This window comes from Marichromatium sp. PS1 (genome assembly GCF_041155115.1).
Classification (GTDB): Bacteria; Pseudomonadota; Gammaproteobacteria; order Chromatiales; family Chromatiaceae; genus Marichromatium; species Marichromatium gracile.
In genome coordinates, this window is the sequence record NZ_BAAFHB010000005.1 from 1 (window position 1) to 459,415 (window position 459,415).

Here is a 459,415-nt window from a genome sequence, read left to right on the forward strand (position 1 = left end):
CTCGGGCTCGATGCGGTCGATCTCGTCATAGACCGCCTCGAGCGCCTCACTCGCCCCGGCGACGAAGAAGCGCCCGCCGGTGCGCGCGGCGATCGCCTCCAGGGTCTCGGGGTCGAAGCCGCGCCCCTGGCGCAGCAATCGCAGCCCGAGCCCGCCGAGCCGACCGTCGGCGCCGCCGCCGATCCCGATCACGTGCACCCGCACCCCGGCCTCGGCGGCGAGCGCGGCGGCCTCCAGCGGGGCGATGTGACCGACGGTGTTCTCGCCGTCGGTGAGCAGGATCAGCACCCGCTCGCCCGCAGACGCCTCGCGCAGCCGCTTCACCGCCAGCGCGATCGCATCCCCGATCGCCGTCTCCCGCCCGGCCAGACCGACCACGCTCTCGGCGAGCAGGGTCGCCACCGTGGCGCGGTCGAAGGTCAGCGGGGTCTGCAGATAGGCGCGCGAGCCGAACAGGATCAGCCCCAGCCGGTCGCCCTCGCGCCGCTGCGCGAAGTCGCCGGCCAGTTGCTGTACCACCGCCAGACGCGACACCCGACGGCCTGCGAGCAGATAGTCGCGCTCCTCCATGCTGCCGGAGATGTCGACCGCGAGCATCAGGTCGCGCCCGCTGCGCGGCACCCCGAGTGGCTCCCCGACCCACTGCGGACGCGCGCTGGCGAGCACCAGCAGCACCCAGGCGAGCAGCGCGAGCCAACGCCAGGGTCGCGCGCCCCCGCCCGCCGGGCCGGCCAGCCCCGCGGGCAGCAGCGTCGGCGGCAGGCGCAGCGCCGCGCCCGGCGCCCGGCGCGCCGGCGGCAACCGCCGCGCGAGCAGCGGCAAGGGCAGTGCGAGCAGCGCCCAGGGCCAGGCCAGGGAGATCATCGTCCGCGCCCCTGGGCGCGGATCCAGCGCTCGACCAACCCGAGTAGCGCCTCGGCGTCGACCGCTGACGCCTCCGGCGGGCGATAAGCCTGCTCGACCAGCGCCCGGCCGATCCCATTGGAGAAGTCCCCCGCGCCGCCCTCGGCATCGAGGAAGGCGAGCCAGTCGGCGCCGGCGAGACCGGCCACCCGCGCCCGGCCATGACGGCTCAGCGCCAGGCGACGCAGCAGGCGCGAGCACCCGGCGGCGAGCGCCCGCGCATCGCCGCCAGCGACGAACCCGGCACGCAGCCGCGCCAGCTCGGCGAGCGCCGCGCGCTGCGGCGCAACGCGCCGCCGGTGGCGCCGCCAGGCCCAGACGCCCCAACCGAGCAGCGCGAGCGCGAGCGCGGCGAGCAGCCACCAGCCCGGCGACGGCGGCCACCAGCCGACCGGCGACGGCGCGTGCCAGTCGCGCAGCCCGGCGAGCGGATCGGCGAGCGGGGTCATCGCCCCCCTCCCGGGCGCAGCCCGAGCCCGCGCGCCAGCGCCGCGGCCGGGTCCTGATCGGTGCGCAGACGCAGCAGGTGGGCACGATGGGCGCGCGCCTGCTCGACGATCTGCTCGCGCGCGGCGGCGCGCGCCTCGGCCCAGGCGGCGCGCCGTCGCGACCCGCGCAGGTCGAGCCAGCCGCGGCGCCCGGCGGCGAGCACCGGGTAACGTCCGGGCGGCGGTGGCTCGCACTCGAGGACATCCTCGATCTGCACCCACACCAGCTCGGCACCCCGCCCCAGCCGGGTCAGGCTGGGGTCGCGTCCCGCGCCGAGCCCGGCGAGATCGCTCACCAGCACCACCAGCGCGCCGGGACGGACCACCCGATCGAGCCGCGCGAGCGCCGTCTGCAAGGTCATCGCCGTCTCAGCCGAGGCGGCGGCGGGCGCGGCCAGCGACTCGAACAGCGCGAGCAACCCGCGAGCGCGCGCCGCCGGCGGGTGCAGCCGGATGGCGTGGTCGTCGAACACCAACCCGCCGACGCGATCGCCCCGCGCCAGCGCCGCCCAGCCGAGCAGCGCGGCGACGCGCGCGGCGATCACCGACTTGAAGGCCACCCGGGTGGCGAAGCGCATCGTCGCGCGCTGGTCGACACAGAGCCACACCGGTCGCTCGCGCTCCTCGCGGAAGCACTTGACGTGCGCCTCACCGGCGCGCGCGGTGACCCGCCAGTCCATGTGACGCGGCTCATCGCCGGGCTGGTAGGGGCGCGATTCGGCAAACTCCATGCCGCGTCCGCGCAGCCGCGACGGGTGTGCCCCGCCCCGGGCGGCGAGCACCCGCGCGCGCGGAGCGAGATCGAGCCCGCTGGCGCGGGCGCGCAGCCCGACCAGCTCGGCGACCCCGACGGCAAGCGCGCTGGTCTCAGGCACAGCTCACCCGCGCCAGCAGCAGCGCGATGAAGTCGTCCGGGGTGCGCCCCTCGGCCTCGGCCTCGTAGCCGAGCAGCAGACGGTGACGGAGCACGTCGGGGGCGAGGCGACGCACGTCCTCGGGGGAGACGAAGTCGCGTCCCTCCAGCCAGGCCAGGGCGCGCGCGCAGCGCTCCAGCGCCAGGGTGGCGCGCGGACTGGCGCCGAAGCGCAACCAGCCGTCGAGCGCCGGGTCGTAGTCGGCCGGGGCACGGGTGGCGAGCACCAGATGGAGCAGATAGTCCTCGACCTCGGGGGCGAGATAGAGATCGAGGAGGGCGCGCCGCGCCGCAAACACCTGGGCCTGGGTGATCTCGGCGCCGCCCTCGTTCGCGCCAGCGCCCTCGCGCGCCCGGGCGCGGTCGAGGGCGAGGATGGCGCGCTCGGTGTCGAGGTCGGGATAGTCGACCCGCACCTGCATCAGGAAGCGATCGAGCTGGGCCTCGGGCAGCGGATAGGTGCCCTCCTGCTCGATCGGGTTCTGGGTGGCCATCACCAGAAACAGCTCCGGCAGCCGGTAGGTCTCGCGTCCGACGGTGATCTGGCGCTCGCCCATCGCCTCGAGCAGCGCCGACTGCACCTTGGCCGGGGCGCGGTTGACCTCGTCGGCGAGCAGCAGGTTGTGGAACAGCGGCCCGCGATCGAAGCGGAAGCTGCCGTCGTGGGGACGATAGATCTCGGTGCCGGTGAGGTCGGCGGGCAGCAGGTCGGGGGTGAACTGGACGCGGTGGAAGTCGCCCTCGATCCCCTCGGCCAGGGCCTTGACCGCGCTGGTCTTGGCCACCCCGGGCGGACCCTCGACGAGCAGATGGCCGTCGGCGAGCAGCGCCACCAGCAGCCGCTCGACCAGGGCGCGCTGACCGAGGATGCGCGCCGAGAGCCGCACCCGCAGCGCGGCGAAGACCGCCTGTAGATCGCTCGTCGGATCAGCTGCCGACACGGCGCACCTCCTCGTTATCAAAAGCGTCTGACTCGATCCGTTCGAGCAGCTCATGCGGGCTGCTCAGCGGCGCCCCGGCGCCGGCCGCATGCAGCCGCGTCGGGTCGGTATAGCCCCAGCCGACGGCGACGAAGCCGGTACCGGCGGCGCGCGCCGCCTCCAGGTCACGCAGCTCGTCGCCGACATAGAGCATGCGCGCCGGGCGCAGCCGCTCGCGCGCGGCAAGCCGACGCAGCGCGCGCGACTTGCCGAACAGCGCCGCGCCGCCGACGACGAAATCGAGATGGGGCAGCGGGTAGCGCGCGAGATAGGCCGCCAGGCTCTCGCTGGCGTTGGAGGAGAGCACGCCGAGACGCAACCCGCGCGCGGCCAGCGCCTCCAGGGCCTCGGTCCAGCCCGGGACCGGCGGGGTGGCGAGCAGACCGGCGCGCATCTCGCGGCGCATCCGCGCGACGAAGCCCGGCACCCGGTAGGCCGGGATGCCCAGCGTCTGGACGATCTCGCGCGCGTGCAGCCCGCGCAACCGTTCGACGGCGGCGCGATCGAGCCCATCACAGCCGAACGCCGGGCCGACCCGGGCGAGCGCCTCGAGGGCCGCCTCGGTGCTGTCGACCAGGGTGCCGTCGAAGTCGAAACAGAGACAGTCGAACATAGGGTCAGGGGTCCATGAGGGTCGGGGTCAAGCACGATCGCCCGGACCGGGCGGGCGCGACCCTGGGGGACGGGACCGCCCGGCGCCGGGGAGAGACGCGACGTCCTCCCGACGCCGCGCGCAACAGGCTACTACAGGGTGGCGCCGAGCTGCACCAGGATCTCCGAGTCGCGCGGCAGCACCTCGACCTCGGCCTTGGAGGCGAGCAGCTGCTCGGTCTCCATCACCTCGAGCACCGTATCGAGCACCTCGGGGTCGCGTTCGGCGATGGCGTTGAGCGCCTCGCCGACGATCGCCGGGCGGGTGGCGGCGGCCTCGGCCATCTGCTGCGAGACCTTGTAGGCGGTCTGGCTCTGGATCAGGCCGACGCGGTTCTCGCCGTCCTGCTTCATCGCGCTGGTGACCTGGATCAGCCGCTTGACCACCTTGTCGGTGATGTTGTCGACCATCTGCCGGTCGGTGAAGGCGACCTTGCGGATATAGACCGAGCCGAGCCGGTAGCCCCAGCGCTCGGAGAGCGGCGAGACCTCGGCGCGCACCCGACGGCTGAGCTGGTGACGGTCCTCGAGCATCTTGTCCATCTCCAGATTGCTCAGGGTGGAGACGGCGGCGCTGGCGACATTGGCCTGCAGCGAGCCCTCGGGGTTGGCGTTGTTGAACAGATAGGCGATGGGGTCGCTCACCTGCATCTCGTACCACAGCCCCACGCCCATCGGCGTGCCCTCCTCGGAGTTGACCATCTGGTCGCGCAGATAGTGCTGGCGCAGCGCGGTGGAGACCTTGTAGCGCTTGCCGAAGAAGGGCAGCAGCAGGGCGCGCAGCCCGAAGTGGGCGAGCGGGAAGCGCAGCCCGGGCTCGTCGAGGGTACCGATGACCTTGCCGAACAGGGTGAAGACCTGGGCCTCGCGCTCGCGCACCACGGCATAGAGCCCGAGGCTGCGGGCGATGGCGAGCAGCACCGGGATATAGATGAGACCGATGACGAAGGCGATGGTGGAACCGATCATGTTGTCCATGGCGTCTCTCCCCTCAGCGCTCGAGCCCGGTGGTGCGGACGATGCGCGAGGCGCGTCCGAGCAGCGGCACGCGCAGGTTGCGGATATAGGCGCGCAGCGCCTCGGTGCCGCCGCTCGACTTGATCCGCGACAGCGTCTCGGCCAGCTCGCGCAGCGGCGCGACCTCGGCCTGGGCGTTGTTGCGCGCGATCTCCACCGCGCGCTTGCTCATGGTGATCTGCTGCTCGGCGTCGGCGCGCGCCGTGGAGATGTCGGCGGCGACCTGGTTGCGGGTGGAGTTGATCGCCGAGAGCGCACGGTCGACCTCGCTCGGCGGGTCGATCTGGGTGATCAGTGCGGCATCGAGCTCGATGCCGTAGCGCGCCCCGGTCGAGCGGCACTGCTGCTCCATGTAGTCGTTGAGCAGCGGCAGGTTCTTGCGCAGGTCGTTGATCGAGACGCCCTCGGAGAGTTCGGCGGCCGCTTCGCCCTGCGCCAGCTCGCCCTCGCCGACCAGCCCCTCGCCCTTGGGGTCGACGAAGTTGGCGATGCGCTCGCGCAGCACCGAGATGAAGTAACCCATGACGTGTTCGAGCGGGCTGTCGACACCGAAGCAGTAGGCATAGAGGTTGGATTCGGCGACGCGGAAGCGGATCTGACCGCCGACCCCGGTGGTGAGGTTGTCCTTGGTGACCGCCTCGACCATCACCTGATCCTTGGTCGGGTCCCAGGTCAGGTCGATGGCCTGGGTGACCACGCTGACCTTGTGCACCTCCTGCCACGGCCACTTGAAGTAGGGGCCGCCGGGGCCGATCACCCGCACCTGCGGGAAGCGGTAGCGTTGCTGTTCCTCGGCGTCGAGCGCCGGGTCCTCGACCATCAGCTCGCCGAGTCGCTCGACGCGACCGAAGCTGGTGATCAGCGCGCGCTCGTCCGGGCTCACGGTGTAGAAGGCGCGCACGAACACCTTGAACACCACGAACGCCAGCACGCCGAGCATGAATGCCGTCAGATACATGGCAGCTTGACCTCTCTAGCGGAGGGCGGCGCATCCGCGCCGCCTGGGGGACGCGCCCCGCCGACGGGGGCGGGGCGCGGGCGGAGACGGGAAGAAGGGCCGCGCATCAGGGCGTGCGCTCGCGCGCGGCGCGAGCGATGGCGATGGCGTTGCCGATGGCGGTACGGGCATGCGGGCTGGCGCGCCAGCAGGGGGCGTGGAGCATGTCGGCGATCAGCCCGACCAGGGGCTCGATCTGCTGCCCGGCGAGGGTGTCGAGATCCTCGATGCCGAGCTGTTCGAGCCGCGCGATCACCCGCGGCCCGATCTGATGACCGCCGAGCAGCAGGGCGCGCTCGGCACTGGAAAACGGCATCGATCCCTCCCCGCGCCGGTGCCGACCGGCGCTCAGTCGCCCTTGAAACCCACCCGCTGGTGGCTGCCGTCGCAGAAGGGCTTGTTGGCCGAGGCCCCGCAGCGACACAGATAGGCCTTGTCGCCGCGCCAGGCCGCGCGCGCGCTGGCGGCGCGGATCACCAGGTTGCCCTCGAGCTCGAGCGGCCCGTCGGGCAGCGCTCGCACCGCCAGCGGCCCGTCGGCGGCGAAGGTGCCGCGCCCCTGCTCGCCGACGGCGCCATAGTCCTCGAAGCCGGCGGCACGGTGGCTGTTGTCGCAGAACGGCTTGTTGGCCGAGGCCCCGCAACGACACAGCGCCACCCGGCGGCTGGTGCCGGCGTGCTCGGGCGCCTCACCGGCGCCCTCCAGCGCCAGCTCGCCGTGACAGTACAGGGGGCCATTGTAGACCACCACCGCCGCGTTCTCGCCGGGAGCGGGCTCGGGACCGCCGGTCTTGTCGACATAGCTCAGCGCGCCGCTCGGACAGCGCTCGACGATCTCGCGCACCCGTTCGCGCTCGGTGACATCGGGATCGCACCAGGGATCGCGCCCGGAGACGAACAGCTCGCCCTTGGCACGGACGCACTCGCCGATATGGATACACAGACGCTCGTCCCAGTAGACATCGATCTCCTGGCCCGGGAAGTGGTGGACGCTGCGCTCACTCATCAAATGGACTCCTTGTGGTCTCTGTGGGTTGCCCGCCCACGGCGGACGGTGGCTGCCTGGAGAGACCAACCGGCGGCTCGGGGCGCGACCGGTCGGCGCGAGGCACGGCCCCGCATCGCCCCGACAGCGCCGGGGGCGCGCAGCGCCAAAAACAGCACCACGCGCGTGTTTTTCTAATGGGGCCCAGCGCCGATCATGCAACGTGCGGGGGTGAACTTCGTCACACCCCCGACGTCTCACCGAGCATGGCGGAACGCCCTCGCCCGCCATCCGTCCCCGTCGTCACGCACGGCCCGCGCGCCGTCATCCACACGGAGTCGAGAACATGCCCAGTCAAGCCGTCCGATCGCACCACACCACGCCCGCGCCGGCGCCCACGGTCAGCCGGGTCGACATCGGCGAGCCGCTCGACTGGCTCGCCACCGGCGTCAGGCGCTTCGCCGAGGCACCCGCGGCGAGCCTGCTCTACGGCGCGCTCTTCATGCTCGCCTGCTGGGGCGCGCTGGCGCTGACCTGGACCCTGCCCTGGTTCACCATCGCCTTCCTCACCGGATTGCTGCTGCTCGGTCCCTTCCTCGCCGCCGGGCTCTATGTCGCCGCACGCCAGCTCGAGGCCGACGAGCCGGTGGCCATCCACGACAGCCTGGCGCTGATCTGGGCGCGGCGTACCAATCTGGGGCTGTTCGTGCTCTTCCTCGGGCTGATCGCCGCGGCCTGGGTGCGCTTCTCGGCGCTGCTGTTCGCGATCAAGTTCAACACCCTCTCGCCCTCGTCCGACAGCATCACCGGCCTGCTGGCCGGGCACTTCGATCCGGTAGTCACGCTGTTCTTCCTCGGCATCGGGCTGCTGCTGGCCGTGGCGGTGTTCGTCACCAGCGCCGTCTCCATCCCGATGATCCTCGATCGCGACGTCGGCCCGCTCACCGCCATCCACACCAGCCTGCGCGCCTGCCGCCAGAACTGGCCGGCGATGACGCTTTGGGCCGCGATGATCGTCGCCCTCACCGGCTTCGGCATCCTCACCCTGTTCATCGGGCTGGTGGTGATCTTCCCGGTACTCGGCTATGCCACCTGGGAGAGCTATCGGCGGATGGTCGCCTGAGCCCCCGCCCCGCCATCGCTCGGCGGGGCGCGGCCCAGGCCACAAGGACCCCAACCCCGCGCCGCCCGGCGGCGCATCTCACCGCACCATGGAGGATGCAACCATGCGTCAACGTCCGAACCTCACCCATGTCGCACTCTACGGCGCCCTGCTCGCCCTGGTCACCAGTCTCGGCGCCCGCGCCGAGACCAGCGCCAGCGGCGTGGTCGAGCGTGTCTGGGACGACGGTTTCCTGCTCGACACCGGCAGCGAGCGACTCGACGTCGAACTCGACAGCCTGCGCGCCCTGGGCATCACCCCGGGGACCCGGGTGACCATCGCCGGCGACTACGACGATGACGACCACGACGACCACGACGACGATGATGACGACGACGGTCGCGACTTCCGCGCCCGCCGCGTGACCATCGACTGAGTGAGTCAGCTGTCAGCGTCTCGCTGACAGCTTCCAGCCGCCAGCCGCCAGCCGCCAGCTACCAGCAGGAAGAGGGTCGGCGCTGACGGCTTGCTCGGTACGATTGGGCTGCCCGTCGGACCACGAATCGGCGACGGGCAATCCAGCAGCGACCAGCAGCCAGCAGGAGAGGCTCGGCGCTGCCAGCTGACCACTGGCGGCTGGCGGCTGGAAGCTGGCGGCTGACAACTGGCGCCCATTTGCCTCAGCCCTTTCGTACCGTCTAGACTGTTCTACAATCGTCCAGACCGGTGATCCACCCATGCCCGAAACCCAAGCCCCCAAGCCGTCGCTGCGCGAGCGTGTGCTCGATGCCGCCGAGACCGTGGTGATGCGCGATGGCGCCGCGCGACTGACGCTCGACGCGGTGATCGCCGAGGCCGGCGCCAGCAAGGGCGGGATGCTCTATCACTTCAGGAGCAAGGAGGCGCTGCTCGAGGGGCTGGTCGAGCGTACCCTGGCACGCGACGAGGCCGACATCGGTGCGCTGCGCGACACCCTGCCGCCCGATCAGCCCAACCGCGAGGGCCGCGCCCGGCTCATCGCCTCGCTCGCCCCCTGTCCGGTCTCGCCCGAGCTCGGCATCGCGGTGATCGCCGCCTCCGCGCACCATCGCGAGCTGCTCGCGCCGATCCGCACACACGTCACCGAGACGCTCGACGCGCTCGGCGCGCTGGAGGACGAGATCCCGAACGCCCGGCTGCTCTATCTGGCGATGGCCGGGCTCTACATGTTCGACGTCTTCGGCATCTCGCCGCTCGACCCCGACGAGGCCGACGCGCTGCGCGCCCAGGCCCGGCGCATCCTCGACGATCACGGAGCCCTTTGATGACCGCCCTATCCCCCCGTCCGTCACTGCTGCTCGCCGCCCTGATCGCGCTGCTCGGCGGCGCGCTCGGCGGCTGTGACCGCGCCGCTGCCGAGTCCGACACGACCACCAGCGCGCCGACCTCGCAACCGGTGCGGCTGTTCACCGTCGATACCGCGCCGAGATCCGAGCTGCGCCGCTTCCCGGCCACCATCGAGGCCTCGCAGACCTCGGCCGTCTCCTTCCAGGTGCCGGGCAAGCTCGAACGCTTCCCCATCCGCGAGGGCGAGACCATTCGCGCCGGCGAGACGATCGCCGCGCTCGACGCCACCGACTATGCGCTCGCGCTGCGCGAGGCCAGGGTCCAGGCCGATCTCGCGCGCAAGGAACTCGAGCGCAAGCAGGCGCTCAGCGAACGCGGCCATCTCGCCGAGAACGCCCTCGACGACGCCCGCGCCACCGCCGACCTCGCCCAGGTGCGGCTCGAACAGGCGGCGCAGAACCTCGCCTACACCGAGCTGGAGGCGCCCTTCGACGCGCTGCTCGCCGAGCGTCTGGTCGATCGCTTCGTCAACGTCCGCGCCGGCGAGCCGATCGCGCTGCTGCAGGACATCTCGGTGCTCACCGTCGAGGTCGACGTGCCCGAGCGGCTGATGGCGCGGGTACGGCGCGAGCAGGTCGGCGCCATCACCGCCGAGCTCTCGGCCTGGCCGGGGCGCAGCTTCCCGCTGAGCATCCGCGAGTTCGCCACCGAGCCCGACCCGCGCACCCGCACCTACACCATCACCCTGTTCATGACCAACCCCGACGATATCCAGGTGCTGCCGGGGATGACCGCCACCGTCAGCGCCGAGATCCTCACCACCGCCGAGGGCACGATCGAGGTGCCGATCGGCGCGCTCGACGCCGATGCCGCCGGCGACTTCCGCGTCTGGGTCTACGACCCCGAGCGCGGTCAGGTGCAGCCGCGCGCCGTCGCGGTCGCCACCCTCGACGGCAGCCACGCGCGCATCCTCTCGGGGCTGGCCGAGGGCGAGCACATCGTCGCCGCCGGGGTCGGCTTCCTCAGCGCCGGTCAGCGGGTGCGCCCGCTCGACGACACCGCCCAGTAGCATCGGGAACCCCTACCCATGGACATCGCTCGCGCCGCCATCGACAAGCCGGTCAACACCTGGCTGCTGATCCTCATCTGTCTGCTCGGGGGACTCTGGGCCCTGTTCAGCCTGGGACGGCTGGAGGACCCCGAGTTCACCATCAAGCAGGCGATCATCACCACCAGCTATCCCGGCGCCTCGGCACTCGAGGTCGAGCAGGAGGTGACCGACCAGCTCGAGATCGCCCTCCAGCGCCTGCCCCAGATCAAGGAGATCCGCTCGCGCTCCGAGCCCGGGCGCTCGCTGATCGATGTCGAGATCCTCGAGCAGTACGACTCCAGCCAGCTGCCGCAGATCTGGGACGAGCTGCGGCGCAAGGTCCGCGACGCCAGCGCCGCCCTGCCCCCGGGGGCAGGCACCCCGCACGTCAACGACGACTTCGGCGACGTCTACGGGCTTTACTACGCGCTCAGCGCCCCGGACTACAGCCAGGCCGAGCTGCGCGACTTCGCCCGCACCCTGCGCCAGGAGCTGTTGCGGATACCGGGCGTGGCCAAGGTGGCGATCAGCGGGCTGCGCGCCGAGCGCATCTTCGTCGAGCCGCCGCAGTCGGTGCTCACCCAGCTCGGCATCGCCCCGACGCTGATCGCCAACGCCATCTCGGTGCAGAACGCGGTGGTCGACAGCGGCGCGCTGCGGGTCGAGGACCGCTCGGTGCGCCTCGCCCCTTCGGGCACCTTCGACTCGGTCGCGCGCATCGAGGCGCTGCCGCTCGGCGGCCCCGGGGCGAGCAGCGAGCACGCCAGCCTTCGGCTCGGCGACATCGCCCGGGTGAGCCGCGGCGAGGAGGAGATCCCGACCCTGCTGGTGCGCCACAACGGTCGCCCGGCGGTGGCCATCGGCGTCTCGGCGCAGAGCGGCACCAACATCGTCGAGGTCGGCGCGACGGTCGAGGCGCGAATCCAAGCGCTGCTCGAGACCCTGCCGCTCGGCGTCACCATCGATCCGATCTACCAGCAGCACCGAGTGGTCGACGAGGCGGTCAACGGTTTTCTCGTCAACCTCGCAAGCTCGGTGGCGATCGTCATCCTGGTGCTCTGTCTGGCGATGGGCTGGCGCGGCGGGCTGGTGGTCGGCGGGGTGCTGCTGCTCACCGTGCTCGGCACCCTGCTGCTGATGAAGATCGGCGGCATCACCATGCAGCGCGTCTCGCTCGGCGCGCTGATCATCGCCATGGGCATGCTGGTCGACAACGCCATCGTCATCGCCGAGGGGATGATGGTGCGGATGCGGCGCGGGCTGGGGGCGCTGGAGGCGGCGCAGCAGATCACCAACCAGACCAAGTGGCCGCTGCTGGCGGCGACGGTGATCGGCATCCTCGCCTTCTCCGGGATCGGGCTGTCGAACGACTCGACCGGGGAGTACACCTTCTCGCTGTTCGCGGTGATCGCCATCTCGCTGCTGCTGAGCTGGGTGCTGGCGGTGACGGTGGCACCGCTGTTCGGCAGTTATCTGTTCCGCAGCGCCGCCGAGCGCCGCGACGAGGAGGATGCCGGCGGCGTCCTGCTCGGCGGCTATCGCGGTCTGGTGCACCTGGCGCTGCGCCACCGGCTGACCACGGTGGCGGCGCTGGTCGGCTCCACCCTGGCGGCGGTGATCGGCTTCGGCGCCGTGCCCCAGTCCTTCTTCCCCGACAGCGCCACGCCGCTCTTCTATGTCGACGTGTGGCACGAACAGGGCACCGACATCCGCGCCACCGCCGCCGACATGGCCGAGCTCGGCAACGCGCTCGGCCAGCTCGACGGGGTCACGGACGTCACCAGCTTCAGCGGCTCGGGCGCCGACCGGCTGATGCTGGTCTATGCCCCGGAGCTGCCCAACAGCGCCTATGGCCAGTGCATCGTGCGCGTCACCGACGCCGCGCGCATCCCCGAGATCGCCGCGCGCGTGCGTCAGTGGATCGGCGAGCACCAGCCCCAGGTCAAGGGCTGGACCAGCCGCATCCGCCTCGGCCCCGGAGGCGGCGCCAAGATCGAGGCGCGCTTCTCCGGCCCCGACAACGCCACCCTGCGCGCGCTCGCCGCCGAGGCCGAGCGCATCTTCCGCGACCACGACCTGATCAACGTGCGCCACGACTGGCGCCAGTACCGCCCGCTGATCGTCCCGCGCCTGGCCGAGGAGCGCGCCACCGCCGCCGGGGTGAGCCGCGCCGACATCGCCGATGCCCTGGCGATGGTCACCGAGGGGCGCACCGTCGGGCTCTATCGCGAGGGCGATCGGCTGATCCCGATCGTGATGCGCGCCCCGGATGACGAGCGCAACGGCAACACCGACCTGCGCGACCGTCGCGTCTGGTCGGCCACCGCCGGCGCCTACATCCCCATGACCGAGGTCATCGACCGCTTCGAGACCGGCACCGAGGACGGGCTGATCCGCCGGCTCGACAAGGCACGCACCATCACCGCCCAGGCCGACCCCGCCTACGGCGCCAACACCGACGCGGCGCTCGCGCAGGTGCGCGGCGCGGTCGAGGCGATCGCGCTGCCGCCGGGCTACCGGCTCGAATGGGGCGGCGAGTACGAGGACTCCAGCGACGCCCAGGCCGCGCTCGCGCGCAGCGTCCCGCTCGGCTTCCTGGCGATGGTGCTGATCACCGTGGCGCTGTTCGGCCGGGTGCGCCAGCCGCTGATCATCTGGCTGTGCGTGCCGATGGCGATCACCGGCGTCACCGCCGCGCTGCTCGCCACCGGACAGTCGTTCGGCTTCATGGCGCTGCTCGGCTTCCTCAGCCTCTCGGGCATGCTGATCAAGAACGCCATCGTCCTGGTCGACGAGATCGACCTGCGCATCGCCGACGGCCACCACCGTCACGACGCCATCGTCGCCGCCAGCGTCAGCCGTTTCACCCCGGTGATGCTCGCCGCCGGCACCACCATCCTCGGCATGATCCCGCTGCTCTTCGACGTCTTCTTCGCCTCCATGGCCGTCACCATCATGGGCGGACTGGCCTTCGCCACCGCCCTCACCCTGATCGCGGTGCCGGTGTTCTATGCCGGGTTCTTCAAGGTTCGGGAGGATGAGGTGCGGACGGGGTGAGCCGGACGGGGTGAGCCGGGCGGGTGCGGTGGTTCGGGGTCGGCGGGGCGGGAGGTTTGTCGGGCAGACGCCCGGCCTGACCAGGCGGCATCGGCAAGTCAGACGCCCAGGCGACTCACGCCGCCCTGCCCGCCTGCCCAAACAGCGCCCTGGCGCGTCCGAGCCCGCGCAGATAGCGACACTCGCGACGCGCAGCAAGCGCCGCCAACCGCTCAGGCGCGCCGATCGCGACACCAAACCCCTTGAGCAGGAAACCCGCGTGCTCGACGAAACGCTCCGGCGCGATGCCGAGCCGGGTGAGGACGTCCGGCAGATCCGCCGGGATCGAGCCGCGCTTGCGCGGATGCAGAGCACGACCAAGCGAATCGACCAGGGTCAGATAATCGTCGAAGGTGAAAGGAATCGCCGCAGGAACCTCGGCGGGATTGCCGAAGGGCAACAGCGGCGCGGACGGCAGGCGATTCAGCGCGGTCTCCCAAAGATTATCGCTACGCGAGTCTGAAGGAGAGTCGATGGCCTTGGTCTCGGACGATGCGGTCACACGGACCGACGGCGAAGCCTCGTCCGTCTCGACAAGCGCTTCACCAGACGCACACGCATCGTCAGCCCGCAAGGCGGCGATCCGCGCCGCAATCCCGGTATGCGCGCTCTCCTCCGGCGTCTCCGCGATCCCCGCCCGAATCGGGTTGAGATCGACATAGGCCATCACCGCCAACAGCGCCGTCTCGTCGAGGATCGCCTGCGAGCGAAAGCGTCCCTCCCAGAACCGTCCCCGCACCCCATCCTCCCGATTCGCCGCCCGCGCGATCGACTCGTTCAGTATCCGCATGAACCAGGAGAGATCCGCCAGCCGCGCCCGGTAGGTCGCGACCAAGCCAGCGACCACCTCCAGCTCCGCCTCGGTCATGCCCGCCCGCGTCGCAGGCGACAGGAACCGCTCCACCACCACCGGCCCCCGGAACAGACACCGCCAGCGCCGCAGCACCTCGGTATCCGACCACCCCGCCGCCCGATCGGCATCGACCCGCACCACCAGATGCACGTGATTGCTCATCACCGCATAGGCCGCCACATCGATCGCGAACACCCCCGCGAGCTGGCGCAACCGCAACTCCACCCAGCCGCGCCGATGCTCGAAGCTCCGCCCCGTCAGCCGATCGAAGCCGCAGAGATACGCTCGCCGCACGCAACGCGTGACGACGTGATACCAAGGCGTATCGGAGAGGGAGACGAGCGAGGCGCGGGGACGAGTCATGGGGCATCTCCGCTGGGGGTGTTGGGTGAAGCGTAGGAGAGCGCCTTGCGAGCGTCAACGTAAATGGGTGTCCCCCAAATTGTCCCCTGCGAGCGAAAGCGTCCCTCCCAGAACCGTCCCCGCACCCCATCCTCCCGATTCGCCGCCCGCGCGATCGACTCGTTCAGTATCCGCATGAACCAGGAGAGATCCGCCAGCCGCGCCCGGTAAGTCGCGACCAAGCCCACGACCACCTCCAGCTCTGCCTCGGTCATCCCCGCCCGCGTTGCAGGTGACAAGAACCGCTCCACCACCACAGGCCCGCGAAACAGACACCGCCAGCGCCGCAGCACCTCGGTATCCGACCACCCCGCCGCCCGATCCGCATCCACCCGTACTACCAGATGGACGTGATTGCTCATCACCGCATAGGCCGCCACATCGATCGCGAACACCCCCGCGAGCTGTCGCAACCGCAACTCCACCCAGCCCCTACGATGCTCGAAGCTCCGTCCGGTCAACCGATCGAAGCCACAGAGATACGCCCGGCGCACGCAGCGGGTGACGACGTGATACCAGGGCGTATCGGACAAGGAGACGAGCGCGGCGCGGGGACGAGTCATGGGGCATCTCCGCAGGGGGTGTTGGGTGAAGCGTAGGAGAGGACCTTGGGAGCGTCAACGATAAATGGGTGTCCTCAAGTTGTGATCCACCACAAGCTGCTCGAGCGACTTGAGGCCAGCGATCGCATCGACTGGTCGCGAGCGGTGGTCGACACCGCCTCGATCCGCGCCGTCGGCGGCGGTGAGTGCACTGCACCGGCCCCAACCCGACCGATCGCGCTCGCCCGGGAAGCAAGCACCATCTGATCACCGACGCCCGGGGCATTCCGCTGCATGCCGTGCTCACTGGCGCCAACGCCCACGATGTCACGCAACTCATCGCCCTGGTCGATGGCATCACACCCGTGCGCAGCGGACGGCGTGGTCGCCCCCGCCATCGACCCGAGCGCGTGCAGGGCGACCGCGCCTATGACTCCAAAGCCCACCGTGCGGCACTGCGCACGCGCAACATCCAACCGCAGCTCGCGCGACGCAACACCCCACATGGCAGCGGCCTGGGAACGACCCGCTGGGTCGTCGAACGCTCGCTGGCGTGGTTGCATCAGTTCCGTCGACTGCGGGTGCGCTTCGAGCGCCGGGCCGATATTCACGAGGCGTTTCTCTTCCTGGGACTCGCACTCATTTGCTGGAGTGCCTTGGAGTGGGCGTAGGGCTTTTTGATAGAGCCTCTAAACTCTCCAGTCGTTCGCCGGACGTTCCGTCCTTGCCATATCCACGCCGACGAGTCCAGCAAAAACCAAAGTCGCCAACATTCCACTAATAAGGCCAATGTTCCATCCCTGGATGCCATCGTTACCGAAAACCGAGTATAGAATAAAGAATGCGGCCAAACCCATGAAAATACTGCCAAGTGGAACAAAGCCGCTAACTCTCCTGGGCCAAATAACACCCACTACGGCCGTCGGCAAGAGAATCAGCGGTCCCGCCGCTGCGAGAACATTCAACTGAATAACCAATCGCGGCGGATCAAGCGCCATCCCAATAGCTGCAACACCCATTACAAACATTATGAGACGAACCAGGATCAGCTGCTCTTTATCGGGCAATGAATAATTGAAAACGTTTAGAAATATATCCCGACACGCTCCTGCTCCCAATGCGAGAAACTGGCTGTCAACGCTCGACAGCGACGCCGCCACGATTCCAAATAATATTACACCTCCGGCGACGATCCCGAAAACGCCAAACCCCGACCTTTCCAATATGGCGCCTGTCAACATGTCACCGCTATCTAAACCTGGAACGGCCACAACTCCCATGAGCCCAATTGCGCCGGCCAGTACATAAAAAGCGGTGATCCACATAGCCGCATGCGTCATTCCCTTTCGTAGAGCATCTTCGTTGCGCGCGATCATGAACCTCATAATATAGTGACCGTTCACTAACGGTAGAGCCGCCATGAGAATACCTACCGAAATCAACACAGGAACCGTGAAGAAACCATTTGGCCCAGGGAGAGAAAAATAAGGGGCCAAGTCAATCGACCCTGTTTGAGGTCGATCTGTGAGCAATATGTGCAACACTAAGCCAGCCACTAAAAGCAATCCCACTACCATTGCCCAGCCCTGGAATTTATCTGTCTTCACGTCTCCCTGCATGCCGGCAAAAGCCGTATAAAAAACAAATAACGTGACGATAAGGATCACGGAAACCCAATATGGAACATCCAAGAAGCCCTCCGCCAATCTTCCAAAGCTCACTATTTGCATGGCGATTAGAGGAACTACAAAAAGGGCCGTCACGAGAAATAGTGCTGCGCCAACGAAACGGCTCTCGTAAGCGCTGCCAATCAACTCAAAAGGTGAAAGCAATTGTCTAGGTGACGAGTCTTGTAAACGATGCAGGCGGACCCCAAACCATAGAAACGATGTCACGCCGAATATTACCGGCAAACAAATAAAGAGCCAAGCCCCGATGCCGTGAGTATAGAATAGGCCTGGCAGTGGCACAAACACCATCGCGCTTACCATTGATGCTGCATAGGTGGCACCTAGGAGCGAGCCCTTGACTCGGCGGTCCCATAGAAGATATTTGTTTAAGTCTCGAACCAGGAATCTCCCCTCATTGCCTTTAGTTATATCTGTTATTACTTTCAAAAGTAAAAAAAATAATAATACCCCAGCAATGACGCCTGCCCAGTGTATATTTGACATCGACATCACCAGCCTCCTCTTTCTTTACGTGTTTGCTGTGTCTTAGCTACTTGCCATGCCTTACCAAAGCGGCGCCCTGTAAATAAAAGCCCGAATATAATCACAGTTTGAGCCAACATAAAGAACGCCGTGTTCGGTATCCCGAAAAATGAGGAACCGCTCGTGATATTCCACAAGACCGGCGAGTAACCCGCCGCGGTGATTATCACCGTCGCAGCAAACCAGGCCAATTCCTTGATCATTTGTCACCTCCAGCAATAACTCCAATTTTCCACAATTCCAAATTTGAAATGCGCAAGTGAGGTACTTCATATTTGGCCAAATGAAAAGAACCAAAAACTGTGTGGGGCGCTTCCGAACTAGCCCTGGTTATTTCCTCCACCATGCGTTTCGTTGAAATTTCTAGAACACGGTCTTTAAGGCGTCGAACAGGCGGGCGTGCCTGGGGGCCGTGGGTAGCTGTGTCGAGTACGGCGGTAAGTTCAACCGCTAGCTTGACCAAATTTAATGCACCTAACTTGTCCGGAATTTCCATATCGGCGCGTGCCACCTTCCAGGGTAACGGCGTCGCCCATCTGGGATTTGATTTCGTCAGAAGTGAATGGCTGCGATCCATAACAGTCGACGGAGCAAAAACAGATATTTTGCCTTGAGCAGCCAGAAGGCCAGCTCTTAACGCCGTGTCTGATGCGTCTAGTATAACAACAGCGGCTTGCTCCTGGCGATTGTCCTCTATAGCCTCTTTGATCTCACGGAAAGCCATTTCTTTTACTGTGAAATCAGAGCGAACTGACGTCGCGCTGGCGTTGTGTTTAAGTGCCGCCAAAAATCTCTTCTGATAATCAGTGAGATCATACTCAAAAGAGTGGACTATTAGTAACTCGCGCACCTTCGGGGATAGCTCTTTGGCAATAGCATCAGCTTCTACTTCAGGGTCAATATAGAGCGCGACCCATGGCACGTTCTCAGGCTTCATGGAGCCCCGGTTTGGTACGGTTTGGAATATCAAGGTTCGGTGTAGATTTTGATCAAAAATAGCTTGGAGAGATGAGCTAGATATATCTGCTAGCACAAACAAGTAACGAACGCGGTGCGCTTTAACATTCTCATTAGTTATGTGGACAAAATGTGCATCACCTTTGTCTTTTTCGATGGGCCAAAAAAACATCTCACACCGCACGTCATTTTGATATTGGCCAAGCTGTGAGCTCTTAAGGACCTGCCGGATGACTGTTTCGAACCTTACTGCGTCTGGCACAAGCTCTTCGTGATAGACAACTGCAAAATTTTGCGAGATGTCCGCACCGCCACCGCGATCAGGATTCATGAAATAGAAGACCGATGAGATCAATAGCAAAAGAGACGTAGCATGGATGCTTATCACCAACATCACTCGAGAGTGATCTCGATCAAGCCAGTATACTAGTGCTGATGCTAGCGCTGGAATAACAATCCCTAAAACGAATACAATTCGATTGAATGCAGGACTGCGCCAGAAGACATTTTGCTCAAAGAAATATGAGATATCACTTATGCTTGGAGGCCCATCTTGAATTAGTCCGAAAATTGTCGAAATAACTTCAAAGCCAATCCAAAAAACCAATAATGAAGTTAACAAAAACTGTGCTTTCTTCGATGTGCGAGCAGATGGGTTTTGGCTTTGGACACGTGGACTTGAGTTACCTTCACTCATTATCTGCGCCTTTTATTGACAATCATTGCTCTTTGGGTGGTGCCCTGACCGATAGGTTTCGATAAGATCAGAATCTCTTGCTTTAAGGATGAAGAAGATGTATCTGACATGTCCGCAGTGTCACTCCAACCATGTGACCAAAAATGGATTCAACCGGTTGAAAAAGCAGTTGTACAAGTGTCAAGATTGCGGTCGCCAGTTCGTTCTCCATCCTGCCAAGGGGCCGGTTTCTCAGGAACCCCGCGAACTGATCGATCAGTTGCTGCTGGAAAAAATCTCCCTGGCCGGAATTGCCCGTGCAGTGAAGGTCTCCGAGGCTTGGCTGCAGAACTACGTGAACGAGAAGTACAAGAAGGTTACTCGTCAGGTCGCGCTAAAAAAAACACCACACCCTACGGAGTAATCCTGGAGTGCGACGAACTGTGGTCCTTTGTCGGAAAACGCCTGAACAAACAATGGACCTGGCTCACCATGGATCGCCTGACCCGGCGCATCGTCGGGGTCCATGTTGGCGATCGTACGGAGCGCTCCGCACAGGCTCTGTGGGATTCCATCCCAGCGCAATATCAGACTTCCGCTCCCGTCTACACAGATTTCTGGAGCGCCTATGCGCGGATCATCCCGGCACACCGACATTATCCCAGTGCGAAGTCACAAGGGTAAACCAACCACATCGAACGGTTCAACGGTACACTCCGGCAGCGTATCTCCCGCTTGGTGAGAAAGTCGCTTGCGTTCTCGAAGAACCAGGAAAACCATCTGGGTGCACTCTGGAACTTCATTCATCACTACAACGCCACGATGTGCGTGTGATTTATTGCGGGCAAGCCAAAAACATCGAAAGATTCACAACCCTATCGGTAAGGGCACTACCGCTCTTTGCAGGCAATCAATTCTGCATATGCGTGAGTTGCAAGGCCCAAACGGTTGCCCGACCGAGACGCCGCGATCCGGATATCGTGCGCCTTATCCGAGAATTTTGCACGACTGGACAAAAACTCGCTGTTACCTGCCATGCAAAAGAATAATCTGTTTTCCTCAGTGTTGTTTGGATGCAATATATCCTGATGAACGTATTGATAGGAGATTACTTCAAATCCGACGTTTCTAGCTAACTCATCAAGTCGAGCACCTAGATCAGGGTCGCCGCCGTTCAGGCGGCACGCCGAGCCGAAACAGTGAAAGAAAGCTGCGGGAAGACGTAGATTGGGATCATAGTAATTTTTACTTATGATAGGTTCTCGTGCGGCGAATATACCTCCTACTTCCAAGACGCGGAGTATTTCGCGGAGCACTATTCTGGGATCATGCGATTGCATAAGGGTTGTGTGGCAGAATACAGAGGTGAATGCGTCTGAAGGAAATGGCAAGGAGTGCATATCGCTTATGATAAAAAGGGGATGGCGTCTAGCCAATAGTGACGTTTCTCGCGCGAACCGGATAGATATTGGGTCGTTATCGATACCGACACAGAATTGATTGGCCAATTTAGCGAGTCCAGAGGTGATGGATCCGGGCCCGCATCCGCAGTCTAGTATTTTTTCAGAACCTAACATGTGCGGTATGGCGAATACCCCTTCTCGATGAATTCTTCTGGTCGCGAGATATTGCAAAGTCGCGGGTGCATTCCCGAGAGTATTTCCACGCATGATTACTCTAACTGTCAAGTCCCCTGAGATTGTAAACCCGCTTATTGAATAGCTCCGGGCGTTTCTGCGCCCACTCCTTGAGCGCTTGAATCGGAGCGATGTGCCCGAGCGCTTTCTGGGGGATGTGCTGGTTGTAGACTTGGACGTAGCGGGTGATGGTCTGTTCCAGACTCAGGGCGGAGTCGAAGCGTGTGGTGGCCAGCACCTCGGCGATGCGCCCGTTGAAGCGCTCGATCAGGCCGTTGGTCTGCGGGGTTCTGGGTTTGATCAGACGATGCTCGATGGCGTGCTGGGCACAGACCTGATCGAAGCGATGCAGTCCGGTCGGGGCACGCTCGCCGGTGGCGCAGAAACGGTCGGTGAATTCCTTGCCGTTATCGGTGAGGATCTTGGAGAGGGCGAACGGAGCCTTGGCGATCAAGCGCTCGAGAAAGCCACTGGCCGAGGCTGCTGACTTGTCGTCGAGGATCTCGACATAGACCCAGCGGGTAGCGCGGTCGATGGCGGCGAAGAGATAGCGGCGCCGGTCCTCATCAGGCATCTGGGGCAGATACTTGACGTCGACATGGACGAACCCCGGTTCGTCGTCTTTGAAGGTCTTGACCGGGCGCTTCGTGGCGTCGGCCTCCTGCGGGATCAGGGTCTTGAGGTTGGAGACGCCGTGGCGGCGCAAGCAGCGATCGAGCGCCGAGCGCGAGGCCTTGGGGTGGATGAACTCACGGGTCACCACCAACAGGTCATCGAGCGGCAGCAACAGCGCCTCACGCAGCGCCACCACAAGGACTTCCTGCGCCGGCGAGAGCGTCGTCGAGAGTCGATGTGGGCGGTGCGAGGCGTCCTCGACGCCACTTGCGCACTGTCAGAGGCGAGAGGTTGTAGCGCGCGGCCAAGACCTTGGTCGGCAACGTCGAAGCCTGCAGCTCACGACGAATCGCCGGGGTGGTGCGGGCATTCTTGTGCAAACGGATGTCCATCGACGATCAGGCTCCCGGTCTGTGGACTGTTGCGCGGGCGATGGCCCTGCCAAGGAATCGTTTTCTCAGGAAACCCTGGAACTGATCGATCGATTGCTGCTGGAAAGGATCTCCCTGGCAGGGTTTACCCGTGCGTTGAAGGTCTTCAAGGCTTGCTGTCAACTCCACTTTTTTAGACACACCGATAAAAACGACCTTGCCCCCCATAATTCCACACTCATCCCACGCCAAAAATCAACACAAAATGTGGGAATACTAAAAATTACTAACCCTCCCCCCAATGACACAACCCCTGCAACACCGCACTCATCTCCAGCACTTGTTCCAGGCTCCCGACCTGCCCCAGCCGCATCAGCCGCTTGGCATAACGCAGTGCCTGCGGGGACTTGGCGGCGATTGTTGAGGCCATTTCGTGGACGCGCGCGGTGAGCGCGTCGGGTTCGACGACGTCGAGGACGAGGCCGAGGCGGTGGGCCGCGGCGGCGTCGATGACGCGGCCGGTGACGGTGAGGGCGAAGGCGGCCTGGTAGCCGATCTGGCGTTGCAGGAACCAGGCGCCGCCGTCGCCGGGGATGAGGCCGAGGTCGATGAAGGTCTCGCCGAAGCGGGCGCGGGTGGAGGCGATGCGCAGGTCGGCCATGCAGGCGAGGTCGCAGCCGGCGCCGATCGCCGGGCCGTCGACGGCGGCGATGACCGGCACCTCGCAGCGGTAGAGGGCGCGGGGGATGCGCTGGATGCCGTGGCGGTAGCGGCGTTCGAGTTCGGCGGCGTCGCCGGCGAAGTCGCCGCGGCGCGCGGCCATGTCCTTGATGTTGCCGCCGGCGCTGAAGGCCGCGCCCTCGGCGGCGATCACCAGCACCGAGACCGCCTCGCAGGCGTTGACCCAGTCGACGGTGGCGACGATGTCGTCGATCAGGGCGGTGCCGGTGAGGGCGTTGCGCACGTCGTCACGCGCCAGAGTGAGGGTGGCGACCCGGTCGGCGAGACCGAGCCGGGCATCGGTGAGGTCGGGCGGGTTCATCGCGGGCCTTCCATGACGGGGCGCCCCGACGGGCGCCGGGGCGCTTGCGGGGATTGCGGGTCAGTCGCCGGCCGGTTGCATCACCAGCACCGGGGAGCGCGCGGCGAGCAGCACCTCGCGGGCGAAGCTGCCGAGACGCATGCGTTGCAGCCCGGTGCGACCGTGGGTGGTCATGGCGATCACCGCGCCCTTGATCAGCGCCGCGTACTCGACCACCGCGCGGCTCACGTCGGTGCCGTGGAGCACGTCCCAGTTGGCGCTGACGCCGTAGCGCTCGGGCAGGTGGTCGGCGACGCGCCGCAGATAGACCCACTCGCCGGCGTCGGCGCCCTGGCCGAAGCTCGGCTTGAGCACCTGGATCAGCCGCAGCTCGGCGCCGATGGCGCGGGCGAAGGCGACCGCCTCGGGGAGCATCGCCTCGGACAGCGCCGAGCCGTCGAGACACACCAGCAGGCTGCGGATCGGCCCGCCCCAGGCGTCGTCGAGGTGCGGACCGGTGAGCAGGATCGGGCGGTGGGTCTGGCGCAGCAGCTCGCTGGCGACGCTGCCGAGCACCGCCTCGCCGACCACGCCGCGGGCGTGGGTCGACATCACCACCGGGTGATCCGGGCTGGTCGCGCCGATGCGCTCGATCAGCCCGTCGGTGGCGACCTCGTGGACGCCGACCTCGACCTCAGCGTCGTTGAGCCCGCGCGCGGCGAGCAGGCTCTCGAGCAGGGCGCGACGCTCGGCGGTCTCGCTCTCGCGGGTGACCACCGAGAGCAACCGCGCCCGGGCACCGAGCTGGCCGGCCAGCGACAGCCCCGGGCGCAGCGCGCCCTGGGAGACGGTGGAGGCATCCACAGGGATGGTGACGACAGCAGCGGACATGACGGACTCCTTGCCGCGTCGGCTCAGGCGAGCCAGCGCTTGCGGCGGCGATAGTGTTTGACGTTGAGATAGTCGACCCGGTCGGCACCGCCGAGATAGAACTCCTGCACGTCGGGGTTCTCGCGCAGCACCGCCGCCTCGCCGCTCATCACCACCTGCCCGTTCTCGAGCAGATAGGCGTGATCGACCACCTCCAGCGCGGCGGCGGCGTTCTGCTCGACGAGCAGCACGCCGACCCCCTGCTCGCGGTTGATCTCGCCGATGATGGCGAAGATCTCCTGCACCAGCAGCGGCGAGAGCCCGAGGCTCGGCTCGTCGAGCATGATCAGCTCGGGTTCGGTCATCAGCGCGCGCCCGATGGCGAGCATCTGCTGCTCGCCGCCGGAGAGATAGCCTGCCTTGGTGCGGGCGCGCTCGCCGAGCCGGGGGAAGTAGGTCAGCACCCGCTCGCGCAGCTCCTGGTAGCGCTTGCGACTGCCGCGCAGCGGGTAGGCGGCGAGCAGGTTGGCCTCGGGGGTGAGGTGCTCGAAGATGCGCCGCCCCTCGAGCACGTGCACCAGCCCGCTGGCGACCCGCGCCGGCGGCGCCAGCGCCAGCATGTCGGCGCCCTGGAAGCGGATCTCGCCGCGCGTGACCAGCCCGCGCTCGGGCGCGAGCAGACCGCTGACGGCCTTGAGCGTGGTGCTCTTGCCGGCGCCGTTGCCACCGAGCAGGGCGATCATCTGGCCCTTGCCGATCCGCAGCGACACCCCCTTGATCGCCAGGAACACCCGGTCGTAGACCACCTCGACGTTGCTCAGCTCGAGCAGCGGCGGCGTCACCGGCAGCGACGCGACGCGATTGGCTGCTGTCTCCATGAAGACCCTCGCTCTCTCCTTGGTCGACCGGACGCGCCGGTCGGGTTCGGTCGGCGCCGACGCCACGCGTCGGCCCCACTCGCGCACGGTCGCGGACGGGGCGCCCGGCCCCGCCCGCGCCGACTCAGCGCCCGTCGCGGAAGCCCGCGGCGTCCTTCTCGATCTCGTCCCAGACGATGTCCTGATAGGCGCTGCGCCACTCGGTGACCGGCACCCAGGCGCCGCCGTCCCAGCGCGACACCCGGCCGAAACCGCCGCCCTGGTGGTCGGTGGCGCTGAAGCTCAGCGGCGGCATCAGCCCCTCGGCGTCGAAGTTGCTGATCTGCTCGAAGCCGCGGCGCAGCGTGTCGCCGGTGAGCGGGGCGCCGTACTCGGCGAGCGCCAGGCGCGCGGCCTCGACCGCCACCGCCATGGTCGCCACGCCGATGTTGTAGTAGCTCGAACCGACGTTCTCCTCGGGCCCGCTGCCCTCGCCCTTGGCCACCACCTCGTCGAGGATCGCCTGGATCACCGGCAGCTCGCGTCCGGGGGCGACCGCCTCGTAGCGCTTGACCCCGGTCATGTGCTTGCCGAGGTGCTCGGCGTCGGCCTCGGCCAGCCACACCACCGAGAGGATGTGCTCGGGGCGGATGCCGTTGCGGATGGCCTCGCGCACCGAGACCTGCTGGCCGCTGCCGGCGCCCCAGATCAGCACCTGGTCGGGCCGGTAGCGACGCACGTCGGACCAGGTCGCCGACTGCTCGGTGCCGGGGCTGGGATAGGCGAAGGCGCGCAGCTCGAAGCCGTGGCGCTCGGCCAGGGTCTCGAGCACCGGCACCGGCTCGCGGCCGAAGGGCGAGTCGATGTGCACCAGGGCGATGCGCTTGCCGGCGAGCCCGCCGAGTTCGGTGTCGATGTAGTCGGCGAGGATCGCCGCCTGCGACCAGTAGGTCGCCATCATCGGGAAGACGAAGGGGAAGGTCTCGCCGTGGCTGGCATCACCGCGACCGTGCAGCGGGGTGATCATCACCACCTCGTCCTCGAGCACGCGGTTAACCGCCGCGCGCGACACCGGGGTGCTGAGGAAGTCGACCAGCACCGCGCCCTCGCCGCGGGCGCGGTTGTAGGCCTCGATGCCGCGCTGGGGCTCGTTGGCGGTGTCGCGCACCAGCGCCTCGACGGGGTGACCGTCGAGCCCGCCGCGGGCGTTGACCAGACGCAGATAGTCCTGCTGGCCCTGGTTGTACTCGTTGGTGAGGAAGGTGTAGACGGCGGTGAAGTCCTGCAGCAGCGCAAAGCGCACCGGCTCCTTGTCGGGCACGTTGGCGAGACTCGCGCCCAGGGCCAGGGCGCTACAGGCGCCGAGCAGGCCGCTCAACCATGTCTTCTTCATCGATGGGGTCCTCCTTGTCTTGTCGTTGTCTTGGGTGTCGATCAGCGCTGGGCGTGGCGGAAGGGCCAGACCAGGAAGTACTTGCGGATGTTGTCGTAGATCTTCGCCAGCCCCAGCGGCTCGAACAGGATCACCGCGATGATCAGCGCGCCGTAGACCATCAGCGGGATGTGGGCGATGAGGTTGAAGGAGACCGGGAACAGCTCCAGCCCCGCCACCCAGGCCAGCAGGTTGGTGAGCACGATCGGCAGCAGCAGGATGAAACCGGCGCCGAGATAGGCCCCGATCACGCTGCCCAGACCGCCGACCAGCACCATCGCCACCAGCTGGATGGAGACGTTGAAACCGAACTGCTCCGGGGTCACCGCCTGGTAGTAGCAGAAGGCGAGGATGGCGCCGCTGACACCGCCGAGAAAGGAGCTGGTGAAGAAGGCCAGCAGCTTGTAGCGCAGCGGGTCGACGCCGATCACGGCGGCGGCGAAGTCCTTGTCGCGCACCGCCACCAGCGCCCGCCCGACGCTGCTGCGCTTGATGTTGAGCAGCAGCAGGGTGCAGATCAGCGTCCAGCCGAGCGCGGTGTAGTAGAGCGCGGTGTCGCCGTCGAGGGGGATGAACAGCAGTCGTACCTCGGGGGTGGCGAGGGTGGCCTGCGCCCCGCCCGAGATCGCCGGGACGTTGATGATCACCCAGGAGACCAGGTACTGCATCGCCAGGGTCGCCATCACCAGATAGAGCCCCTTGACGCGCAGCGCGGCGGCGCCGAAGACGCAACCGATCAGCGCCGCGGCCAGCCCCGCGCCGACCAGCGCCAGCTCGAAGGGCACGCCGGCGCGGGCGAGATGGATGCTGGTGTAGGCGCCGATGGCCATCACCGCGGCGAAGCCGAAGTGGAGCTGCCCGGCGATCCCCATCAGCAGGGTCAGCGACAGCGCCGCCGCGGTCCAGATCAGCCAGGGCGCGAGATAGCTGTTGAGATACAGCTCGGGCAGCAACAGCGGCGCGAGCAGCGCCAGGGCGAGCAGCCCGCCGAGCAGGCGGCGGTCGGCGGCCAGCGGCCACAGCTTGCGGGTGGCGGCGTAGCGGGTGTGATGGATGCCGGATTGACGATAGAACATGGTCTCAGACCCTCTCGATCTCTTCCCGCCCGAAGATGCCGTGGGGGCGGAACAGGATGGTGAGCAGGATGATCAGCGAGGTCACCACGTCACGGGTGCCGCCACCGACCAGGGGATCGACATAGCCGGGGACGACGCTGCCGAGGATGCCGACGACCAGCCCCGCGACCAGCACCCCGTGGATGCTGTCGAGCCCGCCGAGGATGACCACCGCCACCGCCGGGAAGAGCAGCGTGGTCAGGCTCCAGTCGACGCCCTGCACCGAACCCCACATCACCCCGGCGGCCACCGCCGCAACCCCGGCGAGCCCCCAGGAGACGGCCACCGCGCGCTCCACCGAGATCCCCACCGACCAGCTCGAGACGTGATCGTCGGAGACGGCCAGCAGCTTGGTGCCGAGGCGGGTGCGGAAGAAGAACAGCGCCAGCCCGATCATCAGCGCGCCGATCGCCCCGCCGATCAGGTACTCGCGGTTGATGAACACGTCGCCGACGATGATCGGCATCATGTCGATGCCGAGATCCAGGCTCTTCGGCGCGGCGCCGAGCAGCCCCGGACCGAGACCGCGCAGCAGGCTCTCGAGCCCGAGGGTGAGCATCACCACCATGATGATCGGCTGCCCGACCATGCGCCGCAGCAGCACCCGCTCGGTGAGCATGCCGAACAGGAACATGCCGAGCACGGCCACCAGCAGCGCCACCACCACCGGCGCGCCGAGCCAGCCGGCGACCATCCACACCAGATAGGCGGCGATCATCACCATCGCCCCCTGGGCGAGGTTGGGCACCCCGGAGGATTTGTAGATCAGCACGATGCCGAGTGCGACCAGGCCGTACATCAGCCCGGTCAGGGCGCCGTTGATGGTCAGTTCGATGAGGAATGCGATATCCATGCTCAGGCCTCCTCGGCGATGCGGTCGGCGTTCACCCGGGCGATGGCCAGGTGACGCTTGAGGGTGCCGGAGGCGCCGGTCTCGTAACCGATCCGGGCCTCGTACTCGATCGAGTCACGGCCGGCGTAGAGCGACTCGATGATCGGCGCATAGTGGGCGTCGATGACGTCGCGGCGCAGCTTGCGGGTGCGGGTGACCTCGCCGTCGTCGGGGTCGAACGCCTTGTGCAGGTTGACGAAGCTGCGGATCGCCAGCGCCGGCGGCAGCAGCGCGTTGACCCGCGCCACCTCGGCGCGCACCAGCGCATAGACCTCGGGCTTCTGCGACAGATCGGCGAAGGAGGTATAGGGCACGCCGTTGATCTGCGCCCAGTGCCCCACCGCCTCGCTGTCGATCACCACCAGCGCGGCGAGGAAGTCGCGCTCGCGCCCGAGCACGCAGGCCTCGCGGATGTAGTCGCTGAACTTCAGCCGGTTCTCGATATAGGTCGGGATGAAGCGCTCGCCGGTGTTGGTGTAGACCACCTCGGAGAGCCGTCCGAGCACCACCAGCTGACCGTCGGCCTCGAGCTGGCCGGCGTCGCCGGTGTGCATCCAGCCCGCGCGCAGGGTCTCGGCGGTGGCCTCGGGGTTGTCGAAATAGCCGTCGAAGACGTTGTCGGCGCGCATCAGGATCTCGCCCTCGTCGCTGATGCGCAGCTCCACCCCGGGGAAGGGCCGCCCGGCGGTGTGCAGGCTCACCGAGCCCGGGTCCTGGGCCACGCACAGCGCGCAGTTCTCGGTCTGGCCGTAGAACTGACGCAGGTCGAGCCCGAGCGCGCGGAAGAACAGGAACACGTCCTCGCCCATGGCGTCGCCGGCGGTATAGGGGCGCGCCACCCGCCGCAGCCCGAGCTGGTCCTTGAGCGGGCCGAACATCAGCACCTCCCCCACCCCGCGCCACAGCCGCCGCCACGGCGCCGGACGTCGGCCCTCCAGGCGATCGCGCTCGAGCCGCTCGGCGAAGGGCATGAAGTGGGCATAGAGCGCGCGCTTGAGCGGGCTCGACTCCTTGATGCCGACCTGGATGCGGGTGAGCATGCTCGACCAGGCGCGCGGCGAGCCGAAGTAGAGCGTCGGGGCGATCTCGCGCAGGTCGTGGAGCGCGGTCTCCTGCTGCTCGGGGATGTGGACACAGAAGCGCAGCAGGATCGCCGCACCGACCGAGAAGATGAAGTCCCCCACCCAGGCCATCGGCAGATAGGCCATGTGCACCTCGCCCTCGCGGAAGTAACCGGCGCGCGAGGCGTTGCGCACCGCCGCGATGATGTGGCCGTGCTTGAGCGGGATGCCCTTGGGTCGCCCGGTGGTGCCGGAGGAGTGCAGCAGCACCGCCGGGGCGTGGACGCTGGTGCGCTCCTGCAGCGCCGCGCGCAGCCCCGGCTCGGCGCTGAAGCGCGCGCGGCCCTGCGCGCTCAGCGCCGCGATCGCCCGGGCACCCGGCGGCGGGGCCTGCTCCAGCCCGCGCGGGTCGTCGTAGAGGATATGATCGAGCGCCCCGTAGCCGGCCGCGCGGATCGTCAAGAGCTTGTCGACCTGCTCCTGGTCCTCGACCAGGGCGCAACGGATCGACTCGGTCTCGAGCTGGCCGCGCAGCTCCTCGGGCGGGGTGTCGGGATAGGCCGGCGAGGGCAGCGCACGCAGCGCGATGGCCGCGAGCATGCCGAAGTAGAGCGCCGGGCGGTTGTCGCCGATCACCAGCACCCGGTCGCCGGGCTCGACCCCCAGGGCCTCGAGCCCGGCGGCCAGCGCCAGCACCTCGTCGAGGTACTGGCGCCAGGTGTAGCCCTGCCAGATGCCGCGCCGACGCTCGCGCAGCGCCACCTCGTGACCGTGGTGCTCGGCGTTGTACACCAGCCAGTGGATGAGATGGTCGTGGGACTGCCAGTGCGGGTGCAGCGCGATGTCCCCGATCGCGTGCGGCTGGCGCTGTTCAGGCTGCATCCTTCACCCTCCCGATATAGGCCGCGACCACGGTGGGATCGTTGATCGCCTCGCGGGTCGGTCCCTCGGCGATCTTCTCGCCGTTGTTGAGCACCACCGCGCGGTTGCAGATGGCGGTGACCACGTCCATGTGGTGCTCGATGAGCAGCATGGTGGTGCCCATGGCGTCGCGCGCATCGAGGATGAAGCGCACCATGTACTCCTTCTCCTCCTGGTTCATCCCCGCCATCGGCTCGTCGAGCACCAGGAAACCGGGCTCGGCGCAGAGCGCGCGCGCCAGCTCGACGCGCTTTTGCATCCCCAGCGGGATGACGTCGACCGGCTCGTCGCGCACGCTCTCGAGCTGGAGCAGGTCGATCACCTCCTCGACCCGCCCCCGGTGGGCGACCTCCTCGCGCTCGGCCCACCACCAGTAGAAGGCCGCGCCGAGGATGCTCGGGCGCATGAACAGATGACGCCCGAGGAGGATGTTGTCGAGCACGCTCAGCCCGCGAAACAGCGCCACGTTCTGGAAGGTGCGCGCCACCCCCTTGCGGGCGATGCGGTGGGGCTTGAGCCCGCTGATGCGCTCGCCGCGATAGCGGATCTCGCCCTGCTGCGGCGGATAGAAGCCGGTGATGGCGTTGACCAGGGTGGTCTTGCCCGAGCCGTTGGGACCGACCAGGCCGAAGATCTCGCCCCGGTGGATGTGCAGATCGATCCCCTTGAGCGCCTGCAGGCCGCCGAACCAGCGGCTGACCGCGGCGCATTCGAGTATCACCTCGTCGGGATCATGGTCCTGTCGCGTCGTCGTCACGCCTGTGTCCTCCCTGCTCTCCTCGTTTGTCTCGGCGCCCCTGTCATGGGTGCAGGGGAGCGCGCCCGCTCGCACGGCGGGCGTCGTCGTCATGGCTCGCGGATCGGACCGGGCGCGGCCCGGTCGGGGGGAGAGACCGGCCCGCCGCCCTCCGTGGCGTGGCCGGTGCACTGGGCCGGGACGCGTGCCCGGCCCCCGCGGCGCCCTCCCGGCGCCGCCCGTCGCTCACGCGATCAGCCGGTCTCCTCGGCGCGCCCGAGCGCGGCGATGCTCTGCTCGCGCAGCATGGTCTTGAGCGCCCGCCCGGTGCTGCGCGGCAGCCGCGGATAGAGACGCACATAGCGCGGCACCTTGAAGTAGGCGATCTGGTCCTTGCAGTACTCGCGCAGCGCCTCGGGTTCGAGGCTCGCGCCCGGCTGCAGCTCGACGCAGGCGCACACCACCTCGCCGAGGCGCGCGTCGGGCACCCCGACGACCACCGCCGCGCGCACCGCCGGGTGGGTCTCGAGGAAGCGCTCGACCTCCTCGGGGTGGATGTTCTCGCCGCCGCGGATGATGGTGTCCTTGACCCCGCCGACGATGCGGCAATAGCCCTCGGCGTCGAGCACCGCGAGATCGCCGGTGTGCAGCCAACCGGCCTCGTCGATCACCCGCGCGGTCAGCTCGGGGTCGTCCCAGTAGCCGCGCATCAGGCTGTAGCCGCGCACGCACAGCTCGCCGGGCTCGCCGACCGGGCGGATGCGCCCGGCGTCGTCGATCACCTTGGCCTCGAGGTGCGGGCCGATGCGCCCGACCGTCTGCAGCCGCCGCTCGACCGGATCGTCCGGGGCACTCATGAAGGAGACCGGCGAGGACTCGGTCATGCCGTAGGCGATGGTCACCTCGGCCATCCCCAGGCGACGTCTCACCCGATCCATGGTCTCGGGCGGACAGGGCGCGCCGGCCATGATGCCGGTGCGCAGTCGGCCGGGGTCGAAGGTCTCGGCGCGGGGGTGATCGAGCATCGCCTTGAACATCGCCGGCACCCCGTAGAGCGCGGTGCAGGACTCGGCGGCGACCGCCTCCAGGGTGGCGAGCGGGTCGAACCCCGGCCCCGGATAGACCATGGCGCTACCGTGCAGCAGACAGGCCATGTTGCCCATCACCATGCCGAAGCAGTGATAGAGCGGCACCGGGATGCACACCCGGTCGGCGGCGCCGAGCCCGAGCTGGCGCCCCACCATCAGGCCGTTGTTGACGATGTTGTGATGGGTCAGGGTGGCGCCGGCCGGCGGGCCGCCGGTGGCGTTGCTGAACTGGATGTTGACCGGGTCGTCGGGGTCGACCGCGGCGGCGAGCGCACGCACCCGCTCCAGGGTCTCGGGGGCGGGCTCGACGAGCAGCGTGGAGAAGGCGACGGTTCCAGGCCAGGCCTCGTCGTCGAGACGGATCACCCGTTCGAGTGCGGGCAGCGCCCGGGCCGCGAGCGGCGCCTCGCCGCTCGTCGCCAGCTCCGGCAGCAGCTCGGCGAGCAGCGGCGGATAGTCGGTCTCGCGGATACGCTGCTCGACCACCAGCGCGCGCGCCCCGACCAGCGCCAGGGCGCGCTCCAGCTCGGCCGGGCGCAGCGCCGGGTTGAGGCTCACCAGGATCATCCCCAGCCGCGCGGCGGCCAGCTGCACCAGGGTCCACTCGATGCGGTTGCCGGTACACACCGCGATGCGGTCCCCGGGGACGAAGCCGAGTTCGAGCAGCCCGGCGCCGAGCCGATCGACCCGGGCATCGAGCCCACGCCAGTCGAGCCGCGCATCCCGCCCCCGATCGACCAGCGCCAGTCCATCGGGCCGGGTCTCGGCGAGTCGTCTCAGACAGTCGCCGACCGTCATCCCCTGGAGCGTCTGCGTTGCGGTCCCGTGCACATAGCTGCGCCGAAGCTGGTCCATCTGGCTCCTCCTGAGAAGGTTGTCTGACGGCGTGGCGGGCGTCTCGGCCTCGATGCGGATCCTGCCGCTGGGATAGAATCTATTTGCCGTTTACGTCCACGTCAACTATTTTCTCGCACAACCGTCGGGGTTGAGCCGGGCCCTCCGGTCCTTTGTTCGAGGTCCCCGGAGATTGCGTAAAATAGATCGCTTACCGGCCAGCGCGCCCGCCCCAGTCAGCGCCCGGAGCGGGCTCAAGACGTCGACGTCAATCAAGCCCCACATCCACCGCAGGAGTCATCGGCGCATGAGCACACCCACCAATCCGCACCCGGAACAGGAACCCGGCGGCACCACCTTCACCATCGGCGAGCTGGCGCGCGAGTTCGACATCACCACCCGCACCATCCGCTTCTACGAGGATCAGGGCCTGCTCTCGCCGACCCGCTCGGGCACGCGCCGGCTCTATCGCCGCCGCGACCGCGCCCGGCTCAAGCTGATCCTGCGCGGCAAGCGTCTCGGCTTCACCCTCGCCGAGATGCGCGAGGCCTTCGACCTCTACGACGAGGCCCACGGCGAGGCGCAACAACTGCGCTACTACCTCTCGGTGCTCGAGGAGAAGCGCCAGCACCTGCTCCAGCAACGCGAGGACCTGGAGGAGACCATGCGCGAACTCGAACAGTCCTACGCCCACTGCCAACAGCTGCTCGAACAGCAGGAGCGCGAACGCAGTGACACGCAGCGGATGGCGTCGTAGGGGTAGCCTCCAGCTGCCAGCCGCCAGGGCTCAGCGGCCAGCTGTCAGCCGCCAGTCAGCGGGATCCGGACACCTCGCAGGACATCAGGCGTCGATCGAACCGCGAGCACGTAGCGGCGGCGCTGGTGGCCGAGGCATGGCTTCCAGCCTTCAGCCACCAGCCGTCAGAACAGCGAGACCCAGCTGCCTCGCAGACCATCAAACATCTCTCGAACCGCGAGCACGTAGCAGCGGCGCTGGCGACTGGCGACTGGCGGCTGGCGGCTCCGGTGAAATCATGGCGGCCTGATCCCGCCGAACCCCGCCCCTCCCCGCAAACCACGCCCAGTCGCGACTGCCGACTGCCGACTGCCGACTGCCCACTGCCCACTGCCCACTGGCAGCTGGCGACTGGCGACTGGCGACTGGCGACTGGCGACTGGTAGCTGGCGACTGGTAACTGGTAGCTGGCGACTGGTAACTGGTAGCTGGCGACTGGTAGCTGGCCGCCTTCCCTATTGACGTTTACGTCAACGTTATTTAGCATCCAGTTCAACCGCAGGGATGCGCCCGGACCGCGTCTGGACGCGAGCGAGGACGCGCGCCCCGCGCCGCCACGCCGCAGGCCGGTCGAGGACCGCGCCCCGGCGCACCGATCCGTCAACGGAGGACACGCGCATGATGCAGTTCCCGACCCTGGACTTCGACCTCGGCGAGGAGGTCGAGATGTTGCGCAGCGCGGTGGCCGAGTTCGCCGCCGCCGAGATCGCCCCGCGCGCCGCCGCCATCGATCACGACAACGCCTTCCCCGCCGACCTCTGGCGCAAGTTCGGCGACCTCGGGCTGCTCGGTCTCACCGTCGACGAGGACGACGGCGGCACCGGCATGGGCTATCTCGCCCATATCGTCACCATGGAGGAACTCTCGCGCGCCTCGGCCGCGGTCGCCCTCTCCTACGGCGCCCACTCCAACCTCTGCGTCAACCAGATCCGGCGCAACGGCACCCCCGAGCAGAAGGCCCGCTATCTGCCCAAGCTGATCAGCGGCGAGCACGTCGGCGCCCTGGCGATGTCCGAGCCCGGCGCCGGCTCCGACGTGGTCGGCATGCGGCTGCGCGCGCGCCGCGAGGGCGATCGCTACATCCTCAACGGCAACAAGATGTGGATCACCAACGGCCCCGACGCCGACACCCTGGTGGTCTACGCCAAGACCGACCCCGAGGCCGGCTCGCGCGGCATCACCACCTTCATCGTCGAGCGCGACATGCCCGGTTTCTCCACCGCGCAGAAGCTCGACAAGCTCGGCATGCGCGGCTCCAACACCTGCGAGCTGGTGTTCGAGGACTGCGAGGTGCCGGTCGAGAACGTGCTCGGCAGCGAGGGCGGCGGGGTGCGGGTGCTGATGTCCGGGCTCGACTACGAGCGCGCGGTGCTCGCCGGCGGGCCGCTGGGGATCATGGCCGCCTGTCTCGACGTGGTGCTGCCCTATGTCCACGAGCGCGAGCAGTTCGGCCAGCCGATCGGCGAGTTCCAGCTGATCCAGGCCAAGCTCGCCGACATGTACACCAACCTCAACGCCTGTCGCGCCTACGTCTATGCCGTGGGCCGCGCCTGCGACCTTGGCCGCACCACGCGCAAGGACGCCGCCGGCGCCATCCTCTACAGCGCCGAGCGCGCCACCGCGATGGCGCTCGACGCAATCCAGTGTCTCGGCGGCAACGGCTACATCAACGAGTACCCCACCGGGCGGTTGCTGCGCGACGCCAAGCTCTACGAGATCGGCGCCGGCACCTCGGAGATCCGGCGCATGCTGATCGGCCGCGAGCTGTTCAGGGAGACGGCCTGAGGCCGAGGGAGGACGGCGGGGGACGAGGAGGACAGCCCGACCACGCCGTCGGACACGCGCGAAGCATCAGGGTCAGGGACAACCGATGAATGTCATCAAGAGCAAGATCGATCCGCGTTCGGAGACCTTCCGCGCCAACCGCGAGGCGATGGACGCGCTGGTCGCCGACCTGCGCGCGCGCGTCGCCGCGGTCGCCGCCGGCGGCAGCGAGCGGGCGCGGGCGCGCCATCTCGAACGCGGCAAGCTGCTGCCGCGCGAGCGCATCGAGGTGCTGGTCGACCCGGGCTCACCCTTCCTCGAACTCTCGCAACTCGCCGCGCTCGGGCTCTACGACGACGCCGTGCCCTCGGCCGGGATCATCACCGGGATCGGTCGGGTGTGCGGGCGCGAGTGCATGATCGTGGCCAACGACGCCACGGTGAAGGGCGGCACCTATTACCCGCTGACCCTGAAGAAACACCTGCGCGCCCAGGAGATCGCCCAACACAACCGCCTGCCCTGCATCTATCTGGTCGACTCCGGCGGCGCCAACCTGCCCAACCAGGACGAGGTCTTCCCCGATCGCGACCACTTCGGGCGGATCTTCTACAACCAGGCGGTGATGTCCGCGCAGGGCATCGCCCAGATCGCGGTGGTGATGGGCTCGTGCACCGCCGGCGGCGCCTATGTGCCGGCGATGGCCGAGGAGAGCATCATCGTCAAGGAACAGGGCACCATCTTCCTCGCCGGTCCGCCGCTGGTGAAGGCGGCCACCGGCGAGACGGTCAGCGCCGAGGCGCTCGGCGGCGCCGAGGTGCACTCGCGCACCTCCGGGGTGACCGATCACTTCGCCCTCCACGACGCCCACGCCCTGGGGCTGGCGCGCCGCGCCGTGTCCCGGCTCAACCACACCAAGCCGATGCCGCTGGAGATCCGCCCCAGCCGCCCGCCGCGTCACGACCCGGCCGAGCTCGGCGGCATCGTCCCGCCCGACAACCGCACCGCCTACGACGTCCGCGAGGTCATCGCGCGCATCGTCGACGACTCCGAGTTCGACGAGTTCAAGGCGCTCTACGGCACCACCCTGGTGTGCGGCTTCGCCCACCTCAACGGCTATCCGGTCGGCATCGTCGCCAACAACGGGGTGCTGTTCTCGGAGTCGGCGCTCAAGGGCACCCACTTCATCGAACTCTGCAGCCAGCGCGGCATCCCGCTGATCTTCCTGCAGAACATCACCGGCTTCATGGTCGGGCGCAAGTACGAGTCCGGCGGCATCGCCAAGGCCGGGGCGAAGATGGTCACCGCCGTGGCCTGCGCCCGGGTGCCCAAGTTCACCGTGATCATCGGCGGCAGCTTCGGCGCCGGCAACTACGGCATGTGCGGGCGCGCCTACTCGCCGCGACTGCTGTGGATGTGGCCCAACGCGCGCATCTCGGTGATGGGCGGCGAGCAGGCGGCAAACGTCATGGCGCAGGTGCGCCGCGACACCCTGGAGACGCGCGGCGAGTCCTGGTCGGCGCACGACGAGGCGGCGTTCAAGCAGCCGATCCTCGAGCAGTACGAGCGCCAGGGCCACCCCTACTACGCCACCGCGCGACTGTGGGACGACGGCGTGATCGACCCCGCCGACACCCGCACGGTGCTCGCGCTCGGGCTCTCGGCGAGCCTCAACGCGCCGATCGAGGAGACCCGCTTCGGCCTGTTCCGCATGTGAGCATTCACCCACAGGAGCCACCCCGATGCCACAGACCCGACTCAGCCTGCGCATCGAGGCCGGCGTGGCCCAGCTGCGCCTCGCCCGCCCCGAGCGTCACAACGCCTTCGACGACGCCCTGATCGCCGAGCTGACCGAGACCCTGCAGGGCCTCGATCGCGACCAGCGGGTGCGTTGCGTGGTGCTCGGCGGCGAGGGCGCGAGCTTCTCGGCCGGTGCCGACATCGACTGGATGCGGCGCATGGCCGACTACGACGAGCCCGCCAACCAGGCCGACGCCCGCGCCCTCGGCGCGCTGCTCTCGACCCTCCACCGACTCGCCAAGCCGACCCTCGCCCGGGTGCAGGGCGCGGCGATCGGCGGCGGGCTGGGGCTGGTGGCCGCCTGCGACCTGGCCTTCGCCACCGCCGACGCCGCCTTCGCCCTCACCGAGGTGCGCCTCGGGCTGATCCCGGCGGTGATCGCGCCCTATGTGATCGCCGCCATCGGGCCACGTCAGGCCAGCCGCTACATGCTCACCGCCGAGCGCTTCGACGCCGCCGAGGCCGAGCGCATCGGCCTGCTCCACGGCATCAGCCCGGACCTCGCCGCGCTCGATGCGCGCATCGCCGAGATCACCGCCGCGCTCGCCGCCAACGGCCCCGAGGCGATGGCCGCGGCCAAGACGCTGATCCGGCGCGTGCACGGCCAGCCGATCGGTCCCGAGCTGGTCGAGGAGACGGCGCGCCGCATCGCCCGCATCCGTGTCGGCGCCGAGGCGCAGGAGGGCCTCGGCGCTTTTCTCGACAAGCGCGCGCCGCGCTGGCGCACGACGCCCGCCGGCTGAGGCCCCGTCCAACCACGCAGGGAACCGCACATGTTCGACAAGATCCTGATCGCCAATCGCGGCGAGATCGCCTGCCGCATCGCCCGCACCTGCCGCGCGCTCGGGGTGCGCACCGTCGCCGTCTACTCCACCGCCGACGCCGACGCCCGCCACGTCGCACTGTGCGACGAGGCCTGGCCGATCGGCGCGGCACCGGCGCGCGAGAGCTATCTCGACGGCGCGCGCATCATCGAGGCGGCACGCCGCGCCGGCGCCGAGGCGATCCACCCCGGCTACGGCTTCCTCGCCGAGAACGCCGCCTTCGCCCGCGCCTGCGCCGAGGCCGGGCTGGTGTTCATCGGCCCGCCGCCGGCGGCGATCGAGGCGATGGGCTCGAAGCAGGCGGCCAAGGCGATCATGATCGAGGCCGGGGTGCCGGTGGTGCCCGGCTACCACGGCGACGACCAGTCGTCCGAGCGCCTGGCGGCGGCGGCCGCGGAGATCGGCTATCCGGTGCTGATCAAGGCCACGGCCGGTGGCGGCGGCAAGGGCATGCGCCGGGTCGACGACCCGGCCGACCTCGCCGAGGCGCTGGACGCCGCCCGGCGCGAGGCGCGCTCGGCCTTCGGCGACGACCGGGTGCTGATCGAGAAGTACCTGCTCACGCCGCGTCACGTCGAGGTCCAGGTGTTCGCCGACAGCCACGGCGAGGTGGTGCACCTGTTCGAGCGCGACTGCTCGATCCAGCGCCGTCACCAGAAGGTGATCGAGGAGGCCCCGGCCCCCGGACTCGACGCACGCGCGCGCCAGCACCTCGGCGAGACGGCGATCGCCGCGGCGCGCGCCATCGACTATGTCGGGGCCGGCACCGTGGAGTTCATCATGGACGCCGAGGGCCGCTGCTACTTCATGGAGATGAACACCCGGCTGCAGGTCGAGCACCCGGTCACCGAGGCGATCACCGGCACCGACCTGGTCGCCTGGCAACTGGCCGTCGCCGCCGGCGAGCCGCTGCCGCGGCGCCAGTCGGAGCTGACGATCGACGGCCACGCCTTCGAGGTGCGGGTCTATGCCGAGGACCCGGCGCGCGACTTCATGCCCGCCACCGGCACCCTGCGCCACCTGCTCACGCCGCCGCCCGACGCGCATGTGCGCATCGACAGCGGGGTGCGCGCCGGCGACACCATCTCGGTGCACTACGACCCCATGATCGCCAAGCTGATCGTCCACGACCGCGACCGCGAGCGCGCGCTGGCGCGGCTGCGCCAGGCGCTCGAGGGCTTCGTGGTGGTCGGGGTCAGCACCAACCTCGGGCTGCTCGGACGCCTCGCTGCGCACCCGGCCTTCGCCGCCGCGCAACTCGACACCGGCTTCATCGAGCAACACCGCGACGCCCTGCTCGCCGCGCCGACGGCCCCCGACTGTCGCATGCTCGCCGCCGCCACCCTGCACCAGCTGCTCGGCGTCGAGCGCGAGGCGCGCGCGCGCGCGGCCGACTCCAGCGACCCCCACTCGCCCTGGCACGCGACCTCCGGCTGGCGGCTCAACACCGACTGTCACCGCACCCTGCACTTCATCGACCCGCTGCGCGCCGAGACCCTGACCGTGGTCGCCCACTATCGCGACGACGGCTTCCGGCTCGAGACCCCGCGCGAGACCCTCGCGGTCGACGGCCAGCTCGGCGCCGAGGGTCACATCCGGCTGCGCGTCGACGGGGTCCAGAGCGAGGCGCGGGTGCTGCAGGACGGCGCCGAGCTGACCGTGGCGATGGCCGGTGAGACCCGCACCCTGGTGATCCACAACCCGCTCGCCGCCGGCATGGACGACGCCCACGAGGAGAATCGTCTGGTCGCGCCGATGCCGGGCATCGTCGTCGCCGTCCACGTCCGCCCCGGCGAGCACGTCGACGAGGGCGACGCGCTGCTGGTGCTCGAGGCGATGAAGATGGAGACGGTGATCCGCGCCGGTGCCGCCGGCGTGGTCGAGACGGTGCACTATGGCGAGGGCGATCAGGTCGCCGAGGGCAGCGAGCTGGTGGTGATCGGCGAGCCGGTGACCGACTGAGCCGAGTCCGGCGACAGCGGCGTGCGTCACCGCGCGCGCCATCAACCCGAGGGAGTCAGTATCGATGGAACAACACGCAACCTATTACCTGGAGGACCTGCCCCCGGGCACCCGCTTTCGCAACGATGCGGCGGTGATCCTGGAGGAGGCCGAGATCATCCGCTTCGGTCGCGAGTTCGACCCCCAGCCCTATCACACCGACCCGGCGGCGGCGCGTCACACCTTCTTCGACGGGCTGGTGGCCAGCGGCTGGCACACCATCGCGGTGATGACCGGGTTGGCGATCCGCTCGCCGATGCGCCTGGCCGAGGGCCAGATCGGTCTCGGCGCCGAGGGCATCCGCTTCATCAAGGCGGTGCGACCGGGCGACGCCATCCGTCTGGAGATCGAGGTGCTGGAGAACACCCCGTCGCGCTCGCGCCCCGGCTGGGGGGTGATCCGGGTGCGCTGGCGCGCCTTCAACCAGCACGACGAGGCGGTGCTCGAGGTCTGCCCGAGCATCCTGGTGCGCGCCCGCGGCACGGAGGCGGCGGCATGAGCCGGGTGCGCGTGGTCGAGGTCGGCCCGCGCGACGGGCTGCAGAACGAGCCCACGGCGGTCGCGACCGCGGTCAAGCTGGAGCTGATCGCGCGGCTCGCCGCCGCCGGGCTGCGCTGGATCGAGCCGACCGCCTTCGTCTCGCCGCGCTGGGTGCCGCAGATGGCCGATCATGCCGAGCTGCTGGCCGCGCTCGAACAGACGCCGGGCATGCACTACCCGGTGCTGGTGCCCAACCTCCAGGGGCTGGAGCGCGCGCTCGAGGTCGGGGCGCGCGAGATCGCGGTGTTCACCGCCGCCTCCGAGTCCTTCACCCGGCGCAACATCAACTGCGGCATCGACGAGAGCCTGGCGCGCTTCGCCCCGGTGATCGAACGCGCCGGCACCCTCGACATCCCGGTGCGCGGCTATGTCTCCTGCGCCCTCGGCTGTCCCTACGAGGGCGCGATCGCGCCGGCGGCGGTGGCGCGGGTGGCCGAGCGGCTGGCCGCGCTCGGCTGTGCCGAGATCTCGCTCGGCGACACCATCGGCACCGGCACCCCGGGACAGGCGCGGGCGATGGTCGAGACGGTGGCCGAGCGGGTGCCGATGGCACGGCTCGCGGCGCACTTCCACGACACCTACGGTCAGGCGCTGGCCAACCTCCACGCGGTGATCGAGGCCGGGATACGCACCGTCGACGCCTCGGTCGCCGGGCTCGGCGGCTGTCCCTACGCGCGCGGCGCCTCGGGCAACGTCGCCACCGAGGAGGTGGTCTACATGCTCCACGGGCTCGGCTTCGACACCGGGGTCGATCTCCCCGCGCTGGTCGAGACCGCGCGCTGGATCGGCGAGCGGCTCGGGCGCCCGCCCTCGCGCCTGGCGCGCGCCCTCGCCCCCGCCGACTGAAGCCGCGCGCGGCTCAGCGCCGCACGAACCCGGCCTGGAGGATACGGATGCGGTCGGCGGCGAGGTTCTCCATCAGGTTGCTCGCCATGATGCCGAAGCCCTCGCCGAAGATCAGCGCCGGTCCCAGCACGCCGCCGCCGTCACGCCGCTCGCGCGCGCTGTGCTTCTGGCGCCAACGCAGTCCGTCGGCGGTGATGTCGTCGACGAACGCGGCGCGGAAGCCGTGGCCGGTGAAGCGCTCGATCAGCGCCTCGCGCTCGAGCAGATGGCTGTGGCGCGGGCTGTCGGCCCAGGGCACCGGGAAGCGCAGCGCGTCCTCGGCGTCGCCGGCGACCACCTCGTGGACCAGGATGCGGCCACCGGGGCGCAGCACCCGCTGCGCCTCGAGCAGCACCCGCATCATGTCGGGGACGTTGAGCAGCACGTGCTGCGCCCAGATCAGATCGAAGGCGCCCTCGGTAAACGGCAGACGCTGGGCGTCGCCGCAGACGAAGTCGCCCGACGCGGCCATGCCGGTGGCGCGGGTGAGCCAGTCGGCGACCCCGACGAAGCCGGCGGTGAGGTCGATCCCGGTCACCTGCAGACCGTACTCGGCCATCAGCAACCGGGCACTGCCGCCGGTGCCGCAACCGAGATCGAGCACCCGCGCGCCGGGCTCGACCCCGGCGCGCTCGAGCAGCCGGCGGCTGGCCTCGCGCCCGCCGACGTGGAGCTGATCGATGGCGGCGATGTCGTCGCAGTCGAGCCGGTCGGGGTCGAGCGCCTCCTCGCACAGCGCCGCGCGCAACCGCTGTTGCAGATCCTCCGGCGCATAGCGCGCCGCGAGCGAACGGGCATAGGTCGATTGGGACATGAATCCTGCTCCTCCATGAACACCCCGGCCAGGGCCGGGGCGGATGCCTCCCCCGGCCCCGCGCGGGCGGGGTCGGGGCCACACTCAGAACTCGGTCCGTAGATTGAGACTCAGCGCGTCGACGCTGTCCACCCCCGGGATCAGGTCCGAGGTCGCGGCATAGCCGTAGGTGCCCCAGATCCGGGTCGAGCGGGTGACCTGGTAGCTCAGCTGGACGTCGCCGAAGACCACGTCCTCGGCCTCGTCGAGATCACGGGTCAGACCGTCGTAGCGCACCCAGCCCCCGGCCAGCTGCAGCCGCCACTTGTCGGTCGGGCTGTAGCTGCCGCGCAGCGCCAGCAGATAGCGGTCGAAGTCCTGGTCGATGCCGCCGAGTTCGCGATCGCCCTTGCCCACGCCGGTCAGATCGAGCGCCGGGATGCGGGTGGCCGAGGCGTTGTGACGCGGGCTGTTGTGGATGAGGCTGGAGAAGCTGTCGAAGCCGGGCTCGATCAGCGAACCGCCGAGGTTGAAGAAGCCCTGGGCCTCGAACAGCAGCTCGGGCGTGGCCTGATAGCCGCCGCGCAGGAAGCCGGCGAAGGTGTTGTTGGTGAAGATCGCATCGCCGCCGCCGAGATAGTGCGCACCGGTGGTGATCTCGACCGGGCCGAGCCTGCCCTGGGCCCAGGGCGAGACCAGGGTGCCGCTGCGCGGGGTGTAGAAATAGCCGGGCTGGTAGCTGCCGTCGAAGGCGCGCTCGTCGTCGCCGATGTAGTGGCCGAGCAGCGCCCCCCAGGACCAGCCGGCGGTCTTGCCGACGAACCCGGAGAAGACCAGATAGCCGTCGTCGAGCCGGTCGTCGTAGGTGGTGTTCTGGCGCTGGTCGCCGCCGATGACGAAGGTGATGTCCTCGCCCACCGGACCGAGCAGCATGATGCGGTCACGGCGATCGTCGGAGACGGTCATGTCGAAGTTCCAGTTGGCGATCTGGCGGCCGACGCGCAGCTTCCAGTCGTCGAAGGGCAACTCGACATAGCCGTAGTCGAAGGTGACGGTGCGGTGGGTACGCCCGATGGTGAAGGGCTCCTCGTCCTCGACCGCCTTGGCGGACTCGTCACCGCGCCAGGTGTCGTTGGTGAGGTTGACCCCGGCATGGAGGCTCACCCGGTCGTCGAGGGTGAGGCTGCCGCGCAGCCGCAGCCGCTGCTCGAAGCCGCTCTGGGTGTCGCCGACGCCGGGATCGCGGTTGAAGGTGCGGACGTCGAAGTCACCGCTGAAGTCGTATTCGACGGCACGCTCGATGGCCTGTGCGGCGGGCGCGGCCAATAGGCCGAGCAGCGCGGCGAGTCTGGCGGGTCTGATGCCCATTCGGATGCCTCCTGCAATCTCTCTCGTTGTGCTTATCGTGGTCCGTAGCTGTCTCCACGGACGGCGCACACGCTAAATTACGTTTACGCGAACGTCAACTATTGATCTTGTTAACGTAAACGTTAATACTCGCGATCGATGATCCTACAGGGAGGTCGAGGCAATGACGACGGAACGGGCGGAGATCCTCTGGCAACCGGATGCGCATGCGCTCAACGACAGCGCCATGGCACGCTATCGCGACTGGCTCGCGCGCGAGGGCTACGGCAGCTTCAGCGACTATGGGGCACTGCACCAGTGGTCGATCACCCAGACCGAGGCGTTCTGGGAGAGCCTGTGGCGTTTCAGCGGGGTGATCGCCTCGCGCGGCTACACCCGGGTGCTGGCCGACCCCGGACTGCCGCCGCGCGGCTGGTTCGAGGGCGCACGGCTCAATTTCGCCGAGAACCTGCTGCGTCACGCCCTGCGCCACCCCGATAGCCAGGAGTGCGTGACCGAGGTCGGCGAATCGCGCGCGACCGTGCGGCTCGGGCGCGGCGCCCTGCTCGCCCAGGTCGGCGCCCTGCAGGGCTGGCTGCGCGCCCAGGGCGTCGGCGTCGGCGACCGGGTCGCCGGGGTGGTCGCCAATACCCACGAGGCGCTGGTGGCGATGCTCGCCACCACCGGGCTGGGGGCGATCTGGAGTTCAGCCTCGCCGGACTTCGGCACCGCCGCGATCCTCGATCGCTTCGGCCAGATCCGCCCCAAGGTGCTGCTGGCGGTCACCGGCTACCGCTATCAGGGCCGCGACCACGACCGCGGCGCGCAGAACCGCGCCCTCGCCGCGGCGCTGCCGGGGCTGGAGCGAGTGCTCTCGATCGCCCTGCTGCCCGGGAGCGCGCACCCCGACGATCCGGTCTTCGTCCCCTGGGAGCAGGCCCTGGCCGCGCACGTCGGCGCCCTCCCCGAGTTCGTCCAGCTGCCGCCCGACCACCCGGTCTATATCCTCTACTCCTCGGGCACCACCGGGGTGCCCAAGTGCATCGTCCACGGCGCCGCGGGGATGCTGCTCAACCACAGCAAGGAGCTGCTGCTGCACGCCGACCTCGGCCCCGGCGACAGCCTCTGCTACTTCACCACCACCGGCTGGATGATGTGGAACTGGATGGCCTCGGCGCTGCTCACCGGGGCACGGCTGGTGCTCTACGACGGCTCGCCGGCGCAGCCCTCGCTCGAGCGGCTGTGGGCACTGCTGGCGCAGGAGCGGGTGAGCCACTTCGGCACCAGCGCCAAGTATCTCGGCAACTGTCGCAAACAGGGGCTGACCCCGGGCGCCGAGCACGATCTCGCGGCGCTGCGCGTGCTCTTCTCCACCGGCTCACCGTTGCTCGCCGAGGACTACGACTGGGTCTACGAGAGGGTCGGGCGCGGACTGATGCTCAGCTCGATCTCCGGCGGCACCGATATCTGCGGCTGCTTCGTCGGCGGCAGCCCGCTGGTGGCGGTACGTCGCGGCGAGATCCCCTGTCGGCTGCTCGGCGTCGACGTGCGCGCCTTCGATCCCGAGGGGCGCGACACCGAGGGCGCGCGCGGCGAGCTGGTCTGTCTCGGCCCGCTGCCGTGCATGCCGGTGGGGTTCTGGGACGACGCCGACGGCAGCCGCTATCGCGACGCCTATTTCAGCCGCTTTCCCGGGGTCTGGGCGCATGGTGATTTCGTCGAGTTCACCGCGCACGGCGGCGCCATCATCCACGGCCGCGCCGACGCCACGCTCAACCCCGGCGGGGTGCGTATCGGCACCGCCGAGCTCTATCGCCAGGTCGAGACCCTGCCCGAGATCGCCGACAGCCTGGTGGTCGGCGCGCCCCTGCCCGACGGCGACGTCGAGGTGCTGCTGCTGGTGGTGATGGCCGAGGGTCACGCGCTCGATGCCGCGATGATCCAGACCATCCGCCAGCGCATCCGCGCCAACGCCAGTCCGCGCCACGTCCCGGCGCGCATCCTCGCCGTCTCCCAGGTGCCCTACACCCGCAGCGGCAAGAAGGTGGAGCTGGCGGTCGCGCGCATGCTCCGGGGGGAGACGGGCGGCGACAACGCCCACGCCCTGGCCAACCCCGAGGCGCTCGCCGAGATCGCCGCGGTGCTCGCCGTGCCGGCGCCGCAGCGGGCCGACACCCCCGCCGCAGCACTCTGAGGCGGGTCGCGCCAGCGGCACCGCCATGACCCGCGGCGGTGCCGCCTGACGCCCGGGACCGGCGCCCTCCCCCGGCCCGGCACGCCGCCACCGAGCATGGCAGCGCCGACACAAACGCCTTGTGTCCCACCGATCCGGCCATAGTCTCTCACTGGTACCCGTCGGGAGAGAGGGATGTCACCGTCGGCGAGAGTCACGAGATCACAGGGGCAACAGGGCTCTGGCGCGGACGGATTCTCGACACCCCGATACGCGGCGCGACGAGGCGAGGTCTGCGCAGACAACGCAGCTCCCCGGGCTCGCCGCCGCGCACCCGCCAGGAAACACTCCCCGCCCGCCGTCACCGCGGCCGCGAGACCGGCACACCGGTGCGATCCGGACCTCGGCACTGCAAGGGATACAACGCATGCCACAGACCAAGCCGGACCATCTGGAGCCTCTCGCCCGCCTGGCCTTCATCCTGGTCATGGCCCTGGGAGGGGCGGTCATCTTCGGCTGGCACCTGAAGCTGGCGCCGCTCATCCAGCTCCAGCCCCATCTGGTACCGATGCAGTACAACACCGCGCTGGGGCTCGCGCTGTCCGGCGCCGGGCTGTGGGCACTCCTCGAGGGGCGCCGGCGCACGGCCTCGGGGCTGGCCCTGGCGATCGCACTGATCGGCGCACTGACCCTGCTCCAGGACACCCTGCAGCTCGATCTCGGCATCGATCAGCTGCTGATGGAGCACGACATCACGGTAGCGACCCCGGTCCCCGGCAGGATGGCGCCCAACACCGCCCTGTCCCTGGTGCTCTGCGGCGCCATCATCCTGCTGCTCACCGGTGCCAAGCCGTGGCGCTGGCGACTCGCCGGGGTTCTCGCCGGGGTCCTTGCCGGACTGGGCGCGGTCGCGTTGCTCGGTTACGCCCTCGACATCCCGGCAGCCTACGGCCACGACCACTTCACCGTGATGGCACCGCATACCGCCATCGCCCTGGTGGTGATGGGCGGTGGCTGCATGGCCCTGGTACAAGGCCGACGCGCCCGCGATCAGGGCTGGATCATCGTCGTCATCGCCATCCTGCTCTCGACCTTCACCCTGATCCTCTGGCTGGCGCTGCAGGTGCGTTACCCGATCGAGACCAGCGACCGCGCCGCCACCCTGATGCTGATCTTCGGGCTGGCCATGGCCCTGGCGGTCGCGGGAACGATGAGCCAGTCGATCCGGGCGAAGCGAATCGCCGCCTCGCTGGCCCGCCATATCGCGCGACGTCGCCGGACCGAGGAGACGCTGCGCCGCTTCGAGCTGCTCGCCCGCCACAGCCGCGACATCATTCTGTTCATCCGCCGCGAGGACGGTCGGCTGCTGGAGGTCAACGATGCTGCGGTCGCGAGCTACGGCTACTCCCGCGCGGAGCTGCTGGGCATGACCGTCCATGATCTGCGCGCCTCCAGCACTCAGGCCATCCTACCGGCGCAGATGGCCGAGGCCCACGCCCAGGGGTTGCTGTTCGAGACCGAGCACCGGCGTCGTGACGGCAGCACCTTCCCCGTCGAGGTCAGCTCCCAGGGGGCGCGGGTCGGCGCGATCGACACCCTGATCAGCGTGATCCGCGACATCACCGAGCGCACCCGACTACAAGCAGCGTTGCGCGAACACCAGACCGGGCTGGAACGACTGGTCGAGGCGCGCACCCGCGAGCTGACCCTGGCCAAGGAACAGGCCGAGGCGGCCACCCGCACCAAGTCGGCCTTCCTCGCCAACATCAGCCACGAGATCCGCACCCCGCTGAATGCGGTGCTCGGTCTCGCCTATCTGCTGGAGAGTCGGGATCTGCCCGACGAGGCGCACGATCTGGCACGCAAGATCCACCACTCCGGCCAGAGTCTGCTGACCATCCTCAACGACGTCCTCGACGTCTCCAAGATCGAGTCGGGCAAGATCGAGATCGAGCGGGTGCCCTTCCGACTGGTGACGGTGATCGACAACCTCGCTACCCTGATGGCCGCCACCGCCCGGGAGCGGGGCAAGACGCTCGAGCTCGTCATCGCCCCACCGCACTGCTGTGACTGGCCATTGCGTGGCGATCCGCTGCGTCTGGGGCAGGTGCTGATCAACCTTACCAACAACGCCATCAAGTTCACCGACAGTGGCGTGATCGAGGTCCGCATCGACCCCATCGAGACCGACGAACAACACATCTGGCTGCGCTTTGCGGTCAAGGACACCGGCATCGGCATCGACGCCGCGACCCAGGCACGGCTGTTCCAGCCCTTCACCCAGGCCGATGTCTCCACCACCCGTCGCTTCGGCGGCTCCGGCCTGGGGCTGATGATCTCGCGCCGAATGGTCGAGCTGATGGACGGCCGCGTAGGGCTCGAGAGCAGACCCGGGGCGGGCAGCACCTTCTGGTTCGAACTCCCCTTCGAGCGTCTCGTCGAGCAGGGCTCGGACGCCCCGGCGGCGGCACCGGTGCGGGTGCTGGTGGTCGCCGACGATGCCCGCGTGCGCGACGGCCTGCTGGCCACGGTCACCGCCCTGGGCTGGTCGGGGCACGCGGTGAGCTGCGCCGGGACGGCACTGCGACGGATCGTCGAGGAACCCTCGCTCCAGGGTCCGCAAGCGGTCGTGCTGATCAACCGGTCGGTCGCCGCGGATCATGACCCGAGCACCGCGCGAGCGATCCGCGAGGCGCTGCCCGAGACGCGCCGACCGCTGCTGTTTGCCCTCACCCCACACCCGCTCGAGCAGGCGCGCACGGCCCCCGATGCGCACCTGGTCGACGCCATGCTCGTCAAGCCGCTCGCCCCCTCGCCGTTTCGCGAGGCGGTCGCACGGGTCCGGGGCAGACACTGCGGCCTGACCGAGACGCCCCTGCACACGCCTCGCCCACGGCGACTCGCCGGGCTGCACCTGCTGATCGTCGACGACAGCGAGATCAATCGCGAGGTGGCCTCGCGCATCTTCCTCGACGAGGGCGCACGGGTCAGCGTGGCGAGCGACGGCGAGGAGGCGCTCGACCATCTGATGACACGACCGGAGACGATCGACGCGGTCCTGATGGACGTGCAGATGCCGCGCATGGACGGACACGAGGCGACGCGCCGGATCCGTCGCATCCCGGCGCTCGCCGGCGTTCCGGTGATCGCGCTCACCGCCGGGGCCATGGCCGCACAGCAGGTCTCGGCCCGGGAGGCGGGGATGGATGCCTTCATCTCCAAGCCCTTCGACGTCGAGGAGGCGGTCTGCATCATCCGGCGCACGGTGCAGGCAACGGGCGAGCGGCGACCCACGATCAGGGAGCACATTCCCGAGACATCGGGCGGCGGGCACGCGTCGAACACCATGCCGTCCCCACAGGACCTCCCCGGGCTCGCTCTCGACCACAGCCTGGCGGCGTGGAAGGATGCCGGGACCTATCGACGCTATCTGGACAAGTTCGCCCGCGAGCACGGCGATACCGCACGACGGATCGCCGAGGCCGACCCGGAGACCGCACTGCGGCTGGCCCATCGTCTCCACGGCGTCGCCGGAAACCTCGGACTCACCGAGGTCGCCGCCTGCGCCGGCAAGATCGAGCGGCTGACCGGCGACCGACACGCGCAGGCGGCGCTCGCCGCGGCGACCACGGCCTTGCAGGCGGCGCTCGCGACCGCGCTCGACTCCATCGCCCGCTATGTCTCCCAGGAACCGTCCGCGCGCTCATCCCGGCCGTCACCGGAGCGCGACAAGACGGCCCCCGCCCCGGCGACCCTCGCGCCACTCCTGCGCACCGCGCTCGCGGCCTTCGCCGACCTCGACATCATCGCCGCCAAGCCCGCCGTGACCGAACTCGCGGGCTCTCTGCCGAGCGAGGACATCGCCCCGTTGCAGACCGCGATCGAGGAGTTCGACGCCAGCGGCGGCGAGACGGCCGCGCGGGCGCTGGCGGCGCGACTGGGACTCGACCTCGAGGCGCGCGCCTGAGCCGCCATCCGGCGAAAGCGGGTAAAATATGGCTTTACAAATATACCGAAAACCATATATTAAAGCCCATGAACCTCAAGCCGACGGATCTCTTCGCCGCCCTGGCCAACGACACCCGACTGCGTTGCCTGGTGCTGTTGCGCGAACAGGGCGAGCTGTGCGTCTGCGAGCTGACCCACGCCACCGGCTCGGCGCAGCCACACGTCTCGCGCCACCTCGCCCAGCTGCGCGAGCTGGGGCTGGTCGCCGACCGGCGCGCCGGGCTCTGGGTCTACTACCGCGTCCACCCGGCGCTCCCCGACTGGGCGTGCCGGGTGCTCGACGAGACCGCCGCGGCGGTGCGCGGACAGGCTCCCTTCAGCAGTGACGCCGCCAGCCTGGCGAGTATGCCGGGGCGCCCCTCGGCACCGCGCTGCGCCTGACTGGCACCGACAGGCATCGAATCGCCACCGATAGCCACCTCAGTTATCGCAGTCGGGGACGGGCGAGGTTCGCGCCGTAATATACAAAAAACCAAATATATGGTTTTCCATAGATCAAGAAACCGCGATCGCACGCCCCAACCGCCATGACACCCGCCCGACACCGGACATCAAGGATCAGATCGAGGATCCCTGCATGAACGCCACCGCCAAGACCGTGCTCGTGCTCTGTACCGGCAACGCCTGCCGCTCGCAGATGGCCGAGGTGCTGCTCAATCACGATCTCGCCGGTCGGGTGCGCGCGCGCTCCGCCGGCACCCGGCCACAGCCCCGGGTCGCCGCGGGGGCCATCGCCGCGCTCGCCGAGGCCGGGCTGCCGACCGCGGGGCTCCATCCCAAGGCGGTCGACACCCTGCTCGACCTGCCCTTCGACCTGGTGGTCAGCGTCTGCGACAACGCCCGCGAGCAGTGCCCGATCTTCCCGCGCCCGGTTCCCCGGCTCCACCTCCCCTTCCACGACCCCCACGGCGAGCCGCTGGACGCCTTCATCGCCGTCCGCGACCAGATCCGCGCGCGCCTGGTGCCGGCGGTGGCCGAGGCGCTGGGGCTCACCATCACGCCAGCATCGGAGTAAGTCATGTCGGTACAGTGCGAGGTCTCCACCACACAGGCGAGCGGCGCGCCGATGAGCCTCTTTGAGCGCGGTCTGACCCTCTGGGTCGGGCTCTGCATCCTCATCGGCATCGGGCTCGGACAATGGGCGCCGGCGCCCTTCCAGTTTCTCGGCGGACTGGAGGTCGCCCGGGTCAACATCCCGGTGGGTCTGCTGATCTGGGTGATGATCATCCCGATGCTGATGAAGATCGACTTCGGCGCCCTCCATCAGGTGCGCGCGCACTGGCGCGGCATCGGCGTCACCCTGTTCGTCAACTGGACGGTCAAGCCCTTCTCCATGGCGCTGCTCGCCTGGCTGTTCATCCGCGAGCTGTTCGCGCCCTGGCTGCCGGCCGAGCAGCTCGACGCCTATGTCGCCGGGCTCATCCTGCTCGCCGCCGCGCCCTGCACCGCGATGGTCTTCGTGTGGAGCCGGCTGACCGGGGGCGATCCCTACTTCACCCTCTCGCAGGTGGCGCTCAACGACGCCATCATGGTGTTCGCCTTCGCCCCCATCGTCGGGCTGCTGCTGGGGCTGTCGTCGATCCTGGTGCCCTGGGAGACGCTGCTGACCTCGGTGGCGCTCTATATCGTGGTGCCGGTGATCATCGCCCAGTGGTGGCGGCGCCGACTGCTGCGCCACGGCAGCGCGCGTTTCGAGGCCACTCTCGAGACCCTCGGCCACGCCTCGATCCTCGCGCTGCTCGCCACCCTGGTGCTGCTGTTCGCCTTCCAGGGACAGGCGATCATCGACGCGCCGCTGATCATCCTGCTGCTGGCGGTGCCGATCCTCATCCAGGTCTTCTTCAACTCGGCGCTGGCCTACTGGCTCAATCGCGCCGTCGGCGAGCGTCACAGCGTCGCCTGTCCCTCGGCGCTGATCGGCGCCTCCAACTTCTTCGAGCTGGCCGTCGCCGCGGCCATCGCGCTGTTCGGCTTCGAGTCCGGCGCCGCGCTCGCGACCGTGGTCGGGGTGCTGATCGAGGTGCCGGTGATGCTGCTGGTGGTGCGGGTGGTCAACCGCACCCGGGGCTGGTACGAGCGCGGGGCACGGGTGCGGTCGTGACGCCAGCTGCCAGCCGCCAGCCGCCAGCCGCCAGCCGCCAGCCGCCAGCCGCCAGCCGCCAGCCGCCAGCCGCCAGCGACCAGCTTATAGCCTGCGGTGGCGGGACTGGCGCGCATGACCGACGACGACGGACAAGCGGGTCCTGGTGGTTCCTTTCTTCACATTCAGAGACAGGCATGAACATCTCTCCCCATATCCATCCCCACCGCTCACCGGGAGCAGGCACCCATGTTTGAGCAACTCGGTGATCTGGTCGCCTTCGGCCTGCTCGGGCTGGAGCCGGCCTCGCGCGGCGGCGCGGCGGTGCAGTTCTTCGTCATGGACGTGGCCAAGATCTTCGTCCTGCTGGTGTTGGTGATCTATGTCATGGGGCTGTTGCGCGCCATGTTGTCCCCGGAGCGGGTGCGCGCCTTCGTGCGCGGCCGACCGGACTGGCAGGCGCGCGGCATGGCCGTCACCCTGGGCGCGGTGACGCCCTTCTGCTCGTGCTCGTCGGTGCCGCTGTTCATCGGCTTCGTCGAGGCCGGCATCCCGCTCGGGGTGACCTTCTCCTTTCTCATCGCCAGCCCGATGATCAACGAGGTCGCCGCCGTCATCCTGGTCGGCGTCCTGGGCTGGAAGCTCGCGGCGCTCTATGTGCTCGCCGGGCTGCTCGTGGCCTGGTTCGGCGGCCTCGCCATGCAGGCCTTCCGGCCCGAACGCTGGGTCGAGGACTATGTGTGGAAAATCCGCATGGGCGAGACGGCCAGGGCCGAGCCCGATACCAGCCTGCGCGGGCGTCACCGCTACGCGCTCGGCGAGGTACGCGAGATCGTCGGGCGGATCTGGCGCTGGGTGCTGCTCGGCATCGGTGTCGGCGCTCTCTTCCACGGCTTCGTCCCCGCCGGCTGGGTGACCGAGCACCTCGGCGGGGACGACTGGTTCAGTGTGCCGGCGGCGGTGCTGCTGGGCATCCCGCTCTATGCCAACGCCACCGGCGTCATCCCGGTGGCCGAGGCGATGCTGACCAAGGGCGTGGCGATCGGCACCACCCTGGCACTGATGATGAGTGTTGCGGCGCTGTCGCTGCCGGAGCTGCTGATCCTGCGCAAGGTCATCCGCTGGCCGGCCCTGGCGCTGTTCGCCACGGTGCTGGCCGTCGCCTTCACCCTGGTCGGGTGGGGCTTCAATCTGATCGCATGAGGAGACACACATGAAGACGTTCAAGGTGCTGGGCGGCGGCTGCCGCAACTGCGAGGTCACGGCCGAGGCGATCGCGCGCGCCGCCGCCGAAGCGGGCGTCGAGATCGCGCTGGAGAAGGTCACCGACATGGCCGAGATCCTCGGCTACGGCGTCATGTCGACGCCCGGCGTGGTGCTCGACGGCGAGGTGGTACACAGCGGCGGCGTACCGCGGGCCGATCAGGTGCGCGCCTGGGTCTCGGGCTGACCGGCCCGGGGCGGCGCGCCGGCGAACATCACTCGATCCTTGCCCGCCGACTTGGCCCGGTACATGGCCGCGTCGGCGAGCTGGAACAGCCCGGTGAGATGGTCGGCGTCGTGCGGATAGAGCGCCACGCCGATGCTCGCCGAGACCCGTTGCCCCTCCCAGTCGCCCGCGGCGATCCGCCGGCGGATGTCCTCGAGGATCGCGCGCGCCGTCTCGGGGTCGGGCAGTTCGCTCAGCAGCAGCCCGAACTCATCGCCGCCGATGCGCCCGGCAAGATCGCCCGAGGTGGTGCGCAACTGCCCCACCAGCACCTCGGCGACGAAGCGCAGTACCGCGTCGCCGGCCAGGTGGCCCTGGGTATCGTTGATCGCCTTGAAGCCGTCGAGATCGATCACGCAGAGCGCGAAACAGCGCCGGTGGCGCGCGGCGCGCTCGATCTCGAGCGTGGCGCGCTCCTCGAAGGCGATGCGGTTGGCCATCCCGGTGAGCGCGTCGGTACGCGCCATCCGCTCGAGCTGAAGCAACTGCGCGCGCCGGTTGTCGTAGAGCGCGACCATCGCCTGCACCGCAGCGGCGAGCACCCCAAGCAACAACAGCCCAAGTAGCCCGATGACCACCGTCGGCGTCATCGCCGCGCGCTCATAGAGCGCACGCGGGACGAAGGCCAGGGTGTACCACTGCAACGGCAGGACCGCCTCGCTCATCGTCGCCCCGCCACCGCAGGGCGCCGAGTGCACCGGATAGTCGACGCGCAGCGGCTCGACGCGGTGAAAGGCGAAGAACCCGGCGGCGGTACGCACCTCGCCCCGATCGACCCGCGCCATCTCTTGCCACACCCGAGGGAAGCGCACCTGCATCCGTTGGCGCGCGCGCTCGGGCAGCATGAACCCCCAGCGCATCTCTGCCTCCGGCGCGAGCAGCCAATACCCCTCGCAGTTGACCAGCATCGGCTGCGTGGGGTTGCCCCGGCCGACATCCTCGAGCCGCTCCAGCAGCCGCCCGGCGAGATAGTGGATGACGACCAGCCCGCGATTGCGCCCGGCGGCGTCGATCACCGGGGTCGCCAGGCGCAGGATCGGCACGAAGGGGCGCGCGATCCGGCCCTCGGCGACGTCGAGGTCCAACGCCGAGACATAGATCTCGTTGGCGTTCAGCGCGAGTGCGGCCGTATCGAACCAGGTCTCCGCGCCGCGTCCGGCGATAATGATCCGCGGCGTGCCCTCGGCGTCGAGTTCGACCCGCACCCGCTCGCGACCGCGCGCGTCGAGCAGACGGATCTGTTGATACAGCCCGGAGTAGCGCAGCCGCGCGGCGTATTCGCGCGCGATGCGATCGAGCAGCGCCTCGTCGCCGCCCTCGAGATAGCGCTGCAGCTCGTTCTGGCGCGAGAGTGTCAGCACATCGGAGACCACATAGTCGAGCTTGTTCTCGAGCAACCGCTCCTGCTCCTCCACGCTGGCGATCGCCGTGGCGTCGAGCTCGCGAGACAGGCTATCGACCTGCCACTGCCACACCAGCACCAACAGCACGACCAGCACCCCGGCGAGCAGCGCGTAGGTCAACAGGAACAGCCACCGCGCCGAGAGCGGCGCGCGTTCGCCGTCGCCGTCGGCGCGGTCGGTGGCGGACTCCGACGTCCGCGGGCTGTGCTGCGCGAATGTCCGCATCGATTCCCCCTCAGCGCGCCGGCGCGCCCTGGTCATGCTCGCCGGCGAGCACGATGCGATTCTTGCCGCGCTCCTTGGCGCGATACATGGCGACATCGGCCGCGCGCAGCAACCCGACCCGGTTGGTGGCATGGTCCGGATAGAGCGCGACGCCGATGCTCGCCGTCACGCCCCAGTCGCCGGCGGCGATGCGACGACAGAGATCGGCAAGGATCGTCTGCACCTGTTCGACCTCCTCGGGGAGTTCGCACAGCAACAGCCCGAACTCATCGCCGCCGAAGCGGCTGGCGAGATCATCGGAGCCGGTGCGCAGATGACGCACGAGGACGGCGGCGACGAAACGCAGCACCTCGTCGCCGACCAGATGCCCCTGGCTGTCGTTGACCGCCTTGAAGCCGTCGAGGTCGAGCAGGCAGAGGGCGAAGCGGCGGTGGTGGCGCGCCGCGCGCGCGATCTCGAGATCGGTGCGCTCCTCGAAGGCGGTGCGATTGGCCAGCCCGGTGAGGGCGTCGGTGCGCGCCTGGCGCTGCAGAAGGTCGATGCGCGCGCGTCGATCGGCGCGCAACGCCACGGTCGCGCGCACCGCCAAGGCCAGGACCAGCAGCAACAGCACGCCCAGCCCGGCGATCACCAGCGTCGGCGTCAGCGCCGCGCGCACATAGCGCTCGCGCGCGATGAAAGCGGCCACGTGCCAGCGCAGCAGGTTCGGCGAGACCGCATCGTCGCGTCGCGCGCACAGCGCCGAGTAGACCGGATAGCTGCTCTGCAGCGGCACCACGTCACGATAGACGAAGGTGCCGTCGGCGGTGCGGATCAACCCGAGCGGGTGATGCTGCATCCGCGCCCAGGCCTCCGGGTAGCGCACCTGCATCCGCTGCTCGGCGCGCCCCTCGACCATGAAACCCCAGGCCATCCCGCGCTGCGGGGCCAGCAGCCAGTAACCGGCGCAGTTGATCAGCATCGGGCGGATGGGACCGGCGCGCCCGAAGTCCTCGAGGCGCTCGAGCAGATGACCGGCGCGATAACTGATGACGATCATCCCGCGACCGCGCCCGGCGCTGTCGAACACCGGGGTCCCCACCCGCAGCAGCGGCAGGAAGGGCAACAGCACCTCGCCGTTCTCGATGCCGAGATCGAGCGGCGAGACATAGAGCTCGCCGGGCTCGAGCCCCAGCGTCGCCTCGACATAGTAACGATCGGCCTTGTCCTGCAGTTCCTCCTCGGGGATGGTCAGGATCTCGCCGGCGAGCGACTCGACACGCACCACCTCGTGCCCGGTCTCGTCGATCAGCCGGATCTTCTGATAGCGCCGGGCATAGTGGATGCGGTTGGTCAGTTCGGCGGCGATCAGCGGCAGCCAGTCGCGGTCGCCGGTATCGAGATAGCGCTGCACGATGTGCTGGCGCGCCAGCGTCAGCGTATCGATCGCGACATGGTCGAGCTTGTTCTCGATCAGCCGCACCAGTTCGTCGACCCCGGCCCGCGCCGTCTCATCGAGCTCGCGGTGCATCTGGCGCACGCTCCACCCCCACACCAGCACCAGCAGTGCCACCAGCCCCAGGGCCAGCGGCAGATACAGCCGCCAGAACCCGCGCCCGCTCATCCGTTCCCCGGAGGCGCGGCGAGAGGCGAGACGACAAGACGATCCCTGCTGACAGACATGCTTGCGACTCCCCTGGCGCCCCGTACTCCGGTCCCGCCGAAACGGTGGTGATCGGCAGTTGATGATGGGGCCGGTTTCGCCGCAGCCAACGCGCGCCGAGGGATGGTCCCGGCGCGCGGGAGACGGGAGATCGCGTCCGACCCCGAGGCCGGGCGCGCGGCACGACGGAAGAGGCCGACGCCAGACGAACAGCGGGCGGACGGCGCCGCGTGGCGCCGTCCGCCCGGGGTCCGATCAGCGGACCCGGCATCGACCGCGTTACTGCGACCCGGTCACCTCGGAGGGATCGGAGGGCGCCTCGATGCAGCGCTGCGGCGCGTCGATCGAGGTGGCGTTCGGGAACATGTCCAGCCACGAGATACGCAGGCTGTAGCCGTGTACCGTGACCGGCACCTCGGGACACTCCCGGGTGATGCGGCTGGCGACCGACTGCAGATCGGCGGAGTCGAACTTGAAATAGGGCGGCGTGAAACCGGCGTCCTCGTTGCGGAAGATCAGCGTCTCGGCCGAATCGGCATAGACGGTCTCGATACGGTACTGGACGTCGCGCCCATCGCCGGTCACGCCGGTGATCTGGACCTCCCAGGAGTCCGGCCCCCAGCGCAGCCAGAGCAGGAAGACCACGATGGCGAGGACGACGGCGCCGCCGATCTTGAGCTTGTTCTTCATGACTCTCTACCCCCTTGTGTCTTGACGCGGATGCGAGACCGCGAATCATCACGGCAAAGCCGTGGACTCGCGGCGTCCGTATAGACTTTGCAATCGCGATGCCAGCCAAAAAAGAGCTCTATCAATCTGATATTCAAAGCATTACCGATCATCGAGCACGTGCGCGAATGACCCACGGGGCAATTGCCCCGACCGCTCCCACGGGCAACGGTGGTTATCCACCTGCCCCGGCCGCCCGACCCTGTCCACACGCGCGACGACGGATCTGGCGCAGTGGCACGACGCGCAGCGGGCGACGTGATGGAGCGACCGGAGACACAAAAAAAGCGAGCCCGTCGAACGGGCTCGCCCGGCATGTCCGCGATGGCGGCACGCCCCGGGCCATCCCTGGCCCGGGCGACGACGATCAGTGCAGCTCGTCGACCTGCTTGATCGCCTCCTCCTTGGTGACGCCGTACTTCTCCTGCAGGCTACCGACGAGCTTGTCGCGTTCGCCATCGATCAGCGCCAGGTCATCGTCGGTCAACTTGCCCCAGCGCACCTTCAGCTCGCCCTTGGCCTGTTCCCAATTGCCACGGATCTGTTCCCAGTTCATGGTCTTCTCCCGACCGGTCACGACCGGTCTCTGGCTGGTGGATGTTCGGTGAGTTCGTCGCTGCTTGCGCGGATGGTCATTCCTCCTCGAAGGACTCGACGGCCTCGTGCCAGGCCTCGCCCAGCGCCTCGTAGGCCTCGGCGAAGCCCTCCTTGATCTCGTCCCAGGCGCTGTCGGAGCTGCTCTCCATGTCCTCGTACCACTCGGCGACCTGGGCGCGACGCTCGCGCAACGCCGTCATGCTCGCCTGCGTCTTCTCGCGGGCGGCCTCGCTCATGTCGTCCCAGTTCTCGTCGAGACGCGCCTGCAAGGCGTCGATGCGCTCGTCGGCGGCCTCCAGCGCCTCCTTGGTCGCCTTCACCGCCGCCTCGCGCTGATCGGCGCCATAGGCCTTGAGCGAGGCGAGCAGATCCTTGGTGTCCTGCTTGATCTCCTCGGCCGGCGGCATCCCGGCCTCGTGCATCATGCCCTTGTCCTCGGACATCTCGGACTCCTGCATCATGCCCTTCTCATCGGACATCTCCGCCTGGGTCATCGCGCTGAGCGAGAACAGGGTGAAGAAGAGTGCGGCGCTGGTGGCGAGAATCGGTTTCATGTCGTGCTCCTCCATGGTGGTCGTGACCGGAAAATGGTGGCGGTTCACGTGGAGATGGCCGCGAGGCTCGCGGGGCATCATCCCTCGGTGGAGAAGTTGCAAAGCCGATGCCAACCCTTCCGGAGCGCGCCATGACGGGGCGCAAGGGCTGACCCCATGCGCGGGTGCCCCGACCGATCGGGGGATAGCCCCCGCCGACGGGGGCATATGCCCCGCCGTCGACGCGGAGCCGAGCGGCTAGAGCAACACCACAGTCGCCAGCCCCAGGAAGGCGAAGAAGCCGACGATATCGGTGACCGTGGTCAGCACCACGCTCCCGGCCAGGGCGGGATCGATGCCGAAACGGCGCATCAGCAGCGGGATGGCGACCCCGGAGAGCGCCGCGCAGAGCAGGTTGAGCAGGATCGCCACGGCGATGATGCCGCCGATCGCCCAGTCGCCGAACCAGAGGATCGCCAGGGCGGCGACCACCAGCGCCCAGAGCAGGCCGTTCAGCAGACCGATCCCGGCCTCCTTCAACAGCAGGATGCGGGTGTTGCCGCCACCGAGTTGCCCCGTCGCCAACCCGCGGATGACCAGGGTCAGCGTCTGGCTGCCGGCGATACCGCCCATGCTGGCGACGATCGGCATCAGCACCGCGAGCGCCACCACCTGTTGCAGGGTGCCCTCGAACAGACCGATGACCCAGGCGGCGAGAAAGGCGGTGATCAGGTTGATGCCGAGCCACACCGCCCGTCGTCGGCTGCTCGCCAGCACCGGGGCGAACATGTCCGTCTCCTCGTCCAGCCCGGCCATGCCCATGATCGCGTGCGCGGCCTGCTCGCGGATGACGTCGACCACGTCATCGACGGTGATGCGCCCGAGCAGGCGTCCGTCGGCATCCACCACCGGCGCCGAGCTGAGGTCTTCCTCCTCGAAGCGGCGCGCCACCGCGTCGCTCGGCTGGTCGGCGGGCACCGGCTCGAAGTCGGTCTCCATCAGCTCCGAGACCAGCGTCTCGGGGCGCGCGGTCAGCACCCGGCGCGTGCGCAGCACGCCCTGATAGTGCTGCTTGCGGTCGATGACGAAGAACTTGTCGGTGTTCGGCGGCAGGTCCTCGCGCAGTCGCAGATAACGCAGCAGGGTACCGACCCGGATGTTGGCGCGCACCGCGATCTGGTCCATGTTCATCAGGCCGCCGGCGCTGTCCTCGGGGTAGGAGAGCATCGACTGCAGGCGCTCGCGCTCGCGCCGGTCCATCGCCTCGAGGATCTGCCGACCGGTGGCCATCGGCAGATCCTGGATGAGGTCGACCAGATCATCTGGCTCGAGGCCGCGCGCGGCCTCGACCAGATGATCCAGATCCATCTCCGCGGCGAGACGGCGGCGCACCTCCTCCTGCAGGTGGCGCAGGACCTTGGCGGTGCGCTCACCGTCGATCATGTCCCAGGCGGCGGCGCGCTCGGTCGCCGGCAGCGACTCCAGCAACCCGGCGATGCGCGCCGGGTGGAGCTTGCGAAACAGCCGCGCGATGCGCTTGAGCTTGCCCTCCTCCAGCGCCTCCAGGACCAGGCGCAACTGGGTCTCCGGCTCGTCCTCGGGCGGGCCGTCGAGGTGTCGCGAGTCGGGGTCGGACTCCGCGGCGGCCTCGATCTCGAGGTCGCGGGCGAGTCGGGCGCGCAGCGTGGCCGAGAGGTGCGCGCGCACCTTGTCCTCGGTGCGCGCCTCGACCTGATGCCAGGCGGCCACCCGCTGCGCCGGGGTGAGCGTCTCGAGCAGGCTGGCGATCTTGGCCGGGTGCATCTTCTTGAGCAGGCGGCGCGCGCGCTTGCCCTGACCCTGCGCGAGCAGCTCACGCAGATGGTCGATCTCGGTGGCGATCAGGTCGTTCGGATCGGGTTGCAGGTCTCGCTTCAAGGGCTTGTTCCATTGCGGCTATCGGGATGGAGGGTCATCGGTCCCCCGCACGAGGGCGGCCGCCCGAGGAGACGGGCGATGGGTTCAGCCGAGGACGATGACGCCGAGACCGATACCGTAGAAGATCAGCACCAACCAGCTCTCGAAGCCGATGTTGCCGATGCCGCTGCGCTCGCGCCGGATCAGTCCGAGCAGCAGCGTGGCGGTCAGCAGAATCGTCTGACTGATGATGAACAGCGGCTGATCCCCGACGGCATGGTAGAGCGATCCCGGCCGATAGGCGATATCGGAGAACGCGAGAAACAGCACATCGAAGGTGTTGCCGCCGATGATGCCGCCGACGGCGAGCGTCAGCGCACCGTGGCGCACGGCGGCGATCGCGGTGACCAGCTCCGGGAGCGAGGTCACCACGGCGGTGAAGAGGACCCCGACCAGGGTCTCCGAGAGCCCGGTCACCCGCACCAGCGCCATCCCCGCGACGCCGACGAGATAGCCCGCGGCGCCGACCAGGATCACCGCCGCGACGAAGCCCGCCCACAACCGGCGTTGCCCCGCCCCATCATCGTCGGACGTCTCCGGGACGTCCTCGCGGGTCTCGCCGGTCTGCACCGGATACCAGGCCGGCTGACCCCGGGCGACGGCGGCCAGGCGCACCCCGAGTGCGTAGAGCGCCAGCAGCAGGAACGAGGCCGGATGGACCCCGAAGAGCGTCACCGGCGGCGCCGTTGCGGCCATCAACGGCACCGCGAGCAGCGCGCAGAGCAGCGCACCGTTGATGAGATTGGGCACCGAGGCGGCGGCGTGCTCGAGATTGGCGCGACGATAGAGGATATCGGCGACGACGAGAAAGGCCGTCTGCGCTGCGATGCCGCCGACGGCGTTGCTGACCGCAAGCTCGGCCTTGCCCGCCGAGGCGACGGTGAGCGAGACGATGATCCCGGGCAGCGAGGTGCTGGCGCCGAGCAGCACCGCGCCGAACACCGCCTCGCCGAGCCCGGTCAGATCGGCGAGACGGTCGGCGAGCCGCGCCATGCGCGTCCCGACCACGGCGATCACCGCCGCGCTCGCGACCAGCACGAGGACGATCAGCGCCAGTGACCAGTGCTCAGCCGAGGGCATCGTCTTCGCGCCTCAACACGCGCCACTCAGTCCGCAGAGGGCGCATCGTCGGGCAGGTGATCGGCCACATAGGCCCCCCGCTCGCCGCGCGGACGCGGCTCGCCCCGGGTGGTGTCGCGCGCGGTCTGGCGCTCGATCTCGGCGTTGAGCTCGGCGCCGAGGATGGTGATCAGCGCCGAGAGATAGAGCCACATCAGCAGCACGATGACCGCGCCGATCGAGCCATAGGTCGCGTTGTAGGTGCCGAAGCGCGAGACATAGACCGAGAACAGGGCCGAGGCGACCAGCCACAGCACCACGGCGAGCGACGAGCCGACCGAGACCCACCGCCAGCGCGCCTGACGGCGTGACGGGCCATAGCGATAGAGGACCGCGAGCAGGGTCAGCGCCAACGCGGCCAGCACCGGCCAGCGCACCAGATTGACGAGCACCTGCGCCAGCGCACCCAGGCCGACATAACGCATCGCGACCGGCACCGCCACGATCAGCGCCAGCACCACGGCGACCAGCAGCACCAGCGAGAAGGTCACGACGAAGGCGGTGAGATTCAGCCGCAGGAAGCCTCGACGCTCGCGCTCGTCGTAGACGATGTTCAGCGCCGCGATCAGCGACCGCGTCGCCCGCGTGGCGCTCCACACCGACAGCAGGATCGCGCCCGCCAGCCCGGCGCCGAGGCTCTGCCCCGAGCCCGATGCAACCTCGCGCATCTGCTGCGAGAGCAGTTGATAGACCTCTGCGGGCAGCACGGCGCTGAGCGCGGAGAACTGCCCCTCGACCTGCGCGGGGTCGGCGACCAGCCCGAACAGGGCGATCAGCGCGGCGATGCCGGGGAACACCGCCAGCAGGCTGTAGAACGCGACCCCGGCGGCGACCAGCGAGACGTTGTCGGCGCCCGCCGCCCGCCAGGCCCGCTTGGCGATCCGGACCCAGCCGCCCGGCGGGATCTCGTTAGGCGCATCGGCCAGGCGACCGATCGCCCGGTCGGCGCGATCATCGACATCCATCACATCCCTCCCCTTGGCCTGGCCGCGCGCGCGGCGCGGCGGCCTCACCCCGGTCACAGCGTCGGCGGCCGACGTCCGAACACGAACAACACCACCGCAAAGACGAGTCCGACGACGAAGAGTATCCAGGCGATACTGGACGCGGTGCCGGCGATACCGGTCAGCCCGAGTGCGCCGGCGATCAACGCCACGATCAGGAAGACGAGCGCGAGTCTGATCATCACAACCTCCTCAGTGACATGAATCCGGTCGACGGGCGCGCGGCGCACGCCGCGCCGCCCGAGGAGGCGATCATCCCTTCTCGTATTCCTCGACCTGACGCTCGGCCTCCTCCTTGGCAAGGCCGTAACGCTCCTGGATCTTGCCGACGAGCTTGTCGCGCTCGCCCTCAATGGCGAGCAGATCGTCATCGGTGAGATCGGCCCAGCGCGCCTTGACGTGCCCCTTCATCTCCGTCCACTTCCCCTTGACCTCGTTCCAGTTCATGCAAGACCTCCAGGTTTCGCGTGATGGCGCGCCCGATCGGCGCGCCTCCAGGCGACCGGGACGCGCTGTCCACGCCCGGCGACGCCTGCTGGTCATCAAGCTTGCAGCCTGCATGCCAGCTTTCGACATCGGCGCCCCGCGCCCGTCATGACCGGGCGCGACGCCACGAACGCACGCCGGCGGCGGCGGGAGATCGCGCGACACTGGTGGATATGGCCAGCCATCTCGGTGGCTGCGGTGGAAAGGCCCCGTCGCCGGGCAAGAGACGCGCGGAGGCGGCGGGGGACGCATCCGACGACGCGGGAGCGGCTCAGCCGCTCCCCTCGGCGCCGGCGGTGTTCGCGGAGACGGCGCCGCGCGGCTCGCCGTCCCTGAGACCGTACTTCTGGATGCGATAGCGCAGGGTCTCGCGGGTGGTGCCGAGGGCGCGCGCGGCGGCGGTGACGTTATAGCCGCTGCGCTCCAGCGCGGTGCGGATGATGTAGCTGTCCATCTCGTCGAGCGCCATGCTGCCATCGAGCGGGATGGTCAGCAGGTCACCGTCGACGCCCGGCGCGGGCGCGTCCTCGGGGTCCGGCACCAGACCGCTGCCGAGCTGCATCCACTCGATCGGGAAGCACTCGCCCCGGGCCAGCAGCACCGCGCGCTCGACGACGTTGCGCAGCTCGCGCACATTGCCCGGCCAGCTGTAGGCGCGCATCCGTTCATAGACCGCCTCCGGGATCTCGCGCACGCGGTTGCCCGAGCGCGCGTTGTACTCGTCGACCAGCGTCGGCACCAGCTCGTGGAGATCGTCGAGGCGCTCGCGCAGCGGCGGCAGGTCGAGCCGGAAGACGCTGAGCCGATGGTAGAGATCGCTGCGGAAGTCGCCATCGCGCACCCGTTGCTCCAGGTTGCGGTTGCTCGCGGCGATCACCTGCACGTCGACGTCGATCGCCTTCTCCGCGCCCAGCCGGCGGACGCGATGGTCCTCCAGCACGGTCAGCAGCTTGGTCTGCAGGTCGAGATCCATCTCGGCGATCTCGTCGAGAAACAGCGTGCCCTCGTTGGCCTGCTCCAGATAGCCGCGATGGCGCCCCTTGGCGCCGGTGAAGGCGCCGGACTCATGGCCGAACAGCTCGGACTCCAGCAGCTCGCGCGGCAGCGCGGCACAGTTGACCTCGATCATCGGACCGTCGGCGCGGGGGCCGGCGTGGTGGAGGATGCGCGCGACCAGCCCCTTGCCGACACCGGTCTCGCCACCGATGACCAGGGCGCTGAAGGGCACCTCGGCGAGGCGCGCGATCATCTCGCGCGTCGCGCGGGTGATCTCGCTGCGGCCGATATAGGACTCGACGCCGTAGCGCCGCCGCCGGTCGCGGCTCTCGCGACTGAGACGGCGCTGCGCCATGGCCGCGCGGCGCGCCCCGGAGACCACCAGCTCAAGCCGGTTCAGCGCGCAGGGCTTCTCGAGGAAGTCGTAGGCCCCCAGGCGCAGCGCCCTGACCGAGTCGGAGACACCGCCGTAGCCGGTCAGCAGGATCCACTCGCCGGCGATCTTCGCCTCACGCACCTCGTCGAGCAGGTCGAGCACGTTGCCGTCGGGCAGGCTCATGTCGGCAAGGGTCACCTGCGGCTCGAGACACTCCTCGAGCAGTCGTCGCCGCGCCTCGCCGAGCGTCGTCGCATGCTCGACGTCCCAGCCCTTGGTGGTGAAATGCCGGGCCAGCTCCTCGCCGAAGGCCGCGTCGTCCTCGATGATCAGCAGCGAATTCCCCATCAGTGTCAGGTCTCCTCGTCAGCGTCGGGATGGAGGCGCGAACACCCTCGGGCATCAAGCCGCACCAGTCTCGATGGCGTGCCACGGCGCGCCAGTGGAGGATCTGGAGACGATCGGTGGCGAATGCACGCCTCGGCAGCGGGGGAATGCGACCGTCTCCCCGGGGCTACTCCAGCAACCGCTTGAGGTCGGCGACGCCGACCGGCTTGAGCAGGTGCGCGTCGAACAGCGCCGCCTCCTCGCCGAGGCTCGACACGCCGTAGCCCGACACCGCCACCAGCCGGAAGGCCCGGCGCTCGGGGCGCTCGGCGAGGCGGCGCGCGACCTCGATGCCGTCGATATCGGGCAGGCCGATGTCCAGCAGGATCAGGTCCGGACGCACCCGGGAGACCGCCTCCAGCGCCTCGGCCCCGCTCGCGCCGCCACTGACCTCGTGGCCGAGCGCGCGCAGCAGCTCGCTCGCCGCCTCGACCACATCGGGGCTGTCATCGACGATCAACACCCGTCTGCCCTCGCCCGGCGCATCGTCCCCCGCCGCAGCGCCGGGCCCCACGTCGGTCTCGGGCGCGGGGCCGGCATCGAGCGGAAAGGTCAGCGTGACACGGGTCCCCTGGCCGGCCCCGTCGCTGTGCAGATCGATGCTGCCGCCGTGCAGCCCGACCAGGTTCTTCACCAGGGTCAGCCCCAACCCGAGGCCGCCCTCCACCCGCGCCAGCGAACGCGGCCCCTGCGTGAAGGGCTCGAACAAGGTGGGGATCGACTCGGGGGGGATGCCCCGCCCGTCGTCCGCGACCGTGACCCTGGCCACCCCGGCGTCCGCGACCAGACCGACGGCGATGCGCCCGGCTCGATCGGTGTACTTGACGGCGTTGTGCAGCACATTGCTCAGCACCTGGACGAGCCGCGTCGCGTCGCCGCGCACCGCCACCGCCCCCGGCGGCAGGTCGAGCGCGAGCGTATGCTCACGCGCGCGCGCCTCGTGCTCGACCACCTCCAGCGCCTCGCGCACCAATCGCCCCAGGTCCTGGCGCGCCATCTTCAGCTCGATCGCGCCGCGGGTGATGCGGGCGACATCGAGCAGATCGTGCACCAGTCGCTCCAGATGATGGGTCTGACGGTCGATCACCCCGAGCGCCCAGTCGAGCGTGGTCTGATCGGTCTCGCCCAGCGCCAGACGGTCCAGCGCGCTGCGCACCGGCGCCAACGGGTTGCGCAGCTCGTGACCGAGCATCGACAGGAACTCGTCCTTGCGCCGGTCGGCCTCGGTGAGCTGCTCGGCCTGGCGGCGCAGGCTCGTCTGCAGCGCCTGCTGGCCGCTGACGTCGAGCGCCAGCGAGAGCACCGAGACCAGCCGACCGTCGGCGTCGCGCAGCACCGAGTTGTGCCACTCGCACCAGATGGTCTCGCCATCCTTGCGGCGGTTGAGATGGAGCGCCTGATTGTGCTCGACCAGCCCGCCGACCAGTGCGCCGACCATGTCCGCGAAGGGCTCGCGCGCCTCGTCGGGGAACAGCCCCAGCCCACGCAGCGACCCGCGCAGCGCCTCGGCCTCGCTCCAGCCGAACACCCGTTCCGCCGCCGTCGACCAGCGCAGCAGGGTGGTATCGGCCGCCCACTCCAGCGAGGCGACCGGGGACTTGTCGACATGCAGCTTGAGCCGCTCCAGGGTCTCGCGGTAACGCCGCTCGGCCCGCGTGGCGCGGGTGACGTCGGCGAGGATGCCGACACAGCCCCCGACCTCGCCGGTCTCGTCGCGCAGGGGCGCGGCCGAGGCGATGAGATGCCTGACCTCACCGTCGGCGAAGTGGAGTTCCTCGTGGAAGTCGTGCACCGGCTCGCCCTCACGCGCCGCGACCTGCATCGGCAGCTCGGCGGTGGTCAGCTCGCGCCCGGCGTGGAAGACGCGAAACGGCAGCGCGGTGGCATCGGGCCCGGACAGCGAGGGGTTGCTGTGCTCGGGCAGGCGCAGGATCTCGGCGCCGGCGCGGTTCATGTCCATGTTGCGGCACTCGAGATCGCGACCGATATAGATCCCCACCGGGGCGGCCTCGAAGACCGCGCGCAGCTCGCCGGCGCGCGCCCGGTTCTCGGCATTGAGTCGGGCGATCTCCTCGGCGTTGCGACGCCGCTCGGTGATGTCGATGACCAGCACGAAGAAGCCGTCGACGGTGCCGTTGTCGCGTCGGTCCGGGATGTACTCGATCTGGCAGCAACGGGTGCCCGCGCCCTGATAGGGCAGCCAGGCGTCGAAGCGACAGACCGAGCCCGCCAGCGCCTGCTCCATGTGGGGACGGACCAGCGCGAAGGCCTCCTCGCCAAGGACATCGACCACCGGTCTGCCGCGGATCTCTGCCGGATCGAGCCCGAACCAGCGGGCATAGGCGGCATTGTTGAAGCGATAGCACAGCGACGCGTCGACCCGCGAGATCAACACCGGCAGCGCATCGGCGAGACGGCACAGGGTATGGTCGCGATCGGCCGGCGCCGCCTCGGCGCACTTGCGCGCGGTGATGTCGGTCCAGGTGATGATGGCCCCGTCGATCTGGCCCGCGCTCGAACGATAGGGCCGTATCCGGCGCAGAGACCAGTGCCCGCCGTCGCCCGGGACCTCGCGCGGCACCACCGGCGTGCCCGCCAGCACCAACGCGGCCTCGTCGACCAGCCCGGCATCCTCCAGGCGCCAGCCGAGGTCCGCCAGCGGGCAACCGGGCTCGACCCCGCCGGGTCGCAGCAGCGTCTCCGTCGCCGGGGTCCAGCGGCGCACGCGCAACCGCGGATCGACGAAGAGCACCGGCACCTCGGTGCCGACCAGGAGGGCGTCGAGCACCTCATTGGCCGTCTCCAGCTCGCGCACCCGGTCCATGAGCCGGGTCAACTCATCGTTGAGCACCTGTCGCCCTGCCCCGGCGGTCTTCAGTTCATCATCGGTGGAGCACCGCTCCCTGGTCATCGACGTCGCCCCCTCGTTGGAGACCCAGAGGTCTGCAGTGGAGGCACCATCTGCCCGGGTTGCTGCGTACAACATGGCGCCACGCCGAGCCCGGCCTCCTCCTATGCGTTCAGGATAACCCCGAGCGGCGTGCCGGGCTCATTCGGAACACCGATCGCCCGCGCAATACAATCCGGTTGATTAAGACAGAGGCGGGAGGCCTGAGGAGGGCTCGGCGCGCCTGAGCCCAGCCGCGGTAACGGCCCAGCGGCCGACCAGACGCTCAGCGGCACGCCGTCGCGGCAAGCTGGCCAGACGCATCATCTCCCCAGACCGGCATCACCGCCCAGTGAACCACCCGTGAGCACCGCGCGCATGGCGCGATCGGCGCCGACATCGAGCTGGCCGATCCGGTCGCGCTCCAGATAGACGGTGAAACCGCCCAACTGATAGCTCATCGGCAGGAACACGGCCACCCGGTCGTCACCGTCATCGGCGCCGGGCAGGACGACGCGCTCCTGCATCACGAAACCGACCAGCAGCATCCCCTGGATGTCGACCGCCACGGGCCGACCCAACCCCTCGTCGCCATCCTTGGCAAAGAATCGCGACACGTCCTTGATGCCCTGGAAGAGGCTCTTCACCAGCGGGATGCGATCGAGCACGCGCTCGGCCAACCTGAGCAGCCAGCGCACCAGGAAGAGGTTGGCGATCAACCCGGCGACGACCGTCAACGCCACGCCGGCGACCAGCCCCATGCCGGGCAGATACCAGCCAGCGGGCATCAGCACACGCACCAGATCCCCCATGAACAGCTCCACCGAGCGCCCGAGCCAGACCAGGAAGGCGATGGTGATGACCAGGGGCGCGAGCAACGCCACCCCCTGCAGGAACCAGTTGCGCAGTCTCTCGAACAGGTTTTTCCGACTCATCTCGACGCTCGCTCCTCCGGGCTCAGTGACTCCGTCATCGGCATCTCTCCTTCGGCATCGTGCGCCGTGATCCGGGCCAGCGGTCCCGGCGCATCCAAGCGGGCGGCCCCCCGCGTCCTCCACACGCAAGCACTGCCGATGCCAGACCGCACCACGGCGACGACCGCGCGCGGCGACGGGCGAGACGGCGAGCGCGCGGCCCGATCACGGCGACCCCGAGCGGGGCATTACAACCGCCCCGGGTTGAATTGCACCGCACGGCGCTGTCGGGCGACACCCGCGCGGCGCCCGTCACCGCCCGGCACGGCGACATGGGCGCACGAGGCGATGGCGCGACGCCTGCTTCGCAGGAGTCGCCGCGCGGATGATGCGGCGCACGATCGACGGGGTCGAGCGCGACAACGGGGTGTTGCATCTGGCGCTCAAGGCACAGGCGCTGCGCGCGGTCGCCTCGCTGGACGACTGAACCGGTCGGCGCGACCGACTACGCCGGCGACGGCGCCAGCGGCAGCTCCAGGGTCGCCGTGTCCTCGGCCAGGTGGAGGGTGCCGCCGCTGTCGCGCGCGGCACGCTCGGCCGCCTGCGCCATCAAGCGCAGATCGGCGCGCTCGACGGGGAGTTCCGCCGCCCGCCCACCCTCGGCGCGCAGCCGCAGCACGAGCCGCCCGGCCACCACCCGACACTCGAGGAGCGGCCGGTGGTCGCGGGCGCCAATGCAATCGGTGCCGATACCGATGAGCCGCAGACAGTGGACCAGCGCCGCCTCGAGGCTGTCGCGCTCGACCTCCACCACCACGCCGACGTCCTCGGCGAGCGGAACGACCCGTCCACCATGGACCCGTATCACCCCGGCGCCCAGGGCCGCGGCATCGAGCCGCTGCGGCGGGCCGTCGCCGAAGCGCGTCGAGCGCACCGAGTCGCTGAGTCCGTCGGAGAGCGTCGCGGCGGCGCCGAGCAGGCGCTGGAGGCGCTCGCGGTGCGCCCGATCCTCGACGAGTTCGAGTTGCAGGGTCTCGGCGACCAGCTTGATCACGCTCAAGGGGGTGCGCATCTTGTGGGCCTGTTGTCGCGCCTGCTCGGCGAGCAGGGAACGGCGTTCCAGATCGGCGAGACGCTCACGCTCGGACTCGAGCGAGGCCCCCGCGGGGGTGTTGGTCTGTGTTGATGACATAACGATCATCGGCATTGGTGGCGCATCACGGTGGTCGGGCCGGATCGGGGCGTCGCACGGCGCCCTGCCCGCGCGGTGCTCGACGGGCTCCGGCCACTTGGCTCATACAAGGTCTTCTGGATTTTTTCTGCAAGGAGCGGGCCGATCCTGGCCGACCCAAGGTGCGCGCGGAACAACGTGGCGGATCGAGCAGGACCAGCCAAGGAATCCGCCGCCGATCGACTCCAGATCGCCGAGCCCATCCCCGGTTCGCCCCTCCTGGATCGGGCGCAGCCGCGTCTTGTGATGGAACGCGGGAATGACCGCGCTCTTGATCAGGAAGGTGACGCCTTGCAGGTCCGGCTGAATCACCGCGGCGGTCGACGGCAGGCGCATCGGCCCACGCAGCGTGCTCGCCAAGGCTCGGTCGGCGGCGGCGTCGATCCTTGGGACGAAAGCCGGGCGGGGCCTCAGCGTCGCCCCCCTTGGTCGCGATGCTTGCGCGCAAGCTCGACGAATGCGCTCAGGTAGCGGGTGTCGGCATCGGCCGCGCGAATACCGAGAAAGATCTGCTTGGCGATCCCCTCCATGCCGAGCCGTACCGCGGTCAGCTCGAGCTTGGGCGCGTACTCATCCACCAGCCAGCGCGGCAGGGCCGCGACACCACGTCCACTGGCGACCATCTGCAGCATGATGTCGGTGGTCTCGATCGGCTTTTGGCGCTTGGGCCGGATGCCGGCCGGCAGCAGGAACCGGGTGTAGATGTCGAGCCGGTCGATGGCGATGGGATAGGTGATCAGGGTCTCGCGGGCGAGCTGCGCGGGCTGCACGAAGGGGGCCGTACGCAGGGCGTGCTGCGGCCCCACCACCAGCACCTGCTCGTAGTCGAGGACCGGCTCGAAGTGCAATCCCGTCTCGTAGAGCGGATCGGGCGTCACCAGCAGATCGATCTCATGCGCGAAGAGCGCGCCGATGCCGCCGAACTGGAATTCCTGCTTGACGTCCACGTCCACGTCCGGCCAGGCGGCCAGGTAGGGCGAGACCACCTTGAGCAGCCACTGGTAGCAGGGGTGGCACTCGATGCCGATGCGAAGCGTCCCGCGCTCGCCCAGGGCGAACTGACGCAGGCGTGCCTCCGCATGGGTGAGCTGCGGCAGCAGACGATCGGCCACCGAGAGCAGATACTCCCCGGCCTGCGTCGGACGCAAGCGGCGCCCCTCCCGGGTCCAGAGCGCCACGCCGAGCTGGTTCTCCAGCTTGCGCACCGCATGGCTCAGGGCCGACTGGGTCAGGTTGAGCTGCTCGGCGGCGGCGGTCAGCGAGCCCTGCTGATCGACGGCGCGAACGATGGCCAGATGGGAGCGCTCGAGTTGTGTCATCGGGGCAATCCATGAGTGATATGCATGCTTAGATGAGAAAATACCATTTTATTTCATGTTTCATGCTGGTGAGAATGGCCACATCCCTTCTCCATCGACCAGGACATTCGACATGGCCATCACTCACAATCTCGGTTTTCCCCGCATCGGCGCCAAGCGTCAGTTGAAGTTCGCGCTCGAGTCCTATTGGAAGGGCCAGTCCTCGATCGAGGACCTCAAGGCCGTCGGCAGCCAGCTCCGCGCGCAGCACTGGGAGGAGCAGACCGGACTGGACCTGGTCCCGGTCGGCGATTTCGCCTTCTACGACCAGATGCTCGACATGAGCTTCACGCTGGGCAACCTGCCCGAGCGCGTGCGCGGTCTCGCCGGCGATGCACTCGACACCTATTTCCGCGTGGCGCGCGGTCGCTCGGCCCCGGCGGTCGAGGAGCAGGCCGGCTGCACCTGCGGCGTCGCCGCCGGTGAGATGACCAAGTGGTTCGACACCAACTATCACTACATCGTCCCCGAGCTGACCGCCGACACCCGGTTCGAGCTCGACGCCTCGCGTCTGCTCGAGCAGTTGGCCGAGGCCAAGGCGCAGGGCGTGCGGGCCAAGCCGGTGGTGATCGGCCCGGTGACCTATCTCGCACTCGGCAAGACCAAGGACGGCTCGGATCCGCTGGCGCTGCTCGAGCGCCTGCTGCCGGTCTACGCCGAGCTGCTGAACACGCTGGCCGAGCACGGCGCCGACTGGGTGCAGATCGATGAGCCCATCCTGGTCACCGAACTCGACGAGCCCTGGCGTCATGCCTTCGAGATCGCCTATCACGAACTCAAGAGCGCGCCGGTCAAGCTGTTGCTGGCGACCTATTTCGGCGAGCTCCAGGAACAGCGCTATCTGGCCGCCAACCTGCCGGTGGCGGGCCTGCACATCGATGTCGTGCGCGGACGCGAGGACCTGGTGCCGCTGCTGAACCTGCTGCCGTCCAGCAAGATCCTGTCGCTCGGGGTGATCGACGGACGCAACATCTGGAAGACCGATCTGAACGCGGTGCTCGAGTGGCTGGAGCCGATCCAGGCGCAGCTCGGCGAGCGTCTGTGGATCGCGCCCTCCTGCTCGCTGCTGCACGTGCCGGTGGACCTCGACAGCGAGCAGAGGCTCGATCCCGAGATCAAGTCCTGGCTCGCCTTCGCCAAGCAAAAGCTCGACGAGCTGCGCATCCTGGCCGGCGCGCTGAACCAGGGGCGTCATACGGTCCAGACCGAGCTGGCCGCCAACCGCGCCGCCATCGCGGCGCGTCGCAGCTCGCCGCGCGTCAACAACCCCGCGGTCAAGGCCGCGCTCGCCAAGATCGACGCCCGGCTCGGAGAGCGCAACAGCCCCTATGCCGAGCGCGCCGCCAAGCAGGCCGAGCGGCTCCAGCTGCCCAAGTTCCCCACCACCACCATCGGCTCCTTCCCGCAGACCGCCGAGATCCGTCAGACCCGCCGTCAGTTCAAGGCCGGTGACATCGAGGAGGCGGCCTACGTCGAGGCGATGCGCGGCGAGATCGCCCGCTGCGTGCGCGAGCAGGAAGCACTGGGGCTGGATGTCTTCGTCCACGGCGAGCCCGAGCGCAACGACATGGTCGAGTACTTCGGCGAGCAGCTCGACGGCTACGCCTTCAGCCAGTTCGGCTGGGTGCAGTCCTACGGCTCGCGCTGCGTCAAGCCGCCGATCCTCTTCGGCGACATCAGCCGTCCCAAGGCGATGACGGTCGACTGGATCACCTACGCCCAGTCGCTGACGACCAAGCCGATGAAGGGCATGCTCACCGGTCCGGTGACCATCCTCAACTGGTCCTTCGTGCGCGACGACCAGCCGCGCTCGGTCACCTGCCGCCAGCTGGCCCTGGCCATCCGCGAGGAGGTGCTGGACCTGGAGCGGGCCGGGGTGCGCGTGATCCAGATCGACGAGGCGGCGCTGCGCGAGGGCCTGCCGCTGCGCAAGTCGCAATGGGATGACTATCTCGGCTGGGCGATCGAGTCCTTCCGCATCACCGCCAACGGCGTCGCGGACGAGACCCAGATCCACACCCACATGTGCTACTCGGAGTTCAACGACATCATCGCCGCGATCGCCGACATGGACGCCGACGCCATCACCATCGAGACCTCGCGCTCGGACATGGAGCTGCTCGACGTCTTCGACGACTTCAAGTACCCGAACGAGATCGGTCCCGGCGTCTACGACATCCACTCGCCCAACATCCCGGCCGAGGAACAGATGGTCGAGCTGATGCGCAAGGCCGCCGAGCGCATCCCGGCCGAGCGTCTCTGGGTGAACCCCGACTGCGGCCTCAAGACCCGCCAGTGGAACGAGGTCATCCCGGCCCTGACCAACATGGTCTCGGCGGCCAAGACCCTGCGGGCGAGCTTGGGCTGATCGTCTTTTTGAACCGCAAAGGCGCGAAGGACGCAAAGAATTGGTAAGGATTTGAAGGAGCATGTCGCCCGGTTCGGGTCTTCAGCTCGGGTGACGGCGCCCATCGACGCGACTCATCCAATCCCTTTGCGCTCTTTGCCCCTTTGCGGTTCCAACTCTTTTCTTCGAACCGCAAAGGCGCGAAGGACGCAAAGAATGAGGAAGGGTTTGAAGGCGCATGTCGTCCGGTTCGAGTCTTCCGCTCGGGTAACAGCACCCATCGACGCGACTCATTCAAATCCCTTTGCGCTCTTTGCCCCTTTGCGGTTCCAACCCTCCCCGAGAACAAACATGTTTGATCGCACCCAATACCGACTCGACCGCATCGACCCGGAGCTCTCCGCCGTCATCGAGCAGGAGAACCGGCGCCAGGAGGATCACATCGAGCTGATCGCCTCGGAGAACTACACCTCTCCGGCGGTGATGGCCGCTCAGGGTTCGCAGCTCACCAACAAGTACGCCGAGGGCTATCCGGGCAAGCGCTATTACGGCGGCTGCGAGCATGTCGACGTCGTCGAGCAGCTCGCGATCGATCGGGTCAAGACCCTGTTCGGCGCCGAGGCGGCCAACGTGCAGCCCAACTCGGGCTCCCAGGCCAACCAGGGCGTGTTCTTCGCGGTGCTCAAGCCCGGCGACACCATCATGGGCATGAGCCTGGCCGAAGGCGGGCACCTGACCCACGGCATGGCGCTCAACATGAGCGGCAAGTGGTTCCGGGTGGTGAGCTACGGTCTCAACGCCGAGGAGGACATCGACTACGAGGCGCTTGAGCAAAAGGCGCGCGAGCACACACCCAAGCTCATCATCGCCGGCGCCTCGGCCTTCGCCCTGCGCATCGACTTCGCGCGCATCGCCCGCGTGGCCCGCGAGATCGGCGCCTATTTCATGGTCGACATGGCCCACTACGCGGGGCTGATCGCCGCCGGCGTCTATCCGAACCCGGTGCCGCACGCCGACTTCGTCACCACCACCACGCACAAGAGCCTGCGCGGCCCGCGCGGCGGCGTCATCCTGATGCGCGAGGCGCACGCCAAGGCCATCAACTCGGCCATCTTCCCCGGCATCCAGGGCGGCCCGCTGATGCACGTCATCGCCGGCAAGGCGGTCGCCTTCAAGGAGGCGATGACGCCCGAGTTCAAGACCTATCAGCAGCAGGTCGTGACCAACGCCGCCGTACTCGCCGAGACCCTGATCGCGCGCGGCCTGCGCATCGTCTCCGGGCGCACCGAGAGCCATCTGATGCTCGTCGACCTGCGTGCCAAGGGCCTCACCGGCAAGGAGGCCGAGCGGCTGCTCGGCGAGGCGCACATCACGGTCAACAAGAACGCCATCCCCAACGATCCCGAAAAGCCCTTCGTCACCTCGGGCATCCGCATCGGCACCCCGGCCATGACCACGCGCGGGTTCGGCGCGGAAGAGGCCAGGCTCGTCGGCAACCTGATCGCCGACGTGCTCGATGCACCGCAGGACGCCGCGGTCATCGCCCAGGTACGCGAGCGGGTGTCGGGACTGACCGAGCGGTTCCCGGTCTATCGCTAGCGACCCATCGAGCCGGCGGAGACTGAGTGTCCGCCGGCCTCGAACCCGCCTCGATGCGCTTGACGATCCACTGGACCGACCGTCCCCGCCCCACCTCCAAGGCTGTTCATCATGGCAACCGTCTATCTGAGTCTCGGCACCAATCTGGGCGACCGACTCGGCAACCTCGAGCGTGCGGTCGCGCACCTCGCCGAGGTGCTGGATACGCGGGTCCTCTCGCCGGTCTATGAAACCGCCCCCTGGGGGCTGACCGATCAGCGCGATTTCTACAACCTCTGCGTGCGCGGCGAAACCAGACTCGACGCGCCAACGCTGCTGGTCCGGCTCAAGGCCCTGGAACGCAGGCTCGGCCGGGTCGAGGGCACCCCGTGGGGACCGCGCTTGATCGACATCGACCTGCTCTTCTACGACGATCTCGTCCTCGACGAGCCCGCGCTCAAGGTGCCCCATCCGCGCATCCGCGGTCGCGCCTTTGTGCTGATCCCGCTGCTCGATCTGGTCGACGACCTGCGCCATCCGGCGCTCGATTGCTCGATTCGCGCGCTCGCCGCCGAGGTCGATGCCACGACGGTGCGCCGTTTGGATCCAACCCTTGCGGACGAGTTGATCGAGGCGGATGCGGGGCGTGCGCATTGCGCGTGCCCTCGGTCGTGAGGCCGCGCATGTCGCCCGAGCGATCGACGCGGCCTGACGATCAAAGATGGGGGCCACGATCCGGCGGCGTCCGCAACGGGTGGGCACGCCCGCGTCCAGGGCGCGGCGGCTCAGGTGCCCGCGGACGTCTCACGATCGGCACGCCCGAGGCGCAACTCGAAGCGGGTCAGCCCGCCCTGTGAGGATGCGCGCGCGGTGCCGCCGTGCGCCTGCGCGATGGACCTGACGATGGCCAGCCCCAGGCCGCCGCCCTCGCTGTGGCGGGTGCGCGCCGGATCGGCGCGATAGAAGCGGTCGAACAGACGCGAGAGCTGCTCCGGGGGGATGTCCGGACCGGGATTCTCCACCCTGACACAGACCGCGTCGCGCTCGTGCCCCAGCTCGATCCGCACCGACCGGCCCGCCTCGGTATGGCCAATGGCATTGGTCAGCAGATTGCTGAGCGCGCGGCGCAACATCGAGGGGTCGCCGCACGTCTGCGCCTCGCCGGCCAGCTCCAGACCGACCCCGCGCTCCTCCGCCCAGGCCTCGAAGTACTCGAACAGCGCGCGCGCCTCATCGGCCAGATCGACGACCGTCGTCCCCGGCCGCAGCAGCCCGTGGTCGGCCTGGGCGAGGAACAGCATGTCGTTGATCATGCGCGCGAGCCGCTCGTATTCCTCCAGGCTCGAATAGAGGATCTCGCGATACTGCTCGGGCTCGCGCACGGCGCCGAGCGCCACCTGGGTCTGCAGCGTCAGGTTGGAGAGGGGCGTGCGCAGCTCGTGGGCGACGTCCGCGGAAAAGTCCGACAGGCGCCGGAAGCTCTCTTCGAGACGCGCCAGCATGTTATTGAAGTCATCCACCAGGACCTTGATCTCGACCGGCACGCCGGCCTCGGGCAGACGCGCGTCGAGACGGCTCGCGTCGAGCGTGGCGACGTGCGAGGTCACGCGCCGCAGCGGACGCAGACCCATGCGCACCGCTCCCCAACCGAGCCCGGCGGCGGCGACGGCGGTGAGCGCGACGGAGAGTCCCAGGACATGGCGCAGACTCGCCATGAAGCGCTGGTGATGGCCGATATCGATGCCCATGGCCACCCATGCCGACTCGCCTCCCCGCGGCCCCAGCGGCAGCTCGACGAGCACCCCGCGAAAGCCGTACGGACCGCGCCGCCACTGGAGCCAGCGCGGCGGGTCGCCCGCCGCGCGCGACGGCGGCGCGGCCTCGCCCGGCTCGAAGGTGTTCCTCGGCAACAGGCCGGCGCGGCGCTCGAAGATCAGCTCACCCTCTGCCGTGCGCACCCACAACACCATGTCGGGGTGGCCGATGACGATGTCCTCGAGCCGTTTCTTCAGGGCGGACCTCGTCTCCATGGTGCCCAGCAGACGCTGCACCAGCGCGAGCTTGCCCGAGAGATCCTCGCGATCGAGGGCGCGGAAGTGCGCCGCGACCGCCCGCTCCAGCGTCCACCCGAGCCCGACCAGCAGCGCCGTGGTCGAGAGCGCGAACAGCAGGCTCAGCCGGACGGTCAGCGACGGGGTCCTCACGCCGGCACGTCCAGGACGTAGCCCATGCCGCGGACGGTCTGGATGAGACGCGGCTCGAAGTCGTTGTCGATCTTCAGGCGCAGTCGGCGCACCGCCACGTCGACGACGTTGGTGTCGCTGTCGAAGTTCATGTCCCACACCGACGAGGCGATCAGCGAGCGCGGCAGCACCTCGCCACGGCGGCGCAGGAAGAGCTCGAGCAGGGCATACTCCTTGGCCGTGAGCTCGATGCGCTGCCCCGCGCGCGTCACCCGGCGACGCAGCAGATCGACCTCCAGATCGGCGGCCCGCAGCACGGACGGCTCGCTCGGCGCGCGGCCGCGGCGCAGCAGGGTGCGCACGCGGGCGAGCAGCTCGGCGAAGGCGAAGGGCTTGACCAGATAGTCGTCGGCGCCCAGCTCGAGCCCCTTGACGCGATCCTCGACCTGATCGCGCGCGGTCAGGAAGAGCACGGCGAGATGCGGATGGCCGCGACGCAGCCCCTGGAGCACCTGCCAGCCATCGAGACCGGGCAGCATCACGTCCAGCACGACGAGATCGTACTCGCCGCTCTCGGCCTGGTGGAGCCCATCGAAGCCGTTGTCGACCAGATCCACCACGTAGCCGGCCTCTCCGAGGCCCTGACGCAAGTAGCTCCCGGTCTTCGGCTCGTCCTCGACAATCAAAATCTTCATCGTCTCTCCGATCTGTGACGCGGCGCCGCGGGCCGTTGCGGGCACGCGGCGGGGTCCGTCCGGATGCGTCCAAGGCTCGATGACAGCCTTGTCATCCTCCTGTCATGGCGTTGTGCGGGGTCGCGTCCAAGACTCTGAGACGACGATGACAGGCCGCTCGATCAGGGACGCCGGTCATGTCCGGGGCGAGCCCCGCACGACGAGACGGCGCCGCGGCCCGGACGACAGACCGCGCACCGCTCGGCTTCCATCCTATGAGACCTCGGGAGAGACCGATGAACGCATTCCGATGTATCACCCCCACTGGCCTCGCGCTGACCACCGTCCTGATGCTGCCCGGACTTGCCGCGGCCGGGGCGAGCGCGCCGGCGGCGAGCGCCGCGCCCGCCGCGCAGATGCCCGCCATGATGCAACGAATGACGGCGATGCAGGAACGGATGCAGACGATCCGCGCCACCCAGGACCCCGGCAAGCGGATGGCGCTGATGCAGCAACAGATGCACGACATGCAGGCCAACATGGACCAGATGTCGACCGCCATGAGCGGATGCAACATGGTGCAGAAGCGCGACCACATGGACATGATGTCGGGCGGCATGTCGGGCGGCATGGGACCATCCGGCGCCGGACGGGGACCTCACGACCACGCGGGAGCGGGCGCCTCCGAGTGATCGCCGCGCGGGCGGAGGCGATACCGCGTCCAGTCGCCCGGTGGCACTGAGTCGCGCCGAGCGACCCGGCGCTCGCGCCCGGCCCGACGCACGGGGTCGGGCTCGGGCGGAACGATGTCCGCGTGACCACGCCGTGCCCGGCGGGCACGGCTCATCCTGACGCCCCGGCCCCGAGCAACACGCCCCTTCCCCACCAGTCGACCGCACACCCGCCCCGGCCCCACACCGATGACGGGCCCCGCCCGCGCGACAGGCACCCGCGCGCAGGCGCAACCGGCGCGCCGCCGGTTTCCCGCAGCGATCCTCGCGCCCCGCCCCGCGGCGGCTCGATGACAACCTTGTCATGCTCGCGTCATCCGCGCGTTTGCGACCGAGCGGCAGACTGTTCCCCAACGACAGGACGTTGACCCTGGGCCATCGGCCATCACGGGACATCCGGGACACCTGTTCATCTCGTCTGCAATCGCAAGGGGCTAAACCCGATGAAGACTCAACTGACCGCACTCACGCTCGCGCTCCTCGCCGGCCAGGCATCCGCCGGCCACAGCTATGGCGCCTTCGGCACCGGCAACCCGGACCTCGAGGTCGGACATCCCCAGCCGGTGGTCCAGACCGCCCGGGCCGGATCGGACCAGGCGCCCTTCGACTTCCACCAGGGAATGTCCAGCCCGGACATCTCCCCGGTGCCGCAGCGGGCAGATGCCTCGGCGCGGGCCGAAAGGGCATCGTTCGACGCCTATCAGGGCCTCTCCAGCCCCGACATCGCGCCCTGAGGTTGGCTGGCCGTCGAGGCGTGCGGCTCCCTGCCCCCGCGCCGTGCCCGCGGCCCCTGCGACCGCCCCACTTCTGGTCACACCCACTCCGGCACAGCGTGCCCGGGGCGATGGGCGAATCAGGCGAAGGCCGGTGGCGGCGCGCCGTCACACACCGACTGGAGCGGGCGGCCATCGTCCGGTCGTCGCTCCGCGACACCACTCGAAACGGAGGAGATCACCATGATAGGCAGCGGATTTGGCGCGGGCGTCGGGATTCACGGGCTGGGCATGGTCCTGTTCTGGGGCTTGCTGATCCTGGGGATCGTCTGGCTGGTGCGGGGCCTCTCGGGACGGGGACCGGCCACGAACCGCGGTGAGCGCAGCGCCCGCGAGATCCTCGACGCGCGTTTCGCCCGCGGCGAGATCGATGCCGAGGAATACGGGCGCAAGCGCAAGCAGCTGACTCGGGACACGCGCATGACCGGCGCGGATCACTGAACTCGACACGGGGGAATCGAATGAGCCAGACCTTCACCTGCCCGATGCACCCCGAGGTGGTCCAGGACCACCCCGGAGACTGCCCCAAGTGTGGCATGGCGCTGGAGTCCGTCGGGGCGCCGCCCGCCCACACCCGATACGTCTGCCCGATGCACCCCGAGGTGGTCCAGGACCACCCCGGGGACTGTCCCAAGTGCGGCATGGCGCTGGAGCCGAGCACCGCCGCGCCCGGGGAGACGGCCAACCCCGAGCTCACCGACATGACCCGGCGGTTCTGGGTGAGCACGGCCCTCGCCCTGCCGCTCTTCGTGCTGGCCATGCTCGCCGACCTGGCGCCGCAGTGGCTCCCCGCCGGCGTCACCATGCGCCAGGTGCAGTGGATCGAGCTGTTCCTCGCCACACCCGTGGTGCTCTGGGGCGGCTGGCCGCTGCTGGCGCGGGGCTGGCGCTCGCTCGTGACCTGGAATCTCAACATGTTCACCCTGATCGGGCTCGGCGTCAGCGTCGCCTGGTCCTACAGCCTGATCGCACTGCTGCTGCCCGAGCTCTTTCCCGCGCTCATGCGCCGCGCCGACGGCACGGTCGCGGTCTATTTCGAGGCCGCCGCGGTCATCACCACCCTGGTACTGCTGGGACAGGTGCTGGAGCTGCGCGCGCGCTCACGCACCAACGACGCCATCAAACTCCTGCTCGGTCTGGCGCCCAAGACCGCCCGCCTGATTCGCCCGGACGGGACCGAGGAGGACGTCCCCCTGGATCGGATCGCCCGAGACGACCGGCTGCGGGTGCGCCCCGGCGAGAAGATCCCGGTCGATGGGGTGGTGCTGGAGGGCAGCAGCCGGGTCGACGAGTCGATGATCTCCGGCGAGCCCGTCCCCGTGCCCAAGCAGGCCGGCGACCGGCTGATCGGCGCCATGCTCAACGAGACCGGCGCCCTGGTGATGCGCGCCGAGCAGGTCGGCGGCGACACCCTGCTGGCGCGGATCGTCGCGCTGGTCAGCGAGGCGCAACGCTCGCGCGCGCCCATCCAGGGACTGGCCGACCGGGTCGCGAGCGGGTTCGTGCCGGCGGTGGTACTGGTCGCGCTGATCACCTTCGGCGTCTGGTCGCTGTGGGGACCGGAGCCGCGTCTGGCCCATGCCGTGGTCAACGCGGTGGCGGTGCTCATCATCGCCTGCCCCTGCGCCCTGGGACTGGCCACGCCCATCTCCATCATGGTCGCCACCGGACGCGGCGCGGGGCTCGGCATCCTGGTCAAGAACGCCGAGGCGCTCGAACTGATGAGCAAGGTCGACACCCTGGTGATCGATAAGACCGGCACCCTCACCGAGGGGCGCCCGAGTCTGGTCTCGGTCGAGGCCACGGACGGATTCGATGAGGCGGAGCTGCTGCGCCTGGCCGCCAGTCTGGAGCAGGCGAGCGAACATCCGCTGGCCGCCGCCATCGTGCGCGGCGCCCAGACGCGCGAACTCACGCTCGAACCGCCGGAGGACTTCGCCTCCCACACCGGCCAGGGCGTCACCGGCCGGGTCGCGGGACGCATGGTGGCGGTGGGCACCGCGGCACTGCTCGAGGGGCTGGGCATCGACGGACGTCCGCTCCGGGAGGCGGCCGAGACGCGGCGCGGACAGGGGCAGACGGTGATGCTGGTGGCGCTCGACGGCCGCGCGGTCGGTCTGCTCGGCGTGGCCGACCCGATCAAGTCGACCACCCCCGAGGCGCTCGCGGTACTGGTCGCCGAGGGCGTCGAGGTGATCATGCTCACCGGCGACCACCGGGCCACCGCCACAGCGGTCGCCGAGCAGCTCGGCATCGCACGCTTCGAGGCCGGTGTGCGGCCCGAACGCAAGGGCGAGATCGTCAAGGAGCTACAGGCCGAGGGGCGGATCGTGGCCATGGCCGGGGACGGCATCAACGACGCCCCGGCGCTGGCCCAGGCCCAGGTCGGCCTCGCCATGGGCACCGGCACCGACGTCGCCATGGAGAGCGCCGGCATCACCCTGGTCAAGGGCGATCTGCGCGGCATCGCCCGCGCCCGCCAACTCTCGCACGCCACCCTGCGCAACATCCGCCAGAACCTGATGTTCGCCTTCGGCTACAACGGCCTCGGCGTGCCGATCGCCGCCGGCGCGCTCTATCCGTTCTTCGGGCTGCTGCTCTCGCCGATGATCGCCGCGGCCGCCATGAGCTTCAGCTCGGTGTCGGTGATCACCAACGCGCTGCGGCTGAGCCGGGAGCGGCTGTGACATGCGCAGGGAGCTGTGACATGCGCCGGGATTGGCGCGATTGCCGCGGGGCAGGCGCATCGGGCGCAGGATGCGGTGACCGGGAAGGTCTCTCCCGCCATTCGAGGATGGCCCCGAAACCATCCCGCCTGGCGCAATCCGCGCACCGATCGAAAGGCACCTAACGGATCTTGTGTCGCACCAGGCGGTAATGTAGACGGGGATCCGACGCCAGCCCGGAACACCCCGGGATCGCCTTCTCGAACCTTGCGCCGGCGGACGCGCGATCAGAGGCCCGAACGCGATTGCAGTCTCCCCCGATCGCCGGCGACACCGCCGCAAGGCGCGCCGCGCACCGCCGGATCGACACCAACCGGCAGGTTCTGACGCATCGCGCCGATGCGCTGCTCTTGCACTGCTCCGCCAAGCCACCAAATCAATCATGGATTGATCCAGCCGGGTGCCGAGTGCGCCCTTCAGGTCTCTCCTTCCGGGATTACAGCTATTTGTTGGTTTCACAATAGAGACAGGACGCATCACGTTGTTCAATCGTTACCGATAGAATCAATAGGGATACGATGCAAACTCAAGATGGCGATCAGAGCAATGGATTTCCGGTCTCGACCGGCGACGGCATCTGCAGGGTCCTCGTTTCGAAGGAATTGTCGGTCGTCGAAGCCGTGCCCTTTCGAAACGCCGTCCGTACGCTCTGCGAGGCGTCCGAGCGCCCCATGAAGCTGGTGCTCGACTTCTCCAGGACCAGCTTCCTCGACAGCAGCGGGATCGGCGCACTGGCCAGTTGCATGAAGATGTCCCAGGCCAGCGGCGTCGCACTCGTCGTCACCGAACTCCGCCCGGAGGTCAGGTCCGTGCTGGCCATGACCGGACTCGACAAGGTGCTGACGATCGAGTCGGACGGCTCGAGCCGGGAGGAAGAGAGCACAGTCGATGCTGGTCTCCTGCCGGTCACCCACCCCTCGGTCCGTTCCAAGGCAAAGCGCGTCATCGACGTCCTCGGCTCGCTCATCGGCCTGGGCATCACCGCCCTGCTCTTCATCCCCATCGCGATCGCCATCAAGCGCGACAGCCCCGGCCCCATCCTGTTCAACCAGACCCGCTGCGGCTGGATGGGCAGACGTTTCAAGCTGTGGAAGTTCCGCTCCATGGTCCCGGATGCCGAGGCGCGCAAGGGCGAGATCCGGAACGAGGCCGAGGGGGCCATCTTCAAGGCGCAGAACGACCCCCGCATCACCAGGGTGGGTCGCTTTCTGCGCCGCACCAGCCTGGACGAGCTGCCGCAGTTCTGGAACGTGCTGCAGGGCTCCATGAGCCTGGTCGGCACGCGCCCGCCGACCCCGGACGAGATCGACCAGTACGACGTCCCCGAGTGGCGCCGGCTCGACGTCAAACCGGGCATCACCGGCGAGTGGCAGGTCAACGGTCGCTCGTCGATCAAGAGCTTCGAGGACATCATCCGGCTCGACCTGCGCTATCAGCGCAACTGGAGCCTCTGGTATGACATCAAGCTGATGCTCAAGACCATCCTCGTCGTCTTCAACAAGGACAGCGGTGCCATGTAGCAGTCCTGTCGCGACAGGAGCCCCACCTGTACACGGCGACCGGCACAGAGGCGGCCCAGCCAGGGAGACCGTTCCATGCCCTCGATCCTCTTTCTCACCCCGGAACTGCCCTACCCGCCGCACAGCGGTGGCCGCATCAAGAGCTGGAAGCTGGTCGAACACCTGGGCGCGCACGCCGATCTCGGACTGGCCTGCGCGCTCAAGGGCGACGACGAGGCCCATGTGGCGGACTTCCGACGCCAGGCGCGGCTCGCCGAGCTGGTCAGCGCGCCGGTCAAGGTCCCGCGCACCGCGCGCACGCTCATCGCCAGCTACCTCCGGCGCATCCCGCTCAACGTGCTGCGCACGCGCTCCGAGCCGCTCGCGCGCACGATCAGCGCCATCGCCCCGCGCTACGACCTCATCTTCTGCGACCACTACGAGGTCTTCCAATACGTCCCCAGGGACTATGCCGGGCCGGTCGTCCTGCACGAGCACAACGCCTATTTCCTGATGTGGAAGCGCTATGCCGAGACCGGCGCCAACCCGGCGATGCGCCTGGCGAGCCATCTGGAATCTCTGCGGGTGCGCCGTTACGAGCTGGCGGCCTGCCGCCGCGCCGATCTGGTCTTCGCCTCGCCCAACGACATCGACAGCCTGGTCGAGGCCGGCGCGGATCGCGCGAAGTGCCGCGTGACCTATCACCTCGGCGACGAAACGACCCTGGGTCGGCCGCCGCTCGACTACGCCAGCACCCGGCCCATCCTGCTCTATGTCGGCACCCTGACCTGGGAGGCGAATGTCGACGGACTGCTCTGGTTCCTCGAGACGGTCTGGCCTGAGGTCGGACGGAGGCACCCGGACGCGCGCGTTCAGATCGCCGGCAGGAATCCCGACCCCAGACTGCGGCGCGCCGCGGCGGCGGACCCCAGGATCGAGCTGCTCGGGTTCGTCGCGGATCTGGAGCCCCTGTTCCAGCGCAGCCGCGTCTTCATCGCCCCGCTGCGCTTCGGCGCCGGCATCAAGGTCAAGGTCCTGAGCGGCATGGGACGCGGACTGCCGACGGTGACGACCTCGGTCGGCAGCGAGGGGCTGGAGGTCGAGCACATGCGCCATGCCGCCATCGCCGACACCGCCCCGGAGACGATCGCCGCGATCGACACCCTGCTCACCGACCGCGCGCGCTGGGAGGCGATGGCCGGCGCCTCCCGCGCGCTGATCGAGGAGAGCTACAGCTGGGGGCCGCTGCTGCGCGACATGCAGCGCGAACTCGACACCCTGCTCGGAGGACGCCGGTGATGAGCGCCAAGGTCTATATCGTCCTGGTCAACTGGAACGGTTGGGCCGACAGCATCGAATGTCTGGAGTCCGTCTTCCGCCAGCATTACGACGACTACCGCGTGGTGCTCTGCGACAACGCCTCGGCGGACGGCTCGCTCGAACGGCTGGCGGACTGGGCATCGGACCGCGCGCCCTTCTGCCCGCCGGCGGACTCACCGCTGCGCCGTCTGAGCGATCCGCCGCTCCCGAAACCGATCGACTTTGCCCGCCTCGACCGAGCGAGCGCCGAGCGCGCAGAGCTGGCAACCGACCCGCCCCTGCTGCTGGTCGACACCGGCGACAACCTGGGCTTCGCCGGTGGCAACAACGTCGGTCTGCGCTACGTCCGGGCGCGCGGCGACGCGGACTATGTCTGGCTGCTGAACAACGACACCGTGGTGGAGCCGGACTGTCTCGCCAACATGGTGCGTCGCCTGGAGCGCGAGCCGCGCCCCGCCACCTGCGGCTCGCGCGTGCTCTTCTACGACGACCCCGGGGTCGTGCAGGCGCTCGGCGGCAGCCGCTTCAACCGCTGGACGGCGATCGCCTCGCAGTCCCTCGGCCGCTTCCTGCCCGACGAGACGCCGGTCGACCCCGCCGCCTACGAGCGGCGCCTGGACTACATCGTCGGCTGCTCCTGGCTGCTGCCCGGATGCTATCTCGACGAGGTCGGACTCATGGACGAGCGCTATTTCCTCTATTACGAGGAGATCGACTGGGTGCTGGAGGCCAGGGGGCGATATGCGCTCTGCTACGCCGACGACGCTCGTCTCTATCACAAGGAGGGCCGGAGCGTCGGGACGCCGACGGGGGAACGCACCTCGACGCTCCGATCGGACTTCTACATCTTTCGCAACAAGCTCCGGATCACCCGGAAACACTTTCCGCTGGGCCTGCCGAGCGTCTATCTGTCGTCGATCGTTCAGGCCCTGCGCCGCGCCCGGCGCGGTCAGTGGGACAAGTGCTGGCTGATCCTCGCAATCCTGCTCGGCAAACGCCGATTCAAGGCGCTATGAGGTGTTGGCGACCACACGCCGCGCTCGCGGCACCAGCCCCATGTCCTCGTACAGACAGGCGGTGATCCCGACGGTGAAGGCCGCCGTGGTCAGCCCCTGCATATAGGCCAGCCCCGGATTGAGGATCAGGTTCAGCGTGAGCGCGGTCATCATCATCAACAGCGACCAGATCAGGGGATGATGGACACCGTGCCGCTTTCGGTAATACCAGTTGGTCTTGATCAGGCGGAACAGCACATAGAAATTGGCGAACAGATAGAGAAACACCCCGAGGAAGCCGTATTTGAAGGCCGTCCCGACGATCCCGAGATCGTCCGGAAAGAACTTGGGACCGAAGACATCCTGATAGGTCTTGCTGTAGCCGCTCGATTGGCCGAACCCGATGATTGGATGCTCCAGCGCCGTCTGCCAGGCGATGACATAGGCCTTGGCGCGGACGTCCGCGCCCTCGGCGTTCATGAAGGCATCGACCAGCGTCGAACCGGCGGCCAGCAGCACAATGAGCCCGACCGGCACCACCAGCACCAGCAGATTGGCGCGGTTCGGACGGCTGAGAAAGATCGGATAGAGCAGCATGGCCATGGCGACCGTCGCCATCTGCGAACGGGCCATGATCAGCGACCAGACATAGCCGACGAGCAGGAGCGGGACGACCCACAGGACCTTTCTCAGCAGACTTCGATCCTGGAAAAGACGGATCGATGCATAACAAGTCAGGATGATGAGGGCGAAGGTCGGCGGCTTGAGCCGATAGCCGCGCCATTCATCATAGGTGACCAGATAGGACATGTAACCGGCGGAAAAATAGGCAGCCTCCAGATCGACCCTGTGATAGCTGATGATGTAATTGAGGATGATAATGATGAGGCTGACGACGAACAGCCTGTGCATCTCCTCGACCGGGAAGCCGAGCCTGTAGAGGAAATAGAGGGTCGGCGCCAGAAACAGGATCAGGAACTCACGCGAGGCGAAGAGGCTCGGCATGATGGAGACCCCCGCATTGAGGGCGAATGCGGCCGATGCACTCAGCATCACATAGCCGACGATCAGGGGCGCCGACCAGAACCACCACGACCAGCGAATGGTTCGATCGGTGAGCGCGGTGAAGACCGCACCGTAAAAGAAGAGCAGGAAGGTCAGTGCCAGCCCGACCTCCTGAAACCTGTTGTTCGCGAAATACTTTCCGCCCTGATAGCCGGCAAAGAAGATCAGGATGAACAGGAAACCGACGATGCTCTTGACCGAGAGTCGCACTGAGTTTGGCACTGTGCTTTACACGACGTTGCGTACGAAAACCAGGGGTGAGACGGGGGCGGGTCGTGACATCCTGGCGAGTCGCGTCCGCATGACGATCGATGCGCTATTGGGGATCGCGACATTCCTGGCGCCGAGTCTAATCCTGACGACCGGAATCCGCAGGGCGATCGCGCCAGGACATGTGCAAATGCCGCTGGATGACCGCCTCTTCGGTCAGCGACACGCAGACCGTGCGATCGCCGCGACCGGAGACCCATTGCCCCTGACCAGACGCCGGTCGATCACGCCCCGCCCGGCCACTGCTCGATCCTCGGGGGCTGTCTCCACAGGTGGCCACAGGGGTTGGACACATCAATGTATTGAATGAAAAACCAGGAACCCTTGATGCGATAGCCCTGCCGATATCCGAGACCCGCCGCATCGAGTCGAGACCGTTTCGGGGGGCGTTTTATCCATCGTCACCCGTTCGATCGAGCCATGAGGAGAGACATGTCCAGGATCGCCTTGATCACACCCAGCTATGCCCCGGATTTCGACCGTTGTCGAATCCTCTGCGACAGCGTCGAGCGTTTCCTCTGCGGTCATGACGAGCACCTGATCATCGTCGATCGTCAGGACCAGGCGCTCTTCGCCAGGCTCGTCACACCGCGCACGCGGCTGTTGCTGAAGGAGGAGATCCTGCCCGGCTGGCTGCACAAGATCCCGTTCAGCCGCAAGTGGTGGCTGAATCTGCGCGGACTGCCGGTGCGCGGCTGGATCCTGCAACAGATCGTCAAGCTCTCGGTCGCCGAGGCCACCGCTGCCGACCTCTTCGTCTTCGCCGACTCGGACGTCGTCTTCATCCGTCCCTTCGACTGCGCCGACGTGCTCGACGCACAGGGCCGAGCCAGGCTCTATGCCGGTCCGCGCAAGCCCGAGGACGTGGCCGATCCCAGGCACCGCGCCTGGTATCGCTTCGCCGGCAAGCTCTTCGGGCTCACCGGGGAGGGATTCCAGCAGCACGACTACATCAGCCAGCTCGTCGTCTGGCGGCGCGAGACCCTCGAGCAGCTCACCTCGCGGATCGCCGCGCAGGCCGGACGCCCCTGGCAGGCGGTATTGGCCAATACGCTGGATTTCTCCGAGTACGAACTCTATGGCATCTTCGCCGAGCACGTGCTCGGGTCGCGCTCGGGGCATTTCCTCACCGACGCCGAGCTCAGCTACTGCTCATGGCATCACCCCATCGCCAGCCGAGAGGATCTGCTGGGATTCCTGCGGGATATCCCGGATCGCTATCCCGCCGTACTGATCCAGTCCAATCTCGGGATAGAGCCGGCGGATTATGCGAGAATCCTGGGTCAGCTCGAATGAGCGAAAGGAGTCGCCCAAGGATCTTCGATGTCTGTCCGCTCCGTCGCCTATGCAGCGCTCGCCGCCATGATCCTGACGACCGCTTGCTCGTCCTCCGGCCCGATCCGCGCGAAGCAGGTCGTCACCGAAGACGCCTATGCGAACGCCGAGACACGCGTGCGACCGCTCCCCGAGGATGAGCCCGCCATCTCGGCCCGGTCGCTCGCGGCGCGCAAGGAGCGCCCGATCCGCGTCCACTCCGCCGTCGTGCTCATCGACGATGGCGGCACCATGCGCGAGGATGCGCCGCCCCCCTTCGAGACCCGCGCCGCGCTCGCGCGAGCGCTCGCGGGCCGGCTCAAGGCGACACTCTCCCACCCCGGCCCAGACGGTCGCTTGACCACCCGTCCGATCCAGCTCCGCATCGAGCAGCTCAGCGATCGCGACGGCTGGCGTCCCAGGCTGACCGAGGCACTGACCGACGTCGACGCCCGACTGACCGGCACGGGCGGCGAGACCGCCCTGATCCTCTTGAGCCGCGCCGACCGTCTCGACGAGGACACGGTACGCCTGGTCGAGCGCATGCAGGCACGCCGGGGCGATGGGCTCTGCGTGCATCTCGTCACCGTCGGCGACGCGTCGGCCTGCTTCAAGCTGCGCCGATTCGACAGCTGTGGGAGCGCCGTGCGCGACGTCGATATCGCAACCCCCGAGACCATGGCCGCCCATGCCCTGAGACTCTTCTACGGCGACCCGCCGGATAGCGACGGGGATGGCATCCAGGACTACAGGGACAGGTGTCCGGGCACCCGTCCGGGCACCCGGATCAATTGGGAGGGCTGCCCCTTCGACCAGCAGGCGCTGATGCACCTGCTCCCCGACGAGATCGTCCGCGAAGGCCGGGCACTGCCCCCGCCCTCGCGCCTCTAGCCCCGGGAGATCCGATGGAACCGCTCATCTCGACCCGACTCGCACGCGCGCTCCGCCTCGGCCCGATGCTGCTGTTGCTGGGGGGCCTGTCCGGTCTCGCCCAGGGCCAGCAGCTGCCGATCCTGGAGTCGCTCGGCGAGCAGCAGGTCGTCGAGCGGATGCAGGCGGCGCCCGATGGGGACGACGAGCCCCTGGAGCAGCCGGTCATCCCCACGACCCTCCCCGTTGAGTCGCCGCTCCAGCAACCGATACCGGAGGAGCCGGCCTCGGCCATCGAGGAACGCGCCGCCGAGAAGCTCGACGAGGTCAGCCTGGAGGAGAAGATCCAGAAGCAGATCCTCCAGTCCGAGCTGAAGCAGTTCGGCTACGACCTCTTCGACCAGACCCCCACCACCTTCGCTCCGGTCACCGACCTTCCGGTCCCGAGCGACTATGTCATCGGTCCGGGCGACACCCTGGTGGTCCAGGTCTACGGCAAGCTCAACGTGGAGTACAGCCTGGTCGTCACCCGCGACGGCCGACTGCTGGTGCCCGAACTCGGCCCCATCCAGGTCGGCGGACTGCGCTTCGACGAGGTCCGCGACCTGCTGCGCGCCCGCTTCGAGCAGCAGATCGTCGGCGCCAAGGCGGTGACCACCATGGGGGCCTTGCGCACCATCCAGGTCCTGGTCGTCGGCGAGGTCGTCAAGCCCGGCAACTACAGCGTCAGCGGGCTGTCGACCCTGCTGAACACGCTGATCACCTCCGGCGGCGTCAAGCGCACCGGGACCCTGCGCAGGATCGAGCTCAAGCGCGACGGCCAGGTGAGCGCCACGCTCGATCTCTACGACGTCCTGCTCGGCGGAGACACCTCGGGCGACGTCCAGCTCCAGCATCGCGACGTCATCTTCGTGCCGCCGATCGGCCCCACCGTCGGCGTCGCCGGTGAGGTTCAGCGTCCGGCGATCTACGAGCTGCGCCGCCCACGCCGCGTCGAGGAGCTGCTCGAACTGGCCGGCGGACTGCTCCCGACCGCCTCGCTGGCCGATGCCCAGATCGAGCGCATCCAGGACGGCGACCGCTACACCCTGGTCGATGCCCCGCTGGACGAGGCCAGCGGCCGGGCGACCCAGACCCGACCGGGCGACACCCTGCGCATCTTCCCGGTGACCCCCTCGATGGACGGCGTGGTACTGCTCAGCGGCCACGTGCTGCGCCCCGGCGGCTTCCAGCACCGACCCGGCATGCGCGTCTCCAGCTTGCTGACCTCGCCGCGCATCCTCAGACCCAACGCCGACGTCTCCTATGGCCTGCTGCGGCGCGAGAGCCCGGAGACACGGCGCATCCAGATCGGCTATCTGGACATCGCAAGCATCCTGCGCCGTACGGGGGGGCGAGCCGATCTCGTGTTGCAACCACGCGACGAGGTGATCGTCTTCGACCTCGCGGTACCGCGCTCGCAGCGCGTCGCCAATCTGGTACGCGACCTGCGCACCCAGGCCGAGCCCGGCCGCTACCCGCCCATGGTGGTCGATGTCCGCGGTCAGGTCCGCGCCACCGGCACCTTCCCGCTCGCCGCCGAGGCCCGTCTGCTCGACGTCATCGGCTTCGCCGGCGGGGTCTTGGAGGAGGCGGACCGACGCTACGGGCTGGTCGCCCGCAAGCACTACACCGGCGGCCGGCTCCAGTTCCTGTCCTTCAGTCTGGATCGTGCCCGCGCCGCGCCGCACGGCAGCGAGAACCTGCTGATCTACCCGGAAGACACCATCTATGTCTTCGACCGGCAAAGCGAGCGCAGCGCGATCATCGCCGACGACATGGATCTGCTCGTGCAGCAGACACCCTATGGCGAGGCCTCCCCGGTCATCTACGTGCGCGGCGAGGTCCGCCATCCCGGACGCTATCCGCTCGAGCCCGGCATGCGCGTCGCCGACCTGCTGCGCGCCGCGGGCGGGCTGAGCGAGGAGGCCTACGGGCTCTCCGCGGAGCTGACCAGCTTCGAGCTGCTGCAAGGCGAGTACCGGGCCGTCCAGCACCGCCAGATCGACCTCGCCGAGGTCGCGCTGGATGACGAGAGCGGACGCATCCTCGAGCCGCACGACGAGCTGGTCCTGCACCGCAAGCCCAACTGGTTGGGACGCGCCAGCGTCACCCTCGCCGGCGAGATCCGCTTTCCCGGCGACTACCCCATCACCCGCGGCGAGACGCTCTGCCAGGTCATCAAGCGCGCCGGCGGACTCACCGAGGGTGCTTATCCATTCGGTGCCGTCTTCATTCGCGAGCGGGTGCGTAAGCAGCAACAGCAGGCCCTGGACCGGATCCAGAACAACCTCGACGACCTGCTGGTCAATCTCTCGCTCTCCTTCGGCGTCAGGAACGACGAGAAGACCCCGGCCGGCGAGCGCAAGCAGGAACTCATCAAGGTGATCAAGCAATTGAAGCAGCAGGAGGCCATCGGGCGCATGGTGATCGATCTCGACCGCGCCATGGCCTGCTCGGACGAGGCCAACATCCAGCTCCAGGACGGCGACAAGCTGACCGTGACCGGGATGCAGGAAGAGGTCACGGTGGTCGGCGAGGTCTACCACCCGAGCTCGCACCTCTACCGCAAGGGGCTGAGCAGCGCCGACTACGTCGACCTCAGCGGCGGTACCACGGTGCTTGCCCGGCGCGATCACGTCTTCGTGATGCAGGCCAACGGCGAGATCGTCTCGGTTCGCGGCGGGGACTGGACGCACCGCGCCGGGCGCGTCAGCGTCACCCCGGGCGCCACCATCTATGTCCCGCTCAACGTCGACCGCATGAACAAGCTTGAGGCCGCGCAATCCTGGACCCAGATCCTCTACCATCTCGGCATCACCGCCGCCAGCCTCAACACCGTCGGACTCTTCGACTGACCCAGCCATGGACGCGCCGGACGCGCCCAAGAAACCGGACAGCCCGCCCACGCCGGCGGCGTCGCAACCGCTGCCGTTCGGACTCGAGGACGAGATCGACCTGATCGAGTATCTGGTCACGATCTTTCGCAACAAGCACTGGATCATGCTCTTCGCCATCCTCTGTGCCACCGCCGCCTACGGCATGGCCAAGACCATGCCGGACCGCTACGAGGCATCGGTCCAGCTCGCCCTGCGCCAGCCGGACGACCCCGGCGGCATCTCGCCGGACAACAGACGCGCGCCGGAGGCGCTGACCCTGATGGAGCACAGCTTCGTGCTGCGCACCGCCAACGAGAACTACCGCCACATCGTGATGGCGAAGATGCGCAGCCGGACCTTCGGCATCGACTTCATCCAGCACCACGACCTCCTGCCACACCTGTTCGCCGAGCACTGGGACGACGAGCATCAGCAATGGATCGAGGGTTTCACGCCCGATATCGACCTGGCCTTCAAGATCTTCAGCGAGCAGGTCCGCAGCCTCGCCCACAACCCCGAGAACGATCTCCTGCGCCTCTACATCCGCTGGCACGACCCCAGGATCGCCGCCGAGTGGGCGAACGACTATGTGCAGGCCTTCAACGATTACATGCGCGAACAGGCCATCGCCGAGAGCCGGCGCAAGCGGGCCTTTCTGCTGGAGCAGTTGAAGGACACCCGGGTCGTCGAGGTCGAGAAATCCCTCTACCGCATGATCGAGGCGGAGACCGCTCTCGAGGTGCTCGCCCGAGCACGCGACAACTATGTGCTGCAGGTGCTGGACGCCGCGGTGCCGCCCGATCACAAATTCAGCCCATCGGTCAAGCGCCTGGCCTTGCTCGGCCTGTTCGGCGGGTTCGGTCTGGGGATCGCCGTCGCGATCGGCAGCGTGCTGGTACGCAAGATTCGCAAGGCGATGGCGGCGTACCGGGCGAAATCCACGGATGGCTGACAATGGCCTTCGCCACCCGGCGGACCCGCGACCGAATCCTGTCGAGCCCCCGCCCCCTTCGCGTCGCGTTCATCCAATGCCCTGACCTTCTCGCCTTCAAAAGGTCTCTGCAAGACCATACCTTGCGCATACACGCATAGCTGTAACGGTATGGAATACCTCGCCCAGCAAAGGGCGGCGGTTGCCCACAGTCATTCGCCAGGGAAGCGCGCTCATGAGAATCCCGCCCCGTGTCCTGCGCAAGACACTCTCGGCACTGACGGTACGCGGCGTCGGACTGAGCCTGCAGATCGCCATGAGCGTGGTCATCGCCCGCCTGCTGGGCGCCGAGGGCATGGGACTCTACACCCTCTACGTCACCTGGCTGGTGCTCTTCGCCGACGCCATCAGCATCGGCATGCCCGTCTACGCCATGCGCACGGTCGCAGCACTCGGGGCACGCGGACAGGGGGCCTCGGCCGATGCCTTCGTGCGCCGCGCCCTGGCACTCGTCATGCTCGGCGGCGCGGCGGCGATGTTGCTCCCCTGGTTCGGGGCGCGTCCCATGGCCGAGCTCGTCGCCGGGGATGTGGATCTGGCCCCGGCCCTGCGGATCGCCGCCGTGGGCGCGCTGGCCTTCGTCGGTCTGCGCATCCTCGCCGAAACGCTCAAGGCGGCCGGGGCGGTGCAGCGCGGTCTCTTCGCCGAGGCGGCGACCATCCCGCTGGTGCTGCTGGCGGCCTTGCCGGCGCTGGTTCTCCTCGACAGGCTGCAAGACCAGAGCCTGCTGTGGCTGCACGCGGCATCCGTCGGCTGCGCCTTTCTGGTGGCCGCCGCACTGTGGCGAGGGGTCAGCCGCCGGCTCGGCGGCGAGGGCGGGAGAGCGCCGCCGGTCATCAGCCCGGCGCTCTGGCCACTGTGGGGGGGCACGCTACTCAATGTCGCCTATGTCAATCTGCCCATCCTGGTGCTGCCGCATTTCGCCAGCGTCGAGGAGCTGGGACAGTTCGGCGTCGCCTTTCGGCTCATCAACCTGACCACCGTCATCCTGGTCACCCTGGCGGCCATCCTCGGCCCGCAGTTCGCCGCGGCCTACGAGCTGAAGGATTCGGCCCGGCTGCGCCTGCTGCTGAAACGCAGCCAGCAGTTCTCGCTGCTGCTGTTCCTGCCGCCCCTGCTCGCCTTCACCCTGCTCGCCGAGCCCCTCCTCGGCATCTTCGGCGCGGAGTTCCGCGACGCCAGGCCGCTGCTCTGGATCATGACCGCCGGTCAGCTGGTCAACGCGGCGACCGGGCTGGTGGGCTATCTGCTGAACATGATGCACCGGGAGCGCACGGAGCTTCGCATCCTGCTCGGGACCGGGGTGGCCATGTCCGTCGGCATGATCCTCGGCGGCACCATCGCCGGCGTGCTGGGGGTGACCCTGGCCTACAGCGCCGGCCTCATGCTCAAGAATCTGCTCTCGTTCGGCTTTTCACTCCGCTCGCTGCGCCAGCTCGATGCAGCCGACTCAGCTCAGAGACCATGATGATGACGACACCCAAGCCGCTCGATTTCTGCATCATCGGCGCCCAGAAATCGGGCACCACCTCGCTCTTCCGCTATCTGGAGAAACATCCGCGTCTCTATCTGCCCCCGGACAAGGAGCTGCCCTTCTTCAGCCGCGACGACCTCTACGCGGCCGGTTGGCCCGCGCTCGTGGCGCAGTATTTCCAGGAGGCCGACAGCGACCGGCTCTGGGGCACGGCCAGCCCGCAGTACATGACCGATCCGCGCGTGCCCGGGCGCATCGCCGCGGCGAACCCGGACATCCGCCTCATCGCCATCCTGCGCAACCCCATCGATCGCGCCTTTTCGCACTTCACCATGTCGCTGCGCCGCGGCATGGAGTCGCGGGACTTCGCACAGGCCACCGAGGCGCTGCTGCAACCCGACGCCCTGGCGCGCGACCGCGAGGCCATCCCGCCGGACTATGCCGAGGGCTACAGCCAGGCCAACGAGGAGGTCACCCGCTATTATTTCGTGTGGAGCGAATACGCGCGCGCGCTCGATCGCTTCCTGCAGCACTTCCCCAAGGACCAGCTCCTGGTGCTCTACATGGAAGACATGCAACAGGCGCCACAGGAGGCCGTGGACGCCGTCCTGACCTTCCTCGGCCTGCCCGCCGACTTCCAGCCGCCGAACCTCGGGAAGGTCTATCACAAGGGCGGCGGGCGACTGCTGATCCCGGCCGAATGGCGCGAATGGCTCAAGCGCAACACGCTGTTCCGGGCGGTCTGGGACCGGGTCCCGCCGCGCACCCGGGGGATCATCGACTACTGGTACGACCAGCTCAACGTGCGTCCCGACAAACCCGCCGCGGCGACCGGCCCCACGCCGCAGACGCGCCGCCGTCTGGCCGAGCACTTCGCCGAGGACGTACGCCGCATCGAGACGCTCGTCGGCAGGCCCGCGCCCTGGAGGGATTTCGCACGATGAGCGCGCCCCGGCACGAGGACCCGGCCATGCCCCAGACCCCGTCCAGCCGCGTGACCCTGGTGCTCGGTATCCCCATCGACGACCTGACCCCCGACCAGGCCGTGCGGCGGACGCTGGAGCTGGCCGACGCCTACCGCGCCGATGGCCGTCCGCGCCAGATCGTGACGGTGAACGTCGACTTCCTGACCAATGCACTCGGCTGGACCCCATGGTCGTCCCCACGACACCCGGAGCTGCTGGAGATCCTGCGCCGCGCCGACCTGGTCACCGCCGACGGCATGCCGGTGGTCTGGCTCGCCAGGCTGCTCGGCACGCCGATCGAACGACGGGTGACCGGGGCCGACCTGGCCCCGGCGCTGGCGAGCGCCATGGCGCAAAGCGGCCATCGGCTGTATCTGCTCGGTGGTCGCGGGGACATCGGTCGGCAGGCGGCCGACCGGCTGGTCGAGCTGAACCCGGGCCTGCGGATCGCCGGCGTCCACGCGCCCTTCGTCCACACCGAGGGCGAGGCCATGCTGGCGTCCGAGGAGCAGGATGCGGACACGGTGGCCCGCATCAACGCGGCCGAGCCCGACGTGCTGCTCATCGCCTTCGGCAACCCCAAGCAGGAGATCTGGTTCCAGCGCAACCGTCATCGGCTCAAGGTCGGGGTCGGCATCGGCATCGGCGGGACCTTCGAGTTCATCGTCGGGCGGGTCTCACGGGCGCCGGTCTGGATGCAGCGCACCGGCCTTGAGTGGATCTACCGCATCGCCCAGGACCCGAAACGACTGTGGAGGCGTTATGCCGTCGGACTCGCCAAGCTGGCGGTCATGGGTCTCCCGCTGGTGTTGCACGACCGCTTCGAGCACTGGCGCTTCCGCCGCCGTCTCCAGCATCGACCAGGCGTCATCGCCCAGACCGCCGCGCCGGATGCGAGCGCCAACCCACCGGAGGACGGGGCGCGGCGTCTGATACTCCCCGAGATCGTGGACGCCGACTGGGTCCGATCGCAGCAATCGATGCCCGATCAGGACGCAACCGATACCCTGGTCGTCGATTTCAGCGCCACCCGCTTCCTCGACTCGATCGCACTCGGATACCTGGCGCGGATCTGGAAGACGCGGCAGAACACCCGGCGTCGCGTGCGCGCCGAGGGGCTGGAGCACACGCCGGTCGCGAGCCTGCTCAAGATGACGCGCACCTGGGACCTCTTCACCGAACGCCATGACGGGTCGCCGCCCGCCCCCCAAGGCGCCGCCCGCGCGCGGGGCGCCGTGCTGCTCGAACCGGAGCACCCGATCGACGGGATCGGCGTCGCCCGCCTGAGCGGTCGGCTGGACGCCGATCGCGCCGCCCGGCTCGACCTCGACGCCCTCGGCGCCGAGCTGGACGGGACGGACCTGCTACTCGACCTGAGCGACCTGCAGTTCATCGACAGCACCGGACTCGGGCTGCTGTTCAAGCTGCAGCGTCGTTTCGCCAGCCAGGGCAGACGCCTGGCCCTCTGCGGGATGCAACCGCCCGTGCGCCAGCTGATGGAGATCACCCGGCTCACGACCCTGTTCCTGCACGCCCGGACCCGCCGGGAAGCGCTCGCGATGCTCGCCCAACCCGAGACGGACGCGATGCGATGAGCCGCCCGGACGACATCCACGCCGCCGCCAGTGCGCTGGACCGCGCGATCCGGGCGCTGTACCGGGTCGGCTACCGGCTCATGCTGGGGCTCGACTTCGTGCGCAGACCCCGGACCCATGGCGCCTATGTCGCCGTTTGGCACGACGAGCGGCTGCTGCTGATCCGCAACAGCTACAAGGGGATCCATACGCTGCCCGCGGGCGGCATCAAGCGCGGCGAGCGCGCCGTCGAGGCGGCGAGGCGCGAGCTGTGCGAAGAGGTCGGCATCGCTGTGCCGATCGACGCCCTGCGCGAGTCGTTCCAGACGCTGAGCCTGACCGAGTACAAGCGAGACCATATCCGGGTCTTCGATCTGCGCCTGGACAGCCCATCGCCCCTCCGCCTGGACGGACGCGAGGTGATCTGGGCCGGGTTTCGCACCCCCGAGGAGGCCCTCCGGCTACCGCTTCACGCCCCGGTCGCGGCCTATCTGCGGGCAACCCTGAGTCAGGACCGCGAGGACTGAGCCGATGAAGATACTGGTCGTCGACGACGAGGCCTGGATGCGACGCACGCTGAGCGTCATGCTGCAGAAATGGGGACACGAGGTCATCGAGGCCGCCGACGGAGAGGAGGCCTGGACACGGCTCCAGCACGAGCCCATCGGCATGGCGATCTGCGACTGGGTGATGCCGCGTCTGAACGGGCTGGAACTCTGTCACCGGCTCAGGGCGGCCGGCTTTTCGCACTATGTCTATCTCATCCTGCTCACGGGCAAGGATCAGACCGAGGACATCTATACCGCCTTCGACGCCGGGGCGGACGACTTCATCAACAAGCCGGTCAATGCCAAGGAGCTGCAGGTCCGCATCAAGGCAGGCGAGCGCGTCCTGCAACTGGAGCAGGCGCTCAAGACGAAGAACGCCGAGCTCAGTCGGGTCAACGAGGCGCTGCAGGCCAGCCAGGCCCACGTCCAGCGTGACCTGGATGCCGCGGCCGCCGTACAGCGCAGCCTGCTGCCCGCCTCCAGCGAGACCGGCCTGCCGCTGCGCCTGGCCTGGGCCATGGCGCCGGCCGAGCAACTGGCCGGGGACATCTTCAATTTCTTCAGACTCGACGAGCGCCATCTCGCCCTCTATCTGATCGACGTCTCCGGTCACGGGGTACCGGCGGCGATGTTCTCGGTCCACCTGACGCAGCTGCTCTCCCCGCACCCGGGCACCAGCGGCAAGGCGCAGCTCCAGCCGCCGACCGATTCTCACCCCGCCATGACCGTCTCCTCGGGGTTCGCAACGGCCAAGGCCATCGCGCCCCAGGAAACCCTCACCGACCCGGTCGCCGTCGTCACCCGGCTCAACCAGGGCTTCCAGGTCCATGATCGGAATATGATCTACTGCACCATGGTCTATGCCGTCATCGACACCCACACCGGCAAGGGGTCGCTGTGCCAGGCCGGACACCCCTACCCCCTGCTCTACCGGCGCGAAGGCCGCGTCGAGACCCTGGGTAGAGGCGGACTCCCCGTCGGGCTCATCGCCGATGCGGATTACGAGGCCGTCGATTTCCAGCTCCTGCCCGGCGACCGGCTCCTGCTCTACTCCGACGGCGTCACCGAGTGCTTCGCCCCGGACCGCTCGCCATTCGGACTCGAACGGCTGGCAGAGACGCTGCGGCTCGCCCGGGGCGCCAGCCTGGACGAGGCCATCGACCAGATTCAGGAGGCACTCGAGCGCTGGAGACGACCGGCGAATGGAGAGAGCCCGACACTCGCCGACGACATCTCCATGCTGGCCGCCGAGCTGGATGCGCCCCAATCATCGAGGTGAACGACGTGAGATATTGGCTCGAGCAAGAAGACGACCGCGGCGACCTGCTCCAGCTTCAGGTCAAGCAACTGACCGCCGCATCGGCACCCCAGGCCTTCGAGGAGGTCCGCCAGCGGATGCACGCCGCCCGCCCCCTGGTGATGGACATGCGCCAGCTCGACTTCATCGACAGCTCCGCGATCGGCGAACTCGTCCTGCTCGGGCGCCAGTTCAGGACGCGCGCGGCCGCGTTCGTCATCAGCGGCCTCAGTCCGCCGCTCATGGCGCTGGTCGAGATGATGCGGCTGAATCAAGTCATGGACTTCAGCCCCGACGTGGACGGGGCCTTCGCCAAGATGGCGGCAGACACAACCGAAGCGGATTCGCGTCATGGCCGATAGCGCAAAGACACTCTTCGTGCGGATCGATAGCCGGCTGGAGATGACCTCTCTCGTCGGCACCTGTATCCGCGCACTCTGTCTGGACGCCGGGCTCGACGAGATGGCCGCCTACCAGGTCCAGACCTGCACCATCGAGGCGGTGAACAACGCCATCATCCATGCCTACGGACGCCAATCGGGCCACAGCGTCGAGATCCGCTGGACGCTCGATGACGCGGGCCTGAGCATCCAGGTCGGCGACCACGGCAAGGCCATGGCCGAGATGCCCCCGGAGATCGCGCCCGACCCGCTGGCCGAGAGCGGACGCGGCTGGTGGATCATGCGCCAATGGATGGACAGCGTCGACTACGAGACGGATGGTACCGGCAACAGGGTCATACTGAGAAAGCTCCTCGCCTGAGCCCGCCGTCGGCACGACGCCACTGCCGACAACACCAAAGATGCCGCCGATGACGGAGCCCGCCCTGACCGGTCGCACCCCAGGGGTGCGCTGAATGTGCGTACCAGGAGATCACCATGCGATCGATCGGCACCCTCGCCTTACCCTCGCCCGAGCCCTTGGCCGCACATCCACGCGTCGCGGCGCACTGCACCGCCGCGATCGTCTCGGCCCGCGCGGGCATGGATCCGGATGAGACGGGCAGGCGCTTGCTCGCAACCGTCGACGTCGAAGGCGTCACACTCGCGCGGGACACGGACCGGGACGATATCCGCGCCCTCGGCATCGAGTCTCTCGAGGACCTGGCGGGAGACGCACCTTGAGCTTTCGCCTCAAGACCATCCTCGGCATCGCGCTCATCGAGACCATTCTGCTCGGCATCCTCATCGTCAGTGGACTGGGCTTCCTGCGCTCGTCCAACGAGGCCCAGCTCGCCCAACGCGCCTTCACCCTGACGCAGTTCTTCGCGGCGACCATCAAGGATGCCGTCATCAGCACCGATCTGGCGACCATCGATTCCGCACTGCAAGAGATCCTCGACACCCCGGAAGTGGTCTACGTACGGGTATACGGCCAGGGCATGGTGCTTGCCGAAGGCGGGGCGCAGAGCGCATTGGAGCACGCCGCCCCCGACCACCACCAACTGCGGGACGATGACCCGGTGTTCGATGCCAGGGCGGAGATTCGGGTCGGCACGCAGCCGATCGGACAGGTCGAGATGGGCTTCTCGACCGAACATATCCACGCGGTCCTGGCGAGCGCGCAACGCTGGTCCAGCACCATCGCCGTGATCGAGGTGGTCCTGGTCGCGATCTTCTCCTTCGTCCTGGGGACCATCCTGACGCGTCGACTCCAGCGGCTCCACGACGGCGCGGAGGAGGTGACCCGCCGCGGCCCCGGCGTCCAGATCCCGGTGCAAGGGCACGATGAGGTCGCCCGCCTGACCCGATCGTTCAACCGCATGTCCGCACGATTGGCGGAGACCTACGAGCAACTCAGCGCGGCGCTCCAGGACTCGCGCGAACTGGCCCGTGCCACGACGCAGGGCGAGGCGAAGAACGCGGCGACGCTTGCCGCCTCGCTCGACGCCATCGTCACCGTCGATGCCGATGGGCGCATCATCGAATTCAACGGCAACGCCGAGCACATCTTCGGCTATGCCGCACGCGAGGCGATCGGCGCCTCGATGTCGGAGCTGCTCATCCCGCCGGCCTACCGCACCGCACATGAACGGGGCATGGAGCGCTATCTCGCCAGCGGCGTCGGCCGGGTGATCAACCGCCGGATCGAACTCAGCGCGCTGCACAAGGACGGCCACACCTTTCCGGTCGAGCTCAACATCGCGCCCATCGAGACCGAGGACGACCTGATCTTCACCTCCTTCATCCGCGACATCACCGATCGACAGCGCGTCGAGCAGGAACTCAAGCTCGCCGCCCAGGCGCTGGAGGCCGACGAGGCGATCTTCATCACCAACCGGGACGGCGAGATCCTGCGCATCAACGAGGCCTTCACCCGCATCACCGGCTACTCGGAAGCCGAGGTCCTGGGGCGCAACCCGCGCATCCTCTCCTCCGGGCGGCATGACCGCGCCTTCTATCAGGCGATGTGGGCAAGCATCGCGCAGCGCGGCGGCTGGCGCGGCGAGCTCTACAACAGGCGCAAGGACGGAAGCATCTACCCGGAGTCGCTCAGCATCACCGCGGTCAAGGACGCCGCGGGCGCGACGACCAACTATGTCGCGCACTTCGTCGACATCACCGAACGCAAGCGCAATGAGGAGTCACTCAAGAGTGCACGGCGGCAGGCCGAGGCTGCCAGCGAGGCGAAGAGCCGCTTTCTGGCCACCATGAGCCATGAGATCCGTACCCCGCTGAATTCCATCATCAACATGAACAACCTGCTGCTGGAGTCCGATCTGGACGCCGAGCAGCGCCAGTTCGCAACGGCTGCGGTCAACGGCGGACAGCTCCTGCTCGCGCTGCTGAACAACGTCCTGGACTTCTCCAAGATCGAGGCGGGCAAGCTGACCCTCGAGCGCCAATGGTTCCGTGCCATCGATATCGTCAACACCGTTGCCTCACTGTTCAGCGCGGAGGCCCAGAGCAAGGGCATCGAGGTCGTCGTGGTTGCCGCGTCGGGGATACCGTCCGAATACCTCGGAGACATCCTGAGAACCAAGCAGGTTCTCACCAACCTGGTCGGCAACGCCATCAAGTTCACGGACTCGGGCGGCATCAGGATCGGGCTGGATTATCGACGCTCGACCGACGACTCTCGGGGGACGCTGCTGCTGGAGGTCGAGGACACCGGCATCGGCATCTCCGAGGCGCAGCAGCGCACCCTGTTCGAAGAGTTCGTGCAGGCCGACAACAGCCCGACCCGGCGCTATCAGGGAAGCGGCCTGGGCCTGACGATCAGCCTGCGGCTGGTCGAGCTGATGGGCGGCCACCTCGAGTGCCGGAGCCGCGAGGGCGAGGGCGCGCGCTTCATCGCCGCATTCCCCGTCTCCGGACGCGGTGCCCACGACGCCGATCTCACCGAGATCCTTGGCCATCTGCGTCACCGCAAGGTTTACGTCTTCTCGGCAAATCCCGTGCTGCTCAAGGGGATCGTCGAGCAGCTCGAGCGCTACGGCATCGCCAGCCAACCCGTCGATCGGGCACCCGACCTCGAGGCAGCGCTACAGCAGCTCGATCCCGGGGCACTGCCCCTGGTGCTCCTGGACACGCCTTCGGGAGCGGCCCAGGCCACCGACGTCGACTACGTGAAGCAGCTCCCGAGCAGATACCCGCTGCTGCGCTTCGTCCGCCTCGCCCCCATGGGCGAGGTCGGGGCCATCGATGTCTCGAAACGTCTGGGCTTCCGCTCCGTCGTCCGCAAGCCCGCCCGCCTCTACAGCCTCCTTGCCTATCTGGCCGAGGCCCTGGGTGTCGTGGCGGCCGCGACCCTTCCCTCCACAGAGGCGGTGCCGCGACCCAGACACCCTGATCCGCAGGGGATGCGACCGGCACGTATCCTTCTGGTCGAAGACAGCCCGAGCAACGTCGCGGTCGCAACAGCGATCCTGCAGAAGTCGAAGCATGAGGTCGTAGTCGCCTGGAGCGGGGAGGAGGCGATCGAGTGTGCCGAGGAGTCGAGGTTCGATCTCATCCTCATGGACATCTCGATGCCACTGATGGACGGACTCGAGGCAACGCGCCGGATTCGCGCAGGGGGCTCGCCGAACCGCGAGACCACGATCATCGCCATGACCGCCAACGCCTTCGCCGAGGACAGGGAACGCTGTTTCAGCGCGGGGATGAACGACTTCATCTCCAAGCCGATCGACATCGGCAATCTGCGCCGAATGATCGCCAAATGGTTGTCCCTGCAGCCTGCCAAGAGGCTACCCTCACCGCCCGAGGGTCCCGATGCTTTGCCCGCCGACCAGGGCCCGGAGGCAGCCTTCCCCGATCTCGATCCACGCATCCTCGATCAGCTCGCGGACAATACCGCCCCGGAGCTGGTGCCCGAACTCATCGGCATGTTCCTGGAAGAGAGCACCGAGCGTGTTGCGACCCTGATCGACCAGCAGACCAGCGAGGATAGCGGCCGAATACAAACCGAGGCGCATAGTCTGAAGAGCGGCGCGGGCAGCTTTGGCGCACTGCGACTCCAACGACTGGCGCAGGAAATCGAAAGGGCCGCCAAGGAGAAGGATCGCGAGGCGCTCGCATCCAGCCTGCTCGAGCTGCCGAACGTCGCCGAGACAAGCTTCCAGCTGCTGCGCCAGGCATGCGAGCAATGGCGCACAAAATCCCCCGCTGTTCGGGGCGGGGAGACATAGCGCCGGGATAGACATCACCTTGCAGAGCAGAGCTTCATCGCCTCACCGACAACCACGGTGACAGGTATCTTTCATCGTCGAGACGTAACGGCCGTCTCTTGCGATCGGCGCCTTCCATCGGCATTTCTTACTGATGGAGCGCGGCCCCGGGATGCCAATCCGACGGGATGGCGTCCTGGCCCGAAGACAGCGAAGCGCTGTTCATCTGGAACGGATCATCGGAACGTGCGGACATCAGGATGAGAGACAGAACCCACCCCACCCCGAAGCGCCTCGCCCGGTCCGCGCGGCCCAGGAGCACGAACAGCCGTCGCTATCTCGCCTGGATCGTGCTGCTGGCGGCGCTGCTGCCGGTCCTGCTGGCCTGGCAGGGGCTGATCGAGCAGCGCCAGCTGATCGCCGACCGGCAGTTCGATCTGCTTAGCCAAGAGATCCGCGAGGCGATCGACGAGCGTCTGCACGACCACGAGCAGATCCTGCTCGGCGGCGCCGGACTCTTCGACGCCAGCGAGACGGTCTCTCGCCAGGAATGGCATACCTATGTGGAGCGCCTGCGCCTGACGGAGAACTATCCCGGCATCCTCGGCGTCGGCTACAGCCAGCTCGTCCGAGCCGACCAGTTGGCCGCCCATGTCGCCGCCGTGCGCGCCGAGGGGTTTCCGGACTATCGGCTCAAACCGCCCGGCGAGCGTGCGCTCTATACCGCCATCGTCTATCTGGAGCCCTTCTCCGGGCGCAACCTGGCGGCCTTCGGCTACGACATGTTCTCGCAGGAGATCCGCCGCGCGGCCATGCAGGCGGCCGTCGACACCGACGCCACCACCATCTCGGGCAAGGTCCGGCTGGTGCAGGAGACCCACGGCAGGGAACAGGCCGGATTCCTCATGTACGTCCCCATCTATCGGCCCGGTCTGCCCCTCGACACGGCGGCGGAGCGCTGGGCGGCGCTGCGGGGTTTCGTCTACAGCCCCTATCGGGTCGACGACCTCATGGCCGGGATCCTCGGCAAGCGCAGCCTGGCGATCGACTTCAGGATCTACGATGGCGAGGGCACCGATCCGGACGCCCTCATGTACGACTCCGCCGAGCAGCACGACCCGAACCCGAACCCGAGCCACACCGGCCTGCAGCGGATTCAGGCCTACGGCCGCACCTGGACCCTGAACCTCTACAGCCGGCCGGGCTTTGCCGCCGAGACCGACCTGGCGACCATCTGGCTGGTGCTGGGACTGGGTATCGGCATCAGTCTGGCCCTGTTCGCCGTGACCCGGCTGCTGCTGGACCGTCGCGCTCAGGCGCTGGCGCTGGCCGAGGAGATGACGGCGCGGCGCCAGGAGTCCGAGGAGCGCTTCCGCTCGGTCTTCCTGCACCTGGGCCAGGGTGTGGTCATCCACGACGCCGAGGGCCGCATCCTGGATGCCAATCCAGCCGCCCAGCGCATCCTCGGCGCCACCCTGGAGCAGATGCGCGAGCTCACCTCGATCGACTCGCTCTGGCAGGTCGTTCGCGAGGACGGACGCGCCTTTTCCACCTCCGATTACCCGGTCATCCAGGCCCTGCGGCTCGGCGCACCCGTCACCGGCGTGGTGATGGGGATCCGTCACGCCCGCGCCACCCCCTGGCGCTGGGTCCAGGTCGACGCCTACCCCAGGCAGGACGCCTCCGGCGCCGGGGTGTACCAGGTCTATGCGGTCTTCACCGACATCACCGCGCGCAGGCAGGCGGAGTTCGCGCTCAGGGACCAGTCGCAGCACACCCAGGCCATCCTCGACAATGTGATCGACGGCATCGTCACCGCCGGTCCCGACGGCACGGTGATCTCCTTCAACCCGGCCGCCGAGCGCATCTTCGGCTATACCGCCGCCGAGGTGGTGGGCGGCAACCTCAGCATGTTGATGCCGGAACCCTATCGCAGCGGCCACGACGGCTACATGAGCCACCACCTGCGCACCGGTGACAAAAGGGTCATCGGCGTCACCCGCGAGCTCAAGGGACGGCGCCAGGACGGCACTGTCTTCCCCATGGAACTGGCGGTCTCGCGCATCGAACGCAGCGGTCGGCCCTTCTTCATCGGCATGATCCGCGACATCACCGAGCGCAAGCAGCTCGAGCGCATGAAGAGCGAGCTGATCTCGACCGTCAGTCACGAGCTGCGCACGCCCGTCACCTCCATCCGCGGCGCGCTCGGGCTGGTGGTCGGTCGCTACGCCGAGACCCTGCCCGAGAAGGCTCGCACCATGCTCGAGATGGCCGAGCGCAACAGCGCGCGCCTGACCCTGCTCATCGACGACATCCTCGATCTCGAGAAGATCGCCTCCGGGCGCATGCACTTCGATCTCCACCCCACCGATCTCGCTGCCCTCGCCCGCCAGGCACTGGAGGCCAACGAGGGCTACGCCCGCCAGCTCCAGGTGCAGCTCTCGGGTCGTGTGGAGCTCGAGCGCGCCCCGGTGCTGGCGGACGACAATCGCATGCTGCAGGTCTTCGCCAACCTCATCTCCAATGCGGTCAAATACTCGCCTCAAGGCGGGGAGGTCCAGATCGGGCTGCGGCGTCACGCACAAGGATTCCGCGCCCTGGTCGAGGACCAGGGCCCAGGCATTCCCGAGTCCTTCAAGGATCACATCTTCCAACGCTTCGCCCAGGCCGACAGCTCCGATAGCCGCGAAAAGGGCGGAACCGGCCTGGGGCTCTCGATCACCAAAGCGATCCTGGAGCGACACCATGGATGCATCGGCTATACCTCTCGGGCAGGCGGGGGCACGACCTTCTACTTCGATCTGCCCGAATGGAGCGAAGACCGCGCGGATAGCCCCGCACCGACAAACGAGGACGATCCGAATCCCAGGAGCACGCCATGACACTGCACATCCTGCATATCGAGGACGAGTCCGATATCCGGCAGATCGCCGAGTTCGCGCTGGAGGAGGATTTTCGGCTGACCCAGTGCGCATCCGGGGACGAGGCGCTGAGCCGCGCGCCCGAACTCGCGCCGGACCTCATCCTGCTCGACGTCATGATGCCGGGCATGGACGGTCCGACCACGCTCCAACGGCTGCGCCAGCTGCCCCATCTGGCCCAAACCCCGGTCATCTTCATGACCGCCAAGGTCCAACCGAAAGAGTGCGAGCAGCTCGCAGCGACAGGGGCGCTCGGAGTGATCTCCAAGCCTTTCGACCCCATGCGCCTGGGCGATGAGATTCGCGCCCTCCTGGGGCACTCGGCTGCCTGACCCCATCTCTTAGCCATCATGGAGGCGCTCATGTCGACATCTCAGACGAGCCGTGGCGAGAGACTGCGCCGAATGCGGGAGCGCTTCCTCGCGGAGCTTCCGGAACGAATCGATGAACTGGAGCGCGGCTGGTCGCATGTGCTTGAGACAGCAGGCCGCCCGGCCGCCCTGGAGGCATTTCACCGGCCGGTGCACAGCCTGGCCGGAACCGCGGGGACATTCGGGCAGCCCGGGCTCGGCGACCAGGCCAGGGAGATCGAGGACGTGCTCGAGCGCCTCGACCAGAGCGAAGAAGAATCCGTCCGGTTGGAGCTGTTCGAGCGCATCGGTGCCCGCCTCAAGGCCTTGAGACGGTATGCGTTGCAGATCCCGGAGGCCCTCGAGACCGCCGCAGCGGTCGAGCCGGCACGCCTCGAACCGATCCCGGCGGAGACCAGGGGGGAGGCCCCCTCCTGTCTGCTGCTGATCGAAGAGGATCGGGCGAGTGCCGAAGACCTGGTGGAGCAACTTGGCTACTACGGCTGGGATGTCATCTGGTGCGAGTCATTAGCACGGGCTCGAGCGGTGTTGGAGACGCAGCGGATTCGGGCGATCGTCTCGGATTGCTCGCCCCTTCCCGAAGGGGGGGTATCGGCAACCCCATCCAGCACCTCGCCAAACCGGACCGGCACCGAGCCTCCACTCATCATGGTGTCCAGTCACTGGAACTGGGACAGCCGCCTGGCCGCGGTGCGCAGCGGCGCCGATGCCTGTCTGTCCAAACCGATCGACGTCCATAGTCTGGCCGACCTGCTCGACAAGCTGACCTGCACGCACGCCTCCGACCCCTACCGTGTGCTGATCCTCGACGACTCGGTGCCACTGGGAGACTACTACGTGGCGGTGCTCAGAGACGCGGGCATGCTGGCATACGCGATCAGCGAGCCGAGCGCATTGCTCGACAGCATCGCCACATTCGAGCCCGAGCTGATCCTGCTGGATCTCTACATGCCCGACTGCAATGGCATCGAGGCCGCACGCGTCGTACGGCAGGAGGAGCGCCATGCCGGCATCCCCATCGTCTTTCTGTCCGGCGAATCCGATCGCCAGCAGCAACTGTCCGCGATGGGGACGGGTGCCGACGACTTCCTCACCAAGCCCATCCCGGACGTCGATCTGGTGAGGGCGGTCGAGCTGCGTGTCTCACGCTTCCGCTCGCTCACCGCGCTCATCCGTCAGGACAGTCTGACGGGACTGCTGAACCGCATCGCTTTCGACCTGCATCTCGAGACCGAGGTCGCCCGCTCGAGCAGAAGCGACGCTCCACTTGTGCTCGCCATACTCGACATCGATCATTTCAAACAGGTCAACGACACCTATGGTCATCCCGTTGGCGACCGGGTCATCAGAAGTCTGGCGCAGATGTTGCGCAAACGTCTGCGACGCCACGACGTCATCGGCCGCTATGGCGGCGAGGAATTCTCGGTGCTGATGCCCGACACCACGATCGCCGCGGCCGAGAAGGTCATGAACGCCCTGCGCGAGCAATTCGCCCTGCTGCGTCTGCCCAACGCAAGCGGCCATTTTCAGTGCACCTTCAGTGCCGGACTCGCCGAGCTTGACGACCATTATTCCAGCATCGCATTGACCTCAACCGCCGACGCGGCGCTCTACCAGGCCAAGCGACTCGGGCGCAATCGCGTCGTATGCGCCAACGCAGACAGCGGATCAGCGACACCGCCTTGAATGCACGAGGTCTGGAATCGATTGCCCCGAGTCACCTCAGGGCTCAGCGAGGCGACGCTGTTCATCACAGCGCCCACCGAGCGGCATGCGCCGGTGTCACCGAACATCTATCGCAGACCCTCGCATCCGGTCTTTGACATCGAGACTCCCTGACACGCGCCTGGGATCTGATCGGTCTGCGCAGGACCTCCGCCAACTCACCCATTCTGTTCGCTCAATGGCTGGCAGGGATCAGGATCCGAGGTGTCGCGGCCACGACCCGAGCGATGCCCTCCCAGTCGATGTCGACAGGCACATCGCCGCACTTCCAGCCGTCACACTGACTAGTTTGATGCTTGGCCCCTGAAGCGAGCGACCACGCAGTAGAGGGGCTCAACGCGATGGAGATCGAGAGCACTGGCCGCTGTCATGATCGGAAAGGAATGACCGCTGAAACACCAGGCAGACTGCAAAAGGGATGGCGCATGAATCCACTCGAATCCGACCAGCTACGGGATGAACTGCGTCAAGACGCAGCATTGCAGCACCTCATGGCACGAATGCCGCCGAAGATACAGACGAGCTTCTCCGAGGAGCAGCTCTCCTATCTCAAGTTGGCGCTTGTCGACCGCAAATGGGGCAATCACTCGGTCGATTGGCGCGGCACCCTGAAGTTCATCCACTATCGCTATTACTTCGTCCTGCTATTGGGCCGCAACCGTCGCGAGCTGTCGCGAGGCGAACGTCAGATCGGGCTGTTTTTACAGACGGCTCTTCTCGCCATCTTTCTGATCTTCAGCGTCTTAATGGGACTGCTGGCGCTCTATCTCGCCAAGTCGGCGGCAGGGATCGATCTCATTCCGGGCTTTTCCCTTGGGATTTGGGACTGGTTCAAGTCATAGCTTGACCCGGGATGCCTCCACGGTGAGACACCCGGAGCGACGATCAACGCATGGAGCGCGCGATGCAGAAGAGCCCGCAGCGGACACACAGGCCGCGGCTCAAGGAGCAGGCGGTCAAGCGGGTGCGGTCGGGACGTACAGGAGAGACGCTATCGGGAATGACGCACACGACTCCGCGACCCATGATTGAGGCCAGGATTCACGATTGCTTGGGGAGTAAGAACAGGTGCGCCGCCCCACGGACGGGGGCGGCTCGTTGCACGCTGTACGGAAGATGGTGGCTACGCCCTGACTCGAACAGGGGACCCTCGCATTATGAGTGCGATGCTCTAACCAACTGAGCTACGTAGCCTCAAGAGAACGAGAATGTTACGGACCCCGGCCTCTGCTGTCAACCCCTTTTTCAGACGTTGAAGCGGAAGTGGACGATGTCGCCGTCCTTGACCACGTACTCCTTACCCTCGGAACGGAGCTTGCCCGCCTCCTTGGCGCCCTGCTCACCCTTGCAGGCGACGAAGTCGTCGTAGGCGATCACCTCGGCGCGGATGAAGCCGCGCTCGAAGTCGGTGTGGATCACCCCGGCGGCCTGGGGGGCCTTGGCGCCGGCGGGAATGGTCCAGGCACGGGTCTCCTTCGGGCCGGAGGTGAAATAGGTCTCGAGACCCAGCAGTTGGTAGCCGGCGCGCACCACGCGGTTGAGTCCGGGCTCGTCGAGTCCCAGCTCGGCGAGGAACTCGTCGCGCTCGGCGTCCTCCAGCTCGACCACCTCGGCCTCGATCGCGGCGCACACCGCGACCAGCTCGGCGCCCTCCTCGGCGGCCAGTCCACGCACCGCGTCGAGCAGCGGATTGTCCTCGAAACCGTCCTCGGCGACGTTGGCGATGTACATGGTCGGCTTGGCGGTGAGCAGGAAGAGGTCGCGCAGCTCCAGCTGCTCGTCCTCGTCGAGCCCCATCGCACGCACCGGTGCACCGCCGTCGAGCTGCGCGCGCACGCGCTCGAGCAGCTCCTTGCGCGCGAGCACCTTCTTGTCGCCGGTCTTGGCCATGCGCTGGGCACGATCGAGCCCACGCTCGACCGATTCGAGGTCGGCGAGCGCCAGCTCGGTGTTGATGACCTCGATGTCGCGCAGCGGATCGACGCCGCCGGCGACGTGCACCACATCGTCGTCGACGAAGCAGCGCACCACATGGGCGATGGCGTCGGTCTCGCGGATGTTGGCGAGGAACTTGTTCCCCAGCCCCTCGCCCTTGGAGGCGCCGGCCACCAGACCGGCGATGTCGACGAACTGCATGGTGGTCGGCAGCACCCGCTCGGGCTTGGTGATGCCGGCGATCACGTCGAGCCGGGGGTCGGGCAGTGGCACCACGCCGACATTGGGGTCGATGGTGCAGAAGGGATAGTTCTCGGCCGCGATCGATGCCTTGGTCAGGGCCTTGAAGAGGGTCGACTTACCGACGTTGGGCAGGCCGACGATACCGCATTTGAATCCCATGGCGAGGTCTCGCTGGAAAACCGCTCATTTTACACCACCCATCAAGGGGATTGAACCGCGATCAGCCGCCAGCCGCCAGCCGCCAGCCGCCAGCCGCCAGCCGCCAGCCGCCAGCCGCCAGCCGCCAGCCGCCAGCCGCCAGCCGCCAGCCGCCAGCCGCCAGGATTAAACCGCGAGGACGCGAAGAGCGCAAAGGCATGGGATATTCAAGACTCCGGCGCCGGCGTTGCGCTCCACTGGAAGCCGACGGCTGGCGACGGCTGGCCGACTCAGCAATCGCTGGCGTCGCGGTTGTAGCGGTCCTCGTAGCGGACGATATCGTCCTCGCCGAGATAGCTGCCGGACTGCACCTCGACCAGCTCCAACGGGATGGTGCCGGGGTTCTCGAGGCGGTGGCGAGTCCCGACGGGGATATAGGTCGACTGATTCTCGGTGAGCAGAAAGGTCTCCTCGCCGCACGTCACCCGCGCGGTGCCGGAGACGACGATCCAGTGCTCGGCGCGGTGGTGGTGCATCTGCAACGAGAGCGACTCGCCCGGCTTCACCGTCAACCGCTTGACCTGGTAGCGCGCGCCCTGGTCGATCGACTCGTAGGCCCCCCAGGGGCGGTGGACACGCTGGTGATGACGGTACTCGTTGCGTTGATCACGGCGCAGCGACTCGGTCACCGCCTTCACATCCTGGGCGTGCGCCTTGTCGGCGACCAGCACCGCGTCCGGGGTCTCGACCACGATCAGGTCGTTCACACCGATGACCGCGAGCATGCGATGCTGGGCGATCAGCAGATTGTCGGCGGCCTCGTGGACGAAGGTGTCGCCGTCGCGCACATTGCCCTCGGCATCGCGCGCGCGCACCTCCCACAACGCCGGCCAGGCACCGACGTCCGACCAACCGACGTCGAGCGGCAGCACCACCGCCGGCACCGACTCACCCTCGGCGGTGAGGCGCTCCATCACCGCATAGTCGATCGAGTCGCTCGGACAGGCGGCGAACAGCGCCGGATCGACGCGCTGGAAATCGCCGTCATCGCTCACCGCCGCGCAAGCGCGAGTCACCGCCTCGGCGATGTCGGGGCGGAAGCGCTCGATCAGCGCCAGCCAACGCGAGGCGCGGAGCACGAAGATGCCGCTGTTCCAGAGATAATCGCCGCTGGCCAGATAGGACTCGGCGGTGGCCGCATCGGGCTTCTCGACGAAGGCATCGAGCCGGTAGGCCGCCCCATCGAGGCCGTCACCGTGATAGGGTTGACCGCGACGGATATAGCCATATCCGGTCTCGGGCTTGCCGGGGACGATGCCGAAGGTGACCACGGCCCCGTCGCTGGCCAGCGCGAAGGCGTCGGAGACCGCAGCGCGGAACCCCGGCTCGTCGGCGATGGTGTGATCGGCCGGCATCACCAGCAGCACCGGATCGGCGCCCTCGACGACGGCGATGCGTGCGGCCAGGGTCAGCGCCGGGGCGGTATTGCGGCCCTCGGGCTCGAGCACGATCGCCGCGGCGCGGCGCCCCACGGCGCGGAACTGCTCGGCGACGAGGAAGCGATGTGCCTCGTTGCAGACGACGATGGGGTCGACCAGGCCCGCCCCCTGACGCGGATGCTCGCGCTCGAGCCCGTCGAGACGGCGCACCGTCTCCTGGAGCATGGTGTGCTCGCCGGTGAGCGGCAGGAACTGCTTGGGGTAGGCCTCGCGCGAGAGCGGCCAGAGCCGTGTCCCCGAGCCTCCAGACAGGATGACGGGTTGCAGAAGCATCAACGGGTACCTGTTGCTGAAGTTGAAGGACTTGGCCCGTAAGATTACACCAATCCGGGCCAGACCGGGCCAAACCGACGGACGGAGAAAGGAGGTCGCATGAGACCCGATCCGATACGACTGGGCGCGCTGCTGCGCGAGGTCGCCGGCACCGAGATCCTGCCCCGCTGGGGACGGATCGAGGCCGACACCAAGGGTGACGGCAGCCTGGTGACCAGCGCCGACCTGGCCGTGCAGCAACGCCTGACCGAAGCGCTGGCGGCGGAGTATCCGGGCATCCCGCTGCTCGGCGAGGAGATGTCGGAGGCGGCGCAGCAAGCGCGCCTGAGCGAGTCGCCCGAGGGCGTCTGGGTGCTCGACCCGATCGACGGCACCGGCAACTACGCCTGCGGCTTCCCCGGTTTCGCCATCTCCCTGGCACTCGTCCGTCACGCCCGGGTGGAACTCGGCGTGGTCCTCGACCCGGTGCGCGACGAGTGCTTCAGCGCGGTGCGCGACGCCGGGGCCAAGCTCGACGGCACCCCGATCGCGCCCTTCGCCCCCGGCCCGGCACTGGGCGACTGCATCGCCATGGTCGACTTCAAGCGCCTGCCGCCGAAGCGCGTTCCGGCGCTGCTGCGTCCCGGCGGCTTTCGCTCGCAGCGCAACCTCGGCGCGGTGGCGCTGGAGTGGTGCTGGCTCGCCTGCGGGCGCTACCAGCTCTATCTGCACGGCGGGCAGAAGCTGTGGGACTACGCCGCCGGGCGGCTGATCGCACACGAGGCCGGCGTGGCCGCGCGGCTCTACCGCCCCGGCGGCGTCAGTCCGGTCGAGACGCTCGATCTCGAGCCGCGCGTCGCCCTCGCCGCCGCCGATCGGCGATTGCTCGAACTCTGGCACGCGTTCGTCGCCCTACCCTTGATCGAGACCTGATCCCCCAACAACCGAGGTGTATCCAGGGCTGGCATCACACCTCGGCTTGCGTCAGCATTGCTGCTCGGGATCGCGTCCACCGAAGACAGGGCGCGACTCGGACCCGAGCGCGGACAGTCACGGAGTCTTTCAGCATGAGCGATCGAGACGACATGCAAGGGCTGGACATGGATCTGGCCAGCGGTATCGCCGCCTTCGAGGCGCGCCAGTTCACCAGCGCCACCAGCCTGCTCGCCCCGCTGGCCGAGGGCGGCAACCCCGAGGCCCAGTACCGGATGGCGATCATGGCGCAGAACGGGCTCGGCATGGCCGCCAACAGCGCGCTCGCCTATCGTTATATGCACGCCGCCGCCGAGGCCGGCCTGGGGCTGGCGCAGCACGGGCTGGGCTTCATGTACATGCAGGGCGAGTGCGCCGAGCAGGATCACGCCGAGGCGGCGCGCTGGTTCCGCAAGGCCGCCGACCAGGGCCTGATCGGCTCGATGACCACCCTGGCGATGCTCCACGAGGAGGGGCTCGGCGTCGACAAGGACCCGGAGGAGGCCAAGCGGCTCTATCGGCTGGCGGGCTTCGAGGAAGGCGGCTAACAGGGACTGGCGCGCACGCGCATTGCGCCTTATAATTGTTCGCTGCGTTGCCGGGGTGGCGAAATTGGTAGACGCATCAGACTCAAAATCTGACGGTGGCAACACCGTGCCGGTTCGAGTCCGGCTCCCGGTACCAGACCGATTCCGAAAAAGGCCAGACGCCCGTCTGGCCTTTTTTGCGTGAGCGCCCGCGTCGGCGCCTCATCCGTGGACAGCGCGCGAGGGACCCCGTGAGCACCACCGCCACCATCGTCACCGTCCTGCTCTATCTCCTCCACCTGTCGCTGCAGATCACGGTGCTGGTCCGGGTGCTGCTGCGCCCGCACCGTCAGCCGGCCTCGCGCGTGGCCTGGGTGGTGGTGGTGCTGGTCTTCCCGGTGGTCGGCATGCTCGCCTATCTGTTCTTCGGCGAGGTCGGTATCGGCCGCAGCCGTGTCGCACGGCTGCGCGCGGTGCTCGCGCGCCTGCCCGCCCCGCCCCCCGGACATCCGCCCGACGTACCGGAGCGCTACGCGCACCTCTTCCGATTCGGCGAGTCGATCTGCGACTATCGCGCCGTCGGCGGCAATCGTGGCCAGCTGATGGCCGACTCCGACGCCACCATCGACGCCCTGGTCGCCGACATCGACGCCGCGCGCGATCACGTCCACGTGCTCTTCTATATCTGGCTGGCCGACCGCAACGGCTGCCGGGTCGCCAGCGCGCTCTCGCGCGCCGCCGCGCGCGGCGTCACCTGCCGGGCGATGGCCGATGACCTCGGCGCGCGCGCGCTGATCCGCTCGCCGCACTGGCGCGCGATGCGCGAGGCCGGGGTGCGGCTGGCCACGGCGCTGCCCATCGGCAACCCGCTGATGCGCCCGATCAAGGGCCGCATCGACCTGCGCAACCACCGCAAGATCGTCGTCATCGACGACCGCATCACCTACTGCGGCAGCCAGAACTGCGCCGACCCCGAGTTCCGCGTCAAGCCGCGCTACGCCCCCTGGGTCGATGCGGTGATCCGCTTCGAGGGACCGATCGCGCGCTACAACCAGCACCTCTTCGCCAGCGACTGGATGAGCCATGTCGACGACCCGCTCGACGAGCTGCTCGCCCGACCGCTGCCGCAGGCCCATCCCGACGGCTTCGCCGCGCAGGTGATCGGTACCGGACCGACGGTGCGCTACTCGGCGATGCCCGAGGTGTTCGAGACGCTGATGCACACCGCGCGGCGCGAGCTGGTGATCACCACCCCCTACTATGTCCCCGACGAGTCGATGCAGGATGCGCTCTGCGCCGCCGCCTACCGCGGCGTGGCCACCACCCTGATCCTGCCGGCGCACAACGACTCTCTGATCGTCGGCGCGGCCAGCCGCAGCTATTACGCCGGACTGCTCGAGGCCGGGGTGCGGATCTTCGAGTTCGAGCCGGGGCTGCTGCACACCAAGTCGCTGACCCTCGACGGCGCGGTGGCGCTGATCGGCTCGGCCAACCTCGACCGCCGCAGCTTCGAGCTCAACTACGAGAACAACATCCTCTTCCACGACCCCACGCTCACCGCCGCGCTGCGCGCGCGCCAGCAGGACTATCTCGCCCAGTCGCGCGAGATCACCCGCGCGGCGGTCGCCGCCTGGTCGCTGCCGCGCCACCTGGTCAACAACGCCGTGGCGATGTTCGGCCCAGTGCTCTGAGGGCCGGCTCAGCGCCCGGTGTCGAGCTCGAACATCGGTCGGCTGGCCGGACCGGGCTCGTGGAGGCGGGGGCTGAGCGAGGGCAGATCGAGCGTCGGCTTGACCTTAAGCGAGAGCAGCGAGGGGTCGAGATAACGCTTCATCAGCCGTCGCGCGCCCCCGGCGTGACGCATCCCGCGCAGCGCGCGCACCTGACGCAGCGCCGCCTGGGTCGGCGCCCGACCGCCGTTGCGGACGTACTGCAACAGCACCGCCTCGGTGTAGTTGAGGGTCTCGAGATAGGTCACCCGGCTGTTGGTGCGATCGACCACACCCTCGCCGGCGTTGTAGGCCATCACCGCGCGCCCGTAATCGTTGTCGTACTTGTTGAGCAGGCGCTTGAGATGGCGGGTGCCGACACGCAGGTTGGTGCGCGCGTCGAACAGCGACTCGACCGAGCCGATGCCGTAGTCGGCGGCGGTCTCCGGCATCAGCTGCATCAACCCGACGGCGCCGGCGTGGGAGACGGCATGGGCGTTGAAGTTCGACTCGGCGGCGATCACCGCCAGCACCAGCGCCTCCTCGACCCCGCGGGCCTTGGCGATCTCGGGGACCATCGCCTCGACCTCGGCGCGGCTCGGACGCGGCACGTCCGGCGCCACCGGCAGCAGACGCTGGCCATCGGAGAGCGAACACCAACCGGCAGACGGCAGGATCAGCAACAGCACCAACAGCAACGGCATGGGTGGAACTCCCCCGAGCGGATGATCTCGGCCAAATGCATGCGGCTAGGTTAACAGAGCCCGGACACGCGGGCAGCGTCACCCATCCGGTTACAATGACCGCCTTTTGCGCCCCGACCCGACACGCCCGATGAAGCTCAGCACCCGTCGCGACCTCTTCGAGCGGCTGCGCGCCGCCAACCCCCACCCCACCACCGAGCTGATCTACGCCAGCCCCTTCGAGCTGCTGATCGCGGTGCTGCTCTCCGCCCAGGCCACCGACAAGAGCGTCAACCGCGCCACCGCCGGGCTCTTCGCCGCGGCCAACACCCCGGCGGCGATGCTCGCCCTCGGCGAACAGGGCGTGCGCGAGCACATCCGCAGCATCGGCCTGTTCAACACCAAGGCGCGCAACATCATCGCCACCTGCCAACGGCTGATCGAGCACCACGCCGGCGAGGTGCCCCGCACCCGCGCCGCCCTCGAGGCCCTGCCCGGGGTCGGGCGCAAGACCGCCAACGTCGTCCTCAACACCGCCTTCGGCGAGCCGACCATGGCCGTCGACACCCACATCTTCCGCGTCGCCAACCGCACCGGCCTCGCCCCCGGGCGCACCCCGCTCGCCGTCGAGCGCGGCCTGCTCGAACAGGTGCCAGAGCCCTACCTGCACGACGCCCACCACTGGCTGATCCTCCACGGCCGCTACACCTGCACCGCCCGCGCCCCCCGCTGCCCCACCTGCCCCATCGCCGACCTCTGCGAGTATCCGGAGAAATCGGGAGGGGTGAACCACGAAGGCGCGAAGGACGCGAAGGGGGATTGAGCGGTCAGGCGACAGCGACCAGCCTCCAGCGATCAGCCACCAGCCACCAGCCACCAGCCACCAGTGGGCGCGATCATCCGACGGCGGTGCGGATCCGCACCGTCCGTGGCCGCACGCCGTCATCGCACCTCCCCCCCCTTTGCGTACTTCGCGGCTTTGCGGTTGAAAAGCCAAGGGACGTAGGCTGGGCAAAGCGCAGCGTGCCCAGCGGAAGTCGCCAGAAGAAGCTGAAAGCTGCCAGCGACCAGCCACCAGTGGGCGCAACCACCCGACGGCGGTGCGACCCCGCACCGTCCGTGGTCGCACTCCGTCATCGCACCTCATCCCCTTTGCGCGCTTCGCGGCTTTGCGGTTGAAAAGACGTAGGCTGGGCAAAGCGCAGCGTGACCAGGAGCCGCCAGTCGTCAGCAACCAGCCACCAGTGGGCGCAACCACCCGACGGCGGTGCGGACCCGCGCCGTCCGTGGTCGCACTCCGTCATCGCACCTCATCCCCTTTGCGCGCTTCGCGCCTTTGCGGTTCAATCCTGGCGGCTGGCGGCTGGCGGCTGGCGGCTGGCGGCTGGCGGCTGGCGGCTGGCGGCTGGCGGCTGGCGGCTGGCGGCTGGCGGCTGGCGGCTGGCGGCTGGCGGCTGGCGGCTGGCGGCTGGCGGCTGGCCGACCGCTTCCCTTCACCCTCGTCCTTATGTGAAAGTTATTGGTTGGACCATAAGAGCCAGGACAGATCCCGCCATGTTCTCCAACGATCGACAGAGCTATCGCAGTGCCTTCGTGACCGCCTGGCGCAAGGCCGCCGAGGAGCAGCCGCTCGACCCCACCGAGGCGCAGATCGTCACCGTCGCGCGCAACCACCCCGAATACCATGCCCTGCTCGAGGCCGGCGACGACGCGCTCGATCGCGACTTCCTCCCCGAACACGGGGAGACCAACCCCTTCCTCCACATGGGGCTGCACATGGCGGTGCTCGATCAGTTGAGCACCGACCAGCCGCGCGGCATCCGCACGCGCTACCAGACACTGGTCGCCAGGCTCGGCGACACCCACGCCGCCGAGCATCGCATCATGGAGTGTCTGGCGCAGACGATGTGGCGGTTGCAGCGCGAACCCGGCGCCACCTTCGACGAGACGGTCTATCTCGACTGCATCGGCAGGTCGCCCAAGCCCGGCAAGTCGCGGAAATCCCGCAAGTCCCGTAAGTCCCGCTGAGTCTTCGCGCGGAGACGCGCCACCCACCCTCGATTTCCTCGAAATCCATGCGTTGAATTCGCGTTCGACGCAGCCACTCTCTTAATCCCGACCGTGAAGGTCGGATATAGCGGTCGTTCCCGGTGCGACAGGCGCCCGACCACCCGCAGACGCGACGCTTCACCCACGATCGAGGATCGAGACCATGTCCGACATCAAGACCAAGACCACCCTGACCACCGCCACCGGCCTGCTCGGCGCCGCCCTGGTCGGCAACCTCGCCGCCATCGCCCCGGCCAGCGCCGAACAGAACCCCTTCGCCGCCACGGTGATGGAGAGCGGCTACATGCAGCTCGCCTCGGCCGACAGCGAGGGCAAGTGCGGTGGCGCCGGTGGCGACAAGGATGGCGAGGGCAAGTGCGGCAGCAGCGACGACGGCAAGGATATGGAGGGCAAGTGCGGTGAGGGCAAGTGCGGCGGCGCGAGCTAGCCGATGATCACCGGACCCGCGAGCCTCCACGGCGCCGGTCTGGGGCTGCGGCGCGCCTTCGTGCGCGCCCTGCTCGACACGCCCCCGGCGGCGGTCGACTTCTACGAGATCGCCCCCGAGAACTGGATCGGCATGGGCGGGACCAACGCCCGGCGGCTGCGCGCCCTGACCGAGCGCCACCCCTTCGTCTGTCACGGCCTGTCGCTCTCGCTCGGCGGCCCGGCGCCGCTCGACCTGGAGCTGGTGCGCGCGATCGGCGACTTCCTCGATGTCCACGACATCGCGGTCTATTCCGAGCACCTGAGCTACTGCAGCGACGACGGTCAGCTCTATGACCTGCTGCCGATCCCCTTCACCGAGGCGGCCATCGATCATGTCGTCGCCCGTATCGGTCAGGTGCAGGATCTCCTCGGGCGGCGCATCGCCGTCGAGAACGTCTCCTACTATGCCGCGCCCGGCCAGGAGATGACCGAACTCGACTTCATCGGTGCGGTGCTCGAACGTGCCGACTGCGAGCTGCTGCTCGACGTCAACAACCTCCACGTCAATGCCGTCAATCACGGCTACGACGCCCTCGACTTCCTCCGCGCCCTGCCCGGCGAGCGCATCCGCTACGGCCACGTCGCCGGACACCGGGTGGTCTCGCCGGAGCTGTGCATCGACACCCACGGCAGCGCGGTGATCGACCCGGTGTGGTCGCTGCTGGCGGCGGCCTATGAGCATTTCGGCGTCTTCCCCACCCTGCTCGAACGCGATTTCGACATCCCGCCGCTGGCACAACTCGTCGAAGAGGTCGAGCAGATCGCCACGATCCAGCGTCGCGTCCAACCGGAGCAACGCGCTCATGGCTGAGTTCGCGGTCCAGCAACAGGCCTTCTGCGCCCATCTGCGCGACCCCGCGCGGGCGGACGCGCCGGCCGACGTCGCCCCCGAGCGGATGCGCGTCTATCGCGAGCTGATCTTCAACAACCTCGACGCACTGCTCGCCGGCAGCTTCCCGGTGCTCCATCGCATCCTCGACCCGGCGCGCTGGCGCGCGCTGGTGCGCGACTTCCTCGTCGGGCATCGTGCGCGCACGCCCCTGTTCCACCGTCTCCCCGGCGAGTTCGTCGACTTCCTCGGTCAGCGCCCGGCCAGCGCCGACGACCCACCCTTCCTGCTCGAACTGGCACACTACGAGTGGATCGAGATCGCGCTGTACAACAGCGAGGCCGAGCCCGACCTCGAGGGCATCGACCCCAACGGCGACCTGCTCGCCGCCACCCCGGTGCGCAGCCCGCTGGCCTGGCCGTTGAGCTACCGCTTTCCCGTCCATCGCATCGCCCCGGATCACCTGCCCGAGACGCCATCCGCCGAGCCGGTACAGCTGGTGGTGCTGCGCGACCGCACCCAGCAGGTGCGCTTCATCGAGATCAACGCCGTCACCCAGCGCCTGCTGCAACGCATCGAGACCAGCCCGAGGCCCAGCGGGCGCGAGGCGCTGCTGGGCATCGCCGCGGAGCTGCGTCACCCCGAGCCCGAGCGGGTGGTCGCATTCGGCGCCGAGACCCTTGCGCGTCTCCGCGCCGAGGGCGTGCTCCTCGGCACCCGCCCCACGCCCGTCGCGCACCCCGCCTGAGCGCCGGTGAGCGGCCCCTTCCCGCCTCGCCGCCCCATCCATGACCAAGCTGTTACACTCAGTCCGGACGGGACGGCGTGTCTGGCAGGCAGCGCCCGGCGCGATTCGGCAGCCAACGCATTCGCGCACGCCCCCGTCATCACCCATGGCCGATGCCGGGCAACAACCTGGAGGAAGGTGACACCATGCCAACTTGGGTTCTGGTCGCTGATACGAGCCGTGCTCGAATCTTCCACGCCGAGAAGGCCGCAAGCCCGATCGAAGAGGTTCAGACCCTGGCCTTTCCCGAGGCCCGATTACGCCAGGGGGATCTGAACACCGACCGCGGCGGTCGCGGACACGACCCCAGCACCGGAGGACATGGCATCAACGGCGAAGGTGGAGTCAAGCAGGAACACGCCGAGCGCTTCGCCAACCTCATCTGCAACGCACTGGAAACGGCGCGACTCGAAGGCGCCTTCAAGAAGCTCTACGTGATCGCCGCACCCAGCTTCCTCGGCGTGCTGCGCAAGCAACTGTCGGCATCGCTGCGCCAGTTGGTCGCCGGCGAGGTCGACAAGAACCTCACCACCCAAAGCCCCACCAACATCCGCAAGAACCTGCCCGATTTCCTCTGAACACGGGCTCCCATCGCTAACCGATAGGGACATTCGAGCAGGGCGCACAGGGAGGTGCGCCGCGCCCTCAGGCGCCCGGCTGTGCTACCCTGTAGCACCCTGCAAGACGACACAGCCGGAGCCTGCATATGACCACGCGCGAGTTCGACACCATCGTCATCGGGGCCGGTCCCGGCGGCGAGGGCGCGGCCATGAAGCTGGCCAAGACCGGTCAGCGCATCGCCGTGGTCGAGGCGCACAACCGTGTCGGCGGTGGCTGCACCCACTGGGGCACCATCCCCAGCAAGGCGCTGCGCCACTCCATCCAGATGCTCGCCGACTATCGCCGTAACCCGCTGTTCCAGCACACCCAACACCAGATCGAGGTCGAGTTCCCCGACCTGCTGCGCGCCGCCGACAGCGCCATCGACGACCAGGTGCGCACCCGTTTCCGCTACTATCAGCGCAACCGCGTCGAGGTGGTGTTCGGCCGCGCGGTGTTCCTCGAGCCCGACCTGATCGAGGTCCGCCGCGCCCGTGGACCGAGCGAACGACTGCGCGCCAAGCACTTCGTCATCGCCACCGGCTCGCGCCCCTATCATCCGCCCGACCTCGACTTCTCCCACCCCCGGGTGCTCGACAGCGACTCGGTGCTCGGGCTGCAACAGACACCGCGCTCGCTGACGATCTACGGGGCCGGTGTCATCGGCTGTGAGTACGCCTCGATCATGGGCGCGCTCGACGTCAAGGTGAACCTGGTCAACACCCGCGACCGGCTGCTCTCCTTCCTCGACGACGAGATCACCGACGCGCTGAGCTATCACCTGCGCCAGCAGGGCGTGGTGATCCGTCACGACGAGGTCTACGAGCGCGTCGAGCCGGAGGCCGACGGTGTGGTGCTGCACTGCCGCTCGGGCAAGAAGTTCAAGACCGACTATCTGCTGTGGGCCAACGGGCGCACCGGCAACACCCAGGACATGGGGCTCGAGGAGATCGGCCTGGCGCCCAACAGCCGCGGCCAGCTCGAGGTCAACGCCAGTTACCAGACCGCGCTGGAGCATATCTATGCCGTCGGCGACGTCGCCGGGCCACCGGCACTGGCCAGCGCCAGCTACGACCAGGGTCGCTTCGTCGGCGCCCACATCGCCGATGGCGAGTGCGGCTGGTCGCTGATCGACGAGTTCCCCACCGGCATCTACACCGTCCCCGAGATCAGCTCGGTGGGTCGCACCGAGCGTGAGCTGACCGCCGCGCAGATCCCCTACGAGGTCGCCCAGGCCGACTTCAAGAGCATCGCCCGCGCCCAGATCACCGGGCACACCGTGGGCATGCTCAAGCTGCTGTTCCATCGCGAGACGCTGGAGATCCTCGGCATCCACTGTTTCGGCGAGCAGGCCGCCGAGATCGTCCATATCGGACAGGCGATCATGTCGCAGCAGGGCTCGGCCAACAACATCCGCTACTTCACCGAGACCACCTTCAACTACCCGACCATGGCCGAGGCCTATCGCGTCGCCGCGCTCAACGGACTCAATCGGCTGTTCTGAGCGCGGGCCGAGGAGACCGCGACGGGCCGCAACAAGGGGGGGTGTGTCACGGATGTCGGGGATGCTTGATAGTTTAGCAAACGCTTATATAATCAACACCTGATCCGGAACTCGCCGCCCCGTCCGCCGGGCGCGGTGCGCAGACGGCAAGAGACGACCGAGGGCGCGGATCGCCACGCGCCCCGCGAGCGCAGGCGTCAAGCCGCTGACCCGGATCCGGCGCGACGCACGCACAAGAAGATCGACACGACAGGGATGTCCGAGCCAGTCCCGAGGATGCGCGCCGAGCAGCGTGCCCACGACGATTGCGCTTGCCGAGCCTGTGGTGTCCGGGGGACACCCCGCGCCGGCCACTGGCCGAGGGCACGGCCTCCCCGCGATCGACTCGACTCAATCTTCGCAACCAAAGGTGTGTTCAATGTCCAGACTCGTCACAGCAGCCTCCATCCTCGTCCTCGGGGCCACCGCCACCGCCGCCAACGCCTGGTACGGCGCGCCCTACTACCCGGCGCCCATGACCCCGCAACAGCAGCAGGCGCTGGCCGAGCAGCAGCAGGCCTTCGCCGAGCGCCAGGCCCGGGCGATCGAGCAGGCGATGGAGGCACAGCGCCGCTTCATGGAGCAACAGGCGGGCGCCTTCGCCATGCCGCAGCAGCCCCCGGGCTTCGCCGACATGCCCGAGCCGCCGGCGATGCCCGCCTTCGGCGAATACCCGGAGATGCCCGAAATGCCCGGTATGCCGGAGATGCCGGGCATGCCCGAGATCCCCGGCATGGCCGACCTGCCCGAGCCGCCGGCCTTCGATCAGTACCCGAGCCCGCCGGCCTACGGCCAGCGCCCCGAGATGCCCGCGCGCGACGCCGACATCGAGGCCCGTCGTCAGGCGATCGAGACCTACCGCACCAAGGTGCGCGAGGCGATGGAGGCGCGCCGTGCCGCGATCCAGGCGATGATGCCCGCCTATCCTCAGCGTGCGCCGATGTACCCCGCCGCACCCGCGGCAGGCGCACAGGCGCCGCAGGACGCCCAGCCCGCGGACTGACCGGCACTCCTCCCGTCCCTGGTCGCGTCCCGGCGCGGCCGGGGGTCAGCTCGTCCTTCCCTCCTCCCGACCCTGGGCGAAATAGCGCGCCAGGAAGTCGTCGAAACTCTCCTCCTCTCCCGCTTCGAGCGCCCGCTGCTGCTGGTGCGAGTCGTGCGCCAAACGCTCGAACAGCGCCTGATGCGCGGCGCTCGGCCGCCGCTGCTGAAAATACGCGCGATGCGCGTTCGACATCCGCTGGGCGAAGGCGAAGAAGCCCTCGCCGTGGGCGCGCATCTCGGCGAGCACCCGCGCCGAGGGCGTGGCATCGGCATCGGCCACCTTGTCGCGCTGCGCGCGCAGGCTCGCCGCGCGCGGTCCGTCCTCGCCGCCGTCGAGCAGGAGCGCGAGCGCGGCGAAGCGATCGAGCAGCTCCTCGGCCCAGTCACGCAGTCGCGTCTCGCGCCCGGCGCGCACCAGGGTCAGTCCCGGCTCGCGCCCGCGGTGCGCGGTGAGCACCAGGTTGGTGTCGATCGCGCGGCGCTCGGCGGCATCGATCAGCGGGCTCTCGGCGAGCACGCAGTGGAGCATCAGCAGCTCCATGAAGTGGAGCTGGGCGAGGCTCGTCCCGGTCGGCTCGAACACATCGATGTCGGGCGAACGCAGCTCGACATAGCGGATACCGCGACGGGCGAGCGCCAGGGTCGGGCGCTCCATCCACTCGGTGAGCTGCTTGGGGCGTACCGTGCTGTAGTACTCGTTCTCGATCTGCAGCACGTTGGCGTTGAGCTGCTCGTAGCGATCACCGACCTTGACGCCGATGCGCTGATACTCGGGACAGGGGGTCTCGATCGCCCAGGTGAGGGTGCGTACATACTCGGCGAGGCTGTCGTAGCTCGCCTTGATGCCGGTGCCCTCCTCCTGCTGGTTCTGATAGCCGATATCGCCCATCCGCAGCGAGGTGGCATGCGGATAGTAGAGGGTGGTGTCGTCGAAGTACTCGAGGTCGGTCTCCTGACCCTGCACGAAGCTCGCGCAGATCGCCGGCGAGGCGCCGAACAGATAGGGCACCAGCCAGCCGATGCGCTGCAGGTTGCGCAGCATCCCCATCTGCATGCGATCGCGAAAGGCACGCAGGTCGCCGCGCTCGCCCTCGATCGCCTGGAGTCGGTCCCAGAACCCCTCGCCGAAGGAGAAGTTGTAGTGGATCCCGGCGATCACCTGCATGGTGCGCCCGTAGCGATTACCGAGCCCACGCCGATAGACGGTCTTCATCCGCGCGGCGTTGGAGCAGCCGTAGCGCGCCAGCGGGATGCAGCGGCGGCCCTCGAGCACGCAGGGCATGCTGGTCGCCCACAGCAGTTCGTCGTCGAGATGCTGGTGGACATGGGCGTGGAGGTCGGCGAGGAAGCCGAGCGCCTCCTCCGCGCTGGCCAGCGCCGGGGTGATCAGTTCGAGCAGCGCCTCGGAGAAGTCGGTAGTGATGTAGGGATGGGTGAGCGCGGCGCCGAGCGCTGCCGGGTGCGGGGTGGCGGCGAGCTGGCCACCGGCGGAGACGCGCAACCCCTCCTTCTCCAGTCCGACGCGGTTGCCGGCGAACAGCGGGACGGTGGCGCCGGCGAGTCGCTCGACACGGCGCGCGTAGATCGATCGGGGGTCGTTCAAAGGGGGTGTCCTTGAGTCTTGCGAGGAATCGGCCGGACGCCGTCGGCGTCCGGCCAGGAGGTGCTGCGGCGTCAGTTGGTCATCGCCGCGCGCGGCTGGGCATGACGGCCGAGCAGGATGCCGTCGGCGAGGATGCGCGCGGCCTCCTCGACCTGGATGCGCGAGATCGCCTCGCGCTGGGCCTCGAGCGCCTCCTCATCGATCGGGTCCGCGTCCTCGTCGACCGGGGTGATGCCCTGGGCGCGCAGGAAACGGTCCTGATGCCCCTTGAAAGCCGACTCCAAGCGCTCGTCCTCGGCGCGCCGCTGCGCCTCGTTGAGCGAGACCTGGGTGCGCTCCTCCATCTCGCGCAACAGCTTGCCGCGCTCGGTGAGCATGCGGAAACCGAGATCGTCGGCGATGCGCCCCTGCGACTTGCGCACCAGGGTCTCGACCCCGCCGGCCATGTCGAGATGACGGTAGTCCGCGGGCGAGATCCGCGTCCACGGCAGCGGGTTGTCGAGCGCACGCTCGCCGTGGTCGATGACGGTATCGGCGGTGGGGAAGCGGATATCCGGCTCGACCCCGCGCAGCTGGGTGCTGCCGCCGCTGATGCGGAAGAACTCGGCCATGGTCAGGCGCAGTCGACCGAGATCGGCCTGCTCGCCGGGGACATAGCGGTTGAGATCGATCAGGGTCTGCACCGTGCCCTTGCCGAAGGTCGGCTCGCCGATCACCCAGCCGCGACCGTAGTCCTGGATGGCCGCGGCGAAGATCTCCGAGGCCGAGGCGCTGTCACGATCGACCAGCACCGCCAGGGGGCCAGTGTAGAGCACCCCGGACTCGGGATCGGACTCGACCTCGACGCGACCGAAGGCGTCCTTGACCTGCACCACCGGCCCGGTGTCGATGAACAGCCCGGTGAGCGCGGTGGCCTCGGCCAGCGAGCCGCCGCCGTTGGCGCGCAGATCGATCAGCAGACCGCTGACGCCCTGCATCACCAGCTCGTCGATCAGCGCGCGCACATCACGGGTGGTGCTGCGGAAGTCGCGGCGGCCCTCGCCCTCGGCCTGGAAGTCGCGATAGAAGGCGGGGATCTCGATCACCCCGACGCGCACCCCCGGGGTGGCCGCGAGATCGTCGATGACATAGCTCTTGGCCGCCTGGTCCTCGAGCTTGATCTCATTGCGCACCAGCGCGACCTCGCGCGCCCGCGCGCTCACCCCGGCGCCCTTGGAGAGCAGCTGCAGCCGCACCACCGAGCCCTTGGGGCCGCGGATCTTCTCCACCACGTCCTCGAGACGCCAGCCGACGACATCCTCGAAGGCCCCGTCGAGCCCCTGGCCGACGCCGACGATCTGATCGCCGCTGTGCACCTGACCCGACTCGCGCGCCGGGCCGCCGGGGACCGTACTCTGCACCACGGTGTACTCGTTGTCGGCGCGCAGCACCGCACCGATGCCCTCGAGCGAGAGCTTCATGCTGATGTCGAAGTTCTCGGAGGTGCTCGGCGACATGTAGCTGGTGTGCGGCTCCAGCGCCAGGGTGTAGGCGTTCATGAAGGCCTGGAAGACGTCGTCGCGGTCGAACTGCTCGATGCGCCGCGCCAGCCCCTCGTAGCGTTTGCGCAGCCGCTCGCGGATATCGGCGTCGTCGCGATCGGCCAGGCGCAGCACCAGGAAGTCGTTCTTCACCCGCTTGCGCCAGCGCTCGTCGAGCTCGGCGCCGTCCTCGGCCCAGGCGTCCTCGGGCGGCTCGAGGGCGTAGTGTTCGTCGCGAGTGAAGTCGAATTCGCCCTGCAGCAGCCGCAACGCATAGTCGACGCGGTCGTCGACGCGCATGCGATAGAGCCGGAAGACGTCGAAGGCGGTGTCGAGTTCACCTCGGCGCAGTCGCTCATCGAGCCGACGGCCGCCGTCCTCGAAGCGACTCACGTCGCGGGCGAGGAAGAAGGACTTGCTCGGATCGAGGGCGTCGAGATAGTTCGCCAGCACCGCCTGGGCGAAGGCCGGATCGAGCGAGAGCTTGCGATAGTGGTAACGCTCGAGCACCTTGTTGATGACCACCGCCGACTTGGTCTGCTCGGGGACCGGATAGAGGTCGGCGAGCGCCACCGGTCGCGGCGAGGCGACGGCCAGCCCTGCGGTCAGCAGCAAGGCGATGAGGAAGGGATACCGGAGGGGACGCGGTCTCATGAGCGGTACTCGTGTTCTGACCCCCGCCTGGCGGGGGCTGACGGTTGGCGGAGGGGTGGCGCGCCGCGCCGGGGAGGTGCGGCAGCGACGACGAGAGCCGCGCGGACAGCTCCCGACACCCCGTCCCATGGGGTCGAATTAAGGCCGATTATCGAGGGCTTCAACGCGCCGGCGCAACGTCGCCGCCGGCGCGCCCCCGTGATCGCCACCGACGCGCTCAGGCCGCCGGCTTGGATTTCTTCTTCTTGGCGTAGGTCTTGCGCTGGTACAGATCGGTGCGCCGGCTCACCACCCGGTCGACGAACAGCATGCCGTCGAGATGGTCGATCTCGTGCTGCACCGCGCGCGCCTCGTAGCCCTCCATCTCGTACTCGTGGACCGCGCCCTCGGGGTCCTGGGCACGCAGCCGGATCTGGGTGGCGCGGATCACGTTGCCGGTGTAGTCGGGTACCGACAGACAGCCCTCGCGGCCCATCTCGTAGCCTTCCCAGTGGACGATCTCGGGGTTGACCAGCACCAGGTTGCCGTGATTCGGGGTCTTGGGTCGCGACGAGCAGTCGACGATCACGATGCGTTCGAAGCGCCCCACCTGGGGCGCGGCGATGCCGACGGCGGCGGGGCCGTCCTGACGGGTCTCCTCGAGATCGGCGACGAAGTCGCGCAGCGCGGCGTCGAAGTGCTCGACCGGGATCGAGACCTGCTTGAGCCGCGGGTCCGGGAGTTTCAGTATGTCGAGTATCGCCATCGTTCAGCCGATCATCAGGTCGATGGCGGCGACGTCGACCGAGACGCCGCGCGCATCCAGTCCGGCGAGCGCCTCGACCAGCCTCTCCACGGGCCGCTCGCTGTGACCCTGGATGTTCATGATGTAGAGCGGGCTGGCGCTGTCGCCGGCGACGTCCGACTCCAGCTCGAGGATGTGGAAGCCCTCGGCGGCCAACGCCTCGGTGACGTCGGCGACGATGCCGGTACGATCGGCCCCGCTCACCCGCACCTGGACGTTGGGCAGCAGGTGCTGGTGCAGCTCGCCGTTGACGGTATCGATGTGCAGGCGCAGCCCGAGTTCATCGGCCACCGGCGCAAGCGCCGCGCGCAGCGCCGACTCGGGCTGCTCGGTGGCGACCATCATCATGATGGTGAAGTTGCCGCCGAGACGCAGCATCGAGGCCTCGCCGAGGTTGCAGCCGACACCGCAGAGCGCGCGGGTGACGCGCGAGACGATCCCGGGGCGGTCGGCACCGACCAGGGTCAGCATCATCCAATCAGACATGTTCAGGGTCTCCAGTGGACGCGGCGGCGGTCGGATCGAGCCAGATCAGGCTCGCCTGCCGACCGGTGACACCGTCGCGCCGGTAAGAAAAGAATCGTTGGGGATCGATATGGGTGCACAGATCGCCGCCGTAAACCGCCGTGACTCCGGCGCCCACCAATCGTTGACGGGCAAGCACGAACAGGTCGGCCAACCAGCGGTCGTCGCGTCCCCGGCGGAAGGCGTCGGCGGCGGCCGGATCGAGGTCGACGAAGCGCTCGCGTACCTCGGGGCCGACCTCGAAGGCGTCCGGGCCGATCGCCGGTCCCAGCCAGGCGAGCAGCCGCGAGGGCGCAATCGCCAGCGCCGCGACCGCACGCTCGATCACCCCGTCGGCCAGACCGCGCCAACCGGCATGCACCGCCGCCACCCGGGTGCCCTCACGATCGCACAGCAGCAACGGCAGACAGTCGGCGGTGAGTACCGCGCAGACCCGTCCCGGGCGCAGGCTCACCGCCGCATCGGCCCGGCAGCCGGGCGCGGCGGTGTCGTCGGCGACGACACAGCCGTGGACCTGTTCGAGCCACAGCGGCTCCTCGGGCAACCCGGCCTGGTCGCGCAACAGGGCGCGGTTGCGCGCCACCCGCGCCGGATCGTCACCGACATGGGTGGCGAGATTGAGCCCGGCGTAGGGGGCTTCGCTGAGGCCACCGGCGCGGGTGGTCGAGAACGCACGCACCCGCGCCGGGGCGGGCCAGTCAGGTCGGATCGGCGTCATCCTCGCTCTCCTCGCGCAGCTGCGCGAGCAGCGCCTCCAGATCAGCGGCCATCGCCACCTCCCAGTGCAGCTCGCGCCCGTCCTCGGGGTGGCGCAACCCGAGCCGGATGGCGTGCAACGCCTGACGCGGAAAGCGCTGCAGCGCCTCGCGCAGCGCCACGCTGCAGCCGCGCGGCGGGCGCGGGCGACCGCCATAGAGACGGTCGCCGACCAGGGGATAACGCAGGTGCGACATGTGCACGCGGATCTGGTGGGTGCGCCCGGTCTCGAGCTCGACGGCGAGCAGGGTGTGGCCGGGGAAGCGTTCGAGCACCCGGTAGTGGCTCACCGCCGGACGCCCGCCGGCGACCACCGCCATGCGCGTGCGCTGGGTGGGGTGGCGCCCCACCGGGGCCTCGACCCGAGCCCCGGCGACACACTCGCCGATCACCAGGGCGCGATACTCGCGATGGACCTCGCGCAACCGCAGCTGCTCGACCAGCGAGCGATGGGCGGCGAGCGTCTTGGCCACCACCAACAGCCCCGAGGTGTCCTTGTCGAGGCGGTGGACGATCCCGGCGCGCGGCAGCGCCGCCAGCCCCGGATCGTGGTGCAGCAGCGCGTTCTGCAGGGTGCCGTCGGGGTTGCCGGCGGCGGGGTGGACGACCAGCCCGGCGGGCTTGTTGACCACCAGCAGGGCGTCGTCCTCGTGGACGATGTCGAGCGCGATCGGCTGCGCCACACAGCGCTCGTCGAGCGCCAGGGTGGCGGCGAGCCGGATGCGCTCGCCGCCCCAGACCTTGTCGCGCGGACGCCGACGCTGGTCGTCGACCACAAGCTCGCCGGACTCGATCCATTGCTGCAGGCGGCTGCGCGAGAACTCCGGCAGCAGCTCGGCGAGCACCTGGTCGAGGCGGCGTCCGGCGTGGCCGGGCCCGAGCACCAGATCACGCTCGATGCGTTGGTGTGCGACTCCGACGTTCACGCGCACACCGCCCGGCGCCGGGGACGGCAAAGGGGGGCGCTGGCGTGGACGCCTTCGCGTATACTGGGATGATTTTCGAACAGGTATTCCACGGACATGCCAAGAACGTTAACACGACTTCCCGCGCTGCTGCTCGTCGCGCTGCTCACCGGCTGCGGCGTGTTCGGCGAGGAGATCGACCAGACCGCGAACTGGGGTGCGTCCAAGCTCTACGCCGAGGCCGCCGCCGAACTCGACGCGGGCAACTACACACGGGCGATCGAATACTACGAAAAACTCGAGGCGCGCTACCCGTTCGGGCGCTACGCCATGCAGGCCCAGCTCGATGCGGCCTACGCCAATTATCGCGCCGACGAACCGGAAGCGGCGCTGGCTGCGGCCGATCGCTTCATCAAGCTCTACCCGCAGAACCCCTTCGTCGACTATGCCTACTACCTCAAGGGCATCGTCAACTACAACCGCAGCGTCGGCTTCCTCGACCGCTATATCCCCACCGATCCGTCGCAGCGCGACCCCGGCTCGGCGCTCGACGCCTTCGAGGACTTCGCCATCCTCGTCGAGCGCTTCCCGCAGAGCCGCTACGCCGCCGATGCCCGTCAGCGCATGCTCTATCTGCGCAACAACCTCGCCAAGCACGAGGTCAACGTCGCGCGCTACTACATGAAGCGGGGTGCCTATCTGGCGGCGGCCAACCGCGCCGAATACGTCATCCAGCGCTTCCAGCGCACCAGCGCGGTGGAGGGTGCCCTGGAGGTGATGATCGACGCCTACGAGGCGCTCGGCAAGGAGGCGCTCGCCGCCGACGCGCGTCGGGTGCTCGAGGTCAACCGCGAGGCCGGACGCTTCATCGACGACACGCCCAAGCCCGAGGACATCAGTCTCGCGCGCAAGGTCTGGGACTATCTCAGCCTCGACGAGAACTGAGCCCGCCCCTCGGGACGCCCTCCCCTCACACAGCGTCAGCGATCGGCCGTAACCCTCGACGGTGTGCAGGGGCGCGGCGGGCGCCCCTCGGCAAACCGGCTAGATCGCCGCCTCGTCCTCCTCGCCGGTGCGGATACGCACCACCCGCTGCACGTCGGAGACGAAGATCTTGCCATCACCGATCTTGCCGGTGCGCGCGGCGGTCATGATGGCGTTGATGCAGTCCTCGACCTGATCGTCGCCGACGATCAGCTCGATCTTCACCTTGGGCAGGAAATCGACCACGTACTCGGCGCCACGATAGAGTTCGGTATGTCCCTTCTGACGCCCGAAGCCCTTGACCTCGATGGCGGTCATGCCGGTGATGCCGGCCGCCGACAGCGCCTCGCGGACGTCGTCGAGCTTGAAGGGCTTGATGATCGCTTCGACCTTTTTCATGCAATCTCTCCAGAGTTTGGATCACGGCCTGGCCGTGAGTATACGTTTGCGTCCGGGCAAAAGACAGCGAGCCCCGGGCGCGGCGCGGGGCTCGCAGGCGTTCGCATCGGGGTTCAGAAACCGCTGGTGATGGGGTAGCGCCGATCGCGACCGAAGGCGCGCGCGGAGATGCGCACCCCGGGCGGGGCCTGACGGCGCTTGTACTCGCTGCGATCGACCAGGCGCGCGACGCGCTCGACCTCCTCGCGCGCATAACCGGCGGCGACGATCGCCGCGACGCCCTCGTCGCACTCGATATAGCGGCGCAGGATCTCGTCGAGCCGGTCGTAGGGCGGCAGGCTGTCCTGATCGGTCTGATCCGGGCGCAGCTCGGCCGAGGGGGGACGGGTGATCACCCGTTCCGGGATCACCTCGACCTCGCGATTGCGATAGCGGGCGAGACGATAGACGAGCTGCTTGGGCACGTCCTTGATCGGCGCGAAACCGCCGGCCATGTCGCCGTAGAGGGTGGCGTAGCCGACCGCCATCTCGCTCTTGTTGCCGGTGGTGAGCAGGATCGAGCCGCGCTTGTTGCTGATCGCCATCAGCAGCACGCCGCGACAGCGCGCCTGGAGGTTCTCCTCGGTGACATCGGCGGGGGCGCCGGCGAAGACCGGCTCGAGCATCCCGAGAAAGGTGTCGAAGGCCGGACCGATGGGGAGCTGATAGGCCTGGACCCCGAGCCGGCGCGCCTCCTCGAAGGCATCCTCGTTGCTGATGTCGGCGGTATAGCGCGAGGGCATCAGCACCGCCTCGACCCGATCGGCGCCGAGCGCATCGACCGCGATCGCCAGGGTCAGTGCCGAGTCGATTCCGCCCGAGAGTCCGAGCACCGCCCCCGTGAAGCCGTTCTTGCGCACATAGTCGCGCACCCCGAGCACCAGCGCGCGGTAGATCGCCGCCTCGTCATCGAGCGGTTGCGGCCGGGGCACATCGGCACGGGCCGCAGCGGGCGCGCCGGCGGCATCGAGCACCAGGTCGAGCGCCGCCTCGTCGAAACAGGGCGCGCGCGCCACCTGCCTGCCCGTGGCGTCGACGGCGAAGGAGGCGCCATCGAACACCAGCTCGTCCTGGCCGCCGACCAGGTTGGCATAGAGGATCGTCACCCCGTGCTCGCGCGCGCGGCGCGCCACCAGCGCCTCGCGCTCGGCGCGCTTGCCTGCATGGAAGGGCGAGGCATTGATATTGACCAGCAGCTGGGCGCCGGCCTCGACCGCCTGACGGGTCGGCGCCTCCTGCCAGATGTCCTCGCAGACGCTCAACCCGACGCACAGCCCGCGGTGCTCGAACACCCCGGCCAGGGTGCCGGGCTGGAAATAGCGCTTCTCGTCGAACACGCCGTAGTTGGGCAGCGCCTGTTTGGCGTACTCGGCGACCGTCTCGCCGTCGCGGATCACCCCGGCGACGTTGAACAGACCGCCGACGGCGGTGCGCGGGTAACCGAGCACCAGGGTGATGCCGGCGCTCGCGGCACGGATGCGCGCCAGCGCCGCCTCGACCCGCTCGGCGCACTCCGGGCGCAGCAGCAGATCCTCGGGCGGGTAGCCGGTGAGCGCCAGCTCGGGGAAGACCACCAGGTCGATGCCCTCGGCGCGAGCGGCGGCGAGCGCCGCGATCACCTGTTCGGCATTGCCGGCGATGTCGCCGACCAGTGGGTTGAACTGGACGATCCGGACCCGGCTCGTCGGCTGCGATGCGTTCATCGATTCATTCATCACGGGTTCAGATCAGCTCGGCGATACGCGCGCCCATCAGCGCCGGTGAGCGCACCACCGCCACCCCGGCGGTCTCGAGCGCGGCGAACTTGCCCTCGGCGGTGCCCTGCCCGCCGGTGACGATCGCCCCGGCATGGCCCATGCGCTTGCCCGGGGGGGCGGTGACCCCGGCGATGTAGGCCACCACCGGCTTGCTCATGCGCTGCTCGATGAAGCGCGCGGCGGCCTCCTCGGCACCGCCGCCGATCTCGCCGACCAGGATCACGCCCTCGGTCTCCGGATCGTCCTCGAACAGCGCCAGACAGTCGACGAAGTCGAGGCCGTGGATGGGGTCGCCGCCGATGCCGATGCAGGTGCTCTGACCGAGCCCGACCTGGGTGGTCTGCCACACCGCCTCGTAGGTGAGGGTGCCCGAGCGCGAGACGATGCCGACCCGGCCACGGCTGTGGATGTCGCCGGGCATGATACCGATCTTGCATGCCTCCGGAGTGATCACCCCGGGACAGTTGGGGCCGATCAGACAGGCCCCGGTGCCGGCGAGCACGGTCTTGACCCGCAGCATGTCGTGTACCGGGATGCCCTCGGTGATGCACACGATCACCCGGATGCCGGCGTCGGCGGCCTCGAGGATGGCGTCGGCGGCAAAGGGCGCGGGCACATAGATCATGCTCGCATCGGCACCGGTGGCCGCCACCGCCTCGTGGACGGTGTCGAACACCGGGCGGTCGAGATGACGCTGCCCGCCCTTGCCCGGGGTCACGCCACCGACCAGGTTGGTGCCGTAGGCGATCGCCTGTTCGCTGTGGAAGGTGCCCTGACGACCGGTGAACCCCTGGCAGATCACCCGGGTGTCGGCATCGATCAGTACGCTCATCGCCCCTGCTCCTCGCGGGCACCGCCCGCCAAGGCGACCACCCGGGCCGCCGCATCGTTGAGACTGCTCGCCGGCTCCAGCGCCAGCCCACTGGCGGCGAGCAGCGCCCGCCCCTGCGCGGCGTTGGTCCCCTCCAGGCGCACCACCACCGGGACGGCGACCTGGACCTCGCGCACCGCCTGCATGATGCCCTCGGCGATCAGGTCACAGCGCACGATACCGCCGAAGATGTTGACCAGCACCGCCTCGACCTTGGGGTCGGACAGGATCAGCTTGAACGCCTCGGCCACCCGCTCGGCGGTGGCGCCGCCACCGACATCGAGGAAGTTGGCCGGGGCGCCGCCGTGGAGCTTGACCAGGTCCATGGTCGCCATCGCCAGCCCGGCACCGTTGACCATGCAGCCGATGTTGCCCTCGAGGCTGATGTAGTTGAGCGCGTGAGCGCGCGCGGCGGCCTCGCGATCGTCCTCCTGCCCGGGGTCGCGCAGCGCGGTGAGCTCGGAGTGACGATAGAGCGCGTTCTCGTCGAGTTCGATCTTGGCATCGAGCGCGACCAGCTCACCGTCCTCGGTGACCACCAGCGGGTTCATCTCGATCAGGGTGGCGTCATGATCGATGGCCAGGGTGTAGAGCGCGGCGAGCAGCCGACCGAGCGCGGCGATCTGGTCACGCTCGAGCCCCAGCCCGTAGCCGAGTCGGCGCGCATGATAGGGCCGCAACCCGGTGGCCGGGTGGACGGCGAGCCGGAGGATGCGCTCGGGGGTGGCCGCGGCCACCGCCTCGATATCGACCCCGCCGGCGGCGCTGGCCATGAACACCACCCGCTCGCTGGCGCGATCGACCAGCACCCCGAGATAGAGTTCGCGGGCGATCGCCGTCGGACGCTCGATCAGCAGGGTCTCGACCGGCAGTCCGCGCGGACCGGTCTGCGCGGTGACCAGACGGCTGCCGAGCAGCCGCTGCGCCTCGCGCGCGACCGCCTCGGGGTCGTCGCACAGCACCACCCCCCCGGCCTTGCCTCGGGCACCGGCGTGGATCTGCGCCTTGACCGCCCAGCGCGCGCCGCCGAGACGCTCGCAGACGGCGCGCGCCTCCTGCACGGTCCGCGCCTCGCCGCCGTCGGGCACCGGGATTGCGCGCTCCCGCAAGAGCCGCTTCGCTTGGTATTCGTGTAGATTCATCGAAACTCGTCGTCACGCTGATGACAGAAGACGCCGCCCGCCCCGGGGCGCCGCGATGACAAGGGGGCGCAACCGATGGTGGCGGACGCCGCCGAACGCGGCGCGCCATCATGCCTACCATGGTCGCAACGCGACAATTCTGGTCTAATTCCAGCGGCTTTGGCAAAACGCCGCCCGCCTCCCGACAGCATCCCGATGCCCAAGCACGCCTCGTCCCACGCCAGCACCGCCCCCCTCGACCCGGCATCCTATCCCACCTGGGGGGCGCTGCGCTGGCTGCTGCTGATCCGGCTGCTGCTGGTCGTCGGGCTGACCCTGGTGTTCTCGCCCAACGCGGTCGATCCGCTGCTCGCCAGCGCCGACACCGAGCTGGCCTGGTCGGTGCTCCTGGTCTACACCCTGCTGGTACTGCTCAGTGGGCTGAGTCTCTACGGTCAGTGGCCGGCGCGCAAGCAGCAGGTCTATCTCGCCATCCTCGTCGACATCGTCGTCTTCACCCTGCTGATGCACGCCGCCGGCGGGGTGGCCAGCGGCCTCGGCATCCTGCTGACGGTGACGGTGGCCGCCGGGGCGCTGACCATGGAGGGACGGCTGACGCTGCTGTTCGCCGCGCTGGCCACCATCGCGGTGATCGCCCAGCAGGGCTATCAGGCACTGCAGGGACAGGCGCCGGCCTTCACCCAGGCCGGGCTGCTCGGCATCCTCTTCTTCGCCGTGGCGCTGATCTCACAGATGCTCTATCACCGCGCACGCACCGCCGAGGCGCTGGCGGCACGGCGTCAGGTCGACCTCGACGACCTCTCCAAGCTCAACGAGTTCATCATCCAGAACATGGCCACCGGCATCCTGGTGGCCGACGGCGAGCGGCGGCTGCGACTGATGAACCAGGCCACCCGCGAGCTGCTCGGCATCGCCCACGACCGCCACGCCCCCGGCGTCGCCCTCGGCGCGGTCAGCACCGCGCTGGCCACCGAACTCGAACGTCTGGTCCAGCCCGGCGCGCACCGTCAGGCGGTGGTCAGCCATCACGGGCGCGCGCTGCGGGTCAGCGTCAAGCTGCTCGGCGCGCACCGCGCCAGCGGCGTGATCCTCTATCTGCGCGACGACCGCGAGGCCACCGCCGAGGCGCAGCGGATCAAGCTCGCCGCGCTCGGCACCCTCACCGCGAGCATCGCCCACAACATCCGCAACCCGCTGAGCGCGATCTCCCACGCCGCCGAGCTGTGCGCCGAGGCCCCCGGGCTCGCGGGCGACGAGCAGCAGTTGCTCGCCATCGTCCACCGCAACAGCGCACGTATCGACGAGATCGTCAGCAGCGTGCTCGAGCTCTCGCGGCGCGACCGCATGCAGCGCCAGACGCTCGAACTCTACGACTGGTTGCGCGGCTTCGTCGACGAGTTGACCGAGACCCGCCAACTCGGCCCGCGCCGGCTGCACCTGCACCTCGAACGCGATCCCGGCACGGTCGTGGCCGATCCCAGACACCTCCACCAGATCCTCGCCAACCTGTGCGAGAACGCCCTGGTTCACGGCGGCGACGGCCCGGTGACCCTGGTGCTCGACCGCGACCACCACACCCGTCGCCCGTTGCTGGAGGTGATCGACCAGGGACCGGGGATCGCCCCCGAGGTCGCCGACGCCATCTTCGACCCCTTCTTCACCACCCGCCACAGCGGCACCGGGCTCGGGCTCTACATCGCCCGCGAGCTGGCCGAGAGCAACGCCATGACCCTCGCGCTGCTGCCCAACCGCCCCAGCGGCTGTCGCTTCCGCCTGCTGTTCGCGACCACGACCGACGAGGACCGGGCGGATTGAACCCAGCGGCCAGCCGGAAAGATTGAACCGCAAAGCCGCAAAGGGCGCGAAGGGGGATTGAGCGGTCAGCCACCAGCGACCAGCGACCAGCCGCCACTGGGGCGATCGTCCAACGGCGGCGCAGACCCGCAACGTCCGTGGCCTCACGCCGACATCACGCATCATCCCCTTTGCGCACTTCGCGGCTTTGCGGTTCAATCCTGGCGGCTGGCGGCTGGCGGCTGGCGGCTGGCGGCTGGCGGCTGGCGGCTGGCGGCTGGCGGCTGGCGGCTGGCGGCTGAAAACCTTTTCTCCATCTTCGCGCTCTTCGCGCCATTGCGGTTCATCCCTTTGCGGTTCATCTCTCTGGCCGCTGATCGCTGGCGACCGGTCGACGCTCCGCGCTATCCTTGATGCAGCGCATGCCCTACCACCGACGGACCCAGACCGACCCGATGCCGACCGACAAGGCCCAGGCGCTCGTCGTCGATGACGAGACCGACATCCTCGAACTGCTGCGGATCACCCTCGCGCGGATGGAGATCCGCGCGGTGACCGCGACCAGTCTGGTCGAGGCGCGCGCGCGCCTCGTCGAACAGCCCTTCGACCTCTGCCTGACCGACATGAAGCTGCCCGACGGCAGCGGTATCGAGCTGATCCGTCACATCGCCGCACACCACCCGGAGTTGCCGGTGGCGATGATCACCGCCTACGGCAACATGGACTCGGCGATCGAGGCGATGAAGGCGGGCGCCTTCGACTTCGTCTCCAAGCCGGTGGAACTGCAGCGGCTGCGTCAACTCGTCGCTGCCGCGCTCAAGCTCAGCCACCGCGCCGGCAGCGAACCCGGCGGCGACTCCGCCGCACCCCAGCTACTCGGCGCCTCGCCGGCGATGGACCATATCCGCCAGCTCATCGCCAAGCTCGCGCGCAGCCAGGCGCCGGTGTTCGTCACCGGCGAGAGCGGCACCGGCAAGGAGCTGGCCGCGCGGCTGATCCACGCCCAGGGGCCGCGACGCGACGGTCCCTTCGTCGCGCTCAACTGCGGCGCCATCCCCCACGATCTGGTCGAGAGCGAGCTGTTCGGCCACAAGAAGGGCAGCTTCACCGGCGCCAGCAGCGACAAGCAGGGGCTGTTCCAGGCCGCCGAGGGCGGCACCCTGTTCCTCGACGAGGTCGCCGAGCTGCCGCTGCAGACCCAGGTCAAGCTGCTGCGCGCGATCCAGGAGAAGGCGGTGCGCCCGGTCGGCACCCAGCGCGAGCTGCCGGTCGACGTGCGCCTGATCAGCGCCAGCCACCGCGATCTCAATGCCGAGGTCGAACGCGGGCGCTTCCGCCAGGACCTCTTCTACCGCATCAACGTCATCGAGCTGCGCATGCCGCCGCTGCGCGAGCGGCGCGGCGACATCCCCGCGCTGGCCGACTGGCTGCTCGCGCGCATCGCCGAGAAGAGCGGCGCCGACGGACCGCTGCGGCTCGCCCCCGAGGCGCTGACCGCGCTCGCCCGTCACCCCTTCCCGGGTAACGTACGCGAGCTCGAGAACATCCTCGAGCGCGCCACCGCGCTGTGCGAGCACAGCCAGATCGAGATCGACGATCTCTACCTCCCCGACCCCGCCCCGACACACCACGACGCCGCACCCGACGTCGCCGCACCGCACCCCGCGCCGGCCGAGCCGGCGCACTGGGATCATGCCGCCGCCGCGCGTCGTCTGGGCATGTCGCAGCGCTCGCTGCACTATCGGCTCAGCCGACTCGGCATCGAATAACCCATCGCCCCACGGCACCACACCCGAGGACCCCGCGCTTGCCCGCCTCATCCAACCGCCCACGCGACCCCTTCGTCGACTGGGTCCGTCAGGTCACCCCCTATATCCACGCCCACCGCGGCAAGACCTTCGTCATCGCCATCGGCGGCGAGGCGCTCACCGACGCCCACTTCCCCGATCTGGTACACGACATCGCCATGCTCCACGGGCTCGGCATCCGTCTGGTACTGGTCCACGGCGCACGCCCGCAGATCGAGGCGCGCCTGTCCGAGCGCGGCGCGCGGATGCGCTATGTCAACGGGCTGCGCGTCACCGACGACACCGCACTGGCCTGCGTCAAGGAGGCCGCCGGGGTGGTGCGGGTGGAGATCGAGGCGCTGCTCTCGCTGGGACTGGCCAACTCACCGATGGCCGGGGTGCGCATCCCGGTGGTCTCGGGCAACTTCGTCACCGCGCGACCGTTCGGGGTGCTCGACGGCGTCGACTACGGCCATACCGGCACGGTGCGTCGGGTCGACCGCCACACCCTGCGCGCACTGCTCGATCAGGGCGCGGTGGCGTTGATGCCGCCGCTCGGCTACTCGCCCACCGGCGAGGTGTTCAACCTCAGCGCCGCCGATGTCGCCCGCAGCACCGCCGAGGCGCTGCAGGCCGACAAGCTGGTGTTCCTGCTCGAGGACGAGGAGGTGCGTACCGCGGCCCTCCCCCCGACCCTGCTCACCGGCGAGGTCGACGCCCTGCTCGACGCCGCCACGCCGCTGCCCGAGGGCCTGAGCAAGTGTCTGCGCGCCAGCGCCGAGGCCTGTCGTCACGGCATCCCCCGCGTCCATCTGGTCGGGCGCAGCGGCGACGGCGCACTGCTGCGCGAGCTGTTCACCCGCGACGGCAGCGGCACCCTGGTCTCGGCCGAGCCGTTCGAGGAGCTGCGCGCGGCGCGCATCGACGACGTCGCCGGCATCCTCGAACTGCTGCGCCCGCTCGAGGAGCGCGGCATCCTGGTGCGGCGCTCGCGCGAGCGCCTCGAGACCGAGATCGACCGTTTCGTGGTCGCCGAGCGCGACGGCCTGATCACCGCCTGCGCCGCGCTCTACCCCTATGCCGACGAGGCCATGGCCGAACTCGCCTGCGTCGCGGTGCACACCCAGTACCGCGCCGGCGGACGCGGCGACCGGCTGCTCGAATACATGGAGCGACTGGCGCGCGCGCAGGGGATCGCGCGGCTGTTCGTGCTCACCACCCAGACCGCGCATTGGTTCCAGGAGCGCGGCTTCGCCCCGGCCGGGCTGGAGGCGCTTCCCATGGCCCGGCAGGCGCTTTACAATTTTCAGCGCAACTCCAAGGTCTTCATCAAGCGGCTCTGACCCGCCCCGCGCAACGAAATCGGACGGGAGCCCCGTCTCCCCTCCCCTGATCGATTACAGAACCGCCGAACGCCCCGTCGCCCGACGGGTGCCGAACGCCCTTCGCCCGCCAACCCAGATCTGGTGCCAGACGTGCTGTCCGACTCCTGCCCCCGCCATCCCCGATCCTCCTGGCTCAACCTGCTGCCGTGGCTGCTGCTCGCCCTGCTCGTGGTGCCGTCGGCAGGCGCCGACACCGGGACCGAGACGACCGCCAATCTACCCACCCTGGCCCAGGTCGAGGCCCGCGCCACCGAGGTCGAGAACTCGACCGCGCTCGACGAGAGCGCCAAGACCACCCTGCTCGAACTCTATCGCCGCACGCGCGCCAGTCTCGAGGACACGCGCAACTTCGATCTCAAGGCCGAGGAGTTCGCCCGCTCGCTGGAGACCGCGCCACGCCAGCGCAGGGCACAGGAGCGCGAACTCGAGGCCGCCCGCGCCGCCACCACCACGCCCGAGGAGGTGATCCCGGACGACCTCACCAGCGAGGCCATCGCCCAGCGCCTGAACAAGGCGCTGGCCGACGTCGCCGTCGAGGAGACGCGGCTCGGCGAGCTGGAGAAACTGACCCAGGCCACCGAGAACCGCCCGGCGGCGGCGCGCGCGCGCATGACCGAGGTCAAGCAGGCGCTCGACCAGCTCGGCGACCCGCCGAGCGTCGACACCGGCGAGCTCAACGGGCAATCGGGCGATTTCGTTCAGGCCCAGCGCTGGGCGCACCAGGCGCGCCGTCAGGCGTTGTGGTCGGAGGCGCAGATGCTCGAACAGGAGCTGCTCAGCCAGCCCGCGCGCATCGCGCTCTATCAGGTCAGGCGCGATCTCGCCGCGCTGCGGCTGAAACGGCTCAAGACCTATCAGCGCGCGCTCGAGGAGCTGCAGAACCAGCGGCGCAACGCCGAGGCCGAGGCCGCCCAGCGCGCCTCCGAGCAGGCCCAGCGCGAGGCCGCCGACAAGCACCCGCTGGTGCAGCGCGAGACCCAGACCAATGCCGAGATCAGCGCCTCGCTGGCACAGATCGCCAAGCAACTCGAGGCCCTCAACGAACGTCAGGCGAGGATCGAGAGCGAGCGCAAGCGCATCGAGGAGGACTTCCGCGGCGCCCAGCAGCGTATCGAGGCCGCCGGACTGAGCCGCGCGCTCGGCCAGGTGTTGCTCGATCGTCGCACCCAGCTGCCCGACCTGCGTCAGTACCGCAAGGACATCGCCACGCGCGAGGACGCAATCGCCGAGGCCACGCTGCGCCAGATCCGCTACCGCGAGGAGAAGCGCCGGCTGCGCGACCGCGACCGCTATCTCGACGAACTCACCCTCGACGTCCCCCGGGACGAGCGCGCGCTGGTACGCGAGCAGCTCGACGAGGTGCTCGAACAGCGCCGCCGGCTGATCGCGCAGAGCCTCGACATCGAGGACGACTATGTCCGCCAGCTCGCCGATCTCAACTATGTCACCGATCAGGTGGTGAGCATCGCCGAGACCTATGACGACTTCCTCGCCGAGCGCCTGCTGTGGGTGCGCAGCGCGCCCCCGATCGGCACCGAGACGCTCACCTCGCTGCCGGCGGCGACCCTCTGGCTGCTGTCCTGGGAGGGGGCCTGGGAGGCGGTTGCGGCGACCCTGCTCGAGCGGCTGCAACACGCCTGGACCTTCTGGGCCGGGCTGCTCGTGGTCGCCGCGCTGCTGTGGCGCCTGACGGCGCTGCGTCGTGCCATCCGCGCCACCGCCGAGCCGCTGCGTCGGGTGCGCACCGACGGCATCCAGCACACCGTCAAGGCGATCGCCCTGACCCTGCTGATGGCGCTCCCCGCGCCCCTGCTGATGGCCCTGCTCGGCATGCAGCTACAGGCCTCGACCGAGGCCACGCCGTTCACCCGCGCCTTCGCCAGCGCGCTCACCGAGGTCGCCGGCGGGCTCTACTTCCTGCTCGCCTTCCGCGGGCTGTGCATCACCGGCGGCGTGGCCGATCGCCACTTCCGCTGGAGCACCGCCACCCTGGCGCGCATCCGTCACGCCATCGACTGGTTCTCGGGCTATATCGTGCCGGTCTCGCTGGTGGCCGTCGCCGCCTACGAGAACAACAACCCGGTCGACACCGGCGAGCTGATGCGGCTCACCCTGGTCGCCTGCATGCTCGGCTTCACCGCCTTCTTCTGGCACCTGCTCAACCCCGCCAAGGGGCTGTTCAAGGGGATCATCGCCGAGCGTCCCGAGGGCTGGCTCAACCGACTGCGCCACATCTGGTTCCCCTTCGTGGTGGGCGCGCCGCTGGCCCTCGCCGGGCTGGCGCTGGCCGGTTACGTCTACACCGCCGGGATGCTGTTCCGCTCGCTGGTGGCCCAGACTTGGCTGGTGCTCACCCTGCTGGTGGTCCACCAGACCATCGTGCGCTGGCTGATCGTCACCCGCCGCCGCCTCGCGCTACAGGCCGCGCTCGAACGCCAGGCCGCGCGTCGTGCCCAGAGCAGCGAGCCGAGCACCCCGACCGAGGTGGTACAGCTCGAGGAGTCCGAGCCCGACCTGGCGGCGATGGACGAGCAGACCCGGCGGCTGATCAACACCTCGATCTTCTTCGCCGCGGTGGTCGGGTTGTGGATCACCTGGTCGGACGTGCTGCCCGCCTTCTCGATGCTCGAACGCTTCGCGCTGTGGCACTACGAGGGCACGGTCGAGGGCGTCACCCAGCTCGTCCCGGTCACCGCCGCCGATGTCGGACTGGTGTTCGTGATCATCTTCGTCGCCACCGTGGCGGCCAAGAACCTGCCGGCGCTGATCGAGTTCCTGCTGTTGCAGAGCGAGGCGGTCTCGGCCGGCGGCCGCTACGCGATCAAGACCCTGGCGAGCTACACCATCACCGCCGTGGCCTTCCTCCTCGCCTTCTCCACCCTGGGCCTGAGCTGGTCGCAGGTGCAGTGGCTGGTGGCTGCACTCAGTGTCGGCATCGGTTTCGGTCTGCAGGAGATCGTGGCCAACTTCATCAGCGGCCTGATCATCCTCTTCGAGCGTCCGGTACGGGTCGGCGACATCGTCACCATCGGCGACACCACCGGGGTGGTGACCAACATCCAGATCCGCGCCACCACCATCCGCAACTGGGACAAGCAGGAGCTGCTGGTGCCGAACAAGGAGTTCATCACCGGACGGCTGCTCAACTGGTCGCTCACCGACCAGCAGAACCGCGTGACCATCCCGGTCGGCATCGCCTACGGCAGCGACACCCGCCGGGCGCTGGAGATCCTCACCCAGGTCGCCGAGCAGCACGAGAAGGTGCTCGACGACCCGGCGCCGCTGCTCAGCTTCGAGGGCTTCGGCGACAACGCCCTGACCCTGGTGATGCGCTGCTATCTCGACTCGCTCGACGGGCGCATCGCGATCATCACCGAGCTGCACCAGACGATCTACGACCGCTTCAACGAGGCCGGGATCGAGATCGCCTTCCCGCAGCGCGACGTGCATCTCTCGGCCGACGCGCCGCTCGAGGTGCGGCTGCATCGCGCCGCGCGGGCGCAACTCGGCTCGGGGGACGTACCGCTGAAGACGGCGGAGACGGACTGAGGGGAGAGGGGATGGCGTGCGGTGGCGGCGGCGCTGCCGCCGCCCGAGCGAACGGACCCCGGGCGCAGGAGGCCCGGGGCGAGGGCGTCAGATCTGCTCGTCGAAGTCCGGATCCTCCAGCAGGTCGCGCAGCCGCTTGAGTTCGCGCATCTGCTCGATGCGCCGGCGCGCCGCCAGGACGTCGCCGCCATAGGCGTCTTCGTTCTGGTTCATCAGGTGAGGGGCGCGGTCGAGCACCTCGTCGCCATAACCGCCGTCGGTCTCCAACATCTCTCCGTTACCTCTGGATTACAGTGCAAACCACAGGCGGCTATCTACTCCAAAGTCTCGCGCTCAGAAAGAGAATTTTTTTGATCGTCAGGATCAACGTTGGCGATCGACGGCCGCGACGGCGCATCACCGCTGATGTTCGACCCGCACCCGCTTGAGATTGGTGAACAACTGATAGGCGATGGTGTCGCTCGCGCGGGCCAGCGCGCCGGCGTCGATCCGCGCCCCCCACAGTTCGACGCGGTCGCCGACGACGGCCTCGGGGAGGTCGGTGAGATCGACCGTGATCATGTCCATCGACACCCGTCCGGCGAGCGGCGCGCGCCGCCCGCGCACCATCACCGCCACCCCGTCCGGGGCGTGGCGCGGATAGCCGTCGGCATACCCGATCGCCACCACCCCGATGCGGCTCGGACGGCGGCAGACGAAGCGCCCGCCGTAGCCGACCGGCTCCCCGGCGGGCAGCGTGCGGATGGCGATCAGCGCCGACTCCAGGGTCATCGCCGGGCGCAGCGCGGCGGCATTGGGATGGGCCGTGTCGAAGGGTGAGACGCCATAGAGCATGATCCCCGGGCGCACCCAGTCGCGATGCGCCGCCGGTAGATCGAGCACCGCCGCCGAGTTGGCCAGGCTCGCCGGCACGACACCCGCGACCGCGCCGTCGAAGGCGGCGAGCTGATGCGCGCTGTAGGACTCGCCCGGCTCGTCGGCGCGTGCCAGATGGCTGATCGCGCGCAGACGCCCGACCTGGGGGCAGTCACGCAACCGCGCCAGCGCCGCGGCAACCTCCGGCGGCGCGAACCCCACCCGGTGCATCCCCGAGTCGACCTTGAGCCAGCAGCCGAAGGGGCGCTCGGGACGGGCCGCCGCGATCCACTCGAGCTGGTGCTCGGCGTGCACCACCATGTCCAGCCCGGCGCGATCGACCGCCGCCAGTTCATCCGGCGCGAACACCCCCTCGAGCAGCAGGATCGGCCCCTCGACGCCCGACTCGCGCAGCTCCAGCGCCTCCTCCAGGAAGGCCACCGCGAACCCGTCGGCCACCGGCGCCAGCGCCCGCGCCACCGCCACCGCGCCGTGCCCGTAGGCATCGGCCTTGACCACCGCCCACGCCCGCGCCGAGGGCGCGCAGGACTTGGCGTGCAGATAATTGTGGCGTATCGCCGCGAGATCGATACGGGCGCGAGCCGGACGTGACATCTGGAAACATCTCCTGGGTTGCAAGGCGATCCAAGATACAACGAGCCGGCAGCTATCAGCTATCAGCCGCCAGCCGCCAGCTGGCGACCGGGACGTGGGCCGGGCAACGCGCAGCTGGTCCGGCGCAGCCATGCCGACGCCGGAGACCCTCATCGCATGACGGCGGTCGGCAGATTGAACCGCCAAGATACCGTCTTGCCCGTCAATCGCCGATCATGCACACCAGCCTCCAGTGGGGGAGACTGGCGTGCATGGTCGGCGGTTGACGGGAAGGACGGTCTCTTTGCGGTTCAAGTCCGCCAGACCGTCAACGCCGGACGCCTTGCCCGGCCTACGGGGCGGATTGTTCTCTCGCCCGCGCCACGCACAGTTGCCCCAGCGCCAGTCCGCCGTCGTTGGCCGGGACGCGGCGGTGGAGGAGGACCTGGAGGCCCTGGGCCTCCAGGGCGGTGGCGAGGGGTTCGACGAGGCGGCGGTTCTGCATGACACCGCCGCTGAGGGCGACGGTGTCGAGCCGGTGGCTGGCGCAGAGCCGGGTGGCGCACGCGACCAGGGCATGGATCAGGCCGTCGTGGAAGCGCGCGGCGGCGCGCGCCGGGGTGGTCCCGGCGGCGAGATCGTCAAACAGCGCGGGCCACAGCGGCGCGGGGTCGATCATCAGCCGACCGTCGGCGGCGGTGTCGAGGGCGAAAGGATAGCCCTCGGGCGCGGGGGGTACGGTGGCGGCCAGGGTCTCGACGGCGATTGCGGCCTCGCCCTCGTAGCCGAGTCGGGGCGGGGCGAGACCGAGCGCGGCGGCGACGGCGTCGAACAGCCGCCCCGCCGAACTCGACGGCGGGGCGTTGAACCCGCGCGCGATCAGGGTGCGTAGCGCCTCGAGCGGCTGCGCGGCAAGCGCGCGCACCGCCTCGAGCGCGGCCCAGCGGCGCAGCGCGGCATCGAGCAGCCCGGCGCGTTCGAGCTGGGCGAGCAGGTTGCGCCAGGGCTCGACCATCGCCCGCGCCCCGCCCGGCAGCGCCGCCGGGCACAGCCCGCCGAGCCGTCGCGACCCGCGATAGTCGACCTGCAGCAGCTCGCCGCCCCAGAGGGTGCCATCCTCCCCCCAACCGAGCCCGTCGAGCGCGATGCCGAGCACCGGCCCGTCCTCGGGCGGGCGACCGTGCTCGGCGAGCAGCGCGGCGATGTGGGCGTGGTGGTGTTGCACCTCGACCAGCGCCAGCCCGGCGCGCGCGGCCCAGTCGCGACCGTACTGGCTGGCGCGGTAGTCGGGGTGGGCGTCGATCGCGATGCGCGTGGGCCGGTGCTCGAACAGCGCCAGATAGCGCGCCAGGGTGGCTACCCAGGCGCGCGCGCTGCCCGCCTCTTCGAGATCGCCGAGGTGCTGGCTGAGGATTGCCCGCTCGCCGTCACCGAGACAGAGGGTGTTCTTCAGTTCGCCGCCGAGCGCGACCGTCGCCGCGCCTCGCGCCAGCCCCGGCGGCAGGACGAGCGCGCCGGGGGCGTGGCCACGGGCGCGGCGCAGCAGCCGGGGGCGTGCGGCGATGGTGCGCACCACCGAGTCGTCGACACGGTTGCGGATGTCGCGGTCGTGCAGCAGCCAGGCGTCGGCGATCCCGGCGAGCGCCTGCAGCGCCTCGTCGTTGTCGATGCACTGCGGCGCGCCGGCGCGGTTGCCGCTGGTCATCACCAACGGGCGCGTCCACTCGGCGAGCAGCAGCAGGTGCAGCGGGCTGTAGGGCAGCAGCATCCCCAGGGTCGACTGGCCGGGCGCGACCGCCTCGGCGAGCGGCGCGCCGTCGGCGCGACGCGCCAGCAGCACGATGGGTGCGGCAGGGCTGGCGAGGGTCTCGGCCTCGCCGGGGGCGAGCAGGCAATGGCGGCGCACCACCGCGAGATCGCGCGCCATCAGCGCGAAGGGCTTGCCCGGGCGCCGCTTGCGCCGACGCAGCTCGGCCACCGCCCGGTCGTTGCCGGCGTCGCAGGCGAGATGGAAGCCGCCGATGCCCTTGATGGCGAGGATCTCGCCCGCGGCGAGCCGGGCGCTGGCGGCGGCGATGGGGTCGGCCCCGGTCTCCTCCAGCGCCCGCCCGTCGGCCCCGGCGAGCCAGACCCGCGGGCCGCACACCGGGCAGGCGTTGGGCTGGGCGTGGAAGCGCCGGTCGGCGGGGTCGGCGTACTCGCGCGCGCACGCCGGGCACAGCGGAAAGTGCGCCATGCTGGTGTTGGCCCGATCGTAGGGGATGGACTCGACGATCGACAGCCGTGGCCCGCAGTGGGTGCAGTTGGTGAAGGGGTAGCGATGACGGCGGTTCGCCGGGTCCCGCACCTCGGCGGCGCAGGCGCTGCAGGTGGCGGCATCGGGGACGATGGCGGTGTGCACCGGGGTGTCGGCGCTGGCGAGGATGACGAAATCGCCGACCCCGGCGAGCGCGGCGGGGTCGGCGAGCGGCGCGCGCTCGATGCGCTCGATCCGCGCCAGCGGCGGGCACTCGGCGCGCAGCCGGGCGCAGAAACGCGCGATCGCCTCGGGCGGCGCGCCGGCGCCGGGCCGGGCGCGGATCAGCACGCCCTCGCCGTCGTTGCGGACATCGCCGACCAGGGCGCAGTCGCGCGCCAGCCGCCACACCGTCGGGCGGAAGCCGACGCCCTGCACCTGACCGCGCACCCGGATCGACTCGGCCGGTGCGCCGCTCCCGTCCGCCCCCGACACCCTAGCCGCGCCCCGCACGCCGGACCATGCCTCTCATTGCCGCCCGGCCAGCGCGGCGTGCGCCGCCGCCAGCCGCGCCACCGGCACCCGCGGACCGGAGCAACTGACGTAGTCGAGCCCGGCCTGATGGCAGAAGGCGATGGAGTCGGGGTGGCCGCCGTGCTCGCCGCAGATGCCGACGTGCAGGTTGGGCTTGACCCGCCGTCCCCACTCCACCGCCAGCTCCATGAGCTTGCCGACGCCCTTGCGGTCGAGCACGTCGAAGGGGTTGTCCTGGAGGATGCCGGACTGGTTGTAGAGCGGCAGGAACTTGTTCTCGGCGTCCTCGCGCGAGAAGGAGAAGGTCGCCTGGGTGAGATCGTTGGTGCCGAAGGAGAAGAAGTCGGCCTCCTCGGCGAGCGACTCGGCGCGCATGCAGGCGCGCACCACCTCGATCATGGTGCCGAAGCGGAAGGCGACCGGCGCGCCGTAGCGCTCGGCGACCTCGGCGTGGATGGTCTCGACCGAGGCGCGGACCATGCGCAGCTCCTGCGCGGTGCAGACCTGCGGCACCTTGATCTGGGGATGGACCTCGATGCCGGCCTTGGCGCACTCGGCGGCGGCCTCGAGGATGGCGCGCACCTGCATCTGGTAGATCTCGGGGAAGGTGATGCCGAGCCGCACGCCGCGATGGCCGAGCATGGGGTTGGTCTCGTAGAGCAGGCGCACCTTGCGCAGCATCGCCTCCTTCTTGGCGATCGCCTCCTCGACCAGCGCCGGCTCGACCAGCCGCCGGGCGCGGTCGACCTCGTGGCGCAGGGTGTCCTCGGCGTGCAGCAGGCCCATCGCCCCGGCGAGCACGCCGAGCCCGCGCGCGCCGCACTCGAGCGCGCGCAGGTCGGCGATCTCGCGTTCGAGCACCTGGGCGTCGGGGAGGAACTCGTGGATCGGCGGGTCGAGCAGACGGATGGTCACCGGGTTGGGCGACATCACCTCGAACAGCGACTGGAAGTCGGCGCGTTGCAGCGGCAGCAGCCGGTCGAGCGCGTCCTGACGCTGCTCCGGGGTCTCGGCGACGATCATCTCGATGACGATCGGCAACCGCTCGACGTCGTTGAACATCCGCTCGGTGCGCGCCAGCCCGATACCGACGGCGCCATAGCGGCGCGCCCGGCGGGCGTCGTCCGGGGTATCGGCGTTGGCGAGCACGCGCAGCCGGGCGTGCGCGTCGGCCCAGCCGAGCAGGGTGCCGAGTTCGGCGGTGAACTCCGGCTCGACGGTGGCGATGGCGCCGATGTAGACCTTGCCCGAGGTGCCGTCGATGGTGATGATCTCGCCCTCGCGGAAGCGGGTCAGCCCGACCCGCGCCTCGCGTCGCTCGACATCGACGCTGATGCCCTCGGCCCCGGCCACGCAGGGCTTGCCCATGCCGCGCGCGACCACCGCCGCGTGCGAGGTCTTGCCGCCGCGCGAGGTGAGGATGCCGGCGGCGGCGAAGAAGCCGTGGATATCCTCGGGCTTGGTCTCCTCGCGCACCAGGATCACCTTCAGCCCCTGCTCGCGCCCGAGCTGCTCGGCGCGGTCGGCGTCGAACACCGCGATCCCCGAGGCCGCCCCCGGCGAGGCCGGCAGCCCCTGGGCGACGGACTCGGCCACCACCCCGGGGTCGAGCCGGGGGAAGAGCATCTGTTCGAGCAGGTCGGGGGCGATGCGCAGCAGCGCGCGCTCGCGCTCGATCAGCCCCTCCTCGACCATCTCCACCGAGGTGCGCACCATCGCCGTGGCGTTCATCTTGCCGTTGCGCGTCTGCAGGCAGTAGAGCTGACCGCGCTCGATGGTGAACTCGAAGTCCTGCACCTCGCGGTAGTGGCGTTCGAGCTTGTCGCGCAGCTCGGCGAGCGCGGTGGCCATCTCCGGCATCTCGTCGGCGAGGCGGTCGATCGGCTTGGGGGTGCGGATGCCGGCGACCACGTCCTCGCCCTGGGCGTTGACCAGATACTCGCCGTAGAGCCGGTTCTCGCCGGTGCCCGGGTTGCGGGTGAAGGCCACGCCGGTGGCCGAGTCCTCGCCGCGATTGCCGAAGACCATGGTGACGACGTTGACGGCGGTGCCGTTGGCCATCTCCGGGGTGATGTGGAACTGACGCCGGTAGTCGACCGCGCGCTTGCCCTGCCAGCTGTTGAACACCGCCTGGATGGCGAGTTCGAGCTGTTGGTAGGGGTCCTCGGGGAAGGGCTGGCCGGTGTGCTCGCGCACCAGCGCGAGGAAGCGCTCGCAGACCTGTTCGAGTTCGCGCGCCGAGAGATCGACGTCCTGGCGGGCGTGGGCGGCGCGCTTGATCGCCTCGAAGGCGGTGTCGAAGACCGCGTCGTCGATGCCGAGCGCGACCTTGCCGAAGAGCTGGATGAAGCGGCGATAGGCGTCGTAGCCGAAGCGCGCGTCACCGGTGGCGCGGATCTCGCCCTGCAGGGTGGCGGCATTGAGCCCGAGGTTGAGGATGGTGTCCATCATCCCCGGCATCGACATCGCCGAGCCCGAGCGCACCGAGACCAGCAGCGGGTTGTCGGGGTCGCCGAAGCCCTTGCCGGTCTTCTCCTCGACCGCGCGCATCTGCGCGCGCACCTCCTCCATCAACGCCGCCGGCAGCCCCTGCTCGGGCGCGGCCAGATAGTCGAGACAGGCGGTGGTGGCGATCACGAAGCCGGGCGGCACGTTGAGCCCGATCTGGGTCATCTCGCAGAGATTCGCCCCCTTGCCGCCGAGCAGTTGCTTGTCCTTGCCGTCACCGTCCTCGAATGCGAACACGGACTGGGTGGTCGTCGCCATCATCATCGGTCCTCTCGTTCGTGTGCGAATGGATGCCGGCCACGCCGGCGGCGTCGGCTTCGAGTCTATCGTGTCGACGAGGAAACGCACGGGGAAATGCGGGGGGCGGGCTGCCAGTCGCCAGTCGTCAGCTTCCAGCCACCAGTTGCCAGCCGCCAGCCGACAGCCGCCAGTCGCCAGTCGCCAGTCGCGGAGAGGCTTGAACCGCAAAGCCGCGAAGGACGCGAAGGGGGATTGAGCCGACAGCCGCCAGTGGACGCGATCACCCGACGGTGGTGCGGACCCGCGCCGTCCGTGGCCTCGCGCCGGCATCACGCATCATCCCCTTTGCGCGCTTCGCGGCTTTGCGGTTCAAGCCTGGCGGCTGGCGGCTGGTCGCCTTCCCCGCTCCATCTCGCAGGTCATCGCTCGCACCCGGTGGGCACGCTGCGCTTTGCCCACCCTACGGGTTGCATACGCCTCATCTCCTTTGCGGCCTTCGCGTCATAGCGGTTCAAGCCTCTTGGTCGCTGGCGACCGTCCTCGTCCGTCATTTTCAGGCCCTTTGCATCGGGTATACTGACAGGTTTCGCATTCGCACCATCAACGAGCCCTGAACCGACATGCTGGACAAGAATTACGACCCGCAGAACCTGGAGAAGACCTGGTACAGCCACTGGGAGGAGCGAGGCTACTTCGTCCCGCGGACACAGCAGGGCGAGTCGGGTGCCTATTGCATCATGATCCCGCCGCCGAACGTCACCGGCAGCCTGCACATGGGGCACGCCTTCCAGGACACCATCATGGACGCGCTGATCCGCTACCAGCGGATGCAGGGCAAGCAGACGCTGTGGCAGCCGGGCAGCGACCACGCCGGTATCGCCACCCAGATGGTGGTCGAGCGGCTGCTCGACGCCGAGGGCAAGACCCGTCACGACCTCGGTCGCAAGGCCTTCACCGATCGGGTGTGGCAGTGGAAGGGCGAGTCCGGCGGCAACATCACCCGTCAGCTGCGTCGCATGGGCGCCTCGCTCGACTGGGAGCACGAGCGCTTCACCATGGACGAGGGGCTGTCCGAGGCGGTGCGCGAGGTCTTCGTGCGGCTCTACGAGGAGGGGCTGATCTACCGCGGCAAGCGTCTGGTCAACTGGGACCCGGTGCTGCACACCGCCGTCTCCGACCTGGAGGTGCTCTCCGAGGAGGAGCAGGGCCACATGTGGGAGATGCGCTATCCGCTGGTGCGGCCGATGCGCATGGCCAAGGTGCGTTATCTGGTGGTCTCGACCACCCGCCCCGAGACCCTGCTCGGTGACTGCGCGGTGGCGGTCAACCCGGAGGATCACCGCTACAGCCACCTGATCGGCGAGTACGTCGAGCTGCCGCTGACCGGACGGCGCATCCCGATCGTCGCCGACGAGCACGCCGACCCCGAGTTCGGCACCGGCTGCGTGAAGATCACCCCGGCGCACGACTTCAACGACCACCAGGTGTGGCTGCGTCATCGCGACGAGTCGGCGATCGCCGACCAGCCCCACGGCGGTCTGATCAACATCTTCACCCCGGATGCGGCGATCCGCGCCAACGAGCCCGACGAGGGCAAGCTGATCCCCGAGGCCTATGTCGGACTCGACCGCTACGAGGCGCGCAAGCGCATCGTCGCCGATCTCGAGGCCCAGGGTCTGCTGGTGGCGGTGCGCGACCACAAGCTGCAACAGCCGCGCGGCGACCGCTCCGGGGCGGTGATCGAGCCCTATCTCACCGATCAGTGGTACGTGCGCGTGCAGCCGCTGGCGGAACCGGCGATCGCGGCGGTGGAGAACGGCGACATCCGCTTCGTCCCCGACAACTGGAAGAACACCTATTTCGAGTGGATGCGCAACATCCAGGACTGGTGCATCAGCCGCCAGATCTGGTGGGGACACCGCATCCCGGCCTGGTACGACAGCGAGGGCAACGTCTATGTCGGGCGCTCCGAGGCGGAGGTGCGCGAACGTCACGACTTCGGCCCCGAGATCGAGCTGCGTCAGGACGACGACGTGCTCGACACCTGGTTCAGCTCCGCGCTGTGGCCCTTCAGCACCCTCGGCTGGCCCGAGGACACCGAGCGCCTCAAGACCTTCTACCCGACCTCGGTGCTGGTCACCGGCTTCGACATCATCTTCTTCTGGGTCGCCCGGATGATCATGATGGGCATCAAGTTCATGGGCGAGGTGCCCTTCCGCGAGGTCTACATCCACGGCCTGGTGCGCGACGCCCACGGCGACAAGATGTCGAAGTCGAAGGGTAACGTGCTCGACCCCATCGACCTGATCGACGGCATCGAGCTGGAGGACCTGGTCGAGAAGCGCACCAAGGGGATGATGCAGCCGCATCTGGCCGAGAAGATCACCAAGGCCACCCGCAAGGACTTCCCCGAGGGCATCGCCGGCTACGGCACCGACGCGCTGCGCTTCACCTTCGCCGCGCTCGCCTCGACCGGGCGCGACATCAAGTTCGACCTCGGGCGCATCGAGGGCTACCGCAACTTCTGCAACAAGCTGTGGAACGCCTCGCGCTACGTGCTGATGAACACCGAGGGCGAGGACTGCGGCGCCGCCGGCGGCGCGCTCGAACTCAGTGCCGCCGATCGCTGGATCCGCGCGCGCCTGGCCGAGACCACCGCCACGGTGACCGACGCCATCGATCACTACCGCTTCGACCACGCCGCCCAGGCGATCTACGAGTTCACCTGGAACGCCTTCTGCGACTGGTACCTGGAGCTGTGCAAGCCGGTGCTCACCGGTGCCGAGGCGAGCGACGCGGCCAAGCGCGGCACCCGTCACACCCTGGTCCACACGCTGGAGACGCTGCTGCGTCTGGCCCACCCGATCATGCCCTTCATCACCGAGGAGATCTGGCAGAAGGTGCGCCCGCTCGCCGGTGTCGAGGGCGAGACCATCATGCTCGCGCCCTACCCCAAGGTCGACGCCGCCGCCGCCGACCCCGAGGCGGTCGCCGAGATCGAGTGGGTGAAGCAGTTCGTGCTCGGGGTGCGACGGATCAAGGGCGAGATGAACATCGCCCCCGGCAAGCAGCTGCCGGTGCTGGTGACCAACGCCTCGGCGCAGGATCGGGCGCGGCTGGAGAGCGCGCGCCACTATCTCGACTTCCTCGCCCGCACCGAGTCGGTCACCGTGCTCGACGACCCGGCCGAGGCGCCGGAGTCGGCCATCGCCCTGGTCGGTGAGATGAAGGTGCTGATCCCGATGGCGGGGCTGATCGACAAGGAGGCCGAGCTGAAGCGACTCGACAAGGAGATCGAGCGTCTGGAGAACGACGTCAAGCGCACCGAGGGCAAGCTCGCCAACCCCAACTTCGTCGACAAGGCACCGGCGGCGGTGGTGGACAAGGAGCGCGCCAAGCTCGAGGACCACAGCCGCGCGATCGCCGAGCTGCGTGCCCAGCGCGAGCGCATCGCCGCACTCTGAGCCACAACACTGGCGACCGGCCGGGGCAATCCCGGCCGGACCACGCCGGGCGCGCACCGGCGCGCCCGGCTTCCCCTCCCCTCCGACAAACGTCTTGAACGCGACCGGGGCGCGTCGTCCTCAACCGAAGGTGCGGCTCATGTCGTGGAGACGCTGCAGCTGTCTGAGCGCCTCGTCGGCGACCTCGGCCAGCTCGCGGCTCTTCTCCAGGGTGTTGCGCGCGGCATCGTCGACGCGATGACTGTTGCGGCTGATCTCCTCGGCCACCGCGCCCTGCTCCTCGGTCGCCGAGGCGACGCGGTGGATGTAGTCGAGCACCTGACCGAGCTGCTCGGTGATCTCCTCGACCAGGGTGATCGACTCGCGACTGTCGGTCGAGCACACCCTGGCGCCCTCGACGCTGTCGCCGAGCGACTGCACCAACGAGGCGATATAGGCATTCATCTGCTCGATATTGGTACGGATCTCGCCGGTGAAGCGCTGGGTGCGGGTGGAGAGGTTGCGCACCTCGTCGGCCACCACCGAGAAGCCGCGCCCGTGCTCGCCGGCGCGCGCCGCCTCGATCGCGGCGTTGAGCGCGAGCAGATTGGTCTGCTCGGCCAGCCCGTTGATCTCCTGCATCGCCCCGCCGACCTTGTCGGCGGCCTGACGCAGATCGTTCGACTGCCCGGTCACCGCCTCCATGGTATCGGCCAGCCGCAGGGTGCGCTGGGCGCTGTGGTGGATGCGATCGCGGGCACTGGTGCAGTTGGCGCTGGTACGCTCCAGCAGCCCCTCGGACTCGTTGGTGATGTTGGCGATGTCGGTGATGGTGGTACTCATCTGGGTCATCGCGGTGGCGATCTGCGAGAGCTCGTTGCGTTGCAGCTCGACATCGCCGAGGGTCTCGGCGGAGGCGTCGGCGGTGCGCTGGGCGAGCAGCTTGAGCTTGTCGGCGCGATCGGTCACCCGACCGAGGATGGTGCGTACCCGCGCCTCGAGCAGACCGACCCGAAAGCGCACGACGTCGGCCACCGAGTCGCCGGCATAGACCTGACGACTGATGCTGTCGTACTCCTGGCGCATCTGTCGCAACAGACGCAGGCAGCCGACCAGCTCGGCCCCGCCGACCAACAGCGTCAGGGTGGCGATCAGGGCGCCGGCGATCACCCAGGGCGACAACAGCCAGGCGGCGGCAGCGAGGGCGAACGTCCCCACCACCCAGGGCGTGACCAGCCGGACCAGCCGCAACACGTCCACCCGCCGACCGCGCCGCATCCGCGCGTAGAGATGCTCGGCGCGCTCGATCAGTTGACGTCCGGCCGGACAGGTGCGCACCGACTGGTAGCCGACGCGCTCGCCGCGCTCGAAGATCGGCGTGACATAGGCGTCGACCCAGTAGTAACGCCCGTCCTTGCAGCGGTTCTTGACCAGCCCGCGCCAGCTCTCGCCGGCCTTGAGCTTCTCCCACATGTCGCGAAAGGCCTCGGCGGGCATATCGGGGTGGCGCACGATGTTGTGCGGTCGCCCGACCAGCTCGTCGAGGGTGTAGCCGCTGACCTCGACGAAGGCGTCGTTGGCATAGGTGATGATTCCACGCAGATCGGTCGTCGACACCAGCTGTCGCTCCCGATCGAAGGTGACCTCCGTGTCGATGACCGTCCTGTCGCGCTTGCGATCCCCGCCGACCCGACCCGTTTGAACGTGCATCTCCAACATCCGAGCCCCCCATCCTGGTCCATCGTGTTGGTTCAGGTCATACCGGGCAGTCACCACCGGGCATCGTGAACACCGACGTGCCGCGGGCGACACCGGCGAGCGCTCCGAACGAATCGGCCACGCTCACCTCCAGCCCTGAATCCCGAGCCGATCGTCTCCAAGCAATGGCCCCCATCAGGGGCTTTTCAAGACACGTAGCGTGCTGACGATGCAGTGACCGCTTCTCGCACCGCGCCAGTGCAGTGATGCACCCAGATGCCGCTCGTCGGCCCGTTCAGGAATCGGACCGGCGATCAGGATGACGAGCGCAGCGACGCATCAGTGGCCAGGATTGCCGGACACCGCTTCGTGGACCGGCACCCTCAGCCGCCACGGACCCGGGGCACGCGAGCGCACGGCTCCGGCCAGCGGGACTGGGGCCCGAAGGGGGGACGAGAAAAGGCACGGGACTTGCCAGAAACCTTTTTCAAGCGGCATCCTAAAGTGTTTTTCGTTTGCGAAAATCCGTGTTCCACGGCGTCCCGGTCGAGCGGCCGGCCTGCCCGCGCCGTGGTCGTCACGAACCCTCACACACAAGGAAACCCTATGCATCATCCCGTCTTCAGGGGGCTGATCACCGCCCTCTTGTTCATCTCACCGGCCTTGGCCATGGCCTCGGAGTCGGCCGTCGAGCACTTCGACCTGACCACCAGCTGGGTCGGCTTCTCGGCGCTGGCGATCTTCGTCGCCGCCTACGCCCTGGTCATGGCCGAGGAGTTCACCCACCTGCGCAAGTCCAAGCCGGTGGTGCTCGCCGCCGGCGCGATCTGGCTGATCATCGCCTACTACTACACCACCCACCACGGCGCGCCCGAGGCCGCCGCCGAGGCGGTGCGTCACAACATCATGGAGTTCGGCGAGCTGTTCCTGTTCCTGCTCGCGGCGATGACCTACATCAACGCCATGGAGGAGCGGCAGGTGTTCGACGCGCTGCGCTCCTGGCTGATCCGTATGGGCTTCAGCTACCGCACCCTGTTCTGGACCACCGGTCTGCTCGCCTTCTTCATCTCGCCGGTGGCCGACAACCTCACCACCGCGCTGCTGATGTGCGCCGTGGTCATGGCCGTCGGCGCCGACAGCCCGCGCTTCGTCGGCCTCGCCTGCATCAACATCGTGGTCGCGGCCAACGCCGGCGGCGCCTTCAGCCCGTTTGGCGACATCACCACGCTGATGGTGTGGCAGAAGGGTCTGATCGACTTCCAGACCTTCTTCGCGCTGTTCATCCCCTCGGTGCTCAACTTCGCCGTGCCGGCCGCCTTCATGCACCGCGCCATCCCCAACGAGACCCCGCCGCCGAGCGACGAGCGGGTGCGGATGAAGCGCGGCGCGCTGCGCATCGTGCTGCTGTTCCTCGCCACCATCGCCACCGCGGTGAGCTTCCACAACTTCTACCACCTGCCGCCGGTGCTCGGCATGATGACCGGTCTAGCCTATCTCAAGTTCTTCGGCTTCTATCTCAAGAAGACCGGCGAGCAGGCCACCATCAAGCGCGGCGAGATCGAGGACACCCTCCCCTTCGACATCTTCACCGGCGTGGCGCGCGCCGAGTGGGACACCCTGCTGTTCTTCTACGGCGTCATCCTCTGCGTCGGCGGTCTCGGCTTCATCGGCTATCTCGAGCTGGTCTCGCAGGTCGCCTACGGTGATCTCGGCCCGACCATCGCCAACACCCTGGTCGGCGTGCTCTCGGCGATCGTCGACAACATCCCGGTGATGTTCGCGGTGCTGACCATGAACCCCGACATGACCCAGGGCCAGTGGCTGCTGGTCACCCTCACCGCCGGCGTCGGCGGCAGCCTGCTGTCGATCGGCTCGGCGGCGGGCGTGGCGCTGATGGGGCAGTCGAAGGGCATGTACACCTTCTTCGGCCACCTGCGCTGGACCCCGGTGATCGCGCTCGGCTACGTGGTGAGCATCCTCGCTCACTTCATCATCAACCACCGCTACTTCTCGATGCCGGTGGGCGGCTGATTGCGCCGGTCCACGCCGCCCGGCGTGGACCGACCACGCCGGCCCCGCCCGGGGCCGGCGCTCAGAGCAGCAACAGGGTCGCCAGTCCGAGGAAGATGAAGAACCCGCCGGAGTCGGTCAGCGCGGTGATCAGCACCGAACTGCCGAGCGCCGGGTCGCCGCCGAAGCGCTGGCGCAACAGCGGGATCAACACCCCGGCGGTGGCCGCCAGCAGCAGGTTGAGGGTCATCGCGGCGATCATCACCAAGCCCAGTCCGGGACTGCCGTAGAGCACCCCGGCGAGCACCCCGACCACCCCGCCCCACACCAGACCGTTGATCAGCGCCACCCCCAGCTCCTTGCGCAACAAGCGTCCCAGCGCCGCCGATTCGACCTGCCCCATGGCAATCGCGCGCACGATCATGGTGATGGTCTGGTTGCCGGCATTGCCGCCGATCCCGGCGACGATCGGCATCAGCGCGGCGAGCGCCACCAACTGACCGATCGAGTCCTCGAACAGATCGATCACCCGCGAGGCGACGAAGGCGGTGATCAGGTTGACCGCCAGCCAGGCCCAGCGGTTCTTCACCGAGCGGATCACCGGCGCGAACAGATCCTCCTCCTCGCGCAGACCGACGTTGCCGAGGATCTCGGCCTCGGACTCCTCGCGGATGTAGTCGACCATGTCGTCGACCGTCAGTCGCCCGATCACCCGATCGCGCTCCGAGACAACCGGCACCGAGACCAGGTCGTAGCGCTCGAAGGCCTGGGCCGCGGCGCCGGCGTCGTCGTCGGGGCGGAAGGTGACCACCGCGCGCGATTTCATCACCTCGGAGACGGTGCGCTCGGGGGCGTTGACCAGCAGGGATTCGAGCGTCAGCAGACCACGGAAGCGCTCCTCGCGATCGACCACGAAGAGCTTGTCGGTGTGGTCCGGGAGCGCGCCGAAGCGGCGCAGATAACGCAGCACCGCGCCCAGGGTGACCTGCTCGCGAACCTTGATCAGGTCGAAGTCCATCAGCGCGCCGACCGTGCCCTCGGGGTAGGACATCGCCTCGCGCACGTGCGCCTGCTCGTCCTGATCGAGTGCGGCGAGCACCGCCTGCACCACCTCGGGCGGCAGGTCGGGGGCGAGATCGGCCAGCTCGTCGGCGTCGAGACCCAGTGCCATCGCCTTGAGCGCGTAATGGTCCATGGTCTCGAGCAGGCTCGCGCGCACCGCGTCGGAGACCTCAAGGAGGATGTCGCCGTCCTTGTCGGCACGCACCAGCTCCCACACGAACAGCCGGTCGGCGAGCGGCAGGGTCTCGAGGATCCAGGCGATATCGGCCGGGTGCAGACGGTCGAGCTTGCGCTGCAACCGCGCCAGATTCTGCTTGTGGGTGATCGACTCGACCAGGTCGCGGTGCGGCATCTGCTGACGATGCACCAGCTCGTCGACCAGACGCTGGCGCGAGAGCAGCTCCTGCACGTCGCGCAGATGACGGTGGAGGACGTCGGGATCGCGGGATTTCGACTGTGACATGCGCGTGAGGCCGGGCTGAGCGGGGATGAGGGGATCGCCGTGCGGACGACCTCGCACAGGCCGCGCGCCGCGCGACCGCGGACCGAGGCGATTATACCGATCCGGCGTGACGGTCAGCGCCCCGGGACGGGCGTCGCGGGGGCCGTGGTCCGGGTGCGCTCGAGTTCACGCTTGAACGACTCGATATCGCGCAGCAGCTCCGCGGGCAGGGCCGCAACCGGCGGCGCCGGGTCGGCGCTCGGCGGTGGCGGCCCGGGCGACTCGGGCGGCTCGACAGCCCCGGGCGCCTCAGGCAACGACCGGGGGACTGGCGGCGGGGTTGGCGACGACTCGACGGCGACCCGCGGCGGCGCGGACGCGACCGCATCCGGCGCAGCTGCAGGCACGAGCGGCACCGTCGACACCCGCCACGCCCCGTAGAGCGCCACCGCCAGCGCCAGGGTCGCGAGCAGCGTCGCCACCAATCCCCAGCGCGAGGGGACCGGCGCCGGCGCGAGGGCCGGCGCCGGCGGCGAGCGATCGTGCCCGCGCGCCTGCTCCGACTGGCGCAATGCCTCGAGGATGAAACTCATGGCGAGACCTCCCGCAGCCGGGCGATCCCCGGCAGGTCGACCTGATTGTGCAGTGCGATCAGAGTCCGTGCGCCGGCCAGCCCGTCGGCCTCCAGCCCCTGGCTGCGTTGGAAGCGCTCCAGCGCCTTGCGCAGCACCGGGTCGAAGCCGGGGGTCTCGAGATCGCTGAAGCCCAGCTCCGGCACCTCGGCGAGCAGTCGGCGCAGCCAGCGGATCGCCTCGGCCTCGTCGCCGGGACCGATCACCGCCCCGCCGACCGGGGGCGGCTGCCAGAGCACCACGAAGTCCCCCGACCAGCCCCGCTCGAGCGCCTTGGCGGGGATCTCGACCGCCCCCTCGGGGCCATCGATCAACGCCGTGTCTCGGCGCAGCCCGGCGAGCACCAGATAACGCGCCTCGGGCGCATCCTCCTCGGGCTCGACCGCGAGCAGCGCCGGGCGGTCGAGCCGCCGCAGCACCGCGAGCGCCCCCCGACCCGACTCGCAGCGCAGCCCGAGCGTGGCGACGCGCGCGCAGGGCGCGCCCTCGCCCAGGGTATCGAGCTCGACACCCCAGCGACGCAGCAGCCGCAGCATCGCCTCGGGTTCGGTCGCGGCGGCCGCCCGCAACGCTTCGGGGAGACGCCGGGGCAACGGCTCGACGACCTCGGCCTCGCTGCTCGTGCCTGGCCCGGCAAGCGGGTGCGACGACCTCGCGCCGAGCCAGTCCATGCCCCACCAGCCGGCCCCGAGTGCCACGGCCAACACCGCCCCGACGACCAGTGTCGGGGAGGCGCCGCGCGAGCGGTCATGATGATCGACCGGGTCGCCGCCGAGTTCGCGCGCGGCGCAGGCGACGATCCCGGCATCGACCCGTGGGTGACGACTGACATAGGCGCCGAGCAGGGCGCGGTCGCAGAGGATGTTGATCAGCCGCGGCAGACCGCGGCTCCAGCGGTGGATGCGCCACAGCGCCATGGCGGTGAAGGGCATCCGCTCACAACCGGCGACGGCCAGTCGGTGGCCGATATAGGCGCTGGTCTCGTGATGATCGAAAGGGTGCAGGTGGACCCGCGCGGTGATCCGCTGATCGACCTGACGCAGCTGCGCGCGTGCCAGCATCCGGCGCAGCTCGGGCTGGCCGATGAGAAAGATCTGCAGCAGCTTGTGGGTGCTGGTCTCGAGGTTGGTGAGCAGACGGATCTGTTCGAGCACGCGCGGGCGCAGGTTCTGCGCCTCGTCGATGATCAGCAGCGCGCGTCGCCCCTCGGCGTGCAGCGCCAGCAGATACTGGTTGAGGGCATCGACCAGACGCTTGAGCGAACGCTCGTCGGCGGCGATCGCGATGCCGAACTCCTCGCACACCGCCACCAGCAACTCGCGGGCGGTGAGGCACGGGTTGAGGATCAGCGCCACCTCGACGTGCTCGGGCAGCTGTTCGAGGAAGGCGCGACAGACCGTGGTCTTGCCGGTGCCGACCTCGCCGGTGAGCAGCACGAAACCGCCCTGCTCGCCGGCGCCATAGACGAGGTGCGCGAGCGCCTCGCGATGCTGCGCGCTGAGGAACAGATAGCGCGGATCGGGCGCGATCGAGAAACAGGGTTCGGAGAGACCGAAATAACTGGGATACACGGCTGTCGCTCGCGGCGGCTGCCGGCTTACTGGATGATGAAGCTGCCGAAATAGAGACCATCGACGGCAAAGGTTCCGGCCTGTTCGAGCAGCCCCTCCTGTACCGCCTTGAGCGCGCCCAGACGCAGCGCATCACGCTGATCGAGCGCACTCACCTCATCGACCGTGCGACCGGCGAAATAGCTGATCAGCCGGTCGCGGATCAGCGGCATATGGGTATTGACCGCGTCGGCCGCCTCGGCGGTGCGGACATAGAGATCGATGCCGACCTTGAGGAAACGGGTACGGCTCTCGCCGGCGAGGTTGACGATCAGGGCCGGATCGATGGCGATGTAGTTATCGGTAAAGGGCTCGTCCTGGGCCGCGACCGGCTGGAGCTGTGCCAGCCCGAGCACCAGGGTCAGCACGAGTGCGAGCTGAGTCACTGCGTTCTTCATGGGATTTCACTGTGTACGTATGATGCCCCGCCTGGGGCCGGAAGGTGCCGTCCTTGCGTCCGGCGTCCAACCGATGACTCTACCCCAGGCGGGCGGCCGGGCAAAGGGCCAGGCCCGGGCGCCTCTACTCAACCGCCGGGGCGCGGCAGGTCGTGCTCGATGATCGCCATCGCGCGGCGGCAGATCTCGCGCCCGTAATCGGTCCACTCGCCCTGCCCCCAGTAGCGGTAGCAGCTCGTCTGCGAGCACAGCAGATGGAAGAGCGCGTTGCGGTAGCGCGGGTCGTCGCTATCGATCCCGGGCACCAGCACGCGCTCGTTGAACAGCGCGCTGGCCTCCTCCATCGGCCCGAGCACATTGTCGTAGCCGGCCACCCAGGACAGATCGCTGGTCCAACTGCCGCCGTCCATGTGGAAGCGGTCGTCCTCGCGCTGGAGCGTGTCGATCACCTCGGCCAGTCGCTGCGGGCCGTCGCCGGGCTGCATCCGCGCCCAGATGCGGTCCTGGAACAACGGCTGCACCTCGGGCAGCGCCGACTCGCGCACGCCGAGCGCGAACAGGTGTTCGAGATACTCGCTGACGTTCATCAACGGGGTGTCGGAGCCACTGGCCGCGCGCACCACCTCGATGAACTTGGGCGGGAACTCGTTCATCATCACCCCGCCGTTCTCGCCGTCGGCGATCTGGGTGACCAGCGGCGGCACCTCATGCCCGTCGAGGGTCAGCGGCGCGAGCCCCTGGGCCTCGTACCAGGGCTGCATCTGCGCCACCAGCTTGGTGTCTGACCCCTGGGTCTTGACGATGGCGATGATGCTCGCCTGCTCGCCCTTGGAGTTGGTGCACACCAGCCGGTGCGGCAGGTGGGGGCGGCGCGGGTGAGCGCCGGTCTCGGGCTCGATCACGGTGTGCTCCTGCACCAGCACCCACTGATAGCCGCAGTCGACCAGGGTCTTGACGAACTCGTAGGCGACGTCCGGATGATTGGGCAGCGCCATCTCCGAGGGCGAGAAGCCGCGTACCCGCTCCAACGCCTCCCAGCCGAAGAGGGCGGCGAAGTGGTGCTGGAAGGCACGCACGTGCAGCCGGTAGTCCTGCACCGGGGTGGAGGGCGCCACCGCGTGGCCCCAGGGCATGCCGAGCCACTCCACCGCGGGGCTGTAGTCGGGGTTGCAGGTGATCGTCTGCAGCGCCTCGATCACCCCGTGCTCGCCCATCCGCCGCAACCCGTGCAACAGGGTGCCGGAGTACTCGAGCATGCAGCGCGGCGCGTGGCCCTCGCCGATCAGTTGGGGGATGAACTCGCCCATGCGCTTGTAGCACCAGACGAACGCCGGGGCGTTGTGGTTATCGCCGATGTCCTGGTGCTCCATCATGTATTGCAGGTTGCTGATGATGGCGGCGCTGCGCAGGTCCGACCCGCCGGCCGGGATCAGCGGTTGGTGCTGATGCAGCGCGATGGCGGTGGCCGCGCGCACCCGCGGGAAGTCGATGCCGCCGGGCGCGGCAAACAGCGGTCGCGCGCGCGCCGCTGTCGCCACCCGCGCGACCTCGGCCTCGTGACCGCTGATGTTGGGCAATTCGTCGATGTATTCGGGTAACTGGTCCACGGCGGTGCTCCTCTGCTGCTGGTGATGCACGAGCGGGCGCGGCGACGGGCCGCGCCCGTGGATCCCGCGCGGCGGGCATCGTGCCACCGCCGCGCCAGCCCGGCGCTCAGTCGTCGGCGACGGGCTCGGGCGACGCCCCGGCGAGCAGCGCGCCCGCCCGCGCCAGGTCGGCCTCGGCGCGCCCCACCCAGTCCTCGCCCCAATAGAAGTTGCAGCTGGTCTCGGCGCGCAACAAGGCGTTCAGCGCCTCGCCCAACACTGTCAGGGCCTCACCGTCGTCGCGCTCGCCGGCGGCCCGGCGCGCCTGGTGCAGCGCGGCGCTGACCCGGGCGCAGTCATCGAGCGCCGCGCGCTGGCGCGCCGAGCCGGTCCACTGAGTGAAGTCGCGGCCGTGATGCCAGCCGGTGTTCCAGGCCCCGGTGCGTACCCGCACCTCGCCGTGGAAGCCGTGATGTTCGAGATAGTCGCCGATGAAGGTCGGCACCAGCGCCGCCGTCCCGGCACCGACGCGCTCGAGCAGCGGCAGATAGAAGGCGCTCCAGAAGTTCGCTCCGGGGGTGACGTTGCGGAACCAGCCGCCGTTCTCGCCGTCGGTGGCGGTGGTCACCAGCGGCTCGAAGTCGCACCACCTGGTGCGCTCGGCGACCTCGCGCAGGAACCAGTCGACCTCCATCCCCGACTCCTGGGCGTCGGAGAGTTCGCGATCGCGCACCACCACCACGATCTCGGCGCCACCATGACGGGCGATGTGCGGACGGTAGCGCAGCGCCTGCCAGCTCATCGGCGTGACCGGCTCGACGTGCTCGCTGTCGACCAGCACGTAGCGATAACCGGCGGCGCGCAGTTGCGGGATCAGCTCCATCGAGAAGCCCATCTCCGGCGGCCAGAAGCCGTCGAAGCGCGGGCGCCAGAACAGATGACGCGCCACACCCAGCCAGCGCCCGAGGTGCTCGAGGCGATCGGCCTCGGGGGTCAGCGGCAGCACCGGGTGGTAATAGCCGGTGCCGAGGATCTCGAACAGCCGCTGGTTCTGCAGGTGCCAGAGCAGCGAGCCGCAGTCGACGACGCCGTAGACGCGCTGCTGGAACTCGGGGTCGGAGAGGGTCTCGAGCAGGGTGCCGGAGAGCGACAGGTGGACCCGCGCCAGCGCCTCGTGTCCCCACAGGCTGCGCGGGATGCGATCGAGCGCGAAGAGGATCTCGCGCGCCTCCCAGGGCTGGTGCTCGAGCAACTGCTCGAGGTTGCCGGTGGGCTGGTGCAGGTTGAGCACGAGCGCATGGTGCACAGTCATGACGAGCGACCCCGCGACGGGTGATGAGCGACCGACGGCATCCGGCCGTGGTGTCCGGTGCGCCCCGGAGATGCCGGACGACCGTCCCTAGAGCATAACAGAGGGTCCGGGACAGACATACTACGCTCGGATGACGGTCACTCGCGCCCCATTTCATCCAACCCCATCGATAGCGCCGGGCGTTGCCCCTTGTGCCCGCCCTCCCCGCCCACCATCTCGCCGGGAGACACCCCCGTCAGCCACCCGCTGGAGAGGCGATGCCCCACACCGATGCCCTGCTTCGCGCCCACGACCTGCACCGACACTACCGCGAGGCCGGCGGCCACGGCGAGCGCCGGGTGCTCGAGGGCGTCGGCCTCAGCGCCCATGCCGGCGAGTGCGTGGCGCTGCTCGGGCGCAGCGGCTCGGGCAAGTCGACGCTGCTCAACCTGCTCGCCGGCATCGACCGGCCCGATCACGGCTGGGTGGAGATCGACGGCACGCGGCTCTCGACCCTCGGCGAACCGGCGCTGACCCGGCTGCGCCGCCGCCGCGTCGGCTTCATCTATCAGTCGTTCAACCTGATCGACGAGCTGACCGTGGCCGAGAACCTCGCCCTGCCGCTGGCACTCGACGGCGTGCGCGCCCGTGAGGCGCAACCGCGCTGTAGCGCGATGCTCGAACGCCTCGGGCTCGACGGTCGCGCCGAGGCCTTCCCCGACCAGCTCTCCGGCGGCGAGCAGCAGCGCGTGGCGATCGGTCGGGCGCTGATCCACGCGCCCGCGCTGGTGCTCGCCGACGAGCCCACCGGCAACCTCGACGCCGACACCGGCGCGCGGGTGCTGGAGCTGCTCGCGGCGCTGTTTCGCGAGCAGGGGCGCGCCCTGGTGCTGGTCACCCACAGCCGCGCGGTGGCGGCGATCGCCGATCGGGTGCTGACCCTCGAACGCGGCCGGCTGTGCACCGACGATACGGCGCTGTCCTGGTGATCCCGCTGCTCGCCCGCATCAGCCTGCGCCAGCTCTCGCGCCAGCCCTGGCAGAGCGCGCTGGCGGTGCTCGGCATCGCCCTCGGGGTCGCGGTGGTGGTCGCGGTGGGGCTGGCCAACGACAGCGCGCGCCGCGCCATCGCGCTCTCGGTCGAGCAGCTCGACGGCCGCGCCAGTCATCGCATCGAGTCGAGCGGCACGGGCATCGCCGACGCCGAGGCCGCGCGACTGCTGCGGGCCCTCGCCCCCTACCCGGCCACACCGGTGATCGAGCAACCGCTGCGCCTCGAGGGCGAGGGCCTCACCCTGCTCGGCATCGATCTGCTCCAGGCCGACGCGCTGCGCGGCGACGCGCTCGCCGCCGAGGCCCTGCCCGACCCGGCGCGGCTCGCCGCCCTGCTCACCGAGCCCGGCGCACTGCTGCTCGGCGCGACCGATGCCCGCCGTCTCGGCGCGGTCCCCGGCGACCGGCTGAGCGTACGTCACGGCGGCCACACCCGGCAGGCGCGACTGGTCGGGGTGATCGCGCAGGGACTCGACGGCCTCGCGCTCGCCGATCTCGGCAGCGCCCAGTGGCTTGCCGGGCGCGACGGCGTGGTCGATCGCATCGATCTGGTGCTGCCGCCCGCGGCGGCCGCCGGGGTCGCCGCCGCGCTACCGCCGGGACTGCGGCTGGAAGCGAGCGCCCAACGCGGCGCGGCGCTCCACGAGATGACCCGCGCCTTTCGCATCAACCTGCTGGCGATGAGCCTGATCGCGCTGCTGGTCGGCGGCTTCATCGTCTATAGCACCCAGACCTTCACGGTGGTGCGCCGGCGCGCGTTGTTCGGCACCCTGCGCGCGCTCGGCGCCACCCGTACGCGGATCGCCGCACTGGTGCTCGCCGAGACCCTGGCCCTCGCCCTGGTCGGCGCACTGCTCGGGATCGCCCTCGGCATCCTCGCCGGGCGGGGGCTGGTGCAGCTGGTCGCGCGCACCATCGACGATCTCTATTTCCGCCTCGAGGTCAGCACGCTCGCGCTCGACCCCGCGACCCTGGTGCTCGGCGCCGGGCTGGCGCTCGGCGTGGCGCTGCTCGCCGCGCTCGCGCCGGCACTGGAGGCTGCCGGCGTCGCGCCGCGCGAGGCGATGCGCGCCCAGGGGCTCGAACGACGCGCCCAGGGCTGGGCCGCGCCGCTCGCCCGGCTCGGCGCCGCGCTGGCGCTGACCGGCTGGCTCGCGACCCTGCTCCCGGGGGAATCGCTCGCGCAGGGGTTCGCGCTGCTGCTCATGGTGGTGCTCGGGTTGGTGCTCTGCGTCCCGGCGCTGCTGCGCGGGGCCGCCGCCGCGCTCGCCGGGCTCGGCGCCCGGCTCGGCGCGCCGCTGGCGCTGGTGCTGGCGGCGCGCACGGTGGCCGGCTCGGTCGCCCGCACCGGCATCGCCGCGGCCGCGCTGACCCTCGCCGTAGCCACCAGCGTCGGGGTCGGGGTGATGATCGAGAGCTTCCGTCACGGCGTGATCGACTGGCTCGACCACACCCTGGAGGGCGAACTCTATGTCACCGCCGACAGCCGCGAGGCCCCGCTGCCCCCCGGTCTCGACGAGGCGCTCGTAGCGACCGACGGGGTCGCCTCGGTGATCCGTGCACGCCGCATGACGGTCACCACCCGCGAGGGCGACGCCACCCTGCTGGTACGCGACCGCCCCGCCCCCGACGCCACCGGACCGCTGCTGCGCGCGCGACTCGACGGCGACCCCTGGGCGGCTGGACGCATCCTCGTCTCCGAGCCCTATGCCCATCATCACCGTCTCGCCCCCGGCGATCGCATCGAACTGGCCACGCCTGATGGCTGGCGCCGCTTCAGCGTCGGCGCGGTGTTTCGCGACTACGGCTCGGATCGCGGTCTGCTCATGCTCCCCTACCGCGAGGCACGCGCCCACTGGGAGGGAATCGGCATCGGCTCGCTCGCCCTGAGGCTCGCCCCCGACGGCGATCCGCAACGGGTGCGCGAGCGCGTGCAGGCGCTCGCCGAGACCCACGATCGCACCCTGCTGCTGACCGCCAGCGGCGAGATCCGCACGCTCACCCTGGAGATCTTCGATCGCACCTTCGCCATCACCGAGGTGTTGCGTCTGCTCGCACTCGCCGTCGCCTTCGTCGGCGTGCTCAGCGCCCTGCTCGCGCTGCAGCTCGAACGCCGCCGCACCCACGCGCTGCTGCGTGCCACCGGGATGAGCGGCCGCACCCTGGCCCTGACGCTGCTGGCGCAGGGCTCGATCCTCGGACTGGTGGCGGGGCTGCTGGCCATCCCGCTCGGACTGGTGATGGGCGAGCTGCTGATTCGCATCATCAACGTGCGCGCCTTCGGCTGGAGCATGGCCCTGCAGATCCCGCCGCAGGCGCTCCTCTCCGGCCCCTTGCTGGCCTGGTGTGCGGCGCTCGCCGCCGCCCTGCCCCCGGCGCTGCGCGCGGGGCGCGAGCCACCCGCGCGCGGGCTGCGTGGGGACTGAATTCGATCCCCGCGTACGCCTATCGCCATCGCCCTGGACGCAGCCCGACACGAGGTCGATTATGTGTATTCTATGGAGGTCTCGAGGCGATGCCGGCCGCCACCCGCCAGGCCAGATCGCGGCAGTCGCGCCGACCCCGCCCCGGACCCCTTTCCGTCGCGCCGGATCAGCGATCCCGTGACGGTCGTCCGTGCAGGCAAACCGAAAGGGTACGGCCCCAGGGGTTTGGCCCGACAGGAATCCACAAGCGAGTGTGCGACATGGCTGAAGAAAAGAAGATCGTGACCAAGAAGACCGCCCCCAAGCGGGCCACCAGCACGGACAAGGCCGCGGCCAAGAAGACCGCGACCAAGCCGGCAACCCCGCGCAAGAAGCGCGCGAGCGCCGCGAGCACGACCAAGAGCCCTCGCACCAGCGCGCGCACCACCACCAAGAAGACCACCGCGGCGGCGGCACCGCGCGCGCAACCGAAGCCGGCGGCGAGCGCGCCAGCGGCGACGCCCGCCGCGAGCTACACCCCGCCGACGCGCTTTCTCACCGTCGACCCCGAGCACCGTCTGGCGATGATCCGCGAGGCGGCCTACTACAAGGCCGAGCGTCGCGGCTTCGCGCCCGGACACGAGCGCGAGGACTGGGTCGAGGCCGAGCGCGAGATCGACGCCATGCTGGCCCACGCACAACTCTCCGGGCGCGGCTGAGCCTGCCAGGGCGGTGCAGGGACGCGCCGGGCGCGGGCGTCAAGCGGGGGGAAGGATGGATCGATGCGTCGTCAAGACGCATGGCCGCGGCACATCCCTGTGCCGGGGCGTCGGTGGCCGGACGGACTAGAGCCCCAGCTCCTCGAGCAGGTCGGTATCGACCAGCGCCGATTGCTGCGGCGCGCCGCTCTTGACCGAACCGTCGCTCTGCTTCTGCTCGGCGAGGATGCGATCGGGATCGACCTCCTCGCGCTCGAAGTCGTGGAGCTTGAGGAACTCGGTCTTGTCCATCGCCAGCTCCATGTAGAAGACATTGCGCCGGGCGGTGGTGAAGGCGACGCGACGGGCCTGCGGACGATCGAGATTGGTGTCGATGCTGACCATCACCTCCTTGTTGATGGTGAGCATCTTCGGCTGGTTCTGGTTGATCGAGACCTGCAGATCACGACCGACGTTGCCGGTGAAGTCGCCGACGATCTGGTTCATCAGCTCGCCGAGCATGTTGGCCACCTCGTCGGAGGTGTGCACGGTGGCCAGCTCCGACTCCGAGATCCCCATGTTGGTCATGTAGGAGCGATAGATCTCCATCGCCGCCTGCGACGAGAAGTTGATGATCACCAACCCCGAGAATCCACCGTCGAACAGCACGAAGCAGCCGATGTCCGGGCGCAGACAGGTGCGGGTGATCTTCTGCACCATCGGCGAATAGCCGATCTGGTTACCCGTGGCGGTGGAGAGTACCTTCGTCACCGAACTGCACAACATCACCAGAATGTCGTCTGTCGAAATAGTCTTTGGTTTTGCCACCAGAATCGTCTCAAGCTGGATGGGCGACCCCGGGCGTCAACGGCATCGGGATCTGGGGGGCGTGGTCCACGCCACGAGGGGCGCGGACCGGCTGGCTCGGAAACCGGCGCACCGTGCCGCGCACGGCGTGCGACCGGGCCCGGGAGGACGGGTGCATTCACCCGGCGCTGTGTCCGTCATCGTCTGGAACTATAGTGGAGCGACGCGACGCCTCCAAGCCTCGGGGGACGAACCGCCCGACACCTCGTCCGTCCGATTCGCACCGGTGGGCGCGCCAGGGCTTGCGCTGGGACGCCCTTGCCACCACGCTAGCAGCCAGGACGATCGCATGACGACAGGGACGCCCCGGCCCGGACAACCCGCACAGGTACACGCCAAATGCACGCCTATGCACTGATCCCCACCGCGCTCATCGCCGCACTCGCCCTCGGCGCCTGCGGCACCACCACCACCTCGCGCACCGGCAGCGGCGCCGCCTTCGGCGCGGCCACCGGGGCCGCGATCGGCTCGCTCAGCGGCGACGCCGGCAAGGGCGCGCTGATCGGCGCCGGCGCCGGTGCCCTCGGTGGCTTTCTCTACGATCGCGACCAGAAGGCCCAGGGGCGCCGCTGAGCCAGCCGTCAGCCGTCAGCCGTCAGCCGTCAGCCGTCAGCCGTCAGCCGTCAGCCGTCAGCGACCAGCATCGCGCCGACGGCGGATCCACTGGAGGCTGATGGCTGATGGCTGAGCGCCGGATATCGCCTCGACGTCTCACCTCCCCTCGCGCCCGATGACCGGCGTGGCCGGACATCGAGCCGACGATTTCGATATCCTTAGGGGTCTATGGACCTCACCAATCAGATCATCCTCGTCGGCTCGGCGGTGCTGCTGGTCAGCATGCTCGTCGGCGTGCTCTCCAATCGCATCGGCGCGCCGCTGCTGCTGGTGTTCCTGCTCATCGGCATGCTCCTCGGCGAGCAGGGACCGGGCGGCATCGCCTTCGACGACGTGCAGACGGCGCACCTGTTCGGCAGCCTGGCGCTGGCCATCATCCTCTTCGACGGCGGGCTGGCGACCCCGATCAAGCACTTCCGCGTCGGGCTGCGACCGGCGCTGTCGCTGGCCACCCTGGGGGTGGCGATCACCGCCACCATCACCGGGCTGTTCGCCGCCTGGTGGCTGGGGCTGAACTGGCTCGAGGGGCTGCTGCTGGGGGCCATCGTCGGCTCGACCGACGCCGCGGCGGTGTTCTCGCTGCTGCGCGCGCGCGGGCTCGAACTCAAGCAGCGCGTCGGCGCCACCCTGGAGATCGAGTCGGGCAGCAACGACCCGATGGCGGTCTTCCTCACCATCGCGCTGATCGAGCTGATCATCGGCGGTGGCGACCAGGGCTTCGGGCTGGTGATGCTCACCGAGTTCGCCCGCCAGATGGGGCTGGGCGCGCTGATCGGCCTGGCCGGCGGCTTCGCCCTCACCGCACTGATCAACCGTCTGGCGATGGCCGCCGGACTGCACCCGCTGGCGGTGATGGCCGGCGGTCTGACCCTGTTCGGCCTGACCGCGGTGCTCGGCGGCAGCGGCTTCCTCGCCATCTATCTCGCCGGGCTGGTGATCGGCAACCGTCCGCTGGAGTCGACCCAGAACATCAAGCGCTTCCACGACGGTATCGCCCGGCTCTCGCAGATCGGCATGTTCCTGATGCTCGGGCTGTTGGTCACGCCCTCGCACCTGCTGCCGGTGGCCGGCGATGCGCTGCTGTTCGCGGCGGTGCTGATCCTCCTCGCCCGCCCGCTGGCGGTGTGGCTGTGCCTGCTGCCGTTCCGCTTCACCTGGCGCGAGCAGGCCTTCATCGGCTGGGTCGGACTGCGCGGCGCGGTGCCCATCATCCTCGCCCTGTTCCCGCTGCTCGCCGGCATCGAGCACGCGGCGATGTACTTCAACATCGTCTTCTTCGTGGTGCTGGTCTCGCTGCTGGTGCAGGGCTGGACGGTAGCCGGCCTGGCGCGCGCGCTGGGGCTGGAGGTGCCGCCGACCAGCCACGTGGTGCAGCGCGTCGAACTCGACATCCCCGGTCAACAGGAGCTGGAGCTGGTCGGCTACCGCCTCGCCGCCGACGCCCCGGTGCTGCTCGAGCGTCGCGCCCCGCATCTGCCCGCCGGGGTGCGCCCGGTGGCGGTGGTGCGCGAGCGCCAGCTGATCGACGCCGGCGACCTCGGCGACCTCAGGGGCGGCGACTATCTCTATCTGATGGCCGAGGCCCGCGCCCTGCCCGGGCTCGACCATCTGTTCGTCGCCCCGCCGGTGCCCGAGCGGCTCACCGAGCGCGCCTTCTTCGGCGACTTCGTGCTCGACGGCGAGGCGCAGCTCGGCGCGGTCTCGACGGTCTACGGCATGGCCATCGACCCCGCCGACCGCGAACTCACCCTCGATGCGCTGATCCGACGCAGCCTCAACCAGCACCCGGTGGTCGGCGACCGACTGGAGCTGGGCAGGATGGCGCTGGTGGTGCGCGAGGTCGAGGGCGACCGGGTGACCAAGGTGGGTCTCAAGCTCGGCTCCGACGACTGAGAGCAGATCCAGGCCACAGTCGCCGAGACCTGGGTCACGCAACACCGCTTTGAGATTGATCATCGACGGGCGGGGGCTTAGCTTATCCGACTGACAGAACCCAGGTAGATACCAACCGACCCGGGCGCCCCGGACGCGCCCGTTGATCAGGTCGTGCCGCAGCCTCTCGCCCGGAGCGACCCTCAACCCCGTCATCAAGGAAGCGATCAGGAATCCGTCATGTTCGATGCCCCCTTCGACCGCGTCGAGGCCAGCGCCCCCTTTGCCGACAGCGACTGGTTCCACGCCTGTCGACAGACCCAGACGCCCTATGTGGTGATCCGCCACACCGAGCAGCGGGCCGACGTGCTGTGGGACTTCGTCACCCTGCCCGAGTGCTGCGACGCGGCCATCCGCGCCCATTTCGAGGCGTTGGAGCAGGCCGCGCGCGCGATCTTCCTGCGCTATGCCGACGCCGAGTCGCACCTGCGCGTCAAGCCGACCCTGATCGGCTTCGACCGATTGCCGATCGAGCAGGCCGAGGCCGCCGCCGACGCGCTCTATGCCCTGGTTGCGACCTATCTGCCCGGCGCCCGCCGCGCCACCGTCACGCCCCCGCCCACGGCGACAGCGCCGCTCCCGACCCGCTCGAACCCGCAGGCCGGACAGCACGCCCGGCAAGCGTCGAAATCACCACATATAGTGCCCGATAGAGAATCTCTATCCCTACATGTTGTGATACCGATTTGACAGCACGCCCCTCTGTGTCGGATGCTCCGCGGCCTTCGACAACGGGTTCAGAACGGCTCCGCCACGACCCCTCCGACACAGGAACGCCTCGCCATGCTCAACTGGGATGACCCGCTCGCCGCCGCTCGCACCGCCAGCCCCGGAGAGGATGCCCCGCCCCCGCCGGCCACCTCGGGCCGAGAGGTCACGCGCGCGCGCCCCGGCAGCGGCCTGCTCGACAACGCCACCCTGATGTCGAGCGCCGGCGCCGCGCCGGTGGTCAGCCCCGAGCCCTTCGCCCAGGCCGCCGCCCAGCAGACCCTGCCGATCGACGAGCGCCCCGCCGCCGCGCCCGCCGGTGCCGGCGCCACCGGGCTCGAGTCGATCGCCCTCGGCGCCGGGCGCATCCGCGTCGACGACAAGCGCATCATCAACTGTCACGCCGATCTCAACCAGCTGGTGCCCTTCAAGTACGACTGGGCCTGGCAGAAGTACCTCGACGCCTGCGCCAACCACTGGATGCCGCAGGAGATCAACATGAACGCCGACATCGCCCTGTGGAAGGACCCCAAGGGTCTGACCGAGGACGAGCGCACCATCATCAAGCGCAATCTCGGTTTCTTCTCCACCGCCGACTCGCTGGTGGCCAACAACCTGGTGCTCGCCGTCTATCGCCACATCACCAACCCCGAGTGCCGCCAGTACCTGCTGCGCCAGGCCTTCGAGGAGGCGCTGCACACCCACGCCTACCAGTACGTGGTCGAGAGCCTGGGGCTCGACGAGGGCGAGATCTTCAACATGTACCGCGAGCTGCCGGCGGTGGCGCGCAAGGCCGAGTGGGCGCTGCCCTACACCCGCCACCTCGCCGACCCGCACTTCGTCACCGGCACCACCACCAACGACCAGCAGCTGTTGCGCGAGCTGATCGCCTTCTACGTCATCTTCGAGGGCATCTTCTTCTACGTCGGCTTCGTCCAGGTGCTGAGCATGGGACGGCGCAACAAGATGACCGGCACCGCCGAGCAGTTCCAGTACATCCTCCGCGACGAGTCGATGCACATGAACTTCGGCATCGACGTGATCAACCAGATCAAGCTGGAGAACCCGCACCTCTGGACCCCGGAGTTCCGCGACGAGCTGGTCGCAATGATCCGCGAGGCCGTCGAGCTGGAGTCGCAGTACGCCCGCGACACCATGCCGCGCGGCGTGCTCGGGCTCAACGCGCCGATGTTCGAGGAATACCTGCGCTTCATCGCCAACCGTCGCTGCGCCCAGATCGGCCTGCCCGAGCAGTACCGCGGCGTCACCAACCCCTTCCCGTGGATGTCCGAGGTGCTCGACCTGAAGAAGGAGAAGAACTTCTTCGAGACCCGGGTCACCGAGTACCAGACCGGCGGCGCGCTGAGCTGGGACGACTGAGCGCGGCGCGGGCGCGATGCGGGCGCTCACCCTGGCCTGGATCGGCTACGCCCTGGCGATCCTCTACGCCAGCCTGATCCCCTTCGATCTGCAGCCGCTCGCGCCCGCCGAGGCGCTCGCCCGTCTCGCCGACATCGGCTGGCTCACCCTCACCCCGGGACGGCGCGCCGACTGGATCGCCAACTTGCTCCTCTACCTGCCCTGGGCGGCGCTCGGCATGGCCGCCTGGGCGCCGCGCCTCGGCACGGCGCGCGCCGCGCTCCTCGTCGCCCTCGCCGCCACCCTGCTGGCGCTCGGCATCGAGGCGTTGCAGGTCTACTTCCCGCCGCGCACCGTCTCGCTCAATGACCCCGTCGCCGAGTTGCTCGGCACCGCCCTCGGGATTCTGCTGTGGACGCGCGCCGGACATCGGCTGGCCCGGCTCGGCGCACGACTGCGCCACCCCGGCGCGGGCGCCGTCGACGCCGCGCTCGGGCTCTTCCTGCTCGCCTATCTCGGGTTCGTCCTGTTCCCCTTCGATCTGGTGCTGGGCGTCGACGAGATCCTCGACAAGGCCGCCGCCGGACGGCTCGGCTGGCTGTGGGCGCCGGTCTCCGACCAGGGCGCGGTCTGGGCCCTGGCCCGCAGCCTCGCCGAGATCCTCACCGCGCTGCCGCTCGGCATCCTCCTCGCCCGTCACCGGCGCGGACCCGGCACCCACGCTGCCGCCGTGGTGCTCGGGCTCGCCCTCGGGCTGGCGATCGAACTCGTTCAAGTGCTGCTCGTCTCCGGCGTCTCCCAGGGCGTCTCGGTGCTCACCCGCGCGCTCGGGGCCGGACTCGGCGCTTGGCTCGTCACCGCGCTGCGCGGTCTCGACCCCGCCACCCGCGCCGCGCTCCCGCGTCATGCCCGCTGGGCTTCGCTTGCCCTGCTCGGCCCCTACCTGCTGTTGCTCGTCGAACTCCAGCTCGGCGGCCTCCCCACCCCCGAGCGCTGGCGCAACCCCGAGACCATCCTCGCCGACCTCCAGCAACTCCACTTCCTGCCCTTCTACTACCACTACTACAGCAGCGAGAGCGGCGCCCTGGTCAGCCTGGTGCTCAACCTCGGGCTCTATGGGATAGCCGGGGTGCTACTGGTGCCGTGGACCTCGGATCGATGGGGAGCGTACACTTGGGGTGGCTGGGTTGCGGTAATCGTCGGGGGCGGGTTGGCGTTCGCGGTCGAGGGGCTGCGGTTGGTGATGGGGTTGGGGGTCGATCCGACGAATGTTTGGGTTGGGGGTGGTGGGGCGTGGATTGGATGGGGGGTGGTTCGGTCTCGGTGGGTGCGGGATCGGTGGGGGTGATCGAGGAGTGGTTGGGGCTGTGCTGCTTTGGGGGAAGAGCATGGGACAGAAGCACTCGGTCAAGTCGAGTTTATTAGCATAGCATGCGGTCGCATGAAACTTAATTTTCACCCTTAAATTAAGAGGTGGGTAGTGCCCTGACTGATAGGATTTTGAATAGCTCGATGTTTTTGAGCTTTCCCGCAATGAATCACACGCACATCGTAGCGTTGTAGTGATGAATGAAGTTCCAGAGTGCACCCAGATGGTTTTCTTGGTTCTTCGAGAACGCAAGCGACTTTCTCACCAAGCGGGAGATACGCTGCCGGAGTGTACCGTTGAACCGTTCGATGTGGTTGGTTTCCCCTTGTGACTTCGCACTGGGATAATGTCGGTGTGCCGGGATGATCCGCGCATAGGCGCTCCAGAAATCTGTGTAGACGGGAGCGGAAGTCTGATATTGCGCTGGGATGGAATCCCACAGCGCCTGTGCGGAGCGCTCCGTACGATCGCCAACATGGACCCCGACGATACGCCGGGTCAGGCGATCCATAGCGAGCCAGATCCATTGTTTGTTCAGGCGTTTTCCGACAAAGGACCACAGTTCGTCGCACTCCAGGATTACTCCGTAGGATGTGGTGTTTTTTTGGTAGTGCCCTGACCGATAGGGTTTTGAATCTCTCGATGTGTTTGGCTTCCCACAATGAATCACACGCACATCTTGGCGTTGTAGTGATGAATGAAGTTCCAGAGTGCACCAAGATGGTTTTCCTGATTCTTCGAGAACGCGAGCGACTTTCTCACCAAGCGGGAGATACGCTGCCGGAGTGTACCGTTAAACCGTTCGATATGGTTGGTTTCCCCTTGTGACTTCGCACTGGGATAATGTCGGTGTGCCGGGATGATCCGCGCATAGGCGCTCCAAAAATCTGTGTAGACGGGAGCGGAAGTCTGATATTGCGCTGGGATGGAATCCCACAGAGCCTGTGCGGAGCGCTCCGTACGATCGCCAACATGGACCCCGACGATACGCCGGGTCAGGCGATCCATAGCGAGCCAGATCCATTGTTTGTTCAGGCGTTTTCCGACAAAGGACCACAGTTCGTCGCACTCCAGGATTACTCCGTAGGATGTGGTGTTTTTTTTTAGCGCGACCTGACGAGGAACCTTCTTGTACTTCTCGTTCACGTAGTTCTGCAGCCAAGCCTCGGAGACCTTCACCGCACGGGCAATTCCGGCCAGGGAGATTTTTTCCAGCAGCAACCGATCGATCAGTTCGCGGGTTTCCTGAGAAACCTGCCCCTTGGCAGGATGGATAACGAACTGGCGACCGCAATCTTGACACTTGTATAACTGCTTTTTCAGCCGGTTGAATCCATTTTTGGTCACATGGTTGGAGTGACACTGCGGACATGTCAGATACATTTTCTTCAACCTTAAAGAAATGGATTCTGATCTTATCGAAACCTATCGGTCAGGGCACTACCGTTTTTTTTTAGCGCGACCTGACGAGGAACCTTCTTGTACTTCTCGTTCACGTAGTTCTGCAGCCAAGCCTCGGAGACCTTCACCGCACGGGCAATTCCGGCCAGGGAGATTTTTTCCAGCAGCAACCGATCGATCAGTTCGCGGGTTTCCTGAGAAACCGGCCCCTTGGCAGGATGGAGAACGAACTGGCGACCGCAATCTTGACACTTGTACAACTGCTTTTTCAGCCGGTTGAATCCATTTTTAGTCACATGGTTGGAGTGACACTGCGGACATGTCAGATACATCTTCTGGTAGTGCCCTGACCGATAGGATTTTGAATCGCTCAATGTGTTTGGCTCACCCGCAGTGAGTCAAGCGCACATCGTTTCGTTGTAGTGATGAATGAAGTGCCAGAGTGCACCCAGATGGTTTTCCTGGTTTTTCGAGAATGCGAGCGACTTTCTCACCAAGCGGGAGATACGCTGCCGGAGTGTACCGTTAAACCGTTCGATATGGTTGGTTTCCCCTTGTGACTTCGCACTGGGATAATGTCGGTGTGCCGGGATGATCCGCGCATAGGCGCTCCAGAAATCTGTGTAGACGGGAGCGGAAGTCTGATATTGCGCTGGGATGGAATCCCACAGAGCCTGTGCGGAGCGCTCCGTACGATCGCCAACATGGACCCCGACGATACGCCGGGTCAGGCGATCCATGGCGAGCCAGATCCATTGTTTGTTCAGGCGTTTTCCGACAAAGGACCACAGTTCGTCGCACTCCAGGATCACTCCGTAGGGTGTGGTGTTTTTTTTAGCGCGACCTGACGAGGAACCTTCTTGTACTTCTCGTTCACGTAGTTCTGCAGCCAAGCCTCGGAGACCTTCACCGCACGGGCAATTCCGGCCAGGGAGATTTTTTCCAGCAGCAACCGATCGATCAGTTCGCGGGTTTCCTGAGAAACCGGCCCCTTGGCAGGATGGAGAACGAACTGGCGACCGCAATCTTGACACTTGTACAACTGCTTTTTCAGCCGGTTGAATCCATTTTTGGTCACATGGTTGGAGTGACACTGCGGACATGTCAGATACATCTTCTTCATCCTTAAAGCAAGAGATTCTGATCTTATCGAAACCTATCGGTCAGGGCACTACCAAGAGGTGATTATTTTATTGAAACCTATCGATTAGGACGCCACCAATGACTAATAATCTATTTAATAACACAACTCTCGATTTTCTTCGTGCGCTGGAAGAATCGCCAACAATTCGTGCAATTCTAGCGCTGGAAGAATCGCCAGCGATGCGGATGATTCGTGAAATAGATAATTCTCCGGCACTTAGGTTGATGCGAGAGATTGAAGACTCACCCTCAATGCGACTGATTCAACAAATTAAAGAATCACCGGCGATGCGAATTGTGCGCGACCCAGCCCCCCCCGCGTTGCAAATCATCAGAGATCTCGAAAAGTCGGCGGCATTTCAAGCAATTAGCAATTTGCAAGATTCACCCGCATTAAGGGCAATTAAAGCGTTTGAGGCTAGTCCTTCACTTAGCGCATTTTCCCGAATTACTGAGCAAATCAATAGCAATTTTGGCGCTCTAACCTTCTCAGAGGCTTATCAGTTTCTCGTAGATGAAATCCAAGAAGCAGAAGACGATGCTTCCTTGGTTGAAGAACTTAAAGATAAGTCCAGTCGTGCACCTTTCGGCCCATTGAGCGCAGAGTTTTATTTAAATCTCATACTCGCTCTTTTCCTCTACTATCTTTCTCAAGTATCGGCAACAGAATCAGAAGAAAAACTGCTCGAAAGAATGGAAATGCTAGAACAGACTATTTCAACTCAGCTACATAAACTTGAAAGCAGTGAAGCCAGTAGCATTTTCCTGGTAACAGATCAAGCGCTCAATTTCCGAGATGGACCAAGCATGGAAAGTAAGATTATGGAAATGCTCCCAAGAAACAAAAAGGTCATAGAGCTAAAAAGACAAAAAGATTGGATTCAAGTTAAGTACTTTGATTACGTCAACAATTTGAACAAGGTTGGTTGGGTACATAGCGGCTATATGATCGTGGTTAAGCCCAGCAATAAAAAATGAAATGCTCTAACTAACGCATCCAGCCGACCGCAAAAACGCGCAGAAAAGGGACATCCAGAGAACGGATAAAGGTGTCCCCTTCCCCAAAAATAGGTCCAGCGAAAAGTAGAGACCGACGGCATGATGGTGGCCGAGCAGAGGAGAGCCCACATGCGCAAGAGCAAGTACAGCGAGCAGCAGATCGTTGACGCACTGCGTCGTGCTGAGTCTGGAGTGGCCGTCAAGGACGTGTGCCGGGAGCTGGGCGTCAGCGCGGCGACCTTCTATCAATGGCGCTCGAAGTACGGGGGGATGGAGGCTTCGGACCTGAAGCGACTGCGCGCGCTGGAGGAGGAGAATCGCCGGCTCAAGCACATGTACGCGGATCTGAGCCTGGATCACAAGATCCTGAAGGAGATCGTCGAAAAAAAGCTCTGAGCGCCAGGGCGCGGCGCGCCCTGGCGGGTGAGTCCATGGTCGAAGGCGTGAGCAAGCGGCGCGTCTGTCGACTGCTTGGGCTGAGCCGTTCGGTGCTCGACTATCACGCCCGCCCGCGTGACGACGGGCCGCTGATCAAGGCGCTGAGCACGCTGGCCGAGCGCTATCCATCCGCCGGGTTCCGCAAACTCTATGTGCGGCTGCGCCGCGCCGGACATCCCTGGAACCACAAGCGGGTCTGGCGGGTGTATTGCGCGCTCAAGCTCAATCTGCGGCGTCGGTGCAAGCGACTCCGGGCGCTCCGCCCGCCGCAACCGCTGGTGCAACCGATCCGTCCCAACCTGCAATGGTCGGCCGACTTCATGAGCGATGCGCTGAGCAGCGGCATGAGCTATCGCACCTTCAACCTCATCGACGACTACAACCGTGAGGCGCTGCGTATCGAGGTCGACGTCTCGCTGACCTCGGCGCGCGTCATCCGCGTGCTTGAACAGGTCATCAGCGTCCGGGGGCGCCCCGAGCGTCTGCGTCTCGACAACGGGCCGGAGTTCACCAGCACCGCCTTCCAACGTTGGGCCGCCGAACGTGGTATCGCCCTCGACTTCATCAGCCCCGGGAAACCGACCCAGAACGGCTTCATCGAGCGTTTCAACGGCAGCTTCCGCCGCGAGGTCCTCGATGCCTGGCTCTTCAACACCCTCGAGGAGGTTCGCCAACAGGCAGACGACTGGCTCGACGAATACAACCTGCGCCGACCGCACGAATCGCTCGGCGATCTTTCACCCATCGAGTTTCTTAACCGCCGCGGACATGCCGCAGTGTCTATTTATGGATGGACCTAAAAAGGGGGAGTTGACAAAGGGACACCGGATAAAAGGACACCCATTTATCGTTGAAGCTCCCAAGGCCCTCTCCTACGCTTATCCCAACACCCCCAGCGGAGATGCCCCATGACTCGTCCCCGCGCCGCGCTCATATCCTTGTCCGATACGCCCTGGTATCACGTCGTCACGCGCTGCGTGCGCCGGGCGTATCTGTGTGGCTTCGATCGGCTGACCGGACGGAGCTTCGAGCATCGGCGCGGGTGGGTGGAGTTGCGGTTGCGTCAGCTCGCGGGGGTGTTCGCGATTGGGATAAAGGGACACCCATTTATCGTTGACGCTCCCAAGGCCCTCTCCTACGCTTATCCCAACACCCCTAGCGGAGATGCCCCATGACTCGTCCCCGCGCCGCGCTCGTCTCCTTGTCCGATACACCCTGGTATCACGTCGTCACGCGCTGCGTGCGCCGGGCGTATCTCTGCGGGTTCGATCGGTTGACCGGACGGAGTTTCGAGCATCGGCGGGGCTGGGTGGAATTGCGGTTGCGCCAGCTCGCGGGGGTGTTCGCGATCGATGTCGCGGCCTATGCGGTGATGAGTAATCACGTGCATCTGGTGGTGCGGGTCGATGCCGATCGGGCGGCGGGGTGGTCGGATACCGAGGTGCTGCGGCGCTGGCGGTGTCTGTTCCGGGGGCCGGTGGTGGTGGAGCGGTTTCTGTCGCCTGCGACCCGGGCGGGGATGACCGAGGCAGAGCTGGATGGAGTCGCGGGATTGGTCGCGACCTATCGGGCGCGGTTGGCGGATCTCTCGTGGTTCATGCGGGTGTTGAACGAGTCGATCGCGCGGGCGGCGAATCGGGAGGACGGGGTCCGCGGACGATTCTGGGAGGGACGGTTCCGTTCGCAGGCGATCCTCGATGAGACGGCGCTGCTGGCGGTGATGGCCTATGTCGATCTCAACCCGATTCGGGCGGGGATCGCGGAGACGCCGGAGGAGAGCGCGCATACCGGGATTGCGGCACGGATCGCCGCCTAAAGGAGATAAAGGACACCCACTTACCGTTTGACCAAACCTCGAACCCGGACGTTGACGTTAAAGGGACACCCATTTACCGTTGACGCTCTCGAGGCCCTCTCCTACGCTTCCTCCAACACCCCCAGCGGAGATGCCCCATGACTCGTCCCCGCGCATCGCTCGTCTCCCTCTCCGATACGCCCTGGTATCACGTCGTCACGCGGTGCGTGCGCCGGGCGTATCTCTGCGGCTTCGATCGGTTGACCGGACGGAGCTTCGAGCATCGGCGCGGGTGGGTGGAGTTGCGGTTGCGCCAGCTCGCGGGGGTGTTCGCGATCGATGTGGCGGCCTATGCGGTGATGAGCAATCACGTGCATCTGGTGGTGCGGGTGGATGCGGATCGAGCGGCGGGGTGGTCGGATGCCGAGGTGCTGCGGCGCTGGCGGTGTCTGTTTCGGGGACCGGAGGTGGTGGAGCGGTTTCTGTCGCCTGCGACGCGGGCGGGGATGACCGAGGCAGAGCTGGAGGTGGTCGCAGGGTTGGTTGCGACCTATCGGGCGCGGTTGGCGGATCTCTCCTGGTTCATGCGGGTGTTGAACGAGTCGATCGCGCGGGCGGCGAACCGGGAGGACGGGGTGCGCGGGCGGTTCTGGGAGGGGCGCTTTCGCTCGCAGGCGATCCTCGACGAGACGGCGCTGTTGGCGGTGATGGCCTATGTCGATCTCAACCCGATTCGGGCGGGGATCGCGGAGACGCCGGAGGACAGTGCGCATACCGGGATTGCGGCGCGGATCGCCGCCTTGCGTGCGGGCGATGATGGCGCGGCGAACGGGCGGCATCTCGTCGTAGCGCCGTCACCCGATACGGCAAAACGAGCACCGCCAGACGTCCACCCCGGCTCGCAACGCGCGCGCGCTGCCCAGGAGACCGCAACATCCGAGACTGACGCCCCGCCAGCCACGCACCCGCCCTCACCTGCCGTGACCGATCACGCCGACAGCTCGCCAGACGCTCGCAGCACCCACCTCTGGGAGACCGTCCTCGATCGCCTCCCCGCTGCCCCACTACTGCCCTTCGGCAACCCCGCCGAGGTCCCCGCAGCGATCCCCTTCACCTTCGACGGCTATCTGACCCTGGTCGACTCGCTCGGTCGCGCCCTGCATCCACGCAAGCGCGGGGCGATCCCAGCGGATCTGCCCGACATCCTCTCCCGACTCGGTATCGCGCCGGAGCGTTTCGTCGAGCACGCCGGTTTCCTGCTCAAGGGGTTTGGCGCCGCGATCGGCGCGCCAGAGCGCCTGATCGCACTCGCCGCGCGGCGGGAGTGTCGCTATCTTCGAGGTCAGAGAAGAGCCCGGTTGCTCTTCTCTCCGCCACGACAGGAGCAACACGCATGCAGCATTCAATGAAAGGAAGACACCACGGATCATGTCTGTGTGGTCGAGTCCGCTTCGAGATCGAGGGTGATTTCGACAGCTTCTATCTGTGCTATTGCACGTATTGCCAAAAGGACACGGGGTCGGCTCATGCCGCCAATCTGTTTTCACAATCCGCGCGGCTTCATTGGATCGAAGGCAAGGCACACGTCAAGACCTTCCAGTTGCCCAACACCCTGCACGAAAAGAGCTTCTGCATACACTGCGGATCGGCACTGCCGACACGATCGACACCTGACGCCCCGCTTGTCGTACCAGCAGGCTGTCTGGACTCAGTCGTCGGCAGACGCCCGGACGCGAAGATTTATGTGGAGAACCAGGCGGCTTGGACCCGTCAGAACCTGGACGAGCTTCCTCGTTTCAGCGGACCGCCAGCGCGTTGAGCCAATCACTCAGCGTGAGCGCTGAGCGCATAGCGAGGGGGTTCCGTGCTGGCGAGGGCCGCCCCCTTGTCCAGAGAACTCTTCGCCGATTCAGCCATCCCGGGCCCTCGCCTTCGATCACGCCCCCCCCTGGTTGGAGCGACTCGACCGCGCCCGACGCTCACGGAAGGCATGCAACCCTGCCAACCGATACGCCCCTCCGCGAGTCGGCGCGACAAGGAGCGAGCAACAACACAAAGCGTTGAAAACCGCCGCCGCCCGACCCATGCACAGATCTTGGTAGTCGACGCAGGATACCCCCGATATATCCATGCATATGGAGGGAAGATGGTCGTCAAATCGATTCAGCAGAAGATCGCACTCATCGGTGGACTCTGCTTGCTTGCCACCGCCGGTATCCTCGTCGGCTACGGGGTCTACTCTTCCCACTCCACCCAGAGCCTCGTCTCCGAACGCGTCGAATCCCAGGCCGAGGCAGCGGCCCTCGAAGAACTCGAAATCCTCGCCGGAAAATACGCAGGCGACATTCGGGCCAAGTTCGACACCGCCCTCGACACCGCCAGGACCATGGCCAACGTCTTCGCCGTAGCCCAGTCCGGCGCCGACCTCGACCTCGAACGCAGTCACGTCAACGCCATCCTGTTGAAGGTTCTGGAGGAAAACCCCGAATTCAACGGCACCTACTCCTGCTGGGAGCCCAACACCATCGACGGTCGTGATGCCGCATTCCGTGGCACAGGCGATGGCAACAACGATCAGACCGGCCGCTTCACCCCCTACTGGACACGCGACCCCAGCGGCAAGATCGACGTCCAGGCGCTGGTCGAGTACGACTCCGAGGAACGCCACCCAAACGGCGTGATGAAGGGCGGCTGGTACATCAACCCGAAGCGGACGGGGCGGGAAAGCATCCTCGCTCCCCTGCCCTATGTCGTGCAGGGCAAGCAGGTCTGGCTGGCGACGCTCTCGGTACCGATCATGGTCAATGGCCGATTTCAGGGCGTGGCCGGCACCGACTATGACCTCGATTTCGTCCAGCGCATCAGCCGGCAGATCTCCCAGAACATCTACGATGGCGAAGGTGACGTCGCCATCGTCAGCGAGCAAGGGCTGGTGATCGCCGCCAGCGCGCATCCCGAGCACATCGGGCAGCCCCTCAAGGCGATCGATCCCCAGGGCTGGCAGCAAAGCCTCGAGATCATCAAGCAGGAGAAGGCGCTCGCGCGCGTCGACGATGAGAGCGGGATGATCGAGGTCTTCTTCCCGATCAAGCTCGGCCGCACCGGGACCACCTGGTCGGTCATGCTCAGCGTCGACGCCCGCCTGGTCCTTGCCAAGGCCTATGCCCTGCGAGACGACATGGCCACCCAGGGACAGCGCGGCACCCTGATGCAGGTCCTCGTCAGCGTCCTGGTCGCACTGCTGGCGATGGCCGTGCTTTGGTTCGCTGCGCGCTCGATCGCCGGGCCGATCCGCCGCGCAGCGGGGCTCGCTCATGCCATCCAGACCGGGGACCTCTCGCAACGTCTTACCCATACCTCACAGGACGAGATCGGGCAGCTTGCCCGCAGCCTCGACACCATGGCCGATAGCCTGCAGGACCGTGCCGAACTCGCCGAGCAGATCTCGCGCGGCAACCTTGACCTGGATGTCGCACTGGCATCCGAGCAGGATCAGCTCGGCATCGCCCTCAAGCGTATGGTCGATAACCTCAACAACCTGGTGTCCCAAGTACAATCCGGCGCTTCACTGATCACCGAAAAGGCACAGACGGTATCGGGCCTGAGCCAGGATTTCGCCAGCGGCGCCACTCAATCGGCCGCCTCTGTCACCCAGATCAGCGCCACCATCGGCCAGATGGCAGACCAGATTCGTCAAAGCGCCGACAAGGCGGAGCGCGCAAACGCCCTCTCGAAGAATGCCGAAGCGTCGGCGCGCGACGGAGACCGGCTGATGGAAGAGCTGCGCACTGCGATGCAGCAAATCGAGCAATCGGGTCAGGACATCACCAAGATTACCCAGGTGATCGAAGAGATCGCAGCCCAAACCAACCTGCTCGCCCTGAACGCGGCCATCGAGGCGGCACGCGCCGGTGAGCACGGTCGCGGCTTCGCGGTGGTCGCCGACGAGGTGCGTCAGCTGGCGGCGCGCAGCGCCGAGGCCGCCCTGAGGTTCCCCCCGAATTTCGTCCCCCAAGGATTGACGTAGACTGACGATCAAACCTTGGAGAGCACGATGCAGAAGATCCCGAAGCGGGTATACACGCTAGAGTTCAAGGAGCAGGCGGTCAAGCGGGTGCAGTCGGGGCGCAGTATCGCCTCGGTGGCGCGCGAGATGGGCCTGGTGGAGCAGACGGTGCGCAACTGGGTGCGGCGCAGCGAGGCGGGGAAGCTGGAGTCGAGCGCGGGCAAGGCGGTGACGCCCGAGGAGATGGAGCTATCGCGGTTGCGCGCCGAGGTTGCCGAGCTTCGCGAGGAGAACACGATCCTGCGAAAAGCGACGGCGTACTTCGCGAAGGATGCGCTGTGAAGTACGCCTGGATCGATGCGCATCGCGGCGCGCACGGCCTGCGTCGGCTGTGCGCGCTGCTGGGCGTCAGTGCCAGCGGCTATCGGGCCTGGCAGCGCGGCGGCCAGCGCCAGGGGCTGAGTGACGCGCAGCTGACGCTGCTGCTGCAGACCCTCCACGCCGAGAGCGGTGGCGCCTACGGCAGTCCGCGGATGGTGCGAGCGTTGCGCGCCCGCGGCCTGAGCGCGAGTAAGGCGCGTGTGGAGCGGCTGATGCGTGCGCACGGCCTATGCGGCCGTCATCGGCGTCGCTATCGCGTCACGACCGACTCGAGCCACCGTCTTCCCGTCGCCGAGAATCTGCTCGCCCGGGACTTCCGGCCCAGCGCCCCGAATCAGGTATGGAGCGCCGATATCACCTACCTCTGGACCGACGAGGGCTGGCTCTATCTGGCCGTCGTCCTCGACCTGTTCAACCGCGAGGTCGTCGGCTGGTCGATGCGCGCCCGCATGGACGCCGAGCTGGTCATCAGCGCCCTCGACATGGCCCATGCCCGGCGCCGGCCGCCACCAGGGCTGCTGCACCACTCCGACCGGGGCAGCCAGTACGCCAGCCACGCCTTCCAACAACGCCTGCGCCGCTACGCCATGCGTTGCTCGATGAGCCGGCGCGGCAACTGCTGGGACAACGCCCCGACCGAGAGCTGGTTCAACAGCTTCAAGCACGAGCGCGTCTTCGGCGAGCGCTTCCCGACCCGCGAGGCAATGCGCGCCACGGCCTTCGAGTACATCGAGGTCTTCTACAACCGCAAGCGACTGCACTCGACACTCGGCTACCGTTCACCCGTCGAGTTCATGCAACAGTGGGAGGCGAGACAGCGCCGCGACCAGACGGTCGCATGAGACCAACCCCTTGGGGGACGAAAAAACAGGGGAACCTCAGCCCAGCAGACCGCCCAACTGATCCAAAGCACGGCGACTCGCACCACCAAGGGTCTGGAGCTCACCGATGAGACCGCCAGCGCCCTGCAGACGATCGTCTCCGGCTCCTCCGAGACATCCTCTCTGGTGGGGGATATCGCACTCGCGGCCAACGAACAGGCCAGCGGAGTCGAGCAGTTGAGCGATGCCATCTCGCAGATCGACGAGGTCATCAATCACAACAGCAACAGCGCAGAACAGTCCTCGATGGCCGCGCACACCCTCACCGAGCAAGCCGCCCAACTCGAGCAGCTGATCGCGACCTTCAAGGTTCGGACACGCTGAACCCACGCCGGCGCCCCTCAGCGGCGACGGCGGGTCGATACGCATCGCGCTGATCGGCGCCATGCTCTCGGCGGCGGACTTGCCGGCCCTCGACGAGCCGAGCAACCATCTCGACCGGCCCTCGCTGCTCGCGCTGGAGCAGCTGTTGCGCGACTACCAGGGAGCGCTGGAGGTGGTCTCCCACGACGACGCCTTTCTGGACGCGCTGGACCTGACCGCGCGCCTGGTCGGCGGCGCCGAGGGCTGGCGGCTGGAGCCGTGGACCTGAACGGCGCAGGGCGCGCCATCGCGCTCTCGTCTGTTGACAGCGACGCCCCGGGCAAGAAAGCTCAGGGCTTGGGCCGTCATGGACGCGCCCGCCCACGAACCCAGCCATTCCTCACCGGAGCCGCCGACGAGACATGCGTATCTCCTTCAGCCACACCAACATCGTCGCCCAGGACTGGAAGCGGCTCGCGACCTTCTACACCAACGTCTTCGGCTGCACGCCAAAACCACCGGAGCGGGATCTGTCCGGCGACTGGCTCGACCGCCTGACGGCCATTGACTCCGTTCACATACGGGGAATCCACCTCCTGCTGCCGGGCTTCGACGACACCGGTCCGACACTGGAGATCTTCCAATACGATCAACAGGACACGCACGCGAAGAAGGCCATCAACACCTTCGGCTTCGGCCACATCGCCTTCGCCGTCGACGATGTCGACGCCTGTCTGCAGAAGGTGCTCGATCACGGCGGATCAACCGTCGGCGAGACCGTCCATGGCGATGTCGGTGGCCTCGGCGCCATCCATCTGGTCTACGCCAAGGACCCCGAAGGCAACATCATCGAGATCCAGAAGTGGCAGGACTGAGGCAGCAGGACGAAGCGCCGCGCCGTCGACGATCTCGGTCGTCGACGGCGCGGCGCATGCGTATACGGGCACCCATGGACGGGAGCGAACGACACCCGGAGACGACGGAACGCCTCCGGGGTCGGGGTCAGACGATCTCGCGGATCGCCGCGACCACCTGCCCCGCGTCGGGGATGTAGAACTGCTCCAGCGGCGGGCTGGCCGGGACCGGGATGTCCGGGCCGGTGACCCGGCGCAGCGGGGCCTTGAGGTCGGCGAATGCCTGCTCCATGACCACGGCGGCGATCTCGCCGGCGAAACCGCCGGTGCGGGTCGCTTCGTGCAGCACCACCAGACGTCCGGTCTTGCGTACCGAGGCGAGGATGGTCTCGCTGTCCAATGGGGTCAGGGTTCGCAGGTCGACGACCTCGACATCGACGCCCTCGCCGGCCAGCCGTTCGGCCGCCTGCATGGCGACACCGAGCATCTTCGACCAGGTGACGACGGTGACATCGGTGCCGGCGCGCTTGATGTCGGCCTTGCCGATGGGGATGGTGTAATCGTCCTCCGGCACCGCGTCCGGGGCGAAGTAGAGCCCCATGTCCTCGATGAAGATGACCGGGTTGTCGTCGCGGATGGCGGACTTCAACAGCCCCTTGGCGTCGGCCGGGGTGGCGGGCATCACCACCTTCAGCCCCGGACAGTGCGCGACCCAGGCCTCGAGGTTGTGCGAGTGCTGGCAACCGGCGCCGAAACCGGCCCCGCTCTTGATCCGCACCACCAGCGGGAAGCGGGTCTTGCCGCCGGAGAGATAGCGCAGCTTGGCGGCGTGGTTGATGATCATGTCCGAGGCCAGGGTGAAGAAGGGGTTGAACATCACCTCCACCACCGGGCGCAGCCCACCGGCGGCGGCACCGACCGCGAGCCCGGCGATCGCCGCCTCCGACACCGGGGTGTCCTTCACCCGCCCGGGACCGAAGGCCTCGAGCAGCCCCGCGGTCGGCATCATCGGGCTGTCGTGGATGCCGACCCCGATGCCCTCGCCGGCGAGAAAGATCCGTGAATCGCGCGCCATCTCCTCGCGCAGCGCCTGATTGACCGCCTGGCCCATTCCGAGTGTTTGCATCGTCATCTCCCCCTCACGCGACCCAGACATCTTCAAGCGCCTCGTGCGGCTCGGGCCACGGGCTCTCCTCGGCAAAGCGCACCGCCTCGGCGACGGCGGCGGCGGTGCTCGCGCGCAGGTCATCGAGCTCGGCATCGGACAGCTCGCCGTGTGCGCGCAGCGTCTCGCTCAACCGCTCGATGGGACAGCGCGCCTTCCAGGCGGCGATCTCCTCGGCGGGCTGGTAGCGCTGTGGGTCACCCTCGCCGTGACCGCGCCAGCGGTAGGTCATGCACTCGATCAGCGTCGGTCCCGCGCCGGCCAGAGCGCGCTCGCGGGCGCGCCGGGTGGCCTCGAACACCGCCGGCGCATCGTTGCCGTCGACCTGCTCGCCCGGCATGCCGTAGGCATCGGCGCGGGTCGCCAGTGACTCGATCGGGGTGTGCTCGTCATAGCCCTGCGCGGCGGCATAGCGGTTGTTCTCGCACACGAAGACCACCGGCAGGCGCCAGAGCCCGGCGAGGTTGAGCGCCTCGTGGAAGGAGCCCTCGCTGGTCGCCCCATCGCCGAAGAAACAGGCCGTCACCGCCGCCTCGCCACGATACTGCTGCGCGAAGCCCAGCCCGGTGGCGATGGGGAAGCCGCCGCCGACCACCGTGGTGGTGCAGAGCGCGTTGACCTCGGGCACCGCCAGATGCAGCGTGCCGCTCTTACCCTTGTTGCAACCGGTGCGCCGACCGAAGATCTCGGCCATCAGCGCCTTCGGGTCGGCGCCGCGAGCGAGCAGGTGGTGATGACTGCGATGATTGGTGACGATGACATCCGCCGGCGACAGCGCGGCGCAGGCCCCCGAGCCGACCGCCTCCTGCCCCGTCGCCAGGATCATCATGCCGTGGATCTTGTCGGGCTGCTGGCACAGCTCGGTCAGGGTTTCCTCGAAACGCCGCGCCAGGAGCATGGTGCGCAGCATCTCGAGCCTCTGCTGGGTGGAAACGGTCATCAGGAACACTCTCTAAACGTTTCGTCGCTGTCACGGGATCGGCCGGTTGCCCGCGCCGATCTCCGGGACCTATGGCGAGGATCGAGACCCTGCCCTCCCCCGGCAACGACCGCACGCCAGGGACCGGCCAGGGGACCTCGAACCTGGGATCAGCCTATCCCGCCCCCCCTGCTCTGATAAGACGGCAGAATCGCCAAGGACTGTTGCACTGATGCACCAATCAACCCATGACTGGTGTGCTCGCTCCACCAGGAGCGGACGCGCCGCCCGCCGCCCCAGCGGGAGCGCCGCCATCGCGGCACGCGACCGCGGGAGGAGTCCGCCCCGACGCTTTGCTAAACTCCCATGCCCATGTCCTTCACCCCACATCGAGTGGTGTTATGTCAGCGGCCCGGACCAGCCAGACGCATCCCTTGCAGATCGCCGAGGTCCGAGCGAGCCCGTCGCACGGCCGGATCGGGATCACCTTCTGCCCGGGCAAGCAGGACCCCTTCGCCCACACCGGCGCCTGGCGACGCGACCTCGCCGCCGATCTCGACGTCATCGTCGCCTGGGGCGCGGCCCTGGTGCTGACGCTGGTCGAGCCCGCCGAGCTGGTGACGCTCAAGGTGCCCGAGCTGGGCGAGGCGGTGCGGCGCCGGGGCATCGACTGGCGTCACCTGCCGATTGCCGACTACTCGGTGCCGAGCCCGGCCTTCGAGACCCAGTGGCTCACCCACGGCCCCGAGATCCGCCAGCGGCTCCGCGATGGCAAGGCCGTGCTGGTGCACTGCCGGGGAGGGCTGGGCCGCGCGGGCATGATCGCCGCCCGTCTGCTCGTCGAGCTGGGCATGGACCCCGAGACGGCGATCCGCGAGGTTCGTGGCGCGCGCAAGGGCGCCATCGAAACCTCCTCGCAACTCGCCCTGGTGCGCCGCACCCGACCCATCGACTGAGCCAGGAGCCACGATGATCTCCGCCAGAGCACCCGTGGACACCGACGCCATGCAGCGCATCGGCGGCCAGTTGGGCACCAACCCCGCGGGTCTCTTCCAGGACGCGGACGGACGGCGTTACTACGTCAAGACGCTGGAGTCGCCGATGCACGCGCGCAACGAGATGCTCGCAGCCCGCCTCTACGCGCTGACCGGGGCGCCGACCCTGACCTATGTGCGCACCACGCGGACCGATCAGGTCGCAACCGAATGGGTCGAGCTCGACAAGCGCTGCGTGGCCCACCTCAGCGAGCGCGAGCGCAGACAGGCCCGACGCTGGTTCGGCGTGCACGCCTGGACGGCCAACTGGGACGCCGCCGGCTTCGACGGCGACAACCAGGGCGTGGTCGACGACCGGGTGCTGACGCTCGACCTCGGCGGCGCGCTGTCGTTCCGCGCCCACGGCGACCCCAAGGGCAAGGCCTTCGGCACCCGGGTGGATGAGCTCGACGTGCTGCGCGATGACGCCGGCAACCCGCACGCCGTCAGGCTCTTCGGCGATATGCGGGCCGAGGCCATCGCGGCGGCCATCGCGGTGGTGACACGGCTCCCGGACGCGCGCATCCGCGCGGTCATCGACGAGGGCGGCGGCAGTCAGAAACTCGCCGACAAGCTGATCGCGCGCAAGGCGGACATGGCCGCGCGGCTCGATGCCATGGCCTCGTTCAGAGAGGCGCGGCAGACACCGACGGCCTGACCGGCGCAGACCACCGCCCCGTGCGAGCCGAACCGGCCCGGTCGAGACAGCAGCGAGCACCAGGGCCAGTCCGCACCCCGCCCCCACCTCCCCCATCGGTGAGGATCCCCCTGTCAGGCGACGCAGAGCCCGGCGGCCGGATCACAGCCGGCCGCGCCGCCGACCGCCTCCCAGAAGCAGCCGTTGCCCGCGACCACGCGCCGGATCGCCCCCGCGCGTTCCAGCACGGCGAGATGGCGCTCCAGCTCCGGTGCGGACAGCTCGAGGATGGTGGCCAACTCGACCGGGGCCATCCGCCCAAGGGTGTGGATGAGCTCAAGCAGCCCCTCGGCGCCACCGCGCGGCGCGCGCCAGCACAGCGCACCCTCGCTCAGGCTCTCGATCACCGCGCGCATGTTCGCCAAGCCCTGATAGCCGTGCAGCGCCAGCGCGCGCTCGCCGAAGACGAGCCGGAAGCTCGGGAAGCCGCGCACCCCGGCTCGACGGGTCAGCGCCAGATCGGCTCGGAAGGCGTGCTCGGCGGAGCCGTCCTCCAGACGCCCGATGAAGGTCGCGAGATCGAGCCCGACCTCGTCGGCCAGCTCGATCAGCACCTCACGCCGTCCGGTCTCGCGCGCCTCGGCGGCCGATGCCTCGCGGAGACGACGCAGATAGCGCGGCGCCAGCCGCGGATCGGCCAGCTCGGCGGCCTTGCAGGCGATGTTCTGCGGATGGGTCGAGACCGTCTCGGCGCCGAACAGCCGGAAGCCCTCGCTCCGTACCGGCATGCCGTGACGCGCCGAGGCCTCCAGCCAGTGCGCGGCGATCGCCGCGTTGGCCTGTTCGGGGTCGCCGCCGATGGCGTTGGCGCGGTCGTAAAAGGTACGGATGTCCTCGACCAGCCCGCCCATCACCGGGCGGATACGCAACTGATCGCCATAACCGATCCGCAGCGCACGCAGCACCGGCTCGCTCCCCCAGCACCAGGTACAGACCGGGTCGGTGAAGGCGAGGAGTTCGAGGGGCGGCTGATCTGTCATCGGGGGGACCTCATCGGATGGGCGGCCTGGGGCCGGGTGACGCTGGAGCCAGGGTACTGTCGTGCCGGGCCGGTGATAAGATGCGGGATCGCCAAAGACTGTTGCGACAGAGCACCAATCAGCCGTGGACGACTTCAACGACCTGGTCTATTTCACCTCCGTGGTCGAGCACCATGGCTTCTCCGCCGCCGCCCGCGCCACCGGGGTCGAGAAGACCCGACTGAGCCGACGGATCGCGGCGCTGGAATCGCGCCTCGGGGCGAGGCTGCTGCACCGTTCGACGCGGCGCATCGCGCTGACCGAGGCCGGAGAACGGTTCTACGCCCACTGCCGGGCGGCGGTGGAAGGCGCGCGGAGCGCCTACGAGAGCGTCGCCGACCTGCGCCGCGAGCCCGCCGGCACCGTGCGCTTGACCTGTCCCCAGGTGATGGCGGAGAGCTATCTGGCCCCTATCCTCGCGAACTATCTGACCGAGTACCCCAAGGTTGACCTGATGGTGGAGGCCACCGATCGCGTGGTCGACCTGTTCGACGGACGCTTCGACCTGGCGCTGCGCCCAAGCGCCCGCATCGACGAGGCGCTCGATCTGGTGGCCCGGCCGCTGGCCGACGCGCACCGTATCCTGGTCGCCAGTCCCGTCTATCTCAAACGGCGAGGACAACCCACGGGACCAGAGAAACTATCGGCCCACGACGTCATCTGTCGCTCCGAGGAATCGACCGACGGCCAGACGCGCTGGCGACTCACCGGACCGAAGGGGCAGCGCGTGACGCTCCAACTCTCCCCGCGCGTCGAGACCAACGACATGCGGTTGCTGCAAGAGGTCGTCTGCCGCGGGCTCGGGATCGGGATCGGGCTGTTGCCCGAGCCCGTCGTCGCCACGGCGATCCGAGCCGGCACGCTGATGCAGATCCTGCCACAGTGGACCGGCACCACGCACCACATCTATCTGCTCTATCACAGCCCACGCGGCATGCTGCCCTCGGTGCGCAGCCTGATCGACTACTTGATCGAACACCTGCCGGCAAGCCTCCGAGCCGTCTCCAATACCGGCTGAACGCGCCCGGCCGGGGAGATTGAACCGCGAAGGAAAAGCTATCAGCCGCCACTGGGCGCGCTTCCTCCCGCCGTTGACGCAAGACATCAGCCTCTAGCGCCATTATGGGCGCCAATCCTCCCCACTGGGTGCTGGGTGCTGAGGGCTGGGGGCTGGGGGCTGGGGGCTGGGGGCTGGGGGCTGGGGGCTGGGGGCTGGGGGCTGGGGGCTGGGGGCTGGGGGCTGGGCATCGTAGTTTGGCTGCCCACCGATCCAGTGTCATGCACGCGCTGGCGCAACTGATGACCCGAGGCACCGATGGCGACAACCGCCTGGCCGTCACCGCCCGCCATCACCCCAGTGAGGGCGTGACCGATTCAGCGCGGGAGCACGTCGGCGGCAATCGGTATCGAGGCTGCCCGGCTGGCCGCCGCTACCGGGCGACTACCTGGTCGGCGATGCCACGGCGCCGGTGGCCCTGTGCACGCTCTCCGACCGGCCGCCACTCGAACCGCTCACGGAGCTACCTGGGGTGGCGATCGCGGGACGGCTGGTCACGGTGAACCTGGACATCGAGCGGCCGAGATCGCGCTGCGCCTCGGGCTCGACTACCACCAGGACCGACGGCTGGAGCGGCGTTGCAGGATGTCGCACCCAGTCACGCCCTGAGGGAGCAGCGGCGGGGTAGACTCGGCCCTCACCGACACGGACAGGGCCGCACCCATGGACGGACTCCGCCCCCTGATCGGGGAGATCGCCAACCAGCTCTTCACCCAGCTCCGGCCCCTGGTCATCCAGGTCGGCCCGACGCTCCTGGGGCTGTTACTGCTCGCCACCGTGCTCCCCCGCCTGCTCGCCGCGCTTCGGCCCCGCCTGCGCGGCTGGAGCGGCGAGCGCCGGGTGGCGCGCGTGCTCGATCGTCACTGCCTGGCGACCTGTCACGACCGGCTGCTGGCGGACGGGCGCGGCGGCTGGACACAGATCGACCATCTCGCCCTCACCGCCGAGACGATCTGGGTGATCGAGACCAAGCACTTCGGCTGCCACATCCTCGGGCGCGCGCACGAGGCGCGCTGGACCCAGCGCTGCGGACGCAACCAGCATGATTTCCAGAATCCGTTGCGCCAGAACCACGCCCACCTGCAGGCGGTCCGGGCACGACTCGGTGACGCACACCAACCACGCGGACTGGTGGTGTTCAGTGGACGCGCCAGCTTTGCCCGCGGGAGACCGGCGGGCGTGACCACGCTGGCCGAGCTGCCCGAGGTCCTGGGCGCATCAGCCGGCCAGAGTGCCCCCATCGCGCTACAGCTCGCCTGGGAGGATCTGCTCGATGCCACCCGTGACGACAAAAGCACCCGTCGCGCGCACCTCGACCAGCTCACCGCCCGTCATGGCCGCACGACCGGACGCCTGCGCCGTCGCGTCATCTCCCTGCTCGGACTCATCGGCCTCGCGCTGACGGTACTCGGCTGGCAGTCGCTCACCCAGCCCTGGCGCATGCCGGTTACCGCCCCGGAGCGGCTCGTCGCGCCCGCGCCTGCCCCGACACCCACACCGCGCTCCCAGCACGTCCGAGCCACTGTCGACCAGCCCAGTACCCGGAGCAGCATCGACTGGAGCCACCCCGAGTCCGTCGAGACCGAGGCGTGCAAGCTGGCGATCATCTCGGTGCTGATCGAGGACACGGCGGAGACGCGCCGCCAGCGCGCGGCGGCCTGTGACAAGACGACGGCAACGCCCTGAACGGCAAGAGATGTACCCGATCGTCCCCGACGCCTCGCGGCGCCGGGGACAATCAGGCTAGAGCGTGGACAGGTCGAGCCCCTCGGGCGGCAGACAGGCGGGGACGCAGCTGGCGTTGCGCCAGTCGCTGCCGAAGGTCCAGCGGCGTTCGATCATGTCGCTGAACCAGTCGACCAGCTTGATACCGCCGGCGCTGTCCTCGCTGAAGAAGTCGTCGTAGAAGGAGACCATGTGGGTCTGCCCCTGGGCGAGGTAGAAGCGATAGTTCCAGGTGGTGAAGGCGGTGCCCCACATCGAGGCGCGCGCGCGGGTGGTCCACTCCAGCCCGGAGAGCAGCAGATGGACCGGATCGAACCAGCGCTCGGGATTGCCGAGGTTGGAGGAGACGTTGAAGAAGAGCACCTGCACGGCGTCATAGGCGCGGGTGTACTGACCGAAACGGGCGTCCGGGTACTGCCAGCCGAGGGTGTTGAGCAGCCCCGGCACCAGCTGGCCGGCGCCGTCGTCGAAGGCCGAGGCGATCTCGGGGTCGAGGTTCTCCTGCGCGCCCCACACCCCGTCGGCCTCGAGCGCGCGCTCGAACAGGTCCTCGGAGATCACCCCGTTGGAGGAGTCGACCAGGACCCGCACCCGCTCGACCCCGGGGAAGCGCCGGGCGAGCGCGGGATAGTTGTAGAGCACGCCGTAACCGCCGGCGCTGGCGCCGACCAGGACGATCTCCTCGGGCGGCTCACCGACCTCGTTGGCGTAATAGTCGGCGAGGTACTCGAGCACCGCGATGACGTTGTCGTGCCCGCGATGATAGATGGTCCAGTCGCCGCCGTCGGGCAGCGGATAGCTGGTGTCGCGCGCGCCCAGGTGCAGGTCGCCGGTGCAGTACGGCAGATAGACCTGGAGATGGTCGCGCAACGGGTTGTCGTCGCGATCGATGTCGAACACCCCGCCGAAGCCTGCCAGCTCCGCGGGGGTCTCGTCGACCTCGGGGTAATAGAGCACGTCGCCGTCGAGCGCGGCGTCGATACAGGTGCCGGCGTCCCAGCAGGCGCCACCGCCGTCGAAGAACAGCAGCAGTCGTGCGGGATCACCGTCGCGGACGAAGAAGGCGTAGTCGGTGTCGGTGGCTACCACCTCACCCTCCTCCAGCCGCGGCGAGCCGGAGCAGGCGGGGGTGCGAAACACCCCGTCGGTGTCGACGAAGGACGCGGCGGCATCGATCCGCTGCCAGTCGTCGGCGCTGGCAACATGGGGCGCGAGCGCGGTGGCGACGAGCAGGGCGCACAGGGTCAGTCTGGAGACTTCCATGGGGCATCACCTCAATGTGATCACGATCCAGGGAGACGCGCCCGACGATTGGCCGGGGCGTGTCTCCCGCTTCCCTCCCCCCGATCCATCGAACAGGGGCGAAGACATGGACGGGCGCGCCGACGCGCCGCGTCATCCAGACGCCATGATACGCCGCGCCCGCCGGCGGCGGGCGCGGGCGCGATCGCGGGGATCAGTCGACCCAGACCCGGGCGTTGCGGAACAGCCGCATCCAGGGCGCATCCGCGCCCCAGCCATCCGGGTGCCAGCTGTGCTGCACGGTGCGGAAGACCCGCTCGGGGTGCGGCATCATGATGGTCACCCGACCGTCGTCGGTGGTCAGACCGGCGATGCCCTCGGGCGAGCCGTTGGGGTTGGCCGGATACTGCTCGGCGACATGACCGTCGTTCTCGACATAGCGCACCGCCACCGCCGCGCGCGCCGCGGCGAGATGGGCCTCGTCGCGGAACTCGGCGCGTCCCTCGCCGTGGGCCACCGCCACCGGCATCCGCGAGCCGGCCATGCCGGCGAGCAGCAGCGAGCGGGTGTCGGCCACCTCGAGCATCAGCGTGCGCGCCTCGAACTGCTCGGAGCGGTTGCGCACGAAGCGCGGCCAGTGACCGGCGCCGGGGATCAGCTCGTGCAGGTTGGAGAGCATCTGACAGCCGTTGCACACGCCCAGGGCGAAGGTGTCGGTGCGCTCGAAGAAGGCCTGGAACTGATCGCGGGCGCGGGCGTTGAAGAGGATGGTCTTGGCCCAGCCCTCGCCGGCGCCGAGCACGTCGCCGTAGGAGAAGCCGCCGCAGGCGACCAGACCGCGGAAGCGGCTCAGCTCGGCGCGACCGGCAACGACGTCGGAGAGATGCACGTCGACGCACTCGAACCCGGCGGCGTGGAAGGCCGCGGCCATCTCCACCTGACCGTTGACGCCCTGCTCGCGCAGGATCGCCATCGGCGGGCGCGCGCCACGGGCGATATAGGGCGCGCTGAGGTCCTCGGCCGGGTCGAAGCCGAGGCTGGCGTTGAGCCCGGGATCGGCGGCATCGGCGATGCGCGCATAGGCCTCGTCGGCGCACTCAGGGTCGTCGCGCAGCGTCTGCATGCGATGGCTGGTCGCCGACCAGGTGCGCTGCAGCTCGGCACGGGTGGCGGCGAACAGGGTCTGCTCACCGCGCCGGATGCGCACCCGACCATCGACCGAGGGCGCGCCGAGACGGGTCACGCAATCGCCCAGACCAACCGACTCGAACTCGGCCAGCACCGCAGCGCGCGCCGCGCTCGGCACCTGCACCACCGCGCCCAGCTCCTCGTTGAACAGCACCGCCAGGTCGTCGACGGCGAGCGGCGCGAGATCGATGTCGAGCCCGCAACGACCGGCGAAGGCCATCTCGGCGAGGGTGGCGAGCAGACCGCCGTCGGAGCGGTCGTGATAGGCGATCAGGTGGCCCTGGGCGCGCAGCGTCTGGATCGCGGCGAAGAAGCCGCTGAGCAGCGCCGGGTCGTCGAGATCGGGCGCGACCTCGCCGAGCTGGCCGTAGACCTGCGCCAGACAGGAGCCGCCGAGCCGGTTGGCGCCCCGCCCGAGATCGACGAGCAGCAGCTCGGTGTCGCCGAGGTCGGTGCGCAGCTGCGGGGTCAGGGTGGTGCGCGCGTCACGCACCGGGGCGAAGGCCGAGACGATCAGCGACAGCGGCGCGGTCATCTCGCGCCGCTCGCCCTCGGGCCCCTGCCACACCGTCTTCATGCTCATCGAATCCTTGCCGACCGGGATGGCGATGCCGAGCGCCGGACACAGCTCCAGGCCCACGGCGCGCACCGTGTCGTAGAGCCGCGCGTCCTCGCCGGGATGACCGGCGGCGGCCATCCAGTTGGCCGAGAGCTTGATGTCGCCGATACGGGCGATGTCGGCCGCGGCGATGTTGGTCAGCGCCTCGCCGACCGCCATCCGCCCCGAGGCCGGCGCGTCGAGCAGCGCCAGCGGGGTGCGCTCGCCCATCGCCATCGCCTCACCGGTGTAGCCCTGGTAGTCGCTCAGGGTCACCGCGCAGTCGGCCACCGGCACCTGCCAGGGGCCGACCATCTGGTCGCGCGCCACCTGACCGGTGATGCTGCGGTCACCGATGGTGATGAGGAAGCTCTTATCGGCCACCGTGGGCAGACCGAGCACCCGCTCGATGGCCTCGTCGAGGGTGATCGCGGTGGTGTCGAGCGGCGCGCGGCGCGGCGTGACGTGGCTGGCCTCGCGGTGCATCTTCGGCGGCTTGCCGAAGAGCAGCGACATCGGCATGTCGATCGGGGTGTCGTCGAGCTGACGATCGCCGAGCTTGAGTTCCTCGGACGCGGTCGCCTCGCCGACCACCGCGTAGGGGCAGCGCTCGCGCTCGCAGATGGCGCGAAAGCGCTCGAGCCGCGCGGCGTCGACCGCCAGCACGTAGCGCTCCTGGGCCTCGTTGCACCAGATCTCCATCGGCGACATGCCGGGATCGGCGTTGGGCACCTCGCGCAGCTCGAAGCGCCCGCCGCGCTCGCCGTCGTGCACCAGCTCGGGCAGCGCGTTGGACAGCCCGCCGGCGCCGACATCGTGGATGAAGAGGATCGGGTTGTCCTCGCCGAGCGCCCAGCAGCGGTCGATGACCTCCTGACAGCGGCGTTGCATCTCGGGGTTGGCGCGCTGTACCGAGGCGAAGTCCAGGTCCTCGGCCGAGGCGCCGGTGGCCATGCTCGAGGCCGCGCCGCCGCCGAGCCCGATCAGCATCGCCGGACCGCCGAGCACGATCAGCGGGGTGCCGGCGGGGAAGGACTGCTTGTTGACGTGCTCGGCGCGGATGTTGCCGAGCCCGCCGGCGATCATGATCGGCTTGTGATAGCCGCGCAGCTCGTCCTCGCCCTCGGCGAGACCGGGGACGGTCTGCTCGTAGGTGCGGAAGTAGCCGGCGAGATTGGGCCGGCCGAACTCGTTGTTGAAGGCCGCCGCGCCGATCGGCCCCTCGAGCATGATGTCGAGCGCCGAGACGATGCGCCCGGGCTTGCCGTGGTCGACCTCCCAGGGCTGCTCGAAGCCGGGGATGCGCAGGTTGGAGACCGAGAAGCCGCACAGCCCGGCCTTGGGCTTGGAGCCCTGGCCGGTGGCGCCCTCGTCGCGGATCTCGCCGCCGGAGCCAGTGGCCGCGCCGGGATCGGGGGCGATGGCGGTCGGGTGGTTGTGGGTCTCGACCTTCATCAGCACGTGGATCGGCTCGGCGTGCGCGCCGTAGACGCCGCTGTCGGGGTCGGCGAGGAAGCGCTGCCCCATGCTGCCCTCGATCACCGCCGCGTTGTCGCTGTAGGCCGAGAGCACGCCCTCGGGCGCGCACTGGGTGGTGTTGCGGATCATCGCAAACAGCGAGCGCTGCTGCGCCTCGCCGTCGATGGTCCAGTCGGCGTTGAAGATCTTGTGACGACAGTGCTCGGAGTTGGCCTGGGCGAACATCATCAGCTCGACGTCGCTGGGGTTGCGCCCGAGCGCGCCGAAGCTCTCGGCGAGATAGTCGATCTCGTCCTCGGAGAGCGCGAGCCCCAACTCGGTGTTGGCCGCGACCAGCGCCGCGCGCCCGCCGCCGAGCAGATCGACGCGACGCAGTGCGCGCGCCTCGGCGCGCACGAACAGCTGCTCGGCCTCCTCCAGCGCGCCCAGCACCACCTGGGTCATGCGGTCGTGGAGCAGCTCGGCGGCGCGCGCCAGCAGCGCCGCCTCGGGCACCGTGCCGTCCTCCAGGGTGACGTAGTAGGCGATGCCGCGCTCGATGCGCTCGACCGCCGCCAGCCCGCTGTTGTGGGCGATATCGGTGGCCTTGGTCGACCACGGCGAGATGGTGCCGGGGCGCGGCACCGCCAGCGCCAGCCCGCCCTCGGGGTCGTGCTGGGGCAGGCTCGGGCCATAGCTCAGCAGGCGTTCGAGCACCTGCTGCTCGGACCAGTCCAGCGGGCGCGAGAGCTGGGCGAAATGAACGTATTCGGCATAGACCCGCAGCGGACGGGCGGTATGCGCGCTCAGCCGCTCGGCGAGCTTGCGTAGACGGAGATCGGAAAGGGCGGGCGCGCCACGGAGGACCAGCATTGGCAATGTGCTCATGGTTCGGGTTTCAAGCGAAGACCGAACATGATACTTGACCAAGGCCCCAAAAATCGCCACCCGGGACGCGATTTTCGCCCCGGGTGGCGCCCCAACCGTCGGTTGCCCGGGGCGCGACTCAGGCGCCGGGCTCGCCGGGTCGGTCGAGCAGCAGCGCATCGCGCAGCTGCAGCGCGCCGACCCCGAGCAGCCCCCCGATCACCACCAGCAGATAGATCACCGCGACGGGCTGCTGCAACAGCACGAAGCCGAGCAACGCGAGCCCCGCGGCGAGTTCCGGCAGACCGCCGCGCCACTGGCGGCGGCGCGCACCGGGACCACCCCGACGCTTCGGGGTACGGACGAACTCGCTGCGATGACCGAGCAGCGCCTCGGCCCCGGCGCGGGCATTGGAGAGCAGCAAGCCGCTGGTGAGCACCAGGGCACCGGCGACCTCGCGCGCGGTCTCCCGCACCCCGCCCCCGTGACCGGCGAGCAGCAGGAAGCCGACCGGCGCGACCAGCCCGAGCACCGAGGCGGTGATCGCCACCGTGCCCAGCAGCGCTCCGCCGACCGCCGCCCCGGCGATGAACGGCAGCCCCATCAGCAGACACAGCGAGCCGAGCAGGAAGGCCAGCGGCTGGGCCAGCTCGAGACCGATCAGCAGCTTCTGCCACGGCGCCAGGCGCGGGCTCGACCAGACCATCGGGGCGAGCTTGAGGAAGCACTGGGCGAAGCCCTTGCTCCAGCGAAACTGCTGGGCGCGCCAGGCGCGCGTCGAGGTCGGCAGCACCGCCGGCACCTCCAGCGCGCCGAGGAAGGCCGAGCGCCAGCCGCGCAGGTGCGCGCGCAGACTCAGATCCAGGTCCTCGGTGAGGGTGTCGCCGTGCCAACCGCCGGCGGACTCGATCGCCGCGCGACGCCACACCCCGCCGGTGCCGTTGAAGGGCACCGGCAGGCCAAGCCGCCAGCGCGCCTCCTGCTCGACGCGGAAATGGGCATCGAGCAACCGCGCCTGCACCCGGGTGAGCAGGCTGTGGTCACGGTTGCGGTGCGCCCAGCGGGTCTGCACATAGGCCAGCCCCGGATCGGCCTCGAGCACCGCCACGGTGCGACGCAGGAAGTCCGGCGGCGGCGCGAAGTCGGCGTCGAAGATCGCCACCAGCGGCGCCTCCGAGCACTCCAGTCCGGCGGCCAGGGCGCCGGCCTTGAAGGCGGTGCGCTCGCGCCGGTGGATCAGCTCGACGCGCAGCCCGGCGGCACGGGCGCGGGCCACCGCCTGCTCGCTGAGCGCCAGCGAGTCGTCGGTGCTGTCATCGAGCACCTGTACGTGCAGCCGCTCGCGCGGCCAGTCGAGCGCGGCCATGTGTTCGAGCAACGGGCCGATCAGTTCGCCCTCGTTGTAGAGCGGCAGCTGCACCAGCACCTCGGGCAGTCGCTCGGGATCGAGTGCGGCGCTGGCGAGCGCTCGCCGGGGCGCGAGCAGGCGCGCCAGACTCAGGGTCGCCAGATTGGCGGAGAACAGCGTCAACACCACCAGGGTGAGCGCGAGGAGCGGAATGAGCAACCATTCCAGTGCAGTCATAGCGATCGGTATCCGTCAGGCTTCAACAACACCACCCCGACGCCGTAGACGTCGGGGTGGCAGGGAGGTGGCGGCGTCACGCGGACGCCGGCGCGGGAAAATCACTGGGATCGATGAGGGATTCTACGCCCTCGCGGGACGGACGCAATGCGGCCAGCGGCCAGCGGCCAGCGGCCAGCGGCCAGCGGCCAGCGGCCAGCGGCCAGCGGCCAGCGGCCAGCGGCCAGCGGCCAGCGGCCAGCGGCCAGCGGCCAGCGGCCAGGATTGAACCGCAAAGCCGCGAAGCGCGCAAAGTGAATGATGTGTGATGTCGGCGTGCGGCCGCAGGCGGTGCGGGTCCGCACCCACTGACGGCTGGTCGCTGGCGACCTCCCTCACCCCTCCAGCCGCACGCGGAACCAGAGGGCGTAGAGCGCCGGCAGGAACAGCAGGGTGATGGCGGTGCCGACCAGGATGCCGCCGATCAGCACATAGGCCAGCGGTCCCCAGAAGGTGTCGGTGGCCAGCGGCAGGAAGGCGAGGATGGCGGCGACGGCGGTGAGCACCACCGGTCGGGTGCGGCGCACCGTGGCCTCGATCAGCGCGTCGCCGCGGGCCATGCCCGCGGCGAGGTTGACCTCGATCTGCTGGGCGAGGATCAGGGTGTTGCGCATCAGGATACCGGCCAGCCCGAGCATCCCCAGCAGGGCGACGAAGCCGAACGGACGATCGCCGACCAGCAGCGCCAGGGTCGCGCCGATCACCCCCAGCGGCGCGGTCGCCACCACCATCAGGGTGCCGGAGAAGCTGCGCATCTGCAGCATCACCACGATCAACAGCAACGCCAGCATGATCGGCTGTACCCGCTGGATCGAGGCGTCGGCCTTGGCCGACTGCTCGACCGCGCCGCCGATGTCGATGCGATAGCCCGGCGGCAGGGTCGCGCGCAGCTCGGCCAGTCGCGACCAGATCGCCATGGTGACGTCCGGCGGCTGGGCACCGCTCACCTCGGCCTGCACCGCGATGAAGGGCTCGCGGTTATAGCGTTTGAGCACCGGGTCCTCGAAGCCGATGCTGAGGCTGCCGGCCTGGGCCAGCGGCACGGTGCGCCCGTCGAGCGTCTTCAGGGTGAGGTCGGCGAGCGCCTCGGCCCGCACCGCCTGGTCCTGGCTGCCGCGCAGCACCAGCGAGACGTTGCGGATGTCCTCGCGGATCTCGGTGGCGACGATGCCGGTGAGCGCGTACTGCATCTGCTGGGCGATCTCGCGCGGGGTCAGCCCGATCAGTCGCAGCCGGTCGGGGTCGAGCGCGAGACGCACCACCGGCACCCGCTCGTCCCAGTCGAGATGGGCGCCGCGGGTGTGCGGATCGGACGCGACCAGGGCGCGCACCCGGTCGGCCAAGGCGCGCAGCTGCAACGGGTCGGGACCGACGACGCGGAAGGTCACCGGCCAGATCACCGGCGGGCCGTAGAGCAGCCGGTGCACCCGCACCCGCGCCTCGGGGAAGTCGCCGGCGGCGATGTGCGACTCCAGCCGCGCGATCAGCGCATCGCGCGCGGCGACGTCCTCGGCCACCACGATCAGCTTGGCGAAGGCCGGGTTGGGCAGCTCGGGGTTGAGCGCGAGGAAGAAGCGCGGCGCGCCGGCGCCGACATAGCTCGACACCGAGGCGATCCCCGGGGCCTCGGCCAGGACCGACTCGACACGACGGGTCACCGCGTCGGTCGCGCCGATGCTGCTGCCCTCGGGGAGATAGATGTCGACCAGCACCTCGGGGCGGTCCGAGCTGGGGAAGAACTGCTTCTGCACCGGACCGGCGAGCCCGGCGACGGCCAGCGCCAGCAGCGCGAAGGTGAAGCCGACCACCAGCCGCTTGTGGCCCACGCAGCGGCGGATCAGCGCGCGCAGCCGCTGGTAGAGCGGGCCGTCGTAGCCCTCGCCGTGATCCTTGCCGGGCCTGGGGTCGGCGAGCAGCAGCGAGCCCAGATAGGGGGTGAAGGTCACCGCCACCAGCCAGGAGACGAGCAACGCGAAGGCCAGCACCCAGAAGATGTTGCCGGCGTACTCCCCCACCCCGGAGCGGGCGAAGCCGATCGGCACGAAGCCGATCGCCGTCACCAGGGTGCCGCTGAGCATCGGCGCGGCGGTCACCGTCCAGGCGTGGGCGGCGGCGCGCAATCGGTCCCAGCCGGCCTCCATCTTCACCAGCATCATCTCGATGGCGATGATGGCGTCATCGACCAGCAGCCCGAGGGCGATGATCAGCGCGCCGAGCGAGACCCGGTCGAGATCGATGCCGCGGATCAGCATCAGCAGGAAGGTCAGCCCCAGGGTCAGCGGGATGGCGATGCCGACCACCAGTCCGGCGCGCCAGCCGAGGGCGACGAAGCTCACCAGCATCACCACCCCGACGGCGACCAGGAACTTGATCTGGAACAGGTCGACGGCGTGGGCGATGGCGTCGGCCTGGTCGGTCAGCCGGGTCAGGGTGATGCCGAGCGGCAGCTCCGCCTCCAGACGCGCGACGAAGTCATCGAGCCGCGCGCCCAGCTCCAGCCCGTTCTCGCCACGCCGCATCACCACCCCGAGCAGCACCGCGTCCTCGCCACCGGCGCGGACCAGGTACTCGGGCGGGTCCTCGTAGCCGCGGCGCACCTCGGCGACCTCGCCGAGACTGACCAGCTGGCCACCGACGCGCAGCGGCACCCGGCGGATCTCCTCCGGGTCGCGCAGCCCGACATCCAGGCGCAGCGCCAGACGCGGCCCCTCGGTCTCGACGAAACCGGCCGGCAGCAGCTGGTTCTGTGCCTGCAGCGCGTCCATCACCGCCTGCGGGGTGAGCTGCAGGTTGGCCAGCCGGGCGTGATCGAACTCGACGAAGAAGCGCTGCGGACGCTCGCCGAGCAGTCGCGCCTTCTGCACCCCCTCGACCCGCGCCAGACGGTCGCGCACGCGCTCGGCCTCGCGCACCAGCAGGCGCGGCTCGAGCCCCGGCGCCGCGAGCGCATAGAGGGCGAAGTAGACGTCGGAGAACTCGTCGTTGACGAAGGGGCCGCGCACCCCGGCGGGCAGGCTCGGGGCGGCGTCCTGCATCCGCTTGCGTACCTGGTAGTAGAGCTCCGGGATTTCCTCCGAGGGGGTGTAGTCCTGGAACTCGACGAGCAGGTCGACGCGCCCGGGGCGCGCGGTGGTCTCGACCTTGTAGAAGTAGGCGACCTCCTGGATGCGCTTCTCCAGCGGCTCGGCGACCAGGTCCTGCATCTGTCGCGCACTCGCCCCCGGCCACTGCGCCGAGACCACCATCACCCGCACGGTGAAGGCGGGGTCCTCGGCGCGACCGAGCTGGAGGAAGGCCATCAGCCCGACCAGCGCGGTGAGCAGGATGAAGAACAGGGTGACGGAGCGCTCGCGCACCGCGAGCGCGGAGAGGTTGAAACGTCCCTCGCTCATGGCCGCACCCGCACCCGCTGACCGGGTTCGAGCCGATCGACCCCGAGTGCGACGATCGGGGTCCCGGGGGCGAGCCGGGTGTGGATCTCCACCCCGCTGTCGAACAGCCCCAGCACCCGCACCGGCTCGGCCACCACCTGCTCGCCGTCGATCCGAAACACCTGGGCGCCGCGACCGCGTTCGAGCACGGCGCCCAGGGGCACCCGCGCCACCAGGCCCGCGGCAGCGTCGAGCGGGCTGGTGAAGCGCAGGGTGACGGTGGCGCCGAGCGGTGCCGCGGCGCCCTTGATCAGCCGATAGCGGGCGCGCCAGGTCCGGGTGGCGGCGTCGGCCGCCCCGGCCAGTTCGCGCAACTCGGCATCGAAGCCCGCGCTCACGCCGAGCAGTCGCGCCGCGGCGTGCTCGGGCAGCGCCTCGAGCCGGTCCTCGGGGACCTCGACCTCGGCCTCGCGCGCGCCGTCCTCGGCGAGCACCGCGATCTGTTCGCCGGCGGCCACCACCTGTCCCGGCTGACCGGAGACGGCGATCAGCACGCCGCTGGTGGGCGCGCGCAGGGTGGCATAGCCGACCGCGTTGCGCGCCTGCTCGAGGCTCGCCTCGGCGGCCACCAGTCGCTCGCGCGCGGCACGCGCGGCGGTCTCGGCGCGATCGTACTCCTGCTGGCTGGCCAGGCGACGCTCGAGCATGTCGGCGAGACGCTCGCGCTCGCGCTCGGCGTTCTCGGTCTCGGCGCGGGCGCTGGCCACCGTGGCCTCGGCCGCCACCCGCTGCTGTTCGACATCGGCCGGATCGAGGGTGAAGAGCGCAGCACCGGCCTCGACCCGCTCGCCGGCATCGACCGCACGGCCGACGATCGCCCCGCCGATGCGAAAGGCCAACGGGATCTCGTGACGGGCATGGACGCTTCCGGTGAGTCGCCAGACGGTGCCCGCGGCGGGTTCGAGGGTGGTCACCAGCACCCAGGGCGGGGCCTCGGCGACGGCTTCGCTCCCGGAGGATTCGGGCTGACAGGCGCCGAGCAGCAGCGCCAGCGGAAGGATCAGGTAACGCACTCGCGGGACTCCACCCGTTCGTCGCTGAACGGGATTCGGTTATGGTCTGGACGGCCCCCGTGACGGGACCTATCCATTATTAATGTACGAAAGCGTTTAGTAAATGCAAAAGACCACGACCAAGCCAGAGGCCGCCACCACGCCACGCCGCGGTCGGCCACCCGATCCAGCCAAGCACCAGGCGATCATCGACGCCACCCGCGCGCTGTTCTTCGCCGGCTCGACCAAGGCCTTGAGCATCGAGGGCATCGCCCGCGCCGCCGGGGTGTCCAAGGTCACCGTCTATGCCCACTTCGGCGACCTGCAGGGCCTGGTCCGCGCCACCGTGCTCGCCCAGCGCGCGGAGATGACCGCGATCCTCGACCAGCTGCCGACCGACGCGCCGGGGCTGCGCCGCACCCTGATCGAGTTCGGCGGGGTGTTGATGGAGTTCCTCTCCAGCGAGGACTTCGTCACCATGCACCGGATGGTGGCGAGCCAGGCGAGCCAGCAGCCCTGGCTGGGACCGCTGATCTATCGCGAGGGTCCGACGGCCACCCGCGACAAGCTCGCCGATATCCTCGCCGAGGCGGTGCGCCGCGGCGATCTGCGGGCACACGACTGCACCCTGGCCGCCGAGCAGCTGTTGGGGATGTGGCAGGGGTTGCAGACCACCGGGCTGTTCAGCGGCGGCTGTCCGCGCGCGGACGCGGCGACGCTGGCGCGCCGGATCGAGCAGGGGGTGGAGGTGTTGTTGCGCGCCTACGCCCCGGAGCCCGCCGACTGAGGACGGGTGACGGGGCGGAGCGGCGCATCGATGGGTTCAGCCGCGCCGTTGGCGCAGCGCTTCGTAAAGACAGACCCCGGCAGCGACCGAGACGTTGAGGCTCTCGACCTGACCGAGCATCGGCAGCCGCACCAGGGCGTCGCAGCGCTCCCGGGTGAGGCGGCGCAGCCCGCTGCCCTCGCGGCCCATCACCAGCCCCAGCGGGCCGCGCAGATCGGCGCCATAGAGCTCGGCATCGGTCTCGCCGGCGGTGCCGATCAGCCAGATGCCGCGATCCTTGAGCCGGTCCATGGTGCGTGCGAGGTTGGTGACCTGGACATAGGGCACGGTCTCGGCAGCACCGCTGGCGACCTTGCACGCCACCGGGGTCAGCCCGACGGCGTTGTCCTTGGGCGCGACCAGCGCATGCACGCCGACGGCGTCGGCGCTGCGCAGACAGGCGCCGAGGTTGTGCGGGTCCTGCACGCCGTCGAGCAACAACAGCAGCGGCGGCGTCTCGAGGGCGTCGAGCAGACGATCGAGGTCGGCCTCGGCGCGCGCCGTGGGCACCCGCACCCAGGCCACCGCGCCCTGGTGGTTGGCGCCCTCGGCGGCGCGCTCCAGGGTGTCGCGGTCGACCTGACGGACCTCGACGCCGGCGGCGCGCGCCAGCTCGGCGAGCTCACCGAGACGACGGTCGCGCCGGCTGCGTTCGAGCCAGAGCGCGCCGACCCCCTCGGCGCCGAACTTCAGCGCCGCGCGGGCGCTGTGGATCCCGGCGACTGCGGCACAGTCCTTCATGCCTGCGGGGCCCCGTTGCCATTGCCGTTACCGTTGCCGCTCTTGTTGCGCTTGCGCCGGTTGCGCGAGCGCGGCTTGCGCGCCTTGGTCTCAGCCTTCGGGGCCTCGTCACCCGAGGGCGCCACCGGCTGCTGCGCGGGTGCGGCGACGGACTCAGGCGTCGTCTTCTTCGGCTTGCGCTTGCGCGGACGCTTCTTCGCCGGCGTGGGGGCATCCCCGCCCTGCTCACCCTGGGGAGCGGGCTCGGCCGCGGGCTCCGGCTGCACCTGCTGCACCTGCTGCGTCTGCTCGGACGCGGCGGGTTGGCGCGCACCCTTGGGCTTGCGGCGCGACTTGCGCGGCTTCGGCGTCTCCTCGGCGGCGAGCTCGGGCGCGGGCGAGTGCTCGACGACCGGCTGCTCGACCGACTCGATCGGCTGCTGCGGTTGACCCTCGGCGCGCTGCTTGCGGCTGCGACCGTTGCGCTTGCGGCTGTTGCGCGAGGCGCCGGGCTTGGGCGCGCGCTTGGGACGCGTCGACTCGGCGAGCACGAAGTCGATCTTGCGATCGTCGAGGTTGACCGCCGCGAGCTGCACCCGCAGCCGATCGCCGAGCCGGTAGACGGTGCCGGTGCGCTCGCCGTCGAGCCGGTGCCCGATGGGATCGAAGTGGTAGAAGTCGTTGTCGAGCGCGGTGATGTGCACCAGACCGTCGATATGGACCTCGTCGAGCTCGACGAACAGGCCGAAGGAGTTGACGCTGGTGATGGTGCCGTCGAACTCCTGACCGAGCTTGTCGCGCATGAACTCGCACTTGAGCCAGTCGGAGGCGTCGCGGGTGGCCTCGTCGGCGCGCCGCTCGGTGCCCGAGCAGTGCTCGCCGGCCTGCTGCAGCTCGGTCTTGGAGTAGTCGAGATCGGCCGCGGTGGCGCCTGCCAGCACCTGCTTGATGATGCGATGGACGATGAGGTCGGGGTAACGGCGGATCGGCGAGGTGAAGTGGGTATAGGCGTCGAAGGCGAGGCCGAAGTGCCCGGCGTTGTCGGAGCTGTACATCGCCTGCTGCATCGAGCGCAGCAGCACGGTCTGGATCAGGTGGCGATCGGGGCGGTCCTTGACGTAGTCGAGCAGCTCAGCGTAGTCGGCCGCAGTCGGCTTGGCGCCGCCGGGCAGACGCAGCCCGAGCTGACCGAGGAACTCGCGCAGGTCGCTGAGCTTCTCCTCGCTGGGGGTGTCGTGGATACGGAAGATCGCCGGGATGCGGCGACGCTCGAAGAAGCGTGCGGCGGCGACGTTGGCCGCGAGCATGCACTCCTCGATGATGCGATGGGCATCGTTGCGGATCACCGGGACCACGCCGGAGATGCGGCCCTGGTCGTTGAACTCGAACTTGCTCTCGGTGGTGTCGAAGTCGATCGCACCGCGCTCGGCGCGCGAGCGCTGCAGCACCAGGAAGAGCTGGTAGAGCTCGTGGAGATGGGGCAGCACCTCGGCATGCTGCTCACAGAGCTCGGCATCGCCGGCGTCGAGCATCGCCCAGACCTCATCGTAGGTCAGACGCGCGTGCGAGCGCATCACCGCCTCGTAGAAGCGGCTGCGGATCATCTTGCCCTCGTCGTTGAGATAGAGCTCGGCGGTCATGCACAGCCGATCGACGTGGGGGTTGAGCGAGCACAGCCCGTTGGAGAGCACCTCCGGGAGCATCGGGATCACCCGGTCGGGGAAATAGACCGAGTTGCCGCGGGCATAGGCCTCCTTGTCGAGCGCGGTGCCGGGGCGGACATAGCTCGAGACGTCGGCGATACAGACCAGCAGCTTCCAGCCCTTGGGGGTGCGCTGGCAGTAGACGGCGTCGTCGAAGTCGCGCGCGTCGGCCCCGTCGATGGTCACCAGCGGCAGCTTGCGCAGGTCGACACGCCCCGCCTTCGCCTCTTGCGGCACCTCCGCGGAGAGCCCGGCGATCTCGGCCTCGACCTCGACCGGCCACTCCACCGGCAGGTCGTGGGTACGGATGGCGATGTCGGTCTCCATCCCGGCGGCCATGTTGTCGCCGAGCACCTCGACGACACGACCGATCGGCTGAGTGCGACGGGTCGGCTGGTCGGTGATCTCGGCGACCACGATCTGCCCCTGGTCGGCGCCGGCATAGCGGTCGCTGGGGATGATGACGTCGTGGGCCAGACGCTTGTTGTCGGGCATCACGAAACCGACACCGCTCTCCTTGTAGAGCCGCCCCACCACCGAGCGGGTGTTGCGCTCGAGGATCTCGACCACCGCGCCCTCGAGCCGCCCGCGACGATCCCGGCCGCTGACCCGGACCACCGCGCGGTCGCCGTGGAACAGCGTGCGCATCTCCTTGTTGTAGAGATAGAGGTCGTCGCCACCGGCGTCGGGACGCAGGAAGCCGAACCCGTCGGGATGGCCGATCACCCGTCCGGCGATCAGGTCACGCTTGTTGACCAGACAGAAGGCGTCGTTGCGGTTACGCACCAGCTGGCCGTCGCGCACCATGGCGCCGAGACGGCGCTCGAGCGCGATCAGGTCCTGCTCGTCGTCGAGCCCGAGCACGCCGGTAAGCTCCTCGAAGGACTGCGGCGCGCCCGCTTCCTCCATGCGTTTGAGGATGAACTCGCGGCTGGGGATGGGGTTTGCGTACTTCTTCGCCTCGCGCTGGCGATGCGGGTCCGCGTGTCGCGCGGTCGATGAGGGTCTTCTTTTTGGCACGTGAATCCAGTCTGTCGGAAAAAAATCCAGTTTAGCGTTGACAGGGTCGGCTTGTCTCACTATTATTTGCCGCCTCGCCAGGGAGCGACGGGCCAAGACCCATCATCCCGACCCTCATGCCGAGGTGGCGGAATTGGTAGACGCGCATGGTTCAGGTCCATGTGGGCGAAAGCTCGTGGAGGTTCAAGTCCTCTCCTCGGCACCATCTCCTCTCCGAGATCCCCCTTCCCCGATCGCATCCGTCGAGTCGCTCGACCACAGAGTCATTCCAATGACGCTGCAGCGATCGAGTCGCACCCCTATGTTAGCCGAAAAGTCGCCGCTTCGCTTGCGAGCTGTCCGAGCCTCATCGCCAGGATCGGTCGAGACGACGGTTTTGCGCGCGCCACCACAGGGTCGCGCCGCGCCGCAACCCGTCAGAGCCGCACCTGATGATGCTCCAGCGGATGACCGAGCTGGCGGTAGTGACGATAGCGCGCCCGCCCCGCCTCGAGCACGCTCGGCGTCTGGTCGAGCGGCTCGCAGACCCGCGCGAAGGGCGAGAGGTCGTCCGGCGGCGTCAGCGCAAGATTGACCAGCACCTCGGTCGGCACCGGCGGGCGCGGATCGGCGCCGATCAGCACCGGGGTGAACTCGGCATCGACCCGCCCGACCAGCCCATGAGGCAGAAAACCGTCCTCGCGGAAGGTCCACAGCAGCCGGTCGAGATGGCGCGCCCACTCGCTCTCCGGACAATACACCAGCACGCGCAACCCTTCGGCACGGATGCGCTCGAGCAGGCGACAGGTGAAGATGAAGCGGTCGCCGCTGCTGTCCGCGGCAAGGGTGTAGAAGTCGATACGGGTCATGGGTCCAGAGCGCTGAGGCCGTGACGGCGGGATGATCGGACATGCGCGCCGACGGCGGCGCAACGGTGCGCCCATCATACCGATCGCGCGTCGACCATGCCTCACCGAGACGATGAATGCGATCGCTGGAGCACCTTGCCGGGACGCAGAAACGAAAAAACCGACCATTCGGTCGGTTTGCTTCTTTCGCTTCAGTCACGTCACTTGGACATGAGCTTGGAATATGGTGCCGAGGAGAGGACTTGAACCTCCACGAGCTTTCGCCCACATGGACCTGAACCATGCGCGTCTACCAATTCCGCCACCTCGGCATGAGGGTCGGGACGATGGGACCTGGCCCTTCGCTCCCTGGCGAGGACTGGAACTTTAAGGCTTCAGTCCGATCGTGTCAAGCCCATTTGAATCATCCGCCCCATTGCCCCCTTGGAGTCAGCCTCCATCGAGCTCCCCTCCCCGCCCGACGCCGGCGCATCCCGAGACTCAGCGCTCCCCCGGGGTCATCCGAGCACGCGCCGCACCCAGCGTCACCAGGGCCGCATCGAAGTCGAAGCGCTCGATCTCGTGGGCGAGCGCGCGCAATCGATCCCCCAACGCCGCGCGCAACAAGGGTTCGGCCTCCTCGAGCAAGTGCAACGCCGCGGCGTCATCCTCACGCAGCAGGCGTTCGAGTTCGTCGAGGGTCGAGGTGAAGTGACCGGGGTCAACCGCATCATCGATCGCAACGCGCTCATCCTGCCCTTCGGCCGCCAGTTCATCCAGCCCACGCTCGACCAGGCGCAGCCCCCGTTCGAGTTCGACCAGCAGCTCGGCACGCCGCTGGCGCGTCTTTTCGCTGTCGCGCTCGATCAGCGGGAGCAGCCGGATCAGCGGTTCGGTCACGGCATCGACGGCCACCGTCGCGGCGGCACCCTTGCAGGCATGCACCAATTGACGGGCGTGAGCCAGCTGATCACGGGCCAAGGCCTCGGCGATGCGCTCCGGCTCCCGGCCATGATCACGCAGGAAGAGCCGCAACAGCCGCAGGTAGGACTGGGTGCGGCCGCGCACCGCGCTCAACCCGCGCAGCCCGTCGATGCCCGGAAGCGCCGCCAGCCGTGCGGCCAACGCGGTATCGTCGGGCACGATCTCGGGCAGCGGGGGGCGGGCCGACTCGATGGACGGCGCACCATTCGAGAGCCACTTGAGCAGGATCCCGTAGAGGGTGTCGGGATCGACCGGCTTGGCGACGAAGTCGTTCATGCCGGCCCGCAGACACTGCTGCCGGTCCTCGTCGAAGACATTGGCGCTCATCGCCAGGATCGCCGGCTGCTGCTCCAGCTCCAGGGCGCGGATCCGGCGGGTCGCCTCCAGACCGTCCATCTCCGGCATCTGCACATCCATCAACACCAGCGCATAACGTTCCACCCCGACCTTGGCCACCGCCTCGGCGCCATTGTTTGCGATATCGACCCGGAGCCCGACCGACTGCAGCAGGTCGAGCGCCACCTCGCGATTGACCACATTGTCCTCGACCAGCAGCAAGCGGGTCCCGGAGAAGCGCTCGCGCAGCTCCGCCTCCTGGGACGGCGCGACGACATCGAGCTGCGGCGGCACCTTGCCACGCCCGCGCTGCAACCGGGCGGTGAACCAGAAGGTGCTACCGTGACCGGGCTGACTATCGACCCCGACCGCGCCGCCCATCAGCTCGGCCAGACGTCGGGTGATCGCCAGCCCCAACCCGGTCCCACCGTGACGACGGGTCGTGGAGGCGTCGGCCTGCTCGAAGGCGGTGAACAGGCGCACGCGCTGCTCCGGCGTAATGCCGATACCGGTATCACTGACCTCGAAACGCACCAGTACCTCATCGGCATGCTGCTCGAGCAGCCGCGCACGCAGCGCGATGCGACCGTGCTCGGTGAACTTGACGGCATTGGCGGCATAGTTGAGCAGCGCCTGGCGCAGCCGCGTCGGATCGCCGTACAGCCAGTGCGGCACATCGTCGCAATCGATCTCCACGGCCAGCCCCTTGACCCGCGCCTGATCGGCGATCAGCGAGCGTACGTGATCGAGGATCGCGAGCAGCGGGAAGTCGAGCTGGTGCAGCTCCATCCGTCCGGCCTCGATCTTGGAGAGATCGAGGATGTCGTCGATGATCGACAGCAGGTGACGTGCCGCGCCGCTGATCTTGTCGAGCCGTTCGCTCTGCGAGGGAGCCAGCTCGTCGCGCTGGAGCAGATAGGTGAGCCCGAGGATGGCGTTCATCGGGGTGCGGATCTCGTGGCTCATGTTGGCGAGGAAGGCACTCTTAGCACGGGTGGCCGCCTCGGCGCTCTCGCGCGCGCGTTCGAGTTCCACCGTTCGGTCGGCCACCAGCTCCTCGAGATGATCGCGGTGCTCGGCGAGCTCGCGCTCGATATGGCGCCGCTCGGTGACATCGGTCTTGATCGCCGCGTAATGGCTGATGCGGCCGTCGGGCTGGCGGATCGGGCTGATGATGGCGAACTCGATGAACTCCTCGCCGTCCTTGCGTCGATTGACGAACTCACCGCTCCACGAACGCCCGCCGGTGATCGTCCGCCACAGCTCGACATAGGTCTCGTGCGAGGTCTTGCCCGAGCGCAGCAGCCGCGGGTTCTTGCCGAGCACCTCCGCCTCGGTGTAGCCCGAGGTCCGCAGGAAGGAGTCGTTGACGAACTCGATACGACCCTCGAGGTCGGTGATGACGATGCTCTCCTGGGTCTGCTCGATCACCCGCGAGAGCCGTGTCACCTCTTCCTGGGCACGCTTGCGTACGGTGATGTCGCGACAGACACAGAACACCAGCCGGACCTCGCGATGCTCGATCTGATTGAAGGCGACCTCGACATCGATGCATTGGCCATCGCTGCGCCGCCACTTGGTCTCGAGGATGCCCGAGCCGAGTTCGAAGCGCTGCAGCACCTCCAGCGTCCGCTCACGCGACCAGTCCGGATCCCACTCCCAGAGCCGCAGCTGCAGCGCCGCCTCGAGCGAACAGCCGAGCATCCCGGCGAAGCTCTCGTTGGCCTCGAGCACACCGCCGTCCTGGTCGAGTATCACGATCGCATCGCGCGACTGCTCGATCAGGATCTTGCGCATCAGCGCCTCGTCGGCCTGGGCCTGCTCGGCACGGTGGATCTCGGTGATGTCGCGCGCGATCCCGAACACCCCGATGACCTCGCCATCCCCGTTGCGCAGCGGCCCCTTGGTGGTCTGCATGATGCGCTCGCCGGCGGCGCAGCTCAGGTGTTCGAGAAAGGTCGTGTTGACCCCGCGGGCGACGGTGTCATGGTCCCTGGCCATGACCTGAGCGGCCTGATCGGGCGGGAACAGCAGCCGGTCGTCCTGACCCAGCACCTCTTCGGCGCGATATCCCACCAGGGTGGTGGCGGCGCGATTGAAGAGCAGATAACGCCCTTCGAGATCCTTGGCGAAGATGGCATCGGGCGAGGCCTCGGCGATCGCCCCGAGCAGGTTCAGCGCGCGCAACCGCTCGTCGTGCGAATGACGCAGCCGCTCGGCATAGAGCAGGCGCTGACGCTGGCGCAACAGCGCCGCGCCGGCCAGGACCATCAGCGCCGCCAGCAGCGCCGCCAGCACGATCCAACGCACATCGCGCACCACCCCGGCCCACAGCTCGCGACGATCGACCTTGGCGACCAGGAACCAGTCCACCCCGGGAACCGACAGCACCACGCCGAGCGAGGGCACCCCGCGATAATCCACCCCCTCGACCAGGGTGCCGAGCAATTCCGGGGCGAGCATCGCCTGCACTGCGATCACCCGCTCGGCAGTCAGCGGGGTCCGCGACCGCGCGGCGCTGTCCGGGCGATAGCGAAAGGCGTTGAGCGACACCACGGCATCGCCCTCGCGCCGAAACAGCAGCGATTCGCCCGAGGAGTTCGGCAGCGGCCAGAAGGAGAGCAGCGGATAGAGGTTCTCGGTGGGATCGTTGTGCAGCACCGCCACCGGCGGCGACTCCTGCTGATCGAGCGGCAGCGGCACCAGGAAGTCGACATGAAGACGGTCGCCGGCATCGCGATAGGGCCCCTGCACCACGACCTGCCGCACGGCGACGGCCTGAGCCACCGCCTCGCTGAGCAACCCTGGCAGCGGTGCCCCGGGACCGCCGGCACCACAGAGTTGATCACCCTCGGGGCCGACCAAGCGCGCCTCGCCGAAATTGTTGAAACGGGCATACTCGAGGATCCGTGCGCACAACACCTCGCCCACGGCGGCGTCACCGGCCCGCCAGTCGCGATAGAGCCCGGCATACAGCCGGCTGGTCTGGATCATCCGCGCGTCACCGAGGCGCTCGTCGAGCCAGTGCTCGACCTGGCGCACCTTGAGCTCGGCGATGGTCTGCAGGGTCTCGGCGAGTGTCGTGCGCTGGTGCTCGTAGGAGAACCAGCCCCCGGTGATCGCCAGCGACACGATCGCCGTGAGCATCAACAGCACCGGCGGCCATTGCGCACGCGGCAACCTGGACGGTGGAGCCGGTTCCAGCGCCCGGTCCGCGGCGACGAGCAACAGCAGCGCGCTGGCGGCGACCAGCAGGGCGCCGGAGAGCACGCTCGCCATCACCAGCCAGGGCGGCCCACCACCCAGCGCAACCAGCAACAGGTCGGAGAACAGCACCCACAACCCGGCGACGATGACATATCCGATCGGCCACCGGCGCCCGGCATGTCCCTGCCCCCCGGCGGTGGCGCGCCCTTGATCGGTCTTCATCGACGGGCGTTCACCCGGAAAGCCCTGGCGTGATGACCCGCTGCGGAGCCGCTATCCCATGATCGCGCCATCGCCTTCACCTCCATCTGAATGCTTGATTGGGCTGCACTGGAGCGGGCGCCGCGAATCACTGACCCGCCGTCACGACTGTCGCGGACTCATGCCTCGATCTCGCCGAATCGCGTGGCGATCTCGCAGAACTCATCGAAGCGCGCCATGAAGGCATCGGTGACATCCGGGTCGAAGTGCGTGCCCCGACCGGCGAGGATGATGTCGCGCGCCTCCGCAAATCCCATCGGCGCCTTGTAGACCCGGCGCGAGATCAAGGCGTCGAAGACATCGGCGAGCGCCATCAGTCGCGCGGCGATCGGGATGGCATCCCCGGCGAGCCCCTCGGGATAACCGCTGCCGTCCCACTTCTCATGATGATAGTGGGCGATGTCCTTGGCGAGTGCGAGAAACTCGACCGGACGCTCGGCATCGCGCTCGGCCTGCTCGATGGCGAGGCTGCCGAGTTTGGCATGGGTCTTCATCACCTCCCACTCATCGGCCGACAGACGACCGGGTTTGCGCAGGATGTGATCGGGGATACCGACCTTGCCGATATCGTGCAGCGGTGCCGAGCGCGCCAGCTCCTCGATGGTACGCCCGGCGAGGAAGGTCTCGAAACGCGGGTGTTCGCGTAGCTGCCTGGCCAGGGCGTGGACATAGCGCTGGGTGCGGCGCAGATGGTTACCGGTCTCGGGATCGCGGATCTCGGCCAGGTGCGCCAGGGCGAGGATGCTGACCTGCTCGGTCAGCACGTTGTCGCGCATCCGCCGCCTGATCTCCAGCTCGAGCTGGGCGTTCTGGTCACGCAACAGATCACGCGCGCGCTTGAGTTCGAGCTGGGTACGGACACGGGCGAGCAGGATGCGCGGATTGACCGGCTTGGCGATATAGTCGACCGCACCGACGTCGAGTCCGCGGGTCTCGGCCTCGTCGCTGTCCATCGCGGTGACGAAGATCACCGGGGTGTCGGCGGTCAGCGGATCGGCGCGCAGCCGCTCGAACACCGCATAGCCGTCCATGTCCGGCATCATCACATCGAGCAGCACCAGATCGGGGAGCGGCGCGCGACTGACCACGCGCAACGCCTTCTCGCCGGAGATGGCCACGCGCACCCGGAACTCCGGCTGCAGCAGCTCGCTGAGCACCACCAGGTTCTCGGGCGAGTCATCGACGAGCAGGATCGTCGAGCGGTTTCCATCGAGCATCGTCACCTCCTTTTGCCTGCCACCGGCCTCGACGCGACGCATCACCGGCAGGGCCTCACCCTGCCCCCGGCGCACTCGGCGAGTGCGCCGCACCCCGTGTGCGATCAGCGCTCGGCGCTCAGCGCCTCGACCCGCTGGAAGCCGCGCGGCAACAACCGACCGCGACGACCGCGATCACCGCGATAGGCCTCCAGATCACGCGCCTTGAGCGTCAGCTCGCGCTTGCCGGCGCGCACCCGCAGCACGCCATCGGGCGCGACCACCGCCATCGCCACCATCAGCTCCTCGCGCGCGGCGGCGCGGGCAGAGGGGATGGCGATCAGCTTGTTGCCCTTACCCCGGCTCATCTCCGGCAGCTCCTCGAGGGGGAAGAGCAGCAGATGACCGCTGCTGCTGGCCACCGCCACCAGCGCGCCCTCGACCGCCGGGACCGCCACCGGGTCGAGCACCTCGGCGCCCTTGGGCAGGGTCAGCACCGCCTTGCCGCCCTTGGGCTTGGCCACCAGGTCGGCGGCGCGGGCGAGGAAGCCGTAACCGGCATCCGAGGCGAGCAGATAGCGCCCCTCGACGGCGGCCAGCACCGCCACGAAACGCGCCCCCGAGGGCGGGTCGAAACGCCCGGTGAGCGGCTCGCCCTGGCCGCGTGCCGAAGGCAGGGTGTGGGCCTGCAGGCTGTAGCTGCGTCCACGCGAGTCGAGGAAGGCCACCGCCTGATTGCTGCGCGCGCGCGCCGCGGCGAGGAAGCGATCCCCCGAGCGATAGTTGAACCCGGCCGGGTCGACGTCGTGTCCCTTGGCCGCACGCGCCCAGCCCTTCTCCGAGAGCACCACGGTCACCGGCTCGCTCGGCGCCAGCTCGGTCTCGTCGATGGCGTTCGCCGCGGCGCGCTCGACCAGCGGCGAGCGCCGCGCGTCGCCGTAGCGCTCGGCGTCGGCGGCGAACTCCGCGGCGAGCAGCCGGCGCAGCGCCGCGGGGTCGTCGAGGATGGCGCGCAACTCATCGCGCTCGGCACTCAGCGTCTCCTGATCGGCGCGGATCTTCATCTCCTCGAGCCGCGCGAGCTGGCGCAGTCGGGTGTTGAGGATGTAGTCGGCCTGGGTCTCGGTGAGCGCGAAGCGCGCCATCAGCACCGCCTTGGGCTCGTCCTCGGTGCGGATGATGGCGATCACCTCGTCGAGGTTGAGGAAGGCGATCAGCAGCCCATCGAGCAGATGCAGGCGCTCGAGCACCTTGTCGAGCCGGTGGTTGAGGCGGCGGCGCACCGTCTCGGTGCGGTAGGCGAGCCACTCGACGAGGATCTCGCGCAGGTTCATCACCCGCGGGCGACCGTCGAGCGCGATCATGTTCATGTTGACGCGATAGCTGCGCTCGAGATCGGTGGTGGCGAACAGGTGCGACATCAGCCGCGCGATATCGACCCGGTTGGAGCGCGGCACGATCACCAGCCGGGTCGGGAACTCGTGATCGGACTCGTCGCGGAAGTCCTCGATCATCGGCAGCTTCTTGGCATTGAACTGCTGGGCGATCTGCTCGAGCACGCGACTGCCCGAGACCAGGTGCGGCAGCGCGGTGATGACGATGTCGCCGCGCTCGACCTCGTAGCGCGCGCGCAGCCGCACGCTGCCGCCACCGCTGTGGTAGAGCTTGCGCAGGTCGGCGGCGGGGGTGACGATCTCGGCCTCGGTGGGATAGTCGGGCGCGGGGACGAAACGCATCAGCGCGTCGACATCGGCCTCGGGGTGCTCGAGCAGATGGGTGCAGGCGCGCGCCAGCTCACAGAGGTTGTGCGGCGGGATGTCGGTGGCCATGCCGACGGCGATGCCGGTGGCGCCGTTGAGCAGCAGGTTGGGCAGACGCGCCGGCAGCAGACGCGGCTCCTCCAGGGTGCCGTCGAAGTTCGGCTGCCAGTCGACCGTGCCCTGCCCCACCTCGTCGAGCAGCACCTCGGCATAGGGCGCAAGACGCGACTCGGTATAACGCATCGCCGCGAACGACTTGGGATCGTCGGGCGAGCCCCAGTTGCCCTGGCCGTCGACCAGCGGATAGCGATAGGTGAAGGACTGCGCCATCAGCACCATCGCCTCGTAGCAGGCCGAGTCACCGTGCGGGTGGAACTTGCCGAGCACGTCGCCGACGGTGCGCGCCGACTTCTTGAACTTGGCCGTCGCCGACAGCCCCAGCTCGGACATCGCATAGAGGATGCGCCGCTGCACCGGCTTGAGACCGTCGCCGACATGGGGCAAGGCGCGATCGAGGATGACGTACATGGAATAGTCCAGATACGCCTTCTCGGTGAAGGCCTTGAGTGGGCGCTGCTCCAGGCCCTCGGCGGAATAGCTGATGGTCTCGCTCATGATTCTCGATACGTCAGGGGTCGACACGCAAGGAAACCCATCATGATGCGCCAAGGCGGCGCCGAGGACAAACCAGGGGACTCACCCCTGTCGCGCCGTCCTGATCGCCGCCAGTCGCGCCTCGCGGATGCGCCCGGCGATCAACCGCGGTTCGGGGGCGGCGCGGGCGATGGCACCGACGTCGAGCGCGGCGACCGCCGCCTGCAATCGGCGCAGCAACGCCGCCTGCGGGTAGTCGCGCTCGGCATAGCCGGTGCGACCGCGGAAGTCGGCCTCGCAGGCGATCAGCATCTGCTCGAAACGCTCGGGACGGCGCAGCGCATCGGTGCGCTCGAGCAGATCGAGCACCGTGGTGTCGCGCAGCTCCTCGACCTTGTGCACCAACCCATGCTGCCCGGCGGTGATGCGCGCCAGCTCGCGACAGCGGTTGGGCACCCGGAAGCGGTCGCAGACCGCCTCGAGCAGCTCGACGCTGCGCGCCTCGTGACCGTGGTGGCTGGGCAGGATCTCCGCCGGCGTGGTGCCCTTGCCGAGGTCGTGACAGAGCGCGGCGAAGCGCACCTCGAGCAGCGGCGAGAGCCGCGCGGCCATGTCGAGCACCAGCATCGCGTGCACCCCGGTATCGACCTCGGGGTGCCACTTGAGCGGCTGCGCCACCCCCCACAGCCGATCGAGCTCGGGCAGCAGCCGCGCCAGCGCGCCGCACTCGCGCAACACCTCGAAGAAGCGCGAGGGCCGGGGCTCGCAGAGCGCGCGCGAGAGCTCCTGCCACACCCGCTCGGGGACCAGGGCGTCGACCTCGCCGGCGGCGACCATCTCGCGCATCAGCGTCTGGGTCTCGGCGGCGACGGTGAAGCCGAGGTCGGCGAAGCGCGCGGCGAAGCGCGCCAGGCGGAGGATGCGCACCGGGTCCTCGGCGAAGGCCGGGGAGACGTGACGCAGCACTCGCGCCTCGAGATCGGCGAGCCCGCCATAGGGATCGACGATGTGGCCCTCGGCGTCCTCGGCCAGGGCGTTGACGGTGAGATCACGCCGCAACAGGTCCTGCTCGAGGGTGACCTCGGGGTCGGCGTGCACGGTGAAGCCGTGATAGCCGGGGGCGGTCTTGCGCTCGGTGCGGGCGAGCGCGTACTCGTCCTTGGTGAGCGGATGCAGGAACACCGGGAAGTCCTTGCCGACCTGCTGGAAGCCGCGCGCGCGCAGGGTCTCGGCGCGCGCGCCCACCACCACGTAGTCGCGCTCGCGCACCACCCGCCCGAGCAGCCGGTCGCGCACCGCGCCGCCGACCAGATAGACACGGAGCCCGGCGGTCGCGGGGTCGGGTTGCAGGCTCGGATTGGGGGTCGGGTCGTCCACGGTCACCTCGGGCTGGTCTCGGATGGGTGATTATATCGGGACGATGCTTGCGGTTAGAATGCCCCATCGATTCCCCGCCCTGACCTGATGAAGGAGCGACGATGCGTTTTCTCGGCTATCTGATCCTGCTCGCCCTGCTCGGCTACGGGCTGTGGCCCTACTATGCCGTCTACCAGCTCGACGACGCCATCAACCAGGAGGACACCACCGAGCTAGCGGCCCTGGTCGACCTGCCGGCGATCCGCGCCAACTACAAGGCGCGGATCGCCGCGGGCGTCGAGGGCATGCTGCCGGCGGGCGAGGCCGGCGGGGTGATGCACTGGCTGCGCCAGAACGTCGGCGAACTCGGCGACGCCGCGCTCGAACAGGCCATCACCCTGCCCTGGGCGCGGCAGACGCTGCGCGAGGCGGTCGGGCGCGCCACCTCGCAGACCCCGCCCTATCTGCTCGCCGGCATCGACTACGCCTTCTTCGAGTCCTACGACCGCTTCCTGGTGCGTATCGGCCAACTCGGCAAGGCGCCGACCCATGTGCGTCTCGAACTCGAGGGGCGCGAGTGGCGGATCACCGACATCATCCGCTGAACCGGATCGCTGAACCGGGTCGTCCGACTCAGCGCGGCTGGAAGCCGATCAAGGTCATGTCATCGCGCCGCGGCTCGTCGCCGCGATAGTCCTCGAGCAGCTGCTCGACGGCGGCGAGCTGCTCGGCCAGACCGAGTTCGGCGTGGTGCTCCAGCCAACCCGCCAGACGGCGGCGACCGAGCAGCCGCCGCGGCTGCCCGCCCATGTGATCGGAGATGCCGTCGGTGAGCAGATAGAAGCGCGCCCCCGGCGCCACCGCGATGCGGTGCACCGGGATCTCGCCTGGGCTCGGCAGACTGCGATAGCCGAGGTGCGCGCGCGCGCCGCGGATCGTCTCCACCCGTCCGGCAGGATCCATGCACAGCAGCGGGATACCCGCGCCGGCGAAGCTCAGCTCGGCGCGCGCCGGCTCCCAGATCGCCACCGCCGCCTCCAGACCGTCGTCCGACTCGGCCTCTGGATGATCCTGACGCAGTCGCGTACGCACCACGGCGTCGATCGCGCACAGGATGGTCGCCGGGTCGGCGCTGGCATGATCGCGCAGGATATCGGCCATCGCCGAGGCCAGCACCAGGGTGATGAAGGCCCCCGGCACACCATGCCCGGTACAGTCGGCGATCAGGATCAGATAACGCTCGTCGTCGAGCCGCTCGAGCCAGAACCAGTCGCCGCCGACCAGGTGCAGCGGCTCCCAGCACACCTGGATCTCGCGCACCCCGTCGCCCAGCGCGCCCTTGTCGGGCAACATCGCCGTCTGGATGCGCCGCGCGTACTGGATGCTCTCGAGCACCATGCGATTGGCCTTGCCCAGCTCCTGGTGGGCGGCGTCGAGCTCGGCGAAGGCCTGCTCGAGGGCATCGCGCTGCTGCTCGAGCTCCCGGGTACGCAACCGCACCCGCGCCTCGAGCTCTTGGGTGAGCGCGGTCAGCTCGGCCTGTGCCCGATCGCGCTGATCGAGCCCCCGCTGCGAGGCGGCGAACAGCTCACCGAGACGCGCGCGCAGCAACCCGAGCTCGTCGCCGCGATGATGGGGCAGGTGCGGCGGCGTCCACGCCCCCGGACACGCCGGGTCGACCGCCGCGATGGCCCCGGCCAGGCGCACCAGCGGGCGGGTGATCATCAGATAGAAGAGCAGCGCGACCAGCGCCGAGATCACCAGCGCGCGCGCCAGCCCGAGCAGCGCATCGCGACCGGCCTGGGCGAGGAAGCGCTGGGTCAACACCGCCGCCGAGAGTTCGACCTCGAGGACCCCGACCGGCTCCGCATCGGCCCCTGCAAAGCCGTAGTCGAGCGGCAGACGCATCCGGGTGACATCGGCGAACAGCCACGACCAGTCCTCGGCCAGCGCGCTTGCCGTCGGTTCGCGCACCCGTTCGGCGAGCACCCGACCGAAGTCGTCGCGCAGCTCGGCGCGACGCATCGAGGCGCGGGCGAAGAGCCCGTCGACGAGCTGGCGACCGAGTTCGGGATGGAGCTGATAGAGCGCCTCGGAGGCTGAGCCCTCGACCAGGGTCAGGGTCTCGCGCAGGTCACGCTCGACATCGGCGCGCATCCCGCGCCAGTCGAGGAAGAGCTCGAGCAGCCCCACCAGCATCCCCAGCAGCAACACCACCGCCAGGGTGACGGCCGCCTGGCGGAAGGTCAGCCCGCGCCAGAACGGGATTTCGGGCGGGGCTGCGCCCTGTTGCAGGGACGTGTTCAATGGGCCTCCAGGGCGACGGTGCCGACACCATGGGCGCGTCTGATCGCCTCGACCCGCGCCGACTCGGTCGCCAACCAGCGGTCGAAGCGCGCCAGCAACCCGGTGTGCGCCCGGGTGGAGAGACGGTACTCACCCTGTGCCAGCGGCAGCCCGGGATCGAAGGCCAGGGCATCGGCGCGACCGAACAGCCGGCGCGACTGCTCGGCGGCGACCGCGACATTGGCATAGGCGGCATCGATCCGGCCGCTGTGCAGCTGATTGAGCAGCGCGGCAAAGCCGGCATTCTCGCGCAGCACCGGCGTGCCGGCCTCCAGGCGCGACTGCCAGGCACAGGGGGTGAAACCGACGACGATCCCGAGGCGCTGCACCCGTTCGGGGCCCGCACCCAACTGGTCCGGGCGTACCAGGGTGGCGTCGGTGTAGGAGACCACCGGAGTGCTGAAGTGGAAGCGCTCACCGTTGCGCGCCGCACTGCGCCAGTCGGGGTCGTCGGGATAGATGAAATCGACCTCGTCGCGCAGCAGGCTGACGACCATCCGCGGCACCGGCAGCGGCTTGTAGTCGAACTCGATCCCGGCGGCGGCGGCGAAGGCGTCGAACAGCTCGCGGGCGAACCCCTCGAAGCGTCCGGTATGCGCGGCGTGATAGGGCAGATAGTCGATGTTCTCGACCCCGATCACATAACGCTCCCCGGCGGCCTGCGCGCCCCCCGGGAGCAGGATCAGCAGCAGTGCGACCAGCCGCGCGATCATGCGTCTGGAACGCCCTGCTCGGTCGCACCGGGCAACTCGGCCTCGGCCAACTCGACGCGATTGCGACCGTTGCGCTTGGCCGCGTAGAGCGCCCGATCGGCGCGCGCGATCGCCCGTTCCAGCGACTCGTCGATGGCGACCTCGGCGACGCCGATACTGACGGTCACGCGCAGCCGCGCGCCCTTCCACTGGGTCTCGGCCTCGGCCACCCGCACGCGCAGCCGCTCGGCGACCTCGGCGGCGGCCTCCAGGCGGATCTCCGGGAGCACCGCCATGAACTCCTCGCCGCCGAAACGCCCGGGGACGTCATCCTCGCGCAGCGCGCTGCGAAACAGGGTGCCGAAGTGCTCGAGCACCCGGTCGCCGGCGACATGACCGTGGGCGTCGTTGACCCGCTTGAAGTGATCGAGGTCGAGCAACAGCACCGACAGACCGCGCCGATGACGGGCCATGCGCTTGAGCTCGTGCTCGCCGAGTTCGAGCAGGTGACGACGGGTGTGCAGCCCGGTCAGCTCGTCGACCGAGGCGATCCGGCGCAGCTCCTGCTCGAGCTGCTCGCGCCGCTCGATCTCCTTGACCAGGGTGGCGTTGAGGGTGTTGAGCTCGCGCGCCTGCAGCGACAGGGTGCGGTTGGCGTCGTGCAGGTCGAGCTGCATGCGATCGCTGATGCGCACCAGCCGACGCGACTCGTGATAGCCGTCCTGATAGGCGCGGGCGAGCTGGCGCACCCCGTCGGCGACCTCGTCGAGACGCTCGAGCATCGCCTCGGCCTGACGGATCACCGCCTGCTCGTGGGCATAGAGCGAGAACTCTTCCTCGGGCTCATCGGCGCTCATGATCGGTGCCGGTCAGTCATCATCGAATTCGCAGAGCTCGAACACGGCGTGCTCGAAGTCCTCGCTGAAGTCCTCGCCGAATTCCTGCATGGTGTCGTCCTCGACATGGTAGTGCCAGCGGATGCGCACCCCGCGCCCGGCGCCGGCGGCCCGCTCCAGGCGCTGGAAGATGTTCATCAATGCCTTGGCGCTGCTGCTGTTGAAGTAGGACATGCGCAGCTCGACCAGCAGCGCGGGGGGCTGAGTCGAGTCCGTGGCGAGAAAGGCGTCGAGCGCCTGGATCACCGGACCGAAGAAAGCAGCAGCATCCTCGGGGTAGGACTCACCCTCGATGCGCAGACGGCGATTGGCGAAATCGAACTCAAGCAGCGGCGAGCGTTCGGTCGGTGCGCGATACAGCGTCTCCAACGTCTCCATCCTTCACTCAGATATAGGCCTTAAGACAGAAGAAGGAGCGATCCTCGGTGACTTCCACGAAGCCGAACTCGATCGGATCGGTCGAACGACGCGCGATCTCGATCAGACCGATGTTGCCCCCCCGACTATCGTCCTCCACCGGGGCGCGCAACCGCTCGCGGTAATAGGACTTGAGCGAGTCCTTGTCCATCGACGCGAGTTGCTCGAGCCGGCGTTGCAGCTCGGCGGCCTCGTCACGACACACCATGTTGCCGCAGACGACGAAGAAGCGGTCGCGCTCGCGACCGACCACGACCATCCCCGAGCTGAGTTCGACCGGCTTGCCGAGGTTGCCCTCGACCCGTTCGGCCGAGTAGCGGATGATGTTCTGCACCTGCTCGACGAAGATCGAGAACACCCGCTTGATCACCCGCGAGTCGGCATCCTCCAGACTCATCTTCTGCTTGAGCGCCTCGCCCAGCGAGAACAGGATCCCCTCGGAGAGATAACCGGCGAAGGAGAACACCACCCCGCGTTCCTGCAACTGCCGATGGAAGGCGAAATATTCCGTGGCGATCGACATAGCGAACACGACTCCTCAAGTCGGTGGGACTCGGCCAACTAGGGTAGAGGCTCGACTCCCGCCGAGGCAAGCGGAATCAACCCTCGACAGCCACGCTGCGTCGACGTGACGGCGGTGTCTCGACCTGCAGCGGCAGTCCCATCAAGGCCAGCAGATAGAACAGCAGCGCCACCCTCGGGGCATCGAGCAGGGTGCCGAAGGTCCCCACCGCAAGGAAGCCGAGCAGGGCCAGCCAGACCGTGATCCCGAAGGCCGGCGAGACGACCCGCCCGGCGAGCAGACCTCGGCTGGCGACGAGCAACAACAGCAGCAGCACGGCGAGACCGAGCAGGCCGCGCTCGACCAGCAGATGGACCCAGAGGTTATCGGTGTGCCAACGCTGGTGGTCGAAGTCGGAATAGCTCAGCCAATGGTCGATCCCCGCACCGAAGTCGCCGTTGCGCACCAGTTCGCGTCCGCCTTCGAGCCGTTGCAACGAGACGTCGTCGATGTCGACCAGGGTCTGCGGCTGCTCGAGCAGGCGGTACTCGCGGCGATTGGCGAGGGTCAGCAGCAGCGGTGCGCGCAGTGCCTGCTCGAAGGAGCCGAGGTTGGCGCTGTCGAAGACGAACTCCAGCGCTCGCCAGGCGCCCTCGGTGTCGGTCACCATCGGGGAGAAGGTGACACAGCGTGGGTTCCACTCGCTCGGCGCGATCATCTGACGGTGACACAAACGCAGCTGCAGCTTGAGTTCGGGGGCCTCGGTACGCACCGTCAGGCGCAGCCGATAGGCGGTATTCGGCCGCAGCCGCACCCGTTGTCCGAGCCGCATGCCGCGCGCCCCGGAGAGACGCAGATAACGATTGCCCGCCTCGCTGCCGATCCCCAGGGTACCGAACGCCTGGGGATCGCGCCGCGTCCACAGATAGCGCTCGGGGAAACGCCCGGCGCCGATCCCGAGCAACCGGTCCGGCCAGTCCGCCGGCACGACCGCGAGCGCCTCCTGCCAGTGCGTCAGCCGCGCCTGCAGATCGCTCCCGGCCTCGGCGAAGCGCGCCTCCATGCGACTGCCGAAGAGACTCGGGATGAAGGCCCCGAGGACCACGCACCAGAGCATCATCGCGAGGATGCGATGGCGCGGCGCCAGCCGCGCGCCCCAGTCGCGTTCGAGCCGCCAGCCGATCACCGCCAGCAGCGCCACGCCGGCGACGACGATCGCCATTGCCAGCGGCAGCGGCAGGCTGGTCCACTTGCTGGTCGCCGCGCCGTGAGCGGCCAGCCCGGCCAGCGCCAGCACCACCGCACCACTCAGCCAGGCGAGACGGCGCACGGACACCCCGAGACCGGCGAGCCAGCCCGGCAGCGCCGCGACCACCAGGGCGAGCAGCGCGCAGCTCATCGCCAGCATGCCGCCGGAGCGGAACGACCACAGCGCCATCGCCGCCGAGCCCGCCAGCGCCGCCAGGGTGAGCAGCGCCGCCCCGCGCGACAACACCCGACGCTGGCGCCAGTAGCCGAGCAGCAAGGCCGCCGCCACCACCGCCAGGAACCCGAGATAGACCCCGCGCGAGAAGGTCACCACCATCGCGTAACAGGCGCCGAGCAGGACGATGGCGGCCAGCCCCCCCCACCAGCGCGAACGCGCCATCAGCAGGGCGAGCACCGCGAACGGCCAGGCGAGGCTGAGATAGCCGTCGATCGCGCCGCCACCGACGTGCATGTCGGCGAAGAGCGCGGTGACGCGATAGGCGGTGGAGAAGTCGAGCAGGGTACCGAGCAGCGCATAGGGACCCTCGAAGAAGATCAGCTGGTGCAGCACCCCGCGCTCCCACACCACCACCAGCGCGACCCCGAGCAGTCCGATCAGCACCCCGGCGATGAAGCGCCGCTCGGCGCGTACCGGATCGCGACCGCGCGCGGCCAGCCACAGCGGATAGAGCAGCAGCGCCCAGACCAGCCCCTTGGTCAGACGCAGGGCGTTGAGCGGGCTGTAGTAGGAGACCAGCGCGTTGGCATCGAGCTGCGGCCAGGCGCCACCGAGCCCGCGCCAGCAGCCGATCGCGGCGAGCACCAGCAGCAGCAGCAGGAGCAACCGGGCGCCGGCGCTCGGGCGCACCCTGCCCCCGCCACCACCGTGCCACAGTCCGGCGGCGAGGGTACAGAGCAGCAGCGCGTCGAAGGCGTCGACGAACAGCCAGCCGCTCCAGGGCGCGAGCTGGAGCAGCGGCAGCGCCACCGGCACCACCACCAGCCAGGCATCGGGGTCGCGCAACAGCACCAGCAGGTAGAGCGCCAGCCCCAGCGCCAACCAGGGGGCGATGGCGGGGAAGCGCAGCAGGAAGGGGATCAGCGCCGCCAGCAACAGCAACGCCGAGAGACGGCGCGTCACTGACCACAGATGATGAGGCGTGGACGGAACGGGGGGTACGACGGACATGGCGTCGGCCTCCTGGCCGGGTGACGACATGGGGCTGGATCCGACCGCCAGCCTGACAAGCGCGGCGGTCGGGTTCAAGCCTGTCGTCGATCGGGGCCTCCCGCCCCGACCACGACAGGCCTCAGTCGTAGAACAGCTCGGACCAGCGCTGATCGTCGATCAGCGACTGCTTGAGCGTCTCCCACGCCTCCTCGCCGCCGGCCTGCTCGGCCATCACCCGGTTGAACGCCTCGGCGGTCTTGCGCAGACCCGAGATGAACACCTGGGTGTTGGGCTCACGCATCAGCCGCAGGGTCTCCTCGGCATGGGCCTCGAGCCCCTGGGCCAGCGCCTCGGAGGAGCGCATCAGCGGCCGGGTGCCGAGCGCGCGGAAGGCCTTGAAGGTCTTCTCGTCGTAGTAGTTGGCGAGATCCGAGGTCTCGTCGTTGGCATACATCAGGTCGAGACCGGTGCGACCGCCGTAGAACAGGCGCACCTGACCGTTCCAGTCGCCGCGACGCTCGTAGATATGCTGAGCGAAGGCGCGGAAGGGCGCGATCCCGGTGCCGGTACCGATCATCAACAGGTTGGCCCGGTTGTCGAGCGGCATGCGGAAGGCGCTCGCATAGGGGCCGGTGATGGTGATCTTGTCGCCGGGCTGGGCATCGCACAGATAGTTCGAGGCGATGCCCGGATAACGCTCGCCGCTGACCTCGTCGAGATAGAAGCAACGACGCACCAGCAGCTCGATCACCACCCCCTCGTCGAGCGGCATGGGGCGGGCGTTGGCGATCGAGTAGCGACGCAGGTGCACGGCGTTGCCGAAGGGATGCGGACCCGGCACCAGCACCCCGATGCTCTGGCCCTCGACGAACTGGAAGGCCGGATCGAGCACCTCGAGGGTGAGGTGGCGGACCTCCTCGGTGTCCTCCGGGGTGATGCGCCGCGAGGCCTTGATCAGGGCCTCGGTCTGCGGGCCGCCAGCGGCCTGTGATTCACTCATGTCAGCTCCTTAAACGCTGTCCTGCGGCCCCTGGGGGCCGCGAGAGGGACGCCGATCAGTGGCGATCGGCGTTGCACTCGCCGTGCACGGGACCGGGCACGGCCACCTCGACCTCGCAGTGACCGCTACCACAGGAGCAGCCACCGCCCTCGGGGCGGTAGGGGCCGAGCTGCGGATGACGCCGCGCGAAGCGTGCGTACAGCTGCTGGACCCCGACCCAGCCGGCGAGCACGACGAAGATGATCACCGGGACCAGCAACAGCCTAGCCATGGCTGCCACCCAACCCGGCGAAACCCATGAAGGCGAGCGAGAGCAGCCCGGCGAGCATCAGGCTCATCGCCGCGCCCTCGCTGACCCGGGGCACCCGCGCCAGGGCGAGCTTCTCGCGCAGCCCGGCCATCAGCATCAGCGCCAGGGTGAAGCCGGTGCCGGCGCCGACGGCATAGACCAGGCTCTGCACGAAGTCGTACTCCTTGGCGGTCTGGAACAGCGCCAGACCGAGGATCGCGCAGTTGGTGGTGATCAGCGGCAGGAAGATGCCGAGCGAGCGGAACAGCGCCGGGCTGAAACGCTTGACGAACATCTCCACCAGCTGCACCGCCGAGGCGATCACCGCGATGTAGCAGATCAGGCGCAGGAACTCGAGCTGCAGCTCGCCGAGCACCCAGTTGATGCCATAGGCCGCGGCCGAGCTCACCAGCATCACGAACATGGTCGCCAGGCCCATGTTCCAGGCCGTCTCCTTCTTCGCCGAGACGCCGAGGAAGGGACAGATGCCGAGAAACAGCGCCAGTACGAAGTTGTTGACGACCGCGGCGTTGAGGAAGATCAGCGACAGGGGTTCAGCGTGCATATGCGCTCTCCGCGGCGGCGGCCTGCAGTCTGCGCTCCTTGCGCAACCGCAGCCAGTTGAACAACAACAGCCAGGCACCGAGGACGAAGAAGCCCCCCGGGGGCAGGATCATCACCACCCAGGGCTGGAAGTCGGCACCGAACAGCGGGATGCCGAGGATGGTGCCGCTGCCGAGGACCTCGCGCACCGTGCCGAGGCTGAGCAGCGCCAGGGTGAAGCCCGCGCCCATGCCGAGACTGTTGATCAGGGTGGTGTGCAGGCGTTGCTTGGAGGCGTAGGCCTCGGCGCGACCGAGGATCACGCAGTTGGCCACGATCAGCTGGATGAAGGCGCCGAGCGCGGCATAGAGCTCGAGGCTGATGGCCTGGATGGCGTAGTCGACGATGGTGACGAAGGTGGCGATGATGACGATGTAGCTGGCGATGCGCACCTGCTTGGGGATCCAGTTGCGCAGCAGCGACACCAGCAGGCTCGAGCACACCAGCACGAAGGTGGTGGCCAGGCCCATGGCGATGGCGTTGACCGTGGTGTTGGTCACCGCCAGCACCGGGCACATGCCCAGCAGCATCACGAACACCGGGTTCTCTTCCCACAGCCCGCGCACGAAGGTGTCGAGCGACAGGCTCTCTTGTTGGTTGGGCAGTTCAGCCATTCATCGGCCCTCGCTACGGTTCGGTTCGGAGAGGAGCGCCAGCTCGCGCTGCAGCACCGGCACCACCCGCTGGGCGGCGTCGTTGACCGCGCGCGCCATGGCGTTGGAGGTGATGGTCGCGCCGGAGATGGCATCGACCTGCCAGGGTTGGGTCTTGGTGCCGTGCTTGACCGGGACGATGGGGTTGGCGAGCGCCGTCCCGGTGGCGTCGAGCCGCGCATCGAGCGCCTCGAAGTTCTTCAGATACTCGGCGTCGGTGGAGATCTTGTCGCCGAGCCCCGGGGTCTCGGTCGACTTCAGCACCTTGCTGCCGATCACGCACTGGCAGGCGGGGTCGTAGCCGAAGAGGAACTGGATGACGTCCTGGTAGCCGCGCGCGGCACCCGGGAAGGCCACGCCCACCAGCGCGCCGTCATCATCGTAGCCGGCATAGAGATGGACACCCTCGGCGCCCTCGCCCGCCGGCACCAGCGCATCCTCGGCGGTGAGCACGAAGTCGCGCTTGGCCACCGCGCCGTCGAGGACGTGGAACACCGCCTTCTCGGTCATCCGCCGCTGGTTCTCGGCGATGATCGGCAGGGTGAACTGATAGACCAGCACCACCAGCAACCCGGAAAGCATGGCGATGCCGCCGAGGGTGCGCAGCATCGCCCAGGCCGGGGTGCTCGGCGCCGGGGTTTGGATCTGTTGTTCGATCGTCATGAGTCAATGCCCGATAGAGGTTGGAGCCGGCGATTCATGCCTTGGGCCGCGAGCCGGCGCCGTAGACGCGCGGCTGGGTCCAGCCCGAGATCAGCGGACCGAGGGCATTGGCGAGCAGGATGGCGTACATCACCCCTTCGACGAGGCCGCCAAAGAGCCGGATGATCACCGTCAGCACGCCGATGAACAGGCCGTAGATGATGGCCCCGCGCGCGGTCACCGGCGAGGCGACCATGTCGCTGGCCATGAACCAGGCGCCGAGCATCAACCCGCCCGAGCAGAGCACGAACCAGGGCGAGGGATAGAGCGTGGGATCGAGCAGCCAGAAGGGCAGCGCGGTGAGCACGGCGCCGGCCATCACCGAGGCCGGGATGCGCCAGTCGAGCATCCGCCGCCACGCCAGCCACAGCCCGCAGACCAGGATCAGGATCGCCGAGGTCTCGCCCGCGGAACCGGCGATGGTGCCGGAGAACACCTCGCTGAGCGGCAGCTCGATCTGCTGGAACTTCTGCAACGCCAGCGGCGTCGCCCCGCTCCAGGCGTCGAGCCCGAGCCCGGCAACCCAGTCGTCGATCGGCACCGGCTGCATGAACGGCAGGGTCAGGGTCGAGGGGATCAGCTCGGCGAAACGCTCCGGGGCGAAGGCCGGGGTCCAGGTGGTGATCGCCACCGGGAAGGCGGCCTGCACGAAGGCACGCCCGACCAGCGCCGGATTCATCACGTTGTAGCCGAGTCCGCCGAACAGCGCCTTGCCGAGGGCGATGCCGACGAAGGCGGCAACCGCGGCCATCCACAACGGGAAGCCCGGCGGCAGGGTGAGACCGAGCAGCAGCCCGGTGATCACCGCCGACCAGTCGGAGACGGTGTTGCCCTGCCCCGAGAGACGCGCAAACAGCCACTCGGTGGCCACCGCGACCACCGTGGTGGTGATGAGCAGCAGCAGCACGCTGAGGCCGAACTGATAAACGGCGAAGGCGCTCACCGGCAGCAGCGCGAGCACCACCGAGCGCATGATCTGATCAACCGTCAACACCTTCTTGAGGTGTGGCGATGTTCTTATTTCGATGCCTTTAGCCATAGATTTTCGAAACCGCAACGGCGCCGGGGCGCCGGAATATCCTGAGGTCCGCACGCCGCCGACCGGGGTCGGGGCAACGGAGGTCCTGGGGCGCGAGGATCGCCCGATCGACGCCTCGGCGCCGCGCCGCGTGCGCGGCGCCGAGGCGACCGGCGGGCTTACTGCTCATCCTCTCGGTTGATCGCCTTGGCGATGCGGAAATACTGGGTCAGCGGGATGTTCGACGGACACACATAGGCGCAACAGCCACACTCGAAGCACTGGTCGAGATGATAGTGCTCGGCCATCGTCGCATAGTCGCGCACCTGCGCCAGCTCACCCAGTACCGAGGGGTTGAGCGAGATCGGGCAGGCCTCGACACAGGCACCGCACTTGATGCAGGGGTAGACCTTGCGCTCGGCCAGGTCGAGGTCCTCGCGTTCGAGCACCACCACCCCGGAGACGGCCTTGGTCACCGGTACATCGAGCGAGGCCACCGCCATGCCCATCATCGGCCCGCCGAGGATCACCTCGCCGAAGCTCTCCTTGAGCCCGACCTGCTCGAGCAGGAAGCGCAGCGGGGTGCCGACCGGCACCATGAAGTTGCCGGGGCGCTCGACGCCGGGGCCACTGACCGTGACCACGCGCTCGATCAACCCCTGCCCCTTGGGCAGCAGGTCGCCCATCTGCGCCAGGGTGCCGACGTTGTAGACGGCCACGCCGACATCGGCCGGCAGCCCGCCGACCGGCACCTCGCGCCCGGTCAGGCTCTTGATGAGCATGCGCTCGGCGCCCTGCGGGTACTTGCTCTGCACCGCCTCGGCGGTGATCGGCAGGTCCGCGGGGATCTCGCGGCGCAGGTGCTCGACGGCATCGAGCTTGTTGTCCTCGACGCCGATGACGGCACGCTCGGCGCCGGTGGCGCGCAGCACCAGCTGGATGCCGCGCACCAGCGCCGCGGTCTGCTCGAGCATGATGCGATGGTCGCAGGTGAGATAGGGCTCGCACTCGCAACCGTTGACCAGCACCGTCTCGATGGTGCGCCCCTCGGGGGGCACGAGCTTGACGTGACTGGGGAAGGCGGCACCACCGAGCCCGACCAGACCGGCCTGCTGCACGGCGGCGACGAGCTCGGCGCGCGACATCGCCGCCAGATCGGGGGCGCTGTCGAACAGCACCCGCTGGCTGGCGGCCTGATAGACCTTGAGATAGATCGCCGGGGCCTTGGGGCCGGCGGCGGTGGGGGCCAGCGCGATGTCACGGATCACCCCGGTGGCCGGGGCATGCATCGGCACCGAGACATGACCATCGGCCTCGGCGATCGGCTCGCCACGCACCACCTCCTGACCAACTCGCACGGTCGGGATGGCCGGCTTGCCTTTGTGCTGCTCCAGCGGGATCACCAGCTCCGGGGCAAACGGCATGCGTCGAATCGGCTTGTCCGCCGTCAGTTCCTTGTGCTCGACGGGATAGATCCCGTGATCGAAGGTCTTGCGGCGCGGAAAGATGCTGAATAGAGCCATGCGTCAGTACTGCTGTGTGGTCGACACCCGAGGGGTGTCTGGCGAACGGGGGCACGCGACGCCTGACGCGGCGCCGCGTGCGCATTCCTCTAGCGTGGCCCGGCGTCAGGACGCCGGGCAGCCAGGGGCGGCCGACTTACTGGAACTTCTCCGCACGCTTGACCAGCTTGTCGACGCCGGGCTCGGACGGGTTCCACGGGGTGCCGGGGTGGATGCAGGCGGCGCTGCACTTCTCGGCGGCCTTGACGATGTCCTTGAACGGACCGGCCTTGGGATCGACGATCTCGGCCTTGCGCTCGGCGTTGTAGCGGAAGATCGACGGGTTGATGTTGATGCACTCGTCACAGGCGGTGCACTCGGGCGTCTCCACCCACACCGGCTCCCAGTCGGCGCTGCCGTTGGCGCCATTGGCACCGTTGAGACCATGACCGTTGGCACCATTGGCGCCGTGGCCATTGGCTCCGTTGCCATTGCCGTTGCCGATCAGCGCATTGATACCACCGGCCTCGCCGCCGGCCATGGCCAGCAGGTTGGCGGTGAGCTTCTGCGCCATGTCGGCCTTGGCCTCGTTGCGCACCCGATCGAGGTCGATACGGTTGAGCTCGCCGCAGAGTCCGCGCAGCTGCGCCCAGAACTGCTGGCGCTCCTCACAGCTGAGCACCAGCTCCTGCGAGACCAGCACGCGCATCAGGCGGTTCTTGCCGTCGACGCCCCAGATGTAGGGGAAGCGACCCTCGCGATCGTCCTCGTCGAGTTCGAGGAACTCGGCCATCGGCACCATGGAGTCGTTCCAGGTCTCCGGCGGCGCCTTGCGGAAGTGCTTGCGGAAGCGGCCCTCGGTGAGCGCGAAGTCGGCGAAGGTCAGCGGCACCTCGAGGCTGGCCGGCTCGCCGTCCTCGTTGGTGTAGTCGATGCTCCAGCTGATCCAGTCGCGCTCGATCTGCGGGTTGCCCTCGATCGAGCAGCACTCCTCGAAGGTCGAGCCGGCATCCGGGTCGTAGCGGAACAGCGGGTAGGCGCGCGACTCGACGGCCATGCGACCCTGACGGTTGGACATGTCGTCGCCGATGCCGTGCTCGGGCTGACAGCTGGTGTAGACGTTGAACAGGGCCGGGTGGCGCGAGTTCAGACCGTCGATATAGCCCTCGAGCAGGTGGGTGAGGTGCGAGGCCGAGCTGTTGAGCACGAAGCTGGTGCGATGCGCCATGCCGATCAGACCCATCTCCTTGCGGATCTCGGTCTTGCCCTTCCACGCCTTGCCGTAGGGGCTCATGTCCGCGACCTGGCCGATGAAGCCCGAGGTACAGGCCTGACCACCGGTGTTGGAGTAGACCTGGGTGTCGAGCACCATGATCTTGACCGGGTGGCCGGACATCAGCGCGCGCGAGAGGTTCTGGAAGCCGATGTCGTACATCGCCCCGTCACCGCCGACGGCGACCACCGGCGGGCACAGCAGCCACTCCTCGTCGCTGAAGTCCTTCCAGCTGAAGTAGGTCAGGTCGCAGGCCGGATCGGCGGCGTTGTAGCGCCCCTCGAGCTCCATGCGCGCCTGGCGGATGGCCTTGAAGCCCTCGCCCATCTTGCGCATGTGGCCCTCGAACAGACCCAGCGCCATCGACGGCGAGTCCTGGAACAGGTGGTTGGCCCAGGGGAAGGGATAGGGACTGTAGGGGAAGGTCGCGCCCCACACCGAACTACAGCCGGTGGCGTTGACGATACCCATGTTGGCGCGCGGCTGGTTGCCGGTGTACTGCGCCTTGAGCTGACGCAGGGTGTCGAGCAGGCCGGTGACCCACTTCAGCCACTCCGGGTCGACCGGACGCGCGCCGCTGCTCTGATCGAGCTCGGAGGTCAGGCCGCCGAGGGTCAGGTCGCTGTCCTTGTGCTCGTCGAGCGCCTTGGTGATGGCGGCGGTGTTGCTGAGGTCCATGCTCTCGGCGAGCTTCAGCCGGACATGGGTCTCGAGACGGTTGATGAGGTCGTCGAGCTCGGCGAGGTGACGCTTGACGCGCGGCTGCATCAGCGCGGTGACGGTCGAGGTGAACAGGTGCAGCGCGGTCTTCTCGCCGCAGCCCATGCACGAACCGTCGCCCGAGACCATCGACAGATAGTTGGTCTTGTCGAGCAGCAGGGTCTCGAGCGCGCCGACCTTGTCGTCGAGGTCATCGATGCGGATGAAGTCCGGGTCGGTGGTCGGCAGATCGAGCCACATGTCCCAGCGCGCCTGCATCTGACGGATGCTCTCGTCGGTCTGCGGCTCGGCGACCAGGGCGCCGTCGTTACAGACGTCGATACACTCCATGCAGCCCTTACAGGTGTAGGGGTTGACGGTGATGCTGAACAGCCCGCCGCTGCCCTTCTGCTGCTTCTCGCGGTTGCTCCAGTAGGGCTTAGTGACGGCGAACTGGTAGTCGCCGAGCGCCTGCATCAGCAGCCCGAACTCCTGCTCCAGCGCGGCCTTCTGGCTCTCCTCGCCGGAGAACTCGGCGAGCACCTCGAGGATCGCCTGATCCATCAGCTGACGCAGATCGGCCGACTCGCCGTTGATGTTGATCAGCGCACGCAGACGCTTCTCGACGTTGCGGCTCTCGCGACGCAGGTGCTGGGTGGGCATGCTGCGCTCGACGCGCAGGATCGCCGCCGAGAAGATGTCGGAGACGCTGTTGACCAGACCCGGCAGCGCGCTGTCGGGACACACGGTGAAGCAGTTGCCGCAGGCGGTGCAGTTCTCGGGGATGAACTTCGGGTACTCGAAGCGGATCTGGGTCATGTCGCGATAGACGCCGCTGGCCGCGGGCATCAGCGACAGCGCCATCTGCGGGTCGGCGAGGTTGTCGTTGCCCTGACCGCTGGCGTAGAAGGAGCCGGTCTGCTCCCAGAAGCGGTGCACGTCGCTGATGCCGCCATCGCCCTCGGGCATGGCCTTGAGCATCACCGGCAGCGCCGGCTCCTTGCGCGGCATCAGCTGGCCGGCGACCAGCGGCTTGTCGACGATCTCGACGATCTCGTCGAAGCCGCGCCGCACGATGCGCAGGTTGTCCTGCACCACGCGCTCGCCCTTGGCGCCGAACTTGGCGCGCAGCTGCTCCTCGATGGCCGCAAACAGCCCGGCCTCGTCGAGCCCGGAGCGCTCCATCAGCGGCGAGGCGGCGAAGAAGGCACCCTGGAAGGCATTACCCTGCATGCGGAACTGCAGCTCGGGGTTGGAGGCCTCCTCGCGGGCGATCTTGAAGCCGTCGATGTAGAAGACGCGGATCTCGTTGTCGACGATGAACTTGCGCGCCGACGCCGGGAAGCTCGCCCACACCTGCTCCGGATCCTCCATGCTCGACTGGATGACGAAGCTGCCCTTGCGGTCGAGACCGGCGAGCGGGTTGGAGTGGGTGAACACGTTCGGGTCGGGGCTGAGCACCACGTCGACGTAGGTGTACTCGCAGTTGAGCCGGATCGGCTCGGGCGCGGCCGAGAGGAAGTAGGTGGTCGGCTGACCCTTCTTCTCCGAGCCGTACTTGGGGTTGGCGCGGATGTCGTAGCCGAGCAGCTCGTAGAGCGTCATGGCGAGGTTCTTGCCGGTGGTCACGGCACCCCAGCCACCGACCGAGTGCATGCGCACCGTCACCGCGCCCTTGGGCAGCAGGTTGGGGTTCTCGCTGCCGCGCAGCGCCAGATCGCCGACGTTCGGGTAGGCGTCCTTGAGGCTCTGGATGCGGATCTCGTCCTTGGGATCGATCGGGTCGCGCACGAAGTCGACCGAGAGATAGAAGAACTTGCGCTGGGCGCCGCCCGGCACCATGTTCTCGACCGCGGCGATCAGCCCCTCGGGCTGCAGGTCGCGCGAGCCGAGGCCGTAGCTGGCGGAGTAGAGACGCGGCATCTCGCCGCGGCCATAGCTCGGGTAGTCGGCATAGGCCGGCGCCTCGCCCTTCTCGGCCATGCCGTTCTCGACACACTTGGCCAGCGCCGCGCGCACCTCGCGCATGATCGGCAGGTCCTCGGCGAGCGGCTGGTCGGTGCGCTCGAGCACCGCAACGCCCTTCTTGCCCTGGATCAGGGCGGCGATCAGCTCGCCCGGGAAGGGCCGGAACATGGTGAGGTTGATCACGCCGACCTTGATATCGCGGGTCTCGCGCAGATAGTCGGCGACCGCCTCGGCCTGGGTGACCATGCTGCCCTGACCGAGCAGCACGTAGTCGGCGTCCTCGAGACGGTAGCCCATGGCGCGGTGATAACGCCGACCGGTGAGCTCGAAGAACTCATCCATGCACTGGTCGGTGATCTCGGCGATGTGATCGAAGAAGTAGGGGCGCTGCGCCGCGACCGCCTGCATGTAGGCGTCCTGGTTCTGCACCGTACCCGAGGCGACCGGGTTGTCGACGTCCCACACCAGCGGCACGCGCCGGCGAGTGGGACCGTAGGCGAGGCGCTGGGCCGGGGTCGGCGACTCGATGATGTCGTCGGGACGACCGCAGAACTCCTCGACCAGGGCGCGCTCGGGGACCTGCAGCGGCTCGATCAGGTGGGTGGTGAGGAAGCCGTCCTGGCCGACGGCGGCCGGGGTCAGGCTGAGCTCGGCGACCTTGCGCGCGATCAGGTTGAGGTCGGCGGCCTCCTGGGCGTTCTTGGCGAAGACCTGGAAGAAGCCGGTGTCGTCGATGCAGTGGTAGTCATCGTGCGCGCAGTGCACGTTGAGACTGGCCTTGGTGATGGCACGCGCACCGATGTTGAGCACATAGGGCAGACGCTTGCCGACGGCCGCATACAGCGACTCGTGCATGAAGGCCACACCCTGAGCGGAGGAGAAGTTGACCGCGCGCAGGCCGCTCATCGACATGCCGGCGGTGACCGCGGCGGCGGCGTGCTCGGACTCGGGCTCGACGAAGATCAGCGGCTGCCCGGAGACATTGACGTGTCCCTTGGCGACCTCTTCGGCCCAGAATTCGCCCATCTGGGTCGAGGGGGTGATCGGATAGGCACCAGCGGCATCGGATGCCTCGCGCTCGCACATGATTACGGCAGTATTGCCGTCCATCGCCATACGGGTGCCAGGATACTTGTACTGCTTATCGTCTTTCTTTCCGAACATGGGCCTTCTCTATTGTTGAACCACCGAGACGCCGGCGTCGGGACGCCTGTGCGCAAAGCGGGTTTGGATCAGAATTCTTGCGCTCCGAATCGAGCGGCCTGGATCTTTTTATTGGAGGCGGGGCGTCGGCCGCAGCTCGATGCGGCGCGACGCGGGCCGTACGCGCGTCAAGCCATGGGTAGTGCTGCCTTGCGTACGACCTTGCGGGCATCGCGCCCCTTGGTGACGGCGCCGCCCGGCTCGAGCCAGACGATGGCCCCGGTCGGACAGCGCTCGATCGCCACCTTGGAAGCGAGCGCGTTCTTGTCGTAATCGAGCACGGCGAGGTTGTCGCGGATCTCGATCAGTCCTTCGGGAGAGTCCTGGACACAGCGGCCACAGGCGGTACAGGCGACCTCGCACTGGTGCTCGACCTCGTCACCGGCGTCCAGGCTCTTGCAGGCGACCCACAGCCGGTGGCTGACCGGGTGGATGCTGAACAGGTCCTTGGGGCAGACGCTCACGCAGTCGCCGCAGGCGGTGCACTTGTCCTCGTCGACCACCGGCAGGCCATGGGCGTCGAGCGAGAGCGCGCCGAACTGGCACACCTCGACACAGTCGCCCATCCCCAGACAGCCCCAGGAGCAACCCTTGCCGCCACCGCCGACCAGGGCCGCGGCGCGACACGAGGAGATGCCGCCGTAGGAGGCACGGATATAGGCGACATGGTCACCGCCAGCGCAGGCGAGCCTTGCCACACGCTTCTCGGTATTACCCAGGGAGACGCCGAGGAAGTCGGCGATGATCTGGTTGGTGTCCTTGGCGTTGACCGTGCACTTACCGGGTTCGACCTCGCCCTTGACGAGCAACTCGGCGAAGGTGCGACAACCCGCTTCACCACAGGCGCCGCAATTGGCCTTGGGGAGCAGATCCTCGACTTGATCGATACGAGGGTCTTCGTAGACATAGAAGCGTCTGTTCGCCACCACCAACATCAGGGCGAGCATGAGGCCGAGCGCGGCCATGAATCCTACTGCGGTCAGGATGGTTGCCATATTACTACTTGAGATTCCGGCGAAAGGCGGTCTGGACAATTCGGCGCCCGGGATGCGCCGAGGTGCGCGACAATCACGCTGCCTGGCCGACAGACCAGGGGCCGTGCCAGAGAGCGGAGCGTTGCCACGGCCAGAAAAACCTGTGGGAGTTTACGAAATTATGATCTATTGACTTTCGTAATTATATAAATCGTAAGTATTAGGTAAAGCAAGAAAAGATTCTTGCAGCAATCGATTCTCACTCCACGACAATTCGCAAACTGCCACGCATCAGGGTGCACGCATTGGCGACGACGCCCTCGCGCGCACCCTGCCGATCAACGCAGCCGGGTCTCGATCCCGCGCTCGCGCAGATAGCTCTTCACCGCTTCGATCGGGACCTCACGACGATGGAAGATGCCGGCCGCGAGCGCGGCCTCGGCCCCGGTTCGCTCGAACACCTCGGCGAAGTGCTCGACACAGCCGGCGCCGCTGGAGGCGATGACGGGGATGCGAACAGCCGAGCGTACCGCACCGACCAGCTCGAGGTCGAATCCGGCGCCGGTGCCGTCGCGATCGATCGAGTTGAGCAGGATCTCGCCGGCACCGAGACGCTCACACACCCGCGCCAGCTCCACGGCGTCGATATCGCGTCCCTCGCGCCCGCCCTTGACGGTGCACTGGAACCAGCAATAGCGCTCGCCGTTGGGGCCGGGCTCGGCGGTCTCGACGGTGTGGTGACGGGTCTCCTCGGGGCGCTCGACATAGACCCGGCGCGGATCGATCGAGACCACCACCGCCTGATTGCCGTAGACCTCGGCGATCTGCTCGATGGCGCTGGTGCCGTCGCCCTCGCCGCCGCGCGCGAGCGCCTGCTCGACGATGTGCACCGCCTCGGAGCCGATCGAGACCTTGTCGGCGCCGGCACGGAAATAACGGTCGGCGACGTCGAGCGCCGAGTAGTGGGTGCCCTCGGCGTCGGAGAAGGCGCGGATGCCCCCGCCGATGGTCAGCGGCACGAACACCCGCTCCGAGGCGCGCTCGAGCACCTCGAGCATCGGCTGGTCGGCGAGCGGGAAGTCGCGAAAACCGGTGATGTTGAGGAAGGTCACCTCGTCGGCGCCCTCCTCGTAGTAGCGCGCGGCCAGCTCCACCGGCTTGCCGAGGTTGCGCACCGCGCCGGACTCGCGCACGTCGTACTGATCGCCCTTGGTCACCACCAGATCGCCGGCGTCGTTGGCACGCACGTCGAGACAGGCGATCACGCGCCGCGCCAGCTTGGTCGGCGCCGCCGCGGCCTCGCGCACCGCCGGGGTCTCGGGCACCGCATCACCGGCGAGGAAGCGGCGCAGCAGCCGCAACCCCGCCGCCCCGCTCTTCTCCGGGTGGAACTGCACCGCGCCGACCTGACCGCGCTGCACGGCGCTGACGAAGGGGCTGCCGTAGTCGCTGCTCGCCAGCACCCAGTCGGCGTTCTCGGCGCTCTGCTCGGCGCGGAAGGAGTGGACGAAGTAGAACTTCTCGCCGGCATAGTCGGCGAACAGCGGCGAGTCGCGCTCGACGCGCACATCGTTCCAGCCCATGTGCGGTACCGCCAGCTCGCTGTCGTCGAAGCGGCGCACCTGCCCCGGGATCAACCCCAGGCCGGCGACCCCGGGACACTCCTCGCTGCCCTCGAACAAGGTCTGCAGACCGATGCAGATCCCCAGATAGGGGCGTCCGGCGGCGAGATATTCGCGCAGCGGCTCGACATAGCCGAGTCGATGCAGGCGCTCCATGGCCGCGCCGAAGGCGCCGACGCCGGGAAAGATGAGGCGTTCGGCCTTGAGGATGTCCTCGGGGCGTTCGATCTCGGTGAGCGAGAAGCCGAGTGCGTGAATGGCGTTGCGCAGGCTACGGACATTGCCGGCGCCATAGTCCAGGAGCGAAATCATAGCTAGAGTCCGAGACGGTCCAGTGGTGTTGACAGCGGGCGCCCGGCGAACCCGGGCGCAGGCGGGAGCGAGGCCTCGTCCCACGGCGCGGCGGCAAGCCCCGCGCGGCAATCCCCCGTGAGGACGCGACGGGCCGCGTGGCACGGAAGCCGGTCAGTTTAACCGCAACCGCGGCGCAGATCAGTCCTTATCTTGACCACAGGCGCCGCCGGCGAGCAACGAGAGCGTGCGCGCCAGGGTGTTCTCGAGGATTGCGCGCGCATGCGCGGTGGAGCGATAGAGGGCGGCGTGGAGCAGTGCGTTATCGCTGCTGCGGCTCTCACACTCGGCGCCGTAGCGCTCGAAGGCGGCCAGCGCCTGGATCAGGTCGACGAGATGACGCGGACACTCGCAACGGGTATGCGAGGCGGCGGCGATCTCGATGAGTTCCGAGTCGGAATAGCGCCGCGGCGGCGGTCCGTAGCCCAGTTCGGGATCGAGACCGGCCGCCGCGACCCCGGGCTGCAGCGACAGACAGCAACGGGCCAGCTCGGCGGTGGTCAGCGGCGCGCGGCGCGCGCTCATCCCCAGCGCCTCGAGCCGGCTCAGCGTGGTGCTGCTGGAGAACACATAGACCACCACGGTACGCGCCGCCCCGGCATGCATCTGCAATCGCCGGAGGTCGTCGAGCTGATCGAGATGCAGCGTCGGCTGCTCGACCACCAGGACATCGGGACACAGCGTCAGCGGGTCGGCGAGGAAGCTCGTGGCGGTGTCGAAGGCGCGCTCGAGCACCACCTCCTCGGGCAGCCCGCCCTCGAGGCGCAGCCGCTCGCCCAGCGCCGCGCCGACCACCATCACCCGGCACGGCGGGCGGACGCTCGCCATCGGGTCGAGCAGGTCCGGCCCCTGCAGGCGTCCGCGCAACTGGCCGAGATCGAGCCGCGCCACGCTGCCGATGGCGTCGCCGCGATCGACCAGACGCTTGATCAGGGTCAGGCGTGCGACGTCCTCGGCGCTGTAGAGACGGACCCCGGAGGGCGTGCGCGCCGGGCTGGCCACCGCGTAACGTCGCTCCCAGACCCGCAGGGTCTCGGCCGGCACCCCGGTCAGCTGGGAGACCGAACCGATGCGAAACCGCTGCTCATCGAGCTGTCTGTCGTGCGCTGTCAACCGCCCCTCCACTGATCTCATCAACCGACAACCATTATGAGGCCTCGCGCGCGCGCCTCCACCCCGTCGCCATTCGCCACTCGGGTAATGCGAGCGGACCCACGAATGCAGTACGATTGCGCGCTCGAACGAACCTCCACCACCACTACCACTTCTTCCATGGGGATCGCGCACGTGCGTAAGCTCGCCAACCTCCTCCTGTCGCTGTCGCTCTGGGCCGTGGCGCCCCTCGCTCTCGCCGAGGAGCAGGTCCATCTCTACAACTGGAACGACTACTTCGCCGAGGACACCCTCGAGACCTTCGAGGCCGGCACCGGCATCCGCCCGGTGCTCGATCTCTACGACGCCAACGAGATCCTCGAGGCCAAGCTGCTCGCCGGCAGCAGCGGCTACGACCTGATCTTCCCCACCGCGCGCCCCTTCGCCGCGCGTCACATCCGCGCCGGGCTCTATCTGCCGCTCGACAAGTCGCAGCTGCCGGGGCTGGATCGACTCGACCCCGAGATCATGGCCAGCCTCGCCGAGATCGATCCCGACAACGCCCACCTCGTCCCCTACATGTGGGGGACCTCGGGGCTCGGGATCAATCGTGCCAAGGTCCGCGAGATCCTCGGCGACCAGGTCCCGCTCGACACCTGGGCGCTGGTCTTCGACCCGCAGATCGCCGCCAGGCTCGCCGGTTGCGGCATCGCCCTGCTCGACGACCCGACCGAGGTCTTCTCCGCCGCGCTGGCCTATCTCGGCAAGGACCCCAACAGTCTCGAACGCGCCGATCTCGACGCCGCCGCCGAGCTGATCAAGGGCGTCTATCCCCATATCCGCTATTTCCACTCCTCGCAGTACATCAGCGACCTGGCCAACGGTGACCTGTGCATCGCCCACGGCTACTCGGGCGATGTGCTGCAGGCCCAGGAACGCGCCGACGAGGCCGGCAAGGGGGTCGAGGTGATCTATCGCATCCCGCGCGAGGGCGCGGCGATGTGGACCGACGTGATGGCGATCCCGAGCGATGCGCCCAACCCCGAGGCCGCGCACGCCTTCATCGCCCACCTGTTGCAGCCGGAGGTGATCGCCGCCGTCTCCGACTACGTCTACTACGCCAACCCCAACCTCGCGGCCACGCCGCTGGTCGAGGCCGCGCTGCGCGAGGATCCGGGCATCTATCCGCCGGCCGAGGTCAAGGCGCGGCTGTTCGTGCCCAACCAGCGCAGCGATCGCGAGATCCGCGACCTCAACCGCCGCTGGACCCGGCTCAAGGCCAACCGCTGACGTGGCGGAGCGCAACTCGTCCATGCCCATCGCCCTCGACCGCCGCAACCTCGACACCTGGCAGGACCCCAAGGCCACGCCCTATGTGCGCATCGAGCGGGTCAGCAAGCGCTTCGGCGAGCACCATGCCGTCGAGGACCTGAGCCTCGACATCTTCAAGGGCGAGTTCTTCTCGCTGCTCGGCAGCTCGGGGTGCGGCAAGTCGACCCTGCTGCGGATGCTCGCCGGGCTCGAGTACCCGACGGCGGGGCGGATCTATATCGACGGGGTCGACGTCACCGACGTGCCGCCCTACTCGCGCCCGGTCAACATGATGTTCCAGTCCTACGCGCTGTTTCCGCACATGACGGTGGCGCAGAACATCGAGTTCGGGCTCAAGCAGGAGCGGCTCGGGCGCGGCGAGCGCGCCGAGCGGGTCGACGAGATGCTCGAACTGCTGCGCATCGCCGAGCTGCGCCGGCGCAAGCCCGAGCAGCTCTCCGGCGGCCAGCGCCAGCGCGTGGCGCTGGCGCGCAGCCTCGCCAAGCACCCCAAGCTGCTGCTGCTCGACGAACCGCTCGGGGCGCTCGACAAGCGCCTGCGCGAGAACACCCAGTTCGAGCTGGTCAACCTCCAGGAGCGACTCGGCATCACCTTCATCACCGTCACCCACGATCAGGAAGAGGCGATGACCATGTCGACCCGGATCGCGGTGATGGACGCCGGTCAGATCATGCAGGTCGACACCCCGACGGCGATCTACGAGTACCCCTCGTGCCGCTTCGTCGCCGAGTTCATCGGCTCGATCAACCAGTTCGAGGGCAAGGTGGTCGAGAGCGACGGCGACCAGCTGCTGATCGAGACCCGGCTGGGCCGACCGATGCGGGTGCGCAACTTCCACCCGCTCGCCCTCGGTACCCCGGTGACGCTGGCGGTGCGACCGGAGAAGATGCGACTGTGTCTCGACTATCGCGAGGACGGCGTCAACCAGCTCCGCGGCGTGGTCGAGGACATCGCCTATCTCGGCGACGTCTCCATCTATCGGCTGCGCGTCGAGGGCCAACGCGTCGAGATGACCCTGACCAACACCCAGCCGCGCACCGAGCAGGTGCTGACCTGGGACCAGGAGGTCGCCATCGAGTGGTCGCCGACCAGCGCGGTGGTGCTGACCGAATAGCCCGACGCGCGCGCCGCGCCATGCACCACACCCGCCCGCGCCGCACCGGCCCGGGCGGGTGCAGGCGTTGCGCCAAACCGCCCCGAGGCCCCAGCAACGCCAGCGCCTCTGGCCCAACCCGCTCAGGAACCACCCCGACACACCGCGATGCCCGCACCTCAAGACAACCCACCCGCACGCCGCCAGCGCCTCAGCCGCGTCGTCAACATCGGCCTGCCCTATCTGTGGCTCGGCGTGTTCTTCCTGCTGCCGCTGCTGATCGTGCTGCAGATCAGCGTCGCCGAGCCACGGCTCGGCCAGCCGCCCTACACCCCGCTGTGGGAGTGGCTCGAATCGGGCGTGCTGCAGATCCAGGTCAACCTGCAGAACTTCATGCTGGTGTGGGAAGACAGCATCTATCTGACCGCCTTCCTCAACTCGCTGTGGGTGGCGCTGGTCTGCACCCTGCTCTGTCTGCTGATCGGCTATCCGATGGCCTATGCCATCGCCACCGCGCCGCCGCGCTGGCGCATCCCGCTGCTGATGCTGGTGATCCTGCCGTTCTGGACCTCGTTTCTGATCCGGGTCTATGCCTGGATCGGCATCCTCAAGACCAACGGTCTGCTCAACCACCTGCTGCTCGCGCTCGGGGTGATCGACACCCCGCTCAACATCCTCCACACCCAGACCGCGGTCTATATCGGGGTGGTCTACTCCTATCTGCCGTTCATGATCCTGCCGCTCTACGCCAATCTCTCGCGCCTCGACCCGACCCTGCTCGAGGCCGCCGCCGATCTCGGCTGCCGGCCGCTGCGCGCCTTCGTGCGCGTCACCCTGCCGCTGTCGCTCGCCGGCATCGTCGCCGGCAGCATGCTGGTGTTCATCCCGGTGGTCGGCGAGTTCGTCATCCCCGACCTGCTCGGCGGCCCGGAGACGCTGATGGTCGGCAAGCTGCTGTGGACCGAGTTCTTCGGTAATAAGGACTGGCCGCTCGCCGCCGCCCTGGCGATCGTGCTGCTGGGGCTGCTGGTGGTGCCCTTCGTGCTGATGCAGCGTCTCGAGCGGCGCATGGAGGACAGCGCATGAGACGCCGTCGCTGGCCCCTGCTCAGCCTGCTCGCCTTCGGCTACGCCTTCCTCTACGTGCCGATCCTGTTGCTGATCGTCTACTCCTTCAACGAGTCGCGACTGGTGACGGTGTGGTCGGGTTTCTCGATCAAGTGGTATCGCGAGCTGCTGCACAACCAGCAGCTGCTCGAGGCGGCCTGGCTGAGCGTGCGCATCGCCGCGGTCAACGCCACCCTGGCGGTGGTGCTCGGCACCCTCGCGGCCAACGCCCTGGTGCGCCACGGCCGCTTCCGCGGCCGCAACGCCTTCGAGCTGCTGCTCACCGCGCCGCTGGTGATGCCCGATGTCATCATCGGTCTGTCGATGCTGCTGCTGTTCGTGGCCATGCAGCACGGCCTCGGCTGGCCCGACGGGCGCGGTTTCACCACCATCGCCATCGCCCACATCACCTTCTCCACCGCCTATGTCGCGGTGGTGGTGCGCACCCGTCTGGCACAGATGGACGCCTCGCTGGAGGAGGCGGCGATGGACCTCGGCGCGCGTCCGCTCACCGTCTATCTGCGCATCACCCTGCCGCTGATCGCCCCGGCGCTGCTCTCGGGTTGGCTGCTCGCCTTCACCCTCTCGCTCGATGATCTGGTGATCGCCAGCTTCGTCTCCGGCCCCGGCTCGACCACCCTGCCGATGGTGGTCTACTCGAGCGTGCGCATGGGCGTCTCGCCGCAGATCAACGCCCTCGCCACCCTGATCGTGGCCGTCGTCACCCTGGCGGTGATCATCGCCGGGGTGACCTCGCTGCGCGGTTCACGCACGCAACGCCGTCGTTGAGCGATGCCCGCCCCGACCGGGGCGGGTGCGATGCGCCCCGGTCCTGCCCCTGATCGCGGACCGGATGGCGTAGACACCCAATGGTTCACAGAGAGAATCTGGACGATCCTCTAGAGTTAGCCGGTTAGCCAGTTAGCCGGCTCGTCGACACAAGGAGCAAGAATGACCGACCAGCGCCCACCCCGCACCTCGATCCGAACCCTGCTGATCGTATTGCTCGCCGTCAGCGTCGGGGCCCTGGCCATCCTGGGTGGGGCCATCCTGTTCGCCAATACCGGAATGCGCGACAGTCGTGCCCAGCTCGTCGAGCTCTCGCGCGCCCAGACCCACCAGGGCAACATCCTCGGCGCCCTGCAGGCGCTGCTCACCCGCCAGACCGAGGTGCTCGCCAGCAGCGATGCCGAGCAACTCGAGGCCCTCACGCCACGCGCCCCGATCGCGCAACGGCTCGATCGCGGGATCTCGGCACTGCGCCGTGCCACCACCGACGCGGACGCGCCACTGCAATCACTCGAGACGGCACTGACCACCCTGCTCGACGCCGATGAGCGGGTCGCCGGCGAGATGCTGCGCATCCACCGGCTGCGCGCACAGCTCGCCGGCGTCGGCAACGACCTCGACCAGGCCTTTACCGCATTGCAGTCACACATCGCCGAGCTGGTCGAGGAGCTGGCCTTCCGCAACGCCAGCGCGCAGATCATGCTCACCCGCGCGCTGCGCGCGCCGACGGCCGATGACGCGGCGCTCAGGGAGGCGGCCAAGCGGCTGCTCGACGACCGGGTGCGACGCGCCGCCCGACTCGGCGGCGAGCTACAGATCCAGACCGCCCAGCTCGCCACCCTTGCCGGCCTGCTCGGCAGCGCCGAGCGCCATCAGGCGCTGATGAGCCTGCATGACAATCGCCTCGCCCCGGCACTCGAGCGTCTCCGGGTCACTCTCGATGAGTTGCGCACACTGCTCGATGATGCCGACACCGCCTCGCTCGGCGCCGAGCTGGCGCAGGATCTCGACGCCCTCGCCCGACGCATCAGCGCCGAGCAGGACTCCTTGTTGTCGCTGCGCGCGGCGCTGCTGCAGGCCCGTCAGACCCAGGGCGCGGCGCTTGCCGAGCAGCGCACCGCCACCGCGACCATGCACGACAGCCTCGCGGCGCTGGAGCAGAGCACCACCGCGGCTCAGCAGGCGGTGTTCGCCGACAGCGATCAGGAGATGCAGCACATCGCCCGCACCACCCTGACGATCAACCTCCTGGCCGTATTGCTGGTGCTCGCCATCGGCGTGGCCATCCTGCGCTCGGTGCTGCACCCGCTACGCGGCGCGATCGCGGCGATGCGCGACATCGGCGAGGGCGAGGGCGACCTCACCCGCCGTCTCGCCCACTCGCCGGTGCGCGAGATCGACCAGCTCGCCGACGCCTTCAACCGCTTTGCCGAGAAGATGCGCGCCCTGGTCGGCGAGGTCGCCACGGCCAGCGCCACCACCCTCGACCACACCCGCCAGACCGCCGAGATCGCCCAGCGCATCAGCGAACGCGCCGACGCCCATCACGGCGAGGCCGATCAGGTCGCCGCAGCGCTCAGTCAGCTCTCGAGCAGCACCGCCCAGGTCGCCGAAAGCAGCGAGCGCGCCACCGAGGCTGCCGATCGCGCCCAGCAACGAGCGAACGATGGCCGCGAGATCTCCGCCGACTCGCGTCAGGCGGTCGAGCACCTTGCCACCGAGGTTGCGGGCATGGCCGAGCAGTTGCGCCAGCTCGACGCCGATACCCGCGACGTCGATCAGGTGTTGACGGTGATCCACGCCATCGCCGAGCAGACCAACCTGCTTGCGCTCAACGCCGCGATCGAGGCGGCGCGCGCCGGCGAGGCCGGGCGCGGCTTCGCCGTCGTCGCCAACGAGGTCCGCACCCTGGCCACCCGCACCCAGCGCTCGACCACCGAGGTCGGCACCATCCTCGAGCGCGTCCGCGCCGACGCCCAGCAGCTGGCGCAGGGCGTCAGCACCAGCGAGGCGCGCGCCGAACAGGCCGTCGAGCGCACCCTCGCCGCCAGCACCCGCTTCGCCGAGATCGCCGACCTGATCGACACCATCCGCGCCCAGAGCGGCGAGATCGCCACCGCGGTCACCCAGCAATCGGCGGCGACCAACCAGCTCGACGGCCAGGCGCGCAACATCACCGACAGCGCCTCGCAGATGCGCAACGGTGCCCACGACGCGGCCCAGATCAGCGGCGATCTCGCGCGCCTGGCCGAGGGTCTGGCCGACACGGTCTCGCGCTTTCGCATCGAGGAGACGTCACACGCGTCCACCGAGCGACGATGATCTGTCGCAACCAATCGACGAATCCGCCTTCTAAGGGGGCGAGGGTTTGGGCATGCTGAGTCTCGGCGGCGCATCCCGATCCCTCGTCACCGGGACCGCCGACACGTCGCCCGGGTAACGCGGGCGCGACCTCGTCGCGATCGCGGCAGCAACGACGGGGCGTCGGACCGACGCCCGCACCGTCCGCCACCGACACAGAGATCATGACCCATCATTGCTCACGTCCCCGTCCAACCCGCTGGCTGGCGGGCGCCCTGCTCGCGCTCGTGACGAGCCTGCTCGCCCCCGTGGCGAGCGCCGTCGAGACCGCGCGCGATCATGAATGCCTGCGCTGTCACGCCATGTCGACCCTCGCCTATCGCGAGCCCGACAGCGGCGAGATCCGCAGCCTCGCGCTCGACCCACAGCGGCTCGATCACTCGGCACATGCCGAACTCGCCTGCAGCGACTGTCACGCCCGTGGCTATGGCCGCTATCCGCACCGCGCCCGGCTCGCCGACGAGCAGCTCGGCTGCGTCGAGTGTCACGCCGACGACCCGGCCGACGCCACCTACCGGCTCGATCGCATCGCCGAGGAGTTCGCCGCCAGCGTCCACGCCAGCTCCGATCACCACAAGCTGCGCCAGTTCGACTGTCACAGCTGTCACGATCCGCACGCCTTCCGCGCCTCCCAGGTCGGCGACGACCTCGGCGCCATCGTGCGGCGCGACAACCAGACCTGTCTCGACTGCCACCACCGGGTGACCGACCCGCTGCGCGGCTCGCACGCCTGGCTGCCGCAGCGCGACGCCCACTGGGCGGCGGTGCGCTGTATCGACTGCCACACCCCGACCACCCCCCAGGCCAGTCACCAGATCCTCGCCGCCGCCGACAGCAGCAAGCGCTGCGTGGCCTGTCACAGCCGCGACTCGCGACTGCGCGAGGGGCTCTATCGCTACCGCCTCGCCCAGGACCAGGCCGAGCACGGCTGGCTGACGAGCCTGGTGCGTAACGACGCCTATATCGTCGGCATGAGCCGCAGCCCGCTGCTCGACGCCCTGAGCCTCGCCATCCTCGCGCTGGTGGCGCTGGTCATCGCGCTGCACGGCTATGGCCGCTATCGCCTCGCCCGCCGCCGCAAGGAGAACGACCGATGAGCACATCCCCACTCTATCCACTGTGGCTGAGGGCCTGGCACTGGTACAACGCGGCGCTGTTCCTGGCGCTGATGGTCAGCGGCGTGAGCATGCACTACGCCGGCACCGACTGGCTGCTCGGCTTCAACCAGGCGGTGGCGATCCACAACGTCTCCGGGACATTGCTCGCGCTCGGCTGGATCGCCTTCGTCCTCGCCAACCTCAAGAGCGACAACGGCCGTCACTATCTGCCCCGGCCGCGCGGACTGGTGCGGGATCTCTGGGTGCAGGCGCGCTACTACGCCTACGGCATCTTCCGCGACGAGCCCCATCCCTTCCACGCCGGGCCGGCGGCCAAGTTCAACGTGCTCCAGCAACTGAGCTATCTCGGTGCCATGTACCTGCTGATGCCGCTCTTGATCCTCAGCGGTCTGGGCTTCCTGCTCTCGCCGCTGCTGCCCGAGACCCTGCTGGGCATCAGCACCCTGTGGCTGGTGGCGATGACCCATGTGCTCACCAGCTATCTGCTGGTGCTCTTCCTGCTCGTGCACGTCTACATCATCACCATCGGCGACAGCCTCACCGCCAATCTGCGCGCCATGCTCACCGGTGAGCACGGCACCTCCGACGACACCCAAGAGACCGATCGGCACGCGTCATGAAGCACGTACTCGCACCCCTACTCCAGACCAGACGCAGGCGCCTCCTGCTCGCCGGGGCGCTGGCGCTGCTCGCGCTCTATCTCGTCTACCGGCTGCTCTATCCGGTGCTGTTCGACGCCTACGTCGGCAAGATCAACGCGCCGCTGGACTACGCCAGCTCGCGTGCGCTCACCGACCAGGCGTTCGAGCGCATGGCACGCGACCTGACCGAGGAGGCGCGACGCGCGCGCGCCGCCGAGCGGGTCGAGGCCGAGGCCGAGTCGGCGTTCGCCCGCGAGGTGCGCATCGAGATATTGATGAACACCCCCTCGGTGGTCCGCGCCACCGAGCCGAGCCATATCAAGTACTTCCGCGAGGCCGGCATCCGTCGCTACGAGGGCCCCAAGACCTGTCTGCAGTGTCACGCCACCATCGAGGTCACCCACGGCGACGGCACCACCTCGGTGGTCGACACCCTCGACGACCTGGTCAACTCGGTGCACTTCAAGTTCCAGAGCGACTCGCCCGGCTTCTCGACCTACGGCTACGACGGGCGCGAGGTCAACGCCCCCGGCGAACGACCGATCCCGGTGGGCAAGATCAACCGCGCCTGCGGCATCCCCGGCAGCTTCTCCTGGACCGGCTGGGCGGCGTTGATCGAGAGCCGCCCGGAGCACGCCGGGGGCGAGGTGGTGCTGCGCAGCGAGGGCTGCGGCCAGTGTCACATCGGCGGCAACTACCAGCCGGCCACCGAGAAGATGATGCCGATCGGCGACGTCCCGACCGAGGCCAAGGCCGGGATCGACTGCCTGATCTGTCACGCCACCGACTACGACATGAACCAGCGCTATGTGATCGAGGACGCGCACGGCCTGCGCTGGAACCAGGACCGCAGCATGCGCGCCGCGCTCACCGTCGGCCCGGTCACCAGCAACAACTGTCTGCGCTGTCACCAGCACAACATGGGCGGCGACGCCTATCACGCCAACCAAGCCGCCCAGGCACTCGGCGAGCGTCACCAGCGCCTGCTCCACCAGGGCGCCAAGCGCGGCAACCCCTTCAGCCCCGAGGCCGACGTCCACGCCGCCGCCGGCATCCAGTGCACCGACTGCCACGTCCCCGAGGGTCACAAGATCCCGCGCGGGCGCTTCGGTGTCGACCTGGTCGCCAACGACCTGCCCGACAAAGAGGTCGCCTGCGAGGGCTGTCACAGCCGCGCGCCGCACAACGCCTCCGAGCACAAGGCGCTGCTCAACGGCCATATCGACCGCCTCGCCTGCGAGACCTGTCACATCACCGCGCTCGAGGACAACAACGTGGTGCTGCGCGACTGGGTCCACCCGACCTGGAACGCCGAGGAAGGCATCTACGAGCCGACCGACATCTACCGCTCTGGCGCGCCCGGCAAGGGCTTTACCTATCTGTGGTTCAACGGCAACGGCACCTTCCTCGCCAACGCCCTCGGCAGCAACCCCGATGGCGACGGCAGCTACGACCCGCTGATGGCGCAGATCACCCGCATCGACGACCCCGAGGTCATCGCCGCAGTGCGCGCCAGGGCCGAGGCGCTCAAGGCCGACTATCCCGAGATCGACGTCGAGGCCTATGTCCGCGCCGCCACCGATCCGCTCTCCCAGCTCACCCCCGAGCTGCTCGCGCAGCGGCGCGCGATGATCGAGCGCAACCTGCGCCCGGTGATGGAAGGCGGCAAGAGCCGCATCTATCCGTTCAAGCTGTTCAACGCGATGATGTACGAGGACACCGCCAACCAGGGTCCGTTCGGCGCCATGATCCTGCCCTTCGACTACGCCACCTACTACGCCACCGGCGACAGTCGCGCGGCGGTTGTGCAGGCGCTGCGCGACCCCATCGTCCAGCGCATGTACCAGACCCCGTTCAAGGTCTACATGATGGACGAGTTCATGGCCTACTTCGGCGTGCTCGATGGCTGGACGGCGAACTATCCGCTCGACGAGACCGGCCGGCTCGGCCCCCAGGTCGAACCGCACTGGATGCGCCAGATGGGTACCCTGATGGTCAACCACGGCATCCAGCGCGAGGCCCACGGCTGCGCCGACTGTCACGCCCCGGACGGGATCATGGACTTCCGCGCGCTCGGCTACGGCGAGCGCCGCGCCGCCGAGCTCGAACAGCTCGACGGGCTCGACCTCGGACGCATCGACGAGCACTGACAGGGACCCTTTCCACCACCAACGATCGACGGGCCGCCACCGGGCGGCCCCGAGGAGACCCCCATGCGACTGCTGCACACCATGCTGCGCACCGGCAACCTGCAACGCGCCATCGACTTCTACACCCAGGTCCTCGGCATGCGGCTGCTGCGCCAGAAGGACTATCCCGAGGGCGAGTTCACCCTCGCCTTCCTCGGCTACGGCGACGAGTCCGACCACACCGTGCTCGAACTCACCTACAACTGGGGCGTCGAGCACTACGACCTCGGCAACGGCTACGGCCACATCGCCATCGAGGTCGAGGACGCCCAGGCCGCCACCGCCCGCATCCGCGCGCAGGGCGGCAAGATCCTCCGCGAGGCCGGCCCGATGAACGCCGGCACCACCATCATCGCCTTCGTCGAGGACCCCGACGGCTACCCGATCGAGCTGATCCAGGCCGGTCAGGCGATCGGCTGAACCTCCCCCGCCGGCGATCGACCACGCACTGCCCGACCGCGCAACCCATTGAGTGACATCGCGGCCCAGCAGCGCCGTTTCCCTTTGTCGGCCAGGATGTTACAGAACGCGTCACGAGTGAGCTCGGGGCACAGCAACCCCGGCGATCCGACGGATCGCCGGGGCGGTGGCTACGACGCCATCAGTGGCTCAGGTGAAGGTCGCCGACCACAGCTGTGCCGGTCGGTCGTGGTAGCGCCCGACGTCGCCGACGTTGGGACCGATGAACACCCCCTCGATCAACCCCAGGGTGGCATGACGCAGGTTCATCATCAGGTGACAGGCGGTGGGCAGCACGCCCGGTGGCCCGAGGAAGGTGAGCCGGAAGGGACGACGCTCACTGCCGCTGAACAGCGGCGCCTCGCCCTCGTGCACCTCGACCAGGGTGAGCGGCAACGCGCCGCCCATGGTCTCGAGCTGGAAGGGATGGCCGACCTTGTCGCGAAAGTGGTCGGCGCGGAGCATGTAGAGACTGCTGGGGGCGGCCTGCTCGGACATGGCGGATCCTCGCGGGAGACGGGCACCAGGCTGTGCCCGGTGAGATGGACGAGACGATTGCGGCGCATGCCGATCAGCTACGCGGCGGATAGGTCCCGTCGAGCGCGATCGAGAAATTGATCGCCAGACAGGGGCCGCGCACCGGCACGGCCTGCCCACCCCCGGGCTGCGTCGCTGTTGCCGTGAAGGGCTTGAGGGTGGTGTCGGCCGTGCCGGTCGAATAGGTCCTGGCGTCGATGGCGGTGAGACCTGCGACCCCGGCGGTCTTTGCCAGGACGCGATTCGGACCCGGCGCACCCTCACCGCCGTCGCCACTCTGGGCGGGGATCGCGACCTCCACCTGAGGGTAGCCCGAGGGCAGATTGGCGATGCCGAGGAAAACGTCCTCGCTTCCCGCCTGCTGGCCTATCGGGAGCAAGGTCAGTCCCGACCCGGCGCCGAAACCCACGGGCGCGCGACCGCGCAGATCAGGCAGCGCGAATGTCGTCTGACCGTTTCCCCCGTAGTAATTCGACAACAACGAGAACAAGGCTGAGTTCTGCGCGGGGGACATCATCTGCCCCTCGCACAACGAGAAGTCGCGTGGCGCGTAGTTGAATCCGAACAGCGCGATCTCTCCGATGAAAGGGTCCACCATGACGGCCTCCTGCATTGCTGTCTGTGATCGTTGCCCATGAGACGGGCAGTCCAGGACGAACGGAGGACGTGCTGCGCCACCGCTCGGGATTGGGGATCGATACGACGGGCATCCTTGAGCAGGAAAGCTTGGGCGTACACGATCCGATATCAAGCCAATCCCTCGCTTCGTGCGGGATGTCGGCGCTCGCGCTGCACGGTCTGCGAGAAACATCCGCACATCATCCATGAAACCCTGCTCACTCTCGCCCCCTTCCCCCACGCAGAAAAGCCCCAATAAAACAACCTCATCGCTGCAGTATCCACGCGACACCCACGCCCTCACCCCGACACAGGGGACAGGGCGGTCATTCCAGTTCGTGCCAGGGAGATCTCCCGATGCCGACGGTCGCAGCACAGAAGGAGTTGTTCGAGAGCGGATCATCTAACCGACTGACCCGAGGTCGCTATCCACCCGGTCGCGGCCTGTCGGAGACACTGCTCGTCGATCCCGGGGTGGCGCGGTCCGAGTGGTTGCTCGATGGACTCGCGCGCCCGATACGGGTGCACCGACTCAGCTCGGGACGCCCCCCCCTGGCGCAGATCGCCGAGGCGATCGACGGACCTCGACCCATCGACAGGCTGCACATCCTGTCGCACGGCGAGCCCAGCGTGCTGTGGATCGGCGGAGCGCGCGTGGATCGCGAGGCCCTTGAGGCATCCCCCCGGACACTCGCCCGGATCCGGCGCGCGCTCGCCGCGCACGCCGAGGTCGTGCTCTACGGTTGCGCGGTCGCCGCCGGCGCACGCGGGCGCGCACTGATCGAGACCCTCGAGACCGCACTCGGGGTGCCTGTCCACGCCGCCACCACCCCGGTCGGCGAGCACGCCCGGGGCGGTAGCTGGGGCGCCTTCCCCGCGCCGCTCTCGGCCTTCGGCGACCATGCCTGCGCCCGCTTCCCGGGCCTGCTCGGGATCAGCAGCGAGAACTTCGACAGCGCCGGACTGGTCTTTGTTACCAATACATCAACCACTGTAGGTGACTGGACACTATCGGTACCGGAGGCCTCATCTACTCAGTTCGCCACACCGAATAAAGCTGATCAGGTGTTCAGTCTCAATAACGATGAAGGAGCGGGTGATCGTTGCTTTGTCTGGAATCTTCCAGCGAATGAAATTACCAGTTTCACCTTGAAGTCCACCGATGGCACGGACTTCGACCTCCAAGGTTTCGACTTTGGTTCCAGTTCTGGTTCCAGCACCACGGTCACCATCAGCGGCTATCGCGACAATAACGAGGTGGTTGCCGGGGAGGTGGTCGACCTGACCACGGGTGACAGCAGCGGCAACATCACCTACAGCTTCACGGAAACGAGTGCGACTGGCAGTTACGGCACCCTGACCTTCGGCGCCGCCTTCGACCGGGTCGACGAGATCCGCTTCTCCTTCTCCGCCAAGGCGACCCCGGAGATCGACAACATCGCCATCGCCCAGGTCCCCTCCAACACCGCCCCGGTCACCACCCTGCCGGCGACCCCGAGCATCGCCGAGGACAGCGGCGCCAACGCCATCGCGGGCCTCTCGATCGCCGACGACGACAGCGACGACCAGAGCGTCACCCTCACCGCGAGCAATGGCACCATCGCGCTGACCGCCAACGGCGGCGCCACGGTGACCGACAACGACGGCAGCGACGGCACCCTCGCCTTCAACGGCACCCTCGCCCAGGTCAACGCCGCGCTCGGCAACCTCACCTTCACCCCGAGCGCCGACTTCGCCGGCAACGCCGGCCTCCGGGTGCAGACCGACGACGGCAACGGCGGCAGCGACGACGACACCCTCAGCATCACCGTCACCGCGGTCAACGACGCCCCGAGCTTCAGCGCCGGCGCCACCCTCGGCACGGTCGCCGAGGACAGCACCGACCCCGCCGGGGCGACGGTGTCGAGCCTGATGGGCGCCGTCTTCACCGACACCGCCGACAGCGACGCCCTCGCCGGCATCGTGATCGGCGCCGACGCCGCCAATGGCGTCAGCGAGGGACGCTGGCAGTACTCGACCGACAACGGCTCGACTTGGTACGACGTCGGCACCGTCTCGACCAGTGCCGGACTGCTGCTCGACACCTCGGCCAAGCTGCGCTTCGTACCGGTGGCCGACTACAACGGCAGCCCGGGCGCGCTCACCGTCTTCGCCGTCGACGACTCCTCGGCGACCACCTTCACCAGCGGCTCCACCCGGCAGACCTTCGACACCACCAGCGACGACGCCACCTCCAGGGTCTCGGCCAGCGGCGTCGCCCTGGGCACCACGATCAGCGCCGTCAATGACGCCCCCACGGTCAGCGCGCCGGGCAGCGCGCTCGCCCATACCGAGGGCACCCCGCTGGCGATCCAGGGCACCGGTTTCAGTGTGAGCGACCCCGACGCCGCCGCCGGTACCCTCACCGCGACCCTCGCCGCCGCCGAGGGCACCCTGAGCGTCGCGGTCGGCGACTCCGGCGCGAGCATCGGCAGCGGCAACGGCAGCGGCACCGTCGTCCTCACCGGCACGCTCGCCCAGCTCGACGCGCTGCTCACCGGCGGCGGGACCGGCACCATCGCCTACTCCGCCGTGGACGCCCCCAGCGCCTCGACCACCCTCACCCTCACCGTCAACGACGGCGGCAACACCGGCAGCGACCCCGGCACCAGCGGCGACGGCGCGAGCGAGCAGGGCAGCAACAGCGTCACCATCGACATCACCGCCACCAACGACGACCCCACGCTCAGCGGCCTGCCGAGCGATCTCGACGTCAGCGAGGACACCGCCAGCAACCTCGACCTCTCGGCGGCGACCTTCGCCGATGCCGACGCCGGGGCCGGGCAGGTCACCCTCAGTCTCGGCGTCGACACCGGCACCCTCGCCGCCAGCAGCGGCGGCGGGGTCGTCATCGGCGGCAGCGGCACCACCACCCTGACCCTGAGCGGCACCGCCGCCGCCATCGACACCTATCTCGACACCGCGAGCAACATCCAGTACACCAGTGCCGCCGATGCCAACGGCAATGACGCCGCCACCCTCACGCTGAGCGCCAACGACGGCGGCAACACTGGCAGCGGCGGCGGCACCACCGTCGCCCTGGGGACGGCCAACCTCGACATCGCCGACACCCCGGACATCACCTCGGCGACCTACGACGCCGCCACCGATCAACTGGTGGTCACCGGCAACGGCTTCGCCACCGGTGGCGGCGCCGGCGACGACATCGACGTCTCCAGGCTCACCCTCACCGGCGAGGGCGGCGCGACCTACACCCTCGCCACCTCGGCCGACGTCGACATCGACTCCGCTACCCAGTTCACCGTCGCCCTGAGCGGGATGGACGTCCCCAACGTCGAGGCCCTGCTCAACCAGGACGGCACCACCTCGGCGACCAGCACGACCAGCTATGCGCTCGCCGCCGCCGACGACTTCAACACCCCTGTGAGCGCCGGTGACACCAGTGACAGCGCCGGCGTCACCGTCAGCAACCATGCCGCGCCCGCGCTCAGCTCGGCGACCTACGACTGGTCGACCGGGGTGCTGACGCTGACCGGCACCAGCCTGGTGGTCGCCAGCGGCGCGACCAACGACATCGACGCCTCGACCATCACCCTCACCGGCAGCGGCGGCGCGAGCCATACCCTCACCGACACCAGTGACGTCGAGGTCAGCTCGGCGACCACCGCCAACCTCACCCTCAGCGCCACCGACCAGCTCGCAGTCCGCGGCCTGCTCAACAAGGACGGCACCCAGGCCGGCGATACCACCACCTACAACATCGCCGTGGCCGATAACTGGGTCGCCGGAGCGCCGGCGGCCGCCGACATCGCCGACACCACCGGCAACGCGGTCACGGTCGGCAACGTCGCCGCACCGACCATCACCGCGGCGAGCTACGACGCCGACACCGGGGTGCTGACGGTGACCGGGAGCAACTTCGTGGCCGCCAGCGGCGCGGCCAACGACGTCGATCTCTCGACGCTGACGATCACCGGCGGCAACGCGGCGAGCCACACCCTGACCACCGCCACCGATGTCGAACTCGACTCGGCCACCCAGTTCTCCGTCACCCTCTCGGGGGCCGATCGCACCGCGGTCGACGCCCTGCTCGACCAGCTCGGCACCAGCTCGAGCTTCGGCACCACCTACAATCTCGCCGCCGCCGACGACTGGCTCACCGGTGCCGACCCCGGCGCCGACATCAGCGATACCACCGGCAACGCGATCACCGTGGCCGTGGCCCCCAAGCTCACCAGCGCCACCTATGACGCCGCCACCGGCACCCTGGTGGTCACCGCCACCAATATCCAGGCCAACGGCGGCGGCGCGGACATCGATGCCAGCGCCCTCACCCTCACCGGCGCGGGCGGGACGGGCTATACCCTGACCGACACCATGGACGTCGAGCGCACCTCGGCCACCCAGTTCACCCTGACGCTGAGCGCCACCGATCGCGCCGGGGTCGGGCCGCTGCTCAACAGCGACGGCACCACATCGACCGGGGGCACGACCTACAACCTCGCCGCCGCCGATGACTGGAACACCGCGGTGAGCGCCGGCGACAGCAGTGATGCCACCGGCAACGGCCTCACCGTCAGCAATGTACCGATCCCGACGCTGACCTCGGCGACCTATGACGCGAGCAACGGCACGCTGGTGGTCACCGGCAGCGGGCTGCTCGCCCGCGGCGGGGCGGCCAACGACATCGACGCCTCCCGGCTCACGCTCGTCGGCGAGGGCGGCGCGACCTATACCCTCACCGACACCGCCGACGTGGAGCTGACCTCGGCGACCGGCTTCACGCTGACGCTGAGCGCCAACGACCGCGCCGGGGTCGGGCCGCTGCTCAACCAGGACGGTACCAGCGCGACCGGGGGCACGACCTACAACCTCGCCGCCGCCGAGGACTGGGCCGCCGGCGCGGCGGCGGCGGTGACCGATGCCGACCTCACCGCCAACCCCGTCACCGTGGCCAATGTCCCGGCGCCGACCATCACCAGCGCCACCTACGACCCGGCCAGCGGCCTCCTGGTGGTCACCGCAACAGGGTTGCCGAGCGCGGCGGGCGCGGCCAACGACATCGATCTGTCGCAGCTGACCGTCACCGGCGCCGGCGGCGCAACCCATACCCTCACCACCACCACCGATGTCGAGATCGATTCGGCCACCCGCTTCAGCGCCACCCTCGGCGGCACCGACAAGAGCGCGGTCGACGCCCTGCTCGATCAGGCCGGCACCCAGGCCGCCGATACCACCGTCTACAACCTCGCCGCCGCCGAGGACTGGGCCAGCGGCGCGGCGGCGGCGGTGACCATTGCCGATCTCACCGCCAACCCGATCACCGTCGCCGCCGTCAGCAGCGGCGGTGGCGGCGGCGGTTCGACCCCGGAGACGGGCGATGACCTGTTCAGCGGCGACGATGGCTCGGTGATCGACGGCGGCGGGGTCGACACCGGGCTCAACCCCACCACGGACTTCACCGACACCACCCTCGACGGCGCCCCGGTGACCACCGGCACCACCACCGACAGTCGCACCGGCGAATCTGTCGCGGTGGTGGTCAGCGACCCGAGCGCCCCGGGCGAGCGCACCGACGTCGACCCGAGCAGCCCGGAGGTCGACATCCCGGTCGGGGGCGTGAAGGTGAGCAAGCCCGAGTCGCTCGGGCTGATCGCCACCAGCCGGGTGAGCACCGAGCGCAGCGCGCTCGAGACCCTCACCGGCGGCGACGACGCCGCAGCCGACCCCGAGGAGGCGGCCGGACGTGCGGCGCTGATCGATTCGCTGGAGTCGCGCGCCGCCGGCGGCGGCGTCGAGGTGGTGCAGGTCACCCCGGTGTGGCCGAGCGAGGGGGGCACGGGGGATGCCCCGCTGCGCCTGACCATCGACCTCGGCGACGGCAGTGGCAGCGACGCCCGCCCGATCCTGGTGGTGGTTGACACCAGCGCGCTCTACGATGCCGCGGGCGCCCCCCTGGGGCCGGTCGAGATCGTCGTCGCCGGCGCCGGCACCCTGGTGGTGCGCGGGCCCGGCAGCTTCCGCGGCGACGACGGCGACGCGGGCCCGGACGTCGACATCGTCCAGGGCGACGGCAGCGCCCAGGTGCTCTTCTTCGGCCCCGACGACGACATCATCCGCGGCGGTGGCGGCGACGACACCCTCGGTTCGGCCGGCGGGCGCGACCGCCTCTTCGGCGATGGCGGCGACGACCGGCTCGACGGCGGACTCGGCGCCGATATCCTCGTCGGCGGCAGCGGCAACGACCAGCTTGCTGGCGGCTTTGGCGCCGACACCGCCGAGGTCGCCGCCACCATGACCGAGCTGACGCTGACGCGCGCGGCCGACGGCTCGGCCACCCTGCTCGGCCCCACCGGCACCGATACCCTCGGCGCCGATGTCGAGCTGCTGGTCAGCACCGCCGATGGCGCCATCACCCTGGTGCAGACCTTCTCGGCGGCGCGCCAGTTCACCGACGGCAACGCCTTCGACGCGAGCTTCTATCTCGCCGAGAACCCGGACGTCGCCGCCGCCGTCGCCGCCGGCACCTTCGCCACCGCCCTGGACCACTTCCAGCAATGGGGCATCGCCGAGGGGCGCGCACCGCACGCGCTCTGGGACGGCGAGGACTACCTCGCCGACAACCCCGACGTCGCCGCCGCCGTCGCCGCCGGCACCTTCGCCTCGGCCGTCGAGCACTACTGGTCCTACGGCGCCGACGAGAACCGCGCCCCCGGCCCCTGGTTCGACACCGCCGCCTATCTCGCGGCCAACCCCGACGTCGCCGCCGCCGGGCTCGACGCCACCTCGCACTTCGTCCTCTGGGGCGCGGCCGAGGGACGACTCGGCACCGTTGCCGACACCGCGCTGCTGCTCGCCTGAGCCTGGTTCAACCGAGCAGGACCGCGCCGCCCAGCGCCATCAGCGCCAGCGCCGAGAGCAGGCGGATACGGCGCTGGGCAGACGCCGACAGCAGACGCCCGAGCCACACCACCAGCGCGACCAGCAGGCACCACCACAGCATCGAGCCGAGCAACACCCCGACGACCAGGGCCCAGGCCCCACTACTGGCAATGGTCGCCCCCGACTGACCGAAGGCGGCCAGGGCGACGACGAAGGCGAAGAGGGTCATCGGGTTGGTGAGGGTCAGGGCCAGGGCCGAGAGCAACGCCGAGCCGTGCCGCGGGGGCGCTGGAACCGCCGACGGCACGACTGCGACATCGACCAGCTGACGCATGCCCAGCAGTATCAACAGGAGGCCACCGGTCAGGCGCAGCCCGGCGGCATGGGCGGTGAGCAGCTCGGCAAGGGCGGTGGCGCCGAGGGCCACCAGCGCACCGTAGCAGGCATCGGCCAGGGCCGCACCCAGACCGGTCGCCAAGCCATTGCGTGCGCCGTGGGCCAGGGTACGGCTCATGCACAGCAGCCCCACCGGACCAGGGGGAGCAGCGATCGCCACGCCCAGCATCAGACCCGCGATCAACGGCTGCCAGGGCAGGAGCTCCATCGCCCTGGGCGGACTAATCCGCGCGCCGCCAGCGTCCGAGCACCCGGCGCGCCCACAGGCTGTCGGGGAGCAGTGCGAGATAGACGACGACGAGGATCAACAGCTGATACCACTGGCTGCTCAGCCATAGCGGGGTGATGCCCTCCTCGAGCCAACCCTCGGCGAGACGCTGCAGGTTGAAGAAGCAGAAATAGGCGAGGAAGGCGAGCGCCAGACGTCCGGTCGAACTCTGACGCGGCGAGACCGCCACCAGCGGGATCGCCAGCACCGCCAGGGTGAAGATCGCCAGCGGCGCGGCCAGACGGTGTTCGAACTCGACCCGATCGGCCAGGTCGGCGGCGACGCGCAGCTCCGAGGTCGGGACCGTCGAGCGCTTGCCGCGCGCGCGCGCGGCGCGCTCCTTGGCGCGGATACGGATCTCGTAGGCATCGAAGTCGCCGATCATGAAGGCGGCCTCTCCGGGGTTGCCGTCGAAGCGATGACCGCTGGTGAGGGTGACCAGATGGTCGCCGCTGCCCTCCTCGAGCCGGTGCACCCCGCCTTCGCTGACCACCATGCGGTTGGTGCCACCGCGCCGATCGAGCAGGAAGACGTCGCCGAGCGAGCGATGGCGGTCGATCGCGCCGATATAGACCACCACATCGCCCTCTTCCTCGACATAGAAGCGTCCCGGCTGCAGCCCGGCGATCTGCGCCGCCTGCTCCTTCTGCTGCATGCGGATGTCCTGGATGCCGGTGGCCGCCCAGGGTTGGAGCACCAGGGCGAACCAGGCGGTGAGCGCGGCGACCGGGACGGCGAGCAGCAGCAGCGCGCGATAGGTGCGCGAGGGACCGAGCCCGCAGGCGTGCATGGCGATCAGCTCGCTGTCGCGCGCCAGGCGGCTGAGGGTGACCAGCGCGGCGAGGAAGAAGGCCGGCGGCAACAGGCTGGAGGCATCGCGCACCAGCTGATAACCGAGGAAGCGGAACACCAGGGTCACGCTCAGCGCGCCGACGTTGACCTCCTCGAAGGTGCGCAGCAACAACATGCTGGCGACGATCAGCGCGAGCGTCAGCACGATGGCCAGGAAGACCTTGGTCACCTCCCGCAGCACATAGCGATCGACGATTCCGAGCATGGCGTTTCCGTTACCCGAGCGGTGTCATTCTGACACGCGCGGGCCGATCGCCGCCATCGGCGACCGACCCCGGTGATCGAGGAGGCGCTCAGGCCTTGCGCAGATAGCAGGCCTTGAGCATCAGGTTGCCGAGATCGGTCTTGCAGTCGACCTCGTGGTCGCCGTCGACCAGACGGATGTTCTTGATCTTGGTACCGACCTTCAACGGCGAGGAGCTGCCCTTGACCTTGAGGTCCTTGATCACCACCACGGTATCGCCGTCGGCGAGCAGGTTGCCGTTGGCGTCGCGCACCCCGGCCTCGGCCTGCTCCTCCGTCTCCTCCTCATGCATCGACCACTCGTGGGCGCAATCGGGGCAGATGTAGAGCATGCCGTCGGAATAGGTGTTCTCGCTCTCACACCGAGGGCAACGCGGGTAATCGGACATGGTGAATTCCTGAGTGGATCGATGGGAAGCCGAGCACGGTAGTGGGTCGGCGCGGCTTTGACAAGGGGATGACAGGACCCGCCGCGGGTGGCGGGCCCTGGCGCGCTCAGTCCTCGAGCGCCTTGGCCGCGACCTCGTAGACGTCGCGCGAGAGCGCCTCGGCGGCGAGCACGCGCTCGATCTCGGCGCGCATCAGCGCCTGGCGAGCGGCATCGAAGCGCCGCCAGCGCACCAGCGCGCGCATCAGCCGCGAGGCGACCTGGGGGTTGAGCGGATCGAGCTCGAGCACGCGATCGGCGAGGAAGCGATAACCGCTGCCGTCGGCGGCGTGGAAGCACACCGGGTTGGCGTTGCAGAAGGCGCCGATCAGGCTGCGCACACGATTGGGATTGCGCAGCGAGAAGTCGGGGTCGCGCATCAGCCGCTCGACCCGCGCCAGGGTATCGGGCCGTGGGCTGGTGGCCTGGACGCTGAACCACTTGTCGAGCACCAGCGGCTCGCCCGACCAGCGGGTGTGGAAACTGCTCAGCGCCTCCAGCCCGGCCTCGCCGCCATGGTCGACCAGCAGGCGCAGCGCGCTGATGCAGTCGGTCATGTTGCGTGCGGCCTCGAACTGGGCGATGCAGCGCGCCAGCCCCTCGGCGTCGCCGGCGGCGAGCAGATAGCCCAGGGCGCGGTTCTTCAGCGCCCGCGCACCGATCGCCTCGGGGGTGAGGCGATAGGGGCCGGTGTCGTCATGGGCGGCGTGGACCGCCAGCAACCGATCGCGCAACCGCGCGCCGATGGCCCGCTCCAGGGTACAACGGGCGCGATGGATACCGTCGACGTCGACCACCGCCAGCTGATCGCCGAGATAGGACTCGGCGGGCAGGGTCAGCACCTCGGCGAGCAGCGCCGGATCGCCGGTGCGATCGTCGAGCGCCTGGGCGAAAGCGGCGAAGAAGGACTCGGGGATCACCGCGGCGGGATCCTCCACCAGTCGCAGCAACAGACGCTGCATCAGCGTCTGGGCCGCATCCCAGCGGTTGAAGCCGTCGCCGTCATGGGCCATCAGGAACATCAACTCGGCATCGCTGTAGTCGAAGCGCAGCCGCACCGGGGCGCTGAATCCACGCAGCAGCGAGGGCACCGGCGGCTCGGGGACATCGACGAAGGTGAAGCACTGCTCGGCCTCGCGCAGCTCCAGCACCCGGGTGCCGGCGGGCGCCGCCCCGTCCTCGCCGTCGAGGCGCAGCGCCAGCTCGCGCCCCTCGACATCGAGCAGCGCCAGGGCCAGCGGCAGGTGCAGCGGCGCCTTCTCCGGCTGCCCCGGGGTCGACGGGGTGTGTTGACGCACCCGCAGCCGATAGGTCGCCGATCCGGCGTCGTGATGACCCTCGACCTCGAGCTCCGGGGTGCCGGCCTGGCTGTACCAGCGACGGAACTGACCGAGATCGCAGCCACTGGCGTCCTCCATGCAGCGCACGAAGTCGTCGGTGGTCACCGCCTGACCGTCATGGCGCTCGAAATAGAGGTCGGTGGCGCGACGGAAACGCTCGGGACCGAGCAGTGCGGCCTGCATCCGCACCAGCTCGGCGCCCTTCTCGTAGACGGTGACGGTGTAGAAGTTGTTGATCTCGATATAGGACTCGGGGCGCACTGGATGAGCCATGGGGCTGGCGTCCTCGGCGAACTGGTGAGCGCGCAGCAGACGCACGTCGGCGATGCGCTTGACCCCGCGCGAGCCCATATCGGCGGAGAACTCCTGGTCGCGATAGACGGTGAAGCCCTCCTTGAGACTGAGCTGGAACCAGTCGCGACAGGTGATGCGGTTGCCGGTCCAGTTGTGGAAGTACTCGTGGGCGATCACCCCCTCGATACCCTGGAAGTCCTGATCGGTGGCGGTGTCGGGGCGGGCGAGCACGTACTTGTCGTTGAAGACGTTGAGCCCCTTGTTCTCCATCGCGCCCATGTTGAAGTGGCTGACGGCGACGATCATGAAGATGTCGAGGTCGTACTCGCGCCCGTAGCGCTCCTCGTCCCAGCGCATCGACTGCTTGAGCGAGCGCATCGCGTGGTCGCACTTGTCGAGGTTGTGCGGCTCGACATAGATGCGCAGCGCCACCTCGCGCCCGGAGGCGGTGGTGAAGCGGTCCTCGACCGCGCGCAGGTCGCCGGCGATGAGCGCGAACAGATAGCAGGGCTTGGGGAAGGGATCGACCCAGCGCGCCAGCTGGCGACCGTCGTCGAGGGTGCGTTGTTCGGCGGGGTTGCCGTTGGCGAGCAGCACCGGATAGCGCTCGGTGTCGGCGATCAGCGTGGTGGTGAAACGCGCCATCACGTCGGGGCGATCGAGAAAATAGGTGATGCGGCGGAAGCCCTCGGCCTCGCACTGGGTGCAGAGCATGTCGCCGGACTGGTAGAGCCCCTCGAGCGCGGTGTTCTGGCTCGGGCTGATCGTCACCCGGGTGGTGAGGGTGAAGCGGTCGGGGACGCGGTGGATGGTCAGCGACTCAGGCTCGACCCGATACTCGGCCGGGGTCAGCGGCTGATCGTCGAGGGCCACCGACTCGAGTTCGAGCTGTTCGCCGTCGAGCCGCAGATCACCGTCGCCGCGGGTGGCGGCGGGATTGCGACGCAGCGCCAGACGCGCCTCGACCCGGGTCCGGTCGGCATCGAGTTCGAAACGCAGATCGACGGTATCGATCAGGAACTCGGGTGGACGGTAATCCTTGAGATGGACAGGGTGCGGGTTGTTACGATACATGATGATCCTGATGACGAGTCGACGAGACGACGGCGGGAGACCGCGCGCCTTGCTTCTGCTTGAAGCTTTCCGGCGGACCGGCGCGATTTCAACCGCCCGCGGCCTTCATCGACATGTTACTACCCGAGCCATCGACAGAGCGAAACCATGCCCCGAGTCACCCTCTACACCACCCAGACCTGTCCCTACTGCATCCGTGCCCGCCGGCTGCTCGAGCGCAAGGGCGTCGTCTACGAGGAGATCGACATCAACGACGACCCGGCACAGCGCGCGGTGATGATCGAGCGCAGCGGTCGCCACACGGTGCCGCAGATCTTCATCGGCGAGCGTCATATCGGCGGCTATGACGACATGGCCGAACTCGACGTCTGCGGCGACCTCGACCCGCTGCTCGCGGCATGAGCGCCGGCGACGCCCGGGCGCTCGACAGCCTGCGACTCGACAAGTGGCTGTGGGCGGCGCGCTTTTTCAAGACCCGCCAGCTTGCCGTCGAGGCGATCAACGGCGGCAAGGTCCATGTCGAGGGCCAGCGCGCCAAGCCCGGACGCACCATCCGTCCCGGCAACCGGCTGGAAATCCACAAGGGCGCCCTGACCTGGGAGATCGAGGTCGTGGCGATCGATCGTCAACGTCGTGGCGCGACCGAGGCCGCCACCCTCTATGTCGAGGACGAGGCCAGCCGGCTGCGCCGTCAGGCGCTGGTGCACGAACGGCGCGAGCGCGGCGAGATTCACGACCGGCGCGGACGCCCCACCAAGCGCGACCGACGGCAGATCCACCGCTTCACCGACCCGTCCCACGGGCAGGAGTGAACAACGCTTGGACGAGGAGCCCGGCGAGGTGCGAGAGGCAGCGCGCGAGTGCGCCTTCGCGCTGGCGCTGCTGAACGCGCACGACTGCAGTCATGCCGAGCGCTACTGCATCGGCGAGCGCAGCGGCGTGCGCTGTGGTGCCGAGTCGCCCTGGCGGCGCTGTCGCGCGTTGCGGCTGCTGCTGCGCGAGCGCGCGCGCTTCGCGCTCGCCACCCCGGGCACCCGCGAGCGGCTGTCGCACGCCCAGAGCCTGCGGCTGCAGCTCGGCGGGCTGCGCGGCATCGCCACCGCGCTGGCACCCGACGCCTCGACCCGGGCGATCGGTGACGTCCACGCCCTGCTGGTCGAGGCACGCGCACGCTACGGCAGCCTCGAGGCACTGCCCTTCGAGCACATCGTCCGCCGGATCAGCGCCTATCGCGGTCGTCGCCGCGAGCAGCGCTGAGGCGGCGCGCGCTCAACCCTCGGCGGGTGGCTGATAGTGCGGATCCCTGGGGTTGAGGAAGATGAAGTGGAACTGGCCCGGTTCCAGCTCGACATAGTCCATGGTCGCCTCATCGAGCAACGGCACGTGCTCGGGCGCCATGCAGACCTCGATCCCCTCGGTCTGGAAGCGGATATCCTCCTCGCCGACCTCGTCGAAACCCATGCGGTAGTCGATCCCGCCATCGGGCCCTTGGTGCGCGGCGAGCCGCAGCGCCAGCCCCTCGGTCCCGCCCTGTCTGGCCGCCTCGAGCACCTGTCGGGCGGCCGCCGTGGTGAGTCTGAACATCTCATCCCCTTGGTCTTCAGTCGTGTTCCCTGACACCGCGCCGCAGCACCTCACGGGCTAGGGCCCGCCGAGACTGCGGGCGACCTGTCGCAGGAAGCGCCCGGTCCAGCCGCTGCCGCCGACGTCGCGCAGATGACTGTAGCAGGCGAGCAGCCGTTGCTGTACCACGCCGTCGTGCCGACCGTCGATGCCGCTGCCGCGCACCACCTCGAAGCCATAGCGCCAGCCCGGGTCGGGCGCGATCAACGCCGAGTGATGGAACTCGTGCGCGGCCAGCTCGCGACCCGCCCCGCCACCGGGCCAGGGATGATCCCCGGTCTCGCGCAGCCGCACCAGCCCCCGCCCCTGCGGGCGCGGGTGCATCATCACCTCGGCGGCGAGCGCGCCGACCATGGCGCGGCGCTCGCCGCGCCAATGCAGCCCGGCGCAGAGATACATCAGCCCGCCGCACTCGGCATAGACGGGTCGGCCTGCGGCGACGAACTCGGCGATCTGGGCGCGCAGCGTACGATTGGCCTCCAGCTCGGCCATCCGCAGCTCGGGGAAGCCGCCGCCGATGAACAGCGCATCGACCGCCGGCAGCTCGGCATCGACCAGTGGACTGAAAGGGACCAGCTCGGCACCGGCGCGGGCGAGCGCGCGCAGGTCGTCGGGGTAGTAGAACCCGAACACCGCATCGCGGGCGATGCCGATACGCAGCCCGGCGCCGTGCGGCGCCACCGCCGGCTCGGGCGGCGGCGCGGGCGGCACCGGGGCCGACTCGGCGAGCGCCAGCAACTGATCGAGATCGAGCTGCTCGGCGACCCGGCGCGCCAGGGTGTCGATGGTCGACTCGGCGCTCGCCGTCTCGATGCTCGGCATCAGCCCGAGATGGCGCTCGTCGATGGCGAGCGCGGCGTCGCGCTCGATCACCCCGAGCACCGGCAGGTCGGTGTAGTGCTCGACGGCGCGCACCAGCCCGGCGGCGTGACGCGCCGAGCCGACCCGGTTGAGCACCACCCCGGCGAGCCGCAGCCCGGGGTCGAAGGTCTGGTAGCCGAGCAGCAGGGGCGCGATGCCGCGCCCCATGCCCTGACAGTTGACCACCAGCACCACCGGCGCGGCGAGCGCCCGGGCGAGCGCGGCGTTGCTGTTGGCACCGTCGAGCGCGGTGTCGTCGAACAGCCCCATGTTGCCCTCGATCAGCGCCACATCGGCCCCGGCGCACTCGCGCCCGAAGGCCGCGAGGATCTCGGCGCGATCCATGGTGTTGAAGTCGAGGTTGAGACAGAGGCGCCCGGCGGCCTGGCTCAGCCACAGCGGGTCGATATAGTCGGGTCCCTTCTTGAACGGCTGTACCGCCAGGCCACGCCCGCGCAAGGCGCGACACAGACCGATGGCGAGCGTGGTCTTGCCCGAGGACTTCTGCGGCGCGGAGAGATAGAGGTGGGCCATTCGGGATCGCGGATCAAGGTCCGCGTCGCCGACTCGGCAGCGACGCGGACGCGGTTGGGTCAGGCGGCCTTGGCGACCGGCTGCTCGATGGTCTCCTCGTCGATCGGCAACACCTCGTCGGCGAGCGACTCGGGGAGGAACTGCAGCACCCGCACCCCGACGGCGGTGATCAGCAGCGCCAGCCCCACCCCGCCGAACCCGAGCAGCAGCTCCGGCAGGGTCGGGTGATAGGGCGCCGGCTGGCCACCGACACCGTCGAGAAAACCGGACTCGAGGATGGTCTTGCCGGGGAAGAGCTGCAACGGATAGGCCTGGCTGGCGATGATCACCACCGCGAGCGCGGCCAGACCGCCGAGGATCACCAGCACGCAGGCGGCGGCGACCCAGGGTGCCTCGGCGCCGCGTACCGGGTGGTAGAGGATGCCGAGCGGCACCAAGGAGCCGAGCAGGATCCAGCCGACCCAGAAGAGGAAGGTGTAGACCCCGCCGCCGAACAGCAGCCAGCCCTCGAACCCCTGGTCCTTGGCACCATAGGCGCTGGTGAGGTGATAGACCAGGGTGAAATAGAGCACGGCGAGCACGAACACCGCCAGCAGGTTCTTCAGTCGGCGCAGCATCCGCGCGCCGATCGGACGCCGGTCCTCGGCGAAGCCGAACATCAACACCAGCACGAACAGCGCCAGCCCGTAGGCGAAGGACATGGCCACGAACATCGGCCCGAGGATCGCCGCGTCATAGGCCTGACGCGCCACCAGGAAGCCGAAGATGGAGCCGGTGCCGGTGGTCAGCGCCAGACGCCAGACCAGCGCGAAGATCCCGACCGGACGGATGAAGGGGTCGCCCTTGCGGTCGGCCATGCTCCACAGATAGGCGATCACGATCGCCATGAAGCCGGTGTAGAGGAAGATGTTCCAGGCGAAGATCGACTTGAAGTTATAGGTGGTGAGCGCGACCACCAGGCGTTCCGGGCGTCCCAGGTCGAGCACCAGCACCATCAGTCCGCCGGCGAGCAGGGCCATCGCCAGCAGCCCCGAGAGCCGTCCCAGGGGTTTGTAGATCGGCTTGCGGAAGACGCTGCCGATCGAGGCGATGTTGAGCGCCCCGGACGAGGCGATGATGAGGAACACCGCGAACACGTGCGGCGTGCCCCAGACCACCGCGTTGTTCATCCCGGTGACCCAGTGTCCCTCGTGCTCCATGTAGGCGAAGGCGAGCAGCCCGGCCCCCACCATCAGGGCGAGCACGCCGAGGATACCCCAGTAGCGCGCCGGGGCGAGACGCCATTCGCGATAGACGATTCGCTTCATGCTCAGACTCTCCCGCCGGGATCAGACGCCGGCATAGCGCACCCCGGTATTGAGCGCCAGGTCCTCGCGGATCTGGCGGGTCGGCTCGCTGGCGAGGAACCGACTGATGGCGCTGTCCGGGTCGGCCAGGTCGCCGAACAGGATGGCGCCGTGTCCGGTCTCGGCGCAGGCCTCGGCACAGGCCGTCGAGGGGATGCCGAAGTCGCGCCGGTGGACGCAGAGATTGCAGCTCTCGACACAGCCCTTGCCACGCGGCACATGACTGAGCTGATCGCTCAGCGCCTCGTGGATGAAGCTGCGCGCCTTGTAGGGGCAGGCCATCATGCAGTAGCGACAACCGATGCAGGTGTGACGGTCGACCATGACGATGCCATCGGCGCGCTTGAAGGAGGCGCCGGTGGGACAGACGTCGACACAGGGCGGATGCTCGCAGTGCTGGCACATCAGCGGCAGGTTGGTCTCGCGCCCGGTCTGGTCGTCGCGCAGCCGGACCTTGCGGACCCACACCGCGCGCTGCGCCGCCCAATCGGCGGGCGTCGCCCCCTCGGGCGGGCGCTGCAGGTCGAGCCCGTTCTCATGGGCGCAGGCATCGACACAGGCCGTACAGCCCGCGGCACACTTGGCCGTGTCGATCGCCAGCCCCCAGCGCACCCGGCCGTCGACCGGGTTGTCACGCGGGGTGGTCTCGAGCGCGCGCACCACCACCGCCGGCGCGGCCAGCGCCGCCCCGGCGCCGGCCGCCGCCCCGAGCAGCCGACGCCGCTCCCGATCGATCTCCGCTCGTTGTTCGCTCATGGTTGTCCCGCTCCCTGACCGTGGTGCGCCTCGCCCACGGCGCGCCGCGCGGCCTCGGCCATGGGCCCGGCCATGGGGCCACGCGGTACCGCCGCATGGCAATCGAAGCAGTTGAGATCGACCGCGGCATAGGCATGACAGGCGCCGCAGAACTGGTCGGCGCGGTTGATCGGCACGGCCTGTCCCCGGACATCGTGACCGATGTGGCACTCGACACAGCCGGCGAGGCTGTACTTGCTGGTGCGGATGCCGCTGTGCACGGTGCGATCGCGCTGGTGCTTGATGAACTCCATGTGCTGGCGACGCATCAGCTCGGTGGGCTCGACACAGGCACCGAGCCCGGCGGCCTCGGAGCCGGGCACCACATAGTTGCGGGCGCTGGCCGAGGGCGCCACCGCGAGGACGGCGAGCATCCACAGCAGGGCCACGGCGAGCGTCCGGGTGGTTGATACAGCATTGACCATCGGCGCCTCTCCCTCGGGACTATTCGCCCAGTCCCATCTTGATGTAGCCGGTCGGACAGACGTCGGCGCAGATGTGACAGCCGATACAGCGACTGTAATCGGTGTCGACATAGCGTCCGGTGGTGCGCGCGGCCTTGTCGACCCGGAACACCGCGTCCTGCGGACAGAAGATGACGCAGTTGTCGCACTCGAAGCACATCCCGCAGCTCATGCAGCGCTTGGCCTCGTCGATCGCCTGCGCCTCGCTCAACCCGGCGACCCGCTCGGCGAAGTGAGCGAGCACCTGCTCGGCGCTCGGCACCTGCTCCTGACGGAGGTTGCGGGCATGGTGGTTGAAGTGACCGAGATAGAGCTCCTCATGGGGGATGACCTCGGCCCCGGAGCGGTCCTCGTAGTTGTGCACCGCATAGTCCGCCGCCGAGGTGCCGCGCAGGTCGCCGGCCTCGCCGACGACGAAGGGCTGCGGCGCGCGCTCGACCTCGGCGAGCTTGTCGAGCAGGTTGAAGTGATGGACGTCGACCTTGGGGCGGCGCCGCTGCTCGACCTGACCGAGATAGGCGTCGATCGACTCGACCGCGACCCAGGCCTGACCGATGGCGGTGGTGAGCAGGTGGGGACGGATGATGTCGCCGGCGACGAAGTGTCCCGGACGGCCCGGCACCTGATGGAACTTGTCGGCGTCGATCAGCCCGCGACCGTTGTCGAGGGTCTCGAGGCCGGAGAGATCACCGCCCTGGCCGATCGCCGAGACGATCAGATCGGCCTCGAGCACCCGCTCGGTGCCCTCGACCGCCACCGGCCGCCCCTCCTCCATGCGGCAGTCGGCGACCCGCAGCCCGGTGGCGCGCCCTTCGGCGTTCTTGAGCACCTCGAGCGGCATCACCCCATCGAGGATGGTCACGCCCTCTCGGGTGGCATCGGTGACCTCGTGCTCGGCGGCGGTCATCTGCTCGCGCGAGAACAGCGAGGTCAGGGTCACCTCGGCGCCCTCGGCGGCGGCCGCGCCGGCGGTGTCGTGGGCGAGATAGCCGTCGTGGATCACCGTCTCGGGGAGGTCGCGCTTGGCGTGCTCGGGCAGGTGGCCGAGACGACGCGCCACCGAGACCACGTCGATCGAGGTGTCGCCGCCACCGACGCAGACCACCTTGGCGGCGGTGACCTTCATCCGCCCCTCGTTGAAGGCCTTGAGGAAGGCGACGCCGGAGACACAGTTGGGCGTGCCCTCCCAACCCGGTACCGGCAGCCCGCGCCCGCTCTGACAGCCGAGCGCCCAGAGCACGGCGTCGTAGTCGCGCTCGAGTTCGGCGACGGCGAGATCGCGCCCGACCCGGGTATTGAGCCGCACCTCGACCTGGCCGAGGTCGAGGATGCGCTGGATCTCGGCATCGAGCCGGTCGCGCGGCACCCGATAGCCGGGGATGCCGAAGCGGAACATGCCGCCGAGCGCGCTGTTGGCCTCGAAGATGGTGCAGGCGTGCCCCCGGCGCCGCAGCTGATAGGCGGCGGCCAGCCCCGCCGGACCACCGCCGACGATCGCCACCCGCTTGCCGGTGTCCGGCGGCGGCGGGGCGAAGCGGTAGCCGTTGTCGATGGCCGAGTCGCCGATGAACTGCTCGACGGCGTTGATGCCGACGAAGTCCTCCAGCGCGTTGCGGTTGCAACCGTCCTGACAGGGTGCGGGACAGACCCGGCCCATCATCGCCGGGAAGGGGTTGGCATCGGTCGAGCGGCGAAAGGCGTACTCGCGCCAGTCCATGTCCGCCGGCGGTTGCTCGAGCCCGCGCACGATCTGCAGCCAGCCGCGGATGTCCTCGCCCGAGGGGCAACTGCCCTGACAGGGCGGGGTCTTGTGGACATAGGTCGGACACTTGTGGGAGCTGTCCTCCATGAAGATCTTGTCGGTCAGATCCTCCCAGACGTTGGCCCCGTCCTCGAAGCGGCGCCAGGAAGGCTTGGTCTTCATCTCGTCGCTGGAAGTCGCCATAGGGTTCTCTCTCTAGTGACCGAATTGCCCCCGGATGACCGACCCGGGTGTCTTGTCGCGCGCGTCCCGTCGCCGGCCCGGGATCAGGCCGCCGCGGGCGCGTCCTCCTCGTCGTCGTCCTCGCCGCCCTCCAGCACGATCGCGTTGGAGACCAACTGGTGGAGACTGACGATCTGATCCATCTCCATGCCGTAGTAGGGCAGCACCTTGGTGAACTGGCTCTTGCAGATGGCGCAGATCGCCGCCATGTGCGTCACCCCCTTCTCCTGCATCACGTTGTTGAGCGCATCGAGCCGGGGCTTGGCCCCCTTCACCCGCAGCTCGATGAGGTCGTCGGTGAGCAGCCCGCCGCCACCGCCGCAACAGAAGGTGCGGTCGCGGATGGTGTCCTCGTCCATGTCGTAGAAGTGATTGCAGGTGGCGCGGATGATCGCGCGCGGGATCTCGAACTGGCCGCCGGGGACCTCGCCCATGCGCGAGGCGCGGGCGACGTTGCAGCTGTCGTGGAAGGTGATGACCTTGTCGTCGTTCTCGGACTTGTCGAAGGTCAGCCGCCCCTGCTCGATCAGGTCGTGGGTGAACTCGCAGATGTGCTGCGGCACCGGATAGCGCGGGTCGAGGAAGTCCCAGGGCCCGGCGAGGGTGTTGAGGAAGCTGTAGGCCACCCGCCAGGCGTGGCCACACTCGCCGAAGACGATGCGCTTGACCTTGAGCGCGATGGCCGCCTCGCGAATGCGCTGGGCGACCCGGCGCATGTTGTCGTAGGAGCCGATGAACATGCCGAAGTTGGCCGCCTCGGAGGCGTGCGAACTCAGCGTCCAGGACACCCCGGCGGCATGGAAGACCTTGCCGTAGCCGATCAGCCCGTCGACGTGCGGCTCGGCGAAGAAGTCGGCCGAGGGGGTGACCAGCAGGATCTCGGCGCCCTCCTCGTCGATCGGGTAGCGCACCTTGACGCCGGTCTCGTCGAAGACGTCCTCCTCGAGACCCTCGAGGGTGTCGACCAGCGCCGGGCCGGGCAGGCCGAGGTTGTTGCCGATCTTGTAGACCTTGCCGATGATCTCGTTGCAGTACTTCTGCCCCACCCCGATGCTGTCCATGATCTCGCGCGCGGCCATCGAGATCTCGGCGGTATCGATGCCATAGGGACAGAACACCGAGCAGCGCCGACACTGCGAGCACTGGTGGAAGTAGCTGTACCAGTCGTCGAGCACCTCCTTGGTGAAGTCCTCGGCGCCGACGAGCTTGGGGAAGAACCGACCGCCGAGGGTGAAATAGCGCCGATAGACCTTGCGCATCAGGTCCTGGCGGCCCACCGGCATGTTCTTCGGGTCCTGGGTGCCGAGGAAGTAGTGACACTTGTCGGTACAGGCCCCGCACTTGACGCAGGAGTCGAGATAGACACGCAGCGAGCGATACTTGCCGAGCAGCTCGCCCATCTTGTCGATCGCCCGCGTCTGCCAGTCCTCGACCAGCTCGCCGGGGAAGCCGAGCGGCGCCTGGAACTCGGCCTTGGAGACGAAGGGGGCGCTGTGAGCCATGGCCTCCGGGGTAACCGCGGGCACCTCGGTGTAGGGGGTCAGCTCGGGGACGTCGAATGTTGCCTTGGCCATGGCTCAACCTCGCGGATCGGACGACGCGGCGGGCGCCTGCTGCTCGAGTTCTCGCGCCCAGGGCGCGAGGTGGCGACGCTCGCGCGGATCGTCGACCTGGTTGCGCGTCGGGCTGAAGAACAGACCCGGGGCATGGAGCAGCTTGCTGTAGGGGAAGACGATCATCAGCAGCGCCACCAGCAGCAGGTGCAGCAACAGCAGCGGATCGGCCGGCAGCGGCTGGGGATCGAGGGCGTAGAGACCGAGGAAGAAGCTCTTGATGGCGACCACGTCGGTGTGGAAGACGAACTTCATCAGCAGCCCGCTCGCGCCGATCAGCACCAGCAGGGCGAGCATCAGATGATCGGAGGTCGAGGAGATATAGCGCACCCGATCGACCAGGAAGCGACGCGCCCACAACCCGATCAGCCCGATGACCATGGCGATCCCGCCATAGATGCCGAAGGGCTGGACCAGGGCGATCGGCGCCCACACCGGCTCGATGAAATAACGCAGGTGACGCAGGGTGACCAGGAACAGTCCGAAGTGGAAGATCCAGCCGAAGATCCAGGTCCATTTGTTGCCGCGGAACAGGCTCTCGAACAGCACCACCTCGCGGGTCATGCGTAGCGCCACGCCGCTGCGGCTGGTCGGCGCCGGGGTGGTGGGGATCTTCAGCGGGGCCGGGGTGCGGGCATAGCGCACCACCTTGACGACCAGGCCGGAGACCAGCACGAAGGCGGCGACATAGAACAGGACGGCGTAGAAATGGGTCAGGAACGCCATACTTCCGCTCCCTTTAGGGTGATCTCTCTGCGGTTGCCGGAGAGACGTCGCCGGTCGCCCGACGCCGTCCGTCGACGCCGGGGCGGGCGCACCCGCCCCGGACATCGGACTCAGACGCAGCCGGTCGGCTTGGGCAGCCCGGCGAAGCGGCAGGCCTGCTTGGCCGGCCCGTAGGGGAAGAGGCTGTAGAGATACTTGCTGTTGCCCTTCTCCTTGCCGAGCTTCTTACCCACGGCCTTGGTCAGCACGCGCACCGCGGGAGCGATCTGGTACTCCTCGTAGTACTCGCGCAGGAAGTTGATGATGTCCCAGTGTTCCTCGCTCAACTCCAGGTTGTCCTGCTTGGCCATCACGTCGGCCACCGCGGGCACCCAGTCGTTGAGGTCGGCCAGGTAGCCCTCCTCGTCCACGGCCAGTTGTTTGCCGTCAACTTCGATGGTGTCGGACATGGTGATGTCTCCTTCTTCGGTGCGTGAATTGAGTTACAACCAGGCCTGGACCTTGTCGTGCTCCGCGGCGAGATCCACGAAGCCGGCGTAGTCCACGACGCCGATTCCCTCGATGATGCGATCCTCGGACAATCCGCGCGCCTTGAGGTCGGGCCCGAGCACGTAGAGCCTGAGTCTGCCGAGTGCCTCGCGAACCCGTGACTCCGCGCCGGTCCCGGCGAGGGCCGCGTAGACGCCGTCCTCGAACAGCAGGACGGCCGCGCCATCGCTGGCGAATTGCACACAGGATTCTAGCGAATTGCGCTCGAACGGTGACTTGTTGACGGTATGCAGGATGCTCATGCGTCCCCCTTGCCGGAGACGCCCGCAACGGCCGCCCCCGCGATACATGGATACGACGACGGGGCCGGTCTCCCCCCGGCGACCGGTGCCGACTCAGAAGCTGAAGACCACATCGGCCTCGTCCATCAGCGCCCGCGCCCGGGTGCGGTCGACCACCTCGACGATGTTGTCGACCTCCTCCTCGGTCTCCGGATCCTCCCAGGCGATCTCGACCAGATCCTCGCGGGTGAGACCGCGCGCGGCGAGCGAGGCGCCGTCGACATAGATCCGCCCGACCTCGTAGTCGCCGAGGGTGCGGAAGGTGGGCGAGAAGTTCTTCATGCCGATCTCGCGGGGATCCTGGCCCTTGACCAGTTGATAGACCCCGTCGTCGAGGAACATCACCCCGACGTCCTGATCGAAGGCGGCGCCGATCAGCACCACCTCGAGCGCCTCCCAGGCGTAGATGGTGCCGTAGGGGGCCTTGCGGTTGAGATAGAGGAATTGTTTCACGGTTTCAGACATCGTCTCCTCCCCCTAGTCGCCGAAGACCACCAGCCGGTCGGCGGCGATCGCCGCCTCGACCAGCTGCCCGAGACCCGAGATGCGGAACCTGGGGTGGATGTTGGTGGCATCCTTGCCGTTGCGCTTGGCCTCGCCCTCGTCGACGATGCCGCGACGCTGCGCCGCGGCCACGCACACCACCAGATCGAGGTCGTGCTGCTCGGCGAGCTCGGCCCAGCGGTTGACGATATGGCGGTCGTCCTGCGGCGGGGTGGTCAAGCGCGTCGCGTTGTTGACACCGTCGTGATAGAAGAACACGCGGAAGATCTCGTGTCCCTTCTCCAATGCCGCCCGGGCGAAGTGATAGGCCGAGTCGGCGGCCTGGTGCTGATAGGGTCCTTCGTTGATCTGTAGAGCGAACTTCATGACGTCCTCGCTCGGAGTGGATGGGGCCGCACGGCCTCAGAAACGGATGTAGGAGGAGCTGTTGAAGCTCGCCCGCGAGCCGCGCCAAGTATCGATGTGATACTTGGTGAAGGGTAGCTCGACCTCCTCGAAGAAGCGCGGCCAGCCGATGCGCTCGATCCACTCGTTGATCCGCTCCCAGTCGCGCGCGCCCTCCTTGTAGGCCTTGAGGATACGCTTGACGATGGCCGTGGCCTCGGGCCAGCGCGGCGGGTTGTTGGGGATGCCGGCGGCGACCAGTTTCTGGAAGCTCGGCTTGCTGCGCGCGTTGGAGTGGCTGCCGCCGACCCAGATGGCGAGCTTGGTGTGCTCGGCGTCGTTGATCTGCATCGGCGGACAGGGCGGATAGCAGGCGCCGCAGCAGATGCACTTGCGCTCGTCGACCTCCAGCGAGGGCTTGCCGTTGACCATCGCCGGGCGGATCGCCGCCACCGGACAGCGGGCCACCACCGAGGGCCGTTCGCAGACGTTGGCCACCAGGTCGTGATTGATCTTCGGCGGCTTGGTGTGCTGGACGTTGATCGCGATATCGCCCTGACCGCCGCAGTTGATCTGGCAGCAGGAGGTGGTGATGTGCACCCGGTTGGGCATGTTGGTGTTGCGGAACTCCTCGACCAGCTCGTCCATCATCGCCTTGACCACGCCCGAGGCGTCGGTGCCGGGGATGTCGCAGTGCAGCCAGCCCTGGGTGTGGGAGATCATGGTCACCGAGTTCTGGGTGCCGCCGACGATGAAGCCGGCGTCCTCCAGGGCCTCGATCAGCGGCGTGACCTTGGACTCGTCGGTCACCAGGTACTCGATGTTCGAGCGCAGGGTGAAGTGCACGTGCCCCTCGGCGAAGGTGTCGCCGATGTCGCACAGCTTGCGCAGGGTGAAGACGTCGAGGATGCGCTGGGTGCCGGCCTTGACCGTCCACACCCGATCACCGTTGTAGGCCACGTGCAGCAGCACGCCGGGACGCGGGTGCTCGTGGTACTTCCACTGCCCGAAGTTCTTGCGCATCACCGGATGCATGTACTGCCAGGGATCCGGGCATCCGGATTCGATCGGCTCGCGCATGTCGGCCATTGCCTTGTCCTCCAGTTGTCTCAGTCAGCCATCGCTCGTGCGCGACCCGGCACGGGCCGCGACCTCGCCGCTCAGCCCGCCGCCTCGGCCTGACGCTCGAACCAGGCCTCGGCGGCCTGATCCCAGCCGTCCATGCGCACATAGGAGCTCTGACGCGGATGGTTGAGCATGTTGGGATCGGGCTCGATACCGATGCCCTCGAGGAAGTTGGCCAGACCGATGCGCTCGATCATCTCGCCGCAGCGCTCGTGCTCGAGCCCGTTCTCGGCCCAGAAGTCGATGATGGTCTCGGCCAGCTCGACCAGCGACGCGTAGTCCTCCTCGGTGTCGAGCTTCTTGAAGGGCACGATCACGGTGCCCATCAGGTCACCGATCTTGAGGGTACGCTTGCCGCCGACGAGGATGGTCACGCCGCGATCGTCGCCGGGGTGCAGCGCCTTGGGCATGACGTTGAGACAGTGCATGCAGCGCACGCAGTCGCGGTTGTCGACGGCGAGGGTATCGTCGTCGTTGAGCGAGAGCGCCTGGGTCGGACAGCGGGTGATGACGTTGTCGATGTAGTACTGCCGGCCCTTCTCTGCGACATAGCGACGGACCTCGTCCTGGTCGACCTTCATGTCGTCGCGCCAGGTGCCGATCACCGCGAAGTCGGAGCGCTCGATGGCGTTCTGACAGTCGTTGGCGCAGCCCGAGATCTTGAACTTGAACTTGTAGGGCAAGGCCGGACGATGCACGTCGTCGGTGAAGTTGTTGACCAGCAGCCGGTGCGCCTTGAGCTCGTTGGTGCAGGACATCTCGCAGCGCGCCGCGCCGATGCAGGACATCGCGGTGCGCACGCAGGGACCGGCGCCGCCGAGGTCCCAGCCGTAGTCGTTGATCTCGTCGAAGAAGTGCTGGGTGTTCTCGGTGCTCGAGCCGATGAACATGATGTTGCCGGTCTGACCGTGGAAGGTGACCAGCCCCGAGCCCCACTTCTCCCAGCTGTCGGCGAGCTGGCGCAGCATCGCGGTGGAGTAATGGTTGCCCGCCGGCGGCTGTACCCGCAGGGTATGGAATTCCTTGGAGCTGGGGAACGCCTTGCCGACCTCGGAGAAGCGCGGAATGATGCCGCCGCCATAGCCGTAGACCGAGACGGTGCCGCCCTTCCAGTACCCCTTGCGGGTCTCGTAGGAGTGCTCGAGCTGACCGAGCAGGTCGTTGGCCATGGCGTTGATGCGGTTTTCCGGGTGCTGATCGCGCAACCGCTTGATCCCGGAGATGAAGCTCGGCCAGGGCCCGCTCTCGAGCTGATCGAGCATCGGGGTGGAGTGCTTATCGATGGACATTGCGCTGTCTCTCCTACGCTGTGAACCAGGAAAGTGGCGTGCGTGCGAGATCGAACCGGTCCCCCTCAAGGCCGCTGCGAGCGGCGGCTCGATGCATCGCGTCGCGTCTGTGGCGAGGATGGGCCCTCGGAACCGAGACCCTGTCGATCTCGGGAACTCCATCGTCTGAGCATCACTGTACCGGGCGCTCGCGTGGCCGCACACTCCACGATCGGGGTGGATGCGGGGCCTCCGTCTATCCCTTTCGGGATAGGTCCCCACCGTTCGTCCCAACGCACTCGACACGACGGCTGCATGCAATCCCCACAGCTGTTAGGCTCGGATAAAGATTGAATAATATAAGAACTTACTGATAAAAAACCCTCATGTCCAATCCCTTCTCGCTGACGGATGAGTCGACCTACCAGCGCTGGCGCGCGGTGAGGCTCGCGCGCCCGGCGCCGAGCGCGGCACGCCTGCGGGTACGGGTACAGCAGCCGGCGGCGCCCAGCCGCGCCGAACTCGCGGCCATCGGCGCACGGATCGCCAGCGACGGCATGGCGCTGGTCAGCTGCGCACCCGAGCAGCTCGGGGCCGAATCGCTGCTGGCGCTCGGGCGCGCGCTCGGGCTGCGCCGCACCGAGGCCAACCACTTCGCCGACGCCAGGGCGGTGAGCCGGATCACCCCGACCGACGGCCCGGGGGATGGACGCGGCGACTACATTCCTTATACCGAGCGGGCACTGAACTGGCACACCGACGGTTATTACAACCCGCCCGGGCAGCAGGTACGGGCCTGGATGCTGTTCTGCCTCCACCCCGCACGGGAGGGGGGCGAGAACCAGCTGCTCGATCCCGAGATCGCCTATATCCGGCTGCGCGACGCCTCGCCAGACCACATCGCCGCGCTGATGCACCCCGAGGCGCTCGCCATCCCCGCCCACGTGATCGACGGGCGGGTGCAGCGCGCCGAGAGCCGGGGACCGGTGTTCTCGATCCAGCAAGGTCGGCTGCACATGCGTTACTCGGCACGTCGCCGCAACGTGTGCTGGCGCGACACCCCGGAGACCGCCGCCGCCCGCGCCGCGCTCGACGAGTTGTTTTCGCGCGAGACTGTCTTCACATTCACCCACAGACTGGCCGCTGGCGAGGGACTGATCAGCAACAATGTGCTGCACAACAGAATGGCCTTCGCACCCGCCGCTCAAGAAGGGCGGGCACGTGAATTGTTGCGGATCCGTTACACCAACCGGGTCAACCCCGATTTGTGGACGGTATAATCGTATCGCCCTCGCCTGTCGTCGCGGGTACGAGACACGGTCACGCCCCGGTCGATCCCGCAAGCGGGGTCCGCCGCCCCCGCAACGATCGGTACGCCAGGCACAGTCTCCAGCAGACGCCCCACACCACGATTAGAAGGAACGGTTGCGTCAACCCATGCTCAAGCTCAGTGACATCCTCATCGCCAACCAGGACCTAGAATCGTTCGACGAACTCCTGCCCCTGGTCCAGACCGTCGCACGCACCGGAGAACGCTTCTTCCGCATGGACGTCCGCCCCCCCTACCCCGACACCCCGGATGATTGGGAAGACCGCCTCGAAGCCGCCTTCAACGGCCTCATCCGTTAGCCGCAGGCCAGCCCCATGAAGCATCTCGATCTATTCGCCGAGCACCTGATCGACACTGCCGCCGACTCAGTGATCGGTCATGGCGCCGAACAAACGGCGTTGCAGGCGCATCTGCAGGCGCTCACCGAACGGCTTGCCGAGCTCGAACAGAGCAACGCGCCATGCGACGTGCTGGCCGACGCGCAACTCCAGATGGCCCGCGCCCTGGTCGGTCTGGGTCGCAGCGACGAGGCCTGGTCGCTCGCCCGCACAGTCTTCGACACCTTCATCGAGCACGACCAGTTCGAACTCGCCGCCGATGCCTGCGACATCCTCTTCCAGTGCAACCGTCCCGAATCACTCACCGCCCTCGGCCAGGGCATCTGGCTGGCGGTCACCTGCCCGATCGACCCCGAACTCACCACCGAACTGCTCACCCACGTCATCGAGGAGACCCCGGATGACGCCGATGGCGCCGCGGTCGCCGCAACCACCGCGCTGTTCCTCGCCGACGTACGCGCCGCCGGACACCAGCGCGAGGACCTGATGTTCTTCGCCACCCAGATGCTCGGCACCGTGGCCCGACGCCACAGCGGCGTCGACAGCCCGGAGCAGCTCGATCAGTGGATGGAGCGGCTGGAACTCAAGGAACCGGAGAAGTTCCTGGTGCGACTGCGCAACGTCGTCGACGTGCTGGTCCAGGACGACTGGTGGTTCGACCGCCAGGCGCTGCAGGACCGCCTACCCTTCGGACGCTGACACCATGTACTGGCAAGAACCCGAGCAGGAAGACGACTTCAGGGTCCCGGCAGACGTTGTCGAACTGGTCTTCGCGATCGACTGCCGGGCGCTCCCGGTCGATCATGCCGATGCCCTGCATCGCGCACTGATCGTCGCCCAGCCCTGGCTGGCGGAGACCGCCGGACTCGGCATCCACAGCATCCACGGCGCCGGCTCGCAGAACGGCTGGGAGCGCCCGCCGCACGGCACCGACACCTGCCTGCAGCTCTCGCGCCGCACCAAGCTGCGGCTGCGCGTCCCGCAACACCTGTCCGACTCGCTGCTGGCGACACTGCCGGGCAGCCGCATCGAGGTCGCCGGTCATCCGCTCACCATCGGGCAGGGACGCATCCGATCGCTCGATCCCAACCCCACGCAGCTCGCCCGTCATGTCGTCTGCAGCGCCGAGGAGGACGAGAACGCCTTCCTCGAACGCGCCGCCGAGACGCTCGCCCGGATCGAGGTCGGGATGCGCAAGGCGCTGTGCGGTCGCGCCCTCACGCTCGCCACCGCCGACGGCCCCCTTCACACCCGCAGCCTGCTGCTGGCAAATCTGCCGGCCGACGAGTCGATCCGGCTCCAGCAGCACGGGCTCGGATCGCACCGCCATCTCGGTTGCGGGCTGTTCATCGCACACAAGGGCATCGACCCGGTCCGTCCGGGCTGAACACTCGACCGCGCAGAAACACCAGATATCCGAACCGGCGCACCCGGCGCCGGTGATCATCGAGCCAGCAGTAGGGAGGAGTATGCAATGGCCATCGAGGTCAACGGCAAGACCATCGCCACCACCGCCAATGGCTATCTGGAGAACGCAGCCGACTGGAGCGAGGCCGTCGCCGAGGCGCTCGCCGCCGAGGAGTCGGTCGAGCTGAGCGAACGCCACTGGGACGTGATCCGCTACCTGCGCGAGGAATACTTCGACAACGGCCAGAACCAGCCGATGGAGCGCGCGGTGCTCAAGGCGATGGCACAACGCTGGGGCAGCAAGCCGACGAGCAAGGATCTCTATCAGCTCTTCCCGCTCGCCCCGACCAAGCAGGGCACCCGCATCGCCGGACTCCCCGAGGTCAGGCGCAAGGGGGGTTATTGAACCCGCAGCGACAGGCCGATGTCAGCCGCGCCGCGCGCGCCACCACAACGCCAACCCGGTGAGCCCGAGGATGTAACCGAGCCCGCCGAGCAGATCGCGCAGCCGGACGCGCGCCTGCTCGGCGGCCAGCTCCTCGCGCAGCGGACGCAGCTGACGCGCCACCGCCTGCTCGATCGCGGCGAGCAACACCGGGTCGGCCACCGGCGTCGGCGCGAGCGTCTGGGTCGCGGCTTGAAGGGGCTGAGCGGGCACGAACTCGGCGGCATCGATCCGCCACTCGGCGCGATGCCCGTCGGCGGTCCGGGCCACCAGTCGATAGTCGGCCGCTCGCGCCACCGTCTGCGCAAAGCGCCCTTCGGCATCACTCACCAACGCCAGCGACACCTCTCCCCCCGACAGCTCGATCGGCACGCCGACGGCAGGAGCCCCGCCGGAGAAGTAGACCGAGCCACTGATCCGCATCCCCTCGACGCCTGCGAACAGATTGAGCCGATGTGCCCAGGCCGGCTGCCAGCACAGCATCAGCAGTGCCAGCAGCAGCACCCGCGGCTCACTCGGGCGCACGCGCCCGCACCCAGATCAGGGCACCGAGCTCGACCGGCACCGCCTCGCCCTCGGGGTTGGTCATCGGCTGCTCGCTGGGGAGCAGCGCGGCGAAGCCCCACCACCCCGGGAAGGGCATGACATAGCTGAACACCCCGTCGCCGTCGGCCCGCACCACCTGGGTGAGGAAGGCCGGCGCCGGGGCCTCGATGCTGCCGTCGTTGCGCCACTCCACCTCGACCTCGGCGAAGGGCACCGGCTCGCCGGCGCGGCGCACCACGCCCTGGAACAGGTTACCGGTCCAGAGCCCGTAGGGACGGGTCAAGGGCTCGATCTCGACCGGCAAACCGAGCAGCCGCTCCCAGCCGTCCTGGGCGTCGAAGGCATCGACCACCACCTTGGTGTAGTGGACGATCATCACCCCCTCGGCCGGTTCCCAATAAGGGGCAGGCTCGACCATGAAGAGATGATCGCCCGGCCCCTTCACCCGATAGTCGGCGCGATAGCCACGCACCCCATCAGGGTGCTCGACCACCTCGAGCCGATCGCCGAGATCCTCGCGCCCCTGCGGACCGAGCACCTCGAAACGCACCGGTGGCGCCATGTCCATCCGCGGCCCGCCGGCCATCGGGTGGGTGAACTCGAGTTCGAGCGAGAGTTCGGGGCCGGTCGCGGCATCGAGGATCTCGTGCGAGGGGATCAGGGTCTGGAAATGGGCCTGTGCCACCAGCCAGGGACAGAGCAACAGCGAGGCGCCGAGCAGACGCGTCTGGGTCTTGAGCATGCATCCATTCATGTGCGATCTCCGGTTCTCGGACAAGGAAGGGGCGCAACCGTGCAGCGTCACCCCCTTTCAGAAAACGCGACGCGGAGCGTCGAGGTGGACGACCGCGCCGGGGCAGCGACCGTCCACCCCGCACCCGGTCAGGGCATGTGCTCGAAACCGATCTTGCCATCGGCGGCGCGCTTGGCGTCGGTGGGCTTGAGCAGCAGCGGCACCAGTACGACCAGGGTCACCACCAGGAGGACGATCTCCAGCGCATAGACCATGTCATAGCCGACCGCCGGCCCCATCAGCTCGGCCCCGAAGACACCGTGTGCGGCCATCGCGGCGAAGATGTCCTGCAGGCTGCCGCCGAGCGCGACGGCGATACCGGTGGCCGTGGCCTGCACCGCGCCCCAGGCGCCCAGCGCCAGACCACTGTGTCCGCCTTCGGACATCGCCATCGCGGCCACCAGGGTCCCGATCAGGAACAACCCCGAGCCGAAACCGATCATCCCGGCGCCGGTCCGATAGAGCCAGGGCAGATCGAGCGCCGAGGAGGTGATCACCGCGGCGAAGGCAAACACCCCGAACAGCGCGCCGATGGTCGCGATCCGATAGGGCACGGTACCACGCCCGAGCAGCCGCGCCGCGAGACCAAAGGCCAGCAGGGTGCCGGCGGAGAGGATCGCGGTCAGCATGGTGGTCTGCGATACGCTCAGCCCCAGCACCTTGCCGCCATAGGGCTCGAGGAGGATGTCCTGCATGGTGAAGGCGGCGGTGCCGAGACCGACGGCCACCAGCAGGCGACTGGCCCGACCGCCGGAGACGAATTGCTTCCACGAGTCGGCAAAGGGCGGGCGTTCGATCTTCGCCGCGGCGCGCTCCGGATCAACCGCCTCCTGCTTCCACAGTGCGATCACGTTGAGCACCAGGGTCGCAACCGCCGCCCCCTGGATCAACTGGATCAGCAACTGCTGCGAGAAGTTGGTCAGCAACTGACCGAACAGCAGCGCGCTACCGCCCATCCCCAGCAGCAGGGTCACATAAAGCAGCGCCACCACGCGCGGGCGCTTGTCCTCGGGCGCGAGGTCGGTGGCCAGCGCGAGCCCGGCGGTCTGCACCGTGTGCAGGCCCGCACCCACCAACAGGAAGGCCAGGGCACCGCCGATCTGACCCATGACATTGAGACTGTTCTCGGCGTCGGCGAGTAGCAGCAGTGCGAACGGCATGATCGCGAAACCACCGAACTGCAGCATGGTCCCCATCCACATATAGGGGATACGGCGTAGCCCGAAGGCGGAGTGATGATAGTCCGAGCGGTATCCGATCAGCGCGCGCAGCGGTGCGAACACCAGCGGGAGGGCCACCATGGTCGCCACCAGCCAGGTCGAGACGCCGAGTTCGACGACCATCACCCGGTTGAGGGTACCGGTGAGCAGGACCATCGCCATGCCCACGGACACCTGGAACAACGACAGGCGCAGCAGGCGGCGCAGCGGAAGATCCGCCGTCGCCACATCGGCGAAGGGCAGGATCTTGGGCAGCAACTCGCGGAACGCGGCTGCCAAAGGATCATCAGGGCGACTCATGCCAGAATCAGCTCCAAACAGGGGTTGATACAGAGAAACGCGCGGCTCGGCGCAGAAGCGTCATCGCCTCTCCCCCGCTCACCACGCGAAGATGCGACCCGTGCGCGAGACGTGGCATCGCGCCGCTGGGGTCGACACGGTGGAGGCGATGGTACGCTCCTGGCAAGCACGAAGGAAGCCGACGATTGCGTCGGCCAGCATGCACCGAGGCCTCTTCCGACCGGCCATGAACGCTTGCCAGGCATACGATCGAACCAAGAGGCAGGGGCAAATTCGACGCGCGAGGAAGCCATGCCTGCGTGCGACCGGGACGCGGTGGCGACGACAACATAGCGGCGGTCAAGGAAACGGACGGGAAGGAACACCGATGTGGCGTGGCTCAGTGCGCACCGGGATGGACATCGGTTATCGCTGCGACAGGTATGGGACCACCTGCGCAAACGCCCGGACATGCGGAGCACATCCGGGCGTCATGGCAACCACCGTGGGCGGTCGCCATCAGGAACTGGTGCTTACCAGCCCAGGCCGATCGAGAACACGACCGCGTGCACGGCCAGTGCGACGACCAGCACGGAGAACAGGATCGGCATCAGCCAAGTGGCAGGATTGACGACCATCCAGATCTTCCAATCGTCTTCCGGGTTCTTCGGCTTTGCGATGTCGCTCATTGTTTTGACCTCGTTGGACTAGGTTAAAGTGCGTTGAACCGGGGCGGTTCGATTACCACCAGGGGTTCGCGGCGATGACGAACAGGTGCGCAAGTGCCGCCAGACCGACGAATGCGGTGTAGGTCACCTTGAACTGCTCGTGAAACTCTTTTGCCTGCTGCTCAGTCAATCCAGACATTGGAATACCCTCTAGCTTAAGGGGTTATAAACATTGCCGCACTCATCGATGTGCGCGACAAACCAGACGGACGCGACCGGATCGGTCGCGACGCCATAAATCACTCTGCCGGAGCAGCCTCTTCGGCCGCGACCGCCTCGACGGCCTCAGGAGCCGGAGCGGACCAGCCCTGATCGGGGAGCGAGAAGGCGTAGACGTGAACAGCCAGTGCCACCACCAGGACGGCAACCAGCGTCGGGATCAGCCAGGTAGCCGGATTCACCACCAGCCAAAAGCGGTAGTCCTGCTCCAGCGGTTTGTAGCCCATGATCTGCATATTCTTATCCTCGACGACGACCGATTACCACCAGGGGTTGGCAGCGATGACGAACAGGTGCGCAAGTGCCGCCAGACCGACGAATGCGGTGTAGGTCACCTTGAACTGCTCGTGGAATTCCTTCGCCTGCTGCTCGGTCAGACCCGACAGACTTTTCTGATCAGCCATGTTGGCCTCCTAATGAAATCGCGCCGTTACAAACGACTTGAATCTTTTCGCGACCCTCTGGCCGCGAAACCAGTGGTTCATGCGCTGCGCGGGACTCCGGTGGATCCAGGGGTCAGCGCAGATCTTGGGTGTCATCTTAGCTTTACATAGGTGAATGTCAAGACTAATAGACAACAGATCGCCGCAGGTTCCTGACAGCCTTTCCGAACAGGCCGCTTCTGAGGCGAAAAGCCGATAAAAAACGGCAAATTGCAGCGAAAGGAGAAAATGCCGGATCGCAGAAGGCCGCGGCCAGAACGCGCGCGCAGCGGCGATCGGCTGAAGAGCGACCGGTCAGCGATGGAGGAAAGGTTGGGAGGGCAAGGTGTCGAGAGACGTCTCTTCGTCCGAGCCAGGACTCCGCGTGGCTCGGACTCAGTGCTCTACAGTGGCGTTGCACCACTGGGCGACGGCAGACGAGGACAACCTCGTCTGCCGTGTACCGTGCTGTACGAGACAGCCGGTGAGACAGTCGGTTGCGCCGGGCGCAACCGCCGTCAGGCTGTTACCAGCCCAGACCGATCGAGAACACGACCGCGTGCACGGCCAGTGCGACGACCAGCACGGAGAACAGGATGGGCATCAGCCAGGTGGCAGGATTGACAACCATCCAGATCTTCCAATCGTCTTCCGGGTTCTTCGGCTTTGCGATGTCGCTCATTGTTTTGACCTCGTTGAATTAGGTTAGGGTGCGTTGAACCGAGGTTCGATTAGAACCAGGGGTTCGCAGCGATGATGAACAGGTGAACGACCGCCGCCAGGCCGACGAAAGCGGTGTAGGTCACCTTGAACTGCTCGTGGAATTCTTTTGCCTGCTGTTCAGTCAGTCCAGTCATGGAACTACCCTCTCTATGGGGTTTAAAACATTACCGCACTCAACTCATGAGATGCGCGCGGCAAACCAGACGGACGCGATCGACATGATCGCGACGCCATCAATCACTCAGCCGGAGCAGCCTCTTCAGCTGCGACCGCCTCGACGGCCTCAGGAGCCGGAGCGGACCAGCCCTGATCGGGGAGCGAGAAGGCGTAGACGTGAACAGCCAGTGCCACCACCAGGACGGCAACCAGCGTCGGGATCAGCCAGGTAGCCGGATTCACCACCAGCCAAAAGCGGTAGTCCTGCTCCAGCGGCTTGTAGCCCATGATCTGCATGTTCTTATCCTCGACGACGACCGATTACCACCAGGGGTTGGCAGCGATGACGAACAGGTGCGCCAGCGCAGCCAGACCGACGAATGCGGTGTAGGTCACCTTGAACTGCTCGTGGAATTCCTTCGCCTGCTGCTCGGTCAGACCCGACAGACTCTTCTGATCAGCCATTATTAGCCTCCTGTAGAAATCAACGAATACCGTATGCGGCACTCGCAACCTTAGGGATCGGACGAGATCGACCTCGACGATGCATCGCGAGCGATGCGGGGCCGGTCATGTCCTCGTCCTGGACTCTAGGACCCTGCGTGGATCCCGTGTGTCATCTTAGCTTGACATGACCGGATGTCAAGAAGGTTTTACATGACGAGAACAGACTTTTTGCTGCCCCAAAAAAACCAATAAAAACAGACTTCTGACAAAAAACCACTGCGATCGCAAAAGGGCATCGTCGAGGACCGAAACACGACTTTATGCAAGTAAATCCTTGATGTAGCCGATTCCGAAGGCCGCGATGGTGATCACCGCAACGGCGATCACCGCAACCTTGCCCATGTAGACGAGCATCGAGATGGCCGGACGCAGCGCGGAGCTGTAATCCTGCTCCGCGGCCGGCTGCGCGCCCTCGCTCTGACCAGCCTCCGGCGCCGGGGCGCTGCTGCGCGGCTCGGTCTCCTCGACCTGATAGGGGGCGATGGTGACGACGCGGAAGAAGCGCGACTCGGCCTCATCGCTCGACTTATCGATAACGACGAACTCTCCGTCCGCACCCAGCCGCTCGACGGCCGCAAACTCGGTCGCGAACGCCTTGAAACTCTCCGCCTCACCCTCGTGCTCCCAGGACGGGGAGCGCAGGGGCCAGGTTCTCTTTGCCGCATACTTCACGCGCGTTTCCTCTCGACAAGATGGATTGACAACGACGCCCCCGCACCCTGGTGTTCTGGATCCGTCCACTGTGGCGCGGGGCCGGGCGCATCCACTGCACCGACCGGCACGAGCGGACACGCATCGCAGGGCAAGACCGCCTGACGGCGGCCGGCGTCGATCCGGACCGACCAATTGCCCACAAGATTCGAGGGATTGTATTGACGCGACCCGCGCTTGTCATTGACGCGGCACGCCCCTGGCCGACCCGGGAGCGCGAGAAGTCGAGAGCAGAGCAGAAAGGATCGGGTGCGCCCTGAGGCGCACTCCTGAAGCAAGACCGGCACACCCGCTCCCGCGCGGGAGCGGGAGAAGGACTCAGGCGCCCGGGGCCGAGTCGGCGTGGACCTGGGCCTGGAGATAGTTCTCCAGACCCAGGGTATCGATCAGCCCGAGCTGCTGCTCGAGCCAGTAGGCGTGATCCTCCTCGGTATCGGCAAGGATCGAGAGCAGCACCTGGCGCGTCTGGTAATCGCGCTCCTGCTCGCAACAGGCGATGGCCTCCTTGAGCGCGGCGACCACCGCGTACTCGAGCTGCAGATCGTTGGCGAGCATCTCGGGCACGTCGCGCCCCACCCGCAGACCATCACGCTGACTCATGTCCGGGATGGCATCGAGGAACAGCATCCGCTGGATCAGCAACGCCGCGTGACCACGTTCGTCCTCGCTCTCGTGAAGGATGCGCGCCTGCAGCCGCGCATAACCCCAGTCCTCGTACATGTGGCCGTGGATGAAGTACTGATCGATCGCCGCCAGCTCGTTGGCGAGCAGCCGCTGCAGGTGCTCGATCACCTTGGGATTGCCTTGCATGGGAAATACCTCGCCTGGATCCGTGGTTCAGACCTGGGTCTCGAGATAACGCTCGAGTCCGAGTTCATCGATCAGGGCGTGCTGGGTCTCGAGCCAGTCGATCTGCTCCTCCACCTCGCCGTTGAGGGACTCACACAGCGCCCGACTGACATAGTCGCCGAGCTGCTCGGCACGGGCCGCGCACTCCCCCAGCGCGGTGCGATAGCGCTGGCCGAGTTCCAGCTCTGCGGCGAGCTGCTCGGGCACGTCCTCGCCGACATGCAGCTTGCCGAGATCCTGCAGGTTGGGCAGCCCCTCGAGAAAGAGCACCCGTTCGATCAGACGGTCGGCCTGACGCATCGCCAGGATCGAGTAGTCATAGAGTCGCTTCTCGATCCCGGGGAATCCCCAGTGACCGAGCATGCGGGCGTGGAGGAAGGACTGGTTGATCGCGGTCAACGCCTCCTTGATGACCGCATTGAGCTGACGGTTCATCGCTGGATCGATCTTCATGCCTGGGCAGCCTCCTTGGATTAAGACACGGCGGTGCCGGGACACCCGCCTCGCCCTGAATTGAGCCTACGAACAGAGGGGTTGCAGGAATCGCGAATAATTCCTATTTTTCTTCTCAACCACAATTCTCCTCGATCACGGGTCCGATTCCACCATGTACGTCTGCGTCTGCAATGCCGTCACCGACCGCCAGATCCGCGATGCCGCCACCAACGGCATCTCCTCGCTCTCGGAACTGCGCCGTGCCCTGGCCGTCCCGGGCCCGTGCGGACGTTGCGCGCGCTGCGCCCACGAGTTGCTGCGCGCCACGCGTCTCGACGCACCCGACGGCGCAGCCGCGTCACCCTGTGCCTGCGAATGAGCCTGAGGAGAGAGGTATGACCAAACAGCGCCGATTTCACCCCGCTCGCCCCACCCGGCTACTGAGCCTGATGCTCGCGCTGGTCCGCTCCCGTCCCCGCAGCCGCCTGCAACAACGCCGCTGGCTGCTGCGACGCCACCTCAACGAGCACCGCCCCCTCCCGCCCTTCGTCCCGACGGAGTCCTCGCCACACTGAAGCTGCATCCATATTTCTTGCACCCTGGGGCGCGATCATGACGGCATGAGGCTCTCGATCCGCGCCAAACTCTTCCTCACCCTGCTGCTCGCCTGCGTGCTGGTACTGGTCGGCACCCAGGCGTTCATGCACTGGTCGCTCGAGCGCGGTCTGGTCGAGCTGGTCGACGCGCGCGAGCAGGCGCGGCTCGAGCAGGTCGGCGAACGTCTGATCGACAGCTATCGTGAGCACGGCGACTGGCAGGTACTGCGCGACGAGCCCTGGCTGTGGTTCAACGCCATCAGCGGCCGCGGCACGGCACCTGCCGGGCGCCGTCCTCCGATGCACGGCGGCCTCGGCAGCGGTGCCTGGCCGCCACCGCACGCGCTCGAGCGGCTGCGTCATCACGACCGCCCGACCCCACTGGAGCTGCGCCTGATGCTGCTCGACGCCGAGGGCAGCATCGTCTATGGCCGCAGCGAACTGCTCGCCGAGGCCCGCCGCCAGCCACTGCGCCTCGATGGCGAGATCATCGGGACGCTCGCCATCCTCCCCGGGCGCCCGGTGACCGAGGTCGCCGAGCTGCGCTTTCGCGCCCGTCAGGGCGATCGGCTGTGGCTGATCGCGGTGGCGATGCTCGCCCTCTCGGCCGCCCTCGCCTATCCGCTCTCGCGACGTCTGGTGCGCCCGGTGCGCGAGCTGCAGGAGACGGCCCGCCGACTCGCCGCGGGGGATTTCGCCGCACGCGCCGAGCCCCGAGGTGACGACGAACTCGCCCGGCTCGGGCGCGACGTCAACGCCCTGGCCGCCGCGCTCGAGAGCAACGAACAGGCGCGTCGGCGCTGGGTGGCCGACATCTCGCACGAACTGCGCACCCCGATCGCGCTGCTGCGCGCCCAGCTCGAGGCGGTCCAGGACGGGGTCAGACCAGTCGATGCCGACACCGTCGATCAACTCCACGCCGACGCGCTGCGACTCGGCCGATTGGTCGACGATCTCTACGAACTCACCACCACCGATCTCGGCGCGCTCGGCTACCGCTTCGAGCCGACCGATCCGGTTGCGCTGCTGCGCGCCGACTGCGAGGCCTTCGCCGAGCGCTACGAACATGCCGGGCTGAGCCTCGCGCTCGTCGCCACGCCGCCGGGCGAGACCATCCTGATGGCCGATGCCCAGCGTCTCTCTCAGCTCTTTCGCAACCTGCTCGCCAACAGCCTGCAGTACACTGACCCCGGTGGACGGCTGGAGATCCGGATCGCACGCACCGCCGCCGGGCTGACCCTCGACCTCCAGGACACCGCCCCCGGCGTCCCCGAGGCGCAGTGCGCACGTCTGTTCGAACGACTCTACCGGGTCGAGGACTCGCGCAACCGCCACACCGGCGGCGCCGGGCTGGGATTGGCGATCGCCGACAACGTGGCGCGCGCGCACGGCGGCACCATCAGCGCCCGCCCCTCGCCGCTCGGCGGGTTGTGGATCCGTCTCGAACTCCCATCCGCCCCCGGACAACGCAGCGACCGATGACCGACAACACCAACGCCCCGCTGATCCTGATCGTCGAGGACGAGCAGCGTCTCGCCGCACTGCTCGCGGACTACCTGCACGCCGGCGGCTATCGCAGCGCCCATCTCGCCGAAGGCACCGAGGTGCTCGAATGGATCCGTGACCACCGGCCCGCACTGGTCCTGCTCGACCTGATGCTGCCGGGACGCGACGGGCTGACCCTGTGCCGCGAGATCCGCGCCGAGAGCCAGATACCGATCATCATCACCACCGCGCGCGTCGAGGAGATCGACCGCCTGCTCGGACTCGAACTCGGCGCCGACGACTATGTCTGCAAGCCCTACAGCCCGCGCGAGCTGGTCGCCCGGGTCAAGGCCGTGCTCAGGCGCCAACAGGTGAGCGCGGAGCCGGTCCGCGCGCAGCCCGGCGCCATCGACCTCGATTCGGCACGTCTGCGGGTCAGCGACGGCGAGCGCACGGTCGAGCTCACCGCCGTCGAGTTCGCCCTGCTCGAGACCTTGCACCGCGCGCCAGGACGGATCTACTCGCGCGAGCAGCTGATGGAGCGCATCTATCGCGACCGCCGGGTGGTCTCCGACCGCACCATCGACAGTCACGTCAAGAAGCTCCGGCGCAAGCTCGCCGAACTCCTCCCCGACCGCGAACTCATCCACGCCGTCTACGGCGTCGGCTACCGCTACGAGGACCAGCCCGACACGCCTGCCTGACAGGCAGCGGCCGGGGGATTGAAACGCCAAGAGAAGAAAAGCCTCCAGCCGTCAGCCTCCAGTGAGGGAGGCACCGTTGGTCTCGCCGCAGTTGGGTGCAAGCCAACACTGGAGGCTGGCTGCTGAAGGCTGGTCGCTTTCTTCGCGCCCTTTGAGTCTTTGCGGTTCAATCTCCTGGCGGCTGGCGGCTGGCGGCTGGCGGCTGGCGGCTGGCGGCTGGCGGCTGGGCACAGCCTGACCCGAATCATCGGCGCCGGCGCGCGAACGCGTTATCATTCACCGGCGCACCCGGTGGCAGCCTCGTGCCACGCGCGCCGACCCCTGGCCCGACGAGGCGTCATCAGGACGATCAAGCCTTGCCCCTGCCATCCGCTTCCAGCCCGATGTCCCGCGCCACCCTGCTACGCCTGACCCTGTTGGTCGTGATCCTGCTCGGCAGCGGCGCGCGCGCGCTCGATCTCGCCGGGCTGCCGGTCTGGCACGACGAGACCTTCTCCCTACTGCGGATCTTCGGTCATCCGTTCGAGGCGCTGCAGGCGGCACTCGAGGCCGCCGAACCGATCAGCGCCGCCGAGCTGCTGCGCTTCCAGCGCCCCGACCCCGCGCTCGGCTGGGCGGCGACACTGCGGGCACTGGCCTCGCACCCCGAACACGCCCCGCTTTACTACCTGCTCGGACGCGTCGCCGGCGGCCTCGCCTCCGACCCGGTGGTGGGCCTGCGCGGGCTCGCCGCACTCTTCGGCGTGCTGCTGGTCCCGGCGGTGTTCTGGTTGACACGCGAACTCGGCGGTCGCGGGCTCACGCCCTGGGTCGCCGCGGCCCTGGTCGCCGTCTCCCCGGTGCAACTGCTCTATGCCCAGGAGGCGCGCCAGTACGCGCTCTGGCTGCTGCTCGTCGTCGCCGCCAGCGCGGCCCTGCTGCATGCCTGCCGACACGACCGGCGCGGCGACTGGTGGGGCTACGGCGCGCTGCTCACCCTCGGGCTCTATACCCATCTGCTGTTCGTACTGATGCTGCCTGTACACGCCCTGGTGATTCTGGCGCGAGGCGAGCGATGGCGACGCTGGTTCATCGCAGTGGTGACGGCAGGCGTGCTGTTCCTGCCCTGGGTGGCGGTGATGGCCTTCGCCCCGGAGCGCATCGATGAGTTCACCGCCTGGATGCAGCGTCCGATCGACGGCGCACGCATCCTCGCCGCCTGGCGCGACCACCTGATGCACACCTTCATCGATCTCGGCCCGACGCGGCTGCCGGGCTGGGCGGTGGGGCTGTTGCTCATGACCCTCGTCTGGGCGCTGTGGCGCTTCGTCGTCACCGCCCCCAGCGCGGCGGTGAGACTCCTGCTCGCGACCATCCTGATCCATCTGGGCATCGTGCTCGGGCCCGACCTGGTCCTCGGCGGCAGCCGCTCGCTGCACCTGCGCTATGCCCTGCCGGCGCTGCTCGCGCTCAGCCTGATCCTCGCCTGGTCGCTGGGACGGGCGCTCGAGGCCGCGGGACCGACACGCCATGTCGCCGCCCTCGCGCTGCTCCTGCTGCTCGCGCTCGGGCTCGGCTCGCAGCACGCCATCCTCGAGGCCGAGACCTGGCGGACCAAGCAGTTCAGCGCCGACAACGCCGCCATCGCCGAACGGATCAACCACCAGACGACGAGCATCGAGGTGCTGGCCAGCCCCAGCGGGGTGAGCGCCGGCGAGCTGCTCTCGCTCGCCCACCAGCTCGCCCCCGAGACCCGACTGCGCCAGCTCGCCGAACCGGCCACGATCACGCCCGCGCCGGAGCGCACCTACTACCTGCTCACTCCCTCCGAGTCGCTGCGCGCGCAGCTCGCGCCGACCCACCGGATCACCCCGATCGCGCCGACCTGGCAGTGGTTCGTTGCCACGCCCACGGCCGGTCCAACCCCAGACAGCGGAGCCAGCCGATGAGACGCGCCGGCAACTTCCTCATCCCGATCCTGATCGCCCTGCTCACCATCGCCGCCTGGGCGCTGCTCAACCAGCCCGACGACGAGCCACCCTGGCCCTCTCGCATCCAGGGCTTCTCGTTCGCGCCGATGCACGCCGACGACGACCCCAGCGAGCACATCTACCCCACGGTCGAGGAGATCGATGCCGATCTGGCGCTGCTCCAGGGCGATGCCTATGCGGTGCGCACCTATACCGTCGAGGACACCCTGGCGGCAGTGCCCCGGCTGGCCGCCGCGCACGACCTCAACGTCACCCTCGGCGCCTGGGTCGGCCCGGACACCGAGGTCAACGAGCGTGAACTCGAACGCCTGCACCAGGTGCTCGCCGAGGGCTATCGCAACGTGGTGCGGGTGATCGTCGGCAACGAGGCAATCCTGCGCCGCGACGTCTCGGTGGCGACGCTGATGGACTATCTCGACCAGGTGCGCAAGACCACCTGGCTGCCGGTGAGCACCGCCGAGCCCTGGCACGTCTGGTTGAAATATCCCAAGCTCGCCGAACACGTCGACTTCATCACCATTCACCTGCTGCCCTACTGGGAGGGCGTGCCCTACGACGAGGCGGTGGATTACGCCATCTCGCGCTACGAACAGGTCAAGGCCGCCTTCCCCGACAAGCAGGTGATCATCGGCGAGGTCGGTTGGCCGAGCAACGGCCGGCGCAACCGCGGCGCCGAGCCCTCGCCGGCCAACCAGACCCGCTTCCTGCGACGTTTCCTCGCCCACGCCGAGGCCGAGGGCTATGTCTATTACGTGATGGAGGCCTTCGATCAGCCCTGGAAGATGAAGATCGAGGGCTCGATCGGCACCTACTGGGGCGTCTACGACGTCGAGCGCCAGCCCAAGTTCACCCTCACCCAGCCGGTGGTGCGCATCCCCGACTGGCAGGAGCTGGCCGCGCTCTCGGTGCTGATGGCGGTGCTGCTGCTCGCCTTCCTCTATCGCGACAGCGCCACCCTGTCGAGCAAGGGCAAGGGGTTCCTGGCGATCGTCACCTACGCCATCTCCACCGCCGCGGTGTGGATCGTCTACGACTACACCCGTCAGTACATGACCCCGGCGACTGCGGTCGTCGGCATCCTGCTGCTGCTCGGCGGCGTCGGGGTGATCGTGCTGGTCTCGGCCGAGGCGCACGAGTGGGCCGAGTCGCTGTGGCTGCGCCGCTGGCGCCGCGCCTTCCCGCGCCACCAACTGCCCGATGACGCACTACCGCTGGTCTCGGTCCAGGTCCCGGCCTACAACGAGCCCCCGGAGCTGCTGATCGAGACCCTCGATGCCCTGGCCGCGCTCGACTATCCGCGCTTCGAGGTCCTGGTGATCGACAACAACACCAAGGACGAGACGGTGTGGCGCCCGGTCGAGGCACACTGCGCGCAACTCGGCGCGCGCTTCCGCTTCTTCCATGTCGCGCCACTCGAGGGCTACAAGGCCGGTGCGCTCAACTTCGCGCTGCGCCACACCCACCCCGACGCCGAGGTGGTGGCGGTGATCGATGCCGACTACATCGTCTCGCCGAACTGGCTGCGCGACCTGGTACCGGCCTTCGCCGACCCCGAGGTCGGCATCGTCCAGGCCCCGCAGGACTATCGCGACGCCGACCAGAACGCCTTCAAGGCGATGTGCATGGCCGAGTACCGCGGCTTCTTCCACATCGGCATGGTCACCCGCAACGAGCGCAACGCCATCATCCAGCACGGCACCATGACGATGATCCGGCGCGGACCGCTCGAGGACGGCGGCTGGTCGGAGTGGTGCATCACCGAGGATGCCGAGCTCGGGCTGCGGGTGTTCGAGGCCGGCCACAAGGCCCTCTACATCCCCTGCACCTATGGCCGCGGGCTGATGCCCGACACCTTCTCCGACTTCAAGAAACAGCGCTACCGCTGGGCCTATGGCGCGGTGCGCATCCTCATCCACCACTGGCGCGAACTCTTCGGGCTGCGCAAGACCGCGCTCACCGCCGGGCAGCGCTATCACTTCCTCGCCGGCTGGCTGCCCTGGTTCGCCGACGGCATCAACCTGCTGTTCAACCTCGCCGCGCTCGGCTGGACGGTGGCGATGGTGATGTTCCCGAGCGAGGTCACCCCGCCCTACATCACCGTCGCCCTGGTACCGCTGGTGATGTTCGGCTTCAAGATGTCGAAGAGCTTCTTCCTCTATCGCCGCCGCGTCACCGCCACCCTGCGCCAGAGCCTCGCCGCGGGCCTCGCCGGTCTGGCGCTCTCGCACACCATCTCGCGGGCGATGTTCGGCGCCCTGGCCAGCGGCAGGCTCGGTTTCTTCCGCACCCCCAAGCTCGCCAGCGCGCCGGCGGCGGTGCGCGCCCTGCTCGACGCCCGCGAGGAGGCGCTGTTCGTGGTCGCGCTATGGCTCGGCACGGTGCTGGTGCTGCTGCGTGACGATGGCTACATGCTCGACGTGCGCATCTGGGCGGCGGTGCTGCTGGTGCAGTCGATCCCCTATCTCGCCTCGGTGGTGGTCTCGCTGATCAGCGCCGCACCGCGGCTCCCGGCACGCCTGGTCGGCCCGATGGGGACGATGGAGTGCGAACGACTGCAGCCCTCCGACGACACCTCGGCGACCTGATGGACGGCCCCAGGGACACGGCGGAAGCATCCACCCGAGCGGATTAAGGGTTTACCCCTAGGTGGTTTCCCTATAGACTCGCGCCAACCTCTGAATCACGGCGTTCACCCGTCCCGCGCACCACCGCGGGACGGGGTGTCCATGCGCCGCAATACAACAGAATCAGGTTGGCCTCATGCACAGAATCCCCGGCATCCTCCGTAGCGGCGCGCTCGCCGCGCTGCTCGTCCTCCCCACGGCCCAGGTCTCGGCCAAGGTCACCCCCGGCGACGTCCAGAAAGGCATCGCCTCCTACTATCACGACAGCCTCCACGGGCTGCCGACGGCCAGCGGCACCCCGTACGACAAGAACCGACTGAGCGCCGCGCACAAGACCCTGCCGCTCGGCACCAAGGTGCGCGTCACCGACACCGCCACCGGCAAGAGCATCGTGGTGCGGATCAACGATCGCGGCCCCTTCATCAAGGGCCGCATCATCGACCTCTCGCGCGCCGCCGCCGCCAAGCTCGACATGCTCCACAAGGGACTGGCGCGGGTCCGCGTCGAGATCCTCAGCGTGCCCGGCCGACGCGGGTCGTAAGAGCGACCAGCAGATTGAACCGCTAAGACACAAAGGGCGCGAAGGGAGAAAAGCCGCCAGCGGCGCTGCCCTCAAAGACCGATGCCTGGATCGTGCGCCACGGCTGCCAGCGGGCGGTGCTGTGGTCGAGGGCGCCCCCGCTGGCGGCTGAAGGCCGATCGCCCGCAACTTGAACCTCTTTGCGCCCTTCGCGGTTCATGCCTCGAAGCTCGGCGCTCGCGCCCCTTGAACCGCTAAGCCGCGAAGAGCGCGAAGGGGAAAAGAGCCTCCAGCGACCAGCCTTCAGCCGCCAGCGGCGCTATCCTCAACGATCGATGCCTGGGTCGTGCGCCACGGCTGACAGCGGGCAGTGCCGTGGTCGAAGGCGCACACCCGCTGGCGACTGAAGGCCGATCGCCCGAAACTTGAATCTCTTCGCGCTCTTCGCGGCTTTGCGGTTCAATTCGTTGGCCGCTGGCGGCTGGCGTCCCTACTCCCAACGGAACAGCCGGGCGGCGATGGCGAGCAGCGCGGCGGCAAAGGCGAGCAGGATGCCCAGCTCGGGCAGCACCGTGACGACCCCGGCGCCGTCGATCATCACCGCGCGGGCGGCGTCGACCACGTGGGTCAGCGGCAGCAGTGGCGCCACCGCCTGGGCGAGCGCGCTGGTGCCCTCCAGCGAGAACCACACCCCCGAGAGCAGCATCATCGGCCACACCAGCAGGTTGAGCACGCCGTCGGCCAGCTCCTCGGTGCGCAGCCGCGCGGCGACGATCAGCCCCAGGCTGATCATCGCCAACGCGCCACAGGCGAACACCAGCGCCAGGGCGAGATAGGAGCCGTGCATCGGCACGTCGATCAACGCCGACGCGCCGAGATAGACCACCAGGGTCGAGCCGAGCACCACCAGCAGCCGCGACAGCACCTGGGCGACGAGGAACTCGGCGGCGCGCAGCGGGGTCGCGCTGAGTCGGCGCAGCACCCCGTTCTTGCGATAGCGCACGATCACCCAGCCGACACCCCACAGGCTGGAGAACATCAGGTTGAGCGCCAGCACCCCGGGCAGCACCCAGTCGATATAGCGCACCGCCGCGCCGCTGACCGCGCGGCGCTCGACCTCGAGCGCCGGGCCCGCCTCGGCGGGCGCGTCGCCCTGCCCGCCGAGCAGCAGTCGTTCGGCGAGATAGCCGTTCGGCGAGTCGTCGTTGACCCAGTAGCCGGGCGGCTCGCTGGTGAGGTCGACCACCAGGTCGAGCTGATGGCGCTCGACCTTGGCGCGCGCCGCCGCCGGGTCGCTCACCGCCACCTGCTCGACGTGTTCGAGGGTGAGCAGCGGCAGCGACGCGGCGCCCCCCTCGCCCAGCACCCCGACCTTGAACACCGGCTCGGGGCCGGCGCGGAAGATCGCCGCCAGCGCCACCACGATCACCAGCGGCATCACCACGTTCCACCCCAGGCCGGCGCGATCGCGGTAGAACTCGCGATTGCGCGCCACCAGCACGGCAAGGATCCGGTGCCACATCGTCATCACCCCCGCAGTGCGTGACCGGTCAGTTTCAGAAACAGGTCCTCGAGCGTCGGCGCCTTGACCCGCAGCGCATCGAGGTCGGCGCCGCTGGCAGCCAGCTCGGCGAGCACCGGGGCCAGTTGCGCGGTGGCGATCTCCAGGGTCTCGTCGACCCGGCGCGCGCCCTCGGGCAGCGCCAGCCCCGCCGGCCAATCCGCCGCCGGCAGCCGCACCACCGCCGCCGGCAGGTGCGCGCGCAGCAGCGCCGCCGGCGTACCCTCGGCGATCACCCGACCGTGGTCGACGATGGCGATGCGATCACACAGCCGCTCGGCCTCTTCCATGTAGTGGGTGGTCAGCACGATGGTGGTGCCGCGCGCGCGCACCCGCTCGATCAGCCGCCAGAAGTTGCGGCGCGCCTGCGGATCGAGCCCGGTGGTGGGCTCGTCGAGGAAGATCAGCTCGGGGTCGTTGACCAGGGCGATGGCGAGCAGCAGGCGCTGACGCTGACCGCCGGAGAGGCGTCGGGTGTCGCGCCCGAGGATGGGCTCGAGGTCGCAGAGCGCGATCAGCTCGTCGCGATCGGCGCTGCGCCGATAGAGCCGCGCGAACATCTCCAGCGCCTCGCCGACGCGCTGGAAGTCCTGCAGCGCGGTGGCCTGGAACTGGATGCCGACCACCTCGCGATAACCGGCGTCGAGCGCCCGGCCACGATAGCGCACCTCGCCACCACTCGGCGCCAGCACCCCCTCGAGCATCTCCAGGGTGGTGGTCTTGCCGGCGCCGTTGGGGCCGAGCAGGCCGAAGCACTCCCCGGCGCCGACGGCGAAGCCGATGCCCGCGACGGCGCGCACGCCACCGGGATAGACCTTGACCAGCTCGCACGCCTCGAGTAGTGGCGTCGTCATTGCTCACGCTCCTTCATCGCATCCACGCCCGTCTGTTTCACAACCCGAGTTCGCGCCAGCGCGCGCGGATGCGCTTGACCGAGACCGGGCCGTCGGTGCCGAGCTGCTGGGCGAACAGCGACACCCGCAACTCCTCGAGCAGCCAGCGGATCTCGTCGAGGCGCGGGTCGTCGCGACCGGCGGCGCGCGCCGCCTCCATCCGCTCGCGCCACTGGGACTGCAGCGGGGCCATTTCGTTCATCCACTGGCGATCGCGCGCAGCGCCCAGCGGCAGCTTGTCGAGACGCTGCTCGATCGCCTTGAGATAGCGCGGGTAGTGGCGCAGCCGCTCCGGCGCCACGGCATCGAGGAAACCGCGGAAGACCAGGGCGTCGAGCTGGGCGCGGATGTCGAGCACCGCATGCATCCAGTTGATCTGATTGATCCCGGCGAGCGTCTTGCGCACCCGCTGGTAGACGTCGAGGATCTCGCCGGCGAGCGCACACACCGCGCGCGTCTCGGCGGCGAGCGCGCCGCGGCGCTCGGCCAGGCGCGCCTCGAAGGCGGCGCGGGTGCGGATCGGCGCGTCGTCCTCGGCGAGGAAGGTACGATCGAGCGCGCGCGCGATCAGCGCCTCGGCGAGATCGGCCTCGCGCAGTCGTCGCGCGCCCTCCTCGCCGTCGGCCGACTCGGGCTGCGGCGCCTTGGCGTACTGCAGCCGCATGCGGTCGAGCTGCGGCAACTGACGACGCAACTGGCGCAGCTCCTGCCCGAGATGCAGCGCGAACAACCGTCGCACCCCGTGACGATGCGCCGCGGCGGCGCGCGCCTCGGCGTCGAGCACCCGCACCGCCACCGTCTCGCCCTGATCGACCAGCGCCGGGAAACCGCTCAGACGGATCCCGCCGCGCTCCAGCTCGACGCGCTCGGGCAGCGCCTCGAAATCCCAGCGGGTGAGGCCGTCGCGCTCCAGCCCGGGATCGGGGAGATCGGCGAAGCCCTGCTCGGCGTGCTCGGCGAAGCGTCGGCGCAACCGCGCCAGGTCGCTGTCGACGGCCAGGGTCGCGCCCTCGTCGCCGAGCACCCGGATCTTCATCCGCAGGTGCTCGGGGACCGCCGTCGGGTCCCAGGCGTCCTCGGCGACGTGCACCCCCTTGACCGCGCGGATCGCCTCGCCGAGCGCCTGGAGCAGCGGCCGGTCGCCGGGCTGGAGCCGCGCGACCAGTTGCGCGGCGGTGTCCGGGATCGGTACCAGCGAGCGGCGGATGGACTTCGGCAACGCGCGCAGCAGCGCCTCGATGCGCTCACCGAGCAGCCCCGGTACCAGCCACTCCAGGCGCTCGGCCGAGACCTGGTTGAGCAGCGCCACCGGTACCGACAGGGTCAGCCCGTCGTCATCGCTGCCGGGCTCGAAGTGATAGGCCAGCGGCAGCCGCGCGGCGCCAACGGCGAGCGCGTCGGGGAAGCGCGCCGCGTCGACCCCGGCGGCATCGTGACACATCAGATCGGCGCACCCCATGTGCAGCAGCTTGGGGTTGTCGCGGCAGGCCTCGCGCAGCCAGCGCTCGAACTGCGGGCGCGAGTAGATGCCCGAGGGCACGCGCTCGGCATAGAAGGCGTAGATCGCCTCCTCGTCGACGAGGATGTCGCGGCGGCGCGACTTGGCCTCGAGCGCGCGGATCTCCTCGATCAGCGCCTGATTGTGCCGCCAGAAGGGCGCGCGGGTGCTGAAGTCGCCCTCGACCAGCGCAAAGCGCAGGAAGATCTCGCGCGCCTCGCCGGGGTTGATCGGGCCGTAGTTGACGCGCCGGCGCGCCACCAGGGTGACGCCGAACAGGGTGACGCGCTCGAAGGCCGCCACCTGACCGGCGCGCGACTGCCAGTGCGGCTCGCTGTAGCTGCGCTGCAGCAGATGCTGCCCGGCCTCCTCGATCCAGGCCGGCTGCACCTGCGCCACGGTGCGCCCGTACTGGCGCGTGGTCTCGACCCGCTCGGCGACGACGACCCACTTCGGCGGCTGGGCGAAGAGCCCCGAGCTGGGGTGGAGGTGGAAACGGCTGTTGCGCGCGCCGAGATACTCGCGCTGACCATCGCGAAAGCCGATGTTGCCGAGCAGCCCGCTGAGCAGGGCGCGATGGATCTGCTCCTCGCCGCCCTCGGTGCTGTCCTCCTTGTCGCCCATCTCCAGCATCTGCTCGCGCAGCTGGGCGTGAACATCGCGCCACTCCTGCACCCGGGTCGGCGAGAGGAAGTGACGCTGGCAGAGCTTGGTGAACTTGTTGCGCGAGAGCGCATGGCGCTCGCGCTCGAGAAAGGTCCAGAGATTGACGAAGCCGAGGAAGTCGGAATGCTCGTGGGCGAAGGTGGCGTGGATCTCGTCGGCGGCCTGCTGCTGATCGTGGGGGCGCTCGCGCGGGTCCTGCACGCTCAGCGCCGCGGCGATGATCAGCACCTCGCGCAGACAGCGCCGCTCGGCCCCGGCAAGCAGCATCCGGCCGATGCGCGGATCGACCGGCAGCCGCGCCAGCCGTCGTCCCAGCTCGGTGAGTTCGCCCGCAGCGTCGATCGCCGCCAGCTCCTCGAGGGTGCGGTAGCCGTCGCGCACCAGTCGCCCGTCGGGCGGATCGATGAAGGGGAAGCGCTCGATCGCGCCGAAACCGAGCAGCTTCATCTGCAGGATGACCGCAGCGAGGTTGGTGCGCACGATCTCCGGCTCGGTGAAGGCGGCGCGCTCGGCGAAGCTCTCCTCCTCGTAGAGCCGGATACAGATGCCCTCGGCGACACGCCCACAGCGCCCCTTGCGCTGGTCGGCCGAGGCGCGCGAGATGCGCTCGACCGGCAGGCGCTGCACCTTGGTGCGGTGGCTGTAGCGGCTGATACGGGCGAAGCCGGGGTCGATCACATAGCGGATGCCCGGCACCGTCAGCGAGGTCTCGGCGACATTGGTGGCAAGCACCACCCGACGGGTGCTGTGGGGCTGGAACACCCGTGCCTGCTCGCGCGGTCCCTGACGGGCGAACAGCGGCAGGATCTCGGTCGAGGGCGGGTGATGCTTGCGCAGGGTCTCGGCGGTCTCGCGGATCTCGCGCTCGCCGGAGAGGAACACCAGCACGTCGCCCGGACCCTGGGCGGCAAGCTCGCCGACGGCGTCCGATATCGCCCGCTGCATCGACTCGTCGCGCTCGCCGGCATGCGGCGACTCGGGCGGACGGTAGCGCACCTCGACCGGGTAGGTGCGCCCGGAGATCTCGATCACCGGCGCCGGATTTCCAGCGGCGTCGGCGAAGTGATCGGCAAAGCGCTGCGGGTCGATGGTCGCCGAGGTGACGATCAGTTTGAACTCGGGGCGCCGCGCCAGCACCCCGCGCAGATAGCCGAGCAGGAAGTCGATGTTGAGGCTGCGCTCGTGGGCCTCGTCGATGATCAGGGTGTCGTACTCGCGCAGATCGCGATCCTGCTGCACCTCGGCGAGCAACATGCCGTCGGTCATCAGCTTGATCGCGGTCTCGGGGCGCACGCGGTCGTGGAAACGCACCTTGTAGCCGACCAGGGCGCCGACCTCGCCGCCGAGCTCCTGCGCCACCCGCGCGGCCAGACTGCGCGCGGCGATGCGCCGCGGCTGGGTATGACCGATGCGCCCGAACCGGCCGCGACCGAGATCGAGACAGAGCTTGGGGAGCTGGGTCGACTTGCCCGAACCGGTCTCGCCACAGACCACCACCACCTGATGCTCGCGGATCAGCGCGGCGAGTTCCTCGCGCCGCTCGCTGACCGGCAGGGCCGGCGGATAGTCGATCGCGGGGACCAGCGCGCCACGGCGCTCGCACAGTGCCTGCGAGGCGCGCAGGCGCTGCCACAGCGCGTGCAGACCGCGCTCGAAGGGCTGACCGGCGCGGGCACGGCGGCGCAGCCCCTTGAGACGGCGCCCGAGGGTCGGGCGGTCCTGGAGCAGACAGCGCTCCAGTTCGGAATCGGCGGGGAACGATTGCTCGGTCAAGGCGTTGATGTCGACGGACTTGGCAAGGAAGATGAGGATAACAGCACCGGACAGGTCGCCGGCTGGCGACCGCCCGGGCGGTTCAGGCGCGCTCGACCGGGAAGGCGAGCACGGCGTCGATGTCGGGCGCGCCGGTGGCGATCATCAGCAACCGATCGAGCCCGAGGGCGACCCCGGCGCTCTCCGGCAGCCCGGCCTCGAGCGCGGCGAGGAAGTGCACATCGGTCGGCACCTCGGCCTGCCCGTTGGCACGGCGCCAGTCGAGGTCGGCGTCGAAGCGGGCGCGCTGCTCGGCGGCGTCGGTCAGCTCCTGGAAGCCGTTGGCCAGCTCCACGCCCTCGACATAGAGCTCGAAGCGCTCGGCCACCGGGGCCGCGCCCGGGCGCACCCGCGCCAGCGCCGCCTGGCTCGGCGGATAATCGTGGACGAAGCTCAACCGACCGCGCCCCAGCCCCGACTCCAGCCGATGACTGAGCAGCAGGTCGAGCCAGCCGTCGCGCTCGAGTTCCAGCCCCTCGACCCCGCCGATCCCGACGCGGCGCGCGCAGTCGCGCAGCGCCGCCACCGAGGTGTCCCAAGGGTCGATGCCGAGCCCGTCGCGAAACAGCGCGCGATAGCTCACCCGCTCGACGGCGAGCGCCGGGCGGTCGAGCGCGGCGCGCACCAGCGCGGCGACCTCGTCGATCAGGCGCTGATAGTCCCAGCCCGGGCGATACCATTCGAGCAGGCTGAACTCGGGGTGGTGCCAGCGCCCGCGCTCGTCGTCGCGGAACACCTTGCAGATCTGGTAGATCGGCCCCGAGCCCGCGGCCAGCAGGCGCTTCATCGCGAACTCGGGCGAGGTGTGCAGATAGCCCCCGGCGACCCCGGTACCGGGGCGCACCGCCAGGCTGGTCAGCGCCGGATCGGTGACCGCCGCGCGCGAGAGCAGCGGGGTCTCGACCTCGAGCACCCCGGCGGCGGCGAAGAAGGCGCGGATGCGCGCGAACATCGCCGCGCGCGCCTCGAGCATCTCGCGGGTCGCGCACGGGCGCCACGGCAGCCCTGTCGCGGCCGTGTCCCGGGCGGCGGGGCTCATGCCTCCTTGGCGCGCGAGACGTACTCGCCGGTGCGGGTGTCGACCTTGATCAGCTCGCCGGTCTGCACGAACAGCGGCACGCGCACCACGGCGCCGGTCTCAAGGGTCGCCGGCTTGCCGCCGCCGCCCGAGGTGTCGCCCTTGAGGCCGGGATCGGTCTCGGTGATCTCGAGCACCACGAAGTTCGGCGGCTCGATCGACAGCGGCACGCCGTTCCACAGCGTGACCTTGCAGAGGTCCTGCTCCTTGATCCACTTCGCCGCCTCGCCGACCGCCTGCTCGCTGGCGATCAGCTGCTCGAAGGTGTCGGGGTCCATGAAGTTCCACTCGATGCCATCGTTGTAGAGATACTGCATCTCCGTATCATGGACATCGGCCGCCTCGACCGACTCACCGGACTTGAAGGTCTTCTCCACCACGCGACCGGTCTTGAGATTGCGCACCCGGACGCGGTTGAAGGCCTGCCCCTTGCCGGGCTTGACGAACTCGTTCTCGACGATGGTGTATGGATCACCGTCGAGCATGATCTTGAGCCCGCCCTTGAATTCATTCGTGCTGTAAGTCGCCATGTCATCCTCAATTAATCGAGAGTTAAACCCTACGATCTTACCGCGAAGCGATAGCGGTTGTCAGACCCGCGACTGGAAGCAGGCGCTGCGCCAGGCGATCACCGAGACCGACGTCCTGCTCGACGCGCTCGGCCTCGAGCGTGACCGACTGCCGCCGCTCGATCCCGACCCGCGCCCCTTCGGCCTGCGGGTGCCGCGTGCGTTCGTCGCGCTGATGCGTCCCGGCGACCCCGACGACCCGCTGCTGCGTCAGGTACTGCCGCTCGCCCGCGAGCGCGTGGTGGTGCCCGGCTTCAGCGCCGACCCGGTCGATGACGCCGCCGCCGACCAGGGCGACGGGCTGTTGATGAAGTATCACGGTCGCGCCCTGCTGATCGCCACCGGCGCCTGCGCCCTGCACTGCCGCCACTGCTTCCGCCGTCACTACCCGCACGCCGCCCCGGAGACCGGCCAGACCCGCCTGCGCGCCGCGCTCGCGCGATTGGCGGCCGACGGGTCGATCAACGAGGTGATCCTCAGCGGCGGCGACCCGCTGATGCTCGACGATGATCGTCTCGACGCCCTGCTCGACGGGCTCGAGGCGATCGGCCAGCTACGGCGGGTACGGTTGCATACCCGGATGCCGGTGGTGCTGCCGGCACGGATCACCGAGGCGCTCTGCGCCCGCCTGGCGAGGAGCCGGCTGGAGACGGTGGTGGTGATCCATGCCAACCACGCCAACGAGCTCGGCGAGGCGGCCGCCGCCGCGCTCGCGCGACTGCGCGAGACCGGGACGATGCTGCTCAACCAGGCGGTGTTGCTGCGCGGGGTCAACGACGGCGTCGCGGCACAGTGCGCGCTCAGCGAGCGGCTGCTCGGCTGTGGTGTCCTGCCCTACTATCTGCACCAGCTCGACCGGGTCCAGGGCGGCGCCCATTTCCAGGTCGACGACACCGAGGCGCGCGCCCTGGTCGCGACGCTGCGCGCCCGGCTGCCGGGTTATCTGGTACCGCGTCTGGTACGCGAGCGCCCCGGCGCCGTCGCCAAGCTGCCGCTGGCCGTCGGCGACGAGATCTGAGGCCGCCGAAGCCATCACTGGGTCGACGGTCGTTTTCATCGGCGGCGCAAACCCCGATAATCGATGCAAGCCTTTTCTTGCGTTCCTGAAACCGGTCGCCCAGCATGCCTGCCCCGAATCCAGCCGTCACACTGCTCATCCTGACCGCCGAGTCCAGCGAGGCCGAGCGCCTCGTCGCCACCCTGCGCGAGGCGGGCATCGCGGCGCGCGGCATGGTCAGCGCCCAGGTGGAGCGACTCGGCGAGTTGCTCGCACGCACCCCCTGCGATCTGGTGCTGTGCTGCGCCCACGACCGCGACATCGATCTCGAAGCGGCCCTCGCCGCCCACCGCAGGCTCGACAGCGACACCCCGCTGATCGTCATCACCGGCCCCGAGAGCGACGCGACCGAATCGCTTCGCGCCCGTCGCGGCGGCGCCCGCGATCTGGTCCGGCGCGACGACCCCGAGCACCTCCAGCTGGTGGCCAAGCGCGAGCTGGCCGATCTCTACCAGCGCCGCGAGGCACGCGCGCTCGCCACCCGGCTGCGCCAGTGCGAGCGCCGCGCGCGCGAGTTCATCGAGGGCAGCCTGGACGCCATCGCCTTCGTCCAGGAGGGGCTGCACCTGCACGCCAATGCCGCCTATCTGTCGCTGTTCGGCTATGCCGACGCCGACGCGCTGGCCGGCGCCACCTTCCTCGACCTGATCCCCGCCGAGCAACGCCCCCGGGTGCGCGAGTTCCTGCGCGCGGTCGAGTACTCCGATCGCGAGGACGGCGCCGAGCTCGACACCCAGTGCCAGGGCGCCGACCGGCGGCCCTTCGCCGCGCGGCTGCGCGCGGCCAGCTCGGAGATCGACGAAGAGCCCTGTCTGCGCATCCTGGTGCGACCGGCGGCGGGCGCGGCGGCGCCGCTCATCGAGAGCGACAACCACAGCGCCGAGGCGATGCCGGGGCGCGCGCAGATGATCGCCGCCATCGCCGCGCGACTCGATGCCGAGCACCGCCCCAGGCATCCCTTCGCGCTCTTCTTCATCCAGATCAAGGGCCGCGCCGAACTGCTGCGCGACCTCGGCCTGACCACCGCACTGACGCTGATCGAGGGCCTGCGCGAACCACTCCAGGGCATCCTCGCCGATCATGCCGGAGGCATGCTGGCGCAGGTCAGCGACGACGGTTTCATGCTGCTGATCGACGGACTCGACACCACCACGGTCGAGCAGATCACCGCCCGGATCGAGCACGAGGCCCGTCTCCAGCGCGGGCGCAATGGCGAGCGTGAGGACGAGGCCGCCGACTGTGTCGTCGCCCACGTGCTGGTGGAGCTACGCGCACGCGAACCCAGCGACATCGTCAACCTCGCTCATCAGCGCTGTCTGCGCCTGCTCGCCGGCGGCCCGGGTCAGGGCGGGATGGGCAAGCCGACCTCGCTCGCCTCGCGCACCAAGCAGAGCGCCGAGGAGGGCGATGAGCAGATCGCCGAACGCATCGAGTACGCCCTCGAGCACGACCAGTTCCGTCTGGTCTATCAGCCGATCATCAGTCTGATGGGCGACAACCAGGAGCACTACAGTGTCCTGGTGCGGCTGTTCGACGAGGACGAGGACATGCTCGAGGCCAAGGACTTCATCGGTCCGGCGATCCGTCGCGGGCTGATCGAGCGCATCGACAAGTGGGCCATCCGCGCCGCCATCCAGTCACTCAGCGAACAGCGTCGCGCCGGTCACAACATCAGCTTCTTCATCAACCTCTCCGAGGATACCTTCCGCGACCCCAGCATCGTGCTGTGGATCTGCGACTGCATGCGCGAGTTCGACGTGCGCGGCAACTGGCTGACCTTCCAGTTCCAGGAGGCGCTGGTCGCGGCCAACCTCGCCGGCCTGAGCAAGCTGGTCGAGGCGCTGCGCAAGATCAAGTGCCGGGTGGCGATCAATCGCTTCGGCATGGCCGAACGCCCGGAGATGCTGCTGCAGGGGCTGGCACTCGACTTCGTGCTGCTGATGCCCGACTTCTCCCAGCGTCTGGCCGACGATCAGCAGAAGCAGAAACGGGTGATGGAGCTGGCCAACCTCGCGCGCGAGTTCAACATCAAGAGCGTGGTCACCGGGGTGGAGGATGCGCGCACCCTGACGGTGCTGTGGACCGCCGGGGTCGATTATGTGCAGGGCAACTTCCTGCAGCGCCCCTCACCGACGCTGGAGGTCTCCAGCGGCGGCTAGCGCGCCGTCGGCGGCGCCCGCAGATAGCCCGGCGGCGCGCGTCTCAGGCGCGGCGCGGAGAGCCGTTGCGCACCGTCCCGACGAGCGGCGAGCGTGGCGCTCGCGGCCGCATGCCGCGCCGCCATCTCGGGACGCAACGCGGTACGCGCGAGCACCGGGCGCAGCGCGCCGCTCGCCCCGCTCCGCTCGCCCCCGGCCCGGGCCATCGCCGGGGACAGCTCGATCCCGAGCAGCGCGCGCGCTGCCTCCGAGTAGGGTGCAACGCCCTTGCGTCCGAGATAGTCGGTGAGCACCCGATGGGTGTAGCGCTGGGTCTCGGGGTAGTCGACCCGCCCGCCGCCTCGCGCCAGGGCCCCCTCGCCGGCGTTGTAGGCCATCACCGCCTGGCCGATGTTGTCGTACTTCTCGAGCAGCCGCTTGAGATGACGCATCCCGGTCGCCAGGTTGGTCGCAGGCTCGGCGAGACGGGCCTGACCCTCGACGCCATAGTCCCGCGCCGTCTCCGGCATCACCTGCATCAAGCCGACCGCACCGACCGGCGAGACCGCGTCCGGGTCATAGGCCGACTCGGCGGCGATCACCGCCTGCACCAGATCCCGGTCGAGTCCGATGCCATCGGCGATGCGCCCGGCCAGCTCGGCATAGCGCGCCGTCTCGTCGGCCACCACGGGCAGCGGCGCCTGGAGCAGCAGGATCAGCAGCACGGCATGGGGGCAGCGGCACATGACACGGGACCTCGTTCGCTAGCGCAGGACGGGGTTCTCGAGCATAGACAGGGCGACAGTGGGGTGTCCAGACAAACGCGGACAAAACTGACAAGAAACGTCAGGATTCTTGTCAAGCGATCATGCTGCCCCGATCATCAAACAATGAAAACAACGACATAAAAACTGGTCCAGTTCATGCTTTGTTGTTTCCGGAGACGCACCGACCAACACCGCATCGCGCCACCGACGACGACATGGCGCGGGCACCCAACGGGCAGGTTGACCTGTCGGAGAGGGCCGAGATGATGCACAACACCACCCTGCTGCTCGCGCTGACCCTGCTGTTCGGCGGAATCGCTCCGGCCACCGCCGGGAGCATCACCACCAGGATCGAGGACTTCACCAACGGCGGCGGCTTCTTCGCCGAGGTACGGGTCAGCGATCTCGGCCCCGACCGCATCCGCATCACCCTCGATGTCTCCGATCCGGTCAATCCGGGGCTGACCCAGGCCGACCTGCTCGCCCTCTGGTTCGATCTCGCCGATCCCGCGCTGGTGCCCACGTTCACCCGTCTCGACACCAGCGGTGCGACCGCGAGCCTCGCCGACGATGCCAGCCAGGTGTTCCCGAGCGGAGGCGTACTCGATGCCTGGTTCGACGCCGACGCGATCGGCAGCCTCGGCGGCGGCAACAACCTCAATGGCGGTGGCGGCGTGGCGACGGGCTTCGATATCGGCCTGCTGCTCGGGCTCAACGGCGGTCGCGACGGCTTCCAGCAGCAGCGTACCTTCGACCTGGTGCTGCCCGGACTGAGCAGCGCGGCGCTGACCGATCAACGCATCGGGCTGCGGGTCCAGAGCATCGCCGGCGGGGTCTTCGACGGTATCGGCTCGTCGAAGCTGCTCGGCGAGCTGACCGGCACCACGCCGCCGCTGATCGCTACCGGTTTCGCGACCTTTGCAGCGCCATCGGGCAGCATCCCGACCCCTGCCCCCTGGGTGCTGATCGGGCTCGGTCTCGCCGCACTGACCCCCTGGTCACGGCGGCGCACCGGCTGAGCAGCTCAACCGTTGGCCACGCCGTGCGGGACGTGCCCGGTGGCCACCCGCAACCGCGCCGCCTCGCAGTGCTCGGCCTGATCGTCGAAGAAGATGTCGGCGTCGAAGGCCTCGAGGAAGGGTGACTTGCCGAGCCCACCGAGGAACAGCGACTCGTCGAGCCGAATCCCCCAGGCGCGCAGGGTGCGGATCACCCGCTCGTGCGAGGGCGCGCCGCGCGAGGTCACCAGGGCGGTACGCAGCGGCGCGGCAGCGGCCGGGAAAAGCCGCTGCAGCCGATGCAGCGCGACCAGAAACCCCTTGAAGGGCCCGCCCGGCAGCGGATCGTGGGCGGCGGCCGACTCGCTGGCGTTGAACACCGCCAGCCCCTGCTGGCGATAGAGTCGCTCGGCCTCGTCGGAGAACAGTACGGCGTCGCCGTCGAAGGCGATGCGCAACTGGGCGTCGTCGTCGCCGTGCGCGGGTGCGCTGCTCGGCAGCACGGTCGCGGCGGCGCAACCGGCATCGAGCGCCAGACGCACATCGGTGGGATCGGCCGAGAGGAACAGATGGGCGCCGAAGGCGGCGACATAGCGATAGGGGCTCTCGCCCCCGGTGAAGGCGGCGCGCTCGATATCGAGCCCATGCTGGTGAGCGGAGGTGAGCACCCGCAGCCCGGTATCGGAGCTGTTGCGCGAGAGCAGGATCACCTCCACCCGGCCACGATCACCGAGCAGGTCGTTGAGGCTCATCAGCTTGCGCACCAGGGTGAAGGCCACGCCGGGCTCGAGGATCTCCTGCTCGTGGGCAATCTGGTAGGCATGGTAGGCGTCAACGCCCTCCTCCTCGAAGACCCGGTGCGAGGCGCTGAGATCGAACAGCGCGCGCGAGGAGATCGCCACCACCAGCCGCACCTCATCCATCTCCGTCATCATCCCGACAGCCCGCTACCAGGGCATGAACCAGTTCATGAACTGCATCGGCCGGCTGATGCTCTGGTTCATCACCGCCATGTCGTTGCGCATCGACGAGGTCGAGTAGGTCATGTGCTGCATCGCGCGGTCCATCGACTGCAGGCTGTCGAGCATCGGCTCGAGGGTGTTGACGTCATGGGCGAGCGAGTCGACGCCGATGCCCATGTTGCGCATGGTGGCGGTCATCTGGCCCATGTTGTCGGAGATCGACTGCATGTTGCTGGCCAGTACCGTCATGTTGGTGTCGACGCTGATCGCCAGATAGTGCACGTCCTTGGCAAGGCTGAACACCAGATAGAAGCCGTAGGCGGCGAGGATGATGAAGGCGAAGAGGGTCGGGTAGACGATCAGCTCCCAGCGCTTGGCGCTGGTCTCGAAGGCCTGGGAGAGGCGCTCGATCGCGTAGGCGTTGAGGTGCGACTCGGCGGCGACCTCGTCGATGGTCTCGTTGCCGGCGCGTCCCCGCGCCTCCTCCTCGCCCGCTGGGTTCTGATGATCGGCCATGATGAGACAGACTGCTCGTTGTGATTGTCCACCGGCCAGGGCCGGACGACCGGCTCGGAACGCTGATCTTCGAGATTAACAGAATTGCCGCGACGGGCAACACGGACGATCCCAGTGGAAACGGCCAAGTACCGTACGAAGCCGGTCGGCTGGTTCAGACGAGCTCGGGGTAGAGCGCCGCGGCCAGCGCCAGGAACTCGCGCGCGCCCTTGCCCCGGGGCTCGAGCTCGAACACCGCCAGCCCCTCGCTGAAGGAGCGCCGGAACAGGGTGCGCTGCGACAGGCGCGGGCGGATGAAACGGAGACCGGGGAGCGCGACCAGCGCGGCGGCGGCCTCGGCGGTCTCGCGCACCGCGTGATGGGTATCACCGCGGTTGATGAAACCGAGGATCTCGGGCGTGCGCGCGAGCCCCTCCTCGGCGATCAGCCGAATGTAGCGCTGTGCCGACCAGATGTCGGCCTGCGACGGCTGCACCGGCACCAGCACCCGGTCGCACACCGCCAGCGCCCGGCGCATCGCCGCCATGTCGGCGGTGCCGACATCGATCAGCACCTCATCGGCCTCGCCCAGCGCGGGATCATCGAGCGCGGCCAGCGGCTCGACCGCCAGCGCCGGATCGAACCCCTCCTCCCGGCGCACCTCGAGCACGTCGCTGAGGGTGGCCTGGGGGTCGGCATCGATCAGCCGCACCCGGCGCTCGGCCATGGCCAGCCACACCGCAAGATTGAAGGTGACGGTGCTCTTGCCCGAGCCACCCTTGAGACTGCCGACGATGGTGATCATGCTGCACAACTCCTCAACGACTGCTCCCCGGGCGGACCGGGCGGGGCGGCGCCGCCACGCCCGGCGGCGCCTCCTCCCTAGCGCTGCTGCTGTGGCTCGGCGCGGCTATAGTCCTCGGGGACGCTGAACAGGTGATCGGGCTGCGGACCGACGCGGATGGCGTCGAGTTCGCGTACGTAACCCCCGGGGAACTCCTCGCGCACCGCCAGCCCCAGCTCGGGATCGAACCACTGGAAGGTCCGGGTCGGCTGCTGGTTCGGTGCGCTGGCGGTCACCTCCCATTTCTCGACCTGCCGCCCGTCGAGCCGCTCCTCGCCGACCAGATGCAGCTCCATGCGCCGACCATCGGGCATCTCGTACTTCAGCGGCAGTCCGCGCTCGACATCGAGCCACTGGGCGCCGGTGAGGGTCTGGCCGTCGCGGCTGATCGTCATCTCCCACTTGACCGCGGCACGACCGCCGACGGTCTCCTCACCGGCGCGCCGGCAGTTCATCTCCGGCAGCCCGGCACAGGGATTGCGCTCGGCCGAGGGCGCGGGCAGCGGATCATTGCCCGCCTGGGGCGGGAGGCTGCGCTCCATGTAGACGCGCTGCGCCGGCAGCAGCAACCACTCGCGCCCCTGGTCACGATCGACGATGCGCACCATCTCCCGCCCCTCGCGGGTCATCTCGACGCGCATCCGTCCGTCGCCGACATACATCCGCCCCGAGGTCGTCTGCCCGTCCGGGGCGCGACCGAGCATCTCGGCGGAGAACTCGGTCGCCGCCGAGGCCCCCTGGGCCATCGCGGCCAGACCGGCGCCGAGGGCGACGGCCGTCTGCATCCATTGTTTCAACCGCATGACGTCAGCTCCTCCTGATGGTGTGTGGGATGGTGATCGGGACCACGCCGCCGAGGTCAGTCCACGGACCAGGGTGCGGGCCAACCGAGGGGTGGCGGCGCCTGGCCGTCACTCGAACGCTGTCGTCGCGGCCGCCAGTCGCGACTCCTTGTCTCATCACGCTGCATGCGTTCGCGCTCGGTCAGCGGTCGGAAGCGATACTCGATCCCCTCCCCCGGCACCACCAATGGCGCATCGGCGCGACGCCCGGGCTCACGGAAGCGATAGCCCGGAACCTCATCCGTCCTCGCCTCCTCAGCGCCCCAGGGGCGGAAGCGATAGCCGTCGTCGCGAGCGCGCGGCGGCGCTGACCAGACAGGCGGTGCGGCCTGCTGCTCGAGCCCCTGCTCGAAGCCCTGGCGATAGGGTGAATCCGCCCCATCGGGGGCCGACCACAGCGATTGGGCGGCCCCGGGGGCCGCGCACCAGAGCGCGCACACCAGGGTAGCGGCCGACAACCGACGCATCATGAACGTGACTCCTTGCGCACGCTCATGCGGCGACGTGCAACGCAGCGACCTTAGCAGACCGCCCCGGCAGGCGACCAGACGGAGACGACTCAGTCATCGCTCGGCGGCTCCTGGGCGTCATCCTTCAACTGGATGCCACGCCGCCCGCTGCGCTTGGCGGTCTTGCGCGTCGTGGTCGACTTCGCGGTGGTCTTGCGCGCCGTCGTCTTCTTCGCGGTGGCCTTCTTCGCCGTCGTCTTCTTCGCGGTCGTCCTCTTCGCCGGCGACTCGGACTCGGACTCAGGCTCAGGTTTCGGTTCCGGTTCCGGTTCCGGTTCGGCGGCACGCGTCGTGGGCGAGGTATCCGCTGCCGGAGTGTCGCTCGGCGTCGGCGCCGTGGTCCGCGTCGGCGCCGGGCGCTGCGGACGGCGCCGCTCGCGCCAACGCCCGAGCATCCCCTTGAGCGCCTCGAACAGCAGCACGAAGATCGCGCGCACCGCATAGAACACCATCACCAGGATCTCACCGGCCTGGGCGGCGATCCGGCGCATCCGCCCCGCGCCTGGCGCGGCATCGGGACGCGCGCGCTCTGCGGCCTCGGCGGCCTCCTCGCGCTCGGCGAGACAGGGCACCCGCACCCCGGGCGGCGCGCTCGCCGCCGCGACCTCGCACATGGCCTCGCTCGCGGCGACACAGCCGAGCGGGATCACGATCAGGGTGAGCAGGGTCGAGACCACCACGCCCGAGAGCAGCGAGATCGCCATGCCCTGGAAGATCGGGTCGGTGATGATCACGCTGGAGCCGGCGACCAGCGCCAGCGCGGTGATGAGGATCGGGCGCGTGCGGATCTTGCAGGCGCGGATCATCGCCTCGGCCACCGGCACGCCCTTCTGGATCTCGTGGATGGCGAAATCCACCAGCAGGATGGAGTTGCGCACGATGATCCCGGCCAGGGCGATCCAGCCGATCATCGAGGTGGCGGTGAACTCGCCGCCCATGCCCATCGCGAACACCAGCGCGTGGGTGGGGATGATGCCAAGCAGGGTCAGCGGGATCGGCGCCATGATCACCAGCGGGATGCGGAAGTTGCCGAACTCCCACACCACCAGGATGTAGATCAGCACCAGGGCGACGGCGAAGGCCGCGCCCATGTCGCGGAAGGTCTCGAAGGTGACCGTCCACTCACCGGCCCACTGCCAGGCGAGACGCCCGTCGTTGGGCGGCGCGCCGAGCCAGTGGAAGGCATCGCCGAAACCGCCGCCGGCGTTCGGACGCGAGCCGTCCGGGGCGAGGTAGTCCTGCTCGGCCATCAGGTCCTGGACCTGGAACATGGCATAGACCGGCGCGGCCAGACGCCCGCCGACGTCGGCGACGACGTATTCGACCGGGCGCAGATCCTTGTGATAGATCAGATCCTCCTCGGGGGTCAGCACAAAGCGCCCGAGCTCGCTCAACGGCACCGTGAAGCCCTGGTTGGAGAGGATCGGCAGATCGCCCAGACGCTCGATCTGCGAGCGCTCGGCCAGCGGCACCTGGATGACGATCCGGGTCGGCTCGTGACCGCTCTGACGCCCGCTCTGCTGCTTGATGTCGCCCATGGTGGCGCCACCGAGGGCCATCTCGAGGTTGCGGTTGATGGTGTCGACCGAGATGCCGCGACGCACCGCCTTCTCGGTATCGACCTCGAAGCGCCAGTAGTCGAAGTCGTCGCGCAGATAGTTGTCGACATCGCGCGCGCTCGGCGCCTGCCCGAAGAAGGCGGTGACGTCACGCGCGAACTCGCGGCGCAGCTCCGGGGTCGGGCCGTAGATCTCGGCGACCACCGATTGCAGCACCGGCGGTCCCGGCGGCATCTCCACCACCGCGATCCGCGCCCCGGCCTGGTGCGCGGTGGCGGTGATCAGCTCGCGCGCGGCGACCGCGATCTCGTGGCTGCTGCGCTCGCGCGCGTGCTTGTCGGTGAGCTGCACCTGCAGCTCGCCCTGCCAGGGGTCGGAGCGCAGATAGTAGTGGCGCACCATGCCGTTGAAGTCGAACGGTCGCGCGGTGCCGGCATAGAGCTGGATCGCGGTCACCTCGGGCAGGGTGCGCAGCTGCTCGGCGAGCCGGTGGGCGAGATTCGCCGTCACCGGCAGCGCCGTGCCCTCGGGCATGTCGATCACCACCGAGAACTCGGGCTTGTTGTCGAGCGGCATCATCTTCACCGCCACCCACTTGAAGTAGAAGAAGGAGCAGGCGAAGAGGAAGGTGCCCCAGAGCACCAGGCGGAAGATGCGCCGCTTGGCGCGGCTCTCCATCAGCGGGGTGAGCACGCGGCGGAAGAAGCGCTCGAGTCGCTCGGCGTCGCGATGCTCGCGCCGCTCGGCGGCGGCGAGATAGCCCATCGAGGGGCGCAGCCACTTGGAGATCGCCAGATAGGGGGTGAAGACGAAGGCGGCGAACAGCGAGACGAACATCGCCACCGAGCCGAGCACCGGGATCGGCGCCATGTAGGGCCCCATCATGCCGCTGACGAAGCCCATCGGCAGCAGCGCCGCGATCACCGTGAAGGTGGCGAGGATGGTCGGGTTGCCGACCTCGCGCACCGCGTCGACCGCGGTGGCCTCGTCGGTGCGGCCCTCGGCCAGCCAGCGTCGGTAGATGTTCTCGACCACCACGATGGCATCGTCGACGAGGATGCCGATGGAGAAGATCAGCGCAAACAGGCTCACCCGGTCGATGGTGAACTCGCCCACCCAGGCGATGAACACCGTCATGAACAGCACCACCGGGATCACCAGCATCACCACCAGCGCCGGGCGCACCGCGCGGAAGGCGATGAGCACCAGCACCACCACGAACAGGGTGGCCTTGATCAGCTTCCAGATCAGCTCCGAGACCTTCTGATCGGCCGACTCACCGTAGTTGCGGGTGACGCTGACCTCGACGTTGTCGGGGATGCGCGTACCGCGCAGCTCCTCGACCCGCTCGAGGATGGCATCGGCCACGGTCACGCCGTTGCTCAGCTCCTTCTTGGCGATGGCGAGGGTGACGGCGGGACGACCGTCGGCGCGGGTCTCGATCTCGGCGGCAGGTCCGGTGTAATAGGTGACGAGCTGGCTGGCGTCCTCGGGTCCGAGCCGGATCTCGGCCACATCGTGCATGTAGACCGGGATGTCGTTGTAGGTGCCGACCACCAGCCGGTTGATGTCCTCGACCCCGGTGAGGAAGGCGCCGGTGGTGACGGTGAAGTGCGCGCCGCGCGACTCGACGTCGCCGGCGGTGGTCTCGGCGTTGGCGCTCCTCAGCGTCTGCGCCACCTGGTCGAGACTGATGCGATAGCCCGAGAGCCGCTCGGGCGAGACGTCGATGGTGACCTGCTCGCGCCGCCCGCCGACGATGAAGGCGTTGCCGGTGTCCTCGACCTGCTTGAGCGCCTGCAGCAGGTCCTGGGCGAGCAGGCGCAGCTGGCCGTCGTCGACGTCGGCGATGCCGTTGTCGTCGAGATCCTTCGACCACAGCGTCAGGGTGACGATGGGCACATCGTTGATCCCCTTGCTCTTGACCAGGGGCGGCAGCACACCCGGCGGGATCAGGTCCATGTTGGAGGCGAGCTTGTCGTTGACCTTGACCAACGAGGGGCCCATCTCCTCGCCGACGTCGAACTCGACGGTCACCAGCCCCTCGCCGCGCCGCGAGGCCGAGTAGACGTGCTTGACCCCGGGGATCTCGCTGATCAGCCGCTCCAGCGGCTGGGTGGCAAGGTTGGCCACCTGCTGCGCCGAGGCGCCCGGGTACTGCACCATGATGTCGATCATGGGCACCGAGATCTGCGGATCCTCCTGGCGCGGGGTCATCATCAACCCGAGCAGCCCCATCATCAGCATCGCCGCGTAGAACAGCGGCGAGAGCGGCGAGCGGATGAAGAAGCGGGCGGTGCGCCCGGCGATGCCGAGATGCGCGTCGTCGGCGAGACGGGTGTCTTGATCCGAGGTCATGGGGGTTACGTCTTGGCTCATGTCGAATCCAGCTTGTACGGGCCAGCGCGGCGTGGCGGCGATCGGCGGACGCCCGCAGCGGGCGTCGCTGCCCAGCGGCGCGACGGTCGCAGGCCGTCACGCCGGGTCGCGGGCGGTCCTGCGCGCCGCGACCGGTTGATCCGTCAGTGCCCGGCGTCCTCGCCTCGGGCCCAGCCGGCACTCACCCCGGGACCGGGGTCGGCGAGCACTCGCTCGCCCGGGCGCAGCCCGCTGAGCACGGTGATGAAACCGCCCTCGAGCGACTCGCCGACACGGATCAGGCGCAGCTTGGCTGCGCCCTCGGTGTCGAGCACATAGACCCCGGGCAGGCTGCCGTTGTAGCGCACCGCCGAGCGCGGCACGACCGGGTTGGCACGCGCCGGGGCGTTGTGATCGGGCACCAGCACCTTGGCGTACATCCCCGGCTCGGAGACGCCCTGGGGCAGGTCGAACTTGATCTTGATGGTGTGACGCTGGGGGTCGGCCATGGGGAAGATCTGCGCCACCCGGACCGGCACGCGCTGGTTCGAGGGGTCGATCTCGGCCTGCAGCATCATCCCCTCGCGCAGCCCCGCACGCAGTCGCGCCGGGACGTCGACCTCGACCTGGAGATACTCGATGTCGGCATAGTTGAGCAGCGGCTGCCCCGGCTGCACGGTGTCGCCGACCTCGACGAATTTCTTCACGATCACACCGTCGAAGGGCGCAATGCCGCGGGCATCGCGGATCTTGGCGTCGAGCGCCTGCAGCTCGGCCTGCAGACGCAGCATCAGGTTCTGCGCCTCCTGGATCTGCACGCCGGAGGCGAACAGGTCGGCCGAGCGCTCGGCGCTGCGATCACGCTCGCCGATGAAGGACTCGACCGGACGGGTGAACATCTGATCGAACAGGTTGGGCAGACCCATGCCGCCGGGCACCGCGCGCGACTGCGGCGAGAAGATCTCGCGGGTGTACTGCACCCCGGCGTTGCGCAGCTGGGCGTCGGCGCTGGCCATCTGCGCGAGCAGCGCACGGCGCTTGGCCAGCAACTCGGCGTCGCCGATGGCCACCAGCAGCTCGGCGTCATCGAAGGCGTCGCCCTCGCGCCCGGCGATGAAGGTCACGCGCCCGGGGAGCTGGGCGGCGAGCATCACCTCCTTGTAGGGGACCACGGTCCCGCCGATGGAGACCGTCGGCGCACCCTGCGCCTGCTGGACGACGAAGGTCTCGTCCGGACCGCCCTGCCCCTGCGCCGTGTTTGCGGCGCCCACCAGGGCGAGGGCGAACAGCCACGCGGCTGAGGCCTTTCTCATCTGTATTGCCATCGGATCGCACACCAAACGCTGTGTGTTGAGTCGGAAGCCCGAAGGGCGCGATTGCGGTTCGGAGCGGAACTCGGACACCGTCGGGGGGGAGGGTCGTTGAGCCCGGCGCGCGTCCGTCTTTTCATGGACCAGGCGATCTTCGGCCGGGTACTGCGAGACATGCCAGGTGCCGCATCCCTGTGCTCCGGACGGCGCAGTTGTCCAGTATGCCTGTGTCGCCGCGAGACATTCAACCCAGGCCACGGGCCCGTTCCCGGGGACATGCAGACCGCCGCGCGGTCGACTATCACTGGCCTGGGGGTTCGTTGTAACATCGCGGGCCATCGCGCGCCGGGAAACCGCAGGTGAGCCCGATACTGAAGTGCGCGTCCGCCGCGACGTGCCCGGCACACACCCGCAAGCGACAAGCGCACGGACCATCGCAGAGAGGAACCCAATCCATGCCGTCTACCGCTGACGCTGTGCAGCAGCGCCTGAAGGAACTGGAGTCCCACCTGGAGCAGGAGAACCCGGTCCTGCTCAGTGCCGTGCAGAGCTTCCGGGAGATCGACGAGGTCGCCTACGCCACCGGCGTTCTGCAGACCAATCAGACCTTCTCCAGTCAGATCCCCTGGTGGCCGCTGATCTCGGTGCTCGGCACCTTCTCGGCGGGCAAGTCGACCTTCATCAATCACTATCTCGGCGAGAAGCTCCAGCGCACCGGCAACCAGGCCGTCGACGACCGCTTCACCGTCGTCGTCTACAGCGCCGACCCGATCAGCCACTCGCTGCCCGGGGTCTCGCTCGACTCCGACCCGCGCTTCCCCTTCTACCAGATGTCGCGCGACATCGCCCATGTCGACACCGCCGAGGACAGCGGCGACGGCAACCGCATCGATACCTATCTGCAGCTCAAGACCTGTCACAGCGACCGGCTGCGCGGCAAGATCCTGATCGACTCCCCGGGCTTCGACGCCGATGCCCAGCGCACCACCATCCTGCGCCTGACCGATCACATGATCGACCTCTCCGACCTGGTGCTGGTGATGTTCGACGCCCGTCACCCCGAGCCCGGGGCGATGCGCGACACCCTCAAGCACCTGGTGCGCGACACCATCAACCGGGCCGACTCGGGCAAGTTCCTCTATATCCTCAACCAGATGGACTCGGCGGCCACCGAGGATAACCCCGAGGACGTGGTCGCCGCCTGGTTGCGCGCGCTCGGCGAGGCCGGACTCACCGCCGGGCGCTTCTACACCGTCTACAGCCCGGACGCCGGCACCACCATCGCCGACGAGCACCGGCGCGCGCGCTTCGAGAAGAAGCGCGACGAGGATCTCGCCGAGATCTATCTGCGCATGGAGCGCGTCGAGATCGAGCGCGCCTACCGCATCGTCGCCGCGCTGCGCAAGACCGCCACCGACTTCACCGACGGCTCGATGGCGCTGCTGCAACAGGCCAAGCGTCGCTGGCGTCGTCGCACCCTGGTCACCGAGACCATCCTGCTCGCGCTGCTGGCCGGCGCCTTCATGGTCTGGAGCCTGCGGGCCGGACACTGGCACGGGCTGGTCTACGACCCGCAGTGGCTCGACCTCTTCACCACCGTCTCCTGGGGGCTGTGGGGGCTCGAGGGCGTGATCGCGGTGCTGGTGATCGGCGGGCACTTCACCATCCGCCGACTGGCGGCGCTGAGCGTGATGCCCTGGCTGCGCAAGCAGGTCGAGAAGCACAACCCGCCGGGCGACGTGATCGGCGCCTTCCAGCGCAACACCCGCTTCTGGCGCACCGTGCTCTCGGGCTCGCCGATCGGCTGGAGTCGCAGGAGCCGCAACACCATCGACGAGGTGCTGCAGAACTGCGAGAACTATATCCAGACCCTCAACGAGCGCTTCACCAACCCGCGCGGCCTGCCCGACAAGCCGCGCCGGGGGCAGTCCGCAACCGAAAGCGACTCCGCCTCGGCCTGACCTGACCGCTCCGGGTTCGCCCGGAGGAGAGCTTGCCACCGGCCGACCCCGGCCGGTGGCGACACGGCGCTGCGGCGCCACCATGCACCCCCCGTCCACCAGCCCACGGATGGCGCTGCTCGCCACGGCGCGGCGACACGCCTGGACGGGAGCATTCATACCCGAGACCGGTCCAATGCCATGACATCGGCCCGCGACGAACCCGTCTGCGGCGCCAGGCCGGACCCCAGACGAACCACTAGAGAACGACCATGCCAAACGCGACCACGGGGGGTGGCTCCCGCCCCACTGTCCAGGTACCGCCCCAGCCCCAATGGCCCATCCTCAGCGCCGACGAGAAGCGCGCCACCAAGGAGCGCATCGCCAAACTGCTCAAGGCGCAGGACGCGGTACTGGTCGCCCATTACTACACCGACGGCGACCTCCAGGAACTGGCCGAGGAAACCGGCGGCCGGGTCGCCGATTCGCTCGAGATGGCGCGCTTCGGTACCCAGACCGAGGCCAGCACCCTGGTCGTCTGCGGGGTGCGCTTCATGGGCGAGACGGCCAAGATCCTCAACCCCGAGAAGCGGGTGCTGATGCCCGATCTGAGCGCCACCTGCTCGCTCGACGAGGGTTGCCCGCCAGCAGACTTCGCCGCCTTCTGCGCCGCCCATCCGGATCACACCGTGGTGGTCTACGCCAACACCAGCGCCGAGGTGAAGGCACACGCCGACTGGATGGTGACCTCGAGCATCGCGCTCCCGGTGGTGCGCCACCTTGCAGAGCGCGGCGAAAAGATCCTGTGGGCGCCTGACCGCCATCTCGGCCACTATGTCCAGCGCATGACCGGCGCCGAGATGCTGATGTGGGACGGCGCCTGCGTGGTCCACGAGGAGTTCAAGTCGTACGCCCTCGAACGCGTGCGCGCGCTACACCCCGACGCGGCGGTGCTGGTCCACCCCGAATCACCCGATGCGGTGGTCGAGCAGGCCGACGTGGTCGGCTCGACCACCCAGCTGATCCGCGCGGTCACCGAGCTGCCCAACCCCGAGTTCATCGTCGCCACCGACACCGGCATCTTCTGGAAGATGCGTCAGCTCGCCCCCCACAAGACGCTGATCCCGGCCCCCACCGCCGGCGAGGGCGCGACCTGCGAGAGCTGCGCGCACTGTCCGTGGATGGCGATGAACGCGCTGCAGAACCTCGAGCGCGTGCTGCGCGAGGGCGACCAGGAGATCCGGGTCGAGGACGCCATCCGCGAGCGCGCGGTACGCCCGATCCAGCGCATGCTCGATTTCTCCGCGCAGCGCTAGAGGCCATCACGCCAGCGACCAGCGACCAGCCACCAGCCACCAGCCACCAGCCACCAGTGGCTGACTACCCTCAAGCGCTGGTGCCAAAGACCTGCACCACGGATGCGGGCAAGACGTGCCCTCGTCGAGGGTGCGCTCCCACTGGCTGCTGGAGACTGGCCGCTTACGACTTGAGGCTCTTTGCGCCCTTCGCGCCTTCGCGGTTCAATCTCCCCGGCTGGGCGCTGGCGGCTGGCGGCTGGCGGCTGGCGGCTGGGCACCCTACCGCCCGCTCACCAAAGCGGCGAAGCGTTGGAGCAGGCCGGCCGCCTCGGGAGTGTCGACGACCTCGACCTCGGACCCGCGCGCGCCCAGGGCGTCGATCTGGCGATCGACATAGACCTGGGTCGCCTCGCGATCGAACTCGGGATGGAACTGTACGCCCCAGGCCGACGCACCCAGGCGCAATGCCTGATGGGGATCGTGGTCGTTGGCTGCCAGCACCCGGGCACCGGGCGGGGGGCGCAAGACCGACTGGGCATGGGTGACCGGCGCCACGAAGCGATCGGGCAGCCCACCGAACAGCGGATCGTCGTGCGCCGCCGCGCTCAGCCGAACCTCGACACAGCCGAGTTCGAGTCCGCGCGGATTGAAGCCGACCTCGCCGCCGCAGGCGCGGGCGAGCAACTGGTGCCCGTAGCAGATCCCGAGTACCGGCACCCGGCGCGCCAACACCCCCGAGAGCCACCGCTCGATGCCCAGACTCCAGGGCGCGGCCTCGCTGACCATGGCGTGCGAGCCGGTGATCACCACCGCGGCGAGTTCATCGGGCGCGGGCAAGGATGCGCCCGCCGCAGCGTCGACCACCCGCCAGGCGCGATCGCTGCCGAGACCGGTGCGGATCCAGTCCTCGAAGTCACCTCGACGCGCGACCAGCTCGCCGAAGGTCCGGCCGACCTTGATGATGCAACAACGTCCTTGCATGAATCCCATCCCCCGAGAGATCCGCCGTCGCTACCGACTCAACGCCCGGCGGCCAGCCAGGCACATGCCGCGGCGACGTCGAAGAAGTACGTGAAACACACCCCGGTGTTGGCTGCGGTCGTGCGATGGAATTCAGCATGGGCACGCAGCGCCTCACGCTCCAGGATCGCGACCTCACGCGGCGGGTGCTGGCGCAGCGGCAACTCGCGCATCAGGAAGTAGACCGAGGCCAGCGAGGGACGGCCGTGCAGCCGGCGCACATCGACCAGCACCCGCCCCGAGACCCTGCACAGACGATCCAGCAGCAGCTCGGCCATCAGCATGGCGTTCTGGTCGTCGGAGACACCGGAGACACGGATCGTGACGGCGTCACCGAGCAGTCCATCGTCGATCGCGAAGGCGGTGGCGAGCACCTGCCGCACGACATCGGGGCTCACGGAGACCCCATGAGCGGGGATCAACTGCGATAGCACCACTCCACCTCCGACCAGTGATTCACGGCGGCGTTCCCGGCACACGTCCACGTCCGGAATACGCCCGCCAACCTCGGACACGGGCGCCGGCCTTGGCAACCACAGACCAATTCACTTAAGATCAATGACAATTATCAAGAAGGCGGAGCGACCTCCTGGGCGTGCTCGGGACCGGTCACCAACCGCCGTCGGGGAGGATGGTCCGTATGCCCCAGCGCAAGACGTCTCGGCGCAGATTCTCCATGGCAGTCCTGGTTCTGATGTTCTTTGCCGGCATCGGCTTCGTCGCCGCGCTCGACTTCGGCATCCGCTCCACCAACACCATGGAGTTCTGCACCTCCTGTCACACGATGCATACCAACTTCGAGGAGTACAAGGAGACACTCCACTACAAAAACCCCTCGGGCGTACAGGCGACTTGCGCCGACTGCCATGTCCCCAAGGCGCTGTGGCCAAAGCTGGTCACCAAGGTCATCGCCGTCAAGGACGTCTACCACGAGCTGGTCGGCACCATCGACACCCCCGAGAAGTTCGAGGCGCGTCGCTGGGAGATGGCCTCGCGGGTCTGGGCGAAGATGGAGCGCAGCGACTCGCGCGAGTGCCGCACCTGCCACGACTTCTCCAGCATGGACCTCTCCGAACAGGGGCGCTCGGCGCGTAGCCGTCACGCCGCCGCCGAGGACAAGGGACAGACCTGCATCGACTGTCACAAGGGCATCGTCCACGAAGAGCCCTACGAGCCGCTGCCCGAAACGGCCGCCGCCGATTGAGGTCGGCGCCCGCGCAACGACGAGGCCGGAGATGATGACCAGCAACAGGACCTGCCGCCGCGCCCCGAGGATCTCCCTGCTCGCCGCCTTGCTGCTCGGCGCGGGCGGCGCCGGGGCGGCCGACCTTGCCACCGAGCTCAGGCTCAATGCCATGGTCGGAGACACCGAGACCATGGCCGAACTGCTCGACCGCGGCGCCCCCGTCGATGCCGCCAACGCCTTCGGCAAGACCGCGCTGATGTTCGCCGTCGAGGCCGACGAGCTGGAGACGGTGGCGCTGCTGCTGACCCGTGGCGCAACGGTCAACGCCCGCACCGTCGCCGGCTGCACCCCGCTGACCTTTGCCGCCGAGGGCGGACATATCGGCATCTCGGCGCTGCTGATCGCACGCGGCGCCCATGTCCACGACCGCACCCGCGCCGGCTGGGACGCGCTGATGATCGCCGCGCGTCACGGCATCCTCGAGATGGTCGAACAGCTGCTGTTCCGCGGCGCCGATCCCAAGGCCGCCGATCGCGACGGTCGCACCGCGCTGATGCAGGCGGCCGAACGCGGCCATGTCGCCCTGGTCGCACCGCTGCTCGGGGCCGGCGCCGAGCTCGAGTCGCGCGACCGCGACGGCGCCACCGCGCTGCTGATCGCCGCCGACCGCGGCCAGCTCGAGATGGCCCGCGCCCTGCTCGAGGCCGGCGCCGAGGTCAACGCCCGCGACGCGCTCGGCGCCACCGCGCTGATCCTCGCCGCCAGCCAGGGCCACCACGAGCTGGCGCGATTGCTGCTGGAACAGGGCGCCAACCCCAATCTGCAAGACAGCGACGGCACCACGGCGTTGATGGAGGCCATCTCGACCGATCACAACGCCCTGATCGATCTCCTGATCGACTATCGCGCAAACCCCGCTCTCGAGGATGCGCAGGGACGCACCGCGGCGGACCGCGCCCGCCAGCTCGACAATCGCGAGGCGATCGAGCTGCTGGCCCGCGGTCACTGATCCCGCTCGCCGCCGGGCGACGACACGACTCCGCGCACCGCGCACTTGCTCAAGAGGCAGTGGCCCAGGCCGCTACCCCTCAGCCGCCGACGCCCCGGAGGGCGTCGGTCTACCGCAAAGATGCAACAGGAGGAAGGAATGGCCGACTCGATCCGCAACAGACTGTCCCTGACCGCGGGACTCCTCGCGCTCGGACTCGTCTCCGCCGCACAGGCCGGAGACGCCACCCCGGAGATGCTCGCCAACGCCTGTGCCGGCTGTCACGGCACCGAGGGCAACAGCATGGGGCCGGCGGCGCCCAGCATCTCGGCGATGGACCCGCTGGTATTCGTCGACACCATGGAGGCGTTCAAGAGCGGAGACACCTACTCGACCGTGATGGGCCGCATCGCCAAGGGCTATGACACCGCCGAGTTCGAGGCGATGGCCGAATACTTCCATGGCCAGCCCTATCGCCCAGCCCCCCAGGACTACGACGCGGCACTGGTCGACACCGGCGCCGAGCTCCACGACCGCTTCTGCGAGAAGTGCCACGCCGAAGGCGGCATCCCGCTGGTCGACGAGGAGGACTACAACATCCTCGCCGGACAGTGGATGCCCTATCTGCGCTACGCCATGGAGGACTTCCGCGCCGATCGTCGCGAGCTGCCGAAGAAGATGCGCAGCAAGCTCGAGGACCTGCTCGAGCGCCACGGCGAGGACGGTCTCGAAGCCCTGTACGCCTTCTACGCCAGCCAACAATAAGGACATCGGAGGATCAGCACGCGATGAAGCTCAGCAGACGCGATTTCGTCAAGACCGGCGCCACTGCCACCGCCGCCCTCGGCCTGCTCTCGGCCCCCTATCTCGCCCGCGCCGCCAGCCACCGGGTGGTGGTGGTCGGCGGCGGCACCGGCGGGGCCACCGCCGCCAAGTACCTCAAGCGCGCCGACCCGGCGATCGAGGTGACCCTGATCGAGCCCAACCAGACCTACTACACCTGCTATCTCAGCAACGAGGTGATTGGCGGCGACCGCCAGCTCGACACCCTCGAGCACGGCTATGACGGGCTGCGCGCGCACGGTATCCGCGTGGTCCACGACACCGTCACCGCGATCGACCCCGAGGCGCGCGCAGTCGACACCGCCGGCGGCGAGCGCTTCGAGTACGACCGCTGCGTCGTCGCCCCGGGCATCGAGCTGCTCTACGACCGCATCGAGGGCTACAGCGAGACCGCCGCCGAGACCCTGCCGCACGCCTGGAAGGCCGGCGCCCAGACCGCGTTGCTGCGCCGCCAGCTCGAGGAGATGGCCGACGGCGGCACCGTGGTGCTGGTCGCCCCGCCCAACCCCTTCCGCTGTCCGCCCGGTCCCTACGAGCGCGCCAGCCAGATCGCCCACTACCTCAAGGGCCACAAGCCCAAGTCCAAGGTCATCATCCTCGACAGCAAGCAGGCCTTCTCCAAGCAGGGACTGTTCACCCAGGGCTGGGAGCGACTCTACGGCTTCGGCACCGAGGACAGCCTGATCGAGTGGCATCCCGGCCCGGACGCCGCCGTGGTCAGGGTCGACGCCGAGGGCATGGTCGCCGAGACCAGCTTCGGCGACGAGATCCGGGCCGACGTGATGAACGTCATCCCGCCGCAGCGCGCCGGCAAGATCGCCCAGGTGGCGGGCCTGGCCGACGACAGCGGCTGGTGCCCGGTCGACAAGCGCACCTTCGAGTCGAGCATCCATCCCGGCATCCATGTCATCGGTGACGCCTGTATCGCCACCAAGATGCCCAAGTCCGGCTACTCGGCCAACAGCCAGGGCAAGGTCGCCGCCGCGGCGATCGCCGCGCTGCTCAAGGGCGAGGAGCCGGGCACGCCCTCCTACATCAACACCTGCTACTCGATCATCGGCACCGACTACGGCATCTCGGTCGCCGCCGTCTACCGCCTCAGCGAGGACGGCGCCACCATCGCCCCGGTCGAGGGCGCCGGCGGCCTGACCCCGAGCGACGCACCCGACTGGGCACTGGCCCGCGAGGTGCAGTACGCCTACAGCTGGTACAACAACATCACCCACGACACCTTCGGCTGACCCGCCACGAGGCGGGTGCCCGCGAGAGGGACCAAAGGAGGAGGAGTCTTCGGGGGCCACACGGCCCCCTTTTTTCGTCGTCGCGAAGCACCGGAGCGAGCGCTAGAATTGCGTGCACCGACCAGCCACGGAGCGGGGCCTGGCGCCCCGGACCTCGCCATCATGACAGACCCCAGCCTCGGCAACTGCTGGCACTGCGGCAGCCCCCTGACCCGTCTCGACTACGCCCGCGAGGGCCGCTGCCCGAACTGCGAGCGCGCCACCCACTGCTGCCGCAACTGCCGGCACCACGCCCCGGGACGCGCCAACGACTGCATCGAGCCGATCGCCGAACCGGTAACGGACAAGGTCCGCGCCAACTTCTGCGAGCTGTTCGAGCCGCGCCACCAGACCGGCGCCGCCGCGCCCGCCGACCAGGCCGAGACGCTGCTTCAGGCCGCCGAGGCGCTGTTCCACTGAGTCCCGGGCAGGGTCGTCGACGAGCGGTCGACGGCGTTTTCGGCTAGCCTCTCTGCCACGGCCAGCCGTGCGGGACCGCCCCGGGATCGAGTCGATGCGCAACCTCTGGAAACACCTCACCGCCCCCAGGAGCGAGACCCGCTCCGGCCCGCCAGCCCTTCACGCCGAACAGACAACCGCCTTTCCCGATCTCTCCGAAGCAGAGGTGGTGCAACTGCACAATCGCGCCCTCCCGCTGCGTCTCGCCCCGGGTGATGTGCTGTTTCGCGCCGACAGCCGCGCCGAGCGGCTCTATGTGATCAGCACCGGCGAGATCGTCATCGGCGACACCGCCGCCTCGGACGCCGAGCGTTTCGGCCCGGGCGACTGGATCTGCGAGTTCGACCTGACGCAACCCGGCATCCACGCCGCTACCGCCACCGCCCTCACCCACAGCCAGGTGCTGGCGCTCGAACGCAGCGCCATCGCCGACCTCGAACCCGCGCTGCTGGACTATCTCCGACACCGCGCGCACCAGTTCGGTCTCCAGCGACTGTACCGCGCACAGCGACGCCAGGCGGCGCTCGCGCGTCACAGCCAGGCGCTCACCGATGCGCTGATCGCCGCGCGCACCGCCGGCGGCGCGGGCTTTGCCGAGACCGAGACCGCACGTCAGCTCTTCGCCAAGGTCCCGGCGCTGCCGATCTCGACCACCGCGCTGCTCAACAAGATGCTCGACGAGCGCACCACCAAGGGCGAGATCGTCGAGCTGGTGACCATGGACCCGGCGCTCACCAGCACCCTGCTCAAGTCGATCAACTCGCCCTACTACGGGCTGCAGCACCAGGTCACCAGCGTCAGCCACGCCATCGCCCTGCTCGGTCACAACGCCGTCTACCAGGTGATCATGACCGAGAGCATGCGCCGCAGCCTGCCCAACACCGAGCTGTTCACGGACATCCACCAGCGTGCCGTCGAGCTCTCGCGCCTCGCCTTCACCCTCGCCCAGACGCTTGCCGTCGGGCGCCCAGCGGAGGTCGCCACCCTCGGCATCCTCGCCGACATCGGGTTGGTGATCAACGCGCTGCTCAAGAGCGCCAACCCCCGGCTCAAGCCCCTGTTCGACCTGCTCGATCCCGCCGAGATGGGCGCCGCGCTACTGCGCAGCTGGCACCTGCCGGCGATGGTGTGCGACAGCCTGCACCACCAGCATCACCCCGAGTTCGCGCCCCCGGCGCGGCTCCCCGAGACGGTGCGCGACAACGTCGCCGTGCTCTATCTCGCGCGCCGACTGCTCGCGCGGCTACACGGTCACACCCCGGGCGACCCCGGACTCTTCCTCGATGCCTATCTGGCGCTACTCGGACGCGCCGGGACCAGCGAGGTCGAGCTGCTCTACGAACAGCTCGTCCCCCGGCTGCGCGCCCAGCTGCGCCAGCTGCCGCGCTCGCTGGCCGAACGGCTCGACGGCTGAGCCGGCTCAGGCCGGCTGCGGGCGGCGCCAGGTGTAGACCGCGGTCACCGCATAGTTCCACACCGCGCCGACGAGGATGCCGGCGAGCGCCGAGAGGAACCAGCCCGAGAGCCCCTCGACGAACAGATAGTTGGCGATGCCGACATTGGCCAGGGCGCCGACGCTGCAGACCACCACGAAGGAGAGCCAGCCGCGCAGCAGCGCGCGACCGCGCAGACGCATGTCGCGATAGGTGAGCAGGTTGTTGAGGAAGAAGTTGCTGGTCATCGCCACCAGGGTGGCGGTGGCCTGACCGGCGAGGAAGGCGCCCTCGCCGAGCACCGCCAGCAGCGGCCACAGCACCGCCATGTGGACGAACACGCCGAACCCGCCGATCAGCGAGAAGGCGAGGAAGCGCACCGGGATCGCCGAGCCCAGGGTCTTTTGCGCGAGCATCAGCAGATACTCCCAGAGCACCGCGTTGTCGAGCTTGCTCGTCCCGGCGTGACGCTCGCGGAAGGTGAAGGGCAGCTCGCGACAGCGCAGCGGCCGCTCGCTCGAGGAGACGATGTCGAGCAGGATCTTGAAACCGACCCCGCTGAGCCGGTGCACGCAGCCCTGGAAGGCGGCGGCGCGGACCATGAAGAAGCCGCTCATCGGGTCGGCCAGCTCGACCCCGAGCAGTCGCTGCCCGACGCGCGTGGCGAAGCGACTCATCGCCTGGCGCCGCGCGTTCCACTCACCGACCCCGCCACCGCCGACATAGCGGCTGCCGACCACCAGGTCGAGTTCGGGCTCGGCGTCGAGGGTGTCGTACATCTGGCGCAACAGCGACTCGTCGTGCTGCAGGTCACCGTCCATCACCGCCACGCAGGGCGCGGTGGTGGCGAGCATCCCCTCGATACAGGCCGAGGACAGCCCGCGCCGCCCGACGCGCCGGATCAGCCGCACCCGCGGGTCCTGCCGGGCCTGCTCGCGCACCCGCTCGGCGGTGCCGTCGGGCGAGTCGTCGTCGACGAAGATCAGCTCCCAGGCGAGCCCGTCGAGCACCCGACGGACACGTTCGACAAGCTCGGGGACCGATCCCGCCTCCTTGTAGGTAGGCACGACGACGGCGAGCTGGGGCGGCTGGTGGGGGGGTCTGTGTGGCATGGATCCGAACAACCTGAAACAAGGGGTTTGGCGCCTCGGCGGTACCGGACGCGGCATGACTGAGCGGCGATCGCGCACGCGGGTCGGTTGCGCGGCGACCCTGGTGGGCGGCATTCTAACGCGTTCGTCCACCGAACCCGTGCCCGCCATGTCCACCGCCGCCCCGAGTCGTCCCGCTGCCGAGTCCATCGACTGGCGCCCGATCGCGCTGCTGATCCTCGCGCTGAGCGCACTGCGCCTGGCCATCGCCGCGCTCCTGCCGGTCACCCAGGACGAGGCCTACTATTTCGACTGGGCGCGGACGCTCGGCTGGGGCTATTTCGATCACCCGCCCGGGGTCGCCGCGCTCGGACTCGGCACCCTGCTCGAGCCCGGCTCGGCGCTCGCCGCACGGCTCGGCACCCTGCTCGCCGGCGTCCTCACCCTGGTGGTGCTCGCCCGGCTCTACTGGCGCGCCGGGCTGACCACCACCGCCACCCTGGCGAGCGCGCTGCTGCTCGCCTACGCCACCCTGCCGGGGTTGATCGGCGGCGTCGTCACCACCCCGGACACCGTGCTCGCGCTGGCCTGGGCGCTGGCCCTGCACGAGTCCGAGCGCGCCCTCGGCGGTGAGCGCCGGCGCTGGATCACGGCGGGCATCGCGGTCGGTATCGGGCTGCTCGGCAAGTACACCATGGTGCTGATCGGACCGGTGCTGCTGTGGGCGATCCTCTGGGTCGATCCGCGCGCGCTGCGCACCCGCTGGCCCTATCTCGGTGCGTTGGCCGCGCTGCTGGTGTTCGCCCCCAACCTGTGGTGGAACGCCAGCCACGACTGGCTCAGCCTCGGCTTCCAGCTCGGTCACGGGCTCTCCACCGAGCTGGCCGCACCCGAGACCCTGGGCGCCGGCACCATGGCCCACAGCGGCCCGCAGACGCTCGTCGAGCGCCTGGCGAGCCTCGGCGGCTATCTCGGCGCCCAGCTCGCCTTCTGGGGACTGCTGGTCCCGGTGCTGGTGATGGCGCTGCGCGGCGGTGGCGGCACGCCACCGCGCCCGCGACTCACCCGTCACGCCCGCGCCCTGCTGATCGCCGCGACCCTGTTCCCGCTCGGCTTCTTCGCCGTCATCGCCAGCTTCAGCGAGGTCGAGGCCAACTGGCCGGTGGTCTATCTGCTCGCCGCCCCGGCGCTGCTCGCACCGCGACTGCTGCAACGACCGCGCTGGCTGCTCGGCGGCGCCGGGGCCAACCTCGTCCTGGTCACGCTCTATGCGGTGCACGCGGCGAGCGCCGCGCTGCCGCTGCCCGACAGCGCCAACCGGGTGCTGCGCGAGACCCACGGCTTCGCCGCGCTGGCCGAGGTCGCCGCCGGACTCGACGCCCCGGTCCATGCCGACCGCTATCAGCTCGTCGCGATGCTGCGCTTCCACGCCCCGAGGCTTGCGGCCACCACCAGCCAGTGGCCGGGACTGCACCGCCCCTCGGAGTATCTGCACGGGCGCATCGCGCCACGGCTCGACCCGGCGCGCATCGACCAGCCCTTCTGGCTGGTCTCGCGCGCCGGTCATCCGCCCGCGCTCCCCGGCTTCCGGGTGACCGAGCGGCGCGTCCTCCAGGATTGCGCGGGACAGCCGCTCCACCAGGGGGCGAGCGCGCCCTGCGCGCGCCCGCTCCACATCTGGCGGCTCTATCGCTACGCCCCGCTCGGCGACTGAGCCGGGCTCAGTCGAGGCGCTCGTCGTCGAGTTCGCTGTGGATCAGCATCAGTGATTCGAGCGAGCGGTTGACCGGGGCACGCTCGGCGATCTCCAGCAGTCGCGCCCGCTGCCCGGCGGTGAGATGGCCGAGCAGGTTGATGCGCTGCTGCACCCGATCGACACGCACCTCCTCGCGCTCGCAGGCGGTGCAGTCGGCGGCGTGACTGCGATCGAAGGCGAGACGCACCTCGACGTCGTCGAGATCCCAGCCCTTGGCGGTGGCGTATTCGCGCAGCGTCATCGAGGTACAGGCGCCGAGCGCCATCAGCATCAGCTCATAGGGATCAGGACCCAGCCCGCTGCCGCCGACGGCCGAGGGCTGATCGGCGAGCAACTGATGGCGACCGGTATAGAGTCCACGCAGGAAGCGGGCGTGCAGCTCGGTGACCAGCACCTCGCCCGCGCCCACCTTGGGCGCGGTGCCCAGGCTCTGCTCGAAGCGATGACCGCCGAGGCCGAGATAGCGGCTGGCCCAGGCCACCAGGGTCTCGGCGACGTACTCGGCGTCCTCGCGATCGCTGAGCATATGATCGGCGTTGTCGAGCGAGATGAAGCTCTTGGGGTGACGCGCGGCCTGATAGATCTTGGCCGCCTCGTCGATCGAGACGATGGTGTCGAGCGGCGAGTGGAACACCAGCAGCGGCCGGTCGAGGTCGCGGATGTGATCGGCCGCACCGTACTGCGCGAGGTCCTCCAGCAACTGCTTGCGGATGCGGAAACGGCGCAGCCCGATCTTGACCTCGGCCTCGCCGCGCGCCTCGAGCTCGTCGCGGGCGTCGCTCAACAGATGCTGGACGTGCGAGGCGGTGGCAGGCGCGGCGATGGTCACCACCGCCTCGACCGAAGGCAGCTGGGGCGCGGCGGCGAGCACCGCCGCGCCGCCGAGGCTGTGACCGATGAGCAGCGCCGGGGCCTGGAAGTCCTCCTCGAGCTTGCGCGCCGCAGCCAGCAGGTCCTCGACGTTGGAGGAGAAATTGGTGTTGGCGAAATCGCCGTCGCTGTTGCCCAGCCCGGTGAAGTCGAAGCGCAGCACGGCGATCCCGCGATCGGCCAGGGCGCGACTGATCCGGCTCGCCGCGGCGATGTCCTTGCTGCAGGTGAAGCAGTGGGCGAAGAGCGCATAACGTCGCGTCGGCACCCGTTCCGGCGGCATCTCCAGCAGCCCCGCCAGTCGGTGCCCTGCGGCGTTCGGAAACTCGAGCTTGATACGTGGCATTCCGATCTCCTCGGTGTCTTCTCGTGCGAATCGCGACCAAAACAGACCGCCCGCGCAGACTGCGTGCGCGGGCGGCACGAAACGAAGTGATGAACCGCCGTGACCAGGCCACGGCAAGCCCTCCATCCTCTCGCATCCGCGAGCGCGGTTCCAGTCGAGCGCACACGTTGCGCGCGCCGCCCCCGAGCCCCGCCGTCAGCGACCGTGACGACACCGATTGGTCTCCGCCGCGACTCGTTGGTTCAGCTCTTCAGTCCCGGCGGGCGCCAACGCCGATGATCCAACCCTCGATGGCGGCATGGAGGCGGGCGTCGGCATCGAGCGGAGGCGTGAACAGGTCATCGAGTCGCCCGGCGCGATCCGCACGCATCAGCCACAAGGCCACGGCACGGGCATCGCACTGATCCGGGGTGAGCCCGATGCAATCGCCATCGTCGCGATAGAGTGCGGGATAGGCCTCGACCAGCACCGACCGGCCCGGCGCCGGGGTCCAACCGTCGAACGGCCAGCAGTGCAGCCGCTCGCCGAGCCGCGCGCGCAACAGACGCACCCAGGGCAGACCGGCATGGGTCGACTTGGCCACCGAGCCGGGCACGTCGAAATGGAACACCGACTTGGCGCCCCTGGCGCGACGGTCGGTGAGGCGCCGCCAGCGCGCATCACCACTGCGCGCAGCCCCGGCCCCGACGCGCCCGCGGCGCACATCCTCGACCCTGACACCGACGCCATCGGTCGGCCAGTGACACTGGAAGTCGTCGAGGAAGACCGGCCAGTCGTGCCTCAGCCCATGCGCGACGAAGTAGTCGAGCGGAAAGGACAGCGCATGATCGACCCCGACCAGGGTCGGCACCGGCTCGCGCAGCACCGTTTCGAGCCACTCGGCCAGGGCACGGCGACTCCAGCGTTGCGCACAACCCTCAGGGAACACCTCGGACGGCAGGTCGTCGTCAGCGTCGAGTCGGTAGGCACGGATTCCGGGCAATCGCTGCTCCGGGGTGCCGGCCCCGGAATAGTCGATCCCCAGATAGCGCGAGAAGAGGGGCGCGGGCACGGAAGGCTCCTGCGGCAGGGTCACGGAGCGGGCCGCCTTGCCCGCCCCCAAACGCAAAACGGGCCAGCCGCTTTCGCGACTGGCCCGTATGCTTGTTGGCGTCCCCACGGGGGTTCGAACCCCGGTTACCGCCGTGAGAGGGCGGTGTCCTAGGCCGCTAGACGATGGGGACTGAAACTCGGTTTCAGTCAAGACAGGGCCTGCCTAGGCGATCCTGTCTTTCTTGGCTGAATTTGGTGGAGCCAGGCGGGATCGAACCGCCGACCTCAACACTGCCAGTGTTGCGCTCTCCCAGCTGAGCTATGGCCCCGGCTTTGTACTTCCAACGGACTAGCCAGCCGAATCGCTAACCCGTTATGCTTGTTGGCGTCCCCACGGGGGTTCGAACCCCGGTTACCGCCGTGAAAGGGCGGTGTCCTAGGCCACTAGACGATGGGGACTGAAACGCTTTCAGTCTTGCAGACCGGGCCTGCCTAGGCGATCCGATCCGAACTACCGAATTTTGGTGGAGCCAGGCGGGATCGAACCGCCGACCTCAACACTGCCAGTGTTGCGCTCTCCCAGCTGAGCTATGGCCCCAGCGACCTGAGACCACGTATGCTACGCACATCTTTTGACTTTGTCTACCCCTGTGCGGAAATTTTTTTCATCCCGCCTGTCCAAGGGAGCGCAACCCTACCCCATCGGTTCAACCAACCGGGTGGTAGCCCCCTTGTTCGACGATCCAGGAGCCTCGTTCCATGATGCGTATCTTCCTCTTCCTGGCGACCAACCTCGCGATACTGGTCGTCATCAGCGTGGCCTTCCGCCTGTTCGGCATCGACGGTGTGGTCCAGCAGGGCGGGCTCGACATGGGCGCGCTATTGCTGATGGCGGCGATCATCGGCTTCAGCGGCTCGCTGATCTCGCTGTTCCTCTCCAAGACGCTGGCCAAGCACGGCATGCGGGTGCAGATCATCGAGCAGCCGTCGACGCCCTTCGAGCAGTGGCTGCTCGAGACCGTCGCCCGCCAGTCCGAGCGCGCCGGCATCCGCATGCCCGAGGTCGGCATCTTCGACTCACCCCAGCCCAACGCCTTCGCCACCGGCTGGAACCGCAACGACGCCCTGGTCGCGGTCAGCACCGGGCTGCTGCAACACATGAACAAGCAGGAGGTCGAGGCGGTGGTCGGCCACGAGATCAGCCACGTGGCCAATGGCGACATGGTCACCCTGGCACTGATCCAGGGGGTGGTGAACACCTTCGTGGTGTTCCTCGCGCGGATCATCGGCCATACCGTCGACCGGGTGATCTTCAAGAATGAGGAGGGACCGGGAATCGGCTACTTCGTCGTCTCGATCATCGCCGAGATCCTGCTCTCGGTGCTCGCCACCATGATCGTGATGTGGTTCTCGCGCTATCGCGAGTTCCGCGCCGACGCCGGCGGTGCCGCGCTCACCAGCCGCCGCCAGATGGCCGACGCGCTGCGCGCGCTGCAGCGGGTCCACGAGCCGCAGGACCTTCAGGCCAAGGAGTTCGCCGCCTTCGGCATCTCCGGCAAGATCGGCAGCCTGTTCAGCAGCCACCCGCCGCTCGAACGGCGTATCGCCGCGCTCGAACAGGCGGGCTGATCCCCACGTGCCCCGGCCCGTGCGCCGGGGCGCGCCCTCCCCGGCTCACAGCAAACGCTCGATCGCCCGCACCAGCCGACCGCTCTGCGGCTTGGTGATGCTCGAATAGCTCTCGACCAGATTGCCCTCGCGATCGATCAGATACTTGTAGAAGTTCCACTTCGGATAGGGCGCCCCGGCGGCGGCCAGGCGCTCGAACAGGGGCGCGGCACGACCACGCTTGACGCTCACCTTCTCGAACATCGGGAACTCCACCGAGTAGGTCAGACGACAGAAGTCGCGGATCTCGGCCTCGTCGCCCGGCTCCTGGTTGGCGAAATCGTTGGAGGGGAAGCCGAGCACCACCAGACCACGATCGGCGTAATCGCGATAGAGCGCCTCCAGCCCCTCGTATTGCGGGGTGAAACCGCACTTGCTGGCGGTGTTGACCACCAGGATCACCTTACCCTGATAGGCCTCGCAGAGATTGACCCGCTCGTCCCCGGCGAGCCGACGGACTTCCAGGTCGAGCAAAGACGAACAGGCGGGGGACTCGGCCGCGACCTGGGTCGCCGCGGCCAGACCGAGGGCGAACAGTGGCAATCTCATGGTGGATCTCTCCTGAGGTATCGACGGACATGGAGCGAGACATGGCGCCCGTGCGCGTCATTGCAATAATTTCCTACCAAATTGGTTGGAAAATCTCGAGGGCGCGCCCACATCCCCTACTCCGAACCCATCAACACGCCCGCGTCGCTTTGCGGGCCATGAGCAGCACAGCATTCGAGGAGCCAAGATGAGCGACTGGGTCAAAGGCAGGGTAACGGCCAAGCAGCGATGGGCCGAGGGGCTCTACAGCATGCGCTTCGAGGCGACGCTCGAGCCCTTCAGCGCCGGACAGTACATCAAGGTGGCGATGGACATCGATGGCGAGCGCGTCGGTCGCCCCTACTCGCTGGTCAATCCACCCGAGCAGACCGAACCCGAGATCTATTTCAACGCCATCCCCGAGGGGCCGCTCACCCCACGGCTCTCCGACCTCGAGCCGGGCGATACCGTGTGGCTCACCACGCGCGCCAGCGGCATCTTCACCCTCGACACCGTGCAACCGGCCAAGACCCTGTGGCTGCTCGCCACCGGCACCGCGCTCGGGGTCTATCTGTCGATCCTGCGCACCGCCACGCCCTGGGAGCGCTTCGAGCGCGTGGTCCTGGTCCACGGCGTGCGCCAGCCGAGCGACCTCACCTATGGCGACACCCTCGCCGAGATCGCCGCGCACCATGGCGAGCGCTTCACCTTCATCCCCGCGATCAGCCGCGCCGAGGCCCCGGACGCGCTCTATGGCCGCATCACCGACCTGCTGGTCTCGGGCACCCTGGAGTCACGCGCCGGTGCCACCATCACCCCCGAGGACAGCCACGTCATGCTCTGCGGCAACTCGGCGATGATCAAGGAATCCAAGGCGATCCTCGAATCACGCGGACTCGAACGCCACCGCCGCCACGCCCCGGGGCAGTACACCACCGAGCAGTATCATTGAGGGCAGCGAGCAGCCACCAGCTTCCAGTCACTCGGCGGCTGGCGGCTGCTTTGAACCACAAAGACGCGAAGGACACGAAGGCTTTTTCAGCCATCAGCGACCAGCCGTCGGCCTCCAACGCAACACCTTGCTCACAGGCAGCGCCGACTGGCGACTGGCGACTGGCGACTGGCGACTGGCGGCTGACGACTAGCCGCTGAAAAGTAGCTGGCAGCTTACAACCGACCGCATCCTTCCCTCATCTCACTTCGCGTCCTTCGCGCCTTCGTGGTTGACCTCTTCGTGGTTGATCTCTCCCCTCCGCCACACCGGCAGATAGCCGACCACCGCGCTGAAGAGCGCCGCCACGGCGATCAGTCGCAGCGGCCAGGTCGCGGCGGCGTAGCCGCCGTTGTCGAGCAGCAGCGAGACGGCGAGCAGCGCGGCCACGCCGACCAGCAGCAGGTGCGGCAGCGGGCGCGTCGCGCCGCCCGGCCAGCGCGCGGCCAGCCAACTCCCGAGCAACGCCGCCAGCCCACCACCGGCGAGGCCGAAGGCGACGTCGACCGGCCAGTGCACCCCCAACGCCACCCGGCTTGCGCCGACCAGCAGGGCGCAACCGAGCCACACCCAGCCCCAGGCGCGGGCGTGCACCGCCAGCACCCCGAAAAAGACCCCGGCGGTGACGCTGTGCCCGGAGGGGAAGCTGTGCCGGGTGTGTCCCGGTCCGATCAGGTTGAAGACATCGGCGCCGAACACCGCCGGCGGGCGTGCCGCATCGACCAACGGCTTGAGCCCACGGGCGTAGAGGATCGCCAGCAGCGCCGCCAGCACCAGCGCCCAGAACAAGCGGGGCCGCCGCCACGAGAAGAGCAGCGCCAGCGCGAAGGCGACACGCTCGTCGCCGAACAGCGTCAACCACTGCCACAGCCAGTCCGGGGCCAGGGCCGCCGCGGCATTGAGCCGCAGGAAGCCGGCGTGATAGCCGCAGACCAGATAGAGCAACCCCCCCACCGCCAGCCAGCCGAGCGCCCAGCGCCACTGCCGCCGCGCCCCCGGCAGCGCCGCCGATTCGGCCCCGGCCCGCGCGGCGAGCCGCATGCTCAGGCGTGTACGCCAATCGCTCATCCCTCACCTCCCGGCACCCGTGCCTGCTCGCGCGGGTGCATCAACACCAGCGCCACCGGGCCGCGCCGGTAGAGCTGCTCGCCGCGCAGCAGCGGATAGTCCTCGGCGAGCCGGTCGAGCTTGTCGAGGCGGAGGAACACCAGATCACCGGCGCGCGGCGGACGGTGCGGGGTGATGGCGTCGCGATAGACGCTGAAGCTCGGCATCGAGGTGCGATAGACCACGGTCGGACGATCCAGCTCGCGCGCCAGCAGCCCGGCCTCCTTCACCGGCGCCTGCATCACCGCGAACACCCGCGGCACCACCGTGCCATAGACCACCGCCGTCTGGATCAGCCCGACCAGCACCAGACGCTGCCACAGCGCCGGGCGCGACCACAGCGCCAGCGCCACCACCAGCGCGGTGGCGAGCGCGATCTGCGCCAGATAGGCCGGGCCGAGTAGCGGCAGCGCCAGCTCGAACTGGGCGATCTCGTGGGCGCGCCCGCCCTGCCCGGCGGCGACCTGCACCACCAGCGGCAGCGCCAGCAGCAGCGCGAGGAAGACCAGCGGCGGGACCATCGCCAGCGCGCGGCTGGTCAAGGCGTCACGGTGGCGCGCCATGAGGATGAACAGCGGCGCGGCGCCATAGAGCAGATAGTGCGGCAGCTTGGTCCCGGAGAAGGAGAAGAACAGGAACACGGTGGCGAACCACAGCCACAGGAAGCGATCGAGCGGATCGGCCCAGCTCGCGCGCAACCGCGGCAACAGGCTGAGGAACCAGCCGGTGAAGGGCAACAGGATCAGCGGCAGCACCACCAGATAGTAGCCGGGGAAGCCCGAGTGGCCGTGCATGGTGCCGCCGAAGCGCCCGGCGTTGTGTTCGAGAAAGAAGCTGCGGAAGAACCCGGCACCGTCATCGAGATAGACCGCCAGGTACCAGGGACCGGCCACCAGCACGAACACCAGCCAGCCGAGCGGCGCGAAGGCCGCGCGCAGCCAGCGCTCGAGCCGCCCCTGCGACCAGAAGAACAGGAAGCTCACCACGACCGGGAAGAACACCGCCACCGGCCCCTTGGTGAGGAAGCCGAGCCCCATCCACAGATAGGCGCGCAGCAGCGCGTTGCGGCTCCGCCGTTCGCCGGGATCGAGGAAATAGCGATAGATCTCGAAGAAGGCGAGCGCGATGAAGAGGTTGAGCACCGCATCGGCCACCGCCGCCTTGGCGATCAGCGAGACCTGCAGCGAGAGCGTCATCACCAGCGCGGCGACGGTCGCCGTGGGCGCATCGAGCCGGGCGCGCACGAAGCCCCACAGCGCCATCACCCAGAGTGTGGCGGCCAGCGCCGAGGGCAGGCGCAGCGAGAACTCGTCGAACCCCAGGCTGGAGGCCGAGAGCGCCTGCAGCCAGTAGATCAGCACCGGCTTGTCGTAGCGCGGCTCGCCGTCCTTGTGCGGGGTGATGAAGTTGCCGCTGGCGAGCATCTCGCGGGTCGCCTCGGTGAAGGCGCCCTCGTCGAGGTCGTAGAGCGGCACCGCGCCGAGCTGCCAGTAGAAGGCGAACAGCACCACCGCGGCGAGCAGCCACGGCGAGGTCAGCGCCCGCGTCAGCGGGGAGGTCTCCGGCCGGCTCATGCCTCGGGCTCCTTCCACCCGGCGGTCTCGACGGGCGAACTCCAGCGGATACGGAAGTGGCTGCGATCACCCGAGGCGAAGAAGGTGCGGGTGAGCATCTCGGCCAGCACCCCGGTGGTGAGCAACTGCACCGAGGCGAGCAGCATGAGGATGGCGACGATCAGCAGCGGGCGGCCGCCGATGTCCTCGCCGAGCCAGAACTTCACCCACAGCAGGTTGGTCATCAGCAGCCCGCCGATCACCCCGAAGGCGATCCCGATCAAGCCGAAGAAGTGCCCCGGGCGCGCCCCGAAGCGCAGGAAGAAGAAGGCCGAGAGCAGGTCGACCAGCACCCGGAAGGTGCGCGAGATGCCGTACTTGGAGGTGCCGAACTGGCGCGCCTGGTGCGCGACCTCGATCTCGCCGATACGCTGCGGCGCGGTCACCCCCGCCACCCATACCGGGATGAAGCGGTGCATCTCGCCGAGCAGGGCCACCTCCTGGATGACCTCGGCGCGATAGACCTTGAGGCTGCAGCCGTAGTCGTGCAGCGCCACCCCGGTGACCTTGCCGATCAGCTTGTTGGCGATGCGCGAGGGGATCTTGCGCATCACCAGCGCGTCCTGGCGCCGCCGCCGCCAGCCCTGCAACAGATCGAGATCGCGTTCGAGCAACGCGTCGACCATCCGCGGGATGTCGGCCGGGTCGTTCTGCAGGTCGCCGTCGAGGGTGGCGATCAGCTCGCCGCGCGCGCTCTCGAATCCGGCCTGCATCGCCGCGGTCTGGCCGAAGTTGCGCCGCAGCCGGATCACCCGCACGTGCCCGCCCCGGCGCTCGGCGCAGGCGCGCAGCCGCTCGCCGGTGCCGTCGCGGCTGCCGTCGTCGACACAGATCAGCTCCCAGGGCGCGCCATAGTCCGCCAGCCCCTGGTGGACGCGTTCGAGCATCGGCTCGACGTTGTCGAGCTCCTGGTACATCGGGATGACGACCGACAGCGACGGCCGGGAGGGGGTTCGATCTGGGGTGCTCATCGCAGACAGGGATCCATTCGGTTGAGTTCGAAGACCGGGCAGCGACTGCCGGGACCTGGTGGTCCGCGCGCAGTATCCCGCTCAGTCGGCGGCGGCGTCCATGACCTCACGCAGATAGCGAAACAGCTTGCGCGGCGCCTCGGGACGCCCTTGCTCGGCGTCGCGCCGCGCCGCACGCACCAGATGACGCAGGTGCTGACGATCGACCTGGGGGCAGGCGTCGATGAACTCGCCAAGGGCCGCCTCCTCGGCGATCAGGCGCTCGCGCCAGCGTTCGAGTTGGTGATGGCGCGCGGAGGCGGCGCGCTCGCGCGCATCGGCCTCGTCGAGCAGGGCGTGGACGGCATCCATGTCCTCGCGTTCGAGCAGGTTGGCGATCCGCTTCCAGTGACGCTTGCGCGCGCGCAGATCCTTGATCCGCGGCGTCTCGTCGATCGCCGCCCAGGTCGCCTCGCTCAGCGACAGGCGCAACAGCTCGGCGCGCGGCATCCCCACCATGCGCTCGGCGAGCGCCTGCAGCGCCTGGCGCTCGCGCTTGATCTGGCTCCTGCTCGGGCCGAGATCCTGTTCGAGCTCGTCCTCGGTCACGGTGGGATCGTGGTCTGTGGTCATATCGGTTGTACTGATTCCAGGATGAGTTGTGGGCTCCGACGGCCCCGATAATCGTTGACGTCGAGCCGGTAGGCCAGACGCACCCGCCCGTGCGCGAGCGCGAGCTGCTCGGCCAGATCGAAGCCGATGGCCTCGATCGAGCCACCCTCGGGCGGCGCCACGCGCAGCTTGAGATGACGTTCGCCGACCAGACGCGCCTGCAGCACCTCGAACTCGCCGTCGAAGCGCGGCTCCGGGAAGCCCTTGCCCCAGGGACCGCCGAGACGCAACGTCTCGGCCGTCTCCAGGGTCAGCAGCCGCGCCGGCAACGGGCCGTCGGAGACCAGCTCGGGGCCGCTCGCCACGCCCTCGAGCATCTCCTCGACCACCGCCGCGAAACGCGCGCGAAAGGGCTCGAAGGCCTCGGCGCGCAGGCTCAGCCCGGCGGCCATGGCATGACCGCCGAAACGCGCGATCAGCCCCGGCTCGGCCCGGTCGACGCGATCGATGGCGTCGCGCACGTGCAGCCCGTCGATCGAGCGCGCCGAGCCGCGCAGCAGCCCGTCGCCGCCGTCGGCAAAGGCGATCACCGGACGATGATAGCGTTCGCGGATGCGCGCGGCGACGATCCCCGAGACCCCCTGGTGCCAGTCCGCACCGTACAGACAGAGCGCCGCGGGCAACCCCGCCTCGGCGAGATCGAGCGCCTGCACCGCCGTCTCGGCCTGGGCCTTCATCTCGCCCTCGATCTCGCGCCGGCGGCGATTGATCGCATCGAGCTGCTGGGCCAGCGCATTGGCCCGCTCGGCATCGTCGCTGAGCAGACACTCGACCCCCACCGACATGTCCTCGAGCCGACCGGCGGCGTTGAGCCTGGGCGCTGCGGCGAAGGCCAGATCGGTGGCGCTCGCGCGCATCGGGTCGCGCCCGGCCACCCGCAGCAGCGCGCGCACCCCGGGACCGCAGTGCCCGGCGCGGATGCGCCTGAGCCCCTGCTCGACGAGGATGCGGTTGTTGCGATCGAGGGTGACCACATCGGCGACGGTACCGAGCGCGACCAGATCGAGCAGCGTCGCCAGGTTCGGCTCGGCGCGCCCGGCGCCGAACCAGCCGCGCTCGCGCAGACGCGCGCGCAGCGCCATCAGCAGATAGAAGACCACCCCGACCCCGGCGAGATCCTTGCTCGGGAAATCGCAGCCGGGCTGGTTGGGATTGACGATCGCCGCCGCCTCCGGCAATCGCTCGCCCGGCAGGTGATGATCGGTGACCAGCACCGCCAGCCCCAGCTCGCGCGCCCGCGCCACCCCGGCGACGCTGGAGATGCCGTTGTCGACGGTGATCAGCAGATCCGGACCGAGCGCGTGCGCGGCCTCGGCCACCGCCGGACTCAGCCCGTAGCCGAAGTCGAAGCGGCTGGGGATCAGATAGGAGACCCGCGCCGCGCCGAGCGCGCGCAGCCCGCGTACCGCCAGCGCAGTGCCGGTGGCGCCGTCGGCGTCATAGTCACCCACCACCAGCAGGTGCGCGCCGTCGCGAAGCGCCCCCTCCAGGGTGTCGAGCGCGGCATCCAACCCGCGCAGCGCGGCGAAGGCCGCCAGCGCCCCGAGCCCGGGCGGCGCCTCGCCCGAGCGCAACGCATAGAGCCTGGCGAGCAGCTCGGCGGGCGAGTGGACATCGACGAAGGGGGCGTCGCCACCACGGCGACGGATCTGCGGCTGGGTCATGGACACGGGACAAGACAGCAAGGGACGCGGGGCCCGGCCATCAGCACTCGTTCGCGCAAGGCGCGTTGGTTCGACGGCTGATGACGCGACCGCCCCGAGGACCGGGATTCGGGCGAACGCCATAGCCTAGCCGGATCGACGCCCCGGGTCGAGCAGCCGACGCACGCCCTGTCCCACCCGATCGCGCACGAAGGGCCACAGCCGCCCCTTCTCCCAGAGGATGCGGGCGAACATCCGCCCCTTGTCGCGCGGCGGGGTCGCCGGGTCGGGGCGTGCCACCAGGGTGATCGCACCCTGCGGACAGGCATCGAGACAGGCCGCGCAGCCGAGACAGACCGCCGGATCGATCGCCGCATGTCGCTGCGCGCGCGCCACCCCGCGCAACCCTTCGGCCAGACCGATGCACTTGACGTTGCACACCGGGAAGCAGGCCCCGCAGTAGTCGCAGCGCTCGGGGTCGATCTCGGCGAGGAAGGGCGTCTTGGCGATACCGTCGCTGAAGCCCATCTGCACCCCGGCCATCAGCTCGCAGCAGCAGCGACAGCAGTTGCAGAGGAAGGAGGGCTGCTCGCGCACGTTGTCGGTGACATGGGTCAGCCCCAGCGAGCGCGCCAACTCCAGCTTCTCCAGCATGGTCGGCAGGTCGCACTCGCGAGCGAAGCCACGGCGCACCAGGAAGCGCGCGCCCTCGCCGAGCACCATGCAGATGTCCTCGACCGGCGCGCCCTTGCGACAGTGCTCGCCGAGGTGCTCCTTCTTGTGGCGGCAGTAACAGAGGGTGACGGCGAGATAGTCGGCCTGCTCGAGGATGGCGCGCGCGTCCTCGTAGGCGGTGATGCGCGAGTTCACCGGCACGTGTTCGTCATAGACCAGGGCGCGGGTGAGCTGGGTGGGACTGCCGAAGAACTCGGCGGGCTGACCCCCGCGCCCCTGCTCGTGCAGATACTCCGACATCAGCTGCGCCAGACGTTCGAGCGGCAGCTCGGTGTCGGCGCGTCGACGCATGAAGGTGAACTCCATGAAGCCGATCAGCCCGGGCACCAGCAGATAATAGGTGTGACCGGCGTAATCCATGTCCATCACCAGCCCCTTGTCGGCCATCGACTCGAGCACCGGCGCGAGCGCCTCGGCGGGCGTCCCGGTGCGCTCGACCAGCTCGTCGAGCGTAGCCTCGTGCAGCGGGAAGGCGGCGCCGACCCGCGCCTCCTCGGGCGAGAACAGGATCGACAGGATCTCGCGCAGATGGGCGTTATCGACCAACCCGATCGGGTACTGGTTGAGACGATCGATCAACGGGATCAGCGAGGACTTGCTACCGGCCAGATGGCCCATGGCGGGCTCCAGATTCGAGGGTGACGGAGCGGCTATTGGAGCACGCCGCAGCACGCCGGCTCAAAGGGCCGGAGCGGACGACGAGAGTACCCACGACGAGATACCGTCTTGCCCGTCAATCGCCGATCATGCACACCAGCCTCCCCGACTGGAGGCTGGAAGCTGATCGCTGGAAGCTGGTTTGAACCACGAAGGCGCCAAGGGCGCGAAGCTGGAAAGGGCTTCCAGTCGCCAGCCTCCAGTGAGGGAGCAGGGTTGTCTCGTACCGCCGCAGTTGACCGCACACCGACACCAGGGGCTGTTTGCTGAAGGCTGGTCGCTTTCTTCGCGTCCTTTGGGTCTTTGCGGTTCAATCTCCTGGCGGCTGGCGGCTGGCGGCTGGCGGCTGGGGCGTCCCTACTCCATCCAGGCCGCGACCACGCGGTTGCGGCCCGTCTCCTTGGCGCGATAGAGGGCGCGGTCGGCGGTGGCGATCAACGTCTTCGGGTCGGGCTGCGAGGGATCATAGAGCGCCACGCCGATGCTGGCGGTCAGGGCATGACCGGGGAAGCGTTCACCGAGGAGCTGACCGCGGCGCTCGATCTGGTGGCGGATGCGCTCGGCATAGTTGAGCGCCCCGCTCCCGCCGGTGTCGTGGAGCAGGAAGAGGAACTCCTCGCCGCCGTAGCGGGCGAGGAAATCGCTCGGTCGGGTCAGGCCGCGCATGGTGTCGGCGACGATCCGCAACACGTCATCGCCGGTCTGGTGGCCGAAACGATCGTTGAACGCCTTGAAGCGGTCGATATCGAGCAGCCCCAGGGCGAAGCCGCGCCCCGATTCGGCACTCTGGGCGAAGGTACTGTCGAGATACTCGTCGATCACGCTGCGGTTGTGCAGCCGGGTGAGCGCATCGATCTGCGCCCGGGTCCGCTCGCGGGCGAAGGTCTGGCTGCGTTCGATCGCGATCCCCAGCTCGCCGGCGACCACCCCCACCTCCTCGAGCAGGCGCAGGGTGAAGGGCTGTTCACCGCCGCCGAGCCACAGCACCCCGAGGATGCGTCCATTGCTCAACACCGGCACCGCCGCGGCCTGCTGCAACCCGAGCCGGTCGAGTAGCCGCAGGTTCTCCGGCGTATCCGGCACCAGCACCGGCTGACGCGCACGCAGCGCGCGCACCAGATCGCCGGTGAGCGCCGGGATGCTCAGCTCGATCGGTGCCGTCTCGCGCATCAGCAACGCCCGCGGCAGGGCGTGGGTGGTCACCAGGCTGCGACGGCGCGACTCGATCTGCATCATCAGCAGCTGCTCGATGCCGAACTCGGCGCGCAACGCCTCCAGGGTGGTGGGGATGAACTCGTCGGGTTCCAGGCTATGGTGCGGCGCGGTATGGCTGCTGCGCCCACCGTACGGCAACGGCGGCGCATCGTGGCGACACAGCCCGATGGCGGTATTGATCATGTTCGCGCGCAGCTGCATCACCGAGGGGAAGCGGACCCCGTAGAAGCCGCCGATCTCGCTCACCTCGCGATCGGCCTGGGCGAGCAGCTCGGCCAGGTCGAGCTGATCGAGCGCGATCAGCGCCGGCACCTCGGGGGCGAGCAGCGGGCAGCCGACCAGATCGACCGAGCCGATCCCCTGGGTCCAGGCGATGAAGTCGGCCAGCGAGACGATCGCCACCTCGCGCGCGCGCTCGGCGTCGAGCCCGCTGTCGGCGATCGCGCAATGGTGCAGCGACTGCACCCGACAGATCAGCTCCGGCAGATCCCAGTCCCCGCACACCACCGCACCGACCTGATCGTGCGAGACGCCGAAGAAGGTCTGCTCGTCGTCGCGGATGGGGTTGCCGGAGTTGGTCGCGGCGGCGAGAAAGTCGCTGTAGCGCACCCGGCCGTGCGATTCGAGGATCACCTTGCCGAGATCGTGCAGCAGCCCGGCGGCATAGAGCGCGTCCGGATCGGGATGGCCGACGCGCTCACCGATGCTGCGGCTGAGGATGGCGACCAGCAGACAGTGCTGCCAGAAGTAGATGCGATCGAAACCGCCCTGCCCGCCGCGCCCGACCATGCCCTCGAAGAACAACGCGTGCAGCGCCGCCTGACGGACCGCCGAAAAGCCCAGCAGGGTGACCGCCCGCGAGATCGAGCGGATACGTCGGGGAAAACCGTAGAAGGCGGAGTTGACGACTTGCAGCACCTTGGCGGTGAGCGCGGGCTCGGTCTCGATCACCCGCGAGATGGCGGCGATATCGCTGCTCTCGTCGTTGGTCAGACGCAGCAGCTTGACCGCCGCCGCCGGTGCCGGCGGCAGCTCGCCGACATCGCCGCGCAGGGCCGTCCGTACCGCCCGCGCGGTCCACTCGGGATCATCCATGCAGCGCCGGCCCCGTATCGCAAAATCGGCTGGAGACATTGAATCATCTCTATCCTTGTGCGCCCACCGCCTGCCGCAGGCCCGGTAGACACGATGTCCTGCTCAACCAAAACATAATCACGCGCCGGACTCCATCCATGACAGACCAGCGCCGCATGACTGGCAACGAAGCGGCCCAGTATACCGGGCGTTGACGCCCGAGAAACGCCGCAGTTTGACAGAAGCGCCGCAAACGCCCGCCGGGCGGCGCCACACCGGCCCACCTTACCGTGGTCTAGCCGAGATGCGAATGGCTGACAACCTTGTCGAACGTGCCCCAAAAGATCGGCTTGCGACGGACGAGCGGTCCGCCGACGGAGCATCGACCCGACGACCACTCCAGCCGCCCGAGACCGCAACGCAGCCCTCCCGAAGGAGGGACGACAACGCCACACATCGTGCCTAACGGCAATCCGGCATCCTGCAACGGGGCCATCTAGAGGAGGAATGAACGTCTAGCTGGCCTGTCTTTTCATCAGAGAGTCGCGATCATGGCCAAAGAGACGGCGACCGAGCGCCGCCGCCCACTCCGGGAGCGACGCTCGTAACGAGCCGGGTGGGCTGCTGATGGTCGGGCGGTGCGGCGCGGCGATGCGCACGGCGGCCGCGCCCCGACGGGCCAGACGCGACCACAGCGAGGCGCGACGCGTTACGCCTGGATATAGGTGAAGTTCGGCTGCGAGGTGCGGATGTCCTCCACCCCGAGTGCGGCGACCTCGGGCCGGGCCTTATCCGTCTCGCTCTGGATCAGGCCCAACCGCTGTCTGGCGACCTCGCTGCCGGCCTCGGCCCCGCGCCGATACCAGCACTCGGCCATCCGCAGATCCAGCGGCACACCCTGGCCGGTGTGATAACAGACCCCGAGACTGACCATCGCACCGCAATCGCCGGCCTCGGCGCCACGTCGGAACCAGTCGAGCGCCACGTCGATGTCGCGCGCCACGCCCTGCCCGCCTTGATAGCAGATGCCCAGCAGCGCCATCGCCCGACCGTCTCCCGCCTGCGCGCCCTGGAGGTACCAGCGCACCGCTTCCTCGACGCTTTGCGGCACGCCCTGGCCGGTGGAGTAATGCACCCCGAGATGGACCATGGCCCGACCGTGACCGACCTCGGCGCCCCGGCGATACCAGCGCACCGCCTCGGCCGGATCGGCGACGACACCGTCGCCGCGCTCGTGACAGAGCCCGAGGTTGGTCATCGCCCGACCGACACCGGCCTCGGCCGCCCGACGATACCAACGCACCGCCTCGCGCAGATTCACCGGCAGGCCCTGACCGGTGTGATAGCACACCCCGAGGTTCGACATCGCTCGCCCATCGCCGGTCTCGGCGGCGGCGATCAGCGCCCGCGTCATCTGCTCAGGGAAGGGACGGCGCGCCCGGTGGAGATGGGCGAGGATCGTCGACGCGGCCTCGACCAGGGCCTCCCAGGCCGGCGGCTCCGGCGGGGCCAGCTCCAGCAGCAGGGCGGTCACCGGGTGCTCGGGAAAGTCCTGGACGATGCGCTGCAGGAAGCCTGCGGTCGCTCGGGGCGCCAGACGCCAGGCCCGGTCCATCAACTCCTCGGGGGCGACCCCCTTGTCGAAGGCGCTCAACACGAACCACTCGCCGAGCAGGTCGGGCAGCACCGGCGGAATCTGGTGCGAGGGGCCGGTGGCGCACTGATCGAGACAACCGTCGACCAACACCAGTACCTGACGCCGGAGGGTCGAACTCAACGGCGAGAGCAACCCCCGACGCACCGCGTCGACACAGTCGAGCCCCCCGGTGATGGTCGCCAGCACCGCCATGCGCTCGGCGCCGCTGCCATCGCCGAGACAGGGCAAATCGCCCTCCCCCAGACAACGCCGCCAGCGCGCGCCCTGCTCGCGATTGAGGGTCGCGGCCAGCAGGTCATCGCGCTGCCAGCCAGTGTTCTGGCCCCCGTCGGCGAGCATCTGCCCAAGAAAATAGGCATAGAGCGGGCGCCCCTCGCCATCGATCCGCGCCAGTTGCTCGGCGATCAGCGCCGCATCGGGCAGCATCGGCTCGGGCGCCGGCGCGGCCTGACGCGCGACCGCGCGGACGATCTCGACGAGCGCGGCCTGGTCGAGCTTGCACAGCTCGATCACCCCACGCTCGAAACGACTCTCCATCAGCACCGCATCGCTACCGTCGTGATGCTCGGCGAGACGGATGAACCACTCGGCCCGCGCCTCGCCGGCGATCGCCGGCGCAGAGTCGGCTCCGCCGACGGCATGACGCGCGCCTCCGATCCCGCCGCGGTCCCAACGTTGACGCTCGAGCAACAGCACGCGTACCCGACCGCGCCGTCGCCTGCGGATCAGCCGCGCACGGCGCGCCAGCCCCTGCAGCACCGGCTTGATCTCGGCCTCCCTGCCGATGATGTAGTCGATGACGATCAGGTGCGGCCGGTCCGGCCACCACTTGGTCCAACCGTCCCCGAACCGGCGAATGTCCTCGACATCGAGAAACCCGGCCACCCAGCCCTTGCCCTGCGCCTGATCGATCAGCTCCAACGCCAGGCGGCTCTTGCCCTGTCCGCCGGAACCGGCGAGCTGTAACCAGCAGAAGGCGCTCTCGGCCTTGAGAAAGCGCAGCAGCTCGCCCCACTCGCGGTCACGCCCGAGCACCGTCACCGCCCGCGCGCTATAGCGATTGAGGGTAGCCGAGTCGGTCGGCGTCGAGAGCAGCAGCCGCGCCTCGGCACCGCGCGCCACGGCGAGCCGCCGCCTCAACCAGGACAACACCGTGGCGACCGCCATCAGCACGGTGATGACGGCGGAGAGGGTTGCGAGCGGCTTGGACTGCTGGTCGAAGAAGGTCGCGATCCACCGGATCGCATGATCGGACCACTCACCCAACCCACGCAGGACGTCGCGGGCGAGCAGATCGTGAAGCCAGTCCATGGCAGGCACTCCATCGCGCAATATCGTGTATGCAAAACCCAAAGCGAGCCGGATCGACCGGACATCGGGGTCTGGAGATCAAGCCCAGCCCCGCCTTGGTCGACACCCTCGATCGCTAACCATAGCCAGAAACGATCGAAACACAAAGACAGGCCTGAGGACGAAGCGGCGTTGCTCAACGGCAGGCAATGCGCAAGGGACGAGAGCATCGACTCGATGGCCCTGCCCGAGAGCTGACGGTATCAGCGTTGGAGGCGGACGATGCAGCGGCTCGCCACACGCATCTCAAGGCATCAGGTGCGCGCCAGCGACCGAGCACGGTCGCGGGGAGAGTGATCATGAACGGCCCCGAGACCGTCGCAAGCAGGCCGGAAATGCCCAACCCTCGGGCTCGGGGCGGAGAGAGGGACGCCCCTCTCGCTCAAGCAGGCCGGAAAGCCCTGGACACAACGAAAAACGGCCCGGACGCTGAACGTCCGGGCCGTTGCATTTTCTGGTGCGCCCTGTTGGGTTCGAACCAACGACCACCTGATTAAAAGTCAGATGCTCTACCAACTGAGCTAAGGGCGCCGAAGACCGAGAATTATACGTAAACCATCGGCGCAATGTAAACCCTAGCGTCCGCCAGCGCCCTCGACCTCGTCGAGCCGCGCCAGACGCGCGCGGGCCAGGCGCGACTCGGTGCTGTTGGGGTAGTTGTCGATGACCTGTTCGAGGCGCGCGCGCGACTGCTCGAAATCGCGCTGCTCGAAGTGGATGTAGCCCATCTTCAGCAACGCACCGGGGACCTTGGGGCTGGCCGGGTGACGGCGCACCAGATCCTCGAAGGCGGTCAGCGCGGCGTCGTAGTCGCGCTGACCATAGAAGGTCTCGCCGAGCCAGTAGCGGGCGTTGTCGGCATAGCGGCCCTGCGGATAGCGCCCGAGCAGCGACTCGAAGGCGGCACGGGCCTGGTCGTACTTGCGCGCCTTGAGCAGATCGAAGGCCTTGCCGTAGGCGTCGCGTTCGTCGCCGGCGGCGGTCTCCGGGCTCGGCAGCGAGGGGACGCCGGCGCCCGGGCCGCCGCCGGGCGTGGCCGGTCGAACCGGCGCGGGCTCGGGCTGGTTGATATCGACCGGGGCCTCGAGCGCGGCCGGCGGCTCCGGGGTCTCGGGGCGCGGGCGGGCGCCGTTGAGCCGGGCGTCGATGTCGATCGACTGCTGGCGCAACTGACGCTCGAGACGCTGGATCTCGAACTGCTGGACCTCGACCTGACCGCGCAGCGCCTGCATCTCGCTCTGCAGTTGCTGGAGCTGGAGCTCGATGTCCGAGCCACGCTGGTGTTCGATGACGCGCTCGAGCCGCGCCACCCGGTCCTCGAGCCGGGCGTCGACGGCGAGTACCGGCGCGGCGGCGGCGCTCAGCACCAGGGTGACGACGACCCCGAGGCCGCCACGAACTCTCTGCGGGACTCGCATTCGCGCCTCCTCAGTACTCGATGACCACACGCCGGTTCAGCCGCCAGGACGACTCGCTCTGTCCCGGCGAGGCCGGACGCTCCTCGCCATAACCGATCACCTCGAGCTGATCGGCGCGCACCCCCTCGGCGAGCATCACCCGGCGCACCGAATCGGCGCGCTGATCGGAGAGCGCGAGGTTGTACTCGCGGGTACCGCGCTCGTCGGTGTGACCCTCGAGGGTGACACGCACCTGCGGATGGGTGCCGAGATAACGGGCGTGGGTGCGGATCAGCGCCACGTACTCGGGGGCGATCTCGGCGTTGTCATAGCCGAAATAGATGACGCGTTTGGAGAGCGGGTTGGCCGGGTCCTCCCAGGGACCGGCGTAACGGGCGTCCTCGCCGTCGATGCCGGCGGTCGAGACCTCCGCGCCGGCGCCGCCGCCAGGCGTCCCGGTCGCGCCGTCCACCGCGGCGCCGTCGGCGCCCTGGCGAGGCGTGGTCGAGCACCCGGCGAGCACCAGCAGGAGGACGCCGGGCAACAGGGACCAAGGGTGGATGCGCATGAGTCTGACTCCTTACTGCACCATGGGTGACCAGGCCGGCTCGCGCACCTGGTCGGTTCCCTGGGTGAGACGCTGATTGGCACCGCCGTCGACGGCGGCGGCGGCGAGCACCGCGCGACCGCCATGGGTGGTGGCGTAAATTACCATGCTCGAATTCGGCGCGAAACTCGGCGACTCGTCGAGCGGCCCGCGGCTGAGCAGACGCGAGAAGCCGCGCTCGACGTCGAGCAAGGCGATGCGGAAGGCGCCGTTGATCCGGCGCGCCATGGCGATCGAGCGACCATCGGGGGCATAGACCGGGGAGGCGTTGTAGTCACCCTCGAAGCTCACCCGGGAGACCGCCCCGCCGCTGGCCGGGACGCGATAGATCTGCGGATTGCCGCCCCGCCCGGAGGTAAACACCAGGTGCGAGCCATCGGGCGACCAGGCCGGTTCGGTGTCGATGGCGAAGTGATCGGTGAGCCGGGTGAGCGCGCGCGAGTCGAGATCGAGCACATAGATCTCGGGATTGCCGTCCTTCGACAGGGTCATCGCCAGACGCCGTCCGTCGGGCGAGAAGGCCGGCGAGCTGTTGATGCCGGGGTAACTCGCCACCCGCTCGCGCCGACCGCTGGCCAGCTCCTGTACATAGATCGCCGGACGGCGGCTCTCGAAGGAGACATAGGCGATGCGGCGCCCGTCCGGCGACCAGGCCGGGGACATGATCGGCTCGGTCGAGGAGACGATCACCTGCGGGTTGTAGCCGTCGGCGTCGGCCACCTGCAGGGTGACGCGGGCGTTCTCGCCGTGGCCGGTGGCGCTGATATAGGCGATGCGGGTGGCGGCCACGCCGGGGATGCCGGTCAGCGTCTCGTGAATCTGGTCGGCGATGCGGTGCGCGGCGTTGCGCAGACCGGCGGCGGTGGCCGTCAGGGTGGCGCCGGCCAGACGCTCGCCGCGGAAGACGTCGTAGAGGATGAAGCTGATGCGGTAGCGCGCGCCCTCGCGCACGACCTGCCCGATCACCAGGTTGTTCATGTCGAGCAGGCGCCAGTCGCGCAGATCGACCTCCTCGTGGGTGGTCGGCTGGTCGAGCATGTCGCGCGTCGGCATCGGCGCGAAGCGACCGGTGCGGGCGAGATCGGCGGCGATCACCGCGCCGGGATCGACCGAGGCGCTCCCGCCTCCCGCGAACCCGAAGGGCACCACGGCGATCGGTTGCGCGGCCTCGACCCCGCCGGTGATCTCGATGTTCAGCCGCGCCAGCGCGGTGCCGGGCAGCAAGACCGCCAGGAAGGCGCAGAGGATGAGCAACGATGGGATGGATCGGGTCATGACACGCCCCCCTGATCAGGGTCGGAAGGTAAAGGTGAATTCACGGAACTGGTCGAAGAGCGCCCCGCTGGGCACCGGCAGCGGCTGGGCGTTATCCAGCGCGACGAGCGCCGCCTGATCGAAGGCCGGGGTGCCGCTGGAGCGCAGCATCACCACGCTCCCCGGGACGATGATGCCAACCGAGGTCACCCGCACCTCTAACTCCACGCTCAGCCCCTCGGACATACCGGGCGGATAGGCGAAGTGCTGGCGGACACGGTCCCCGATCACGCCCTTGTAGTAGTCGATCTGGCGCTGCTCGGCGCTGCTCAGCCCGCCACCACCGCCGCCGGCGACGACCGACGGCGATCGGCGCGCGGTCTCGGTCTCGGCCGCCTCGGCCTCGAGTCGCTCGGCCTCGCGCGCGATCTCGTCCTCGAATCGCTGCCGCTCGAGTTCGGCCATCTGCTCGGCCTCGCGCTCGATGCGCTCCTGGCGCGCCGCAGCGGCCTGGCGTTCGGCCTCGCGGCGGGCTGCCTCTTCCGCAGCTCGGCGTTCCGCCTCACGGCGTGCGGCCTCTTCGGCAGCGCGACGCTCGGCCTCGGCACGGGCTGCGGCGGCCTGACGCTCGGCCTCGCGACGGGCGGCCTCCTCGGCGGCACGGCGTTCCGCTTCACGGCGGGCGGCCTCCGCGGCGGCGCGGCGCTCGGCCTCACGGCGCGCGGCCTCTTCAGCGGCACGGCGCTCGGCCTCGGCACGGGCCGCAGCGGCCTGACGTTCGGCCTCGCGACGGGCGGCCTCCGCGGCGGCGCGGCGCTCGGCCTCACGGCGTGCGGCTTCTTCGGCGGCACGGCGCTCGGCCTCGGCGCGGGCCGCGGCGGCCTGACGCTCGGCCTCGCGGCGCTCGGCCTCGGCGCGAGCCGCAGCAGCCTGACGTTCGGCCTCGCGACGGGCGGCCTCCTCGGCGGCGCGGCGCTCCGCCTCAAGACGTGCGGCCTCTTCGGCGGCGCGACGCTCGGCCTCGGCGCGCGCCTCGGGATCGAGCCGTTCGCGCACCTCCTGGACACGGGCGCTCAGTGCCGGGTCGCCGAGCACGCTGGCCTGGACCACGCGCGGGCGATCGCCGCCGTTGCTCGCGTCCTGGGTGAAGCGCACGCCGACGAACAGCAGCAGCGCGAACAGCAGATGCAGCCCCAGCGACCAGTAGAGCGCCCCGGGGTCACGCCGCAGGATCTGCAACATGGTCAGGGTCCGTCATGCTCCGGCGGCAGGGTGATGAGTCCGACCTCGGCGGCCCCGGCGGCCTGAGCGATCACCATCGCGTTGACCACCCGACCATAGTCGACGGCGCTGTCGCCCTTGACCAGCACCGGTGTCTGCGGGGCGTAGTCGAGGACCTTGCCGATGCGCTCGAACAGCGCCTCCTCGCCCACCGGCTGGTCGCGGTCCTCGCCGATGTCGATGTAGTAGTCACCGAACTGATCGACGCTGATCACCACGGAGTCACCACTCTCGGAGGTGACCGCCCCGGCCTGGGCGCGCGGCAGGTTGACCTTGACCCCCATGGTGATCATGGGGGCGGTCACCATGAAGATGACCAGCAACACCAGCATCACGTCGATATAGGGGACGACATTGATCTCGGCCACCAAGCGGCGGCGATTGCGACTGCGCGCGCGTCTGCTCAAGGCTCGGATACTCCCGGGGCTCAGCCCCGCCCCTGACGTTGCAGCAAGGTCGAGAACTCTTCCATGAACTCCTCGTAGCGGTTGCTGAGGCGCTCGACCTGATCGGTATAACGGTTGTAGGCGACCACCGCGGGGATGGCGGCGAACAAGCCGATGGCGGTGGCGATCAACGCCTCGGAGATACCCGGCGCGACCAGCGCCAGGGTCGCCTGTTCGACGTTACCGAGGGCGTGGAAGGCCTGCATGATGCCCCAGACGGTGCCGAACAGCCCGACATAGGGGCTGATCGAGCCGACCGTGGCGAGGAAGGCGAGGTTGTTCTCGAGCCGATCGAGCTCGCGACTCAGCGCCACCCGCATCGCCCGCTCGGAGGCCTGCAGCACGGTCATCGGGTCGACGCCGGCGGCCTTGCGCATGCGCACGTATTCCTTGAAGCCGGCGCGGAAGATCGCCGCCAGCCCGCGCGCACTGCGCCCGTCCTGTCCCAGCTCCTTGTAGAGCGCGCTGAGATCGCCACCGCTCCAGAAGCGCTCCTCGAAGGCGTCGGCGAGCTTGCGCGCCCGACCGAGCACCCGCGCGCGATCGATGATCATGGTCCAGGAGACGACCGAGGCGAGCACCAGGATCAGCAGCACCAGCTGCACCACCAGGCTTGCCTGCATCACCAGGGCCAACAACGACAGATCAGAGGTCATGATGGGTCACTCCGCGACCGTGCGGCGAATGTCGGCGAGCAGCCGGGGCGGGATGCGCGTCGGGCGCAGCGCCTCGCCCGCGGCATCGATACAGCCCACCTTGACCGTGCCCCGGCAACAGAGTTCGCCGTCGGCCTCGCGCACCAGCTCCTGGTCGAAGGCCATGCTCGCCCCGCCGATCCGGGTCAGCCGGGTATGGACGTTCAACCGCTCGTTGAAGCGCGCTGCGGCGAGATAGTCGATCTCGACGCGACGCACCACGAACAACACCCCCTCGCGTGCGCGCAGCTCGTCCTGCTCGTAGCCAAGCTCACGCAACCATTCGGTGCGCGCACGCTCGAAGAAGCGGAGATAATTGGCGTAGAAGACCACGCCGGCGGCGTCGGTATCCTCGTAATAGACACGGATCGGCCAGATGAAGCCGGACTGGGCGGGTTGGCTGGATGTGGGCACGGGACTCGAAATCACCGGATGGCTTGATTCTCAAGGACCGGCAGTGTATCGAAAACCGCCGCATCCGGCATCCCGCAGCCGACGCCGACGACCGACCGGCGGCCACACCGACCACCCATCACCCATCGCGCAAGGAGTCATCATGTCCCTCTTATCCCGTCTCCAGGGCCGACGCGGCGAGCACCTCGTCGCCCTCCAGTTCGTGCTCTTCTTCGGCTTCGTCCTCACCCCGAGCTGGAACCCCTGGCTCACCCCCGGCATCCTCGAGACGATGGCGCCGCTGCGCTGGGCGGTGCTGATCGCGCTCGGCACCTTCGCCATGGTGCTCGGCGCGGTCGGCTCGATGCACATCCGCGACTATCTCACCCCGCTGCCCTACCCGGTCGAGCACAACCAGCTGGTCCAGCACGGGATCTATGCCCTGGTGCGCCATCCGCTCTACAGCAGCCAGCTGTTCGCCGCGCTCGCCTGGGTGCTGTTCAGTCTCAGCCTGACGCATCTGGCGATCCTGGTGATCGGCTTCCTCTTCTTCGACTACAAGGCCGGCAAGGAAGAGGGGTGGCTGCGCGAGCGCCACCCCGAATATGCCGACTATGCCCGCCGGGTGAGCAAGTTCATCCCCTGGATCTACTGATCGGTCGCCGGACGCTCGGCGCTGGCGAGCACGTAGTCGAGTCCGGCGAACACGGTCTCGGGCTCGAGCCACAGCCCGAAGCGCACCGCCGTGCGCAGCGCCGGCGGCAGGGTCGAGAGCCGCTCGGGATTGGCGCGCAGATAGGCGTGCAGCGGGGCATAGACCCGGTCGCGGATCGACTCGACCTCGACCCCGGTGAAACCGCAGGCACGCAGCCGCTCGGCGTACTCGGCGCGCGGATAGGCGTTCTCTGCCGGGATCGCGAACTTGGTGGCGACCTCGCGCCACGACCACCGCTGCGCCAGCCGCCGCGGCCAGCCCTCGGCCGGCGCCAGCGGCAGGATGTCGGCGAGCACCAGCCGCCCGCCCGGACGCAACAGCCGCAGCGCCTCGGCGAAGAAGCGCTCGCGGGTACCGAAATGGAAGGCGCACTCGAGCGCGACGACGATATCGAACGACCCCGGCTCGAGTCCCGGCTCGGTGGCCGAGCCCTGGCGCAGGTCGATGCGCGCCGACTCGCCGGCGGCGGCCACCCGTTCGCGCGCCAGCGCCACCTGCGAGCCGGTGACATTGAGCCCGACGATGGCCTCGGGGCCGAGGGTGCGCATCCACTGCAGGTCCTGCTCGCCGAAACCGAAGCCGAGATCGAGCACCCGCTTGCCCGGCGCCATGCCGGCGCGCGCACCGACCAGATCGACCAGGGCGCGGCAGGCGGCGTCGAGTTCGTCGGCCTCGGCCCAGTAGCCGAGGTTGAGATAGTGCCCGCCGGCGGCCGGGGAGTCGGTTCCGAGCAGGTCGTAGACGGCGCTCACCGACAGCCGGCGCAGCGGGTTGTAGATCCAGTCGAGCAGCGCGAGCGCGCGGCGCGGTGGGTTGCGGGTCATCCAGGGCTCCTCGATCGCAGCAGCGATCCATTGGTCTCGATACCGCGCCGCCGGGGGCGGCGCATCGGGGGCGGGCGGCGCGCGGCTCAGAGCTGCTCGCGCGGCGCCTCGCAGTGGGTGCCGATACAGCGATAGACCCGCGGACGCGGCCCGGGTGCCATGGCCGCGAGCACCGGCGGCAACGACTCTGCGTCCTCGGGGATGGCAAACACCAGTCGATCGGCGCGATAGCCGCGCTGCGCCTCGCGCCGCCAGCTCGCCAACAGCTCGTCACTGGCGCGGATCACCAACTGCTCGGGCGGGTCGAGCCATTCGTCGAGGGCGCAGAGCAGGGTGGCGTGGGCGTGGGGCAGCCGGCGCATCGCGGTCGCGGCCAGACGCAGCGTGCCCTCGGCGGCGGCGAGATAGCGCGGCTCGCCGACCAGATGGCCGAGACGCTGCAGCGCCAGCGCCGCGACCCCGTTGCCCGCGGGCAGGGTCTCGTCGGCGAGCGGCTTGGTGCGGTGGATCAGGCGTTCGTGATCGTGGGCGGTGAACCAGAAGCCGCCCGCCTCGGGGTCGTGGAAACGCGCGAGCAGGGTCTCGGCCAGCTCGATGGCGAACGCCAGATCAGCGCTCGACCAGCGCGTCTGCAACAGGTCGAGCACTGCGGCGAGCAGCAACGCGTGGTCGTCGAGATAGGCGTCGAAGGCCGCGCGACCGTCGCGATAGCTCGCCAGCAAGCGGCCATCGCGCCACAGTCGCTCACGCACGCAGCCGAGCGCCTGCTCGGCCGACTCCAGATAGTCGTCGCGCTCGAGCACCCGCGCGGCACGGGCCATGGCGCCGATCATCAGCGCGTTCCAGGCACCGAGCACCTTGTCGTCGCGGCCCGGGCGCACGCGCCGCTCGCGCGCGGCGAACAGGGTGGCGCGCGCCGCGCCGAGCAGCGACTGCACCTGTTCGAGGGTCAGCCCCTGGGCGGCGGCCACCGCCGCCGGGGTGAGATGGCCGTGCAGATGCCAGCGGCCCTCGAAGTTCGGCGGACGGTCGAGCCCGTAGACCGCGGCGAAGGGGCGATACTCCGCCTCGGGCAGCAGCGCCCGGACCTGCTCGCGCTCCCACAGATAGAAGCGCCCTTCCTCGCCCTCGCTGTCGGCATCCAGGCTCGAGTAATACCCCCCCTCGGGCGACTGCATCTCGCGCAGCACCCAATCGGCGGTGGACTCGGCGGCGCTGCGAAACAGCTGCTCGCCGGTACAGGCGTGGAGGTCGCAGCAGAGCGCGAGCAGCGCGGCATTGTCGTAGAGCATCTTCTCGAAGTGGGGGATCATCCACTGGGCATCGACGGCGTAACGACAGAAGCCGCCGCCGAGCTGGTCGTTGAGCCCGCTGCGGATCATCCGCTCGAGGCTGACGCGGGCCATCTCCAGCGGTCCGGGCGCATCCTCGCCGGGGCGATCACCGCGCGCCGCGCTACGCAGCAACAGCGCCAGCTCCGGGGCGTGCGGGAACTTGGGCGCGGCGCCGAAACCGCCGTGCCTGGGATCGAAACTCACCGCGAGCTGGTTCAGCGCCGCACCGATCAGGTTGCGCTCGGGGGGGCGTTCGCCGGGCTCGGGTTCGAGCCCGGCGAACGCCTCGACCAGGTTCTCGCCCTGCTGGAGGATCTTGTCGCGCTGTTCGCGGTAGGCGCGCTCGGCCCCGACGAGCAGCTGGGTGAAGGCCGGCAGGCCGTGACGCGACGTCGGCGGAAAATAGGTGCCGGCGAAGAAGGGGCGCAGATCGTGCGGGGAGAGAAAGACGGTCAACGGCCAGCCACCGCCACGACCGTTGAGCAGCTGGTGGGCACGCTGATAGAGCCCGTCGAGGTCGGGGCGCTCCTCGCGATCGACCTTGATGTTGACGAAGGCGCGATTCATCAGGCTCGCGACCTCGGGGTCGGCGAAGGACTCGTGCGCCATCACGTGACACCAGTGACAGGCCGAGTAACCGATCGAGAGCAGGATCGGCTGGTCCTGCTCGCGTGCCTGTGCCAGCGCCTCGTCGCACCAGGGCCACCAGTCGACGGGGTTGTCGGCGTGTTGCTGGAGATAGGGGCTGGTGGCCCCATCGAGACGGTTGCGGCCGCCTGCGGCGGGGGGCGTGACGCTCGGCATGGACTCACCTCTGCTGGTCTGTCGCGATGATTGGACGAACGGGTCCGGGGTCTGTCCTCCAAGAGTGGGAGCACGAGCGCGACCTTTCCATGCCGGCTCGCGCGATCGGCGCTTCTGGTAGTCTTGATGGCCGACATGCGCCGACGGCGGCGTACCGGAGCGAGCGTCAGGGCCGTGCCCGCCCTGTCCCGAGACACGAACGCCGCACCGAACACGCAGACGATCACCAGACAACGGTAGAGCTCCAACGATGAACCCCCAACCCATCCTGCTGCGCAAGGACCAGGAGCGCCGGCTGCTCGCCGGGCATTGCTGGATCTACAGCAATGAGATCGACACCAAGGCGACCCCGCTCAAGCAGCTCGAGCCCGGTCAGCCAATCGAGATCCTCAGCAATCGCGAGCGCTGGCTCGGACACGGCTATGTCAATCCGCACTCGCTGATCTGTGCCCGGCTGGTCAGCCGCAGCCCGGAGCAGCACCTCACCCCGGCGCTATGGATCCAGCGCATCCGCGATGCCCTGGCGCTGCGCGAGCGGCTCTACGAGCGGCCCTACTATCGGCTGATCTTCGGCGAGAGCGACGGGCTGCCGGGGTTGATCGTCGATCGTTACGGCGACCTGCTCTGCGTGCAGATCACCACCGCCGGGATGGAACGGGTGCGCGGCGAGCTGCTCGCCGCGCTCGAGCAGGTGCTGCGCCCGCGTGCGATCGTGTTGCGCAACGACACCGCGGTGCGCGCGCTCGAAGGGCTCGATCAACAGGTCGAGATCGCGCTCGGCGAACCGGCCGACACCCTGGTGCTCGACGAGGGCGGACTGGCGTTCGAGGTCGCACCACTCTCCGGGCAGAAGACCGGCTGGTTCTTCGATCAGGCCGAGAACCGTCAGCGGCTCGGGCGCTACGGCGTCGGCGAGCGGGTGCTCGATGTCTGCAGCTATGTCGGCGCCTGGAGTCTGCGCGCGGCGCATCTCGGCGCGCGCCGGGTCACCACCGTCGACGCCTCGGCCAGCGCCCTCGAACGGGTCGCGGCCAATGCCGCGCGCAACGGCCTGAGCGATCGTATCGAGCCGCTGCAGGGCGATGCCTTCGAGGTGTTGCGCGAGCTGCGCGATCAGGGCGCGCGCTTCGACACCGTGATCCTCGACCCACCAGCCTTCATCAAGCGTCGCAAGGACGAGAAGGACGGCACCCAGGCCTACCAGCGCCTCAACCGCCTGGGCCTCGACCTGCTCGAACCGGGCGGCCTGCTGGTCACCGCATCGTGTTCCTTCCACATGGGCCGTGACGGTTTCCAGCGTACCGTGCAGCAGGCCGCGCGCAAGAGCGCGCGCAGCCTGCAGCTGCTCGAGGTCGGTCAGCAGGGACCGGATCACCCGGTGCACCCGGCGATCCCCGAGACGGCCTATCTCAAGACCCTCTTCATGCGCGCCCTGCCCCACTTCTGAGCAGACCCGGCGACACCGCGCACGAATGTGCGCGGTGTCGAAAAGCACTGTGCATGCAGCGGCGCCGTGCTTAGAATTCCACCCTCGCACCCTCACCTAGCCGAAATCGACCTCTCCACTAGGACCCTGCGATGCCACGCGATGCCTCGTGTCTCTCGTCCAACCCGCCCGGCCTCCAGCGGCGCGCACCCGCAGCACACCAATCGTGGCTAATCCTGTTGTTCATCGTGCTCCTCGCCGGCTGCGCCGGGACCTCCGGGCCGATGCCGGACCAGGCCGATCGCGTGGTGGTGCGCAAGTCCGAGCGCAGCCTCGAGCTGTGGCACGGCGAGACCCTGCTGCGCAGCTACCGGGTGGCGCTCGGCGATGCGCCCGTGGGGCACAAGTTCCGCGCCGGCGACGAGCGCACCCCGACCGGCGACTATGTGCTCGACTGGCGCAACCCGCGCAGCAACTTCTACAAGTCGATCCATATCTCCTACCCCAACGAACGCGACCGCGCCACCGCGCGGCTGCTCGGCCATGACCCCGGGGGGATGATCATGATCCACGGCCAGCCCAACCACATCCGCTCCGAGCAGGTGCGCCGCGAATACGCCACGCGCGACTGGACCGACGGTTGCATCGCGGTCCAGAACGACGAGATGGACGAGATCTGGCGCATGGTGCGCAACGGCACGCCGATCCGCATCCTGCCGTGAGTCGAGACATGCTGGAATTCAACGAGGACCTGGAGACCTCGGCCGACTATCTGCGCAAGGCCATCCCCTTGATGGTCCAGCGCGGCATCCCGCCCACGCCCTACAACTATGCGCTGTGGTATGCCCACGTCCAGGGGCTCAACCCCGAACTCAGCCGCGAGCTGCTCGCCGAGTTCCCGGTCTCCGGCAGCTACAGCGCGAAGAAGAGCGAATCGCTGTTCTTCAAGTACTTCATCAAGAACTATCTGCCCAACAACCCCAAGGCGCAGAACCTGCTCGTCAGTCTGGTCGCCCAGCTCGCCCGCGCGGTGGCCCGCAACCTCGCCGGCTCGCAGCAATACGGCGACTCGCTGCGCGAGGCGCGCCAGATCCTCGACCAGGCATCGGACCCGATGCTGATCCAGGAGACGCTCTCGCAACTGCTCGCCGACACCCGTGCGGTCGAGGGCATGCACCAGGAGTTCCAGGGCGAGCTGCAATCGGCCCGCGACGAGGTCGAGCTGCTCAAGCAGGAGCTCGCCCGCACCCAGCAGCGCGCCCTGGTCGACGCGCTGACCAACATCCCCAACCGCCGCGCCTTCGACCACGCCCTGTTGCGCGCGCTCCAGGACCCGGAGCCGCCGACCTGCCTGCTGCTGCTCGATCTCGATCACTTCAAGCAGTGCAACGACACCTTCGGTCATCTGATGGGCGACCGGGTGTTGCAGATCACCGGTCAGCTGCTCGCCGATCTGCGCGACGAGCAGGTGTTCGTCGCCCGCTACGGTGGCGAGGAGTTCGCGATCATCGTCGAGGGGAGGCTGGAACGGGCCGTGGCGCTGGCCGAGCAGGTGCGCAAGCAGGTCTCGGCGATCCGTTTCCGCCAGAAACCGCCGGCCTCCGGGGTGGGCACGGTGACCACCTCGATCGGCGTGGTCGAGGCGCGTGCGCACGAACGCCCCGAGGAGTTGATCGAGCGCGCCGACCGGGCGCTCTATCGCGCCAAGTCGGCGGGTCGTGATCGGGTGGAGGTGGGAGAGACGCCCGCTGCCGATTGAGCGCCCCGCCACGCCGGGCGGCGTGACGGGACAAGGCCCCGAACGGACTCAGATGCGGAAACGGCCGACCAGGGCCTCGAGTTCGGCGGCGAGCTTGGCCAGCCGGTCCGAGGCGTCGGTGGTCTGCTTGGCGCCCTCGGCGTTGCGGTCGGAGACGTCGGAGATGGAGGTGACGTTGCGATTGATCTCCTCGGCCACCGCGCTCTGCTCCTCGGCCGCGCTCGCCACCTGACTGTTGACGTCATTGATGGTGGCCACCGCCTGGGTGATGGCGTTGAGCGCGGCCTCGGCCTCGGCGGCGCTCTCGCGACTGACCTGGGCATGATCGCGACTCTCGTCCATCACGCTCACCGCGCGACGGCTGGCCTGCTGCAACCGCTCGATCATCGCCTGGATCTCCTGGGTGGAGTTCTGGGTGCGATTGGCGAGGTTGCGCACCTCGTCGGCGACCACCGCGAAGCCGCGTCCGGCCTCGCCGGCGCGCGCCGCCTCGATCGCCGCGTTGAGCGCGAGCAGGTTGGTCTGCTCGGCGACCCCACGAATCACATCGAGCACCTTGCCGATCTCGTCGCTGTCGGCGCCGAGGTCGCGGATCACCGTCGAGGCGTCCTGGATCTCCTCGGCGAGCTGCTCGATACGTTTCATCGTGCCGGAGACCACCTCGGTACCCGCCTGCGCCGCCTCGTTGGCCTCGCGCGTGGCCTCGGCGCCCTGCTGGGCGTTGCGCGCCATGTCCTGCGCGGTGGCGCTCATCTCGTTCATCGCGGTGGCCATCTGATCGACCTCGGAGCGCTGCCGGCGGCAGCCCGAGTCGGTGATGTCGGTGATCGACTCGAGGTCGCGCGCGGCCTGGGTCAACTGCGTGGTGGAGGCGAGCACCCGACCGATGAGATCGCGGAAGTTGTCCATCATCGCGTTGAAGGCGCTGGAGGCCTGACCGATCTCGTCGCTGCCCTTCACCGGCAGGCGATGGGTGAGATCGCCATCGCCGTCGGCGATACCGCGCAGCCCCATGGTCATCTGGCGCATCGGCCGGGTGACGAAGCGCGAGGTGAAGATATAGAGCAGCAGCAGCACCGGCAGGCTGAGCAGGGTGGCGACGGTGAAGATGCTGATACCGAACCGCTCGACACTGGCGTTGACGTCGTCGAGACTGATCTCCATGCTCACCGCGCCGAGCACCGAGTCGACCGGCGGCAGCGAATGACACATGGTGCAGTTCTTGCCGAGATAGTCCTTGCGCACGAACACCGGCGCCACCGAGCGCAGCACGCTGCCGTCCTCCGACAACTCCATGTAGGGTTCGCCGGTCGCGATGACCTCACGCTCGATCTCATCGCGCGGATGCTCGTCCTCGGTACCCGGACCATACTGGTCGGCGACCCCGGGGCCTCGCAGCACCCGCAGATCGTTGAGGTTGCGCAGCTCGACGATCTGATCGAGGAATTCTGCCCGCTGGGAGATGGTACCGGTGATCATCAGGGTGGTGAGCCCGGCCATGGTCATCTCGTGAAGGGTGTCGGCGAAGGCCGCTGCCTGATCGATGGCGGTCTGGCGCTGCTCGTTGGCGGCCCAGAAGATCATGCCGGTCCAGGCCGGCACCAGGATCAGCCACATGGCGGCCATCAGGCGCACCCAGATCGGCAGGTCATTGATACGTCGCATGTCGGATACCTGTGAGTCCTCGTCAATGGCGGTCGAAATCGGCCACTCTGGAGCGCGTTTGATTTGTTGATGATTGATCGCGACAGGACGGATTCCCCGACAGAATGCACCCACAGGCCACCCATTCCGAACGCCCGGGGCGTCGAGTCTCTCGCCCGCGATCAAGGCCGGTTTCTGCTCCCGGACATCCCCCGTCCAGTCGAACCGCTTGAATCCCAAGCCAGGGCCCCTACTTCGTCGGCAGGCCCCGCCAAGCTCGAACGCATTCTATTCCCTCGCGCGACACGCGCAATCCAGCAACCCGTGACTCTGCACCTAAGCCATACCACACGCAAGGACATGCCACACCGAGTTTGACAGCGGTCAAACAAGCCCTGCAATCCGAATTTTTCTTTCAAAACTGTGAGATGACTCACCACCCCCACACCGTGCCGATCGCACCACCGGGCGATGCCGAGATGACGGCCCAACGGTTGCTTCTGCTACCATTTCGCGCCTCGACTCTCTCCGCCGGATCCAGCCGATGCCCGCAGACGCCCCGCAACCCGCCAACCCCGAGCCCCAGGTAGTCGCCGCCGTCGACCTCGGCTCCAACAGCTTCCACATGATCGTCGCTCAGGTCGACGACGGTCACATGCGCATCACCGATCGGCTCAAGGAGATGGTCCGGCTCGGTGCCGGGCTGCGTCCGGACAAGAGCCTCGACCCCGAGGTCGAGGCCCGCGCCATCGCCTGTCTGGAGCGCTTCGGCCAGCGTTTGCGCAGCCTGCCGCCGGGCACGGTACGGGCCGTCGGCACCAACACCCTGCGTCAGATCACCCCGGAGTGCGGCTTCGTCGAGCGTGCCGAGGCCGCGCTCGGCCATCCGGTCGATGTCATCGCCGGGCGCGAGGAGGCACGCCTGATCTATCTCGGCGTGGCACACGGCCTGGCCGCCGGGGCCGAGCGCCGGCTGGTGGTCGATATCGGCGGTGGCAGCACCGAGATCATCATCGGCATGGGCTTCTCGCCACGGCTGCGCGAGAGCCTGCACATGGGCTGCGTGAGCATGTCGCAGCGCTATTTCGAGGACGGGCGGATCACGGCCCGGGCGATGGAGAAGGCGACGCTCGCCGGCGCGCTCGAGGTCCGCCCGGTGCGCGAGCTCTTCCGCCAGAGCCGCTGGCAGACCGCCGTGGGCACCTCCGGGACCATCCGCGCGATCGCCGCCGTGGTGCGCGCCGAGGGCTGGTGCGACGACGGCATCTCGGCGGCCGCGCTGAGCCGGTTGCGCGAGGCCCTGGTCGCACGCGGGCGGGTCGCGGCACTCGACTTCAAGGGGCTCTCCGACGAGCGCCGCCCGGTGTTCGCCGGCGGCGTGGCGGTGCTGTGCGCGATCTTCGAGACCCTCGGCATCGAGCACCTGCAGGTCTGCGACTACGCCCTGCGCGAGGGGCTGATCTACGAGATGGCCGGGCGCGACCAGCACGAGGACGTGCGCGAGCGCACCGTCGCCACCCTCTCGCGTCAGTTCCAGATCGACCAGACCCACGCCCAACAGGTGCGCGCCAGCGCACTCGACCTGCTACGCCAGCTCGCCGCGCCCTGGTCGCTGCAGGACCCAACCCACCAGCTGATGCTCGGCTGGGCAGCGCGGCTGCACGAGATCGGGCTGCTGGTCGCCCACAGCCAATACCAGAAGCACGGCGCCTATCTGCTGCGCAACGCCGACCTGCCCGGCTTCACCCGGCGCGAGCAGGCCGTGCTCGCCGCCCTGGTACTCGGGCACCGGCGCAAGTTCCCCACCCAGGAGATCCAGTCACTGCCCGAATCACTGCGCGAGAGTACCGAGTGGCTCTGTCTGATCCTCCGCCTGGCGGTGCTGATGCGCCGCGCCCGCTCCGGCGAGCGCAAGCCCTGCCCCGAGATCGAGGCCGGCGAGCGCGCGCTCGTGCTGCGCTTCCCCGACGGCTGGCTCGAGGCGCATCCGCTCAACCGGCTGGAGCTCGAGCAAGAGGCCGAACGGCTGGCGAGCGCCGGGTTCTCGCTGCGTTTCGAGTAATCCCGTCGCCGTTCCAACGACGGCCCATCCCGTGATCGGGTTCCTGATAGAATCGGCCGGCACCCATTTGCAGTAATCCACAGGAGGATATGGAACCAATGGCCGCTCTCTTTTCCGATGATTGGATGAAGCAGTTCAAAGACGCCTGGAACGCCGAGCCCGAGGTGCGTGATCGCCTCGCCGAGATCGACTTCAACTCCGTGGTCTATTGCGGCTTCAAGAACGAGGAGACCCCGCGCGGTCTGTTCGTGGTCGAGAAGGGCGAGTGCGTGCACGCCGGCGCCTGGAGCGAGAGCGAACCGGCAGCGAACTGGGACATGCGCGCCGACCTCAAGGACTGGCTGAAGTGGATCGAGAACGGCGTCGGCATGATGGGCCTGGGTAGCGCCTTCGCCACCGGCAAGCTCAAGTTCCTGGTCGGGGACTACAAGGCGATGCTCAAGGATCCGCGCATGGCCAACCCCTTCATCAAGTGCTTCGGCCTGATGCACCAGGTCGACACCGACGAGCTGAAGTAATTCAGTCCGGCGGGCGCGCACCCGCGCCCGCCGCCCTCATCCGAGGGTATAGCCGGCGTCGACCTTGAGGGTCGCGCCGGTGATCAGGCGCGCCCGCGCCGAGGCGAGAAACTCCACCGCGTCGGCCACGTCCTCGGGGCGCACCACCTCGGCGCCGAGCACATGACGCCGTGCCACCGTCTCGGCCATCAGCGCGCGCGCCTCGCCCCACATCTCCGAATCGACCACCCCCGGGGCCACGCCGTTGACGCGGATGCCACGCTCGCCGAGGGCGAGCGCAAGGCGTTGGGTGAGCATGTCGAGTCCGGCCTTGCTGACCGAGTAGCTGGTCGAGGTGCAGCTGGCGAAGGGGTGCCCGGCGCAGGCCGAGGAGAGGTTGATGACCACCGGAGCAGCGCTGTGCTCGAGCAAGGCCGCGACACACTGGGTCAGCGCAAAGGGGGCGACCAGATTGATCTCAAGGGTCGCGCGCCATTGGTCGAGATCGGCCTCCAGGGTGCCGGAGTCGAGGATCACCCCGGCGTTGTTGACCAGCACGTCGAGACATCCGTCACGCGTCCTGATCTCCTCGACCAGCCGCGAGCGAAAGGCCGCGTCGGTCGCGTCCCCGGCCAGCGCCAGCAAGCGCTCGCCAACGACCGCCTCGGGGTGCGCCGCGCGCAGCCGCGCCAGGCGCTCGGGGTCGCGACCGAAGGTGTAGACCCGCGCGCCGAGTTCGAGAAAGCGTCCGACCAGCGCCGCGCCGATCCCCGAGGTGCCGCCGCTGACACAGACCACCCGTGGCGTCGTCGCGCTCATCGCTCGCGCTGTCCGAGGTTGGCGTGGATCAGTGCACCGTTGAGCACCGGCGCGCCGGCGGCGAAGGCCACGGTCTCGGCGATCTCCTCGGGCTCGATCAACCGGTCGAAGGCACTCAGACCGGTGATGGCCGCCAGGGTCTCGTCATTGCCGTCGATCACCCCGCGCAACTGCTCGGTATCGGTGAAACCGGGACAGATCATGCAGGTATGGACGCCACGCCCGGCCAGGTCCTGACAGGTTGCGCGCATCATCCCGGCGAGCGCGTGCTTGGCAATGACATAGCTCGCCACCCCGGGCACCGCCTTCTCGGCCAGGGTCGAGCCGATATAGATCACGCTCGAACCGGCACCCATCCGCCCCAGCAACAGCCGGTTGAGGGTGGCGGCGGCCACCAGGTTGAGTTCGAGTACCGCGCGCAGATGCTCCGCCTCGAGCGCATCGGCGCGATCGGCATGCATCACCGAGGCATTGTGCACCAGACACACCCGCTCGGCACCGGCGAGCGCCTCCTGCAGCGCCCCGGCACACTGCTCCAGCGCGCCGGGAGCGGCCAGATCGCAGGCGAGGTTGTCGACGCCCGCATCCGGGCAGGGACGACGCGAGAGATTGAGTACGCTCCAGCCGTCGACCAGGAAACGCGTGGCGATGGCGCGCCCGATCCCCGAGCTGGCACCGGTGACGATCAATCGATTCATTCTGACTCCCAGGTTGAATAGGCCCACTGCCCGAGCCCCGACGAGACCCCCAGCTCGATACCGCGCACGTCGGCGCCGATCAGCTCGGGGCGATCGCGCAGCCGCGCCAGCAACAGCTCGGCGAGTTCCTCGATGGTCACGTTACGCAACGGCAACAGCAGCACGTCGCGTTCGAGAAAGGGGATGCGCTCGCGATCGAAGCACGCGAACACCATGCCCTCGCCGCGCTCGATGCGCAGGTGCGGCGAGAGTTCCGGCAACAGCATGCGCTCGTCAAGCGCGTCGCACAGCTCGCGCAGCACGCGCTTGAGCACCACGTAGTCGAAGGTCATGCCATCGGCGCCGATCCCGGCGGTCACGGCGCAGCGGACCCGAAAGTTGTGTCCATGAAGGTTTTCACGCGCAACGGACGAGAAGATGGTGAAGTGTCCGGCGCTGAAATTCAGATATTCCTTGCTGATCTCGATACGGGTCAGGGGATGCTTTGCCACTGCTTGGGGTCTCCGGCTGGTTGGCGTCGCGCGCCGTCCTCGGGTTGTTGGGTCCATGGCTCCATGTGGGGGCGTCGGCACGGAACACACCCACGCCGCGCCGGCACGCGGATCCTCAACGACCCGCGCCGCGCCGCCACACCATGCCCGACCACAGCAACAACGGCAACGACAGGGACAGCACCACCAACTCGAAGACGGGCAGCAGCGACGCCCCGGTGGCGCGTAGCGTCACATGGGCGAGATAGAGCGCGAAGGCGCCGACAAACAGCGCGCCGATCCGCCGCCCGAGCGCCATCCCACCGCGAAACAGCGGCAGGCAGAGCAGCACGACGGCGATCATGATCGGCAGATCGACCAGCAGGGTCTGGCGCGAGATGGCGATGGTCTCCGGCGCGGCCAGGGCGCCGAGCCCGAGCACCGCGAGGATGTTGAACAGATTGCTGCCCAGCACGTTGCCCACGGCGAGATCGCGATGACCGCGCAGACAGGCGATCACCGAGGTCGCCACCTCCGGCAGCGAGGTGCCGATGGCGACCACCGTCAACCCGATCACCAGCTCGTCGACACCCAATACCCGGGCGATGTCGACCGCCCCCATCACCAGCAGGCGGGCCCCGATGGCCAGCAGCAGCAGCCCCAGGACGAGCAGTGCGAGCTGACCGAGCAGCGCCCAGGGCGAATGTGGCGCCGTCGTCTCGTCGGCCACGGCGCCCTCGCCGCGCCCCTGGCGGATCGACCACACCAGATAGACCAGCAGCGCGGCGAACAGCAACCCGCCGTCGACCCGCCCCACCCCACCGTCGAGCGCGAGCAGCCAGAGCGCGACCGAGGCGGCCAGCACCAGCGGCAGGTCGATCCGCACCGCGCGACGGTGCACCACCAGCGGCGCGGTCAGGGCCGCCGCGCCCAGCACCAGCAGGACGTTGGCGATGTTGCTGCCGACGACGTTGCCGACGGCCAGATCCGCCGCGCCCGCCCAGGCCGACTGCAGCGTCACCGCCAGCTCGGGAGCGCTGGTGGCGAAGGAGACCACGGTCAGCCCCACCACCAGCGGGCTGATCCGCATCGCCTTAGCGAGCGCCGAGGCGGCGCGCACCAGCAGCTCACCGCCGCCGAGCAGGATGATGAACCCGGCCAGGATCAGTAGGGCCGAGAGGATCGACTCGTGCATGAAGGCTCCCTCCCCTGAAAGGGGACAGATTCAGTTCCGCTGAGATCAGGCACATCACCCTAACCGATCGACACCACCGGAGGCCATGCAGCCACCCGCCGTTGCATCCGACCCCATTCGTCTCGCCTAAAGCCTCCTGGCGACATAGAAGCCGTAGCTGTAGAAGGCTCCGTATTGCGCATAGAGCGCCATCTCCGCCTCCTCGGCGGCCACGATCGCGCGTGCCCGCTCATCCCCGGCATGGCGCGCCAGGAAGGCCGCGAAACGATCCCACAGCGGTCGATAGTAATGCGCCTCCCAGCACGACTCCGGCAGCACCAGATAGCCGATCGGGGCATAGCCGTGACGCTCCAGTACGGCGAGCTTGGCCGCGGCGGTGTCGATCTCGGGGTAGTCGGCGGCCCAGTGCGCCTGAACCTCGGGCGGACGCGAGGCCGTCGTCCAGGTGATCTCGGAGACGGCGAGGACACCACCGGGGCGGAGATAGCGCCGCCACTGCTCGACGCCGCGCTCGAACCCCAGGTTGTAGATCGCGCCCTCGGACCAGAGGAGGTCGAACTGCGCATCGGCGAACGGCAGATCATCCATCGAGCGGCACAGCGGTCGCACCCGCTCGGCCACCCCGGCGCGCGCCAGCCGCGCCCCGAGCCCCTCGATGAACGCCGGGAGGAGGTCCACGGCGGTGATCTCGGCGGCCGGCAGCAGGCGCGCGAGCGCCAGGGTCGAGGCGCCGGTGCCGCAGCCGATGTCGGCGACACGCAGAGGCGCGGCACGGTCGATTCGCGCCAGATCGAGCGCGCGCGCGGTCTCCGCATCGCTCCCCGGCCCCTGGCGCGCGGCGTCCCGGTGCAGGTCGATCAGGAGTCGCAGGTCAGCGTCATCCATCGTCGATGGTCTCCTCGGTCAAGGACAAGGCGGCGGAGCAACGGCGCTCGACATCGCGACAGTACGTCATGACGGCCAGGCCGACGCACGCGTGTCACGCAGGCTCACCGACACCCCTCGCACACCCCGATCACCTCGACCACCTTGCGGCTCGCTGCGAAGCCGCTCTGCGTGGCGGCATCGAGCAGACGCGCGGCGATCGCCTCGTCGTCGATCTCGACGACCCGGCCGCACGCGCTGCAGATGAGGAACTGCGCCGGGTGCGGACGCTCGGGATGACGGCAGTCGATGAAGGCGTTGAGGGTCTCGAGGCGGTGGACGAGGCCCTGGGCGAGCAGGAACTCCAGCGCCCGATAGACGGTCGGCGGCGCCAGCGCGCGCTGCCCCTCGGCCATCTCGGCGAGGATCTCGTAGGCGCCGAGCGGGCGCTCGGCCTCGATCAGGATGCGCAGCACCCGGGCGCGCTGCGGGGTGAGCCGGGCACCGCGCCCGGCGCACAGCCGCGTCGCCCGCTCGAGCCGCTCCTCGGCGCTCATCCGCCCGCCCTCGCCCGCTGCGCGGCGCGATGGCGCGCCAGCAGCCGCGCGACCAGGGCCGAGAACACGTAGGCGGCACCGGCAAGCAGGATCATGGTCGGCCCGGCGGGCAGGTCGGGACCGTAGGAGAGCGCAAGCCCGCCGCTGGTGAAGACCATGCCGAGCAGGGTCGCGGCGACCATCATGGCACCGAGCGAGTGCAGATAGTGCCCGGCGATCGCCGCCGGCAGGGTGAGCAGCGCGATCACCAGGATCAGCCCGACGACCTGGATCAGCAGCACCACGGTCACCGCCACCAGACACAGCAGCAGCAGATAGAAGAAGGCCACCGGCACCCCGCGCAGCCGGGCGAACTCCTCGTCGAAGATCACCGCGACGAACTGGCGATAACACAGCCCGACGACCACCAGCAGCACCACATCGAGCACCCCCATGAACCAGAGCGCGCGCTCGGGCACCAGCAGGATGTTGCCGAACAACAGGCTGATCAGATCGGTGGCGTAGCCCGGGGTCTTGGCGATGAAGAGGATGCCGACGGCCATGCCGATGGCCCAGAGCGCGCCGATCAGGGTGTCCTCCTGCGCCGCCCAGGCCAGGCGCACGCCGCCGATCAGCAGTGCCGAGACGATGGCCGCGAACAGTGCACCGAGCAGCGGATCGACACCGAAATACAGCGCCGCGCCCATACCGCCGAGCACCGAGTGGGCGATGCCCCCGGCCATGAAGGCGATGCGCTTGACCACCACCAGGGTGCCGACCACGCCGCAGCCGATGCTGGCGAGCAGCCCGGCGACGAGCGCGCCCTGGAGGAAGTCGTAGTGGATCAATGCGTCGAGGAATGCGTTCATCTGTGGTGTCGGTGCGCGCCGGGACAGGGGCCCGGCAGATCGTGGGCGACGGCGCGCAGCCGCGTGCCGTAGAGATGCTGCACCAGCTCGCCGTCGAGCGCGTCGGTGGGGTGGCAGGTGAGCGTGCGGTTGAGACAGGCGACCCGGTGGACATAGGCCGAGATGAAGGCGATGTCGTGCGAGACGACGAGGATGGTCGGGCGCGGATCGAGCCCGGCGAGCAGGTCGAAGATGTCGCCCTCGGCGCGCTGGTCGACGTTGGCGGTGGGCTCGTCGAGGATCAGCAGACGCGGCTCGGTGACCAGCGCGCGGGCGAGCAGCACGCGCTGCAGTTGCCCGCCCGAGAGCGCACCGATGCGCCGCTCGGCCAGCCCCTCGGCGCCGACCGCGGCGAGCGCACGTCGCGCCGCCTCACGATCGGTGTGACGGGTCCAGCCCCACCAGGGCCCCTGTCCCAGCCGTCCCATGGCGACCACCTGCTCGACGGCGATCGGGAAGTCGCGCGGGAAGCCGGGGAACTGGGGCACATAACCGATATGACGCGCGGCGCGACGCGGCGGTTCACCGAAGACATGGATCTGACCACGCTGCGGGCCGAGCAGCCCGAGGATCAGCTTGAGCAGGGTGCTCTTGCCCCCGGCGTTGGGTCCGACCAGGCCGACGAACTCACCGGGGAGCACGGTGAGGTCGACCCGTTCGAGGATCAGCGCGCCGTCATAAGCAAAGCTGAGATCGCGCACCGCGATCGCCGGGGTCGCGCTCATCGAGCCTCCTCGGCGGTGAGCAACGCAGCAAGACGGCGCAAGGTGGCGAAATACTCGGGCGAGAGCGGATCGAGCACCTCGACCCGACCGTCGATCGCCTCGGCGACGCGCTCGGCGGCGCGCGGATCGAGCTGCGGCTGCACCAGGATCAGGCGCACGTCCTCGCGCCGCGCCTGCTCGATGAGCGCGGTCAGCGCCCGTGCCCCGGGCTCCTTGCCGGCGCGTTCGATGGCGACCTGCTCGAGCCCATAGGTCGCGGCGAAATAGCCCCAGGCAGGGTGATAGACCATGAATCGACGGTGTGCGAGCCCGGCCAGCCGCTCGCGAAGCTCGGCATCGAGGGCGTCGAGCTCGGCGACGAAGCGGTCATGATTGGCGGCGAAGTACTCGGCGTGCGCCGGGTCGAGCGCGCCGAGGGTATCGCGCAGGTGTCCGGCCATCACCCGCACCAGCGGCGGACTGGTCCAGATGTGGGTATCGATCTCGCCGTGATGATGATCGTGGCCATGGTCGTGATCGTGATGGGCGTCGTGATCGGTCGCGAGCTGGCGCAGCTCGATGCCCTCGCGGGCGTCGAGGATCGGCAGCTCGGGGTTGGCCGCACGCAACCGCGCCAACCAGCCCTCCTCGAAGGACGCGCCGATACGCACGAAGAGGTCGGCCTCGGCCAGCACGGCGATCTGGCGCGGGCGCGGCTCGAACAGGTGCGGACTCTCGCCCGGCGCGACCAGGGCATGCACCTCGACGCGATCGCCGCCGATGGCCTCGACGAAGGTCTGTTGCGGGGCGAGGCTGACGAAGACCTCGAGCGGTTCGGGCTCGGCGGCCACCGCCGGCAGCGACGCGGCCAGCAGCACCGGGCACAGCAGGCGCGTGATCAGGGACATGGGGATGGACCTCGCGGACATGGATTCGGGGACACGAAAAGATACAATATAACGTTTTGCGCCGACCGCACCAGCGGCCGGGCCACCGCTCGTCTCACCGTCATCCAGGGGGATGCTGATCCGTATGTCCTTCTCGACCCAACTGCTCTGGGCCTGCGCCCTCGGGCTCTACATCCTCGTCGTGCTCATTGCCACCCGACTGCCCTATGCCTGGATGGTGGCGCGCGGCATGGAGCCGATCCGCGCCGTCTACTACACCCGCAAGATCGTCCACATGCTCGCCGGCGGCGTCGGCTCGCTGATGGTGCCGCTGGTGTTCACCGACCCCTGGTTCCCGCTGGTCAGCGGCCTGCTGCTCACCCTGGCGGTGTTCGTCGCCCATGTCAGCGGCTGGCGACTGTACTGGTTCCAGATCACCGAGAACCGCAACGACGTCAAGTTCGCGCTGATGTGGTCGCTGTCGGTGTCGCTGCTGTGGTGGCTGCTCGACAACCCCTGGCTGGCGATCCTGCCCTCGCTCTACATGGCCTTCGGCGACGGCGTCACCGGGGTGGTGCGCAACGCGTTGATCCGGCGCCGCTCCAAGAGCCCGGTGGGCAACATCGCGATGCTCGCGGTGAGCGCGCCGATGGGCTGGTACATCGGCGCGCTGGCCACCCCGGCGATCCCGGTGTGGGGGCTGATCTCGGCGGTGGTGGCAACCGTGGTCGAGCGCTACGAGTTCGGCCCGATCGACGACAATGTATTGATCACCGTCGCCGCCTCTGCGGTGCTGCTCATCGGCACCGCCGTCGGCCCGCTGATCTGAACGCGGGCACCGGCACACGACAACGCTGGCGCATCCACACCGAGTGCGGTTAGCATCGACCTATCGCAACCGATTCAGGGAGATAGGCGATGCGAACCACCGGCAAGCGCCCCCGCACCACCGCCCTGCTCGCCACGCTGACCGTGCTGCTCTGCGCCCCCCTGGCGCAGGCCGAGGACTCGGCGGGCCGTTTGCTCGGCGCCAAGACCAGCGAACACCCGACGTGGTTCAAGGAGAGCTTCCTCGAGATCGCCGAGGACGTCGATGAGGCCACTGCTGCCGGGCGCCACCTGATCCTGTACATGGAGCTGAACGGCTGCCCCTACTGCTACAAGATGGTCGAGGAGAACTTCAAGCACGGCCCGCATCGCGACTTCATCCGCACCCACTTCGACGTCATCGCGCTCAACATCAAGGGGGATCGCGAGGTCGCCATCACCCCGGACACCCGCCTGCCGGAGAAGGCGCTGGCCGAGTTCTATCGGGTCGAGACGACCCCCACGCTGATCTTCCTCGACGCCACCAACACCCCGGTGGCAAAGATCGGCGGCTATCGCAATCCGGAGGACCTCAAGCGCATCCTCGACTATGTCAACGCGCGCGCCTATACCGAGCAGTCGCTGGCCGACTATCTGCGCAGCCACCGCGAGCAGGGGCGCTACCAGCTGCGCGCGCACCCGCAGATCCGCGAGATCGCGGACCTCTCAGCGATCGAGGGTCCGCTGGCGATCCTCTTCGAGGACACGGCCTGCAGCGCCTGCGATGCACTCCACGACGGTCATCTCGCCGATCCCGAGGTGCGCGAGGCGCTCGCCGCCTTCACCCTGGTGCGACTCGATGCCGGGGCCGAGACACCGATCATCGCCCCCGACGGCACGGCCACCACCGCGCGCGCGCTGGCCCGCGACCTCGATATCCTCTACCGCCCCACCCTGGTGCTCTTCGATCAGGGGCAGGAGCGAACGCGCATCGACAATATGCTTTATCATTATCATTTCATCGGCATGCTCGAGTATGTCGGCGCGGGTCACTATCAGGACCACGCGGACCCCTTCGACTATATCGACGCCAAGACCGCGGCCCTGCTCGCCGCGGGCGAGGACGTCAAGATATCGGACGAGTAAACGCAACAAGCCGACCACGACCGGTCGGCCCCGCCCGACGCGTCCCGAGACGCGCCGGGAACGCTTGAGAATGCGCGGGAAGGAATCCCGGTCGGTTGTCAGATCTGTATGGATACGACCATCAGAACGATCAACGACATTGGGAGACACGGGCATGCAATTGCAACAACTCGTCCAGGCGGAGAAGCGCACCCAACGGCGCATCCCGATCCAGATGCCGATCAATGTGCTGCTCGAGGACCACCCCACGCCGCTCAAGGCGATCAACCAGGACCTCTCCTGGGGCGGGGCGCGCTTCGTCACCGAGCGCGCGCTCGAGACCGGCAGCAACACCCTGAGGCTGTTCTTCCCCTGGCAGCAGAACTCGAGCTTCTGCGCCGACGCCGAGATCGTCCGTCGCGAGGCGCTCGACGACGGTCGCTTGATCGTCGCCACCCGCTTCTTCCGCGTCCCGCCGATGAGCGAACAACGACTCGAGATGATGCTCGCGCAGCTCGGCGGCCAGCAGGCCGCACTCCCCCTGAGCGAACGTCTCGAGCTGGTCTACAACGACCCCGACGACATCTGCGACGTGCTGCGCCAGATCGCCGCCGGCGGGCTGATGGTGACCACCACCGCAGCCTACCGCGAGGACCAGAGCATCCGCCTGTCGATCGCCGGCACCGAGATGAGCAGCGAGCTGGCCCTGCGCGCGCGGGTGATCGATCAGGCGCGCCAGCTACTGCCCGGACATGAATGGGCGCCGCTGCACCAGGTGGAGTTGCGCTTCGAGCACTCGGTGAGCGATCTCTACGGCTTCATCCGCGGTTTCGCACAGGGATTGCCCGAGGAGACCCTGGGCCGCGATCGCATCCGCGCCTGCGCTTCACGGCTGGCCAGCCACGGCTAATCCTCCGGCTCAGCGCAAGGCGGCGAGGATCTCGTCCAGTCGCGGTGCGGCGTCGGCGATGTCCTCGGCGGTCGCCAGCGCGGCGCTCGGCACCTCGGCAAGCTCCAGGGTCTCGAGCACCGCCCGGCCCTCGGGGTTGAAATGGCCGACCCACCAACAGTGGCGCAGCCGCGTCGACTCGATCCGGCAACTGCCGTAACCACGCGACAGGATCGCCACCGGACCACGCCCGAGCACCTGTTCGAGCATCGGCGGGTCGGCCGGACCACGCGGCGAGAGACTGAGATTGATCACCCGCGGGACATCCCCCGGACACCAGCCGTCGTGCGCCGCGCTCAACTCGGCGCAGACCGCACGTGCGCCCAGCGCCGCCCCCCAGTCATCGACCTCGCGCAGCCGCTCAGCGGCCACCGCGGCGGCGATCCGTGACACGCAGGCCGGGATCGGTGCCACCTCCAACCGCTCCCCTCGCTCATCGACGACCCACCAGACCCCGGTCAGCCGGGTCTCGCGGACACTGAACTCGGGCCGGTGGGCACAGGCCACCTCGACCTCGCCCCGCCCGAGCGCCTGGGCAACCAACGCACGCGCGTTCGAACTGGAGAAATCGAGCACCAGCCCCTGGGGCACGGGACGCTCGAGCAGCGCCCGCAGCGCGTCGAGACAACGCAACGCCTCCTGCTCGGCGACACCACCGGGCGAGTCGATCGAGACAGGCGGCACATAGGTCTGCATCGGCGCCGACATGGGCACGCCGATCGGGGTGGCGAGATCGGCCTCGTCGGCATGACTGCCGGGCCCCAGCAGGATCGGGGGGATGGTCGGTTGCATCAGGGTCTCCGGGGACTCAGTCCTTGGCGCGCAGGTGCTCGGGGAGCTGGGGTTCGCGCTCGATCAGATCGGCGAACAGATGATCGACCGACTCGCCGTCGAGCGCCAGACGCATCGCCAACAGCGCATCACGCACCCGCTGCGCCTCGCCGGCGTCCATCACCTCGCGAGCGCTCTCCAGAAAGACCAGCACCCAGGTCCCCGGCGGCTGTTCGCCGACCAGACGCATGTCGACCCGCAAGCGCCGCTCGCCATCGACACACCAGGCCCAGCACGGACCGCTCTCGATCACCTCCATCGGTACGCCGATGCACATGGCTCAGTCCTCACGCAGCCGTTCGAGCACCCGCGCATCGCCGCTGCGACAGGCCTGCTCGACGCTCGGACGCTCCTGTTCATAGCGCCCCAGCGCCAGCGCGCCATGCGGCAGGTCGGCGAGCGCGCCCGGCTCCGAGGGCTGCGCCAGCGCCGTCCATTCGACCCCATGGGGCGCGAGCCAGTCGCGCGCGGCGGCCACCGCCGGCTCGATCATCGCCCGCACCCCAGGGGTGAGACTGCCGCCGAAGTCCTCCAGCTCGGCGGGCTGGACGCCGACGAGCAGCATCCGTTCGGGGACGTCGCCGAGCAGCGCGGCGAGCGCCAGCACCTCCTGGAACCCGGTCTGGTGCAGACTCATCTTGCGCGCGCCGAGAAAACGCGGCACCGCCTCGCCCTCGACCAGCTTGAGCGTGCCCGGCGCCAGCCCGTAGTCGACCGCATCGAAGATCACCAGCAGCTCGGCCCAGCGCACCTGATCGACCAGATAGATCCCCTGGGTGCCGCCATCGAGCAGCCGCACCTCGGGGCCGAACCGGCAGTGCCGGGCAATGTGCTCGACCACCCGCACGCCGAAGCCCTCGTCGGCCCACAGCAGGTTGCCGATACCGAGCAGCAGGGTACGCGGAGGTGCTGCGGGCGCGCTCATGGCCGGTCGTCCTTGAACATCCGCCAGCCGCTGATCATGGTGCTGATCAGGCTCTGGCGCGACATGATGTCCTCGCGGATGGCGGTATAGACGTGGAGCATCACGAACACCACGATCACCCACATCCCCCAATGGTGCCACATGCGCACGTCCTGACTCTGCCCGACCCAGGGGATGACCCAGCCGAACAGCTCGTCCTGCCAGGAACCGAGACCGGTCTGCTCGGCATAGAGGGCGAAGCCGGTGACGATCATCACCAGCCCGCCGACGGTGATGATGGCGACCATGAACAGGTGCGCCAGCGGGTTGTGGCCGATGTACTTGCACGGCTCGCGCTCGAGAAAGGCGTACCAGCGCAGCTCGTGCACCAGCTCGCGCCAGAAGCGCCGACGCCAGAACGGCAGGCTGAAGAGCTGGCGCGAGTAGGCGTTGCCGACCAGCGCCCAGTAGATCCTGAACAGGAAGCCGACGGCGAACACATAGGCCGCGGCGAAGTGCAGGAAGCGGATATCACCCATCAGATAGTGCGCGCTCGCCTCCCCCGAGAGGGTCGGCGGCGGCGCGCCGATCAGATAGCCGGTGACGGCGAGCACCAGGATCGAGAGCGCGTTGACCCAGTGCCACACCCGCACCGGGGCCTGATAGACATAGACCGCCGTCTGCTTGACCGTGGGGACGTCTGGCAACATGGCTGCAACCTCCGCATTGTTGGGTGGTGGGGCTGAGCGCACGCCCTCAGCGGACCTTGACCCGGGTCAGCTCCTCGCCGCCGGGCCCCATGACATGGGTCGAGCAGGCCAGACAGGGATCGAAGCTGTGCAGGGTGCGCAGGATCTCCAACGGTTCGTCGGCGCGCGCCACCGGGGTGTTGAGCAACGCCGCCTCGAAGGCGCCGATGTTGCCGGCGGGATCGCGTGGCGAGCCGTTCCAGGTGGTCGGCACCACCGCCTGATAGTTCTCGATCTTGCCCGAGTCGATCACCACCCAGTGACCCAACGCGCCGCGCGGCGCCTCGCTGGTGCCCACGCCCTTGGCGCGCTTCGGCCAGGTCGAGGGCTCCCAGCGCTCGACGTTGGCGGTGGTGGTGTCGCCGGCGGCGATCGCGGCCATCAGCTTGTCCTGGAAGTGGCGCAGCTTGTGCGCTGCCCAGGAGGCCTCGAGTCCGCGCGCGGCGGTCCGTCCGAGGGTCGAGAACAGCGCATCGAACGGCAGCCCGAGATCGGTCAGCAGCTTGTCGACCGGCTCCTTGAATTCCGGGATGCCCTTGGCGTAGCCGATGGTCCAGCGCGCCAGCGGCCCGACCTCCATGGCGTGCCCGCGCCAGCGCGGGGCCTTGATCCAGCTGTACTTGGCGCGCTCGTCGATCTGCTCGATGCGGGTACGCGTCCCCTTGGTGTTGGGACCGAGGGTGAAGTTGGGCTCGGTGATGCCGTCCCAGGGGTGGAGTCCGCGCGACTCATCGGGATAGCTGAACCAGGCGTGATCGACGAACTCCTGGATCTCATCGGGGTCGCGCAGGTCGACGTCGTGGATCTCGTCGAAGCGACCGTTGATGATCGCCCCGCGCGGCAGCAGCTGGTTCTCCGCCGAGTCGTCGTTGGCGTGCTCGGGGATGTCGCCGTAGGACAATACCGCCTGGCTGCTCAGCCCGCCGCCATAGGTCCAGTCCTTGTAGAAACCGGCGATGGCGATCAGATCGGGGACATAGACCTGATCGATGAACTCGATGGTGCGGTCGATGATCGAGGAGATCAGGTTCAGCCGCTCCATGTTGACCGCGCCCACCGCACCGGTCCCGTCGACGTTGATCGCGCAGGGCACGCCACCGACCAGCCAGTTGGGGTGCGGGTTCTTGCCGCCGTAGACGGTGTGGATCTTGACGATCTCCTTCTGGAAATCGAGCGCCTCGAGATAGTGGGTGAGCGCCAGCAGATTCGCCTCGGGCGGCAGCTTGTAGGCCGGATTGCCCCAGTAGCCGTTCATGAAGGGACCGAGCTGGCCGGACTCGACGAAACGCTTGACCCGGTTCTGCACGTCGCGGAAATACCCGGGCGAGGACAGCGGCCAGGCCGAGATCGACTGCGCCAGACGCGAGGTCTCGCGCGGATCGGCGTCGAGCGCCGAGACCACGTCGACCCAGTCGAGCGCGTGCAGGTGATAGAAGTGCACCAGATGGTCGTGCACCTGCAGCGTCAACTGCATGATGTTGCGGATCGAGTTGGCGTTCTCGGGGATGGCGATGCCGAGCGCGTCCTCCACCGCGCGCACCGAGGTCAGCGCGTGGGTCCCGGTACAGACGCCGCAGATCCGTTCGGTGAAGGCCCAGGCGTCGCGCGGATCACGCCCGCGCAGGATCACCTCCAGCCCGCGCCACATGGTGCCGGTGGAGACGGCGTTGCGGATCACGTTGTCGTCGTCGAGGTTGACCTCACAGCGCATGTGCCCCTCGATGCGGGTGACCGGATCGACCACCACGCGCCGACCCGAGTCGTCGAGGGAATAACCGTTCGGCGTCTTCACCGTCATTCTTCACGCTCCTCGTGCTGCGCTTGATCGCGCTGTTTGGTCCGGTGCAGCGCGCTGGCCACCGCATGCGCCCCGATCGCCGCGCCCACGGTGCCGGCGGCGGCAAGACCGACGCGGTCGGCGTTGGCCTCGATGCCGAACACATGGGTATCGGTGACATGCTCGTAGAAGCTGTCCTTGTCCCAGAAATCACGCTCGGAACAGCCGATGCAGCCGTGACCGGACTGGATCGGGAAGGACACGCCGTCGTTCCAGCGCACCGTGGAACAGGCGTTGTAGGTGGTCGGGCCCTTGCAGCCCATCTTGTAGAGACAGTAGCCCTTGCGCGCGCCCTCGTCGTCCCAGGACTCGACGAACTGACCGGCGTCGAAGTGCGGACGGCGGTAGCACTTGTCGTGGATGCGCTGACCGTAGAACATCAGCGGCCGACCCTGGCGATCGAGCGGCGGCAACCGGTCGAAGGCGAGCATGTAGGTGATCACCCCGGTCATCACCTCGGCGATCGGCGGACAGCCGGGCACCTTGATCACCGGCTTGTCGCGGATCACCTCGTGCACCGGGGTGGCGCGGGTGGGATTGGGACGGGCGGCCTGGACACAGCCCCAGGAGGCGCAGGAACCCCAGGCGATCACCGCCTTGCAGTCGGCGGCGACCTCCTGGAGCTGATCGAGGAAGGGACGCCCGCCGATGATACAGCTCATCCCGTCCTGGGCCAGCGGCGGGTTGCCCTCGACGGCGAGGATGTAGTTGCCGCGATAACGCTCGCGAATCTCCTCCAGGATCGCCTCGGCCTGATGCCCGGCGGCGGCCATCAGGGTGTCGTCGTAGTCGAGCGAGATCATCGACAACACCACGTCCTGCACCAGCGGATGGGCCGAGCGGATGAACGACTCGGTGCAACAGGTGCATTCCAGCCCGTGCAGCCACAGCACCGGGGTGCGCGGCTTGGTCTCCATCGCCTCGGCGATGCGCCCGGCATAACTCGGCGCCAGACCGAGCGCGGCGGCGGTCAGACTGCAGTATTTGAGGAAACTGCGGCGGCTGATCCCCTGCCGGCGCATCACCTCGTAGAAGGTCTCGGTGCTTGCCATCGTCCTCCCCCAGTTGTCGACCACCCGCCCAGGACGCGCGGCCATGTCCACGGGGATTATAGGCAAATACGCGAGAACCAAAAAATGTCATTGACGGTGCATGACGCACCAGAACAAAGCCGCGGAGCGGAGCTGCCAGCCTTCAGCCCCCAGCCGCCAGCGGACGCCAGCCCTCAACGAGGGCGGCGGGGGACCGATTTGAACCACGAGGCCGCAAAGCACACAAAGAGACCCAGAGCGGTCGACCTTTTGACGTTCGGCGAAAACCCGACCCGAACCGCGATCAGACAGCAACCCGCCTGAGCCGCGAGCCGAAGACCGGATGCCGCCCCCCGGCGGACACGCCGCGCACTCCCCCATTCGACAAAACCCTTCGCGCCTTTCCGGTTCAATCTCCTGGCGGCTGGCGGCTGGCGGCTGGCGGCTGGCGGCTGGCGACTGGCGACTGGCGGCTGGCCGCTGACGACGTTCGCTTTCTCCCCGCCTTTGCGGTTCAATCCCCCGACCGAGACCGAGGATTGGGCCGACGATGACCGCGACGACCACCACCCCGACCGCCTCCCGCCAGCGCGCACCCGCGCGCGAGCTGTTCGGCTGGGCGATGTTCGACTTCGCCAATCAGTCCTATACGCTGCTGATCATCACCGTGGTGTTCGGCGACCTGTTCACCCGGGTGATCGTCGGGGACGCGCCGGACTATCGCATCGGTAATCTGCTGTGGAGCCTGGCGCTGGCGGCGAGCTATCTGCTGGCGGTGGTCTGCGCCCCGGTGGCCGGGGCGATCATGGACTATGACGCGAGCAAGAAGCGCTTTCTCTTCGCCAGTTATCTGGTCACCGTGCTCGCCACCGCCGCGCTCTATTTCGTCGCCCCGGGGCTTGCCTGGCTGGGGGTGGTGCTGCTGATCGTCTCCAACCTCGCCTACTCGCTCGGCGAGTCCTTCATCGCAAGCTTCCTGCCCGGGCTGGGCCCGCCCGAGGACCTCGGCAAGATCTCGGGGTTCGGCTGGGCGCTCGGCTATATCGGCGGCATGTGCTCGGCGATCTTCGTGCTGCTGGTGCTCGGCGAGGTCAGTGCCGAGAACTTCGAGCGCATCCGCTGGGTCGGTCCCTGGGCGGCGGTGTTCTTCCTGCTCGCCGCCATCCCGACCTTCCTCTGGGTGCGCGAGCGCGCGCGGCCGCGACCGCGGCCGCCCGGCCAGGGCGCGTTGCGGCTCGGTCTGGGTCGGGTGGCGCAGACCCTCGCCCACCTGCGCGGGCACCCCGACCTGGCGCTGCTGCTGGTCTCGGTGTTCTTCTCGATGAGCGGGATCTCGATCATCATCACCTACGCCTTCATCTACGGCGCCCAGGTGATCGGCTGGGACGGCGAGGTGCGCACCCTGATGTTCGTGCTGGTGCAGATCACCGCCGCGCTCGGGGCGCTGGGCTTTGGCTTCGTGCAGGATCGGCTGGGGGCGCTGCGCACCTATCGCATCACCCTGTGGATGTGGCTGGCGGCCATCGCGCTGATCTATCTCACCCCGGAGATCGCCAGCCAGGCGCAGAGCCGCTTCGGGCTCGACTGGGAGGCGCAGCACGTCTTTCTGGTGGTCGGTTGTGTGGCGGGCTTGAGTCTCGGCGCCTGTCAGTCCTCGACCCGCACCCTGGTGGGGCTGTTCGCGCCACGCTCGCGCGCGGCCGAGCTGTTCGGCTTCTGGGGGTTGGCGACCAAGCTCGCCGGGGCCTTCGGGCTGCTCGCCATCGGGCTGGTGCAGGGGCTGCTCGGGCTGCACAGCGCGATCCTGCTCTGTCTGCTGTTGTTCGCCGCCGCGCTGTTCGGCGCCCGCGGGGTGATCGAGCAGCGCGGACGGGCACTCGCCGAGGCCCACGATCGGGGCCGGGCGCCCTGGTGAGGACGCCCGGCGCCGCGATCAGGCCTCGATCGCGATCAGCACCTCGTCGGGGCTGACCGAGTCACCCTTGGCGACGAAGACCTCGGTCACGGTGCCGGCGATCGGCGCCTGGATCTCGGTCTCCATCTTCATCGCCTCGGTGATCAGCAGCGGCTGACCGGCCTCGACCCGGTCGCCCTCGGCGACCAGCACGTCGACGATGTTGCCCGGCATCGAGGTGGTGACGTGCCCGGGCGCGCTCGGACGCGGCCGCTTGCCGGCGATCTTCTGCGCCACCGCACCCTCGGCACCGCCGGTGAGCACCAGCTCGTCGAGGGTCTCGACCACCACTTCCTCGGGCACACCGTCGATGGTGAAGTAGAAGTGACGATCGGCCTGCCCCTTGTGGCCGGCGCCGGTGACCTTGATGTGATAGGTCTCGCCGTGGACCGCGACGTTGAACTCGGTCGGGGCGTTGGCCGCCGTCTCGCTCGGCGGCGGCTCGAGCGGCTCGGGCTGGAGGGTGCCGGCGGCGCGCTGCTCGAGGAAGGCGCGACCGATCTCGGGGAACATGGCGTAGGTGAGGACGTCCTCCTCACCCTCGGCGAGCGCGCCGATCTCGCCCTGCAGCCGCGCCAGCTCGGGTTCGAGCAGATCGGCCGGGCGGCAGTCGATGGCCTCGGCGTTGCCGATCGCCTGACGCTGCAACGCGGCGTCGACCGGCGCCGGGGCCTGACCGTAGCGTCCCTGGAGATAGCCCTTGACCTCGTTGGTGATGCTCTCGTAGCGCTTCTCGGTGAGCACGTTGAGCACCGCCTGGGTGCCGACGATCTGCGAGGTCGGGGTGACCAGGGGCGGATAGCCGAGATCCTTGCGGACCTTGGGGATCTCGGCGAGCACCGCCTCCATGCGATCGAGCGCGTTCTGCTCGCGCAGCTGGTTGGCGAGGTTGGAGATCATCCCGCCCGGCACCTGGTTGACCTGGACGCGGGTGTCGACCCCGGTGAAGTCGCTCTCGAACTGGTGGTACTTCTTGCGCACCTGGTGGAAGTAGATGCCGACCTCCTGGATCGCCTCCAGGTCCAGCCCGGAGTCGTACTCGGTGCCGCGCAGCGCCGCCACCAGGCTCTCGGTCGGCGGGTGGGAGGTGCCGCCGGCGAAGGCCGAGATGGCGGTATCGATGGTGTCGCAGCCGTTCTCGATCGCCTTGAGATGGCACATGTCGGCCAGCCCCGAGGTGGCGTGCGAGTGCAGGTGCAGCGGCAGCTCGACGCTGTCCTTGAGCGCCTTGACCAGCTCGGCGGTGGCGAAGGGGGTGAGCAGCCCGGCCATGTCCTTGATGGCGATCGAGTCGCAACCCATCTCGGCCAGTTCGCGTCCCATGCGCACGAAGCCCGCGGTATCGTGCGCCGGGCTGACGGTGTAGCAGATGGTGCCCTGGGCGTGCTTGCCGGCGGCCTTGGTCGCCTCGATCGCGGTCTTGAGGTTACGCAGATCGTTGAGCGCGTCGAAGATGCGGAAGACATCCATGCCGTTGGCCGCGGCACGGGTGACGAAGGCACGCACCACGTCGTCGGAGTAGTGACGGTAGCCGAGCAGGTTCTGACCGCGCAGCAACATCTGCAGCCGGGTGTTGGGCAGCGCCTCGCGCAACCGGCTCAATCGCTCCCAGGGGTCCTCCTTGAGGAAGCGCACGCAGGCGTCGAAGGTCGCCCCGCCCCAGCACTCGAGCGACCAGAACCCGATGGCGTCGAGCTTGGGGCAGATCGGTAGCATGTCCTCGGTGCGCATCCGGGTGGCGATCAGCGATTGATGGGCATCGCGCAGGATGACGTCGGTGATATTGATCTTCGGCATGGTCTCGTTCTCGGCCGGGGCTTGCCCGGCACCGTGAGGGATTGAAGCATCGCGCGGGCAGCGGCGCCCGCGCCCCGGCGGCTAGAGCCCGGCGTGTGCGGCGATCGCTGCGGCCAGTGCCGCGGCAACATCCTCGCTTCGACGCTTGGTCGAGTATTCGAGCAGCTCGGGATGCGACTCGACAAAGCTGGTATTGAAGCTTCCGGCGCGGAAATCCGGGTGACGCAGGATCTCCTGGTAGAAGGGGATGGTCGTCTTGACGCCAAACAACCCGGTATCGCGCAGTGCACGGTCGCCACGATTGATCACGTCGTCCCAGTTCAGCGCCCAGACGATGACCTTGGCAAGCATCGAATCGTAATAGGGCGGGACGGTATAACCGGTGTAGATGGCGCCATCGGTGCGCACGCCCGGCCCACCCGGGGCGTAATAACGCGAGATGCGCCCGAAGCTCGGCAGGAAGTTGTTCTTCGGGTCCTCGGCATTGACGCGGAACTGGATGGCGAAGCCGCGGCGCTGGATCTCGTGTTGGGCGAAGCGCAGCGGCAGCCCGGCGGCGATGCGGATCTGCTCCTCGACCAGGTCGACGCCGGTGATGGTCTCGGTGATGGTGTGCTCGACCTGGATGCGGGTGTTCATCTCCATGAAGTAGAAGCGCCCGTCGCTATCCTGGAGGAACTCGACCGTGCCGGCATTGGTATAGCCCACGGCGCGCGCGGCCAACACCGCCAGACCACCGACGTACTGGCGTTCGGCCTCGTCGAGCTGCGGCGAGGGGGCGATCTCGATCAGCTTCTGATTGCGCCGCTGGATGGAGCAATCGCGCTCGAACAGATGCACGCAGTGACCATGATGGTCGGCGAGCACCTGGACCTCGATGTGGCGCGGATTGACCACGCACTTCTCCATGAAGACCTCGGCACGGCCAAAGGCCTTGGTCGCCTCGGAGATCACCCGCTGGTAGTTGTGGCGCAGCGCCTCGGCGTCATCGCAACGCCGGATGCCGCGACCGCCGCCACCCGAGGTGGCCTTGAGCATCACCGGATAGCCGACACGCTCGGCGCAGGCCAGCGCCTCGTCGAGGTTGGCGAGGTTGCCATCACTGCCGGGCGTGACCGGCACCCCGGCGCGGATCATCGCCTGACGGGCCTCGGTCTTGTCGCCCATCCGTGCGATCACCTCGGCGCTCGGACCGATGAAGGTCAGCCCACGCCGGGCACAGGCAGCGGCCAGCTCCGGGTTCTCGGAGAGGAAGCCATAGCCGGGATGAATAGCATCGCAGCCGGTGGCCACGGCCAGGTTGACGATGGTGTGGACATTGAGATAACCGGCCAGCGGATCGCTGCCCAGGCTATAGGCCTCGTCGGCCTTCTTGACATGAAGCGAATGGCGATCCGCTTCGGAATAGATTGCCACCGAGCGGATGCCCATCTCGGCGCAGGCGCGAATGACACGCACCGCAATCTCTCCGCGGTTCGCGATCAGTATCTTTCGAAGCATTGGTTAGCCTCAGGAATGGCCGGTTCAGTGGACCGAGTCAGAACGGTGAGGATCGTTCGGCTGCACTTGCTGCTTTGCAGCAATATACCCAAAGGCGGTCTGGGTGCAAAGGATGCACACCGGGACACGGCACCGACGTCACCGAAAGGACGGCGTAGAAGCGATCAATTTCGCTGCACGGCGGCGCAGTTTAGCGCAACTTCATCGAATGCTGTCAAATGTGTTCAATCGCGTGCAACGTCTGACCGCACTGTCCGGAGGACGCGGAGGCACCGAAGATGCCCGCCCAACAATCGATTGATCCCGAGTTGGCGCAACCGTGATCGAGCCCGGGGTTTCACTCGTCTGTTTTACGCATAGCGCCAAGGCTTTCAAGATCCGCGCCCGCACCCCGCGGGCTGCCACGGCGCTGCTTCACTCCCATGTGACACCGGGCTCATGACAGGCGGGAAAAAGACAGGCTTGTCTGTTTTTCAGGGGTGTCCGAACAGCGATGGCAGGCGAGCGCGCCAGGCCGCCGCCACGGGGGAGACGTCACACCAGGGGTGTCGACTCTCCCTCACCGAGGTCCGTGACAACAGGAGCATGCGATGAAGACCAAGACGCTGATTCAGCTCAGCCATGTCCGAGGAGGCCCGGGCGGGTGTCAGCACGCGACGGCCCCGGCCCGACGGCGTCGGGACCGGCGAGCGCCGACACGCGGAACGACTGTTGATGGCGCCCGATCCAAAACCGGTCGATCTGCGCCATCTGATTGAAACGGCGCACACCTGCAGCGATCGCGCCGAGATCGTCGAACCCGGATCGGGGAGGACAAGCCCCGACCCGGGTCTTCGCCACGCCCTAGCGGCCGCGACGACCCAACCGACGCGACAGCCCCGCGGCAAGGAGCCCGCCGCCAATCAGCCCCAGCGGAGCCGGCAACGGCACCGACTGGACCGGCTGGGCCGCGGCCGGCGGGAACAGCGCCTCGGTGCTGACCGCGAAGGCGAACTGGAAGGTGGTCGCCTGCTCCTCGGCGGTGCGAAAGCCCTGACACCCGGCGCCCAGCCCGAGCGCGGCGCACTCCTCCTCGTGCAGGGTGGCGATCGGTGCGACCCCGCCGCTGGCATCCTGCAGCAGCAGGCTCACCAGATACTCGTTGCCATCGTAGAGGAAGGGGATATCCAGGGTCTGCACGGCGAGCAACCCGAACAGATCAGGACAGGGGTTGGTGCTGTCGCCGGCACACGTCCCCTGGTTCGCCGTTTCCTTGAAGAAGAACTCGAAGTCCAGGGTCCGGGTATCGACGCTGGCGCCACTGGCGGGCAGCTCTGGCGTCAAGGTCAGACTGGTCGCGACACGCCCCCACTCCAGGGTCGAGTAGCGCGACGAGAGCCGATTGTTCCAGTGGGTCAGGCTGGTGCCGACGCCGATCTCGGCGGCGTCATCAGCGCTGCCGTCGACGACCGTCGCGACCGAGCCGACGGCCGGGCCGCCGCCGGTCAGGTCATTGGTCACGCCATTGCCGATGGTCAAGGCGCTGCGGTTGTGATCGGCGTCGGTGCTGGGGCTACGGAAATCAGGCGTCACCGTTGTGCCCCAACACCCAAGCCAAGTATCCATACCGGAACAATAAGATCCGCTCCCCCAGGACAACTCGCTGCCGGTGACCTGAATCTCACCACTCGACCCTGAGAACCGATTATCTACGAAACGTGCATCGGCGCTGTATCCCCACTGGGTCACCACCGGTCCGGCGACCGCGTTGCCCAAGGTCCCTAGCACCAGGGCAGCCAGCGCCATCTTTTTCATCACCATTCGCTTCATCATGTTGACTCAACTCCGTTGTCTTCCTTGTGCCGGGGCGGATCCATCCTCGCGGAGCATCGTGCGCCGCACCGGGGCCATCCCGTCTCGCAACGATGGCGCGCACCCGACTCGACACTTAGAGCACGTCCCATGCCATATAAAGACAACCAACTGAAGGCTAAAAGGTTTCTTCAAAACCAGCACACCACGAGCAAAAGCGAGCACGAAAACCGTAAAAAAAACCGACGACTGCCCTGCCCGTACTCATGCAGAACGGCCCCCGCCGCCCCGTCTGCACATCCGCTCATGCTGTGCGAGAATTCCACGCTTGTCGAAATGACGAGGACCCGTTCGTGAACCAGGCCACATCCGCCACCCTGCACTCCCCGCTCGAACCACCGCTGCCCGAAGGGGCGGGTGAACGCAGGTGCTGGGGCGGGCTGCACGGGGCCGGCGCGGCGCTCGCCATCGCCACCGCCGCCAGACGTCACCCCGGACTGGTGCTGGCCCTGGCCGAGGACGTGCAGGCGGCGCGACGGCTGCACGCCGAGCTGGGCTTCTTCCTCACCGGCAGCGATCTCCCGGTGCTCGGCTTCCCCGACTGGGAGACCCTGCCCTACGACGTCTTCTCGCCCCTGCCCGAGCTGATCTCGGAGCGGCTGCTGACCCTGCACCGTCTGCCGGGGCTGACCCGTGGCGTACTGGTGGTGCCGGTGGCGACCCTGCTCCAGCGCCTGCCGCCGCGCGACTATGTCGACGCCCACTCGCTGGTGCTCGCCTGCGGCGACCGACTCGATCTCGACGCCACCCGACTGCGACTCGAACACGCCGGCTACAGCTGTATCTCGCAGGTGATGGGACACGGCGAATACGCGGTACGCGGCTCGCTGCTCGATGTCTTCCCGATGGGCGGACAGCAACCGCTGCGCATCGACCTGTTCGACGACGAGGTCGAGAGCATTCGTCTGTTCGATCCCGAGACCCAGCGCTCGCACGACCGCATCGAGCAGGTGCGGATGCTGCCGGCGCGCGAGTTCCCCTTCGACGAGCAGGCGATCGCCGGTTTCCGCAGCCGCTATCGCGCCAGCATCGAGGGCGATCCGCAACGCAGCCTGATCTATCGCGAGGTCTCGGAGGGGCGCACACCGGGCGGCATCGAGTCCTATCTGCCGCTGTTCTTCGACGACACCGCCACCCTCTTCGACTATCTGCCCGCCACCACCCTGGCGATCGAACCGGCGAGCGGTCGCGAGGCCGGCGCGGGCTTCCTCGCCACCGTCGCCGAGCGCCATGAGCAGCGTCGCCACGACGCCGAGCGCCCGCTGCTCGACCCCGCGCGGCTCTATCTCGGCGCCGACGAACTGGCCGCCGCGCTCAACCGCATGCCCGGGGTGAACTACCGCACCGCACCGTTCGACACTCGCCCCAAGGGCTATGCTGGGGTCGACAACTTCGCCACCCTCGACCTGCCAGCGCTGGAGCTGCAGGCCCGCGCCGCCGAGCCGGCGCAGGCGCTGCAGCGCTTCCTCGACACCCCGGGGCAGCGGGTGCTGCTGGTGGCCGAGAGCACCGGACGCCGCGAGCTGCTCGCCGAACAGCTGCGCGACTTCGGCATCCATGCCACCCAGGTCAGCGACTGGGGCAGCTTCGTCGCCGGCGATCTGTCGCTCGCGCTCACCGTCGCGCCGCTCGAACAGGGGTTGCGGCTCGCCGACCAGGGACTGGCGCTGATCACCGAGACCCAGATCTATGGCGAGCGGGTGCGCCAGGAGCGTCGCCGTCGCGCCCGCGAGCGCGACGGCGACGCGGTGGTGCGCAACCTCACCGAACTGACCGAGGGCGCCCCGGTGGTCCACGAGGAGCACGGCGTCGGGCGCTATCTGGGGCTGCAGACGCTCGAGGTCGGCGGCAGCAGCACCGAGTTCCTCACCCTCGGCTATGCCAAGGGCGACAAGCTCTATGTCCCGGTCAGCTCGCTGCACCTGATCTCGCGCTATACCGGCGCCACCCCCGAGCAGGCACCGCTGCACCGACTCGGCGGCGAGCAATGGGAGCGGATCAAGCGCAAGGCGGCGCAGAAGGCCTGCGACGTCGCCGCCGAACTGCTCGACGTCTACGCCCGACGCGCCGCCCGTCAGGGCGTGGCCAGTCCCGCGCCCGATACCGACTATGGCGCCTTCGCCGCCGCCTTCCCCTTCGAGGAGACCCCGGACCAGCTGCGCGCGATCGACAGCGTGCTCGCCGACATGGCCGACACCAAGCCGATGGACCGGGTGGTGTGTGGCGACGTCGGTTTCGGCAAGACCGAGGTGGCGATGCGCGCGGCCTTCGTCGCCGCCAACGGCGGGCGACAGGTGGTGGTGCTGGTGCCCACCACCCTGCTCGCCCAGCAGCACTTCGAGAACTTCTCCGACCGCTTCGCCGACTGGCCGATCAAGGTCGAGAGCCTGTCGCGCTTTCGCACCGCGCGCGAGCAGAAGCAGGTATTCGCCGGGCTGGCCGATGGCACCATCGACATCGTCGTCGGTACCCACAAGCTGCTCCAACCGGGCATCGACTTCCACGACCTGGGGCTGGTGATCGTCGACGAGGAGCATCGCTTCGGGGTGCGTCACAAGGAGCGGCTCAAACAGCTGCGTAGCGAGGTCGACATCCTCACCCTCACCGCCACGCCGATCCCGCGCACCCTCAACATGGCGATGTCGGGACTGCGCGATCTGTCGATCATCGCCACCGCGCCGGTCGAGCGCCACCCGATCAAGACCTTCGTCAGCCCGTGGAACGACGGTCTGGTGCAGGAGGCGGTACAGCGCGAGCTCAAGCGCGGCGGTCAGGTCTACTTCCTCCACAACGAGGTCGAGACCATCGAGAACCAGGCACAGAAGCTCGAGGCGCTGATCCCGAGCGCGCGCGTCCAGGTCGCCCACGGTCAGATGCGCGAGCGCGAGCTCGAACGGATCATGCGCGACTTCTACCACCAGCGCTTCAACCTGCTGGTGTGCACCACCATCGTCGAGAGCGGCATCGACGTGCCCAGCGCCAATACCATCATCATCAATCGCGCCGACAAGCTCGGCCTGGCCCAGCTCCATCAGCTGCGTGGCCGGGTCGGGCGCTCGCACCACCGCGCCTATGCCTATCTGATCACCCCGCCGACCAAGGCGATGACCCCGGACGCGATCAAGCGCCTCGAGGCGATCGAGTCGATGGAGGACCTCGGCGCGGGCTTCACCCTCGCGACCCACGACCTCGAGATCCGTGGCGCCGGCGAACTGCTCGGCGACGACCAGTCGGGACAGATCGCCGAGGTCGGCTTCTCGCTCTACATGGAGCTGCTCGAGCGCGCGGTCGAGGCGCTCAAGGCCGGGCGCACCCCGGAACTCGATCGACCGCTCAGCCACGGCGCCGAGATCGACCTCGGGGTCCCGGCGCTGCTGCCGAGCGACTACCTGCCCGACGTGCACGCCCGACTGGTGATGTACAAACGCATCGCCAGCGCCACCAGCAAGGAGGCATTGCGGGAGCTACAGGTGGAGATGATCGACCGCTTCGGGCTGCTGCCCGAACCGGCCAAGCGTTTGCTGGAGATCACCGCACTGAAGCTGCGGGTCCAGCCGTGGGGGATCGTCAAGATCGAGGTGGGGGCCGGCAGTGGCCGGATCTGCTTCGAGGACAACCCGCGGATCGATCCGGCCCGACTGATCGGGCTGATCCAGGAGCAACCCAAGGTCTATCGACTCGATGGCGGCGACACGCTCAGGTTCTATCGCGAGATGCCCGAACCCGAGCAGCGTCTGCGCCAGGTCGAACAGCTCGTCGAGCGGCTCACCGGCGAGGGCCGTTGAGCGGGCCTCAGTCCTGCGACTGACAGCCCGGGCAGACGCCGTAGATCACCAGCGAGTGGTCCTGGATACGGAAGCCCTTGTCCGCGGCGATCTGCGACTGACGCTCCTCGATCAGGGTATCGACGAACTCGACCACCTTGCCGCACTTGACGCACACCAGGTGGTCGTGATGGTCTCCGCTGTTGAGCTCGAACACCGACTGCCCGCCCTCGAAGTTGCGTCGGCACACCAGCCCGGCGCTCTCGAACTGGGTGAGCACCCGGTAGACGGTCGCCAGCCCGACCTCCTCGTCCTGGCTCAGCAACTGCTTGTAGACGTCCTCGGCACTGAGATGGCGCTTGCGGCTCTTCTCGAGGATGCCCAATATCTTGACCCGCGGGGCCGTGACCTTGAGGCCCGCACGTTTGATCTGTTGATTTTCCAAAACCGCTCTCCCCGTCTAGCCCGGGGGCGTCGGCGACCGCCCGGACTGCGTTGCTCACGCGCCGCCCGGTGATCGGGATCCGGCGCTGCTGTATCATGCCACGGTTATTCGCACAGTCATCGACGCAAAACAATGCGAAAGATTCTCACGTTTTCGATCCTCGGTTCTTTGTTGATTATCGTCGCGAGCGGTTGTTCGCGGGACAAGCGGCCCGACGAGTACCGATCCTCCATGCTGGAGAACCTGCCATTCGTCTACAAGATGACGGTGCAGCAAGGCAATATCATCACCGAGGAGATGATCGATCAGCTCCAGCCGGGCATGACCAGACGGCAGGTGCAGTACCTGCTCGGCACCCCGCTGCTGACCGATTTCTTCCATAACGATCGCTGGGATTACACCTATACCATCAAGCGTGGACACCAGCCGATGGAGATCCGCTATCTGACGCTGTACTTCGCGGAGGACAGCCTAGTGCGGATCGAAGGGGACATCAAACCCGACCCCGCCCGGGCCGAGTCACGCGAGCCCAGGGAGATCCTGGTCAAGGTGCCCGACCACGAGGGACGCAAGGGGCTGGTCGAACGCGGCCTCAAGGCCGTCGGACTGGATCCCGAGGAGTAGGCGCGACGGGCACTCAGCCCGCCCCCGCCGCGCGGCGCTTGCGCGCCGCCTTGGGGTCGGCGATCAGCGGTCGATAGATCTCGATCCGATCACCGTCCTCGAGCGCCTGATCGAGCTTGGCAAGCTTGCCGAAGACCCCCACCTTGTTGCGCGCCAGATCGATCTCGGGGAAACGCTCGAGCACCCCGGACTGATGCAGCGCCTCCTCGAGCCGGGTACCGCATGCCACCTCGATGGCACGCAGCATCTGTCCCTGCTCGCCGACATAGGCCACCGAGACCTGCAGGTAATCAGTCACGATACACCTCGTCGGCACGCTTGCAGAAGGCGTCGACCAGGGTGTTGGCGATCTGGTTGAAGACGGTGCCGAAGGCCTTGTCGATCAACCGCCCGGAGAACTCGAAGTCCAGCTCCAGCTCGACCTTGGAGGCGTCCTCGCGCAATTCGGTGAAACGCCAACCACCGACGAGCTTGCGGAAGGGACCGTCGAGCAGGTTGATGCTCATGCGCGCGGGCCGCTCGTAGCGGTTGCAGGTACTGAAGGTCTGATGGATCCCCATCCGCGACACCTCGATCTGACCGCAGATCTGCTCGGCGCTCTCCGAGATCACCCGGGCGCTCTTGCACCAGGGCAGGAACTGCGGATAGGAGCCGACATCATAGACGAGATCGAACATCTGGGCCGCGGAGTACGGCACCAGGGCGCTTTTTCTGACTGTAGCCACAACTAATCAAGACCAATCAATTTGAGGATGCCCAGGGCATTGAGCATGACGAGCATCACCGCCGTCGGCGCGACATAACGGATCAGCATCCGCCACGCCCGATAGACAAGACCTTCGCCGAGGCGCAGCTCGTCGAGTGAGGAGGCGCGAGCCATCTTCCAGCCGGCGAAGATCGCGATGAGGATCCCGCCGAGCGGCAACAGGATGTTGGCCGTGAGGAAGTCGAAGAGGTCGAGGATCCCCTTACCGAAGACGGTGAAGCCGGACCACTCGTTGAGCGAGAGCAGACAGGCGATACCGAGCAGCCAGACGGTGAGCCCGGCGAGGATCGAGGCGCGCACCCGACTGAAGCTGAGGTTCTCCACCAGCCAGGCGACCAGCGGCTCGAGCAGCGAGATCGCCGAGGTCCAGGCCGCGAACACCAACAGCACGAAGAACAGCGCGCCGAACAGCTGCCCGCCCGGCATCTCGCCGAAGGCGATCGGCAGGGTCTGGAAGATCAGTCCCGGACCACTGTCGGGCGCCAGACCGTTGGCGAACACCACCGGGAAGATCGCCAGACCGGCGAGCAGCGCGACCAGGGTATCCATCGAGGCGACGATCACCGAGTTGCGGGCGATCGAGGCGTCGCGACCGAGATAGGAGCCGTAGATCATGATCGCGCCCATGCCGAGACTGAGACTGAAGAAGGCCTGGCCCATGGCGCTGAGGATGGCCTCGCCGGCATGCCCCTTGAACTTCTCGAAGTCGGGCGCGAACAGATAGTCGACCGCCCCGGCGAAGTCACCGGCGCTAGCGGCATAGATCACCATCACCACCAGCAGCACGAACAGCGCGGGCATCAGATAGCGCACCGCCTTCTCGAGTCCACTGGCGACCCCGCGCGAGACCACCAGCACCACCATCGCCATGAAGATGGTGTGCCAGGCGAGCAGACGCTCGGCATCGCCCACCAGCGACGCGAAGATCTCGCCGGCGGCGACGCCGTCGATGCCGTTGAAGGCACCGGCGGCGGCGCGGAAGACATAGGCCAGCGCCCAGCCGGCGATGACGCTGTAGAAGGACAGGATCAGGAAGGCGGTGACGATGCCCATCCAGCCGACCACCTGCCAGCTACCGGCGCGCCCCTCCTGCGCGGTCAGGGTGCGCATGGTGTTGATCGGGCTCTGGCGTCCGCGCCGACCGAGCATGATCTCGGCCATCATGATCGGGATGCCGATGGCGGCGACGCAGATCAGATAGACCAGGACGAATGCCCCGCCACCGTACTCGCCGGCGGCATAGGGGAAACGCCAGATGTTGCCCAGACCGACGGCCGAACCGCTGGCCGCAAGGATGAAGGCGAGACGTGTGGACCACATCCCATGGATGGAAGTGACGGCCATGTGTCGAAACTCCTAAACTGCGATCTGTTCGCGTACGACGTCCGCGAGCCGCTCGCACACACGGCGCACCTGCCCCTCGTCGGTTCCCTCGACCATCACTCGCACCAGCGGCTCGGTCCCCGACATCCGCAGCAGCACCCGGCCGCCGCCGTCGAGCTCGCGCTCGGCCTCGGCGACCGCTTCGCGCACCCGCGGCAGCTCACCGAGATCCCGACGTCGGTCGAGACGCACGTTGATCAGCACCTGCGGATAACGCTCGACCTCGGCACACAGCCCGTCGAGCGAGCAGTCGAGCCGGTTGAGCGCGGCCAGCACCTGCAGTGCCGAGACGATCCCATCGCCGGTGGTGGTGCGATCGCGGCAGATGATGTGGCCCGAGGGCTCGCCGCCGAGGATGCCATCGGCCTGCTTGAGCGCCTCCATGATGTAGCGATCGCCCACCTTGGTGCGGACGAACCCGGTACCGAGCCGCGCCAGCGCATGCTCCAGACCGAGGTTGCTCATCAGCGTACCGACCACCTCGCCGCGCATCGCACCGGCCGCGAGCCTGGACTTGGCAATGATGTAGAGCAGCTGGTCGCCGTCGACCAGCTCACCTCGCGAATCGACCATCAGCACCCGGTCGCCGTCACCGTCGAAGGCGATACCGAGGTCCGCACCCTCTCGCAGCACCGCCTCGCACAGCGCCTCGGGCCGGGTCGATCCAACGTCGCGATTGATATTGAACCCATTGGGCTCGACACCCAGACGTACCACGCTGGCGCCAAGCTCCTCGAAGACATGGGGGGCGGTATTATAGGTCGCCCCGTTGGCACAATCGACGACGATTTTCAGCCCGCGGAAATTGATCGACGACGGGATGGTGCCCTTGCAGAACTCGATGTAACGACCACCGGCATCCCCCACCCGCACCACCTTGCCCAGGGCGCTGGAGTCGACCGTGCGCAGCGGCTGCTCGAGTTCGGCCTCGATCGCCGCCTCCAGGGCGTCGGGGAGCTTGTCGCCCTCGGACGAGAAGAACTTGATGCCGTTGTCCTGATAGGGATTGTGCGAGGCGGTGATGACGATCCCGGCATCGGCGCGGAAGGTGCGGGTGAGATAGGCCACCGCCGGGGTGGTCATCGGCCCGAGCAGGCGGATGTCGACCCCGGCGGCCACCAGCCCGGCCTCGAGCGCCGACTCGAACATATAGCCCGAGATGCGGGTGTCCTTGCCGATCAGGATCTTGCCGCCACCGCCATTGCCGAGTACCCGCCCGGCCGCCCAGCCGAGCTTGAGCACGAAGTCGGGGGTGACGATGCCCTCGCCGACCCGCCCACGGATGCCGTCGGTTCCGAAGTATCTACGCATTCAGTGCTCACCCGCCGGTCCGCCGACGTGCCCCTCCTCGGCCTGATTCGCAGCATCCGGTCCGGTCGGACGCTGCGGCTGATCGTCCTCCCAGTCGCGCGGAGGACGCGGCGGGCGGCCGGACATGATGTCGTCGATCTGACCCGAATCGATGGTCTCGAACTTCATCAGCGCTGCGGTCATCGCCTCGAGCTTGTCGCGATGGGTCTCGAGGATCTCGCGGGCGCGCGCATAGTTGCGCTCGATGACGTCGCGGATCTCCTCGTCGATGAGATGGCTGGTCTCGTCGGAGACGTTCTTGTGCTGGGTGACCGAGTGACCGAGGAAGACCTCCTGCTCGTCCTCGCCGTAGGTCAGCGGCCCGAGACGATCGGACAGCCCCCACTTGGTGACCATGTTGCGAGCGATCTCGGTGGCGCGCTGGATGTCGTTCTGCGCGCCGGTGGTGACACTCTCGGTACCGAACACCAGCTCCTCGGCGACACGCCCGCCGAACAGGCTCGAGATACTGCTCTCGAGCCGCTGCCTGCTGTAGCTGAAGCGATCGTCCTCGGGCAGGAACAGGGTGACGCCGAGCGCGCGACCGCGCGGGATGATGCTGACCTTGTGCACCGGGTCGTGATCGGGCACCAGTCGGCCGACGATGGCATGCCCCGACTCGTGATAGGCGGTCAACCGCTTCTCGTCCTCGGTCATCACCATCGAGCGCCGCTCGGCACCCATCATGATCTTGTCCTTGGCCTGCTCCATGTCGTCCATGTCGACGAGCTTCTTGTTGCGCCGCGCGGCGAACAGCGCCGCCTCGTTGACCAGATTGGCCAGGTCGGCACCGGAGAAGCCGGGCGTGCCGCGCGCCAGCACCGAGGCCTGGACGTCCTCGGCGGCGGGGATCTTGCGCATGTGCACCTTGAGGATCTGCTCGCGCCCGCGCACATCGGGCAGCGGCACCACCACCTGACGGTCGAAGCGGCCCGGGCGCAACAACGCCGGGTCGAGCACGTCGGGACGGTTGGTGGCGGCGATCACGATCACCCCCTCGGTGCCCTCGAAGCCGTCCATCTCGACGAGCAGCTGGTTGAGGGTCTGCTCGCGCTCGTCGTGCCCGCCGCCAAGCCCGGCGCCACGATGGCGACCGACGGCGTCGATCTCGTCGATGAAGATGATGCAGGGGGCATGCTTCTTCGCCTGCTCGAACATGTCGCGCACCCGCGAGGCGCCGACACCGACGAACATCTCGACGAAGTCCGAACCGGAGATGGTGAAGAAGGGCACCCGCGCCTCGCCGGCGATGGCACGCGCCAGCAGCGTCTTGCCGGTGCCCGGGGGGCCGACCATCAGCACGCCCTTGGGGATCTTGCCGCCGAGCTTCTGGAACTTGCCCGGATCGCGGAGGAAGTCGACCATCTCGACGACCTCTTCCTTGGCCTCCTCGGCGCCGGCGACATCCTGGAAGGTGACCTTGATCTGGTCCTCGGAGAGCATGCGCGCGCGGCTCTTGCCGAAGGACATCGCCCCACGACCACCGCCGCCGCCCTGCATCTGGCGCAGGAAGAAGATCCACAGCCCGACCAGGATCAACAGCGGGAACCAGTTGATCAGCACCTGCATCAGCACCGACTGCTGTTCGGGCGGCGCGGCCTTGATCACCACGTCATTGTTGAGCAGGTCGCCGACCAGACCGTCATCGCCCGGGCTGAAGGTGGTGAAGCGCTGCCCGGAGGCGGTCAGACCCTCGATCTGCCGACCCTGGATGGTCACCTCCTTGACGTCGCCCTGCTTGACCTGCTCGATGAAGGTCGAGTAGTCGAGCTTGCTCGAGGTCGATTGGGTGGTGGTGAAGTTGTTGAACACGGACATCAGCACGATGGCGATGACCACCCAAAGAAGTATATTTTTCGCCATGTCACTCACGGCCTGGTGCCCTTAGTCTGGTTGGTTGCCGGCGCGGCAATGTCGTCACTCAAGCCGATGAAACTAGCATCGACCGCTCAAGGATTAAAGCCTTTGGCCACCAGATAGACCTCGCGGCTCGCCGATCTGGAGGACTTCGGCTTGCGCGTGACCACCCGCGAGAAGGACTGACGCAGGGTACGCAGATAGTCGTCGAAGCCACTGCCCTGGAACACCTTGACCGCGAGCGCACCGCCGGGCTTGAGCCGGGCCCGGGCCAGTTCCAGGGCGAGTTCGACCAGATACATCACCCGCGCCTGGTCGACCACCGCGGTCCCGGTGATGTTCGGCGCCATATCCGAGAGCACCACGTCGAGCGGTGCGGCCTCGAGCGCCGCCTCGAGCTGCTCGAGCACCGCCTGCTCGCGGAAGTCGCCCTGGAAGATCTCGACGCCCGGCAACGGGTCGATCGGCAACAGGTCGAGCGCGACCACCCGCCCCTGCTTGCCGACCAGGCGCGCGGCCACCTGCGACCAGCTCCCGGGCGCGGCGCCGAGATCGACCACCCGCATCCCCGGGGCGAGCAGACGGTCGCGCTCCTGGAGTTCGAGCAGCTTGTAGGCGGCGCGCGAACGGTAACCGTCCTGCTGCGCCTGCTTGACGAAGGGGTCGCCGACGTGACGGTCGAGCCAGCGACGACTGGACTTGCTTCTTGCCATGGATCGAAAAACCGGTGGACTGGTGCGGCACGGGGGATCCGCGCGCATGGATGCGCTATTGAACCACAGCCCGGGGATGGCCGGCGCGCCCGGCCGAGCCGATCGAGGCGCGCTCAGAACTCGTGGACCCAGGGAAAACGGAAGAGTTCGAGCAGCATCCCCGCCAGCGCGCCGCCGAGTACGGCGCCCACCACCGCCTGGGCGAGATCCTGGTGCAGCGCCAGACTCGCCTGCATCCACCAACCCTGCTCGACGGCGATCAGCGGCCCGCTGATCAGCCAGACACTACCGGCCGCGACCCCGGCGAGCAGCGCCATCACCAGTGCCTCGATGAGCTGACAGGGGCGTGACTCGAGCAGCAACCGGCGCGACAGACAGACCCAGCCGCGCACCGTCGAGACATAGAGCACACCGTTGACGCTGACCAGAAACAGCAACACCGCGAACACCGCAAAACCACCAGGCTGCAGTGAATCGGCAAGGGCCACCGCGGTACCCACCAGCGCGCCGGTCATGAGACCGGCCAGGGTCTTGCCCGGCACATGGCGCGAACAGCGCGCGCGGAAGGGCACCAGCGCCCCGACCACCGCGGCCAGCACGGCGGCGAGCAGCGCCGACTCGATGAAGCCGAGCGTGCCGTTGAGCGCGATCAAGGCCCCGACCCCGACCACGCCGCCGATGGCCGTGGCCATCAGCGAGATCTCGCGCGCACCGTAGAGCACCGCGCCGATCGCGCCGGCCAGGGCCGCGGCCGGCACATAGGCCCAATGCGACCAGCCGTGCACGCGCAGCAACTCGACCAGCCCGATGAACAGCGGGGCATGGATCAGCCCGATCAGACACCAGACGATGGTGCGCAGAAACAGCAGTCGCCAGCGCACCCCATGACGACTCACCGCGGGCTCGAGGCGGTCGTGGACGCGAACATCGCAATAATGGGAGGAGAAGACTTGGGGGCGGGATAGAGACATGACCGGGTTACCGCTGTTGCTGCCTGGAGTGGATCGGGCAAGAGGCAGGAACCCGATCGCGAGCGTGCTTCCGTCAGAGAATACGGTCGCCGTCTCTGGATTAAAGCAGGGATGTCAGCGCGCCCACGTGAACCGGGACCCAGATGTCGCCGACGAGTGGCGGTCCTGAAACGACAAACGGGGCCATGCGGCCCCGTCAGTGCACCCCCGGAGGGGAACGTCAACCCGGATCAGCCTGCGCGCAGGGTCCAGGAAGCGCACCAGCCGTTGAGGTTGATCAGCTTGCCGGGGAACAGGCTGCAGCCGCGCCACTCGTCAGCACCCTGGTCGGGCAGCATGAACTGGCAGTTCTCGCAGTGCTGCTCCTCGGGCGGCAGACCCGGGCGAGCGGCGGCAACGCGCTCGGACTGAGCCGCATCACGGTGATACTTCAGCGCAACCGCGGTGGGATCGCTCTCGGTCACAGCGTTTGCAGGAACCTCGGCACGCGCGGTACCGAAGCCAACGAGGTTGATCACCGGGACTGCGGCAGCGGTACCCAGCATCACTTTGACGGCGTCACGACGGCTCTTGCAAATTGGCTTATCGGACATGGGATCAACTCCTTCAAAAAGGCACACTTGGTGATCTCGACACCCCCGGAAAACCCGGAGGCCGCCGATCATTGTGCAACATGAGTCCCTAAAAGGCGAGTGCAAGAGACCGCCGAGACGGACCGGCTCAGTCGAGATAGGTGCCGGCGCCGAGGTAGCGCGCCCGCCAATAGGGCGCGTCGAGCCGGGCCAGACGGACCTCGCGGCGCGAGGTCGAGGCGTGCACGAAGCGTTCGTCATCGACCATCAGGCCGACATGGTGCACCCCCGGCCCGGTGCGGAAGAACACCAGATCGCCGGCGCGCGCGCGCGCCTTGGCGAGCGGGCGGGCGCGGGCGAGCTGCGCCACCGAGACACGCGGGATGTCGATCCCCGCGACATGATGGGCGTAATAGGTCAGGCCGCTGCAGTCGACCCCGGTCCGCGGATCCTCGCCACCGTAACGATAAGGCGTCCCGAGCTGGGCGAGCCCGGCCTCGACCACCTGCTGGCGCGCCCCTCCCGTGGTCGCACAGCCAGCGAGCGACACGAACGCCACGAGGGCCCCGGCGAACACACCGGCAGAGATCGCTTTATTTCTCATAGTCGATTGCAACAATCGCTTCTAAGATGCTGTATGACATACATCTAGAAAAGCCGGACATGCTTGTCAAGCTGGCCGGCGCGTAGCGCTCGACACGCCGCCCCGAAGGCACCGGGGCGCTCCTCGACAGCACCTCGCCGACAACCCGCGAGGCGCCGCGCAGCGCCCCCGATCACGCCCCCTGCCAGCACGCTGCTTTACGCGCCCCAAACCAGCCCTTACAGTCTACGGCGACTCATCACCGGCCTGGGGCCAGCCCCGGCCGCCACTGTTTTCGCGCCCGTTGTCGCACACCCCGCAGACACGGCGACCCATCCCCTTTGGAGTGACCATCGACATGAGCGACACCAAGCACTGCCGGCTGCTGATCCTGGGCTCCGGCCCCGCCGGCTATACCGCAGCGGTCTATGCCGCGCGCGCCAACCTCGACCCGGTGCTGGTCACCGGCCTCGAGCAGGGCGGCCAGCTGATGACCACCACCGAGGTCGACAACTGGGCCGGCGACCCGGACGGCGTCCAGGGCCCCGAACTGATGGAGCGGATGCGCCGCCATGCCGAACGCTTCGAGACCGAGATCATCTTCGACCACATCCACTCCGCCGACCTCGGCAACCGCCCCTTCACCCTCGAGGGCGACTCGGCGACCTACACCTGCGATGCCCTGATCATCGCCACCGGCGCCAGCGCCATGTACCTCGGCCTGCCCTCGGAGCAGTCCTTCCGCGGTCGCGGGGTCTCGGCCTGCGCCACCTGCGACGGCTTCTTCTACCGCAACCAGGAGGTCGCGGTGATCGGCGGTGGCAACACCGCCGTCGAGGAGGCGCTGTATCTGTCCAACATCGCCGCCAAGGTCACCCTGATCCATCGCCGCGACAGCCTGCGCGCGGAGAAGATCCTCCAGCGCCAGCTGTTCGAGAAGGCCGAGCACGGCAACATCGAGATCCTCTGGGACCATACCCTCGACGAGGTGCTCGGCGACGCCAGCGGGGTGACCGGCATCCGCGTCAAGAGCACCAAGGACGCGCGCACCCGCGAACTCGCCCTCACCGGGGTGTTCGTCGCCATTGGTCACAAGCCCAACACCGAGCTGTTCACCGGGCAGCTGGAGATGGACAACGGCTATATCCGCGTCGCCAGCGGGCTGCAGGGCAACGCCACCGCCGCCTCGGTACCCGGGGTGTTCGCCGCCGGCGACGTCATGGACCAGATCTACCGTCAGGCGATCACCTCCGCCGGCACCGGCTGCATGGCCGCGCTCGACGCCGAGAAGTATCTCGACGCCCTGGCCCTGGAGCAGGCCCAGTCCTGACCCCGGGACGGTGACCGCGCAACCGGCTTGCGCCGTCACCACCCGCCCCAACCTGAGGGGACATGCACGATGCATCTCCCCCCTTGCTCAGACTCACCACCCACGGCGCGATCGACGAGATCCCCGCCACGGACTGGAATCGACTGGTCGGCGACGACGCCCCCTTCCTCGACCACCGCTTCCTCGCCGCCCTGGAGCGACACGGCTGCGTCGGCGAAACGTTCGGCTGGATCCCGCTGCACCTGGCGCTGCGCGACGCCGACGGCGTGCTGCGCGCCGCCGCGCCCTGCTACCTCAAGACCAACGGCTATGGCGAGTTCGTCTTCGACTGGGCCTGGGCCGAGGCGCACCACCGTCGCGGACTCCACTATTACCCCAAGCTGGTGATCGCCGCCCCCTACACCCCGGCGGTCGCACCGCGCATCCTCAGCGCCGACGACGCCGAGCGCCCACGCCACGCCCGAGCGCTGATCGAGGGCGCGCGACACCTCGCCGAACGGCTCGGGGTCTCATCGATGCACTGGCTGTTCCACACCGAGCAGGAGGGCGAGGCGCTCGCGAGCCAGGGGTTGCTGCCACGACTCGGCTGTCAGTTCCACTGGCGCCGTGGCGACGAGCGCGACTTCGACGGCCTGCTCGCACGGTTCACCTCGGCCAAGCGCAAGCAGGTGCGACGCGAGCGCCGACGCGTGGCCGAGGCCGGTCTGCGCATCGCACGACTGCGCGGCGACCAGCTCAACGCCGCCGAGTGGGCCAGTCTCCACCGGCTCTACTGCGACACCTTCGAACGGCGCGGCGGCGTCCCCACCCTGTCGCTGGCGTTCTTCACCGCGCTCGGCGAGACCATGGGTGAGTCGCTGCTGGTGGTATTCTGTTATCAGGGAGCGCGGATCGTCGCCGCAGCCTTCAACCTGGTCGGCGCCCGAACCCTCTACGGCCGCCACTGGGGATGCAGCGACGCCTTCCACAGTCTCCACTTCGAGGCCTGCTACTATCAGGGCCTGGAGCACTGCATCGCCACCGGGCTGGACCACTTCCAGCCCGGCGCCCAGGGCGAGCACAAGGTCAGCCGCGGCTTCCTGCCGACACCGACCTGGTCCTCGCACTGGATCGCCGACCCCGAGTTGCGCGCGGCGATCGCCCGTGCGCTCGAGCGCGAGACCCTGGGAATGCGCGAGTATCTGCGCCGGATGCAGGACCACAGCCCGTACCGCAGGCCGTCACCGTCACCCTCGGACTAGCCCGGACATGCTCACCCTGCTCGATCCGCAAGACCGCATCCACTTCCCCGACGTCTCGCAGGCGATGCGCGAGCCCAACGGATTGCTCGCCGTCGGCGGCGACCTCAGCACCACGCGGCTGCGCCAGGCCTATCGTCACGGCATCTTCCCCTGGTACAGCGAGGGCGATCCCATCCTGTGGTGGTCGCCCGACCCGCGCAGCGTGCTCATACCCGAGCAGGTGCACGTCTCGCGCAGCCTCGCCAAGCGGCTGCGGCGCGCCGATCATCGGGTCACCTTCGATCGCGACTTCGCCGCGGTCATCCGCGCCTGCGCCGCGCCACGCGCCGACGAGGCCGGCACCTGGCTGGTCCCGGAGATGATCGATGCCTACGAGCGACTGCACGCCCAGGGCCTCGCCCACTCGGTCGAGGTGTGGCGCGACGATGAGCTGATCGGCGGGCTCTACGGGGTGGCGGTGGGCAAGGCGTTCTTCGGCGAGTCCATGTTCAGCCGCGCCAGCGACGGCTCCAAGATCGCCCTGGTACAGCTGTGCCGACGCCTCGCCGAGTGGGGCTTCGGGCTGATCGACTGCCAGATGCACACCCATCATCTCCAGCGGATGGGCGCGGAGGAGATCCCCCGGCGTGACTTCATCGCTCGGCTCGAGCGGTTCTGCGCCCTGCCCGGCCATGATCACAGCTGGGACGACGAGGCGCACAACCGATGAACCAGGACGACATCACCCGGCCGGGACGCCATCTGGCGCTCTATCTCACCGGCGAGCACGACTGCTCCTATCTCGAGGACACGCGCGCGCGCACCCTGTTCGTCGACCCCAACGCCCGGATCGATACCGCCACCTATCAGCTGCTGATCGACCTTGGCTTTCGCCGCAGCGGCAGCCACATCTATCGACCGGCCTGCCGTGGCTGTACCCGCTGCGTGCCGGTCCGCATCCCGGTCGCGGACTTTCTCCCCAACCGCTCGCAACGACGCAACTGGCAGCGTAACGCCCCACGCATCACACTGCGCGAGCGCCCCGCCAGTTTCGAGCCGGCGCACTATGCGCTCTATCGCGACTATCTGCTGAGACGTCATGGCGACGGGCCCATGGCCGACGATGCCAGCGAGGAGAGTTATCGGCGCTTCCTCGTCGACCCCTGGGGCGGCCCCTGTCTGTTCATCGAGTTCTGGCTCGATGAGGAGAGACTGCTCGGGGTCGCGGTGACCGACCGCCTCGAGCAGGGGCTCTCGGCGGTCTACACCTTCTACGATCCGGCGCTCGCCGTACTCGGCCCCGGCACCTTCGCGATCCTCGCCCAGATCGAGCTGGCACGGCGGCTCGGACTGCCCTATCTCTATCTCGGTTACTGGGTCGAGGGCTGCGAGAAGATGACCTACAAGGCGCGCTTTCGCCCGCTCGAGGCCTGGGATGGGCGCGCCTGGAGACAGCTCGCGCGCGGCGCCGTACTACGCCAACCATGAGGCCGGCCTCGCCTGTGCGCGGGAAGGTAACACAGGATCGATGCATCGACGGTGATCGACACAATGGATATGGTATAATCCGGCGGCTTTAAAAACGGAGCTGTCTTCAGTAATTCGACTATGGCAAAAGACGACGTCATTCAAATGGAAGGCACGGTCACCGAGACCCTGCCCAATACCGTGTTTCGGGTCGAGCTCGAGAACGGCCACACCGTGACCGCCCATATCTCCGGCAAGATGCGCAAGCACTACATCCGCATCCTCACCGGCGACAAGGTCACCGTCGAGCTGACCCCTTACGACCTCACCAAGGGCCGCATCGTCTACCGCGCCCGCTGATCACGCCTGCCCGTCGGGCATGCGCGCGCCGGCTCTCGCCGAGCGCCCGGACTCATCGCGCAACCGCGCGAACCGTCACACGCGACCTCGCCGCTCGCCATCGGGCCGAGTCGGCACGGCGGGGCTGCGCGTCGCGGTTGGTCATCGCCGAGACTGACGGCGCCGCCACGGCGAGGGACCTGCTCGCCGCCACGTCACCCCATCGACCAGCACCTATAGCTCACGCCACTCGCCGTTGATCTCGAAGGCGAGCGCGTCGTCGCGCACCCCCACCCGCACCTGACCGCCATTGGCAAGCGTGCCGAACAGCAGCTCGCTGGCGAGCGGCTTCTTGATGTGGTTCTGGATCACCCGCGCCATCGGGCGTGCACCCATCTGCGGATCGTAGCCCTTGGCACCGAGCCAGGCACGGGCGTCCTGATCCACGCTGAGCGCCACCTTCTTCTCCTCGAGCTGCTGCTCGAGTTCGAAGATGAACTTGTCGACCACGTTGGCGACGGTCGATTCGGCCAGCGGCGAGAACTGCACCACGGCGTCGAGACGGTTGCGGAACTCCGGCGAGAAATAGCGCTTGAGCGCCTCCAGCCCGTCGCTCGAGTGATCCTGCTCGGTGAAGCCGATCGAGCGCCGCGCCGTCTCCTCGGCGCCGGCGTTGGTGGTCATCACCAGCACCACGTTACGGAAGTCGGCCTTGCGCCCGTTGTTGTCGGTGAGGCTGCCGTGGTCCATCACCTGCAACAGCAGGTTGAAGACATCGGGGTGGGCCTTCTCGATCTCGTCGAGCAACAGCACCGCGTGCGGATGCTTGTTGACCTCCTCGGTGAGCAGCCCGCCCTGATCGAAGCCGACATAGCCCGGCGGCGCGCCGATCAGCCGCGAGACGGTGTGACGCTCCATGTACTCGGACATATCGAAGCGGATCAGCTCCATGCCGAGGATGCGTGCGAGCTGACGGGTGACCTCGGTCTTGCCGACGCCGGTCGGACCGGTGAACAGGAAGGAGCCGATCGGGCGCTCGAGACTGCCGAGCCCGGAGCGGTTCATGCGGATCGAGGAGGTCAGCACCTCGATGGCCGGATCCTGGCCATAGACCACCATCTTGAGATCGCGATCGAGGTTCTTCAGCGCCTCGGCGTCGGAGGCCGAGACCCGCTTCGGCGGGATGCGCGCGATCTTGGCGACGATCGCCTCGACGTCGGCAACGTCGATACGCTTGCGCCGCTTGGCGCCACTCTTGAGCTGGACGTTGGCCCCGGCCTCGTCGATGACGTCGATCGCCTTGTCGGGCAGATGACGATCGTTGATATGACGGTTGGCCAATTCGGCCGCGGCGCGCAGCGCGGTACTGGTGTAGGTCACCTGGTGGTGCTGCTCGAAGCGCGACTTCAGCCCCTTGAGGATCTCCACCGTCTCCTCGACACTCGGCTCGGGCACGTCGATCTTCTGGAAGCGGCGCGCCAGCGCGCGGTCCTTCTCGAAGATGCCACGATACTCCTGATAGGTGGTCGAGCCGATGCAGCGCAGATCGCCCGAGGCGAGCACCGGCTTGATCAGGTTGGAGGCGTCCATCACCCCGCCCGAGGCCGAGCCGGCGCCGATGATGGTGTGGATCTCGTCGATGAAGAGGATCGCGTGCGGCTGACGCTTGAGCTGGGCGAGCACCGACTTGAGTCGCTTCTCGAAGTCGCCGCGATACTTGGTGCCGGCCACCAGGCCGCCGAGATCGAGGGAGTAGATCACCGCCGACTCCAGCACCTCGGGCACGTCACCATCGACGATCTTCTTCGCCAGCCCCTCGGCGATGGCGGTCTTGCCGACGCCGGCCTCGCCGACGAACAGCGGGTTGTTCTTGCGCCGCCGGCAAAGGATCTGCACCGTGCGCTCGACCTCGGCGGCGCGACCGATCAGCGGATCGATCCGCCCCTGACGCGCCAGCTCGTTGAGGTTGGTCGCAAAGCTCTCGAGCGGGCTGGCGTTCTCCTTGTCCTCGGCGCGCGACTCGTCGACCTCGCCCGGCACCTCGTCCTCCTGGGTCTCGCCGGGGACCTTGGAGATACCGTGGGAGATGAAGTTGACGACATCGAGGCGGGTGATGTCCTGCTGGTTGAGCAGATAGACCGCCTGCGAGTCCTGCTCGCTGAACAGCGCCACCAGCACGTTGGCCCCGGTGACCTCCTTCTTGCCCGCCGACTGGACGTGGAACACCGCGCGCTGCAACACCCGCTGGAAGCCGAGCGTCGGCTGGGTGTCGCGATCCTCGTGCTCGGGGATCAGCGGCGTGGTCTCGTCGATGAACGACGAGATCTCGCGACGCAACCGCTCGGCATCCGCGCCACAGGCCCTGAGCACGCGCGCGGCGGTGGGATTGTCGAGCAACGACAGCAGCATGTGCTCGACGGTCATGTATTCATGATGCTTCTCGCGCGCCTCCTTGAAGGCCCGGTTCAGCGAAAATTCGAGTTCTTTGCTCAGCATCGACCTGTTCCAAGCAGGGGGTTGAGAAAACCGTGGTGGTTGAGTGCCGCCATGCGCGCGCGCGGCGCCGATTTCAAGCCTCTTCCATGGTGCACATCAGCGGATGCTGGTTGGTACGGGCGTAGTCATTGACCTGGGCGACCTTGGTCTCGGCGATATCCTTGGTGTAGACGCCGCAGACCCCGACCCCACGCGTATGCACCTGGAGCATAACTTGGGTCGCCTTCTCGCGATTCATACCGAAGAAGCCCTCGAGCACCTCGACCACGAAGTCCATCGGGGTGTAGTCGTCGTTGAGCAGCAGGACCTTGAACTGTGGGGGACGGCGCAACTGCGGGCGGGCCTCCTGCAACGTCAGCCCGGACTCGCCGTCCTCGCTCGGAATATCGTCACTCATGATTGCGGATTCTAGACAAAGGATTGAGGGGGCGTCAGGCCGGCCAACGCACTGCACATGCGCGCCCCGAGGGGACCGATCAACGGCGGCGCGGAACCGCGCGACGCCCTGTTTGACCAACGAAAACAGTTCACTATACTAGCGAACTAGGGTGCCAGGGAGCCGATTCAAGGCAATGGCGCCTGACAACAAAAAGCGATGATCGACCACCAAGGCAAGACCCGCAAACCCTGGAGGACTGCGCCAATGATCACCGGAGTCGTTAAATGGTTCAATAACGCAAAGGGCTACGGGTTCGTGCAACCCGATGGGCGAGACGAAGACGTCTTTGTCCACTTCTCGGCGATCGACATGGAGGGCTACAAGACGCTCAGGGAGGGACAGAAGGTGCAATTCGAGTTGAACCAGGGGCCGAAGGGCCTGCACGCGGCCAAGGTGCATCGTCTCAGCTGACACCTGATCACGGTCCGGAGCCGCCGTGCCCCGGACCATCATGCCGAGGGGCGCGATCCGTCAGGGTCGCGCCCCTCGCACGTTTCACGCCTTACATGCGCTCGATCACGGCCTGGCCAAAGCCCGAGCAGCTGAGCTTGGTGGCGCCTTCCATCAGTCGGTCCAGGTCATAGGTGACCTGCTTGGCCTCGATCGCGCCCTCGACACCCTTGATGATCAGGTCGGCGGCCTCGGTCCAGCCGAGGTGGCGCAGCATCATCTCGGCCGAGAGGATCAGCGAGCTGGGGTTGACCTGGTCCTTGCCGGCGTACTTCGGCGCGGTACCGTGGGTCGCCTCGAACATCGCCACCGAGTCCGAGAGGTTGGCACCCGGCGCCATGCCGATACCACCGACCTGCGCGGCCAGTGCATCGGAGATGTAGTCGCCGTTGAGGTTGAGGGTGGCGATCACCGAGTACTCCTTCGGACGCAGCAGGATCTGCTGCAGGAAGGCGTCGGCGATGACGTCCTTGATCACGATCTCGCGACCGGTCTTGGGGTTCTTGAAGCTGCACCAGGGACCGCCGTCGAGCTCGGTGGCACCGAACTCGGCCTTGGCCAGGGCATAGCCCCAGTCCTTGAAGGCACCCTCGGTGAACTTCATGATGTTGCCCTTGTGCACCAGGGTCACCGACGGACGATCGTTGTCGATCGCGTACTGGATGGCCTGACGCACCAGACGCTCGGTGCCCTCCTTCGAGACCGGCTTGATGCCGATGCCGGAGGTCTCGGGGAAGCGGATCTTGGTCACCCCCATCTGCTCGCGCAGGAAGCCGACCAGACGCTCGGCCTCGGCGCTGCCCTGCTGCCATTCGATGCCGGCATAGATGTCCTCCGAGTTCTCGCGGAAGATCACCATATCGGTGTCCTCGGGCTTCTTCAGCGGGCTCGGGGTGCCGTTGAAGTAGCGCACCGGGCGCAGGCAGACATAGAGATCGAGCTGCTGGCGCAGGGCGACGTTGAGCGAGCGGATACCGCCGCCGACCGGCGTGGTGAGCGGCCCCTTGATCGAGACCACGAACTCCTTGACCGCCGCCAGGGTCTCCTCCGGCAGCCACACGTCCTCGCCATAGGTGCGGGTCGACTTCTCGCCGGCGTAGATCTCCATCCACTCGATCTTGCGCGCGCCGCCGTAGGCCTTCTCGACGGCAGCGTCCACCACCGAGCGCATCACCGGGGTGACGTCGACACCGATGCCGTCACCCTCGATGAAGGGGATGATGGGACGGTCGGGCACATTGAGCGACAGATCGGCGTTGACCTGAATCTTCTCGCCGTTGGGGACAGAAATCTTGTCGTAGGCCATGAGCAGTTTTCTCTATCGGGTGATCAAAAAGGAATATGCTACCATCCTCGTTTACTCGTTGCGCAGACCCGATGCCACATCGGCAGCGCGTCCCGCCGTCGCCCAGGCCGACGGGACGTGTCCGACGCACGCCCCATCCGTCCTCTTACCCCTGATAGCGCCATGAACGTCCGCGCCGCCCGATCTCGCCCAGAACGCATCATCATCGGCCTCTCCGGCGGTGTCGACTCGGCCGTCGCCGCCCACCGTCTGCTCGAACAGGGCCATCAGGTCGAGGCGCTGTTCATGAAGAACTGGGAAGAGGACGACGACCCGCACGGCGGCTATTGCGCCGCCGCCGAGGACCTGGCCGATGCGCGCGCCGTCGCCGAACGGCTCGGCATCCGCCTGCACACCGTCAACTTCGCCACCGAGTACTGGGATCGGGTGTTCGAGCACTTCCTCGCCGAGTACCGCGCGCTGCGCACCCCCAATCCCGACATCCTGTGTAACCGCGAGATCAAGTTCGCCGCCTTCCTCGAACACGCCCTGGACCTCGGCGCCGAGGCCATCGCCACCGGCCACTATGCCCGGGTCGAGCACGGCGCGAGCGGCCATCGACTCTGTCTGTGCGCCGACGCCAACAAGGACCAGACCTACTTCCTCCATCTGCTCGACCAGCACCAACTCGCCCACACACGCTTCCCGCTGCACGATCTCAGCAAGCCCGAGGTGCGCGCCATCGCCCGCCGGCTCGGCCTGGCCAACGCAGCGAAGAAGGACAGCACCGGGATCTGCTTCATCGGCGAGCGGCGCTTCGGCGAGTTCCTCGCGCGCTATGTCGATCGCACCCCGGGGCCGATCGAGACCCCCGAGGGGCAGGTGCTCGGCGAGCATCACGGACTGGCCTACTACACCATCGGCCAGCGTCAGGGGCTCGGTATCGGCGGCATCGCCGGGGGCGACGAGGCCCCCTGGTTCGTCGCCGCCAAGGACCAGGAGCACAACCGCCTGATCGTCGTCCAGGGCAAGCACCATCCGCTGCTGATGGCCGGATCGCTGCACGCTCAGCCACCACACTGGATCGCCGGGGAGCTCCCCGCCGCCGCCCCTTTCGACTGTCTGGCGCGACTGCGTCACCGTCAGCCGCTGCAGCGCTGCACCGTCGAGACCCTCGGCCCCGAGGGCTGCCGGGTGCGCTTCGCCGAACCGCAGCGCGCGGTGACCCCGGGCCAGTCGATCGTCTTCTATCAGGGCGAGGCCTGTCTCGGCGGCGCCGTGGTCGAGCACGCCGCGCCCTGAGCCGCACCGGAGAATCCAGCCCCATGCCTTACGACAACCTCGACCGGCTCATCGCCTTCGCCGGACTCCACCAGGCCGCCGCCTGCGTCACCCGCATCGCCCACCGCGGCAGCGCCGATGTGGAGATGATGGAGCCGTGCATCTACAGCCTGCTCCAGGTCGATGCCGAGAGCACCGCCGCGGTCTTCGGCGCGCCCGGCGCGCTCGCGCCCGGCGCGCGCCAGGTGATCGCCCAGCTCACCGGACAACCCGAGCGCAACCTCGAGCTGACCCGCTACGTGGTGACCCTGATCCGACTCGAGCGTGCGCTCGCGCGCGAACCCGGACGACTCGCCCGACTCGGCGAGGGCATCGAGGCGGCGCGCGACAAGCTCGAACACTTCCCGCTGCTGCACCCGGCGATCCTCGGTCACTTCGCCGACCTCTACAGCGAGACCATCAGCACCCTGACCCCGCGGGTCATGGTCCAGGGCAACGAGCTGCACCTCGGCAACCCCGACAACCAGAGCCGGGTACGCGCGCTGCTGCTCGCCGGCATCCGCGCCGCCATGCTGTGGCGCCAGGTCGGCGGCTCGCGCTGGCACCTGCTGCTGCGCAACCGCCAGATCCTCGACGACGCGCGCACCTATCTCGACCGTCACGAAGACTGAACCGCCTTCATCCGACGGGGCCTGAACACGCCCCGCCAACACCCGCCCGGAGGGATCCGCCGCGCCCCGTCAGCGCACGGTGTATGGCGCGCCGCCCTCCTGGACGCTAGAATTTCGCGTTTGCGCGAAATGACGATAGCCACATCCGGAGCCATTGCATGACCAACAGCTTCAACGCCAAGTCCACCCTGAGTGTTGCCGGCAAGGACTACGAGATCTACCGTCTCGACGCCGTCCCCGGCAGCGAGCGCCTGCCCTACTCGATCAAGATCCTGCTCGAGAACCTGCTGCGCAATGAGGATGGGGTCACCGTCAACCGCGAGGACATCGAGTTCTTCTCCAACTGGGACGCCAAGGCCGAGCCCTCCAAGGAGATCCAGTACCGTCCGGCGCGCGTGCTGATGCAGGACTTCACCGGTGTGCCCGCGGTGGTCGACCTGGCGGCGATGCGCGACGCCATGGCCAAGCTCGGCGGCGACCCGAGCAAGATCACCCCGCAGCAGCCCGCCGAGCTGGTCATCGATCACTCGGTGCAGGTCGATCACTTCGGCTCCGACGACGCCTTCGCGCTCAACGCCGAGCTCGAGTTCCAGCGCAACCGCGAGCGCTACCAGTTCCTCAAGTGGGGCCAGAACGCGCTCGACGGCTTCAAGGTGGTGCCGCCCGACACCGGCATCGTCCACCAGGTCAACGTCGAGTACCTCTCGCGCCTGATCTTCGCCAAGGATGCCGGCAGCGCCACCCAGGCCTACTTCGACACCTGTGTCGGCACCGACTCGCACACCACCATGGTCAACGGCATCGGCGTGCTCGGCTGGGGCGTCGGCGGCATCGAGGCCGAGGCCTCGATGCTCGGCCAGCCGATCTCGATGCTCGTGCCCAAGGTCGTCGGCTTCAAGCTCACCGGCAAGCTGCGCGAGGGCGTCACCGCCACCGATCTGGTGCTGACCATCGTCGAGCGGCTGCGCCAGCACGGCGTGGTCGGCAAGTTCGTCGAGTTCTACGGCCCGGCGATCAGCGTGCTGCCGATGGGCGAGCGCAACACCATCGCCAACATGGGTCCCGAGTACGGCGCCACCTGCGGTCTCTTCCCGATCGACCAGATCACCCTCGACTACCTGCGCCTGACCGGTCGCAGCGAGGAGCAGATCGCCCTGGTCGAGGCCTACTGCAAGGCGCAGGGCGTGTGGCACACCGCCGAGGCCGCCGAGGCCGACTATTCCGAGACCCTCGAGCTGGATCTCGGCGACGTCGTGCCCTCGCTCGCCGGCCCCAAGCGCCCGCAGGACCGCGTCGCCCTCGACACCATCACCGAGCACTTCCCCAAGGCCCTCTCGGCCCTCAAGGAGGAGCGCGGCATCCCCACCAAGGGTCCGGCCAAGGTCGAGCTCGACGGCAAGCAGTTCGAACTCTCCGACGGCTCCATCGTGGTCGCCGCCATCACCTCCTGCACCAACACCTCGAACCCGAGCGTGCTGATCGCCGCCGGTCTGGTCGCCAAGAAGGCCGCCGCGCTCGGTCTCGAGCGCGCCCCCTGGGTCAAGACCGCCTTCGGTCCCGGCTCGATGGCGGTCACCCGCTATCTCGACCGCGCCGGGCTCACCGAGCCGCTCAAGGCGCTCGGCTTCCACAACGTCGGCTATGGCTGCACCGTCTGCATCGGCAACACCGGCCCGCTGCCGGCGCCGATCTCCAAGGCGATCGCCGACAACGACCTGTGCGCCGTCTCGATCCTCTCGGGCAACCGTAACTTCGAGGGCCGGGTGCACGCCGAGGTGCGCATGAACTACCTCGCCAGCCCGCCGCTGGTGGTCGCCTACGCCATCGCCGGACGCATCGACATCGACCCGTTCAACGATCCGCTGGCCACCGACGCCAAGGGCAACCCGGTCTATCTCAAGGACATCTGGCCGAGCGAGGCCGAGGTCAGCGGCGCGATCCGCGACTTCGTCACCGCCGAGGAGTTCACCGCCGCCTACGCCGACGTGTTCTCCGGCGACGCCCGCTGGCAGGGTCTCGAGGCGCCGCAGACCGACACCTACGACTGGCCCGAGTCGACCTACATCAAGAACCCGCCCTACTTCGCGGGCATGTCGCTCGACGTCGCCCCGGTCGGTGACATCACCGGCGCGCGCTGTCTGGCGCTGCTCGGCAACTCCATCACCACCGACCACATCTCCCCGGCCGGCGCCATCAAGCCCGACTCCCCGGCAGGCAAGTACCTGATCGAGAAGGGCGTCGATCCCAAGGACTTCAACAGCCTGGGCTCGCGGCGCGGCAACCACGAGGTGATGATGCGCGGCACCTTCGCCAACATCCGCCTGCGCAACCTGATGGCCCCCGGCACCGAGGGCGGCGTCACCCTGCACCAGCCGAGCGGCGAGCAGATGTCGATCTTCGACGCCGCGATGCGCTATCAGGAGGAAGGCACCCCGGCGATCGTGGTCGCGGGCAAGGAGTATGGCTCGGGTTCCTCGCGTGACTGGGCGGCCAAGGGTCCCCGTCTGCTCGGGGTGCGCGCGGTGATCGCCGAGAGCTACGAGCGCATCCACCGCTCCAACCTCGTCGGCATGGGCATCCTGCCGCTGGAGTTCATCAACGGCGACAGCGCCGAGTCGCTCGGCCTCACCGGCACCGAGACCTTCGACATCCAGGGCCTCAACAACGGCGAGGCCAAGCAGGTCGAGGTCACCGCCACCGCCGCCGACGGCAGCGTCAAGCGCTTCACCGCCAAGGTGCGGATCGACACCCCCAACGAGGTCGATTACTATCGCAACGGCGGCATCCTGCACTACGTGCTGCGCAAGCTGGCCGCAGGCTGAGGCCGACCCCACGGGCGCCGCGCGCGGCGCCCCGGCACGATCGCCCGAGTCCCCCGTCCGGGGCTCGGGCGATCTGCGTTGTGTGCAGGCGAAATTCGCCGCGCGCCCTGAGCGCTGCGCTGACGAGCGCGCCATAATGGACACAGCACCGCGCCACGACGAGGCGCCGCCAGCGCCGCGCGCGGGCCGCAACCCGTCAGCCGCGCATCACGGATGAGGACGTCGCCACTGACGACGTCGCCCCCACCCAACAACCCGTCCGTCGCTGCGCAGAGCCAGCCGGACACCGAACATCACCACCCGGAGTCACTCATGCCGATGGAGCTATCCTCACTCACCGCCATCTCCCCCGTCGACGGCCGCTATGGCAACAAGACCACCGCGCTGCGGGAGATCTTCAGCGAGTATGGGTTGATCCGCCATCGCGTGCAGGTCGAGGTGCGCTGGCTGCAGGCACTGGCCGCGCACCCCCAGATCCCCGAGATCCCCGCCTTCTCGGACGCGGCCAATCAGCACCTCGATGCCATCGTCGCCGATTTCGGCCTCGCCGAGGCCGAGCGCATCAAGACCATCGAGCGCACCACCAACCACGACGTCAAGGCCGTCGAGTACTTCCTCAAGGAGCGCACCGCCGAGCTGCCCGAGCTCGCCGCCGTGGGTGAGTTCATCCACTTCGCCTGCACCTCCGAGGACATCAACAACCTCTCCCACGGGCTGATGCTCGCGCGCGGGCGCGCGCAACTGCTCGACGAGATGGACCAGGTCATCGGCGCGATCCAGGAGCTCGCCCAGCGCTACGCCGAGCAGCCGATGCTCTCGCGCACCCACGGCCAGCCGGCCTCGCCCACCACCCTGGGCAAGGAGATGGCCAATGTCGCACGGCGACTGCAGGGGCAGCGTGCACGCTGCGCCGAGGTCGCCCTGCTCGGCAAGATCAATGGCGCCGTCGGCAACTACAACGCCCACCGTGTCGCCTACCCCGAGGTCGACTGGCCGGGCTTCGCCCAGGGCTTCGTCGAGTCGCTGGGCCTGACCTGGAACCCCTACACCATCCAGATCGAGCCGCACGACTACATGGCCGAGCTGTTCGACGCGGTGGTGCGCTTCGACAACGTGCTGATCGACTTCTGCCGTGACGTCTGGGGCTACATCTCGGTCGGCTACTTCAAGCAGCGCACCGTCGCCGGCGAGGTCGGCTCCTCGACCATGCCGCACAAGGTCAACCCGATCGACTTCGAGAACGCCGAGGGCAACCTCGGCATCGCCAATGCCATCCTCGAGCACCTCGCCGGCAAGCTGCCGATCTCGCGCTGGCAGCGTGACCTCACCGACTCGACCGTACTGCGCAACCTCGGCGTCGGCTTCGCCCACGTCACCATTGCGCTGCAGTCGGCGCTCAAGGGCATCGGCAAGCTCGAGGCCAACCCCGAGCGCATGGCCGCTGACCTCGACGACAACTGGGAGGTACTCGCCGAACCGATCCAGACGGTGATGCGTCGCTATGGCGTCGACAAGCCCTACGAGAAGCTCAAGGCGCTGACCCGCGGTCACCGCATCGGCCCCGAGGCGCTGGCCGAGTTCGTCGACGGGCTGGAGATCCCCGAGGCGGCCAAGGCCGAGCTCAAGGCGCTGACCCCGGCGAGCTATCTCGGCGACGCCGTCCGGCTGGCACGCGAGAGCTGAACCCGGGATCACCGTGGTCGCCTGGCGCGACCACGGTGGGCTCGGGCAGCGAAAAAAATAGGCCGGTCACGCGGGGAGCGTGACCGGCCTTCCATCAAGCCCCTGTCGGGGGGGAGTGGGGCTCAACTGGACCCTTGCGTCGCCCGGCAAGACCGGACGAACGACTGAAAACGGTGGAGTTCGGAGTGCGCGGCGGGTCGCCACACACGCCGACCGACCGTGAGGCCGTATCGGCGTGTCGGCTTGGAGCGGCGGGCGCCGATCCCTGGCGCGCGGTGAGGGCGCTGAATCAGCCCTCGACCTCGGAGCGAATGGTCACGCGACGCTGCTTGACCGAGTAGACGTCGAACTCGGGCAGCATATCGCGCTCGCCACGGCTCTCGACGGAAACGATATCGCTCGCCGGGATGCCCTTGGAGACCATGTAGTCACGCACCGCATTGGCGCGGTTCAGCCCCAGGGTATCGTTGTAGGCTTCCGAACCCTTGGCGTCGGTGTGACCGACCAGGGTGAGCTGCTCGCGCGACTGGGTGGCGTTGACGTCGGCGATGTAGTCGTCGAGACGCGCCAGCTCGGTATCGTTGACCACGTTCTCGATACGGTACTTGTCGAACTCGAAGTTCAGACGCACCACGAACTCGGCCGGCACCGGCTTGACGCAGGGCTCGAGGTCGTTCGGACCCTGGGTGCTCTGCCAGCACTCGCCGTAACCGGTGACCCAAGCGGTCCCGGTCGGCTTGGCCGACCAGAAGTGGTCCATCATGTCGGCGGCATTGGCCGCCAGCGGGGCGCCCAAGACCAAGGCCAGGGAGGCAGCGGCGGCCGCGGCGCGGGAGGACTGTTTGAATTTGCGCATCTTCACGGTTTCCTGTTTCAGGTGGGTGAGTGGTCCGATCGGCGACAGGTTAACAAGCTGTAGCACATGTCAGCAAAAAGCAACAACGTGGTGCGTTGATCTCACCAGATGCTGAATGTCTGGCCCCCGACGCGGGTTTTCAATCCGATCCAGACCCCGTGAACCCCAGGGACCACACTCGGGACACAGACATTCTAGCCTACAGCCGCCGCAAAAGTGCAACTTTTTTCGCTGACCGCAACATATTTACAACGAAAGTCATCAGAAAACAACAGCTAGCTACTGACAGCGCCGGCGCCGCATCGCCACGACCTCCCCGGGGCCGGAAATGTCCGGAAACCAACACCCTGTCGTCCCTCGCCATGGAGCAGCGTTCATGACCAGCGCCAACACCGAGCCCTCCCCTCTCGAGACACGTGCATCGATCCGCGACGCTGCCATCGCGCTGGCGACCCAGGCGCGGCGCGAGCTGTTGATCTTCGGCCCCCACCTCGAGCCCGATCTCTACGACCAGCCAGCCTTGCTCGAAGCGATACGACGACTCGCGCTCGAACGCCCCGACCTCCCGGTGCGCATCCTGGTCAACGAGACCCGCGACGCGCTCCAGCAGGGGCATCGCCTGATCGAACTGGCACGTCGCCTCACCTCACGGATCGCCATCCGGCGCAGCGGGGATGACGACCGCACGCGTACCGACGCCTTTCTCGTCGTCGATGCCCGGGGCTATGTCCATCGGCACCGCGCCGACGGCCAGCGCGCGACCGCGGCCGCCGCCGACACCCCCGAGGCACGACGACTCCGCGAGAGCTTCATGCAGATGTGGGAGCGCAGCGACAGCGACCGCGAGATCGACCGGCTGTATCTATAGAGGTGGGATCAGGCCGTCGCACACACCGCCGCAGGCGGATCGAGCTCGTCGACGAAGCAGGGGCGCGCAATCCCGTAGCCCTGGACGTAGTCGACCCCGAGTTCGCGCAGCAGCGCCAGGATCTCCTGGTTCTCGACGTACTCGGCGATGGTCTCCTTGCCCATGAAGTGCGCGATCTCGTTGAACGACTTGACGATCGCCCGGTCGTGCGGGTTGCTGAGGATATCCTTGACGAAGGAGCCGTCGATCTTGACGAAGTCGACCGGCAACTGCTTGAGATAACCGTAGGAGGACATCCCCGAGCCGAAGTCGTCGAGCGAGATCGGACAGCCCATCGACTGGAGCGACTCGAGCAGCCGCACCGCCTGATCGAGATGGACGATGGCTGCGGTCTCGGTGACCTCGAAGCCGACCAGTCCCGGCGCCACCTGCCAACGCGCGAAGGCCCCACGGATGAAGGCGTCGAGCCCGGGATCGCTCAGCGACTGACCGGAGAGGTTGATCGCCACGCCGCCGTAGGCGCGCGCCAGCTCGGGGTTGTCGTGCAACCAGCGCAGCGTCTCCTCGATCACCTGACGGTCGACCTCGTGCATCAGGTTCATCGCCTCGGCCGCGGCGATAAAGGCCGCCAGCGGGAGCGGGGCATCGTCGGCGTCATAGACGCTGAGCAACACCTCGCCATGATGAAAGGCACCGTGCTCAGGCCCTTCCCCCACCGTCGCGATCGGTTGCAACCGCAACCGCTTGCGGCCCGACTTGATCGCCTCCTCGGCCTGGGCCCAGCCACGCATGCGCTCGAGCTGCGCGGCGACCTGGACATCGTCCTCGGCATAGCACACCACCCGACCACCGCCGCTGTGCTGGGCGGCGAGACAGGCGACATTGGCCGCGGAGAGCACCCCTTCCGGGCTCTCCGACGCAGCATCGACCAGAGCCACCCCGAGGCTCACCGAGACCTGCAGGACCCGTCCCAGCCAGGTGAGCGAGACCGCCTCGAGCGCCTCGCGTATCCGCTCGGCGCTGGCCTGCGCCGCCTCGACACCTTCGGCAGGCGCGATCAACGCGAAGCGGTTCCAGCCGAGATAGGCCAGACAGGGGGCATCGGGCAGCAGCGCCCGCAGCCGCTCGGCCATCAGCGCCAGCAGCCGCTCGCCGGCGGCATAGCCGTGGGCTGCGGTCAGCAGATCGAAGCGATCGAGTTCGAGAAAACCGAGCAGATGCGGACAGGGCGCGGCGGTGCGGCTCAGCAGCCCGGTGAGCACCCCGACCAGACAACGCTGGCCGGGCAGCCCGGTCAGCGAGTCCTCCACGGTCTGCGCGCGCACCTGCTCGCCGAGTTCGCTCAGGGTCGCCTCGGTGGCGCGCTGCATCAGCGGTTGGCGCGGCGGCGCCTCGACCCGCGCCCGCGACTCGGCCAGGGCGGCGGCCAGACGCTCGGGGGTAAAGGTGCGGACACGCCGCCCCATCGGGTCGCTCAGCGCCAGACGGCGCCCGTCCTCGCTGCGCCAGATCAGCCGGTAGGCGCGCTCGCCACCCTGTTCGGTCAGCCACACCACGGAGCCCAGGGCAAGCTGCTCGATCCGCTCACGGGCCGCCTGCCAGTCGGCCTCGGACACCCCGCTCGGGGGCTCCTGAAGCGCCGCCTCGGCCTCTTCCGGCGGATCGATGGCGAACACCACCCACTCCTCGCGATCGAGCGCCCCGCGCGCGGCCCGACGCAGCACCTGCTCGACCCGCTCGACCAGCGACTCGGCCCCGAACGGATCGTGACCGATATAGATCAACCCCTCGTACAGGGTCGCCACCAACGCCTGGATGTCCTCGACCTCGGTCTCGCCACGACTGGCGCGGTGCAGTGTCCACAGCGGCATCCAGTAATGACGCCAGCGCGCGCCGTCGATCCCGGCATAGTTGCAGACCGACTCGAGCAGCATCCGCCAGCCGGCATCGAGCAGGGTCGGCAACAGCGGATGCACCGGCTCACCGCCGAAGCTGGACTGCAGACGCTGGCGCACCCGCTCATGGGCGCGCCGCTCGCACTCGCGCGCCTCGTTGGCGCCGACCCAGCGCGAGACATTGGCGCGATAACGCGACCCGACACGCTCGCGCAGTGACTGCAGACCGGAAGAGATGGCACGCAGGGTGTCGAGATCACCGGCGTCGGTGATCACCAGACGATGGACGAACTCCTCGAGTTCGCCGCTCAAGGCGCGGTCATCGGACTCGCCGTTGAGCAGGAAGGAGGAGAGCTGCTCGAGCTGATCCATCAGCCCGACCAGCGGGTGGGTGTCATGCTCGCCCGGTCGGCCGGGGTCGCTGACCGCCATCGCCAGGAAGTGGATCGACAACCGCCGGATCAACGCCTTGATGCCCTGGGGGGCGTGCGGGTCGTCGAGGATCTGCGAGAGCATCTGGTCGGTCACCTCGACCCGCTCGCGCACCCTCGGTGCACGCAGACGCCCCGGATCGCCGGTCCCAGTCGTGCGCGCGGCCAGCAATCGCGCCATGGCGTCGAGGTCGGCTCCGGCCTCGCCATCCACGCCCCCCGTCTGCAACCGGGTCAGCAACTCGCCGAGGCCGAGTCCCGCGGACCTGGCTCGCGCCGGCGCCCCGGTCGCATCCGCCTGCCCTTCTGGCCTCGGCAGCGGCGAGGCGACAGACGATGGCGCAGCCTCCCGCTCTCGAGGGGGTGACCGCAATGGCGTCGGCGCGCACGCCGGCAGCCCGTGCTCGCGCCACAGCTGCAACAGCTCGCGATAGAAGGCGCCGAGGTTACCCACCAGCGGCGTGGCGGCGAGCCGCAGGGCGCGTCCGAGCAGCTCGTCCTCCAGCCCGCCACGACGCAGCGCCCCGGCCAGGGCCTCGACCAACGGCTCCGGCTCCAGCGCGACCTGGGCGTCGCCGAAGACCCCGACGAGATGCCCGCGCAATGATCGCAGCACCTCGGCAAGCTCCTGCTCGAGTCGGTTGACCAGCTCGGAGCGCGCCAGCCACAACTCGAACTCATGTGGTTCGACCAGCGACAGCGCGGCCTGCCCGGGCGCCTCATCGGTGGAGTCGGACAACCGCTGCGTCGGCGCGAAGATCAAGCCATCGAGCACCTCGTCGGTCAGACCCCGCGCCAGGCTCCCGGCCTGGATGGTACGACCGAGCTGGCCGAGCTCACCGACGAAACGGGCGCGCTGGGCATCGTTCGCGGCACGCTCCGCGTGCATCCACAGCGCATCGATCAGGGTCTCGAGCAAGGCATCGAACAACGGCGGCAACCGCGCGCGACCGACCTGCTCGAGCAGCCCTCGCGCCCGCGCCGCACCGTTCGCCTCGGCGCCACGTCGTGGCGACGCACTCAAGCCGGCGAGAAAACGCTCCAGATGCATCTGGCCATTGGCGGCGAAGTGGATGAAACGCGCGCCCAGCCCGTGCTCGGCCCGATGCACCAGCACCACCACCGCCTGCAGGGTGCGTTGCCGGCCATCGAGCGCCACCCTGAAGCGGACCTCGCAACGCTCGCCGGCGCCGACACGCAGCTCGGCCTCGTGCTCGCCCATGTCGAGCAACGCGCCTCCGCTGCAGAGATTACGGACCCGGCAGGCGAGCAGGGGCTGATGAGGGGCACGGAGCTCGGCGGGGAGATCGACCGGGGTGCGGCGCTGACGCCGACGCTCCGACACCTTTGCGCCCTCAACCCCGGACATCGGCCACCCCGCCGAGCGACAGCCCGGGACACCCGGGGGCGAGCCGCCCCGCATCGACCGAGACGTCCCCACCAACACTGATTTCAATCATGCAACACCACACAAGCAAAGACGCGAGACGCCCCCGACCGCGGCGGTCGCTGACCGCAACCTCCCTGACTCGGCGTTCCTCGTGACTCTCCTCGCGCATCATCCAGGCTATTCCCTGCGGGGTCAGAGCGGTGAACTCCATTGGTACCCGACCCGATGTGCGCTAGTTTGCGCCTTTGTGACGGTCGGTGCCAGCTCCCGCCCCACCGCGTGCGCGCGCCTCCCGAGGACTCAGCCGCCGGACCGCCACCAGTGCGCCACGCCCTGTTCGAGCACGGATCGCCCGCCCTCGATCAGCCGCTCGAGCGGGGCCTTGCGCTCGCGCCAGCGCAGCCCCAACAGGGTGTGGCTGTCGCGCGCGGCGAGCAGATAGTCGTCGCTGGTCTGGATGGCGTCGACCAGGCCCAGTTCGACGGCGCGCGCGCCGTGCCAGTACTCGCCGGTGGCGACCCGATCGAGGTCGAGCGCGGGGCGGTAGTCGGCGACGAAACGCTTGAACAGCGCATGGGTCTCCTCGAGCTGCTCGCGCAGCTTGCGCCGTCCCTCCTCGGTGTTCTCGCCGAACAGGGTCAGGGTGCGCTTGTGCTCGCCGGCAGTGTGCAGCTCGAAGTCGACCCCGTGGCGCTCGAGCAGACGGTGGAAGTTGGGGATTTCGGCGAGTACCCCGATCGAGCCGATCACCGCGAAGGGCGCGGCGATGATGCGATCGGCGACACAGGCCATCAGGTAACCGCCACTGGCCGCGACCTTGTCGACCGCCACCGTCAGGCGGATGCCGCGCTCGCGCAGCCGCGCCAGCTGCGAGGCGGCCAGGCCGTGCTCGGTGACCATGCCACCGGCATTGTCGAGGCGTACCAGCACCTCGTCCTCGGGCCGCGCCTCGAGCAGCAGAGCGCTGACCTGGGCGCGCAGCGCGGCGGCCGCGCTGGCGCGGATATCCCCCTTGAAGTCGATCACGAACAGTCGGGGGCGGGTCGCGATCTCCTGGGCACGCGCCTTGTCGCGCTTGCGCTCGGCCTTGCGGTACGCGCGCAGCGCCTTGCCCGCGAGGGTCGCCTCACGCAGCCGCGCGGCCTGCTCGCGCAGCCGCGCCCCGAGATCGACGACCTCGAGCCGCACCGGGGAGGACGCACCTCCGGCACCGCGGGCACGCGCCAGGATCAGCAGCAGCGCGGCAAACGCCAGCAGCAGCGTCAGGGTCTTGGCGAGAAACAATCCGTAGTCGAACAACAACTCCATCAATGGCGGCATCGCGGGGGATCCTCGGGCAACGGGCGACAGGACATCAGACCGCGATCGGCGCGCGGATCACCGGGTGCGGGTCATAGCCCTCGATGACCACGTCCTCATAGCGGTAGTCGAACAGGCTCGGCGCCCGCTGCAGCCGCAACCGCGGCAGCGCCCGGGGCTCGCGCGCGAGCTGGGCATGGACGATGTCGTCGGTGAGGTGATTGCGGTAGAGATGCAGGTCGCCGAAGGCGTGGATGAACTCGCCGGGCTCGAGATCGCATTGCTGGGCGATCATCGCCGTGAGCAGGGCGTAGCTGGCGATGTTGAAGGGCACGCCGAGGAAGAGATCGGCGCTGCGCTGGTAGAGCTGGCAGGACAGCCGTCCGCCGGCCACCTGGAACTGGAACAGACAGTGACAGGGGGCGAGCGCCATGCGCCCGGCGGCGACGTTGTCCTGCGGCCCGAGACCCTCGTCGGGAAGGTCGGCCGGGTTCCAGGCGCTGACCACCAACCGACGCGAGTGCGGACGCTCGCGGATCGCCTCGAGCAGCTCGGCGAGCTGATCGATGCGACGCCCGTCGGGCGCCGGCCAGCTGCGCCACTGGGCACCGTAGACCGGCCCCAGGTCGCCGTCCGGCGCGGCCCACTCGTCCCAGATACTGACCCCGTGGCGCTGCAGGTCGGCGGCATTGGTCGAGCCCGAGAGGAACCACAGCAGCTCGTGGACCACGCTCTTGAGATGGACACGCTTGGTGGTGAGCAGCGGGAAGCCCGCGGCGAGATCGAAGCGCACCTGACGCCCGAACACCGAGCGGGTCCCGACCCCGGTACGGTCGTCGCGATCGTGACCGTTGTCGATCACGTCGCGCAGCAAATCAAGATAGACGCGCATCGCTCAGCCCACCGGACCGAGCAGCAGCGAGCGCCCGTCCATGCGCGGGTCGGGATCGAGTCCCATCAGCGCCAGCACCGTCGGCGCAAGATCCTTGAGTGCGCCACTGAGCGACAACCGCCAGGGCTGCTCGTCGATCACCAGGCAGGGCACCGGATAGGTGGTGTGCTGGGTGTGCGGCGCGCCGGTGACCGGGTCGACCATCTCGTCGCAGTTGCCGTGATCGGCGGTGAGGATCACCGAGTAGCCGGCGGCGACGGCGGCGTCGAGCACCCGCCCGACCTCGCGGTCCAGGGTCTCGACGGCGCGGATCACCGACTCGCGCACCGCAGTATGGCCGACCATGTCGCCGTTGGCGAAGTTGGCGACGACGAAGGGGAAGGCGCGCCGCCCGAGCACCTCGACCAGGGTGTCGGCGACCTCGGGAGCGCTCATCTCCGGCTGCAGGTCGTAGGTGGCGACCTTGGGCGAGGGGATCAGCACCCGCTTCTCACCCGGCAGCGGCTCGTTCTCGCCGCCGTTGAAGAAGAAGGTGACATGGGCGTACTTCTCGGTCTCGGCACAGTGGAACTGCGCCAGCCCGGCCTCGGCGAGCACCCCGCCGAGGGTGGTGCGCGGCGCGTCGCTGGCAAAGGCCGCGGGCAGGCCGTACTTGGGGTCGTATTCCATCATCCCGGTGACCCGCACGCCGGTCACCCCGCGGCGGTCGAATGCGGCGAACGCGGGATCGGCAAAGGCGGCGACCAGCTGGCGCGGGCGGTCCTTGCGGAAGTTGAAGTGGATCACCTGATCACCGTCGCGGATCGGCTCGGCGCCCTCGAGCACCGTCGGCACGATGAACTCGTCGTCCTCGCCGGCCTCATAGGCCGCGGCGATCGCCGCGCGCGCGTCGGCCGCGCGCCGCCCCTCGCCGTCGACCATGGCGCGCCAGGCCTGCTCGGTGCGCTCCCAGCGGTTATCGCGATCCATCGCATAGAAGCGACCGCTGACCGTGGCGATCTGACCGCCGGCCTCGCGCAACGCCGGCTCGAAGGCATCGAGATAGCCGAGCACCGAGCGCGGCGGGGTATCGCGCCCATCGGCGAACAGATGCACCTGGGCGCGCGCGCCCTGACGGCGGCACAGTTCGATCAGCGCCGCGAGGTGATTGACGTGACTGTGCACGCCGCCGTCGGAGACCAGTCCCATCAGCTGCACCGGCCGCTCGGCCGCGGCCGCGGCGCGCGCCGCGGCGATCAGCGTGGCGTTGTCGTAGAAGCTGCCGTCGGCGACGGCGTCGTCGATCAGCACCAGGTCCTGACGCACCACACAGCCCGAGCCGATCGACATGTGACCGACCTCGGAGTTGCCCATCTGCCCGTCGGGCAGCCCTACCGCCTGCCCCGAGGCCATCAGCGTGGTGTGCGGATGGCTGGAGAAGTAGCGATCGAGGTTGGGGGTGTCGGCGATCGCGACCGCGTTGTTGGCCTTGGCCGGGTTGACGCCGAAGCCGTCCAGGATGATCAGGATCACCGGACGACGGGGCAGTTGCTGCATGGGGTCGCTCATCGCTCTCTCCTCGGAACACGGTCGGGTTCGTGGGGACGCGGCACCGGGATGGGTCCACACGACTGGAAAACCGTCTAGTTTAACCGCTGACGGTCGTCGATCGCCCGTCGCGCCCCGATTCCGGACCTCCATGCCCCCTTTTGCACAGAGATGGACGCATCGATGACGATCATCAAGAAACCTTAAGGTGACAGGTTTATGATCGGCGCAAGAATCCGGCCCCGATCGGTCCGGCCGGGATGCAGCACCACCGCCACGACAACAGACCGCCCGGCACGGGCCCGGAGGAGAGCACACTATGAACACCGATCGCATCATCGCCTTCGTCATGGCCGGCGGCCAGGGCTCGCGCCTGCAGCCGCTCACCGCCGCCCGCTCCAAACCCTCGGTGCCCTTCGGCTCGCGCTATCGCATCGTCGACTTCGTGCTCAGCAACCTGGTCAACTCGCAGATCCAGACCATCTATCTGCTGGTGCAGTACAAGTCGCAGTCGCTCATCGAGCACGTGCGCAAGGCCTGGACCATCTCGCCGCTGCTGCAGAGCCAGTTCGTCACCGTGGTGCCGCCGCAGATGCTCTCCGGGCAGCACTGGTTCCAGGGCACCGCCGACGCGGTCAACCAGAACATCAACCTGATCGAGGAACACCGCCCCGACCGGGTCGCGGTGTTCGGCGCCGATCACATCTATCGCATGGACGTGCGCCAGATGCTCGCCTTCCATCGCGAGCGCCAGGCCGACGTCACCATCGCCGCGCTGCCGGTGCCGCTGGCCGAGGCCGCAAGCTTCGGCGTCATCGCCGCCGATCCCGAGGGACGCATCCAGGGCTTCGAGGAGAAACCGGCCTCCCCCACCCCGATGCCCCACGACCCGGCGATGGCCTTCGCCTCGATGGGCAACTACATCTTCGACACCGAGGTGCTGCTCGAGGCGCTCAAGGCCTGTCGCGACGCCGGCGAGACCGATTTCGGCCAGCACGTGCTGCCGCGTCTGCTGCGCACCCACAGGCTCTACGCCTACGACTTCTCGACCAACCGCATCCCCGGCATCCAACCCTACGAGGACCAGGTCTACTGGCGCGACGTCGGCACCATCGACGCCTACTTCGACGCCCACAAGGACGTGCTCGGCGCCGATCCCGCCTTCGACATGTTCAACCCCGAGTGGCCGATCTTCTCCAGCAACTACCAGGGCCCGGTGGCCAAGCTGCTCGGCGGCGAGGTGCGCAACACCCTGCTCGGCGCGGCCACGGTGATCCACGAGGGGGCGCGGGTGCGCGACTCGATCATCCGTCGCGAGACGGTGATCGAGGAGGACGTCGAGCTCGACAACTGCGTGATCATGGACTACGTGCGCATCGGGCGCGGCGCCCGGCTGCGCAACGTCATCGTCGATCGTCACAACATGATCGAGCCGGGCGACAGCATCGGCTTCGACCGCGACCGCGACGCCGCACGCTTCCAGATCAGCCCCGGCGGGGTGACGGTGGTGCCGATGGGACAGCTGAGCTACTACGCCCGCGACGTGCGCGACGCCAACTCGCGTGGACGCTACTCGGAGTGATCAACGGCTGCGGATACGCGGATCGAGGGCGAGATAGAGCAGGTCGGTGAGGGTGTTGACGACGAGATAGGCGAGCGCGATCACCAGCACCGCGCCCTGCACCAGCGGGTAGTCGCGCGCCTGGATCGACTCCACCACCAGGCTGCCGAGCCCCGGCCAGGCGAACACCGTCTCGGTGATCACCGCACCGCCGAGCAGCGCGCCGAACTGCAGCCCGAGCAGGGTGAGCACCGGCAACCAGGCGTTGCGCAGGGCGTGGCGCCACAACACCCGCGCCGGTCCCGCGCCCTTGGCGCGGGCGGTACGCACATAGTCCTCGCCGAGCACCTCGAGCAGGCTCGACCGCACCATCCGCGCCAGCACCGCCGCCAGCCCGGTGCCCAGGGTCAGCGCCGGGAGCAGCAGCGACAGCGGCCCGTCGCGCCCGCTCACCGGCGTCCACCCGAGCCACAGCGAGCAGACCAGGATCAGCAGCGGCCCGAGCCAGAAGTTGGGGATCGCCGCGCCGAGCATGGAGAAGCCCATCGCGACGCGATCGATCCATCCCCCCTGATGCAGCGCCGCCAGCACCCCGAGCGGCAGCGCCACCACCACCGCCAGGGCGAGCGCGGCCACGGCCAGCTCCAGGGTCGGCCCGGCGCGCTCGGCGAGCAGCGCCGTCACCGCCCGACCGCTGTGCAGCGAGGCCCCGAGATCGAGCCGCGCGAGCCCGCCGAGATAGTCCAGGTACTGCGTCCACAGCGGCCGATCGAGCCCCAGCGCGGCGCGCAGCTCGGCCTGGTCGACGGCGCGCGCGCCCTCCCCCAGCATCGCCGCCACCGGATCGCCCGGCACCAGATGGATGAGCAGGAACACCAGGGTGCAGACCCCGAGCAGGCTCGCCGCCGCCTCGCCGAGACGCCCGAGCAGCGCGCCCATCTCAGCCGCGGATCTCCACCGGGGTACCGACCGGGGTCTGATCGAAGAGCGCGATCAGCCCCGCGTCGTGCATGCGGATGCAGCCGTGCGAGCGCGGCTCGCCGAGCGGCTCGCTCGGCGGGGTGCCGTGGATGTAGATATAGCGGCGCAGGGTGTCGACCTCGCCGCCGCGGTTGCGCCCCGGCTCGCAGCCGGTGAGCCAGAGGATGCGGGTGGTGATCCAGTCGCGCCCGGGGTGGGCGGCGCGCAGCGCCGCGTCGCAGATCTCGCCGGTGGGTCGGCGGCCCCGGAACACCGTCCCCGGCGCGCAGCCATCGCCGATGCGTGCGCGCACCCGGTGCAGCCCGCGCGGGGTGCAACCGCTGCCGTTGCGCTCACCGACCCCGTTGCGCCCGGTCGAGACCGGGTAGCGGGCGAGCACGCGCGTGCCGGCCGACAGGGTCAGGGTCTGGGTAGGGACATCGATCAGGATACGGCGCTCGCTCATCACTCCTCCTCTGCTGCGACCGGGACGCGCACGACCTGCGCCAGCCCATCATAGTTGCCGTCGCCGGCCGGTCGATAGCCGCGAATGGTCGCGCGCTGCGCCGCCACCTGATCCTCGTACCACAACGGCACCAACGCCAGCTCGGCATGGACGATCGCCTGCAGCGCGGCATAGGGCGCGCGCGCGGCGGCAAGCGAGGGCGCGCGCGCCGCGGTCGCAATCAGCCGGTCGACCGAGGCGTTGCGATAGCGCCCCCGATTGGCGCCCCCCGGCGGCAGCGATTCGGAGTGCAGCGCGTAGCGGAAGATGTCCGGGCTCTGCACCCCGACCCAGGTCAGCGCATAGAGGCTGAAGCGCCCGGCCTTGACGTCGCCGAAGAAGGTCCCCCAGTCGTGCCCCTGCACCGCCAGCGCGATCCCGACCGCGGCGAGCTGCGCCTGCAGCGCCCCGGCCAGGCGCAGCCGGAAGGGATCGCTCGAGGTCTTGAGGGTCAGGCGCAACGGGTTCCCGGGGCCGAACCCGGCGCCCGCGAGCAACGCTCGGGCGCGCTCGGGGTCATGAGGCCAGGGCGCGAGATCGCCCCGCCCCGCCCAGTGCTCGGGCGGCAGGATCGACTCGGCGAGTCGCGCGCGACCACCGAGCAGGGTGTCGATCAGCAGGGGGCGGTCGATCGCCTGGGCGATGGCGCGACGCACCGCCAGGGAGCCGGTGCGCGGGTCCTCGAGGTTGAAACCGAGATAGGAGAGGTTGGCGCCGGGCACGGCGCGCACCGCGATGCCCGGCGCGCGCGCCAGATGATCGACCAGCTCGGGCGGCAAATCGCCCTGCAACAGATCGACCTCGCCGCGCAACAGCTTCATCACCCGCACGCTGGGGTCGCGTACCGTCACCAGCGCGATCCGCTGACCGTCGGCGCAGCGTTCGAGCAGCAGCGCGTCGGGGCCGGGTCGCTCGACCAGACGCAGCGGTCCGCTGCCGATCGGCGCGGTGACGAAGGGATGGTCGCGGGCGATCGCCGCCGCCGGCAGCACCGCGAGCACCAGCCGACTCGGCAGCGCCGCGTCGGGCGCGTGCAGCGCCAGCTCCAGGGTGTCGTCGTCGCGCGCGCGCAGCGCCGCGATCCCGGCGAGCGCGGCGCGGTGCGGCGAGCGCGAGCCCGGCGCGCGGATCGAGGCCAGGGTGGCGACGACATCGTGCGCGGTGAGCCGGCTGCCGTCGCTGAACAGACGTCCCTGCTCGCCGAGCCGAAAGCGGTAACGGGTCGCCCCCAGCTGCTCCCAGCGCGCCAGCCCGGGCACCGGCCGGGCGGCCGCGTCGAGCCGTACCAGGGTGCGATAGAGCAGCCGGTTGACCCGCTCGGAGGTGGCGTCGGTGGCCAGACGGGGATCGAGGTTGCGCGGCGGGCGCGCCACCGCGAAGCGGATCACCGCGTCCTCGCGCGCCCCCCGGGCGCAGCCGCCGAGCACGGCGGCGGCGCCGAGCGCGAGCGACCGCGCGCCGCTCACCAGTCGCGGTAGGGGTGACGGGCGAGGCGCGCGTTGAAGTAGCGCGGGTCGTCGCTGACCTCCTCGCCGAGCCAGTCGGGGCGGACGAAGACGGCCCGTTCGTCCTCGAGTTCGAGCTCGGCGAGCACCAGTCCGGCGTTGGCCCCGGCGAACTCGTCGACCTCCCACACCCGGCCCGCGACCGTCACCAGATGACGCACCTTCTCGACCAGCGCGGTGCAGGCCAGATCACGCAGCATCGCCTCGGCGTCGGCCACCGGGACGGGGTACTCGTACTCGGCGCGGGCGATGCCGCGGCTCGCCCCCTTGAGGGTGAGGAAGGCCTGCTCGCCGGCGATCCGCACCCGCAGCGTCAACCCCGGCTCGGCCACCAGATAGCCCTGCACCATGCGGGTGCTGCGGCTGACCGCCTCGCGCCAGCCGGCGTCGCGCACCAGGAACTTGCGTTCGATCTCGATTGCCATGACTGACCTCCAGGATGCACGGCGGGCAATGCCCGCCGCGTCCGTTCAGGCGCGCTCGAACAGCGCCATCGACTCCACGTGTCCGGTGTGCGGGAACATGTCCATCACCCCGGCGGCACGCAGCCGATAGCCGAGCCCGTTGACCAGGCGATCGGCGTCGCGCGCCAGGGTCGAGGGGTAGCAGGAGACATAGACGATACGCTCGGCACCGAGCCGCGGCAGCCAGTCGAGCACCTGCAGCGCACCGCTGCGCGGCGGGTCGAGCAGCACCTTGCCGAAGCGCTCGCGCATCCAGGGTTCGAGTTCCAGCTCGCCGTAGAGGTCGGCGGTGTGGAAGCGGGTGTTGTCGATGCCGTTGCGCGCGGCATTGCGCTCGGCGCGCGCCACCAGTCCGGCGTCACCCTCGACCCCGACCACGCTGGCGGCCTGGCGCGCCAGCGGCAGGGTGAAGTTGCCGAGCCCGCAGAACAGGTCGAGCACGGTCTCGTCGGGCTGGACGTCGAGCAGACCGAGCGCCTGGTCGATCATCGCGCGGTTGAGTTCGAGGTTGACCTGGGTGAAGTCGTTGGGCAGGAACTCCAGGGTCAGGCCGTGACGCGGCAGGCTGTAGGACAGGTCGATCTCGTGCCCGGGCAGCGGGCGCACCGTCTCCGGGCCGCCCTCCTGGAGATAGATGTGGTAGCCCTCGCGCTCGCCGAGCGCGCGCAGCACCTCCAGGTCGGCGTCGGTCGGGGTCTGCAGCACGCGGAACACCAGCACGCACGACCTGTCGCCGACGGCGACCTCGATCTGCGGCACCTGGTCGCGGATGCTCAGCGCGTCGATCGCCGCGCCGATCTCCACCAGCCGCTCGCCGACGGCCGGATGCAGCACCGGACAGCGTTCGAGATCGGCGAGGAAGGCGTTGCCGCGCTCGCGGAAGCCGACCAGGGTGCGTCCCTTCTTCTCCACCCGGCGCACCCCGAGCCGGGCCTTGCGCCGGTAGCCCCAATGATCGGCCACCAGGGGATCGAGCCAACGCTCGGGCTCGACCTTGCCGATGCGGGTGAAGACGTCGGCGAGACTGGCCTGCTTGGCGCGGATCTGCGCCGCCGTGTCCTGGTGCTGCAGCGAGCAGCCGCCGCACACCCCGAAGTGCGCGCAGCGCGGCTCGACCCGCTCGGGCGAGGCGTGCAGCACCTCGACCACCCGGCCCTCGTCGTAGCGACGCTGCACCCGGGTGTACTGGAAGCGGACGCGCTCGCCGGGCAGGGCGCCGTCGACGAACACGGCCTTGCCGTCGAGGTGGGCGAGGCCCCGACCCTCGTGGGTCAGGCTCTCGATCTCGACCTCGACCGGGTCCTGGGGGAGCGGCTTGCGTTTTCTTCTCGACACGGACTTGGATACTCGTTCGTTTATGGATGATTTGGGTTCAGGCCGGGAACACCCCGGTCGACAGATAGCGGTCGCCGCGGTCGCAGATGATCGCCACGATCACCGCGTCCTCGACCTCGGCGGAGAGACGCAGCGCCGCGGCCACCGCACCGCCCGAGGAGACGCCGGCGAAGATGCCCTCGCGCGCGGCCAGCGCACGCATCGTCTCCTCGGCCTCTTGCTGGGTGACGTCGATGATGCGATCGACCCCGGCCGGATCGTAGACCTTGGGCAGATAGGCTGCGGGCCAGCGGCGGATGCCGGGGATGCTCGCCCCCTCGGCCGGCTGCACGCCGACGACCTGCACCGCCGGGTTCTGCGCCTTGAGATAGCGCCCGGTGCCCATGATGGTGCCGGTGGTGCCCATCGAGCTGACGAAGTGGGTCACCCGCCCCTCGGTGTCGCGCCAGATCTCGGGGCCGGTGCCGAGGGTGTGCGCCTCGGGGTTGTCGGGGTTGGAGAACTGGTCGAGACGCACGCCCTCGCCGCGCGCCTCCATCTCCAGGGCGAGATCGATGGCCGCTTCCATGCCACCGGTGGCGGGGGTGAGGATGATCTCGGCGCCATAGCTGCGCATCGCCCCGCGGCGCTCGGCGCTCATGTTCTCGGGCATGATCAGCACCATGCGATAGCCGCGGATGGCCGCCGCCAGCGCCAGCGCGATGCCGGTGTTGCCGCTGGTGGCCTCGATCAGGGTGTCGCCGGGGCGGATGGTGCCGCGCTCCTCGGCGCGACGGATCATGTTGAGCGCGGGACGGTCCTTGACCGAGCCGGCGGGGTTGTTGCCCTCGAGCTTGGCGAGGATCAGGTTGGAGGTCTCGCCGGGCAGACGCTGCAGACGCACCAGCGGCGTGTTGCCGACGAAGTCTTCGATGGTCGGATAGGACATGTTCTCGTTACCGTGACCGATGGGCGGGATGGGTTCGAACCGGCGCAGGCCCGACGCGCAGGCGGCGCATTGTGCCAGATCGCGGGCGCCCGGACAGGTGCCCGGCGCCGCGGAGCGGACCCCCTGGTTCGAGTTCAACTTACGCCAACCCGGAGTCGCGCACCACCGAGCACGGCTCAGCGCCCCTTCGCCGGACTCGACTGGACGTAATAGCTCAGCTTGTCGGAGAGGTTGAGATACTCGATGATGTCCTCGGTGAGCTCGGACTGGTGCAGACTCTCGCGGATCGCGCCCTCCTCCTCCGAGAGATCGAGGATCAGCGCCTGATCGCTGGGGATCTCGGGTGAGTAGACCAGCACGTTGGGCCTGAGCAGGTCGTCGGGGTTGATCGAGATCACCACCGCGACGCGCTCGTCCTCGAGCCGCACCACGGTGCCCGGGGGATAGACCCCGAGATTGGTGATCAGGGTGGTCAGCACCCGCGGGTCGTAACGCGCGCGGTCCTTGGTGTACATGCTCGAGACGGCCTGGTGCGGCGACAGTCCGCGTCCGTTATAGGTACCGTTGCAGAGGTTGTCGTAGCGATTGACCACGCTGACGATGCGGGTCAGCGCGCCGAGCGCCTTGCCGCTCAGCCCGTCCGGGTAGCCGCTGCCGTCGAGGTGCTCGTGGTGCTGGCCGATGACCTCGATCACCGCATCGGGCAGGGTGCCGATGGCCTGGGCGATCTCCACCCCGTAGCGCGGGTGCTGCTCGTAGAGGGCGCGTTCCGGCTTGTTCCAGTCGCCCTTTTTGTGCAGGATCTGTGAAGGGATGCGCTGCAGCCCGAGGTCGTGGAAGAGCGCGCCGAGCCCGAGCAGGCGCAGGTTCTCGCGATCGAGCTTGAGCTTGCGCCCGAGCACCAGCGCCAGCGCCATGACGTTGATGGCGTGATGATAGGTGTTCTCGTCCTGGCTCTTGAGGTTGACCAGCTGCACCGTGGCCTCGTGATCGGCGGTCAGGTCCTCGACCATCTGCGAGACCAGCGCGTCGGCCTCCTCGGCCGCCTGCGCCGGGGCCGAGCGCAGGTGCGACATCAGCTTGCGCGCCAGCACCACCGACTGGCGGTAGCGCTTGGCGCAGAGGTTGAGCCGCTTGCGCCGATCCTTGAGCACGCGGATGCGCGCGTTCTTCTCCTCCCACAGGGAGGCCTCGAGATCGGCGCGCAGTTGATCGCGTACCTCGGCGTCACCGTCGCCCTCGGGCTCGTCGTCCGCCGGCAGGTCCTCCGGCTCCGGGTCGCTGCGCGCCAGATCGACCCGCACCCGCCCGAGATCGAGCTGCATCAGCGTCTCGAGCTGCTTGCGGGTGCGGATCTTGAAACTGCTGGTGAAGAAGGGGTGCGCCATCCAGGGCAGATCGAGATGCACGAACATCCCGATCCGCAGCCTGGGTTTGTGTTGTGTGTTATCGCTCACGGCGCAACCTGCATTGACCGACACTGGACCCGACACTCGAACCGGCCCGCTCGCGTCACGCCGACTCACCGACGATCTCGTGTCGCGCACGGCACCGACACCACACAGCGCGCCACACCTGCGCCGGTCTCCGGCGTGGCCGTAAGCTAGCGACCGGGACCCGGGCGGTCAACACAGGGCCCAGGCGCGCCACCGACGGTTGACGCCCCCGCTTGATTATCATCGGGGCGACTTGTAGCTTGCCCCGAACGCGCGCCCCGGGACGGCGCGCCCCACTCTTTCCGACCCGCTGAGATCGACGTGACAGACTATAAACAGACGCTCAATCTTCCCAAGACCGGCTTCGCGATGAAGGCCAACCTGGCGCAGCGCGAGCCCGAGATGCTCAAACGCTGGGAATCGATGGATCTCTACGCGCGTATCCGCGAGGCCCGCGCCGGCGCCGAGCGCTTCGTGCTGCACGACGGCCCGCCCTACGCCAACGGCGACATCCATATCGGCCACGCGGTCAACAAGGTGCTCAAGGACATCATCGTCAAGTCGCGCACCCTGACCGGATTCGACGCCCCCTACGTGCCGGGCTGGGACTGTCACGGTCTGCCGATCGAGCTCCAGGTCGAGAAGAAGAAGGGCAAGCCGGGTCAGAAGATCAGCGCCGCCGAGTTCCGTCGCGCCTGTCGCGACTACGCCGCGCGCCAGGTCGACGGTCAGCGCACCGACTTCAAGCGTCTCGGCGTGCTCGGCGACTGGGACAACCCCTATCTCACCATGGACTACGGCTTCGAGGCCGACATCATCCGCGCGCTCGGCCGCATCATCGACAATGGGCACGTCCACAAGGGGTTCAAGCCGGTGCACTGGTGCGTCGACTGCGGCTCGGCGCTGGCCGAGGCCGAGGTCGAGTACGCCGACAAGCAGTCGATCGCCATCGACGTGCGCTTCCAGCTGGTCGACCCCGACGCCCTCGACGGTCGCTGTCACACCGCCCCCGACGGTGCCGGCAGCGGCCCGGCGGCGGTGGTGATCTGGACCACCACGCCCTGGACCCTGCCGGCCAACCAGGCCGTTGCGCTCAACGCCGAGCTCGAGTACGTGGTGGTCGAGGCCGAGCACGATGACGCCCCGGGCGGGCGCGAGCGGCTGATCGTCGCCGAGGGCCTGCTCAAGGACACCATGGACCGCTGGGGCATCGAGCGCTACCGGGTGCTCGGCTATGCCCGCGGCATCGATCTCGAGGGGCTGCGCCTGCGCCACCCCTTCTACGATCGCGAGGTGCCGGTGATCGTCGGCGAGCACGTCAGCCTCGACGCCGGTACCGGCGCGGTACACACCGCCCCCGGCCACGGTCTCGACGACTATCTCGTCGGTCAGCGCTACGGCCTGCCGGTCGACAACCCGGTCGGCGGCGACGGGCGCTTCCTGCCCGACACCGCGCTGTTCGCCGGCGAGCACGTGTTCAAGGCCAACGAGCACGTGCTCGAGGTGCTCAAGGCGCGCGGCGCACTGCTGCTCGAGACCCGCATCACCCACAGCTACCCGCACTGCTGGCGCCACAAGACGCCGATCATCTTCCGCGCCACCCCGCAGTGGTTCGTCAGCATGGAGCAGGCCGGACTGCGCGCCGCGGCACTCGGCGAGATCGCCAAGGTCGAGTGGCTGCCGGAGTGGGGTCGCAACCGCATCGAGGCGATGGTCCAGGGCCGTCCCGACTGGTGCATCTCGCGCCAGCGTACCTGGGGCGTGCCGATCCCGCTGTTCGTCCACAAGGAGACGGCGGCGCTGCACCCGCGCACCGCCGAACTGATCGAGCAGGTCGTCGAGCGCGTCGAGCGCGAGGGCATCGAGGCCTGGTTCGCGCTCGATCCGGCCGAACTCCTCGGCGCCGAGGAGGCCGCGCACTACGACAAGGTGCACGACACCCTCGACGTCTGGTTCGACTCCGGGGTGACCCACGCCTGCGTGCTCGACCGCCGCGCCGAACTCGGTCGCCCGGCCGATCTCTATCTCGAGGGTTCGGACCAGCACCGCGGCTGGTTCCAGTCCTCGCTGATGACCTCCACCGCGATCCACGGTCACGCGCCCTATCGCCAGGTGCTCACCCACGGCTTCACCGTCGACGCCAAGGGCGAGAAGATGTCGAAGTCCAAGGGCAACGTGGTCAGCCCGCAGACGGTGGTCAAGAACCTCGGTGCCGACATCATCCGGCTGTGGGTCGCGGGCACCGACTATCGCGGCGAGATGAGCGTCAGCGACGAGATCCTCAAACGCACCGCCGACAGCTACCGGCGCATCCGCAACACCGCGCGCTTCCTGCTCGCCAACCTCAACGGTTTCGACCCGGCCGGCGACCTGATCGACCCGGCCGAGATGCTCGCCCTCGACCGCTGGGCGGTCGATCGCGCCGCGCGTCTCCAGCAGGAGATCGTCGCCGCCTACGACGACTACCAGTTCCACCTGATCTGCCAGAAGCTGCAGCAGTTCTGCGTAGTCGATCTCGGCGGCTTCTATCTCGACGTCATCAAGGACCGTCAGTACACCACCCAGGCCGACAGCCTGGCGCGACGCTCCTGTCAGAGCGCGATGTATCACATCATCGAGGCGATGGCGCGGTGGATGGCACCGATCCTGAGCTTCACCGCCGACGAGATCTGGCGCCACATCCCCGGTGAGCGCGGCGAGACCCCGTTCATCGAGCAGTGGTATGCGGGGCTGTTCACCCTCGCCGAGGACGAGCCGCTGGGCCGCGCCTTCTGGGATCAGGTGATCGCGGTACGCGCCGCCACCGGCCCGGCGCTGGAGGCCGCGCGCAAGGACGGCGCGATCGGCGCCGCCCTCGACGCCGAACTCACCCTCTACTGCGCGCCCGAGCTGCTGGCCACCCTGGAGCGGCTGGAGGATGAGCTACGCTTCGTACTGATCACCTCGGCGGTGCGGCTCGAGCCGCTCGACCGGGCGCCCGCGGAGGCCCAGGACACCGAGCTCGAGGGGCTGCGGGTGATGGTCGCGCCGAGCAGCCACCCCAAGTGCGTGCGCTGCTGGCACCGCCGCGCCGACGTCGGCGCCGATGCCGAGCACCCGGAGCTGTGCGGACGCTGCGTCGAGAACGTCGCCGGCGCCGGCGAGACCCGCCGCTATGGCTGAGTCCGGCGCCCGTTCCTGGCTGTGGCTGTCGCTGCTGGTGCTGGTCCTCGACCAGGCCAGCAAGTGGCTGGTCTACGGTCTGCTCGATCCCTTCCAGGTGATCGCGCTGACCGAGACCCTGCACCTCACCCTGGTGTTCAACGAGGGCGCGGCCTTCAGCCTGCTCGCCGGTGCCGGCGGCTGGCAGCGCTGGCTGTTCGCGCTGATCGCCGTGGCCGTCAGCGTCGCGCTGGTGATCTGGCTGGGGCGGCTGCGCCGCGACCAGCGTTGGAGCGCCGCGGCACTGGCGCTGCTGCTCGGCGGTGCGCTCGGCAACCTGATCGACCGGGTGGTGCTCGGTCATGTGATCGACTTCGTCCAGGTCTATCTGCCCTTCCTGCCGATGGACCTGTTCAACCCCTGGCCGGCCTTCAACGTCGCCGACAGCGCGATCAGCATCGGGGTCGTCATCCTGCTGATCGTTACCCTGTTCGAGCAGCCCGAACCGCGCCACCTGGACTGACGCCGGCGTGTCCGGCAACGACCAGGGAGGGTCGTCCACCCGGGGAACAACGCCCCGGTCCTTTTTCTTCATCAGGGACCAGTGAATGCGATGAAGATTGCAATCCTGTCACGCAACCCCTCGCTCTACTCCACCCGCAGACTGGTGGAGGCGGCGCGCGCGCGCGGCCACGAGACCAAGGTGCTCGATGTGCTGCGCTGCTACATGAACATCACCTCGCACGCCCCCTCGATCCACTACAAGGGCGAGGAGCTGACCGGCTTCGACGCGGTGATCCCGCGCATCGGCGCCTCGGTGACCTTCTACGGCACCGCGGTGCTGCGCCAGTTCGAGATGATGGGCGTCTACCCGCTCAACGAGTCGGTGGCGATCACCCGCGCGCGCGACAAGCTGCGCTCGCTGCAGCTGCTCTCGCGCAAGGGCATCGGGCTGCCGATCACCGGCTTCGCCCACGCCCCGGACGACATCGCCGATCTCATCAAGATGGTCGGCGGCGCGCCGCTGGTGATCAAGCTCCTCGAGGGCACCCAGGGCATCGGCGTGGTGCTCGCCGAGACCCAGCAGGCCGCCGAGAGCGTGATCGAGGCCTTCATGGGACTCAAGGCCAACATCCTGGTGCAGGAGTACATCCGCGAGGCCAAGGGCGCCGACATCCGTTGCTTCGTCATCGGCGACAAGGTGGTGGCGGCGATGAAGCGTCAGGCCAAGGCCGGCGAGTTCCGCTCCAACCTCCATCGCGGCGGCAGCGCCTCGCTGATCCGCATCACCCCCGAGGAACGCTCCACCGCCACCCGCGCGGCGCGGATCATGGGGCTCAACGTCGCCGGCGTCGACATCCTCCGCTCCAACCACGGCCCGGTGGTGATGGAGGTCAACTCCTCGCCCGGGCTGGAAGGCATCGAGGCGGCCACCGGCAAGGACGTCGCCGACCAGGTGATCGCCTTCATCGAGAAGAACGCCGCCGCCGGCAAGACCCGCACCCGTGGGCAGGGCTGAGCAGCGCTCATGACCGAGCCAGTGCGTATCGCCGGGCACGAGATCTCGCCGGGCGAGCGCACCCGCATCGACCTCACCCTGCCCAACCTCTACACCCAGACCCCGGTGGCGATGCCGGTGCACCTGCTGCGCGGGCGGCGCGACGGCCCGCGGCTGTTCATCACCGCGGCGATCCACGGCGACGAGATCAACGGCGTCGAGATCATCCGCCGGTTGCTCGCCCATCCGGCGCTGCGTCACCTGCGCGGTACCCTGCTGGCGGTGCCGGTGGTCAACGTCTACGGCTATGTCCGCCAGTCGCGCTACCTCCCCGACCGACGCGATCTCAACCGCAGCTTCCCCGGCTCGGACACCGGCTCGCTGGCCGCGCGCCTGGCCGCCACCCTGATCAATGAGGTGGTCACCAAGGCGACCCACGGCATCGACCTGCACACCGGTGCGCTGCATCGCGAGAACCTGCCCCAGATCCGCGCCACCCTCGACGCCAGCCCCGAGACCTCGGAGCTGGCGCGCGCCTTCGCCGCGCCGGTGATCCTCGACGCCGACCCACGCCCGGGCTCCTTGCGCGCGGTGGCCGCCGAGCACGACATCCCGCTGTTGCTGTTCGAGGCCGGCGAGGCGCTGCGCTTCGACGAGTTCTCGATCCGCGCCGGGGTGCGCGGCATCCTCGGGGTGATGCGACGGTTGGGGATGATCCGCGCCTCGGGCGGGCGCCGCGCCCGGGTGCGCGCCCCGGTGGTGGCGCGCTCGAGCCTGTGGGTGCGCGCCCCGCAGAGCGGCGTGCTGCTCTCGCTCACCGCGCTCGGCGCCCAGGTCGAGCGCGGCGACACCCTGGGGGTGCTCACCGACCCCTTCCGCCCCGCCGACGAGCCGGTGCGCGCGCCCTGCAGCGGCATCGTCATCGGTCGCACCAACCTGCCGCTGGTCACCGAGGGCGAGGCGCTCTATCACATCGCCCGCTTCGGCGTCCTGGAGAGCGCGGTCGAGGCCGTCGAGCAGTATCGCGTCGCGCTCGATCCCGAGGACGAGACCGAGGCGGGACCGAGCATCCTCTGAGACCACTCAGTCGCCCGGCGCGGGATCGAGCACCAGACGCGCGCCGTCGCGATCGAGCCGAGCGCCGAGACGCCCGAGCAGATCCTCGCCGAGCAATGCGTTGCCGCCGAGCGCGCGCCCCTCGACACAGCCCACCTCGACCTCGACCAGACGCCTGGGACCGGCGCGCACCGCGGCCAGCCGCCCCGGCAGCGCCCGCACCTCGGCGTCGCCGAGCGCGATCGCGACCGGCGCCACCCCTTCCAGGTCGAGCCCGAGTTCGGCGCACAGCGGCGCCGGCAGCAGGGTGCGCGCGGCCCCCGAATCGACCAGCAACGGCTGCGGCCTCGGCCGCCCCTCGGCGGACTCGAGCGTCAGCACCACCACCAGTGCCGCGCCCTTGCGGCGCAGCGCCAGCACCGCCGGCGGTCGCGGCGCCGGCGCAAATGCCACCGAGGCCGTCGCGACCGCCCCCCGACCGCCGGGCAGGATGACCCGCTGCACGCGGCCATCGGCGGTGCGCAGGATGACATGATCGATCCCGGCGAGCAGATGGCGCAGGCGTCGCTCCAGCGCGCCCTCGCGCAGCCGCCCGTGGCGTCCGCGCGCCTGCTCGATCCCGCTCACCGTGAAGTCGTGCCGCGCGGCCAGCCGGGTGAGCGCACTCGCCACCTCGACCTCGGGCGCGGCGCGCGCGCCTCCCCCCGCCGCGCTCGCCAGCACGGCCATCACCACCAGCATCAGGGCATGTCGCTTCATCGCGGCAAGGCTAACAGGCCGACGAAAAAAGCGAAAAATATAAGCAAACGTTAATGTATGATCGATCGCCGGTTCACACCCATCGCCCGCGCCGAGAGGAGGACCTCCGATGACCGACGCCATCCGCGCCCTGCCCAGGGAGCACCTGGCCGCCGCACTCTTCACCCTGTTCGCCATCTATCTCGCCGGGATCGTCCCCTCGGTCGAGATCGCCTGGGTCAGCGCCGTGTTGCTGCTCACCGTCTTCCTCTTCGCCTTCGAAGTGGTGAGCGTCGACGTCGCCGCGATCAGCGTGATGGTACTGCTCGGTCTGAGCAGCCTGGTCGCACCCTGGATCGGACTCGAACAGGGACTGGTCGCACCCGAGCGCCTGTTCGACGGCTTCGCCAGCAACGCGGTGATCTCGATCATCGCGGTGATGATCGTCGGCGCCGGACTCGATCGCACCGGCATCATGTCCTGGGTGGCGGGGCTGATCATGCGTCTCGGCGGCGCCACCGAGACGCGCATCATCCCGCTGGTCTCGGGCACCGTCGGGGTGATCTCGAGCTTCATGCAGAACGTCGGCGCCGCGGCGCTGTTCATCCCGGTGGTCGGGCGCATCGCCGCGCGCACCCGCTTACCGATCTCGCGACTGCTGATGCCGATGGGCTTCTGCGCCATCCTCGGCGGCACCATCACCATGGTCGGCTCGAGCCCGCTGATCCTGCTCAACGACCTCATCCTCCAGGCCAACGACGCCCTCCCCGCCGACAGCGCGCCGCTGCGCACCTTCGCGCTGTTCGACGTCGCCCCGATCGGCATCGCCCTGCTGATCACCGGCATCCTCTATTTCGTCATCGCCGGGCGCCTGGTGCTGCCGCGCGGCGGGAGCGGCGAGACCGAGCTGCACGAGGCCGCGACCACCCGCGCCTATCTCGCCGAGACCTATCAACTCGACGGCTGCGCGGTCCACGAGCTGCGGGTACCGGCAGACAGCCCGCTGGTCGGTACCAGCGTCGACGACATGGAGCGCACCTGGACGGTGCGGGTGGTCGCGCTCGACAAGGGCGACGGGCTCAGGGTCGGCGCCGACGGGGTCAACCGCGCCCTCGGCATCGCCGCCGACACCCGCCTGGCGCTGATCGGCACCGCACCGGCGATGGACGCCTTCGTCGCCGCCAACCGGCTCGAACGCAGTGCCGAACTCGACCACTTCGCCGAGGTCGTCTCGGAGTCCAGGGCGGGGATCGCCGAGCTGGTGGTGCCGCCGGGCTCGGCGCTGATCGGCAAGAGCGCGCGCGATCTGTGGCTGCGCAAGACCTACGGGCTGTCGCTGCTGGCGATCCATCGCGGCGGCAGCATCATCAACTACACCACCGGCGGGGTGCGCAACACCCCCTTCGCCGCCGGCGACGCGCTGGTGGTGCACACCACCTGGGCCGATCTGGCACGGCTCGAGCGCGACCGCAACTTCGTCGTCGTCACCACCGAGTACCCGCACGAGGCGCTGCGCCCGCACAAGGTCCCGGTGGCGCTGGCGCTGTTCGTGCTCACCCTCGGGCTGATCCTGTTCACCGACCTGCGCCTGTCGGTCGCACTGCTCACCGGCGCCGTGGGCATGGTGCTCACCGGGGTGCTGTCGATCGAGGAGGCCTACGCGGCGGTGAGCTGGAAGACGGTGTTCCTGCTCGCCTCGCTGATCCCGCTGGGGCTGGCGGTGGAGCAGAGCGGCACCGCCGCCTGGATCGCCGATCAGGCGCTCGGGGCGCTCGGGGCGGTGCCGGTGTGGGTGGTGCAGGCGGTGCTCGCGATCCTCGCCACCGCCTTCACCCTGGTGATGTCGAACGTCGGCGCCACCGTGCTGCTGGTGCCGCTGGCGGTCAACATGGCGCTCGGGGTCGGCGCCGATCCGGCGCTGTTCGCGCTGACCGTGGCCATCGCCACCTCCAACTCCTTCCTCATCCCCACCCATCAGGTCAACGCCCTGGTGATGGGACCGGGCGGTTATCGGGTGGCCGACTTCCTGCGCGCCGGCGGTATCATGACGGTGCTGTTCCTGGTGGTCTCGCTGACCATGCTGAACCTGGTGTTCACCCACCATCCCTGATCCACGGCCCACAGTCGCGCCGGCCACACCAGGCCGGCGCCCAGACCCGCGACCATGTCACTGATCAACCGAACTCCACGCTGCCCGACCCACGACTGCCCGCTCGAACTCGTCCTCCAGGGCGAGAAGCGCCTCCCCGGCCACCCGCTGATCGAGGCCGTGGGCGTGCCCATGTACGACTGCCCGCGCTGTCGCGAGCAGGGCGAGCCCTACACCATCGAGGCCGAACCGGCGGCCACCAACGCGCTGATCAAGCGCCTCGGGCGCACCCTCGCGCGCAGCCGCTTCCCCGGCGCACTGCTGCGCCCCAAGGTCCGCATCGACTTCAACCCCTGGCAGGCCACCCTCGCGCGCCGCGCCCACGCCAACCCCGAGGGTGCGCCGATCGACCCCGAGATCGCCCGCGCCGCCGGGCTGACGCCCGAGCCCGAGGCCCTCGCCGAGTCGAGCACGACCGAACCGGCCACCCCCGAGGCGGCAAGCGCCGCCCCCACGGTCACGCCACGGCTCGACTGGATCACCCCGGAGCGCCCCCGTCACCGCCTCGACCAACTCATCCTCGACCCCGAGACCCTCACCCGCATCCGCGAGGCGACCAACGTGCTGCTCGCCCAGGGGCTGATCTACGACACCTGGAACCTGGCGGCGGTGGCGCGCACCGGGCGACGCCTGGCGCTCAACTTCTACGGCCCGCCGGGTACCGGCAAGACCCTCGCCGCCGATGCCATCGCCGATCTGCTCGACCGACCGATCCTGCGGGTGAGCTATGCCGAGCTGGAGTCGATGTATGTCGGCGAGACGCCGAAGAACATCCAGGCGGCCTTCGCCCGCGCGCGCGAGAGCGGCGCGCTGCTGTTCTTCGACGAGGCCGACTCGATCCTCGGGCGACGGCTGCGCGACATCTCGCAATCGGCCGACAACAGCATCAATGTCGCGCGCAGCACCACCCTGATCGAACTCGACAACTTCGAGGGCGCGGTGATCTTCGCCTCCAACCTGGTCGGCAACTACGACACCGCCTTCCTGCGACGGATGCTCGCCCATGTCGAGTTCCGGCTCCCCGGCCCCGACGAGCGCGCGCGTCTCTGGGCCGCACACATCCCCGCCGAGCTGCCGCTGGCCGCGGACGTCGACCATCAGGATCTGGCCGCGCACTCCGAGGGCGCCGCCGGTGGCGACATCCAGAACGCGGTACTGCTCGCCGCCTCCTACGCGGCGATGCGTCCCGAGTCCGAGCAGCGCGTCGCCCAGGCCGACCTGCAACGGGCGATCGACTTCTTGCTGGAAGGCAAGCGGCGCATCCTCGAGGACGCGCCGCCGGCGCACCCCGACAGCTGCGAGATCGGGTTCGAGCGGGGATAGACGGACGCCCCCCAGCGTGGTGCGGCCGCGCTCAGCCGGCCAGCACCAGCGGCGGGCGTGTCGGCGCCGGGCGCCGCGCCGCCACCGGCACCGGGCACGGCGGCGGCGCATGATCGAGCCAGGGCGCCACCCCCGGGTGCAGGGCGCGCGCGGCGCGCGCCACCGCCGGGTCGACGGTGGCGCGCAGCCCGATCTGCCCGGCGGCGACGCACAACCCCACCAACGCGACCAGCACCGGATCACCGTGCCGGGCGAGCCATGGGTAGGGATCACCGAGCGGCGGTATCGCAACCCGCAACAACGGACCCTCGCCGCGCAACCGCGCGACCCCGGCGAGCCGCGCCCGCTCGGCGGCATGTCGACCGATACTCAGCAGCACGTCGAGCCGGTGCACCGAGAGCACCGCGCCGCACGGAGCGCACTCGGGCAACGCGATCCGCTCGCCATCGAGCGCACTCGGTTCGGCGGGTACATCGCTCGACGTCATCCATACCGAGCGCACCGGCCCATCCCTCGCCACCACGGCGGCAGCGGGCACGCTCAGCCACAACGGCCTCACCCGAAGGCACCCTCGGACACCGCCAGTCCGGCCAGCGCACGCTCCAGGCGGCGCCACTGGGCCGCGTCCCCGGGCAGACCGAAGCGCAGACTCGACGGCTGCTCGAACAAGCGCACCAGGATGCCCTGGCGGGCGAGCGCCTCGTGCAGACGTACCGCTGCCGGGGTCCGCACCCACTGGAAGAGCGCGCTGCCACCGCTCGGCGTCAGCCCGTGACGATCGAGCAACGCCGCCAGGCGCGCCGAGTCGCGCGCCAGCGCCAACCGCGCCGAGCCCTGCCAGGCGGTATCGAGCAGCGCCAGGCGCGCCAGCTCGCGCGCCGGTCCCGACAGCGTCCAGGGACCGAGCCAGGCGTCGAGGCGCTGGCGCAACTGCGCCTCGGTCCAGGCGAAACCCACCCGCGCCCCGGCCAGACCGAAGAACTTGCCGAGCGAGCGCAGTACCACCAGACCCGGTCGGCCGACCGCATCGAGCAGACTGTGCTCGGGGGAGGCATCCATGAAGGCCTCGTCGACCACCAGCCAGCCGCCGCGTGCGGCCAGCGCCGCATGCCAACTCAGCAGGGTCTCGCGCGACCAGCGCCGCCCGGTGGGGTTGTTGGGGTTGATCACCACCAGCACGTCGAGCGGCTCGGCGACGTCGGCCTCGATCCGGCCACGCGGATCGCCATCGGGCAGGCGCACCAACTGGTGACCGGCCCGCCGCCAGCCATGGGCGTGCTCCTGGTAGCCGACCTCGGGCACCCCGACCCGACAGGGCGCGCGCAGCTGCGGCAGGCCCTGGATCGCCGCCTGCGAGCCGGCGAGCGCGAGCGCGCCGGAAGCGCCGTAATAGCTCGCCGCCGCCTGCTCCAGCCCATCGCCGGTCTCGGGCAACCGCGCCCAGAGCGCACGCGGCAGCGGCGGCACCGGCCAGGCATTGGGGTTGATACCGGTCGAGAGATCGAGCCAGTCGGTCAGCGGGATGTCGTAGCGCGCGGCGGCCTGACGCAGCCGCCCGCCGTGTTCGGGACGGGGCAGATCGGAATGGATCGGGACGATGGTGGCTGTCATGCTGAGGCGCGCGGATCGAGGTGGCGATGGCTGGCTGGAAAACAATCGGTCAATCTGCCAGTTGCCCGGGGTTCGTGCAAGCTGGTGGCTGGTCGCGAGCCGCCAGCATCCAGCCCCCAGCCTCCAGTGGGAAAGCCTGGCGCCGCTGGCTGGCGGCTGGCGGCTGGCGGCTGGCGGCTGGCGGCTGAAAGCTGGAAGCTGGAAGCTGGAAGCTGGCGACCGGAAGCTGATAGCGTTCCCCATCTTCCGTATTCGAGCATCCCGGATGGATCCACTCTTCAGACTCACCGACATCCACTTCGCCTATCCTGGCCGACCGCCGGTACTCAGCGGGGTCGAGCTGACGATCCGGTCCGGTGAACGGATCGCCGTCCATGGTGCCAACGGCTCGGGCAAGAGCACCCTGTTGCAGTTGATGGTCGGGCTGTTGCGCCCCGCCGCCGGCACCCTGGTCGCCTTCGGCGCACCCCGCCGCGTCGAGCACGACTTCCATGCGGTACGTCGGCGCGCCGGGCTGGTGTTCCAGGACGCCGACGACCAGCTGTTCTGTCCCACGGTGGTCGAGGACATCGCCTTCGGTCCACGCAACCTCGGCCAGTCGCCGGCGCAGGCCCGAGCGACGGTCGAGCGCACCCTCGCCCGACTGGGGCTCGAACACCTGCGCGACCGCGTCACCCACCGTCTCTCCGGTGGTGAGCGTCGTCTGGTCGCCCTCGCCGCGGTGCTCGCCATGGAGCCAGAGGTGCTGCTGCTCGACGAGCCGACCAACGCGCTCGACGACCCCACCCGCGCCCGTCTCCTGCAGATCCTCGCCGACCTCGATCAGACCCTGGTGCTGGTCAGCCACGACACCCCACTGCGCCAGACCCTCGCCACCCGCCACTACCGACTCGACCAGGGACGGCTGGAGGCAGGCTGACGCGGGCAACCCTTGAATCGCGGCAGCATCGAACCACAAAGGCGCGAAGTACACAAAGGGATCTTACTCAACTGCCAGCTCCCAGCTGGCAGAGCGGATTGGCGTCCACGACTGGAGACCGGCGACCGTTCGCTTTTACCCTCCCTTCGCGCCCTTTGTGTCTTCGCGGTTCAGAATCCGTGTCGCCACCGGCTAACCGCTTGACTCGCCCTCGACCGGCGGTATGATGCTCGGCCAGCGATGGTTCCCCGCGAGGGGATCAAAAGGGAACACGGTGCGGCCCGTTCGGGCCAAGGCCGTGGCTGCCCCCGCAACTGTCAGCGGCGAGTCCGCGCCCCCTCATGACGCCACTGGTCCGCGCCGGACCGGGAAGGCCGGGCGCCCGACCCCGACCCGCGAGCCAGGAGACCTGCCATCGAGACACCGATCGCCTGACCGTCGGACGGGGTGTGCCGAGGGTGGGACCCACTGGCGCCCTGCCCGGCCCCGGCGTCCGCTCACCGGGCCGGTCGTGCCAACCGTCCAGTCCCTCCCCCGAGATCCACCGCCCCGCCCAGCAACACCGCCTGGAGGCGCCCGTCGACATGGATCTCGCCAAGCTCTCTGCCGCCACACAGGCCGCGCTCGAATTCGTCCGTGCCGGCGGCCCGGTGATGCTGGTGTTGTGCGCGCTCTCGCTGCTCGCGCTCACCCTGGTGCTGTTCAAGCTGCTGCAGTTCGCGCGGTTGCGGGTCGGCGCGCGCGCCTTCATCGCGCCGACGCTCGCCGCCTGCGCCGCCGGACGGCTCGACGAGGCGCGCGGCGCGCTCGCCCCCGCCCCTCAACCGATCGCCGCGGTGCTGGCGGTGGCCATCGACGGACTGGCGTACGGCGGGCGCACCCCGCAGCAGCTGCGCGAGGAGGTGCTGCGCGAGGCGGCGGCCCAGCAGCAGCGGCTCAACGCCCATCTGCGCGGACTCGACGCCATCGTCACCCTGGCGCCGCTGCTCGGACTGCTGGGCACCGTACTCGGCATGATCGAGGCCTTCCGCACCCTCGAGCAGGCCGGCGGACAGGCCAACCCGGCGCTGCTCGCCGGGGGCATCTGGGAGGCACTGCTGACCACCGCCGCGGGCCTGGCGATCGCCATCCCAGCCGCCGCGGCGCTGCACTGGCTGGAGGCGATCATCGAGCGCGCGCGTCACGACACCGAGGACGCCCTGACCCGGCTGTTCACCATGCCGGTGGCCGATGCACATTGAGCCGCTGCGCCGCCGCGCTCGCGGCATCGGACTCGCGCCGCTGGTCGACGTGGTCTTCCTGCTGCTGCTCTTCTTCCTGCTCGCCGCCCGACTCGACCCACTGCAACAATTGCCGATCGAGACCCGTGACGGCGGCACCGCCGACAGCGTCGCGACCACGCTGCGACTCGATGTCGCCGCCAACGGCGGGCTGCGGCTCGACGGCGTGCCCTGCCCGCACGACGCACTGGTGACACGGCTGCGCGCGCGGCTCGCCGCGGAACCGGGCAGCACGCTGGTGATCGTCCCCGAGCGCGAGACACCGCTCCAGACCCTGGTCCAGATGACCGACCTGGCGCGCCTGGCTGGCGCACAACAGCTCGCCCTGATCGAGCCCTGAGGGCACACGGATGCAGATCCCCGAACCACCCCGCAGACGCCAGCGCGACCCGATGAGCGGGCTGGTCGACGTCGTGCTCCTGCTGCTGGTGTTCTTCCTCCTGGTCGGCACCCTCGAGCCACCCTCGCCGCTACCGGTCACGCCCCCCGAGGCCGCGCCGGGCGAGCGCCTGCCCGATGGCCGCCTGCGGCTCGTACTCGCCGCCGACGGCCGGCTCGCCCTCGCCGGCATGCCGATCACCCGTGCGGAGCTGGACGCGGAGATCGCCGCACGCGTGGCGGACGAGCCGGGGCGCGCGATCGCCGTCGAGGCCGACGCCGACACCCCGAGCGGAACCCTGCTCGATCTACTCGCGATATTGCGCGCGCAGGGGGTCGACGCGCTCTCGCTGATCACCCGGGAGTCGCCATGAGCCGGACGACGACCCGCCTGCTGTGGGGCGTGGCGCTGATCCTGGCGCTGGGCGCGCACCTGGCCCTCGCCTGGCTGCTGCCGCCGCTGCGCGAACCGGCGCTCGGGACGGGCGAGATCCGACTCTCGCTCCAGGGTAGAGGAACGCCCGACGCACCCGCCGACATCGCCGACGCGGCACCAGCGAGCGCCGAACCGACGCCCACCCAACCAGCGCCAGCGCCAGCGCCAGCGCCAGCGCCAGCGCCAGCGCCAGCGCCAGCGCCAGCGCCAGCGCCAGCGCCAGCGCCAGCGCCAGAGCCAGAGCCAGAGCCAGAGCCAGAGCCAGAGCCAGAGCCAGAGCCAGAGCCAGAGCCAGAGCCAGAGCCAGAGCCGAGTATCGCGGCGCCACGCGCGAGCGCCAAGCCCCCCCCTCCACCACCGCCGCCGACTCGAAGTGAGTCGGCGACACCCGTCGCGCCCGCACGCCAGAGCTCGACGACGCATGCGGACGTGACCCCGAGCAGACGCGCCGAGACCCGCGCCGAGCAGACCGGCACCGACCGTCCGGCTCGCCCCCTCGCCGGCAACCCACCGCCGCGCTACCCGCGACTGGCGCGTCGCCAGGGGGTCGAGGGCCGGGTGCTGATCCGGGTCGCGGTCGGCGCCGACGGGCGGGTCGGCGCCACCACCCTGATCGAGAGCAGCGGCCATCGCCTGCTCGACGACGCCGCACTGCGCGCGGTCGAGCGCTGGCGCTTCGCACCGGCCTGGCAGGCCGGACGCGCGGTCGCGGCACAGCTCACGGTGCCGGTGATCTTCCGTCTGGAGTCGGGCTGAGCGGCCTCAGCCCAGCGCCGCAAACCCCAACCCAAAGGCGAGCGCCACCACCGAGCTCCACCCCAGCAGCCGCAGCGCACGCTGCAGATCGACGGCGCCGAGCGCCGCCGGCCACGTCGGATCGCCGAGGAAGCGATCGGTGACCAGTCGCCCGCCGGACCACACCGGTCCGATCAACCGCACCCGCAGCGCCCCGGCACAGGCCGCCTCGCTCCAGCCCGAGTTCGGGCTCGGCAGCAGCGCGTGATAGCGCCAGGCCGCGCGCAGCGCCAACCCGGGGTGCTCGCGCAGCAGCACCGCGGCAAGCGCGACCACCAGCGGCGAGAGCCGGGCCGGGAGCCAGTGCACCAGATCGTCCGAGCGCGCACCGGCCCAGCCGAAGCGGCGATAACGCTCGTTGCGATAGCCGACCATGGAGTCGAGGCTGGAGACGGCCTTGACCACCACCAGCCCCGGCACCCCGAACAGACAGAGCGCCCACAGCGGGGTGAGCACGCCGTCGGTGAGGTTCTCCGACAGGCTCTCGATGGTCGCGCGCGTCACCCCGTCGGTGCCGAGCGGCTCGACATCCCGCCCCACCAGCATCGCCAGTTGCGCGCGCGCGCCGGGCAGGTCGCCGGCGACGAGCGGCGCCAGCACCCGCCGACCGTGTTCGAGCAGGTCACGGGTGCAGAGCAGGCTGTAGGCGATGAACAGATCCCAGCCGAGCGCAAGCGGCGGGTGCAGCGCCGCCAGCCCGAGGCGCACGCCCCACCAGGCGGCAAGCGCGCCACCGACCACCAGCAGCCAGTGCAGGACGCCGCCCAGATAGCCGTCGAGCCCGCGCGCGAACAACGCCTGCTCCGAGCGCGCGATCCAGCCACCGAGCAGGCGCACCGGATGGAGCCGATAGACCGGGTCGCCGAGCAGCGCATCGAGCAGCACGGCGCCGAGGATCAGCGACAGCTCGATGTTCAGCGACATGGCAGCATGCCCTTGGTCTGGATGGATCTCGGCAAGTGGCGGAGAGAACAGTGGCTCATCGGTGGAGAGAGGGTCTGAGGTCGCGGCGCGGCAGGGTAAGCCAACGAGTCGACCCCGGGCAACGTCTGGCGATCCGGGTAAAAACACCCGAGCGATGATCCCAAGCAATCAAGTCGGTAATTTTCGGCGAACCTCGGCGATCGCCCCCGATCCAATTGATATAGTCCAGGCGATCGCTCGAGCCACCGCACTCGACCCGGCCACGCCAACGAGCAGACGCCCTCGTTGCAGCGGAGGCATGAAGGTCATGCGGACGAGCCGGTCAGCCGTCGCAGGTTTCACCGACCGCCGCGCACTGCAAGACTCCACCGCCCCTGGGCGACGCCTTGAAGCTCGACGGAAACGAGACCTGCACCCTGTTTTCGTCGGCTGCCGCGGGCGCAGCCGTTCTCCCGCCGACCACGGCGAGGGCTTGTGGAGGAAACGATGAAGAAACGCACATGGCTGCTGCTCGGGAGCGGGGGCGTGCTGCTCCTGGCGGGGCTGGCGAGCGGGAGCTGGATGGTCACCGAGACCGCCCTCCAGGCGACGTCCGACCGTGAATTCTGCAGCAGCTGTCACACCATGGATGCCTTCGTCGCCTCCTATGATCAGGACGTCCACGGCGGCCAGAACCCCCAGGGACTGCGGGCCGACTGCGCCGACTGCCACCTGCCCCACGACAGCCCCGCCAATTATTTCGTGCAGAAGGGACTGTTCGGTCTCAAGGCCGGCTGGGGACAGGTGGTCTCGCTCGTCTTCGAGCCCGACTGGATCGCCAGCCTCGAGCAACGCAACGACTTCCTCTACGACTCGGCCTGCCTGAACTGTCACGCCGCACTCGAACACGCCCCCGAGCAGAGCCCGGCCGCGGCCTTCGGACACCGCACCTATTTCGCGCCGGACAACGCCCTGAGCTGCGCCGACTGCCACCCCCACGTCGGCCACAAGGATCTGCGCGCACACCTCGCCGGCGACGCCCTTCCCACCACCACGAACGAGGAGTGAAGATGTCCGTCCGTGCCATCCCGCTACTGATCGGCGCCACGCTGTTGAGCGCCACCGCCCTGGCCGACCCGAGCGGCGACGCCGCACGCGGCGCCCAGGTCTACGAGGCCAAGATGTGCAACCTCTGCCACACCCTGGGCGGCGAGTCCGGCCCCATGGCCGCACTCGGCGGCACGCTCGACCAGGTCGGCGCCGAGCGCAGCGCGCAGTGGCTGCGCGACTACCTGCTCGATCCCACCGCCACCCTGCCCGGCGCGCAGATGCCCAAGACCGAGCTGACGCCGCAGGAACTGGCCGACCTGGTCGCCTATATGCACTCGCTGCGCTGAGCCGCCCGCGGACATCGGCGCGCGCGCCGATGTCCGAAACCTTATCCATCCTGCAGACGCGCCTCGTCTCATCCGTCATGCTTCCATGCTTGACGATCGAGCGCGCGACCCACGACACAAAGACACCGGGGCTACCCGGTGCGACCGCCTCGAATGGCGCGGATCAACCCCGCGGACGCACAATTCACCACCGATATCAACGCCGTGTACAATGAAAGCCCAGATACCGGGACACCTGGACGCCCCGGTTGCGCAAGGAGCAGCAAGGAACCCGATGCCCAGTCGTCAGCAGTCCCTCCCGTTCCCCGCCACCGGCCGGCCTCAGCAACCGACGTGGCCGCACCCAGAACATCGATGACAGCGGCCCGTCGTCTTCGTGGCGTGACCCTGATCGAGCTGATGGTGACCCTGGCCATCGCCGTCATCCTGCTCTCGCTGGCCGTCCCCGGTTTCCAGCACCTGCTGCAGGACTCGCGACTCACCGGCCTCACCAACAGCCTCAGCGCCAGCCTCCAGCAGGCCCGGGTCGAGTCGCTGAGCCGGGGCCAGACCGTCGCCGTCTGCGCGACCGGCGACGCCGATGCCGATCAGCCAACCTGCACCATCACCACCGACTGGGCTGACGGCTGG

At 68.6% G+C, this 459,415-nt stretch carries 387 protein-coding genes, 9 tRNA genes, 7 pseudogenes and 1 riboswitch (1 of these 404 cut by a window edge); of the genes and pseudogenes, 171 read left to right on the forward strand and 232 right to left on the reverse strand.

The window, feature by feature from the left end; genetic code table 11:
* The 9 genes from ACAM26_RS12365 to ACAM26_RS12405 form a co-directional block, all read right to left on the reverse strand.
* On the reverse strand, nt 1-864 hold an 864-nt coding region (locus tag ACAM26_RS12365), incomplete at its 3' end, for a VWA domain-containing protein (protein WP_369613791.1).
* Entirely contained in the window at nt 861-1,352 is a 492-nt protein-coding gene (locus tag ACAM26_RS12370; RefSeq protein WP_369613792.1) for a DUF4381 domain-containing protein, read from the reverse strand. The genes ACAM26_RS12370 and ACAM26_RS12365, both read right to left, overlap by 4 nt.
* The gene (locus ACAM26_RS12375) at nt 1,349-2,266 is read right to left on the reverse strand and encodes a DUF58 domain-containing protein (protein ID WP_369613793.1); all 918 of its coding nucleotides are present in this window, start codon (nt 2,264-2,266) and stop codon (nt 1,349-1,351) included. Before ACAM26_RS12375 ends, ACAM26_RS12370 begins: the two co-directional genes overlap by 4 nt.
* Nucleotides 2,259-3,245, reverse strand: a complete 987-nt coding sequence (locus tag ACAM26_RS12380; protein ID WP_369613794.1) for an AAA family ATPase — start codon at nt 3,243-3,245, stop codon at nt 2,259-2,261. The genes ACAM26_RS12375 and ACAM26_RS12380 overlap by 8 nt, the downstream gene beginning before the upstream one ends.
* Nucleotides 3,232-3,897: an HAD-IA family hydrolase gene (locus ACAM26_RS12385; RefSeq protein WP_369613795.1), complete on the reverse strand. Its 666-nt coding sequence runs from the start codon at nt 3,895-3,897 to the stop codon at nt 3,232-3,234. The genes ACAM26_RS12380 and ACAM26_RS12385 overlap by 14 nt, the downstream gene beginning before the upstream one ends.
* A 131-nt stretch (nt 3,898-4,028) precedes the next feature.
* A complete protein-coding gene (locus ACAM26_RS12390) occupies nt 4,029-4,913 on the reverse strand; it encodes an SPFH domain-containing protein (protein ID WP_062271288.1) in 885 nt (294 codons plus the stop codon).
* A gap of 13 nt (nt 4,914-4,926) precedes the next feature.
* Nucleotides 4,927-5,910: an SPFH domain-containing protein gene (locus tag ACAM26_RS12395; RefSeq protein WP_062271290.1), complete on the reverse strand. Its 984-nt coding sequence runs from the start codon at nt 5,908-5,910 to the stop codon at nt 4,927-4,929.
* Nucleotides 5,911-6,016: 106 nt separating this feature from the next.
* Nucleotides 6,017-6,265, reverse strand: coding sequence for a helix-hairpin-helix domain-containing protein (locus ACAM26_RS12400; RefSeq protein ID WP_123141775.1), 249 nt, complete (start codon nt 6,263-6,265; stop codon nt 6,017-6,019).
* 32 nt (nt 6,266-6,297) lie between these two features.
* Entirely contained in the window at nt 6,298-6,954 is a 657-nt protein-coding gene (locus ACAM26_RS12405) for a CDGSH iron-sulfur domain-containing protein (RefSeq protein ID WP_123141776.1), read from the reverse strand.
* Nucleotides 6,955-7,279: 325 nt separating this feature from the next.
* Here ACAM26_RS12405 and ACAM26_RS12410 point away from each other — a divergent pair, with 325 nt between their 5' ends.
* The 5 genes from ACAM26_RS12410 (at nt 7,280) to ACAM26_RS12430 (ending at nt 13,508) form a co-directional block, all read left to right on the forward strand.
* A complete protein-coding gene (locus tag ACAM26_RS12410) occupies nt 7,280-8,056 on the forward strand; it encodes a DUF2189 domain-containing protein (RefSeq protein WP_123141777.1) in 777 nt (258 codons plus the stop codon).
* 103 nt (nt 8,057-8,159) lie between these two features.
* Nucleotides 8,160-8,471 (forward strand): hypothetical protein, encoded by a 312-nt coding sequence (locus tag ACAM26_RS12415; protein WP_369613796.1) that lies wholly within the window; start codon nt 8,160-8,162, stop codon nt 8,469-8,471.
* A gap of 301 nt (nt 8,472-8,772) precedes the next feature.
* Complete coding sequence (locus ACAM26_RS12420) at nt 8,773-9,339, forward strand: TetR/AcrR family transcriptional regulator (RefSeq protein ID WP_123141779.1); 567 nt, start codon at nt 8,773-8,775, stop codon at nt 9,337-9,339.
* A complete protein-coding gene (locus ACAM26_RS12425; protein ID WP_369613797.1) occupies nt 9,339-10,430 on the forward strand; it encodes an efflux RND transporter periplasmic adaptor subunit in 1,092 nt (363 codons plus the stop codon). Before ACAM26_RS12420 ends, ACAM26_RS12425 begins: the two co-directional genes overlap by 1 nt.
* A gap of 18 nt (nt 10,431-10,448) precedes the next feature.
* Nucleotides 10,449-13,508: an efflux RND transporter permease subunit gene (locus tag ACAM26_RS12430; protein WP_369613798.1), complete on the forward strand. Its 3,060-nt coding sequence runs from the start codon at nt 10,449-10,451 to the stop codon at nt 13,506-13,508.
* Between the two features lie 115 nt (nt 13,509-13,623).
* On the opposite strand, the gene ACAM26_RS12435 is transcribed toward ACAM26_RS12430, so the two are convergent.
* Both ACAM26_RS12435 and ACAM26_RS12440 read right to left on the reverse strand, forming a co-directional pair.
* A complete protein-coding gene (locus ACAM26_RS12435) occupies nt 13,624-14,763 on the reverse strand; it encodes a transposase (protein WP_369613799.1) in 1,140 nt (379 codons plus the stop codon).
* A gap of 86 nt (nt 14,764-14,849) precedes the next feature.
* A pseudogene (locus tag ACAM26_RS12440) lies at nt 14,850-15,365 on the reverse strand (transposase); the annotation flags it as partial.
* A gap of 84 nt (nt 15,366-15,449) precedes the next feature.
* Here ACAM26_RS12440 and ACAM26_RS12445 point away from each other — a divergent pair.
* Nucleotides 15,450-16,015 (forward strand): annotated as a pseudogene (locus tag ACAM26_RS12445) (IS5 family transposase); the annotation flags it as partial.
* An 18-nt stretch (nt 16,016-16,033) separates the two neighbouring features.
* Here ACAM26_RS12445 and ACAM26_RS12450 read toward each other — a convergent pair.
* The 3 genes from ACAM26_RS12450 to ACAM26_RS12460 are packed head-to-tail and all read right to left on the reverse strand — an operon-like array spanning nt 16,034 to nt 19,211.
* Nucleotides 16,034-17,524, reverse strand: a complete 1,491-nt coding sequence (locus ACAM26_RS12450) for a sodium:solute symporter family protein (protein ID WP_369613800.1) — start codon at nt 17,522-17,524, stop codon at nt 16,034-16,036.
* Nucleotides 17,524-17,760: a hypothetical protein gene (locus ACAM26_RS12455; RefSeq protein WP_369613801.1), complete on the reverse strand. Its 237-nt coding sequence runs from the start codon at nt 17,758-17,760 to the stop codon at nt 17,524-17,526. Before ACAM26_RS12455 ends, ACAM26_RS12450 begins: the two co-directional genes overlap by 1 nt.
* Nucleotides 17,757-19,211, reverse strand: coding sequence for a hypothetical protein (locus tag ACAM26_RS12460; RefSeq protein WP_369613802.1), 1,455 nt, complete (start codon nt 19,209-19,211; stop codon nt 17,757-17,759). Before ACAM26_RS12460 ends, ACAM26_RS12455 begins: the two co-directional genes overlap by 4 nt.
* A gap of 103 nt (nt 19,212-19,314) precedes the next feature.
* Here ACAM26_RS12460 and ACAM26_RS12465 point away from each other — a divergent pair.
* Nucleotides 19,315-20,024 (forward strand): annotated as a pseudogene (locus ACAM26_RS12465) (IS1 family transposase).
* 56 nt (nt 20,025-20,080) lie between these two features.
* On the opposite strand, the gene ACAM26_RS12470 reads toward ACAM26_RS12465, so the two are convergent.
* The 11 genes and pseudogenes from ACAM26_RS12470 to ACAM26_RS12520 form a co-directional block, all read right to left on the reverse strand.
* Nucleotides 20,081-20,860 (reverse strand): class I SAM-dependent methyltransferase, encoded by a 780-nt coding sequence (locus tag ACAM26_RS12470; RefSeq protein WP_369613803.1) that lies wholly within the window; start codon nt 20,858-20,860, stop codon nt 20,081-20,083.
* A gap of 7 nt (nt 20,861-20,867) precedes the next feature.
* A pseudogene (locus ACAM26_RS12475) lies at nt 20,868-21,834 on the reverse strand (IS481 family transposase).
* A 265-nt stretch (nt 21,835-22,099) separates the two neighbouring features.
* On the reverse strand, nt 22,100-22,855 hold the full coding sequence (locus tag ACAM26_RS12480; RefSeq protein ID WP_369613804.1) for an enoyl-CoA hydratase-related protein: 756 nt from the start codon (nt 22,853-22,855) through the stop codon (nt 22,100-22,102).
* A 60-nt stretch (nt 22,856-22,915) separates the two neighbouring features.
* Nucleotides 22,916-23,725, reverse strand: coding sequence for a universal stress protein (locus ACAM26_RS12485; protein ID WP_123143418.1), 810 nt, complete (start codon nt 23,723-23,725; stop codon nt 22,916-22,918).
* Between the two features lie 23 nt (nt 23,726-23,748).
* Nucleotides 23,749-24,582, reverse strand: coding sequence for an ABC transporter ATP-binding protein (locus tag ACAM26_RS12490; RefSeq protein WP_234524814.1), 834 nt, complete (start codon nt 24,580-24,582; stop codon nt 23,749-23,751).
* A 124-nt stretch (nt 24,583-24,706) separates the two neighbouring features.
* Nucleotides 24,707-25,954 carry an ABC transporter substrate-binding protein gene (locus ACAM26_RS12495; RefSeq protein ID WP_123140520.1) on the reverse strand — a complete coding sequence of 416 codons (1,248 nt, stop codon included), beginning with the start codon at nt 25,952-25,954 and terminating at the stop codon, nt 24,707-24,709.
* 41 nt (nt 25,955-25,995) lie between these two features.
* Complete coding sequence (locus ACAM26_RS12500; RefSeq protein WP_005224229.1) at nt 25,996-27,069, reverse strand: branched-chain amino acid ABC transporter permease; 1,074 nt, start codon at nt 27,067-27,069, stop codon at nt 25,996-25,998.
* Nucleotides 27,070-27,073: 4 nt separating this feature from the next.
* Nucleotides 27,074-27,961 (reverse strand): branched-chain amino acid ABC transporter permease, encoded by an 888-nt coding sequence (locus ACAM26_RS12505; RefSeq protein WP_005224230.1) that lies wholly within the window; start codon nt 27,959-27,961, stop codon nt 27,074-27,076.
* A gap of 2 nt (nt 27,962-27,963) precedes the next feature.
* Nucleotides 27,964-29,943, reverse strand: coding sequence for a long-chain fatty acid--CoA ligase (locus tag ACAM26_RS12510; protein ID WP_123140519.1), 1,980 nt, complete (start codon nt 29,941-29,943; stop codon nt 27,964-27,966).
* A complete protein-coding gene (locus tag ACAM26_RS12515) occupies nt 29,933-30,739 on the reverse strand; it encodes an ABC transporter ATP-binding protein (protein ID WP_165913515.1) in 807 nt (268 codons plus the stop codon). Before ACAM26_RS12515 ends, ACAM26_RS12510 begins: the two co-directional genes overlap by 11 nt.
* Nucleotides 30,740-30,972: 233 nt before the next feature.
* The gene (locus tag ACAM26_RS12520; RefSeq protein WP_369613805.1) at nt 30,973-32,661 is read right to left on the reverse strand and encodes an AMP-binding protein; all 1,689 of its coding nucleotides are present in this window, start codon (nt 32,659-32,661) and stop codon (nt 30,973-30,975) included.
* Between the two features lie 286 nt (nt 32,662-32,947).
* On the opposite strand from ACAM26_RS12520, the gene ACAM26_RS12525 reads away from it, so the two are divergent.
* The 7 genes from ACAM26_RS12525 (at nt 32,948) to ACAM26_RS12555 (ending at nt 41,208) form a co-directional block, all read left to right on the forward strand.
* Nucleotides 32,948-33,397, forward strand: coding sequence for a MerR family DNA-binding transcriptional regulator (locus ACAM26_RS12525; RefSeq protein ID WP_123141993.1), 450 nt, complete (start codon nt 32,948-32,950; stop codon nt 33,395-33,397).
* A gap of 660 nt (nt 33,398-34,057) precedes the next feature.
* A complete protein-coding gene (locus ACAM26_RS12530; protein WP_200189317.1) occupies nt 34,058-35,221 on the forward strand; it encodes an isovaleryl-CoA dehydrogenase in 1,164 nt (387 codons plus the stop codon).
* Nucleotides 35,222-35,369: 148 nt separating this feature from the next.
* Nucleotides 35,370-36,914 carry a carboxyl transferase domain-containing protein gene (locus ACAM26_RS12535; protein WP_369614057.1) on the forward strand — a complete coding sequence of 515 codons (1,545 nt, stop codon included), beginning with the start codon at nt 35,370-35,372 and terminating at the stop codon, nt 36,912-36,914.
* 25 nt (nt 36,915-36,939) lie between these two features.
* On the forward strand, nt 36,940-37,740 hold the full coding sequence (locus ACAM26_RS12540; RefSeq protein ID WP_123140513.1) for an enoyl-CoA hydratase-related protein: 801 nt from the start codon (nt 36,940-36,942) through the stop codon (nt 37,738-37,740).
* 30 nt (nt 37,741-37,770) lie between these two features.
* Nucleotides 37,771-39,783 (forward strand): acetyl-CoA carboxylase biotin carboxylase subunit, encoded by a 2,013-nt coding sequence (locus ACAM26_RS12545; protein WP_369613806.1) that lies wholly within the window; start codon nt 37,771-37,773, stop codon nt 39,781-39,783.
* 64 nt (nt 39,784-39,847) lie between these two features.
* Complete coding sequence (locus tag ACAM26_RS12550) at nt 39,848-40,321, forward strand: MaoC family dehydratase (protein WP_123140511.1); 474 nt, start codon at nt 39,848-39,850, stop codon at nt 40,319-40,321.
* Entirely contained in the window at nt 40,318-41,208 is an 891-nt protein-coding gene (locus tag ACAM26_RS12555) for a hydroxymethylglutaryl-CoA lyase (RefSeq protein WP_132230155.1), read from the forward strand. The genes ACAM26_RS12550 and ACAM26_RS12555 overlap by 4 nt, the downstream gene beginning before the upstream one ends.
* A 13-nt stretch (nt 41,209-41,221) precedes the next feature.
* Here the strand turns inward: ACAM26_RS12555 and ACAM26_RS12560 are convergent, their stop codons facing one another.
* Together ACAM26_RS12560 and ACAM26_RS12565 are read right to left on the reverse strand one after the other, a co-directional pair.
* The gene (locus tag ACAM26_RS12560; RefSeq protein WP_369613807.1) at nt 41,222-42,061 is read right to left on the reverse strand and encodes a class I SAM-dependent methyltransferase; all 840 of its coding nucleotides are present in this window, start codon (nt 42,059-42,061) and stop codon (nt 41,222-41,224) included.
* Between the two features lie 84 nt (nt 42,062-42,145).
* Entirely contained in the window at nt 42,146-43,408 is a 1,263-nt protein-coding gene (locus tag ACAM26_RS12565; protein WP_369613808.1) for a hypothetical protein, read from the reverse strand.
* Between the two features lie 163 nt (nt 43,409-43,571).
* Here ACAM26_RS12565 and ACAM26_RS12570 point away from each other — a divergent pair, with 163 nt between their 5' ends.
* The 7 genes from ACAM26_RS12570 (at nt 43,572) to ACAM26_RS12600 (ending at nt 53,098) form a co-directional block, all read left to right on the forward strand.
* Nucleotides 43,572-45,581, forward strand: coding sequence for an acetoacetate--CoA ligase (locus tag ACAM26_RS12570; protein WP_369613809.1), 2,010 nt, complete (start codon nt 43,572-43,574; stop codon nt 45,579-45,581).
* Between the two features lie 406 nt (nt 45,582-45,987).
* Nucleotides 45,988-49,527 carry an ATP-binding protein gene (locus tag ACAM26_RS12575; protein WP_369613810.1) on the forward strand — a complete coding sequence of 1,180 codons (3,540 nt, stop codon included), beginning with the start codon at nt 45,988-45,990 and terminating at the stop codon, nt 49,525-49,527.
* A gap of 68 nt (nt 49,528-49,595) precedes the next feature.
* Nucleotides 49,596-49,949 (forward strand): metalloregulator ArsR/SmtB family transcription factor, encoded by a 354-nt coding sequence (locus tag ACAM26_RS12580; RefSeq protein WP_062271342.1) that lies wholly within the window; start codon nt 49,596-49,598, stop codon nt 49,947-49,949.
* Between the two features lie 196 nt (nt 49,950-50,145).
* Nucleotides 50,146-50,583: an arsenate reductase ArsC gene (locus ACAM26_RS12585; RefSeq protein ID WP_369613811.1), complete on the forward strand. Its 438-nt coding sequence runs from the start codon at nt 50,146-50,148 to the stop codon at nt 50,581-50,583.
* A 3-nt stretch (nt 50,584-50,586) separates the two neighbouring features.
* Nucleotides 50,587-51,669 (forward strand): ACR3 family arsenite efflux transporter, encoded by a 1,083-nt coding sequence (arsB, locus tag ACAM26_RS12590; RefSeq protein ID WP_369613812.1) that lies wholly within the window; start codon nt 50,587-50,589, stop codon nt 51,667-51,669.
* A 228-nt stretch (nt 51,670-51,897) separates the two neighbouring features.
* Entirely contained in the window at nt 51,898-52,851 is a 954-nt protein-coding gene (locus ACAM26_RS12595; RefSeq protein WP_369613813.1) for a permease, read from the forward strand.
* A 10-nt stretch (nt 52,852-52,861) separates the two neighbouring features.
* The gene (locus tag ACAM26_RS12600) at nt 52,862-53,098 is read left to right on the forward strand and encodes a thioredoxin family protein (protein ID WP_123140502.1); all 237 of its coding nucleotides are present in this window, start codon (nt 52,862-52,864) and stop codon (nt 53,096-53,098) included.
* On the opposite strand, the gene ACAM26_RS12605 is transcribed toward ACAM26_RS12600, so the two are convergent.
* The 16 genes from ACAM26_RS12605 to ACAM26_RS12680 all read right to left on the reverse strand — a co-directional run bounded on the left by ACAM26_RS12605 (nt 53,071) and on the right by ACAM26_RS12680 (nt 70,941).
* Nucleotides 53,071-54,765 carry a diguanylate cyclase gene (locus ACAM26_RS12605; protein ID WP_369613814.1) on the reverse strand — a complete coding sequence of 565 codons (1,695 nt, stop codon included), beginning with the start codon at nt 54,763-54,765 and terminating at the stop codon, nt 53,071-53,073. The genes ACAM26_RS12600 and ACAM26_RS12605 overlap by 28 nt on opposite strands.
* Nucleotides 54,766-54,775: 10 nt before the next feature.
* Nucleotides 54,776-56,368: a diguanylate cyclase gene (locus tag ACAM26_RS12610; protein ID WP_369613815.1), complete on the reverse strand. Its 1,593-nt coding sequence runs from the start codon at nt 56,366-56,368 to the stop codon at nt 54,776-54,778.
* A 318-nt stretch (nt 56,369-56,686) separates the two neighbouring features.
* The gene (locus tag ACAM26_RS12615) at nt 56,687-57,097 is read right to left on the reverse strand and encodes a DUF1523 family protein (protein ID WP_123140500.1); all 411 of its coding nucleotides are present in this window, start codon (nt 57,095-57,097) and stop codon (nt 56,687-56,689) included.
* 406 nt (nt 57,098-57,503) lie between these two features.
* The gene (locus ACAM26_RS12620; RefSeq protein ID WP_123140532.1) at nt 57,504-57,692 is read right to left on the reverse strand and encodes a CsbD family protein; all 189 of its coding nucleotides are present in this window, start codon (nt 57,690-57,692) and stop codon (nt 57,504-57,506) included.
* 76 nt (nt 57,693-57,768) lie between these two features.
* Nucleotides 57,769-58,287 (reverse strand): hypothetical protein, encoded by a 519-nt coding sequence (locus tag ACAM26_RS12625; protein ID WP_132230189.1) that lies wholly within the window; start codon nt 58,285-58,287, stop codon nt 57,769-57,771.
* Nucleotides 58,288-58,524: 237 nt separating this feature from the next.
* Complete coding sequence (gene mgtE / locus ACAM26_RS12630; RefSeq protein WP_123141981.1) at nt 58,525-60,183, reverse strand: magnesium transporter; 1,659 nt, start codon at nt 60,181-60,183, stop codon at nt 58,525-58,527.
* An 84-nt stretch (nt 60,184-60,267) separates the two neighbouring features.
* On the reverse strand, nt 60,268-61,302 hold the full coding sequence (locus ACAM26_RS12635; protein ID WP_234524789.1) for a sodium:calcium antiporter: 1,035 nt from the start codon (nt 61,300-61,302) through the stop codon (nt 60,268-60,270).
* Nucleotides 61,303-61,328: 26 nt separating this feature from the next.
* Complete coding sequence (locus ACAM26_RS12640) at nt 61,329-62,306, reverse strand: YihY/virulence factor BrkB family protein (protein ID WP_123140496.1); 978 nt, start codon at nt 62,304-62,306, stop codon at nt 61,329-61,331.
* Nucleotides 62,307-62,359: 53 nt separating this feature from the next.
* A complete protein-coding gene (locus ACAM26_RS12645) occupies nt 62,360-62,527 on the reverse strand; it encodes a DUF1328 domain-containing protein (protein ID WP_123140495.1) in 168 nt (55 codons plus the stop codon).
* Nucleotides 62,528-62,597: 70 nt separating this feature from the next.
* Nucleotides 62,598-62,792: a CsbD family protein gene (locus tag ACAM26_RS12650; protein ID WP_123140494.1), complete on the reverse strand. Its 195-nt coding sequence runs from the start codon at nt 62,790-62,792 to the stop codon at nt 62,598-62,600.
* A gap of 310 nt (nt 62,793-63,102) precedes the next feature.
* On the reverse strand, nt 63,103-64,551 hold the full coding sequence (locus ACAM26_RS12655; RefSeq protein ID WP_369613816.1) for a sigma-54-dependent transcriptional regulator: 1,449 nt from the start codon (nt 64,549-64,551) through the stop codon (nt 63,103-63,105).
* Nucleotides 64,552-64,717: 166 nt separating this feature from the next.
* Complete coding sequence (locus ACAM26_RS12660; RefSeq protein ID WP_369613817.1) at nt 64,718-67,501, reverse strand: PAS domain-containing protein; 2,784 nt, start codon at nt 67,499-67,501, stop codon at nt 64,718-64,720.
* 299 nt (nt 67,502-67,800) lie between these two features.
* On the reverse strand, nt 67,801-68,412 hold the full coding sequence (locus tag ACAM26_RS12665; RefSeq protein ID WP_132230197.1) for a DUF502 domain-containing protein: 612 nt from the start codon (nt 68,410-68,412) through the stop codon (nt 67,801-67,803).
* Between the two features lie 484 nt (nt 68,413-68,896).
* The gene (locus ACAM26_RS12670) at nt 68,897-69,583 is read right to left on the reverse strand and encodes a hypothetical protein (protein WP_123141975.1); all 687 of its coding nucleotides are present in this window, start codon (nt 69,581-69,583) and stop codon (nt 68,897-68,899) included.
* Nucleotides 69,584-69,685: 102 nt separating this feature from the next.
* On the reverse strand, nt 69,686-69,982 hold the full coding sequence (locus tag ACAM26_RS12675; protein ID WP_132230199.1) for a hypothetical protein: 297 nt from the start codon (nt 69,980-69,982) through the stop codon (nt 69,686-69,688).
* Nucleotides 69,983-70,032: 50 nt separating this feature from the next.
* Nucleotides 70,033-70,941 (reverse strand): LysR family transcriptional regulator, encoded by a 909-nt coding sequence (locus ACAM26_RS12680; protein ID WP_062271381.1) that lies wholly within the window; start codon nt 70,939-70,941, stop codon nt 70,033-70,035.
* Nucleotides 70,942-71,053: 112 nt separating this feature from the next.
* Between ACAM26_RS12680 and metE the strand changes: the two genes are divergently transcribed.
* The 3 genes from metE to folK all read left to right on the forward strand — a co-directional run bounded on the left by metE (nt 71,054) and on the right by folK (nt 75,580).
* Nucleotides 71,054-73,348, forward strand: a complete 2,295-nt coding sequence (metE, locus tag ACAM26_RS12685) for a 5-methyltetrahydropteroyltriglutamate--homocysteine S-methyltransferase (RefSeq protein ID WP_369613818.1) — start codon at nt 71,054-71,056, stop codon at nt 73,346-73,348.
* A gap of 330 nt (nt 73,349-73,678) precedes the next feature.
* On the forward strand, nt 73,679-74,926 hold the full coding sequence (glyA, locus tag ACAM26_RS12690; protein WP_369613819.1) for a serine hydroxymethyltransferase: 1,248 nt from the start codon (nt 73,679-73,681) through the stop codon (nt 74,924-74,926).
* 111 nt (nt 74,927-75,037) lie between these two features.
* Nucleotides 75,038-75,580: a 2-amino-4-hydroxy-6-hydroxymethyldihydropteridine diphosphokinase gene (gene folK / locus ACAM26_RS12695; protein ID WP_369613820.1), complete on the forward strand. Its 543-nt coding sequence runs from the start codon at nt 75,038-75,040 to the stop codon at nt 75,578-75,580.
* Between the two features lie 110 nt (nt 75,581-75,690).
* On the opposite strand, the gene ACAM26_RS12700 is transcribed toward folK, so the two are convergent.
* Both ACAM26_RS12700 and ACAM26_RS12705 read right to left on the reverse strand, forming a co-directional pair.
* Nucleotides 75,691-77,109, reverse strand: coding sequence for a heavy metal sensor histidine kinase (locus ACAM26_RS12700; RefSeq protein ID WP_369613821.1), 1,419 nt, complete (start codon nt 77,107-77,109; stop codon nt 75,691-75,693).
* Nucleotides 77,106-77,783 (reverse strand): heavy metal response regulator transcription factor, encoded by a 678-nt coding sequence (locus ACAM26_RS12705; RefSeq protein WP_123140484.1) that lies wholly within the window; start codon nt 77,781-77,783, stop codon nt 77,106-77,108. Before ACAM26_RS12705 ends, ACAM26_RS12700 begins: the two co-directional genes overlap by 4 nt.
* A gap of 275 nt (nt 77,784-78,058) precedes the next feature.
* Here ACAM26_RS12705 and ACAM26_RS12710 point away from each other — a divergent pair, with 275 nt between their 5' ends.
* The 7 genes from ACAM26_RS12710 (at nt 78,059) to ACAM26_RS12740 (ending at nt 85,827) form a co-directional block, all read left to right on the forward strand.
* On the forward strand, nt 78,059-78,454 hold the full coding sequence (locus ACAM26_RS12710; RefSeq protein ID WP_369613822.1) for a hypothetical protein: 396 nt from the start codon (nt 78,059-78,061) through the stop codon (nt 78,452-78,454).
* Nucleotides 78,455-78,936: 482 nt separating this feature from the next.
* Complete coding sequence (locus ACAM26_RS12715; protein ID WP_123140482.1) at nt 78,937-79,227, forward strand: hypothetical protein; 291 nt, start codon at nt 78,937-78,939, stop codon at nt 79,225-79,227.
* 222 nt (nt 79,228-79,449) lie between these two features.
* Nucleotides 79,450-79,707, forward strand: coding sequence for an SHOCT domain-containing protein (locus ACAM26_RS12720; RefSeq protein ID WP_190288018.1), 258 nt, complete (start codon nt 79,450-79,452; stop codon nt 79,705-79,707).
* Nucleotides 79,708-79,727: 20 nt separating this feature from the next.
* Entirely contained in the window at nt 79,728-81,953 is a 2,226-nt protein-coding gene (locus ACAM26_RS12725) for a copper-translocating P-type ATPase (RefSeq protein ID WP_369613823.1), read from the forward strand.
* Nucleotides 81,954-82,510: 557 nt separating this feature from the next.
* Nucleotides 82,511-83,512: an exopolysaccharide biosynthesis polyprenyl glycosylphosphotransferase gene (locus ACAM26_RS12730; protein ID WP_123141967.1), complete on the forward strand. Its 1,002-nt coding sequence runs from the start codon at nt 82,511-82,513 to the stop codon at nt 83,510-83,512.
* A gap of 75 nt (nt 83,513-83,587) precedes the next feature.
* A complete protein-coding gene (locus ACAM26_RS12735) occupies nt 83,588-84,790 on the forward strand; it encodes a glycosyltransferase (RefSeq protein ID WP_369613824.1) in 1,203 nt (400 codons plus the stop codon).
* Complete coding sequence (locus tag ACAM26_RS12740) at nt 84,790-85,827, forward strand: glycosyltransferase family 2 protein (protein WP_369613825.1); 1,038 nt, start codon at nt 84,790-84,792, stop codon at nt 85,825-85,827. Before ACAM26_RS12735 ends, ACAM26_RS12740 begins: the two co-directional genes overlap by 1 nt.
* On the opposite strand, the gene ACAM26_RS12745 is transcribed toward ACAM26_RS12740, so the two are convergent.
* Entirely contained in the window at nt 85,822-87,081 is a 1,260-nt protein-coding gene (locus tag ACAM26_RS12745; RefSeq protein ID WP_123141964.1) for a hypothetical protein, read from the reverse strand. The two genes, ACAM26_RS12740 and ACAM26_RS12745, sit on opposite strands and share 6 nt — an antisense overlap.
* Nucleotides 87,082-87,573: 492 nt before the next feature.
* On the opposite strand from ACAM26_RS12745, the gene ACAM26_RS12750 reads away from it, so the two are divergent.
* The 17 genes from ACAM26_RS12750 (at nt 87,574) to ACAM26_RS12830 (ending at nt 109,560) form a co-directional block, all read left to right on the forward strand.
* Nucleotides 87,574-88,437 (forward strand): DUF6492 family protein, encoded by an 864-nt coding sequence (locus ACAM26_RS12750; RefSeq protein WP_369613826.1) that lies wholly within the window; start codon nt 87,574-87,576, stop codon nt 88,435-88,437.
* Nucleotides 88,438-88,464: 27 nt separating this feature from the next.
* Nucleotides 88,465-89,346, forward strand: coding sequence for a hypothetical protein (locus tag ACAM26_RS12755; RefSeq protein WP_123141962.1), 882 nt, complete (start codon nt 88,465-88,467; stop codon nt 89,344-89,346).
* Between the two features lie 14 nt (nt 89,347-89,360).
* Nucleotides 89,361-92,222 carry an SLBB domain-containing protein gene (locus tag ACAM26_RS12760; RefSeq protein ID WP_369613827.1) on the forward strand — a complete coding sequence of 954 codons (2,862 nt, stop codon included), beginning with the start codon at nt 89,361-89,363 and terminating at the stop codon, nt 92,220-92,222.
* A 7-nt stretch (nt 92,223-92,229) separates the two neighbouring features.
* Nucleotides 92,230-93,195 carry a Wzz/FepE/Etk N-terminal domain-containing protein gene (locus ACAM26_RS12765; RefSeq protein ID WP_369613828.1) on the forward strand — a complete coding sequence of 322 codons (966 nt, stop codon included), beginning with the start codon at nt 92,230-92,232 and terminating at the stop codon, nt 93,193-93,195.
* A 214-nt stretch (nt 93,196-93,409) separates the two neighbouring features.
* Nucleotides 93,410-94,702 carry a lipopolysaccharide biosynthesis protein gene (locus tag ACAM26_RS12770; RefSeq protein ID WP_369613829.1) on the forward strand — a complete coding sequence of 431 codons (1,293 nt, stop codon included), beginning with the start codon at nt 93,410-93,412 and terminating at the stop codon, nt 94,700-94,702.
* A complete protein-coding gene (locus ACAM26_RS12775; protein WP_369613830.1) occupies nt 94,702-95,652 on the forward strand; it encodes a sulfotransferase in 951 nt (316 codons plus the stop codon). The genes ACAM26_RS12770 and ACAM26_RS12775 overlap by 1 nt, the downstream gene beginning before the upstream one ends.
* Before the next feature lie 26 nt (nt 95,653-95,678).
* Complete coding sequence (locus ACAM26_RS12780; RefSeq protein WP_369613831.1) at nt 95,679-97,268, forward strand: WecB/TagA/CpsF family glycosyltransferase; 1,590 nt, start codon at nt 95,679-95,681, stop codon at nt 97,266-97,268.
* A complete protein-coding gene (locus ACAM26_RS12785; protein ID WP_369613832.1) occupies nt 97,265-97,774 on the forward strand; it encodes an NUDIX hydrolase in 510 nt (169 codons plus the stop codon). The genes ACAM26_RS12780 and ACAM26_RS12785 overlap by 4 nt, the downstream gene beginning before the upstream one ends.
* Before the next feature lie 4 nt (nt 97,775-97,778).
* A complete protein-coding gene (locus tag ACAM26_RS12790; RefSeq protein ID WP_369613833.1) occupies nt 97,779-99,074 on the forward strand; it encodes a PP2C family protein-serine/threonine phosphatase in 1,296 nt (431 codons plus the stop codon).
* Between the two features lie 5 nt (nt 99,075-99,079).
* Nucleotides 99,080-99,454, forward strand: coding sequence for an STAS domain-containing protein (locus tag ACAM26_RS12795; RefSeq protein WP_369613834.1), 375 nt, complete (start codon nt 99,080-99,082; stop codon nt 99,452-99,454).
* On the forward strand, nt 99,444-99,854 hold the full coding sequence (locus ACAM26_RS12800; protein ID WP_369613835.1) for an ATP-binding protein: 411 nt from the start codon (nt 99,444-99,446) through the stop codon (nt 99,852-99,854). Before ACAM26_RS12795 ends, ACAM26_RS12800 begins: the two co-directional genes overlap by 11 nt.
* Nucleotides 99,855-99,970: 116 nt before the next feature.
* The gene (locus ACAM26_RS12805) at nt 99,971-100,216 is read left to right on the forward strand and encodes a hypothetical protein (RefSeq protein ID WP_369613836.1); all 246 of its coding nucleotides are present in this window, start codon (nt 99,971-99,973) and stop codon (nt 100,214-100,216) included.
* Entirely contained in the window at nt 100,213-103,722 is a 3,510-nt protein-coding gene (locus ACAM26_RS12810; protein ID WP_369613837.1) for a PAS domain S-box protein, read from the forward strand. The genes ACAM26_RS12805 and ACAM26_RS12810 overlap by 4 nt, the downstream gene beginning before the upstream one ends.
* 239 nt (nt 103,723-103,961) lie before the next feature.
* The gene (locus tag ACAM26_RS12815; RefSeq protein ID WP_369613838.1) at nt 103,962-106,583 is read left to right on the forward strand and encodes a CHASE domain-containing protein; all 2,622 of its coding nucleotides are present in this window, start codon (nt 103,962-103,964) and stop codon (nt 106,581-106,583) included.
* The gene (locus tag ACAM26_RS12820; RefSeq protein WP_123140479.1) at nt 106,580-106,954 is read left to right on the forward strand and encodes a response regulator; all 375 of its coding nucleotides are present in this window, start codon (nt 106,580-106,582) and stop codon (nt 106,952-106,954) included. The genes ACAM26_RS12815 and ACAM26_RS12820 overlap by 4 nt, the downstream gene beginning before the upstream one ends.
* 72 nt (nt 106,955-107,026) lie before the next feature.
* Nucleotides 107,027-108,679, forward strand: coding sequence for a diguanylate cyclase (locus ACAM26_RS12825; protein WP_223805998.1), 1,653 nt, complete (start codon nt 107,027-107,029; stop codon nt 108,677-108,679).
* A 464-nt stretch (nt 108,680-109,143) separates the two neighbouring features.
* Nucleotides 109,144-109,560 carry a 3-phosphoshikimate 1-carboxyvinyltransferase gene (locus ACAM26_RS12830; RefSeq protein WP_369613839.1) on the forward strand — a complete coding sequence of 139 codons (417 nt, stop codon included), beginning with the start codon at nt 109,144-109,146 and terminating at the stop codon, nt 109,558-109,560.
* A gap of 275 nt (nt 109,561-109,835) precedes the next feature.
* Here the strand turns inward: ACAM26_RS12830 and ACAM26_RS12835 are convergent.
* The 3 genes from ACAM26_RS12835 to ACAM26_RS12845 form a co-directional block, all read right to left on the reverse strand.
* A tRNA-Met gene (locus ACAM26_RS12835) sits at nt 109,836-109,912 on the reverse strand.
* A 51-nt stretch (nt 109,913-109,963) separates the two neighbouring features.
* Complete coding sequence (ychF, locus tag ACAM26_RS12840; RefSeq protein ID WP_123140470.1) at nt 109,964-111,055, reverse strand: redox-regulated ATPase YchF; 1,092 nt, start codon at nt 111,053-111,055, stop codon at nt 109,964-109,966.
* A 269-nt stretch (nt 111,056-111,324) separates the two neighbouring features.
* Entirely contained in the window at nt 111,325-112,806 is a 1,482-nt protein-coding gene (locus tag ACAM26_RS12845) for a mannose-1-phosphate guanylyltransferase/mannose-6-phosphate isomerase (RefSeq protein WP_132230219.1), read from the reverse strand.
* A gap of 99 nt (nt 112,807-112,905) precedes the next feature.
* On the opposite strand from ACAM26_RS12845, the gene ACAM26_RS12850 reads away from it, so the two are divergent.
* From ACAM26_RS12850 to cls, 4 genes are all read left to right on the forward strand, one after another.
* Nucleotides 112,906-113,718, forward strand: coding sequence for an inositol monophosphatase (locus tag ACAM26_RS12850; RefSeq protein WP_369613840.1), 813 nt, complete (start codon nt 112,906-112,908; stop codon nt 113,716-113,718).
* 134 nt (nt 113,719-113,852) lie between these two features.
* The gene (locus tag ACAM26_RS12855; protein ID WP_123140467.1) at nt 113,853-114,305 is read left to right on the forward strand and encodes a tetratricopeptide repeat protein; all 453 of its coding nucleotides are present in this window, start codon (nt 113,853-113,855) and stop codon (nt 114,303-114,305) included.
* A 49-nt stretch (nt 114,306-114,354) separates the two neighbouring features.
* Nucleotides 114,355-114,441, forward strand: a tRNA-Leu gene (locus tag ACAM26_RS12860).
* 94 nt (nt 114,442-114,535) lie between these two features.
* Nucleotides 114,536-115,975, forward strand: coding sequence for a cardiolipin synthase (cls, locus tag ACAM26_RS12865; protein ID WP_369613841.1), 1,440 nt, complete (start codon nt 114,536-114,538; stop codon nt 115,973-115,975).
* Between the two features lie 8 nt (nt 115,976-115,983).
* On the opposite strand, the gene ACAM26_RS12870 is transcribed toward cls, so the two are convergent.
* Nucleotides 115,984-116,697 (reverse strand): lytic transglycosylase domain-containing protein, encoded by a 714-nt coding sequence (locus tag ACAM26_RS12870; protein ID WP_369613842.1) that lies wholly within the window; start codon nt 116,695-116,697, stop codon nt 115,984-115,986.
* A 130-nt stretch (nt 116,698-116,827) separates the two neighbouring features.
* Between ACAM26_RS12870 and nth the strand changes: the two genes are divergently transcribed.
* The 8 genes from nth to ACAM26_RS12910 all read left to right on the forward strand — a co-directional run bounded on the left by nth (nt 116,828) and on the right by ACAM26_RS12910 (nt 123,976).
* Entirely contained in the window at nt 116,828-117,499 is a 672-nt protein-coding gene (gene nth / locus ACAM26_RS12875; protein WP_123140464.1) for an endonuclease III, read from the forward strand.
* A gap of 731 nt (nt 117,500-118,230) precedes the next feature.
* Nucleotides 118,231-118,704, forward strand: a complete 474-nt coding sequence (locus ACAM26_RS12880) for a DUF1841 family protein (RefSeq protein WP_123141945.1) — start codon at nt 118,231-118,233, stop codon at nt 118,702-118,704.
* Nucleotides 118,705-118,888: 184 nt separating this feature from the next.
* Nucleotides 118,889-119,173 carry a low-complexity protein gene (locus ACAM26_RS12885; RefSeq protein WP_123140462.1) on the forward strand — a complete coding sequence of 95 codons (285 nt, stop codon included), beginning with the start codon at nt 118,889-118,891 and terminating at the stop codon, nt 119,171-119,173.
* 3 nt (nt 119,174-119,176) lie between these two features.
* Nucleotides 119,177-120,025: a DUF692 domain-containing protein gene (locus ACAM26_RS12890; protein ID WP_369613843.1), complete on the forward strand. Its 849-nt coding sequence runs from the start codon at nt 119,177-119,179 to the stop codon at nt 120,023-120,025.
* Nucleotides 120,018-120,791: a DUF2063 domain-containing protein gene (locus ACAM26_RS12895; protein ID WP_369613844.1), complete on the forward strand. Its 774-nt coding sequence runs from the start codon at nt 120,018-120,020 to the stop codon at nt 120,789-120,791. The genes ACAM26_RS12890 and ACAM26_RS12895 overlap by 8 nt, the downstream gene beginning before the upstream one ends.
* A 152-nt stretch (nt 120,792-120,943) precedes the next feature.
* On the forward strand, nt 120,944-121,408 hold the full coding sequence (locus tag ACAM26_RS12900; protein WP_234524739.1) for a host attachment protein: 465 nt from the start codon (nt 120,944-120,946) through the stop codon (nt 121,406-121,408).
* 128 nt (nt 121,409-121,536) lie between these two features.
* On the forward strand, nt 121,537-122,934 hold the full coding sequence (sthA, locus tag ACAM26_RS12905) for a Si-specific NAD(P)(+) transhydrogenase (RefSeq protein WP_062276403.1): 1,398 nt from the start codon (nt 121,537-121,539) through the stop codon (nt 122,932-122,934).
* A 418-nt stretch (nt 122,935-123,352) separates the two neighbouring features.
* Entirely contained in the window at nt 123,353-123,976 is a 624-nt protein-coding gene (locus tag ACAM26_RS12910; RefSeq protein ID WP_123141942.1) for a hypothetical protein, read from the forward strand.
* Nucleotides 123,977-124,021: 45 nt separating this feature from the next.
* Here the strand turns inward: ACAM26_RS12910 and gshA are convergent, their stop codons facing one another.
* The 6 genes from gshA to rluD form a co-directional block, all read right to left on the reverse strand.
* The gene (gshA, locus tag ACAM26_RS12915; RefSeq protein WP_369613845.1) at nt 124,022-125,620 is read right to left on the reverse strand and encodes a glutamate--cysteine ligase; all 1,599 of its coding nucleotides are present in this window, start codon (nt 125,618-125,620) and stop codon (nt 124,022-124,024) included.
* Between the two features lie 71 nt (nt 125,621-125,691).
* Nucleotides 125,692-127,794, reverse strand: coding sequence for a carboxy terminal-processing peptidase (locus ACAM26_RS12920; RefSeq protein WP_123141940.1), 2,103 nt, complete (start codon nt 127,792-127,794; stop codon nt 125,692-125,694).
* 217 nt (nt 127,795-128,011) lie between these two features.
* Complete coding sequence (gene def / locus ACAM26_RS12925; RefSeq protein ID WP_369613846.1) at nt 128,012-128,539, reverse strand: peptide deformylase; 528 nt, start codon at nt 128,537-128,539, stop codon at nt 128,012-128,014.
* A gap of 3 nt (nt 128,540-128,542) precedes the next feature.
* Nucleotides 128,543-129,064 (reverse strand): glycine cleavage system protein R, encoded by a 522-nt coding sequence (locus ACAM26_RS12930; RefSeq protein WP_123140454.1) that lies wholly within the window; start codon nt 129,062-129,064, stop codon nt 128,543-128,545.
* Complete coding sequence (pgeF, locus tag ACAM26_RS12935) at nt 129,057-129,821, reverse strand: peptidoglycan editing factor PgeF (protein ID WP_123141939.1); 765 nt, start codon at nt 129,819-129,821, stop codon at nt 129,057-129,059. The genes ACAM26_RS12930 and pgeF overlap by 8 nt, the downstream gene beginning before the upstream one ends.
* Nucleotides 129,802-130,785, reverse strand: a complete 984-nt coding sequence (gene rluD / locus ACAM26_RS12940) for a 23S rRNA pseudouridine(1911/1915/1917) synthase RluD (protein ID WP_123140526.1) — start codon at nt 130,783-130,785, stop codon at nt 129,802-129,804. The genes pgeF and rluD overlap by 20 nt, the downstream gene beginning before the upstream one ends.
* A gap of 96 nt (nt 130,786-130,881) precedes the next feature.
* Here rluD and ACAM26_RS12945 point away from each other — a divergent pair, with 96 nt between their 5' ends.
* Nucleotides 130,882-131,709, forward strand: a complete 828-nt coding sequence (locus ACAM26_RS12945; RefSeq protein WP_123140452.1) for an outer membrane protein assembly factor BamD — start codon at nt 130,882-130,884, stop codon at nt 131,707-131,709.
* A gap of 99 nt (nt 131,710-131,808) precedes the next feature.
* Here the strand turns inward: ACAM26_RS12945 and ACAM26_RS12950 are convergent, their stop codons facing one another.
* From ACAM26_RS12950 to sucC, 4 genes are all read right to left on the reverse strand, one after another.
* Entirely contained in the window at nt 131,809-132,147 is a 339-nt protein-coding gene (locus tag ACAM26_RS12950; protein ID WP_062276421.1) for a P-II family nitrogen regulator, read from the reverse strand.
* 113 nt (nt 132,148-132,260) lie between these two features.
* Nucleotides 132,261-133,889, reverse strand: a complete 1,629-nt coding sequence (locus ACAM26_RS12955; RefSeq protein WP_223805994.1) for an NAD+ synthase — start codon at nt 133,887-133,889, stop codon at nt 132,261-132,263.
* A 19-nt stretch (nt 133,890-133,908) separates the two neighbouring features.
* Nucleotides 133,909-134,775, reverse strand: a complete 867-nt coding sequence (gene sucD / locus ACAM26_RS12960; RefSeq protein ID WP_123140450.1) for a succinate--CoA ligase subunit alpha — start codon at nt 134,773-134,775, stop codon at nt 133,909-133,911.
* On the reverse strand, nt 134,772-135,956 hold the full coding sequence (sucC, locus tag ACAM26_RS12965; RefSeq protein ID WP_369613847.1) for an ADP-forming succinate--CoA ligase subunit beta: 1,185 nt from the start codon (nt 135,954-135,956) through the stop codon (nt 134,772-134,774). The genes sucD and sucC overlap by 4 nt, the downstream gene beginning before the upstream one ends.
* A 195-nt stretch (nt 135,957-136,151) precedes the next feature.
* Here sucC and ACAM26_RS12970 point away from each other — a divergent pair, with 195 nt between their 5' ends.
* The 4 genes from ACAM26_RS12970 (at nt 136,152) to ACAM26_RS12985 (ending at nt 144,471) form a co-directional block, all read left to right on the forward strand.
* Complete coding sequence (locus ACAM26_RS12970; protein ID WP_123141936.1) at nt 136,152-137,771, forward strand: PAS domain-containing sensor histidine kinase; 1,620 nt, start codon at nt 136,152-136,154, stop codon at nt 137,769-137,771.
* Between the two features lie 401 nt (nt 137,772-138,172).
* A complete protein-coding gene (locus ACAM26_RS12975; RefSeq protein WP_274606711.1) occupies nt 138,173-139,519 on the forward strand; it encodes a sigma-54 dependent transcriptional regulator in 1,347 nt (448 codons plus the stop codon).
* A 38-nt stretch (nt 139,520-139,557) separates the two neighbouring features.
* Nucleotides 139,558-140,880 (forward strand): amino-acid N-acetyltransferase, encoded by a 1,323-nt coding sequence (gene argA / locus ACAM26_RS12980; protein WP_369613848.1) that lies wholly within the window; start codon nt 139,558-139,560, stop codon nt 140,878-140,880.
* A 123-nt stretch (nt 140,881-141,003) separates the two neighbouring features.
* Nucleotides 141,004-144,471: a mechanosensitive ion channel domain-containing protein gene (locus tag ACAM26_RS12985; protein WP_369613849.1), complete on the forward strand. Its 3,468-nt coding sequence runs from the start codon at nt 141,004-141,006 to the stop codon at nt 144,469-144,471.
* An 87-nt stretch (nt 144,472-144,558) separates the two neighbouring features.
* Here the strand turns inward: ACAM26_RS12985 and ACAM26_RS12990 are convergent, their stop codons facing one another.
* The 4 genes from ACAM26_RS12990 to ppdK form a co-directional block, all read right to left on the reverse strand.
* Nucleotides 144,559-144,741, reverse strand: coding sequence for a PA3496 family putative envelope integrity protein (locus ACAM26_RS12990; protein ID WP_123140445.1), 183 nt, complete (start codon nt 144,739-144,741; stop codon nt 144,559-144,561).
* A 126-nt stretch (nt 144,742-144,867) separates the two neighbouring features.
* Nucleotides 144,868-145,941, reverse strand: coding sequence for an alanine racemase (gene alr, locus ACAM26_RS12995; protein ID WP_369613850.1), 1,074 nt, complete (start codon nt 145,939-145,941; stop codon nt 144,868-144,870).
* A 331-nt stretch (nt 145,942-146,272) separates the two neighbouring features.
* Entirely contained in the window at nt 146,273-148,651 is a 2,379-nt protein-coding gene (gene hypF / locus ACAM26_RS13000) for a carbamoyltransferase HypF (protein WP_369613851.1), read from the reverse strand.
* Between the two features lie 33 nt (nt 148,652-148,684).
* Nucleotides 148,685-151,456, reverse strand: a complete 2,772-nt coding sequence (gene ppdK / locus ACAM26_RS13005) for a pyruvate, phosphate dikinase (RefSeq protein ID WP_369614058.1) — start codon at nt 151,454-151,456, stop codon at nt 148,685-148,687.
* 602 nt (nt 151,457-152,058) lie between these two features.
* Between ppdK and ACAM26_RS13010 the strand changes: the two genes are divergently transcribed.
* Complete coding sequence (locus tag ACAM26_RS13010) at nt 152,059-154,902, forward strand: valine--tRNA ligase (protein WP_369613852.1); 2,844 nt, start codon at nt 152,059-152,061, stop codon at nt 154,900-154,902.
* 120 nt (nt 154,903-155,022) lie between these two features.
* On the opposite strand, the gene ACAM26_RS13015 is transcribed toward ACAM26_RS13010, so the two are convergent.
* Entirely contained in the window at nt 155,023-156,591 is a 1,569-nt protein-coding gene (locus ACAM26_RS13015; protein WP_369613853.1) for a methyl-accepting chemotaxis protein, read from the reverse strand.
* 594 nt (nt 156,592-157,185) lie between these two features.
* Here ACAM26_RS13015 and nhaD point away from each other — a divergent pair.
* Nucleotides 157,186-158,610, forward strand: coding sequence for a sodium:proton antiporter NhaD (nhaD, locus tag ACAM26_RS13020; RefSeq protein ID WP_123140440.1), 1,425 nt, complete (start codon nt 157,186-157,188; stop codon nt 158,608-158,610).
* Between the two features lie 61 nt (nt 158,611-158,671).
* Here nhaD and mgtE (ACAM26_RS13025) read toward each other — a convergent pair whose 3' ends face one another.
* The 6 genes from mgtE (ACAM26_RS13025) to ACAM26_RS13050 form a co-directional block, all read right to left on the reverse strand.
* Entirely contained in the window at nt 158,672-160,114 is a 1,443-nt protein-coding gene (gene mgtE / locus ACAM26_RS13025; protein ID WP_369613854.1) for a magnesium transporter, read from the reverse strand.
* A 113-nt stretch (nt 160,115-160,227) separates the two neighbouring features.
* Nucleotides 160,228-160,686, reverse strand: coding sequence for a hypothetical protein (locus ACAM26_RS13030; RefSeq protein ID WP_369613855.1), 459 nt, complete (start codon nt 160,684-160,686; stop codon nt 160,228-160,230).
* Complete coding sequence (locus ACAM26_RS13035; protein ID WP_369613856.1) at nt 160,683-162,296, reverse strand: AAA family ATPase; 1,614 nt, start codon at nt 162,294-162,296, stop codon at nt 160,683-160,685. Before ACAM26_RS13035 ends, ACAM26_RS13030 begins: the two co-directional genes overlap by 4 nt.
* A 26-nt stretch (nt 162,297-162,322) precedes the next feature.
* Entirely contained in the window at nt 162,323-162,733 is a 411-nt protein-coding gene (gene fliL / locus ACAM26_RS13040) for a flagellar basal body-associated protein FliL (protein ID WP_123140436.1), read from the reverse strand.
* Between the two features lie 128 nt (nt 162,734-162,861).
* Entirely contained in the window at nt 162,862-164,340 is a 1,479-nt protein-coding gene (locus ACAM26_RS13045; protein ID WP_123143320.1) for a glycosyl hydrolase family 57, read from the reverse strand.
* Nucleotides 164,341-164,446: 106 nt separating this feature from the next.
* Complete coding sequence (locus ACAM26_RS13050) at nt 164,447-165,631, reverse strand: glycoside hydrolase family 57 (protein ID WP_123140434.1); 1,185 nt, start codon at nt 165,629-165,631, stop codon at nt 164,447-164,449.
* 257 nt (nt 165,632-165,888) lie between these two features.
* Here ACAM26_RS13050 and ACAM26_RS13055 point away from each other — a divergent pair, with 257 nt between their 5' ends.
* From ACAM26_RS13055 to ACAM26_RS13065, 3 genes are all read left to right on the forward strand, one after another.
* Complete coding sequence (locus ACAM26_RS13055) at nt 165,889-166,599, forward strand: ABC transporter ATP-binding protein (protein WP_123140433.1); 711 nt, start codon at nt 165,889-165,891, stop codon at nt 166,597-166,599.
* Nucleotides 166,596-169,088: an ABC transporter permease gene (locus ACAM26_RS13060; RefSeq protein WP_369613857.1), complete on the forward strand. Its 2,493-nt coding sequence runs from the start codon at nt 166,596-166,598 to the stop codon at nt 169,086-169,088. The genes ACAM26_RS13055 and ACAM26_RS13060 overlap by 4 nt, the downstream gene beginning before the upstream one ends.
* 260 nt (nt 169,089-169,348) lie before the next feature.
* Nucleotides 169,349-169,786, forward strand: a complete 438-nt coding sequence (locus ACAM26_RS13065; protein WP_165913522.1) for a DUF2934 domain-containing protein — start codon at nt 169,349-169,351, stop codon at nt 169,784-169,786.
* 126 nt (nt 169,787-169,912) lie between these two features.
* On the opposite strand, the gene ACAM26_RS13070 is transcribed toward ACAM26_RS13065, so the two are convergent.
* Nucleotides 169,913-170,593: a DUF3334 family protein gene (locus ACAM26_RS13070; RefSeq protein WP_123141787.1), complete on the reverse strand. Its 681-nt coding sequence runs from the start codon at nt 170,591-170,593 to the stop codon at nt 169,913-169,915.
* Between the two features lie 378 nt (nt 170,594-170,971).
* On the opposite strand from ACAM26_RS13070, the gene ACAM26_RS13075 reads away from it, so the two are divergent.
* The 5 genes from ACAM26_RS13075 (at nt 170,972) to ACAM26_RS13095 (ending at nt 176,594) form a co-directional block, all read left to right on the forward strand.
* Nucleotides 170,972-171,205 carry a YMGG-like glycine zipper-containing protein gene (locus tag ACAM26_RS13075; protein WP_005223423.1) on the forward strand — a complete coding sequence of 78 codons (234 nt, stop codon included), beginning with the start codon at nt 170,972-170,974 and terminating at the stop codon, nt 171,203-171,205.
* 210 nt (nt 171,206-171,415) lie between these two features.
* Entirely contained in the window at nt 171,416-173,140 is a 1,725-nt protein-coding gene (locus tag ACAM26_RS13080; RefSeq protein WP_369613858.1) for a potassium/proton antiporter, read from the forward strand.
* A 219-nt stretch (nt 173,141-173,359) separates the two neighbouring features.
* The gene (locus ACAM26_RS13085) at nt 173,360-173,869 is read left to right on the forward strand and encodes a hypothetical protein (RefSeq protein ID WP_369613859.1); all 510 of its coding nucleotides are present in this window, start codon (nt 173,360-173,362) and stop codon (nt 173,867-173,869) included.
* Between the two features lie 93 nt (nt 173,870-173,962).
* Nucleotides 173,963-175,267: a ribonucleotide-diphosphate reductase subunit beta gene (locus ACAM26_RS13090; RefSeq protein WP_369613860.1), complete on the forward strand. Its 1,305-nt coding sequence runs from the start codon at nt 173,963-173,965 to the stop codon at nt 175,265-175,267.
* Between the two features lie 16 nt (nt 175,268-175,283).
* A complete protein-coding gene (locus ACAM26_RS13095; RefSeq protein WP_369613861.1) occupies nt 175,284-176,594 on the forward strand; it encodes a VanZ family protein in 1,311 nt (436 codons plus the stop codon).
* A gap of 190 nt (nt 176,595-176,784) precedes the next feature.
* Here the strand turns inward: ACAM26_RS13095 and ACAM26_RS13100 are convergent, their stop codons facing one another.
* The 4 genes from ACAM26_RS13100 to ACAM26_RS13115 all read right to left on the reverse strand — a co-directional run bounded on the left by ACAM26_RS13100 (nt 176,785) and on the right by ACAM26_RS13115 (nt 179,124).
* Complete coding sequence (locus tag ACAM26_RS13100) at nt 176,785-177,291, reverse strand: IS1 family transposase (RefSeq protein ID WP_369613862.1); 507 nt, start codon at nt 177,289-177,291, stop codon at nt 176,785-176,787.
* Nucleotides 177,282-177,992, reverse strand: a complete 711-nt coding sequence (locus tag ACAM26_RS13105; RefSeq protein ID WP_369612975.1) for an IS1 family transposase — start codon at nt 177,990-177,992, stop codon at nt 177,282-177,284. The genes ACAM26_RS13100 and ACAM26_RS13105 overlap by 10 nt, the downstream gene beginning before the upstream one ends.
* Nucleotides 177,993-178,030: 38 nt before the next feature.
* Entirely contained in the window at nt 178,031-178,348 is a 318-nt protein-coding gene (locus ACAM26_RS13110) for a hypothetical protein (RefSeq protein ID WP_369613863.1), read from the reverse strand.
* A gap of 66 nt (nt 178,349-178,414) precedes the next feature.
* Nucleotides 178,415-179,124 (reverse strand): IS1 family transposase gene (locus ACAM26_RS13115; protein ID WP_369613789.1). Its coding sequence is split into 2 segments (ribosomal slippage): nt 178,415-178,843 and nt 178,846-179,124, totalling 708 coding nucleotides; the frame shifts between segments, so codons are not numbered across the junction.
* Nucleotides 179,125-179,237: 113 nt separating this feature from the next.
* Here ACAM26_RS13115 and ACAM26_RS13120 point away from each other — a divergent pair.
* The 11 genes and pseudogenes from ACAM26_RS13120 (at nt 179,238) to ACAM26_RS13170 (ending at nt 188,837) form a co-directional block, all read left to right on the forward strand.
* Nucleotides 179,238-180,137, forward strand: coding sequence for an SH3 domain-containing protein (locus ACAM26_RS13120; protein WP_369613864.1), 900 nt, complete (start codon nt 179,238-179,240; stop codon nt 180,135-180,137).
* 150 nt (nt 180,138-180,287) lie between these two features.
* A protein-coding gene (locus tag ACAM26_RS13125) for an IS3 family transposase (protein ID WP_369613865.1) occupies nt 180,288-181,396 on the forward strand; the annotation gives its coding sequence in 2 pieces (ribosomal slippage) (nt 180,288-180,540 and nt 180,540-181,396; 1,110 coding nt in all).
* 108 nt (nt 181,397-181,504) lie between these two features.
* Nucleotides 181,505-181,684: pseudogene (locus ACAM26_RS13130) on the forward strand (hypothetical protein); the annotation flags it as partial.
* A gap of 83 nt (nt 181,685-181,767) precedes the next feature.
* Nucleotides 181,768-182,409 (forward strand): annotated as a pseudogene (locus tag ACAM26_RS13135) (transposase); the annotation flags it as partial.
* A 140-nt stretch (nt 182,410-182,549) separates the two neighbouring features.
* On the forward strand, nt 182,550-183,800 hold the full coding sequence (locus tag ACAM26_RS13140; RefSeq protein WP_369613866.1) for a transposase: 1,251 nt from the start codon (nt 182,550-182,552) through the stop codon (nt 183,798-183,800).
* Complete coding sequence (locus ACAM26_RS13145) at nt 183,785-184,210, forward strand: GFA family protein (RefSeq protein WP_123141380.1); 426 nt, start codon at nt 183,785-183,787, stop codon at nt 184,208-184,210. Before ACAM26_RS13140 ends, ACAM26_RS13145 begins: the two co-directional genes overlap by 16 nt.
* A gap of 327 nt (nt 184,211-184,537) precedes the next feature.
* Complete coding sequence (locus tag ACAM26_RS13150; RefSeq protein ID WP_369613867.1) at nt 184,538-186,418, forward strand: methyl-accepting chemotaxis protein; 1,881 nt, start codon at nt 184,538-184,540, stop codon at nt 186,416-186,418.
* 27 nt (nt 186,419-186,445) lie between these two features.
* Nucleotides 186,446-187,620 (forward strand): IS3 family transposase gene (locus ACAM26_RS13155; protein WP_369613393.1). Its coding sequence is split into 2 segments (ribosomal slippage): nt 186,446-186,698 and nt 186,698-187,620, totalling 1,176 coding nucleotides; the frame shifts between segments, so codons are not numbered across the junction.
* A 54-nt stretch (nt 187,621-187,674) separates the two neighbouring features.
* A pseudogene (locus tag ACAM26_RS13160) lies at nt 187,675-187,983 on the forward strand (methyl-accepting chemotaxis protein); the annotation flags it as partial.
* 61 nt (nt 187,984-188,044) lie between these two features.
* Nucleotides 188,045-188,251 (forward strand): hypothetical protein, encoded by a 207-nt coding sequence (locus ACAM26_RS13165; protein WP_369613868.1) that lies wholly within the window; start codon nt 188,045-188,047, stop codon nt 188,249-188,251.
* A gap of 133 nt (nt 188,252-188,384) precedes the next feature.
* Nucleotides 188,385-188,837: a VOC family protein gene (locus ACAM26_RS13170; protein WP_369613869.1), complete on the forward strand. Its 453-nt coding sequence runs from the start codon at nt 188,385-188,387 to the stop codon at nt 188,835-188,837.
* Between the two features lie 127 nt (nt 188,838-188,964).
* Here ACAM26_RS13170 and ACAM26_RS13175 read toward each other — a convergent pair whose 3' ends face one another.
* Together ACAM26_RS13175 and ACAM26_RS13180 are read right to left on the reverse strand one after the other, a co-directional pair.
* A complete protein-coding gene (locus ACAM26_RS13175; protein WP_132230612.1) occupies nt 188,965-189,942 on the reverse strand; it encodes an alpha-ketoacid dehydrogenase subunit beta in 978 nt (325 codons plus the stop codon).
* 13 nt (nt 189,943-189,955) lie between these two features.
* Nucleotides 189,956-190,921, reverse strand: a complete 966-nt coding sequence (locus ACAM26_RS13180) for a thiamine pyrophosphate-dependent dehydrogenase E1 component subunit alpha (protein ID WP_369613870.1) — start codon at nt 190,919-190,921, stop codon at nt 189,956-189,958.
* Nucleotides 190,922-191,301: 380 nt separating this feature from the next.
* On the opposite strand from ACAM26_RS13180, the gene ACAM26_RS13185 reads away from it, so the two are divergent.
* Nucleotides 191,302-191,856 (forward strand): cyclin-dependent kinase inhibitor 3 family protein, encoded by a 555-nt coding sequence (locus ACAM26_RS13185; protein ID WP_123142684.1) that lies wholly within the window; start codon nt 191,302-191,304, stop codon nt 191,854-191,856.
* Nucleotides 191,857-191,869: 13 nt separating this feature from the next.
* Nucleotides 191,870-192,592, forward strand: a complete 723-nt coding sequence (locus tag ACAM26_RS13190) for a hypothetical protein (RefSeq protein WP_369613871.1) — start codon at nt 191,870-191,872, stop codon at nt 192,590-192,592.
* Between the two features lie 113 nt (nt 192,593-192,705).
* Here ACAM26_RS13190 and ACAM26_RS13195 read toward each other — a convergent pair whose 3' ends face one another.
* Nucleotides 192,706-193,611 carry a DsbA family protein gene (locus ACAM26_RS13195; RefSeq protein ID WP_369613872.1) on the reverse strand — a complete coding sequence of 302 codons (906 nt, stop codon included), beginning with the start codon at nt 193,609-193,611 and terminating at the stop codon, nt 192,706-192,708.
* A gap of 124 nt (nt 193,612-193,735) precedes the next feature.
* Here ACAM26_RS13195 and ACAM26_RS13200 point away from each other — a divergent pair, with 124 nt between their 5' ends.
* The 3 genes from ACAM26_RS13200 to ACAM26_RS13210 all read left to right on the forward strand — a co-directional run bounded on the left by ACAM26_RS13200 (nt 193,736) and on the right by ACAM26_RS13210 (nt 196,393).
* The gene (locus ACAM26_RS13200; RefSeq protein ID WP_369613873.1) at nt 193,736-194,668 is read left to right on the forward strand and encodes a LysR substrate-binding domain-containing protein; all 933 of its coding nucleotides are present in this window, start codon (nt 193,736-193,738) and stop codon (nt 194,666-194,668) included.
* A gap of 394 nt (nt 194,669-195,062) precedes the next feature.
* Nucleotides 195,063-195,335, forward strand: coding sequence for a hypothetical protein (locus ACAM26_RS13205; protein ID WP_369614059.1), 273 nt, complete (start codon nt 195,063-195,065; stop codon nt 195,333-195,335).
* Between the two features lie 35 nt (nt 195,336-195,370).
* A complete protein-coding gene (locus ACAM26_RS13210) occupies nt 195,371-196,393 on the forward strand; it encodes a nuclease-related domain-containing protein (RefSeq protein ID WP_369613874.1) in 1,023 nt (340 codons plus the stop codon).
* A gap of 57 nt (nt 196,394-196,450) precedes the next feature.
* On the opposite strand, the gene ACAM26_RS13215 is transcribed toward ACAM26_RS13210, so the two are convergent.
* From ACAM26_RS13215 to ACAM26_RS13235, 5 genes are all read right to left on the reverse strand, one after another.
* Entirely contained in the window at nt 196,451-197,695 is a 1,245-nt protein-coding gene (locus ACAM26_RS13215) for a pectin acetylesterase-family hydrolase (RefSeq protein ID WP_369613875.1), read from the reverse strand.
* Nucleotides 197,696-197,888: 193 nt separating this feature from the next.
* On the reverse strand, nt 197,889-201,791 hold the full coding sequence (gene purL / locus ACAM26_RS13220; RefSeq protein ID WP_369614060.1) for a phosphoribosylformylglycinamidine synthase: 3,903 nt from the start codon (nt 201,789-201,791) through the stop codon (nt 197,889-197,891).
* Nucleotides 201,792-201,924: 133 nt separating this feature from the next.
* On the reverse strand, nt 201,925-203,370 hold the full coding sequence (locus ACAM26_RS13225) for a glycosyltransferase (RefSeq protein WP_123141391.1): 1,446 nt from the start codon (nt 203,368-203,370) through the stop codon (nt 201,925-201,927).
* A 374-nt stretch (nt 203,371-203,744) separates the two neighbouring features.
* The gene (locus ACAM26_RS13230) at nt 203,745-206,801 is read right to left on the reverse strand and encodes an efflux RND transporter permease subunit (RefSeq protein ID WP_369613876.1); all 3,057 of its coding nucleotides are present in this window, start codon (nt 206,799-206,801) and stop codon (nt 203,745-203,747) included.
* On the reverse strand, nt 206,798-207,853 hold the full coding sequence (locus tag ACAM26_RS13235; protein ID WP_369613877.1) for an efflux RND transporter periplasmic adaptor subunit: 1,056 nt from the start codon (nt 207,851-207,853) through the stop codon (nt 206,798-206,800). Before ACAM26_RS13235 ends, ACAM26_RS13230 begins: the two co-directional genes overlap by 4 nt.
* Nucleotides 207,854-207,956: 103 nt before the next feature.
* Here ACAM26_RS13235 and ACAM26_RS13240 point away from each other — a divergent pair, with 103 nt between their 5' ends.
* Complete coding sequence (locus ACAM26_RS13240) at nt 207,957-208,619, forward strand: TetR/AcrR family transcriptional regulator (RefSeq protein ID WP_123142675.1); 663 nt, start codon at nt 207,957-207,959, stop codon at nt 208,617-208,619.
* Nucleotides 208,620-208,655: 36 nt separating this feature from the next.
* Here the strand turns inward: ACAM26_RS13240 and rlmB are convergent, their stop codons facing one another.
* Together rlmB and rnr are read right to left on the reverse strand one after the other, a co-directional pair.
* A complete protein-coding gene (gene rlmB / locus ACAM26_RS13245) occupies nt 208,656-209,399 on the reverse strand; it encodes a 23S rRNA (guanosine(2251)-2'-O)-methyltransferase RlmB (protein ID WP_369613878.1) in 744 nt (247 codons plus the stop codon).
* On the reverse strand, nt 209,396-212,101 hold the full coding sequence (gene rnr / locus ACAM26_RS13250) for a ribonuclease R (protein WP_369613879.1): 2,706 nt from the start codon (nt 212,099-212,101) through the stop codon (nt 209,396-209,398). The genes rlmB and rnr overlap by 4 nt, the downstream gene beginning before the upstream one ends.
* A 118-nt stretch (nt 212,102-212,219) precedes the next feature.
* Between rnr and ACAM26_RS13255 the strand changes: the two genes are divergently transcribed.
* Nucleotides 212,220-212,306: transfer RNA gene (locus ACAM26_RS13255), tRNA-Leu, on the forward strand.
* Nucleotides 212,307-212,517: 211 nt separating this feature from the next.
* On the opposite strand, the gene ACAM26_RS13260 is transcribed toward ACAM26_RS13255, so the two are convergent.
* From ACAM26_RS13260 to ACAM26_RS13285, 6 genes are all read right to left on the reverse strand, one after another.
* Nucleotides 212,518-212,949, reverse strand: a complete 432-nt coding sequence (locus tag ACAM26_RS13260) for a DNA polymerase III subunit chi (protein ID WP_369613880.1) — start codon at nt 212,947-212,949, stop codon at nt 212,518-212,520.
* A gap of 224 nt (nt 212,950-213,173) precedes the next feature.
* Nucleotides 213,174-213,260, reverse strand: a tRNA-Leu gene (locus tag ACAM26_RS13265).
* A 169-nt stretch (nt 213,261-213,429) separates the two neighbouring features.
* A complete protein-coding gene (locus ACAM26_RS13270) occupies nt 213,430-217,677 on the reverse strand; it encodes a PAS domain-containing hybrid sensor histidine kinase/response regulator (RefSeq protein ID WP_132230606.1) in 4,248 nt (1,415 codons plus the stop codon).
* Between the two features lie 158 nt (nt 217,678-217,835).
* Entirely contained in the window at nt 217,836-218,933 is a 1,098-nt protein-coding gene (locus tag ACAM26_RS13275) for a two-component system response regulator (protein ID WP_369613881.1), read from the reverse strand.
* Nucleotides 218,934-219,037: 104 nt separating this feature from the next.
* Nucleotides 219,038-221,287 (reverse strand): DNA topoisomerase IV subunit A, encoded by a 2,250-nt coding sequence (gene parC, locus ACAM26_RS13280; protein ID WP_369613882.1) that lies wholly within the window; start codon nt 221,285-221,287, stop codon nt 219,038-219,040.
* Nucleotides 221,288-221,368: 81 nt separating this feature from the next.
* On the reverse strand, nt 221,369-222,643 hold the full coding sequence (locus tag ACAM26_RS13285) for a multifunctional CCA addition/repair protein (RefSeq protein ID WP_369613883.1): 1,275 nt from the start codon (nt 222,641-222,643) through the stop codon (nt 221,369-221,371).
* A 101-nt stretch (nt 222,644-222,744) separates the two neighbouring features.
* Here ACAM26_RS13285 and ACAM26_RS13290 point away from each other — a divergent pair, with 101 nt between their 5' ends.
* Nucleotides 222,745-223,227, forward strand: a complete 483-nt coding sequence (locus ACAM26_RS13290) for a DUF2939 domain-containing protein (protein WP_123142668.1) — start codon at nt 222,745-222,747, stop codon at nt 223,225-223,227.
* Between the two features lie 28 nt (nt 223,228-223,255).
* On the opposite strand, the gene ACAM26_RS13295 is transcribed toward ACAM26_RS13290, so the two are convergent.
* From ACAM26_RS13295 to ACAM26_RS13375, 17 genes are all read right to left on the reverse strand, one after another.
* Nucleotides 223,256-224,929, reverse strand: coding sequence for a SpoIIE family protein phosphatase (locus tag ACAM26_RS13295; RefSeq protein WP_223806101.1), 1,674 nt, complete (start codon nt 224,927-224,929; stop codon nt 223,256-223,258).
* Nucleotides 224,926-225,681: a transporter substrate-binding domain-containing protein gene (locus ACAM26_RS13300; RefSeq protein WP_369613884.1), complete on the reverse strand. Its 756-nt coding sequence runs from the start codon at nt 225,679-225,681 to the stop codon at nt 224,926-224,928. The genes ACAM26_RS13295 and ACAM26_RS13300 overlap by 4 nt, the downstream gene beginning before the upstream one ends.
* Complete coding sequence (locus ACAM26_RS13305) at nt 225,678-226,517, reverse strand: GGDEF domain-containing protein (RefSeq protein WP_123141403.1); 840 nt, start codon at nt 226,515-226,517, stop codon at nt 225,678-225,680. Before ACAM26_RS13305 ends, ACAM26_RS13300 begins: the two co-directional genes overlap by 4 nt.
* A 12-nt stretch (nt 226,518-226,529) precedes the next feature.
* Nucleotides 226,530-226,934, reverse strand: coding sequence for a DUF1987 domain-containing protein (locus ACAM26_RS13310; protein ID WP_123141404.1), 405 nt, complete (start codon nt 226,932-226,934; stop codon nt 226,530-226,532).
* A 7-nt stretch (nt 226,935-226,941) separates the two neighbouring features.
* Nucleotides 226,942-227,496 (reverse strand): SiaB family protein kinase, encoded by a 555-nt coding sequence (locus ACAM26_RS13315; protein WP_123141405.1) that lies wholly within the window; start codon nt 227,494-227,496, stop codon nt 226,942-226,944.
* Between the two features lie 76 nt (nt 227,497-227,572).
* Entirely contained in the window at nt 227,573-229,912 is a 2,340-nt protein-coding gene (locus ACAM26_RS13320) for a hypothetical protein (protein ID WP_369613885.1), read from the reverse strand.
* A 121-nt stretch (nt 229,913-230,033) separates the two neighbouring features.
* Nucleotides 230,034-230,894: an oxidoreductase gene (locus tag ACAM26_RS13325; protein WP_062272829.1), complete on the reverse strand. Its 861-nt coding sequence runs from the start codon at nt 230,892-230,894 to the stop codon at nt 230,034-230,036.
* A 55-nt stretch (nt 230,895-230,949) separates the two neighbouring features.
* Nucleotides 230,950-231,165: a hypothetical protein gene (locus ACAM26_RS13330; protein ID WP_123141407.1), complete on the reverse strand. Its 216-nt coding sequence runs from the start codon at nt 231,163-231,165 to the stop codon at nt 230,950-230,952.
* Nucleotides 231,158-231,748: an electron transport complex protein RnfA gene (locus ACAM26_RS13335; protein WP_062272825.1), complete on the reverse strand. Its 591-nt coding sequence runs from the start codon at nt 231,746-231,748 to the stop codon at nt 231,158-231,160. The genes ACAM26_RS13330 and ACAM26_RS13335 overlap by 8 nt, the downstream gene beginning before the upstream one ends.
* Entirely contained in the window at nt 231,738-232,400 is a 663-nt protein-coding gene (gene rsxE / locus ACAM26_RS13340; protein ID WP_062272823.1) for an electron transport complex subunit RsxE, read from the reverse strand. The genes ACAM26_RS13335 and rsxE overlap by 11 nt, the downstream gene beginning before the upstream one ends.
* A complete protein-coding gene (locus ACAM26_RS13345) occupies nt 232,401-233,102 on the reverse strand; it encodes an FMN-binding protein (protein ID WP_123141408.1) in 702 nt (233 codons plus the stop codon).
* A gap of 34 nt (nt 233,103-233,136) precedes the next feature.
* On the reverse strand, nt 233,137-234,180 hold the full coding sequence (locus tag ACAM26_RS13350; RefSeq protein WP_234526666.1) for an RnfABCDGE type electron transport complex subunit D: 1,044 nt from the start codon (nt 234,178-234,180) through the stop codon (nt 233,137-233,139).
* 158 nt (nt 234,181-234,338) lie between these two features.
* A complete protein-coding gene (rsxC, locus tag ACAM26_RS13355) occupies nt 234,339-235,682 on the reverse strand; it encodes an electron transport complex subunit RsxC (protein ID WP_123141688.1) in 1,344 nt (447 codons plus the stop codon).
* A 136-nt stretch (nt 235,683-235,818) separates the two neighbouring features.
* Nucleotides 235,819-240,765, reverse strand: a complete 4,947-nt coding sequence (locus ACAM26_RS13360) for a 2-oxoacid:acceptor oxidoreductase family protein (protein WP_369613886.1) — start codon at nt 240,763-240,765, stop codon at nt 235,819-235,821.
* A gap of 167 nt (nt 240,766-240,932) precedes the next feature.
* Nucleotides 240,933-241,799, reverse strand: a complete 867-nt coding sequence (locus ACAM26_RS13365; RefSeq protein ID WP_062272812.1) for an RnfABCDGE type electron transport complex subunit B — start codon at nt 241,797-241,799, stop codon at nt 240,933-240,935.
* Between the two features lie 317 nt (nt 241,800-242,116).
* Nucleotides 242,117-243,712: an imidazole glycerol phosphate synthase subunit HisF gene (gene hisF, locus ACAM26_RS13370; protein ID WP_123141690.1), complete on the reverse strand. Its 1,596-nt coding sequence runs from the start codon at nt 243,710-243,712 to the stop codon at nt 242,117-242,119.
* A gap of 180 nt (nt 243,713-243,892) precedes the next feature.
* On the reverse strand, nt 243,893-244,864 hold the full coding sequence (locus tag ACAM26_RS13375) for a MerR family transcriptional regulator (protein WP_223806170.1): 972 nt from the start codon (nt 244,862-244,864) through the stop codon (nt 243,893-243,895).
* Nucleotides 244,865-245,023: 159 nt separating this feature from the next.
* Here ACAM26_RS13375 and ACAM26_RS13380 point away from each other — a divergent pair, with 159 nt between their 5' ends.
* The 9 genes from ACAM26_RS13380 (at nt 245,024) to gloA (ending at nt 255,892) form a co-directional block, all read left to right on the forward strand.
* Nucleotides 245,024-246,133 carry a polyamine ABC transporter substrate-binding protein gene (locus tag ACAM26_RS13380; RefSeq protein ID WP_123141692.1) on the forward strand — a complete coding sequence of 370 codons (1,110 nt, stop codon included), beginning with the start codon at nt 245,024-245,026 and terminating at the stop codon, nt 246,131-246,133.
* A 22-nt stretch (nt 246,134-246,155) separates the two neighbouring features.
* Nucleotides 246,156-247,289: an ABC transporter ATP-binding protein gene (locus ACAM26_RS13385; RefSeq protein WP_062272805.1), complete on the forward strand. Its 1,134-nt coding sequence runs from the start codon at nt 246,156-246,158 to the stop codon at nt 247,287-247,289.
* A gap of 147 nt (nt 247,290-247,436) precedes the next feature.
* On the forward strand, nt 247,437-248,354 hold the full coding sequence (locus ACAM26_RS13390; protein ID WP_062272803.1) for an ABC transporter permease subunit: 918 nt from the start codon (nt 247,437-247,439) through the stop codon (nt 248,352-248,354).
* Nucleotides 248,351-249,163 (forward strand): ABC transporter permease subunit, encoded by an 813-nt coding sequence (locus tag ACAM26_RS13395; protein ID WP_123141693.1) that lies wholly within the window; start codon nt 248,351-248,353, stop codon nt 249,161-249,163. Before ACAM26_RS13390 ends, ACAM26_RS13395 begins: the two co-directional genes overlap by 4 nt.
* 162 nt (nt 249,164-249,325) lie before the next feature.
* Nucleotides 249,326-251,485 carry a methyl-accepting chemotaxis protein gene (locus tag ACAM26_RS13400; RefSeq protein ID WP_369613887.1) on the forward strand — a complete coding sequence of 720 codons (2,160 nt, stop codon included), beginning with the start codon at nt 249,326-249,328 and terminating at the stop codon, nt 251,483-251,485.
* 203 nt (nt 251,486-251,688) lie between these two features.
* Nucleotides 251,689-252,621, forward strand: coding sequence for a nitrate reductase (locus ACAM26_RS13405; RefSeq protein WP_369613888.1), 933 nt, complete (start codon nt 251,689-251,691; stop codon nt 252,619-252,621).
* Complete coding sequence (locus tag ACAM26_RS13410; RefSeq protein ID WP_123141696.1) at nt 252,618-253,262, forward strand: cytochrome b/b6 domain-containing protein; 645 nt, start codon at nt 252,618-252,620, stop codon at nt 253,260-253,262. Before ACAM26_RS13405 ends, ACAM26_RS13410 begins: the two co-directional genes overlap by 4 nt.
* The gene (locus tag ACAM26_RS13415; RefSeq protein WP_369613889.1) at nt 253,259-255,433 is read left to right on the forward strand and encodes a nitrite reductase; all 2,175 of its coding nucleotides are present in this window, start codon (nt 253,259-253,261) and stop codon (nt 255,431-255,433) included. Before ACAM26_RS13410 ends, ACAM26_RS13415 begins: the two co-directional genes overlap by 4 nt.
* Nucleotides 255,434-255,496: 63 nt before the next feature.
* A complete protein-coding gene (gene gloA, locus ACAM26_RS13420; RefSeq protein ID WP_369613890.1) occupies nt 255,497-255,892 on the forward strand; it encodes a lactoylglutathione lyase in 396 nt (131 codons plus the stop codon).
* A gap of 189 nt (nt 255,893-256,081) precedes the next feature.
* On the opposite strand, the gene ACAM26_RS13425 is transcribed toward gloA, so the two are convergent.
* Both ACAM26_RS13425 and ACAM26_RS13430 read right to left on the reverse strand, forming a co-directional pair.
* Complete coding sequence (locus tag ACAM26_RS13425; RefSeq protein ID WP_005223328.1) at nt 256,082-256,429, reverse strand: hypothetical protein; 348 nt, start codon at nt 256,427-256,429, stop codon at nt 256,082-256,084.
* Nucleotides 256,430-256,502: 73 nt separating this feature from the next.
* Complete coding sequence (locus tag ACAM26_RS13430; RefSeq protein WP_369613891.1) at nt 256,503-257,081, reverse strand: phage tail protein; 579 nt, start codon at nt 257,079-257,081, stop codon at nt 256,503-256,505.
* 362 nt (nt 257,082-257,443) lie between these two features.
* Here ACAM26_RS13430 and ACAM26_RS13435 point away from each other — a divergent pair, with 362 nt between their 5' ends.
* Nucleotides 257,444-263,947, forward strand: coding sequence for a DUF4347 domain-containing protein (locus ACAM26_RS13435; protein WP_369613892.1), 6,504 nt, complete (start codon nt 257,444-257,446; stop codon nt 263,945-263,947).
* 7 nt (nt 263,948-263,954) lie between these two features.
* On the opposite strand, the gene ACAM26_RS13440 is transcribed toward ACAM26_RS13435, so the two are convergent.
* The 4 genes from ACAM26_RS13440 to pepN form a co-directional block, all read right to left on the reverse strand.
* Nucleotides 263,955-264,572, reverse strand: coding sequence for a LysE family transporter (locus tag ACAM26_RS13440; RefSeq protein ID WP_123140644.1), 618 nt, complete (start codon nt 264,570-264,572; stop codon nt 263,955-263,957).
* Nucleotides 264,573-264,585: 13 nt separating this feature from the next.
* Complete coding sequence (gene lptF, locus ACAM26_RS13445) at nt 264,586-265,689, reverse strand: LPS export ABC transporter permease LptF (protein ID WP_123140643.1); 1,104 nt, start codon at nt 265,687-265,689, stop codon at nt 264,586-264,588.
* Nucleotides 265,690-265,777: 88 nt separating this feature from the next.
* On the reverse strand, nt 265,778-266,116 hold the full coding sequence (locus tag ACAM26_RS13450) for a zinc ribbon domain-containing protein YjdM (RefSeq protein WP_005223319.1): 339 nt from the start codon (nt 266,114-266,116) through the stop codon (nt 265,778-265,780).
* A 106-nt stretch (nt 266,117-266,222) separates the two neighbouring features.
* On the reverse strand, nt 266,223-268,862 hold the full coding sequence (gene pepN, locus ACAM26_RS13455) for an aminopeptidase N (RefSeq protein WP_369613893.1): 2,640 nt from the start codon (nt 268,860-268,862) through the stop codon (nt 266,223-266,225).
* Between the two features lie 147 nt (nt 268,863-269,009).
* Here pepN and grxC point away from each other — a divergent pair, with 147 nt between their 5' ends.
* Genes grxC through ACAM26_RS13470 form a run of 3 tightly spaced genes read left to right on the forward strand, consistent with a single transcriptional unit; the run spans nt 269,010 to nt 270,119 of the window.
* Entirely contained in the window at nt 269,010-269,264 is a 255-nt protein-coding gene (gene grxC / locus ACAM26_RS13460; protein WP_123140641.1) for a glutaredoxin 3, read from the forward strand.
* Nucleotides 269,261-269,674 carry an RNA-binding S4 domain-containing protein gene (locus ACAM26_RS13465; RefSeq protein ID WP_123140640.1) on the forward strand — a complete coding sequence of 138 codons (414 nt, stop codon included), beginning with the start codon at nt 269,261-269,263 and terminating at the stop codon, nt 269,672-269,674. The genes grxC and ACAM26_RS13465 overlap by 4 nt, the downstream gene beginning before the upstream one ends.
* Before the next feature lie 7 nt (nt 269,675-269,681).
* Nucleotides 269,682-270,119 (forward strand): hypothetical protein, encoded by a 438-nt coding sequence (locus ACAM26_RS13470; protein WP_123142117.1) that lies wholly within the window; start codon nt 269,682-269,684, stop codon nt 270,117-270,119.
* Nucleotides 270,120-270,131: 12 nt separating this feature from the next.
* Here ACAM26_RS13470 and ACAM26_RS13475 read toward each other — a convergent pair whose 3' ends face one another.
* From ACAM26_RS13475 to dsrA, 14 genes are all read right to left on the reverse strand, one after another.
* The gene (locus ACAM26_RS13475) at nt 270,132-270,446 is read right to left on the reverse strand and encodes an iron-sulfur cluster assembly accessory protein (RefSeq protein ID WP_123140638.1); all 315 of its coding nucleotides are present in this window, start codon (nt 270,444-270,446) and stop codon (nt 270,132-270,134) included.
* Nucleotides 270,447-270,503: 57 nt separating this feature from the next.
* Nucleotides 270,504-271,880: a cobyrinate a,c-diamide synthase gene (locus tag ACAM26_RS13480; RefSeq protein WP_123140637.1), complete on the reverse strand. Its 1,377-nt coding sequence runs from the start codon at nt 271,878-271,880 to the stop codon at nt 270,504-270,506.
* 59 nt (nt 271,881-271,939) lie between these two features.
* Nucleotides 271,940-273,187, reverse strand: a complete 1,248-nt coding sequence (gene nrfD / locus ACAM26_RS13485; protein WP_062277718.1) for an NrfD/PsrC family molybdoenzyme membrane anchor subunit — start codon at nt 273,185-273,187, stop codon at nt 271,940-271,942.
* Nucleotides 273,188-273,208: 21 nt separating this feature from the next.
* A complete protein-coding gene (gene dsrO / locus ACAM26_RS13490; protein WP_062277715.1) occupies nt 273,209-273,982 on the reverse strand; it encodes a sulfate reduction electron transfer complex DsrMKJOP subunit DsrO in 774 nt (257 codons plus the stop codon).
* Nucleotides 273,979-274,446 (reverse strand): hypothetical protein, encoded by a 468-nt coding sequence (locus ACAM26_RS13495; RefSeq protein ID WP_005223301.1) that lies wholly within the window; start codon nt 274,444-274,446, stop codon nt 273,979-273,981. Before ACAM26_RS13495 ends, dsrO begins: the two co-directional genes overlap by 4 nt.
* A gap of 19 nt (nt 274,447-274,465) precedes the next feature.
* Nucleotides 274,466-276,430 carry an NAD(P)-binding protein gene (locus tag ACAM26_RS13500; protein WP_123140636.1) on the reverse strand — a complete coding sequence of 655 codons (1,965 nt, stop codon included), beginning with the start codon at nt 276,428-276,430 and terminating at the stop codon, nt 274,466-274,468.
* A gap of 83 nt (nt 276,431-276,513) precedes the next feature.
* The gene (gene dsrK / locus ACAM26_RS13505) at nt 276,514-278,043 is read right to left on the reverse strand and encodes a sulfate reduction electron transfer complex DsrMKJOP subunit DsrK (RefSeq protein ID WP_123140635.1); all 1,530 of its coding nucleotides are present in this window, start codon (nt 278,041-278,043) and stop codon (nt 276,514-276,516) included.
* Between the two features lie 3 nt (nt 278,044-278,046).
* Nucleotides 278,047-278,808, reverse strand: coding sequence for a respiratory nitrate reductase subunit gamma (locus ACAM26_RS13510; protein WP_123140634.1), 762 nt, complete (start codon nt 278,806-278,808; stop codon nt 278,047-278,049).
* Between the two features lie 110 nt (nt 278,809-278,918).
* On the reverse strand, nt 278,919-279,257 hold the full coding sequence (locus tag ACAM26_RS13515; protein ID WP_005223295.1) for a TusE/DsrC/DsvC family sulfur relay protein: 339 nt from the start codon (nt 279,255-279,257) through the stop codon (nt 278,919-278,921).
* Between the two features lie 33 nt (nt 279,258-279,290).
* Nucleotides 279,291-279,599 (reverse strand): sulfurtransferase complex subunit TusB, encoded by a 309-nt coding sequence (gene tusB, locus ACAM26_RS13520; RefSeq protein ID WP_005223294.1) that lies wholly within the window; start codon nt 279,597-279,599, stop codon nt 279,291-279,293.
* Nucleotides 279,600-279,692: 93 nt separating this feature from the next.
* Nucleotides 279,693-280,103, reverse strand: coding sequence for a sulfurtransferase complex subunit TusC (gene tusC, locus ACAM26_RS13525; protein ID WP_369613894.1), 411 nt, complete (start codon nt 280,101-280,103; stop codon nt 279,693-279,695).
* Between the two features lie 12 nt (nt 280,104-280,115).
* On the reverse strand, nt 280,116-280,508 hold the full coding sequence (gene tusD, locus ACAM26_RS13530; protein WP_062277694.1) for a sulfurtransferase complex subunit TusD: 393 nt from the start codon (nt 280,506-280,508) through the stop codon (nt 280,116-280,118).
* A gap of 36 nt (nt 280,509-280,544) precedes the next feature.
* Complete coding sequence (dsrB, locus tag ACAM26_RS13535) at nt 280,545-281,615, reverse strand: dissimilatory-type sulfite reductase subunit beta (RefSeq protein WP_005223288.1); 1,071 nt, start codon at nt 281,613-281,615, stop codon at nt 280,545-280,547.
* A gap of 71 nt (nt 281,616-281,686) precedes the next feature.
* Entirely contained in the window at nt 281,687-282,940 is a 1,254-nt protein-coding gene (gene dsrA, locus ACAM26_RS13540) for a dissimilatory-type sulfite reductase subunit alpha (RefSeq protein WP_123140632.1), read from the reverse strand.
* Between the two features lie 365 nt (nt 282,941-283,305).
* Between dsrA and ACAM26_RS13545 the strand changes: the two genes are divergently transcribed.
* The 5 genes from ACAM26_RS13545 to ACAM26_RS13565 all read left to right on the forward strand — a co-directional run bounded on the left by ACAM26_RS13545 (nt 283,306) and on the right by ACAM26_RS13565 (nt 286,400).
* The gene (locus ACAM26_RS13545) at nt 283,306-284,199 is read left to right on the forward strand and encodes a TauD/TfdA family dioxygenase (RefSeq protein ID WP_369613895.1); all 894 of its coding nucleotides are present in this window, start codon (nt 283,306-283,308) and stop codon (nt 284,197-284,199) included.
* 157 nt (nt 284,200-284,356) lie between these two features.
* Nucleotides 284,357-284,548 carry a hypothetical protein gene (locus ACAM26_RS13550; RefSeq protein ID WP_062277686.1) on the forward strand — a complete coding sequence of 64 codons (192 nt, stop codon included), beginning with the start codon at nt 284,357-284,359 and terminating at the stop codon, nt 284,546-284,548.
* A gap of 15 nt (nt 284,549-284,563) precedes the next feature.
* On the forward strand, nt 284,564-285,286 hold the full coding sequence (locus ACAM26_RS13555; protein WP_062277683.1) for a hypothetical protein: 723 nt from the start codon (nt 284,564-284,566) through the stop codon (nt 285,284-285,286).
* Nucleotides 285,287-285,290: 4 nt separating this feature from the next.
* The gene (gene cas6, locus ACAM26_RS13560) at nt 285,291-285,974 is read left to right on the forward strand and encodes a type I-MYXAN CRISPR-associated protein Cas6/Cmx6 (protein WP_123140630.1); all 684 of its coding nucleotides are present in this window, start codon (nt 285,291-285,293) and stop codon (nt 285,972-285,974) included.
* An 87-nt stretch (nt 285,975-286,061) separates the two neighbouring features.
* Complete coding sequence (locus ACAM26_RS13565; RefSeq protein ID WP_005223277.1) at nt 286,062-286,400, forward strand: TusE/DsrC/DsvC family sulfur relay protein; 339 nt, start codon at nt 286,062-286,064, stop codon at nt 286,398-286,400.
* 21 nt (nt 286,401-286,421) lie between these two features.
* Here the strand turns inward: ACAM26_RS13565 and ACAM26_RS13570 are convergent, their stop codons facing one another.
* The 14 genes from ACAM26_RS13570 to bfr (ACAM26_RS13635) form a co-directional block, all read right to left on the reverse strand.
* Nucleotides 286,422-286,964: a carboxypeptidase-like regulatory domain-containing protein gene (locus ACAM26_RS13570; RefSeq protein ID WP_369613896.1), complete on the reverse strand. Its 543-nt coding sequence runs from the start codon at nt 286,962-286,964 to the stop codon at nt 286,422-286,424.
* A complete protein-coding gene (locus ACAM26_RS13575; RefSeq protein ID WP_369614061.1) occupies nt 286,951-287,727 on the reverse strand; it encodes a DUF4198 domain-containing protein in 777 nt (258 codons plus the stop codon). The genes ACAM26_RS13570 and ACAM26_RS13575 overlap by 14 nt, the downstream gene beginning before the upstream one ends.
* Before the next feature lie 140 nt (nt 287,728-287,867).
* Nucleotides 287,868-289,298, reverse strand: a complete 1,431-nt coding sequence (locus ACAM26_RS13580) for a BCD family MFS transporter (RefSeq protein WP_123142122.1) — start codon at nt 289,296-289,298, stop codon at nt 287,868-287,870.
* Nucleotides 289,299-289,810: 512 nt separating this feature from the next.
* The gene (gene pufA / locus ACAM26_RS13585; protein WP_082806268.1) at nt 289,811-289,966 is read right to left on the reverse strand and encodes a light-harvesting antenna LH1, alpha subunit; all 156 of its coding nucleotides are present in this window, start codon (nt 289,964-289,966) and stop codon (nt 289,811-289,813) included.
* 52 nt (nt 289,967-290,018) lie between these two features.
* Nucleotides 290,019-290,144, reverse strand: a complete 126-nt coding sequence (pufB, locus tag ACAM26_RS13590; RefSeq protein ID WP_062277669.1) for a light-harvesting antenna LH1, beta subunit — start codon at nt 290,142-290,144, stop codon at nt 290,019-290,021.
* Nucleotides 290,145-290,244: 100 nt separating this feature from the next.
* Complete coding sequence (gene pufA, locus ACAM26_RS13595; RefSeq protein WP_062277663.1) at nt 290,245-290,460, reverse strand: light-harvesting antenna LH1, alpha subunit; 216 nt, start codon at nt 290,458-290,460, stop codon at nt 290,245-290,247.
* A 24-nt stretch (nt 290,461-290,484) separates the two neighbouring features.
* On the reverse strand, nt 290,485-290,628 hold the full coding sequence (gene pufB, locus ACAM26_RS13600) for a light-harvesting antenna LH1, beta subunit (RefSeq protein ID WP_062277660.1): 144 nt from the start codon (nt 290,626-290,628) through the stop codon (nt 290,485-290,487).
* 544 nt (nt 290,629-291,172) lie between these two features.
* Nucleotides 291,173-291,328 (reverse strand): light-harvesting antenna LH1, alpha subunit, encoded by a 156-nt coding sequence (gene pufA, locus ACAM26_RS13605; RefSeq protein WP_082806268.1) that lies wholly within the window; start codon nt 291,326-291,328, stop codon nt 291,173-291,175.
* A gap of 49 nt (nt 291,329-291,377) precedes the next feature.
* Nucleotides 291,378-291,503 (reverse strand): light-harvesting antenna LH1, beta subunit, encoded by a 126-nt coding sequence (pufB, locus tag ACAM26_RS13610; protein ID WP_062277666.1) that lies wholly within the window; start codon nt 291,501-291,503, stop codon nt 291,378-291,380.
* 103 nt (nt 291,504-291,606) lie between these two features.
* On the reverse strand, nt 291,607-291,822 hold the full coding sequence (gene pufA, locus ACAM26_RS13615; protein ID WP_062277663.1) for a light-harvesting antenna LH1, alpha subunit: 216 nt from the start codon (nt 291,820-291,822) through the stop codon (nt 291,607-291,609).
* Nucleotides 291,823-291,846: 24 nt separating this feature from the next.
* Nucleotides 291,847-291,990, reverse strand: coding sequence for a light-harvesting antenna LH1, beta subunit (pufB, locus tag ACAM26_RS13620; protein ID WP_062277660.1), 144 nt, complete (start codon nt 291,988-291,990; stop codon nt 291,847-291,849).
* A 300-nt stretch (nt 291,991-292,290) separates the two neighbouring features.
* Nucleotides 292,291-292,704, reverse strand: a complete 414-nt coding sequence (locus ACAM26_RS13625) for a hypothetical protein (protein WP_123140625.1) — start codon at nt 292,702-292,704, stop codon at nt 292,291-292,293.
* Between the two features lie 357 nt (nt 292,705-293,061).
* Nucleotides 293,062-293,553 carry a bacterioferritin gene (gene bfr / locus ACAM26_RS13630; RefSeq protein WP_369613897.1) on the reverse strand — a complete coding sequence of 164 codons (492 nt, stop codon included), beginning with the start codon at nt 293,551-293,553 and terminating at the stop codon, nt 293,062-293,064.
* Between the two features lie 27 nt (nt 293,554-293,580).
* Nucleotides 293,581-294,045, reverse strand: a complete 465-nt coding sequence (gene bfr / locus ACAM26_RS13635; RefSeq protein ID WP_123140624.1) for a bacterioferritin — start codon at nt 294,043-294,045, stop codon at nt 293,581-293,583.
* A 154-nt stretch (nt 294,046-294,199) separates the two neighbouring features.
* Here bfr (ACAM26_RS13635) and ACAM26_RS13640 point away from each other — a divergent pair, with 154 nt between their 5' ends.
* The 7 genes from ACAM26_RS13640 to ACAM26_RS13670 all read left to right on the forward strand — a co-directional run bounded on the left by ACAM26_RS13640 (nt 294,200) and on the right by ACAM26_RS13670 (nt 301,947).
* A complete protein-coding gene (locus tag ACAM26_RS13640; RefSeq protein WP_123140623.1) occupies nt 294,200-294,406 on the forward strand; it encodes a (2Fe-2S)-binding protein in 207 nt (68 codons plus the stop codon).
* A gap of 16 nt (nt 294,407-294,422) precedes the next feature.
* The gene (locus ACAM26_RS13645; RefSeq protein ID WP_369613898.1) at nt 294,423-294,602 is read left to right on the forward strand and encodes a hypothetical protein; all 180 of its coding nucleotides are present in this window, start codon (nt 294,423-294,425) and stop codon (nt 294,600-294,602) included.
* A 45-nt stretch (nt 294,603-294,647) separates the two neighbouring features.
* Nucleotides 294,648-296,105 (forward strand): ATP-binding protein, encoded by a 1,458-nt coding sequence (locus ACAM26_RS13650; protein ID WP_369613899.1) that lies wholly within the window; start codon nt 294,648-294,650, stop codon nt 296,103-296,105.
* Nucleotides 296,102-296,812, forward strand: coding sequence for a response regulator (locus ACAM26_RS13655; RefSeq protein WP_369613900.1), 711 nt, complete (start codon nt 296,102-296,104; stop codon nt 296,810-296,812). Before ACAM26_RS13650 ends, ACAM26_RS13655 begins: the two co-directional genes overlap by 4 nt.
* Before the next feature lie 383 nt (nt 296,813-297,195).
* Nucleotides 297,196-298,740 (forward strand): glycosyltransferase family 39 protein, encoded by a 1,545-nt coding sequence (locus tag ACAM26_RS13660; protein WP_369613901.1) that lies wholly within the window; start codon nt 297,196-297,198, stop codon nt 298,738-298,740.
* Nucleotides 298,737-301,367 (forward strand): glycosyltransferase, encoded by a 2,631-nt coding sequence (locus ACAM26_RS13665; RefSeq protein WP_369613902.1) that lies wholly within the window; start codon nt 298,737-298,739, stop codon nt 301,365-301,367. The genes ACAM26_RS13660 and ACAM26_RS13665 overlap by 4 nt, the downstream gene beginning before the upstream one ends.
* 175 nt (nt 301,368-301,542) lie before the next feature.
* Nucleotides 301,543-301,947 carry a septal ring lytic transglycosylase RlpA family protein gene (locus tag ACAM26_RS13670; protein ID WP_369613903.1) on the forward strand — a complete coding sequence of 135 codons (405 nt, stop codon included), beginning with the start codon at nt 301,543-301,545 and terminating at the stop codon, nt 301,945-301,947.
* A 469-nt stretch (nt 301,948-302,416) separates the two neighbouring features.
* Here the strand turns inward: ACAM26_RS13670 and ACAM26_RS13675 are convergent, their stop codons facing one another.
* The 5 genes from ACAM26_RS13675 to efp form a co-directional block, all read right to left on the reverse strand.
* Nucleotides 302,417-303,448 (reverse strand): ABC transporter permease, encoded by a 1,032-nt coding sequence (locus tag ACAM26_RS13675; protein ID WP_123140648.1) that lies wholly within the window; start codon nt 303,446-303,448, stop codon nt 302,417-302,419.
* A gap of 5 nt (nt 303,449-303,453) precedes the next feature.
* Nucleotides 303,454-304,341, reverse strand: a complete 888-nt coding sequence (locus ACAM26_RS13680) for an ABC transporter ATP-binding protein (protein WP_123142125.1) — start codon at nt 304,339-304,341, stop codon at nt 303,454-303,456.
* Between the two features lie 37 nt (nt 304,342-304,378).
* A complete protein-coding gene (gene hrpA, locus ACAM26_RS13685; RefSeq protein ID WP_369613904.1) occupies nt 304,379-308,317 on the reverse strand; it encodes an ATP-dependent RNA helicase HrpA in 3,939 nt (1,312 codons plus the stop codon).
* Between the two features lie 82 nt (nt 308,318-308,399).
* Nucleotides 308,400-309,395: an EF-P lysine aminoacylase EpmA gene (gene epmA, locus ACAM26_RS13690; protein WP_369613905.1), complete on the reverse strand. Its 996-nt coding sequence runs from the start codon at nt 309,393-309,395 to the stop codon at nt 308,400-308,402.
* Complete coding sequence (efp, locus tag ACAM26_RS13695; RefSeq protein WP_025275289.1) at nt 309,392-309,964, reverse strand: elongation factor P; 573 nt, start codon at nt 309,962-309,964, stop codon at nt 309,392-309,394. Before efp ends, epmA begins: the two co-directional genes overlap by 4 nt.
* Here efp and epmB point away from each other — a divergent pair.
* A complete protein-coding gene (epmB, locus tag ACAM26_RS13700) occupies nt 309,963-311,021 on the forward strand; it encodes an EF-P beta-lysylation protein EpmB (protein ID WP_132229796.1) in 1,059 nt (352 codons plus the stop codon). The genes efp and epmB overlap by 2 nt on opposite strands.
* Before the next feature lie 104 nt (nt 311,022-311,125).
* Nucleotides 311,126-313,219 (forward strand): EAL domain-containing protein, encoded by a 2,094-nt coding sequence (locus tag ACAM26_RS13705; RefSeq protein ID WP_123140613.1) that lies wholly within the window; start codon nt 311,126-311,128, stop codon nt 313,217-313,219.
* Here the strand turns inward: ACAM26_RS13705 and ACAM26_RS13710 are convergent.
* Nucleotides 313,216-313,944: a lytic transglycosylase domain-containing protein gene (locus ACAM26_RS13710; protein WP_132229794.1), complete on the reverse strand. Its 729-nt coding sequence runs from the start codon at nt 313,942-313,944 to the stop codon at nt 313,216-313,218. The two genes, ACAM26_RS13705 and ACAM26_RS13710, sit on opposite strands and share 4 nt — an antisense overlap.
* Nucleotides 313,945-314,228: 284 nt before the next feature.
* Here ACAM26_RS13710 and ACAM26_RS13715 point away from each other — a divergent pair, with 284 nt between their 5' ends.
* Nucleotides 314,229-314,984, forward strand: coding sequence for a hypothetical protein (locus ACAM26_RS13715; RefSeq protein WP_132229792.1), 756 nt, complete (start codon nt 314,229-314,231; stop codon nt 314,982-314,984).
* Between the two features lie 5 nt (nt 314,985-314,989).
* Here ACAM26_RS13715 and ACAM26_RS13720 read toward each other — a convergent pair whose 3' ends face one another.
* The 7 genes from ACAM26_RS13720 to ACAM26_RS13750 all read right to left on the reverse strand — a co-directional run bounded on the left by ACAM26_RS13720 (nt 314,990) and on the right by ACAM26_RS13750 (nt 323,845).
* Nucleotides 314,990-315,886 carry a 5'-nucleotidase gene (locus ACAM26_RS13720; protein ID WP_123140610.1) on the reverse strand — a complete coding sequence of 299 codons (897 nt, stop codon included), beginning with the start codon at nt 315,884-315,886 and terminating at the stop codon, nt 314,990-314,992.
* Nucleotides 315,887-315,910: 24 nt separating this feature from the next.
* On the reverse strand, nt 315,911-316,441 hold the full coding sequence (locus ACAM26_RS13725; protein ID WP_123140609.1) for a hypothetical protein: 531 nt from the start codon (nt 316,439-316,441) through the stop codon (nt 315,911-315,913).
* 154 nt (nt 316,442-316,595) lie between these two features.
* Nucleotides 316,596-317,225: a ParA family protein gene (locus ACAM26_RS13730; protein ID WP_123140608.1), complete on the reverse strand. Its 630-nt coding sequence runs from the start codon at nt 317,223-317,225 to the stop codon at nt 316,596-316,598.
* Nucleotides 317,226-317,302: 77 nt separating this feature from the next.
* Entirely contained in the window at nt 317,303-318,067 is a 765-nt protein-coding gene (locus ACAM26_RS13735) for a hypothetical protein (RefSeq protein ID WP_369613906.1), read from the reverse strand.
* Nucleotides 318,068-318,123: 56 nt separating this feature from the next.
* Entirely contained in the window at nt 318,124-318,576 is a 453-nt protein-coding gene (locus ACAM26_RS13740; protein WP_369613907.1) for a hypothetical protein, read from the reverse strand.
* Between the two features lie 89 nt (nt 318,577-318,665).
* On the reverse strand, nt 318,666-322,553 hold the full coding sequence (locus ACAM26_RS13745; protein ID WP_369613908.1) for an efflux RND transporter permease subunit: 3,888 nt from the start codon (nt 322,551-322,553) through the stop codon (nt 318,666-318,668).
* 143 nt (nt 322,554-322,696) lie between these two features.
* Nucleotides 322,697-323,845 carry an efflux RND transporter periplasmic adaptor subunit gene (locus tag ACAM26_RS13750; protein WP_223806043.1) on the reverse strand — a complete coding sequence of 383 codons (1,149 nt, stop codon included), beginning with the start codon at nt 323,843-323,845 and terminating at the stop codon, nt 322,697-322,699.
* A 452-nt stretch (nt 323,846-324,297) separates the two neighbouring features.
* Here ACAM26_RS13750 and ACAM26_RS13755 point away from each other — a divergent pair, with 452 nt between their 5' ends.
* Nucleotides 324,298-325,803, forward strand: a complete 1,506-nt coding sequence (locus tag ACAM26_RS13755; RefSeq protein WP_123140603.1) for a dynamin family protein — start codon at nt 324,298-324,300, stop codon at nt 325,801-325,803.
* A 251-nt stretch (nt 325,804-326,054) separates the two neighbouring features.
* Nucleotides 326,055-327,098 (forward strand): quinolinate synthase NadA, encoded by a 1,044-nt coding sequence (gene nadA / locus ACAM26_RS13760; protein WP_123142133.1) that lies wholly within the window; start codon nt 326,055-326,057, stop codon nt 327,096-327,098.
* Nucleotides 327,099-327,359: 261 nt separating this feature from the next.
* On the opposite strand, the gene ACAM26_RS13765 is transcribed toward nadA, so the two are convergent.
* Together ACAM26_RS13765 and ACAM26_RS13770 are read right to left on the reverse strand one after the other, a co-directional pair.
* The gene (locus ACAM26_RS13765) at nt 327,360-328,061 is read right to left on the reverse strand and encodes a glutamine amidotransferase (RefSeq protein WP_123142134.1); all 702 of its coding nucleotides are present in this window, start codon (nt 328,059-328,061) and stop codon (nt 327,360-327,362) included.
* Between the two features lie 38 nt (nt 328,062-328,099).
* Nucleotides 328,100-328,498, reverse strand: a complete 399-nt coding sequence (locus ACAM26_RS13770; protein WP_123142135.1) for a hypothetical protein — start codon at nt 328,496-328,498, stop codon at nt 328,100-328,102.
* A 242-nt stretch (nt 328,499-328,740) separates the two neighbouring features.
* Between ACAM26_RS13770 and ACAM26_RS13775 the strand changes: the two genes are divergently transcribed.
* The 6 genes from ACAM26_RS13775 (at nt 328,741) to ACAM26_RS13800 (ending at nt 334,270) form a co-directional block, all read left to right on the forward strand.
* On the forward strand, nt 328,741-329,304 hold the full coding sequence (locus ACAM26_RS13775; RefSeq protein ID WP_123140600.1) for a NapC/NirT family cytochrome c: 564 nt from the start codon (nt 328,741-328,743) through the stop codon (nt 329,302-329,304).
* Between the two features lie 31 nt (nt 329,305-329,335).
* Entirely contained in the window at nt 329,336-330,295 is a 960-nt protein-coding gene (locus tag ACAM26_RS13780) for an ankyrin repeat domain-containing protein (RefSeq protein WP_123140599.1), read from the forward strand.
* A 138-nt stretch (nt 330,296-330,433) separates the two neighbouring features.
* Nucleotides 330,434-331,039, forward strand: coding sequence for a cytochrome c4 (locus tag ACAM26_RS13785; RefSeq protein ID WP_123142136.1), 606 nt, complete (start codon nt 330,434-330,436; stop codon nt 331,037-331,039).
* Between the two features lie 23 nt (nt 331,040-331,062).
* The gene (locus ACAM26_RS13790) at nt 331,063-332,358 is read left to right on the forward strand and encodes an NAD(P)/FAD-dependent oxidoreductase (protein WP_123142137.1); all 1,296 of its coding nucleotides are present in this window, start codon (nt 331,063-331,065) and stop codon (nt 332,356-332,358) included.
* Nucleotides 332,359-332,520: 162 nt separating this feature from the next.
* Complete coding sequence (locus ACAM26_RS13795) at nt 332,521-332,817, forward strand: hypothetical protein (RefSeq protein WP_123142138.1); 297 nt, start codon at nt 332,521-332,523, stop codon at nt 332,815-332,817.
* Between the two features lie 94 nt (nt 332,818-332,911).
* On the forward strand, nt 332,912-334,270 hold the full coding sequence (locus tag ACAM26_RS13800; RefSeq protein WP_369613909.1) for an HDOD domain-containing protein: 1,359 nt from the start codon (nt 332,912-332,914) through the stop codon (nt 334,268-334,270).
* A 6-nt stretch (nt 334,271-334,276) separates the two neighbouring features.
* Here ACAM26_RS13800 and ACAM26_RS13805 read toward each other — a convergent pair whose 3' ends face one another.
* Nucleotides 334,277-335,401: a glycosyltransferase family 2 protein gene (locus tag ACAM26_RS13805; RefSeq protein ID WP_123142140.1), complete on the reverse strand. Its 1,125-nt coding sequence runs from the start codon at nt 335,399-335,401 to the stop codon at nt 334,277-334,279.
* 148 nt (nt 335,402-335,549) lie between these two features.
* Between ACAM26_RS13805 and ACAM26_RS13810 the strand changes: the two genes are divergently transcribed.
* Nucleotides 335,550-337,094 carry a glycosyltransferase family 39 protein gene (locus tag ACAM26_RS13810; RefSeq protein ID WP_369613910.1) on the forward strand — a complete coding sequence of 515 codons (1,545 nt, stop codon included), beginning with the start codon at nt 335,550-335,552 and terminating at the stop codon, nt 337,092-337,094.
* A 7-nt stretch (nt 337,095-337,101) separates the two neighbouring features.
* On the opposite strand, the gene ACAM26_RS13815 is transcribed toward ACAM26_RS13810, so the two are convergent.
* The 6 genes from ACAM26_RS13815 to ACAM26_RS13840 form a co-directional block, all read right to left on the reverse strand.
* Complete coding sequence (locus ACAM26_RS13815; protein WP_123140592.1) at nt 337,102-338,352, reverse strand: bifunctional alpha/beta hydrolase/OsmC family protein; 1,251 nt, start codon at nt 338,350-338,352, stop codon at nt 337,102-337,104.
* Nucleotides 338,353-338,602: 250 nt separating this feature from the next.
* Nucleotides 338,603-339,403: a hypothetical protein gene (locus ACAM26_RS13820; protein ID WP_369613911.1), complete on the reverse strand. Its 801-nt coding sequence runs from the start codon at nt 339,401-339,403 to the stop codon at nt 338,603-338,605.
* Nucleotides 339,404-339,499: 96 nt separating this feature from the next.
* Nucleotides 339,500-339,575, reverse strand: a tRNA-Glu gene (locus ACAM26_RS13825).
* A 62-nt stretch (nt 339,576-339,637) separates the two neighbouring features.
* A tRNA-Ala gene (locus ACAM26_RS13830) sits at nt 339,638-339,713 on the reverse strand.
* Nucleotides 339,714-339,767: 54 nt separating this feature from the next.
* A tRNA-Glu gene (locus ACAM26_RS13835) sits at nt 339,768-339,843 on the reverse strand.
* Between the two features lie 63 nt (nt 339,844-339,906).
* Nucleotides 339,907-339,982: transfer RNA gene (locus ACAM26_RS13840), tRNA-Ala, on the reverse strand.
* 161 nt (nt 339,983-340,143) lie between these two features.
* Between ACAM26_RS13840 and htpX the strand changes: the two genes are divergently transcribed.
* Entirely contained in the window at nt 340,144-341,013 is an 870-nt protein-coding gene (gene htpX, locus ACAM26_RS13845; protein WP_062277569.1) for a protease HtpX, read from the forward strand.
* A 45-nt stretch (nt 341,014-341,058) separates the two neighbouring features.
* Here htpX and ACAM26_RS13850 read toward each other — a convergent pair whose 3' ends face one another.
* Nucleotides 341,059-341,601 (reverse strand): glutathione peroxidase, encoded by a 543-nt coding sequence (locus ACAM26_RS13850; protein ID WP_062277565.1) that lies wholly within the window; start codon nt 341,599-341,601, stop codon nt 341,059-341,061.
* A gap of 187 nt (nt 341,602-341,788) precedes the next feature.
* Here ACAM26_RS13850 and ACAM26_RS13855 point away from each other — a divergent pair, with 187 nt between their 5' ends.
* Nucleotides 341,789-342,532: a ferredoxin--NADP reductase gene (locus tag ACAM26_RS13855; RefSeq protein ID WP_369613912.1), complete on the forward strand. Its 744-nt coding sequence runs from the start codon at nt 341,789-341,791 to the stop codon at nt 342,530-342,532.
* A gap of 243 nt (nt 342,533-342,775) precedes the next feature.
* Here ACAM26_RS13855 and ACAM26_RS13860 read toward each other — a convergent pair whose 3' ends face one another.
* The 16 genes from ACAM26_RS13860 to ybgC form a co-directional block, all read right to left on the reverse strand.
* A complete protein-coding gene (locus ACAM26_RS13860) occupies nt 342,776-343,639 on the reverse strand; it encodes a phosphatase PAP2 family protein (RefSeq protein ID WP_369613913.1) in 864 nt (287 codons plus the stop codon).
* On the reverse strand, nt 343,636-345,252 hold the full coding sequence (locus ACAM26_RS13865) for a glycosyltransferase family 39 protein (protein ID WP_123142144.1): 1,617 nt from the start codon (nt 345,250-345,252) through the stop codon (nt 343,636-343,638). Before ACAM26_RS13865 ends, ACAM26_RS13860 begins: the two co-directional genes overlap by 4 nt.
* Entirely contained in the window at nt 345,249-346,262 is a 1,014-nt protein-coding gene (locus ACAM26_RS13870; RefSeq protein WP_123140587.1) for a glycosyltransferase family 2 protein, read from the reverse strand. The genes ACAM26_RS13865 and ACAM26_RS13870 overlap by 4 nt, the downstream gene beginning before the upstream one ends.
* 81 nt (nt 346,263-346,343) lie before the next feature.
* The gene (yjgA, locus tag ACAM26_RS13875; protein WP_123140586.1) at nt 346,344-346,874 is read right to left on the reverse strand and encodes a ribosome biogenesis factor YjgA; all 531 of its coding nucleotides are present in this window, start codon (nt 346,872-346,874) and stop codon (nt 346,344-346,346) included.
* A complete protein-coding gene (gene recJ, locus ACAM26_RS13880) occupies nt 346,871-348,577 on the reverse strand; it encodes a single-stranded-DNA-specific exonuclease RecJ (protein ID WP_369614062.1) in 1,707 nt (568 codons plus the stop codon). The genes yjgA and recJ overlap by 4 nt, the downstream gene beginning before the upstream one ends.
* 126 nt (nt 348,578-348,703) lie before the next feature.
* Nucleotides 348,704-349,909: a 4Fe-4S binding protein gene (locus ACAM26_RS13885; protein WP_369613914.1), complete on the reverse strand. Its 1,206-nt coding sequence runs from the start codon at nt 349,907-349,909 to the stop codon at nt 348,704-348,706.
* A 396-nt stretch (nt 349,910-350,305) separates the two neighbouring features.
* The gene (locus ACAM26_RS13890) at nt 350,306-352,258 is read right to left on the reverse strand and encodes an HDOD domain-containing protein (protein WP_123140583.1); all 1,953 of its coding nucleotides are present in this window, start codon (nt 352,256-352,258) and stop codon (nt 350,306-350,308) included.
* A gap of 688 nt (nt 352,259-352,946) precedes the next feature.
* Nucleotides 352,947-355,205: a tetratricopeptide repeat protein gene (locus ACAM26_RS13895; RefSeq protein WP_369613915.1), complete on the reverse strand. Its 2,259-nt coding sequence runs from the start codon at nt 355,203-355,205 to the stop codon at nt 352,947-352,949.
* A 494-nt stretch (nt 355,206-355,699) separates the two neighbouring features.
* A tRNA-Lys gene (locus ACAM26_RS13900) sits at nt 355,700-355,775 on the reverse strand.
* 44 nt (nt 355,776-355,819) lie between these two features.
* Nucleotides 355,820-356,662, reverse strand: coding sequence for a tol-pal system protein YbgF (gene ybgF, locus ACAM26_RS13905; RefSeq protein ID WP_369613916.1), 843 nt, complete (start codon nt 356,660-356,662; stop codon nt 355,820-355,822).
* Nucleotides 356,663-356,672: 10 nt separating this feature from the next.
* Nucleotides 356,673-357,209, reverse strand: a complete 537-nt coding sequence (gene pal, locus ACAM26_RS13910) for a peptidoglycan-associated lipoprotein Pal (RefSeq protein WP_123142149.1) — start codon at nt 357,207-357,209, stop codon at nt 356,673-356,675.
* Nucleotides 357,210-357,221: 12 nt separating this feature from the next.
* Nucleotides 357,222-358,523, reverse strand: coding sequence for a Tol-Pal system beta propeller repeat protein TolB (gene tolB / locus ACAM26_RS13915; RefSeq protein ID WP_369613917.1), 1,302 nt, complete (start codon nt 358,521-358,523; stop codon nt 357,222-357,224).
* 15 nt (nt 358,524-358,538) lie between these two features.
* Nucleotides 358,539-359,744 (reverse strand): cell envelope integrity protein TolA, encoded by a 1,206-nt coding sequence (tolA, locus tag ACAM26_RS13920; RefSeq protein WP_369613918.1) that lies wholly within the window; start codon nt 359,742-359,744, stop codon nt 358,539-358,541.
* A 2-nt stretch (nt 359,745-359,746) separates the two neighbouring features.
* Entirely contained in the window at nt 359,747-360,190 is a 444-nt protein-coding gene (gene tolR, locus ACAM26_RS13925; RefSeq protein WP_005223674.1) for a protein TolR, read from the reverse strand.
* A gap of 20 nt (nt 360,191-360,210) precedes the next feature.
* The gene (gene tolQ, locus ACAM26_RS13930) at nt 360,211-360,885 is read right to left on the reverse strand and encodes a protein TolQ (RefSeq protein WP_123140536.1); all 675 of its coding nucleotides are present in this window, start codon (nt 360,883-360,885) and stop codon (nt 360,211-360,213) included.
* A 6-nt stretch (nt 360,886-360,891) separates the two neighbouring features.
* Nucleotides 360,892-361,338, reverse strand: a complete 447-nt coding sequence (ybgC, locus tag ACAM26_RS13935; RefSeq protein ID WP_123142152.1) for a tol-pal system-associated acyl-CoA thioesterase — start codon at nt 361,336-361,338, stop codon at nt 360,892-360,894.
* Nucleotides 361,339-361,480: 142 nt separating this feature from the next.
* Here ybgC and ACAM26_RS13940 point away from each other — a divergent pair, with 142 nt between their 5' ends.
* Nucleotides 361,481-361,972 carry an isoprenylcysteine carboxylmethyltransferase family protein gene (locus ACAM26_RS13940; RefSeq protein WP_369613919.1) on the forward strand — a complete coding sequence of 164 codons (492 nt, stop codon included), beginning with the start codon at nt 361,481-361,483 and terminating at the stop codon, nt 361,970-361,972.
* Here ACAM26_RS13940 and ACAM26_RS13945 read toward each other — a convergent pair.
* Together ACAM26_RS13945 and ACAM26_RS13950 are read right to left on the reverse strand one after the other, a co-directional pair.
* A complete protein-coding gene (locus ACAM26_RS13945) occupies nt 361,966-362,856 on the reverse strand; it encodes a cyclopropane-fatty-acyl-phospholipid synthase family protein (RefSeq protein WP_369613920.1) in 891 nt (296 codons plus the stop codon). The genes ACAM26_RS13940 and ACAM26_RS13945 overlap by 7 nt on opposite strands.
* A gap of 86 nt (nt 362,857-362,942) precedes the next feature.
* Nucleotides 362,943-364,994: a thioredoxin domain-containing protein gene (locus ACAM26_RS13950; protein ID WP_132229763.1), complete on the reverse strand. Its 2,052-nt coding sequence runs from the start codon at nt 364,992-364,994 to the stop codon at nt 362,943-362,945.
* A 250-nt stretch (nt 364,995-365,244) separates the two neighbouring features.
* On the opposite strand from ACAM26_RS13950, the gene ACAM26_RS13955 reads away from it, so the two are divergent.
* The 3 genes from ACAM26_RS13955 to ACAM26_RS13965 all read left to right on the forward strand — a co-directional run bounded on the left by ACAM26_RS13955 (nt 365,245) and on the right by ACAM26_RS13965 (nt 368,179).
* A complete protein-coding gene (locus ACAM26_RS13955) occupies nt 365,245-366,441 on the forward strand; it encodes a class I SAM-dependent rRNA methyltransferase (RefSeq protein ID WP_123143023.1) in 1,197 nt (398 codons plus the stop codon).
* A gap of 227 nt (nt 366,442-366,668) precedes the next feature.
* Nucleotides 366,669-367,142: a murein L,D-transpeptidase family protein gene (locus ACAM26_RS13960; RefSeq protein WP_369614063.1), complete on the forward strand. Its 474-nt coding sequence runs from the start codon at nt 366,669-366,671 to the stop codon at nt 367,140-367,142.
* An 8-nt stretch (nt 367,143-367,150) separates the two neighbouring features.
* Entirely contained in the window at nt 367,151-368,179 is a 1,029-nt protein-coding gene (locus ACAM26_RS13965) for a GGDEF domain-containing protein (RefSeq protein ID WP_082806259.1), read from the forward strand.
* 48 nt (nt 368,180-368,227) lie between these two features.
* On the opposite strand, the gene ACAM26_RS13970 is transcribed toward ACAM26_RS13965, so the two are convergent.
* Nucleotides 368,228-369,844, reverse strand: coding sequence for a methyl-accepting chemotaxis protein (locus ACAM26_RS13970; protein WP_123141637.1), 1,617 nt, complete (start codon nt 369,842-369,844; stop codon nt 368,228-368,230).
* A gap of 523 nt (nt 369,845-370,367) precedes the next feature.
* On the opposite strand from ACAM26_RS13970, the gene ACAM26_RS13975 reads away from it, so the two are divergent.
* Entirely contained in the window at nt 370,368-371,885 is a 1,518-nt protein-coding gene (locus ACAM26_RS13975; protein ID WP_369613921.1) for an exopolyphosphatase, read from the forward strand.
* A gap of 98 nt (nt 371,886-371,983) precedes the next feature.
* Entirely contained in the window at nt 371,984-372,403 is a 420-nt protein-coding gene (locus ACAM26_RS13980; RefSeq protein WP_123141635.1) for an SCP2 sterol-binding domain-containing protein, read from the forward strand.
* Between the two features lie 36 nt (nt 372,404-372,439).
* Here ACAM26_RS13980 and ACAM26_RS13985 read toward each other — a convergent pair whose 3' ends face one another.
* The 9 genes from ACAM26_RS13985 to ACAM26_RS14025 form a co-directional block, all read right to left on the reverse strand.
* On the reverse strand, nt 372,440-373,201 hold the full coding sequence (locus tag ACAM26_RS13985) for an SDR family NAD(P)-dependent oxidoreductase (RefSeq protein ID WP_123141634.1): 762 nt from the start codon (nt 373,199-373,201) through the stop codon (nt 372,440-372,442).
* Nucleotides 373,198-373,899 (reverse strand): SDR family NAD(P)-dependent oxidoreductase, encoded by a 702-nt coding sequence (locus ACAM26_RS13990; protein ID WP_123141633.1) that lies wholly within the window; start codon nt 373,897-373,899, stop codon nt 373,198-373,200. Before ACAM26_RS13990 ends, ACAM26_RS13985 begins: the two co-directional genes overlap by 4 nt.
* The gene (locus ACAM26_RS13995) at nt 373,896-374,390 is read right to left on the reverse strand and encodes a 6-carboxytetrahydropterin synthase (protein WP_123141632.1); all 495 of its coding nucleotides are present in this window, start codon (nt 374,388-374,390) and stop codon (nt 373,896-373,898) included. The genes ACAM26_RS13990 and ACAM26_RS13995 overlap by 4 nt, the downstream gene beginning before the upstream one ends.
* 115 nt (nt 374,391-374,505) lie before the next feature.
* Nucleotides 374,506-375,564 carry a calcium/sodium antiporter gene (locus ACAM26_RS14000; RefSeq protein ID WP_123141631.1) on the reverse strand — a complete coding sequence of 353 codons (1,059 nt, stop codon included), beginning with the start codon at nt 375,562-375,564 and terminating at the stop codon, nt 374,506-374,508.
* A gap of 126 nt (nt 375,565-375,690) precedes the next feature.
* On the reverse strand, nt 375,691-376,449 hold the full coding sequence (locus ACAM26_RS14005) for a class I SAM-dependent methyltransferase (protein WP_369613922.1): 759 nt from the start codon (nt 376,447-376,449) through the stop codon (nt 375,691-375,693).
* 104 nt (nt 376,450-376,553) lie between these two features.
* Complete coding sequence (locus tag ACAM26_RS14010; RefSeq protein ID WP_123141629.1) at nt 376,554-376,985, reverse strand: Fur family transcriptional regulator; 432 nt, start codon at nt 376,983-376,985, stop codon at nt 376,554-376,556.
* Nucleotides 376,982-377,833: a metal ABC transporter permease gene (locus ACAM26_RS14015; protein ID WP_369613923.1), complete on the reverse strand. Its 852-nt coding sequence runs from the start codon at nt 377,831-377,833 to the stop codon at nt 376,982-376,984. Before ACAM26_RS14015 ends, ACAM26_RS14010 begins: the two co-directional genes overlap by 4 nt.
* Entirely contained in the window at nt 377,830-378,597 is a 768-nt protein-coding gene (locus ACAM26_RS14020; protein WP_234526702.1) for a metal ABC transporter ATP-binding protein, read from the reverse strand. The genes ACAM26_RS14015 and ACAM26_RS14020 overlap by 4 nt, the downstream gene beginning before the upstream one ends.
* The gene (locus tag ACAM26_RS14025; protein ID WP_369613924.1) at nt 378,594-379,484 is read right to left on the reverse strand and encodes a metal ABC transporter solute-binding protein, Zn/Mn family; all 891 of its coding nucleotides are present in this window, start codon (nt 379,482-379,484) and stop codon (nt 378,594-378,596) included. Before ACAM26_RS14025 ends, ACAM26_RS14020 begins: the two co-directional genes overlap by 4 nt.
* A gap of 124 nt (nt 379,485-379,608) precedes the next feature.
* On the opposite strand from ACAM26_RS14025, the gene ACAM26_RS14030 reads away from it, so the two are divergent.
* From ACAM26_RS14030 to ACAM26_RS14040, 3 genes are all read left to right on the forward strand, one after another.
* A complete protein-coding gene (locus ACAM26_RS14030; protein WP_123141641.1) occupies nt 379,609-380,292 on the forward strand; it encodes a hypothetical protein in 684 nt (227 codons plus the stop codon).
* Nucleotides 380,293-380,381: 89 nt separating this feature from the next.
* Nucleotides 380,382-381,416 carry a thioredoxin fold domain-containing protein gene (locus ACAM26_RS14035; protein ID WP_123141625.1) on the forward strand — a complete coding sequence of 345 codons (1,035 nt, stop codon included), beginning with the start codon at nt 380,382-380,384 and terminating at the stop codon, nt 381,414-381,416.
* Between the two features lie 154 nt (nt 381,417-381,570).
* The gene (locus tag ACAM26_RS14040) at nt 381,571-382,305 is read left to right on the forward strand and encodes a PilZ domain-containing protein (RefSeq protein ID WP_190287986.1); all 735 of its coding nucleotides are present in this window, start codon (nt 381,571-381,573) and stop codon (nt 382,303-382,305) included.
* Between the two features lie 9 nt (nt 382,306-382,314).
* Here the strand turns inward: ACAM26_RS14040 and ACAM26_RS14045 are convergent, their stop codons facing one another.
* The 6 genes from ACAM26_RS14045 to ACAM26_RS14070 are packed head-to-tail and all read right to left on the reverse strand — an operon-like array spanning nt 382,315 to nt 387,717.
* On the reverse strand, nt 382,315-383,136 hold the full coding sequence (locus ACAM26_RS14045; protein ID WP_369613925.1) for a hydrogenase expression/formation protein: 822 nt from the start codon (nt 383,134-383,136) through the stop codon (nt 382,315-382,317).
* A gap of 16 nt (nt 383,137-383,152) precedes the next feature.
* Entirely contained in the window at nt 383,153-383,452 is a 300-nt protein-coding gene (locus ACAM26_RS14050) for a HypC/HybG/HupF family hydrogenase formation chaperone (protein ID WP_123141622.1), read from the reverse strand.
* A gap of 3 nt (nt 383,453-383,455) precedes the next feature.
* The gene (locus ACAM26_RS14055; RefSeq protein ID WP_369613926.1) at nt 383,456-384,100 is read right to left on the reverse strand and encodes a HyaD/HybD family hydrogenase maturation endopeptidase; all 645 of its coding nucleotides are present in this window, start codon (nt 384,098-384,100) and stop codon (nt 383,456-383,458) included.
* Entirely contained in the window at nt 384,097-384,789 is a 693-nt protein-coding gene (gene cybH, locus ACAM26_RS14060) for a Ni/Fe-hydrogenase, b-type cytochrome subunit (protein ID WP_123141620.1), read from the reverse strand. The genes ACAM26_RS14055 and cybH overlap by 4 nt, the downstream gene beginning before the upstream one ends.
* Before the next feature lie 46 nt (nt 384,790-384,835).
* Entirely contained in the window at nt 384,836-386,626 is a 1,791-nt protein-coding gene (locus tag ACAM26_RS14065; protein ID WP_123141619.1) for a nickel-dependent hydrogenase large subunit, read from the reverse strand.
* Nucleotides 386,623-387,717, reverse strand: coding sequence for a hydrogenase small subunit (locus tag ACAM26_RS14070; RefSeq protein ID WP_062277457.1), 1,095 nt, complete (start codon nt 387,715-387,717; stop codon nt 386,623-386,625). Before ACAM26_RS14070 ends, ACAM26_RS14065 begins: the two co-directional genes overlap by 4 nt.
* Before the next feature lie 529 nt (nt 387,718-388,246).
* Here ACAM26_RS14070 and ACAM26_RS14075 point away from each other — a divergent pair.
* Nucleotides 388,247-389,611 carry an MFS transporter gene (locus ACAM26_RS14075; RefSeq protein ID WP_132229745.1) on the forward strand — a complete coding sequence of 455 codons (1,365 nt, stop codon included), beginning with the start codon at nt 388,247-388,249 and terminating at the stop codon, nt 389,609-389,611.
* 18 nt (nt 389,612-389,629) lie between these two features.
* Here the strand turns inward: ACAM26_RS14075 and oadA are convergent, their stop codons facing one another.
* The 3 genes from oadA to ACAM26_RS14090 form a co-directional block, all read right to left on the reverse strand.
* Nucleotides 389,630-391,447 (reverse strand): sodium-extruding oxaloacetate decarboxylase subunit alpha, encoded by a 1,818-nt coding sequence (oadA, locus tag ACAM26_RS14080; protein ID WP_123141616.1) that lies wholly within the window; start codon nt 391,445-391,447, stop codon nt 389,630-389,632.
* A gap of 81 nt (nt 391,448-391,528) precedes the next feature.
* Nucleotides 391,529-392,947, reverse strand: coding sequence for an acetyl-CoA carboxylase biotin carboxylase subunit (locus ACAM26_RS14085; RefSeq protein ID WP_123141615.1), 1,419 nt, complete (start codon nt 392,945-392,947; stop codon nt 391,529-391,531).
* 843 nt (nt 392,948-393,790) lie between these two features.
* Nucleotides 393,791-394,759: a THxN family PEP-CTERM protein gene (locus tag ACAM26_RS14090; protein ID WP_148040316.1), complete on the reverse strand. Its 969-nt coding sequence runs from the start codon at nt 394,757-394,759 to the stop codon at nt 393,791-393,793.
* Between the two features lie 332 nt (nt 394,760-395,091).
* Between ACAM26_RS14090 and mfd the strand changes: the two genes are divergently transcribed.
* On the forward strand, nt 395,092-398,583 hold the full coding sequence (gene mfd / locus ACAM26_RS14095; RefSeq protein ID WP_369613927.1) for a transcription-repair coupling factor: 3,492 nt from the start codon (nt 395,092-395,094) through the stop codon (nt 398,581-398,583).
* Nucleotides 398,584-398,590: 7 nt separating this feature from the next.
* Here mfd and fur read toward each other — a convergent pair whose 3' ends face one another.
* A complete protein-coding gene (fur, locus tag ACAM26_RS14100; RefSeq protein ID WP_062273570.1) occupies nt 398,591-399,007 on the reverse strand; it encodes a ferric iron uptake transcriptional regulator in 417 nt (138 codons plus the stop codon).
* 132 nt (nt 399,008-399,139) lie between these two features.
* On the opposite strand from fur, the gene ACAM26_RS14105 reads away from it, so the two are divergent.
* The gene (locus tag ACAM26_RS14105; protein ID WP_062273567.1) at nt 399,140-399,631 is read left to right on the forward strand and encodes an outer membrane protein assembly factor BamE; all 492 of its coding nucleotides are present in this window, start codon (nt 399,140-399,142) and stop codon (nt 399,629-399,631) included.
* Nucleotides 399,632-399,644: 13 nt separating this feature from the next.
* Here ACAM26_RS14105 and ACAM26_RS14110 read toward each other — a convergent pair whose 3' ends face one another.
* From ACAM26_RS14110 to ACAM26_RS14150, 9 genes are all read right to left on the reverse strand, one after another.
* Nucleotides 399,645-399,929, reverse strand: a complete 285-nt coding sequence (locus ACAM26_RS14110) for an RnfH family protein (protein ID WP_369613928.1) — start codon at nt 399,927-399,929, stop codon at nt 399,645-399,647.
* A complete protein-coding gene (locus ACAM26_RS14115; protein ID WP_123141267.1) occupies nt 399,922-400,356 on the reverse strand; it encodes a type II toxin-antitoxin system RatA family toxin in 435 nt (144 codons plus the stop codon). Before ACAM26_RS14115 ends, ACAM26_RS14110 begins: the two co-directional genes overlap by 8 nt.
* A 2-nt stretch (nt 400,357-400,358) precedes the next feature.
* A complete protein-coding gene (locus ACAM26_RS14120) occupies nt 400,359-401,741 on the reverse strand; it encodes a sodium-dependent transporter (RefSeq protein ID WP_123141268.1) in 1,383 nt (460 codons plus the stop codon).
* A 12-nt stretch (nt 401,742-401,753) separates the two neighbouring features.
* Nucleotides 401,754-403,091 (reverse strand): phosphoglucosamine mutase, encoded by a 1,338-nt coding sequence (gene glmM, locus ACAM26_RS14125; protein ID WP_123141269.1) that lies wholly within the window; start codon nt 403,089-403,091, stop codon nt 401,754-401,756.
* Nucleotides 403,092-404,993 carry an ATP-dependent zinc metalloprotease FtsH gene (gene ftsH / locus ACAM26_RS14130; protein ID WP_190287972.1) on the reverse strand — a complete coding sequence of 634 codons (1,902 nt, stop codon included), beginning with the start codon at nt 404,991-404,993 and terminating at the stop codon, nt 403,092-403,094. It abuts the gene before it with no gap.
* Nucleotides 404,994-405,079: 86 nt separating this feature from the next.
* A complete protein-coding gene (gene rlmE / locus ACAM26_RS14135; protein ID WP_369613929.1) occupies nt 405,080-405,700 on the reverse strand; it encodes a 23S rRNA (uridine(2552)-2'-O)-methyltransferase RlmE in 621 nt (206 codons plus the stop codon).
* Between the two features lie 113 nt (nt 405,701-405,813).
* On the reverse strand, nt 405,814-406,596 hold the full coding sequence (locus tag ACAM26_RS14140; RefSeq protein WP_223806104.1) for a hypothetical protein: 783 nt from the start codon (nt 406,594-406,596) through the stop codon (nt 405,814-405,816).
* 305 nt (nt 406,597-406,901) lie between these two features.
* A complete protein-coding gene (locus ACAM26_RS14145) occupies nt 406,902-407,264 on the reverse strand; it encodes a high-potential iron-sulfur protein (RefSeq protein WP_062273554.1) in 363 nt (120 codons plus the stop codon).
* Nucleotides 407,265-407,391: 127 nt separating this feature from the next.
* Nucleotides 407,392-407,793, reverse strand: a complete 402-nt coding sequence (locus tag ACAM26_RS14150; protein WP_369613930.1) for a C40 family peptidase — start codon at nt 407,791-407,793, stop codon at nt 407,392-407,394.
* Nucleotides 407,794-408,184: 391 nt separating this feature from the next.
* Here ACAM26_RS14150 and trxB point away from each other — a divergent pair, with 391 nt between their 5' ends.
* The 5 genes from trxB (at nt 408,185) to infA (ending at nt 412,203) form a co-directional block, all read left to right on the forward strand.
* Nucleotides 408,185-409,156: a thioredoxin-disulfide reductase gene (trxB, locus tag ACAM26_RS14155; RefSeq protein WP_123142734.1), complete on the forward strand. Its 972-nt coding sequence runs from the start codon at nt 408,185-408,187 to the stop codon at nt 409,154-409,156.
* Between the two features lie 62 nt (nt 409,157-409,218).
* Nucleotides 409,219-410,397: a GNAT family N-acetyltransferase gene (locus ACAM26_RS14160; protein ID WP_123141273.1), complete on the forward strand. Its 1,179-nt coding sequence runs from the start codon at nt 409,219-409,221 to the stop codon at nt 410,395-410,397.
* Between the two features lie 7 nt (nt 410,398-410,404).
* A complete protein-coding gene (gene aat, locus ACAM26_RS14165) occupies nt 410,405-411,106 on the forward strand; it encodes a leucyl/phenylalanyl-tRNA--protein transferase (RefSeq protein WP_123141274.1) in 702 nt (233 codons plus the stop codon).
* Nucleotides 411,103-411,864, forward strand: a complete 762-nt coding sequence (locus ACAM26_RS14170) for an arginyltransferase (protein ID WP_369613931.1) — start codon at nt 411,103-411,105, stop codon at nt 411,862-411,864. The genes aat and ACAM26_RS14170 overlap by 4 nt, the downstream gene beginning before the upstream one ends.
* 120 nt (nt 411,865-411,984) lie before the next feature.
* Nucleotides 411,985-412,203 carry a translation initiation factor IF-1 gene (infA, locus tag ACAM26_RS14175; RefSeq protein ID WP_005223622.1) on the forward strand — a complete coding sequence of 73 codons (219 nt, stop codon included), beginning with the start codon at nt 411,985-411,987 and terminating at the stop codon, nt 412,201-412,203.
* A 213-nt stretch (nt 412,204-412,416) separates the two neighbouring features.
* Here the strand turns inward: infA and clpA are convergent, their stop codons facing one another.
* Nucleotides 412,417-414,678 carry an ATP-dependent Clp protease ATP-binding subunit ClpA gene (clpA, locus tag ACAM26_RS14180; protein ID WP_123142720.1) on the reverse strand — a complete coding sequence of 754 codons (2,262 nt, stop codon included), beginning with the start codon at nt 414,676-414,678 and terminating at the stop codon, nt 412,417-412,419.
* Between the two features lie 73 nt (nt 414,679-414,751).
* Nucleotides 414,752-415,075, reverse strand: a complete 324-nt coding sequence (clpS, locus tag ACAM26_RS14185) for an ATP-dependent Clp protease adapter ClpS (protein ID WP_123141277.1) — start codon at nt 415,073-415,075, stop codon at nt 414,752-414,754.
* A 246-nt stretch (nt 415,076-415,321) separates the two neighbouring features.
* On the opposite strand from clpS, the gene ACAM26_RS14190 reads away from it, so the two are divergent.
* A complete protein-coding gene (locus tag ACAM26_RS14190; protein ID WP_005223619.1) occupies nt 415,322-415,528 on the forward strand; it encodes a cold-shock protein in 207 nt (68 codons plus the stop codon).
* A gap of 91 nt (nt 415,529-415,619) precedes the next feature.
* Here ACAM26_RS14190 and icd read toward each other — a convergent pair whose 3' ends face one another.
* Nucleotides 415,620-416,873 (reverse strand): NADP-dependent isocitrate dehydrogenase, encoded by a 1,254-nt coding sequence (icd, locus tag ACAM26_RS14195; RefSeq protein WP_369613932.1) that lies wholly within the window; start codon nt 416,871-416,873, stop codon nt 415,620-415,622.
* 162 nt (nt 416,874-417,035) lie between these two features.
* Here icd and mnmA point away from each other — a divergent pair, with 162 nt between their 5' ends.
* From mnmA to purB, 4 genes are all read left to right on the forward strand, one after another.
* Entirely contained in the window at nt 417,036-418,154 is a 1,119-nt protein-coding gene (gene mnmA / locus ACAM26_RS14200; protein WP_369613933.1) for a tRNA 2-thiouridine(34) synthase MnmA, read from the forward strand.
* 23 nt (nt 418,155-418,177) lie between these two features.
* Entirely contained in the window at nt 418,178-418,804 is a 627-nt protein-coding gene (hflD, locus tag ACAM26_RS14205; RefSeq protein WP_123141280.1) for a high frequency lysogenization protein HflD, read from the forward strand.
* A 158-nt stretch (nt 418,805-418,962) separates the two neighbouring features.
* Entirely contained in the window at nt 418,963-421,626 is a 2,664-nt protein-coding gene (gene acnA / locus ACAM26_RS14210; RefSeq protein WP_123142722.1) for an aconitate hydratase AcnA, read from the forward strand.
* A gap of 318 nt (nt 421,627-421,944) precedes the next feature.
* The gene (gene purB / locus ACAM26_RS14215; RefSeq protein ID WP_123141302.1) at nt 421,945-423,309 is read left to right on the forward strand and encodes an adenylosuccinate lyase; all 1,365 of its coding nucleotides are present in this window, start codon (nt 421,945-421,947) and stop codon (nt 423,307-423,309) included.
* Nucleotides 423,310-423,598: 289 nt separating this feature from the next.
* On the opposite strand, the gene ACAM26_RS14220 is transcribed toward purB, so the two are convergent.
* Nucleotides 423,599-424,165 (reverse strand): OmpA family protein, encoded by a 567-nt coding sequence (locus tag ACAM26_RS14220; RefSeq protein WP_123141282.1) that lies wholly within the window; start codon nt 424,163-424,165, stop codon nt 423,599-423,601.
* Nucleotides 424,166-424,541: 376 nt separating this feature from the next.
* Here ACAM26_RS14220 and ACAM26_RS14225 point away from each other — a divergent pair, with 376 nt between their 5' ends.
* The gene (locus tag ACAM26_RS14225; protein WP_132229730.1) at nt 424,542-425,033 is read left to right on the forward strand and encodes a hypothetical protein; all 492 of its coding nucleotides are present in this window, start codon (nt 424,542-424,544) and stop codon (nt 425,031-425,033) included.
* Nucleotides 425,034-425,041: 8 nt separating this feature from the next.
* Here ACAM26_RS14225 and ACAM26_RS14230 read toward each other — a convergent pair whose 3' ends face one another.
* The 4 genes from ACAM26_RS14230 to gpmI form a co-directional block, all read right to left on the reverse strand.
* Nucleotides 425,042-428,704, reverse strand: coding sequence for a DUF1631 family protein (locus tag ACAM26_RS14230; protein WP_369613934.1), 3,663 nt, complete (start codon nt 428,702-428,704; stop codon nt 425,042-425,044).
* A 345-nt stretch (nt 428,705-429,049) separates the two neighbouring features.
* Nucleotides 429,050-430,069 (reverse strand): protease SohB, encoded by a 1,020-nt coding sequence (gene sohB / locus ACAM26_RS14235; protein ID WP_369613935.1) that lies wholly within the window; start codon nt 430,067-430,069, stop codon nt 429,050-429,052.
* 34 nt (nt 430,070-430,103) lie between these two features.
* Nucleotides 430,104-430,940 (reverse strand): thymidylate synthase, encoded by an 837-nt coding sequence (locus ACAM26_RS14240; protein ID WP_369613936.1) that lies wholly within the window; start codon nt 430,938-430,940, stop codon nt 430,104-430,106.
* 3 nt (nt 430,941-430,943) lie between these two features.
* Nucleotides 430,944-432,488, reverse strand: coding sequence for a 2,3-bisphosphoglycerate-independent phosphoglycerate mutase (gene gpmI, locus ACAM26_RS14245; RefSeq protein WP_369613937.1), 1,545 nt, complete (start codon nt 432,486-432,488; stop codon nt 430,944-430,946).
* 298 nt (nt 432,489-432,786) lie between these two features.
* Here gpmI and ACAM26_RS14250 point away from each other — a divergent pair, with 298 nt between their 5' ends.
* Nucleotides 432,787-434,049: a glucose-1-phosphate adenylyltransferase gene (locus ACAM26_RS14250; protein ID WP_123141288.1), complete on the forward strand. Its 1,263-nt coding sequence runs from the start codon at nt 432,787-432,789 to the stop codon at nt 434,047-434,049.
* Here ACAM26_RS14250 and nikB read toward each other — a convergent pair whose 3' ends face one another.
* The 7 genes from nikB to ACAM26_RS14285 form a co-directional block, all read right to left on the reverse strand.
* Nucleotides 434,050-434,967 carry a nickel ABC transporter permease gene (gene nikB, locus ACAM26_RS14255; protein WP_369613938.1) on the reverse strand — a complete coding sequence of 306 codons (918 nt, stop codon included), beginning with the start codon at nt 434,965-434,967 and terminating at the stop codon, nt 434,050-434,052.
* A gap of 1 nt (nt 434,968) precedes the next feature.
* Nucleotides 434,969-435,454, reverse strand: coding sequence for a L,D-transpeptidase (locus ACAM26_RS14260; protein ID WP_132229722.1), 486 nt, complete (start codon nt 435,452-435,454; stop codon nt 434,969-434,971).
* On the reverse strand, nt 435,454-436,959 hold the full coding sequence (locus tag ACAM26_RS14265; protein WP_369613939.1) for an ABC transporter substrate-binding protein: 1,506 nt from the start codon (nt 436,957-436,959) through the stop codon (nt 435,454-435,456). The genes ACAM26_RS14260 and ACAM26_RS14265 overlap by 1 nt, the downstream gene beginning before the upstream one ends.
* Entirely contained in the window at nt 436,956-437,423 is a 468-nt protein-coding gene (locus ACAM26_RS14270) for a CYTH domain-containing protein (protein ID WP_123141292.1), read from the reverse strand. Before ACAM26_RS14270 ends, ACAM26_RS14265 begins: the two co-directional genes overlap by 4 nt.
* A 45-nt stretch (nt 437,424-437,468) precedes the next feature.
* Entirely contained in the window at nt 437,469-438,797 is a 1,329-nt protein-coding gene (gene rlmD / locus ACAM26_RS14275; protein WP_123141293.1) for a 23S rRNA (uracil(1939)-C(5))-methyltransferase RlmD, read from the reverse strand.
* Nucleotides 438,798-438,834: 37 nt separating this feature from the next.
* Nucleotides 438,835-439,725: a cysteine synthase CysM gene (gene cysM / locus ACAM26_RS14280; protein WP_123141294.1), complete on the reverse strand. Its 891-nt coding sequence runs from the start codon at nt 439,723-439,725 to the stop codon at nt 438,835-438,837.
* 176 nt (nt 439,726-439,901) lie between these two features.
* Nucleotides 439,902-441,182 (reverse strand): HD-GYP domain-containing protein, encoded by a 1,281-nt coding sequence (locus ACAM26_RS14285; protein ID WP_369613940.1) that lies wholly within the window; start codon nt 441,180-441,182, stop codon nt 439,902-439,904.
* Nucleotides 441,183-441,482: 300 nt separating this feature from the next.
* On the opposite strand from ACAM26_RS14285, the gene ileS reads away from it, so the two are divergent.
* The 4 genes from ileS to ACAM26_RS14305 all read left to right on the forward strand — a co-directional run bounded on the left by ileS (nt 441,483) and on the right by ACAM26_RS14305 (nt 446,877).
* Nucleotides 441,483-444,323, forward strand: coding sequence for an isoleucine--tRNA ligase (gene ileS / locus ACAM26_RS14290; RefSeq protein ID WP_369613941.1), 2,841 nt, complete (start codon nt 441,483-441,485; stop codon nt 444,321-444,323).
* Nucleotides 444,316-444,825: a signal peptidase II gene (gene lspA / locus ACAM26_RS14295; protein WP_123141297.1), complete on the forward strand. Its 510-nt coding sequence runs from the start codon at nt 444,316-444,318 to the stop codon at nt 444,823-444,825. The genes ileS and lspA overlap by 8 nt, the downstream gene beginning before the upstream one ends.
* Nucleotides 444,826-444,915: 90 nt before the next feature.
* Nucleotides 444,916-445,821 carry a 30S ribosomal protein S6--L-glutamate ligase gene (gene rimK / locus ACAM26_RS14300; RefSeq protein WP_062273506.1) on the forward strand — a complete coding sequence of 302 codons (906 nt, stop codon included), beginning with the start codon at nt 444,916-444,918 and terminating at the stop codon, nt 445,819-445,821.
* A gap of 9 nt (nt 445,822-445,830) precedes the next feature.
* Nucleotides 445,831-446,877 carry a succinylglutamate desuccinylase/aspartoacylase family protein gene (locus ACAM26_RS14305; RefSeq protein WP_369613942.1) on the forward strand — a complete coding sequence of 349 codons (1,047 nt, stop codon included), beginning with the start codon at nt 445,831-445,833 and terminating at the stop codon, nt 446,875-446,877.
* 6 nt (nt 446,878-446,883) lie between these two features.
* Here the strand turns inward: ACAM26_RS14305 and ACAM26_RS14310 are convergent, their stop codons facing one another.
* A complete protein-coding gene (locus ACAM26_RS14310) occupies nt 446,884-447,615 on the reverse strand; it encodes a retroviral-like aspartic protease family protein (RefSeq protein WP_369613943.1) in 732 nt (243 codons plus the stop codon).
* A gap of 109 nt (nt 447,616-447,724) precedes the next feature.
* On the opposite strand from ACAM26_RS14310, the gene ACAM26_RS14315 reads away from it, so the two are divergent.
* The gene (locus tag ACAM26_RS14315) at nt 447,725-449,704 is read left to right on the forward strand and encodes an SLC13 family permease (RefSeq protein WP_369613944.1); all 1,980 of its coding nucleotides are present in this window, start codon (nt 447,725-447,727) and stop codon (nt 449,702-449,704) included.
* A 54-nt stretch (nt 449,705-449,758) separates the two neighbouring features.
* Nucleotides 449,759-451,066 carry an ATP-binding protein gene (locus ACAM26_RS14320; protein ID WP_369613945.1) on the forward strand — a complete coding sequence of 436 codons (1,308 nt, stop codon included), beginning with the start codon at nt 449,759-449,761 and terminating at the stop codon, nt 451,064-451,066.
* Between the two features lie 31 nt (nt 451,067-451,097).
* On the opposite strand, the gene ACAM26_RS14325 is transcribed toward ACAM26_RS14320, so the two are convergent.
* Complete coding sequence (locus ACAM26_RS14325; RefSeq protein WP_132229710.1) at nt 451,098-451,553, reverse strand: hypothetical protein; 456 nt, start codon at nt 451,551-451,553, stop codon at nt 451,098-451,100.
* Between the two features lie 68 nt (nt 451,554-451,621).
* Nucleotides 451,622-452,677 (reverse strand): threonine-phosphate decarboxylase CobD, encoded by a 1,056-nt coding sequence (cobD, locus tag ACAM26_RS14330; protein ID WP_369613946.1) that lies wholly within the window; start codon nt 452,675-452,677, stop codon nt 451,622-451,624.
* Between the two features lie 265 nt (nt 452,678-452,942).
* Between cobD and ACAM26_RS14335 the strand changes: the two genes are divergently transcribed.
* The 5 genes from ACAM26_RS14335 (at nt 452,943) to ACAM26_RS14355 (ending at nt 456,446) form a co-directional block, all read left to right on the forward strand.
* On the forward strand, nt 452,943-453,596 hold the full coding sequence (locus ACAM26_RS14335) for an energy-coupling factor ABC transporter ATP-binding protein (protein WP_123139756.1): 654 nt from the start codon (nt 452,943-452,945) through the stop codon (nt 453,594-453,596).
* A 224-nt stretch (nt 453,597-453,820) separates the two neighbouring features.
* Nucleotides 453,821-454,028, forward strand: a riboswitch (cobalamin riboswitch).
* Nucleotides 454,029-454,180: 152 nt separating this feature from the next.
* Nucleotides 454,181-454,837 carry a MotA/TolQ/ExbB proton channel family protein gene (locus ACAM26_RS14340; protein ID WP_369613947.1) on the forward strand — a complete coding sequence of 219 codons (657 nt, stop codon included), beginning with the start codon at nt 454,181-454,183 and terminating at the stop codon, nt 454,835-454,837.
* Entirely contained in the window at nt 454,827-455,216 is a 390-nt protein-coding gene (locus ACAM26_RS14345; RefSeq protein ID WP_369613948.1) for an ExbD/TolR family protein, read from the forward strand. The genes ACAM26_RS14340 and ACAM26_RS14345 overlap by 11 nt, the downstream gene beginning before the upstream one ends.
* Nucleotides 455,217-455,226: 10 nt before the next feature.
* Nucleotides 455,227-455,628: an ExbD/TolR family protein gene (locus ACAM26_RS14350; RefSeq protein ID WP_369613949.1), complete on the forward strand. Its 402-nt coding sequence runs from the start codon at nt 455,227-455,229 to the stop codon at nt 455,626-455,628.
* A gap of 491 nt (nt 455,629-456,119) precedes the next feature.
* Nucleotides 456,120-456,446: an energy transducer TonB gene (locus ACAM26_RS14355; protein WP_369613950.1), complete on the forward strand. Its 327-nt coding sequence runs from the start codon at nt 456,120-456,122 to the stop codon at nt 456,444-456,446.
* Nucleotides 456,447-456,452: 6 nt separating this feature from the next.
* Here ACAM26_RS14355 and cbiB read toward each other — a convergent pair whose 3' ends face one another.
* Nucleotides 456,453-457,409 (reverse strand): adenosylcobinamide-phosphate synthase CbiB, encoded by a 957-nt coding sequence (gene cbiB, locus ACAM26_RS14360; protein WP_132229702.1) that lies wholly within the window; start codon nt 457,407-457,409, stop codon nt 456,453-456,455.
* A gap of 486 nt (nt 457,410-457,895) precedes the next feature.
* Here cbiB and ACAM26_RS14365 point away from each other — a divergent pair, with 486 nt between their 5' ends.
* The 3 genes from ACAM26_RS14365 to ACAM26_RS14375 form a co-directional block, all read left to right on the forward strand.
* Nucleotides 457,896-458,456: a NapC/NirT family cytochrome c gene (locus ACAM26_RS14365; RefSeq protein WP_123143210.1), complete on the forward strand. Its 561-nt coding sequence runs from the start codon at nt 457,896-457,898 to the stop codon at nt 458,454-458,456.
* A 2-nt stretch (nt 458,457-458,458) separates the two neighbouring features.
* On the forward strand, nt 458,459-458,785 hold the full coding sequence (locus tag ACAM26_RS14370) for a cytochrome c family protein (protein ID WP_123139749.1): 327 nt from the start codon (nt 458,459-458,461) through the stop codon (nt 458,783-458,785).
* A 354-nt stretch (nt 458,786-459,139) separates the two neighbouring features.
* Nucleotides 459,140-459,415, forward strand: partial view of a GspH/FimT family pseudopilin gene (locus tag ACAM26_RS14375; protein WP_165913492.1) — the 5' portion only. Its footprint extends 270 nt past the window's final position; only the first 276 of its 546 coding nucleotides appear in the window; it begins with the start codon at nt 459,140-459,142; the stop codon falls past the right edge of the window.

Excerpts from the sequence above, each read along its gene's own strand:
- ACAM26_RS12715 (WP_123140482.1), top strand. The coding sequence starts at position 78,937 with ATGAAGACTCAACTGACCGCACTCACGCTCGCGCTCCTCGCCGGCCAG.
- ACAM26_RS13140 (WP_369613866.1), top strand. The coding sequence starts at position 182,550 with ATGACTCGTCCCCGCGCATCGCTCGTCTCCCTCTCCGATACGCCCTGG.
- rimK (WP_062273506.1), top strand. The coding sequence starts at position 444,916 with ATGAAGATTGCAATCCTGTCACGCAACCCCTCGCTCTACTCCACCCGC.
- ACAM26_RS12615 (WP_123140500.1), bottom strand. The coding sequence starts at position 57,097 with ATGAAGAACAAGCTCAAGATCGGCGGCGCCGTCGTCCTCGCCATCGTG.
- ACAM26_RS13650 (WP_369613899.1), top strand. The coding sequence starts at position 294,648 with ATGAGGCTCTCGATCCGCGCCAAACTCTTCCTCACCCTGCTGCTCGCC.
- ACAM26_RS13390 (WP_062272803.1), top strand. The coding sequence starts at position 247,437 with ATGCCCGCACCTCAAGACAACCCACCCGCACGCCGCCAGCGCCTCAGC.
- ACAM26_RS12600 (WP_123140502.1), top strand. The coding sequence starts at position 52,862 with ATGAAGACGTTCAAGGTGCTGGGCGGCGGCTGCCGCAACTGCGAGGTC.
- ACAM26_RS13465 (WP_123140640.1), top strand. The coding sequence starts at position 269,261 with ATGAGCGCCGGCGACGCCCGGGCGCTCGACAGCCTGCGACTCGACAAG.
- sucD (WP_123140450.1), bottom strand. The coding sequence starts at position 134,775 with ATGAGCGTACTGATCGATGCCGACACCCGGGTGATCTGCCAGGGGTTC.
- dsrO (WP_062277715.1), bottom strand. The coding sequence starts at position 273,982 with ATGAGCGAACAACGAGCGGAGATCGATCGGGAGCGGCGTCGGCTGCTC.
- ACAM26_RS14035 (WP_123141625.1), top strand. The coding sequence starts at position 380,382 with ATGCGAACCACCGGCAAGCGCCCCCGCACCACCGCCCTGCTCGCCACG.
- pufA (WP_082806268.1), bottom strand. The coding sequence starts at position 289,966 with ATGAGCGACATCGCAAAGCCGAAGAACCCGGAAGACGATTGGAAGATC.
- efp (WP_025275289.1), bottom strand. The coding sequence starts at position 309,964 with ATGGCGACTTACAGCACGAATGAATTCAAGGGCGGGCTCAAGATCATG.
- ACAM26_RS13705 (WP_123140613.1), top strand. The coding sequence starts at position 311,126 with ATGCCTGCCCCGAATCCAGCCGTCACACTGCTCATCCTGACCGCCGAG.
- ACAM26_RS13410 (WP_123141696.1), top strand. The coding sequence starts at position 252,618 with ATGAGCACATCCCCACTCTATCCACTGTGGCTGAGGGCCTGGCACTGG.
- ACAM26_RS14250 (WP_123141288.1), top strand. The coding sequence starts at position 432,787 with ATGAACACCGATCGCATCATCGCCTTCGTCATGGCCGGCGGCCAGGGC.
- hisF (WP_123141690.1), bottom strand. The coding sequence starts at position 243,712 with ATGATTTCGCTCCTGGACTATGGCGCCGGCAATGTCCGTAGCCTGCGC.
- ACAM26_RS12735 (WP_369613824.1), top strand. The coding sequence starts at position 83,588 with ATGCCCTCGATCCTCTTTCTCACCCCGGAACTGCCCTACCCGCCGCAC.
- ACAM26_RS13715 (WP_132229792.1), top strand. The coding sequence starts at position 314,229 with ATGATGCACAACACCACCCTGCTGCTCGCGCTGACCCTGCTGTTCGGC.
- ACAM26_RS13640 (WP_123140623.1), top strand. The coding sequence starts at position 294,200 with ATGTACGTCTGCGTCTGCAATGCCGTCACCGACCGCCAGATCCGCGAT.
- ACAM26_RS12650 (WP_123140494.1), bottom strand. The coding sequence starts at position 62,792 with ATGAACTGGAACGAGGTCAAGGGGAAGTGGACGGAGATGAAGGGGCAC.
- ACAM26_RS13080 (WP_369613858.1), top strand. The coding sequence starts at position 171,416 with ATGGACCTCACCAATCAGATCATCCTCGTCGGCTCGGCGGTGCTGCTG.
- ACAM26_RS13330 (WP_123141407.1), bottom strand. The coding sequence starts at position 231,165 with ATGGCTAGGCTGTTGCTGGTCCCGGTGATCATCTTCGTCGTGCTCGCC.
- ACAM26_RS12760 (WP_369613827.1), top strand. The coding sequence starts at position 89,361 with ATGGAACCGCTCATCTCGACCCGACTCGCACGCGCGCTCCGCCTCGGC.
- ACAM26_RS13755 (WP_123140603.1), top strand. The coding sequence starts at position 324,298 with ATGCCGTCTACCGCTGACGCTGTGCAGCAGCGCCTGAAGGAACTGGAG.
- ACAM26_RS12680 (WP_062271381.1), bottom strand. The coding sequence starts at position 70,941 with ATGACACAACTCGAGCGCTCCCATCTGGCCATCGTTCGCGCCGTCGAT.
- ACAM26_RS12830 (WP_369613839.1), top strand. The coding sequence starts at position 109,144 with ATGAATCCACTCGAATCCGACCAGCTACGGGATGAACTGCGTCAAGAC.
- ACAM26_RS12780 (WP_369613831.1), top strand. The coding sequence starts at position 95,679 with ATGCCCCAGACCCCGTCCAGCCGCGTGACCCTGGTGCTCGGTATCCCC.
- ACAM26_RS12415 (WP_369613796.1), top strand. The coding sequence starts at position 8,160 with ATGCGTCAACGTCCGAACCTCACCCATGTCGCACTCTACGGCGCCCTG.
- pal (WP_123142149.1), bottom strand. The coding sequence starts at position 357,209 with ATGCGCATCCACCCTTGGTCCCTGTTGCCCGGCGTCCTCCTGCTGGTG.
- ACAM26_RS12845 (WP_132230219.1), bottom strand. The coding sequence starts at position 112,806 with ATGCTTCTGCAACCCGTCATCCTGTCTGGAGGCTCGGGGACACGGCTC.
- ACAM26_RS13870 (WP_123140587.1), bottom strand. The coding sequence starts at position 346,262 with ATGAGCACCCCAGATCGAACCCCCTCCCGGCCGTCGCTGTCGGTCGTC.
- ACAM26_RS12705 (WP_123140484.1), bottom strand. The coding sequence starts at position 77,783 with ATGAAGATTTTGATTGTCGAGGACGAGCCGAAGACCGGGAGCTACTTG.
- ACAM26_RS12750 (WP_369613826.1), top strand. The coding sequence starts at position 87,574 with ATGTCCAGGATCGCCTTGATCACACCCAGCTATGCCCCGGATTTCGAC.
- bfr (WP_123140624.1), bottom strand. The coding sequence starts at position 294,045 with ATGAAGATCGATCCAGCGATGAACCGTCAGCTCAATGCGGTCATCAAG.
- glyA (WP_369613819.1), top strand. The coding sequence starts at position 73,679 with ATGTTTGATCGCACCCAATACCGACTCGACCGCATCGACCCGGAGCTC.
- ACAM26_RS13665 (WP_369613902.1), top strand. The coding sequence starts at position 298,737 with ATGAGACGCGCCGGCAACTTCCTCATCCCGATCCTGATCGCCCTGCTC.
- ACAM26_RS14020 (WP_234526702.1), bottom strand. The coding sequence starts at position 378,597 with ATGAGCGCGACCCCGGCGATCGCGGTGCGCGATCTCAGCTTTGCTTAT.
- ACAM26_RS13310 (WP_123141404.1), bottom strand. The coding sequence starts at position 226,934 with ATGGAGACGTTGGAGACGCTGTATCGCGCACCGACCGAACGCTCGCCG.
- ACAM26_RS14070 (WP_062277457.1), bottom strand. The coding sequence starts at position 387,717 with ATGGCAAGCACCGAGACCTTCTACGAGGTGATGCGCCGGCAGGGGATC.
- arsB (WP_369613812.1), top strand. The coding sequence starts at position 50,587 with ATGTCGGTACAGTGCGAGGTCTCCACCACACAGGCGAGCGGCGCGCCG.
- lspA (WP_123141297.1), top strand. The coding sequence starts at position 444,316 with ATGGCTGAGTCCGGCGCCCGTTCCTGGCTGTGGCTGTCGCTGCTGGTG.
- ACAM26_RS12405 (WP_123141776.1), bottom strand. The coding sequence starts at position 6,954 with ATGAGTGAGCGCAGCGTCCACCACTTCCCGGGCCAGGAGATCGATGTC.
- ACAM26_RS12890 (WP_369613843.1), top strand. The coding sequence starts at position 119,177 with ATGATCACCGGACCCGCGAGCCTCCACGGCGCCGGTCTGGGGCTGCGG.
- ACAM26_RS13805 (WP_123142140.1), bottom strand. The coding sequence starts at position 335,401 with ATGCCACACAGACCCCCCCACCAGCCGCCCCAGCTCGCCGTCGTCGTG.
- ACAM26_RS14260 (WP_132229722.1), bottom strand. The coding sequence starts at position 435,454 with ATGAGCGAGCGCCGTATCCTGATCGATGTCCCTACCCAGACCCTGACC.
- ACAM26_RS13735 (WP_369613906.1), bottom strand. The coding sequence starts at position 318,067 with ATGCGGTTGAAACAATGGATGCAGACGGCCGTCGCCCTCGGCGCCGGT.
- epmB (WP_132229796.1), top strand. The coding sequence starts at position 309,963 with ATGTCATCCTCAATTAATCGAGAGTTAAACCCTACGATCTTACCGCGA.
- icd (WP_369613932.1), bottom strand. The coding sequence starts at position 416,873 with ATGGCCTACGACAAGATTTCTGTCCCCAACGGCGAGAAGATTCAGGTC.
- ACAM26_RS13800 (WP_369613909.1), top strand. The coding sequence starts at position 332,912 with ATGCGCAACCTCTGGAAACACCTCACCGCCCCCAGGAGCGAGACCCGC.
- ACAM26_RS13940 (WP_369613919.1), top strand. The coding sequence starts at position 361,481 with ATGTCCCTCTTATCCCGTCTCCAGGGCCGACGCGGCGAGCACCTCGTC.
- gpmI (WP_369613937.1), bottom strand. The coding sequence starts at position 432,488 with ATGAGCGACCCCATGCAGCAACTGCCCCGTCGTCCGGTGATCCTGATC.
- cbiB (WP_132229702.1), bottom strand. The coding sequence starts at position 457,409 with ATGTCGCTGAACATCGAGCTGTCGCTGATCCTCGGCGCCGTGCTGCTC.
- fliL (WP_123140436.1), bottom strand. The coding sequence starts at position 162,733 with ATGAAGAACGCAGTGACTCAGCTCGCACTCGTGCTGACCCTGGTGCTC.
- ACAM26_RS14220 (WP_123141282.1), bottom strand. The coding sequence starts at position 424,165 with ATGCGCAAATTCAAACAGTCCTCCCGCGCCGCGGCCGCCGCTGCCTCC.
- ACAM26_RS14345 (WP_369613948.1), top strand. The coding sequence starts at position 454,827 with ATGCACATTGAGCCGCTGCGCCGCCGCGCTCGCGGCATCGGACTCGCG.
- ACAM26_RS13065 (WP_165913522.1), top strand. The coding sequence starts at position 169,349 with ATGGCTGAAGAAAAGAAGATCGTGACCAAGAAGACCGCCCCCAAGCGG.
- ACAM26_RS13325 (WP_062272829.1), bottom strand. The coding sequence starts at position 230,894 with ATGAGTGAATCACAGGCCGCTGGCGGCCCGCAGACCGAGGCCCTGATC.
- ACAM26_RS14190 (WP_005223619.1), top strand. The coding sequence starts at position 415,322 with ATGATCACCGGAGTCGTTAAATGGTTCAATAACGCAAAGGGCTACGGG.
- ACAM26_RS12520 (WP_369613805.1), bottom strand. The coding sequence starts at position 32,661 with ATGGACCAGCTTCGGCGCAGCTATGTGCACGGGACCGCAACGCAGACG.
- ACAM26_RS14055 (WP_369613926.1), bottom strand. The coding sequence starts at position 384,100 with ATGAGCGCGCCCGCAGCACCTCCGCGTACCCTGCTGCTCGGTATCGGC.
- ACAM26_RS12555 (WP_132230155.1), top strand. The coding sequence starts at position 40,318 with ATGAGCCGGGTGCGCGTGGTCGAGGTCGGCCCGCGCGACGGGCTGCAG.
- cysM (WP_123141294.1), bottom strand. The coding sequence starts at position 439,725 with ATGTCCTATCCGACCATCGAAGACTTCGTCGGCAACACGCCGCTGGTG.
- ACAM26_RS12510 (WP_123140519.1), bottom strand. The coding sequence starts at position 29,943 with ATGCAGCCTGAACAGCGCCAGCCGCACGCGATCGGGGACATCGCGCTG.
- ACAM26_RS13185 (WP_123142684.1), top strand. The coding sequence starts at position 191,302 with ATGTCAGCGGCCCGGACCAGCCAGACGCATCCCTTGCAGATCGCCGAG.
- cas6 (WP_123140630.1), top strand. The coding sequence starts at position 285,291 with ATGTACTGGCAAGAACCCGAGCAGGAAGACGACTTCAGGGTCCCGGCA.
- ACAM26_RS13015 (WP_369613853.1), bottom strand. The coding sequence starts at position 156,591 with ATGCACGTTCAAACGGGTCGGGTCGGCGGGGATCGCAAGCGCGACAGG.
- ACAM26_RS12930 (WP_123140454.1), bottom strand. The coding sequence starts at position 129,064 with ATGTCTGATTGGATGATGCTGACCCTGGTCGGTGCCGACCGCCCCGGG.
- ACAM26_RS13750 (WP_223806043.1), bottom strand. The coding sequence starts at position 323,845 with ATGAGAAAGGCCTCAGCCGCGTGGCTGTTCGCCCTCGCCCTGGTGGGC.
- tusD (WP_062277694.1), bottom strand. The coding sequence starts at position 280,508 with ATGAAGTTCGCTCTACAGATCAACGAAGGACCCTATCAGCACCAGGCC.
- purL (WP_369614060.1), bottom strand. The coding sequence starts at position 201,791 with ATGCTGGTCCTCCGTGGCGCGCCCGCCCTTTCCGATCTCCGTCTACGC.
- ACAM26_RS13710 (WP_132229794.1), bottom strand. The coding sequence starts at position 313,944 with ATGTGCCGCTGCCCCCATGCCGTGCTGCTGATCCTGCTGCTCCAGGCG.
- nikB (WP_369613938.1), bottom strand. The coding sequence starts at position 434,967 with ATGGGCGCGCTGCTCGGGCGTCTCGGCGAGGCGGCGGCGAGCCTGCTC.
- cybH (WP_123141620.1), bottom strand. The coding sequence starts at position 384,789 with ATGTTGCCAGACGTCCCCACGGTCAAGCAGACGGCGGTCTATGTCTAT.
- ACAM26_RS14075 (WP_132229745.1), top strand. The coding sequence starts at position 388,247 with ATGACCGCGACGACCACCACCCCGACCGCCTCCCGCCAGCGCGCACCC.
- nth (WP_123140464.1), top strand. The coding sequence starts at position 116,828 with ATGAAGCTCAGCACCCGTCGCGACCTCTTCGAGCGGCTGCGCGCCGCC.
- ACAM26_RS13380 (WP_123141692.1), top strand. The coding sequence starts at position 245,024 with ATGGGGATCGCGCACGTGCGTAAGCTCGCCAACCTCCTCCTGTCGCTG.
- ACAM26_RS13075 (WP_005223423.1), top strand. The coding sequence starts at position 170,972 with ATGCACGCCTATGCACTGATCCCCACCGCGCTCATCGCCGCACTCGCC.
- ACAM26_RS12640 (WP_123140496.1), bottom strand. The coding sequence starts at position 62,306 with ATGGATGTCGATGATCGCGCCGACCGGGCGATCGGTCGCCTGGCCGAT.
- ACAM26_RS12450 (WP_369613800.1), bottom strand. The coding sequence starts at position 17,524 with ATGTCGATGTCAAATATACACTGGGCAGGCGTCATTGCTGGGGTATTA.
- tolA (WP_369613918.1), bottom strand. The coding sequence starts at position 359,744 with ATGTTGCAGATCCTGCGGCGTGACCCCGGGGCGCTCTACTGGTCGCTG.
- rsxC (WP_123141688.1), bottom strand. The coding sequence starts at position 235,682 with ATGGCTCTATTCAGCATCTTTCCGCGCCGCAAGACCTTCGATCACGGG.
- purB (WP_123141302.1), top strand. The coding sequence starts at position 421,945 with ATGGAGCTATCCTCACTCACCGCCATCTCCCCCGTCGACGGCCGCTAT.
- yjgA (WP_123140586.1), bottom strand. The coding sequence starts at position 346,874 with ATGACCACAGACCACGATCCCACCGTGACCGAGGACGAGCTCGAACAG.
- ACAM26_RS12755 (WP_123141962.1), top strand. The coding sequence starts at position 88,465 with ATGTCTGTCCGCTCCGTCGCCTATGCAGCGCTCGCCGCCATGATCCTG.
- ACAM26_RS12575 (WP_369613810.1), top strand. The coding sequence starts at position 45,988 with ATGCCACAGACCAAGCCGGACCATCTGGAGCCTCTCGCCCGCCTGGCC.
- ACAM26_RS12785 (WP_369613832.1), top strand. The coding sequence starts at position 97,265 with ATGAGCCGCCCGGACGACATCCACGCCGCCGCCAGTGCGCTGGACCGC.
- pufA (WP_082806268.1), bottom strand. The coding sequence starts at position 291,328 with ATGAGCGACATCGCAAAGCCGAAGAACCCGGAAGACGATTGGAAGATC.
- ACAM26_RS14015 (WP_369613923.1), bottom strand. The coding sequence starts at position 377,833 with ATGAACGCATTCCTCGACGCATTGATCCACTACGACTTCCTCCAGGGC.
- ACAM26_RS13405 (WP_369613888.1), top strand. The coding sequence starts at position 251,689 with ATGACCCATCATTGCTCACGTCCCCGTCCAACCCGCTGGCTGGCGGGC.
- ACAM26_RS14320 (WP_369613945.1), top strand. The coding sequence starts at position 449,759 with ATGTCACTGATCAACCGAACTCCACGCTGCCCGACCCACGACTGCCCG.
- ACAM26_RS13950 (WP_132229763.1), bottom strand. The coding sequence starts at position 364,994 with ATGCCGAGCGTCACGCCCCCCGCCGCAGGCGGCCGCAACCGTCTCGAT.
- epmA (WP_369613905.1), bottom strand. The coding sequence starts at position 309,395 with ATGAGCCCCGCCGCCCGGGACACGGCCGCGACAGGGCTGCCGTGGCGC.
- ACAM26_RS13890 (WP_123140583.1), bottom strand. The coding sequence starts at position 352,258 with ATGGATGATCCCGAGTGGACCGCGCGGGCGGTACGGACGGCCCTGCGC.
- ACAM26_RS14170 (WP_369613931.1), top strand. The coding sequence starts at position 411,103 with ATGAACCAGGACGACATCACCCGGCCGGGACGCCATCTGGCGCTCTAT.
- rlmE (WP_369613929.1), bottom strand. The coding sequence starts at position 405,700 with ATGGCAAGAAGCAAGTCCAGTCGTCGCTGGCTCGACCGTCACGTCGGC.
- ACAM26_RS13150 (WP_369613867.1), top strand. The coding sequence starts at position 184,538 with ATGGTCGTCAAATCGATTCAGCAGAAGATCGCACTCATCGGTGGACTC.
- ACAM26_RS14365 (WP_123143210.1), top strand. The coding sequence starts at position 457,896 with ATGAAGAAACGCACATGGCTGCTGCTCGGGAGCGGGGGCGTGCTGCTC.
- ACAM26_RS12900 (WP_234524739.1), top strand. The coding sequence starts at position 120,944 with ATGCCGGGCAACAACCTGGAGGAAGGTGACACCATGCCAACTTGGGTT.
- ACAM26_RS12895 (WP_369613844.1), top strand. The coding sequence starts at position 120,018 with ATGGCTGAGTTCGCGGTCCAGCAACAGGCCTTCTGCGCCCATCTGCGC.
- metE (WP_369613818.1), top strand. The coding sequence starts at position 71,054 with ATGGCCATCACTCACAATCTCGGTTTTCCCCGCATCGGCGCCAAGCGT.
- rsxE (WP_062272823.1), bottom strand. The coding sequence starts at position 232,400 with ATGGCTGAACTGCCCAACCAACAAGAGAGCCTGTCGCTCGACACCTTC.
- tusC (WP_369613894.1), bottom strand. The coding sequence starts at position 280,103 with ATGTCTGAAACCGTGAAACAATTCCTCTATCTCAACCGCAAGGCCCCC.
- ACAM26_RS13190 (WP_369613871.1), top strand. The coding sequence starts at position 191,870 with ATGATCTCCGCCAGAGCACCCGTGGACACCGACGCCATGCAGCGCATC.
- sucC (WP_369613847.1), bottom strand. The coding sequence starts at position 135,956 with ATGAATCTACACGAATACCAAGCGAAGCGGCTCTTGCGGGAGCGCGCA.
- ACAM26_RS13300 (WP_369613884.1), bottom strand. The coding sequence starts at position 225,681 with ATGATCGCGCGGCTGGTCGCACTGCTGCTGATCCTGCTCCCGGGGGGC.
- cobD (WP_369613946.1), bottom strand. The coding sequence starts at position 452,677 with ATGACAGCCACCATCGTCCCGATCCATTCCGATCTGCCCCGTCCCGAA.
- pepN (WP_369613893.1), bottom strand. The coding sequence starts at position 268,862 with ATGTATCGTAACAACCCGCACCCTGTCCATCTCAAGGATTACCGTCCA.
- ACAM26_RS12885 (WP_123140462.1), top strand. The coding sequence starts at position 118,889 with ATGTCCGACATCAAGACCAAGACCACCCTGACCACCGCCACCGGCCTG.
- ACAM26_RS13385 (WP_062272805.1), top strand. The coding sequence starts at position 246,156 with ATGCCCATCGCCCTCGACCGCCGCAACCTCGACACCTGGCAGGACCCC.
- tolQ (WP_123140536.1), bottom strand. The coding sequence starts at position 360,885 with ATGACCTCTGATCTGTCGTTGTTGGCCCTGGTGATGCAGGCAAGCCTG.
- ACAM26_RS12665 (WP_132230197.1), bottom strand. The coding sequence starts at position 68,412 with ATGAGTCGGAAAAACCTGTTCGAGAGACTGCGCAACTGGTTCCTGCAG.
- ACAM26_RS14090 (WP_148040316.1), bottom strand. The coding sequence starts at position 394,759 with ATGATGAAGCGAATGGTGATGAAAAAGATGGCGCTGGCTGCCCTGGTG.
- ACAM26_RS12655 (WP_369613816.1), bottom strand. The coding sequence starts at position 64,551 with ATGGGGAATTCGCTGCTGATCATCGAGGACGACGCGGCCTTCGGCGAG.
- ftsH (WP_190287972.1), bottom strand. The coding sequence starts at position 404,993 with ATGGCGAAAAATATACTTCTTTGGGTGGTCATCGCCATCGTGCTGATG.
- ACAM26_RS12485 (WP_123143418.1), bottom strand. The coding sequence starts at position 23,725 with ATGTCCGCTGCTGTCGTCACCATCCCTGTGGATGCCTCCACCGTCTCC.
- ACAM26_RS13775 (WP_123140600.1), top strand. The coding sequence starts at position 328,741 with ATGCCCCAGCGCAAGACGTCTCGGCGCAGATTCTCCATGGCAGTCCTG.
- ACAM26_RS13225 (WP_123141391.1), bottom strand. The coding sequence starts at position 203,370 with ATGACTGCACTGGAATGGTTGCTCATTCCGCTCCTCGCGCTCACCCTG.
- ACAM26_RS13195 (WP_369613872.1), bottom strand. The coding sequence starts at position 193,611 with ATGACAGATCAGCCGCCCCTCGAACTCCTCGCCTTCACCGACCCGGTC.
- ACAM26_RS14160 (WP_123141273.1), top strand. The coding sequence starts at position 409,219 with ATGCACGATGCATCTCCCCCCTTGCTCAGACTCACCACCCACGGCGCG.
- ACAM26_RS13145 (WP_123141380.1), top strand. The coding sequence starts at position 183,785 with ATGCAGCATTCAATGAAAGGAAGACACCACGGATCATGTCTGTGTGGT.
- ACAM26_RS13365 (WP_062272812.1), bottom strand. The coding sequence starts at position 241,799 with ATGGCAACCATCCTGACCGCAGTAGGATTCATGGCCGCGCTCGGCCTC.
- ACAM26_RS12825 (WP_223805998.1), top strand. The coding sequence starts at position 107,027 with ATGCGGGAGCGCTTCCTCGCGGAGCTTCCGGAACGAATCGATGAACTG.
- ACAM26_RS13440 (WP_123140644.1), bottom strand. The coding sequence starts at position 264,572 with ATGGAGCTCCTGCCCTGGCAGCCGTTGATCGCGGGTCTGATGCTGGGC.
- ACAM26_RS13350 (WP_234526666.1), bottom strand. The coding sequence starts at position 234,180 with ATGGCTAAAGGCATCGAAATAAGAACATCGCCACACCTCAAGAAGGTG.
- ACAM26_RS13765 (WP_123142134.1), bottom strand. The coding sequence starts at position 328,061 with ATGCAAGGACGTTGTTGCATCATCAAGGTCGGCCGGACCTTCGGCGAG.
- grxC (WP_123140641.1), top strand. The coding sequence starts at position 269,010 with ATGCCCCGAGTCACCCTCTACACCACCCAGACCTGTCCCTACTGCATC.
- pufB (WP_062277669.1), bottom strand. The coding sequence starts at position 290,144 with ATGTCTGGATTGACTGAGCAGCAGGCAAAAGAGTTTCACGAGCAGTTC.
- ACAM26_RS13345 (WP_123141408.1), bottom strand. The coding sequence starts at position 233,102 with ATGACGATCGAACAACAGATCCAAACCCCGGCGCCGAGCACCCCGGCC.
- ACAM26_RS14010 (WP_123141629.1), bottom strand. The coding sequence starts at position 376,985 with ATGAGCGCCGAGGAGCGGCTCGAGCGGGCGACGCGGCTGTGCGCCGGG.
- ACAM26_RS13860 (WP_369613913.1), bottom strand. The coding sequence starts at position 343,639 with ATGAGCGATTGGCGTACACGCCTGAGCATGCGGCTCGCCGCGCGGGCC.
- ACAM26_RS13795 (WP_123142138.1), top strand. The coding sequence starts at position 332,521 with ATGACAGACCCCAGCCTCGGCAACTGCTGGCACTGCGGCAGCCCCCTG.
- mgtE (WP_369613854.1), bottom strand. The coding sequence starts at position 160,114 with ATGTCACAGTCGAAATCCCGCGATCCCGACGTCCTCCACCGTCATCTG.
- ACAM26_RS13495 (WP_005223301.1), bottom strand. The coding sequence starts at position 274,446 with ATGGTCAATGCTGTATCAACCACCCGGACGCTCGCCGTGGCCCTGCTG.
- nhaD (WP_123140440.1), top strand. The coding sequence starts at position 157,186 with ATGCATCATCCCGTCTTCAGGGGGCTGATCACCGCCCTCTTGTTCATC.
- ACAM26_RS13645 (WP_369613898.1), top strand. The coding sequence starts at position 294,423 with ATGACCAAACAGCGCCGATTTCACCCCGCTCGCCCCACCCGGCTACTG.
- ACAM26_RS13555 (WP_062277683.1), top strand. The coding sequence starts at position 284,564 with ATGAAGCATCTCGATCTATTCGCCGAGCACCTGATCGACACTGCCGCC.
- ACAM26_RS13290 (WP_123142668.1), top strand. The coding sequence starts at position 222,745 with ATGCGTTTTCTCGGCTATCTGATCCTGCTCGCCCTGCTCGGCTACGGG.
- dsrK (WP_123140635.1), bottom strand. The coding sequence starts at position 278,043 with ATGGCCAAGGCAACATTCGACGTCCCCGAGCTGACCCCCTACACCGAG.
- ACAM26_RS13450 (WP_005223319.1), bottom strand. The coding sequence starts at position 266,116 with ATGTCCGATTACCCGCGTTGCCCTCGGTGTGAGAGCGAGAACACCTAT.
- lptF (WP_123140643.1), bottom strand. The coding sequence starts at position 265,689 with ATGCTCGGAATCGTCGATCGCTATGTGCTGCGGGAGGTGACCAAGGTC.
- ACAM26_RS13680 (WP_123142125.1), bottom strand. The coding sequence starts at position 304,341 with ATGACGACGCCACTACTCGAGGCGTGCGAGCTGGTCAAGGTCTATCCC.
- ACAM26_RS13215 (WP_369613875.1), bottom strand. The coding sequence starts at position 197,695 with ATGGAAGTCTCCAGACTGACCCTGTGCGCCCTGCTCGTCGCCACCGCG.
- ACAM26_RS14045 (WP_369613925.1), bottom strand. The coding sequence starts at position 383,136 with ATGCAACCGACCATCCCCCCGATCCTGCTGGGGCCCGGCAGTCATGCC.
- folK (WP_369613820.1), top strand. The coding sequence starts at position 75,038 with ATGGCAACCGTCTATCTGAGTCTCGGCACCAATCTGGGCGACCGACTC.
- tolB (WP_369613917.1), bottom strand. The coding sequence starts at position 358,523 with ATGACCCGATCCATCCCATCGTTGCTCATCCTCTGCGCCTTCCTGGCG.
- ACAM26_RS14225 (WP_132229730.1), top strand. The coding sequence starts at position 424,542 with ATGACCAGCGCCAACACCGAGCCCTCCCCTCTCGAGACACGTGCATCG.
- ACAM26_RS12605 (WP_369613814.1), bottom strand. The coding sequence starts at position 54,765 with ATGCGGACATTCGCGCAGCACAGCCCGCGGACGTCGGAGTCCGCCACC.
- ACAM26_RS12540 (WP_123140513.1), top strand. The coding sequence starts at position 36,940 with ATGCCACAGACCCGACTCAGCCTGCGCATCGAGGCCGGCGTGGCCCAG.
- nrfD (WP_062277718.1), bottom strand. The coding sequence starts at position 273,187 with ATGAAGCGAATCGTCTATCGCGAATGGCGTCTCGCCCCGGCGCGCTAC.
- ACAM26_RS12775 (WP_369613830.1), top strand. The coding sequence starts at position 94,702 with ATGATGACGACACCCAAGCCGCTCGATTTCTGCATCATCGGCGCCCAG.
- ACAM26_RS12770 (WP_369613829.1), top strand. The coding sequence starts at position 93,410 with ATGAGAATCCCGCCCCGTGTCCTGCGCAAGACACTCTCGGCACTGACG.
- ACAM26_RS13815 (WP_123140592.1), bottom strand. The coding sequence starts at position 338,352 with ATGCCACGTATCAAGCTCGAGTTTCCGAACGCCGCAGGGCACCGACTG.
- ACAM26_RS12990 (WP_123140445.1), bottom strand. The coding sequence starts at position 144,741 with ATGTTGGAGACCGACGGCGGTTATGGCGACGAGGTGCTCGACCGCGCC.
- ACAM26_RS13475 (WP_123140638.1), bottom strand. The coding sequence starts at position 270,446 with ATGTTCAGACTCACCACGGCGGCCGCCCGACAGGTGCTCGAGGCGGCC.
- ACAM26_RS13965 (WP_082806259.1), top strand. The coding sequence starts at position 367,151 with ATGCTGGAATTCAACGAGGACCTGGAGACCTCGGCCGACTATCTGCGC.
- sthA (WP_062276403.1), top strand. The coding sequence starts at position 121,537 with ATGACCACGCGCGAGTTCGACACCATCGTCATCGGGGCCGGTCCCGGC.
- ACAM26_RS13580 (WP_123142122.1), bottom strand. The coding sequence starts at position 289,298 with ATGAGTCGCCCTGATGATCCTTTGGCAGCCGCGTTCCGCGAGTTGCTG.
- ACAM26_RS13970 (WP_123141637.1), bottom strand. The coding sequence starts at position 369,844 with ATGCGACGTATCAATGACCTGCCGATCTGGGTGCGCCTGATGGCCGCC.
- ACAM26_RS13270 (WP_132230606.1), bottom strand. The coding sequence starts at position 217,677 with ATGAAGACCGATCAAGGGCGCGCCACCGCCGGGGGGCAGGGACATGCC.
- ACAM26_RS12425 (WP_369613797.1), top strand. The coding sequence starts at position 9,339 with ATGACCGCCCTATCCCCCCGTCCGTCACTGCTGCTCGCCGCCCTGATC.
- ACAM26_RS14270 (WP_123141292.1), bottom strand. The coding sequence starts at position 437,423 with ATGGCAATCGAGATCGAACGCAAGTTCCTGGTGCGCGACGCCGGCTGG.
- tusB (WP_005223294.1), bottom strand. The coding sequence starts at position 279,599 with ATGAGCATCCTGCATACCGTCAACAAGTCACCGTTCGAGCGCAATTCG.
- ACAM26_RS12645 (WP_123140495.1), bottom strand. The coding sequence starts at position 62,527 with ATGATCAGACTCGCGCTCGTCTTCCTGATCGTGGCGTTGATCGCCGGC.
- ACAM26_RS13175 (WP_132230612.1), bottom strand. The coding sequence starts at position 189,942 with ATGCAAACACTCGGAATGGGCCAGGCGGTCAATCAGGCGCTGCGCGAG.
- ACAM26_RS12385 (WP_369613795.1), bottom strand. The coding sequence starts at position 3,897 with ATGTTCGACTGTCTCTGTTTCGACTTCGACGGCACCCTGGTCGACAGC.
- ACAM26_RS12495 (WP_123140520.1), bottom strand. The coding sequence starts at position 25,954 with ATGAAGAAGACATGGTTGAGCGGCCTGCTCGGCGCCTGTAGCGCCCTG.
- ACAM26_RS13810 (WP_369613910.1), top strand. The coding sequence starts at position 335,550 with ATGTCCACCGCCGCCCCGAGTCGTCCCGCTGCCGAGTCCATCGACTGG.
- ACAM26_RS12920 (WP_123141940.1), bottom strand. The coding sequence starts at position 127,794 with ATGAGACCGCGTCCCCTCCGGTATCCCTTCCTCATCGCCTTGCTGCTG.
- ACAM26_RS13955 (WP_123143023.1), top strand. The coding sequence starts at position 365,245 with ATGAACCCCCAACCCATCCTGCTGCGCAAGGACCAGGAGCGCCGGCTG.
- ACAM26_RS12460 (WP_369613802.1), bottom strand. The coding sequence starts at position 19,211 with ATGAGTGAAGGTAACTCAAGTCCACGTGTCCAAAGCCAAAACCCATCT.
- ACAM26_RS13670 (WP_369613903.1), top strand. The coding sequence starts at position 301,543 with ATGCACAGAATCCCCGGCATCCTCCGTAGCGGCGCGCTCGCCGCGCTG.
- ACAM26_RS13425 (WP_005223328.1), bottom strand. The coding sequence starts at position 256,429 with ATGTCCGAGCAGGCCGCCCCCAGCAGTCTCTACATGCTCCGCGCCGAC.
- ACAM26_RS13785 (WP_123142136.1), top strand. The coding sequence starts at position 330,434 with ATGGCCGACTCGATCCGCAACAGACTGTCCCTGACCGCGGGACTCCTC.
- sohB (WP_369613935.1), bottom strand. The coding sequence starts at position 430,069 with ATGCCGCCATTGATGGAGTTGTTGTTCGACTACGGATTGTTTCTCGCC.
- ACAM26_RS12505 (WP_005224230.1), bottom strand. The coding sequence starts at position 27,961 with ATGGATATCGCATTCCTCATCGAACTGACCATCAACGGCGCCCTGACC.
- infA (WP_005223622.1), top strand. The coding sequence starts at position 411,985 with ATGGCAAAAGACGACGTCATTCAAATGGAAGGCACGGTCACCGAGACC.
- ACAM26_RS13010 (WP_369613852.1), top strand. The coding sequence starts at position 152,059 with ATGCTGGACAAGAATTACGACCCGCAGAACCTGGAGAAGACCTGGTAC.
- ACAM26_RS14145 (WP_062273554.1), bottom strand. The coding sequence starts at position 407,264 with ATGTCCGATAAGCCAATTTGCAAGAGCCGTCGTGACGCCGTCAAAGTG.
- ACAM26_RS13395 (WP_123141693.1), top strand. The coding sequence starts at position 248,351 with ATGAGACGCCGTCGCTGGCCCCTGCTCAGCCTGCTCGCCTTCGGCTAC.
- ACAM26_RS13545 (WP_369613895.1), top strand. The coding sequence starts at position 283,306 with ATGTCCAATCCCTTCTCGCTGACGGATGAGTCGACCTACCAGCGCTGG.
- ACAM26_RS14350 (WP_369613949.1), top strand. The coding sequence starts at position 455,227 with ATGCAGATCCCCGAACCACCCCGCAGACGCCAGCGCGACCCGATGAGC.
- ACAM26_RS13730 (WP_123140608.1), bottom strand. The coding sequence starts at position 317,225 with ATGATCACCATCGTCGGCAGTCTCAAGGGTGGCTCGGGCAAGAGCACC.
- ACAM26_RS12740 (WP_369613825.1), top strand. The coding sequence starts at position 84,790 with ATGAGCGCCAAGGTCTATATCGTCCTGGTCAACTGGAACGGTTGGGCC.
- ACAM26_RS13055 (WP_123140433.1), top strand. The coding sequence starts at position 165,889 with ATGCCCCACACCGATGCCCTGCTTCGCGCCCACGACCTGCACCGACAC.
- ACAM26_RS12950 (WP_062276421.1), bottom strand. The coding sequence starts at position 132,147 with ATGAAAAAGGTCGAAGCGATCATCAAGCCCTTCAAGCTCGACGACGTC.
- ACAM26_RS12545 (WP_369613806.1), top strand. The coding sequence starts at position 37,771 with ATGTTCGACAAGATCCTGATCGCCAATCGCGGCGAGATCGCCTGCCGC.
- ACAM26_RS13180 (WP_369613870.1), bottom strand. The coding sequence starts at position 190,921 with ATGACCGTTTCCACCCAGCAGAGGCTCGAGATGCTGCGCACCATGCTC.
- pufB (WP_062277660.1), bottom strand. The coding sequence starts at position 290,628 with ATGGCTGATCAGAAAAGTCTGTCGGGTCTGACCGAGCAGCAGGCGAAG.
- ACAM26_RS12880 (WP_123141945.1), top strand. The coding sequence starts at position 118,231 with ATGTTCTCCAACGATCGACAGAGCTATCGCAGTGCCTTCGTGACCGCC.
- pufA (WP_062277663.1), bottom strand. The coding sequence starts at position 291,822 with ATGCAGATCATGGGCTACAAGCCGCTGGAGCAGGACTACCGCTTTTGG.
- ACAM26_RS12435 (WP_369613799.1), bottom strand. The coding sequence starts at position 14,763 with ATGACTCGTCCCCGCGCCTCGCTCGTCTCCCTCTCCGATACGCCTTGG.
- ACAM26_RS12850 (WP_369613840.1), top strand. The coding sequence starts at position 112,906 with ATGAGACCCGATCCGATACGACTGGGCGCGCTGCTGCGCGAGGTCGCC.
- ACAM26_RS13655 (WP_369613900.1), top strand. The coding sequence starts at position 296,102 with ATGACCGACAACACCAACGCCCCGCTGATCCTGATCGTCGAGGACGAG.
- ACAM26_RS12530 (WP_200189317.1), top strand. The coding sequence starts at position 34,058 with ATGCAGTTCCCGACCCTGGACTTCGACCTCGGCGAGGAGGTCGAGATG.
- pufB (WP_062277666.1), bottom strand. The coding sequence starts at position 291,503 with ATGACTGGACTGACTGAACAGCAGGCAAAAGAATTCCACGAGCAGTTC.
- ACAM26_RS13725 (WP_123140609.1), bottom strand. The coding sequence starts at position 316,441 with ATGGCCGATCATCAGAACCCAGCGGGCGAGGAGGAGGCGCGGGGACGC.
- ACAM26_RS13110 (WP_369613863.1), bottom strand. The coding sequence starts at position 178,348 with ATGTATCTGACATGTCCGCAGTGTCACTCCAACCATGTGACTAAAAAT.
- aat (WP_123141274.1), top strand. The coding sequence starts at position 410,405 with ATGCTCACCCTGCTCGATCCGCAAGACCGCATCCACTTCCCCGACGTC.
- nadA (WP_123142133.1), top strand. The coding sequence starts at position 326,055 with ATGCCAAACGCGACCACGGGGGGTGGCTCCCGCCCCACTGTCCAGGTA.
- mnmA (WP_369613933.1), top strand. The coding sequence starts at position 417,036 with ATGAACGTCCGCGCCGCCCGATCTCGCCCAGAACGCATCATCATCGGC.
- ACAM26_RS13210 (WP_369613874.1), top strand. The coding sequence starts at position 195,371 with ATGGACGGACTCCGCCCCCTGATCGGGGAGATCGCCAACCAGCTCTTC.
- pgeF (WP_123141939.1), bottom strand. The coding sequence starts at position 129,821 with ATGACGCCGATCCGACCTGACTGGCCCGCCCCGGCGCGGGTGCGTGCG.
- ACAM26_RS13780 (WP_123140599.1), top strand. The coding sequence starts at position 329,336 with ATGATGACCAGCAACAGGACCTGCCGCCGCGCCCCGAGGATCTCCCTG.
- bfr (WP_369613897.1), bottom strand. The coding sequence starts at position 293,553 with ATGCAAGGCAATCCCAAGGTGATCGAGCACCTGCAGCGGCTGCTCGCC.
- clpS (WP_123141277.1), bottom strand. The coding sequence starts at position 415,075 with ATGAGTGACGATATTCCGAGCGAGGACGGCGAGTCCGGGCTGACGTTG.
- ACAM26_RS12570 (WP_369613809.1), top strand. The coding sequence starts at position 43,572 with ATGACGACGGAACGGGCGGAGATCCTCTGGCAACCGGATGCGCATGCG.
- ACAM26_RS13975 (WP_369613921.1), top strand. The coding sequence starts at position 370,368 with ATGCCCGCAGACGCCCCGCAACCCGCCAACCCCGAGCCCCAGGTAGTC.
- dsrB (WP_005223288.1), bottom strand. The coding sequence starts at position 281,615 with ATGGCCGACATGCGCGAGCCGATCGAATCCGGATGCCCGGATCCCTGG.
- ACAM26_RS13120 (WP_369613864.1), top strand. The coding sequence starts at position 179,238 with ATGACTAATAATCTATTTAATAACACAACTCTCGATTTTCTTCGTGCG.
- ACAM26_RS13745 (WP_369613908.1), bottom strand. The coding sequence starts at position 322,553 with ATGAGCCAAGACGTAACCCCCATGACCTCGGATCAAGACACCCGTCTC.
- ACAM26_RS13480 (WP_123140637.1), bottom strand. The coding sequence starts at position 271,880 with ATGGCCCACCTCTATCTCTCCGCGCCGCAGAAGTCCTCGGGCAAGACC.
- ACAM26_RS12710 (WP_369613822.1), top strand. The coding sequence starts at position 78,059 with ATGAACGCATTCCGATGTATCACCCCCACTGGCCTCGCGCTGACCACC.
- ACAM26_RS12430 (WP_369613798.1), top strand. The coding sequence starts at position 10,449 with ATGGACATCGCTCGCGCCGCCATCGACAAGCCGGTCAACACCTGGCTG.
- ACAM26_RS13430 (WP_369613891.1), bottom strand. The coding sequence starts at position 257,081 with ATGCAGGAGGCCGTCATGGTGGACCCTTTCATCGGAGAGATCGCGCTG.
- clpA (WP_123142720.1), bottom strand. The coding sequence starts at position 414,678 with ATGCTGAGCAAAGAACTCGAATTTTCGCTGAACCGGGCCTTCAAGGAG.
- ACAM26_RS12765 (WP_369613828.1), top strand. The coding sequence starts at position 92,230 with ATGGACGCGCCGGACGCGCCCAAGAAACCGGACAGCCCGCCCACGCCG.
- ACAM26_RS13400 (WP_369613887.1), top strand. The coding sequence starts at position 249,326 with ATGACCGACCAGCGCCCACCCCGCACCTCGATCCGAACCCTGCTGATC.
- ACAM26_RS13660 (WP_369613901.1), top strand. The coding sequence starts at position 297,196 with ATGTCCCGCGCCACCCTGCTACGCCTGACCCTGTTGGTCGTGATCCTG.
- ACAM26_RS12595 (WP_369613813.1), top strand. The coding sequence starts at position 51,898 with ATGTTTGAGCAACTCGGTGATCTGGTCGCCTTCGGCCTGCTCGGGCTG.
- ACAM26_RS13165 (WP_369613868.1), top strand. The coding sequence starts at position 188,045 with ATGCTCTCGGCGGCGGACTTGCCGGCCCTCGACGAGCCGAGCAACCAT.
- def (WP_369613846.1), bottom strand. The coding sequence starts at position 128,539 with ATGGCGATACTCGACATACTGAAACTCCCGGACCCGCGGCTCAAGCAG.
- ACAM26_RS13675 (WP_123140648.1), bottom strand. The coding sequence starts at position 303,448 with ATGTGGCACCGGATCCTTGCCGTGCTGGTGGCGCGCAATCGCGAGTTC.
- oadA (WP_123141616.1), bottom strand. The coding sequence starts at position 391,447 with ATGCCGAAGATCAATATCACCGACGTCATCCTGCGCGATGCCCATCAA.
- ACAM26_RS14120 (WP_123141268.1), bottom strand. The coding sequence starts at position 401,741 with ATGGCCGTCACTTCCATCCATGGGATGTGGTCCACACGTCTCGCCTTC.
- ACAM26_RS13435 (WP_369613892.1), top strand. The coding sequence starts at position 257,444 with ATGCCGACGGTCGCAGCACAGAAGGAGTTGTTCGAGAGCGGATCATCT.
- ACAM26_RS13170 (WP_369613869.1), top strand. The coding sequence starts at position 188,385 with ATGCGTATCTCCTTCAGCCACACCAACATCGTCGCCCAGGACTGGAAG.
- ACAM26_RS14000 (WP_123141631.1), bottom strand. The coding sequence starts at position 375,564 with ATGCACGAGTCGATCCTCTCGGCCCTACTGATCCTGGCCGGGTTCATC.
- ACAM26_RS13230 (WP_369613876.1), bottom strand. The coding sequence starts at position 206,801 with ATGAGCGAGGGACGTTTCAACCTCTCCGCGCTCGCGGTGCGCGAGCGC.
- ybgF (WP_369613916.1), bottom strand. The coding sequence starts at position 356,662 with ATGCGAGTCCCGCAGAGAGTTCGTGGCGGCCTCGGGGTCGTCGTCACC.
- ACAM26_RS13980 (WP_123141635.1), top strand. The coding sequence starts at position 371,984 with ATGGCCGCTCTCTTTTCCGATGATTGGATGAAGCAGTTCAAAGACGCC.
- ACAM26_RS12730 (WP_123141967.1), top strand. The coding sequence starts at position 82,511 with ATGCAAACTCAAGATGGCGATCAGAGCAATGGATTTCCGGTCTCGACC.
- ACAM26_RS13790 (WP_123142137.1), top strand. The coding sequence starts at position 331,063 with ATGAAGCTCAGCAGACGCGATTTCGTCAAGACCGGCGCCACTGCCACC.
- ACAM26_RS12790 (WP_369613833.1), top strand. The coding sequence starts at position 97,779 with ATGAAGATACTGGTCGTCGACGACGAGGCCTGGATGCGACGCACGCTG.
- ACAM26_RS14310 (WP_369613943.1), bottom strand. The coding sequence starts at position 447,615 with ATGAAGCGACATGCCCTGATGCTGGTGGTGATGGCCGTGCTGGCGAGC.
- ACAM26_RS13855 (WP_369613912.1), top strand. The coding sequence starts at position 341,789 with ATGAGCGACTGGGTCAAAGGCAGGGTAACGGCCAAGCAGCGATGGGCC.
- ACAM26_RS12550 (WP_123140511.1), top strand. The coding sequence starts at position 39,848 with ATGGAACAACACGCAACCTATTACCTGGAGGACCTGCCCCCGGGCACC.
- ACAM26_RS12565 (WP_369613808.1), bottom strand. The coding sequence starts at position 43,408 with ATGGGCATCAGACCCGCCAGACTCGCCGCGCTGCTCGGCCTATTGGCC.
- ACAM26_RS13895 (WP_369613915.1), bottom strand. The coding sequence starts at position 355,205 with ATGGACTGGCTTCACGATCTGCTCGCCCGCGACGTCCTGCGTGGGTTG.
- ACAM26_RS12625 (WP_132230189.1), bottom strand. The coding sequence starts at position 58,287 with ATGAAACCGATTCTCGCCACCAGCGCCGCACTCTTCTTCACCCTGTTC.
- ACAM26_RS12635 (WP_234524789.1), bottom strand. The coding sequence starts at position 61,302 with ATGCCCTCGGCTGAGCACTGGTCACTGGCGCTGATCGTCCTCGTGCTG.
- ACAM26_RS12660 (WP_369613817.1), bottom strand. The coding sequence starts at position 67,501 with ATGACCAGGGAGCGGTGCTCCACCGATGATGAACTGAAGACCGCCGGG.
- ACAM26_RS13550 (WP_062277686.1), top strand. The coding sequence starts at position 284,357 with ATGCTCAAGCTCAGTGACATCCTCATCGCCAACCAGGACCTAGAATCG.
- pufB (WP_062277660.1), bottom strand. The coding sequence starts at position 291,990 with ATGGCTGATCAGAAGAGTCTGTCGGGTCTGACCGAGCAGCAGGCGAAG.
- ACAM26_RS14040 (WP_190287986.1), top strand. The coding sequence starts at position 381,571 with ATGCAATTGCAACAACTCGTCCAGGCGGAGAAGCGCACCCAACGGCGC.
- ACAM26_RS13095 (WP_369613861.1), top strand. The coding sequence starts at position 175,284 with ATGCGGGCGCTCACCCTGGCCTGGATCGGCTACGCCCTGGCGATCCTC.
- pufA (WP_062277663.1), bottom strand. The coding sequence starts at position 290,460 with ATGCAGATCATGGGCTACAAACCGCTGGAGCAGGACTACCGCTTTTGG.
- dsrA (WP_123140632.1), bottom strand. The coding sequence starts at position 282,940 with ATGTCCATCGATAAGCACTCCACCCCGATGCTCGATCAGCTCGAGAGC.
- ACAM26_RS13510 (WP_123140634.1), bottom strand. The coding sequence starts at position 278,808 with ATGGCGTTCCTGACCCATTTCTACGCCGTCCTGTTCTATGTCGCCGCC.
- ACAM26_RS12560 (WP_369613807.1), bottom strand. The coding sequence starts at position 42,061 with ATGTCCCAATCGACCTATGCCCGTTCGCTCGCGGCGCGCTATGCGCCG.
- ACAM26_RS12420 (WP_123141779.1), top strand. The coding sequence starts at position 8,773 with ATGCCCGAAACCCAAGCCCCCAAGCCGTCGCTGCGCGAGCGTGTGCTC.
- glmM (WP_123141269.1), bottom strand. The coding sequence starts at position 403,091 with ATGCGTAGATACTTCGGAACCGACGGCATCCGTGGGCGGGTCGGCGAG.
- ACAM26_RS13720 (WP_123140610.1), bottom strand. The coding sequence starts at position 315,886 with ATGGATGAGGTGCGGCTGGTGGTGGCGATCTCCTCGCGCGCGCTGTTC.
- ACAM26_RS13050 (WP_123140434.1), bottom strand. The coding sequence starts at position 165,631 with ATGACTGTGCACCATGCGCTCGTGCTCAACCTGCACCAGCCCACCGGC.
- ACAM26_RS13865 (WP_123142144.1), bottom strand. The coding sequence starts at position 345,252 with ATGAGCCGGCCGGAGACCTCCCCGCTGACGCGGGCGCTGACCTCGCCG.
- ACAM26_RS13515 (WP_005223295.1), bottom strand. The coding sequence starts at position 279,257 with ATGTCCGACACCATCGAAGTTGACGGCAAACAACTGGCCGTGGACGAG.
- ACAM26_RS13030 (WP_369613855.1), bottom strand. The coding sequence starts at position 160,686 with ATGAGTTTCATCCTCGAGGCATTGCGCCAGTCGGAGCAGGCGCGCGGG.
- ACAM26_RS12480 (WP_369613804.1), bottom strand. The coding sequence starts at position 22,855 with ATGAACCCGCCCGACCTCACCGATGCCCGGCTCGGTCTCGCCGACCGG.
- ACAM26_RS14085 (WP_123141615.1), bottom strand. The coding sequence starts at position 392,947 with ATGCTTCGAAAGATACTGATCGCGAACCGCGGAGAGATTGCGGTGCGT.
- ACAM26_RS13240 (WP_123142675.1), top strand. The coding sequence starts at position 207,957 with ATGCAAAAGACCACGACCAAGCCAGAGGCCGCCACCACGCCACGCCGC.
- ACAM26_RS14065 (WP_123141619.1), bottom strand. The coding sequence starts at position 386,626 with ATGACGGTGAAGACGCCGAACGGTTATTCCCTCGACGACTCGGGTCGG.
- ACAM26_RS12620 (WP_123140532.1), bottom strand. The coding sequence starts at position 57,692 with ATGAACTGGGAACAGATCCGTGGCAATTGGGAACAGGCCAAGGGCGAG.
- ACAM26_RS13740 (WP_369613907.1), bottom strand. The coding sequence starts at position 318,576 with ATGATGCGTCGGTTGTCGGCCGCTACCCTGGTGTGCGCGCTCTGGTGC.
- ychF (WP_123140470.1), bottom strand. The coding sequence starts at position 111,055 with ATGGGATTCAAATGCGGTATCGTCGGCCTGCCCAACGTCGGTAAGTCG.
- htpX (WP_062277569.1), top strand. The coding sequence starts at position 340,144 with ATGATGCGTATCTTCCTCTTCCTGGCGACCAACCTCGCGATACTGGTC.
- ACAM26_RS14335 (WP_123139756.1), top strand. The coding sequence starts at position 452,943 with ATGGATCCACTCTTCAGACTCACCGACATCCACTTCGCCTATCCTGGC.
- ACAM26_RS12870 (WP_369613842.1), bottom strand. The coding sequence starts at position 116,697 with ATGCCGTTGCTGTTGGTGCTGTTGCTGATCCTGCCGTCTGCCGGTTGG.
- ACAM26_RS13320 (WP_369613885.1), bottom strand. The coding sequence starts at position 229,912 with ATGTCCGTCGTACCCCCCGTTCCGTCCACGCCTCATCATCTGTGGTCA.
- ACAM26_RS14315 (WP_369613944.1), top strand. The coding sequence starts at position 447,725 with ATGACCGACGCCATCCGCGCCCTGCCCAGGGAGCACCTGGCCGCCGCA.
- ACAM26_RS13335 (WP_062272825.1), bottom strand. The coding sequence starts at position 231,748 with ATGCACGCTGAACCCCTGTCGCTGATCTTCCTCAACGCCGCGGTCGTC.
- gloA (WP_369613890.1), top strand. The coding sequence starts at position 255,497 with ATGCGACTGCTGCACACCATGCTGCGCACCGGCAACCTGCAACGCGCC.
- ACAM26_RS12370 (WP_369613792.1), bottom strand. The coding sequence starts at position 1,352 with ATGACCCCGCTCGCCGATCCGCTCGCCGGGCTGCGCGACTGGCACGCG.
- ACAM26_RS13945 (WP_369613920.1), bottom strand. The coding sequence starts at position 362,856 with ATGACCCGCAACCCACCGCGCCGCGCGCTCGCGCTGCTCGACTGGATC.
- ACAM26_RS12580 (WP_062271342.1), top strand. The coding sequence starts at position 49,596 with ATGAACCTCAAGCCGACGGATCTCTTCGCCGCCCTGGCCAACGACACC.
- ACAM26_RS12800 (WP_369613835.1), top strand. The coding sequence starts at position 99,444 with ATGGCCGATAGCGCAAAGACACTCTTCGTGCGGATCGATAGCCGGCTG.
- ACAM26_RS13885 (WP_369613914.1), bottom strand. The coding sequence starts at position 349,909 with ATGGGCCATCTGGCCGGTAGCAAGTCCTCGCTGATCCCGTTGATCGAT.
- ACAM26_RS12535 (WP_369614057.1), top strand. The coding sequence starts at position 35,370 with ATGGACGCGCTGGTCGCCGACCTGCGCGCGCGCGTCGCCGCGGTCGCC.
- ACAM26_RS13500 (WP_123140636.1), bottom strand. The coding sequence starts at position 276,430 with ATGGCGACTTCCAGCGACGAGATGAAGACCAAGCCTTCCTGGCGCCGC.
- ACAM26_RS13275 (WP_369613881.1), bottom strand. The coding sequence starts at position 218,933 with ATGCTCGATGGAAACCGCTCGACGATCCTGCTCGTCGATGACTCGCCC.
- ACAM26_RS12400 (WP_123141775.1), bottom strand. The coding sequence starts at position 6,265 with ATGCCGTTTTCCAGTGCCGAGCGCGCCCTGCTGCTCGGCGGTCATCAG.
- ACAM26_RS12855 (WP_123140467.1), top strand. The coding sequence starts at position 113,853 with ATGAGCGATCGAGACGACATGCAAGGGCTGGACATGGATCTGGCCAGC.
- ACAM26_RS13565 (WP_005223277.1), top strand. The coding sequence starts at position 286,062 with ATGGCCATCGAGGTCAACGGCAAGACCATCGCCACCACCGCCAATGGC.
- ACAM26_RS12970 (WP_123141936.1), top strand. The coding sequence starts at position 136,152 with ATGCCCAAGCACGCCTCGTCCCACGCCAGCACCGCCCCCCTCGACCCG.
- ACAM26_RS12525 (WP_123141993.1), top strand. The coding sequence starts at position 32,948 with ATGAGCACACCCACCAATCCGCACCCGGAACAGGAACCCGGCGGCACC.
- ppdK (WP_369614058.1), bottom strand. The coding sequence starts at position 151,456 with ATGGCGACGACCACCCAGTCCGTGTTCGCATTCGAGGACGGTGACGGC.
- ACAM26_RS12395 (WP_062271290.1), bottom strand. The coding sequence starts at position 5,910 with ATGTATCTGACGGCATTCATGCTCGGCGTGCTGGCGTTCGTGGTGTTC.
- ACAM26_RS12585 (WP_369613811.1), top strand. The coding sequence starts at position 50,146 with ATGAACGCCACCGCCAAGACCGTGCTCGTGCTCTGTACCGGCAACGCC.
- ACAM26_RS12455 (WP_369613801.1), bottom strand. The coding sequence starts at position 17,760 with ATGATCAAGGAATTGGCCTGGTTTGCTGCGACGGTGATAATCACCGCG.
- ACAM26_RS13990 (WP_123141633.1), bottom strand. The coding sequence starts at position 373,899 with ATGAATCGATTGATCGTCACCGGTGCCAGCTCGGGGATCGGGCGCGCC.
- ACAM26_RS13305 (WP_123141403.1), bottom strand. The coding sequence starts at position 226,517 with ATGAGCGCCGATGAGCCCGAGGAAGAGTTCTCGCTCTATGCCCACGAG.
- ACAM26_RS12815 (WP_369613838.1), top strand. The coding sequence starts at position 103,962 with ATGAGAGACAGAACCCACCCCACCCCGAAGCGCCTCGCCCGGTCCGCG.
- ACAM26_RS12955 (WP_223805994.1), bottom strand. The coding sequence starts at position 133,889 with ATGAACGCATCGCAGCCGACGAGCCGGGTCCGGATCGTCCAGTTCAAC.
- rlmB (WP_369613878.1), bottom strand. The coding sequence starts at position 209,399 with ATGAAGGACTGTGCCGCAGTCGCCGGGATCCACAGCGCCCGCGCGGCG.
- hflD (WP_123141280.1), top strand. The coding sequence starts at position 418,178 with ATGCCTTACGACAACCTCGACCGGCTCATCGCCTTCGCCGGACTCCAC.
- ACAM26_RS14305 (WP_369613942.1), top strand. The coding sequence starts at position 445,831 with ATGACCGAGCCAGTGCGTATCGCCGGGCACGAGATCTCGCCGGGCGAG.
- ACAM26_RS14025 (WP_369613924.1), bottom strand. The coding sequence starts at position 379,484 with ATGTCCCTGATCACGCGCCTGCTGTGCCCGGTGCTGCTGGCCGCGTCG.
- ACAM26_RS14340 (WP_369613947.1), top strand. The coding sequence starts at position 454,181 with ATGGATCTCGCCAAGCTCTCTGCCGCCACACAGGCCGCGCTCGAATTC.
- ACAM26_RS14240 (WP_369613936.1), bottom strand. The coding sequence starts at position 430,940 with ATGCGCGTCTATCTTGATTTGCTGCGCGACGTGATCGACAACGGTCAC.
- parC (WP_369613882.1), bottom strand. The coding sequence starts at position 221,287 with ATGAGCGAGACCATCAGCTATTCCGCCGAGGGCCTGGAGCAGCGCCCA.
- ACAM26_RS12975 (WP_274606711.1), top strand. The coding sequence starts at position 138,173 with ATGCCCTACCACCGACGGACCCAGACCGACCCGATGCCGACCGACAAG.
- ACAM26_RS14030 (WP_123141641.1), top strand. The coding sequence starts at position 379,609 with ATGTCCTTCTCGACCCAACTGCTCTGGGCCTGCGCCCTCGGGCTCTAC.
- ACAM26_RS13850 (WP_062277565.1), bottom strand. The coding sequence starts at position 341,601 with ATGAGATTGCCACTGTTCGCCCTCGGTCTGGCCGCGGCGACCCAGGTC.
- ACAM26_RS12805 (WP_369613836.1), top strand. The coding sequence starts at position 99,971 with ATGCGATCGATCGGCACCCTCGCCTTACCCTCGCCCGAGCCCTTGGCC.
- ACAM26_RS12390 (WP_062271288.1), bottom strand. The coding sequence starts at position 4,913 with ATGGACAACATGATCGGTTCCACCATCGCCTTCGTCATCGGTCTCATC.
- ACAM26_RS14050 (WP_123141622.1), bottom strand. The coding sequence starts at position 383,452 with ATGTGCATCGGCGTACCGATGGAGGTGATCGAGAGCGGTCCGTGCTGG.
- ACAM26_RS12490 (WP_234524814.1), bottom strand. The coding sequence starts at position 24,582 with ATGGAGACAGCAGCCAATCGCGTCGCGTCGCTGCCGGTGACGCCGCCG.
- ACAM26_RS12725 (WP_369613823.1), top strand. The coding sequence starts at position 79,728 with ATGAGCCAGACCTTCACCTGCCCGATGCACCCCGAGGTGGTCCAGGAC.
- ACAM26_RS14005 (WP_369613922.1), bottom strand. The coding sequence starts at position 376,449 with ATGGATGACGCTGACCTGCGACTCCTGATCGACCTGCACCGGGACGCC.
- ACAM26_RS12720 (WP_190288018.1), top strand. The coding sequence starts at position 79,450 with ATGATAGGCAGCGGATTTGGCGCGGGCGTCGGGATTCACGGGCTGGGC.
- ACAM26_RS13360 (WP_369613886.1), bottom strand. The coding sequence starts at position 240,765 with ATGTTCGGAAAGAAAGACGATAAGCAGTACAAGTATCCTGGCACCCGT.
- ACAM26_RS13090 (WP_369613860.1), top strand. The coding sequence starts at position 173,963 with ATGCTCAACTGGGATGACCCGCTCGCCGCCGCTCGCACCGCCAGCCCC.
- ACAM26_RS13085 (WP_369613859.1), top strand. The coding sequence starts at position 173,360 with ATGTTCGATGCCCCCTTCGACCGCGTCGAGGCCAGCGCCCCCTTTGCC.
- ACAM26_RS12500 (WP_005224229.1), bottom strand. The coding sequence starts at position 27,069 with ATGTTCTATCGTCAATCCGGCATCCATCACACCCGCTACGCCGCCACC.
- ACAM26_RS13985 (WP_123141634.1), bottom strand. The coding sequence starts at position 373,201 with ATGAGCGCGACGACGCCACGGGTGGTCTGTGTCAGCGGCGGCACCTCG.
- ACAM26_RS13575 (WP_369614061.1), bottom strand. The coding sequence starts at position 287,727 with ATGCTCAAGACCCAGACGCGTCTGCTCGGCGCCTCGCTGTTGCTCTGT.
- ACAM26_RS14105 (WP_062273567.1), top strand. The coding sequence starts at position 399,140 with ATGCGAAAGATTCTCACGTTTTCGATCCTCGGTTCTTTGTTGATTATC.
- acnA (WP_123142722.1), top strand. The coding sequence starts at position 418,963 with ATGACCAACAGCTTCAACGCCAAGTCCACCCTGAGTGTTGCCGGCAAG.
- ACAM26_RS12910 (WP_123141942.1), top strand. The coding sequence starts at position 123,353 with ATGTCCAGACTCGTCACAGCAGCCTCCATCCTCGTCCTCGGGGCCACC.
- recJ (WP_369614062.1), bottom strand. The coding sequence starts at position 348,577 with ATGACCCAGCCGCAGATCCGTCGCCGTGGTGGCGACGCCCCCTTCGTC.
- ACAM26_RS12610 (WP_369613815.1), bottom strand. The coding sequence starts at position 56,368 with ATGAGCGGGCGCGGGTTCTGGCGGCTGTATCTGCCGCTGGCCCTGGGG.
- ACAM26_RS13260 (WP_369613880.1), bottom strand. The coding sequence starts at position 212,949 with ATGACCCGTATCGACTTCTACACCCTTGCCGCGGACAGCAGCGGCGAC.
- ACAM26_RS13315 (WP_123141405.1), bottom strand. The coding sequence starts at position 227,496 with ATGTCGATCGCCACGGAATATTTCGCCTTCCATCGGCAGTTGCAGGAA.
- ACAM26_RS12820 (WP_123140479.1), top strand. The coding sequence starts at position 106,580 with ATGACACTGCACATCCTGCATATCGAGGACGAGTCCGATATCCGGCAG.
- ACAM26_RS12470 (WP_369613803.1), bottom strand. The coding sequence starts at position 20,860 with ATGCGTGGAAATACTCTCGGGAATGCACCCGCGACTTTGCAATATCTC.
- trxB (WP_123142734.1), top strand. The coding sequence starts at position 408,185 with ATGAGCGACACCAAGCACTGCCGGCTGCTGATCCTGGGCTCCGGCCCC.
- ACAM26_RS12410 (WP_123141777.1), top strand. The coding sequence starts at position 7,280 with ATGCCCAGTCAAGCCGTCCGATCGCACCACACCACGCCCGCGCCGGCG.
- ACAM26_RS12945 (WP_123140452.1), top strand. The coding sequence starts at position 130,882 with ATGCCAAGAACGTTAACACGACTTCCCGCGCTGCTGCTCGTCGCGCTG.
- alr (WP_369613850.1), bottom strand. The coding sequence starts at position 145,941 with ATGTCACGTCCGGCTCGCGCCCGTATCGATCTCGCGGCGATACGCCAC.
- ACAM26_RS14370 (WP_123139749.1), top strand. The coding sequence starts at position 458,459 with ATGTCCGTCCGTGCCATCCCGCTACTGATCGGCGCCACGCTGTTGAGC.
- ACAM26_RS14325 (WP_132229710.1), bottom strand. The coding sequence starts at position 451,553 with ATGACGTCGAGCGATGTACCCGCCGAACCGAGTGCGCTCGATGGCGAG.
- ACAM26_RS13415 (WP_369613889.1), top strand. The coding sequence starts at position 253,259 with ATGAAGCACGTACTCGCACCCCTACTCCAGACCAGACGCAGGCGCCTC.
- ACAM26_RS12670 (WP_123141975.1), bottom strand. The coding sequence starts at position 69,583 with ATGTCATCAACACAGACCAACACCCCCGCGGGGGCCTCGCTCGAGTCC.